Source organism: Streptodolium elevatio, assembly GCF_053592165.1.
In genome coordinates, this window is record NZ_JBSFVE010000002.1 from 164666 (window position 1) to 610686 (window position 446021).

At 71.9% G+C, this 446021-nt stretch carries 414 protein-coding genes, 2 tRNA genes, 18 pseudogenes and 2 riboswitches; of the genes and pseudogenes, 204 read left to right on the plus strand and 230 right to left on the minus strand.

Features of this window, described 5'->3' with window-relative positions; all coding sequences use genetic code 11:
- Positions 1–93: 93 nt before the first annotated feature.
- A complete protein-coding gene (locus tag ACWD12_RS04725; protein ID WP_450098323.1) occupies positions 94–846 on the minus strand; it encodes a hypothetical protein in 753 nt (250 codons plus the stop codon).
- Positions 847–1156: 310 nt separating this feature from the next.
- On the opposite strand from ACWD12_RS04725, the gene ACWD12_RS04730 reads away from it, so the two are divergent.
- Complete coding sequence (locus ACWD12_RS04730) at positions 1157–1918, plus strand: class I SAM-dependent methyltransferase (RefSeq protein WP_450098743.1); 762 nt, start codon at positions 1157–1159, stop codon at positions 1916–1918.
- A 283-nt stretch (positions 1919–2201) separates the two neighbouring features.
- On the opposite strand, the gene ACWD12_RS04735 is transcribed toward ACWD12_RS04730, so the two are convergent.
- The gene (locus tag ACWD12_RS04735) at positions 2202–3662 is read right to left on the minus strand and encodes an MFS transporter (RefSeq protein ID WP_450098324.1); all 1461 of its coding nucleotides are present in this window, start codon (positions 3660–3662) and stop codon (positions 2202–2204) included.
- A gap of 85 nt (positions 3663–3747) precedes the next feature.
- Between ACWD12_RS04735 and ACWD12_RS04740 the strand changes: the two genes are divergently transcribed.
- Positions 3748–4665, plus strand: a complete 918-nt coding sequence (locus ACWD12_RS04740) for a LysR family transcriptional regulator (RefSeq protein ID WP_450098325.1) — start codon at positions 3748–3750, stop codon at positions 4663–4665.
- Positions 4666–5091: 426 nt separating this feature from the next.
- A complete protein-coding gene (locus ACWD12_RS04745) occupies positions 5092–5853 on the plus strand; it encodes an isocitrate lyase/PEP mutase family protein (protein ID WP_450098326.1) in 762 nt (253 codons plus the stop codon).
- A gap of 526 nt (positions 5854–6379) precedes the next feature.
- Here the strand turns inward: ACWD12_RS04745 and ACWD12_RS04750 are convergent.
- On the minus strand, positions 6380–7126 hold the full coding sequence (locus ACWD12_RS04750) for a hypothetical protein (RefSeq protein ID WP_450098327.1): 747 nt from the start codon (positions 7124–7126) through the stop codon (positions 6380–6382).
- A gap of 138 nt (positions 7127–7264) precedes the next feature.
- Between ACWD12_RS04750 and lysA the strand changes: the two genes are divergently transcribed.
- The gene (gene lysA / locus ACWD12_RS04755) at positions 7265–8551 is read left to right on the plus strand and encodes a diaminopimelate decarboxylase (RefSeq protein WP_450098328.1); all 1287 of its coding nucleotides are present in this window, start codon (positions 7265–7267) and stop codon (positions 8549–8551) included.
- A 379-nt stretch (positions 8552–8930) separates the two neighbouring features.
- Here lysA and ACWD12_RS04760 read toward each other — a convergent pair whose 3' ends face one another.
- Positions 8931–9275 (minus strand): NIPSNAP family protein, encoded by a 345-nt coding sequence (locus ACWD12_RS04760; protein ID WP_450098329.1) that lies wholly within the window; start codon positions 9273–9275, stop codon positions 8931–8933.
- 50 nt (positions 9276–9325) lie between these two features.
- A complete protein-coding gene (locus tag ACWD12_RS04765) occupies positions 9326–10528 on the minus strand; it encodes an MFS transporter (protein WP_450098330.1) in 1203 nt (400 codons plus the stop codon).
- A gap of 94 nt (positions 10529–10622) precedes the next feature.
- On the opposite strand from ACWD12_RS04765, the gene ACWD12_RS04770 reads away from it, so the two are divergent.
- The gene (locus tag ACWD12_RS04770; protein ID WP_450098331.1) at positions 10623–11228 is read left to right on the plus strand and encodes a TetR/AcrR family transcriptional regulator; all 606 of its coding nucleotides are present in this window, start codon (positions 10623–10625) and stop codon (positions 11226–11228) included.
- A 605-nt stretch (positions 11229–11833) separates the two neighbouring features.
- Here the strand turns inward: ACWD12_RS04770 and trhA are convergent.
- The 3 genes and pseudogenes from trhA to ACWD12_RS04785 all read right to left on the minus strand — a co-directional run bounded on the left by trhA (position 11834) and on the right by ACWD12_RS04785 (position 14756).
- On the minus strand, positions 11834–12616 hold the full coding sequence (gene trhA / locus ACWD12_RS04775; RefSeq protein WP_450098332.1) for a PAQR family membrane homeostasis protein TrhA: 783 nt from the start codon (positions 12614–12616) through the stop codon (positions 11834–11836).
- Between the two features lie 73 nt (positions 12617–12689).
- A pseudogene (locus ACWD12_RS04780) lies at positions 12690–13018 on the minus strand (MerR family transcriptional regulator).
- Positions 13019–14126: 1108 nt separating this feature from the next.
- Positions 14127–14756, minus strand: a complete 630-nt coding sequence (locus tag ACWD12_RS04785) for a hypothetical protein (protein ID WP_450098333.1) — start codon at positions 14754–14756, stop codon at positions 14127–14129.
- Between the two features lie 333 nt (positions 14757–15089).
- On the opposite strand from ACWD12_RS04785, the gene ACWD12_RS04790 reads away from it, so the two are divergent.
- Both ACWD12_RS04790 and ACWD12_RS04795 read left to right on the plus strand, forming a co-directional pair.
- Positions 15090–15605, plus strand: coding sequence for a phosphotransferase (locus ACWD12_RS04790; RefSeq protein WP_450098334.1), 516 nt, complete (start codon positions 15090–15092; stop codon positions 15603–15605).
- A gap of 228 nt (positions 15606–15833) precedes the next feature.
- A complete protein-coding gene (locus ACWD12_RS04795; protein WP_450098744.1) occupies positions 15834–16268 on the plus strand; it encodes a hypothetical protein in 435 nt (144 codons plus the stop codon).
- Here ACWD12_RS04795 and ACWD12_RS04800 read toward each other — a convergent pair.
- Positions 16218–16445, minus strand: a pseudogene (locus ACWD12_RS04800) (glutathione-dependent formaldehyde dehydrogenase); the annotation flags it as partial. The gene ACWD12_RS04795 and the pseudogene ACWD12_RS04800 sit on opposite strands and share 51 nt — an antisense overlap.
- Positions 16446–16780: 335 nt before the next feature.
- On the opposite strand from ACWD12_RS04800, the gene ACWD12_RS04805 reads away from it, so the two are divergent.
- On the plus strand, positions 16781–17275 hold the full coding sequence (locus ACWD12_RS04805; RefSeq protein ID WP_450098335.1) for a hemerythrin domain-containing protein: 495 nt from the start codon (positions 16781–16783) through the stop codon (positions 17273–17275).
- 295 nt (positions 17276–17570) lie between these two features.
- On the plus strand, positions 17571–18434 hold the full coding sequence (locus tag ACWD12_RS04810) for an SDR family oxidoreductase (protein WP_450098336.1): 864 nt from the start codon (positions 17571–17573) through the stop codon (positions 18432–18434).
- A gap of 502 nt (positions 18435–18936) precedes the next feature.
- Here the strand turns inward: ACWD12_RS04810 and ACWD12_RS04815 are convergent.
- Positions 18937–19311: an HGxxPAAW family protein gene (locus ACWD12_RS04815; RefSeq protein ID WP_450098337.1), complete on the minus strand. Its 375-nt coding sequence runs from the start codon at positions 19309–19311 to the stop codon at positions 18937–18939.
- A 239-nt stretch (positions 19312–19550) separates the two neighbouring features.
- Between ACWD12_RS04815 and ACWD12_RS04820 the strand changes: the two genes are divergently transcribed.
- Entirely contained in the window at positions 19551–19814 is a 264-nt protein-coding gene (locus tag ACWD12_RS04820) for a hypothetical protein (protein ID WP_450098338.1), read from the plus strand.
- 106 nt (positions 19815–19920) lie between these two features.
- Here ACWD12_RS04820 and ACWD12_RS04825 read toward each other — a convergent pair.
- Positions 19921–20130, minus strand: a pseudogene (locus ACWD12_RS04825) (DUF6766 family protein); the annotation flags it as partial.
- A gap of 288 nt (positions 20131–20418) precedes the next feature.
- Between ACWD12_RS04825 and ACWD12_RS04830 the strand changes: the two are divergent.
- Together ACWD12_RS04830 and ACWD12_RS04835 are read left to right on the plus strand one after the other, a co-directional pair.
- Complete coding sequence (locus ACWD12_RS04830; protein ID WP_358360505.1) at positions 20419–20649, plus strand: hypothetical protein; 231 nt, start codon at positions 20419–20421, stop codon at positions 20647–20649.
- Between the two features lie 231 nt (positions 20650–20880).
- Positions 20881–21339 carry a DUF3052 family protein gene (locus tag ACWD12_RS04835; protein ID WP_450098340.1) on the plus strand — a complete coding sequence of 153 codons (459 nt, stop codon included), beginning with the start codon at positions 20881–20883 and terminating at the stop codon, positions 21337–21339.
- Positions 21340–21395: 56 nt separating this feature from the next.
- Here the strand turns inward: ACWD12_RS04835 and ACWD12_RS04840 are convergent, their stop codons facing one another.
- The 3 genes from ACWD12_RS04840 to ACWD12_RS04850 form a co-directional block, all read right to left on the minus strand.
- Positions 21396–21590: a hypothetical protein gene (locus ACWD12_RS04840; protein ID WP_450098341.1), complete on the minus strand. Its 195-nt coding sequence runs from the start codon at positions 21588–21590 to the stop codon at positions 21396–21398.
- Positions 21591–21723: 133 nt separating this feature from the next.
- Positions 21724–21963 (minus strand): hypothetical protein, encoded by a 240-nt coding sequence (locus ACWD12_RS04845; RefSeq protein WP_450098342.1) that lies wholly within the window; start codon positions 21961–21963, stop codon positions 21724–21726.
- A gap of 198 nt (positions 21964–22161) precedes the next feature.
- Positions 22162–22437 carry a hypothetical protein gene (locus ACWD12_RS04850; RefSeq protein ID WP_358360497.1) on the minus strand — a complete coding sequence of 92 codons (276 nt, stop codon included), beginning with the start codon at positions 22435–22437 and terminating at the stop codon, positions 22162–22164.
- A gap of 234 nt (positions 22438–22671) precedes the next feature.
- Here ACWD12_RS04850 and ACWD12_RS04855 point away from each other — a divergent pair, with 234 nt between their 5' ends.
- Entirely contained in the window at positions 22672–23085 is a 414-nt protein-coding gene (locus ACWD12_RS04855; protein WP_450098343.1) for a VOC family protein, read from the plus strand.
- A gap of 327 nt (positions 23086–23412) precedes the next feature.
- Here ACWD12_RS04855 and ACWD12_RS04860 read toward each other — a convergent pair.
- Positions 23413–23864, minus strand: a pseudogene (locus ACWD12_RS04860) (molybdopterin-dependent oxidoreductase); the annotation flags it as partial.
- Positions 23865–24060: 196 nt separating this feature from the next.
- Between ACWD12_RS04860 and ACWD12_RS04865 the strand changes: the two are divergent.
- Complete coding sequence (locus ACWD12_RS04865) at positions 24061–24750, plus strand: HemK2/MTQ2 family protein methyltransferase (protein WP_450098344.1); 690 nt, start codon at positions 24061–24063, stop codon at positions 24748–24750.
- Positions 24751–24758: 8 nt separating this feature from the next.
- Here ACWD12_RS04865 and ACWD12_RS04870 read toward each other — a convergent pair.
- A pseudogene (locus ACWD12_RS04870) lies at positions 24759–25780 on the minus strand (SDR family NAD(P)-dependent oxidoreductase).
- Here ACWD12_RS04870 and ACWD12_RS04875 point away from each other — a divergent pair.
- Complete coding sequence (locus ACWD12_RS04875) at positions 25779–26282, plus strand: SRPBCC family protein (RefSeq protein ID WP_450098345.1); 504 nt, start codon at positions 25779–25781, stop codon at positions 26280–26282. The pseudogene ACWD12_RS04870 and the gene ACWD12_RS04875 sit on opposite strands and share 2 nt — an antisense overlap.
- Positions 26266–27903 (plus strand): phytoene desaturase family protein, encoded by a 1638-nt coding sequence (locus ACWD12_RS04880; RefSeq protein WP_450098346.1) that lies wholly within the window; start codon positions 26266–26268, stop codon positions 27901–27903. The genes ACWD12_RS04875 and ACWD12_RS04880 overlap by 17 nt, the downstream gene beginning before the upstream one ends.
- Before the next feature lie 248 nt (positions 27904–28151).
- Here the strand turns inward: ACWD12_RS04880 and ACWD12_RS04885 are convergent, their stop codons facing one another.
- A complete protein-coding gene (locus tag ACWD12_RS04885) occupies positions 28152–28541 on the minus strand; it encodes a helix-turn-helix transcriptional regulator (protein WP_358360480.1) in 390 nt (129 codons plus the stop codon).
- A 136-nt stretch (positions 28542–28677) separates the two neighbouring features.
- On the opposite strand from ACWD12_RS04885, the gene ACWD12_RS04890 reads away from it, so the two are divergent.
- The 5 genes and pseudogenes from ACWD12_RS04890 to ACWD12_RS04910 all read left to right on the plus strand — a co-directional run.
- Positions 28678–29076: an STAS domain-containing protein gene (locus ACWD12_RS04890; RefSeq protein WP_450098347.1), complete on the plus strand. Its 399-nt coding sequence runs from the start codon at positions 28678–28680 to the stop codon at positions 29074–29076.
- Between the two features lie 16 nt (positions 29077–29092).
- On the plus strand, positions 29093–29335 hold the full coding sequence (locus tag ACWD12_RS04895; RefSeq protein ID WP_450098348.1) for a DUF2795 domain-containing protein: 243 nt from the start codon (positions 29093–29095) through the stop codon (positions 29333–29335).
- 273 nt (positions 29336–29608) lie between these two features.
- A complete protein-coding gene (locus ACWD12_RS04900) occupies positions 29609–29965 on the plus strand; it encodes a hypothetical protein (RefSeq protein ID WP_450098349.1) in 357 nt (118 codons plus the stop codon).
- A 356-nt stretch (positions 29966–30321) separates the two neighbouring features.
- Positions 30322–31477 (plus strand): annotated as a pseudogene (locus ACWD12_RS04905) (IS3 family transposase); the annotation flags it as partial.
- A gap of 35 nt (positions 31478–31512) precedes the next feature.
- Positions 31513–31734 (plus strand): annotated as a pseudogene (locus tag ACWD12_RS04910) (transposase); the annotation flags it as partial.
- A gap of 9 nt (positions 31735–31743) precedes the next feature.
- Here ACWD12_RS04910 and ACWD12_RS04915 read toward each other — a convergent pair.
- The gene (locus ACWD12_RS04915) at positions 31744–32268 is read right to left on the minus strand and encodes a tetratricopeptide repeat protein (RefSeq protein WP_450098350.1); all 525 of its coding nucleotides are present in this window, start codon (positions 32266–32268) and stop codon (positions 31744–31746) included.
- 207 nt (positions 32269–32475) lie between these two features.
- Here ACWD12_RS04915 and ACWD12_RS04920 point away from each other — a divergent pair, with 207 nt between their 5' ends.
- Together ACWD12_RS04920 and vph are read left to right on the plus strand one after the other, a co-directional pair.
- Positions 32476–32598, plus strand: a complete 123-nt coding sequence (locus tag ACWD12_RS04920; protein WP_450098351.1) for a hypothetical protein — start codon at positions 32476–32478, stop codon at positions 32596–32598.
- Between the two features lie 329 nt (positions 32599–32927).
- Positions 32928–33792, plus strand: a pseudogene (gene vph / locus ACWD12_RS04925) (viomycin phosphotransferase).
- Positions 33793–33878: 86 nt separating this feature from the next.
- Here vph and ACWD12_RS04930 read toward each other — a convergent pair.
- Positions 33879–34696 (minus strand): IS5 family transposase gene (locus tag ACWD12_RS04930; RefSeq protein WP_450098352.1). Its coding sequence is split into 2 segments (ribosomal slippage): positions 33879–34354 and positions 34354–34696, totalling 819 coding nucleotides; the frame shifts between segments, so codons are not numbered across the junction.
- A 274-nt stretch (positions 34697–34970) separates the two neighbouring features.
- Between ACWD12_RS04930 and ACWD12_RS04935 the strand changes: the two are divergent.
- The 3 genes and pseudogenes from ACWD12_RS04935 to ACWD12_RS04945 all read left to right on the plus strand — a co-directional run.
- Positions 34971–35249: pseudogene (locus ACWD12_RS04935) on the plus strand (transposase); the annotation flags it as partial.
- A gap of 653 nt (positions 35250–35902) precedes the next feature.
- A complete protein-coding gene (locus tag ACWD12_RS04940; protein WP_450098353.1) occupies positions 35903–36754 on the plus strand; it encodes a class I SAM-dependent methyltransferase in 852 nt (283 codons plus the stop codon).
- 461 nt (positions 36755–37215) lie between these two features.
- On the plus strand, positions 37216–39084 hold the full coding sequence (locus ACWD12_RS04945) for an alpha/beta hydrolase family protein (protein ID WP_450098354.1): 1869 nt from the start codon (positions 37216–37218) through the stop codon (positions 39082–39084).
- Positions 39085–39501: 417 nt separating this feature from the next.
- Here ACWD12_RS04945 and ACWD12_RS04950 read toward each other — a convergent pair whose 3' ends face one another.
- A complete protein-coding gene (locus ACWD12_RS04950) occupies positions 39502–40149 on the minus strand; it encodes a TetR/AcrR family transcriptional regulator (protein ID WP_450098355.1) in 648 nt (215 codons plus the stop codon).
- A gap of 98 nt (positions 40150–40247) precedes the next feature.
- Here ACWD12_RS04950 and ACWD12_RS04955 point away from each other — a divergent pair, with 98 nt between their 5' ends.
- Together ACWD12_RS04955 and ACWD12_RS04960 are read left to right on the plus strand one after the other, a co-directional pair.
- Positions 40248–41210: an alpha/beta hydrolase gene (locus ACWD12_RS04955; RefSeq protein ID WP_450098356.1), complete on the plus strand. Its 963-nt coding sequence runs from the start codon at positions 40248–40250 to the stop codon at positions 41208–41210.
- A gap of 9 nt (positions 41211–41219) precedes the next feature.
- Positions 41220–41696: a hypothetical protein gene (locus ACWD12_RS04960; protein WP_450098357.1), complete on the plus strand. Its 477-nt coding sequence runs from the start codon at positions 41220–41222 to the stop codon at positions 41694–41696.
- 384 nt (positions 41697–42080) lie between these two features.
- Here ACWD12_RS04960 and ACWD12_RS04965 read toward each other — a convergent pair whose 3' ends face one another.
- Positions 42081–42623, minus strand: a complete 543-nt coding sequence (locus ACWD12_RS04965; protein WP_450098358.1) for a hypothetical protein — start codon at positions 42621–42623, stop codon at positions 42081–42083.
- Positions 42624–43947: 1324 nt separating this feature from the next.
- On the opposite strand from ACWD12_RS04965, the gene ACWD12_RS04970 reads away from it, so the two are divergent.
- The 8 genes from ACWD12_RS04970 (at position 43948) to ACWD12_RS05005 (ending at position 51282) form a co-directional block, all read left to right on the plus strand.
- Positions 43948–46254, plus strand: a complete 2307-nt coding sequence (locus tag ACWD12_RS04970; protein ID WP_450098359.1) for a catalase — start codon at positions 43948–43950, stop codon at positions 46252–46254.
- Between the two features lie 88 nt (positions 46255–46342).
- Positions 46343–47443, plus strand: coding sequence for a transaldolase (tal, locus tag ACWD12_RS04975; RefSeq protein WP_450098360.1), 1101 nt, complete (start codon positions 46343–46345; stop codon positions 47441–47443).
- A 352-nt stretch (positions 47444–47795) separates the two neighbouring features.
- Positions 47796–47990, plus strand: a complete 195-nt coding sequence (locus tag ACWD12_RS04980; protein WP_450098745.1) for a MarC family protein — start codon at positions 47796–47798, stop codon at positions 47988–47990.
- 26 nt (positions 47991–48016) lie between these two features.
- Entirely contained in the window at positions 48017–48184 is a 168-nt protein-coding gene (locus ACWD12_RS04985) for a hypothetical protein (protein ID WP_450098361.1), read from the plus strand.
- Positions 48185–48192: 8 nt separating this feature from the next.
- On the plus strand, positions 48193–48858 hold the full coding sequence (locus tag ACWD12_RS04990; RefSeq protein ID WP_450098362.1) for a hypothetical protein: 666 nt from the start codon (positions 48193–48195) through the stop codon (positions 48856–48858).
- Positions 48859–48898: 40 nt separating this feature from the next.
- Positions 48899–50155, plus strand: a complete 1257-nt coding sequence (gene arcA, locus ACWD12_RS04995; RefSeq protein ID WP_450098363.1) for an arginine deiminase — start codon at positions 48899–48901, stop codon at positions 50153–50155.
- Positions 50156–50291: 136 nt separating this feature from the next.
- On the plus strand, positions 50292–50615 hold the full coding sequence (locus ACWD12_RS05000; RefSeq protein ID WP_358363878.1) for a hypothetical protein: 324 nt from the start codon (positions 50292–50294) through the stop codon (positions 50613–50615).
- Between the two features lie 118 nt (positions 50616–50733).
- Entirely contained in the window at positions 50734–51282 is a 549-nt protein-coding gene (locus tag ACWD12_RS05005) for an NUDIX domain-containing protein (protein WP_450098364.1), read from the plus strand.
- 5 nt (positions 51283–51287) lie between these two features.
- Here the strand turns inward: ACWD12_RS05005 and ACWD12_RS05010 are convergent, their stop codons facing one another.
- The 13 genes and pseudogenes from ACWD12_RS05010 to ACWD12_RS05070 form a co-directional block, all read right to left on the minus strand.
- Complete coding sequence (locus tag ACWD12_RS05010; RefSeq protein ID WP_450098746.1) at positions 51288–51593, minus strand: STAS domain-containing protein; 306 nt, start codon at positions 51591–51593, stop codon at positions 51288–51290.
- The gene (locus tag ACWD12_RS05015) at positions 51584–52027 is read right to left on the minus strand and encodes an ATP-binding protein (RefSeq protein WP_450098365.1); all 444 of its coding nucleotides are present in this window, start codon (positions 52025–52027) and stop codon (positions 51584–51586) included. Before ACWD12_RS05015 ends, ACWD12_RS05010 begins: the two co-directional genes overlap by 10 nt.
- A gap of 70 nt (positions 52028–52097) precedes the next feature.
- A complete protein-coding gene (locus tag ACWD12_RS05020; protein WP_450098366.1) occupies positions 52098–52886 on the minus strand; it encodes a TSUP family transporter in 789 nt (262 codons plus the stop codon).
- Positions 52887–53192: 306 nt separating this feature from the next.
- Entirely contained in the window at positions 53193–54782 is a 1590-nt protein-coding gene (locus ACWD12_RS05025; protein WP_450098367.1) for an FAD-dependent oxidoreductase, read from the minus strand.
- Positions 54783–54922: 140 nt separating this feature from the next.
- Complete coding sequence (locus ACWD12_RS05030) at positions 54923–55447, minus strand: hemerythrin domain-containing protein (RefSeq protein ID WP_450098368.1); 525 nt, start codon at positions 55445–55447, stop codon at positions 54923–54925.
- A 117-nt stretch (positions 55448–55564) separates the two neighbouring features.
- Positions 55565–55824 (minus strand): annotated as a pseudogene (locus ACWD12_RS05035) (cytochrome P450); the annotation flags it as partial.
- 133 nt (positions 55825–55957) lie between these two features.
- Positions 55958–56182 (minus strand): hypothetical protein, encoded by a 225-nt coding sequence (locus ACWD12_RS05040; protein WP_450098369.1) that lies wholly within the window; start codon positions 56180–56182, stop codon positions 55958–55960.
- A 76-nt stretch (positions 56183–56258) separates the two neighbouring features.
- A complete protein-coding gene (locus ACWD12_RS05045; protein WP_450098370.1) occupies positions 56259–56603 on the minus strand; it encodes a MerR family transcriptional regulator in 345 nt (114 codons plus the stop codon).
- A gap of 679 nt (positions 56604–57282) precedes the next feature.
- A complete protein-coding gene (locus ACWD12_RS05050) occupies positions 57283–57897 on the minus strand; it encodes a hemerythrin domain-containing protein (RefSeq protein ID WP_450098371.1) in 615 nt (204 codons plus the stop codon).
- Entirely contained in the window at positions 57894–59096 is a 1203-nt protein-coding gene (locus tag ACWD12_RS05055; protein ID WP_450098372.1) for a hypothetical protein, read from the minus strand. Before ACWD12_RS05055 ends, ACWD12_RS05050 begins: the two co-directional genes overlap by 4 nt.
- A 188-nt stretch (positions 59097–59284) precedes the next feature.
- Positions 59285–59740 (minus strand): hypothetical protein, encoded by a 456-nt coding sequence (locus ACWD12_RS05060; protein WP_450098747.1) that lies wholly within the window; start codon positions 59738–59740, stop codon positions 59285–59287.
- 228 nt (positions 59741–59968) lie between these two features.
- Complete coding sequence (locus ACWD12_RS05065) at positions 59969–60898, minus strand: sigma-70 family RNA polymerase sigma factor (RefSeq protein ID WP_450098373.1); 930 nt, start codon at positions 60896–60898, stop codon at positions 59969–59971.
- A 289-nt stretch (positions 60899–61187) separates the two neighbouring features.
- The gene (locus tag ACWD12_RS05070; protein WP_450098374.1) at positions 61188–61550 is read right to left on the minus strand and encodes an STAS domain-containing protein; all 363 of its coding nucleotides are present in this window, start codon (positions 61548–61550) and stop codon (positions 61188–61190) included.
- A gap of 219 nt (positions 61551–61769) precedes the next feature.
- Here ACWD12_RS05070 and ACWD12_RS05075 point away from each other — a divergent pair, with 219 nt between their 5' ends.
- Both ACWD12_RS05075 and ACWD12_RS05080 read left to right on the plus strand, forming a co-directional pair.
- A complete protein-coding gene (locus ACWD12_RS05075; RefSeq protein ID WP_358363857.1) occupies positions 61770–62171 on the plus strand; it encodes an ATP-binding protein in 402 nt (133 codons plus the stop codon).
- Between the two features lie 185 nt (positions 62172–62356).
- On the plus strand, positions 62357–62638 hold the full coding sequence (locus tag ACWD12_RS05080) for a hypothetical protein (RefSeq protein ID WP_450098375.1): 282 nt from the start codon (positions 62357–62359) through the stop codon (positions 62636–62638).
- A gap of 173 nt (positions 62639–62811) precedes the next feature.
- Here ACWD12_RS05080 and ACWD12_RS05085 read toward each other — a convergent pair whose 3' ends face one another.
- The 4 genes from ACWD12_RS05085 to ctaD form a co-directional block, all read right to left on the minus strand.
- Complete coding sequence (locus ACWD12_RS05085) at positions 62812–64044, minus strand: cytochrome P450 (protein WP_450098376.1); 1233 nt, start codon at positions 64042–64044, stop codon at positions 62812–62814.
- Between the two features lie 132 nt (positions 64045–64176).
- On the minus strand, positions 64177–64758 hold the full coding sequence (locus tag ACWD12_RS05090) for a TetR/AcrR family transcriptional regulator (protein WP_450098377.1): 582 nt from the start codon (positions 64756–64758) through the stop codon (positions 64177–64179).
- A gap of 208 nt (positions 64759–64966) precedes the next feature.
- Complete coding sequence (locus ACWD12_RS05095) at positions 64967–65149, minus strand: hypothetical protein (RefSeq protein ID WP_450098378.1); 183 nt, start codon at positions 65147–65149, stop codon at positions 64967–64969.
- 124 nt (positions 65150–65273) lie between these two features.
- Positions 65274–66944 carry an aa3-type cytochrome oxidase subunit I gene (gene ctaD / locus ACWD12_RS05100; protein WP_450098748.1) on the minus strand — a complete coding sequence of 557 codons (1671 nt, stop codon included), beginning with the start codon at positions 66942–66944 and terminating at the stop codon, positions 65274–65276.
- Between the two features lie 800 nt (positions 66945–67744).
- On the opposite strand from ctaD, the gene ACWD12_RS05105 reads away from it, so the two are divergent.
- A complete protein-coding gene (locus ACWD12_RS05105; protein WP_450098379.1) occupies positions 67745–68260 on the plus strand; it encodes a DUF2231 domain-containing protein in 516 nt (171 codons plus the stop codon).
- 28 nt (positions 68261–68288) lie between these two features.
- Here ACWD12_RS05105 and ACWD12_RS05110 read toward each other — a convergent pair whose 3' ends face one another.
- The 3 genes and pseudogenes from ACWD12_RS05110 to ACWD12_RS05120 all read right to left on the minus strand — a co-directional run bounded on the left by ACWD12_RS05110 (position 68289) and on the right by ACWD12_RS05120 (position 70925).
- Complete coding sequence (locus ACWD12_RS05110) at positions 68289–69992, minus strand: SpoIIE family protein phosphatase (protein WP_450098380.1); 1704 nt, start codon at positions 69990–69992, stop codon at positions 68289–68291.
- A gap of 151 nt (positions 69993–70143) precedes the next feature.
- Positions 70144–70529 (minus strand): annotated as a pseudogene (locus ACWD12_RS05115) (PAQR family membrane homeostasis protein TrhA); the annotation flags it as partial.
- A gap of 75 nt (positions 70530–70604) precedes the next feature.
- Positions 70605–70925, minus strand: coding sequence for a MerR family transcriptional regulator (locus ACWD12_RS05120; protein ID WP_450098381.1), 321 nt, complete (start codon positions 70923–70925; stop codon positions 70605–70607).
- A gap of 1266 nt (positions 70926–72191) precedes the next feature.
- Between ACWD12_RS05120 and ACWD12_RS05125 the strand changes: the two genes are divergently transcribed.
- The 5 genes from ACWD12_RS05125 (at position 72192) to ACWD12_RS05145 (ending at position 76087) form a co-directional block, all read left to right on the plus strand.
- On the plus strand, positions 72192–72458 hold the full coding sequence (locus ACWD12_RS05125; RefSeq protein ID WP_450098382.1) for a hypothetical protein: 267 nt from the start codon (positions 72192–72194) through the stop codon (positions 72456–72458).
- A gap of 543 nt (positions 72459–73001) precedes the next feature.
- Entirely contained in the window at positions 73002–73250 is a 249-nt protein-coding gene (locus ACWD12_RS05130; RefSeq protein ID WP_450098383.1) for an ATP-binding protein, read from the plus strand.
- A 309-nt stretch (positions 73251–73559) separates the two neighbouring features.
- The gene (locus ACWD12_RS05135) at positions 73560–74003 is read left to right on the plus strand and encodes an Lrp/AsnC family transcriptional regulator (RefSeq protein WP_450098384.1); all 444 of its coding nucleotides are present in this window, start codon (positions 73560–73562) and stop codon (positions 74001–74003) included.
- Positions 74004–74299: 296 nt separating this feature from the next.
- Complete coding sequence (locus tag ACWD12_RS05140; RefSeq protein WP_450098385.1) at positions 74300–74779, plus strand: RrF2 family transcriptional regulator; 480 nt, start codon at positions 74300–74302, stop codon at positions 74777–74779.
- A gap of 93 nt (positions 74780–74872) precedes the next feature.
- Positions 74873–76087 carry an MFS transporter gene (locus ACWD12_RS05145; protein ID WP_450098386.1) on the plus strand — a complete coding sequence of 405 codons (1215 nt, stop codon included), beginning with the start codon at positions 74873–74875 and terminating at the stop codon, positions 76085–76087.
- Positions 76088–76191: 104 nt separating this feature from the next.
- On the opposite strand, the gene ACWD12_RS05150 is transcribed toward ACWD12_RS05145, so the two are convergent.
- Complete coding sequence (locus tag ACWD12_RS05150; protein WP_450098387.1) at positions 76192–76956, minus strand: MerR family transcriptional regulator; 765 nt, start codon at positions 76954–76956, stop codon at positions 76192–76194.
- 42 nt (positions 76957–76998) lie between these two features.
- Between ACWD12_RS05150 and ACWD12_RS05155 the strand changes: the two genes are divergently transcribed.
- From ACWD12_RS05155 to ACWD12_RS05170, 4 genes are all read left to right on the plus strand, one after another.
- Positions 76999–77490, plus strand: a complete 492-nt coding sequence (locus ACWD12_RS05155) for a DUF6194 family protein (protein ID WP_450098388.1) — start codon at positions 76999–77001, stop codon at positions 77488–77490.
- Between the two features lie 179 nt (positions 77491–77669).
- Positions 77670–78593: an SMP-30/gluconolactonase/LRE family protein gene (locus ACWD12_RS05160; RefSeq protein WP_450098389.1), complete on the plus strand. Its 924-nt coding sequence runs from the start codon at positions 77670–77672 to the stop codon at positions 78591–78593.
- Positions 78594–79275: 682 nt separating this feature from the next.
- Positions 79276–80610, plus strand: a complete 1335-nt coding sequence (locus tag ACWD12_RS05165) for a serine/threonine-protein kinase (protein WP_450098390.1) — start codon at positions 79276–79278, stop codon at positions 80608–80610.
- 124 nt (positions 80611–80734) lie between these two features.
- Positions 80735–81169 (plus strand): hypothetical protein, encoded by a 435-nt coding sequence (locus ACWD12_RS05170; RefSeq protein ID WP_450098772.1) that lies wholly within the window; start codon positions 80735–80737, stop codon positions 81167–81169.
- A gap of 9 nt (positions 81170–81178) precedes the next feature.
- Here the strand turns inward: ACWD12_RS05170 and ACWD12_RS05175 are convergent.
- A pseudogene (locus ACWD12_RS05175) lies at positions 81179–81749 on the minus strand (SDR family oxidoreductase); the annotation flags it as partial.
- Between the two features lie 358 nt (positions 81750–82107).
- Between ACWD12_RS05175 and ACWD12_RS05180 the strand changes: the two are divergent.
- A complete protein-coding gene (locus tag ACWD12_RS05180) occupies positions 82108–83064 on the plus strand; it encodes a TIGR03557 family F420-dependent LLM class oxidoreductase (RefSeq protein WP_450098391.1) in 957 nt (318 codons plus the stop codon).
- A 37-nt stretch (positions 83065–83101) separates the two neighbouring features.
- Here ACWD12_RS05180 and ACWD12_RS05185 read toward each other — a convergent pair.
- The 8 genes and pseudogenes from ACWD12_RS05185 to ACWD12_RS05220 form a co-directional block, all read right to left on the minus strand.
- Positions 83102–83660: pseudogene (locus tag ACWD12_RS05185) on the minus strand (cysteine hydrolase family protein).
- A gap of 45 nt (positions 83661–83705) precedes the next feature.
- Positions 83706–83996: pseudogene (locus tag ACWD12_RS05190) on the minus strand (DUF6766 family protein); the annotation flags it as partial.
- A 319-nt stretch (positions 83997–84315) separates the two neighbouring features.
- A complete protein-coding gene (locus ACWD12_RS05195; RefSeq protein ID WP_358361415.1) occupies positions 84316–84600 on the minus strand; it encodes a hypothetical protein in 285 nt (94 codons plus the stop codon).
- A gap of 391 nt (positions 84601–84991) precedes the next feature.
- Complete coding sequence (locus tag ACWD12_RS05200; protein WP_450098392.1) at positions 84992–85822, minus strand: glycosyltransferase family 2 protein; 831 nt, start codon at positions 85820–85822, stop codon at positions 84992–84994.
- Positions 85807–86856, minus strand: coding sequence for a glycosyltransferase (locus ACWD12_RS05205; protein WP_450098393.1), 1050 nt, complete (start codon positions 86854–86856; stop codon positions 85807–85809). The genes ACWD12_RS05200 and ACWD12_RS05205 overlap by 16 nt, the downstream gene beginning before the upstream one ends.
- Entirely contained in the window at positions 86853–87917 is a 1065-nt protein-coding gene (locus ACWD12_RS05210; protein ID WP_450098394.1) for a glycosyltransferase, read from the minus strand. The genes ACWD12_RS05205 and ACWD12_RS05210 overlap by 4 nt, the downstream gene beginning before the upstream one ends.
- Positions 87914–88828, minus strand: coding sequence for a glycosyltransferase family 1 protein (locus ACWD12_RS05215; RefSeq protein ID WP_450098395.1), 915 nt, complete (start codon positions 88826–88828; stop codon positions 87914–87916). The genes ACWD12_RS05210 and ACWD12_RS05215 overlap by 4 nt, the downstream gene beginning before the upstream one ends.
- A 939-nt stretch (positions 88829–89767) precedes the next feature.
- Positions 89768–90661, minus strand: a complete 894-nt coding sequence (locus ACWD12_RS05220; protein ID WP_450098396.1) for a DUF72 domain-containing protein — start codon at positions 90659–90661, stop codon at positions 89768–89770.
- A gap of 257 nt (positions 90662–90918) precedes the next feature.
- Between ACWD12_RS05220 and ACWD12_RS05225 the strand changes: the two are divergent.
- Together ACWD12_RS05225 and ACWD12_RS05230 are read left to right on the plus strand one after the other, a co-directional pair.
- A pseudogene (locus ACWD12_RS05225) lies at positions 90919–91187 on the plus strand (aldehyde dehydrogenase (NADP(+))); the annotation flags it as partial.
- 168 nt (positions 91188–91355) lie between these two features.
- Positions 91356–94184: a family 78 glycoside hydrolase catalytic domain gene (locus ACWD12_RS05230; RefSeq protein WP_450098397.1), complete on the plus strand. Its 2829-nt coding sequence runs from the start codon at positions 91356–91358 to the stop codon at positions 94182–94184.
- A gap of 319 nt (positions 94185–94503) precedes the next feature.
- Here ACWD12_RS05230 and ACWD12_RS05235 read toward each other — a convergent pair whose 3' ends face one another.
- The 5 genes from ACWD12_RS05235 to ACWD12_RS05255 form a co-directional block, all read right to left on the minus strand.
- Positions 94504–95472 carry an LLM class F420-dependent oxidoreductase gene (locus tag ACWD12_RS05235; protein WP_450098398.1) on the minus strand — a complete coding sequence of 323 codons (969 nt, stop codon included), beginning with the start codon at positions 95470–95472 and terminating at the stop codon, positions 94504–94506.
- Positions 95473–95504: 32 nt separating this feature from the next.
- Complete coding sequence (locus ACWD12_RS05240; RefSeq protein WP_450098399.1) at positions 95505–96512, minus strand: acyl-CoA dehydrogenase family protein; 1008 nt, start codon at positions 96510–96512, stop codon at positions 95505–95507.
- A complete protein-coding gene (locus tag ACWD12_RS05245) occupies positions 96509–97630 on the minus strand; it encodes an acyl-CoA dehydrogenase family protein (RefSeq protein ID WP_450098400.1) in 1122 nt (373 codons plus the stop codon). The genes ACWD12_RS05240 and ACWD12_RS05245 overlap by 4 nt, the downstream gene beginning before the upstream one ends.
- A gap of 10 nt (positions 97631–97640) precedes the next feature.
- The gene (locus tag ACWD12_RS05250; protein WP_450098401.1) at positions 97641–98453 is read right to left on the minus strand and encodes an enoyl-CoA hydratase/isomerase family protein; all 813 of its coding nucleotides are present in this window, start codon (positions 98451–98453) and stop codon (positions 97641–97643) included.
- Positions 98454–98548: 95 nt separating this feature from the next.
- Entirely contained in the window at positions 98549–99658 is a 1110-nt protein-coding gene (locus ACWD12_RS05255; protein ID WP_450098402.1) for a zinc-binding dehydrogenase, read from the minus strand.
- Positions 99659–99842: 184 nt separating this feature from the next.
- On the opposite strand from ACWD12_RS05255, the gene ACWD12_RS05260 reads away from it, so the two are divergent.
- Positions 99843–101267 carry an aldehyde dehydrogenase family protein gene (locus tag ACWD12_RS05260; RefSeq protein WP_450098403.1) on the plus strand — a complete coding sequence of 475 codons (1425 nt, stop codon included), beginning with the start codon at positions 99843–99845 and terminating at the stop codon, positions 101265–101267.
- A gap of 85 nt (positions 101268–101352) precedes the next feature.
- On the opposite strand, the gene ACWD12_RS05265 is transcribed toward ACWD12_RS05260, so the two are convergent.
- Both ACWD12_RS05265 and ACWD12_RS05270 read right to left on the minus strand, forming a co-directional pair.
- Positions 101353–101799 (minus strand): nuclear transport factor 2 family protein, encoded by a 447-nt coding sequence (locus tag ACWD12_RS05265; RefSeq protein WP_450098404.1) that lies wholly within the window; start codon positions 101797–101799, stop codon positions 101353–101355.
- 46 nt (positions 101800–101845) lie between these two features.
- A complete protein-coding gene (locus tag ACWD12_RS05270; RefSeq protein ID WP_450098405.1) occupies positions 101846–103036 on the minus strand; it encodes an amidohydrolase family protein in 1191 nt (396 codons plus the stop codon).
- 299 nt (positions 103037–103335) lie between these two features.
- Between ACWD12_RS05270 and ACWD12_RS05275 the strand changes: the two genes are divergently transcribed.
- Complete coding sequence (locus ACWD12_RS05275) at positions 103336–104568, plus strand: LLM class flavin-dependent oxidoreductase (protein WP_450098406.1); 1233 nt, start codon at positions 103336–103338, stop codon at positions 104566–104568.
- Positions 104569–104679: 111 nt separating this feature from the next.
- Here the strand turns inward: ACWD12_RS05275 and ACWD12_RS05280 are convergent, their stop codons facing one another.
- Entirely contained in the window at positions 104680–106161 is a 1482-nt protein-coding gene (locus ACWD12_RS05280) for a GMC family oxidoreductase (protein WP_450098407.1), read from the minus strand.
- Entirely contained in the window at positions 106158–107387 is a 1230-nt protein-coding gene (locus ACWD12_RS05285) for a DegT/DnrJ/EryC1/StrS family aminotransferase (RefSeq protein ID WP_358363988.1), read from the minus strand. The genes ACWD12_RS05280 and ACWD12_RS05285 overlap by 4 nt, the downstream gene beginning before the upstream one ends.
- Positions 107388–107748: 361 nt before the next feature.
- On the opposite strand from ACWD12_RS05285, the gene ACWD12_RS05290 reads away from it, so the two are divergent.
- From ACWD12_RS05290 to ACWD12_RS05300, 3 genes are all read left to right on the plus strand, one after another.
- Positions 107749–108585 (plus strand): zf-HC2 domain-containing protein, encoded by an 837-nt coding sequence (locus ACWD12_RS05290; protein WP_450098408.1) that lies wholly within the window; start codon positions 107749–107751, stop codon positions 108583–108585.
- 242 nt (positions 108586–108827) lie between these two features.
- Positions 108828–109157 carry a hypothetical protein gene (locus ACWD12_RS05295; RefSeq protein ID WP_358363994.1) on the plus strand — a complete coding sequence of 110 codons (330 nt, stop codon included), beginning with the start codon at positions 108828–108830 and terminating at the stop codon, positions 109155–109157.
- A 341-nt stretch (positions 109158–109498) separates the two neighbouring features.
- Entirely contained in the window at positions 109499–111169 is a 1671-nt protein-coding gene (locus ACWD12_RS05300; RefSeq protein ID WP_450098409.1) for an endo-1,3-alpha-glucanase family glycosylhydrolase, read from the plus strand.
- 14 nt (positions 111170–111183) lie between these two features.
- Here ACWD12_RS05300 and ACWD12_RS05305 read toward each other — a convergent pair whose 3' ends face one another.
- The 6 genes from ACWD12_RS05305 to ACWD12_RS05330 all read right to left on the minus strand — a co-directional run bounded on the left by ACWD12_RS05305 (position 111184) and on the right by ACWD12_RS05330 (position 116861).
- Entirely contained in the window at positions 111184–111393 is a 210-nt protein-coding gene (locus tag ACWD12_RS05305; RefSeq protein WP_450098410.1) for a hypothetical protein, read from the minus strand.
- 77 nt (positions 111394–111470) lie between these two features.
- A complete protein-coding gene (locus ACWD12_RS05310; protein ID WP_450098749.1) occupies positions 111471–112427 on the minus strand; it encodes a TerC family protein in 957 nt (318 codons plus the stop codon).
- Positions 112428–112541: 114 nt separating this feature from the next.
- Complete coding sequence (locus ACWD12_RS05315) at positions 112542–113213, minus strand: TetR/AcrR family transcriptional regulator (protein ID WP_450098411.1); 672 nt, start codon at positions 113211–113213, stop codon at positions 112542–112544.
- 174 nt (positions 113214–113387) lie between these two features.
- Positions 113388–115205, minus strand: a complete 1818-nt coding sequence (locus ACWD12_RS05320) for an ABC transporter ATP-binding protein (RefSeq protein ID WP_450098750.1) — start codon at positions 115203–115205, stop codon at positions 113388–113390.
- 147 nt (positions 115206–115352) lie between these two features.
- Entirely contained in the window at positions 115353–116378 is a 1026-nt protein-coding gene (locus ACWD12_RS05325) for a hypothetical protein (RefSeq protein WP_450098412.1), read from the minus strand.
- A gap of 195 nt (positions 116379–116573) precedes the next feature.
- A complete protein-coding gene (locus ACWD12_RS05330) occupies positions 116574–116861 on the minus strand; it encodes a heavy-metal-associated domain-containing protein (RefSeq protein WP_450098413.1) in 288 nt (95 codons plus the stop codon).
- Positions 116862–117044: 183 nt separating this feature from the next.
- On the opposite strand from ACWD12_RS05330, the gene ACWD12_RS05335 reads away from it, so the two are divergent.
- Both ACWD12_RS05335 and ACWD12_RS05340 read left to right on the plus strand, forming a co-directional pair.
- A complete protein-coding gene (locus tag ACWD12_RS05335; RefSeq protein WP_358361035.1) occupies positions 117045–117209 on the plus strand; it encodes a hypothetical protein in 165 nt (54 codons plus the stop codon).
- Between the two features lie 242 nt (positions 117210–117451).
- On the plus strand, positions 117452–117676 hold the full coding sequence (locus ACWD12_RS05340) for a hypothetical protein (RefSeq protein WP_450098414.1): 225 nt from the start codon (positions 117452–117454) through the stop codon (positions 117674–117676).
- A gap of 54 nt (positions 117677–117730) precedes the next feature.
- Here the strand turns inward: ACWD12_RS05340 and ACWD12_RS05345 are convergent, their stop codons facing one another.
- The 6 genes from ACWD12_RS05345 to ACWD12_RS05370 all read right to left on the minus strand — a co-directional run bounded on the left by ACWD12_RS05345 (position 117731) and on the right by ACWD12_RS05370 (position 124563).
- Entirely contained in the window at positions 117731–119206 is a 1476-nt protein-coding gene (locus tag ACWD12_RS05345) for an aminotransferase class I/II-fold pyridoxal phosphate-dependent enzyme (protein WP_450098415.1), read from the minus strand.
- 208 nt (positions 119207–119414) lie between these two features.
- The gene (locus ACWD12_RS05350) at positions 119415–119831 is read right to left on the minus strand and encodes an NTP pyrophosphohydrolase (protein WP_450098416.1); all 417 of its coding nucleotides are present in this window, start codon (positions 119829–119831) and stop codon (positions 119415–119417) included.
- A 78-nt stretch (positions 119832–119909) separates the two neighbouring features.
- Entirely contained in the window at positions 119910–121544 is a 1635-nt protein-coding gene (locus tag ACWD12_RS05355) for a serine/threonine-protein kinase (protein WP_450098417.1), read from the minus strand.
- Positions 121545–121632: 88 nt separating this feature from the next.
- On the minus strand, positions 121633–121785 hold the full coding sequence (locus ACWD12_RS05360) for a hypothetical protein (RefSeq protein WP_450098418.1): 153 nt from the start codon (positions 121783–121785) through the stop codon (positions 121633–121635).
- Entirely contained in the window at positions 121782–122045 is a 264-nt protein-coding gene (locus ACWD12_RS05365) for a hypothetical protein (RefSeq protein ID WP_450098419.1), read from the minus strand. Before ACWD12_RS05365 ends, ACWD12_RS05360 begins: the two co-directional genes overlap by 4 nt.
- The gene (locus ACWD12_RS05370; RefSeq protein ID WP_450098420.1) at positions 122032–124563 is read right to left on the minus strand and encodes an ATP-dependent Clp protease ATP-binding subunit; all 2532 of its coding nucleotides are present in this window, start codon (positions 124561–124563) and stop codon (positions 122032–122034) included. Before ACWD12_RS05370 ends, ACWD12_RS05365 begins: the two co-directional genes overlap by 14 nt.
- A 299-nt stretch (positions 124564–124862) precedes the next feature.
- On the opposite strand from ACWD12_RS05370, the gene ACWD12_RS05375 reads away from it, so the two are divergent.
- The 7 genes from ACWD12_RS05375 to ACWD12_RS05405 all read left to right on the plus strand — a co-directional run bounded on the left by ACWD12_RS05375 (position 124863) and on the right by ACWD12_RS05405 (position 131275).
- Complete coding sequence (locus ACWD12_RS05375) at positions 124863–125639, plus strand: SDR family NAD(P)-dependent oxidoreductase (RefSeq protein WP_450098421.1); 777 nt, start codon at positions 124863–124865, stop codon at positions 125637–125639.
- 29 nt (positions 125640–125668) lie between these two features.
- Positions 125669–126493: an enoyl-CoA hydratase gene (locus ACWD12_RS05380; protein ID WP_450098422.1), complete on the plus strand. Its 825-nt coding sequence runs from the start codon at positions 125669–125671 to the stop codon at positions 126491–126493.
- Positions 126493–127518 carry a TIGR03617 family F420-dependent LLM class oxidoreductase gene (locus tag ACWD12_RS05385; protein ID WP_450098423.1) on the plus strand — a complete coding sequence of 342 codons (1026 nt, stop codon included), beginning with the start codon at positions 126493–126495 and terminating at the stop codon, positions 127516–127518. Before ACWD12_RS05380 ends, ACWD12_RS05385 begins: the two co-directional genes overlap by 1 nt.
- A 144-nt stretch (positions 127519–127662) precedes the next feature.
- A complete protein-coding gene (locus ACWD12_RS05390; protein WP_450098424.1) occupies positions 127663–128646 on the plus strand; it encodes a GlxA family transcriptional regulator in 984 nt (327 codons plus the stop codon).
- A 189-nt stretch (positions 128647–128835) separates the two neighbouring features.
- Positions 128836–129438 (plus strand): isochorismatase family protein, encoded by a 603-nt coding sequence (locus ACWD12_RS05395; RefSeq protein WP_450098425.1) that lies wholly within the window; start codon positions 128836–128838, stop codon positions 129436–129438.
- A 141-nt stretch (positions 129439–129579) separates the two neighbouring features.
- Positions 129580–130566: an ADP-ribosylglycohydrolase family protein gene (locus ACWD12_RS05400; RefSeq protein ID WP_450098426.1), complete on the plus strand. Its 987-nt coding sequence runs from the start codon at positions 129580–129582 to the stop codon at positions 130564–130566.
- Between the two features lie 67 nt (positions 130567–130633).
- The gene (locus ACWD12_RS05405; RefSeq protein WP_450098427.1) at positions 130634–131275 is read left to right on the plus strand and encodes a maleylpyruvate isomerase family mycothiol-dependent enzyme; all 642 of its coding nucleotides are present in this window, start codon (positions 130634–130636) and stop codon (positions 131273–131275) included.
- Positions 131276–131322: 47 nt separating this feature from the next.
- Here the strand turns inward: ACWD12_RS05405 and ACWD12_RS05410 are convergent, their stop codons facing one another.
- Together ACWD12_RS05410 and ACWD12_RS05415 are read right to left on the minus strand one after the other, a co-directional pair.
- Positions 131323–131715, minus strand: coding sequence for a hypothetical protein (locus ACWD12_RS05410; protein ID WP_450098428.1), 393 nt, complete (start codon positions 131713–131715; stop codon positions 131323–131325).
- Between the two features lie 8 nt (positions 131716–131723).
- Positions 131724–132494 carry a GNAT family N-acetyltransferase gene (locus tag ACWD12_RS05415; protein WP_450098429.1) on the minus strand — a complete coding sequence of 257 codons (771 nt, stop codon included), beginning with the start codon at positions 132492–132494 and terminating at the stop codon, positions 131724–131726.
- A 120-nt stretch (positions 132495–132614) separates the two neighbouring features.
- On the opposite strand from ACWD12_RS05415, the gene ACWD12_RS05420 reads away from it, so the two are divergent.
- From ACWD12_RS05420 to ACWD12_RS05450, 7 genes are all read left to right on the plus strand, one after another.
- Positions 132615–133130: a F0F1 ATP synthase subunit B family protein gene (locus ACWD12_RS05420; protein WP_450098430.1), complete on the plus strand. Its 516-nt coding sequence runs from the start codon at positions 132615–132617 to the stop codon at positions 133128–133130.
- A 228-nt stretch (positions 133131–133358) separates the two neighbouring features.
- Positions 133359–133787: a MarR family winged helix-turn-helix transcriptional regulator gene (locus ACWD12_RS05425; protein ID WP_450098751.1), complete on the plus strand. Its 429-nt coding sequence runs from the start codon at positions 133359–133361 to the stop codon at positions 133785–133787.
- 76 nt (positions 133788–133863) lie between these two features.
- A complete protein-coding gene (locus ACWD12_RS05430) occupies positions 133864–134301 on the plus strand; it encodes a PPOX class F420-dependent oxidoreductase (protein WP_450098431.1) in 438 nt (145 codons plus the stop codon).
- 10 nt (positions 134302–134311) lie between these two features.
- Entirely contained in the window at positions 134312–136156 is a 1845-nt protein-coding gene (locus ACWD12_RS05435) for a PucR family transcriptional regulator (RefSeq protein ID WP_450098432.1), read from the plus strand.
- A 219-nt stretch (positions 136157–136375) separates the two neighbouring features.
- Positions 136376–137875, plus strand: coding sequence for a diaminopimelate decarboxylase (locus ACWD12_RS05440; protein ID WP_450098752.1), 1500 nt, complete (start codon positions 136376–136378; stop codon positions 137873–137875).
- On the plus strand, positions 137863–138714 hold the full coding sequence (locus tag ACWD12_RS05445) for a M55 family metallopeptidase (protein WP_450098433.1): 852 nt from the start codon (positions 137863–137865) through the stop codon (positions 138712–138714). Before ACWD12_RS05440 ends, ACWD12_RS05445 begins: the two co-directional genes overlap by 13 nt.
- Positions 138715–138896: 182 nt before the next feature.
- The gene (locus ACWD12_RS05450) at positions 138897–140444 is read left to right on the plus strand and encodes an amino acid permease (protein ID WP_450098434.1); all 1548 of its coding nucleotides are present in this window, start codon (positions 138897–138899) and stop codon (positions 140442–140444) included.
- Here the strand turns inward: ACWD12_RS05450 and ACWD12_RS05455 are convergent.
- The 6 genes from ACWD12_RS05455 to ACWD12_RS05480 form a co-directional block, all read right to left on the minus strand.
- Positions 140325–140786 carry a DUF3237 domain-containing protein gene (locus tag ACWD12_RS05455; protein ID WP_450098435.1) on the minus strand — a complete coding sequence of 154 codons (462 nt, stop codon included), beginning with the start codon at positions 140784–140786 and terminating at the stop codon, positions 140325–140327. The genes ACWD12_RS05450 and ACWD12_RS05455 overlap by 120 nt on opposite strands.
- Positions 140787–140903: 117 nt before the next feature.
- Positions 140904–141692, minus strand: a complete 789-nt coding sequence (locus ACWD12_RS05460; protein WP_358359594.1) for an ABC transporter ATP-binding protein — start codon at positions 141690–141692, stop codon at positions 140904–140906.
- Positions 141685–142692 (minus strand): ABC transporter ATP-binding protein, encoded by a 1008-nt coding sequence (locus ACWD12_RS05465; protein ID WP_450098436.1) that lies wholly within the window; start codon positions 142690–142692, stop codon positions 141685–141687. Before ACWD12_RS05465 ends, ACWD12_RS05460 begins: the two co-directional genes overlap by 8 nt.
- On the minus strand, positions 142689–143564 hold the full coding sequence (locus tag ACWD12_RS05470; RefSeq protein WP_450098437.1) for an ABC transporter permease: 876 nt from the start codon (positions 143562–143564) through the stop codon (positions 142689–142691). The genes ACWD12_RS05465 and ACWD12_RS05470 overlap by 4 nt, the downstream gene beginning before the upstream one ends.
- Positions 143561–144511 (minus strand): ABC transporter permease, encoded by a 951-nt coding sequence (locus ACWD12_RS05475; RefSeq protein ID WP_450098438.1) that lies wholly within the window; start codon positions 144509–144511, stop codon positions 143561–143563. The genes ACWD12_RS05470 and ACWD12_RS05475 overlap by 4 nt, the downstream gene beginning before the upstream one ends.
- 7 nt (positions 144512–144518) lie before the next feature.
- Positions 144519–146198 carry a CocE/NonD family hydrolase gene (locus ACWD12_RS05480; protein WP_450098439.1) on the minus strand — a complete coding sequence of 560 codons (1680 nt, stop codon included), beginning with the start codon at positions 146196–146198 and terminating at the stop codon, positions 144519–144521.
- Between the two features lie 166 nt (positions 146199–146364).
- Between ACWD12_RS05480 and ACWD12_RS05485 the strand changes: the two genes are divergently transcribed.
- Positions 146365–146949, plus strand: a complete 585-nt coding sequence (locus ACWD12_RS05485) for a TetR/AcrR family transcriptional regulator (RefSeq protein WP_450098440.1) — start codon at positions 146365–146367, stop codon at positions 146947–146949.
- Between the two features lie 57 nt (positions 146950–147006).
- On the opposite strand, the gene couO is transcribed toward ACWD12_RS05485, so the two are convergent.
- From couO to ACWD12_RS05510, 5 genes are read right to left on the minus strand one after another with little or no spacing between them, the layout of a single operon-like run.
- Complete coding sequence (gene couO / locus ACWD12_RS05490; RefSeq protein ID WP_450098441.1) at positions 147007–147885, minus strand: 4-hydroxyphenyl-beta-ketoacyl-CoA hydrolase; 879 nt, start codon at positions 147883–147885, stop codon at positions 147007–147009.
- A gap of 53 nt (positions 147886–147938) precedes the next feature.
- Positions 147939–148889 (minus strand): 3-hydroxyacyl-CoA dehydrogenase NAD-binding domain-containing protein, encoded by a 951-nt coding sequence (locus ACWD12_RS05495; protein WP_450098442.1) that lies wholly within the window; start codon positions 148887–148889, stop codon positions 147939–147941.
- Complete coding sequence (locus ACWD12_RS05500) at positions 148886–150874, minus strand: acetoacetate--CoA ligase (protein WP_450098443.1); 1989 nt, start codon at positions 150872–150874, stop codon at positions 148886–148888. The genes ACWD12_RS05495 and ACWD12_RS05500 overlap by 4 nt, the downstream gene beginning before the upstream one ends.
- Complete coding sequence (locus ACWD12_RS05505; protein ID WP_450098444.1) at positions 150871–151695, minus strand: crotonase/enoyl-CoA hydratase family protein; 825 nt, start codon at positions 151693–151695, stop codon at positions 150871–150873. Before ACWD12_RS05505 ends, ACWD12_RS05500 begins: the two co-directional genes overlap by 4 nt.
- Positions 151692–153356, minus strand: a complete 1665-nt coding sequence (locus tag ACWD12_RS05510) for an acyl-CoA synthetase (protein WP_450098445.1) — start codon at positions 153354–153356, stop codon at positions 151692–151694. The genes ACWD12_RS05505 and ACWD12_RS05510 overlap by 4 nt, the downstream gene beginning before the upstream one ends.
- A 157-nt stretch (positions 153357–153513) precedes the next feature.
- On the opposite strand from ACWD12_RS05510, the gene ACWD12_RS05515 reads away from it, so the two are divergent.
- A complete protein-coding gene (locus tag ACWD12_RS05515) occupies positions 153514–153981 on the plus strand; it encodes a MarR family winged helix-turn-helix transcriptional regulator (protein WP_450098446.1) in 468 nt (155 codons plus the stop codon).
- A gap of 71 nt (positions 153982–154052) precedes the next feature.
- On the opposite strand, the gene ACWD12_RS05520 is transcribed toward ACWD12_RS05515, so the two are convergent.
- From ACWD12_RS05520 to ACWD12_RS05540, 5 genes are all read right to left on the minus strand, one after another.
- Entirely contained in the window at positions 154053–155501 is a 1449-nt protein-coding gene (locus ACWD12_RS05520) for an amidase (RefSeq protein ID WP_450098447.1), read from the minus strand.
- A 59-nt stretch (positions 155502–155560) separates the two neighbouring features.
- Positions 155561–157174 carry an ABC transporter substrate-binding protein gene (locus tag ACWD12_RS05525; RefSeq protein WP_450098448.1) on the minus strand — a complete coding sequence of 538 codons (1614 nt, stop codon included), beginning with the start codon at positions 157172–157174 and terminating at the stop codon, positions 155561–155563.
- Between the two features lie 559 nt (positions 157175–157733).
- Complete coding sequence (locus ACWD12_RS05530) at positions 157734–158336, minus strand: hypothetical protein (protein WP_450098449.1); 603 nt, start codon at positions 158334–158336, stop codon at positions 157734–157736.
- Between the two features lie 215 nt (positions 158337–158551).
- Positions 158552–159751, minus strand: coding sequence for an SDR family oxidoreductase (locus ACWD12_RS05535; RefSeq protein ID WP_450098450.1), 1200 nt, complete (start codon positions 159749–159751; stop codon positions 158552–158554).
- Between the two features lie 304 nt (positions 159752–160055).
- Complete coding sequence (locus ACWD12_RS05540; protein ID WP_450098451.1) at positions 160056–160460, minus strand: hypothetical protein; 405 nt, start codon at positions 160458–160460, stop codon at positions 160056–160058.
- Positions 160461–160693: 233 nt separating this feature from the next.
- Between ACWD12_RS05540 and ACWD12_RS05545 the strand changes: the two genes are divergently transcribed.
- Positions 160694–162175 (plus strand): amidase, encoded by a 1482-nt coding sequence (locus ACWD12_RS05545; protein WP_450098452.1) that lies wholly within the window; start codon positions 160694–160696, stop codon positions 162173–162175.
- 97 nt (positions 162176–162272) lie between these two features.
- Here ACWD12_RS05545 and ACWD12_RS05550 read toward each other — a convergent pair whose 3' ends face one another.
- The gene (locus ACWD12_RS05550; RefSeq protein WP_450098753.1) at positions 162273–163439 is read right to left on the minus strand and encodes an MFS transporter; all 1167 of its coding nucleotides are present in this window, start codon (positions 163437–163439) and stop codon (positions 162273–162275) included.
- A gap of 398 nt (positions 163440–163837) precedes the next feature.
- On the opposite strand from ACWD12_RS05550, the gene ACWD12_RS05555 reads away from it, so the two are divergent.
- The 3 genes from ACWD12_RS05555 to ACWD12_RS05565 all read left to right on the plus strand — a co-directional run bounded on the left by ACWD12_RS05555 (position 163838) and on the right by ACWD12_RS05565 (position 166060).
- Positions 163838–164611 carry an AraC family transcriptional regulator gene (locus ACWD12_RS05555; protein ID WP_358359549.1) on the plus strand — a complete coding sequence of 258 codons (774 nt, stop codon included), beginning with the start codon at positions 163838–163840 and terminating at the stop codon, positions 164609–164611.
- Between the two features lie 594 nt (positions 164612–165205).
- Entirely contained in the window at positions 165206–165460 is a 255-nt protein-coding gene (locus ACWD12_RS05560) for a hypothetical protein (protein WP_450098453.1), read from the plus strand.
- A 165-nt stretch (positions 165461–165625) separates the two neighbouring features.
- On the plus strand, positions 165626–166060 hold the full coding sequence (locus ACWD12_RS05565; protein WP_450098454.1) for a hypothetical protein: 435 nt from the start codon (positions 165626–165628) through the stop codon (positions 166058–166060).
- On the opposite strand, the gene ACWD12_RS05570 is transcribed toward ACWD12_RS05565, so the two are convergent.
- The 4 genes from ACWD12_RS05570 to ACWD12_RS05585 form a co-directional block, all read right to left on the minus strand.
- Positions 166057–166887 (minus strand): alpha/beta fold hydrolase, encoded by an 831-nt coding sequence (locus tag ACWD12_RS05570; protein ID WP_450098455.1) that lies wholly within the window; start codon positions 166885–166887, stop codon positions 166057–166059. The two genes, ACWD12_RS05565 and ACWD12_RS05570, sit on opposite strands and share 4 nt — an antisense overlap.
- Before the next feature lie 22 nt (positions 166888–166909).
- Positions 166910–167374: a nuclear transport factor 2 family protein gene (locus ACWD12_RS05575; RefSeq protein WP_450098456.1), complete on the minus strand. Its 465-nt coding sequence runs from the start codon at positions 167372–167374 to the stop codon at positions 166910–166912.
- 158 nt (positions 167375–167532) lie between these two features.
- The gene (locus ACWD12_RS05580; RefSeq protein WP_450098457.1) at positions 167533–169131 is read right to left on the minus strand and encodes an alkaline phosphatase D family protein; all 1599 of its coding nucleotides are present in this window, start codon (positions 169129–169131) and stop codon (positions 167533–167535) included.
- 216 nt (positions 169132–169347) lie between these two features.
- Positions 169348–170277: a YihY/virulence factor BrkB family protein gene (locus ACWD12_RS05585; protein WP_450098458.1), complete on the minus strand. Its 930-nt coding sequence runs from the start codon at positions 170275–170277 to the stop codon at positions 169348–169350.
- Between the two features lie 579 nt (positions 170278–170856).
- On the opposite strand from ACWD12_RS05585, the gene ACWD12_RS05590 reads away from it, so the two are divergent.
- Complete coding sequence (locus tag ACWD12_RS05590) at positions 170857–171243, plus strand: MmcQ/YjbR family DNA-binding protein (RefSeq protein WP_450098459.1); 387 nt, start codon at positions 170857–170859, stop codon at positions 171241–171243.
- 295 nt (positions 171244–171538) lie between these two features.
- Here ACWD12_RS05590 and purB read toward each other — a convergent pair whose 3' ends face one another.
- The 3 genes from purB to ACWD12_RS05605 all read right to left on the minus strand — a co-directional run bounded on the left by purB (position 171539) and on the right by ACWD12_RS05605 (position 174405).
- Entirely contained in the window at positions 171539–172984 is a 1446-nt protein-coding gene (purB, locus tag ACWD12_RS05595) for an adenylosuccinate lyase (protein WP_450098460.1), read from the minus strand.
- Between the two features lie 117 nt (positions 172985–173101).
- Positions 173102–173599, minus strand: coding sequence for a MarR family winged helix-turn-helix transcriptional regulator (locus ACWD12_RS05600; protein WP_450098461.1), 498 nt, complete (start codon positions 173597–173599; stop codon positions 173102–173104).
- A complete protein-coding gene (locus ACWD12_RS05605; RefSeq protein WP_358359530.1) occupies positions 173596–174405 on the minus strand; it encodes an SDR family NAD(P)-dependent oxidoreductase in 810 nt (269 codons plus the stop codon). The genes ACWD12_RS05600 and ACWD12_RS05605 overlap by 4 nt, the downstream gene beginning before the upstream one ends.
- 195 nt (positions 174406–174600) lie before the next feature.
- Here ACWD12_RS05605 and ACWD12_RS05610 point away from each other — a divergent pair, with 195 nt between their 5' ends.
- Entirely contained in the window at positions 174601–176322 is a 1722-nt protein-coding gene (locus tag ACWD12_RS05610; RefSeq protein ID WP_450098462.1) for an N-acyl-D-amino-acid deacylase family protein, read from the plus strand.
- 404 nt (positions 176323–176726) lie between these two features.
- Positions 176727–177797: a PRC and DUF2382 domain-containing protein gene (locus ACWD12_RS05615; RefSeq protein WP_450098463.1), complete on the plus strand. Its 1071-nt coding sequence runs from the start codon at positions 176727–176729 to the stop codon at positions 177795–177797.
- A 203-nt stretch (positions 177798–178000) separates the two neighbouring features.
- Here ACWD12_RS05615 and ACWD12_RS05620 read toward each other — a convergent pair whose 3' ends face one another.
- From ACWD12_RS05620 to ACWD12_RS05640, 5 genes are all read right to left on the minus strand, one after another.
- Positions 178001–178633: a hypothetical protein gene (locus tag ACWD12_RS05620; protein ID WP_450098464.1), complete on the minus strand. Its 633-nt coding sequence runs from the start codon at positions 178631–178633 to the stop codon at positions 178001–178003.
- Between the two features lie 220 nt (positions 178634–178853).
- Positions 178854–180188, minus strand: a complete 1335-nt coding sequence (locus ACWD12_RS05625) for an FUSC family protein (RefSeq protein ID WP_450098465.1) — start codon at positions 180186–180188, stop codon at positions 178854–178856.
- Positions 180189–180448: 260 nt separating this feature from the next.
- On the minus strand, positions 180449–180874 hold the full coding sequence (locus ACWD12_RS05630; protein ID WP_450098466.1) for a hypothetical protein: 426 nt from the start codon (positions 180872–180874) through the stop codon (positions 180449–180451).
- A 323-nt stretch (positions 180875–181197) separates the two neighbouring features.
- On the minus strand, positions 181198–182118 hold the full coding sequence (locus ACWD12_RS05635) for an LLM class F420-dependent oxidoreductase (RefSeq protein ID WP_450098467.1): 921 nt from the start codon (positions 182116–182118) through the stop codon (positions 181198–181200).
- Between the two features lie 186 nt (positions 182119–182304).
- Positions 182305–183354, minus strand: coding sequence for an NAD(P)/FAD-dependent oxidoreductase (locus ACWD12_RS05640; RefSeq protein WP_450098468.1), 1050 nt, complete (start codon positions 183352–183354; stop codon positions 182305–182307).
- Between the two features lie 144 nt (positions 183355–183498).
- Here ACWD12_RS05640 and ACWD12_RS05645 point away from each other — a divergent pair, with 144 nt between their 5' ends.
- Together ACWD12_RS05645 and ACWD12_RS05650 are read left to right on the plus strand one after the other, a co-directional pair.
- Complete coding sequence (locus ACWD12_RS05645; protein WP_358364421.1) at positions 183499–184104, plus strand: TetR/AcrR family transcriptional regulator; 606 nt, start codon at positions 183499–183501, stop codon at positions 184102–184104.
- Positions 184091–184807, plus strand: coding sequence for a hypothetical protein (locus ACWD12_RS05650; RefSeq protein WP_450098469.1), 717 nt, complete (start codon positions 184091–184093; stop codon positions 184805–184807). The genes ACWD12_RS05645 and ACWD12_RS05650 overlap by 14 nt, the downstream gene beginning before the upstream one ends.
- A 19-nt stretch (positions 184808–184826) precedes the next feature.
- On the opposite strand, the gene ACWD12_RS05655 is transcribed toward ACWD12_RS05650, so the two are convergent.
- Together ACWD12_RS05655 and ACWD12_RS05660 are read right to left on the minus strand one after the other, a co-directional pair.
- Positions 184827–185879, minus strand: a complete 1053-nt coding sequence (locus ACWD12_RS05655) for an EamA family transporter (RefSeq protein ID WP_450098470.1) — start codon at positions 185877–185879, stop codon at positions 184827–184829.
- Between the two features lie 110 nt (positions 185880–185989).
- On the minus strand, positions 185990–186604 hold the full coding sequence (locus ACWD12_RS05660; RefSeq protein ID WP_358364429.1) for a TetR/AcrR family transcriptional regulator: 615 nt from the start codon (positions 186602–186604) through the stop codon (positions 185990–185992).
- Positions 186605–186874: 270 nt separating this feature from the next.
- Between ACWD12_RS05660 and hpnH the strand changes: the two genes are divergently transcribed.
- Positions 186875–187879, plus strand: a complete 1005-nt coding sequence (hpnH, locus tag ACWD12_RS05665; RefSeq protein WP_358364431.1) for an adenosyl-hopene transferase HpnH — start codon at positions 186875–186877, stop codon at positions 187877–187879.
- A 130-nt stretch (positions 187880–188009) separates the two neighbouring features.
- Here hpnH and ACWD12_RS05670 read toward each other — a convergent pair whose 3' ends face one another.
- Positions 188010–188288: a hypothetical protein gene (locus ACWD12_RS05670; protein WP_450098471.1), complete on the minus strand. Its 279-nt coding sequence runs from the start codon at positions 188286–188288 to the stop codon at positions 188010–188012.
- Positions 188289–188390: 102 nt separating this feature from the next.
- On the opposite strand from ACWD12_RS05670, the gene ACWD12_RS05675 reads away from it, so the two are divergent.
- Both ACWD12_RS05675 and add read left to right on the plus strand, forming a co-directional pair.
- Positions 188391–189350, plus strand: a complete 960-nt coding sequence (locus ACWD12_RS05675) for a helix-turn-helix domain-containing protein (RefSeq protein ID WP_450098472.1) — start codon at positions 188391–188393, stop codon at positions 189348–189350.
- A gap of 141 nt (positions 189351–189491) precedes the next feature.
- Positions 189492–190562 (plus strand): adenosine deaminase, encoded by a 1071-nt coding sequence (gene add, locus ACWD12_RS05680; RefSeq protein ID WP_450098473.1) that lies wholly within the window; start codon positions 189492–189494, stop codon positions 190560–190562.
- A 16-nt stretch (positions 190563–190578) separates the two neighbouring features.
- Here add and ACWD12_RS05685 read toward each other — a convergent pair whose 3' ends face one another.
- The gene (locus ACWD12_RS05685) at positions 190579–191268 is read right to left on the minus strand and encodes a TIGR00266 family protein (protein WP_358349747.1); all 690 of its coding nucleotides are present in this window, start codon (positions 191266–191268) and stop codon (positions 190579–190581) included.
- 193 nt (positions 191269–191461) lie between these two features.
- Here ACWD12_RS05685 and ACWD12_RS05690 point away from each other — a divergent pair, with 193 nt between their 5' ends.
- From ACWD12_RS05690 to ACWD12_RS05710, 5 genes are all read left to right on the plus strand, one after another.
- A complete protein-coding gene (locus ACWD12_RS05690; RefSeq protein WP_450098474.1) occupies positions 191462–192241 on the plus strand; it encodes an enoyl-CoA hydratase/isomerase family protein in 780 nt (259 codons plus the stop codon).
- Positions 192242–192250: 9 nt separating this feature from the next.
- Positions 192251–193195: an SDR family oxidoreductase gene (locus tag ACWD12_RS05695; protein WP_358349743.1), complete on the plus strand. Its 945-nt coding sequence runs from the start codon at positions 192251–192253 to the stop codon at positions 193193–193195.
- A gap of 100 nt (positions 193196–193295) precedes the next feature.
- A complete protein-coding gene (gene rpmG, locus ACWD12_RS05700) occupies positions 193296–193460 on the plus strand; it encodes a 50S ribosomal protein L33 (RefSeq protein WP_436772492.1) in 165 nt (54 codons plus the stop codon).
- Positions 193461–193537: 77 nt separating this feature from the next.
- On the plus strand, positions 193538–193780 hold the full coding sequence (locus ACWD12_RS05705) for a type B 50S ribosomal protein L31 (RefSeq protein WP_358349738.1): 243 nt from the start codon (positions 193538–193540) through the stop codon (positions 193778–193780).
- Positions 193781–193983: 203 nt separating this feature from the next.
- Entirely contained in the window at positions 193984–195129 is a 1146-nt protein-coding gene (locus tag ACWD12_RS05710) for a magnesium and cobalt transport protein CorA (protein WP_435838986.1), read from the plus strand.
- Between the two features lie 51 nt (positions 195130–195180).
- Here ACWD12_RS05710 and ACWD12_RS05715 read toward each other — a convergent pair whose 3' ends face one another.
- Positions 195181–195942 carry a tyrosine-protein phosphatase gene (locus ACWD12_RS05715; protein WP_358349735.1) on the minus strand — a complete coding sequence of 254 codons (762 nt, stop codon included), beginning with the start codon at positions 195940–195942 and terminating at the stop codon, positions 195181–195183.
- 54 nt (positions 195943–195996) lie between these two features.
- Positions 195997–196569 (minus strand): TIGR03086 family metal-binding protein, encoded by a 573-nt coding sequence (locus tag ACWD12_RS05720; RefSeq protein WP_450098475.1) that lies wholly within the window; start codon positions 196567–196569, stop codon positions 195997–195999.
- A 262-nt stretch (positions 196570–196831) separates the two neighbouring features.
- Here ACWD12_RS05720 and ACWD12_RS05725 point away from each other — a divergent pair, with 262 nt between their 5' ends.
- Positions 196832–197476 carry a vWA domain-containing protein gene (locus ACWD12_RS05725; protein ID WP_450098476.1) on the plus strand — a complete coding sequence of 215 codons (645 nt, stop codon included), beginning with the start codon at positions 196832–196834 and terminating at the stop codon, positions 197474–197476.
- Positions 197477–197621: 145 nt separating this feature from the next.
- Here ACWD12_RS05725 and ACWD12_RS05730 read toward each other — a convergent pair whose 3' ends face one another.
- Positions 197622–199100 carry an MFS transporter gene (locus tag ACWD12_RS05730; RefSeq protein ID WP_450098477.1) on the minus strand — a complete coding sequence of 493 codons (1479 nt, stop codon included), beginning with the start codon at positions 199098–199100 and terminating at the stop codon, positions 197622–197624.
- A gap of 193 nt (positions 199101–199293) precedes the next feature.
- Here ACWD12_RS05730 and ACWD12_RS05735 point away from each other — a divergent pair, with 193 nt between their 5' ends.
- Positions 199294–200193 (plus strand): helix-turn-helix domain-containing protein, encoded by a 900-nt coding sequence (locus ACWD12_RS05735; RefSeq protein WP_450098478.1) that lies wholly within the window; start codon positions 199294–199296, stop codon positions 200191–200193.
- On the opposite strand, the gene ACWD12_RS05740 is transcribed toward ACWD12_RS05735, so the two are convergent.
- Together ACWD12_RS05740 and ACWD12_RS05745 are read right to left on the minus strand one after the other, a co-directional pair.
- Complete coding sequence (locus ACWD12_RS05740) at positions 200168–201034, minus strand: GNAT family N-acetyltransferase (protein WP_450098754.1); 867 nt, start codon at positions 201032–201034, stop codon at positions 200168–200170. The two genes, ACWD12_RS05735 and ACWD12_RS05740, sit on opposite strands and share 26 nt — an antisense overlap.
- A gap of 60 nt (positions 201035–201094) precedes the next feature.
- A complete protein-coding gene (locus ACWD12_RS05745) occupies positions 201095–201310 on the minus strand; it encodes a hypothetical protein (RefSeq protein ID WP_450098479.1) in 216 nt (71 codons plus the stop codon).
- Between the two features lie 126 nt (positions 201311–201436).
- On the opposite strand from ACWD12_RS05745, the gene ACWD12_RS05750 reads away from it, so the two are divergent.
- The 3 genes from ACWD12_RS05750 to ACWD12_RS05760 all read left to right on the plus strand — a co-directional run bounded on the left by ACWD12_RS05750 (position 201437) and on the right by ACWD12_RS05760 (position 204460).
- Complete coding sequence (locus tag ACWD12_RS05750) at positions 201437–202669, plus strand: cytochrome P450 (protein WP_450098480.1); 1233 nt, start codon at positions 201437–201439, stop codon at positions 202667–202669.
- Between the two features lie 21 nt (positions 202670–202690).
- A complete protein-coding gene (locus ACWD12_RS05755; protein WP_450098481.1) occupies positions 202691–203629 on the plus strand; it encodes a helix-turn-helix transcriptional regulator in 939 nt (312 codons plus the stop codon).
- Between the two features lie 81 nt (positions 203630–203710).
- Positions 203711–204460: an alpha/beta fold hydrolase gene (locus ACWD12_RS05760; RefSeq protein ID WP_450098482.1), complete on the plus strand. Its 750-nt coding sequence runs from the start codon at positions 203711–203713 to the stop codon at positions 204458–204460.
- A 52-nt stretch (positions 204461–204512) separates the two neighbouring features.
- On the opposite strand, the gene ACWD12_RS05765 is transcribed toward ACWD12_RS05760, so the two are convergent.
- The gene (locus ACWD12_RS05765; protein WP_358349715.1) at positions 204513–204713 is read right to left on the minus strand and encodes a hypothetical protein; all 201 of its coding nucleotides are present in this window, start codon (positions 204711–204713) and stop codon (positions 204513–204515) included.
- Between the two features lie 878 nt (positions 204714–205591).
- Between ACWD12_RS05765 and ACWD12_RS05770 the strand changes: the two genes are divergently transcribed.
- On the plus strand, positions 205592–207070 hold the full coding sequence (locus ACWD12_RS05770) for a hemolysin family protein (RefSeq protein ID WP_450098483.1): 1479 nt from the start codon (positions 205592–205594) through the stop codon (positions 207068–207070).
- A gap of 77 nt (positions 207071–207147) precedes the next feature.
- Entirely contained in the window at positions 207148–208179 is a 1032-nt protein-coding gene (locus tag ACWD12_RS05775; protein WP_358349710.1) for a hemolysin family protein, read from the plus strand.
- Positions 208180–208265: 86 nt separating this feature from the next.
- Here the strand turns inward: ACWD12_RS05775 and ACWD12_RS05780 are convergent, their stop codons facing one another.
- From ACWD12_RS05780 to ACWD12_RS05790, 3 genes are all read right to left on the minus strand, one after another.
- Entirely contained in the window at positions 208266–208787 is a 522-nt protein-coding gene (locus ACWD12_RS05780; protein ID WP_450098484.1) for an NUDIX domain-containing protein, read from the minus strand.
- Positions 208788–208797: 10 nt separating this feature from the next.
- On the minus strand, positions 208798–209919 hold the full coding sequence (gene trpS, locus ACWD12_RS05785) for a tryptophan--tRNA ligase (RefSeq protein ID WP_450098485.1): 1122 nt from the start codon (positions 209917–209919) through the stop codon (positions 208798–208800).
- A gap of 212 nt (positions 209920–210131) precedes the next feature.
- On the minus strand, positions 210132–211136 hold the full coding sequence (locus ACWD12_RS05790; protein WP_450098486.1) for a transposase: 1005 nt from the start codon (positions 211134–211136) through the stop codon (positions 210132–210134).
- A 137-nt stretch (positions 211137–211273) separates the two neighbouring features.
- Between ACWD12_RS05790 and ACWD12_RS05795 the strand changes: the two genes are divergently transcribed.
- Positions 211274–211840: a nuclear transport factor 2 family protein gene (locus ACWD12_RS05795; protein ID WP_450098487.1), complete on the plus strand. Its 567-nt coding sequence runs from the start codon at positions 211274–211276 to the stop codon at positions 211838–211840.
- A gap of 117 nt (positions 211841–211957) precedes the next feature.
- Entirely contained in the window at positions 211958–212761 is an 804-nt protein-coding gene (locus tag ACWD12_RS05800; RefSeq protein WP_450098488.1) for an SDR family NAD(P)-dependent oxidoreductase, read from the plus strand.
- 135 nt (positions 212762–212896) lie between these two features.
- Here ACWD12_RS05800 and ACWD12_RS05805 read toward each other — a convergent pair whose 3' ends face one another.
- The 3 genes from ACWD12_RS05805 to ACWD12_RS05815 all read right to left on the minus strand — a co-directional run bounded on the left by ACWD12_RS05805 (position 212897) and on the right by ACWD12_RS05815 (position 214280).
- Complete coding sequence (locus ACWD12_RS05805; protein ID WP_450098489.1) at positions 212897–213115, minus strand: hypothetical protein; 219 nt, start codon at positions 213113–213115, stop codon at positions 212897–212899.
- Positions 213116–213172: 57 nt separating this feature from the next.
- Positions 213173–213604, minus strand: a complete 432-nt coding sequence (locus ACWD12_RS05810) for a hypothetical protein (RefSeq protein WP_450098490.1) — start codon at positions 213602–213604, stop codon at positions 213173–213175.
- 91 nt (positions 213605–213695) lie between these two features.
- On the minus strand, positions 213696–214280 hold the full coding sequence (locus ACWD12_RS05815; protein WP_450098491.1) for a putative glycolipid-binding domain-containing protein: 585 nt from the start codon (positions 214278–214280) through the stop codon (positions 213696–213698).
- 205 nt (positions 214281–214485) lie between these two features.
- Between ACWD12_RS05815 and ACWD12_RS05820 the strand changes: the two genes are divergently transcribed.
- Positions 214486–215112: a hypothetical protein gene (locus ACWD12_RS05820; protein ID WP_450098492.1), complete on the plus strand. Its 627-nt coding sequence runs from the start codon at positions 214486–214488 to the stop codon at positions 215110–215112.
- Positions 215113–215173: 61 nt separating this feature from the next.
- Here ACWD12_RS05820 and ACWD12_RS05825 read toward each other — a convergent pair whose 3' ends face one another.
- Positions 215174–215770 (minus strand): TetR/AcrR family transcriptional regulator, encoded by a 597-nt coding sequence (locus tag ACWD12_RS05825; protein ID WP_450098493.1) that lies wholly within the window; start codon positions 215768–215770, stop codon positions 215174–215176.
- Positions 215771–215876: 106 nt separating this feature from the next.
- On the opposite strand from ACWD12_RS05825, the gene ACWD12_RS05830 reads away from it, so the two are divergent.
- Entirely contained in the window at positions 215877–216293 is a 417-nt protein-coding gene (locus ACWD12_RS05830) for a VOC family protein (RefSeq protein WP_450098494.1), read from the plus strand.
- Position 216294: 1 nt separating this feature from the next.
- Here the strand turns inward: ACWD12_RS05830 and ACWD12_RS05835 are convergent, their stop codons facing one another.
- Complete coding sequence (locus ACWD12_RS05835) at positions 216295–217254, minus strand: alpha/beta fold hydrolase (protein ID WP_450098495.1); 960 nt, start codon at positions 217252–217254, stop codon at positions 216295–216297.
- A gap of 50 nt (positions 217255–217304) precedes the next feature.
- The gene (locus ACWD12_RS05840; protein ID WP_450098496.1) at positions 217305–217646 is read right to left on the minus strand and encodes a hypothetical protein; all 342 of its coding nucleotides are present in this window, start codon (positions 217644–217646) and stop codon (positions 217305–217307) included.
- A gap of 225 nt (positions 217647–217871) precedes the next feature.
- Between ACWD12_RS05840 and ACWD12_RS05845 the strand changes: the two genes are divergently transcribed.
- The 4 genes from ACWD12_RS05845 to ACWD12_RS05860 all read left to right on the plus strand — a co-directional run bounded on the left by ACWD12_RS05845 (position 217872) and on the right by ACWD12_RS05860 (position 220256).
- The gene (locus ACWD12_RS05845; protein ID WP_450098755.1) at positions 217872–218315 is read left to right on the plus strand and encodes a MarR family transcriptional regulator; all 444 of its coding nucleotides are present in this window, start codon (positions 217872–217874) and stop codon (positions 218313–218315) included.
- A 102-nt stretch (positions 218316–218417) separates the two neighbouring features.
- A complete protein-coding gene (locus tag ACWD12_RS05850; RefSeq protein WP_450098497.1) occupies positions 218418–218837 on the plus strand; it encodes an SSI family serine proteinase inhibitor in 420 nt (139 codons plus the stop codon).
- 195 nt (positions 218838–219032) lie between these two features.
- Positions 219033–219461 carry a VOC family protein gene (locus tag ACWD12_RS05855; RefSeq protein ID WP_450098498.1) on the plus strand — a complete coding sequence of 143 codons (429 nt, stop codon included), beginning with the start codon at positions 219033–219035 and terminating at the stop codon, positions 219459–219461.
- Positions 219462–219737: 276 nt separating this feature from the next.
- Entirely contained in the window at positions 219738–220256 is a 519-nt protein-coding gene (locus ACWD12_RS05860; RefSeq protein ID WP_450098499.1) for an SAM-dependent methyltransferase, read from the plus strand.
- Between the two features lie 86 nt (positions 220257–220342).
- On the opposite strand, the gene ACWD12_RS05865 is transcribed toward ACWD12_RS05860, so the two are convergent.
- Entirely contained in the window at positions 220343–221095 is a 753-nt protein-coding gene (locus tag ACWD12_RS05865; RefSeq protein WP_450098500.1) for a Clp protease N-terminal domain-containing protein, read from the minus strand.
- A gap of 202 nt (positions 221096–221297) precedes the next feature.
- On the opposite strand from ACWD12_RS05865, the gene ACWD12_RS05870 reads away from it, so the two are divergent.
- Positions 221298–222836: a class I adenylate-forming enzyme family protein gene (locus tag ACWD12_RS05870; protein WP_450098501.1), complete on the plus strand. Its 1539-nt coding sequence runs from the start codon at positions 221298–221300 to the stop codon at positions 222834–222836.
- 123 nt (positions 222837–222959) lie between these two features.
- Here ACWD12_RS05870 and ACWD12_RS05875 read toward each other — a convergent pair whose 3' ends face one another.
- Together ACWD12_RS05875 and ACWD12_RS05880 are read right to left on the minus strand one after the other, a co-directional pair.
- A complete protein-coding gene (locus ACWD12_RS05875; protein ID WP_358349665.1) occupies positions 222960–223622 on the minus strand; it encodes a response regulator transcription factor in 663 nt (220 codons plus the stop codon).
- A gap of 19 nt (positions 223623–223641) precedes the next feature.
- Complete coding sequence (locus ACWD12_RS05880) at positions 223642–225009, minus strand: sensor histidine kinase (protein WP_450098502.1); 1368 nt, start codon at positions 225007–225009, stop codon at positions 223642–223644.
- Positions 225010–225144: 135 nt separating this feature from the next.
- Here ACWD12_RS05880 and ACWD12_RS05885 point away from each other — a divergent pair, with 135 nt between their 5' ends.
- Complete coding sequence (locus ACWD12_RS05885) at positions 225145–225603, plus strand: group II truncated hemoglobin (protein ID WP_358349661.1); 459 nt, start codon at positions 225145–225147, stop codon at positions 225601–225603.
- Between the two features lie 114 nt (positions 225604–225717).
- A complete protein-coding gene (locus ACWD12_RS05890) occupies positions 225718–226221 on the plus strand; it encodes an isochorismatase family protein (protein ID WP_358349658.1) in 504 nt (167 codons plus the stop codon).
- Between the two features lie 68 nt (positions 226222–226289).
- Here the strand turns inward: ACWD12_RS05890 and ACWD12_RS05895 are convergent, their stop codons facing one another.
- Positions 226290–226997, minus strand: coding sequence for a hypothetical protein (locus tag ACWD12_RS05895; protein ID WP_450098503.1), 708 nt, complete (start codon positions 226995–226997; stop codon positions 226290–226292).
- A gap of 85 nt (positions 226998–227082) precedes the next feature.
- Positions 227083–227847: a TauD/TfdA dioxygenase family protein gene (locus tag ACWD12_RS05900; RefSeq protein ID WP_450098504.1), complete on the minus strand. Its 765-nt coding sequence runs from the start codon at positions 227845–227847 to the stop codon at positions 227083–227085.
- 363 nt (positions 227848–228210) lie between these two features.
- Between ACWD12_RS05900 and ACWD12_RS05905 the strand changes: the two genes are divergently transcribed.
- A complete protein-coding gene (locus ACWD12_RS05905; protein ID WP_450098505.1) occupies positions 228211–229170 on the plus strand; it encodes a DUF1152 domain-containing protein in 960 nt (319 codons plus the stop codon).
- A gap of 38 nt (positions 229171–229208) precedes the next feature.
- On the opposite strand, the gene ACWD12_RS05910 is transcribed toward ACWD12_RS05905, so the two are convergent.
- A complete protein-coding gene (locus ACWD12_RS05910; RefSeq protein WP_450098506.1) occupies positions 229209–230558 on the minus strand; it encodes an aminotransferase-like domain-containing protein in 1350 nt (449 codons plus the stop codon).
- Between the two features lie 89 nt (positions 230559–230647).
- On the opposite strand from ACWD12_RS05910, the gene ACWD12_RS05915 reads away from it, so the two are divergent.
- Positions 230648–231304, plus strand: a complete 657-nt coding sequence (locus ACWD12_RS05915; RefSeq protein ID WP_358349648.1) for a LysE family translocator — start codon at positions 230648–230650, stop codon at positions 231302–231304.
- 85 nt (positions 231305–231389) lie between these two features.
- Here the strand turns inward: ACWD12_RS05915 and ACWD12_RS05920 are convergent, their stop codons facing one another.
- On the minus strand, positions 231390–232250 hold the full coding sequence (locus ACWD12_RS05920; protein ID WP_450098507.1) for a phytanoyl-CoA dioxygenase family protein: 861 nt from the start codon (positions 232248–232250) through the stop codon (positions 231390–231392).
- A 132-nt stretch (positions 232251–232382) separates the two neighbouring features.
- Positions 232383–233528 (minus strand): epoxide hydrolase family protein, encoded by a 1146-nt coding sequence (locus ACWD12_RS05925; RefSeq protein ID WP_450098508.1) that lies wholly within the window; start codon positions 233526–233528, stop codon positions 232383–232385.
- 138 nt (positions 233529–233666) lie between these two features.
- On the opposite strand from ACWD12_RS05925, the gene ACWD12_RS05930 reads away from it, so the two are divergent.
- The gene (locus ACWD12_RS05930; protein WP_450098509.1) at positions 233667–234632 is read left to right on the plus strand and encodes a GlxA family transcriptional regulator; all 966 of its coding nucleotides are present in this window, start codon (positions 233667–233669) and stop codon (positions 234630–234632) included.
- A gap of 47 nt (positions 234633–234679) precedes the next feature.
- Here the strand turns inward: ACWD12_RS05930 and ACWD12_RS05935 are convergent, their stop codons facing one another.
- Together ACWD12_RS05935 and ACWD12_RS05940 are read right to left on the minus strand one after the other, a co-directional pair.
- A complete protein-coding gene (locus tag ACWD12_RS05935; RefSeq protein WP_450098510.1) occupies positions 234680–235102 on the minus strand; it encodes a YjbQ family protein in 423 nt (140 codons plus the stop codon).
- A 42-nt stretch (positions 235103–235144) separates the two neighbouring features.
- Complete coding sequence (locus tag ACWD12_RS05940) at positions 235145–236362, minus strand: LacI family DNA-binding transcriptional regulator (RefSeq protein WP_450098511.1); 1218 nt, start codon at positions 236360–236362, stop codon at positions 235145–235147.
- 213 nt (positions 236363–236575) lie between these two features.
- Between ACWD12_RS05940 and ACWD12_RS05945 the strand changes: the two genes are divergently transcribed.
- Positions 236576–237256, plus strand: a complete 681-nt coding sequence (locus tag ACWD12_RS05945; protein ID WP_358349632.1) for an alpha/beta fold hydrolase — start codon at positions 236576–236578, stop codon at positions 237254–237256.
- A 150-nt stretch (positions 237257–237406) separates the two neighbouring features.
- Here the strand turns inward: ACWD12_RS05945 and ACWD12_RS05950 are convergent, their stop codons facing one another.
- From ACWD12_RS05950 to ACWD12_RS05960, 3 genes are all read right to left on the minus strand, one after another.
- Entirely contained in the window at positions 237407–238489 is a 1083-nt protein-coding gene (locus ACWD12_RS05950; RefSeq protein WP_450098512.1) for an NAD(P)H-dependent amine dehydrogenase family protein, read from the minus strand.
- Positions 238490–238580: 91 nt separating this feature from the next.
- On the minus strand, positions 238581–238883 hold the full coding sequence (locus ACWD12_RS05955) for a HEAT repeat domain-containing protein (protein WP_450098756.1): 303 nt from the start codon (positions 238881–238883) through the stop codon (positions 238581–238583).
- A 15-nt stretch (positions 238884–238898) separates the two neighbouring features.
- Positions 238899–239237 (minus strand): hypothetical protein, encoded by a 339-nt coding sequence (locus ACWD12_RS05960; protein ID WP_450098513.1) that lies wholly within the window; start codon positions 239235–239237, stop codon positions 238899–238901.
- Between the two features lie 410 nt (positions 239238–239647).
- On the opposite strand from ACWD12_RS05960, the gene ACWD12_RS05965 reads away from it, so the two are divergent.
- Positions 239648–240013, plus strand: a complete 366-nt coding sequence (locus ACWD12_RS05965) for an MmcQ/YjbR family DNA-binding protein (RefSeq protein ID WP_450098514.1) — start codon at positions 239648–239650, stop codon at positions 240011–240013.
- 64 nt (positions 240014–240077) lie between these two features.
- Here ACWD12_RS05965 and ACWD12_RS05970 read toward each other — a convergent pair whose 3' ends face one another.
- The 3 genes from ACWD12_RS05970 to ACWD12_RS05980 form a co-directional block, all read right to left on the minus strand.
- Entirely contained in the window at positions 240078–240968 is an 891-nt protein-coding gene (locus ACWD12_RS05970; protein ID WP_450098515.1) for an amidohydrolase family protein, read from the minus strand.
- 51 nt (positions 240969–241019) lie between these two features.
- Positions 241020–241898 carry a sugar phosphate isomerase/epimerase family protein gene (locus ACWD12_RS05975; RefSeq protein ID WP_450098516.1) on the minus strand — a complete coding sequence of 293 codons (879 nt, stop codon included), beginning with the start codon at positions 241896–241898 and terminating at the stop codon, positions 241020–241022.
- A 167-nt stretch (positions 241899–242065) separates the two neighbouring features.
- The gene (locus ACWD12_RS05980; RefSeq protein WP_450098517.1) at positions 242066–242509 is read right to left on the minus strand and encodes a hypothetical protein; all 444 of its coding nucleotides are present in this window, start codon (positions 242507–242509) and stop codon (positions 242066–242068) included.
- 181 nt (positions 242510–242690) lie between these two features.
- Here ACWD12_RS05980 and ACWD12_RS05985 point away from each other — a divergent pair, with 181 nt between their 5' ends.
- Together ACWD12_RS05985 and ACWD12_RS05990 are read left to right on the plus strand one after the other, a co-directional pair.
- Positions 242691–243686 (plus strand): zinc-dependent alcohol dehydrogenase, encoded by a 996-nt coding sequence (locus ACWD12_RS05985; RefSeq protein WP_450098518.1) that lies wholly within the window; start codon positions 242691–242693, stop codon positions 243684–243686.
- A gap of 62 nt (positions 243687–243748) precedes the next feature.
- A complete protein-coding gene (locus tag ACWD12_RS05990) occupies positions 243749–244390 on the plus strand; it encodes a DUF523 domain-containing protein (protein WP_450098519.1) in 642 nt (213 codons plus the stop codon).
- Here the strand turns inward: ACWD12_RS05990 and ACWD12_RS05995 are convergent.
- Positions 244384–244905 carry a winged helix-turn-helix transcriptional regulator gene (locus tag ACWD12_RS05995; protein ID WP_450098520.1) on the minus strand — a complete coding sequence of 174 codons (522 nt, stop codon included), beginning with the start codon at positions 244903–244905 and terminating at the stop codon, positions 244384–244386. The genes ACWD12_RS05990 and ACWD12_RS05995 overlap by 7 nt on opposite strands.
- A gap of 65 nt (positions 244906–244970) precedes the next feature.
- Between ACWD12_RS05995 and ACWD12_RS06000 the strand changes: the two genes are divergently transcribed.
- On the plus strand, positions 244971–245474 hold the full coding sequence (locus tag ACWD12_RS06000; RefSeq protein WP_358349604.1) for a PaaI family thioesterase: 504 nt from the start codon (positions 244971–244973) through the stop codon (positions 245472–245474).
- A gap of 11 nt (positions 245475–245485) precedes the next feature.
- Positions 245486–246055, plus strand: a complete 570-nt coding sequence (locus tag ACWD12_RS06005; protein WP_450098521.1) for a DinB family protein — start codon at positions 245486–245488, stop codon at positions 246053–246055.
- Between the two features lie 39 nt (positions 246056–246094).
- Here the strand turns inward: ACWD12_RS06005 and ACWD12_RS06010 are convergent, their stop codons facing one another.
- Positions 246095–249529, minus strand: coding sequence for an AfsR/SARP family transcriptional regulator (locus ACWD12_RS06010; protein ID WP_450098522.1), 3435 nt, complete (start codon positions 249527–249529; stop codon positions 246095–246097).
- A gap of 305 nt (positions 249530–249834) precedes the next feature.
- Between ACWD12_RS06010 and ACWD12_RS06015 the strand changes: the two genes are divergently transcribed.
- Positions 249835–251472: an MFS transporter gene (locus ACWD12_RS06015; RefSeq protein ID WP_450098523.1), complete on the plus strand. Its 1638-nt coding sequence runs from the start codon at positions 249835–249837 to the stop codon at positions 251470–251472.
- A gap of 235 nt (positions 251473–251707) precedes the next feature.
- Here the strand turns inward: ACWD12_RS06015 and ACWD12_RS06020 are convergent, their stop codons facing one another.
- Positions 251708–252514 (minus strand): SDR family NAD(P)-dependent oxidoreductase, encoded by an 807-nt coding sequence (locus ACWD12_RS06020; RefSeq protein WP_358349593.1) that lies wholly within the window; start codon positions 252512–252514, stop codon positions 251708–251710.
- Positions 252515–252716: 202 nt separating this feature from the next.
- Here ACWD12_RS06020 and ACWD12_RS06025 point away from each other — a divergent pair, with 202 nt between their 5' ends.
- Together ACWD12_RS06025 and ACWD12_RS06030 are read left to right on the plus strand one after the other, a co-directional pair.
- On the plus strand, positions 252717–253265 hold the full coding sequence (locus ACWD12_RS06025; protein WP_358349591.1) for a TetR/AcrR family transcriptional regulator: 549 nt from the start codon (positions 252717–252719) through the stop codon (positions 253263–253265).
- 425 nt (positions 253266–253690) lie between these two features.
- Entirely contained in the window at positions 253691–255178 is a 1488-nt protein-coding gene (locus tag ACWD12_RS06030; RefSeq protein ID WP_450098757.1) for an MFS transporter, read from the plus strand.
- A 125-nt stretch (positions 255179–255303) separates the two neighbouring features.
- Here the strand turns inward: ACWD12_RS06030 and ACWD12_RS06035 are convergent, their stop codons facing one another.
- On the minus strand, positions 255304–256137 hold the full coding sequence (locus ACWD12_RS06035; RefSeq protein WP_450098524.1) for a glutamate racemase: 834 nt from the start codon (positions 256135–256137) through the stop codon (positions 255304–255306).
- Positions 256138–256423: 286 nt separating this feature from the next.
- Here ACWD12_RS06035 and ACWD12_RS06040 point away from each other — a divergent pair, with 286 nt between their 5' ends.
- Positions 256424–256594 carry a hypothetical protein gene (locus ACWD12_RS06040; RefSeq protein ID WP_450098525.1) on the plus strand — a complete coding sequence of 57 codons (171 nt, stop codon included), beginning with the start codon at positions 256424–256426 and terminating at the stop codon, positions 256592–256594.
- A gap of 397 nt (positions 256595–256991) precedes the next feature.
- On the opposite strand, the gene ACWD12_RS06045 is transcribed toward ACWD12_RS06040, so the two are convergent.
- Entirely contained in the window at positions 256992–257483 is a 492-nt protein-coding gene (locus ACWD12_RS06045; protein ID WP_450098526.1) for an HIT family protein, read from the minus strand.
- Between the two features lie 299 nt (positions 257484–257782).
- On the opposite strand from ACWD12_RS06045, the gene ACWD12_RS06050 reads away from it, so the two are divergent.
- Positions 257783–259993: a heavy metal translocating P-type ATPase gene (locus ACWD12_RS06050; RefSeq protein ID WP_450098527.1), complete on the plus strand. Its 2211-nt coding sequence runs from the start codon at positions 257783–257785 to the stop codon at positions 259991–259993.
- A gap of 98 nt (positions 259994–260091) precedes the next feature.
- Here the strand turns inward: ACWD12_RS06050 and ACWD12_RS06055 are convergent, their stop codons facing one another.
- Entirely contained in the window at positions 260092–260529 is a 438-nt protein-coding gene (locus ACWD12_RS06055; RefSeq protein WP_450098528.1) for an RpiB/LacA/LacB family sugar-phosphate isomerase, read from the minus strand.
- A 181-nt stretch (positions 260530–260710) separates the two neighbouring features.
- On the opposite strand from ACWD12_RS06055, the gene ACWD12_RS06060 reads away from it, so the two are divergent.
- A complete protein-coding gene (locus ACWD12_RS06060) occupies positions 260711–261616 on the plus strand; it encodes a helix-turn-helix domain-containing protein (protein WP_450098529.1) in 906 nt (301 codons plus the stop codon).
- 171 nt (positions 261617–261787) lie between these two features.
- Complete coding sequence (locus ACWD12_RS06065) at positions 261788–262183, plus strand: VOC family protein (protein ID WP_450098530.1); 396 nt, start codon at positions 261788–261790, stop codon at positions 262181–262183.
- Between the two features lie 21 nt (positions 262184–262204).
- Here the strand turns inward: ACWD12_RS06065 and ACWD12_RS06070 are convergent, their stop codons facing one another.
- The gene (locus ACWD12_RS06070; protein ID WP_450098531.1) at positions 262205–263047 is read right to left on the minus strand and encodes a metallophosphoesterase; all 843 of its coding nucleotides are present in this window, start codon (positions 263045–263047) and stop codon (positions 262205–262207) included.
- 217 nt (positions 263048–263264) lie between these two features.
- Between ACWD12_RS06070 and ACWD12_RS06075 the strand changes: the two genes are divergently transcribed.
- The gene (locus ACWD12_RS06075) at positions 263265–263738 is read left to right on the plus strand and encodes a GNAT family N-acetyltransferase (RefSeq protein ID WP_450098532.1); all 474 of its coding nucleotides are present in this window, start codon (positions 263265–263267) and stop codon (positions 263736–263738) included.
- A 101-nt stretch (positions 263739–263839) separates the two neighbouring features.
- On the opposite strand, the gene ACWD12_RS06080 is transcribed toward ACWD12_RS06075, so the two are convergent.
- Positions 263840–264310, minus strand: coding sequence for a helix-turn-helix transcriptional regulator (locus tag ACWD12_RS06080; protein ID WP_450098533.1), 471 nt, complete (start codon positions 264308–264310; stop codon positions 263840–263842).
- A 154-nt stretch (positions 264311–264464) separates the two neighbouring features.
- Here ACWD12_RS06080 and ACWD12_RS06085 point away from each other — a divergent pair, with 154 nt between their 5' ends.
- Positions 264465–265019 (plus strand): STAS domain-containing protein, encoded by a 555-nt coding sequence (locus tag ACWD12_RS06085; RefSeq protein ID WP_450098534.1) that lies wholly within the window; start codon positions 264465–264467, stop codon positions 265017–265019.
- On the opposite strand, the gene ACWD12_RS06090 is transcribed toward ACWD12_RS06085, so the two are convergent.
- Positions 265010–265591: a TetR/AcrR family transcriptional regulator gene (locus ACWD12_RS06090; RefSeq protein WP_450098535.1), complete on the minus strand. Its 582-nt coding sequence runs from the start codon at positions 265589–265591 to the stop codon at positions 265010–265012. The two genes, ACWD12_RS06085 and ACWD12_RS06090, sit on opposite strands and share 10 nt — an antisense overlap.
- A gap of 94 nt (positions 265592–265685) precedes the next feature.
- On the opposite strand from ACWD12_RS06090, the gene ACWD12_RS06095 reads away from it, so the two are divergent.
- Positions 265686–266546 carry an NAD(P)-dependent oxidoreductase gene (locus tag ACWD12_RS06095; RefSeq protein ID WP_450098536.1) on the plus strand — a complete coding sequence of 287 codons (861 nt, stop codon included), beginning with the start codon at positions 265686–265688 and terminating at the stop codon, positions 266544–266546.
- Here the strand turns inward: ACWD12_RS06095 and ACWD12_RS06100 are convergent.
- The 3 genes from ACWD12_RS06100 to ACWD12_RS06110 form a co-directional block, all read right to left on the minus strand.
- On the minus strand, positions 266524–266913 hold the full coding sequence (locus ACWD12_RS06100; protein ID WP_450098537.1) for a hypothetical protein: 390 nt from the start codon (positions 266911–266913) through the stop codon (positions 266524–266526). The two genes, ACWD12_RS06095 and ACWD12_RS06100, sit on opposite strands and share 23 nt — an antisense overlap.
- A gap of 148 nt (positions 266914–267061) precedes the next feature.
- A complete protein-coding gene (locus tag ACWD12_RS06105; protein ID WP_450098538.1) occupies positions 267062–268816 on the minus strand; it encodes an acyl-CoA dehydrogenase in 1755 nt (584 codons plus the stop codon).
- Positions 268813–270018: an amidohydrolase family protein gene (locus tag ACWD12_RS06110; protein WP_450098539.1), complete on the minus strand. Its 1206-nt coding sequence runs from the start codon at positions 270016–270018 to the stop codon at positions 268813–268815. The genes ACWD12_RS06105 and ACWD12_RS06110 overlap by 4 nt, the downstream gene beginning before the upstream one ends.
- Positions 270019–270211: 193 nt before the next feature.
- Between ACWD12_RS06110 and ACWD12_RS06115 the strand changes: the two genes are divergently transcribed.
- The 3 genes from ACWD12_RS06115 to ACWD12_RS06125 are packed head-to-tail and all read left to right on the plus strand — an operon-like array spanning position 270212 to position 273572.
- On the plus strand, positions 270212–271093 hold the full coding sequence (locus ACWD12_RS06115; protein WP_450098540.1) for an enoyl-CoA hydratase/isomerase family protein: 882 nt from the start codon (positions 270212–270214) through the stop codon (positions 271091–271093).
- A complete protein-coding gene (locus ACWD12_RS06120; protein ID WP_450098541.1) occupies positions 271090–271980 on the plus strand; it encodes a TauD/TfdA dioxygenase family protein in 891 nt (296 codons plus the stop codon). Before ACWD12_RS06115 ends, ACWD12_RS06120 begins: the two co-directional genes overlap by 4 nt.
- Positions 271977–273572 (plus strand): thiamine pyrophosphate-binding protein, encoded by a 1596-nt coding sequence (locus ACWD12_RS06125; protein WP_450098542.1) that lies wholly within the window; start codon positions 271977–271979, stop codon positions 273570–273572. The genes ACWD12_RS06120 and ACWD12_RS06125 overlap by 4 nt, the downstream gene beginning before the upstream one ends.
- A 2-nt stretch (positions 273573–273574) precedes the next feature.
- On the opposite strand, the gene ACWD12_RS06130 is transcribed toward ACWD12_RS06125, so the two are convergent.
- A complete protein-coding gene (locus tag ACWD12_RS06130; protein WP_450098543.1) occupies positions 273575–274354 on the minus strand; it encodes a FadR/GntR family transcriptional regulator in 780 nt (259 codons plus the stop codon).
- The gene (locus tag ACWD12_RS06135) at positions 274351–275268 is read right to left on the minus strand and encodes an aldo/keto reductase (protein WP_358349539.1); all 918 of its coding nucleotides are present in this window, start codon (positions 275266–275268) and stop codon (positions 274351–274353) included. Before ACWD12_RS06135 ends, ACWD12_RS06130 begins: the two co-directional genes overlap by 4 nt.
- A gap of 247 nt (positions 275269–275515) precedes the next feature.
- Between ACWD12_RS06135 and ACWD12_RS06140 the strand changes: the two genes are divergently transcribed.
- Both ACWD12_RS06140 and ACWD12_RS06145 read left to right on the plus strand, forming a co-directional pair.
- The gene (locus ACWD12_RS06140; RefSeq protein ID WP_358349536.1) at positions 275516–276718 is read left to right on the plus strand and encodes a DegT/DnrJ/EryC1/StrS family aminotransferase; all 1203 of its coding nucleotides are present in this window, start codon (positions 275516–275518) and stop codon (positions 276716–276718) included.
- Positions 276719–276760: 42 nt separating this feature from the next.
- Entirely contained in the window at positions 276761–277717 is a 957-nt protein-coding gene (locus ACWD12_RS06145; RefSeq protein ID WP_450098544.1) for a threonine ammonia-lyase, read from the plus strand.
- A 27-nt stretch (positions 277718–277744) separates the two neighbouring features.
- Here the strand turns inward: ACWD12_RS06145 and ACWD12_RS06150 are convergent, their stop codons facing one another.
- On the minus strand, positions 277745–278491 hold the full coding sequence (locus ACWD12_RS06150) for a nucleotidyltransferase family protein (RefSeq protein WP_358349531.1): 747 nt from the start codon (positions 278489–278491) through the stop codon (positions 277745–277747).
- A gap of 519 nt (positions 278492–279010) precedes the next feature.
- Between ACWD12_RS06150 and ACWD12_RS06155 the strand changes: the two genes are divergently transcribed.
- Positions 279011–279589, plus strand: a complete 579-nt coding sequence (locus ACWD12_RS06155) for a hypothetical protein (protein WP_358349528.1) — start codon at positions 279011–279013, stop codon at positions 279587–279589.
- Between the two features lie 204 nt (positions 279590–279793).
- On the plus strand, positions 279794–280444 hold the full coding sequence (locus tag ACWD12_RS06160) for a hypothetical protein (RefSeq protein WP_450098545.1): 651 nt from the start codon (positions 279794–279796) through the stop codon (positions 280442–280444).
- A gap of 40 nt (positions 280445–280484) precedes the next feature.
- On the opposite strand, the gene ACWD12_RS06165 is transcribed toward ACWD12_RS06160, so the two are convergent.
- Positions 280485–282824: a PI-PLC domain-containing protein gene (locus tag ACWD12_RS06165; RefSeq protein ID WP_358349522.1), complete on the minus strand. Its 2340-nt coding sequence runs from the start codon at positions 282822–282824 to the stop codon at positions 280485–280487.
- A gap of 273 nt (positions 282825–283097) precedes the next feature.
- Here ACWD12_RS06165 and ACWD12_RS06170 point away from each other — a divergent pair, with 273 nt between their 5' ends.
- On the plus strand, positions 283098–283907 hold the full coding sequence (locus ACWD12_RS06170) for an SAM-dependent methyltransferase (protein ID WP_450098758.1): 810 nt from the start codon (positions 283098–283100) through the stop codon (positions 283905–283907).
- An 84-nt stretch (positions 283908–283991) separates the two neighbouring features.
- Here ACWD12_RS06170 and ACWD12_RS06175 read toward each other — a convergent pair whose 3' ends face one another.
- Entirely contained in the window at positions 283992–284651 is a 660-nt protein-coding gene (locus ACWD12_RS06175; protein ID WP_450098546.1) for a GDSL-type esterase/lipase family protein, read from the minus strand.
- Positions 284652–284801: 150 nt separating this feature from the next.
- Here ACWD12_RS06175 and ACWD12_RS06180 point away from each other — a divergent pair, with 150 nt between their 5' ends.
- Positions 284802–286238: a glutamine synthetase family protein gene (locus ACWD12_RS06180; RefSeq protein ID WP_450098547.1), complete on the plus strand. Its 1437-nt coding sequence runs from the start codon at positions 284802–284804 to the stop codon at positions 286236–286238.
- 96 nt (positions 286239–286334) lie between these two features.
- On the opposite strand, the gene ACWD12_RS06185 is transcribed toward ACWD12_RS06180, so the two are convergent.
- Both ACWD12_RS06185 and ACWD12_RS06190 read right to left on the minus strand, forming a co-directional pair.
- On the minus strand, positions 286335–286790 hold the full coding sequence (locus ACWD12_RS06185; protein WP_450098548.1) for a DUF4442 domain-containing protein: 456 nt from the start codon (positions 286788–286790) through the stop codon (positions 286335–286337).
- Between the two features lie 116 nt (positions 286791–286906).
- The gene (locus ACWD12_RS06190) at positions 286907–287689 is read right to left on the minus strand and encodes a hypothetical protein (protein WP_450098549.1); all 783 of its coding nucleotides are present in this window, start codon (positions 287687–287689) and stop codon (positions 286907–286909) included.
- A 319-nt stretch (positions 287690–288008) separates the two neighbouring features.
- Between ACWD12_RS06190 and ACWD12_RS06195 the strand changes: the two genes are divergently transcribed.
- Positions 288009–289418: a CoA transferase gene (locus ACWD12_RS06195; protein ID WP_450098550.1), complete on the plus strand. Its 1410-nt coding sequence runs from the start codon at positions 288009–288011 to the stop codon at positions 289416–289418.
- A 49-nt stretch (positions 289419–289467) separates the two neighbouring features.
- On the opposite strand, the gene ACWD12_RS06200 is transcribed toward ACWD12_RS06195, so the two are convergent.
- The gene (locus ACWD12_RS06200) at positions 289468–289785 is read right to left on the minus strand and encodes a UBP-type zinc finger domain-containing protein (RefSeq protein ID WP_450098551.1); all 318 of its coding nucleotides are present in this window, start codon (positions 289783–289785) and stop codon (positions 289468–289470) included.
- A gap of 89 nt (positions 289786–289874) precedes the next feature.
- A complete protein-coding gene (locus tag ACWD12_RS06205) occupies positions 289875–290492 on the minus strand; it encodes a TetR/AcrR family transcriptional regulator (RefSeq protein ID WP_450098552.1) in 618 nt (205 codons plus the stop codon).
- 107 nt (positions 290493–290599) lie between these two features.
- Between ACWD12_RS06205 and ACWD12_RS06210 the strand changes: the two genes are divergently transcribed.
- The 5 genes from ACWD12_RS06210 to ACWD12_RS06230 all read left to right on the plus strand — a co-directional run bounded on the left by ACWD12_RS06210 (position 290600) and on the right by ACWD12_RS06230 (position 296432).
- Positions 290600–292168 (plus strand): flavin-containing monooxygenase, encoded by a 1569-nt coding sequence (locus tag ACWD12_RS06210; protein ID WP_450098553.1) that lies wholly within the window; start codon positions 290600–290602, stop codon positions 292166–292168.
- Position 292169: 1 nt separating this feature from the next.
- The gene (locus ACWD12_RS06215; protein WP_450098554.1) at positions 292170–293141 is read left to right on the plus strand and encodes an SDR family NAD(P)-dependent oxidoreductase; all 972 of its coding nucleotides are present in this window, start codon (positions 292170–292172) and stop codon (positions 293139–293141) included.
- Between the two features lie 37 nt (positions 293142–293178).
- On the plus strand, positions 293179–294396 hold the full coding sequence (locus tag ACWD12_RS06220) for an alpha/beta fold hydrolase (RefSeq protein ID WP_450098555.1): 1218 nt from the start codon (positions 293179–293181) through the stop codon (positions 294394–294396).
- Positions 294397–294543: 147 nt separating this feature from the next.
- The gene (locus ACWD12_RS06225) at positions 294544–295515 is read left to right on the plus strand and encodes an aldo/keto reductase (RefSeq protein WP_358349488.1); all 972 of its coding nucleotides are present in this window, start codon (positions 294544–294546) and stop codon (positions 295513–295515) included.
- Between the two features lie 359 nt (positions 295516–295874).
- The gene (locus ACWD12_RS06230) at positions 295875–296432 is read left to right on the plus strand and encodes a septum formation family protein (protein WP_450098556.1); all 558 of its coding nucleotides are present in this window, start codon (positions 295875–295877) and stop codon (positions 296430–296432) included.
- A gap of 91 nt (positions 296433–296523) precedes the next feature.
- Here ACWD12_RS06230 and ACWD12_RS06235 read toward each other — a convergent pair whose 3' ends face one another.
- Positions 296524–298872 (minus strand): HelD family protein, encoded by a 2349-nt coding sequence (locus ACWD12_RS06235; protein ID WP_450098557.1) that lies wholly within the window; start codon positions 298870–298872, stop codon positions 296524–296526.
- Positions 298873–299074: 202 nt separating this feature from the next.
- Positions 299075–300649, minus strand: a complete 1575-nt coding sequence (locus ACWD12_RS06240; RefSeq protein WP_450098558.1) for a fibronectin type III domain-containing protein — start codon at positions 300647–300649, stop codon at positions 299075–299077.
- A 193-nt stretch (positions 300650–300842) separates the two neighbouring features.
- Here ACWD12_RS06240 and ACWD12_RS06245 point away from each other — a divergent pair, with 193 nt between their 5' ends.
- Entirely contained in the window at positions 300843–300995 is a 153-nt protein-coding gene (locus ACWD12_RS06245; protein ID WP_450098559.1) for a hypothetical protein, read from the plus strand.
- Positions 300996–301177: 182 nt separating this feature from the next.
- Here ACWD12_RS06245 and ACWD12_RS06250 read toward each other — a convergent pair whose 3' ends face one another.
- Both ACWD12_RS06250 and ACWD12_RS06255 read right to left on the minus strand, forming a co-directional pair.
- Positions 301178–301651 (minus strand): hypothetical protein, encoded by a 474-nt coding sequence (locus ACWD12_RS06250; RefSeq protein WP_450098560.1) that lies wholly within the window; start codon positions 301649–301651, stop codon positions 301178–301180.
- Between the two features lie 683 nt (positions 301652–302334).
- Positions 302335–303255: an SDR family NAD(P)-dependent oxidoreductase gene (locus ACWD12_RS06255; RefSeq protein ID WP_450098561.1), complete on the minus strand. Its 921-nt coding sequence runs from the start codon at positions 303253–303255 to the stop codon at positions 302335–302337.
- A gap of 140 nt (positions 303256–303395) precedes the next feature.
- On the opposite strand from ACWD12_RS06255, the gene fabG reads away from it, so the two are divergent.
- Complete coding sequence (gene fabG / locus ACWD12_RS06260; protein ID WP_358349470.1) at positions 303396–304133, plus strand: 3-oxoacyl-ACP reductase FabG; 738 nt, start codon at positions 303396–303398, stop codon at positions 304131–304133.
- A 60-nt stretch (positions 304134–304193) separates the two neighbouring features.
- Here fabG and map read toward each other — a convergent pair whose 3' ends face one another.
- Complete coding sequence (map, locus tag ACWD12_RS06265; protein WP_450098562.1) at positions 304194–304958, minus strand: type I methionyl aminopeptidase; 765 nt, start codon at positions 304956–304958, stop codon at positions 304194–304196.
- A 106-nt stretch (positions 304959–305064) separates the two neighbouring features.
- Between map and ACWD12_RS06270 the strand changes: the two genes are divergently transcribed.
- Positions 305065–305340, plus strand: coding sequence for a helix-turn-helix domain-containing protein (locus ACWD12_RS06270; RefSeq protein ID WP_358349464.1), 276 nt, complete (start codon positions 305065–305067; stop codon positions 305338–305340).
- Positions 305341–305403: 63 nt separating this feature from the next.
- Here the strand turns inward: ACWD12_RS06270 and ACWD12_RS06275 are convergent, their stop codons facing one another.
- The gene (locus tag ACWD12_RS06275; RefSeq protein WP_450098563.1) at positions 305404–305577 is read right to left on the minus strand and encodes a hypothetical protein; all 174 of its coding nucleotides are present in this window, start codon (positions 305575–305577) and stop codon (positions 305404–305406) included.
- A gap of 527 nt (positions 305578–306104) precedes the next feature.
- A complete protein-coding gene (locus ACWD12_RS06280; RefSeq protein ID WP_358363407.1) occupies positions 306105–306305 on the minus strand; it encodes a hypothetical protein in 201 nt (66 codons plus the stop codon).
- Between the two features lie 521 nt (positions 306306–306826).
- Between ACWD12_RS06280 and ACWD12_RS06285 the strand changes: the two genes are divergently transcribed.
- From ACWD12_RS06285 to ACWD12_RS06295, 3 genes are all read left to right on the plus strand, one after another.
- Positions 306827–307834 carry a polysaccharide deacetylase family protein gene (locus ACWD12_RS06285; protein ID WP_450098564.1) on the plus strand — a complete coding sequence of 336 codons (1008 nt, stop codon included), beginning with the start codon at positions 306827–306829 and terminating at the stop codon, positions 307832–307834.
- A 291-nt stretch (positions 307835–308125) separates the two neighbouring features.
- Entirely contained in the window at positions 308126–312031 is a 3906-nt protein-coding gene (locus ACWD12_RS06290; protein ID WP_450098565.1) for an ABC transporter ATP-binding protein, read from the plus strand.
- A gap of 298 nt (positions 312032–312329) precedes the next feature.
- Positions 312330–313955: an ABC transporter substrate-binding protein gene (locus tag ACWD12_RS06295; RefSeq protein WP_450098566.1), complete on the plus strand. Its 1626-nt coding sequence runs from the start codon at positions 312330–312332 to the stop codon at positions 313953–313955.
- Positions 313956–314071: 116 nt separating this feature from the next.
- On the opposite strand, the gene ACWD12_RS06300 is transcribed toward ACWD12_RS06295, so the two are convergent.
- From ACWD12_RS06300 to ACWD12_RS06315, 4 genes are all read right to left on the minus strand, one after another.
- A complete protein-coding gene (locus ACWD12_RS06300; protein WP_450098567.1) occupies positions 314072–314749 on the minus strand; it encodes a hypothetical protein in 678 nt (225 codons plus the stop codon).
- The gene (locus tag ACWD12_RS06305) at positions 314746–315636 is read right to left on the minus strand and encodes an ATP-binding cassette domain-containing protein (protein WP_450098568.1); all 891 of its coding nucleotides are present in this window, start codon (positions 315634–315636) and stop codon (positions 314746–314748) included. The genes ACWD12_RS06300 and ACWD12_RS06305 overlap by 4 nt, the downstream gene beginning before the upstream one ends.
- Positions 315633–316040 (minus strand): PadR family transcriptional regulator, encoded by a 408-nt coding sequence (locus ACWD12_RS06310; protein WP_450098569.1) that lies wholly within the window; start codon positions 316038–316040, stop codon positions 315633–315635. Before ACWD12_RS06310 ends, ACWD12_RS06305 begins: the two co-directional genes overlap by 4 nt.
- A gap of 136 nt (positions 316041–316176) precedes the next feature.
- Positions 316177–316629, minus strand: coding sequence for a MaoC family dehydratase (locus ACWD12_RS06315; RefSeq protein WP_358363417.1), 453 nt, complete (start codon positions 316627–316629; stop codon positions 316177–316179).
- A gap of 273 nt (positions 316630–316902) precedes the next feature.
- Here ACWD12_RS06315 and ACWD12_RS06320 point away from each other — a divergent pair, with 273 nt between their 5' ends.
- Complete coding sequence (locus ACWD12_RS06320; protein WP_450098570.1) at positions 316903–317394, plus strand: hypothetical protein; 492 nt, start codon at positions 316903–316905, stop codon at positions 317392–317394.
- A 340-nt stretch (positions 317395–317734) separates the two neighbouring features.
- The gene (locus ACWD12_RS06325) at positions 317735–318781 is read left to right on the plus strand and encodes an aminotransferase class V-fold PLP-dependent enzyme (protein ID WP_450098571.1); all 1047 of its coding nucleotides are present in this window, start codon (positions 317735–317737) and stop codon (positions 318779–318781) included.
- Positions 318782–318796: 15 nt separating this feature from the next.
- On the opposite strand, the gene ACWD12_RS06330 is transcribed toward ACWD12_RS06325, so the two are convergent.
- Entirely contained in the window at positions 318797–320602 is a 1806-nt protein-coding gene (locus ACWD12_RS06330; protein ID WP_450098572.1) for a glycosyltransferase family 39 protein, read from the minus strand.
- 289 nt (positions 320603–320891) lie between these two features.
- Positions 320892–321821, minus strand: coding sequence for an LLM class F420-dependent oxidoreductase (locus ACWD12_RS06335; RefSeq protein WP_450098573.1), 930 nt, complete (start codon positions 321819–321821; stop codon positions 320892–320894).
- Positions 321822–322028: 207 nt separating this feature from the next.
- Here ACWD12_RS06335 and ACWD12_RS06340 point away from each other — a divergent pair.
- Positions 322029–322763: pseudogene (locus ACWD12_RS06340) on the plus strand (AIM24 family protein); the annotation flags it as partial.
- Positions 322764–323093: 330 nt separating this feature from the next.
- The gene (locus tag ACWD12_RS06345) at positions 323094–324017 is read left to right on the plus strand and encodes a cation diffusion facilitator family transporter (protein ID WP_450098574.1); all 924 of its coding nucleotides are present in this window, start codon (positions 323094–323096) and stop codon (positions 324015–324017) included.
- Positions 324018–324164: 147 nt separating this feature from the next.
- Here ACWD12_RS06345 and ACWD12_RS06350 read toward each other — a convergent pair whose 3' ends face one another.
- Complete coding sequence (locus ACWD12_RS06350; RefSeq protein WP_450098575.1) at positions 324165–325508, minus strand: MFS transporter; 1344 nt, start codon at positions 325506–325508, stop codon at positions 324165–324167.
- A gap of 281 nt (positions 325509–325789) precedes the next feature.
- On the opposite strand from ACWD12_RS06350, the gene ACWD12_RS06355 reads away from it, so the two are divergent.
- The gene (locus tag ACWD12_RS06355) at positions 325790–326809 is read left to right on the plus strand and encodes a LacI family DNA-binding transcriptional regulator (protein ID WP_450098576.1); all 1020 of its coding nucleotides are present in this window, start codon (positions 325790–325792) and stop codon (positions 326807–326809) included.
- Between the two features lie 207 nt (positions 326810–327016).
- Entirely contained in the window at positions 327017–327973 is a 957-nt protein-coding gene (locus tag ACWD12_RS06360) for a hypothetical protein (RefSeq protein WP_450098577.1), read from the plus strand.
- 231 nt (positions 327974–328204) lie between these two features.
- On the opposite strand, the gene ACWD12_RS06365 is transcribed toward ACWD12_RS06360, so the two are convergent.
- Positions 328205–328438: a hydrophobic protein gene (locus ACWD12_RS06365; RefSeq protein ID WP_435839088.1), complete on the minus strand. Its 234-nt coding sequence runs from the start codon at positions 328436–328438 to the stop codon at positions 328205–328207.
- A 131-nt stretch (positions 328439–328569) separates the two neighbouring features.
- On the opposite strand from ACWD12_RS06365, the gene ACWD12_RS06370 reads away from it, so the two are divergent.
- The 4 genes from ACWD12_RS06370 (at position 328570) to ACWD12_RS06385 (ending at position 331694) form a co-directional block, all read left to right on the plus strand.
- Positions 328570–329322: a helix-turn-helix transcriptional regulator gene (locus tag ACWD12_RS06370; RefSeq protein ID WP_450098578.1), complete on the plus strand. Its 753-nt coding sequence runs from the start codon at positions 328570–328572 to the stop codon at positions 329320–329322.
- Positions 329292–329831 carry a hypothetical protein gene (locus ACWD12_RS06375; protein WP_450098579.1) on the plus strand — a complete coding sequence of 180 codons (540 nt, stop codon included), beginning with the start codon at positions 329292–329294 and terminating at the stop codon, positions 329829–329831. Before ACWD12_RS06370 ends, ACWD12_RS06375 begins: the two co-directional genes overlap by 31 nt.
- Before the next feature lie 188 nt (positions 329832–330019).
- The gene (locus ACWD12_RS06380) at positions 330020–330886 is read left to right on the plus strand and encodes an alpha/beta fold hydrolase (protein ID WP_450098580.1); all 867 of its coding nucleotides are present in this window, start codon (positions 330020–330022) and stop codon (positions 330884–330886) included.
- 55 nt (positions 330887–330941) lie between these two features.
- Entirely contained in the window at positions 330942–331694 is a 753-nt protein-coding gene (locus tag ACWD12_RS06385; protein WP_450098581.1) for a copper homeostasis protein CutC, read from the plus strand.
- 45 nt (positions 331695–331739) lie between these two features.
- Here the strand turns inward: ACWD12_RS06385 and ACWD12_RS06390 are convergent, their stop codons facing one another.
- Both ACWD12_RS06390 and ACWD12_RS06395 read right to left on the minus strand, forming a co-directional pair.
- Complete coding sequence (locus ACWD12_RS06390) at positions 331740–332411, minus strand: response regulator (protein WP_450098582.1); 672 nt, start codon at positions 332409–332411, stop codon at positions 331740–331742.
- Positions 332408–333634 (minus strand): sensor histidine kinase, encoded by a 1227-nt coding sequence (locus ACWD12_RS06395; RefSeq protein WP_450098583.1) that lies wholly within the window; start codon positions 333632–333634, stop codon positions 332408–332410. The genes ACWD12_RS06390 and ACWD12_RS06395 overlap by 4 nt, the downstream gene beginning before the upstream one ends.
- A gap of 134 nt (positions 333635–333768) precedes the next feature.
- On the opposite strand from ACWD12_RS06395, the gene ACWD12_RS06400 reads away from it, so the two are divergent.
- The 3 genes from ACWD12_RS06400 to ACWD12_RS06410 all read left to right on the plus strand — a co-directional run bounded on the left by ACWD12_RS06400 (position 333769) and on the right by ACWD12_RS06410 (position 336626).
- Positions 333769–334680, plus strand: a complete 912-nt coding sequence (locus ACWD12_RS06400; protein ID WP_450098584.1) for an ATP-binding cassette domain-containing protein — start codon at positions 333769–333771, stop codon at positions 334678–334680.
- Complete coding sequence (locus ACWD12_RS06405; RefSeq protein ID WP_450098585.1) at positions 334677–335699, plus strand: ABC transporter permease; 1023 nt, start codon at positions 334677–334679, stop codon at positions 335697–335699. The genes ACWD12_RS06400 and ACWD12_RS06405 overlap by 4 nt, the downstream gene beginning before the upstream one ends.
- A gap of 111 nt (positions 335700–335810) precedes the next feature.
- Positions 335811–336626: a DsbA family protein gene (locus tag ACWD12_RS06410; RefSeq protein ID WP_450098586.1), complete on the plus strand. Its 816-nt coding sequence runs from the start codon at positions 335811–335813 to the stop codon at positions 336624–336626.
- 35 nt (positions 336627–336661) lie between these two features.
- Here ACWD12_RS06410 and ACWD12_RS06415 read toward each other — a convergent pair whose 3' ends face one another.
- Both ACWD12_RS06415 and ACWD12_RS06420 read right to left on the minus strand, forming a co-directional pair.
- The gene (locus ACWD12_RS06415) at positions 336662–337111 is read right to left on the minus strand and encodes a hypothetical protein (RefSeq protein WP_358356229.1); all 450 of its coding nucleotides are present in this window, start codon (positions 337109–337111) and stop codon (positions 336662–336664) included.
- A gap of 167 nt (positions 337112–337278) precedes the next feature.
- A complete protein-coding gene (locus ACWD12_RS06420) occupies positions 337279–337752 on the minus strand; it encodes a hypothetical protein (protein ID WP_450098587.1) in 474 nt (157 codons plus the stop codon).
- A 131-nt stretch (positions 337753–337883) separates the two neighbouring features.
- On the opposite strand from ACWD12_RS06420, the gene ACWD12_RS06425 reads away from it, so the two are divergent.
- The 4 genes from ACWD12_RS06425 (at position 337884) to ACWD12_RS06440 (ending at position 340930) form a co-directional block, all read left to right on the plus strand.
- Positions 337884–337956, plus strand: a tRNA-Arg gene (locus ACWD12_RS06425).
- Positions 337957–338060: 104 nt separating this feature from the next.
- Positions 338061–338133: transfer RNA gene (locus ACWD12_RS06430), tRNA-Leu, on the plus strand.
- Between the two features lie 188 nt (positions 338134–338321).
- Positions 338322–339794 (plus strand): SDR family NAD(P)-dependent oxidoreductase, encoded by a 1473-nt coding sequence (locus tag ACWD12_RS06435; RefSeq protein WP_450098588.1) that lies wholly within the window; start codon positions 338322–338324, stop codon positions 339792–339794.
- Positions 339788–340930, plus strand: coding sequence for a ribonuclease inhibitor (locus tag ACWD12_RS06440; RefSeq protein WP_450098589.1), 1143 nt, complete (start codon positions 339788–339790; stop codon positions 340928–340930). Before ACWD12_RS06435 ends, ACWD12_RS06440 begins: the two co-directional genes overlap by 7 nt.
- A gap of 308 nt (positions 340931–341238) precedes the next feature.
- On the opposite strand, the gene ACWD12_RS06445 is transcribed toward ACWD12_RS06440, so the two are convergent.
- A complete protein-coding gene (locus ACWD12_RS06445) occupies positions 341239–341832 on the minus strand; it encodes a PadR family transcriptional regulator (RefSeq protein ID WP_450098590.1) in 594 nt (197 codons plus the stop codon).
- Positions 341833–342262: 430 nt separating this feature from the next.
- On the opposite strand from ACWD12_RS06445, the gene ACWD12_RS06450 reads away from it, so the two are divergent.
- Together ACWD12_RS06450 and ACWD12_RS06455 are read left to right on the plus strand one after the other, a co-directional pair.
- On the plus strand, positions 342263–342874 hold the full coding sequence (locus ACWD12_RS06450) for a hypothetical protein (RefSeq protein WP_450098591.1): 612 nt from the start codon (positions 342263–342265) through the stop codon (positions 342872–342874).
- A gap of 108 nt (positions 342875–342982) precedes the next feature.
- Positions 342983–343909, plus strand: a complete 927-nt coding sequence (locus tag ACWD12_RS06455) for an LLM class F420-dependent oxidoreductase (RefSeq protein WP_358356240.1) — start codon at positions 342983–342985, stop codon at positions 343907–343909.
- A 176-nt stretch (positions 343910–344085) separates the two neighbouring features.
- On the opposite strand, the gene ACWD12_RS06460 is transcribed toward ACWD12_RS06455, so the two are convergent.
- From ACWD12_RS06460 to ACWD12_RS06475, 4 genes are all read right to left on the minus strand, one after another.
- Positions 344086–344544, minus strand: a complete 459-nt coding sequence (locus tag ACWD12_RS06460; protein ID WP_358356242.1) for a VOC family protein — start codon at positions 344542–344544, stop codon at positions 344086–344088.
- A 113-nt stretch (positions 344545–344657) separates the two neighbouring features.
- Positions 344658–345893, minus strand: coding sequence for a pyridoxal phosphate-dependent aminotransferase (locus ACWD12_RS06465; protein ID WP_358356243.1), 1236 nt, complete (start codon positions 345891–345893; stop codon positions 344658–344660).
- A 92-nt stretch (positions 345894–345985) separates the two neighbouring features.
- Positions 345986–346789, minus strand: coding sequence for an SDR family NAD(P)-dependent oxidoreductase (locus ACWD12_RS06470; RefSeq protein ID WP_450098592.1), 804 nt, complete (start codon positions 346787–346789; stop codon positions 345986–345988).
- A gap of 119 nt (positions 346790–346908) precedes the next feature.
- Complete coding sequence (locus ACWD12_RS06475; RefSeq protein WP_450098593.1) at positions 346909–347415, minus strand: nuclear transport factor 2 family protein; 507 nt, start codon at positions 347413–347415, stop codon at positions 346909–346911.
- A gap of 130 nt (positions 347416–347545) precedes the next feature.
- On the opposite strand from ACWD12_RS06475, the gene ACWD12_RS06480 reads away from it, so the two are divergent.
- Complete coding sequence (locus tag ACWD12_RS06480; protein WP_450098594.1) at positions 347546–348142, plus strand: GNAT family N-acetyltransferase; 597 nt, start codon at positions 347546–347548, stop codon at positions 348140–348142.
- Positions 348143–348247: 105 nt separating this feature from the next.
- Complete coding sequence (locus tag ACWD12_RS06485) at positions 348248–348628, plus strand: DUF4259 domain-containing protein (RefSeq protein WP_450098595.1); 381 nt, start codon at positions 348248–348250, stop codon at positions 348626–348628.
- A gap of 257 nt (positions 348629–348885) precedes the next feature.
- On the opposite strand, the gene ACWD12_RS06490 is transcribed toward ACWD12_RS06485, so the two are convergent.
- On the minus strand, positions 348886–349659 hold the full coding sequence (locus ACWD12_RS06490) for a siderophore-interacting protein (protein WP_450098596.1): 774 nt from the start codon (positions 349657–349659) through the stop codon (positions 348886–348888).
- A 27-nt stretch (positions 349660–349686) separates the two neighbouring features.
- Between ACWD12_RS06490 and ACWD12_RS06495 the strand changes: the two genes are divergently transcribed.
- Positions 349687–350655, plus strand: coding sequence for a LysR family transcriptional regulator (locus ACWD12_RS06495; protein ID WP_450098597.1), 969 nt, complete (start codon positions 349687–349689; stop codon positions 350653–350655).
- On the opposite strand, the gene ACWD12_RS06500 is transcribed toward ACWD12_RS06495, so the two are convergent.
- Together ACWD12_RS06500 and ACWD12_RS06505 are read right to left on the minus strand one after the other, a co-directional pair.
- Positions 350580–352262 carry an MFS transporter gene (locus tag ACWD12_RS06500; protein WP_450098598.1) on the minus strand — a complete coding sequence of 561 codons (1683 nt, stop codon included), beginning with the start codon at positions 352260–352262 and terminating at the stop codon, positions 350580–350582. The genes ACWD12_RS06495 and ACWD12_RS06500 overlap by 76 nt on opposite strands.
- Before the next feature lie 226 nt (positions 352263–352488).
- The gene (locus tag ACWD12_RS06505; protein WP_450098599.1) at positions 352489–353283 is read right to left on the minus strand and encodes a PhzF family phenazine biosynthesis protein; all 795 of its coding nucleotides are present in this window, start codon (positions 353281–353283) and stop codon (positions 352489–352491) included.
- On the opposite strand from ACWD12_RS06505, the gene ACWD12_RS06510 reads away from it, so the two are divergent.
- Positions 353282–354208 (plus strand): amidohydrolase family protein, encoded by a 927-nt coding sequence (locus ACWD12_RS06510; RefSeq protein ID WP_450098600.1) that lies wholly within the window; start codon positions 353282–353284, stop codon positions 354206–354208. The genes ACWD12_RS06505 and ACWD12_RS06510 overlap by 2 nt on opposite strands.
- Positions 354209–354250: 42 nt before the next feature.
- Here ACWD12_RS06510 and ACWD12_RS06515 read toward each other — a convergent pair whose 3' ends face one another.
- The 3 genes from ACWD12_RS06515 to ACWD12_RS06525 form a co-directional block, all read right to left on the minus strand.
- Positions 354251–354787: a hypothetical protein gene (locus tag ACWD12_RS06515; RefSeq protein ID WP_358357177.1), complete on the minus strand. Its 537-nt coding sequence runs from the start codon at positions 354785–354787 to the stop codon at positions 354251–354253.
- Between the two features lie 311 nt (positions 354788–355098).
- Positions 355099–355896 carry a CPBP family glutamic-type intramembrane protease gene (locus tag ACWD12_RS06520; RefSeq protein WP_435839106.1) on the minus strand — a complete coding sequence of 266 codons (798 nt, stop codon included), beginning with the start codon at positions 355894–355896 and terminating at the stop codon, positions 355099–355101.
- Between the two features lie 201 nt (positions 355897–356097).
- Positions 356098–357576, minus strand: a complete 1479-nt coding sequence (locus ACWD12_RS06525) for a glutamate--cysteine ligase (protein ID WP_450098601.1) — start codon at positions 357574–357576, stop codon at positions 356098–356100.
- A gap of 247 nt (positions 357577–357823) precedes the next feature.
- Between ACWD12_RS06525 and ACWD12_RS06530 the strand changes: the two genes are divergently transcribed.
- The 7 genes from ACWD12_RS06530 (at position 357824) to ACWD12_RS06560 (ending at position 364210) form a co-directional block, all read left to right on the plus strand.
- Entirely contained in the window at positions 357824–358666 is an 843-nt protein-coding gene (locus ACWD12_RS06530; protein WP_450098602.1) for a polysaccharide deacetylase family protein, read from the plus strand.
- A gap of 150 nt (positions 358667–358816) precedes the next feature.
- Positions 358817–360127, plus strand: coding sequence for a hemolysin family protein (locus tag ACWD12_RS06535; protein WP_358357168.1), 1311 nt, complete (start codon positions 358817–358819; stop codon positions 360125–360127).
- Positions 360124–361110: a hemolysin family protein gene (locus tag ACWD12_RS06540; RefSeq protein WP_450098603.1), complete on the plus strand. Its 987-nt coding sequence runs from the start codon at positions 360124–360126 to the stop codon at positions 361108–361110. Before ACWD12_RS06535 ends, ACWD12_RS06540 begins: the two co-directional genes overlap by 4 nt.
- A 431-nt stretch (positions 361111–361541) precedes the next feature.
- On the plus strand, positions 361542–362150 hold the full coding sequence (locus ACWD12_RS06545) for a hypothetical protein (protein WP_450098604.1): 609 nt from the start codon (positions 361542–361544) through the stop codon (positions 362148–362150).
- A gap of 332 nt (positions 362151–362482) precedes the next feature.
- On the plus strand, positions 362483–363058 hold the full coding sequence (sigK, locus tag ACWD12_RS06550; protein WP_450098759.1) for an ECF RNA polymerase sigma factor SigK: 576 nt from the start codon (positions 362483–362485) through the stop codon (positions 363056–363058).
- Entirely contained in the window at positions 363055–363828 is a 774-nt protein-coding gene (locus ACWD12_RS06555) for an anti-sigma factor (protein ID WP_450098605.1), read from the plus strand. The genes sigK and ACWD12_RS06555 overlap by 4 nt, the downstream gene beginning before the upstream one ends.
- Positions 363829–364015: 187 nt before the next feature.
- Positions 364016–364210 (plus strand): DUF5999 family protein, encoded by a 195-nt coding sequence (locus ACWD12_RS06560; RefSeq protein ID WP_450098606.1) that lies wholly within the window; start codon positions 364016–364018, stop codon positions 364208–364210.
- A 162-nt stretch (positions 364211–364372) separates the two neighbouring features.
- Here the strand turns inward: ACWD12_RS06560 and gcvP are convergent, their stop codons facing one another.
- The gene (gene gcvP, locus ACWD12_RS06565) at positions 364373–367216 is read right to left on the minus strand and encodes an aminomethyl-transferring glycine dehydrogenase (RefSeq protein ID WP_450098760.1); all 2844 of its coding nucleotides are present in this window, start codon (positions 367214–367216) and stop codon (positions 364373–364375) included.
- A gap of 155 nt (positions 367217–367371) precedes the next feature.
- Positions 367372–367483, minus strand: a riboswitch (glycine riboswitch).
- A 2-nt stretch (positions 367484–367485) separates the two neighbouring features.
- Positions 367486–367578: riboswitch (glycine riboswitch) on the minus strand.
- A 189-nt stretch (positions 367579–367767) separates the two neighbouring features.
- On the opposite strand from gcvP, the gene ACWD12_RS06570 reads away from it, so the two are divergent.
- From ACWD12_RS06570 to ACWD12_RS06580, 3 genes are all read left to right on the plus strand, one after another.
- Positions 367768–368397, plus strand: a complete 630-nt coding sequence (locus ACWD12_RS06570; protein WP_450098607.1) for an NADPH-dependent FMN reductase — start codon at positions 367768–367770, stop codon at positions 368395–368397.
- Positions 368398–368591: 194 nt separating this feature from the next.
- Positions 368592–369722: an ATP-binding cassette domain-containing protein gene (locus ACWD12_RS06575; protein ID WP_450098608.1), complete on the plus strand. Its 1131-nt coding sequence runs from the start codon at positions 368592–368594 to the stop codon at positions 369720–369722.
- Complete coding sequence (locus ACWD12_RS06580; RefSeq protein WP_358363464.1) at positions 369719–370579, plus strand: ABC transporter permease; 861 nt, start codon at positions 369719–369721, stop codon at positions 370577–370579. Before ACWD12_RS06575 ends, ACWD12_RS06580 begins: the two co-directional genes overlap by 4 nt.
- An 85-nt stretch (positions 370580–370664) precedes the next feature.
- On the opposite strand, the gene ACWD12_RS06585 is transcribed toward ACWD12_RS06580, so the two are convergent.
- Positions 370665–373886 (minus strand): ATP-binding protein, encoded by a 3222-nt coding sequence (locus tag ACWD12_RS06585; protein WP_450098609.1) that lies wholly within the window; start codon positions 373884–373886, stop codon positions 370665–370667.
- Between the two features lie 259 nt (positions 373887–374145).
- Between ACWD12_RS06585 and ACWD12_RS06590 the strand changes: the two genes are divergently transcribed.
- Positions 374146–374796, plus strand: coding sequence for an exonuclease domain-containing protein (locus tag ACWD12_RS06590; protein WP_450098610.1), 651 nt, complete (start codon positions 374146–374148; stop codon positions 374794–374796).
- Between the two features lie 62 nt (positions 374797–374858).
- Here ACWD12_RS06590 and ACWD12_RS06595 read toward each other — a convergent pair whose 3' ends face one another.
- The 16 genes and pseudogenes from ACWD12_RS06595 to ACWD12_RS06670 all read right to left on the minus strand — a co-directional run bounded on the left by ACWD12_RS06595 (position 374859) and on the right by ACWD12_RS06670 (position 395954).
- Positions 374859–376505 carry a DNA polymerase IV gene (locus ACWD12_RS06595; RefSeq protein WP_450098611.1) on the minus strand — a complete coding sequence of 549 codons (1647 nt, stop codon included), beginning with the start codon at positions 376503–376505 and terminating at the stop codon, positions 374859–374861.
- Positions 376506–376544: 39 nt separating this feature from the next.
- Entirely contained in the window at positions 376545–377234 is a 690-nt protein-coding gene (locus tag ACWD12_RS06600; protein WP_450098761.1) for a SanA/YdcF family protein, read from the minus strand.
- A 103-nt stretch (positions 377235–377337) separates the two neighbouring features.
- Positions 377338–377940 (minus strand): MerR family transcriptional regulator, encoded by a 603-nt coding sequence (locus ACWD12_RS06605; RefSeq protein ID WP_435839201.1) that lies wholly within the window; start codon positions 377938–377940, stop codon positions 377338–377340.
- A gap of 627 nt (positions 377941–378567) precedes the next feature.
- A complete protein-coding gene (locus ACWD12_RS06610; protein ID WP_235051707.1) occupies positions 378568–379041 on the minus strand; it encodes a bifunctional nuclease family protein in 474 nt (157 codons plus the stop codon).
- A 626-nt stretch (positions 379042–379667) separates the two neighbouring features.
- A pseudogene (ftsR, locus tag ACWD12_RS06615) lies at positions 379668–380069 on the minus strand (transcriptional regulator FtsR); the annotation flags it as partial.
- 56 nt (positions 380070–380125) lie between these two features.
- Entirely contained in the window at positions 380126–380917 is a 792-nt protein-coding gene (locus ACWD12_RS06620) for an FHA domain-containing protein (protein ID WP_450098612.1), read from the minus strand.
- A 148-nt stretch (positions 380918–381065) separates the two neighbouring features.
- Positions 381066–381452 carry a glycine cleavage system protein GcvH gene (gcvH, locus tag ACWD12_RS06625; RefSeq protein WP_358363454.1) on the minus strand — a complete coding sequence of 129 codons (387 nt, stop codon included), beginning with the start codon at positions 381450–381452 and terminating at the stop codon, positions 381066–381068.
- 127 nt (positions 381453–381579) lie between these two features.
- Positions 381580–382632 (minus strand): DUF881 domain-containing protein, encoded by a 1053-nt coding sequence (locus tag ACWD12_RS06630; RefSeq protein ID WP_450098762.1) that lies wholly within the window; start codon positions 382630–382632, stop codon positions 381580–381582.
- A gap of 1413 nt (positions 382633–384045) precedes the next feature.
- Positions 384046–384378, minus strand: a complete 333-nt coding sequence (locus tag ACWD12_RS06635) for a small basic family protein (RefSeq protein ID WP_358354718.1) — start codon at positions 384376–384378, stop codon at positions 384046–384048.
- Positions 384375–385577, minus strand: coding sequence for a DUF881 domain-containing protein (locus ACWD12_RS06640; RefSeq protein ID WP_450098613.1), 1203 nt, complete (start codon positions 385575–385577; stop codon positions 384375–384377). Before ACWD12_RS06640 ends, ACWD12_RS06635 begins: the two co-directional genes overlap by 4 nt.
- A gap of 261 nt (positions 385578–385838) precedes the next feature.
- Entirely contained in the window at positions 385839–388334 is a 2496-nt protein-coding gene (locus ACWD12_RS06645) for a mannose-1-phosphate guanyltransferase (protein WP_358354729.1), read from the minus strand.
- Between the two features lie 90 nt (positions 388335–388424).
- Positions 388425–389078 (minus strand): CDP-diacylglycerol--glycerol-3-phosphate 3-phosphatidyltransferase, encoded by a 654-nt coding sequence (gene pgsA, locus ACWD12_RS06650; protein WP_358354712.1) that lies wholly within the window; start codon positions 389076–389078, stop codon positions 388425–388427.
- An 87-nt stretch (positions 389079–389165) separates the two neighbouring features.
- Positions 389166–390638: a glycosyltransferase 87 family protein gene (locus ACWD12_RS06655; protein WP_450098614.1), complete on the minus strand. Its 1473-nt coding sequence runs from the start codon at positions 390636–390638 to the stop codon at positions 389166–389168.
- A 100-nt stretch (positions 390639–390738) separates the two neighbouring features.
- Positions 390739–392250, minus strand: a complete 1512-nt coding sequence (locus tag ACWD12_RS06660) for a glycosyltransferase 87 family protein (protein WP_450098615.1) — start codon at positions 392248–392250, stop codon at positions 390739–390741.
- 52 nt (positions 392251–392302) lie between these two features.
- Positions 392303–393745, minus strand: a complete 1443-nt coding sequence (locus ACWD12_RS06665; RefSeq protein ID WP_450098616.1) for a glycosyltransferase 87 family protein — start codon at positions 393743–393745, stop codon at positions 392303–392305.
- A 199-nt stretch (positions 393746–393944) separates the two neighbouring features.
- On the minus strand, positions 393945–395954 hold the full coding sequence (locus ACWD12_RS06670) for an acetoacetate--CoA ligase (protein WP_450098617.1): 2010 nt from the start codon (positions 395952–395954) through the stop codon (positions 393945–393947).
- Positions 395955–396195: 241 nt separating this feature from the next.
- Between ACWD12_RS06670 and ACWD12_RS06675 the strand changes: the two genes are divergently transcribed.
- The 4 genes from ACWD12_RS06675 to ACWD12_RS06690 all read left to right on the plus strand — a co-directional run bounded on the left by ACWD12_RS06675 (position 396196) and on the right by ACWD12_RS06690 (position 399985).
- On the plus strand, positions 396196–397128 hold the full coding sequence (locus ACWD12_RS06675) for an AurF N-oxygenase family protein (protein ID WP_450098618.1): 933 nt from the start codon (positions 396196–396198) through the stop codon (positions 397126–397128).
- Positions 397129–397388: 260 nt separating this feature from the next.
- Positions 397389–397832 carry a Zn-ribbon domain-containing OB-fold protein gene (locus ACWD12_RS06680; protein WP_358354699.1) on the plus strand — a complete coding sequence of 148 codons (444 nt, stop codon included), beginning with the start codon at positions 397389–397391 and terminating at the stop codon, positions 397830–397832.
- Positions 397829–399022 (plus strand): lipid-transfer protein, encoded by a 1194-nt coding sequence (locus ACWD12_RS06685; RefSeq protein WP_450098619.1) that lies wholly within the window; start codon positions 397829–397831, stop codon positions 399020–399022. The genes ACWD12_RS06680 and ACWD12_RS06685 overlap by 4 nt, the downstream gene beginning before the upstream one ends.
- Before the next feature lie 96 nt (positions 399023–399118).
- The gene (locus ACWD12_RS06690; protein ID WP_450098620.1) at positions 399119–399985 is read left to right on the plus strand and encodes an amidohydrolase family protein; all 867 of its coding nucleotides are present in this window, start codon (positions 399119–399121) and stop codon (positions 399983–399985) included.
- A gap of 9 nt (positions 399986–399994) precedes the next feature.
- Here ACWD12_RS06690 and ACWD12_RS06695 read toward each other — a convergent pair whose 3' ends face one another.
- Positions 399995–400354, minus strand: a complete 360-nt coding sequence (locus tag ACWD12_RS06695) for a hypothetical protein (protein WP_450098621.1) — start codon at positions 400352–400354, stop codon at positions 399995–399997.
- A 211-nt stretch (positions 400355–400565) separates the two neighbouring features.
- On the opposite strand from ACWD12_RS06695, the gene ACWD12_RS06700 reads away from it, so the two are divergent.
- Positions 400566–400733: a hypothetical protein gene (locus ACWD12_RS06700; RefSeq protein ID WP_450098622.1), complete on the plus strand. Its 168-nt coding sequence runs from the start codon at positions 400566–400568 to the stop codon at positions 400731–400733.
- 18 nt (positions 400734–400751) lie between these two features.
- Here ACWD12_RS06700 and ACWD12_RS06705 read toward each other — a convergent pair whose 3' ends face one another.
- On the minus strand, positions 400752–401393 hold the full coding sequence (locus ACWD12_RS06705) for an NAD(P)-dependent oxidoreductase (protein ID WP_450098623.1): 642 nt from the start codon (positions 401391–401393) through the stop codon (positions 400752–400754).
- 76 nt (positions 401394–401469) lie between these two features.
- Between ACWD12_RS06705 and ACWD12_RS06710 the strand changes: the two genes are divergently transcribed.
- The gene (locus ACWD12_RS06710; RefSeq protein WP_450098624.1) at positions 401470–401964 is read left to right on the plus strand and encodes a MarR family winged helix-turn-helix transcriptional regulator; all 495 of its coding nucleotides are present in this window, start codon (positions 401470–401472) and stop codon (positions 401962–401964) included.
- A gap of 63 nt (positions 401965–402027) precedes the next feature.
- On the opposite strand, the gene ACWD12_RS06715 is transcribed toward ACWD12_RS06710, so the two are convergent.
- Positions 402028–403212, minus strand: coding sequence for a hypothetical protein (locus ACWD12_RS06715; RefSeq protein WP_450098625.1), 1185 nt, complete (start codon positions 403210–403212; stop codon positions 402028–402030).
- 102 nt (positions 403213–403314) lie between these two features.
- The gene (locus ACWD12_RS06720; protein ID WP_450098626.1) at positions 403315–404559 is read right to left on the minus strand and encodes an ROK family transcriptional regulator; all 1245 of its coding nucleotides are present in this window, start codon (positions 404557–404559) and stop codon (positions 403315–403317) included.
- Between the two features lie 167 nt (positions 404560–404726).
- Between ACWD12_RS06720 and ACWD12_RS06725 the strand changes: the two genes are divergently transcribed.
- The 4 genes from ACWD12_RS06725 (at position 404727) to ACWD12_RS06740 (ending at position 409657) form a co-directional block, all read left to right on the plus strand.
- Positions 404727–406070, plus strand: coding sequence for an ABC transporter substrate-binding protein (locus tag ACWD12_RS06725; RefSeq protein ID WP_358354677.1), 1344 nt, complete (start codon positions 404727–404729; stop codon positions 406068–406070).
- 275 nt (positions 406071–406345) lie between these two features.
- Complete coding sequence (locus ACWD12_RS06730) at positions 406346–407365, plus strand: carbohydrate ABC transporter permease (protein ID WP_450098627.1); 1020 nt, start codon at positions 406346–406348, stop codon at positions 407363–407365.
- Positions 407358–408197: a carbohydrate ABC transporter permease gene (locus ACWD12_RS06735; protein WP_358354671.1), complete on the plus strand. Its 840-nt coding sequence runs from the start codon at positions 407358–407360 to the stop codon at positions 408195–408197. The genes ACWD12_RS06730 and ACWD12_RS06735 overlap by 8 nt, the downstream gene beginning before the upstream one ends.
- A gap of 89 nt (positions 408198–408286) precedes the next feature.
- Complete coding sequence (locus ACWD12_RS06740; RefSeq protein ID WP_450098628.1) at positions 408287–409657, plus strand: GH1 family beta-glucosidase; 1371 nt, start codon at positions 408287–408289, stop codon at positions 409655–409657.
- Positions 409658–409793: 136 nt separating this feature from the next.
- Here ACWD12_RS06740 and ACWD12_RS06745 read toward each other — a convergent pair whose 3' ends face one another.
- The 3 genes from ACWD12_RS06745 to ACWD12_RS06755 all read right to left on the minus strand — a co-directional run bounded on the left by ACWD12_RS06745 (position 409794) and on the right by ACWD12_RS06755 (position 411131).
- Complete coding sequence (locus ACWD12_RS06745; protein ID WP_358354726.1) at positions 409794–409973, minus strand: CsbD family protein; 180 nt, start codon at positions 409971–409973, stop codon at positions 409794–409796.
- 138 nt (positions 409974–410111) lie between these two features.
- The gene (locus ACWD12_RS06750; RefSeq protein WP_450098629.1) at positions 410112–410333 is read right to left on the minus strand and encodes a hypothetical protein; all 222 of its coding nucleotides are present in this window, start codon (positions 410331–410333) and stop codon (positions 410112–410114) included.
- Positions 410334–410789: 456 nt separating this feature from the next.
- Entirely contained in the window at positions 410790–411131 is a 342-nt protein-coding gene (locus ACWD12_RS06755) for a hypothetical protein (RefSeq protein ID WP_450098630.1), read from the minus strand.
- Between the two features lie 40 nt (positions 411132–411171).
- Here ACWD12_RS06755 and ACWD12_RS06760 point away from each other — a divergent pair, with 40 nt between their 5' ends.
- Positions 411172–411678, plus strand: coding sequence for a GNAT family N-acetyltransferase (locus tag ACWD12_RS06760; RefSeq protein WP_450098631.1), 507 nt, complete (start codon positions 411172–411174; stop codon positions 411676–411678).
- 24 nt (positions 411679–411702) lie between these two features.
- Here the strand turns inward: ACWD12_RS06760 and ACWD12_RS06765 are convergent, their stop codons facing one another.
- Positions 411703–412683: an LLM class F420-dependent oxidoreductase gene (locus ACWD12_RS06765; protein WP_450098632.1), complete on the minus strand. Its 981-nt coding sequence runs from the start codon at positions 412681–412683 to the stop codon at positions 411703–411705.
- Positions 412684–412900: 217 nt separating this feature from the next.
- On the opposite strand from ACWD12_RS06765, the gene ACWD12_RS06770 reads away from it, so the two are divergent.
- Entirely contained in the window at positions 412901–413713 is an 813-nt protein-coding gene (locus tag ACWD12_RS06770) for a sugar phosphate isomerase/epimerase family protein (protein WP_450098633.1), read from the plus strand.
- 22 nt (positions 413714–413735) lie between these two features.
- Here ACWD12_RS06770 and ACWD12_RS06775 read toward each other — a convergent pair whose 3' ends face one another.
- Together ACWD12_RS06775 and ACWD12_RS06780 are read right to left on the minus strand one after the other, a co-directional pair.
- A complete protein-coding gene (locus ACWD12_RS06775; protein WP_450098634.1) occupies positions 413736–414569 on the minus strand; it encodes an oxidoreductase in 834 nt (277 codons plus the stop codon).
- 166 nt (positions 414570–414735) lie between these two features.
- Positions 414736–415683, minus strand: coding sequence for an RNA polymerase sigma-70 factor (locus ACWD12_RS06780; RefSeq protein WP_450098635.1), 948 nt, complete (start codon positions 415681–415683; stop codon positions 414736–414738).
- Between the two features lie 262 nt (positions 415684–415945).
- Here ACWD12_RS06780 and ACWD12_RS06785 point away from each other — a divergent pair, with 262 nt between their 5' ends.
- From ACWD12_RS06785 to ACWD12_RS06795, 3 genes are all read left to right on the plus strand, one after another.
- Positions 415946–416710: an SDR family oxidoreductase gene (locus ACWD12_RS06785; RefSeq protein WP_450098636.1), complete on the plus strand. Its 765-nt coding sequence runs from the start codon at positions 415946–415948 to the stop codon at positions 416708–416710.
- 112 nt (positions 416711–416822) lie between these two features.
- Positions 416823–417275, plus strand: a complete 453-nt coding sequence (locus tag ACWD12_RS06790) for a hypothetical protein (protein WP_450098637.1) — start codon at positions 416823–416825, stop codon at positions 417273–417275.
- Between the two features lie 152 nt (positions 417276–417427).
- Positions 417428–419290, plus strand: a complete 1863-nt coding sequence (locus tag ACWD12_RS06795; protein WP_450098638.1) for a glycosyl hydrolase family 18 protein — start codon at positions 417428–417430, stop codon at positions 419288–419290.
- Between the two features lie 139 nt (positions 419291–419429).
- Here the strand turns inward: ACWD12_RS06795 and ACWD12_RS06800 are convergent, their stop codons facing one another.
- Complete coding sequence (locus ACWD12_RS06800; protein WP_450098639.1) at positions 419430–420347, minus strand: alcohol dehydrogenase catalytic domain-containing protein; 918 nt, start codon at positions 420345–420347, stop codon at positions 419430–419432.
- 125 nt (positions 420348–420472) lie between these two features.
- Between ACWD12_RS06800 and ACWD12_RS06805 the strand changes: the two genes are divergently transcribed.
- Positions 420473–420919, plus strand: coding sequence for a winged helix-turn-helix transcriptional regulator (locus tag ACWD12_RS06805; protein WP_450098640.1), 447 nt, complete (start codon positions 420473–420475; stop codon positions 420917–420919).
- A gap of 18 nt (positions 420920–420937) precedes the next feature.
- Here the strand turns inward: ACWD12_RS06805 and ACWD12_RS06810 are convergent, their stop codons facing one another.
- Both ACWD12_RS06810 and ACWD12_RS06815 read right to left on the minus strand, forming a co-directional pair.
- The gene (locus ACWD12_RS06810) at positions 420938–421642 is read right to left on the minus strand and encodes a maleylpyruvate isomerase N-terminal domain-containing protein (RefSeq protein ID WP_450098641.1); all 705 of its coding nucleotides are present in this window, start codon (positions 421640–421642) and stop codon (positions 420938–420940) included.
- A 56-nt stretch (positions 421643–421698) separates the two neighbouring features.
- Complete coding sequence (locus tag ACWD12_RS06815) at positions 421699–422748, minus strand: serpin family protein (RefSeq protein ID WP_450098642.1); 1050 nt, start codon at positions 422746–422748, stop codon at positions 421699–421701.
- Between the two features lie 201 nt (positions 422749–422949).
- Between ACWD12_RS06815 and ACWD12_RS06820 the strand changes: the two genes are divergently transcribed.
- Entirely contained in the window at positions 422950–423465 is a 516-nt protein-coding gene (locus tag ACWD12_RS06820) for a nuclear transport factor 2 family protein (RefSeq protein ID WP_450098643.1), read from the plus strand.
- 135 nt (positions 423466–423600) lie between these two features.
- Positions 423601–425256: a purple acid phosphatase family protein gene (locus ACWD12_RS06825; protein ID WP_450098644.1), complete on the plus strand. Its 1656-nt coding sequence runs from the start codon at positions 423601–423603 to the stop codon at positions 425254–425256.
- Positions 425257–425605: 349 nt separating this feature from the next.
- Here ACWD12_RS06825 and ACWD12_RS06830 read toward each other — a convergent pair whose 3' ends face one another.
- The 6 genes from ACWD12_RS06830 to ACWD12_RS06855 all read right to left on the minus strand — a co-directional run bounded on the left by ACWD12_RS06830 (position 425606) and on the right by ACWD12_RS06855 (position 435712).
- Positions 425606–430240 carry a hypothetical protein gene (locus ACWD12_RS06830; RefSeq protein WP_450098645.1) on the minus strand — a complete coding sequence of 1545 codons (4635 nt, stop codon included), beginning with the start codon at positions 430238–430240 and terminating at the stop codon, positions 425606–425608.
- 189 nt (positions 430241–430429) lie between these two features.
- The gene (locus tag ACWD12_RS06835; protein WP_450098646.1) at positions 430430–431359 is read right to left on the minus strand and encodes a hypothetical protein; all 930 of its coding nucleotides are present in this window, start codon (positions 431357–431359) and stop codon (positions 430430–430432) included.
- The gene (locus tag ACWD12_RS06840; protein ID WP_450098763.1) at positions 431356–432945 is read right to left on the minus strand and encodes a hypothetical protein; all 1590 of its coding nucleotides are present in this window, start codon (positions 432943–432945) and stop codon (positions 431356–431358) included. Before ACWD12_RS06840 ends, ACWD12_RS06835 begins: the two co-directional genes overlap by 4 nt.
- 358 nt (positions 432946–433303) lie before the next feature.
- Positions 433304–434740, minus strand: coding sequence for a HEAT repeat domain-containing protein (locus tag ACWD12_RS06845; RefSeq protein WP_450098647.1), 1437 nt, complete (start codon positions 434738–434740; stop codon positions 433304–433306).
- Positions 434741–434879: 139 nt separating this feature from the next.
- Positions 434880–435386, minus strand: a complete 507-nt coding sequence (locus tag ACWD12_RS06850) for a hypothetical protein (RefSeq protein WP_358354613.1) — start codon at positions 435384–435386, stop codon at positions 434880–434882.
- A 95-nt stretch (positions 435387–435481) separates the two neighbouring features.
- Positions 435482–435712 (minus strand): hypothetical protein, encoded by a 231-nt coding sequence (locus tag ACWD12_RS06855; RefSeq protein WP_450098648.1) that lies wholly within the window; start codon positions 435710–435712, stop codon positions 435482–435484.
- Between the two features lie 645 nt (positions 435713–436357).
- On the opposite strand from ACWD12_RS06855, the gene ACWD12_RS06860 reads away from it, so the two are divergent.
- A complete protein-coding gene (locus tag ACWD12_RS06860; RefSeq protein WP_450098649.1) occupies positions 436358–437500 on the plus strand; it encodes a hypothetical protein in 1143 nt (380 codons plus the stop codon).
- Positions 437501–437655: 155 nt separating this feature from the next.
- Here ACWD12_RS06860 and ACWD12_RS06865 read toward each other — a convergent pair whose 3' ends face one another.
- Positions 437656–439548 carry a penicillin-binding transpeptidase domain-containing protein gene (locus ACWD12_RS06865; RefSeq protein WP_450098650.1) on the minus strand — a complete coding sequence of 631 codons (1893 nt, stop codon included), beginning with the start codon at positions 439546–439548 and terminating at the stop codon, positions 437656–437658.
- A 364-nt stretch (positions 439549–439912) separates the two neighbouring features.
- Between ACWD12_RS06865 and ACWD12_RS06870 the strand changes: the two genes are divergently transcribed.
- On the plus strand, positions 439913–440197 hold the full coding sequence (locus ACWD12_RS06870; protein WP_358354603.1) for a WhiB family transcriptional regulator: 285 nt from the start codon (positions 439913–439915) through the stop codon (positions 440195–440197).
- Between the two features lie 169 nt (positions 440198–440366).
- Here ACWD12_RS06870 and ACWD12_RS06875 read toward each other — a convergent pair whose 3' ends face one another.
- The 3 genes from ACWD12_RS06875 to ACWD12_RS06885 all read right to left on the minus strand — a co-directional run bounded on the left by ACWD12_RS06875 (position 440367) and on the right by ACWD12_RS06885 (position 444074).
- Positions 440367–441020 carry a phosphoribosyltransferase family protein gene (locus ACWD12_RS06875; RefSeq protein WP_450098651.1) on the minus strand — a complete coding sequence of 218 codons (654 nt, stop codon included), beginning with the start codon at positions 441018–441020 and terminating at the stop codon, positions 440367–440369.
- 62 nt (positions 441021–441082) lie between these two features.
- Positions 441083–442990: a vWA domain-containing protein gene (locus ACWD12_RS06880; RefSeq protein ID WP_450098652.1), complete on the minus strand. Its 1908-nt coding sequence runs from the start codon at positions 442988–442990 to the stop codon at positions 441083–441085.
- Positions 442991–442994: 4 nt separating this feature from the next.
- Entirely contained in the window at positions 442995–444074 is a 1080-nt protein-coding gene (locus tag ACWD12_RS06885; RefSeq protein ID WP_450098653.1) for an AAA family ATPase, read from the minus strand.
- Positions 444075–444472: 398 nt separating this feature from the next.
- Between ACWD12_RS06885 and ACWD12_RS06890 the strand changes: the two are divergent.
- Positions 444473–445456: pseudogene (locus ACWD12_RS06890) on the plus strand (serine/threonine-protein kinase); the annotation flags it as partial.
- Between the last annotated feature and the right edge of the window lie 565 nt (positions 445457–446021).

A 446021-nucleotide genomic window follows, 5' to 3' on the forward strand; every position in this document is an offset into this window, starting at 1 on the left:
CCCCCACCAGAGCCGTCGGCACCCGGTCGTGGCCAGGAGTTCCGGTCGGCGTCCGCGCGCACCCGGGAGAGTTCGGCGGTTCAACCGGTGCTCTCACAGGAAGTTGTTGGGCCAGATGAGTGTGCGCCACATGTGGGCGGCGGGGCTGTTGTCGAAGCCGAGGCCTTCGGCGGGTTGGTGGAAGTGGCGGCCGATGACGTCTTCGAAGTCGCCGATGTCCAGCCGCGGGGCGGGCCCGTCGAACGTGTAGACGTCGTTCACGGTGACCAGCCGCGCGGTGGGGTACCAGGGGTGGCTGCGCGCCTTGGCATAGATGTCGTGCAGGTAGGCCGGGGGCGTGTACGCGGGCCCGAAGAATCGCAGGTAGGCCTCGGGATACTCGTAGCCTGCGGCTTCGTCGGGAAAGAACCGCAGGACCTCGTGGTGGCGGATGGCCCAGGCGACCTCGGCGTCGACGTACGGCTCGACCATCTGGGCACCCCAGTGGCCGTGGTGCGCGCGCAGGAGCCCGCCGACGCCCAGGTCGTGGAGCAGGCAGGTGAGCACGACCGTGTCGCCCATGCCCAGTTCGCGGGCGCGGTGCGCGCTGTGGAGCATGTGCCGGACCGCGAACGGGTCCAGGCGAAGGCGGTAGAAGTCCGCGAGCGTGGGGCGTTCGGGCATCCGGGGCAGCGCCGGGTTGTCCCCCATCATGAAGACCGCGCCCTCGGGCAGCGAGGCGAGGTTCTCGAAGTCACTGCGGTACGCGTCGCTGCCGAGCGTGCCGATGACCGGGGGGACGATGACACGGTGGCCGGTTTGCCGGCTGGGGACGTCCACGAGTTGGACGCTGCTGTACTCGATCACGGTTGGCGGTTCTCGTTCCTTCTGCCGGGCTGCCTGGCCGGGGTTCCGTAACCTGTCCGAGTCCACCGGACCGGCCATCCGGTTGGTCCCGGTAGTCGTAACGCCCGCACACGACGCAACTCCACGGTCCGGCGACCGGGTCCACCCGAACGGCGCAGAAAGCGGCAGCATCGAGACCCGGGCGCGCGTACCTGCCGTTGTCGGCGACGAGGTGAGACCTCACGGTCGTGCCTCAGAACATGCGCCCTGACGCGGCGCTACCGTCACGAGGGTGACAGGAATCAATGCCGACCGGCGGTGGTCCGAGTCCATGTCGGCGGCCTACGAGCAGTACCTCGTGCCGGCGGTCTTCCGGCCCTTCGCCGAGGACCTGACCGCCCGGGCGGCGGCACTCCGTCCTGGGCGGGTCCTCGAACTTGCCGCGGGGACCGGCGTGTTGACGTCGAGCTTGCTCGCAGCGGCCCCCTGGGCCGAGGTGACGGCCACCGACCTGAACGAGGCCATGGTCGCTTTCGGCTCGGCCCGGGCCCCGGACGCGGTGTGGCGGCAGGCCGACGCACAGCGGCTGCCGTTCTCGGACGGCGGCTTCGACCTGGTGGTCTGCCAGTTCGGCGTGATGTTCTTTCCCGACCGCATCGAGGCATTCACCGAGGTGCACCGGGTGTTGGCCCCGGGCGGCCGGTTCCTGTTCAACACCTGGGGTCCGCTCGGGACGCACTCCTTTGAGGTCGCGCTACAGGCCGGGCTGGAGCGGGCCTTCCCGGCCGACCCGCCGCGGTTCTTCGCGACGGTTCCGCACGGCTACTCCGACCCGTCTGTCGTGGCCGCCGATCTGGCCGCCGCCGGCTTCACCGTCGAGGACGAGCAGGAGCTGACGCTTCAGGGCCAGGCCGCGTCGACCGCCGACCTTGCCATCGGGTACCTCACCGGGACCCCGGTGCGCATGGCTGTCGAGGAACGCGGCGGCGGACCGGCCGTCAGGGCCACCGTCGTCGAGGAGATGACAGCCCGTCTGGGCCCGGGGCCGGTCACCGCCCCGATGACGGCGTACGTCTTCCGCGCCGCAGCCTGAACGCGGACGCCCGCTCCCGACCATGCCCACGTGATGCGTGTCGGGATGGCGGCCGGTCCCAACCGATCCTCCGTCATGCGGTTGTCGCATGTCTTGAGCACGAGTTCGCGATTCTTCCACGGCGTCGGCGCGGCGCACGCCCTCGTACAGGTCGAGGAGCGGGCAGGTCTTGTCGTGCGACCAAAGGTCCCAACTCCGGATGGGCAGGCCGAACGCGTGTACCCGTGCGGCAGGAGACGACCTGGCCGGCCCCGGAGTCTGCGCTGATTGGCCCTTTTAGTGGTCAGGCGGTTGCGCGGGGCGGGCGGCGGGCGAAGGTGCCTCCGGCTGCGGCGCACACGACGGCGGCGAATGCCAGTGCCGCCGCGGCTCCGCCGGGCGTGGGGTCGGTGCCGGCCAGGGCGCCCATCACCGCGACGCCGAGCGTCGCGCCGGTCTGGCGCGCGGCGTTCAGGACGCCGCCCGCGGATCCCGCGGTGCCCTCGGGCGCCGCGGCGACGACCGCGGCCACCAGTGCGGGCAGCGCGAACGAAATGCCGAAACCGGTCAGGAGCAGCCCGCCGGCGAGCACCGGGTAGGGCGAGGTGGCCCAGGCCGCGGCGGCGAGGACGAGCCCGCCCACGGTGAGCAGCGCCATCCCGGCCAGAATGGGCAGGCGCGGGCCGGTCCGGGCCACGATGCGCCCGGTCACCGGCGGGTTCGCGACGAACGGCAGGGTCAGCGGAAGAAACGCGAGCCCGGTGGCGACCGGACCGAGCGCGTGTTCGTGCCGGAGCAGCAGCGGTAGGACGAACAGGTCGCCCGCAAGGGTGAAGTTCACCGCGGCACCGACCCCGAGTCCGGCCCGGACCCCGCGGCTGCGCAACAGGCCACCGCCGAGCACCGGCGCGGTACTGCGGCGTTCCAGCCGCCTGAACACCGCGACCGCAGGCACCGTCAGCACACCCGACGCCGCGGCGTGGCCCCAGGCCGCCGAACCCGCGGCGATCACCGCGTCGGTCGGCACGGCGAGCGCGAGGCATGCGGCGCCCTGCGCCCACCAGTCGATCCGCTGTCGGCCCCGCGGGCAGACCACCGCAGGACCCACGACCGTCAGCAGGACGACGGCGGCGATCGGTGCGTTCACGACGAAAATGGCGCGCCAGCCGCCGAGTTCCACGAGCAGCCCGCCCGCGACGGGACCGGCCGCGACCGCCGCGCCGCTGATCGCCGCCCACGCCGCGACGGCCCGGGTACGCTCGCCCGGATCCGGGTAGAGGCGCGCCACCAGAGCCAGCGACGCCGGTACGACGGCAGCCGCCGCCACCCCGAGGAGTGCCCGCGCGGCAATGAGCGTGCCCAGGCCGGGCGCTGCGGCGCAGGCCAGCGAGACCAGACCGAACGCGGCGGTACCGGCCTTGAAGACACGGTGCGCGCCGTACCGGTCGGCGACCGCGCCCGCGGACAGCAGCAGGGCGGCGAACAGCACGGTGTACGCGGTCGTCGCCCATTGCAGGCCGCTCGTCGACGCGCCGAGCGACGCCGCGAGGTCGGGCTCGGCGACGGACAGCACCGTGAGGTCGAGCAGCACCATGAAGTAGCCGAGCGAGATGCCGACGAGTTTGAGGAAGCGGCGGCGGCTCGCCCGGCGCCCGTCGGGGCCGGCGCCGGGACGGGCGGCGTCAGAACGGTCGGCAGCGGGACAGTCGGCAGCGGCGTTCCGCGGGTGTGCGAACACGGCGGCAGGGGGTGGGACTTCGGTCATGTGCGGCACTCTTCCGCCGGGATAACCGGGGTTCCACCGGGGAATCCGCACGCTCCGTTCGGAATTTCCGAACGCGGACGGCGGGTTGGCACCGAGCATGGAACTGCGCCAGCTCACGACGTTCGAGGCCGTGGTGCGCCACCGTACGGTTACGGAGGCCGCGGCCGCCCTCGACCTCGCCCCGTCGACCGTGTCCGAGCACATCCGGGCGCTCGAACGTTCGCTGGGCGTGCCGGTATTCGTCCGCACCGCCCGCGGCATGCGCCTGACCGCCGCCGGCGAGATCCTGACCGGCTGGGCGCGGCGCCTGCTCGACCAGGCCGAACAGGCCCGCCGTGAAGTCGCCGACGCCCGGCATGTCCTGCGGCTCGGCGCGCTCGAGACGATCGCCGCGTCGCATGCGCCGGGCGTCCTGACCCGGATCGCCGCCCGTGACCCGGGCCTCGCCGTGGACGTGCACCCGTCCCGCAGCCGCGACGAACTCATGTCGGACGTGGTCGGCGGAGAACTGGACGCGGCACTGGTCCTGGACACTGGGGAAGCCCTCGGCGGCCTCGGCTTCGCACCACCCGCCGACGCGCTGTCGTTCGTCGACGTCGAGCCCGTGCCGCTGGCGCTGGTCGCCGCCCCCGGGCACCCGCTGCGGGACGCGGCCGTCCTGACCGTCGAGGACCTTCGCCGACGCGGTGAACGGCTGCTGACGAACGTCCCGAACTGCTCGTTCCTCCTGGCCGCCGACCGGCTCTTGGGCCCGGCACTTACACGCGTCCGGGCCGAGGGCGTGCCTGTCATGCGGGCCTGGGCGGAACAGGGCGTCGGCATCGCCCTCCTGCCCGAATTCGCGGTCACTCAGTCCCTGCGCACCGGGACCCTGATCCGGCTCGCGCTCCCCGCACCGCCCCTCCAGTTGCGTCTGGTCTGGCGGCGCGGGGAAGAAGAACGGGCGGACGTGCGCGGGATGCTGTACGCGGTCGCGGCGTCGGCCCTCGGCAACGGCGCCTGAGCGGCGTTGCGACGGCCGCCCCGGCGCGCCCGACTCGCTCTTCCGTACGCACTCGACGTGCCCGGGCGCCGGCTCCCGAGGCGGGGTCGAGGCGGGGGCCCGGCCCGGCCCAAGTCATGGCCTGAAGGTCGGCGGGGCACGGGCACGAGACGGTGGTACGCGTGCCCCAGCGCGCCGGTTTCACCCTTGTGGCGCCCTTGCCGCCGATCGACGGCCAACTCACGCTTGAGGGCGGCGGCATCGAGCGGGACATACGCAACGCGGAACGAAACGCGGTGAATCCGGTGCGCTTCGGTCTCCTGCGCGTACGTCGCGGCTGCCTTCGGTTCGTGGGACCGAGTTGTGGGGTGGCGCCGCGGACCTGGGGTCGGCGATCCACATCGGTCCGGGCGTGAGTTGGACGCAGAGGGGGGTAGCGTCCTCGGCATGGACATTCGCACCACCGTCGAGCGGGCTCGACGCCTCAAGCAACTGCACGCCCAGTACCAGCCGCTCGTACTGCCGACCGTCTGGGACGTGTGGTCCGCGCGGACTGCGGCCGCCGCCGGATTCGCCGCGCTGACGATCGGCAGTCATCCGCTCGCCGACTCCCGAGGCGCCGAGGACCAGGAGGGGCAGACTTTCGAGGAAGTGCTCGCCGCGGTCAGGCCGATCATCGCGGCCGTGGACATCCCGGTGTCCGTGGACCTCGAGGCCGGGTACGGGCAGCAGCCCGCGGACCTCGTCGCCGGACTCACCGAGGTCGGCGGCGTCGGCCTCAACGTCGAGGACACCGTCCACTCGGAAGGCGGACGCGTACGCAGCACGCAGGAGCACGCGAGTTATATCGCCGGCCTGCGCGCGGCGGCCGACGATGCGGGGATCCCGGTCTGGATCAACGGACGCACCGACCTCTTCATCCACACGCAGGACCCCGCCGGCGTCCTCGATGAGGCGATCGAACGGCTACGCGCCATGGAGCAGGCCGGCGCCGACAGCGTCTACCCGGTGCGTATCCAGGACAACGACGAACTGCTCACGGCTGTGGTCGACGCCGTCGGCGTGCCGGTGAACTCCACGGCCCACCCCGTCAAGCACGATCTCGAGCGCTTCCGCCGCCTCGGCGTCGGCCGGATCACGTACGGCCCGCTGCTTCAGATGGCGGCGACCGACGCGATCAAGGAGATGCTCGGGCCGTGGGCCCCCTAAGCGCTGACCGAGCGTGGGCACGCCGCCGGCGGACGTCCGAAGCTCCGGCGGGGTGCTCATCGTCCCGCCCGCCGCTGGGCGGTGGATGGGCACCCCGCCGCGTCAGGCCGGCGAAAGCCTGACAGCTGACCTTCTCGCCGCCCGCGCTCGTCTCGCCACCTACGCGTCCTGGTCGCCGAACGAACTCGCCCGCTGCTAGGCGGCACTTCGAGCCGCCGCGCCGCGCAGCCTTGCCCTCTCCGACGCCCAGCCGTGTCGGCAGTTCCGGGTGACCTCGTCGCCCGGGGCTTCGCCGTGTCCCACGCGGATCAGCCCGGCGTTGGTGGCGGCGTCAACTGGCGGCCCGCAGCTTTGACGTCCGCGACGAGGACGGCCCCGGTACCGCCCCATACGTTTTGCCGACCAGGCGCGAATGGAGAGCGGAGCCCAAGGATGAGCGAACTGATCACGTCGGAGTCCACGCGGTCGGCGCCCGGGGCGGGCAGACGTACGCTCGGCGTGCTGCCTCTGGTCGGGATCTTCTTCTTCACGGTGTCCGGAGGCCCGTTCGGGCTCGAAAACTCGCTCTCCAGCGCCGGGCCGGGCCTGACCCTGTTGATGATCGTCCTGATACCGGTGGTCTTCGGTGTGCCGAACGCGCTGGTGGCATGTACACCGGTTCGGTGCTGGCGTGGAGTCGCTCGAACTCCTGGCGCTCGCGCTGTTCGGCGAGCGTCCGCTGATGCACGGCCCGCCCCAGGATGGTCTCGATCCGCTCGGAGTCGGTTCCGTCCTGCCCCTGCGACCAGGCGACCAGCGCGGAGAAGCGGTCCTCGATGGTGACCGGGGCGCCGACGGCTTCGTAGACCGCGTTCGCCAGCGCGAACAGCTCCGCGCCGCTGTCGGCCGAGCGTACGCGCGTCCTCGCGTCCGCGAGCAGCTGCTCGCGCACGGTCGTCGCCACGTGCATCCAGGACGCGTCCTCGTTGACCTCGATGATCGCCGGCGTGTCGTCGGCGGACGGCGGCACCGGGGCCTTCACCGCCAACACCTCCGCGCCGGCCTGCCGCATGGCCGCGGTCAGCTCGCGCATCTCGGCCTCCGTGGTCACGCCGACCCCCAGGACGACGCATCCGGGTCCGAACCGGGTCGGCGCACCCGGGGCGTGGATGGCGACGTCGGTGAGCGGACCGCCGCTTCCGGTCCCCTCCTGGACCAGGCGCAGCAGCGCCGGACCGATGTTGTCGACGAGCTGGCGGACAGGCTGGTTCCCCCGTGCGCCGGACTTCCGCATGGTGCACTCCCGACGCGAACGACTGTTGTGGGCGTCAAGTCTGGGAGACCCGTATTGACGATGTCAACGATGATCCGGAGCGGTGGAAGCGCGAGCATGGCACGAGAGCAGAACGGATCACAGGCACATGGAGCGCGGATGGCAGCGACGCAGACGCAGGCAGAGCGGGAACTGCTGGGGCTGTTCCCGCCCGGGACCATCCGGGACGGGAGCGGCGGGCTGGTGATCGGCGGCGTACCGGCGGCCCAACTCGCCGAGTCCCACGGCACCCCCGCGCTGGTCCTCGACGAGACGTCGGTACGCGCCCGGGCCCGCCGGTACGCCGACGGCCTGGCCGCCCGTTGGCCGAACTCCCGCGTCGCCTTCGCCTCCAAGGCGTTCCCCTGCACCGCCGTCATCCGGCTACTCGCGGAGGAGGGCATCGGCATCGACGTGGCCGGCGGCGGCGAACTGGCCATCGCCCTCACCGCAGGCGCAGACCCGACCGGCCTGATCGTGCACGGCAACGCCAAGACCGACGAGGAGTTGCGCCTCGCCGTGGAGGCCGGCGCCGGCACGGTCGTCGTCGACAACTTCGACGACATCGACCGGCTGGAGAAGCTCCTCGCCGGCACCACGGCGGAGCAAGGAGTACTGGTCCGGCTCACACCGGGTATTCGCCCCGACACCCACGAGGCCGTGTCCACCGGCCAAAACGGTTCCAAGTTCGGTCTGTCCCCGGCGCAGGCCCGGGTGGCGATCGCGCGACTGCGCGGCAGCGACCGGCTGCGGCTGGACGGTGTCCACGTACACATCGGGTCGCAGATTCTGGACCTCGCACCCTTTGTCCAGGCCGTCGAAGCAGTCGCCGAACTGGGCGAGTTCGCCGTCTACGACCTGGGCGGCGGCCTCGGCTCCCGCTATACCTACGCCGACCGACCGCCCACGGTGGAGGCGTACCTCGACGCCGTCACCGACGTCGCCCGGCGCCTGCTGCCCGCCGACGCCCGCATCCTCATCGAACCGGGCCGCTCGATGGTCGCCGAGTCCGCCGTCTCGTTGTACCGGGTCGTCTCCGTCAAGCGCAGCGAAGGCCGCACTTTCGTCGCCGTCGACGGCGGCATGGGCGACAACCTCGAAGTCTCGCTGTACCAGCAGCGCTTCGAGGCCGCCCTCGCCGACCGCCCGACCGGCGAGGGCGAGCTGTGCCACGTGGTGGGCCGGCACTGCGAGTCCGGCGACACCCTCAGCGCCGGAGTCCCGCTGGCGGACCCGCGCGTCGGGGACCTGATCGCCATACCGGTCACCGGCGCCTACACCTACGCGCTGAGCAACAACTACAACGGCGCGCGGCGCCCGCCGGTGGTCTTCGTCCGCGACGGCGCGCACCGCGCCGTGGTGCGCCGCGAAACGTACGCCGACCTGATGCGCCGGGACCTCCCCTGAACGTTGTTGCAGAGGTCCGATCGGGGGTGGTTGCCCGGCCTGGTCTATCACCTCGCCGGGCAGCAGCGGGCGGTTCGTCCTGGAAGGCGGCACCATCGAAGCGGCCCTCGAAGGCGTCGCCGCACGCTTCGCCGTCCAACAGGGCCACCGCCCGCCAACTCCAGAGGATGACCGAACTCCTGTACGAACAGGTCCGCGCGCGCCCACACCCTGCCCACAGCCCCGATCTGTCGCGACGACGAGCCGCGCACGCCCGGCACCGCGTCCACCCGCCGGGCCGGCGACCGGAGCCGACCGACACGGCCACCCGCAAAGAGGCGCCGACCGGGCGGGCACGGTGATTCCGCCGGATCCGGAGCCCGGCCACCCGCGAAGCGGGTCAATCTGCCGCGTTCGGATGCCCGTCTCTGTCCGAGGGATTGTCGGACAGGTCGTCGGGCAGCAGCGGCCGCATGAACGTCCGCTCGTAGCGAAGGACGCATCCGCTGTCGTCACGGATTCGGTCCGCCTCGACGAAGTCCGGATCCACCCCGAACCGGGCACGATACCGCTCGTACGCAGCCAGGCTGGGAAAGCTGAAGAGCGCCAGCGCGCGGTCGCTGGCCCCTTCCCCGGGGAGGAAGTAGCCGTGGTGTGTTCCGCCGTGGCGACCGACCAGGTCCATCCACGAGCGGGCGAACCGCTCGAACGCTTCGATCTTGGCGGCATCGATGGTGTAGTCCACAACGCAAGTGATCACTGTTCCGCCTCGCTGGCTCCCTGCGGGCAACTCGGTCAGCGTACGGCGTCGTTGTCGCGGGCGGTCCAGATGGCCAGGGCGGCGAGCAAGGCGCAGGCGCCGCCGAGCCAGAGCACGCCCTGGAGGGTGAGCATGTCGACGATGATGCCGCCGACCAACGCGCCGAAGCCGATGGACAGGTTGAACACCGCCACCCACAGCGAGGAAGCCGCTTCGACAGACTGCGGGGCGGCCTTGATCATCCAGGTCTGGAGGCCCACGGACACACCCCCGAAGGCCAGACCCCAGACGATCAGCAAGACGGCACCACCGACCACGGTCTGGCCCAGCAGCACGAAGAGCGGCATCGCGACCGTCATGGCTGCCGCGATGGTGAACACGCTGCGGTGCACCCGGCGGGACAGGGCCGAGCCGGCGACGAAGTTGCCGATCATGCCGGCCGCGCCGAATCCGAACAGCAGCGGACCGACGTAGCGCTCGTCGATCCCCGACAGCTTCTGCAGCGCCGGGCTCACGAACGTGTAGGCGGCGAAGTGCCCGAACACCAAGAGCACAGTGGCGATGATCCCGACGCGTACGCCTGTATTGCGGAATTGCTCCATCAGCAGCTTGGGGCGGATGGCCTGGGAGGCGACCAGCCTCGGCAGCACGGCCACCAGGGCGAACAGGGTGACCAGAGCCAGGGCGCTCAGCGCGGAGAAGGCAACCCGCCACCCGGTCAGGTCGCCGACCAGGGTGCCGAGCGGGACGCCGAACACGTTCGCGGCTCCGACACCGCCGAAGATGACCGCGGTGGCGCGGGGCACGTCCGCAGGCACGACGAGCCGGACCGCCAGGCCGGCGGCAACCGCCCAGAAGCCGCCGATGGCTATGCCGACCAGCACGCGGGAGCCCACCAGCACCGCGAAGTTCGGCGCCAGGGCGGATCCCAGGTTCGCGACGGTCATCAGAGCCATCAGCCCGAGGAGCAGGATGCGGCGGTCCAGCGACCCGACGATCATCGGGACCAGCGGTGCCGCGAACCCGGCGACGATGCTGGGCACCGTCACCATCAGGGCCGCCGTCCCCTCGGAGACCGACAGCGCGGACCCCACGGACGTCAGCAGACCGATCGGCAACTGCTCGGCGGTCACCAGGAGGAAGGTGCCCAGGGTCACCACGGAGACCGCCGACCAGCGGCTCTTGCTCGGCAGCCCTGGTTCCTGTGTCCGGGCAGGGGTCTGTTCTGCGGTCGTCAACGAAGCCTCCTCCAGCAATTCGGGAGCGATCGCTCCCATATGCGGTGACACTAATATGGGAACGAACGCTCCACAAGTTGGGTAGGGTGAATCCATGGCACGCCCCCGACAGTTCGACGAGGAGAACGCGGTCACCTCGGCGACCCATCTGTTCTGGCGACGCGGCTACCACGCCACCTCGGTGCGCGACCTGGGCGACGAGCTGAAGCTCACACCCAGCAGCCTGTACCGGACGTTCACCGACAAGCACACGCTCTTCCTGCGCGCACTCGACCACTACCGGGCCACCGAGTCCCTTGAGGCCCGCCGCCGGCTGGACGCGACGGACCGTCCGGTCCGAGAGGTGCTGCGGGAATGGCTGCTGTGGCTGGTCACCTGCCCGGCCGACGGCGAGTCAGGTCGCGGCTGCTTCGTGGTCAACACCGCCACCGAACTGGGCACCACGGACGAGAAGGTCCAGCAGCGGACCGAGGCCGCGTTCGAGGTCACGCGCCAGGCGTTGCGCTCGGTCCTGGCCGAGGGCCGCGACCGTGGCGAGTTGTCCGGCGACCTCGACGCCGACGCCGCCGCCGAACTGCTGTTCACCACGGTTCTCGGCCTGCGGGTACGTGAACGAGCGGGCCACGACCTCGAACATCTGACCACCGCCATCGATTTCGCGATCCAGGCTCTGGGACCCGCTCCCGCGGCAACGTCCTGACCCGCTCCTGCGGCTGCGCCACGGATGGTGCCGCAGTTCCGGTGACGGTTTCGTCCCACCTCCGCCTCGGTGGTCTGAACCTCGTGCTCGATGAGTCCTCGCCGCGGCCAGGGCAGGGCGCCTGTGGCGTCCGGCCAGGAACCCCACCACCGTGGAGAACCCCACCACCGTGGGGATGACCGCCTGTTCGTTTCCGCCGAGGAAATGCCCGCTGCTCTGCTACTCGACGACGTAGGTGCCGCCGGGCTGCTTGCGCCCTTGTCGCCGAAGAACCGGGCCCGTACCCCGTCGAACGCGGCGGCGGTCACACGCACCAAGGGGCCGCGGGTCCCGTCGCGGGCGTCGGTAGAGCGTTGGTGCCGGCAGTCGTACCGCTGCCACACGCCGGGAAGTCCCCAGTCCAACACCGCCGTTCACCCGATCAGGGGACGGCTGGTACGTCCCGTGACGAAGGACCGAGCTCCATGCACACCTAGGGCCGCGGATACGCCAGGGAAGGGTCACGGGCCTTGGTCCGCAAAGGGTCGAGGGCGCAGGCGTACCGGTGAGGAACGACGATCCGGCCTGCCCCGCGCGTCGTGCCGTGGCGCATGTCCGGAGACCGGTCATGGGGCTGCCAGGAGGATGGCCGTGTAGTGCGCGGTGAAGCCGGCGATGGTGAAGGAGTGGAAGACCTCGTGGAAGCCGAACCAGGACGGTGACGGGTCTGGACGCTGGAGCCCGTAGACGACGGCCCCCGCCGTGTAGAACAGGCCGCCCGCGATGACCAGGCCGACGACCGCGGTACCGCCGGTCCGCGCGAAGTCCGGCAGGTAGAAGACAGCCACCCAGCCCAAGGCGATGTAACACGGGGTGTACAACCACCGGGGAGCCCCGATCCACAACACCCTGAAGGCGACGCCCGCCAAGGCACCCGCCCACACCAAGGACAGCAGCACCACCTGCTGATCCTCAGGCAGCAGCAGCACCGCCAAAGGCGTGTAGGTACCGGCGATGATCAGGAAGATGTTCGCGTGGTCCAGCCGCCGCAGCACCGCCTCACCCCGCGGCCCCCACGTCCCGCGGTGATACACCCCGCTCGTCCCGAACAGCAACAGCGCCGAGGCCGCGAACACCGAACACGCCACCACCGCCGCGGCCGAACGCGAGACCACGACCAGGACGATCCCGCCCGCCAACGCGAGCGGGGACATGCCGACATGCAGCCAACCCCGCATCCGCGGCTTCAACACAGCCGCCGCACGCTCCACACCTCCCTCCACAGCTCCCGCCGCGCCGGAGTCCACGCCGCCCGCCCCGTCGGAGGCGTCGCGGGTGTCGGGTGTGGCGGCGGGGCGATGCCGGGACTGCGGTCGGTGCGCCGGCGGTTGGCTGTCTTCGGCGATCATGTGCTCATTTCACGGGATTGGTGGGCGGGAGCGACATCGCAGTGTCGCGTACGGCATCAGACCAGGGTGCGGGTCAGATGACTACCAGGTTCTGGGAGACGCGGCGGTCTTCGGCGTTGATGCGCCCGGCTTCTTCGAGTTGGTCTTGGAGGATGACGATGCGGCAGGCGGCCTCGACCGGGGTGCCGCGGTCGACCAGTTCCCGGGCCCGGGCGGCGATACGCATCTGACGGCGGGACAGCGGCGGTGTCCGCCCTGCTGACCGCACCGGGGTGATCAGGCGGGCATCACCTATCGCACGGAGGGAGCCTGGGTGGTGCTGAACGTCTCAGCAGCCCGGCCGGTGGAGGACACGGGGTCAGCATCGTCGTCCAGACGGCCGAACGTGCCCTCAGCTGTCATCTGCACCTCTCTCACGGAACGTCTTGTCGGGGAACACGTGGAGGGGCCCTGGTGCCGTACGGCACCAGGGCCCCGAAGGAACTCCTACACCATCTGCCGGCCTTGGTCCTGCGCCGGCTCAACTGTTTCCGCGGGCCCGGCCGGAAGGCTGCCGGGGGTGCGGGGATCGCTGTTGCTTGACCGGAGACCACCTCACTATCGATGTCCTGCGGTACCCGGGCTCAAGTCCTACGCCCGGGCGATCCTGATGGCGCTCGGCTCCTCCGTTCATCCCTCGGATGATCAACTACTTGGGGCTGGGCACTGCTGGTACTGCGTGTTGCTTGGTACCGCCGGTGTTGCGTACTGCAGGTTTTGCGTACTGCTGGGTGACCTGCTCAAGCGTCACCCTCCGGCAGCCAGCCCCGCATCGCCCGCCCTACATCTGCTCGGGCGTGGAACCCCACTGCCGAACCTCCCGGCGCGCGCGCCCGCAGCCGACGCCTTCACCGAGGTACTGCCCACTACTTCGCTGCGATACCGCGAACTGCATCCATCAGTCGTGCCAGTGCGGCCCAGCTCGCGGCGCCCTTGACACTGCGGGCTACCCGGCCGGTCGTCGGCCCCGTCGCCCTCCCGCAACAACCCGGCTTCGGAACCCGACCACCGCACTGTCCTGCTACTGCACTTGCGTGTCCTACCGGCCGACAGTTCGTCCTCTGCCAAGCCCTGCTGTCTCTCTGGCTACAACAGAAACCATAGCCACACCACCACTCAATGTCTACTCCGACAAACACAGATTTTTGTGTGTCGCCCAGCGAGGCAATCAATGTCGGTCAGGTGATACCGCCGACAGACCGCATGGACACCACGCAGGTCCCTCCAACTCCGCTCAACGTGTTCAGCCCGCCCGCGCCGGGCACACCACTACAAGGGAGCAGCCGGGTGGGGCCGACGGCTCCTCGACGGCCGGCCGGGCGGATCCCGCTCGGGGATGTTCGGGACCCGCCCCGCCGGCCGTCAGCCCGCAGCAATCGGGCACACCCAAGTCGGCGACGCAGCCCTTCGAACCTTGCAGCCTGTTGCGTCGTTCGAGCGGGACGCACCGATCAGTCCGGCCACATCCGCCCTACCACCGACGCCCGGCGCGGCGTCGCCGCCAGTACGCCACGGTGACCAGACCAAGCAACGGCCCCCAGAGCAGCAACGGGGTGTAGCAGACGTAGTAGACGGCGGATTTCCAGCCGCCCGCTTCTCCGGGGTAGCCCGAGGGCGTCGGCTCCCCTTGGAGCGTGACACCGGCGAAATCCGCGGCGAACGCAGTCGTCCACATGGCCGTCAGCAGCACCGCGCCGATCGTGGCGGGGACGACGGCGGCGAGCGGCGGCACCCTGCGTCCGCGCAACACGGGGACCCAGCGCGGGAACACCTCGCCCCAGGCGGCGATCAGTCCGACCGCGGTGAACGCCACCAGTTCCGAGAAGACGGACAGGAAGATGATGTACACCTTGCCGGGCAGCCAGCCCGGGAGGTCGCCTGAGCCCGTGTCGGCGCTGCCCGTCAGGGAGGGGACGTACTCCGTGGCGATCCGCCACAGGCTGGAGGGGAGTACGACGAGCGGGACGGCGAGCGCGGCATTGCGCACCCAGCGGGGGACTCCGGCCACCGGAGCGTGGGCGGCTGCCCAGCCGGCACGCAACCGACCGGCCGGGGGCGGTGTTCCGTGGCCGTGGGTCCGTTCCATGGTCTGGGTGGTCATGCGCTGGCCCTCCGGCGTTTCGGTTCCGCGGGCTCGGTTCGCCCGGCATGCGTCGAAGATCGCAGCCCTCGGAGCCCGGAACATCGACCACATGGAGCCATCCGGGGTAGGCCGCACGGAGGAGGCGACTCGCCCCGGAGGCTCACGAGTTTCCCGTACGCGGCACCCCCGGTACGCGGTGGCGTGCCCGTGGGCAAGGAGCCCCCACCCGCTGATGTGCGTGTGCCAAGCGTCGCCCTCGCCTTGCCGGGCCAACCCAAGGGACAGTCCAGGTCCTTGCATAAGGCGCACGGCCTTGATGTCACAGCCCTGGCGTACGCGGTGGGACGGGGGGTGGACTGGATGACCCACGCGTTTCGCCTGCCCTCACCCGCGCAGCTCGACGCCGCTCTTCCCGCCCCGGTCCAGGACCGCAGCAGTCCCGTCCTGGCGCACGGGGACCCGACCGTCGGGAACTTCATGTGGTCCTTCGGCGAACCGGTCCTGACCGACTGGGAACTCGCCCGCCCCGCCCCGCGCGTCTCCGCTGCCGCCCACACCCTCGCGGCGCTGGTCACCCACGCCCCGTACCCGCTGCGCCCGCGGCGGATGGAAGAGTTCCTCGACAAGGTCGCCGGTGCCCGCGAGGCACTCGACAGCGGCCTATACGCGACCTACCACGCCTACGAGGTCGCCCGGGCACAGTGGGTGGACATCCTGCGGCCGAACAGTACCGGCACTACCGCAGCCTCCTCGACACCGCCGCGTTGGCCCTGCCCGCCGTCGCGAGATCAGTCCTCGGAGTCGGGCGGCGTCTGCGCGAGGCCGGTGCGACCGAGGTGTCCAGCCACCTGCACCGCGACCGCATGACGTACCGATTCGCCAGGACACAGCCACAGCAGGACCCCCAGACAGTCCACCGGCCTCAAGCCCAACTCGAACGCGGCAAAAGCCTGAGCAAGCACCCAGGCGACGACAGCTGACAAGACCGACAAGCCACGACCGGCCGGGGCTCCGGGAACCCTCGCCCAGGCATCTGCCGTGCAGGCACCCGCGGGTGCGGAGTCCGGCGACGCGGTGCAGGCCGCGCCGGCCGACATGCTCGACCTGTCCATGACCGCCAAGCAAGCCCACTGGAACATCCACGGCCGTGGCCTCCTCGCCCTGCACACCCACCTCGACGAAATCGCCGCACGTGCCCGCGATCTCGACGACGACCTCGCCGAACGCGCCGCAGCCGGGGGCCAGCGCGGCACACGCGCGCACCGCCGGGTCGGTGTCGTCGAGGTACGCGGAGGTGACTTGGTCCCACAACCCCAGGCACAGCACCGCAGCGCGCCGTCCTGCTTGCGCCGGAACATCTCGTACGCGGCCGGCCCGTGCGCCAGCGGTAGCCGGTGGGTGGCGAAGTCCGCCGTCCCGAGCGGGTCTTCCTCGGTGAGCAGCGGCAGGCTGTCGCCGACCCAGCGGTGGACGTTGGCCGGGGACCTCGGGGACCTTGACGGGCAGGTTGTTTCCGAACGGCACGCGTAGGAACTCCGCCTGGCCGCCGGGCACCTGCCCGTAGAGGCGGGTACACCCGCACAGCGCGCCCCCGCTGCCCTGTTCGCGGACCTGCGTGGTCTCACACTGCGAGTGCAGCCGCCGGCAGCAAGTGCGGCAGGTGCCGCAGGAGACGTTGAACGGGATCACAACCCGGTCCGATGCGGACGATCACGTCGGTCGGTTCCTGCGTCACCCGATCCGGGGGTCGATCCGGACGTCGCGCCGTCCGTGTCAGGTCAAGGCTTTCATGTGGGGCCCTTCGGCTCACATGGACGAGTCCCGGGCTCCGGTGCCCACCGTTCCGGCGCTGTCGCGGCAGGCCGGCGGCGCGGTGCCCGGGGCCGCGCGGTGACCGCTGGACCTGCCGATGCGCGCGACCGGTCGCCTTCCTGCCCGCGCCGGCCCCAGGGCCGCCCCGCATACGGCCCGGTTCGGCGGGTAGCCGCACGGGAGAACCGCAGGTGACAAGGTCCGCGGATGTGCACAGGAAGGGAACCGTCGTGACTGCACAAACCGACGTCGTCGAACTGATCCTCGAGGACCACCGGCGTATGGAGGACCTCTTCCGGCAGATGCGCAGCGTCGAGGCGGACCGGGCGGCCGCGCTGGCCGAGTTCGCCGACCTCCTCATCGCGCACGGCCTCGCGGAGGAAAGCGAGGTTTATCCCGCCTTGAAGCGCTACAAGCACATCGACGACGAAGAGGTCGAGCACGGCGAGGAGGAGCACGAAGAAGGCAACAAGGCGCTCCTCGACCTCCTCGAAGTCGACGAGGTCGGCTCGGAGGAGTGGGACGAAAAGCTGGAGGAACTCGTCGACAAGGTCACCCACCACGCCGACGAAGAGGAGCGCACCATCCTCAACGGCGCCCGTGAGAATGTCGCCATGAACCGGCGGGAAGAACTCGGCGCTGCCTTCGCCGCAGAGCGCGCCAGGCACCTCAAGGCAAACTGCGGCGACATCGGCAACGTCCGAGACATCGTCCATGGCAAATGAGCACGGCGTGGTTCAGGGGCTGGCCGACGGTTGTGGGACGTCGTGCCCAGTCGAGGCCGCCGCCGATCTGACACCCTTCGCCAGACGTCATGAATGCTTCGGGATTTTCGTTCGGCCCCGGCGCGCACCGCATTACGTCGACGGCGCGGCTCCACGTTTGGTGTGTTCGTGTGGTTGACGGCGTGGGGGCGCGCTGCGACCAGGTGTGCCGTTGCGAGCGCACGGGTAGCGCAGATGGCCACTGCCGTCCCGCTGCCGAACGGGGAGCGGCGGCATCGCATTGAACGGAGCACCGATGAGCGAAGACTCGCGGATCCCGGCTCAGGAGCAGCTGTACCCGGGGACTACGGACCCGATGACGCCGCGTCCTCACGACGAAATGGCCGACTACCAAGGCAGTGGCCTGCTGCTCGGCAAGCGGGCGCTGATCACCGGAGGCGACTCCGGGATCGGGCGGGCGGTCGCGGTGGCGTTCGCGAAAGAAGGCGCGGACGTCGCCATCGGGTATCTGGCAGAGGTCGAGGACGAAGATGCCGCGCACACGGCGCGCCTGGTCGAGGCCACCGGCCGGCGCTGCGTCGTGCACCGTGCCGATCTGTCCGTCCAGGAAAACTGCCAAGGCCTGGTGGACGCCGCGGTCGAGGAGTTGGGCGGACTGGACATCCTCGTCAACAACTGCGCGTACCAGCAACCGGTCGAGGATTTCGCCGACTTGGACTCCGAGACGTGGGAGTACACCTTCCGGGTCAACATCCACAGCTACTTCTGGACCACCAAAGCCGCACTCCCCCACTTGGCCGACGGCTCGGCGATCATCAACACCTCGTCGATCAACGGCCTGCGCGGCAACCGCACCCTGATCGACTACTCGGCCACCAAGGGCGCGGTGCTCGCACTGACGTACGCGCTGTCCCAGTCCCTGCGCGAACGCGGAATTCGCGTCAACTGCGTGGCGCCGGGCCCGGTATGGACTCCGCTGATCCCGGCGACGTTCACCGCCGACCGGGTCGAGTCGTTCGGCGAGCAGGCACCGATGGGCCGCGCCGCGGAGCCGGACGAAATCGCGCCCTCGTACGTCTTCTTCGCCGCGGGACGCCTGTCCAGCTACTACACCGGCGAAGTCCTCACCCCCGTCGGCGGCGAGACCCTGCCTGGCTGACGGCCTCCGGTGCGGGCCACGATTCCGGGGCCGCACCGGGGCCCGCCGGGGCCTACGCCTCATCGCGATCCGAACCCGCTCAGGCACCGTGTGCCCCCGGGTCGCAAGTGCGTTCACGCGAGATCGATGATCTCGTGCCGGACAGATGCGTGCGCCGAGGTTGCGCTCCATCATTCGGAGCGCGGATGCCCGTACAGACAGCCGCGGTCGTGCAGGAGGCCGCTCAGGAGGGGGTGGGCAACTGCGGTTCCGTCGGGGTGCGGGTGGATGGTGACGCGCACCAAACCGGTGGAGTCGGTGCAGACGTCGGTTCCGGGGAGTGCGGCCCACGGTGCCCACGGACGCGGAGGCCTGTCCGCTGCCCGTCGACGGGACCGTCACCAACTACCGGTCGACCGCACGGGTCCGAGAGCGCAACACAGCACCCGGCGCGCTTCCGGGGTCTGCGTTTGCCGGGTGGTCGACGGCGGGGTGGCCGTCGACATGCGGTGGTCGGCTCGTGCTACGACCGGTCCCGCGAGGTGGTCCGGTCGGCTGACCACTGCTCCTCACCGTTGTCCTGCACGAACCGGTCGCGCAGCTCGACGTCGCCCTCCTGGTGGTACCCGGGCGGTACACCGAGCCCCATGAGCGACAGGAGCTTTCCGAGGACGGCCCCGACCGCCGCCACACCGACACCGGTCCAGAACAGCCAGGGTTCGGCCAGCGGCAAGGCCACCGCCGCGACGACACACCCGGCCAGGATCACTGCCACGCCGATCCACGCGGCCGAGCTGTGCCCGGCGTTCCCGACACGCATGTCACCGCGCCCGTACCGTTTCCGGGCCAGCTCGTGGGAGTCGGTCTCCTGCCGGTCGTAACTCGGGTCATGACTCATGTGCGGCCTCCGTCAGGTCGTCGGCTCCGCATCGGAATCCAAGGTCCGAGGTGCGGAGTCGTCTCGGGATGTGCCGCTACCCGACTCGGATCATCCGATGCGTCGAGTGATCGCCGGATCGCGGAGGCGGGGCTCCCGGCCCCACGCCGTGCCGGATGGGAAGTGCGGCCGCAGACGCGGGCCGGCAAACGGCGGGACAATGGCGCCTGTGCACCAGTCGCCGCGAATCGGGTAGACGCATGATCATGGAGCGATTCGAGATTCTGATCTTTCCGTTCAACGAGCAGGACATGCCCGAGGACGCCCGAGGCCCGGCCGTGCGATCGGCGATCGTCCGTTCCACCGGCGAGCAGGGAGCCTCGGGCTTCCCCCGGTACGCCGGCGACGGCGTCCAAGCCGACATCGATCCCGAGACCGGGGCGGTCGAGGCCATCACCGTGGACGGCGCCGAACTGGAGGACAGTTGGAGCGCCCGAGCCGTACGCGATACGGAGGCGTCCTGACGCACGCGACGGCTGCGTGCAGCCCTTTCCACGGCGTTGGGCGGGCCGTACGGTCGGCTCGGCCCGCGAGAAGACGTCGGCGTCCGGGTTCCGCGACGCCGGTTCGTCAGCCGCCCTCGACGCCGGTGGCGCCGTGCGACGCGCCGACCGGTTTCGACTCGGGTGAGCCGCGCTGACGCAGGTAGATCGCCAACAGCGCCATCGAGGCGATCGCCAGGAGTTCGGACTGCCAGTTCTGCAGGGTCCGATCCCAGAAGTCGGCGGAGGCGGCGTACTGCGTCCAGCCGATCGGCGCCCGGAGATCGCGGAGCCGCTGCTGCTCCATCAGGGCCTCCACGTACTCGGACCTCCCGCTCTGCTCGACTTCCTCGCGTGTCGACGGAGCCGAAGCGTCACATGCCGTCTACCACAGTCAATGGGCATAACCCGCAAAAGGTTCATTGACGCTGATGGGTCGGCTCAAGGCAAGAAGCAACCACCACAGGGGTCAGCACGCGCGGGGCGTGACCCCGAGGATGCAAAACGGCTCCAGCTCCGGGAGGTTTGATGCGCATCCCGTGGGTAGCGCAGGGGTTCACAATGCGCAGCCCCGAAGGGAGATCTCATGGGCACGACCGAGACAGGCCATGTCACAGGCACCAAAGACAAGGACTACAACCTCGTCTGGTTCACCGAGGCGTGTCTGAGCAACGCACTGCGCCTGGAGACGTACATCGAGGACGCGGACCGCGCCGGCGACTCCGAACTCGCCGACTTCTTCCGCCGCGCGCAGACCGAGAGCCGCAAGGGCGCCGAGCAGGCAAAGACTCTGCTGCGGCAGCGACTCGACAAGTAGAGCGACTCGACAAGTCGATGGCTCCGCCTACCGCCGAGTGAGCATCCCTGCCACCGGCCACCAAGGCGCAGAGGGTCGGCCGGATGTCGGCAGCCACTCCCGTCGCCCTCGCCCGGACGAACATCGGGTGGGGGCGACGTGGTGTTTGGCGGGAACGCGCGCGGGCACCCGCGGTGCAGCACGCATGGGACCGACCCTGCTCCGACTCGTCCGGCGCCGAAGGAGACACCGATGCATTCAGGCGACGAGCTCAACCCGGCCGTGCGGATGGGGCTGTCCCCAGGGCAAACAGTCAAAGAGATCGGCCGCCACGACGACGCCGACGAGCTCGTGCGCGAGGGGATGGCCGAAGCCACCGGCCGGGACCTTCTCGACCCGGACGACGCAACCGCCGCCGACCTGATTCTCCTGTGGTTCCGGGAGGGCGACGGCGATCTCGAGGACTCGTTGGCGCGCGCCGCCGAGGCGTTGGAAACGGGCGGCGACATCTGGCTGTTGACGCCGAATGAGGGACGCAGCGGGGCTGTCCCCGCCGAGGACATCGCCGACGCCGCCGACGCGGTGGGGCTGACACCGACGGACAGCGTCGCGGCCGGCAGCGCCTGGAACGCCGCCCGGCTCGCCGCCCCGGGTGAGGCACGAGACCGACGCGGCGGCTCCGGGGCGTCCGGCGAAAACCGTGCCGAATAGGTTCAGGTGACCAGTCGAGGGCTGCCTCGGGCTCGCCCGAGGCGGCGGCCGCCGGGTCACGCCCAGGTGGGCTCCACATAGCCGTGGCGTCCGTCGTGGCCGTCCGCCTCGGCCTCGTCGAACCAGTGGCCGCCATGAGCGAGGTACCGGAAGTAGAGCCGGTCTGCCCCCGGCACCGCCACGGTCACCGCACGGCTGCCGTCCTTGCGTACGAAGAGTTCGGGGTCACGGGGGCCAGCCGTCGAAGTCATCGACCACGCTGACCGCAGGACACGCCGGATCCGGCGGAAGAACGAAGGTGAAACTCCGTGGTGTGGATTCACCCGCTCGGCCCCACGTCCCACCGCGCCATCGACGTGGGTCTGCCGACGACGGCTCCGAGGGTCACGGCCTCGGGCAAGTACCACCGGGACGGCGCGGAGGTGCCGTCATCAGCTCCACGACACAGGCGGCGTACCGCGCGAACACCTCGCCGTCGGGATCCAGGGCTTCCATGCGGCGTACGAGTTTCCCCGCCAGGGCGTACGTTTCGTCCTCGTCCAGGGCACGCCGGGCCACACGACCCAGCGCTCTTGCGCGTACCATCTTGGCTTCCCCGACGCGCCTCGGATCCACTGCGGTCATGTCGGACACCTCCGTCTGCTCCGCGGCTACCCCCTCGCGCCGGAGGCACGCGCCGACGTACACGACAGACTCCGCGCCACTGCAAAGGCCGGCAGCGTGGACGGCGGCTTCGGCCGCGGATCGCGCGCGACGAGGCAGGACGCCGATGAGCGCTCCGCGGACCTGTTGCTCGCGGGTGCTGCGCAACCGCCCCTTGCTTCAGGGCAGACGGGGGGAGGGCGGAGTCGGCATGCCGTGCTTCTCGAGGACGTCCAGGACTTGCCGCATGTCCAGTTCCGCGTCGGAGCTGTGCGGGCCGGTGGCGCGGCCGTAGCGGAAGGAGCCGTCGGGGGCGAAGTGGGCCCAGACAGTGCGATCGGGCAGGGACATGCGCACACTTCCGTCGTGGTGCGCCGCCACCGTCCAACCGTACAGACGGGCGGTGTGGGTGAGGTAGTGCGCGTCAGCCCCAGGCGGTGTGGCGGGGTCCGTCATGGAAGTGCTCCTCGGACAGCGTTCGCAGGCGGCCGGCCCGGCTCGGGGCGCTCCGCGGCCTTGTGTACGTCGACTGCGGCGCAGCCACCCCTATCTTGTCGGGCCCGACCGCGCTTGGCTGCGCACCGGGCCGCGGCGCGGAGGGGTGGACTTCCCCATGGCATCAACCGAACCGAACAGGGGTAGCAGCGGGCCGAGCCGAGAAGCACCGCGCCAACTCCCGGAAGATCGAACATGACGGACTCCCCCGTGCAGGTCAACGCGCTCGTCGTCGATGCCCAAGACCCCGAACGACTGGCCGCGTTCTGGTCCGCGTTGCTCGGCAGACCGGTCGTCGGGCGTGGCGGACCGTACGTGTGGTTGCGCCGGGAGAACGGGCTCGCGCTGGGCTTCCAGCAGACGGAGACACCCAAACCGGGCAAGAACCGGGTGCACATGGACATCAGTTCGTCCGACCCCGAAGCCGAGCAACGCCGGGCGGAGGCGCTCGGCGGACGGAGGCTGGACCAGTACGCGGACGGAGGCTTCCTGGTGATGGCCGACCCCGAGGGAAACGAATTCTGCATCATCCCCACGGGCTCCTTCGCGATCGACGACGAGGGCCGCGCGAACTACCTCGACCGGCCAGGACCCGAAGACCGCGCCTGAGGACGAGCCGTACGCGGCCCCGGGACCCGCTCCAGGCGGTGAAAAGGCACTTCGTGGCGGCGGCTCGGTGTGCCTGGCAGCCGTCCCGGCCGACGTGCGACGCCTGCCGCAACGCACCGGCCTGGACCGCACCATCGCCGTCTACCCCGTACCCCGCCCTCGACGCAGCCGTCACCGCGCATCGCGCCCCTCACCGCACGAACGGCTTCCACCCCCCGATCGGCTTCCACCCCAACGGCCTTGCACAAGCCGCAGCCTGACGCCGCGAGCACCCGGGCCGCAGGTCAGAGGCTCGTGATCGTTTGCGGTACGAGGGTTTTGATCATGGTCCTTCAATGCCTCGGCCGCTGTCGCCGTGCACAGGCGCGTGTTGCCGTCCAGGTGGTTCGTTCCGATCCCGGCCCGGGCGAGCACCGCGAGCGTGTAGTACTCCTCCGGGAACAACTGCCCGGAGGTGTAGAAGCCGATCGCGCCGGGCCCGTGGTCGTCGACGCGTTCGCGGGAACGCGAGGCCACCAGCTCCATTGCCGTGTCAGTCGGTCTCGACCAGCCGCCCGTCGCGCCGCACCAACGGACGCGTCAGGCGGTCGGGGACGCGTTCGCCTGCCGGCCGAACAGGTCCTTCGGGCCGAGCCGTCCCCGGTTGACCAGCGCTGCACGCTCCCCGGCTCTACGCCGTCCGCCGGGAACATGTCCACCCGCCCGGGCCACGGGCGGTGCCGCCCGTGCGGCACACGGCTCGCCCACGGATGCGCGATACGGTCCTGCGACGGCTCCACCGCCCGCCTCCCAAGCCTCGGGGACCCTGCCGACCGCTCCCCGATACCCGGCGCGCACCCGCTAACACCCCGACCTGCCGACTGACCCGGGCCCGCGATCTTGCCGGGCACGCTCTCACCGCGGTGCGCTGCGCCGACCTTCCCCACGACGGCGGAACCGGGCCGGCCGCGCGGCCGACGACGCATCCGGTTTGGCATGATCGGCGCCGGGCAGCCGCCGATCATGAAGCTGCTGCGCATGCCGGGCATCTACCGGCCTCAGGCCGACACCTGGCTGCTGCTGGAGGCGTACCGCGACCAACGCGACCTCCACCAGGCAGCTGACGTGCTGGACGTGGGGACCGGAACCGGCGCGGTGGCCCTGGCCATCGCCGATGCTTCCGAGAACCGCTGCCGGGTCACCGCCCTCGACATCGCCCGCTCCGCCGTGTGGACGGCCCGCGCCAACAGCCTCCGGTCGCGGAGCCGTCTCCGCGTACGCCGCAGCGACCTGCTCTCCGCCGTGGCCGGACAGCAATTCGACGTGGTGCTCGCCAACCCCCCGTACGTGCCGTCCCCGCACGCCCAGGTCCCCCGGCACGGCCCGGCCCGGTGCTGGGACGCGGGCACCGACGGCAGGCTCGTACTGGACCGGCTCTGCCTCGGCCTCCCCCGGGTCCTGCGCCCGGGCGGCGCGGCGCTGGTCGTGCACTCCGCGCTGTGCGGCGTGGACACCACCGTCCGTATGCTCACCGCGGCGGGCCTCCGGGCCCGGGTCGTGGCACGCCGCGAGGAACCCTTCGGACCGGTGCTCACCGAACGCGCGCCCTACCTCGAAGCGGTCGGGCTCGTCGAACCGGGCTGCCGGGAAGAGGAACTGGTGGTCATCCGTGCCGACAACGCCTGACATGAGCGTCAGGGGCCGGGGCTGTCGGGCGCCCACGGCAACGGCAACAGCCGTGCGGCGATGCCGCGGGCGAACGGCTCGACGCCGACGCCGAGCAGGCGCCGCGCCCAGTCGATGAGGTACGCGTCCGGCCCCACGTGCACCCGGGCACGGTTTCGATTGACGCCGCGGAGGATCGCGCGGGCTGCTTGTTCGGGCGTGGTGGCCGCGACACGACTGCTGATGGCGGCAAGGGCGTCGGCGTCCACCTGGGGCGAAGTCCGCACGGAGCGGGCGAACGCGGAACTCACGCCGCCCGGCAGCACCGTGGTCACGCGTACGCCGGACCGCGACAACCGCACCTCTTGGCGCAGGGCCTCGGTGAATCCGCACACGGCGGACTTGGAAGCGCAGTACGCGCTCATGGCCGGTACACCGACCAAGCCGAACACGCTGGCCATGTTCACGAGGTGACCTTCTCGGAGCGCTTGAGATAGGGGAGAAGGGCTTTCGAGCCGTGCACCACCCCCCAGAAGTTCACGTTCATCAGCCATTCGACGTCGTCCCGGGCGGCCTCTTCCACGGGCGCCACCACACCCACCCCCGCGTTGTTGACCACCAGGTCCACGCGGCCGAAGCGGCCCGCGACCTCATCCGCCCAGGCCTGAACCGCCGCGCGGTCCGCGACGTCCAGTTCGGTCACCAGGAGACGGCTGCCCGGGCACACCCGCTCGATCGCCTCGGCAGTGGCGCGAACCGCCTCGCCGTCGATATCGGCAAGGGCCGGCAGGGCGCCGCGTCGGGCGAGTCGCACGGCCAGAGCCCGTCCGATGCCTGAGCCCGCACCGGTGACCGCGGCCACTCGCTTGTCGAAGCTTCGCACGCCGCGCCCTCCGGAAGATCGTTTCCGACCGGTCTGCCGCGCTGCTACCCGTCTCGGCCGGACCCACGCAGAGCACCCCGCCGCGGCCGAGAACTCCGGCCGCACACCCCAGGGCGGGTACGCCGGTCGCAGGGATAACCGCACGGGAGGCGGGTACCCGCCGATCATGGCGCGACGACACCACTTGATCGATGCGAGTCCGAGCCGGGTGTGGGATGTGCTCGCGGACCCGCACCGTTACGCGGAATGGGTCGTGGGGACCCGGCGCATCGATCGCGCCGATCCCGCTTGGCCCCAGGAGCATGCCCGACTGGTCTACACCGTCGGGCTGGGACCGGTGACGTTCCAGGACGAGTGTGTCGTCCGCCTCTGCGACCCCGGGAAGCGGCTGGAGCTGGAAGCCATGGCGCCGCCGCTCGGCACCGCCCGCATCGGCATCGAACTGCTGCCGTGGGACACCGGGACCCTGGTCCTGGTGGACGAGCACCCGCTTCGCGGCCCCGCCGCCCGCTTGCACGGCCCGCCGGGAGAGCTCCTGCTGCACCTGCGCAACCGCAAGATGCTGCACAACCTTGCGCGGGTCGCGGAAGAAGCGGCACGGGCCGCGCACGAGCGCACCTTCGCGGCATCCGGCACGGACGCCGAGGGGCACCGTGGCCGACGAGGCTGACGCGGTCGTCATCGGCTCGGGTCCCAACGGATTGGTGGCCGCGAACATCCTGGCGGACCACGGGTGGCGGGTCGTGGTGCAGGAGGCCGAAGAGGTGCCGGGCGGGGCGGTCCGCAGCGACCGCGGCGTACACCCGGACTTCGTCAACGACCTTTTCAGCTCGTTCCACCCGCTTGCCGCGGCCTCCCCGGTGGTCGGGGCGCTTGACCTTCACGAGTTCGGCCTGCAGTGGTCCCATGCTCCTGCGGTGCTCGCACATCCTCTGGCCGACGGACGCTGCGCCGTACTGCGCCGCGGTGTCGAGGCGACCGCGGCCGGACTGGCGCACGACTTCGGCGCCGAGGACGCCGAGGGCTGGACCCGACTGTCGGCGTTGTGGCAGCGGCTGGACCCGCATCTGGTGAACGCGCTTCTGGCGCCGTTTCCGCCGCTGCGCTCCGGCTCGGCGCTTGCGCGACGACTGGGCGTCGCGGACGGGCTGCGCTTCGCCCGCATGATGGCATTGCCGGTGCGCCGGCTGGGCGAGGAAGAGTTCTCCGACATCGGCGCCACGATGCTGCTGGCCGGGTGCGCGCTGCACGCGGACCTGCTGCCGGAGGCTGTGCCGAGCGCGGCCTTCGGCTGGCTGCTGGCGATGCTCGGTCAACAGCACGGCTGGCCCGCGCCGGTCGGCGGTGCCGGCGCGCTCACCGACGCGCTGGTCAGCCGGCTGGAGTCCAAGGGCGGCGTGGTGCGGTGCGGTTCGCGGGTGACGTCGGTCGTGGTGCGGGGCGGCACGGCGTTGGGCGTACGCACCGCGGACGGGGACGCCGTGCGGGCACGCCGGGCGGTACTCGCCGACGTCGCGGCGCCGACGCTCTACGGCGGCCTGGTGTCCTGGGACGACCTGCCTGTCCGGCTGCGTGACGACATGCGCAGGTTCCACTGGGACCTGGGGACGTTCAAGGTCGACTGGGCCCTGGACGGCCCGATCCCGTGGACCGCGCCCGGCGCCGGGCAGGCCGGTACCGTCCATCTCGCCGGCGACCTCGGCGAACTCTCCGACTACGCCGTGCAGGTGGCCACGGGCCGACTGCCCGCACTCCCCTTCCTGCTGCTGGGCCAGATGACCACGACCGACCCGACGCGCTCCCCCGCCGGCACCGAGTCGGCATGGGCGTACACGCACGTGCCCCGGCACGTCACCGAAGACCTCGGCGGACAACTGGCCGGACGTTGGGATCGCGCAGAGGCGCAGGCGTACGCGGACCGCCTGGAAGCGCGCGTGGAGACGTTCGCGCCCGGCTTCCGCTCCCGAATCAGGTCTCGCCGCATCCTGTCCCCGCACACCCTCGAAACCGAGGACGAGAACCTGGTGGGCGGAGCGCTCAACGGCGGAACCGCCGGTGTCCACCAGCAACTGGTCTTCCGCCCGGTCCCCGGCTCGGGACGCGCAAGGACTCCGGTCCGTCGCATGTTCCTGGCCTCCGCGTCGGCGCACCCCGGAGGAGGCGTCCACGGAGCGTGCGGAGCCAACGCCGCCCGCGCCGCGCTGCACGCCGACCGCCTCGGCGTAGGACGCACGGCACTACGCGTGGCGACGGGACGTCGTTCGCCACGTGCGGACGCCGACGGCCGGTAGCGAGCGGTCTCCAAGGAGTCGGGACCGCCTGACCAACGGCCGGAAAGTGGTTCGCCCGGCAACTCGCGGGCCGACGCCTGGTGACGGCGGAGCGCGGACGACCGTGTGCTCGGCGGCCGCCCGGTCGGCCTCGTACGGGCGTCAGCTCTCCCCGACGACCCGGAACGTCTTCAGGGAGGGGTCGGCGGCATCGGGTACGAGCATTCGCAGGCCCGCGCGCTCGGTCGCCGCCAGGAGGGCCCGGGCCCTCATTGGGCAGCGCGGTCGTCCGTGCGGGCTCGCGGGATGTTGAGGAGGGCGAGAAGATCCGCGATTTCCCGGCCGCCGTCGGCCGGGTGGCGCACCTTGGTCCCAGGCGCGATGCGGTAGGTGTTGCGGCGTCCGACACGGGTGCGGGCGATGTAGCCGGCCGTCTCCAGGTCGACGAGGATCTTCTGCACGGCGCGCTCGGTCAGCAGGCACACTGCCGCGATGTCGCGGATCCGGGCCTCCGGTTCCCGGGCGACCGCCGCCAGTACGCGGGCGTGGTTGGTCAGAAACGTCCACCCTCCGGGCTCCGTGCCCGGCCGCCCGCCCCAGCGACGGTCCGGGTCCCGGCCCGCGGCCCCGTCTGGCAAGGGATTCGCGGTCTCCGTCATGTCTTCATGCTAGGCGGATCGACGCGGCCTGAAACACCCGATGGGCGAACATGAATTCGTGCATTCCTTGACGTGGGTCCGGGGCGCGGGGATGGTGGAGTGGAAGTAGGCACCCAAACGTCAGGAGACGTCTGCCATGTCGCGGTACCCTGCCGGGCCCATTCGCGCCCCTGCTCAGCTTGTCGAAACTCCGCTGCTGGAGATGCGTACCGAGCACAACCTCGAGCGCGCCGTGGTGCACCTGTCCGGTGAGATCGACCCGGACAACGCCGACAACCTGCGCGCCGCCTTCGACGAGGCACTCACTGCCCGGCCCCGGCACCTGCATGTCGACGCCGCGGCGGTGTCCTTCTGCGATTCGAGCGGCCTGCACGCGCTGCTCCACGCCCGCGAGCGATCCGCCGAAGTCGGCGCCACGCTCTCCGTGGAGCCGGGTGATTACCTGGAGCGTCTGCTCTGGCTCACCGGCACCACGAAACTCTTCCCCACCACGTGCGCCGACGCGCCGACCGCGCAGCGCCCGGCGGTCGGCTGAGCCGGCGAGCGCCACGATGGCCGTCACGCCTCCGAGACCCGCCCTGGACCTCGTCGACCTGGCCGAACTGCGCCGCGCACTGCATGGGGCCGCCTTCCCGGCCCGACCCGCCCAGCTCGCCGCACACGCCCGAGCCCGACGTGCCGGCGACGCCGTCGTCCGCGCCCTCCTCGCGCTGCCGGACCACCCCATAGTCGGTCCCAATCAGGTTTGCGCGGTTCTCGGCCACCACCACGGCCCCGCACAAACCGGCCCCTGACGCGACGCCGTGGAGCCATCGTGACGCCACGCGGTCGGGGCCGAACCCGCCGCGGCGTCGTTCGGCTCGGACGGTGATCCCGCGTACCCCGGCGCGCTCGTGGCAGCACGGTCCGGGCTGGGTCGGGCAGCAGATCCGCGCGATATGCCTGGTGGTTTCGCGGATTTGCATGGCTGAGTGGTCTGCGGGCACTGGCCTGGAGAGGGCGGCCGGTCCCCGCAAGGCCGCCGACGGTGTCGCCACCTCGACGCCGAAACCACCGAGAGGAACACGATGACCCGCCGAAACCCCGCGGAACATGCCGTCGACAACGCTGCGGCCGCCAAGGAGCAGGTCCGGGAGAAGACCGCCGAGGCCGCGGCGACCGTCATCGCCGCCGCCGACCGTGCGGTGCGGACCGTCAAGGACCACACCCCCGCCCCGGTCCGGGAAGCCGCCGGCCGAGCCGGCCACCAGGTCGCGGAGACTGCCGCCACCGCCGCGGCCAAGGCGCGGGAGAACACCCCTGAATCCGTCGCCGACACCGCGCGCCACGCCTCCGGAGCCGCCCGGGACAGGCGCGTGCAGGCGGCTGTCATGGCAGCCGTGGTCGTCGCACTCGTGATCTACCGTGCCCGGGGCCGCCGGTGACGGGCCACAGGCGATGACTCGCCTGAGCCTGCCGCCGGCCCGCGGCGGGCTCCGGCACGTCGACCGCCGGCACACCTGAGGCTGCGGGGTGACCGGGCCACCGGCCCGCGCCCCCGTCGGGCGCAAGCCGCACGGTCGGCGGCCGCCGCTGACTACCAGGCCCTCGATCCCCGCCGACGCCCAGTCCCGCATCCACTGCTCTGCTTCGGCCCGGTCGGTGGTCGCCGGGCACAGCACCCATGGGCGGGGCTGTTGCCGGCCAGGAGAGTGCCCTGAGTCGCTCTGAGTTTTGTGGAGTCCCGGAAGCCGGGTTGTGGTGCCCGGCGTAAAGGAGCAGCTATGCCAGCCCCACGCAAATACCCGATGAGCTGTGGGAACGGGCGTCCCGCGAGGTCCGCACCTCCGGGCGGCCGGTCGCGCACGTCGCCCGGGACCTGGGCATCCACAAGGAAGCCCTGCGCAACTGGGTCCGCCAGGCCGAGGCCGACGCGGGCGAACGCGACGACCGGCTGACCACCGCCGAGACGGACGAGCTGAGGCAACTCCGCAAGGAGAACGCGGAGTTGCGGCGGGCGAACGAGATCCTCAAGGCCGCGTCCGTGTTCTTTGCCCAGGAGATCGACCGTCCCCGGACGAGGCCGAGCAGGTGATCGACCACCTGCGCGAGCAGGGCCTCGGGGTCAATCCCGTACGCCGGGTGCTGGACCTGTCGCCGTCGACGTACTTCGCGCGCAAGAAGCGCCCGAAGTCCGCGCGCCGGCTGCGCGACGGGCAGCTCATGCGGCTGATCGAAGCCGAGCACGGCGCCTCCGGCGGCACCTACGGCACCCGCCGGATCACCCGCGCGCTCGCCCGCAAGGGCCACACCGTGGCCCGCTGCACGGTCGAACGGCTGATGCGCGATCTGGGCATCGAGGGCGTCATCCGCGGACAGCGTCGCCGCACCACCGTCCCGGAGCCGGCCGCGCCGCGCCCGCCGGACCTGGTCGACCTCCGCTTCGCCGCCGACGGACCGGACCGGCTGTGGGTCGCGGACCTGACGTATGTGCGCACCTGGTCCGGCTGGGCGTATGTCGCGTTCGTCCTGGACGTCTACTCGCGGACGCTCGTCGGCTGGCAAATCGCGGAGCACCTGCGGACCGAACTCCCGCTGGACGCGCTGGAGATGGCTTTGTGGCGCCGCCGGATCAAGAAGGACTCCGGGCTGATCCACCAGTTGAATCCGGTCAGTACGTGTCCATTCGCTATACCGAGCGACTGGCCGACGTCGGCGCCGCCGCGTCCGTGGGCTCGGTGGCCGATTCGTACGACGACGCGACGGCCGAAGCGCTGAACGGCACCTGCAAGGCCGAGCTCATCGAAATGCAGGGCCCCTGGCGGGACTTCGCGCAGGTCGAACGGGCCGTCGTGCAGTGGGTCGGCTGGTACAACGACGAGCGCCTTCATTCGGCACTCGACTACGTGCCGCCGACCGAGTACGAGCAGCGTTACTGGGCGAGCCAGGCGCAAGTCACGCAGAACGACTCTACGAAACTCGGGGCAGCTCACTGCGCGGTCGCCGGATCGGCGTGCGGATCGCTCGCATCGGCGTCGACACCTCCCAGTGCCTGGGTCGCCACCGTTGGGCCGTCGAACGGACGGTGTCCTGGCTGACCGGCTACCGCCGCCTGACCATCCGCTACGAACGCAGAGCCGACCTGTTCCTCACGTTCCTCACCCTCGCGGCAGCACTCATCTGCTCCAAACGACTCCACCGCCGCACCACGTAGGACACGGTCTTAGCGGTCCTGAACGGCCCGACTGCGCCACGCGGCAGCCTCTTCATCCCGCCCCTGGTTGCCGAACAGGACGCCCAGATTGTGCATGGCCTCGGCATTGCCGACGCCGGCAGAGATGCGCCACCAGCGTTCGGCCTCGTCGTGGTTGCCTTGCTCCACGAACATCAGTCCCAGGTTGTTCAGAGCGTGAACGTTCCCCGCGTCAGCCGCAGTTCGCCACCACCGCTCTGCGTCGTCGAAACGCCGCAGCTTCTTGCACAACAGTCCCAGGTTGAACACCGCAGTCGTGTCCCCTGCGTCGGCACCACGGCGGTACCACGTCTCGGCCTCTTCGTTCCGACCGAGGTCGGCACACAGAGCACCCAGATTGTTGAATGCCTCGACATTGCCGGAATCGGCAGCGGCACGCCAAGCCTGTTCAGCCGCCTCGACCTGTCCGGCGAGCTTCAAACGGAGCCCGAAGTCGATCAAGGCTGTGGCGTCACCGCCGGCGATCGCGGCGATCAGTTCCATGTCGGTGGTCATGGGTAATCCCTATCGCATCAAGTGCGTTCGATATCCAGAACCCGACCGGTTGCCGCCGCGCCGATCGACGGCCGTGTCTCAATGCTGCGGATCGCGCTAGGGTGCGCGCCCGGACAGCACCCGCCCCCTCCGCCGACTCGGTCCTGGACGTCATCCGCCTCCTAACGGTGCACCTGGCCGTCCCGCTGGACCTGGAACCGCATACCCATGAAGAAGATCATCGACGTGCGTCGGGCACACCAGGAGGAGTTCGCGGCCTACTACGCCGCCGTCGAACAAACCGCACGCGACCTACGCGAGCGCATCCCCCCCAGACCGACCCGGCGCTGATCTGGGGATCCGGCCCATCGCGGGCTTCTGCTGGGCGAAACAGGGCAAGCCCGACCGCCTGCCGGTGACTTGTCGCCGCCCCCAAGGTGTGAGCTACTTCAACACCCTGGCCGCTCTGGAGTCGATCCGCGCCGCCCGACCCGACAGCCCCCCGATCTACATCATTCTGGACAACCTCTCCTCCTACACCGGCGCAAACATCCGTTGCTGGGCGAAGGAGAACAGGGTCGAGCTGGATTCGCTGGGGCGGGCGCCCGCTCGCCGGCGCGGCCTGACAGCATTTCGTGCACATCGCCTCCGACCCATCGAAGGATCCAGAGATCACACTCGTGAGCATCCGTATGACTCATCGTGCTCTGCTGAGCCGTCTGCTGCCCGGCGAGAAACCAGACGACCTTGCAAGTACGTCAGGGGCAATTCCACATCGTGGTCATTGGCACAGACCGCGTCGTGTGCCTACCCCGCACCCGGGCAGCGGCCGCCCGGTTGCCCGAGCGGGCGGCCGCACTGCACGCACTTGCGGGCCTCGACCTCGGCTTCCGCACACCTGAGCCGCTGCTCCAGGGCGACGCCCACGGCACCGACAAGGCGCCGTTCCTGGTACTCAGCCGCATTCCCGGGGAACCGCTGGAGACCGACGCCCTCGACGATGCCCACGTGGCTGGCGCCGTGGCGGCGCAGTACGCCACATTGCTGTCCGCTCTGGCCCGTGCCGGCACCGACGAGACGGTACGAGGGGTTCTCCCTCGTGCAGCAGAAGGGCAGTGGCGGCGGTTCGCGGAGAACGTGTGCGCGGAGCTGTTCCCGCTCATGTCCGACAGCGGACGCCTACGGGCCGAGGGGGAACTCGCAGCGCTCGACAGCCTTCCCCGCATCACCCGAGCAGTGGTGCATGGCGACCTCGGTGCCGAAAACGTCCTCTGGGAGTGGACGCACGGTCTGCCGCACCTCTCCGGCGTACTCGACTGGGACGATGTCACGCTCAGCGACCCGGCCGAGGACCTCGCAGCCATCGGCGCCAGCTACGGCCGTGAACTCCTGGAGCGGGTGCTCGCCCTAGGCAGCTGGTCAAACCGCGGACTCCTTACCCGCATCGCCGCGATCCGCGGCACATTCGCCCTGCAGCAAGCTCTCTACGCAATTCGCGACGGCGACGAAGAAGAACTCGCGGACGGCCTGGCCGACTACCGATGAAGCACATCAGCACATCCGCTTCATAAAGCACTTCATATCAACAGCAACCCGGCGAACTTATGCGGTCACACCACTAAGACCATGTCCTACGTGGTGTGGCGGCGGAGTCGTTTGAAGCAGATGAGTGCTGCCGCGAGGGTGAGGAACGCGAGGAACAGGTCGGATTTGCTTTCGTAGCGGATGGTCAGGCGGCGGTAGCCGGTCAGCCAGGACATCGTGCGTTCGACGGCCCAACGGTGGCGACCCAGGCACTGGGAGGTGTCGACGCCGATGCGAGCGATCCGCACGCCGATCCGGCGTCCGCGCAGCCACTTCCGCAGGGGTGGGTTGTCGTAGGCCTTGTCGGCGTGCCGTTTGCCCGGTTTCCACGGCCGGCCGCGGTCCGGGTCGTGCTTGGCCAAGAACGCCTCGACGAGCGGCTTCAGCCCGTTGCTGTCATGGCAGTTGCCCGCGGAGAGCCCGACGACGAGAGGCAGTCCGACGCGATCGGACAGGACGTGCAGCTTGGAACCGGGCTTGGCTCGGTCAACGGGGCTCGGGCCGGTGAGTTCGCCCCCTTTTTCGCGCGGACATGCGTGGTGTCGACCAGGACCCGGGACAAGTCCACCAGCCCGCTGTCCGCCAGAAGTTCGCGCAACCTGCGGTGCAGCCGACCCCATAGCCCCGCATCGGACCACATGGTGAAGCGCCGATGCACCGTGGGCTTCGACGCCCCGAAGCACGGCGGCAGATGCCGCCACGCGCCCCCGGTCGTCAACACGTACACGAACGCGGCGAACACCGCCTCGTCGTCGATGTTCGCAGTCCCACCGCCTTGCGGACGCACGCGATCCGGCGGCAGCACCGGCCTGACTATGTCCCACAGGCCCTCAGGAACGATCCAACCCCACCCCGAACTCCCCATGGCCAGCCAACGAACCAGCCACCACGTAGGACACGGTCTAAGAGGACGTCCGCAACGCTTATATGCCTGTTGACTAGTTTTGGCGCATGGGAGAAATGACAGTATTGAGCCATTCGCGCATATCGGCGAGGCGGGCAGCCCGCCAGCGGCGATGCGTTTCATGCGGGTTCGCTTGGAAAGCTCCTGCCCGGTTCGGAAATGCCCAGCAGCGCCGCGGAGAGTTCATTCGATCGAGCGATGGGCGAACCGAACCCCCTGTTCTACCGGTGGAGTCATAACGACGAAACCGCAGTGCAAGGCCTACCTGAGCGACCTGTCCGACGCCCGCTGGGCCCTGGTCGAGCCGACCCTGATCGCTTGGCGGGCCGAACGCCAGAAGACCTCGCTCGGCCTCGGCGGCCCGGTCACGGACCTGCGCGACGTCCTGGATGCGATCTTGTACCTCAGCCGCACGGGCGTTCCCTGGCGCTACCTGCCGCACGACTTCCCGCCGCACACCACGGTGTTCGCGTACTTCAGCGCCTGGACCGCCGACGAGATCCTCGACCGCCTCGCCTCATATCTTCAACGAATTCCCGGCGCAGGACGCTAGCCGAGGGTGTCCGTCTCTCCCCCGATGCCGGCGAGATTCGACATCCATCGGCGCAAGAGGGACATCAACTCACGCTGACATTGATCTTGCTCTTGCGCCGCCAGTGACTCTCGACCTCACGTGGGAACGGCTTCCACGGAAGGTGACACAGCCACCTGGCGCCCTCGCCGTTCTTCGCCGGCATCGTTCCCGGAGTTCTGGTGGTCGTCGCAGTACGGACGGGCAGGGCCCAGGAGGAGGGGCAGCCCCGGGATGTCTCGGCCGCCGCCTCCGCCGCGGCGCTCACCGCGACGGACGACCGGCGCAACAGCCGGGCACGGTAAGCGCCGTGGCGGCCTGGGCGGCGCCACGGGTGCGCACCCTGCGGGAGACCGAAGGGCCAGCGCCACGGTAGTGAACACAGCGACCTGCTCTCAGACTCCCGCGGCTCCGAGATCGCCGGACGGTTAACCCCCACCCGTCATCACCACCTCACCTCATCACCACCGAACCGTTCCCGTACCGACCGGGACGCATCACCGAACCGGGTGGCGCGCATTTTGGCCTAGCTCACATCCAAGCAAGAAACTAGAGTCAGTTCCTAGAGTTAAGCTCTAGTGACTGGATGGGCAGCCATGAGTGTCATCGCCAACCGTGACCAGGACAAGGCATGGAACGAGGAGGGAATCCGCTGGGCCGCACACCCCGAGCGCTACAACGGGATGCTGGAGGCGTTCAACGCGCCGTTGTTCGCGGCCGCCGGCATCGCGCCGGAGCACCGAGTCCTCGACGTGGGATGCGGTACCGGCCTGACGACCCTCCTCGCCGCGCGGCAGGCCCACCGCGGCCAAGCGACCGGCATCGACCTGTCCGTGCCCATGCTCGAACGCGCCCGCGCGGACGCCGCCGAGCAGGGCATCGCCAACGTCAGTTTCGAGCGCGGCGACGCCCAGGTTCACCCGCTCCCCGAGCATGGATTCGACGTCGTCATCAGCCGCGGCGGCGTGATGTTCTTCGCCGATCTCGCGGCGGCTTTCTCCCACCTGCGGCAGGCGCTCGCGCCGACCGGCAGGCTGGCGTTCGTCTGCCCTCAGCCGGGGAGGCCCGACAGCCCCTACGCCCGGGCGACCGCGGCGCTGTCGCCGTACCTTCGCGCGCCGTCGCCCGCCTCCCGGGGAATGGCGACGCTCTACGATCCCGCCGATATCAAGGAGGTGCTCACCACCGCCGGATACGCGGACATCGCCATAGCCCCCATCGACGCGTGCATGAACCTCGGGGCCGACGTCTCCGCCGCCGTCGACTTCATCTTCGACATGGGCCCCACAGTGCACAACCTGGGCAGCGTGGACACGGCGACCGTCACCCGCATCCGCGCCGAAGTCGGCGCCGGCCTGGCCGAGTTCGCGGGCGCCGGCGGTGTTCTGGTCCCGGGCGGCGTGTGGTGTGTCTCCGCGTCATCCGGCCACGGAGCCACAAACCCGTAGCCACCGCGACGCGCCCGGGGAACGCCGCTACCGCGGCGCCCCGTGGGGTACGCCGAGTTGTGGACGTCCGACCGCAGCGGGCACCTCTGGGCCTGGGCGCGGACCTGCCGACGAGTTCAGGTGTTCACGAGTACGTGGCGTGCCCGAAGAGCAGAGCGCCGACGTCCTTTTCTGCCACCCGCATTCGCTGCGCGTAGGGGCGTTGGACGAAAGCCGACCGACGCCTGGGCCAACCTGCGGACCAGGTCACTCGCGTGGACGACGCCAGGGCCTGGGGGCATACGCAGCCACGCGTCTTCGACCGGCTGACGTCGCGGTGAGCACATTCAAGCCCGGCCGCGGCGCCGACCTGCAGCAGTGGCACGGGACGGCCGAGCACCCGCGGCGCCACGCGATCGCCGGGCCCGAACGGTAAGACAGGAAACCCGTCGTACCGTTCGGGCCCGCATCAGGAGACTTGGTTGAGCAGGCCGAACGACGCTCGTCAGGCGGCGCTTCGTCTTTGGCTCCAGCTGTGGGACAACCAGCGCCGGTGTGCCGAGGCTGTCCGACAAGCGCAACAGCGCGACCGGAACCGGCCACACCGCCAGACCAAGCTGCTCACGTACGCAGATTCAACACTGGGCCGCCCCCTGGTCACCGCGGACAACAGGCTCATCATCGTCAGCTGGAGCTCGCACCACCCTCGCGGGCGCATCTCCGAAGTACCCCTGGACCTCGACAGGAAGCACATCGCGCCCGAGGAATGGCTCGACCTGGTGCCCGATGACGGCAAAAGCGTGATCCGTGACGTTGCGATCGTCGACTGCGGTCCCGACCGCCACCCGCTGCTCGCAATCAGTCGGACACATCAAGGCGCAGCCGAGGCCCATCTGTACGATCCCGCCACCGGACGCGGCACACCGATCCCCTTGGCACACCTCGGCCTGCCAGGCGTCCACGCTCCGGACGGACGTCAACTGCCTGGCGTCTTCGGCCAGATCACCGGGATGACCGCGACCGTCGGCTCCGATGGAGGCGCCTTGGAGATCGAGCACTCCTCCATCGTGTCCGCCCCAAGGACCTTCCGAATCCCATTCACACCGCACGGCCCCCGGGACGCGGCGGAGATCCCACGCGAGGACACGGTCGCGGACCGGGTGCTCGCCGGTGCCAAGGTAACCAGACACAACTTCCTTGCCCCCGACGGTACCCCTGTGCGGGGACTCCTCGTCGACCGGGACGACGCGCCGGGTGCCGGTCCGCTGATGTTCACCTCGTACTCGAACTTCTTCGTGGGCAACAACACCAGCAAGCTATGGAACGACGTGCACAGCACGCACGTCGCCGCCGGCGGTCGCCTGTGGATCAACGAGGAACGCGGCACCGGCAGCGACGGCTACCGGCATTTCCAGCACGGTGTGCGTGACAACCAGTTCGGCGCCGTCATGGACGTCGTCGCCGGAATCGACCACATCCTCGAAAACGGCATCGCCGAACCCGGCACCCTCCACGCGAGTGCGCAGTCCGCGGGCCCGCTGATCATGCTACGGGCGGTGGCGCAGCGTCCCGGCGCGTTTGCCGGCGCGGTGTTTCGACGACCCGTCCACGACCTGTGGCGAGTTCTGGAGACCGGCCCCGAAGTCGCCCACGAGTACGCCGGAAGGCTGCCCAACATGTCCTCGTGCCACTATCTCGACCCCGGCACCGACATGCCCGGACACACCATCGTCATCGGCGCCCCGGACGACCCGCGCATCCACGACGCAGCGGTCGTCGACCTGTTCTCGCAACTGGCGACGACCACCACCGAGCCGCTGCTCCGCATCGCCCGCCCGGGCCACGGTGTGAACCCCCGGCTCCCGGAGCCGTTTTGCAACGACCACCGCACATGCCTGGCGATCCGGCGCCGTCAGGCCCTGGGGATAGACGACCGACCCCGCCGGACCGATGTCGTAGCGCAACGGCGAACGGCGGTTCCCGGCATAGCCGTGAAAGAGGCTCAGCAGCGGACCGTCCACCACAAGGCGACCATTCCCGGAGCGTCGAGTATCGAAGTTCGAACCGCTCAAGTCAGGGAACCCGCCGTACTGGACGGGGCAAGTCCACTCGACCGGCGGAGACTTCATGGCCTGCGTCAAGAGCAAGGCAGGCAGCACGCACTCCTATGTGCTCTACGAGTACGACCCCGACAATGCCGACGACGTCGTGGCCAAAAGGGGCAGCGCAACGCCGACGGCCGCGTGGTCCTCCGCGGCATCGGCAAGTACATCGACGGCGCGAACCAGCGCGCCGAGTTCTGCCTCGGCACCGACGACGGCACCGCAACGGTTGCCGCCTTCTACGACTGACCGTGAGGATCCAGGCGGCGCTTGGCGTCCGGCCGCGTCGCCCCGCGGGTCCCTCGCGGCAGCGCCCCGACTTGTAGAGCGCTTTCTCGCAAGTGACGCTGTCGTGGCCCCTGTCCGAGGGACAGGGGCCACGACAGTTTTCGGGGGTGGCGCGGCGGGCAGGGTGCACTCCGCCAGGGCGGACGCCGGGCAGGACAGGCCGATCCGGCCACTACGGTGCCGCCGCCCGACCGCCTCGAACGCAGAGCCGACCTGTTCCTCGCGCTCCTCACCCTCGCGCGCGTACCTGTACCTTCCGGACTCACAGGGCAACTTCAGCTTTCAGGCCACGGCTTTTGCCCTGGTGGGGGCGACGTGCGGGACGGCCGGTCACAGCGCCGGGCGCCCGACGCGGACCGCAGGGCGGCGGCCGGCCGATTACGGCGTCTCCGCCGGGCAGCCCTCCGCCTGGTGCCGGATTCCGCACAGGATGGTGTCGAGGAGGCGGTCGAACTCCGCTGCAGATCCGAAGTCGGCCTGGAGATGTGCGACGGCGGTCAGGGCCGGATATGCGGTGGAGTCGAGCGCGGGCATCTCGGAGGGTCCGTCGGGGCCCCCACTCAGGGCTGCCGTCAGGTAACCGTTGAGGAATCCGAACAGCGTGACCGGCGCGTCCGCAGTGACCCGGTCGGGCAGGCCCGCCCGGCGCATGGCGGCAACGAGGCGCTCCAGGACCGCCAAGGCCACCGGCGAGCGCTGGGGGCGAGTGACCAGCAGTGGGAACACCCGCGGGTGCCGGTACGCCATCTGCCGGTAGCTGTACGCCGTTTGGCGGGCCACCTGCTCCCAGTCCAGCGGCGCTCGGCCGAGCTCCACCTCGGCGACGACGGCCTCGCAGATCGCGTCCAGCAGCGCCGCCTTGCCCTTGATGTGGTGGTAGATCGACATCGGGTCGACCCCGAGGTCGTCGGCGAGCCTCCGCATGCCGAAGCGGTCCAGGCCGTCGCGGTCGACCAGGGCAACGGCTGCGGCGGCGATCTGCCTGCGGTCGAGTCCTGCAGATGTACCGCGTCCGCGTCCGCTCATGCTCGCTCCTCCCACGCCTCCTTGGCAAACCTACTTCGTAGAATCTACAGTGGGCCGCAAATCTACGCCGTAGGTTTGCGGCAGACAGGAGGACAGACATGGGCGAGGCGTTCACTGCCGAGCGGCCATCCGAGCCGGACTTCTCAGCGATCACCGCCGACGGACTGATCGCCTACCGGGACGCGGAGAACGCCTGGCGGGCCTCCGCCGCGGCGCGGGCGGTCCTCGGAGAGCCGGACCCCGCCGCAGCCATCGAATGGCGCGAGTTGGCGCTGGCGGGGCGCCGCCTACCCGTCCGGGTGTACCGGCCGGCGGCGACGGGTGACGCGCAGGCCGACCCCCGACCGGACCTGCCCCTCGTGGTCCACGTGCACGGCGGGGGCTTCGTGGGCACCGCGGCGCAGTGCGACTGGACCAACAGCCACCTCGCCGCCCAACTGCCCGCCCTCGTCGTCTCGGTCGAGCACCGCCTCCTCGCGCCGGGCAGCCCTCTCGCGCATGCCGCCGACGACGGCTGGGACGTCCTCGAGCACGTGTGGGGGCACGCCGCGCAGTGGGGCGCCGACCCCACGCGCACCGCCGTCTTCGGCGAGAGCTGCGGTGCGCTGATCAGCGCCCTGACGGCCATCCGGGCCCGGGACTCCGGACTGCGGCTCAAGGCGCAGGTGCTGGTCAACCCCGCCGTCGACGTGACAGGGACGATGTTCGACTATCCGTCGATCGCCCAGTACGGACACCACCCGGGCCTCGCCGTACCGCAACTACGTTTCTTCCAGCGGCTCGCCGTCCCGCCGGGAGCCGACGCCCGCGCGGTCTCGCCCCTGTACGCCGACGACTTGCGCGGTCTCGCCCCCGCGCTGGTGGTGGTGCCGACCCGCGACGCGGTCGCCGACCACGGGCGCCGTTACGCCGAGCGCCTGCGGGCGGCCGGGACGCCGGTACGGCTCACCGAATACCCGGAGGCACGCCACGCGTTCCTCACCCTGCCAGGCGTGGAACCACAGGCCGAGGCAGCGCAGGCGGAGATCCGGCAGTTCCTCCGCACGGCTCTGGCGGGGTGACCCGGGACGATGCGCGCCACGACGCTTGGCCACCGCCATCAGGCAACACGCCGCGAGCGGCGGGCGATTGCCGCCATGTACGCCGGACTGGGGCTGACCGTCCTCGGGACGGCAGCCCCGTACGTCGACCTTGCCACCGGCCACTTGCTGGCCGACCACATCCGGGCCGGCTATCCCACGTACACCGACGCCCGGATCGACTCGGCCGTCACCACCTACCTGGTCCTGCTGTCCGCCATCGGAGCACTCGGTGTCCTCGCCTGGCTCTGGACGATCCGAGCCGTCAAAGCGGGCAGGCGGTGGGCGCAGACCGGCTCGACCGTGATGTTCGCGCTCGGCACCGGCGCCGGGTTGACCGGCCTGCTGACCAAGGACACCTCCGGCGCAACCGGACTGCCGTCGGCACTGGGGTGGGCCGGGATGGCTCCCTGCCTCGCAGGCCTGGTGGCGGTCGCGCTGTTGTGGATACGGCCGCGATCGGTATGACGAGCATGCGAATCCTGAGCTACGCGTCCCGAGGAGGAACACACCGTACAGCGCATCGCCATCATCGGGGCAGGCGCGCCGCAGGTCTTCCTCCTGGTCAACCACGACGACGGGGCCGGCCCCATGACGTCCACTACGGCGGACGCCGCAACGCTCCGCCGGAGGCTCGCCGGGGTGCCAGGCGACGGGTCCGCGTGGCGAGTTGCGAATGGCGCGAGAGGCGGTCACGTGGAGTCCCCGGCGTGCGGAGGTCTTGTTGTGGCGAGATTTCTTCCGCCAGGGGACTCCACTTGCGCCAGGGACTCCACGCACGACTCTGGGCGTTTCCGGATCTCCGAGCAGCTCAAGCCCGTTGACACGGCTGCGCCGTCTGACTCTGCGCGATCACCTCAGTTGGTGAGAGGCGAACCGAACGAGATCACCTTCTCGGTCGAGCTGATTCCCGGGACCGGCTTTGACAGCAGGTTGAAGTGGGGGAAGATCAGGCGGTTGACCAGTGGCGCGCAGGACGGTTGCCCTGGAAGCCCGCAAACCGGGTGTTCCAGACCGAGGACATGGCCTGTTTCGTGGGCGCGCCCAAAGATGCGACGAGTACTCGACGATGGCACCGGGCCGCCCCGCGGGTTGGGTGGCGCAACCGTCGACGCCGTCCTGTTTGATCGCCTTGACGATGTAGATCACGATCTCACCCGGCTGAACGTTGTTGCGGTGCCCGTAGAGGGTGTTCTGCTGTGCCGTTGTCGGCTGGAAGTCGCGGCAGGCACCGACGTCGAGTGTGTCCATGTCGGTGACCTGGATCCGCTCGACGGTGATCACGTCGACCCCGATCTCGGCCTGGGCGAACCCGGTTGCCGCGTTGTTCAGCTGGGTGCTGATCGGATCGAACGTCGCGGTGGGCTGGTTGACGATCTTGACGTGGACGCGCACACGCTCGGGGCACCACCAATTCGTCCCCATGGTGCCGTCTGGCCGGATCCAGAAGGCGTCGAGGAGAGTCGGGTATCGGCTCGTGAGGCTGATCGAGCCCGGCTGGGCCGCGTTGACGCCGCTGACCGGTACGACTGCCCAACTTCCGGGGGTGCGTCGTCGAAGGCGTAGCCCTGTACCTGGTTGTTCGGTCCCACCCAGACCAGGTCGAACCGTCCCCGGGATCGGCTGACCACGTCCAGCGAGCCGGGTTGCGCCCCATGAGGTCCTGGTCGTCCTCCGCCAGGAGGTCGAACGCCACGAAGTTCGCCGGATGCGCCCGGGCTTCCCGTGCCGCGGACGCGACGGTGCGGTGCATCCGCCGCTGCAACAAGGTCGAATGCCAAACGGCCGTCGTGCCAGATCACCACCTCGCCGTCCAACACGGCGGCCGGTGGTAGCTCCCGTTCAGCGGCCGCGGCGATTTCCCCGAACGCCGCAGCCAGACCTGTCCCCGCCGGGAGCGCAGATCCACCACGCCGTCCGCCGACCGGGACAGCAGCACCCGGAAGCTGCCTCCTCCCCCGGCCTGAAGTTGTCCGCGGACAACTCAGCGTATGGGCGGTCGGTTGTCCGCGGACAACCGACCGCCCACAGCCCCACCAGGTCAGGACGAGGTGATGCAACTCTTCGAAGAGAGCAACCAACTCCTCTGGACTGAGCACCGCACCCAGTACTGCTGCGAGCTCCTTCGGGGCCTCAGCGAGGCTTCTGACGGCTTCAGCTGCTGACGATGCGGCTTCGGGTCGGCTGCGGTTGTCCGCGAACAGCCGCGAAGGGGGCGCCGTGTCGGCTTCCTCGGCCAGGGCCTCGCTGCTTCCAGAGGGCTCCAGACCGGCCGGGGCTCGCCCTTCTCGGTCGTTGACAGGTCGGCGCTGCGCGGGAGGCCGGTTGTCCGCGGACAACACATATTCCGCGAGGAAAGCCTCGACGTCCGCCACGCCGATTCGGGGCGGACCAGCTGTGCCCGGCGTTCTCCCGCCCGGGTGGTGGGCTCCCCTGACGCGGCAATCCGTCCGTCAGTCGGGCCGATACTCCGAAGGCGTGGTCCGACGTGCCGAAAACCCCGGCGATCCGTGCGCCCCGTGCCGAGCCCGGTCGTCGGTGGTGCACCGGTAGTTGACCGGCGCAGCCCGCACACCTTGCCCTGCCATCTGCACCACCGCATGTGTTCAAGCCCGTATTGCGGGCACTGGCGCCATACACACGTGGTCGCCCATTCCCCCGCCGACATGGTCGGCAAGGACCGAATGCTTTTCTTCCGGTGGGTGGCACTGCCTCATCGATGGATCGGACTCTTGTGAACGCGAAGAAGAACCCGGTGTCTGCTGCTGCGGAAACGATCGCCGAGAAGGTCAAGGACCTCGCCCACCCCGGCAACGAGATCCCGGGCGCGCCCGGCCCGGTGCCGCCGCCGGTCGACGAGCCGACCGAGCCCACCGGTCCGCTGCCGCCCAAGCCGGACCAGCGCGGGCCGGACACCTACAGCCCGACGGGACAGCCGACGGGAGCCGACCAGGCCGATGTCGCGCAGACCGGCGAGCGGTTGACCACCGCCCAGGGCGCCCGGCTGTACGACACGGACCACTCGCTCAAGGCCGGTCCCCGCGGGCCCGTCCTGCTCCAGGACCACCATCTGCGGGAGAAGATCACCCACTTCGACCACGAGCGCATCCCCGAGCGGGTGGTGCACGCGCGCGGCGCGGCAGCGCACGGTGTCTTCCAGGGCTACGGAGCCGCGGAGGGCATCTGCAAGGCAGCGTTCCTCGGCAAGGATGTGGAGACCCCGGTGTTCGTGCGGTTCTCCACCGTGCTCGGGTCCCGGGGGTCGGCGGACACGGTCCGGGACACCCGCGGCTTCGCGACGAAGTTCTACACCTCCGAGGGCGTTTTCGACCTGGTCGGCAACAACATCCCGGTGTTCTTCATCCAGGACGCGATCAAGTTCCCCGACGTGATCCACGCCGGGAAGCCGCACCCGGACCGGGAGATCCCGCAGGCGCAGAGCGCGCACGACACGTTCTGGGACTTCGTGACCCTGCACACCGAGGCCACCCACCACACGCTGTGGAACATGTCCGACCGGGGCATCCCGCGCTCGTACCGGATGATGGAGGGCTTCGGCGTCCACACCTTCCGGCTGGTCAACGCCGCGGGCGCCACGACCTTGGTCAAGTTCCACTGGAAGCCGAAACTGGGCGTGCACTCCCAGGTGTGGGAGGAGGCACAGATCACCGCGGGCATGGATCCCGACTTCCACCGCCGGGACCTGGCCGACGCGATCGAGGCCGGGGCGTTCCCGCAGTGGGAGCTGGGCGTGCAGACCTTCCCCGACACCGAGGACCAGATGTTCCAGGGCATCGACCTGCTGGACCCGACGAAGATCGTGCCCGAGGAGCTGGCGCCGGTCCAGCCGATCGGCCTGCTCACGCTGAACGCGAACCCGTCGAACTACTTCGCCGAGACCGAGCAGGTCGCGTTCCACGTCGGACACCTCGTCCCGGGCATCGACGTGACGAACGACCCGCTGCTCCAGGGGCGGTTGTTCTCGTACGTCGACACCCAGCTCACCCGCCTCGGCGGCCCCAACTTCGCCCAGCTCCCGATCAACCGCACCCACGCGCCGGTCAACGACATGCTGCGTGACGGCATGCACCAGACGGCTGTGCACCGGGGTGTCGCGCCGTACCGACCCAACTCCCTCGACGGCGGCTGCCCGTTCCTGGCGGGCGCGGACACCGGCGCGTACATCGAGGTCCCCGTCGAGGTGCCGGCCGCGCACAAGGTGCGAGAGGCCGCGGCGTCCTTCGACGACCACTACACCCAGCCCCGCCTGTTCTGGCTGAGCATGAGCCCGACCGAGCGCGAACACATCGTCGCCGCCTACACCTTCGAGCTGAACAAGTGCTACGAGACGGCGATCAAGGAACGCGCTCTGCGGACCCTCGCCAACATCGACGCCGAACTGTGCGCGCAGGTCGCCACCGGCCTCGGACTCCCCGCGCCCGCGGCGACGGTGGCGCCGGCCGACCCGCAGCCCAGCCCTGCCCTGTCCCAACTCGGAGGACGCTGGCCGCTGGACGGGCGGATCGTCGGCATCGTCACCGCGGGCGACCAGGATCTGAGCGGCGTACGGTCGGCCCGGCAGGCCGTCCTCGACGCCGGCATGGTCCCCCTGGTGATCGCCCCGACCGGCGGAAGGCTGGACGAGGACGGCGACCCGGTCGCCGTCCAGCGCACCTTCGCCACCGCACGCTCCACCGAGTTCGACGCCGTCCTCGTCGCCGGCGTCCCCGTCCCCGGTGCCGACGCGTACGGCGCGCGCGACGCCAAGGTCGACGACGGCGTGGCGGTCGCCACGGGCATCGACCCCCGGGTCCTGGTGCTGCTCACCGAGGCGTACCGGCACGGCAAGGCGCTGGGAGCCTGGGCCGACGGCGTCGACGCCCTGACCGCTGCCGGCATCGCCCCCGACGCGCCCGGCGTCGTCGCCGCCTCCGACGCCGACAGCGCCCTGGAGGGCGTCACCGGGCTGCTGGCCCAGCACCGCGCCTGGGACCGGTTCCCCCCGGCCGTCCGACCCGCCGTCTGACGTGCAAAGCCCTTCACCATCACCGGCGTTGGCCGGCCCGCCGGCTCCGCTCGCCCTCTCCCCTCCCCCGAGTCCGGAAGGCTCCGGCATGGCACAGAACGAGAAGTTGGCGGATCTGTCGGCGGCTGGGGTCGCCGTCTGGCTCGACGACCTTTCCCGCGACCGCATCCACGACGGCAGCTTGCAGGCACTGGTCGACGAGTGCTCCGTCGTGGGCGTCACCACCAATCCGACCATCTTCGCCGCCGCCATCAGCGGGTCGGACTCCTACGACGACCAGGTGCACGCGATGGCCGTCCGGAAGGTCGGCGTCGAGGAGGCGCTGCGGACCATCACCGCCGCCGACGTCCGCGACGCCTGCGACCTGCTCGCCCCGGTCGCGCAACGCACCGGCCGCGACGGCCGGGTGTCGCTGGAGGTTTCCCCCAGGCTGGCGCACGACACCGATGCCACCGCCGCAGAAGCGGCCCACCTGTGGTGGCTGGTGAACCGCCCCAACCTGTTCATCAAAATCCCCGCCACGCAGGAAGGCTTGGCGGCGATCACCACGTCCATCGCACGGGGCATCAGCGTCAACGTCACGCTCATCTTCAGTCCCGAGCGGTACCGGGCGGTCATGGACGCGTACCTGTCCGGACTCGAACAGCGCGTGCGGGACGGCGGATCACTGGCCGGCATCGAGTCGGTGGCGTCCTTCTTCGTCTCGCGCGTGGACGCCGAGATCGACAGGCGACTGGAGAAAACCGGCGCGGACCCTTCCCTCAAGGGCAAGGCGGCAGTGGCGAACGCACAGCTGGCCTACCAAGCCTACGAGGAGGTCTTCTCCTCCGACCGATGGCGCGCGCTGAAGGCGCAGGGCGCTGCCCCGCAACGCCCGTTGTGGGCGTCGACCGGCGTGAAGAACAAGGACTACCCGGACACTCTTTACGTCAGTGACCTCATCGCACCGGACACGGTGAACACCATGCCGGAAAAGACCCTGAGGGCCTACGCGGACCACGGCACTCTCGGCCGACCCGTCCAAGAGACCTACGGCGCGGCGGCGCAGGTCATGAAGGCCGTGGCCGATGCCGGTGTCGACCTCGACGACGTCTTCGAGCACCTCGAGGACGAGGGTGTGCAAAAGTTCGTCGACTCGTGGGACGAACTCACCGCCTCGGTCCGCTCGGAACTCGAGGACAAGAAGTAGACGACCCAACCTCGCGGCCGCACCACCGGAACCGGTGGTGCGGCCGTCGACGCGGTCGGGCCTGTGCGCCTACCAGCGGTACCAACGCCCGCGACGGCCGCCGGCCCCGGGACCGGTTCTGCCTCCTCGTCTCCTGACCCACCCGCGTGTGCCCGAACACGAAGCAATCGCGCGGCCGCACCCTGGCGCGCCGCCGAGCGAAACGGCTTTATTGGCCATAAGGTGCAAATCTGACGTCGCGATCCCCGGCGCGAGGAGGCGTTGCCGTCGTCCTGGGTTCCTCGGTCAGGCCCGATCCCGGAGGGTTGATGTCGTCGCTGCACCTGGATGACGCGCTGCTGCTGTTCTGGCGCTGTTCGCGCTCTACAGCCCGGTCGCCGCGCTGTCGTCGTACCTCCCTCTCGTGGACGGCTACACCCACAAGGAGCAACGCCGCCTCGCCTGGGGCTTGTTCGTCAACGTCAGCGTGCTCATGCTCGCGGCGCTGTGGGTCGGCGAGCCGCTGCTGGAGCTGCTCGGCATCAGTACCGCGGCGCCGTCGGCCTGACCGTCGCCGGGTTCGCCTACGCGGCGGTGACCGGACTGACCTTGTACGCCTCCGGGCACGTCACCCGCCGCGTGTCACCGGCCACGGCCGCGGTCCTGGAGAAGATCGCCGGGATCCTCCTGGTCGCCATCGCCGCCACCCTGCTGGCCAGCGGCGGTACCCGACTGGTCACCGACGTCCTGGACTCACTGTGAGGAGCCGCATGCCACGCAACCGTCCCGCCGCCGCGAGGACCGCCCTCAGCCTGGTCGGCGCCGCGCTCAGCCTGCTCGCGCTGACCGCCTGTGCCGACGACAACGGCAAGGGCTCCTCCCGGCCCCCGTCCGCAGCCGCGGCGTCCGGCGCATCCGGCGGAGCGGGTTCGGTGAACTGCGCCGCGCCGGCGCCCGGCACCTCCCAGGACTCCTGGTTCGCGCAGTGCGGTCCGGCACAGACCTCCGGCCCGGCGAACACCGCCCCGGTGGGCGGCTGGGTCGCCCTGCCGAACGGCGTCGCCGTCTCGATCGCCCGGGTGGAGCCGGTCCCCGCTCCCGTTGCGGCGCAGCCCGGAACCACCCCCGCGCTGGTCACCCTCACCGTGACCAACCGGTCCACGGCCCCGTACCCGACCTCGGGCATCGCGATCCGCGAGATGGGCCGCGTCGACGGCACCCGCGCCACGCCCGTCACCCATCCTCAACTCCCGCAGCAGGAACTCCCCGCCACGATCGCTCCCGGACAGAGCGCTTTCACCCAGCAGCTCTTCGACGTTCCCGACGCCCTGCGCGCAGGCTTCCGCATCATCGTGGCCATGACCCCGGAGCCGTCCGCACTGCCGGACGCCACCTTCACCGGCACGTTGACGGCGTCATCCAGCTCCACGCCATGACGCAGGCCCGTACCAAGTCCTCTCCGCGAAAGGCGCCTTCATGACCAGCACCGACACCGGCCCCGCTCACGGCGTGCATTCCGAAGTGGGCAGGCTGCGCAAGGTCCTGGTCTGCGCGCCCGGCCTGGCGCACCGCAGGCTGACCCCCACCAACGCCGACGAACTGCTCTTCGACGACGTGATGTGGGTGGAGAACGCGCAACGCGACCACGCCGACTTCGTGAACAAACTGACCGCACGCGGCGTCGAGGTCGTCGAACTCCACGCCCTGCTCGCCGAGACCATGGCCATCCCCGACGCGAAAGCGTGGCTGCTGGACCGCAAGATCACCGCGAACCAGGTCGGCCTCGGACTCATCGACACCACCCGCGCCTTCCTGGAGACCCTCGACGCACGCCAACTCGCCGAGTACCTCATCGGCGGACTCGCCACCGCCGACCTCCCGGAGGAGTTCCGCCCGCCCTACGTGCTCCTCGCCCGCGAACAGGTCGGATCCCGCGAATACCTGATGCCGCCCCTGCCCAACACCCTCTACACCCGCGACACCACCTGCTGGCTCTACGGCGGACTCACCCTCAACCCGCTCTACTGGCAGGCCCGCCGCGACGAAACCCTGCTGATGAAGGCGATCTACACCTTCCACCCCCACTACGCCGACTCCACCGTGTGGTGGGGCGACCCCGAACAAGACTGGGAACAGGCCACCTTCGAAGGCGGCGACATCATGCCGGTAGGCGCCGGCGTGGTCCTGATGGGAATGAGCGAACGCACCTCACGCCAAGCCATCACCCAGGTCGCCAAAGCCCTGTTCGAACACGGCGCCGCCGACCGGGTCATCGTCGCCGGCATGCCCAAACTACGCGCGGCAATGCACCTGGACACCGTGTTCACCTTCGCCGACCGCGACATCGTCACCCTCTACCCGCGCATCATGGACGCCGTCCGCACCTTCACCCTCCGCCCCGCCGACAACACCGCAGGCCTCCACGTCACCCCCGAGGACGGCCGCGCATTCACCGACGTCGTCGCCCAAGCATTGGGGCTGCCCGCCCTCCGCGTAATCGAGACCGGCGGCGACCAATACGCCTCCGAACGCCAGCAATGGGACAGCGGCAACAACGCCGTCGCCGTCGAACCCGGCGTCGTCTTCACCTACGACCGCAACACCACCACCAACACCCTCCTGCGCAAAGCAGGCGTCGAAGTCGTCACCATCGTCGGCGCCGAACTAGGCCGAGGACGCGGCGGCGGACACTGCATGACCTGCCCCATCACCCGCGACCCCATCGACTACTGACCCGGCTCGTCGGCACGCGAAAGAACCGGTGCGGGACCGGTGTTCACGGCGGTACGGGATGGTCCAGCGCCCCTCCTGCGACCGCGACAACCCGGGGACAGGCATGGTGCACCGGTCGGACGGGCAGCGAACAATCATGAGACTGCTCCGCGACTTGGCCACCGCCCCTCGCCCAGGCACCCCGCACGCCGACGCACGGTGGGTGTGGTACGCCGTGGCCGCGCTGGACTGCGTACCCGCCCTGCGACCGGCGTCCGCGCTTCTCATCACCGGAGGCCTTGCGGCGGCGCCGGCCCTGCGCCCCGGACACCGCCGAGTGCAGGCAGGTGAGTTGGCCGGCGCCGGGTTGTACGCGGTCTCGCTGGCCGAACGCCTGCGCGGCCGCAGCGGGCCCGGCCGCATCTGGGCCCTCGGTGGGCTGGCGCTACTCGGCAGACCGGGACGCACACTCGCGCACTGAAACGCCACCGGCGCCCGCGAGTCCCTCTGCCACGACATTCCGAGCCGCCGGGGCGGCCGAGGGAGCAGGACACCGCTACAGGCTGGTACGCAGGCGGCAACGTCGGGAAGGATCTCCGATGCCGAAGTCCCCGATCGAGGGTCTTGCCACCGACGGACGAGGCAACGTCCTCGCCGCGTTCTTCCCCGGGACGGAAGACGCACCACCCGAAGACGCACCAATGCCGCTGTCCCTGGTGGCTCTGCGGCACGACCACAGAATCCTGCTGGTCTTCGACCGGCAGCGCCGGTCCTGGGAGTTGCCGGGAGGAATGATCGAGCCGGGTGAGAGCCCGCGCCAGGCCGCCCTGCGGGAACTACGGGAAGAGACCGGCCAGCGAGCGGACGAACTCGCGTTCGCGGGCTACGCCAAGTTCGTGCTGGGGACCGAGAGACGTACCGAATACGGCGCGCTGTTCGTCGGCCGCACCACACGCCCCCGTCCATTCCAGGGCAACGACGAAATCCAACAGGTCACCTGGTGGGACCCCGGCAGCGCATCCCCGGGTCCCACCGACTCGCTCGACATCTGCCTTGCGCGCCTGGTGGTTTCCCACTGCTGGACCGGCAAGGCAGCCGGGGCGCCTGCTCACGGGCCGTCGGACTCGACGAATCCCGCGCGGCCGTGATCAGGTCACGTGCCGGCGGTGGGATCCAACGCAGTGGCGTCGCCGGTGCCGAGGAGCAGTTCTTGGACCCCGCACACGGCCAGCACCCATGCGGGGTGCGGACGTACACCGCTGATGCGGAACGTACTGCGGCGTTCGCGACTTTGGCGTTGCCAGCCGACGAGGAAGTGCACTCCGGTGGAGTCCGGGAAATCCACACCTGTCAGATCGACCCGCACCGGCCCGTCGTACCCTGCCAGCCGACGGGTGGCCGCAGCAAGGGGCGCCCGGGCGCGCGGCGAGTCGGGTAAGGCGGGCGCCGTCAGTCGGATGCCGACAACGGCACGGTGGCGACGACGGTCTTGCCGTCCGAGTGCCGCACCGTGCGGACCCCACCGGTCAGACGCCGCACAATCTGCAGTCCGTAGCCGCCTGCCTCGGCAGGTGAGTCGGCCTCGCGCGGCAGCGTGTGTGAGCGGTCCCGCACTGCGACGGTGACGCCGCCGACGGCGACGAACACCGAGAACCGATACGGCCCCGTGGCGTGCCGCAGCGCGTTCGACAACAACTCCCCCGCCACCAGCAACACGTCCCTGAGCACGCCGGCGGACACCACCCCCGCCTCCACAAAAGGCTTCAGAAAAGCACGTACCCGCATACGCGCCGAACGCACAGGCGACGGACTCGGACCGTCACCTCTGCCGTCGATAGACACGACCAGCAACGAGGGCCAGGCGCGGCGGTCGCCACCACCGTCGAAGTCCATGCGCGGAGGCTACCGCGCTTGGCACAATCGATCACGATGTCCATCCGCCCCGGGCACGCCGCTGTCGGTCTCAGCGCAGACCCTGGACGGCATAGAGGGCGCCGACGCCGGCGGCGACGGAGCCCAGCAGGTACCGCAGGGCGGTTTCCGGCAGGCGGGGCTGGAGGACGGCGCCGAGGTACCCGCCGGCCAGCCCGCCCACTCCGCAGGCCACTCCGGTCCACCAGTGCGGGGCGGTGTCGCCGCTCGCCGCGAGGGACAGCAGAGCGAAGGTCGCCGCGCCAACGACCGAGGTGACGAAGGTGGCTGCCAGTGCCGCCGGGGCGACGACGGCGACGGGCATGCCCCGGCCGACCAGGATCGGGCCGAGCAGCGAGCCGCCGCCGATCCCATAGATGCCCCCGACGACACCCACCGCCGCGGCCAGCCTCCTCGTGGCGCGGGGCGAGGGCCGGCCCGTCGGACGGTGGGCGGGCGCCGGGACGCGCAGGGTACGCAGGCACAGCCAAAGGCCGAGCGGAAGCAGGAAGACCGCGATGAACAGGCGGAAGACCCGCGGGCCGGGGACGGCGAACACCCGGATGACGGCGCCGGCCACCACGCCCGGCACGGTGCCCGCGATCAACAAGCGTGTCAGCGGCCCGCCGAGCCGCCCGGATTTGCGGTAGCGCCACAGCGCGCCCGGACCGGCCACGACGTTGAACAGCAGGTTCGTCGGTGTGACCGCCGGACTCGGCACCCCCAACACGCTGACCTGCGCCGGCAGCAGGAATACCGCACCGGAGACACCCACAGGTGCCGTGACCAGGGAGATCAGCAGTCCCGCCACGAGCCCGAGCACCACTGTCGACCAGTCCATCGCGCAGGCTCCCCACCTTGATCTGCGCGCAAGTATCGACCGGGCCTCGAAACGTCCGCCGACCAGGTACCTCTCGTTCTCATGAAGACCGACATGAACACCGACCTGCGCACGATCGAGGCAACCCAAACCCGTGCACAACCGCTGCCGGAAGTCGCGTGGACAGTGCGGTGCAGCCCGCGGGCCTGCGTGCCGTCGGGGTCTTGACGCGCCGGGACACGGACACCGCGATGCGCGGGACCAAGCAGTCGATCACCTGTGCGCCGTCCGTAACCTGACGACGCGCGAAAGTCGCCGGCGCCGCCCTCAACCGCCGCCTTCGCCGTCGCGGTCCCCTCCGTCCTCCTCGCCGCCGTCCTCCCCCGGCCGACGGTCGACCACGACCGGTTCCAGCGGCCGGGTGGCGGGGCCGTTGAGCACCGCGCCGTCCACACCGAACCGCGAGCCGTGGCACGGGCAGTCCCAGGTACGTTCGGCGTCGTTGAACTGCACGGTGCAGCCCAGGTGGGTGCAGTTTGCCGAGACGGCCCGTAGCCCGGTCCCCGGGTCGTGGTAGACGGCGGCCCGGCGCCCGCGGACTCGGAGGACCCGGCCTGTGCCGGGCGCGACCTGCGAAGCGCCGTCGAGCTTCGGCAGGCGGATCCGGTCGCCGACGAAGTGCCGTGCCACGCCGGCCTGCGCCTTGACGAAAGGCAGCGCTTCCCGCAGCGGGTGCAGTCGGCGCGGGTCGTAGACGTCGGTCCAGGGGAGCTTCGCGCCGGTGATCATCCCGGCGAGCAGTCGGCCGGCCATGACGCCACCGCTCATGCCCCATCCATCGAAGCCGGTGGCCACATATACGTGCTTGGTGCCGGGGTGGAAGTAGCCGACATAGGGCATGCCGTCGGTGGTGGAGGCGTCCTGCGCCGCCCAGCGGTACATGGGCCGGAGGCTCGGGAAGCGGTCGCGCGCCCACTGCGCCAGCCGGTCGTGCCGGCGCTCGACGCCGCGCGCCCCCGGGGTGAACTTCTCACCGGTCAGGATGAGCAGCCGCTGCCCGTCTTCCGACGACGGCGCGCTGCGAACCGAGCGGGTGCGCGTTTCCGGGGAGACGTACATGCCGTCCGGCGCGTCACTCGCAGGAACCAGCCCCGCGACCACCAGCTCACGTACCGGGCGCAGCCGGGCGAACAGCAACGCGCGGTCGAAGACCGGGTAGTGCGTGGCCACCACGACATCGCGGGCGGTGACCTGCACTCCGCTCTCGGTGGTGACGCGGCAGGGCGTGCCTTCGCCGAGCCCGACGACGCGGGAGTCCTCGAAGATCTGGCCGCCGTGGGCCAAGATGTCCGCCACGAGCGCGAGGAGGTATTTGCGCGGGTGGAACTGCACCTGGTCAGGCACCCGGACCGCGCCGAGGACGGGGAACGGCAGGTCCGTCTCTTCGGTGAACACGGCATCCAAGCCTGCCTCGCACGCGGCGGCGGCTTCGGCGCGCACCTCGTCCCGTACCTCGGGCGATTCGGCGTACACGTACGCTGGCGCGCGCTCCAGGTCGCAGTCGATGCCGAGTTCATCGGCCGTCGCGACGACGTGCTCGACGGCCTCCTGCTGCGAGCGGGCATACAGACGGGCCGTCTCGCGGCCGGCCTCGCGGATCAACCGGGTATACCTGAGGCCGTGGAGCGAGCTGACCTTTCCGGTGGTGTGTCCGGTCACGGACTCGGCCACCCGAAGCGCCTCGACGAGGGCCACCCGCCGCCCGGCGCGACTCAATTCCCATGCCGTGCACAGGCCGGCGATACCGCCGCCCACGACGGCCACGTCCACGTCCACGGGCTCGCTGAGCGGCGGATGACTCCCGCCCTGGGTTGTCGCCATCCAGTACGACTCGTACCGTTCGGTCTCCCGCCGCATGGCCGACCTCCGTTCCCGACGGCGATGTGCCTGCTCAGGCGGATGTCCACGACGCTCCCGGCCAAACCCGGAGCGGATGACCACCGCAGCTGACCGGAGCCCTGGCGGCGGTCCCAGTAGTGGCTGTGCGGCAGTCTCCGTCAGCCTCGAACCGCCGCGCCGTAGGACGTCAGGGCGCCTCCCCCGCTCAGCGACCGCTCCATGGGACCGGGTTCAGGCTGCTGCACACCCCTGCCCAGGGCCGTAGGCCGGCGTGCGGCGCGCAGCGATTCGGCCAGCGCGGGGAGTTCCCCCGCACCTGCCGCCGCGGCGAGGTGCGGAAACAGCTCTCGTTCCTGCGCGGCCGCGTGTTCGTGGGCCTCGAATACCAGTCGAGTCACCAGCAGGTCGAACTGGGCGTCGTCGGGCTCGTGTTCGGCCAGGTCGGTCAGGCAGTGACCGATCCGCACGTGTTCGGCGAGCCCGTCGGCCGCCAGATTTCGGCCGCCGGGGACCCTTCGCCGCACCGCAGGATACAAGAATCGTGACTCCGCCTCGGCGTGCCGGGCCAGTTCGGCCGTGATGCTGCCGACAGCGCGCTTTCGGCGCGGATCACCCCACGGCGTGGATTGGATCAGTTGGCACAGGCCGTCGATCCTGCGGTGATCCTCGGTCAGTTCGGACATCAGATCCTTCGCGGTCGGCATAGCGGTGCCTCGCGATCCCTTCTCTCGGGTCATGCGTGCGGAGATGCCTCGCAGATTCCGAGGCGTCTTGGACAACGCTGCCCGTGCTCTGCCGGCCTACGCGTCGACCGGGTCCCGGAGCGCCCCCGAACACGCCATCTCGAGGACGAAGCCGCTTCGGATCCTCGCCGGCAGACGTCGCAGCGAAATGCGGAGGTCCTGTTCCGGTACGTCGTAGTCGAGCCGGCCAAACGGGGGACGAGTGTGGCGAGCAGCGCGACGGTGACGTCCTCCCCGGGGCAGCGGTGACCCGTGGACCGGTCGCCCCCACCTTGCGGGATCAGCTCGTCACGGCCGCGCGGCACGTCGAGGAACCGGGCGCGCGGCGGTGTCGTGCGGCCGCGCGAGGATTGTTGCCGTGCCGGTCACGCGGGTGGGCGGCGGCCCCGGCCGCCGGATCTGCTGCGCGACGGCAGACGCGGCCGGACGTGGACGGACCGCCCCGGACGCTCACTCGGGGCGGGCCTGCTTCGGAGTGCCCGCGGGCGCCAGGAGGGCGGCAATCTGCCGGGCGGTGTCGTCGAGGCTGTCGGCGAGGTGCCGTATGTGGTGGCGGCCGTAGCTGTCGGTCGACCAGCCCACGTCGTCCATCGCCCGGACAGCCAGGCGTAGTTGCCCGGCGGCTGCCGCCAACTGCCGCTTCAGGGCGGCGAGTGCCTGCGGATCGTGGTCCATCGCGTTCTCTCCCCACCGCGTCGTCCCGGGTTCCCCGGTGCCTGCCCGAACCTGGGCGGCTCATACGGCGTCTGTGTCAGGTGTCGGTGTCCCGCCCATGCTCGGGGCGTTCCTTGCGGAGTTCCTCGTTGATGCGGAGCGCTTCCCCGAGTTGGTCCTCGAGGATGACGACGCGGCATACGGCTTCGACGGGGGTGCCCTGGTCGATCAGCTCGCGGGCGCGCTGGGCGACGCGCAGCTGGTAGCGCGAGTAACGGCGATGGCCGCCCTCGGAGCGCAGCGGGGTGATCAGGCGCGCCTCACCGAGGGCGCGCAGGAATCCGGGCGTGGCGCCGATCATCTCGGCGGCGCGGCCCATGGTGTAGGCGGGGTAGTCGTCGTCGAACGCGTCGCGGCGATCGATGGGGTTACTGGAGGACACTGCACCTCTTCAAAACGGTCCTTCTCGATACTCGGGCCGGGTCGGGTCCGGGGCCGAGGAATCCCGGCAACGGCGAACGCGTCGAGGGGCCCTGGCGCCGTACCGGCACCAGGGCCCCGAAAGGGCTTCCCGCCATCTACCGACCGCTCAGGGCCGGCCTTCGTCGTCCGCACTCGCCCACGGGGCGGGGGTGCGGGGATCGTGACTGCGCGACCGAGGGCCACGTTCCCATCCGGGGCCTGCGCTTCCCGTCGGCCCCTGCCGGGCCGGACGAGCGATCCTGATGGCGTCCACTCCTTCCTTCGCCGGGTTCCACAAACGGAACCTCTACGGGTCATTTCGGGAACTGCGATTCCACGGTGTTGCGGTGTCCTGCCTCGTCGTCCTTCTTACCGGCGGCTGCGCGGCGGCCGGTCAATCAGCCGCCTGTTCGTTGGTACGGGCCCAGGAGGCCCTTCCGTGCTCCATGTCTCGGGGCCGCGTCACCGAAGCCCACTGCTCAGCGCGCCAGTTCATCCTCTGCCGCGCCCGTCAACTCTTGGCTACAACAGAAACACTAGCCGCACGATCTCGCAATGCCTACTTCCGCCGTCACAGATTTTCTCTGGTGTCGGTGTCGGTGTCGGTGTCGGTGTCGGTGTCGGCGAGGGCAGAGCATGGCACGCGGCCCCGTGCGCGGTTACCTCTGTTGCTTTCCGGTGGCGTCCGCGCCGGTGATGGTGCGCAGGGCGTCGCGACTGCGGTCCCACACCGCGGCGACCGGTCCAAGGGCGATGTTCTTCGCCGCGCTCTCGGTGCCCGGGTGGGGGCGGGTGGGTGCGAGGGCCTCGGCGGCTTTGACGGCGTCGGCCATCGCGGCGAGGGCGGCGGTGTCGCCCTGTCGTCGCAGGTGCACGAACTCGTAGCGTTCCTCCGCCCGTGCATGTTCCATGACCGAGGTGCGCAGGCTCAGCAAAATCGGCATGAACCTCGGGTCGTCCGGCTCCAGTTCCTCCAGGCGCGCGAGGACCTCCTTCGCCTCGCGTTCTTCGGCGAGGCGTTCCGCCACGATGTCCTTCCCACCGTCGACGGCCCGGCGCAGGTAGGGGTGGACGACCTCCTCCTCGGCCGTCTCGTGGACCGCGAGGAGGCGGACCAGGCGGCGGAAAGCGTCCGCGCGTTTCTCACCGCCCGCACTCTCGACCTCGTCGAACAGATTGCGGATCCAACCGTGCTGGGCCAAGAGCAGGGCAACGACGTCGTGGTCCGGGTCAGGGGCGGTCTGCGGCGCGGCGTGTGCGCGGGTGGTGGTCACGACTTCTCCCGCAGGCTCTTGACCGGGTGCTTGCCTTCGGTCTCCAAGCGGTATTCGCGGCCGAACGCCTCCTGGTGCATGGTCATCACCCGGTCACTCGGCGGAGGCTGCTCGCCGTTAAGTGCCTCCTGCATCGACGCGAACCGCTCATGGGCCTCGCGGACGTACCCGGTCCCCAGCGTGGTCAGGTCCAGTTCGTCGGCGATGAGGTCGCGCAGGTACTGCTTGTTCGGCTCGAACGTCACCGGGGCGGGCAGTTCGGGGGCGAGGACCTCCTCCGGTTCGCGGCCGTCGTGTTCGCGCATCAGGTCGCACGCCAGACGCAGGTGCTCCAGCTCCATGTTCAGGTGCAGCTCCCACACCGCCTTCACGGACGGGTCGGTCTCCGTCTCGAGGAACGAGTGGTACAGATAGCACTCGTTGTACTCGTGGTTGACCAACTGCTCCCACCACGTCTCACCCGGGTCGACCAACGACTCGTAGTGCGTGACGTGCTCCTCCTCGATCAGCCCGATCTCCTGGTACAGCTGCCGGGCGATCGGCTCCATGTAGGTGGGGCCGGTGTTCATGTAGAAGTTCATCGTCTGCTGCTCGGCCGCCATGATCGTCAGCGCGTGCAGCTTCGAGAGCGGGTCCACCGTCGCCCGGTCGTAGGGCTCGCGCAGGTTGTCGAGCGGGTCGCGGTGGTGCAGCGGGGTCGGCCGACCGGGCATGACCTCGGTCAGGCCGTCGACGATCGACTCGGCCTTGCGGTGCTCGATCAGCTCGTACAGGTTCGCGTACCGGTACAAGTGGTCGAAGTCCTCCAGCACCCCGAACCGGTACGCCTGCGCCAGATACGGGTCCGGCTCCATCCGCGCCACCCACGCCGTCAGATCGACCGCGACCTGCTCGTACGCGATCGTCGTCTCCAACACCGAAGACACGCCCGGCAGCAGCCAGTTCACCGCCTTCTGCTGCTGCGCCTCCATGTAGCGCACCTGCGCGAGCTGCTCCTTGACCTCCGGGATCGGGCAGTGCCTGGCCATCTGGTGGCTGAACATGATCGCCTCGACCTCGATGCCGTTCATCGCGATGATCCGGCACCGGGTATACGGATCGCCGTGATCGGGATCGATCGGCTTCACATCCAGCTCGCGCCAGTTGCGGACCTGCCGGTCCAGGGGGATGCCGCGCTGCTCGAGGGGATTGAAAACCATCACCGTCTCCGTCCACGGAAAGCGACGTCGGGGAACCGATGTCGCCCCGCGGCTACCCACCGCCCCCCGCCCGAACCCCCGGCCGGCCAACGGGGCCGATGGGCTTGTGCGGTGTCTCGCATCCCGGGGACCGCATGCGCCCGATCGAGGACCTGTCACAGTCCGGCGCTGCCGATGCCCGCTTCGGGTCAGTCCCAGGTGTGGTCGGGGTGGCCTCGGGTGCGCAGACGCCGCTTCATCTCCGCCTCGTACAAGTGGCGTCGGCCGCCTACCAGATCGTCGCGCAGTTGCTGCTCGGCGTCGGCGAACGGCTCGTAGTAGGTGCGGTCGTAAGCCTCGACGATCTGGAACGTCCAGTGCCCCGGAATCACGTTGCGACCGGCGATCTCCGTGGCCAGGACCCGCGCGGCGTCGTGGTGGCCCGCCTGCCGCAGCTTCTCCACGGCGTCGTGGAGGATCCGGTCCGCACTGCCGGTGAGCTGATGGAACGCGTACAGGTGCCCGCGGGCGCGGGCTGTGTACTCCCAAGCCTCCGACACCCGGCCAAGGGCCTCGATCGTGGCGTCGTCCACACCGTCGGGGCGTCGGTGGGCGTCCTGCCGGCCGGGCGGGGCGGAATCGGCGACGGGATCGGACACCGCAATCAGCTCCTGACCTCGACCGGAGCAACCATCCTCGCCCGTGCCCGCCGCCTTCGAGGTACGACTTACCGACAGCCGCGCCGGAACTCACCCGTTCGGGGGCTTGGTGGGCGAGTGCGGGCCGACGCGAAGGAACCGGTCGTACCGGCATGCAGGGCACTGCGGCGGGCGGCGGCATGACGTCCGAACAGCACAGCCCGTGGAGGTTCCGGGTCGGACGCAGACCTTGGATCACTCCGCGGACGCGGCGCGTGGAACCGTCTCGGCGGCGGGTTCGAGGCCGTCGCGCAGCCGGGCGAGAACGCTGTTGAGGAGGCGCGAGATGTGCATCTGCGAAACCCCCAGCCGTCGACCGATCTGGCTTTGGGTCAGCTCTTCCCAGAACCGCATCTTCAGGATCTGCTGGTCGCGCGTGTCGAGTCCGGCGATCAGCGGGCGGACGGATTCGCGGAAGTCGACCAGGCTGTAGGCGGCTTCGTCTTCGCCGATCCGGTCGGCGAGGGCGCGCGCGGGACTGTGTGACGTGCCGGTGCCGGCGGACGTGTCCAGGGAGTCGACCCGGTAGGCCCGGTCCGCGTCCCGGCCGCAGGTCACGTCTTCTTCGCTGACGCCCAGATGCGCGGCGATCTCGGCGTCGGTCGCGTCGCAACCGGTCTGCTGGTGAAGGGTGTCGGCGGCGCGGGTGACGGCGAGGAACAGCTCTTGCTGGCCGCGGGGCACGTGCACGGGCCAGCAGGTGTCCCGGAACAGCCGTTTGACCTCGCCGCGGATGGTGGGCAGCGCGAAGGAAGCGAACGCGATGCCGCGCCCGGGATCGAACGCGTCGATTGCTTTGATCAGCCCGACCGTCCCGGTCTGCAACACGTCCTCGCGCGCCGCCGCTCGGTTGGTGAGCGTGCGCGTCGCATAGCGCACCAGCGCCATGTTCAGCTCCACCAGCCGGGACCGGACGCGGCCGTACTGGTCGGATTCCTGGTTCAGCGTGCGGAGCCGGCGCAACAGAGCGTCGCTGGCGACGCGCGCTTGGCCGGTGTCCAGCGCGCGGACCTCTTGCGCGGTCCACGAGAGCGCCTCCGCGCACACGTCGTCGCCGGGCGCGTTCGCGGGGTGGGCGGCGGGAGTGCGGTCGAGGACGGCGGACGACGCGGTGGGGTGGGGCATGGGTGTTTGCTCCTTCGCAGAGCCAGCGCCCGCCCGAAAGGCGGGAAGGTCCGCATCTCCCGGCTGCTTCAGGCGCTGCGACCCCCGGCACCATGTGCCTGTGGGGCGGCGTCTGGTACCGCCCCGACGCACCCGGCTCGCGGGCGCGTAGGTACCCCCGTACCCGATACCGGACGATCACACGCATCACCGACAGATCGGGTCCCACCGGAGCGCAGCACGGCAGCCCACCTGCGTTGGGCGGCGTCGCGCACGGCGGACGTGCGTTTCCCTCGGCGAGCCGCAGTGATCAGCGGGTGTCCGAGGGCCCGCCCACCTCGTTCGCGCCGTCGGCGTGCAGGGTTTGGGGCAGCCCGACGACGTCCAATAGGTGTTCGACCTGGGAAGAGACAGCCACGATGTCGAACGCGGCCCCGGCCTGGACGGCGGCGTTGCGGGCGGCCAGCAGCGCTTTCAACCCCATCGAGTCGCAGAACGCCACCCCGGACATGTCCACACGCAACGCCGCCGGGCCGTCGTCCAGCGCCGCCAGCAGGGCAGTTCGAAACACCTCGGCGTTCTCCATGTCGATTTCCCCGCTCACGGCGACGAGGGCGCCGTCGGAGTCCCGGGTGGTCACGACGGTCAGCGGAGGCAGGTCTTGGGGGGTCATTCGCGTAACCCTAGGCTGTGACGCCGTCGCCCACCGCGGGCGCGCTCAGCGAGCGAGGGTGCAGCCGGTTTTGCGCCGGGCCGGACGGGTAGCCGCCGGGCCCGGCACGGGGACCCCGGCGTGCTCCAGCCGATGAGTGGCGGCCGGCACACCGGACCGGTCAGGTAGCCTGCCGCCGGGCGAAGGGTCCACGCAGACCGGAAAAGGGGGCCGAAAGCCTTGGCACACCTGCAGTCCCTCGTCCTCGAACTGGGCGAGTCCACCGGGGCCGTGCACCGCGCGCGAGAGCGAGCCCGCGACTTCCTCGACCACGTGCCCGGGCCCGCGCCTGCCGCGGACACAATCCGTGACGTCGTCATGGTGGTCGGCGAACTGGTCGCCAACGCCTACCGGCACGCCACCGGCCCGCGACGGCTCATCCTCGCCGCAGACCCCGAGACGGTCACCGTCGCGGTGGAGGACGGCCGGCCCGACGGTCTCACCCCGCTCCCGGTCGCCCCACCGTCCGGCGGCTTCGGGCTGCTGGTCATACGCCGCCTCAGCCGCGTCGTGGACGTCCATCCCCTCCCCGGCGGGAAACGGGTCACCGCGATCATCCCGCGCCGGCCGAACAGCGCATAGCTCGCCGCGTACCGTCGCCTTCGGCTCCGACCGGCCCGTCGGCCCCGACCGCCGCCGCCAGGTGCGAGGAGTGCAAGACGTCCCGGCCTCGGACGATGCCCGAGTCCGGCCTGGCTTGCGAAAGTCCGGGCACAGAGTCCGAGAACGCTTGCGTCCAGCTGCCCACTGCAAGAGGAGCACCGACGATGCCCCACCCCGAGCCGACGTCCGAGCCCGTCGCGCACTATCCGGCCCACTACCTCACCAGCACCGCCCGCTTGTTCGGGTGGACCGTGGCCACGCACCCCGACGGGAGTGTGCGCCTCTCGCTCCCGGACCGCACCGTATGGGCCCACTTCGCTCCCGACGGCTCCTTCCGGCACGGCACGGCCACCGGCGGAACCACCGCGGACACGCGGCTGGACCTGCGCCAGATCCTGGACGTCCTCGAGGAACACGGCTCCGCCGTCCCTCCCGCCCCCCACTGACCCGCCTCTCGTTGAGGGGGCGGCCGCACCCGCGAAACCCACCGCGTCCGCCCTCGTCACGTGGGGCGAACTCGCCGCCGCCGCACACCCCGACGACCTCGCGTTCCCGGCCGACGGCGGACCGCCGGACCGGGTCGACCGCAAGGAGCGGAGGCGCTCCTGAGCCTTCGTTGTCAGACGTAGTTGACCTGGAGTTCCTTGATGCCGTTGATCCACGCGTGCCGCAGTCGGCGCGGTTCGGCGGCCTTGCTGATGTCGGGCATGGCGTCGGCGATTGCCTCGAACATCAGGTTGATCTCCATCCTGGCGAGGTTGGCGCCGAGGCAGAAGTGCGGGCCGCCGCCACCGAAGCCGAGGTGCGGGTTGGGGTCGCGGGTGATGTCGAACTGGTGTGGGTCGGCGAAGACTTCGGGGTCGTGGTTCGCCGAGCTGTAGAACATCCCCACGCGCTGGCCCTGCTTGATCTCCTGCCCGCCCAGCACGGTGTCGGCAGTGGCGGTGCGCTGGAAGGACATGACCGGGGACGAGCAGCGGATGATCTCGTCGGCGGTGGTCTCCGGGCGCGTGGCCCTGTAGAGCTCCCACTGCTCCGGGTTGTCGAAGAACGAGACCATGCCGTGGGTGATCGCATTGCGCGTGGTCTCGTTGCCGGCCACCGCGAGCAGCAGGACGAAGTAGCCGAACTCGTCCGAGCCCAGGGAGCCTTCCGACTCGGCCGCGACCAGCTTGGAGACGATGTCGTTCGCGGGGCATGCCTTGCGGGCTTCGGCCATGCCCATGGCGTACATCATGACCTCGGCGGCCGCTTGCTGGCCGACCGACTGGTCCACCGCGTAGTCGGGGTCGTCATAGCCCATCATCTGGTTGGACCACTCGAAGATGCGGCCGCGGTCCTCCTGGGGGATGCCGATCAACTCGGCGATGGCCTGCAACGGCAGTTCGCAGGCGATCTCGGTGACGAAGTCGCCGCCGCCCTTCTTGCGGGACTCGTGGACGATCCGCTCGGCGCGGTCGACCAGCGCGTCCTTGAGGGCGTTGATGGCCCGCGGGGTGAACCCGCGCTGCACGATCGACCGCAGCCGGGTGTGCTCCGGCGGGTCCATGTTGACCATCATGACCTTGACGGCTTCGATGCCGCCGGGGTCCATTCCCTCCGCGAAGCGGATGATCACGTTGTTGCGGTACGCGGAGTACAGCTCCGGTTTGGTGGAGATCTCCTTGACGTCCGCGTGTCGGGTGACGAGCCAGTAGCCGTCGTCGCCGAAGTTGGACACCTGCGGGGACTGCGGGATCCACTTGACCGGGGCCGTCCGACGCAGCTCCGCGAGCTCTTCCAGCGGTAGACGCTCGGTGTACAGGTCCGGGTCGGTCGGGTCGAAGCCGTCGTGGACAACCGGACACGTCATGGGGGCCTCCTGGGGCGGGATGCGGGGGGCAGTGCTGCGGTTGTACGTGGCAGGTCGCGCCGCCACGGCGGGCGGCGCTGCGGGCGGTCCGGTCCGCGCGGACGTCGGCCCGGCGGGGTCGGGCAGGGCGTTTCAGACGGCACCGGGTGCGGCGGATCTGCCGCTTCGCGGGGCGAGCAGGCGCCGCACGATGTCGAGGAGCGCAGCGCGCAGTTCGTCGTCAGGGAGGTGCGGGAACACCGCGACGGCGGAGTAGATGCCGCCCATCGCGACGGTCGAGGCGACCCGGAACTCGACGGGCCGCTGGTCGTCGTCCAGGACGCTGCGCACGCGTGCGGTGACCGACTCGAGCCGCGGCCTGATCGCCGGGTGCCTGCCGACGGACACGTCGCGGTCGAGGATGACCGCGAGCGTCCTGTAGCGGAGCAGGAAGTCGACGTACCCCTCGAACAGGAGGCGCTGGCGGGCCGCTTGGCCCTTGCGGCGTTCCGCGGTGTCCAGGACGCGGTCCAGGTCGTTGAGTGCGGGGCGCAGCAGGGCGTCGAGCAGTTCGTCCTTGGTACGGAAGTGGTAGTACAGCGCCGCCTTGGTGACGCCGACGCGGTCGGCGATGGCCTGGAGCGAGGTGCCCGCGAACCCGTGCTCGCCGAACAGCTCGACGGCCGCCGACAGGACCTTGTCGTACGTGTCCTCGGGTGCCGTGGCGACCATCATCCCTCCTCCCCATGGCCACTGTGCCCGCCCGGTGGCCCGGGCTGGACCTGCGGTGCGCACCGAACGTACGTGGAAGATTGACGAATGACAAGGCATGCGGTCGAGAAAGTCGGGTGCGACTCCCATTCCCTGTAAGTGATTTGTGCTTGCCACGCGGCAAGTGATCACGACGCTTCTGGCCTGTCGGCGCCCGCCCGAGGCGGTCAAGTCACGCTCCGGTCCCGGGGACGCGGCGCCGGGTGTCGGTGGCGAGGTCGTGCCGGACCAGTCCCAATCGTTCGTCGCCGGGCGCCCAGCGCTTCCAGTCGCGGTGCACATCGACGCGGTGCACCGCGTCCGGCAGTTCGGCGATGGTCGGGATCAGTGCGCGTACGACCGGCTCGACCGTCATGCTCGGTCTCAGGCTCTTGGCGTGCACGCGGACCGTGCTCGGTGATGGGGATTGCGCAGGTCCCGCACGGTGTAGACCACGGGCTTGCCCCGCTCGCGCAGTTCCGCCGTCAAGTCGCAAACGATCAGTCGGGCCGGCCCGGGGTGACCGAACTCTGCCGGGGTCGGTCGGTGCGGTAGTCCAAGGCGGCAACTTCGGGGTGGTGGAACTCGAAGGCCGGCGACTCGGAGCGGATCTTGGGGAGGTACGTGAAGTTGTGGCGCGGAGGCGGGCAACTGGTAGCCCATTCGAGTGAACGGCCGTAACCCCAGGGGTCGTCGATCAGGATCTTGGGGGCGTACTTGTGGGTTTTCCACACGTTGTACAGGAAAGGCAGGGTGGACAGACCCAGCAGAAACGATCCGATGGACGAGATCATGTGCAGGTCGGTCCAGCCGTCGGAGGCCAGGTAGTCGGCGTACCGGCGCGGCATGCCCTCGGCACCCAGCCAGTGCTGCACGAGGAATGTGGTGTGGAAGCCGACGAACAGCGTCCAGAAGTGGATCTTCCCGAGGCGTTCGTCGAGCATCTTGCCGGTGAACTTGGGCCACCAGAAGTGGAAGCCGGCGAACATCGCGAACACGACGGTGCCGAACACCACGTAGTGGAAGTGCGCGACGACGAAGTACGTGTCGGAGACCTGGAAGTCCAGCGGGGGCGAGGCGAGGATGACGCCGGTCAGACCGCCGAACAGGAACGTCACCAGGAATCCGGCCGCCCACAGCATCGGTGTCTCGAAGGACAGCGAGCCGCGCCACATCGTGCCGATCCAGTTGAAGAACTTCACACCGGTCGGAATCGCGATGAGGAACGTCATGAACGAGAAGAACGGCAGCAGGACCGAACCCGTCACGAACATGTGGTGCGCCCACACCGTCACCGAGAGCCCCGCGATGGCGATGGTCGCGCCGACAAGGCCCTTGTAACCGAAAATCGGCTTGCGGGCGAAGACCGGGATCACCTCGGTGATGATGCCGAAGAACGGCAGCGCGATGATGTACACCTCCGGATGCCCGAAGAACCAGAAGAGGTGCTGCCAGAGGATCGGTCCGCCGTTGGCCGGGTCGTAGATGTGGGTGCCGAACTTGCGGTCCGCCTCCAGCGCGAACAGCGCGGCGGCGAGAACCGGGAACGCCATGATCACCAACACCGAGGTGAGCAGGATGTTCCAGCAGAAGATCGGCATGCGGAACATGGTCATGCCAGGTGCCCGCATGGCCACAATCGTGGTGATGAAGTTGACCGAACCGAGGATCGTCCCGAACCCGGACATCGCCAGGCCCATGATCCACATATCGCTGCCGATCGACGGCGAGCGCACGCTGTCGCTCAGCGGCGTGTACGCGGTCCACCCGAAGTCCGCAGCGCCCTGCGGGGTCAAGAACCCCGCCACGGCGATCAGCGACCCGAACAAGTAGAGCCAGTAGGCAAGCATGTTCAGCCGGGGGAAAGCCACATCGGGCGCGCCGATCTGCAGCGGCATGATCCAGTTCGCGAAGCCGGCGAACAACGGAGTGGCGAACATCAGCAGCATGATCGCGCCGTGCATCGTGAACGCCTGGTTGTACTGCTCGTTCGACAGCAGGTGTTCGCCCGGGCGCGCCAACTCCGCACGGATCAGCAGCGCCAGGACGCCACCGAAGGCGAAGAACACGAACGACGAGATCAGGTACAGGCTGCCGATGGTCTTGTGGTCGGTCGTCGTCAGCCACCGCACGACGGCCGTGCCAGGGCGCTTCGGCCTGGTCGGCGCCAGGGGATTCGCCGGTGCGGGGGCCGGGTCGAGCGACGGGGATCGAACGTCAGTCACAAGTTCTCCGTAACGGTGTGCAGACAGAGCAGTTCACGGGCGGCCGGTGCATCCCAGGACGACAGGACAGGCGGAGTGCGGCGCTGCCGGACACGCGCTGTCATCGCACGGCGACCGCGGTCGGCCGCCTGGCGGCTGCGCACGGCTAGCGGCTGCGCGCGGCCCAACCCGCCAACCCGAGAACCACCGCGAGCCCCAGGACGGCGACAGGCGCCACCACCGTCATATGCCGACCGCTCAGGACGAGCGCGGTACACAACCCGACGAGGAGCGACGCGCAGACCACCACAGCCGCGGCAACCCGGACCCGCCGGTGCGGAACCCTCCCCACCACCGGCCCCAACTGACGGTCGGCCCGCAACCCCGCAGCGATCGCGTTCCACGACCGCCGTTCACCGCGCGTCAGAACTCGCTCGCGCACCGCGCACCTCCGTCACCGGGACCCGTTCCCGGCCAACTTCCCGCAACGCCCCGCGAGTGTCGCGTCCCCCACACACGTTCGCCGCACAGTTCATCCGTCCGGCCCACGCGGCGCCCCACCCCGCTGCGGCGAGGGGGGCGTGGTGCTCGGGCGTGTCCCGCAGCATCTCGTGCGCGGCCCCCTGGTTCGGGCGGCCGCGGCGAAAGGAGCGTGGCCGGACCCACAGAGGTCTGCACAACGCGGGTCTGCTTGTGTCTGAACGCTCGGATCGGGGGCAGCCGCGCAGAGCCCGAAGATCACGACCCGGCACTCCACAGGAGGCGTCATGAAAAGCAGAGCGAGCGTCGCGGGCCACCCGCTGCATCCGATGCTGGTTTCGTTCCCGATCGTGGGTTACACCGGTGCCCTGGTCGGCTACGCGGTCTACGGCGGGACGGACGACCAGTTCTGGCTCAATTTCGCCATTGTGATGAACATCGTCGGCGTCGCCGGCGCGGTCCTGGCCGCCCTGCCCGGACTGGTGGACCTCGGCGCCGCCGTCCCCAAGGGTCATCCGGCCAAGCGGGTCGGCATGATGCACGCCGCGCTGAACGTCCTCACCCTCGCGCTGTTCGCGATCACGCTCGCGGTGTACGCGTCGCACTGGAACGGCCCCGCCCGGAGTGCGACCCTCGGCGTCACCCTCGGCGCGATCGGGGTGGCCTCGATGCTCGCCGCCGGGACCCTGGGCTGGTCGCTGGTCCAGGACCACCTCGTCGGCGTCACCGGAACCAGAGCCCGGGAGGACACCGAATGGGAGGCGACCACGGCCGCCGACCGGACGCGCGGAAGCCACCGCTGACCCGCACGCCGGCGGACGTGGCGCGACATCACCCCGAACCCGGCGATGCGGTCGGGGCAGGCGACGTTTCCCTCGGTGTGCGCAGCGCGAGGATGGCGACGTCGTCGGTGCTTTCGGGTGGACGGACGCGGGCGAGAAGCAAGTCGCAAAACTCGCTGAGCCGCCGGCGGCGGAGGGCGGCGGCGTTGCGGCGCAGGCGGTCGAACCCGACATCGATCGCCTGGTGGGGGACTTCGATGAGGCCGTCGGTGTAGAACACCAGGGTGCTGTCCGGAGGGAGCCGGAGGGTGCCGTCGGTGCGGTCGAGTTCGAGGCCGCTGCCAAGGAGCATGCCGTGCCCTCCGTCGAGGAAGCGGGCCCGTCCGTCGGGGGTGGCCAGGAGCGGCGGAGGGTGCCCGGCGTTCGTCCAGACGAGGCTCCAGTAACCGTCTTCGGTGGCCTCCAGACGGGCGAAGATCAAGGTCGCCATCGCGGCGTCGCTGATATGCAGAAGCGCCTGGTCGAGCCGTCGAATGATGAGGCTTGGTGGTTCGGAGTGATCCCAGGCGAAGGCACGCAGCATGTTGCGGACCTGCGCCATGCCGGCGGCGGCTTCGAGGTCGTGGCCGGCGACATCGCCGATGACCAGGGCGATGGACCCGTCGGGAAGCGGGAATGCGTCGTACCAGTCGCCACCGACTTGCGAGGCGTCCGGGGCGGGCAGGTACCTTGCCACCATTCCCATGCCGGGGACGTGGGGAAGTTGGGGCAAGAGATGGCGCTGCATGGTCTCGGCAACCGCGCGTTGGCGCTGGTAGAGCCGGGTGTTGGAGAACGCCAGTCCGGCCCGGCGGGAGACGTCCTCCAGCAACGAGAGGTCTTCCGGGCCGAAAGCGTCCGTCTGCTCGCTGCGTCCGATGGTCAGGGCACCGAGTACTTCGCGTACGCCTCGGATCGGCGCGATGGCCACAGAATGCATGCCGGTGGCGTCGAAAAGCTCGCGTTGGGCCTCGGCGATGCCCGAATCGGGCGGGCCTTGGTAATGCCCCGGCCCGGCAAGGGAAGCGGCCGCGCCGCGCAAGGCCCGCGACAGCGGCATCGTGGAGCCTTCCGGGACGGGGGGCATCGGCCCCTCGAGGTCGTGGCGGCGATGCGTCACGCCGTTGTCGTGGTGCACGACGGTGTCGCGCCGGACCTCGCCGCCCTCCGCGATCAGGTCGACGACAGCCCAGTCCGCCAGCCGCGGTACCAGCAATCGCGTGAGACGCTGCACGGCTTCGTCGGTTTCCAGCGTTGTGGTGAGGGTGGTCGTGGTTTCGGCGAGGAGCGCCAGCCGCTCCAGTTCGCCCAACGCGGACGCGTCGACCGCGTCGCCTTGCCGTCCTTCGGCGGCTTCGTGGAAGACGACGAACGCGCCGACGTCCCCGTCCTCAGTGGTGTAGGGGGCAAGCAGCCATCCGGCGCGTAGCAGCGTTCCGTCACCGCGTTCGAGCCAGACAGCGTCACCCTGTGCGGCCTGGCCCGCGAGGAAGGCCCGCATCATCGCGCACTGAGAGGGAGCCAGGCGTCCGCCCAGCTCGTCCCGGTGCAGGAAGTCGTGGCCGTCCTGCCCGACGAGTTCCGGAGCGGAACGGGCGAGGAGCTTGCAGGCTCGAGCGCTGACCTCGACGATCCGGCCCTGGTCATCGACCACGTACATGCCGACCCCGGCGATTTCCGCCACCCGCCGCAGGAGAGCCCGCTGAGCGTCCATCGTGGTTCCTCCCAGGCTCAAGCCCCGTTGGGAACAGTCTTACCGGCGAAACCCGCCGGATGGACAAAGCTCACCACGTTCGCTTCGTGGCGGCAGGAACCGTACGGCTGTCTGCCGCCGTCGCCTGTCTCCCCTCAAAAACACCCGACGACCGCAGCACCGCCTCACCCTGCAGCCCCCACGTCCCGCGGTGATACACCCCACTCGTCCCGAACAACAGCAGCGCCGAGGCCGCAAACACGAACACGCCACCGCCGCAGCCGAACGCGAGACCACGACCAGGACGACCCCGCCCGCCAACGCGAGCCTAGACATGTCGGCATGCAGCCGACCCCGCATCCGCGGCTTCAACACGGCCGCCGCACGCTCCGCACCTGCCTCACACCGGTGCGTTCCGGACCCGCGGCCATCGTCGGCCGGGTTGGCCCGCCCGCCGGTCATGCTGGCAGGCGAGTCACCGGGCGTGTCTGGCACGGTGCCGGGGCGGGGCGGGGACTGCCGCCCGCGCGCCGGCGGCGTGGTGTTTTCGGCGATCATGCGCTCATCTTCGGGAGTGGGCGGAAAAGCGCGGCACCGGCACGTGAGCACAGGTCATACGTACACGGATGCGGCTCATGTGTGCACGGATGCGGCGCGGTATTCGGCGTTGAGACGCTGAGCCTCCTCGAGCTGGTCCTCGAGAACCACGATCCGGCAGGCGGCCTCGACCGGGGTGCCGCGGTCGACAAGTTCCCGGGCCCGGGCGGCGATACGCAGCTGGTAGCGGGAGTAGCGGCGGTGTCCGCCCTCGGAGCGCAGCGGCGTGATCAGGCGGGCATCACCGATCGCACGGAGGAAGCCCTGGGTGGTGCCGAGCATCTCGGCGGCCCGGCCCATCGTGTAGGCGGGATAGTCGTCGTCGTCCAGACGACCGAACGAGTCCTCAGCTGTCATCTGCACCTCTCTCACGGAACGTCTTGTCGGGGAACGCATGGAGGGGCCCTGGCGCCATTGGCGCCAGGGCCCCGAAGGAACTGCTACACCATCTACCGGCCCTTATGCTGCGCCGGCCTTCTGATTCCGCGGGCCCGGCCGGAAGGCTGCCGGGGGTGCGGGGATCGCTGTTGCTTGACCGGAGACCACCTCACTATCGATGTCCTGCGGTACCCGGGCTCAAGTCCTACGCCCGGGCGATCCTGATGGCGCTCGGCTCCTCCGTTCATCCCTCGGATGATCAACTACTTGCGTGGTGCCGGTACTGCGCACTACTGGTACTACCGATGTTGCGTACTGCAGGTTTTGCGTACTGCTGGGTGACCTGCTCAAGCGTCACCCTCCGGCAGCCAGCCCCGCATCGCCCGCCCTACACCTGCTCGGGCGTGGAACCCCACTGCCGAACCTCCCGGCGCGCGCGCCCGCAGCCGACGCCTTCACCGAGGTACTGCCCACACTTCACTGCGGGGTACTGCGAACCACATCCATCAGTCCTGCCAGCGCGGCCCAGCTCGCGGCGCCCTTGACACTGCGGGCTACCCGGCCGGTCGTCGGCCCCGTCGCCCTCCCGCAACAACCCGGCTTCGGAACCCGACCACCGCACTGTCCTGCTACTGCACTTGCGTGTCCTACCGGCCGACAGTTCGTCCTCTGCCAAGCCCTGCTGTCTCTCTGGCTACAACAGAAACCATAGCCACACCACAACCCAATGTCTACTCCAGCCAACACAGATTTTCCCTTGTTCTCAAATGAGCCAATCGATCTCGAACAAGTGACAAGAACTGTGTTCAGCCCGGCCGCCGCGGGGAACACCACCACGAGGGAGCGACCGGGCGGGCCCGGCGGCTCCTCGACGGCCGGCCGGGCGGATCCCGCTCGGGGATGTTCGGGACCCGCCCCGCTGGCCGCCGACGCGTGGCAGGAAGCCAGATGCCGCGGGGGTCGGCCTTGCGGCAGCCGGGAGCCTCGGCCTCGGTGAGCTCGGCTCCTACGCGGGGGCGAAGTCCCGGCCGCGGGGGCGGGTGACCATTCGTAGGTGCAGGCCCCGGGCACATGAGCGGCGCCGTCCCGTCGTGATCAGCAGTTGCCGTGGCGACGTGGGAACCGCCTCTACCGTGCAACGCATGAGCGATGCCCTCACTGTCCGCACCCTCGTCGCCGAGGCCGTCGCCTGGATCACCGCGGCCGGCGAGGCCGAAACGAAGCCGACCCCGTACCTTTCCGCCAATGACCGACCCGGCCACCACCAACGCCGGGCCGCGCTCGTTGAACCCGGACATGACGCCGCCCTTCCCCCGCGCCCCGCACCCCCTACCGCCCCCACTGCGGTACTTGACCGTCGACCCGAACACGCCGGTCTTCAACGCCCTCGCTGCCGAATGGACCGCCACCGGCCGCGCACTCCCCGGCAATGCGCCCCGCCACCGGCGCCTGATCGTCCCCGGTGCCCCCTCCTCGCCCATGCCGGGAACTCCTGACGCCGGGACGTTGTGAGTGCGAGACGTACCGGACACGCCCAGCTCACCGTCAACCAGCCTCTGGAGACAGGCATTCACCCGATCGGGTGAAGCCCTCCCCCGAGTGGATCCGACGACTCCCCCAGCCCTGCTCCAGCCTCTCGCCGTCTCCAGCGAACCCCCGCTCCACCACGAGCACTTCGCACCGCCCAAACCCTTCGGAGCGGCTCTCGGCACCGCGCGGACCGGCCCGGCCACGAACACACCTCACTGACCGCATCGCCGAGGCTGAACGCGAAGGCTGGCTCGGCGAGGTGGAAGGCCTCCGTGTCAGCCTGGGCCGGCGGCGAAGACAAGCTCACTCAAATGAACCGACGCACTGTCGACGCGGCGAACAACATCGGCATGCCACGCAGAACCCCAGCTCAGCTGATCCGGGCGGAGGGCACGACGGACAGCAGACCCCCGGCCGCCGCCGAACTGCCCGAGGTGGTGATCGAGCAGATCAAGCAGGACGCTGACCAATCTGGTTGGTCAACGCGACCCGGTACACCCCAGCCGACGCACGGTCGCCGTCGCGGTGGAGCAAGTCCCGGACGGCGGCGTGATGGTGACGGCCACCGACGCATGCGGTGGCATCTCGAAGGACGACCTGGAGCGGGTCATCGACACCGCGCGGCCCGCATGCCCGAACTCCCGGCCCGGACGGCGGCGCGGGCTGGGCCTGGGCCTGGCGATTGTGCGCGGCGTCGTCGAGGCGCACCGCGGTTCGGTGGGCGTGGTCAATATCCACGGCAGCTGCCGCTTTGAAGTGCGCCTCCCGCACTGACAGCACGTTGTCGCGGGCCATCACCCGTCTGCCCGTACACCGCGAACAGACCGACGGGGGCCGCATCCGTGCGAGGTGCAGGGCCCCACCGAACGACGGCCCGGTGGCGCGCTGGGCGCCCACCGCCCCTGCCGCGTCTACGGTGCTTCGTCCCGAAGGGGCCGCACGGCGCATGGGCGCCGGCGAGGTCTGTGTCCGTGTGCCCGGCCCCACCCGGCACACGGCCCGCGGGGCCGATGAGAATAGAGTCACCGCCGAACGAACGGGTGCGATCGATCGACGCCCGCAAGGGCCGCGAAGGGGGACGCTGTGGACGAGATCGACCGCAAGTTGCTCGCGCTGCTGCAGCAGGATGCGACCCTCGCGTACGCGACCTTGGGCCAGGAGGTCGGCCTCAGCGCCGGCGCGACACACGAACGCGTTCGCAAACTGCGGGAGCGCGGCATCATCCGCCGCACCACCGTGGACGTGGACCCGGCAGCGGTCGGCGGCGGCGTGCTGGCGTTCGTCATGGTCGAGTCGCGTTCCTGGATGGGCGACAGCGCCGCCGCGTTCGCCGCGATCCCCGAGGTGCTCGAAGCCCACATCATCGCGGGCCAGGCCTCCGTCCTCGTCAAGGTACGCACCGCCAGCACCGAAGCCCTGCAGGATGTCCTGCGCAGGCTCTACGCCGTCGACGGCGTCAGCGGCACCAACGCGACCGTGTGCCTGGAGACCTTCTTCGAACGCCCGGTGGCTCCCTCCCACACCTGACCGGGTCTCCGGCCGTGACGTGTCCGATCGCCGTCGCCCGGCAACGAAACCCCGCCTACCGGCCGCGGCCAAGAAGTCTGCGCCTCCACCGGCGCCACAAGCACTACTCGCCGCCAGACCGCCCAGGCACTGTGAAACCGGCCCAAGGCCCGCGCGGCGGATGCGGTGAGGCCGGTTCGCGCCCTTGACGCCGACGCAGTCATGGCCGTCAACACTCTCGCTCGCCACGACGCGACAGGTCGCCGGAGCCGGGCTGTGGTTGCACTTGCCTAATCGGGATGTATAGCATCCCGATCATGTTGATGGGCGAGGGCGTCGAGTGGGGCATGCACTGTTGCCTGGCACTGTCGTGGCTCGAGGATCGGGCACCGGTGTCGACGGGACGACTGGCCGAGTTGTTCGAGCTGCCCCCGGAGTATCTGAAGAAGCGCCTCCAGCCCCTTGTGCGCGCCGGGATCCTGTCCTCGTCGCCGGGGCCACGGGGCGGCTATGCCCTGGCGCGCGCCCCGGAGCAGATCAGCCTCATGGACATCGTGGCCGCGGTGGAGGGTCGAGAGGACGCCTTCCGCTGCACCGAGATCCGGCAGCGCGGCGCCGGGGCGGAGGCGCCGAGTTCGGAGTTCGGCCGCCCCTGCGGGGTCGCGACCGCGATGCGACGGGCGGAGCTGGCGTGGCGGCGCGAGCTGGCCGCGCAGACGTTGGCGGATCTCATCGCCGTGAGCCCGGCGGCGGCCCCCGCGCGGGTCCGCCGATTCTGCGAGGGCCTCTCTGCCTGACCCTGGCTTCTCCGCCTGACCCTGGCTTCGCCCGCCCCAGATACGTTCTTTGCGCCCGGCCGTCGGCCGGGCTTTCTCGAAAGGTAATTCGGGATGTCCGATATCTCGATAACGGCAGGGCAGGCGGACGACCGCGCCGATGCCGCACCCGCCGGACTGGGCCGCACCGCCGTGCTGGCGCTGGGAACGTTCGCGGTGGGCACGGATGCTTTCGTACTGGCCGGGTTCCTGCCGGATGTGGCTGCTTCGTTGCACGTGTCCACGGGAGGCGCGGGGCAGGCGGTGACCGTGTTCGCCGCCGCGTACGCGCTGGCGTCGCCGCTGGTGGCCACGATGACTGCGCGGGTGCCGCGACGCGCGTTGCTGGTGGCGGCGCTGGTGCTGCTGGCGGTGGCGAACGCGGGTTCCGCGCTGGCGCCGAACCTGCCGTTCTTGTTGGTCACCCGCGTTCTGGCCGCGGTCGCGGCAGCGGCGTACACGCCGACGGCCGGCGCGGTGTCCGTGGCGCTGGTCCGTCCGGAGCTGAGGGCCCGTGCGCTGGCCGTGGTCGTCGGCGGGCTGACTGTGGCAACCGCGCTGGGGGTGCCGCTCGGCGACGCCATCGGCGCGGTCATGGGATGGCGGGCGGCGCTGTGGCTGGTGGCGGCGCTCTGTCTGGTGACGGCGGTGGCAGCCGGGGCGCTGATGCCGTCGCTCCCGGGAGGAATGCCGGTGCCGTTGCGCGCCCGGCTGGCGGCGCTGCGCCACCCGGGAGTGGCGGCGGTGCTGCCGCTGACGGCGTTGGGCATGACCGCGGCGTACACGGTGTACGCCTACGCCGTCCCGGCGTTCGCCGGGGTGGGCGTCTCGGGCTCGGGCACCACCTGGATGCTGGGTTTCTATGGCCTCGGCGCCGTGGCGGGGAACCTGGCGTCGGGCATCGCTGCCGACCACCTCGGCCCGGTCAGGGTGCTGGCCGTCGGCTACACGCTGATGGCTGCTTCGTTGACGGGCTTCGCGCTGCTGGCGGCGACCGGTCTGCGAGCCCCGGTCGCCGTCGGGGTCGCCTCCGCCGTGTGGGGTGCGGCGAGTTGGTGCCAGACCCCGCCGCAGCAGCACCGCCTGATCGAGGCGGCGCCGGCACAGGCCCCTCTGCTTGTGGCGCTGAACTCCTCCGCGATCTACCTCGGAATCGGGGCAGGCACCGTGATCGGCGGCCTGGCCGTCCCCGCCGGAGCGGGGACGATGTTCACCATCGCGGCGGTGCTGGCACTGACCGCGCTCGCCTGGCTGGCCACCACCGACCGAACGCCCACCTCTGCGCGCTGACCAGCCGCACGTTCACGCCGACGCCACGCGCTGAGGGCGACGTGAACGGATCATTCCGTGCGCCACCAACGTCCTCGAACTCCGGATGCCGAGACTCCTCTGACCTACACCGGGCGGTTTCGGGCCTCGGCGTTCCCGACGCCCGATCGGCTCAGGAGGTCGGCGGCGTCGGTGCCGGCGCGCAGCAGCGCCTCGGATTGCGCGGCGATGGTGCGCAGCCGGTTCTGGAGGGCGTCGCGGGCGACCTCGGTGCCCTTGATCGTGCGCAGCGACGCCATGACAGCTTGAACCGCCGGGATCCGGTAGCCGCCGGCGCGCAGAGCGACGACGATGCGGGCATCTCTGACGGCGTCGGGCGGGAAGTGCCGGGTGTGGCGCCCTTTCAGCCTTTCGGGGGTGACCAGTCCCTGTTGTTCCCAGAACCGGAGGGCCGAGGAACGCACGCCGAGCGCGGCCGAGAGCTCGGTGATGCTCATCGCGTCTCCCGGCACGGGAGCGGCATCGTGGGCGCTTTCGTCGACGATGCCGTCGAGGGCCTGGAGGGCGGCGATGGTGTCGTTGCGGGAGCGCGCGAGGTCGACGTGCAGGGCCACGACTCTGGCGATTGCCTCGTCGTACGGGAGTTCGCGTATCTCGCGCATCGTGGCGCGGGCGATGACGGGGCCGACCGCGATCGCCAGATTGCGGTAGGCGCGCAGCGCCGTCGCATGCACGTGGGTGAACTGCCGATATCCGTTGGGGTGACGGGTCGCCGGGGGGATCACGCCGAGGCGTTCGAGGTCGCGGACCTGCTGCACGGAGTAGCCCGCGACGGCGGCAAGACGGCTCGTCGAGTATCGCTCCGCGTCACGCTCGCCTGCCGCCGCCACGTCCGGAACCCTCCATCAGCACTTCAAGTTCACACTCGAATCATGTCGATGGAGCAGATCCTGTCAGAAGTCAGAACCTACGACGGTGTCCTCGAACTCGCGCCCGTGCCGGGGAGCGAACACCCCGAGATCTCGTGGGGCGACCACTTCTTCTACTACGCACCCGACGGCCAGGTTCCGCGCAACCGCCAGCCGTACGCGACCTGCGTGACGAAGAACTATCCGGGAGACGAAGACTCTCGTCTCGACGCGGAAGGCCGCTGGCGCCTGAACATCCACGTCGGATCGCGGATCTTCACGGAACTCCTCGGTCACACCCCGGCGGAGACCGACACGTCGGGCGTGGACCGCAGCGCCGTGGATGTGTTCGCCCCGCACCCGCTCTACGGCGCCCACGGCTGGATCTGCGTGGTCAATCCCGGCGCTTCGACACTCGACCGTGCGCTGGAGGCCCTCAGCGACGCGCACCTCGCCGATCAGCGGCGCGTCGAGCAACGGCGCGTCCAGCAGCGAGCTGCCGCAGCGCCTCGCTGAATGCGCGGCTCGCAATGCGACGCGTAACCCGTCTGCCGCCCGCGGCACCGGCGTACCCGCAGGCATGCCCAGACTGGCTACGCACCATGACCGCACCTCGCTGATTGCCGCACTGACAGGATCATGTTCGGCATATACTCTCGGGCACAGAATTTCATTCCGAATATTGGGGGTTGGAGATGGCGAACAGCCCGGCGCTCTACGACGTGCTGGATGAGCGCTTCCGCACCGGGCGCTGCGTCTTCGGCGACGACCGTCTGGAGGTGCTGTACGACGGCTGCCGCTGGGCCGAAGGCCCGCTCTACTTCCCTGCGGGCCGCTACCTCATCTGGAGCGACATCCCCAACGACCGCATGATGCGCTGGGACGAAACCAGCGGCACGGTCAGCGTGTTCCGCTCTCCCGCCGGCCACCCCAACGGCAACACCCTTGACGCCCAGGGCCGTCTCGTCACCTGCGAGCAAGGCAACCGACGTGTCACCCGCACCGAGCACGACGGCACGATCACCGTGCTTGCCGAGCGCTACCAGGGCAAGCGGCTCAACAGTCCGAACGACGCCGTCGTACACTCCAGCGGCGCGATCTACTTCTCCGACCCGGACTTCGGAATCACCACCGACTACGAAGGCCATCGCGCGGAGAGCGAGATCGGGGCGACGAACGTCTACCGCGTCGACCCGGACGGCGAAGTCCACCTGGTCGCCGACGGCTTCGCCGGCCCGAACGGCCTGGTCCTGTCCCAGGGCGAAGAACGGTTGTACGTCTCCGACACCCGCGCCAACCACGTCCGCCGCTTCGACGTCCAGGCCGACGGCAGCCTCGCCGACAAAGGCGTCTTCGTCGAATGCCGCCCCGGCGAAGGCCGCTTCGACAACATTCGCTTCGACGACCAAGGCCGCCTGTGGGTCGCCGCCATGGACGACGGCGTGCACTGCTACGCCCCCGACGGGACCCTCATCGGACGTCTCGTCACCCCGGAACCCGTCGCCAACATCACCTTCGGCGGCCCGAAGCGCAACCGCGTCTTCCTGACCGCCAACACGACCGTGTACTCGGCAGTGTTGTCGGTCACCGGACTGCCGCGCCTGCCCGAGGACCGCTGACACACCCCCCGCCGCCGGCCTTCGACCGTCGGCACGCGGGAGCGTACTTCCCCTGCACAAAGAACGCGGCCTACTCGGTCAGGCGACCCACCGCCTGCTCAAGCGCGGCGACCGGACCGAACACCAGCACCACCTCGTCCGCTCCGCAGCCGTCGACCGGGTCCATGCCACGGAAGCGACCGCGGCCCGGCCGGGGTAGTGCCACGAACGGGGTTGTCGGGGCCGCAGCCTGATGCGGTCCGCCTTCCGCGGCCTACGGCGATGTACGAACATAGGTGGCGCCGGCTTTCCTTGTCTTGGCGCAGGGCGCAGGGCGCAGGCGGCGAGGGCGAGTTGGGCGAGGCAAAACGCGATCCACGTGTACGCGGGGGCGGAGGCGTGTCCGGGAGTCCGGAGGCAAGTACGTATAGGGCTGCTGCGTCGACGACGGGCGCGGCGAGCGGCAGCGTGACCTGCTCTGCCGCTGTCCCGAACGCCCTCGCGCATGCGCCGCGACTCGCGCGGCGCCGTCGGAACTCCCCCGGCGAGCGTACTCACGCCGCTGCCCAGCCGCCGCAAGCGGGCCGCGCCGCTCGTGGACGCCGGCGAAGTCTCCCGATCCGGATCGCCGGCGGCTACGGCATGCGGCGCTCCCGGTTGGGTAGGGAGCATGGCACCGCCGGGACGCACGCAGGGAGAGAGCATGACGGCTTTGCCGCGCCGAATACCGCCCGCAGTGCCGCGCAGCGGCGTAATCCTCGGCGACCGGTACCGCCTGACGGAGCCACTGGGCTCGGGTGGCACAGCTGACGTTTTCCGCGGCGTGGATGTGCGGCTGCGGCGGGATGTCGCGGTGAAGGTGTTCCGGCCCGGTGCCTCCGCGGTTTCTGCGGAACGGTTCTGTCAGGAAGCGGAATTGCTGGGCCGGTTGGCGCATCCGGCGCTCGTCGAGGTGCACGACGTCGGCAGGCAGGCCAGTCATGTCTATGTCGTCATGCGCCTTGTCGAGGGCGTCACCTTGCGGGAGCACATTCTCGACGGCCCGCTGCCCGCCGCGCGGGTGGCGCGGCTGGGCATGCGGTTGGCTTCGGCGTTGGAGCACGTGCACGCGGCCGGTGTCGTGCACCGCGACGTCAAACCGTCCAACGTTCTCGTCGGGCTCGACGACTCGCCGTATCTGGCGGACTTCGGGATCTCCCGGCTCGTCGACGAACCCACCCGTACCGCGCCCGGCATGCTGATCGGCACCATCCCCTACCTGGCGCCCGAGCAGCTCCTCGGCCGCGGGTCGGGCCCGGCCAGCGACATCCACGCACTGGGCCTGGTCCTCCTCGAAGCCTTGAAAGGCGAGAAGGAGTACCCCGGGGGCCCGCTCGCAGCGGGAACGGAACGCGCGCTGCGAGCGCCGTGCATTCCGACGTGGACGCCGACCGGACTCTTCTTGGCCATCGAGGCCATGACCCAAGCAGAGCCCGCCGACCGGCCGGACGCCGGTGAGTGCGTGCGCCTCCTCGCGAACGCCGCCGGGTCCGGAGCATCCGACGCGGCCCCAAAGGGCGAGACCCCCTCTGGCGGCCGCGGGGACGTCGCCGTCGCCGTCCGGCCCTCTCCCCCGCCCCCTGCCGCGATGTCGACCACGGCGGGGATGCGCAAGCGGCGGCATCGCGCTCCGGCCGTGGCTCTGGCGGCTGGGCTCGTCCTGGGGGCGGGCGGCGCTACCGTGCCCTTCGTCCTCGGGGCAGGCGGCGGCCACGAAGCGGGACGCACCCCACCTCCACCCGCACCTGCCGCAGTACTACCCGGCGCCGTCCCCTCGGCCGCGAACAGCCCGAGCACGACGTCCAGTACGCCGCCCGCCGCGCCCACCACGCCCGCCGCGCCGGTCACACAGCCACCGGTCCAGCCGCCCCAGGGCACGACACCCCCGCCCCCTCCTCTGGCCACCGCCGCCCCCGTGCCGGACAAGCCCGGCCGCAGCGACAAAGACAACAACCGCGCCGACAACAAAGGCAAAGGCGGCAAGTCAGCCAAGAAGTGACGCACTGCGCCGGACGGGAAGCAGAGCACACGTGCTGTGTCCCGTGCCAGAACTTCCAGCGTGACCTACCGCCGCCGGCGGCAGTTGCGCTACCGGGTGAGGAGTCGCGGCAGCACGGCGCAGCATGATCGACACCGAACTCGGATGCGGGCTCCAGCGCGGGCGGGCGACGCATGGCCATGCGTTCAACGGCACGAGGAAACACGTGCCGTCTGCCGTCACCGAGTTGCTCCCCCGGGTGCGTCATGCCCTGAACCGGGCAGGTTCCACCTGGCCGACGAAGGACGACTCGGCCCCGGGTCTGCGGATCCGCGCGACTTCGCAGGGCGTCCTGATCGTGTGGACGGGGCCGGACGGGTTCACCGCCTTGGCCACCGAACGAGCCCGCGGCGGCGACGGTACCAAAGCGGTCGTACGGGCTGCCGTCGCCGGGCTGCTGGTCCAGATGGGACACACCGTCGCCGCATCGGCCGACGACGAAGGCCTGCTCGATTGTGAACCGCACGATCAACGCGACCAGCTCATCGGGGATGGGGGCCTGCCCGGTGGCCGAGGTTGACGCCACTGGGTCGAGTAGCCCCGGGGCCACGGCGTTAGCGAGCAGGGTGGCGGCGGTGGAGGCACCGACCCAGTGCTCGCGGCGGCTCGGGTGGTCGGCGGCGTACACGATCGCGCGGGCCGCGATCTCGGGCTCGTGGATGGGGGAACGGGTTGCGCGCGGCGTGGCAGCCGTGACAGCACCCGGTCGAACTGCGGCGCGTTGACGGCCGGCAGCTGCACCATCATGGACCGCACCCGCGCGCCCGAGTGCGGGAGTTCGCACCGCAGCGCCTCGTGCCAGCCCCGGATCGCGTGCTTGGCGCCGCTGTGCGCCGTCTGCAACGGGATTCCTCGGTAGGCGATGGCCGATCCGACGTGCACCAGCGTTCCGTGGTCGCGGGCACCATCCGCCGCAACGCGCTTTGCGCGCCGTCGACGTAACCGAGATAGGTGACCTCGGTGACGCGTTTGAACTCCTCGGCCGTGACCTCGGTGAACGGCGCGAAGACGCCGCTGAAGGCGTTGTTGACCCGCACGTCGATGGGCCCGAACTCGGCCTCGGCGGCAGCCGCGGCGGCCTCGACCGCCGACTCCCCCGCCGGCACCGGTGATCACGACGGCCTGCGGGTTGTGGGCACGAAGTCTCATGGCCGGCGGCTAGCCTGCGCACCGCGGCGTCAAACGGCATCCGCCTCCTCCGCGTGGGCGACCCCGTCGTCCGTTCCGACCGCACGGCGCGCCTACCGGTATCCGGCGGGCGGCACCCAACGGGTCTGTCGAGTGGTCGCGAGGTCGGAAGGGATGTGTGCCCTGGTCGACGTCCGCAACCGACTGGGACGACGCGTAGCCATCCCGGTCGTCGGGTACCCGCGCCGACGGCGGGGAATCGCCGTCCCTCGCCGAAGCCATGCGGCCCTCCTGAAGGCGGCGCGTCGATACCCCAGCGAGGCACCACGAGTGACCAGCTACGGCTACTTCCTGGCGAGCGAGGAGTTCCCCCCGCACGTGCTGATCGAGCAGGCCAAACTGGCCGAACAGGCCGGATTCACCAGGCTTGCGATCTCCGATCACTTCCATCCGTGGATCGACGAGCAGGGCAACAGCCCCTTCGTGTGGTCGGTCATCGGCGCGCTGTCCCAGGTGACGACGCTGCCGATCACCACGTTGGTCACGTGCCCCACCGTGCGTCTGCACCCGGCGGTCACCGCGCAGGCGGCGGCGACCTCCAGCGTCATGACCGGTGGGCGGTTCCGGCTCGGGGTCGGCACGGGCGAGGCCCTCAACGAACACATCACAGGGGCGGCATGGCCTCCGTTCCCGGTGCGGGCCGGCATGCTGGAAGAGGCCGTCGCGATCATGCGCGACTTGTTCGACGGCGGCATGGTCAGCCATCACGGCCCGCACTACACGGTCGAGAACGCCCGGCTGTACAACACTCCGGACGGGAAACTGCCGATCTACGTCTCCGGTTTCGGCCCCAAGGCTGTCGACCTGGCGGCGCGGATCGGCGACGGACTGGTCACCATGAAGCCCGACGCCGAAGCGGTGTGGCGGTTCCGCGACGGCGGAGGCGGTGACAAGCCGGTCGTCGGCGGACTGAAGGTGTGTTGGGGCCGCGACCGGCAAAAGGCCGTGGAGACCGCGCACCGCACCTGGCCGAACGAAGTCCTGCCCGGAGAGCTGGGGCAGGTTCTCCCGCTGCCCCGGCACTTCGAGCAGGCGGTGAGCCTGGTGACCGAGGAGATGGTCGCCGACGCGATCACCTGCGGCGACGACGTCGACGAGCACGTGCGCGGCCTGCGCGCCTACGCGGACGCCGGGTTCGACGAGGTGTACGTCAACCAGATGGGACCTGAGTACGCCGACTTCTTCGCCTTCTACAGCGACGAGGTCCTGCCCCGCGCGAACTCCTGACGAGTGCCGGTGACCGACGACATGCGCGCTGGTGTCGTCACTTCAACGCGATTCGCCCAACCGGGCGAACTTCGGCTCCCAGGTTGCGTTCCATCATGCGGAGAGCGGCCTGGGCGAGGCCCGGTGGATGCACCCGACGGCGTCCTCGGCGACGGTGATCTCCAGGCGGCGTACGTGGGCGTCGATCGCGGAGTACAGCACACATTGCTCGGTGACCTGGCCGCACAGCACCATCGGCCTCCGCATGGTCCGATCTCCACCGTCCGAAGTTTGTCGTTGACCTAGTGCTGTGACCGGAAAGGTTCACCGGTTCCCGGCGCCCGGCACCCCACCTCGCCGCGTTGCAGACCCTCGCGAGTACGACCGAGTACGAGCTTCGGGCCTGCGCCTTGCGATGCACGGCACCGAACACCAGGAACCGGCAAACCTTCCCGGCCACAGCACTAGACGACGTCCGTACCGGTCTCCCGGGCCTCGCGGATCAGTTCACCCAACGCCGGGAGCGCGCGGCGTACCGAAGGGACGAGCAGGTCCGCGTCCGCGTGCTCGTAGGTGTTGATCATGTCGATGACAGGAACGGCTGAGATGCCGCCCATCACCAGGCCGAGGGAGCGGGAGAACACGTGCTGCCGCCAGCCGCCCGCCCCTGCCCAGGCGGGTGAGTCGGATCCGGCGTGACGTCCGACCCGCTGGTCTTGGTCGGTTTCGGTGCCCGCGGTGCCCATCTTCTTCGACTCTGGGGACCCGCGTTGCAACAGCCAGATCGTGGCCGTGATGTAGAGGAAGAACTGCAGGTACTCCGACTGCCAGTTCTCCGTCACATCGACCGCGAAATCGGACGAGGACACGTACTCCCAGAACCCGACCCGGGCGAAGCCGTCGACGGCGAGCGGGGAGTTGAACTCCGCACGCCCGGCGAACGCCTGCCCCACCAACGCTGCCGCGAACGCCAGCAGGAACGCCAGGCCCAGTGCGTTGTCGCGCAGGAACCCGGTGACACGGATTTATGGCGGGTTCGCAGCGTGTTGTCGAAGGCTTCTTTCGCACGGGCCCGCCAGTCCCGGTACCTCTACGGGCCTCAGTCCGCGGCTACGCGGCTTCCGTCCGAGTGCAGGGCGGCGGCCAAGGCGTGCACGAACGCCGCGGCGTGTGCGCGAGCGCCGCCCCGGTCGCAGGCCTGCTCCTGCGGTCGGATCGGCGCTGCGCCGACTTTGGCCGCCGCCGGTCGGCCGAGGGCGGGGTTCTGCCGGGTCACACTCGGGCGAGCTCCAGGTAGCTGTTGTGGCCGTCGTGGCCGTCCGCGTCGGCTTCGTCGAACCAGTGGCCGCCGTGGGCGAGGTAGCGGAAGTGCATCCGCTCCTCCCCCGGCACTGCCACGGTCACGGCCCGGGTGCCGTCCTTGCGTACCAGGAGCTCGTGGGTGCCGGGAGTCCAGTCGTTGAAGTCGCCGACCACGCTGACCGCGGGGCATGCCGGGTCGGGCGGAAGGATGAACGTGACCTGGGTGGTGTCCTTGCGGCGGGTGCGCTCCAGCACTGCGGCTCCTCCGGTTCGGCTTGGATACGCCCGCAGCCGTACGTCGGCGCGGATGCGGGCTGCCCGCAATCGTCGGGCCCGCCACGCCTCGGAAGCGTCACCGCGCGGCCGCCGCGCTGAGGTTTCACCCGACCGGCGGTGCGCACATGCCGACTCGGCACCTGCAAATGGGTAAATAGGTTTGGCACCGCGAACCACAGGCGACCCACGAGGTTTTCGGGCCCGCCGACCCACCGAAGTCGGGCCTGACGGCCCGGCGACCACCGGCCCGGCCGGGGCCCGACCGGCGTGCCGCTCGAACGGAGCAACTACGGGCCCCTTGCCGGAACCGAAGTCCCTCCGCCTTCGGAGCATCACGCGGTGGTCATCGACCTCGGCCTGTGAAACTCGGTCACTCGGCGCGCGCGGGGCGACGCCAGCAGTCGATCGACGGGTCGTACTCCGCCAGGCCCAGGTCGGCGAACTCCTGGAGCCAGCCACGCATCGGCCACTCCCCCCAACGGCGGTGGAAGACGGCGCCGTTGGTCAGGATGTCGTCGAGGTGTCCTACCGGCGGTCGACTTGTCTCGTGGTGCTGATGGTACGCCGGAGCGCCGCCCACCCAACACAGTCGGACCCCCGCGCTGTCGGCCATGCGACCGAAGTCGGTGTCCTCGCCGCCGTACCCCTCGTACTCCTCGTGGAAGCCGCCGATGTGCCGCCAGGTACCGGCGGTCACCGCAAACGACAGCGACCAGAAGAGGTTGGGGTCTCCGCCTTCCCAGACCTCATCGTCCGGCGGGCTGGGGCGGGCTTGGTGGGGTGGCGCCAGCCGGGGGAGCCTGTCCAGCGAGTACCCCTCAGCCGGCGGTGGCGGCAGATAGGCGACGGTGCCGCACAAGAGGGCACCGTCCCGCGCCGTCCGCATGTACCGGTCGAGTGTCCGTGGTCCCGGCACGCAGTCCACATCCAGAAACACCAGCAACTCGGCACCGGCCGCAAGGGCATGCTCGGCACCGGCGTTCCGGGCCCGGGCGAGCGGGAGCCGACCGTCCCGAACCCGGACCGGGACGACGTCGTTCCGGTCTCCGACGCCCTGGCCGACGACCGAAGGCACGTCGGGGTCGTCCATGGTGACCACTACGTAGTGTTCCGGGCGGACGCTGCCGGACGCGAGTCCCCGAATCTGAAGACGCAGGTGTTCGTGCCTGCCGGCCACGAGCGTGATCACCGCGACACGCATGACACCTCCGGATGTCCCGACAGATGGGCGGGGAACTCGTCGAGCACGCGTGCCGCTCGGGCCGCTCCGTCCCCTGGCGACCACCGCGACCAAGCCTCTCCCCCCATGCGGCGGGCGGAGTCGAGAACCGCCGGCCACTGGTCCCGGCGCGGCCACGATCGGTGGACGACCGCAAGACGCCCCTGCTCCAGCGCGTCCGCTACGGCGTGCTGTTCGCCGAAAGGCCGGTCCTGCGGCAGGACAACGGTGGGCCTGCGAGCGGCAGCGCACTCGGCGACCGCGTTCTGACCGGCATGCGTGACCACGACATCCGCAGCACAGACCAGGGGCCACGGATCATCCGCCCAGGAGCCTCCAGGGCCGCCGAGCGTACGCCAGCGCCACCCGGGGTTGCCGTCGGCTGCGTCCTTCAACTGCGCCGCCGTGATGGCCGCTCCACCTGCGCCGAGCATGACCAGCACGAGTGGCCGCGGGTCGTCCCCCGCGGCGGCGGCACTGTGTGGATGTCGGAGGATCGGGCGGTCGTCGCAGCGCGAGAAGGCGCCGGTGTGGACCGTCTTCGCAGCCAAGTGGTGCGGAATCCCGGGTTCGGCGAATTCCTCGGCCCAGGGGGCGAGGAGGAGGTCCGCCAGGTCGTAGCCGAGCTGGTGGGCCGGGTCCGTGCGTGTCCCACGCATCGCCACGGCGATCGAGGGGATGCCCATCAGCCGTGCCAGGCACAGCATTTCGACGGAGACGTCGCTGACGAAGGCCTTCGGGGCGTGGCGAGTTATCCAGGCTGCCGTGAGTCCCATGCGGTGCCGCAGGCCTGCATGGCCCAACGGTGCCCAGTGCAATCGTCCGTGTGCTTCCGGGTCGCGGGCGCCTGCCGGGAAATCACCGGTGTCCATGGGCAGTTCGATCCAGGGACCGTCCCAGTCGGCCGGTCTGGGCAGGGAAGACAGCCCTGCGACGGGTGCCCGGGTGTGTCGGGCGATGCACTGGGCTCGGCTCAGGTGTCCGCGGCCGTGGTGGTGGACGTAGTAGGCGATCATGGCACGAGCTCCCGGTAGAGGCCCTCGTAGCGACTGGTCATGGTGTCGAGCGAACAGAAGTCCTCCGCCCGTGCCCGGGCGGCCTCCCGGCTCAGCGCCGCGGTTTCGGCGATCGCCTCCGCGAGGGCGTCGATGTCGCCGTGTCCGACCAGGCGTCCCGTGGCGGGTGTGAGAATCTCGCCGAGCGCGCCCCGGTCGAAGCCGGCCACGGGTGTGCCGCACGCGAGGCTCTCGGCGACGACGAGTCCGTACGGCTCGTCCCAGCACGGTGTGACGAGCAGTGCCGCGGAGGACGCCACCAGGTCGGCGACGGCGAGACGGGACAGATGGCCCACGTACTCGATACCGTCCCCGAGGTTGGGCGCAATGTGCGTGTCGAAGTAGTCCTGGTCGGAAATCGGGCCGGCGAGGCGCAGTTTTCGTCGGGCTTTGCGGGCGGCCGCGATCGCGAGGTGGGGTCCCTTCTCCGGTACGAGGCGACCGGTCCAGGCGAGGTCCGGCCCGCCGGGGCCGGGCCGCCACAGGCGAGTGTCGACGCCGTTGTGGACGACCCGCGCGTGCCGGACGGACCGCTTCCATGCATGCGCTGTGTGTCTGCTGACGGCCGTGAAGGTCACCGGGCACGGCCTGGCGGTGTCGATGGCCGACTCCAGCCAGGGTGTGGGCGGTGTGTGGAGTGTGGTGACCAGCGGCGTGGGGACCGCGGCGGCCATGGCCACCGGCAGGTAGTGGAGGCTGTTGTTGTGGATGACGTCGAATCGGTCGCCGCGGCTCAGTTCGATCATCAGGTTCAGGTATGCGTGGTGTTCCGCCATCCAGTTTTCGGCGGGCATGCTGGTGTCCGCGCGGGCCGGCCGGCTGGCGGTAAACGACCTGATCCGCATTTCCCGGGCCCCCAGTTCAGGGTCCGACCCGGGACCGGCGAACAGCGCGACTTCGTGCCCTCGGTGGACGAGGGCACGGGCGAGATGCCACGTGTGCGCCTCCAGGCCCCCGGCAAACGGCTCGCGGATCGGATGGCGCACGGACGCGACCAAGCCGATTCGGAGACGGCGGTTCATCGCAGCGCCGATTCGTAGATCCGGCGGTGGGCCTCGGCGATGCCACGGCGTTCGGCCGCCCGCTCGTCGGGTGATGGGCCCGGCACGGAGTGGGCGCCGTGGTACGCGGCGTTGACCGCCGTGGACAGCGAGAGGGGGTCGCCGTCGGACACGCCGAGTCGGAAGGAATGGCAGGGGCGTTGCTCGGCGTAGTACCCGCAGTCCGAGACCGCCACGGCGGTGCCCAGGTCCGCGCACGCTTCGAGCCAGCCCGAGTGCGTGCCGAAGGCGTACGGCAGCACGGAGAGGTCCAACTCCTGAAGGTAGTCCCAAAGTTCGTCGTCGTCGAAGTAGTCGTGGACACGCAGGTCGACGCGTCCGTCCTGCTGCATGTGCCGTAGCTCCGCTATCAGGTCCGGGGCGTACGCGGGGGCGTCGGGGTCCTCCACGTCGCGATGGACGTCGACGCGCAAAAAGGTTGAGGGCAGGCCCGCCACGGCCGATGTCAGCGCTCGTACCGTCGGCAGGACATCCATGTTGGGGCGCAGGCTCTTGGCGTGCACACCGATTGTGTATTGCGCGTGGCTCGGGCGAGGTCGAGCCATACGCCGCAGGTCGACGACGTGCGGGTGCGGGAGCACCGTCGGGGTGCGCCCCCATCTGCCTTGGATCTCCCGCGCCGCCCCGGGCGTGAGCGTGATCAGTTCGTCCGCTGCGGGCACGATGACGTCCAAGGCGCTGTCGTGCGCCGACCGGTCCCGGTGATGCGGATTGCGCAAATCGTGGACGGTGTAGACCAGGGGCTTGCCATGCCGCCGCAGCGTCCCGACGAGTTCGCGGAGAGCTTCAGGCGTCTGGGCGTCGAAGCCGAAATGCAGGTGGTAGATGTCGAATTCGTGGTGGTGCGCGGTAACCCAGCCGGGATCCAACATGACCGGCGGCCACCATCGTTGCGACGTACTGGGAGCGCCGTTCGGGCGCGGATCCGCGAGCCGTACGACGGCGTCCGACCGGTCCTCGGCTCCGCAATGCCGCACATAGACATGGCCCGCCGGGACGGAAGCGACTCGCAAAGTCCTGTGCGTCGGCCTGGCGGCTGCGTAGGCAGCTTCAGTACTCGTCATCGTCGGCTCCTTTGCGGCACGAACGTCGGTGGTTCGCCATATGCCGACGGGAGCGCGAGTGGTGCGTCCGGAGCGGCATGCGGCGGCTGCCCCGACCTTTTTGCACCAAACATGGCTTATGTTCATCACGACTCGTCCTCGCGTTGGGCGATCGCCGCCTTAAGCGCCGTTGCGCTCATCGCACTGGTGTTCGAGTACGTGGAGCGCCATCAGCGTCCCCTGCATCTCAGCCGACACCGACATCGGGCTGACGCGGGTCAGACGGGCGTACGAGTCGTTCGGGCGCGCGGGCTTGATCCCCGGCAATCTCGCCCGTTCCCTGGGGTCAAGGCGCGCCGGCAGCGGGATGGCCTCCTCCAACGCGCGACGGTTGAGACGACGTGGTACGTGCAGGCCCGCGCGTTTGCGGGGTGCTCCGCGCAACCTCGCCCGTTGGGCGAACGCCTTGGACGTAGCCGCCGCGCGCGTGGGCTCCACATCACACATCGTCGCCGTCGCCGCCCGAGCATGTCGCGCGGGTGCGCGGACAGCGCCGCGCACGCGCGCCCTCCTGGCCCGGAACCGCGCACGTGATGCCGGGTCAATCGGCCCGCGCCCAACGGTACCGACACCGATGCCGAAGGCAACTGACCGGTTCCGAAAGCCATTTCAACTGATCCCCGCCGATGTCGGCGATCAGCAACGGCCCGTGCGGACCAACCAAACCATCGGCGTGCGGCCAGGAACGTCAACCGAGCCTCTGTCGGCCTACGCCGGCGCAGCGTCACTTGCCCGACGGGTTGCGTGGAGCAGTTGTTGCATCTTCTCGGCCGCCCGCACCGCGGCATCGGCGCAGCAGTTGTTGAACAGCACGTGCACCCGGTCCGCTTGCTCGGCCAGTGTGCGCAACCGGGGGACCCATTCGCTCAGTTCATCGGCCGAGTAGACGTGACGAAACCGGTCCTCCTTGGAGCCGGTCCCCCACGCCCGACTGCGCCCGTGGAAACGGACCACCGCGAGCCGGGGCGCGGTGACCGGCGCTACGGGCGGGATGGACGCGGGCAGCGTCTGTGCCATGTCGACGGCGACCGCGGCGGCGTCCAAGCGCTTGAGAAGCGCCTGTGTCGCATGGATGTTGTCGTCCCGCCACCAGCCGGGATGGCGGAACTCGACTGCCACCGGCCAGTCTCCTGCCCGTTCGACGCAGTCGACGAGGAATTGGGTGGCTGGCTCGTCAGGAGCGAATGACGGCGGGAACTGGAAGAGGAGTGTCCCGAGGCGTCCCGCATCACGAAGGGGACGCAGAGCGCCGCTGAAGCGCTGCCAGACCTCGTCCAAAAGACCGGCGTCCGGCCGACCCCGTCCGTGTCGCAGCAATGGGCGCAATTCCAGCGGCAGGGATCCCGACCGGGTCGGATGGCCGGTGAGCAAGGAGAACGCTTTGACGTCGAAGGTGAACTCCTCGGGTGTTCGCTCGACCCACAGCTCGCTGTTGCGCGTACTGGGTAGCGAATAGTAGGTCGCGTCCACCTCCACCACGTCGAACTTCTGCGCGTAGTAACGCAGTCGGGCCTCGGGCTCAGAGCAGTCAGGCGGATACCAACCGCTGGTTTTGAGGGCAGCGTCGGTCCACGAGCACGTACCCACCGATATGCGATCCATGAGCGGCGACTACCCCGCTGGGGCCCCGATGCACGGCGTCTGCCACCCGAGCTGTCGCCGGGCCGACGGGCCGACAGGTCCGAGGAAGGGAGCCGGTCATGCCGATGGACCGCAGGAGTGACAAGCACGGACCACGCCTGGACGACGCCTGGGAAGCGGAGGTCGCCGGCGAACTGCGCGCAGGCCACAGTACGCACGCGCAGGAGCGGCGCGAACCGGAACCCGAAGGCGAGGACCAGCGTCCCGCTTATCCGCAGGCGGCGCTGCTCGGCCGACTCGCCGAACTGGCAGGACGCGTTGTGGTCAACGGCTGGGCCGCCGGCGTGGCCGTGGCGGCCGCACAGCACCAGGGCGGCCGTACCCCCGCGACGACATCGACCCCCACGTCGGTCGGCGCCACCGCGATCGAACGCCGGCTGCGCCCGGTCGCCTATCAGAACACCGCGTCGCGCTGCTGCCGCCGGCGCTGCGCGACGTCAACCCACTGCGACTGCCCCGGCGCATGAACGGCTGGCGGAAGGCGTGAAGGGCGACGCCTCTCTGAGGCCCCGTTGTCCCCGAGCGCGACTTCGTGTAAGTAGTACGTTAACTTGTCTCGCAAGTTTCGACTGCAAGCTTAATGAAACGTTTCATATGATCATCCCGTGCCACCGGTCTTGAACAGGTCTGCCGCTGTAACGCCAAGGAGTTCGTGATGACCCCGACGCCGCAACCCAACACGGCCGTAGAGGCACCCACAGTGGAAAACGTACGCGACACGCTGGGCATCGGGTGGCGTGAACCGCGGCTGTCGTGGATTACGCGGACCACCGCGGACGGATGGCGACAAGGCGTCTATGAGCTGGAGCTTGTCAATTCCGCCGGGAAGCGGTTGTCTTCGGTGGCCCGGGAGTCGGACGAGTCCGTACTGGTGTCGTGGCCGTTCGCGGCGCTGGAGTCGCGGGAACGCGTCGGCGTGCGCGTGCGAGTCGCGGCGCGAAGCGCGGACCGCGCGCACCCTGCCTGGTCGGCGTGGAGCGACGTGACCTGGGTGGAGACCGGCCTGCTGGACGAGAGCGACTGGACTGCGCGGTTCGTCTCGCCGGATTGGGACGAGGATGCGTCGAAGGACAACCCGTGCGCCGTGCTGCGCCGCCCGTTCGCGCTGGACGGTCCGGTACGCACCGCTCGCCTGTATGCGACCGCTTTGGGGGTATACGAAGCCGAGCTGAACGGCGCCCGGATCGGCGACCAGGTGCTTGCGCCCGGCTGGACGGCATATGACCAGCGGCTGCGCTACCAGACGTACGACGTCACGGAGTTGCTGCACGAAGGCGCGAACGAGTTCACCGCCACGCTCGCGGACGGTTGGTACCGGGGCCGCCTCGGCTGGGAGGGCGGCAGGGCGCTGTACGGCGAACGCCTGGCGCTGCTCGCGCAGTTGGAGATCGTCATGGCGGATGGGAGGGTGTTCGCCGTCGCCACGGACGCCGACGGGACGTGGCAGGCGGCGCCGGGGCCCACTCTGCGAGCAAGCCTGTACGACGGTGAGACCCATGACGCGCGCATTCGGCCGGAGAACTGGCACGGCGTCCGCGCCGAGGCTTTCGACATGGCTGTCCTGGCGGCGCCGACAGGTCCGCCGGTTCGCCGTACCGAGGAGCTATCGCCGGTCGCCGTCACCACATCGCCGTCCGGGAAGACGGTCATGGACTTCGGCCAGAACCTCGTGGGGCGCCTGCGCCTCACGGTCGACGGAGCGGCCGGTCGGGAGATCGTTCTTCGGCACGCCGAGGTCCTTCAGGACGGCGAGTTGGCCGTCGAGCCGCTACGGACCGCGGAGGCTACCGACCGCTACATCCTGCGCGGCGGTGCCCCCGAGACGTGGGAGCCACGCTTCACGTTCCACGGCTTCCGCTACGTGGAAGTCACGGGCTGGCCAGGCGAGTTCGACCCTGACGCCGTACGCGCGGCCGTCATCCATTCCGACATGGAGCGCGTCGGCTTCTTCGAGTCGTCCGACGAACTCGTCAACCGCCTCCACGAAAACGCCGTGTGGGGCATGCGCGGCAACTTCCTGGACGTGCCCACCGATTGCCCGCAGCGCGACGAACGTCTCGGCTGGACCGGCGACATCCAGGTGTTCTCCCCCACGGCCTGCCAGTTGTACGACTCCGCGGGGTTTCTCGGGTCCTGGCTCGTCGATCTCGCCCTGGAGCAACGGGCAGACGGCGCGGCGCCGAGCATCGTCCCCAAGGTCACGCCCTTCGCCGACCTGGCGGCGGCGGGGTGGTCGGATGCGGCCACCGTCGTCCCGTGGACGCTGTACCAGCGCTACGGCGACAAGGGCGTACTGGCCGCCCAGTTCGCGAGCATGCGCGCCTGGGTCGACCATGTGGCCGAGCTGGCGGGGCCGGATCGGCTGTGGAACACCGGCTTCCAGTTCGGCGACTGGCTCGACCCGAGCGCACCCGCCGGGCAGCCCCAGGCCGCGAAGACGCCCGCCGAGGTCGTCGCGACCGCGTACTTCGCACACTCCGCCTCATTGGTGGCGCAAGCCGCCGCCGTACTCGGGCTCGAAGACGAGGAGCGGCAGTACTCCCAACTCGCCGCAGATGTCCGGACGGCGTTCCAGCACGAGTACGTCACCTCCAAGGGCCGCATCATCGGCGACGCCCAGACCGCATACTCCCTCGCCCTGCAATTCGCGTTGCTGCCCGGCGCAGAGCAGCGCAGGCACGCGGCGGACCGGCTCGCCGCGCTCGTCCGGAACAACGGGCACCGCATCGGCACCGGCTTTCTCGGAACTCCGCTGATCTGCGACGCCCTCGCCGAGAATGGTCACCTGGAGACCGCGTATCGGCTGCTCCTGGAGCGCGGGTGCCCATCCTGGCTGTACCCGGTCACCCAGGGCGCGACGACGATCTGGGAGCGCTGGGACAGCATGCGCCCGGACGGCACCGTGAACCGGGACGGCATGACGTCGTTCAACCACTACGCGCTCGGCGCGGTCGTCGACTGGCTCTACCGCACCGTCGCCGGCCTCGACTGCGCCGAGCCGGGCTATCGACGCCTGCGCATCGCGCCACGTCCCGGCGGCGGGCTCACGTACGCCAAGGCCGTGCTGCGCACGCCGTACGGGCCGGCATCGGTGGCGTGGCGGATCAACGGCGATGAACTCGTTGTCGAAGCCGACGTCCCACCGAACACCACCGCGTCCGTGGACCTGCTGGGCGCCGGATCCCTCCCCGATGTCGGCGCCGGACACCATGCGTGGACCATCCCCGCCCCCAAGGTCGCCACGGCGCGCTTCACCCTGGATTCCTGGGTTTCCGAATTGCGCGGCGATCAGAGGGCTTTGGAGATCTTCAAGGACGCCATGCTGCGGTACTGGCCCGAAGTGGCGGAGCACCTGGAGACGCCGGAGGCCGACGCCGGCATGGACCTGACGCTCCGCCAGCTCGGCGACCTCGCGCCGCGCGGCCAAGAACTGCTCGCAGAACTGGAACACCGATTCCTGGGATACGCGGACGACAACGCCTGAACGATCTCGCTCTCCGGACTTCGGCGTCGGAGTGCTTGCCGTGCTGGGCCTGTCACGGTCATGCAATCGATCGCCCGGCCCGCCCGCGGCGAAGTCGACTTGCTGGAACTCCACGGCCGCGCCGGGACCGTACGCTTTGAGTCGTGGCAGCCGCTGTCCGTCAACATCTCCCGCCACACGGTCGAAGGACTCGAAGGCGCCGCCCACTGGTGGGAACTACCCGACAGCTCCGCGGGAATGCCGACGCCCCGGATGCGGGGCGTCGGCCTTCTTGTTGTGCTCAGGTGTTCAACCCAACTGCTTGCCTCGGGTGTTCGGCTCACGGGACCAGGGCAAGGGCGTCGGCGACGGGGTCGGATCCGGTGCCCGCGTCGATCAGCCAGACCACCGGCACCGTGACGCCGTTGTCGACGTAGCGCCGGATGGCCTCGCGGCACTGCTCCGGTGATCCGTGGACCAGGAGTTCGTCGACGACGGAGTCCGGTACGGCCGCCAGCGCGGCGCGGCGGTCTCCTGACTCCCACGCGTCCCACATGGGCTGCAGGCGGTCTCCCCGGCCCAGCCAGCGCTGGTAGTTCGCGTAACCGGGGACGTTCAGGTACGCGGTGATCATGCGGCGGAACGTGGCGCGCGCCGCGTCGGCGTCCTCGGTCGGGCAGACGAAGACCCGGCAGACGATTTCCTTTCCGGAACCGCCTTCGTGGACGTACGGGACGACGCGTTTGACGTCGTCCGCGGACAGCCAGTTGAGGATCGCCCCGTCGGCCTCGCGTCCCGCCAGGCGCAGCATGCCCTCGCGGAGCGCCGCGAGGTAGATGGGCGGCGGTGTCTGCGGCGGGCGGGTGAGCCGGAATCCGTTGACTTCGAAGGTGTCGTAGCGCTCGGCGACGCGCTCCCCCGCGAGTGCGGCGCGCAGGAAACGCACGGTGTCGCGGACGCGCTGGTACGGCCGGTCGTACGCGGTGTCGTTCCAGTCCTGCACGATGGGCCGCGACGCGGCTCCGAGCCCCAAGTGGAAGCGTCCTGGCGCGAGTTCGGCCAGCGCTGCGGCGGTCATGGCGAGCAGCGCCGGGCCGCGCGTGTACGGGGAGACGATCGCGGTGCCCAGGTTCACCTCGGGTGCGCCTGCGGCGGCCAGGGTCAGCGGGGTGAAGCCGTCGAGGCCATCGACTTCGATGCTCCAGACATCGGTGTAGCCGGCGTCGGCGAGTTCGCGGGCGATCCCGGGATGGTCAGGGAGAGGCGTGGGAAACGGCATGGTGATGCCGTAGCGCAACGGGCTCTGCACGGTGGGGGGTTCCCTTCCGACGGGCGGGCCGTTCACCGGGTCAACTCGTCCCAGACGGCCGATTCGCCGTGTTCCAGCGCCAACGCCCCGAGGTATTCGGCGCTGTGCGCCTCGGATCCGACCTCGCCGGGCCAGGACCACAGGCGCTTCGTGTAGTGGTGCAGGGGGTATTCGTGGGTGACGCCCATCGCGCCGTGTAGTTGGTGGGCGGCACGCGCGACCGTGGTCGCGGTTTCGGCGGCGACCACCGCGGCGGCCGCAACCGCGGCGAGGTACGCCTTCGACGTGCCGTTCGCCGGGGAGAGCTGTTCAACCGCGCGTTCCAGTGCGGCGTCGAGTTGTACGCCTGCCACGCGCATGGCGGCCAGGGAAGACGCGACCGCGGGTATCCGGGCGAGAGGTTTGCCGAACTGCTCGCGGCCCATGACGTAGTCGCGGGTCAACGCGTACGCCCCGGCAACCGCGCCGGCCACCGCGGCCGCGCGCAGCAGGGCCAATCTCGCGCGCACTTGCGGCATGGGCGGTGCCGCGGACAGCCGGGTGCCCGCGTCACCCCGCAACACGAGGTCGTCGCGCGGCTCGTCGGCCAGGTTGGTCCCCTCGCGCACCTCGACGCCCGGCGTGCCGACCTCGACGTACCAGACGCTCCCAGCGCGGTCGTACACGACGACCGCACTTGCGTCGCGCAACCACGGCACCCGGGGGATCCGCAGTGTCGAAAGCTCGTCCTCGTATACCGCGTCCACGCCGAAGGCGATGGTGGTCTGCTCGGTCACGGCGCGGTCATGGGCCAACACCCAGGAGGCGACGGCCATTTCCGCAACGGGCGCGCCGACCGCGTACTCGCCCAGCGTGCGGACGACGGCGATCAGGTCCTCGTACGTGCCGCCCGAGCCGCCGCGGGCCTCGTCGACCCCGACCAGCGGCAATCCCAATCCCCACAGTGTCTGCCACAGTTCGCTCGACGACCTGTCCGCTACGGGGGTGCCGCCGACGATGTCGCCGACGAGTCGGCGTAGTTCCTCTGCGTGGTCGCTCACGGCCGCGTCTCCTGTTTGGCGATGATCGAGAGCAGCACGTCGGCGGCTCCGCCACGGATCGTGAACCCGGGGGAAGCCAGCAGTGCCTGTCCCCACGCGGCGCTCAGTTCGGGCCGGTCGGGGGCGCACAGCCGACGGGCGAAGTCGATGACGTCGTTCTCGAAGGCGTTGCCGAGATATTTCAGCGTGGCGGCGTCCACGACCGGCGCGGCTCCGCCGTCCAGACTGGTTGCCACCTTCCAGGCGAGGCGCCGCAGTGTCGCCAGTCGGGCGACGAGGCGGCCGAGCGCGGCCTTGAGGTCGTCGGAGCCGACGGACGCGGCGTCTCGCACGGCCAGGGCGAAGAGCGGGTACGTGGACAGGAAGCGTTCCGGGCCGCCGCGTTCGAACGACAGTTGCTCGGTGACCTGCCGCCACGCGTTGCCGACGGTGCCCAGGACGCGGTGGCCGGGCACGAAAACGTCCGTGAAGACCATTTCGTTGAAGTGCTGTTCGCCCGCGAGGTCGACGATGGGCGACACCTCGACGCCTGGTGTGTCCATGTCCACGATGAACTCGGTGAGTCCTTCGTGCTTGCGCTCGCCTCGGGCGGTACGTGCCAGCAGGTAGGCGTGGGTGGCCTTGTGCGCTCCGGTGGTCCAGATCTTGCGGCCGTTGACCCGCCAACCGCCTTCCACCGCCGTCGCGGTGGTCCGCACTGCCGCGAGGTCGGAACCGGCCTCGGGTTCGCTCATTCCCAGGCAGAAGACGGACCGTCCGGCGGCGATGCCGGGCAGAACCTCCTTCTGGAGCTCGGGCGTTCCGTGCCGCAGCACGGCGGGCCCGATCTGGCGGTCACCGATCCAGTGCGCGGCCACGGGAGCACCCGCTCTGAGAAGCTCCTCGTTGACGGCCAGACGGGCACGCTGGCTCTGTCCCGCACCGCCGAATTCGCGCGGCCAGGTGATGCCGATCAGCCCGCGGGTGGCGAGTTCGCGGCTGAAGTCGGGGTCGAAACCCCTCATCCAGTTGTCGCTGCGCGGCACGTACCGGCCTTCGGCGCGCCAGGCGTCGGTCAATTCGCGCACCTCACGTCGGAGGCGCGCGATCTCGTTCGTGTCATGCCGAGTGGCGGTCATCGCGTGCTCCTCATCGGCCCGTGTACACGCCGGGGCGCTTCGCACGGAAGGCCGCCAGCGCCTCCTGGGAGTCCTGTGTCGAGGTGACGACCGCCTGGTGCGAGGAGATGAGGTCCAGGGCCGTGCGCAGGTCGTGTCGCTCGCCCTCGCGGACGGCGCGCTTGATGAGCTGGACGGCGACCGGCGGTTGGCTCGCGAGCCGGTCCGCGAACGCCCGTGCCGCGGCGGCGAACTCGGCGTCGGCATGGACGGCGGTCACGAGTCCCATACCGAGTGCTTCCTCGGCTGCGACGAAGTCGCCGGTCCACAGCAGGCGCAGCGCGGTGGCGGTGCCCACGATGCGCGGCAGATACCAGCAACCGCCGTCGCCGGGTACGAGGCCGACGCGGATGTAGCCCTCGCTGAAGCGCGCCGAGCTCGCGGCGATGCGGATGTCGGCCATGAGCGCCATGTCCATGCCCGCCCCGACCGCGACACCGTTGACGGCCGCGATGTACGGCTTGGTCAGCGCTTCGGCGGCGTACGCCACCTGATGGATCCGGTTGGTCAGCAGGTTCTTCTCCGCCAGCGGTGTGCGCTCGCGATCGGCGAAGACCCCCAGGTCGACGCCGGAACAGAAGGCGTCGCCCGCACCGGTGACGAGGACCACGCGGACCTCAGGGTCCGCTTCGGCGTCACGAAGGGCGGTCGCCCACGCGTCGACCATCTCCATGGTGAACGCGTTCTTGTGGTGCGGCCGGTTCAGCGTGATGGTCGCGACATGATCGGCCACGCGGTATTCCAGCTCGCGGGATTCGACGCCGGTGTCTCCGGGATCACTCACAACTTGCTCCTTGCTTCCATGTCATGACGGACGAGGCCGACGGAGGCGTACCCGTGGTCGCACGACCGACGGCGATTCGCTCCGGATCGAACCGGTCACGGCACGATGCTGGCGCGGACGACCTCGCGTCGGTCGGCGGCCTGGAAGGCCTCGTTGATCTCCGCGAGCGGGAACGCGGTGCTCTCCAGCCACCGCTTGGGCAGCCGGTCCCGGACCGCGTCGAGGAACTGAAGGCTCCTGCCCAGTGCGCCCGGCTCGTACAGCGAGACCCCGATGATGCTCTTGTTGGTCAGCGTGAGACGGGACGGGTCGGCGTCGTACGTCTGTCCGTGGCCGATGTTGCCGACGCTGAGGTAGCGCCCGAAGCGGCCGAGCATCTTCACGCCTTCGTTGACGACAGCGGGCGAGCCGACGAGTTCGATCGCGACGTCGGCACCGCCGTCGGTGAGTTCATGGACGCGCTTGACGCGGGAGCGTTCGTCGGCGACGGCACCGATGTCGACCACGGCATCCGCACCCAACTCCAGGGCGAGTTCCAGGCGTTCGGCAACGGCGTCGACCACGACCACAGTCGACGCACCCCGCGCCTTGGCGAGTGCGGTGGCGTACAGGCCGAGCCCGCCCGCGCCTTGCACGACAACGGTCTCGCCGAAGCTGAGCTGCGCCCGGTCGAACGCCTGCATGACCTGGGCAAGTGCGCAGTTGGCGCCGCTGACGGCTTCGTCGGAGAGCGTATCGGGTACGCAATAGACCAGTGCGCCGGCCGGAAGGAGGAAGTAGTCGGCGAATCCGCCGACGTAATAGGGAGGTTCTTCGGAACTGGCGAGCATGGCCATGGTCATCCGGCCGCAACTCGAACTCCGGCCCGCCACGCAGTAGCGGCACACGTGGCACGGGAAGAAGTAGGGGAAGACGACCCGCGCCCCCGTGCCCAGCGCGCCACCCGTGGTGTCGCGCGTCACGCCCTCGCCGAGGGCGGCGACGACGCCGACCATCTCGTGCCCGAGCACCGTGGGCAGCTTGCCGCCCAGTCCCCGGGTGTTGAAGCGGCCGTGCCAGGCGTGCAGATCGCTGCCGCAGACGTTGGCCCGGGTCACCTTGACCAGGATCTCGCCAGGCAGCACGCCACGACCCGCCAACGAGACCTCGCGGATCTCGAACGGCTCGTTCGGCGCGGTGAATTCCGCGATGCGTCCCTCGAACACTGTCGGCAGCCTCCCTGGACCGCGGTGCCTCGGCGCGTTCGGAGGCGATGGCGCCCCGCGGCAGCGGTCCGACGATGACAGGAACTTGTAATTCCTATACATGAAATACATCATCATGATGACACGACGTCAAGATCCGGGCCCGCGGCCGTGATGCGCCGCGCGGCGAACGAGGAGGCCCTCGATGCCCCACAACCCGCCCAAACCGATCTACGTGGGAGGACGGTGGCGTGACGCGACGGGGTCGGACGCGATCGCCGTGACCAATCCCACGTCGGAGGAGGTCATCGGCTTCGTCCCCCGCGGGTCGGCCGAGGACGCGGACCAGGCCGTGGCGGCGGCACGCGCGGCGCAGGAGGGCTGGGGTCGCACCCCGCAGTCCGAGCGGATCGCCGCCGTGGAAGCCGTGTACAAGGCGCTTGAGGCCCGCAGCGAACGGCTCACGGAGGCCGTGGTCGACGATGTGGGAACCCCGCGCCGCATCGCGGAAAAGTTGCAGACGAGTCTGCCCCTCGCCGCCGTCCGGGACTTCATCGAGGCAGCGCAGGGTATCGAGGAGCCGGAGCGAGTACGCAACTCGCTGGTCCACCGCTCCCCCGTCGGCGTCGTCGCGGCGATCACGCCGTGGAACTACCCGCTGCTCCAGACCGTCGGCAAGGTCGTCCCCGCTCTGCTCAGCGGCAGCACGGTTGTGCTGAAACCGAGCGAGGTGGCACCGCTGGTGCCGTACGTACTGGCCGAAGCAGTCCACGAAGCCGGCCTTCCCCCAGGGGTCTTCAACCTGCTCAGTGGACTCGGCCCCGAAGTCGGAGCCGCACTCGTCGCGCACCGCGACGTGGACATGGTGTCCTTCACCGGCTCGACACAGGGCGGCCGTGCGGTCGCGGCCGTCGCCGCGGGCGGCGTCAAGCGAGTGTCGCTGGAGCTCGGCGGCAAATCCGCCGCGGTGGTCCTGCCCGAGGCCGACCTTGAGCGGGCGGTGAAGGCGACAGTCAGCAGTTGCCTGCTGAACTCCGGGCAGACCTGCCTGGCCGTCACGCGTCTCGTGGTCCCGCGCGAGCGGTACGCGGACGCCGTCGGGTCGGCGGCGGCTCTTGCGGCCAGGTTCACGCCGGGCGATCCAAGCGACCCGGCGACCAAACAGGGCCCGTTGGTCTCCGCCGCACAGCGCCACCGGGTACGCGGGTTCATCGACCGGGCGGTGGCCGACGGCGCCAACGTGGCGGCAGGCGGCAGCGCTCCGCCCGACGGACTCGAACGGGGATACTTCGCCCGCCCGACGGTCATCGCGGACGCCGACCCACGGGCCGAGATCGCCCAGGAAGAGGTCTTCGGCCCGGTGCTGGTGGTCCTTCCTTACGACGACGTGGACGAGGCCGTTCGGATCGCCAACGGCACGCCCTACGGACTCGCGGGTGCGGTCTGGGGCCCGGACGAGGAATCCGCCGTCGCCGTCGCGCGGCGGCTGCGAACCGGCCAGGTGGACGTCAACGGCGGCGGCTTCAACACCGCGGCACCGTTCGGCGGAATGAAACTCTCCGGCACGGGAAGGGAGTTCGGCAAGGCAGGGCTCGAGGAGTACTACGAGCTGCAGGCGATCCAGCTGTAGTCCGTCGAACTGCACGGGACGCACGCGTGCGGGGTAAGCCGGTCGTACGACCGGCTTACCCCGCACGCGTGTCATCGCGACCGCGTCAGCGTTCGGAGAAGGCCACGGCCTTCATCGTGTCGAGCACGACGTGGACCTGGGCGAGACGGTAGACGCCCTCCTCACGACGAGCGACGGCCCGGACGATACCGCTGGCGATGTTGGACGGGACCCGGTCGTCGACCGAGGTCACGTGGATGTAGGAGGACAAGGAGAGTTCGTCCTCGGTCTCCCCGATGACATGGATGTTCGTGCCGTTGTGCCGCAGGGGGTACGGACTCGCCAAGCGGTGCGCCCGCTGCCACGCGAGAACCGCCTCGCGCCCCCGGTTGTCCGAGGCGATGAACTCCTCGTGCGGGTGGTTCCCGGTGTCAGTGCGCGAGGTGAACCGGACATCCTCGGTCAGCAGGTCCTCCCAGGCGTCGAACTCCCCCTCGTCGTAGACGAACCACCAGCGGTGCAGAAGTTCGTGGGCGGCCAGGCGGTCGTGCATGGTGTCTCTCCTCATGTGGGTGCGGGGACGTTGCGAATGCGGGGGGTCATGCGGTCGGCAGGACCAGCGGGTCGCCCATCCGGGCGTACGACTCGGCGATGTTGCCGGCCAGGAACCCGTCCCGGATGTCGGCGGGTGTGCCCGCGAGTTCCTTCTCGTAGAACTCCACCGGGGTCAGGTTGCCCTCGAAGTGCGGCATGTCCGAGGAGAACACCGCGACGCCGGGAAGCCTCTCGAACAGCTCGAACGGGAGCTGCCCCTGGTTCGGCAACGGTGTGACGCGCACGTTGCGCCGTACGTACTCCGACGGCTTCAGCGGGAGCTTGTACTCGTGCAGGAACACCGCCGACTCCGCGGTGGCGCGGCCGTCCATGCCGGCCACCGTGTACGGCACCCAGCCCACGCCGAGCTCGCAGATGAGCGCGGTGAGCTTCGGGTGCCGCTCGAAGACGCCGCCGAAGACCATCGCGTTGAGGAAGACCTCCCCCATCTGGTGGGTCTGTCCGGTCGCGATGCGGCTGAGCACGCTCGGGTCGGTGGTGTTGGCGTAGCCCGGGTCGAACACCGCGTTCGCGAGCCCGACGTGCAGGATCGCGACCATGCCCAGGTCCTCCGCGGCGGACCAGAAGCGGTCGTAGTCGCCGTGGAAGAGCGGCACGCCGCCCATGGCCTCGGTGGTGACGAAGAACGCGCGGCTGCCCAGCTCCCGCATGCGGCGCAGCTCCGCGATCGACCATTCGAGGTCGTCATAGCGCAGCATTGCCACCGGGAGCAGTCGGTCGCGGTGGTCCGAAGTCGACGCGGCCATATGCGTGTTGAGGGAGTTGACCGCGAGCTTGCCCAGCTCGGTGTCGCGGATGAGCGACATGTACACCATGCCGAGCCCGGAGAGGATGTTCTGCACGGCGATGCCCTGTTGATCCAACAGGCGTACCCGGGCGGCGGGATCGACCTCCTGCCACTGCGAGTGCCCGCCGATGGTGAAGTCCGCAGGGCGCTCGTCGGGGAAGATCGCGCGCATGAACGGCGTGGTCATGTCCGATACGGGGATCCGCCGCTCCCGCGCCGCCGTCTGCCGTAGTGGGAACGCCGCGTAGGCGAAGTGCTCCGGTGTGTTCGGCGCGAACTCGGGATCGTCGTCCGGCAGGAAGGCGGGGAGGCGTTCACGCAGCTTCGGGAACTGGGCCAGCCAGTCCCGCGCAGGTTCAAAGTGGGCGTCGACGTCGATGACCGCCATCGTGTGCTCCTCGTGGTGGAAGCGGTACGGCTCGGGCAGTGCGCTGCGTCGGCGCGTAGCCGGAACCGCGTCACGTGGGCGATCCTCCGAGCTGCCGGCAGCTCCGGCCCGACCAAAATAGAATACGCAATACGCAAAAAACACAAGGGGACGCCGCCTCCCGGCCGCGCCCGGTCGGCGGCGGTCCGACCGCCGCACAGCGCCCCTTGAGTGCTCCAGCATTTTGTGTAAGCGTTACGCATCCCACAAGCCCCGGCGGGACGAAACCTGCACCGCCAGACGAGCCAGGAGGGCTCCCCGTGGAGTTCGGCATCTTCCTCAACGGATTCATCCCGGGGCCGGCCGCGCACGACCGTGCGTCCGAACATCTGGGCCTGCGCCGCGAGTTGGACCTCGCGATCAAGGCGGACAAGCACAACTGGAAGTACGTCTGGTTCGGTGAGCACCACGCCCTGACCGAGTACTCCCACATGTCGGCCCCGGAAGTGTTGATGGGCTACGTCGCGGCGAAGACCGAGCGCATCCACCTCTGTACCGGCATCAACTCGCTGTCGCCGCGCAAGGAGCACCCCGTCCGGTACGCCGAGCGCGCGGCGATGCTGGACCACATCACCGAGGGCCGCTTCGAGTGGGGCACCGGCCGCGGCGCCGGCTCCCACGAGGTCGCCTCGTTCAACATCATGGACACCAACTCGACCAAGGCCGAGTGGGACGAGGTCGCACCCCAGATCGTGCGCATGTGGGAGCAGTACGACTACTCCTTCCACGGCGAGCACTTCACCGTGCCCACCCCGCACAACATCCTGCCCAAGCCGTACGGGCACTCGCACCCGCCGATCTGGATGGCGTGCGGCAACCCCGGCTCGTTCGCCAAGGCCGGCTCGCTGGGCATCGGCGCGATCGCGTTCAACTTCGAACCGATCTACAACCTCAAGGGCCGCATCCAGGCCTACAAGGAAGCCGCCGAGAACCCCACCGAGATCCTGGGCGACTACCAGAACAACAACGTCATGATGACCAACGGCGTCATCTGTCTCAGCGACCGCAAGCGCGCCCGCGAGATCGCCCTCCGCGGCCAGGCCGGCTACCTGGTGACGCTGGTGAACCTCTACCACGACACCATGCCCAAGTCGACGGACGGCATCACCTGGCCCACCCCGCCCACCGACCTGTCCTCGCTCGGCGGCGACGAGCTCCTCGACCAGCTCATCGCGGGCGGGTTCCTGCTGTGCGGCACGCCCGAGGAGGTCTGCGAGCAGGTTGCCGCGTACCAGGAAGTCGGCTGCGACCAGCTGGTGTTCGGTCTCAGCGCGAACCTCACGCACGACGAGTACCACGAGCAGATCGAGCTGTTCGGCGACAAGGTCATCCCCGAGTTCGACAAGAACCCGGAGCACTCGACCTCGGTCTACCGCCGCAACGCGGGCGGACCGAAGTACCCGCCGTTCAACGGTCCGGTCAACGAGGAGCTCGTGCACTCCGTGCTCCCGGCGAACGCCATCCTCGGCCTCGACGGACAGCCGCAGGGCTGACGCTCCGTCACGGCCGTACGCCGTAGGCCGCCCGTCTCCCGGCCGCCCGCCGAACTCCCGCCGCCGCAGCGCCATGCCGACGCTGCGGCGGCGGGTCCGCGTCCATGCGCCTCATCCGCGCGCGGCCACCAGTTCGGCACCCAGTTCCGCCAACGCCGTCACCAGCAGGTGCGTGTTGGCGCGCGGCACGGTCGGGACCACCGACGCGTCGACAACCCTCAGCCCGTCGAGTCCGTGCACGCGCAACTGGGCGTCCACCACCGACGTCTCGGGGTCGTCGCCGATCCGGCAGGTGCCGACGCCGTGGTAGAAGGCGTAGTGCGCCTCGTCGATCACCCGGTCGAGGGCGGCGTCGCTGTCGTCCTGCGCCCCGGATCCGTCCGGCACCAGGCCCGATGCCGCCACGACGCGCGCGGCGAGCCGCCAACCGTCCCGCAGCCGGGCCCGGTTGTCCGGGTCCGCCGCGAACGGCCATACGATCCGCGCCGGATCCCCGACGCCACCACCCGTCGGCACGACGCTCCCCGCGCCCGTGGGCAGTTGCAGGGCCACGCTGACCTCGATCTCCCGGGTCCCGTCCGCGTTGCGGCGCGCGACGGGGGTGAGCTGGAGATCGTGGCGGCGGTCGCTCCCGGGCGCCGTGGCGCGCGCGATCGTCTGCAACGTCGGCGCACCCTCGGGTGTCGCCGCCGGGTCCACCGGCGCACGGTACGAGATCACCAGATGGTCGGTCAGGTTGCTTCCGACGGCCGGGAGTTCGTGCACCGGGTCGATCCCGAGCGCACGTACGCCGGCCGCCGGCCCGATGCCGGACCGCCACAGCAGCAGCGGATTCTGCACCACACCCGCCGCCAGCACGACCTGGCCCGCCCGGACCACCCGGCCGTCCGCGGCCACCGCGCCGGCCACGCGCCCGCGTTCCACGATCAGGCGCTCGACGTGGCAGTCGCCCCAGACCGCCAGGTTGGACCGGTCCCGGGCCGCCTCAAGGTAGGCGACGGTGTTCGAGACGCGGTCTCGGCCCTGCCGGTTCATCGGGATCGGCCCGGCGCCGGTCGATCCCGGGCGGCTGTGGTCGGCGCAGAACTCCAGCCCGGCCCCGACGCAGCCCGACACGAAACCGCGTTGCAGCGGCGTCCAGTCCGCCTCCGGGTGCCGCAGGATCGGGATGGGTCCGGCGTCGCCGTGGTACGGCTCGGCGCCGAAGTCCAGGTCCCGTTCTATCCGGTTGAGGTAGCCGAGCATCCGGTCCCAGCCCAGTTCCGTCGGCCAGGAGGCGAAGTCCTCGGGCTCGGGCCGCATGGCCACCGCGCCGTTCGTCGCCGAGGAGCCCCCTGTCCCCCGGCCGCGCGCGTAGTTGAGCTCGCGGCCGCCGGTCGAGGTCACCCGGTCGCCCCAGTTGTAGGGCCAGGCGACCGGGCGGGACAGCGTACGCAGTTCGTCGGGCAGGGCGGCCGCGCGGTGGTCCGGCCCCGCCTCGACGAGCAGGACGGCCCGGCCGGGCTCCTCGGACAGGCGTGCGGCCAGCACACACCCGGCCGAGCCCGCCCCGACGATCAGTACGTCGACGGATGCGGTCGTGCGCCCGCTCATGCCGTCCGCCCTCCGGAGCGTTCCGCGACGAAGGCGTCGATCTGCGCGCCCACGTGGGCGATCATGGCGTCGGAGAGCCCGTGGTTGCAGGAGATGAGCATGCCGTGCTCCATGACGTGGTCCGCGCCCGGCAGCCCGGCCGCGGGCTGCCGGAACCCGGCGTTCTTCATGAACGGCTGGCGGGCCGCGTTGCCGGTCCACACCACCCGGGTGTCGATGCCGCGCGCCTCCAGGTACTGCTGCAGGTCGCTGCGCCCGAACCCGGCGTCCGGCTTGATCAGGAAGCAGTACGACAGCCACGCGGTGTTCAGCCCGTCGAGCTGGCGCGGCGGCGTGAAGAACTCGGGGTGCCGGCTCAGTACCTCGGTGAAGCGGTCGAAGTTGTGCTGCCGGCGGGCGTAGTTGTGGTCGAGCTTCTTGACCTGCTGCACGCCGAACGCGGCGCACAGTTCGTTCGGGAGGAAGTTCCAGCCCGCCTCGTCGAAGATGAACATGTTGTCGTAGTGGATGCCGTCGAGGTCGGTCCAGAAGTCGCGCGATCCGGCCTTCGAGCCGAACAGCTGGGTCTCCGACCGGCGTCCCCAGCCGCGCAGCGTGAGGCAGCGGTCCCGCAGGTCGTCGTCGTCCAGCATGACCATGCCGCCGCTGCCCGCCGCGGTGATAATGTGCGACAGCGAGAAGCTGGTCACCGAGATGTCGGAACGCGCACCCGTGGGGGTGCCGCGCAGGGTGGCGCCCACCGCGTCGCAGGAGTCCTCGATGACCTTCAGGCCGTGCCGGTCGGCGATCGCGCGGATCGCGTCCCAGTCGGGGGCGTTGCCCGCCAGGTTGGGGACGAGGATCGCACGGGTCTTCTCGCCGATCATCTCCTCGATCTTGGTGACGTCGATCTGGAACGTGTCGGGCTCGACGTCGACGAACACCGGTACGAGGCCGGCCCGCAGCAGCGAGGACAGGTCGGTGGAGAAGGTGAGCGGCGAGGTGATCACCTCGGAGCCCGCCGGCAGGTCGAGCAGTTCGACCGCCAGGAAGAGGGCGGCGGACCCCGAACTCACCATGACGCCGTGCCGTTTGCCGGCGAGGTCGGCTATCCGGCGCTCCATCTCGGCGACGTTCGGGCCGATCCGCAGGCCGTTCTGACCTTCCGTCAGAACGGCTACGACGGCGTCGATTTCGGCCTGGTCGTACACGGCCGTCGCGTAGACGACGCGCTTCTGCTCGCTCATTGATGCTTCTCATTCCGATCGACGCCACGGGACGGCGGTGACGGCCTCGGGTGCCGCAACCGATCCCTCTCGCTTTCATAGCTATCATGGCCATGATTAACAAGGCAAGGTTGCGCGCCCGGTATACGACCATCCACCACCTTTCTGGAGGCTCCGCACGGCGGGTCCGCGAAAGTCCGCGTTCTTTCCCCGGTCAGTCCGCGGTCAGTCCGCGCGCGGACGTCCGGCATTCGCCGGAACGGCCGCGGCCGCTCCCCGCAAGATCCGCGTTCTTCGGCAAGCGCCCGCCCGTTCGCCGGTGATTCAATGACGCGGCTGATGCCTTTCAGCCGCGCGGCGGTCGGCTCGGAAGGACGTCGGAATGCCCTTGTCATGCGAGGAAGTGCGGTCACGCCTGGCCGCGTACCGTCTGGACACCCTGTCGCTCGACCGGCGCCGCGAAGTGGGCACGCACATGGCGGACTGCGTCGCCTGCGGCCAGGAGTGGAACAGGCACCGCTGGGACTCGTCCGCCCGGCACACCCTCGTCGAGGAGCTCAAGATGTTCCTCGGCCCGGCGTACATCCCGTACTTCGACCCGGCGTGGGTGGAGAGCGAGCAGCGCGGCAGCGGACTCGACGGCGTCGAGACGTTCCGCCGCAGCATGGCGAGGATGTACGGGCTGGCCGTGTGGGGGGCGAGCGGCAGCCGTCCGGACTACGTCGAGGCGGGCATCCCGCTGCTGTGGGCCGCGGGCGTCCGCACGATCGTGGACTACGGCTGCGGGCTCGGCAACGACGCGATCCCGCTGGCCAAGGCCGGCTTCTCGGTCACCGGGGACGAGGTCGATTCGGCTTCGCTGAGCTTCATGTTGTGGCGGCTGCGCCGCAGACCGACGCTGATGCGGCCCAGACTGCAGCCCGTCCGGTCGGCCCCCGTCCCGGACGCGATATGGGCGATCCACGCGCTCAACCTGCTGTCCGACGAGGAGCGCCACATCTGGCAACTCCTGCGCAGCGTGCGGATCGTGGTCACAGAGAACGTGCTGAACCGCTACGACCCGGGCATGATGGGCTACCCCGCGCACCAGCGCCGCCGCAGCGCCGCCGACGTGGCGTCGCTCCTCGAGGACCACGGGTTCAGTGCCGACAACCCGTCGAGCCAGGCGCCCGTCATCCTCTGGACGCGGCGCAGGCGGTCCCTGGGCCTGGCCGCCTGACCGGGCCTGCCCCGGCGGTTCCGCCCCGACACCTACGCGAGTTCGTAGCCCGCCTGAGCGCAGTTGTGGTGCACGAACGTTCCTGCTGAGCCACCGTGGCTCAAAGGCCCGGACCCAACCGCACAGAGCCCAACGGGGGCGGAATCGCGCCGCTACCGTGGGGGCTCGGTTTGCCGGGGCAAGCCGGTCGGGCCGGTGGGGTCCGGCCGAGCGGCCTCGGGAGAGGGGCGATGATGCGTCGTTTGGCAGGTACGGCAGTGGGGCTCGCGCTGGGCCTCACCCTGTTCGTCGGTCCGGTCGCGGGGGCCGCACCGAGCGGACCGGCGGCGGGTGCCGCACAGGCACAGACCGGCGCCGCCGTGCAGGGGGCTCCGGCGGAGCAACTGCCGCAGGCGCCAAGCTCGGTGGCGAAGGCGGAGAACCCGGTGGCGCACGCCCCGGCGGCCAAGCCGAAGAAGAAGAAAAAGAAGAAGAGCAAGTTCGGCGTCGGCCTGATCATCGGGATCGTGCTGGTGGTCCTGGTCGTGGGGATCCTGGTCTTCTTCCTGATGAAGCGCAGGTCACGCCACTAGTACGCGGACCGGTGGCCGGAGTGCGGGCCCATGGCCGGGCAACGTCCGGTCCGACCGGGGGAGTTCGCGCACCGCGGAGGGCGCCCACCGGCGGGCGCGTCGCCCGGGAGGCCGGCCGCGGCACCACCTCCCGCATGTCGTCGCTCCGCCGGCCGCCCGGTGGGCCTCCCCCGGAAGGCCCGCCGGGCCCGGCGCGTCCCGCGCCCAGACGAACCCCCTTGCAGGTCAAGTTCTTTCACGGATTCACTCGGCTCGCGTCCCGCGGATATTGCGAGCGACCGGCTCGGCAATAGGTTCTGGCCTTCCGCTTTCCCCAGTGAAGTTGAGCCGGGAGTCCCCCCATGCCCGCCACATCCGCACGCGTACCCCGACGCCTGGCCAGATCGGCCGCGACAGGCGTCACCCTGGTCGCGTTGCTCGCAACCGTCGCCGGGTGCGATCCCGAAAATCCCCCCGCAGGCGGCGCCGCGAGCCCCAGCGCGTCTGCCAGTTCGAAGCCGGCGCCGGCGTCCCCCGCGCCCGACGGCCCCAAGCCGGGCGCGTCGTCGCCCGGCGGCCCCGCCCCCAGCACACCGCCCCCGAATGCGCCGAGCGTCCCGGGCCCCACCACCGCGGCACCGTCGACACCTCCCGCGTCGCCGGGCAACGGACCGCTCCCGTTCGACCTGCCGGGCACGGCGGAGTTGCGCGGGTCCGCGAAGAAGGTGTTCGCGCACTACTTCACGCCGTACCCGGTTTCCCTCAACAACAAGGGCGGAGCCGACGACTACTACACGAAGAACTACCTGAACCCGGACGGCGAAGGCGGCAAGCACAAGGCGTACGGCGGCCTCCTGCGCGACCGCCCGCTCCCCCGTGAGCCGCTGGCCGGGGACTGGGAGCTCCAGGACATGGAGACCGAGATCCGCACCGCGGTCTCCGCCGGGATCGACGGTTTCACCGTCGACCTGCTCAACCTCGACCCTGCCAGCCCGCACCGAAAGCGCGTCGACCTGCTGATCAAGGCCGCCGAGCGCGTCGACCCGGGTTTCCGCATCGTGCTGATGCCCGACATGACCGCGTCGCAGATCGGCGGTCTCGACCAGAACGCCCTGGCCGCCGCGCTGGTCGGCCTCGCGGCGTCCAAGAGCGTGCACCGGCTGGACGACGGCAGGCTGGTCGTTTCGCCGTTCAAGGCCGAGGGCCGCACCGCGCAGTGGTGGACCGACTTCATGAAGGTGATGGAGCAGAAGTACCGGCAGAAGGTGGCGTTCGTCCCGGTGTTCCTGAACTTCGGAGCCAACGCGCAGGCGTTCGCGCCGATCAGCCACGGCTTCTCGGTGTGGGGCAACCGCAGCCCCAAGGCCCAGGGCAACATCGCGGGCGACGTCGCCAAGGCGCACGGCATGGGCAAGATCTGGATGCAGCCCGTGTCGGTCCAGGACGAGCGGCCCAACCAGTCGATCTTCGACGAGGCCGGCAACACCGAGAACCTGCGGGCCACTTGGGAGGGCGCCATCGACAAGGGCGCCGACTGGGTGCAACTGACCACGTGGAACGACTACTCCGAGGGCACGCAGTTCGCGCCGTCGGTGCACAACGGCCGTGTCTACCTGGACATCTCGTCGTACTACCTGACGTGGTTCAAGCGCGGCGCCAAGCCCGCGATCGTGCGGGACGTCGCGTACGTGACACACCGTCGGCAGTTCGTCGCGGACAAGCCGACCGCGGCCGGCCAGACCAAGTTCATGGCACCGCGCGCCGGCACCACGACACCGCGCGACACCGTCGAGGCACTCGTGTTCCTGACCGCTCCCGCGGACGTGCGGGTGCAATCAGGCGCCCAGACGCGCGACGGCCAGGCCGGCGCCGGTATGACCGCACTGGTCCACCCGTTGGCGAGCGGCGCGCAAGGCGTCACCGTCACGCGCGGGACGGGCACAGTGGCGTCCGTCAGGTCGCCCTTCGAGGTCGGTCGGGACCTCGTCGTGCAGGACCTGCAGTACGTCGCGGCCGGTAGCGCCCGCAAGTAGCGGGCGGCCCGATGTCAGCGGTGGCCGGCGTGGCGACGCGGGTCCGTGTGCATCCACCCCGGAACGGAGTCGGGGCACTCGGAGTTGTGACACGGGCCGGCCACCCAGACGGGGTACGAGACCCCCATCGTCTTGTGGCGCTCCGGGACAGTGGCGACGGGCTTGCCGCAGGTCGGGCAGACGTACTTGGCGTCCGCCGTCCTCATCCGCTCCTGCTCGTTCATGCCCATGATTTTACGACAATTCTCGTAAAATTTGGGACTTTTGGGTAATATCCCCCAGGCCATCCGGCCGGTCGCGCTCAGTCGCGCTTGTCGCCCTCGTGGGCCGGCGGACGCACGATGCTCAGCGTGATCGAGACCGCCAACACGACCACGATCACCGCCAGGCTCACCAGCGACGGGATCTCCGGCACGTCCTTGCTGATCGTCTCGTGCGTCGCCTGCAGGGTCAGCTTGACGGCGATGAAGCCGAGGATGACCGCGATGCCCTTGTCGAGGTACTCGAACCGGTCGAGCATCTCCGCGAGCAGGAAGTACAGCGCCCGCAGCCCCAGGATCGCGAACGCGTTGCTGGTGTAGACGACGAAGGTGTCGCTGCTCACCGCGAGGACGGCCGGCACGCTGTCGACGGCGAACACCAGGTCGGCCGCCTCGATGGCGGCGACCACCGCGAGCAGCGGCGTGGCGACCAGCCGGCCGCCCTCGCGGACGAAGAAGTGGTGCCCCGCGTACTCGTCGCGCACCGGGACGACCTTGCGCAGCATCTTGACCGCGACACTCTTGCCGGGGTCGAAGGAGTCCTCCTGGCCGCGCGCGATCTTGTACGTGCTGTACGCGAGCACGGCCGCGAACAGGAACAGCACCGCCGCGAACCGGCTCACGATCGCGACGCCCAGGGCCAGGAAGACGCCCCGGAACACGAGCGCGCCGATGACGCCGAAGAACAGCACCCGGTGCTGGTCCTCCCGGGGCACGCGGAAGTACGCGAAGATCAGCGTGAACACGAAGAGGTTGTCGACCGACAGGCTCTTCTCCAGGAGCCACGCGGTCGTGTACTCGGTTCCCGCGTCCACCCCGACCACCGCGTAGACGAGCCCGCCGAAGGCGATGGCCAGGCCGATCCACACGGCGCTCCACGCCGCGGCCTCGCGGAACCCGATGACGTGTTCCCTGCGGTGCGCGAACAGGTCCACCGCGAGCGACACCAGCACCACCACGGCGAAGACCAGCCACAGCCAGAACGGCACGTCGTGCACGAGAACAGACCTCACAGACCACGCGTGGAGGGCGCGGCCGAGCGGCGCCCCTCATTCGAGTCTGCGCCTCTCGCCGCGCGCTGTCGTGCGCAGCACGTGCGACCCGGCACCGGGTCAGGGCACCTGCCACGCGTCCATGAGCGCGTCCAGGCCGCGGACGAACTCGTGCTCGCCGCCGCCGGTGGCCATGGTCGGGGCGAGGACGCGCAGGTACGGGAAGTCGGTGCGCAGCCGGTGCAGGCCGAGGCGGATGGCCGGCTCGGGGTCGTCGGGGGCGTCCACGACGGCACGCAGGTCGACGACGGCGTACCCGAGGACCCACCCGCTGAACGCCCGGTACGCCCCGACCGCCGACCGCCGGTCGACACCGGCCTCGGTGAGCAGGCCCAGCACCCGGTCGGGCAGCCGCAGCACGGCTGCCGGGCGCCGGGCCAGCGGCACCGCCAGCAGGCGCGTGGTGACCAGCGGCAGGACGTGCGGGTGCGACGACGCCACGTCGAGCAGGGTGCGGCCGATGCGGTGCAGTTCGGCGCGCACCGTGCGGGCGGGCCGCCCCTCGTCGAGACGGCGGTGGGCCTCCGCGAAGATCATCTCGACCAGGCCGTCGAGCACCCCGCCCTTGCTGTCCGCGTGGTGGTAGAGCGCCATCGCCTCGACCCCGAGGTCGGCCGCCAGCCGCCGCATGCTCAGCGCGTCGAGCCCTTCCGCGTCGACCAGTTCGAGTGCCGCCTGGAGAACCCGCTCGCGGGTCAGCCTGCCGCGCGCGGACTCCGTCCCGTCGCTCATGGCGCCCTCCAGCCGATCACCTTGCGGAGCCCGGAGCCGGAACATACCGCCGTGCATATACACCGTATATCTACGAAACAATCTCAAAACGTACATTCGCCGCGAACGGCGAGCGGTTCACCCTCCAGGGCACGGGCACGGTCCGCGCACGGGGCCTGTCCGCGCGCGGCGCCGTCAGGTGTGCAGTTCCGGGACGCCGCCCACGTCGTCGGCGCCCCGCGGGCCTACGGCGGCCTCGGCATGCCCGGTGTCGGCCTCATTAGTCCCGTCGAGGAACCCGCCGGACTGGTGGTGCCAGAGTTTGGCGTACGTCCCGCGGCGGGCCAGCAGTTCGGCGTGCGTGCCCCGCTCGACGACCTCGCCGCGGTCGAGCACGACGAGTTGGTCCATCTGCGCGACCGTGCTGAGCCGGTGCGCCACCACGAGCGCGGTCCGCCCTTCCATCAGCTCCCACAGCGCCCGCTGGACCAGGACTTCGCTCTCCGAGTCCAGCGCGCTGGTGGCCTCGTCGAGCAGCAGGATGGGGGCGTCGCGGAGGATCGCCCGGGCCAGCGCGACCCGTTGGCGCTGACCGCCGGACAACTTGATGCCGCGTTCGCCGACCACGGTGTCGAAGCCGTCCGGCAGCGCCTCGGCGAACTCGGTGACGTGCGCGGCGCGGGCCGCCCGCATCAGCTCCTTGTCGGTGGCTCCGGGGCGTGCGAAGGCGATGTTCTCCCGCAGCGTGCGGTGGAACATGGCCGGGTCCTGCGGCACGTACGCGATCAGGCTGCGCACGTCGGCCTGCCGCAGCTTGGCGATGTCCTGGCCGCCGATCAGGATCCGCCCGCCGTCGACGTCCATGAAGCGCAGCAGCAGCCGGGTGAGCGAGCTCTTGCCGCCGCCGGAGCGGCCGACCAGGCCGAGCTTCGAGCCGCTCGGGACGTCGAGGTCGAGCCCCGCGAACAGCGGCGGAGCGTCGCCGTACGCGAAGGTCACGTCGGCGAACCGGACGTCGGCCGCGGCCGGGCGCAGCGGCTCGGGCGCCGGCGGGTCGACGACCGTAGGCGGGTCCAGCAGCAGTTCGGTGAACTGGGCCGCCTCGGTCAGCGCGCTCTCCAGACGGCGGTAGATCTGGTTGAACTCGAACATGATGCGCGTCGCGTTGCCGTAGTACGCGAAGGCCACGACCGTCGCCTCGACGCCGAGCCCGCCGTCGAGCGTGACCGCGAGCAGCAGGCCCAGCGAGTTGGCGAGGACCGACAGCGGTGCCACGAGCACGTCGATGCGCAGGTTGCCGTAGTCCCATGAGCGCAGGGACAGCCTGCGGCTCTCGGCGACCCGGGACTTGTGCTCGGCGGCCTCCTGCTCCTCGGCGGCGAAGGCGCGCACGGTCTCCATGTTGGTCAGGCTGTCGGCGACGTGCCCGGAGACCCGTGCGATCGCGGCCTCGCGCTGGTCCACCAGGACCTGGCGGCGGCGGATCAGCGGAGCGACGAGCGTACCGGTGACCACCAGCATGCCGATCAGCACGGCGACCAGGATCGGGCTGTAGAACCACAGCACGACGGATGCGAAGACCAGGGGGACGAGGTTGGCGACCACCGAGAACGCCAGGGTGTCGACGAACTCCTCGTAGCGTGCCGCGAAGCTGAGGACGCGCTTGGTCAGCGAACCCGCGAAGTTGTCGTGGAAGAACGCCGCGTCCTTGGCGAGGAGTTCGTCCATCCCCTGTACGTACAGGCTTTCCATGCCCCGGCCGTCGGTGCGGTTGAGGCAGTGTATGCCGATCCGCCACAGCACTTCGGCGAGCAGGCCGACGCCGGCGAAGGCCAGCACGTACGGCAGCACCGAGGTTCCGCCGCCGGCGAGGTGGCCGACCAGCGCGCCGACCAGCAGCGGTGCGACGTAGTGCAGCAGGACGTTGCCCAGCGCGGGCAGCATGAGCGCGGGTATGGCGACGCGTCGGTTGCGCGACAGTTCCCGACCGTAGAAGCGCAGTGCGAGGAACACTGCGGATTTGCGCTTCGGCGAACTGGGGCTGTTTTCCCCGGATCCGGGCGCAGACACTCGTCCCCCTTGGAGTGGTTTTGGCATGCGGTGGATCCATGCTGCCGCAAAGGGGGTCGGGACCACGACGGATTAAATCCGCCCCGCGGGTCAGTGGGAGTGGCCGTCCGAGGATTCGTCGGTGGCCGGGGGCGCAACCGGCGTCGACGGTAGGACAGTTGTCGGCACGGCGGTCGGCGAGCCCGCGTCCGGGGTGCCGACACGCACGGTGAACTCCGCGGTACGGACGACTCCTTCGTGCTGGAAGTCGAGGTAGAGGCGGTAGCTGCCCGCACTGGGGGCCTGCGCGTGGAACCCGATGCCGGGACCGGCCGGGGTCTTGCCGTCGCCCGGCTCACCCTGCGGGTGGACGTGCAGGTACGCGAGGTCGCCCTGCCGCAACGCGACCAGGTGGCCGTACGCGCCAAGGTACGGCTGGAGGTTCGTGACCGGGCGGCCGCCCTTGGACACGTTCAGCGTGAGCATGCTCGCGGACGTGGTGAGGTCCCCTTCGAGGGTCACCGCGTATCCGTCGACTTCGGCGGTACGCACGGGCGTGGGCAGCGGCGTCGCCCGGTAGTCGCCGGACACCGAGACGTCCGCTCCCAGGGTGAGCCCGCCGTCCGGGTCGCCGGCGGGGGCGAAGTCCGCGAAGACGCGGTAGTCGCCGGCGCTCGGGAAGGTCAGCGGCACGCTCCAGGTGCCGTCGCTGCCGAGCACCGGGTGCACGTGCTGGAACCCGGACAGGTCGCGGCGCGCGACGATCAGGTGCAGGTCCTTGTCGTGGGAACGCTCGTACCGCGTCCAGGGCTTGCCGTCGGGGCCGGTGATCTGGAAGCGGAAGTCGGCGGGGACGCCGACCGCCAGCGGGTCGCCCGACGGCACGAGGGTGTAGCCGCGTTCGGAGACCCGCAGGCCGCCCGGCTCCTCCGCCGCCGCGGGTGCCGCGGGTGCCGCGCCGGGGGCGCCGCCCGGCGGTGCGGGCTGCGCGGCCGCCGGGTCGCCGCCGTTGTGTCCGCCGTGCGAGGGCTTGGCGTCGGAGCCGATAGGCCCGACGGCGTTGCCCACGCCGAAGGCGGCGCCGAACGCCAACGTGATGCCGACTCCGAAAGCGCCGACCCGGGTGACCGTGTTCATCGTCCGCTCCTTCTCGCGTGATCTGTGCCGTTGTCGGCGGGTGGTCTGGCGCCGGGCCCGGTTCGGACCCGGTGCGCTGCTTGGTACGAGGCTCGGTACTGGGCTTGGTGCGAGGCCTGGTTCGGGTCGGTGCCGAGCCCGGTGCGCGCGGCGGGTCGGCGGGGCGCCGGCGTACGGCCGGCGCCCCGGCACCCGTCAGTTGCAGCTGCCGCAGCAGCTCGCGCCCTCGGCGGGCGCCTCGGTGGCCGGGGCGACGACCTCGTAGCCGGCCTCGCCGACCGCGGCGGTCACCGCGGCGTCGTCGAGCACCCGGTCCGAGGCCACGGTCACGCGGCCGGTCGCCAGGTCGACCTGGACCCCGGTGACGCCCGCGACCTTCCCGATCTCGGCGGTGACGGACGAGACGCAGTGGCCGCAGGTCATGCCCGTGACGGTGTACGTGGTGGTGACGGCGGTCGCGGCGGACGCGGCGGACGTGCTCATGAGGAGGCCTCCTGGTTCCGGGGCCGCTTTCGAGTGCGGCCCGTTCGGCGGGTACATCTCCACTACATACCCCCCAGGGGTATCTCGTCAACCCGCTCCGCGCCGCACGCCGAGATTTTGCATAGGGTACCCCCCTAGGGTACTTTCGCGGGCGGCGGTGTTCCAGACCCGAGGGGAGGCGAGATGCGACCGATCCGGAACCCCGGCGGCCTCGTGCGCCGGATCGTCGATCACCCGGCCGCGCGCTGCGCGGCGTCCTGCCTGATCAGCGCCGCACTGCGGCGGCTGAACGTGCGGCACGCGGGACACAGCTCCCCCGACGCGGTGGTACGCGTACAGGACGCGTAAAGATTGCCGGGATCCGGCAATGCGCGGCGCGGCGAACAGCGCGCACCGTCGGCGTGGGGGCAGTGGAGCGGGCCCCGCCGCCGACACCAACAGCAGTCCCCACCACGGCGGCGGGGCCTCCACGTCGAGGCGGTCCGTGGACGTCGAAAGGGGGCACCGGTGGAGGAGTTCGTCGAGGCGCTGTTCGGGTTCCCCGCACTGGTGTTCACCTTCGCCCTGATCGTCGTGCTGGCCTTCTGGCTGTGCGTGCTCGCGGGGTGCTGGAACACGACGCCTTCGACGCCGACCCCGGCTCCGACGCGCTTGGGGGTGTACCCGCCACGGTCGGGGTCTCGCTGGTCGTCGCGGTCTCCTGGGCCCTGAGCCTGATCGGCGGGATCCGGGCGGCCGTCAAGGCCGCGTACGTCGCGAACATCGCGTACTCCGCGCACATTCCGTCCCCCGGTCCCCCGCGTGGGGGGAGGTGAGGCTCGGAGTCCCACACCTGGACGCGGAACGCGCTCCGGCGCAAGGCAGGTTGCTCAGTCGACGACGACGCGGATCACCCGCAACTGCGCGTCGTCGGAGTCCGGGAGGACCATCCCGGCCGCCACGCCGCTGCGGAGGTAGTCGACGACGGCCGCGGAAATGCGCTCGCCCGGCAGCACGACCGGGATCCCGGGCGGGTACGGCGTGATCATCTCCGCGGCGATGCGGCCTGCCGCCTTGTCCGCGGGGACGTGCTCGGTCTCCGCGAAGAAGGCGTCGCGCGGCAGCATCGCGCTCTCCAGCCGCATGTCGGCCGGGGCCGGAACCTGGACCGGAGGCGAGCGCCGGGCCAGGCCGTGGGCGTGCTTCGGCAGATCGCGCAGCGCCCGCAGGAGCACGCGGGCGGTGGCGTCGTTGTCGGCGTACGACAGTTGCGCGCTGATCCGCCGGTGGTCGCAGACGTGCAGGTTGATGCGATGGTGGTCGCGCAGCCAGTCCCCCGCCGCGTACCCGCTGATCCCCAACTCGGCCACGTCGATGACGAGTTGCAGTGGATCCAGCTCGAAGGCCAGGTCGGCACCGAGGAATTCCTCGCGGTGGACGCGCAGTCCGGGGATCATGCCGATCTCGGCGCGTACCTTGTCGGCCAGGGCGAGCGCGTCGCCGAGCAGCCGGAAACCGTGCTCGGCCATCTGGCGACGCCATCCGTCCATGGCGGCGAAGATCAGCACATTCGGGCTGGTCGTGCCCAGCAGGTCGGCGCACGCCGCCAGCCGCCGGGCGTCCACGCGGTCGCCCTGCAGATGGAAGACCGACCCCTGTTCCAGGCCGCCGCCCATCTTGTGGACGCTGGTCACACACACGTCCGCCCCGGCATCCATGGCCCAGGTCGGCAGATCGGAGTGGAAGGGCAGGTGCGCGCCCCACGCCTCGTCGACGATGACCGGGATCCCGCGGGCGTGGCAGACCTCGACGATGCCGGCCAGGTCGGCGCACGTGCCGTACGGGGTGGGGCTGGTCACCAGCGCACCCGCCGCGTCGGGGCAGGCGTCGTGGGCCGCGGCGTAGTCGTCGGGTCCCGGCGGGTGCGCCAAGTGCAGGTCGGGGTCCCAGTGGGGGTCGATCCACACGGGCTTGATGCCGCTGAGGACCAGGCCCGACACGACGGACTTGTGCGCGTCGCGGGAGACCAGGAGCTCGTGGTGCGGGCGCGTGACGGCGAGCATCGCGCTCTTGACCGAGAGGCTGCTCCCGCAGGTCGTGAAGAACGTGTGCTCGGCCGCCACCGCGTCGGCCATCAGTTCTTCGGCGCGCGCCAGGACCCTTCCGGACGACGTGCGGTCGTCGAGGCCCGCGATCGCGAGGACGTCGGAGCCGAAGACCTCCGCCCCCAGCACTTCGCGCACCCGGGGATCGGTGCCCCGGCCCTGCTTGTGGCCGGGCGGCGTGAACGGGACGTAGCCGCGCCGGTGGTACGCGGCCAGCGCCTCGAGGACGGGTGCCCGGGAGTGGTCCGGTTTTGTGCCCATGGCCGTCCCCCTCTCACCGAAACGCCGGTTGTCGGTTCGCGCTCGTCGTTCCCATGGCTTGGCCGCTGCCCGCGATCGGCGGCGGTATTCCCCGGCAGACCCTGCGTGCCGGACAGGTGTGCGGATCGGCTCCCGGCGTCCGACGTCTCCGATTGCCCGACGCCTCGGGTCCCGGTTTCGAGGCCGGCGACCGGGGTCGGGCGGCCGGTCAGGAGCGGCGGACTGCTCGCGGGCCCACCGGCACGGCGCCCAGGGCCGTCACGCGGGCGCGCAGTTCGCGGTCCGCGGTGACCACGGCGCAACGGCGTCCCGGGTCCGCGTCCCGGGCGGCGGCCACGAGGCGGACGATCTCGTCGTCCCCGCTCCCGGACGTACCCACCACGTCGACGCCGGGCACGCCGGTCAGTCCGCGCGCCTTGCCCTCCACGACGAGCACCACGTCGAGCGGCCCCGTCTCGGCCCAGTCAGGAACGCTGCCGGTCGCCGCCAATCCCTCGGCCGCGTCACGCACGAGCGCGTCGCGCAGGCGGCGTGCCGCCCCGAGGCGGTCCCACCACCAGCCGTCGGGGACCGAGCCGACCACGTTCGCCGCGTCCACCACCACGAGCGGCATCTGATCCGTCATATCCGCCAGTCCACCACAAAACCGGGGGCGGGCCGGGCACCGCGGGCATTGGTCACTTGGTTGGTGACGCGTTCTCTGTCACGTGGACTTGGTCAGGGTCCCCGTGGGGTGGCCAGTAGCGTCGTCCAAGGCGGTGAAGAAGAGCGTTCCGTCGCTCCGCAGTTGCAGCGTGGACTGCCCGCCGTCCGTACAGGCGTCGTTCTGGCGGCCGCCGCTGCCCGGGACGTCCTCCACCAGGATCGCCGTCGGCTCCACTCCGACCAGCCGGGTCTCGCCCCGGCATTCGATACCGGCCACCGTCGAGAGCATGGTTCCCACCACGGTTCCGGACGCGCCCTGCTTGAGCACGATGGTGATGTGCTGTTCCACCAGCGACACTTCCAGGCCGGGGATGGCGATGCCGCCCTTCCAGGTACCGACGTATGCCTCCGGGAGCGATCCCGGCTTGAACGAGGCGGTCGGCGGCGGCGACGGTTTCACCTGATCGGCTTGCGCGCCGCCGAGCGTCGACGACTGCGACTGCGACTGCGATCCCGAATCGCCCTTGCCCTTGTCTCCGTCCCCGCGCAGGAGGACTACGGCGGTGATGACGGCGGTGACCGCGATCACGGCGGCCACCACGTACAGCCAGGGCGGGCGCCGGGCCGCTGTCTGCGCCCCTCCGGCCGTGGGCGCGTCGAAGGGTCCGTACGCCGGCTCCCGGCCGACGAAGGTCGTCTCTGCGCGCGGCGGACCAGGCGACGGTTCGCGGTAGTCGTAGCCGGCCGCCGACGGCGGCGGCGGATAGGGCCCCAGGGGCGGCCCCGCGGCCGGGGCCTCGTCCTCCAACTCCAGCAGCGCGACGGCGCGTCGGCTGACGGTGTTGGCCAGGTCCGGCGGCAGCCACCCGGCCGCGACCAGTGCGGCCGCGTCCCCACCCGGGAGCACCGCGCGCAGTACGTCGTGCGGTGTCGGGCGGTCTCCGGGCGCCTTGGCCAGGCAGGCGGCCGTGACGGGCCGCAGCGACTCGGGCACGGTGTCGAGCCGCGGCTCCTGCGTGAGGACGCGGAAGATCAGCGCCTGCGAGTTCCCGTCGCCGAACGGTCCCTCGCCGGTCGCGGCGTAGGCGAGCACCGCGCCGAGGGCGAAGACGTCGGTCGCGGGCCCGATGTCGCCGCCCTCGATCTGCTCGGGCGCCATGAACCCGGGTGATCCGACGGTCATTCCGGTGCTGGTCAGCACGCTCGCGTCGACCGCCCGGGAGATGCCGAAGTCGATGACCCGGGGGCCGTCGGGCGAGAGCATGACGTTGGTCGGCTTCAGGTCGCGGTGCACAACTCCGGCCCGGTGCACGGCGGTCAGCGCCTCGGCGAGGCCGGCGGCCAGCACGTGCAACGACTGCTCCGGCAGGGGGCCGCGCTCGGCGACCGCCTCGCCCAGCGAGAGGCCGGGGACGTATCCGGTGACGAGCCAAGGGCGTTCGGCCTCGGTGTCGGCGTCCAGCACCGGCGCGGTCCACGCGCCGCCCACCCGGCGTGCGGCGTCCACCTCGCGCCGGAAGCGTCCGCGGAAACCCGGGTCGTCGGCCAACCCGGGCAGGATCACCTTGATGGCGACGATCCGCCCGGTACGGCTGCGGCCCACGTACACGCGTCCCATGCCGCCGGCACCGAGCACCCGCAGGACGCGGTACGTCCCGAGGCTGCGCGGATCGTCCGGTCCCAGAGCCCTCATTTGCTCACCACGGCCCCGAGGATACGCACCGGAACGGTCCACGACGTTCGGGATTCCCCTCGCTGTCACCCGTGGGGGGCCGCCGAGTTCAGGCGTTGTGGACGGCATCCCCGGCAAGACAGGCGGCGCTGACACCGATCCGGTCGAGCTCCTCGTGCGGGGTCCGATAGGGGTCGCCGTCGAGGATCGCGGCGAAGACGTCGGCGGCGTCGCGCACCGTGGCGGGTCGGACGCCGGTCATGCTTCCGCCGAACACCGCGGCGTCCTCGGTGGGGTGGCCGTGCGGTTCCACGAACCCCGGCAGCAGACACCGGCCTTCGAGGTCGACGGTGCGGGTACGCGGGCGCGCAGCGGGGCGATGTCCTCGGCCTCGCCCACCGCGACGATGCGGCCGCCGCGCACCTCCACCGCCACCGCCTGGGCGAACGGCCGGGCCGGCTCGGCGGTGACGACCGTGCCGCCTTCGAAACCAGGTCGGCTTCCGCGCTCACGCGGCGGCACCGCCCGACGCCTCGGGGCGGCCGATCGAGCAGACGATCCTGCCGTCCCGGGCGTCGGCGACGATCTCGTCGCCGGGCTGCGCCTCGCCGCCGAGCAGCAAATCCGCCACCGGGTTGTCCAGTTCGGACTGAATGGTGCGGCGCAGCGGCCGGGCGCCGAACTCCGGTTTGTGACCGAGTGATACGAGGAGTCTGCGGGCCGCTTCGGTGACCCGGAGGGTGAGTCCCTGGGCGTGCAGGCGCCGCCTGCTGCGGTCCAGCAGCAGGTCGAGGATGTGCGCGAGGTCGTCCTCGTCGAGGCCGTGGAAGATGATGATGTCGTCGATGCGGTTGAGGAATTCGGGCGGGAACCGGTCGTGCAGGTCGCCCATGAGGTCGTCGCGGATCTCGCCGACGTCGCCGTGGTGGGCCAGGATGCGCTGCGCGCCGATGTTGCTGGTCATGATGACGACGGTGTTGCGGAAGTCGACGGTGCGGCCCTTCGCGTCGGTCAGGCGGCCGTCGTCGAGGACCTGGAGCAGGGCGTTGAAGACGTCCGGGTGGGCCTTCTCGACCTCGTCGAACAGCAGCACGCTGTACGGGCGGCGCCGGACCTTCTCGGTGAGCTGGCCGGCTTCCTCGTGGCCGACGTATCCGGGCGGGGCGCCGATGAGCCGGGAGACGGTGTGCTTCTCCTGGAACTCGCTCATGTCGAAGCGGATCATGCGGTCGTCGTCGCCGAACAGCATGCCGGCGAGGGCCTTGGCGAGTTCGGTCTTGCCGACCCCGGTCGGCCCCAGGAACAGGAACGAGCCCACGGGCCGGTCCGGGTCGCCCATGCCGGCGCGGTTGCGGCGTACGGCCCGGGAGACGGCGGTGACCGCCTCGTCCTGGCCGACGACGCGTTCGTGCAGCGCGTCCTCCAGCTTCAGCAGGCGGTCCTTCTCGTTCTCGGTCAGTTGCGCGACCGGGATCCCGGTCTTGCGGGACAGCACGTCCGCGATGTCGGCGGCGGTGACCTCGGCCACCCCCTCGCGGCGTTCCTCGCTGCCGGCGAGTGCGGCCTCGGCGTCGGCGATCCGCCGCTTGAGGTCGCTCGCGCGTTCGAAGTCCTCGGCGGCGACGGCCTCGTCCTTCTCGCGGCCGAGCTTGGCGATCTCGTCCTCGTGGCCGACCACCTCGGTGCTGCGGCGGCGTGAGGCCAGGCGTACCCGGGCCCCGGCCTGGTCCAGGAGGTCGATCGCCTTGTCCGGCAGGAAGCGGTCGGAGACGTAGCGGTCGGACAGGTCCGCGGCGGCGGACAGGGCCTCGTCGGTGAACCGGACCTGGTGGTGCGCCTCGTACGCGTCGCGCAACCCGTCGAGGATCTCCACCGTCTCGGCGACCGACGGCTCGGGGATCATGACCGGCTGGAAGCGTCGCTCCAAGGCGGCGTCCTTCTCGATGTGCCTGCGGTACTCGTCGATGGTCGTCGCGCCGACCGTGTGCAGTTCGCCGCGGGCGAGCGCGGGCTTGAGCATGTTGCCCGCGTCCATCGCGCCTTCGCCGCCGGCCCCCGCGCCGACCACGGTGTGGAGTTCGTCGATGAACAGGATCGTGGAGTGCTCGGCGGCCCTGACCTCGTCGATCACCTTCTTCAGGCGCTCCTCGAACTCGCCCCGGTACTTCGACCCCGCGACCAGGCCGGGCAGGTCGAGCGCGACGACCCGCTTGCCCTCGAGCGTCTGCGGTACGTCGCCCGCCACGATCCGCTGCGCGAGCCCCTCGACGATCGCCGTCTTCCCGACCCCCGGCTCGCCGATGAGCACGGGGTTGTTCTTCGACCGGCGCGACAGGATCTCGACGGTCTGCTCGATCTCCTCGGCCCGGCCCACCACGGGGTCCAGGCGCCCGGCCCGGGCGTCCTCGGTGAGGTCTCGGCCGTACTCGTCCAGCGTCGGGGTCTCGCTCGGTTCCCCGCCTGCTCCCCCGGCCGCGGTACGGCCGCCGCCCTGCTCGGCCTCGCCGCGCGAGGCCCGGGCGACGCTGCCCGCCAGTGCGTCGACGTCGGCGCCGCGGGCGCGCAGCACTTTCGCGGCGCCGGTGTCCGGGTCGCCCAGCAGCGCGCCGAGGATGTGCTCGGCACCGATGTACGTACCGCCGGACGCCTGGGACAGGGCGTGCGACCCGATCAGCACCCGCTTGGCCGCCGGGGTCAACCCCGGTTCCGACGAGGGCGCGTTGTCCTCGCGCGGCAGCACTTCGGCCAGGTCCCGGCCGAGCCGGTCCGGATCCGCGGCCGCCTTGGCCAGCAGCCCGCGGGCCGGTTCGGTCTGCGTCGCGGCCCACAGCAGGTGCTCGGTGTCCAGCTCGGAACTGCCGTCTTCCTGGGCTTTGTTCGTCGCGGTCACCAAGAGTTCCCGGGCCGACTCGGTGAGCAGGCGGCCGATCGGCACCCGCTGCACCGCGGGCGGCGAGGTACGCGCGTCCAGCCCCAGGAAGCGGTTGAGCAGGCCGGAAAACGGGTCGTCGGCGCCGAAGCCGAAAGAGGACATGGTCATACGGGGCCGTCCTGGGTGATTCGAGCGTGCCGTGCGGGACCGCTCTGCGGCAGGTGGTCCGGGCCACTCGGCGGGCGGGTGGCGCGAACGCGGGGACGCGTGCGTGTACCCGGGCTCGCCGCCGCTTAGCGCCGATCCGACGACCGGCGGCGCGCTTTCCCTCGATCGGACGCCGGGGTTCGGCGCCGGCCGGGCCCGGCTCGCCGTCGGGCCCGTCCCGCCCGCGCCGGGGACGCCCCTGGCAACCGGGCTACGGCTCTGATAGTGGTGGATCCAGTCAAGCAAATTGGGAGGCAGGCATGCGGGGACTCGTCGGCAAGGTGGCGGTGCTGACCGGCGGCGCCCGGGGCATCGGCGCGGCCACCGCGCTGCGGCTGGGTTCCGAAGGCGTCGCCGTCGCGCTCGGGGATCTGCACGAGGACGAGGCCGAGGCGGTCGCGTCGCGGATCCGGGACGACGGCGGGCAGGCCCTGGCGGTCCGCATGAACCTGCGCGAGGACGACTCCGTGCAGCGGCTCGTCGAGGCCGCCGTGGACCGGTTCGGCGGCATCGACCTCGTCGTCAACAACGCCGGCGGCAGCCTCGGCGGGGACCGCAACGTCGCGGAGAACGAGGACCGCATCTGGCAGAGCACGTGGGACCTCAATCTCATGGGTACCGTGCGGGTCACCCGCGCGGCGCTCCCCCATCTGCTCGCCCGAGGCGGCGGCGCGATCGTGAACATCGCCTCCGGGTCCGGCACCCTCGCGACGCCGGGGCTGGCGGCGTACGGCACCTCGAAGGCCGCGGTCATCCAACTCACCCGGAACGTCACCGCGGCGTACAGCCACCTCGGAGTGCGCTGCAACGCGATCTGCCCCGGGATGATCATGACGCCGGGGGCCACCGCCGCCATGCCGTCCGACGTCGTGGCGCGCATCGCCGAGCGCATCCCGGCCGGGCGTACCGGAACCCCGGAGGACGTCGCCGGCCTGACGACCTACCTCCTGTCCGACGACGCGGCCTATGTCAACGGCCAGGTCATCCACTGCGACGGAGGCGCCCGCGACATCGGGCCCTCCGGACCGGCCCGCTGACCCGACCACCCACACGAAAGGAGGCATCCGTGGTCCTGCTCGTCGACGTATGCGACAAGGTCGCCCTGATGACGCTCAACCGGCCCGAGGCGCGGAACGCGCTGTCCCCCGACCTCGCCGCCGCGATCCCGGAGGCCGTCGCGGAGCTCGACGCCCGCCCGGACGTCGCGGCCATCGTGATCACCGGCGCGGACCCCGCGTTCTGCGCCGGATTCGACCTCAAACGGCTTGCCACGACCGGTACTTCCCGTGCAGAACGCAACACCTCCACCGAACCGCCGCCCTACTGGGGTCCGTTCCCGCCGCACACCACGCCGATCATCGGCGCGGTCAACGGCCCGGCCGTGACCGGCGGATTCGAACTCGCGCTCGGCTGCGACTTCCTCATCGCGTCCGAACGCGCCCGCTTCGCGGACACCCACGCCCGGGTCGGCCTCATGCCGGGGTGGGGGCTGACCATCCGCCTGCCACAGCTGATCGGCCCCGCACGCGCGCTGCAGATGAGTGTCACCGGCGAGTTCGTCGACGGACGCCGGGCCTGCGACTGGGGTCTGGTCAACGAGGTCGTCCCGCACGACGAGTTGCTGCCCCGGGCCATGGACATCGCGCGCCAGATCGCCGACATCCCGGCCGTGTACGTGGCCGAAGTGCGCGACATGTACCGCGAGATGGCGGAACTCGACGGCGACGCGTCCTACGCGCGCGAGCACACCCGCGCCCGCGCGTGGATGGACAACCGCTTCGACCAGGCGCGACTTGCCGAGGTACGCCAGGGCATCGTCGACCGCGGGCGCACCTTCGTCGCCGACACCGCGGCCGACGGCACCACCGACCCACAGCCCCAGGAAGCGTGATGAAGGTCTACACCGGAATGGACCCGCGGATCCCGCTGCGCGACGTGGCCGCCCACGCGCGCCGCGCGGAGGCCGCCGGATACGACGGACTGCAGGTCTCGGAGACCGTGCACGACGCGTTCGCCCTCGCCTTGCTGGCGCTGGAGCACACCGAGCGGATCGTCGTCCGCACGTCCGTCGCCCTGGCGTTCGCGCGTTCGCCGATGCTGACCGCGTACACCGCGTGGGACCTCGCGCGCTTCTCGGGCGGGCGCTTCCACCTCGGGCTCGGCACCCAGATCAAGCAGAACATCGAGGACCGGTACGGCATGCCGTGGTCCGAACCCGCCGCCCGCATGCGCGAGTACGTCGGGGCCGTCCAGGCGGCGTTCGGCACGTTCCGCACCGGCGAGCGGCCCGCGTTCCACGGCGAGCACTACCGCATCACGCGCATGCAGCCGTACTTCAACCCCGGCCCGGACGAGGACACCCCCGCCCCGCCGATCTACCTCGGCGGCGTCAACCGCCGCATGTGCGCGCTCGCCGGCGAGGTCGCCGACGGGTTCGTCACCCACCCGACCAACTCCTCGCCGCGCTACCTCACCGAGATCTGCCTGCCCGGCCTCGCGCAGGGCGCCGCGTCGCGGGCGCAGCCGCGGACCCTGGACCTGATCGCCGGGACCCAGGTCATCGCGGGCGCGACGCACGCCGAGTTGGACGCGGAACGCGAACGCCAGCGGCGGTTGTTCGCGTTCCTGTACTCCACGCCCGCGTACCGGCGGACCCTGGAGCTGTACGGCTGGGCCGACCTGCAGGACCGGCTCGCCCACATGATCCGCCGCGACCAGTGGGACGACCTGCACGCCGTGGTCACCGACGAGGTCCTGGACACGCTCGTCCCGATGGCGCTGTACGAGGACCTTCCCGAGCTGATCCTCGGCCGCTGGGGCGCTCTGGCCGCGGGCGTCACCGTCCCGCTGCCCGCCAACCCGGACCACGACGGCCGGGTCGCCGAGGTCGTCAAGGCCCTCCAGTCCGCGGACTGAAGCCCTCCTGCCCGGTCCCGGGGCTGCCGAGCCCCGGGGCCGGGCATCCCGGGGGCGCCTGCCGAAGGGGCCGGACATCCGGGTGTCCGAATATGACAGATAGCCGTCATTGCGGCCATGGGACGCACCGGCGACGATAGGGGCATGCCCAGTCCCCACCGAGTCGTCATCGCGGTCTTCCCCGACGTCGACCTGCTCGACGTCACCGGCCCGGCCGAGGTCTTCGCGCTGGCAAACCGGGAGACCGGCGGACGGGCCGGCTACCAGGTGCGCCTTGCCGCACCCGAGGCCGGACCGGTGGCCACGTCGGCAGGCGTACGCGTCGTGGCGGATCTGACGTTCGCCGAGGTGGGGGCCGCGGTGGACACCCTGCTCGTACCGGGAGCGGTGGACATGCACCCGGACGGCCCGGTCGCCCGCGTCGACGCCGCGGTGGTCGACTGGGTCAGGACGACCGCGCCGCACGCGAGGCGGATCGCGTCGGTGTGTGTCGGCGCTCACGTACTCGCCGCCGCCGGGCTGCTCGACGGGCGGCGGGCCACCACCCACTGGTCGACCGCGGCCCAGCTGGCAGCCGACCATCCGGAGGTACGGGTCGACGCCGACCCGATCTTCGTGCGGTCCGGCCGGGTGTGGACCGGTGCCGGGATCAGCACGTGCATGGACCTGGCACTTGCCCTGGTGGCCGAGGACCACGGCGAGGACCTGGCGCTCGCGGTGGCCCGCCAACTGGTGATGTACCTGCGGCGGCAGGGCGGGCAGAGCCAGTTCAGCGTCCCGCTGAGCAGACCCGCCGCGGCCCGCCGGGACATCGACGAGTTGCGCGTGTTCATCACCGAGAACCTCGACGACGACCTGTCGGCACCGGTCCTGGCCGGGCGCATGTGCCTGAGCGAACGCCACTTCGCCCGGGTCTTCCGCCAGGAGACCGGCAGCAGCCCGGCCGCGTACGTCGAAGCCGCGCGCGTCGAGGCGGCCCGCCGCCTTCTGGAGACCACCGACGAGCCGCTGGACCGCGTCGCGACCGCGACCGGCATGGGCTCGGTGGAGACCCTGCACCGGGCGTTCCGCAAACAGATCAACACGACCCCGGCGTCCTACCGCCGCAGGTTCCGCACCGGCTCCTGACCGGCGGCCCCGGCAGGTTCGGCCGGGTCCCGACGGATCCGGCCGTATCCAGTTGCATCCAGCCCGGTCTGGCCGGGTCCACAACCGACCATCCCACCGAGGCGGGCAAGCCCGGCGACAGCGGGCTTCGCCACGCCCGCATTCCCCCGCAACATCCAGAAAATCCAACTGAAGGGAACCCAAGTACTCATGAACGCCTCCGCCACCCTCCGCGAAGTCACCGGCCGCGACAATGCGCTTCCCAAGCTCGCCGACGCGACCCTGGTCTTGATCGACTTCCAGAACACCTACCGCTCCGGAGTCATGGCCCTGGAAGGCGCCGAGCCGGCTCTGGGCGCCGGGGCTCGTCTGCTCGCCGCGGCCCGCGCGGCAGGCGCGCCCGTCGTGCACGTCGTGAACGACGGCGGCGAGGGAACGCCGTACGACATCCGCGCCGAGATCGGGGCCATCAGCGACGAGGTCGCCCCCGTCGGCGATGAGCCGGTCGTGGTCAAGCAGTTCCCCAACGCCTTCCACCTGACCGAGCTGGAGCAGACACTGCGGGACCTGGGCGCCGGCCCCGACCTGGTATTGGCCGGGTTCATGACGCACATGTGCGTGACGTTCACCGCGCAGGGCGCCTTCAACCTCGGCTACCGACCCACCATCGTCGCCGAGGCAACGGCAACCCGCTCCCTGCCGGGCCCCGACGGAAACGTCGTCTCCGCCGCCACCCTCCAGTCGAGCGCCCTCACCACGATCGGCGACCTGTTCGGCGTGGTCGCCCGCACGGTCGAAGACCTCCCCGTCTGACCCCGGGTTGTGCGCCGCAGTTGCCGGTCCGGCACACCTTTCCACGCGGCGGTCCGCCCGGTGGAAGGTGCGCGGGACCGGCAACTCCCGTTCGAAAACAGCTCGCTGCGCTTGCCTCACTACGTGGCACAATGCGCGGCAATGACCGAGCTACCATCAACTCGACCCGAGCCGACGGCTCGCACGATCGATAGCACCCCAACCACCCACGCAGTCCCCGCAGTTGCCTCGCCGTCACCGCAAGTCCGGGCCCTCGACTCACTCCGAGGCCTGGCCGTCGGCGACGCGCTCGGGGCGCAGCACTTCGTCCCGGCCAACCTCGCGCGGCTGCGCCGCCGCGAACTGCCCGACGCGCCCTGGCCCTGGACCGACGACACCGAAATGGCCTGCGCGGTGTACGCGGAACTCGCCGCCCACGGCCACATCGACCAGGATCGGCTGGCCGCCGCCTTCGCCCGGCACCACGACTTCGACCGCGGGTACGGTCCCACCGTCAACCGCATGCTGCGCCTCGTGCGGGCAGGGGGCTCGTGGCGTGAACTGGCCGCGGAGCCGTTCGACGGCACGGGCTCCTGGGGCAACGGCGCGGCGATGCGGGTGGCGCCGCTGGGCGCCTGGTTCGCGGACGACCCGGAGCGCGCGGCGTACGAGGCGGCCCGGTCCGCGGAAGTGACGCACCGGCACCCCGAAGGCGTCGCCGGGGCCGTCGCAGTGGCCGTCGGCACCGCACTCGCGTGCGACCGCACCGCGCACCTGGCACCAGACGCTTTCGTGGCGGCCGTCGCCGCGGCGACGCCGCCCGGTCTGGTGCGCACCCGCCTCGACTCGGCCCGGCGGCTCCTCGACCGCGCGGACGGCGCCCAGGTCGGCCGGACTCTCGGCAACGGGCGCCGCGTCAGCGCGCCGGACACGGTCCCCTTCACAATCTGGGTGGCCGCGCGGCACCGCGACGACTTCGAGGCGGCCTTCTGGGCGACCGCCTCCGCGGGCGGCGACGTCGACACCACCTGTGCGATCGTCGGCGGCATCATCGGCGCACGCGTCGGTGCCGAGCGGCTGCCGGCGGGCTGGTGGGACCGCGTCGAAGCGCTGCCCGACTGGGCGTTCGCCGCGGCGCAAGCCGGCTGACGCCGCCGACCCGCGCCCGCCCGCAAGGGCGTGGACCCCGTTCGGGCAGCGCGGGCATGATGTCCCGATGACCAGGGACCCCCGGCTTCCGGGCCGACTGCTGCTCGCCGAACGCGACACTCTGCTGCCCGTCCTCCGGGCGGCGGAGCCGTCCGCGTTCGCCCTCCCGACCGTCCTGCCGGGGTGGTGCGTGCGCGACGTGCTGGCGCACTGCGCGGCCGCGTTGACCATGGCCGCCACCGACACGCTGCACGACTTCGGTGACGAGGCCAACGCGGCGGACATCGCGGCCCGGGCGGACCTGCCGATCTCCGCCGTGCTCGACGAACTCGAGGCCGGCTATGCGGGTGCGGCCGAGGCGATCGTGGCGCGCGGCGGCGCGTGGGACGCGCTGGCGCTGGGCGAGTGGGTGCACGGCGGCGACGTGCGCGAGGCGTTCGGGATCGGGGACGCGTACGCGAGCGCGGGCATCGACGACGCGCTCACCCTCTTGCAGGAGCGCATGGCGCAGCCGTTCCGCGCGCTGCCGCCCACCGACGTACGGCTCCCCGACCGCGAGCTGCGCCTCGGCGCGCCCGACGCCGCACCGGCCGCCACGCTGGAGACCGACGCCGCGACCCTGATGCGCCTGATCGCGGGCCGCTCACCCGACCCGGAGCGGTACACGCTCAAGGGCGCGGCACCGCAGGTGTACGTCACCTTCCACTGACCCGGCACGGCCCCCTCCGCCCCGAAGCCTCGCGCCGACCTGGGCTGCTACCGCCCGACCCGCAGCAGCCGACGCCAGCGCGGTAGTTCGAGGACCAGGGCGACGGCCACCAGCCCGGTGACCGCCAAAGCCGCCCACCGCGGCCAGGCCGCCCACGCACCCGCCACGGCCGCCGCGAACTGCAGCAGCATGATCGCGATGGTCACCACGCCCGGCACCGCGACGACGACCTGGTTCTTGTCGCCCGGCGTCGAGAAAACGGTCGGGAGCGCGATCAGCGCCGACACCGCGGCGACCGCGAGGATCGGCGAGACGGACGCCAGGGCCCACGGCGCCGCGACCCACGCGACGAGCTCGGTGGCGAACCTGAAGACGGACGACAGCCCGTCGTCCGGCCGGTCCGGAAACGTGCCGGCATCCCCCGCCCCGGGTCGTGCCACAAGTCGCGTCACGGTGTCTCTGGGACGAGCAGCGTCATGGTGCTCTCGCTGTGCGCGAATCCGAGCTTCTCGTACGTCGCGCGCGCCGGGTTCCCCTCGGTCACCGCGAGACCCAGTGCCCGCACCGCGTCCGCGGCGGCGCGGGCGAGCGTGGCGCGCAGTGCGGTCGCGCCCAGCCCCGCGTACGCACGGTCCGGGTCGCGGAAGACCTCGGTGACCCACGGTCCGAGCAGCGGCGGCGCGCCGGGGCGGTCGTTGGCCAGGCAGACGGCGACCGGGCGTGGCCCGTGCCGGAGCACGCAACTTGCGGGCATGAGGGCGCCGATGAGCGTGCCTTCGTACAGCGTCGCCAATTGCGCACGGGCGGAGTCGAAGGACTCGCCGCCCGGGTTGTCCGGGTGCCCGGGCGGATAGGCGCCGATCCACGCGGCGGTCAGGTCGGCCGGCTCGTGCTCGACCGCGGGCGACAAGGTGATGCCCGGCGGGAGCTCGGGGACCGCCCAGGACGGCTCGGGCGGCCGGGCCACCAGGTCCCAGGTGTAGCAGTGCGCGTGGCGCTGGAGCCGGGCTCCGGCGGCCGCGAGCGCGCGGCCCTCGCGTTCCTGCGCACACACGGCCCAGCCGGGCAGCGCGCGCAGCACCGCCGCCGCGAGGTCCGCGAGCGGTACACCCGGCCGGGGCTCCAGGTCGTCGGCGAGCCGGTGGCCCCGCCAGTTGCCGACGACATAGTCGGCGACCTCACGGTCCTTGTCGTCGCGCAGCGTCCGTCGTTCGTCCATCGGCACATTCTGCGTCCTCCGCGGCGCGGGGCGATCCGATTTACGCGGCCCTCATGCCCTCCACGCGCTGTGACCGGTCCCACGTGAACGGCTTCACAAAGGCGCCGATAGAGTGTCGGGATGGGACCCTTGACGCCTGATGGCGCCGAACTCGTAGTCGCCGTCATATGCTTCGCGCTGGTCTTCCTGATTGTCGGGAAGGTCCTGATCCCCCGGATCGCGCGCACACTCGACGAACGCCACGAAAAGCTCGAAGGCGGCTTCGACCACGCCGACGGCCTGCGCGAAGAGGCCGCGGATCTGGCCCGCCAGATCGCGAAGGAGAACGCCGAGGGCCGCCGCGAGGCCGCCCGGGTGCGCCAGGAGCTGATCGAGGAGGGCGCCGAATCCATCGCGGAGTCGCGCGCCGAGGCGCAGCGTGTCCGCGACGAGCTCGTGGTCTCCGGCCACAACGCCATCGCCGAGGAGCGCGCGCTCGCCGAGGCCGCGCTGCACGCCGAGCTCGGCATGATCGCCACCGAGCTGGCCGGCAAGATCGTCGGGGAATCGCTGGGTGACTTCGTCGCCTCCGGCGACACCGTCGAGCGTTTCCTCGCCGAGGCCGAGACCCGCAAGGCGGCGAACACCGCCTCCTGAACGACCGCACCGCGACTCACGAACCACCGCAGACCGCAGACCGCACCACCGCAGGATGGCACCACAGCACCATCCCCGCCACTTCGCCGGCTCCTCTACCATCGACAATGCAGTTGTCCGTACCGGACGGCCGCGGCAGTCGACAGTGGAGGAGCCGGCGAAGTGGCGACGGGACCGGACGGCACCCCGGGCGATCCCCCCGGCTTCGAGCTCCCGCTCCGCCTGTTCATGGCGTTCCGCACCGTCATCGACGAGGTGCACGAGGATCTGGCGCGGCACGGCCACCCCGACGTCCGGCCGATGCACGGCTTCGTCTTCCAGGCCATCGGCCCGCACGGGACCACCGCCGCGGACCTCGGCCGCACGCTCGGGGTGAGCAAGCAGGCCGCCGGCAAGACCGTCGCGAACCTCGAACAGCTCGGGTACGTCTCCGTCGGCCACGACCCGCACGACGCCCGCCGCAAACTGGTCCGCCTCACGTCCCGCGGCGTCGAATGCCTCGTCCTCTCCGCCCGCGCCTTCGAGAACGTCCGGGCCCGCTGGTCCGCCGAACTCGGCACCGAGCGCCTGCGCGCCCTCGACGACGACCTGCGCCGCATGACGCCCGCCGACTTCTTCCGCCTCGACTTCCCCGGCTGGTTCGGCACCGCCTCCTGACCCGGGATACGCCCCGGGCCGACCGTGCGGCGCGGTCACTTGACTTGAAGCGCACTTCAACTACGAGGCTGGGCACATGACTTCCTCGACACCCTTCACCGACGCCGAGACCGCCTACCTCCTCTCGCAGCGCCTCGGGCGGCTGGCCACGGTCGCGCCGGACGGCGCCCCGCAGAACAACCCCGTCGCGTTCAAGGTCAACCGAATCCACGGCACCATCGACATCGCCGGCTACAACATGGGCGCCAGCCGCAAGTTCCGCAACGTGGAGGGGAACCCGGAAGTCGCACTCGTGGTCGACGACATCGCGTCGTACGACCCGTGGACGGTACGCGGCATCGAGATCCGCGGTACGGCCGAGGCACTGCGCGACGTCGAGCACACCGGCCGCGGCGCCAGCCCGGAGATCATCCGGATCCACCCCCGCCGCATCGTCACCTGGGGCATCACCCCCGAAAGCCCGGGCATGAAGGGCCGCAGCGCGGGTGACGCCGTCCGCGCGCCCGATGCCTGATCATGGAGTGATGCCTTCCGAGCCGCACCCCGGGAAGGACGCCGGGCAGCGCCCCGAACCGCCCGCGGACCCGAACGTCCCGGTGACGGAGCCTCGCACCGACCCCGGGCCGCCGACGCTGTCCCATGTGCTGGCCGTGGTCGGTACCGACGTGCTGGAACTGGTGCACGCCCCGCGCGGGACCGGCGTGCCCGTGCGCGGCGTGGCGCTCTACGACGCGGGCGAGGCGGTCTGGGACCGCGAGCAGCAGGAACAGCGGGAGAGGCAGGAGAAGGAACCCGCGGACGCCGCCGGGCGGCATTCCTCCGACGGGCTCCTCCTGCTGGCGGTGGGCGTCGATGTGGCGTCGGCGGCCGCGCCGGACGTCCTGCTGGCCGCCGACCGTGCCGGGGCTGCCGCCGTCGTCATGCGGCGCGGCGCACTGCCCGCGGGTGCCGCCCTGTCGGCGACCGCGCGCCGGGTGGACACCGCGCTGCTCACCCGAGGCCCGGGCACGGACTGGACCGAGCTGCTCGCGCTGCTGCGCGCGGGTGTCTCGTACGCCGACCAGGTCGGCCGCGACGACGGCGACGCCGTCGACGGGCCGGACCTGCGGCGCGGGCTGGACCAGGTGCGGCTGGGCGACCTGCCCGCCCTGGCCAACGTCCTGGCCGACCTGGTCGGCGGCGCGATCACGATCGAGGACACGCGGTCGCGAGTGCTGGCCTACTCGCGTACCGACGGCGGCGCCGACCCGCTGCGGCAGCTGACCATCCTGGGCCAGCGGGTGCCGGAGTGGCGGGTGGCCCAGCTGCGCGAGAGCGGGTTCCTGCGCGAACTGTGGACCTCGTACGACGTGGTGCACCTGCCCGCCGGCGGGGACTTCGCCGAACGCCTGGCCGTCGCGGTCCGGGTGGGCGACGAGGTCCTCGGCTCGCTGTGGGCGGCGGCGACCGGCGGCGGCAGCCTGGCCGAGGGCTCCCGGGCCGCGCTGCGGGCCGCCGCCCGGGCCGCGGTTCCGCACCTCATCCAGCACCGGGCGCACAGTCGGCTCAGCGCGCGACGGCACGAGGAGGCCCTGCTCGGCGTCTTGACCGGGCGCGTCGCGGCGTCCGACCGGGAGCCCGCACTCGGCCTGGACGACGCGCGGCGCTACGCGGTCGTGGCCATCGACGCACCGCCGAATGCGAAGGACGGCACGGTCGGCGGGGCCGCCTGGCAGCGCCTGCTCGATGTGCTCGCCTTGCAGGCCGCCGCGCTGCGGACGTCCGCCGACGGCGCGTCGGTGCTCTCCGCGCAGTCGGGCCGGCGGATGTACCTGGTGGTACCGGTCCACGAGGACCGGCCGGAGGCCCCGGTCGCGCTGGCCCGCGAGCTGGCGGCCACCGCCCGGACCGTGCCGCCGGGATCGGTCCTGATCGGCGTGGGTCGCGCGGCCGCCGGCGCGTCGGGGCTGTCCGAGTCGCGGGCGTCCGCCGACCTGGTGCTGCGAGTGCTGGCCGAGCGGTACGACAGCCCGGGCGGCTCGGCCGTCGCGGAGCACGACCAGGTGCTCGTCCCCGCCACCCTGCTGCAACTGCTCGACCGGGTCGAGCCGGTGTGGCGGGCCTCGAACACCGGGCCGGTGCACCGGCTGGTCGCGTACGACACGGAGCACGGCACCGCCTTCCGCACCACACTGTCGGCGTACCTGGACGCGTTCGGCGACGTGGCGTCGGCCGCGGCCGCACTGACCGTGCATCCGAACACGCTGCGCCACCGGCTGCGCCGGATCCGCGAACTGTTCGGGCTCGATCTGGGTGACCCGGCCGCCCGGCTGCTGGCCGACGTGGGGCTGCGCATCGCGGCGCGCGAGGACCCGCCGGCGCGAGGCTGAACCGGGCGCACGTCGCCGGACGCGTCGCGGCTCCGTTGTCCGATCGGCCAACGTCCCGCGTACGACTCCGTACGATCGGCTGATGACGCCGTCGCGGCTCCGGGACCATGCTTTTCGACGTACCGGTCCCCGCCCCCGCCCCGGCGGACGCGTCCGCCCACGAAATCCGAGGTGTTCCCTGTGTTCTCCGGCCTCTCCGCGGCAGCTTCCCCCACCATCGTGGGCGGCGACGGCACGGCCACCGGCACAGCCCCTGACGCCGGGCGGCGCGCGGTGCTCGACGAGGCGGTGCGCCTCGCGGTACGCGAAGGTCTGCTCGACGCGCCGGCTCCGGTGGTCGGGCTGCTCGACGTCGAGGGCATCCGCGGCACGGTGGCCCGGCTGCACGCGGCGTTCGAGTCGCCCGCGCCCGTACTGCACACCTTCGCGGCCAAGGCGTGCGGCCTGGTCCCCGTCCTGCAATTGCTCGCCGAGTCGGGCATGGGCTGCGAGGTCGCCAGCCCCGGCGAGCTGGCGCAAGCCCTCGCGGCCGGCTTCAGCGCTGACCGGCTGGTGTTCGACAGCCCCGCGAAGACCATCGACGAACTCGAACTCGCCGTCGACCTGGGCATCGCGATCAACCTGGACAACTGGCAGGAGCTCGAACGCCTCGACGCCGTCCTGGCCGCCCGGCCCGCCGACGACCGCACCCCGCGCGGGCCGCTCGGCATCCGGGTGAACCCCCAGGTCGGCGCGGGTGCCATCGGCGCCATGAGCACCGCCACCGACACCTCCAAGTTCGGCATCGCGCTGCGCGACCCCGGTGCCGAGGAGGCCCTCGTCGAGGCCTTCCGCCGACGCCCCTGGCTCACCCGGCTGCACGCGCACGTCGGTTCGCAGGGCTGCCCGCTGCCGCTCATCTCCGCCGGTGTCCGGGCCGCGTACGAACTCGCCGAGCACATCAACGCCGCCGTCGGTCACCGGCAGATCGACAGCCTCGACATCGGCGGCGGCCTTCCGGTCAACTTCGACGGCGACGAGGAGAGCCCCGGCCACGCCGCCTACGTGGCGCAGCTGCGCGAGGACGTCCCGGGCCTGTTCGACGGCCGGTACGCCCTGGTCACCGAGTTCGGCCGCTCCGTCCTCGCCAAGCACGGCATGGTGCTGACCCGGGTGGAGTACACCAAGTCCGCCGGCGGGCGACCCATCGCGATCACCCACGCGGGCGCGCAGGTCGCCGCGCGCACGGTCTTCATGCCGCGGGCGTGGCCGCTGCGGATCGGCGTGTTCGACGCGGACGGCGTCCCGAAGGCCGGGCCATCCGTCGTGCAGGACGTGGCCGGGCCGTGCTGCTTCGCCGGCGACCTCACCGCCGAGGGCCGCGAACTGCCCCTGCTGGAACCGGGCGACGTGGTGGCGCTCTACGACACCGGGGCCTACTACTTCTCGTCGCACTTCGCCTACAACTCACTGCCCCGCCCCGCGGTCTACGGCTTCCGCTTCGACGACGCCGACCGCGCGCGCTTCGCCCTGGTGCGCGAGGCGCAGACGCTCGCCGAGATCGTCGCGGAGTCGGGGGCCGCGTACGCCGATTCCCTCGTCGGCCTGGTCGACGCCGGGGCCGCCGAATCCATGCGGGCCGCCACCGAAGGCGCGCCCGGCGACGACCCCGCCGGCAACGCCGACGACGACCCCGGCCGCGACCCTGGCCCCGAGGAGGTGCCCGCATGCGCGTCCTGATCTCCGCCGACATGGAGGGTGCCACCGGCACCGTCCTGCCCGCCGACGTGACCGCCGGCACCCCGCGCTACGAGCGCTTCCGCCGCCTGCTGACCGGCGACGTCAACGCCGCCGTGGCCGGCTTCGCCGCCGCCGGAGCCGACGAGATCCTGGTCAACGACGCACACTGCGGAATGGACAACGTCCTCTTGGAGGACCTCGACCCGCGCGCGAGCCTCATCGTCGGCCGCCACAAGCCGCTCGGCATGATGCAGGGCATCGAACTCGGCGTCGACGCCGTGGCGTTCGTCGGCTACCACACCGGCGCGGGCGAACCCGGCGTCCTGGCCCACACCTACCTGTCGCACAGCATCCTCGCCGTGCGCATCGACGAAGTGCCCACCGACGAAGGCCGGTTCAACGCACTCGTGGCCGCCGAGGCACAGGTGTCCGTGGTACTGGTCACCGGCGACGACCTGACCTGCGCGGCGGCCCGGTCCTGGGCTCCCGGCGCCCGGACCGTCGCCGTGAAGACGGCGCTGAGCAGGCACGCCGCGGTGTGCCGTACACCCGCGGCCACCGCCGCCGACATCACCGGCGCGGCGACCGCGGCTCTGGCCGACCGGGCGCGGGCGCGCACCGCGCAGTTGCCCGGTGCCCCGAGCCGCGGCACCGCGCTGACCGTTTCGGTGGACCTCGACAGCCCGTACCTGGCCGACCGTGCCACCGCGATGCCCGGGGTCGCCCCCGACGGGCCGCGGACGGTCGCGTTCACCGCCCCCGACGCCCGTACCGCGCTGCGCCACTTCCGCGCGCTGACCTGGGTGATCGGCAGCGGCCGGGAGGCCGAATGGACCTGACCCGGCCGGACTGCCCGGTGCGGCGGCGCACGGCTCCGGCCGACGCCTGCCGCCACGCCCCTTGACGGTTCCCGCTCGTTCGCCGAACCGTTCCGCCCCTCGTTCCGTTCGTCCTTGCTCCGCCCTTCCCGTACGTCCTACTCCGGCGCGCCCGCCAACGGCACGCGGCCGGACCGACGGGTGTGCCGCGGGCCGCCACCGCCGTGCGCGCGGACCGGCCTTCGCCGACGATCCCGCAGCCGCCGCGCAAGGCGGGCGGGACGGACGTCCCCCAGCTGAGCAGGTCGCTGCGCAACCGCCACATGTCGATGATCGCCATCGGCGGCGCGATCGGCGCGGGCCTGTTCGTCGGCAGCGGTTCGGTGATCAAGACCGCCGGACCCGCCGCGATCGTGTCGTACTGCCTCGCCGGCGCGCTCGTGCTGTGCACGATGCGGATGCTCGGCGAGATGGTCGTGGCGCGGCCGTCCTCGGGGTCGTTCTCCGACTACGCGCGGACCGCCATCGGCCCGTGGGCCGGGTTCACCATCGGCTGGCTGTACTGGTACTACTACGTGATCATCGTGGCCGTGGAGGCGGTGGCCGGCGCCGCGATCCTGCACGCCTGGATCGACGCGCCGCTGTGGCTGCTGGCCATGGGGCTCATGCTGGTGATGACCGCGACCAACCTGCTGTCGGTCAAGTCCTTCGGCGAGTTCGAGTTCTGGTTCTCCTCGATCAAGGTCGCCGCGATCGTGGCCTTCCTGATCGTCGGCACGCTCTTCGTGGTCGGCGCGTGGCCGGGCTCGTCGTTCGACTTCTCCAACCTGACCTCCCACGACGGGTTCACGCCCAACGGCTTCACCTCGATCTTCTCGGCGATCGTCGTGGTGATCTTCGCGTTCGGCGGGGCCGAGATCGTGACCATCGCGGCGGCGGAGAGCCGCGAGCCGGAGCGCTCGGTGGCCCGTGCCACCACCGGCATCATCTGGCGGATCATCCTGTTCTACGTCGGCTCGATCTTCCTGGTGGTGACGATCGTCCCGTGGGACGGCGCCGAGGTGCTCAAGAGCCCGTACGTCGCCGCGCTCGACACCATCGGCGTGGACGGCATCGGCACCGTCATGGACATCGTCATCCTCACCGCGGTGCTCAGCGTGCTGAACTCCTCGGTGTACGTGTCCTCGCGGATGGTCTTCGCGCTCGCCGAGCACGGCGACGCCCCGCGCTGGATGGTCGCCACCAGCCGCCGGAACGTCCCCACCCGCGCGATCCTGGCGGGCACGGTCGTCGGCTGGCTGTCCGTGCTGCTCGCCTACCTCTCCCCCGACCGCGTGTTCACCTACCTGGTCAATTCCTCCGGTGCGATCGCCATCTTCATGTACCTGCTGATCGGTGCCTCGCAGTTGCGCATGCGGCGGCGGCTGGAGCGAGAGGCACCGGAGCGGCTGACGCTCAAGATGTGGCTGTACCCGTACCTCACCTGGGTGGTCATCGCCGGGTTCCTGGGCGTGCTGGTGGCCATGGCCGTGATCGACGACCAGCGCACGCAGTTGCTCACGAGCCTGGTCAGCCTCGGCGGGGTGCTGGCGGCCTACGCGGTGCGCCGCGCGCGCGGACGCGGCGGCCGGTCAGCGGACCGCGTACATGCGGATCACCACGACGTCGTCCCCGTCGGGGCGGGCCAGGCCGACGAACACCGTCTCGGCGAGCCAGCGGTGGGCCGGGGCGTCGGTCCGGAACACGGGTGACGTCCGGTAGTAGTGGCCGGCCTCGGAGACCTTGACGTCTCCGTCGTGCTGGTCGGGGCTGTCGGGGTCGGGGTGGTAGAAGCCGCGGTTGACGATGTCGACGACCGAGCCGTCGTCGGCCTGCACGAGGTAGCGGGCCTCCAGTTCGCAGATCTCGCCGCGCGTGCTGCTCCAGTCCCCGCCCCCGGCCAGCACCTTGCCGGTGAGCCGCGGGCCGCTCACGCTGCCGCCGACGATGGGCGTGAACTCCGTGATCTCGCCGTCGCCGTGGCCGATGTGCAGGGTTTCGGACACCTGGGCCCTGATTTCGAACACGAACTCGAGGGCGGGTGCGAAGGACATGGTCTCTCCTTGATCGTGGGGTGGCGCGGTTGTCGCGCCGCGGTGCAAAGCTGCGGACCGGGTCGGCCCGGCTTGCGGATCGGTCGGGCGCGTGGGCGACCCGGCAGGGCGGTTCGGTCAGTCGGCGTCCGGGCGCGGTCGGCGCCGCGGCTTCCAGCCGGGCTTGGGGATGGACTCGATCAGACGCCGGGTGTACGCGTCGCGCGGCGCGCCCAACACGCGCCCGACCGGGCCCTGCTCGACCACCCGTCCGGTGCGCATCACCAGGACCTCGTCGCTGATGTGCGGGACCGCCGCGAGGTCGTGGGTGATGAACAGCAGTGCCGTCCCGGTGCTTTCCCGCACCTGTGCGAGCAGGTTCAGGATTTGCGCCTGGATCGACACGTCCAGGGCGGCGACCGCCTCGTCCAGGATCAGTACGCGTGGCTCGGCGGCGAGAGCCCGGGCGATCGCGACGCGTTGGCGCTGTCCGCCGGAGAGCCCTTTGGGGAGCGAGCGGGCCTGGCGCTCGTCCACCCCGACCAGGCCGAGGAGTTCCGCGACCCGGTCGTCGACGGCTGCGCCGTTGCCCGGGCGGTGCAGGCGTACGGCCTCGGCGACGGCGTCGCGTACCCGCTGGCGGCGGTCGAGCGACGAGTACGGGTCCTGGAAGACCATCTGGATCTGCCGGGCCCGGGTACGCCGCTCGGCGCCGCCCACCCGGCCGGGCCGACGCGGTTCGCCGCCCACCGCGAAGTGACCGCCGCTCGGCGCCTCCAGGCCCGCGATCATGCGTGCGGTGGTGGTCTTCCCCGAGCCCGACTCCCCCACCACCGCCAGCGACCCGCCCTCGGGAAGGGTGAGGCTGACGTCGTCGACGGCGACGAAATCGCCGTAGACCTTGCGCAGGTTGTGAACCTCAAGCATGCGATCCGGCCTCCTCGGGGGCGCGGGTGTGCGGGAAGTGGCAGGCGGCGGAGCCCGCGCCGGCGGGGCGCGATCGCGGCGGCTCGTCGTCGCACAGCTCGCGTGCCCGGGGACATCGGGCGGCGAACGCGCAGCCGGACGGGGCCTCGAAGCCGGACAGCGGGCGGCCCGCGATGGCCCGGAGTTCGCCTCGCGTGTCGCCGACGGACGGCCGCGAGGCGAGGAGCGCGCGGGTGTACGGGTGCGCCGCGTCGTCCTGCAGCGCCGCGGCGGGCAGGTCCTCGACGGTCGATCCCGCGTACATGACCGCCACGCGGTCGCACACCGCGGCGGCCAGTTCCAGGTCGTGGGTGATGAACAGCATGGCCAGGCCGCGTGCTTCGCGGGTCTCGGAGATGATCGCCATGACCTCCTCCTGGGTCGTCACGTCGAGTGCCGTGGTCGGTTCGTCGGCGAGCAGCAGCCGCGGCTCGGCGGCGAGCGCCGCGGCGATCATGACGCGTTGCAGGAGGCCTCCGGAGAGTTCCCAGGGGCGCTGCCGCATGCGGCGTTCCGCGTCGCCGATGCCGACCTCGCGCAGGATGCCCGCGACCTTCGTCCGGGCCTCGGCCACCGCGACGCCCCGCGCGGTGGTGAGGCCTTCGATGAGGAAGTCGCCGACGCCGCGCGCCGGGTTGATGTGGGCGCGCGGATCCTGGAAGACCATGGCGACGTCGCCCGCCCGGAATTCCCGCAGCCGTGCGCGGGACATGTCCGGCACGGACTCTCCCGCGAACCGCAGGCCTCCGTGCGTACGCGCGCCCTCGGGCAGCAGCCGCAGCACGGCACGCGCGGTCAGCGACTTGCCGGATCCGGACTCGCCCACCAGCGCGACCGCTTCGCCCTCGGCGATGCGGACGTCGGCGCGGTGTACGGCGGTCCGCGGCGTCCCGCCCACAGACAGGTCGATGCGCAGCGCGTCGATGTCCAGCAACGGCGGTGTGGAGTGCTTCATGCTCATGTGCCCTCTCCGAGCAGGCGCCGGGAGAGCCCCGATCCCAGCAGGTTGAACGCGACCACGACGACGAGCACCACGAGGCCGGCGTAGAGGGATTGCTGCGGCTGCCCGGCGAGGATGCCGGGGGCGCCGTTGGACACCATGAGCCCCCACTCGGGATCCGGCGGCTGGCTGCCGAGGCCGATGAACGAGATTGCCGCGACGTCGAGCAGGGCGTAGCCGAAGCCGATGGTGGCCTGGACCAGGACGAGTGGCGCCAGGTTCGGCAGGAGGTGCCGCAGCCAGATGCGGTGCGTGGGCGCGCCGAGCAGGTGCAGGGCGGCGACGTACGGCAGCCCGCGTTCCTTCATGGCCGCGGACCGCACCACGCGCGTGACCAGCGGGAGGTACGCGATGGACAGCGCGATCACCGGCGCCGTCGGCCCCGGCCCGAACACCGCGGCCGCCAGGACGGCCATGATCAGCCCCGGGAAGCCGAAGACGACGTCGAGCAGGCCGGAGACCAGCCGGTCGGCCCAGCCGCCGAACCAGGCGGCGCAGAGCGCCAGCAGAGTTCCGGCGATCGTGGAGAACAGGACCACGAGTGCCGGGGCGGTGAGGCTGGCACGGGTGCCGCAGATGATCCGGGACAGGATGTCGCGGCCGGTGTCGTCCGTTCCGAGGAGGTGCGCCCCGGAAGGGCCGGCGTTGACGTTGAAGGGGTCGACGGCGTTCGGGTCGTGCGGGGCCACCAGGGGCCCGAACACGGCCAGCAGCAGGAACAGCCCGACGACACATGCGGCGGCGGTGGTGACGCGGTCGCGCGGCGGCCGCGGTTTGCCGGCCGCGCCCACGAACCACATCTCTTTGTCAACGAGTTCGCTTCGCCCGTTCATGCGCGTCCCTTCTGTGCGGTACGCGGGTCGAGCGCGGCGCTGACGAGGTCGACGACGGTGTTGACGACCACGAACACCACGACGAACAGCAGGGCGACGGCTTGCACCACGGCCAGGTCCTGCTTGCCCGCCGCCTCGATCATCAGCGCGCCCAGTCCCCCGATGCCGAAGGCCTGTTCGGCGACCGCCGTGGTGGCGATGAGTCCGGCGACCCCCACGCCGGACACCGCGAAGATGGGCCCCGACGCGTTGCGGAGCACGTGGCGCCGGACGACCACCGACTCGGGGACGCCGCGGCTGCGTGCCGTCTCGACGTGCTCCGAGCGCAGTTCGGTGCGTACGGACGTGCGGGTGACCTGGGCGACGTACCCCACCCACGAGACGGCCAGGGCGACGGCCGGCAGGGTCAGGTGGGTCAGCGTGCCGACGAAGCCGCTGCCCGAGCCGTAGACCGGGAACCACGGCAGTTGCACGGCGAACACCCAGATCAGCAGCACCGACATGATGAACGTCGGGATCGCCATCGCGCCCGCGGTCACCACGGTGACGAACGATTCCGTCCGGCCGCCGCGCAGTCCCGCGAGGGTCCCGGCGAGTGTTCCGGTCACGAGGACCAGGACGGCCGCGTAGCCGACCAGGGCGAACGTGTCGCCGGCGCGGGCCGCGACGAGGTGGCCGACACTGTCCCGGTAGACGAGCGACTTGCCGAAGTCGCCGTGCAGGCAGTTGCCGAACCAGTGCCACCAGCTCTGCAGGAACGGGTCGTCGAGGTGGTACTCGCGGTGGATCTGGGCGAGCACTTCGGGGTCGGGCTTGCGCGCGCCGCCGACGAGCAGCGTGGCCGGGTCGCCCGGGGCGAGGAACAGCGCGCCGTGGATGGCGAGGCCGGCGATCACGACGGTGACGGCCAGGGTCGCGAGTCTGGTGGCGACGAATGCCGGCGACATCGCGGCCTCACTCCCCGGTTCCGGACGCGGCCGGAAGCACGGTCAGGCGCAGTCGTGAGCGCTGCCCGGGGCCGGTACGCAAGGTCTGGAGGCTCGCCTTGGGTGCGGTGGTGTACCAGGGGTTCTCGGTGGAGCCGGAGTTCGGCACGTGGTTCGGGAAGTCGCTGGAGGCGAGCGTGAGGGCGAGCCGGTGCCCGGTGCGTACGCGGTAGCCCGTGTGCCCGAGGTCGACGTCCCACGCGCCGGGCGCGTCCGCCTGCACGCAACCGCGCACGACGAGCCGGGCGGTGCCGTCGGGGGCGACGTCGAGGAGGCGGACGAACAGGTCGTACGTCGGAGCGGTGCTCGCGGCGTGCAGCTCCGCACGTACCGGCCCGGCCAGGTCCAGCGGCGTTTCGAAGGCCGGGGTGGTGAAGACGAGGACGTCGTCGCGGTCCGCGGTGGGCCGTTCGTCCGGGTGGTCGTGCAGGAGCATGAAGGTGTTGGCCACCGCCGACGGTACGAGGTCGTCGGGGTCGTACCGCCACTCGACGGACTCCCCCTGTGCCGCGGGCCGTTCGCCGAGGACCCCGCCCGGGAGCGGGCCCGGCGCGGCGGCGGGTGCGTCGAGGTGGAGGTCGAGCGCGGTCGCCCCGGGCGGCGGCCAGGAGGTTGACGTCCGCCATCCGACGTGGCCGAGCTTCCAGCGCACGCGCGGCAGCGTGTCCGGATGCTCGGTGCCCTTCAGGAACACGTCGAAGAAGCGCAGTGCGGGCGCGGTGTACGCGTCGAGCATGCGCGTGAGGGCGTCGTCGTCGACCATGTGGTCGGTTTCGGGAGCCACCGGGGCGTGTTCGAGGAAGTAGTTCTCGTGGTCGGTGCTGTCGGCGCTCAGGTACTGCACCGCCGCCCAGCCGGGCCGCCGGGCGAGTTCGGTGTAGTCGCGCATGTGGGCGACGCCGAGGTTGTCGAACCACCCGACGCAGTGCAACACCGGCACGGGCCGCGCGTCGTACGGGTGCGGCCCGTTGTACGCGGCCAGCGGTATGCCGCCGACGACCAGGTCGAAGCCCGCCGAGCGCTTCCCGATGGCCGTGAACGCCTGCTCATACGCGGCGATCAGCGGCCGCGTCGTCAGGTCCGGCTCGAACTCGTAGGTGTCGTTGTCGACCCAGACGTGGGCGAGGTAGTCGGCGCCTTCGAGCCAGCCCGGCTGACGCTCCGCACGGGCGTCGACCGTCGCGACGCCGGGGACGACGTCGGTGCACGTCACGCGCGGCACGATCGCGCGCAGGGCGGGGTGTTGGCTGGAGACGGCGGACCACTGCGTGAAGCCGTAGTAGGAGTCGCCGAACATGCCGACGACGCCGTCCGACCAGGGCTGGTGGGTCACCCATTCGATGGTGTCGTAGCCGTCGTCGACCTCTCCGGTCCAGCCGAGGGTGCGGCCCTGGGAGCGGAACTTGCCGCGGACGTCCTGGACGACCATGACGTAGCCGCGGGCGGTGAACCGCTCGGCGACCTGCTCGAAGAAGACGTAGCGGCTGTTCTTGTCGTAGGGCAGGCGGACCAGAACGGTCGGTGCGGGCTCGGTCTTGGCGCCGTAGACGTCGGTGGCCAGCCTCACCCCGTCGCGCATGCGGACCAGGTGCTGCCGCGCGTGTTCGGGGACCGGCTGCGCGGCGACGCGCTCGAAGGCAAGGCTCATGTGCGCTCCAACGCGGGAGAATGCAGCGGATGCTGGGGAAGGCGAAGGGGGTCACCGGGAGTTCACCGGTGAACCGCAGGGGAACCCCTGCGAAAAACAATGTGATATAACAACGTTGCATCACGCGATGTGCCACGTCAAGCCCCCACTGAGCTAGGTTGCCGCCATGCCGATCGACGTCGACGAAGTCCAGCGCCGCAAGGCCATCGCCAAGGCGACCCTCGCGGTCGCCGCCCGCGACGGGGCACGCGCGGTCACCATCCGCGCGGTGGCCAAGGAACTGGGCGGGTCCACGGCGATGGTCACGAACTACGTGCCCACCCGGATCGCACTGATCACCAACGCCGTCGACGCCGCGGAGTCCCGCTGGCGCACGGACCTGGACACCCACGTCGGCGAACTCCGGGGCGAGGACCGGCTGCGCGCCACGGTCGCCTGGAACCTCACCACCGACCCCGACGACCTGCTGCTGCGCCGGCTGTGGGTCGAGATGCTGTCGTCGGTGGGCTTCGACGCCGACTCCGCCGGATCGCCGGAGACCAGGGAGCCGCACGCCTCGCGGGCCGAACTGCGCGACGCGGCCGAGGACGCGGGCGTACCGGACCCGGAACTGGCCGCCGACATCCTCTTCCTGCTCGTCCGCGGCTACTTCATCTCGACGGTCGAGGATCCGGAGCTGTGGACGACGGACCGCGCGGCCGAAGTCGCCCGCGCGGTCGTCGACATGCTCGTGCACGTGGACGCGCGGTAAGCCGGTCGGGAGACCGGCTGATCCGCGGGGCCAGGTGGCGCCGGCCGGGTCGGCCGATCAGCCGCGGCCCCCGGCGAGGCCCAGCACGCGTACGGCGTTCTCCTTCAGCACCAGCGGGCGCACCTCGTCCTTGATGTCGAGCTTCGCGAAGTCCGCGAGCCAGCGCTCCGGGGTGATGACCGGGAAGTCCGAGCCGAACAGCACCTTTTCGCGCAGCAGCGTGTTGGTGGCGCGAACGAGCTGCGGCGGGAAGTACTTCGGCGACCAACCCGACAGGTCGATGTAGACGTTGGCCTTGTGGGTCGCGATCGAGATCGCCTCGTCCTGCCAAGGCACCGACGGGTGGGCCATCACGATGGTGAGTTCGGGGAAGTCCGCGGCCACGTCGTCGAGGAGCATCGGGTTCGAGTGCCGCAGCTTGATGCCCCGACCGCCGGGCAGGCCCGCGCCGATGCCGGTCTGGCCGGTGTGGAACAGCGCCGGGACGCCTTCCTCCGCGAGCACTTCGTACAACGGGTAGAAGCGCACGTCGTTGGGGTCGAAGCCCTGGAGGCTGGGGTGGAACTTGAAGCCCCGCACGCCGTGTCGGGTGACCAGGCGCCTGGCCCGGTCGACCGCGGCGCGGCCCGCGTGCGGGTCCACTGACCCGAACGGGACGAGAACGTCCGCGTGTTCGGCGGCGGCGTCGGCGATCTCCTCGCTGCTGAGCGCGGGATGCCCGGTGGCGGCGGTCGCGTCGACGGTGAAGACCACGGCCGCGGTACGCCGCGCGCGGTAGTGCTCGGCTATGCGCTCCAGTGTCGGAGTGCGGTCCTGGTCGGCCTTGAAGTAGGCGGCGGAGGCGTCGAGCAGTTCGCGGTCGAGGGCCAGGCAGCCCCGGCCGTCCTGTTCGACGTGCACGTGTACGTCGATCGCGTCGAGTGCGGTCAGGTCCATGGGTCTCTCCGAGGGATGGTTACCGGGGCTTCCGGGGTGGTTCGGCGGACGGGTCACGGCAGGTCGGCCGCCGCCTTGAGGGCCAGCAGCGCGTGCAGCAACGCGTCGCGCCGGGCCGCGAGTTCGTCGACTCCGATGCCGTCGAGCGCGTCCTCCACGCCGGCCACGAGCTTGGCCGCCAACTCCGGGGTGAGCGACGGGTCGCCGAGGTCCCGCCACCATGCCTCGGTCGGCGGGCCCAGATGTTCGAGGATGTGCGCGATCCCGCCGCGGCCGCCGGACAGATGCTGGTTGGCGAACGGCCCGAGCAGCGCCCAGCGCAGGCCGGGCCCGTGCGCGATGGCCGTGTCGATGTCGCGTACCGTCGCGACGCCGCGGTCGACGAGCGAGTACGCCTCGCGCCACAGCGCCGCCTGCAACCGGTTGGCGATGTGGCCGGGCACCTCGCGGCGCACCCGGATCGGCTTCTTGCCGACCGCGGTGTAGAAGTCCAGTGCCCGGGCCACCGCTTCCTCGCCGGTGCGCTCGCCCGGCACGACCTCGACGAGTGGGATCAGGTGCGGCGGGTTGAACGGGTGCCCGATCAGCACGCGTTCGGGGTGGGCCGCGCAGTCCCGGGCGATGGCGGTGGCGGCCAGCCCGGACGAGCTGCTGGCGATGACGGTCTCCGGACGCGCGGCGGCGTCCAACGCGGCGAACAGCGCCTGTTTGACGTCCTCGCGCTCGGGCCCGTTCTCCTGGACGAAATCGGCGTCGCCGACTGCGGTTTCGAGGTCGGCGGTGAACGCCAGCCGGTCCGACGAGGCGTCCTCGGCGAGTCCGGCCCGGGTCACCGTCGGCCAGTGTGCGGCAACATCCGCGCGCAGCCGCGACTCCGCACCGGGCGACGGGTCCGTGGCCACGACGTCCAGGCCCCGGGCCAGGAAGTGTGCCGCCCAGCCGGCGCCGATGACCCCGGTGCCGACGATCGCGACGCGCCGGACCGGTTCCGAAGTGCTGCTCATGCGGGCCTCCGGGCTGCCGCGAGGGCGAGGAAGGGGTCGAGGGACGCCGGATCGGCGAGCACGTCGGGACCGACCACATCGGTCACGGCGGCACCGAGCAGGATGCGCTTGACCGGCAGTTCGAGCTTCTTGCCGGTGCGGTTGCGCGGGATCGCGGGTACCGCGGTGATCGCGTCCGGGACGTGGCGGGGCGAGAGAGCGCCGCGCAGTTCGGCCACGAGACGCGCGCGCAGCGCCGCATCGAGCACGTCGGCACCGGCAGCCCCCGCGGTCTCCGTCCCGGACAGGACCACGAACAACAGCAACTCGCCGTTGCCTCCCGACGGGTCCTCCAGGTGCACCACGAGGCTGTCGGCGATCTCCGGGACTTCCTCGACCACCCGGTAGAACTCGGCGGTGCCGAGCCGGACACCGCCGCGGTTGAGGGTGGCGTCCGAGCGCCCGGCGACGACGCAGCTGCCGGTCGGGGCGAACCGCGCCCAGTCGCCGTGCCGCCACACCCCCGGATACGTGTCGAAGTACGCGGCCCGGTAGCGGGATCCGTCGTCGTCACCCCAGAAGCCGACCGGCATCGACGGCATGGGAACGGTGATGACCAGTTCGCCGAGTTCGCCGACGACCTCCGTGCCCTCGTCGTCGAACGCCGCCGCCGCAACGCCCAAAGCCGGACCGGAGATCTCTCCCGCCCACACGAGCTGCCAGGGCCCACCCTGCACGATTCCGCCGCACACGTCGGTGCCCCCGCTGCCCACGTTGAGCAGGACCCGGTCCCCGAACTGCTCGTGCACCCACCGGTATCCCTCCGGAGGCAGCGGGCTGCCGGCCGCGCCGATCTGCCGCAGCGCCGAAAGGTCGTACGCGCGCACCGGTTCGAGCCCGGCGCGGCGGCAGGCCATCAGGTAGCCGGGGCTCGCGCCCATCAGCGTCGCCCCCGATTCCGCGGCGATGCGCCATTGCGCGTCGAGATCGGGGAACAGCGGGTTCCCGTCGATGAGCACGAGGCCCGATCCGACGAGCAGTCCGGACACGAGGGCGTTCCACATCATCCAGGCCGTCGTGGTGAACCACAGCATCCGGTCCCCCGGGCCCAGGTCCCAGCTGAGCGCGTGGTTCTTCAGGTGTTCGAGGAGAATGCCGCCGTGCCCGTGCACGATCGGCTTGGGGCGCCCCGTGGTGCCGGACGAGAACAGCACGCACAACGGGTGGTCGAACGGCACCGGCTCCGCACCGCGTTCGGCGGGCCCGGCCAGCAGGTCGTCCCATCCGACGGCGTCGCGCAGTTCGCCGGTGCCGTACGCGACGGCGACCACCGCACGCAGCGTGGGCAATCCCGCGCGAATCTCGTCGACGGTTCCGCGGCGGTCGACGTCCTTGTCCCCATAGCGGTACCCGGGGGCGGCGAAGAGCACGGTGGGCTCGATCTGCGCGAACCGGTCGACGACGCTGCGCGCGCCGAACTCCGGTGCGCAGCTCGCCCATACCGCTCCCAGACTGGCGGTCGCGAGGAAGGCGACGACGGTCTCCGGGATGTTCGGCAGGTAGGCCGCGACCCGGTCGCCGGGACCGACTCCGAGCCCCCGCAGGCCCGCACGTGCCCGCGCGACCTGGTCGCGCAACTCCCCCCACGTGACATCGACACGATCGCGCGTCTGCGAGTACGCCGTGAGCGCGGTGGCCGCATCGGCGGCCCCGGCCCCCTTGAGTGCGTGCTCGGCGTAGTTGAGCGTGGCGCCGGGGAACCACTCCGCGCCGGGCATCACACGGCTGCCGAGCACCGCGCGTTCCGGGGCGGCGAAGCGTACGCCGAAGAACTCGCGTATGGACGACCAGAATTCCGCGGTGTCGGACACAGACCACCGGTGGAGGGCGCCGTAGTCCGCGAAGCGGAGGCCGCGGGCTTCGTCCAAGTGACGCAAGTAGCGTCCGAGTTCGCTGCGTCGGAGTGTTTCGTCAGTCGGGGTCCGCAGGATCAGGGGTTCCGTCACGGCCGTCCCACCTTTGCGGCGCGGCCGTCGAGGAACGCGCGCATGCGCTCCTTGGCCTCGGTGCTGCCGGAGGCGACGGCGGCCATCAGGGATTCCAGGAGGTAGCCCTCGGCCGGGTTCGCCGCGGCGATGCGCGGAAGGGCCTGGAGCACCGCGAAGTTGGTGACCGCGGCATTCGCCGCGACGGTGCGTGCCAGCTCCATGGCACGCTCGAACGCGCCGTCGGGAGCTGCCAGATAATGCGAGAGGCCGATCGCCTGGCCCTCGTCCGCACCGACGATGCGACCGGTGAGCATCATGTCGGTCATGCGGTGGACACCGATCAGTCGCGGTACCCGCACCGAGCCTCCCCCGCCGACGAACAGTCCGCGCTGTCCCTCGGGCAGCGCGTAGAAGGTCCCGGGCTGGGCGACGCGCAGGTGGGCGGCGCAGGCCAGTTCGAGGCCGCCGCCGACAACCGCGCCCTTGAGGACCGCGACGACCGGCACGGTTCCGCGTTCGATGCGCTCGAAGGCGCGGTGCCACATGCGGGAGTGCGCGAGGCCTTCCAGGGTGTCACGTTCGGTCAGCTCGCCGAGGTCGAGTCCGGCGCAGAAGTGGTCGCCTGCGGCGTCGAGGACGACCGCACGCACGCCCTCGGGCGGCGCCGCGAAGAAGGCCTCCAGACCCAGCACCGTGGCGTCGTCGAGGGCGTTGCGCTTGGCGGCGCGGGACAGCCGCAACACCGCGACGCTGCCGTGCAGTTCCAGGCGCAGTGACGGAGGGAGGGGCACGGCGTGGTGGGGGGCGGCGTCCGCCGGGTGGGGAGTGGTGCTGGTCACGGGGTTCCTTCCGCGCCGGCGCGGTCCGCGTCGGCGGGTTGTGCGGTGGTGATGGTGGCGGTCCGGTCGGCGGTGCCCGGGCCCGCGGTCGCGGAGTCGGCCGCGGCCGACTCCGCGGCGGTCAACTCCGCCGCGGCCCGGGCCCGGAGTTCCACGCGGCGGATCTTGCCGGTGGCGTTGGCCGGGAGTTCCGGCACGAAGACCAGGAACTTGGGGACTTTGAAGCGGGCCAGGTGCGCTTCGAGGTGGGCGCGTACGTCGGCCTCTTCGAGTACGGCGCCCTCCCGCAACTGGAGGTAGGCGGCGCCCACTTCCCCCCAGCGGGCGTCGGGGACGGCCACGACGGCGGCGTTGGCGATCGCGTCCAGGCGCAACAGGACCGCCTCGACCTCGGCGGGGTAGACGTTCTCGCCGCCGGAGATGATCAGGTCCTTGGCCCGGTCGGCGACGTACGCCCAGCCGTCGTCGGCGGAGGACAGCAGGTCGCCGGTGCGGAACCAGCCGGCCACGAAGGATGCCTCGGACTCGTCGGGCCGGTTCCAGTAGCCGGAGAAGACGTGGGGCCCGCGTACCAGGAGTTCGCCCGGGTCGCCGCCCACATCCTCGGGGCGGCCGTCGCGCAGCATCGCGACGTCCGTGAAGAAGTGCGGCACGCCGACCGACACGGGGCGTGCGGCGGAGCCCTCGGCGGGGGCCATGTACACACCGGGCGACGCCTCGGTCATGCCGTACCCCTGCTGGAGCCGCACGCCGCGGTCGAGCCACGCCCGGGCGACCCGTTCCTGTACCGGTGAGCCGCCGTAGATGACGCTGGTGAGCGAGCCCAGGTCGATCCGGTCCCACAGCGGGTGCTCGCACAGCAGTTGGAGCATCGTAGGCACCGCGGAGAAGCTGGTGATGCGCGCTTCTTTTATACGCGTGAGGATCGCTCCGGCGTCGAACTTGGCGACCGGCTCGACGCTGCCGCCCTTGAACAGCGTCGGCAGTGTGACCTGGCCGAGCCCGGTGGCGTGGAACAACGGCGATATGCACAGCGCCCGTTCGGTGTCACGCAGGTCGATGTGGGCGAGCTGGTTGACGGTGTTCCAGGTGAGATTGCCGTGCGTGAGTACCGCGGCCTTGGGGCGTCCGGTCGTCCCGGAGGTGTAGAGCAGGACGGCCGGGTCGTCGAGGCCCACCGGAGGCGGCACTTCGAGCGCGGGGCCGCCGGACTCGACGCCCTCGGGCGGGAAGTGCCCGGGGCGTACCTCGATCCGGTGCCGGACGGATTCCGGCAGCGGGGCCGCCGCGGTGACGAGGGCGTCGGTGTCCGGACTGTGCACCAGGACCGCGGAGCCCGAGTCCTCGAGCATGTAGCGGATCTCGACCGGGGAGAGCCGGAAGTTCAGCGGCACCGCGACGGCACCGAGCAGCCAGGTGGCGAAGAAGGTCTCGAAGACCGGGATCCCGTTGGCGCCGAGGTAGGCCACGCGGTCGCCGGACCGTACGCCCAGCGCGGCCAGGTGGCCCGCGAGACGCGCGGTGCGGTCGGCGAGTCCGGCGTACGTCAGGACGCGGTCACCCTCGACGAGCGCGACCCGCTCGGGCGATATCCGCGCCCGCCGCGCCGGCCAGGTGCCGAGGCCGAAGTTCGGGCGGCTGCCCGTGGCAGCGGTTCTCATGGTTGTGCCCTCCGCATAGGCAATGACAGGATTCCTTATATCAGGATTCCTTGCACTGGTCACCGCCCCGCGGGGAATCCGCGACGTGCGAGACTCGGGGCCGGACGGCCTGCGAGCAGGCGTCGGACACGCGGCGGGCAGGCAAGGAGCGAACGAGATGGCAGCGCGAGCGGCCGAGGACGACGTACCCCGGGAGTCAGGCCCCCTGCTGCTCTACGCCGTCAAACAGGTGGAGCTGGCGGTCCGCGCGCACCTGGACGAGCTCCTGCGGCCGGCGGGCGTGACCGCGCTCCAGTACACGGCGCTGACCGTGCTCGACCGCCGCGACGGGATGACCAGCGCCGAACTGGCCCGGAACTCCTTCGTGACGCCGCAGGCGATGCGCGACCTCGTGACGGCGCTGGAGAGCCGCGGCCTCATCGCCCGGGACCACGACCCCGGGCACCGCCGACGACTGCTCATCACGCTCACGCCCGCCGGCAAGGCGCTGTTGACCGGGACGAACGCGGAGGTACGCGCCCTGGAGGAGCGCATGCTGAGCGGGCTCTCCGCCGTCGAGCGACGGGCGTTCCGCGACTACCTGAACCGCGCACGGACCGCGCTCGCGGGCGGTCCGGCGCACTGACCCGGGCGGCCGGCGGCGGGTACCCCGGAGCGGTGGTGCTCCGACGCTCAGCCGCTCCGGGGCTGTGGGGCTCAGCCGTGCGCGGCCGCGATCACCGGACGGCTCCGCGACGTCCCGGCCTCGATCACCGCGGCGGCGTCGAGCAGCCGTTCCTCGCGGAACCGGCCGCCGATGAGCTGCACGCCGGACGGCAGACCCCCGGCGGGCCCGGTCGGGACCGCGACGGCCGGAAAGCCCAGAACCGGAACCGCCTGCAACGGCCACTGAGCGGCCACGACTTCGCACATGCGGTCGTCGCCGGCCAGGTCCGCGTCCTGTTCCAGCGGCGGTTCGGCCGACACGGGGGTGAGCAGGATGCGGTCGGCTCCCAGGTACTGCTGAAGGCGCGTGATCAGGGTGCCGCGCCGCGCGTAGCCGCGGATGTACGTCGCGAGCGTCGGCTGCTCGCCCCAGATCTCCGCGGCCACCCGGAACGTCGAGGCCAGCGAGTCCTTCACCCCCGCATCCCCGAACATCTCGATCTCCGGCAGCATCGTGCGCAGTTCCTCGAAGAGCAGCAGCGACCACAGGCGTGCCGCCTCGGCCAGCTCCGGCAGTTCCGCCGCTTCCTCGACCTCGTGGCCGGCCGCGGACAGGAGGCGGGCGGCGGTGTCGAGTGCCGCGTCCACGGACGGGTGCGGCTTGGCGATGCCGACGTCGCGGACCACGGTGACGCGGATGGGACCGGACCGGGCGAAGCGCGGGACCGCCGGGACGCCGACCGGGTCCCGCAGGTCAGCGCCCGCCATCACCCGCGTCGCGGTCCGCAGATCTCCGACCGTCCACGCCAGCGCGCCCTGAACCGCCATGGTCTGGAACGACATCGGGCTGTCGAACTCCACGTCCCCGGCGGGCTCCCACGCGGACACCAGGCCCACGGTCGGCCGGAGGCCGACGGCCCCGCAGCAGTACGCCGGATAGCGGATCGAGCCGCCGATGTCGTTGCCCTGCGCGATCGGGACCATGCCGGACGCCAGCGCGGCGGCCGCGCCGCCCGACGATCCGCCGGGGGTGTGCCCGGCACTCCACGGATTGAGCGTGCGTCCGTGCAGCGCGTTGTCGGTGAACCAACGGACCGCGAAGGCCGGGCTGTTGCTGCGGCCGAGCAGGGTGGCGCCCGCGTCGCGGAGGGCGGCGACGCACGCCGCGTCGTCGGCGGCCACGGCGTCGGCCCAGGCCGGGATGCCGTGCGAACTGGCGTACCCGCGCTGCGCGGTGTTGATTTTGGTGGCGACCGGGACGCCGTGCAGCGCGGCCAGGGGCCCTCCGGCGGCCACAGCCCGGTCCAATTCGGCCGCACGGGCCAGGATTTCGTCGGGGCGTACGTCGACAAGGGCGTTCACCACCGGGTTGACCTCGTCGATGCGGCGCAGGAACGCCTCGGCGACCTCGGCCGCCGTGAACTCCTTGGCCCGCATCCCGGCGGCCAGTTCGGCGCCGTCGCGGGTCCACAGCTCGTTGCCGCCAGGGGTGTCGGTCATCGGTGCTCCGTGAGGTGTGCGTGGTGAGGGCGTGGTGCGTTCGCTCGTCGCGTCGGGGGTCATCGGGGCGTCCCACCGAGGTAGGCGGCCCAGGGCATGCCCAGGTAACCGAACGACGCGGGTGCGCCACTGATGCGCTTGTTCATGAACATGCGTTCGTGCGGGGCGGCCAGAAAAACGACCGGCACGGTCGGGGTGAACAGGGCCTGGGCCTCGGCGTACGCCTTGGCCGACACATCGGGATCGGACGCGGCACGCGCCTCCCCGAGCAACCGGGTGACTTCCGGGTTGTTGTAGTTCGTCCAGTTGAACAGGCCGCCGGGGTTCACCATCTCCCCCACGTACGAAGCGGCGTCCGGCATACCGACGTAGCCGAAGGTGAGGACGAGGTCGATGCCCTGGCGGATCGACGGGTCGTAGAACAGCGAGGACATCTCCGTCGGTTGGAGCTGGCGGATCTCGATGCCGACCCCGACCGCCTTCGCCGCCGCCTGGAAGAACGTCAGGATCTGCAGGCCCTTCTGGTCGCCGGCCGGGATGGCCGCCACGAGCGGGCGTGACGGCGCGCCGACCTCGGCGACAAGCCGCTTCGCCGCCGCCACGTCCGGCGGCGGGGCGGACGGCAGCGCGGCATAGGCCGCGTCCAGCCGGGCGGCGGCCGGATCCCCGGCCCAAGTCAGCGGCGGAACAAGGGACTTGAGCGGGTTCGCGGCCCCGCCGAACACGTTCTTGACGAGCGCGTCCCGGTCCACCGCGAGGGACAGCGCGTCGAGCAGCCTGCGGTCGGCCGCGGGGCTGTCGGCATGGCCCGGCACCAGCAGCACGTTCTGCGTCGACGGCCCCAGGTAGGTGGTGCCGTTCTTGGCCTTCGCGAGCGCGGTGGCACTGGTGGGCGGGAGTTCGTACGTCCCGTCCACCTCGCCGGAGAGCAGCGCACCGGTCAGCGTGTTGCTGTTGGTGATGAAGCGGAAGACGACCTGCGCCGCCTTCGGCTTGAGCTGCGGATCCCAGTACGCGTCGTTGCGTTCGAGGGTGATGCTGTCGCCGGACTTCCACGAGGCGAGCTTGTAGGGGCCGGTGCACATGAGGCCGCCGGTGGGCGTGCCGTAGCCGGCTCCGGCCTTGCGGGCATACGCCTCCTGGCCGACCGCGCCGAACGAGGTGGCCAGCGCCTTGCGGAGGCCCTGGTCGTACGCCTTGGTGCGCAGCGTCACCTGGTTCGGCCCGGTGATGTCGATGGCGGTCACGCCGGCCAGGTAGCTGCCGTAGAGGCCCTGGGTCTGCGGGTCGGTCTGGCGCCGGAGGCTGTGGACCACGTCCTCGGGCCGCATCGGGGAGCCGTCCCAGAACGCCACCCCGGGCCGCAGGTCGAGGACCAGAGTGCGGTCGTCCGTCCACGCGGCCTTCTCGGCGAGGCCGGGAGCCGGCGAGAGGTCGGCGTTCATGCGTAGCAGTGTGTCGCACAGGTTGGCCTCGACCGTCTGCGGCGAGTAGTCGCCGACCTTGGCCGGGTCGAGGGTGGTGGGCTCGCCGTACGGCAGGGCCCAGGTGACGCGGTCCACGGGCTCGGTGCCCGGCGGCGTGGTGGCGCTCAGGTCCGCGGGCGCGGCGTTCGGTGCCCCGGATCCGGAGCCCGGTGAGCAGGCCGCCGTGGCGACCAGGCCCGCGCTCATGCACGCACTCACACATGCGACAAGCACGCGTCTTCTTGCGGCCATAGCCGATGCTCCTTGCGAGAAGGCGGGAAGAAGGGAGGTGTTCGGCGCGCACGCCGCCCAGGGCCCGCGGGCGGCGGCACACCGAGATAAACGAACGTCATATAACGTTGTTTCATCTCCCAGGCTTCCACCCCGTGAACAAGACCGTCAACCCCCTCCACCCGGCGCAACCGCCCGGCACCCCGCAAACCCCGACCGCCGCAGCCGATCCCGAACTACCGACGGTTTCGGCGTGAGCCCCGCGGGCCGCGCCGAAAACCCGCCACCTCGTACGCCCCGGGACACCCGACGCGCGTCGACTCCTCGGCCGACAGCCGGCTTGGCCCCCGAGGCGCGACAAACCTTGGGGCCGCAGCCGCCATCGCCCCACGGCAGGCGTCGCCATCGCCCAGCCAACGGCCTACTCCGACCAGTTCACACCGCGTCGTGCTCGGGGCACGGGCAATCGGTGGCGCACAGCACTGCGGCGCGGGCCCCATGGGGACCCGCGCCGCAATGTGCGTCCAGCCGTACGTCAGTCGGTGATGAACCAATTGCCGCCGGTGTATTCCAGCGTGTGATCGCCGAGATCGTTCTCGGTGAACCTGGCACCGCCCTTGACCGCCGTGGCGGGCATCTCGACCTTGGCCGGGTTGACCACCACGACCTTCGTCCCGTCCACGGTCGCGGTCCGCAGCGCCGCCTTCTGCGCGGCCGGGAACATCTGCAGCATGATCGTGAAGCCCTCGCGGCAGGGGCCGTCGTAGCCCTTCATCGCAGGCCCCGCAATCTCGCACATCACGTCGATGTCCTCGCGGCCGACCGCGTGGAGGTAGTCCTCGTACCGCTGGATCGCCCCCTCCTTGGACTTCGGCGCCGCGACCGGCCCCGATGGAGGGGCCGACGACGCAGGCGCGGACGAGGGCTTCGCGGATGTCGCGGACGGCCGGGTGGCCGCGGAGTCGGACGGCGACGGCGCGGACGAGGACTGGGCTGTTGTCGGTACGGACGAGGCGGTCGCGGGTGCCGAAACCCCGCTCGACGACGGCGGCGACGTGGACTTGTCGCCGCTGTCGTCTTCTCCGCATGCGGACAAAACGAGTACGCAGGCAACAGCCACGCCGGCAAGCGCGCGCATCAGGCACTCCCCTCGGCAGGAATCCGAAGTGCCCGATGCTACCGCTGCTTTTGTGCCATCTCCGCATAGAGCGCGCGTTTCGTCCTTGCGCGCTCGTGACGCGCCGACGGCCACCGCGCCGCTTCCCGAGCCCCCGACCTGCTCCCCCTCCTCCCGCCTGGGGCACCCGTCCGGCAATTCGGCGGGTGCCCCCTTCGGGGATGCCGGCCGCGACCTCAGCCGCGGGCCGACATCACGAACCGGACGTCGGACTCGACGTTGCGCAGTACCTGATCCGCCGTCAAAGCGGCAGGCCCGCCGGGGAGTTCGGGGGCGCCGAGGGACGTGGCGAAGACCTCGCCCGCGCCCAGGATCGTGCTTCCCGCCGCCTGCACCGCGAGGACGTCGCGTACCCGGCCCGGCAGCGTGCGCCACCCCGGGTAGTCCGCCAGCGAGGCCTTCGCCGGGTCGTGGAACTCGGGCTCGGCGAGCCGCAGTCCGGCGCGCCACGCGGTTTCGGCGACCTGCCGGGCGAACTCCTCACAGGTCGGCGCGGCCTGGCCGGCACACGCGTGGTAGAGCGAGGGCAGGCGCGAGGGGTCGCGAACGGCGACATTCGCGAGCGCCGCCACCGCACGCGCGAGCACGTCGCGCGGGATCATGTCGAGCCGCTGGTGCGGGCCGCAGGCCGAGGTGGCGACGCCGGAGAGCAGCATCTTGATGTGGCCGTGCACGGACTGCGGTTCGGGGGTCCAGCCGGTGCCGGTGTCCCCCATCACCACGGACGGGCGCACCACGCAGGCGCGTGCGTCGGACGCGGCGACCGCGCGCTCGGCGGCGATCTTCGACTCCAGGTACGTCAGCGGACGCGCCGCGCAGTCCCCGGGCAGGAACGCGGCGGCCTCGCGGGCCTGGTCGATGTGGCCGACGAACGCGGTGGATATGTGGATCAGCGGCGCGTCCGCGTCGTGTGCGAGTTCCGCGACACGGCGCGATCCCGACACGTTGACGCAGTGGAAATCGTCGGCGTTGTCGTCGAAGCAGGCGCGGCCACCGGCGTGCACGACGACGTCGGCACGTGCCGCCAGCTCCGACCAGGCACTGCTGTCGAGGCCGAGGCGCGGCGACGCGAGGTCGACGGGGACCTCGGCGTGCGCGTGCGAGGAGGCGCGGCGGCCACGAAGGGCCACCACGTAGAAGTCGGCCCGCAGCGCGCGGGCGATGGCTTCGCCGACCACGCCGGTGGCGCCGGTCAGCAGGACGACCGGAGGGTCGGACGGAGGATCGCCGTCCTCGGCGGGCTCCTCGGTCGGAACGGGAAGGGCGCCCAGATCGGGCGGGGGCGTCGGGGACGGGAGTGCCGCCGACGCGGGTACGGGTGCGGGTACGACCACCGGCACGCGTACCGGACACAGGGGCTCGGACAGGCGGGACAAGGTGTTCACCTCGCTTCACCGGCCACCGCTGGGGTGCGGGGCATCCTTCCCGAAACGTAGGCGGAACGGGTGACCCGTGCCACTCGAACGACTACTGCCTGCGATCTCCCCAGGTTGGAACCCCTGTGCCGGTCTCGAACACGGCAGCGAAACCACGCAAACCGCTATCGAACACACGAACGAACGCCGGATCAGCTCTGCGCTTGTGGCCACCACCAGTCGGCCCGTGGTGCCCCGTCGCCCACCACGTCCGCCCCTGCCCCATTCGGAGCAACCCGCGCCGCCCGTGCGGAGCGAGTGCCGGTCACAGGCTCGCATGGAGCAACGCGGCGTCCACGAAGGGGCGTTCGACGGTCGGCGGCCAGCGCCAGGACAGGGGCCAGGTCTCGCCGTCGAGGGCCGGGACTCCGACGTACGCCTCGCCCGTGCGCCGCCCAAGGTACGTCGTGCCCGGCGGCCACCGGTAGGGGGCGCCCGCCCCCGGGGCCAGGAAGAAGTACAGCGCCTGGCGGCGGCTGCGGTTCTCCACGACCGGCCCCGGCACTGCCGCCGCCAGGCACAGGCGGTCGGCGACCGCGTCGCCGTAATCCCCGTCGATACGCACGACCTCGAAAGCGAGCCCGACCTTGCGCAGGGCGTGTCCGTACGTCGGAACCCAGTCGAGCACCCCGGCGAACCGCTCGGGGACGGGCGGGTTGTGGGAGTTCATGCCGCCGCCCCGGCACGCCGGTCGGCGGCCGCGTCGGTACGGCAGGCCCCGCTGCTGTGTCGCTCGCTGCGCTCGCTCATACACACACGGTCCCGCAGGACGGCGTGTGTTACCAGTAGTCACAGATGTGCGGATTGCCGCGGCTCGCTCCCCTGGCACGCCTTGATTCGCGCCCGGTACGCTCGACAGAGGGCTACTCGCGAGTAGCAACGCCTCGGCGAGGAGGAGCGGCGGTGGAGTACGACGAGTACCGCAAGCACGACGCGATCGGCCTGGCCGGCCTGGTGGCGAGCGGCGAAGTGAAGCCCGCCGAACTCCTGGAGACCGCGATCTCGCGGGCCGAGGAGGTCGACCCGCGGCTCAACACGATCGTCCGTCCGATGCACGACATCGCCCGGGAGCGCGCCAAGTCCACCCTGTCCGGCGCCTTCGCGGGCGTGCCGTTCCTGATCAAGGACCTGATGCAGGACTACGCCGGCCTGCCGACCGGCTCCGGCTCGCGGTCACTGGCCACGCAGCCGATGCCGGAGCACGCCGAAGTGGTGCGGCGGTGGCTGGACGCCGGACTCGTCGTGTTCGGCAAGACCAACACTCCCGAGTTCGGCGCCAAGGGCATCACCGAACCGCAGGTCGACGGCCCGACCCGGAATCCGTGGAACACCGCGCACACGCCCGGCGGTTCGAGCGGCGGCTCGGCGGCCGCGGTGGCCGCCGGGATCGTCCCCGCGGCGGGCGGCAACGACGGCGGCGGCTCGATCCGCATCCCCGCCGCGTGCTGCGGCCTGTTCGGCCTCAAGCCGAGCCGCGGCCTGGTGCCCAGCGGCCCGTCGTACGCGGAGGTCCTGCACGGCGCCGCGGTGCACGGCGTACTGACCCGGAGCGTGCGCGACTCGGCGCTCATGCTCGACGTCATCGCCGGCCACGACCCGGCGGGGCCGTACATGCCCGGCGCGTCGGACGGCCCGTACCTCGAACTCGCCCGGCGCGAACCCGGGCGCCTGCGCATCGGGTACGCCACGGTGTCGCCGATCGGCACCGACGTCTCCCCGGAGGCGGTCGCGGCCGTCGAGGACGCGGTCGCACTGCTGCGCGAACTCGGCCACGAGGTCGAGGAGGCGACCACCGGCGTCGACGAACGCCAACTGGCCCGGGACTTCCTGACGATGTGGTTCGCGTCGATGGCCGCCGAGGTCGACCACGTGCGGCAGGCGACGGGCTGCGGCGAGGACCAGTTCGAGCTGGACACGCGGATCATGGCCGCGGTCGGGCGCGCGACGAACGCGCCGACGTACATCGCGTCGCACAACCGCTGGAACGAGCACAGCCACCGACTCGCGCTGTTCCACGAGACGTACGACCTGCTGCTGACCCCCACGCTGGCGCATCCGCCCGCGCGGGTGGGGCAGTTGGCGACACCGGCGTGGATGGCGGCGGCGAGTTGCCTGCTCCTCGCGGTGCGCGGTGCGGGGCTGCTGGCGAAGACCGACCTGGTCGACCGGGTCGCGGACGAGAACCTGCGGTGGACGCCGTACACGCAGTTGGCGAACATCACCGGGCGTCCGGCGATGTCGGTGCCGACGTACTGGACGAAGGGCGGTCTGCCGCTCGGTGTGCAGTTCGTCGGCGGCTTGGGGACCGAAGGGCTCCTGCTCTCGCTGGCGACGCAACTCGAAGAGGCACGGCCGTGGTTCGACCGGAGGCCGCCGATCGGCTGACGCCTGGACGGGCACGCGGCGCCGCCGGACGCGTGGTCGGCGGCGCCGCGCTTCGTCGTTCGTGTCGTGATCCGTTGCCGTGGTTCGTTGCTGTTCGTCAACTCACTCTCGTGCGCTGGTTGTTCGTGCCTTCGTCGGCGCCTGCCGGCGGTGTGCCGGGTTCGCTCAGGAACTTGCACAGAGCGAGCGTGACGATCGGTACGAAGCACAGAATCAGGAACACCGCCTGCGGCCCGCTCGCGTCGGCGGCGAACCCGAACACCGGGGAGATCAGGCCGCCGACGCTCACCGCGAGCCCCAGCGTGACCCCTGCCGCGGTACCGGGACGGGTCGGCAGGTAGTCCTGACCGAGCTTGACCAGCACGGCGAACGGGATGTTGAGCGCGACTCCGGTGAGCAGCGCAAAGAGCAGCGGCACGTACGGTCCGGGCGTCGCGCGCAGGCCGACCAGCATCGGGATCACCAGCACACCGCCGAGTTGCACGGTACGCACGAGCCCGATGCGGTCCGCGATCCGGCCGCCGGCCAACGTGCCCAGCACGCCTCCGCCGAGGAAGAACGCCAGGGCGACGCCGCCGAGCACGTCCGAGGCGTCCAAGTACCGGATCCAGTACAGCCCGATGAAGGTGCTGACCCCGAAGAACGTGACCGAGCGGACGACTTCAATGCCGGTCAGGACCAGGAACGGCGCCCAGCGGTCCTCGCCGGCACGCGACTTGGACGCCGCGGCGGCGAGGGCGCGTTGGCGGTGCCGGTTGCGGTGCAGGACGTACGCGACGAGCACCGCGGGCGGGATGAACAGCGCCGTCGAGCCGACGCCCCACGCGACGAGCGCGGGCGTGGCGAGCACCGGCGCCATGAAGAATCCGACGCTGCCCCCGGCCGCGAACACGCTCATCGCGGCGGTGCTTTCACCGGCCTGTTCGCGGGCCGCCTTGCCCGCCGCCGGGTGGAACATGGCAACGCCCAGGCCGGACAGCAGGATCAGCGCCCACACCGCCCAGTACGGCTGCATCAGTCCGGAGAAGCCGAGCCCGAGGCCCGCGAGCCCGACACCGGCGGCGGCCATCCAGCCCGCGCGGTAGCGGTCGACGACGACACCGAGGAAAGGCTGCGGGATGGAACTGCCCAGGGTCGCCGCCAGCGTCAGCCCAGAAGCGGCGACGTAGCTGTAGTCGCGTTCGAGGACGAAGTACGGCACGCTCGCGGGCACGAGCCCTTGGTAGAGGTCGTCAACGGCGTGTGCGATGCCCCAGAGCCGCATCCGCCGCCACACGGTCGGGTCGGCCCGCGGCTTGGCACTCTCGCCGGTCCCCCGGGCGCCGACGGCCTCGGCGGCTTCGGCGGCGTCCGTGGACCCGTCCTTGGCAGTATCGTTTGCGGCGTCGTCTGCGGCCCCGGTGGCGGCCGCGTGCGCTCTCATGTGCGAGTCGTCCCTTCTGGTGAGTCCGGCGGGTGAGACCGGCCGATGACTCCGGCTGGCATGTCCGGTCCAGGCGGGTTCCAGTACGACTGGCACCTTTATGCCTGGTACCTGTCTGCCTGGTCCCGGTGGACCAGCTTTCCGGTCGCCGCGCCTTGGGAGCTGTCGATACTCGGACGCCTTCTACCGACAACCCGCCAATCTGCGCCGAGAAGCGGGCTCGTTATCCTGGCCGGACCATGTCGATCACCCGGAAGCCCCTGGACGGCCCGACCCGAGCGCCCATGGCGCACCGGGAACGGGTGGAGTGGCACGACCATGCGGTGAACCAGCTCATCGCGCCGGGCCTCGGGGTGCTCCAGGTCTCCACGCAGACCGGCTCGTGGGTCGTGCCGCCGCACCGGGCGGTGTGGATCCCGGCCGGGGTCGCGCACGCGCACGAGGCACACGGACCCAGCGAATTGCGGACGCTCTGCTTCCCGACCGACGTCAACCCGCTGCGCCTGGACCGGCCCACGGTGCTGTCGGTCTCGCCGCTGCTGCGCGAGGTCGTCGCCGTACTCACCGGAGCCGAGCATGTGCCGGACCGGGAACGAGAGTTGACGCCGGGTCAGCGCCGCAATCTGGAGCGCGTGGCCCTGGACCAGTTGCAGCGCGTGGAGGCCTTGCCTCTCGGCCTGCCGACGCCGCGTGACGCGCGGCTGCGGGACGTCGCCGCCCTGCTGGCCGCGGATCCGGGCGACGAGCGGACGCTCGCCGAGTTGGGCGCGGCGGTGGGAGCCGCGGAGCGTACGCTCAGCCGCCTGTTTCGGGCCGAGACCGGGATGAGCTTCCCCCAGTGGCGCGGCCAACTGCGGCTCCATCACTCGCTCAAGCTGCTCGCCGGAGGCGCGTCCGTCACCGGTGCCGCGGCGGCGTGCGGGTATGCCACGCCGAGCGCGTTCATCGAGGCGTTCCGACACGCGTTCGGCACCACACCCGGTGCGTACCGTCGCGAAGCCGCGTTCGCCTGAGCCGCCCGCACCGGACACCGCCCCGCCCCGATGACCACGGCGAGGCGGTGTCAGCGGGGCGGGATACCGTACCGACGAGATTGAGGCCGGTCAGAGCACCTTCGAGGTCCGCGGTCATGGGGGGTGGGGCCGGATGGGCACAACTGAACACCGGAACGCCCTCATCGAGGAGGCCCAACCGGCAGCCGTACCTCACCCCCCTTCCGACCTCCCCGCCGCTTTCGGAGACATCGCCGGCTCCGCGCGCACCGCCACGCCTGCACCACCGCGGCGCAAGGCGCCCAGTCGCCGTGGGCGGTCTCGACGAACTTCAGGATGCGCGCGTTGACGTACTCGGTCGCCTCGAAGGGGACGGCGTGGCCGATTCCGTCGAGGATCTCGGCGTCGGCGCCCGGCATGAGCGCCTGGACGCGGGCGAGCGCACGGTCCGGGTGAAGCAGCGTGCTGCGTCGGACCCACCGCCGAAGCGCTGTCCTCCGCGACGTCGGAGCTGTGTACTGAGCCGCGCACCGGGCCGGGCCCGCTCCCGTTGCGGTCGAGGGCCCCGTACGGGCGGCGTAGCGTGGATGGCAGGACACCGGAGGGAGAAGCACGATGCCCGGATCCGTCACCGCCAGCCACCACGCCCACACCGCGTCCGTCGGTCACGCCGACGCCGAGAGGCTGGTCGCCGTCCTCGCCGAACTCGGCCGCATGATCGACGCCACCGGCCCCGAGCGCCTCGACGACGCCCAGCTTGCCGCCCTGCGCGGCGACCACTCGCAGGACCGCACGGAAATGTCCGCCTGGATGCACCAGATCGCCGCCGAACTTGGCGGCCAACTGCACCACGGCCTCGGCCACGCCTGACACCGGATACCTGACCGCCGACGCCCGCCCGGCCTTCTTCCTACTCCCCCGCGACTGGTCAATCGGGGGCAGCGCCGCTTGCCGCGAAGCCCGCCTGCGGGAAGCGCGGCACGGCCCCCGCGGCTGGGCGCTCGTGGTCGGCGGGGATGGAGGTGCCGTCGAGCCGTGCGCGCGGAACATGTCGGCGAGTGGGTACGCGCGGCAGGCGGAGGTGATGTACGGCTGGATGACCACCAGGTCGGGGCGTGCGCCGAGCATCGCGGCCAGATGGAGGAGCTCGACGTGCTCGTCGCACAGGTCGATCTCGTCGTCGGGGTCGAGGTATCCGGCGAGGGTGGCCCGGCCGAGGGGTGGGAACAGCGCGTACTTGACGGGACGGCGGGCGGGCCCGGTGGCTTCCGTCAGCGCCGGGAGGATCATGGTGACACGCATCGGGATCCCTTCGGTGGCAGGGGGTTTCCCCCTAAGTCCACAGCCATGGAAGCCGATGCGGCACGGCGGCCGTCGGGGCCGCTGCCGGAGATCCGGTGCGGGTTGTGTGGAGAGTTTCGCCAGGTCGCCGCCCGCGTGTGGTCGGGGGCGACGGTCGAGCGGCGCTAGCCCAGGAAGTCGGCGACCGTCGCGGCGAAGCGGGCGGGGTCGTCGCGCCACGGGTAGTGGCCTGCCCCGGGCTGCACGACGACTTCCGCGTGCGGGAAGAGATCCGCGAACTCCTCGGTCGACGGCGGCGGGCTGTTCAGGTCGTACTCCCCCACGAGCAGCAGGACCGGGGCACTGCACGTCTTCAGCGCCGCCCGCGTCGCGGCCGGGTCGAAGACGCCCTCGGCCCCGTACATCCGCACGGCGTCGTCGTTGTCCGGTTGGCTCGCCGCGTGGAAGGCGCGCGTCTCGTCGTCCCAACGGCCGTGGAGGAACGGCGTGATCGCGTCCCAGTCGGCGTCGCCCCCGGACAGCAGCACGTCAAGGGCGGCGTACGCCTCGGTGAACCATGCTTCCCGTGCCCGGAGTTGCGCCACGTCCCGGCGCATCTCCCCGGTGATGTCGACACCGACGGCGCGCGTACTGGGGCCGACCAGGACGAGGCGGCGTACGCGTTCGGGATGGCGCACCGCGTACAGCACCGCCAGGTTCACGCCTCCGGAGTGGCCAAGCAGGTCGATCTGCGCGAGTCCGAGGTGTGCGCGAAATGCCTCGACGTCGTCCACAAGGCGGTCGCAGCGGTACGCGTCAGGGTCCCCGGGCCTGGCGGATCCCCCCGTGCCACGCAGGTCCAGGGCCGTCAGGCGGCGGTGTACGGTCAGGCCGCCGAGATCGCCGAGGTACGCGGAGGCACTGGGGCCGCCGGGCAGGCAGATCAGCGGCTCGCCGTCCCCGTCGGCCCGGTAGGCAAGGCGGGAGCCGTCGTCGGGGGCGAGGAAGGTCGGCATGGGCGCGAGCCTGCCACGCGCTTCAGGGCGAGGGCAACGTTGCCGTCGGGGCGCTGTCGCAGGCGCGGGCGACCGCGCCGGGGTCCCAGTAGAAGGGGCGGCATTCGAGCATACGGCCGTTCCGGACCGTGATGAGCTGCAGGATGGAGGTGTCGACGTCCTGTCCCGTCGCGCGGGCCCGGAAGCGCACCCGGCTGTGCACGACGACGGTGTCGGCGTCGCCCCAATGGGCCTGGTCCAGGAACTCCATCGACTCCCAGGTCTCGCTGAAGGCCGCCAGGAACCGTTCCAGACCGTCGTGGCCCCGCCATGTTCCGCTGCCGGTGAACGGCAGGCCGGGCGCTTGGTGCAGGACGACTTCGGGGTCCAGGTACGCGGCCACCGCCGCGTAGTCGGCCTTGCCGTAGCCGCCCGCGGCCACGTACGCGGCCTCGGCGGCATAGAACTTCTGCATGACGGACCAGGCGTCATCGGGGGCTGTGGGCACTGTGGTTCCTCCGTTCCACCGGACAGCCTGCCGTCGCGGGCCGAAATCGGCTGGCGGGAAACGGACTTCGCAGTACCCGGCCCGGCCCGGCCCGGGGAAGCCGTCCCCGGGCCCGCCCTACCGCACGCGGCGGCGGGCCCGGGGAGCGGCGCCGACGGTCAGACCGGGGTCGTCGCGGGCACCACTCTCTTCGTCGCGCCGTCCAGCGCAAAGGACTTGAGGTGGGTCACCGCGCTGTCCGGCTTCGCGCGGTCGGCGACCTTGTACCAGTCCATCTGCACCCGTGCCTTGGTCACGTCGAGGATGCCCACGCCGTTGGATTCCGCCTCACCCCACCGGAGATGCGGGTTCATGGCCAGGATCGCGGCGATGATCTGGGCCCCGGCGCCGCCCGGGAACAGGCTGCCGAACGGCGTCGACGTCACCGAGCTGACCACGAACTGCGCGGCCACCGGCGCCCCTCCGCCGGGCGCCGGAACCTCACCCGCCCACGACGAGTGCAGGTCGCCGGTCAGGAACACCGTGTTGCGCCGGTCGTGGTCGCGCAGGTGGGTGAACAGTTCGTTCTGGTCGGCGCGGTAGCCGTCCCACTGGTCGGCGTTGATGGTGACGGGCGGGTTCGCCTGGCCCGTCGGCAGACGCCAGGGAGCGGCCATGACCGAGCTGCCGATCAGGTTCCAGGTGGCGTTTCCGCGCGCGAGTCCGCTCTTGAGCCAGCTCATCTGCGGGCGGCCGGTCAGGGTACGGCCCGGGTCGTCGAGTCCCGCGTTGTCGGTTGGGTCGACCTGTTGCGACCGGAAACTGCGCAGGTCGAGCATCGTCAGGTCGAGGAGCGTGCCGAAGGCGAGGCGGCGCTGCGTGGAGCCGCGCACGTCCTCGCGTACCGGCAGCCACTCGAAGTAGGCCTGCTTCGCCGCCTTGGACCGCTCGGCCCACGTCCCTTCCGTCGCCGGGTCGTGGTCGCGCGCGCCGCCGGACCACGCGTCGCCGGCCTGCTCGTGGTCGTCCCACGTGGCGACGATCGGCGCGGCCGCGTGCATCGCCTGGAGGTCGGGGTCGGTGCGGTACTGCCCGTGCCGGGCCCGGTAGTCGGCCAGGGTCCGGCATTCGCCGAGTGGCTCCATCGGGCGTACGTCGGTGCTGCCCGGGTGGCCGGCTTTGGACGCGAACTCGTAGATGTAGTCCCCGAGATGGATGATCGCGTCGAGATCTCCGCGCCGGGCCAGGTGGCGGTAGCCGGCGAAGTAGCCGTTGCCGTAGCTGACGCACGAGGCGATCCCGAACCGCAGGCCCGCGACGTCCTGCCGGCTCGCCGGGGCGGTCCGGGTGCGGCCGACGGGCGAGCGGTCGTGGAGTGTGCGGAAGCGGTAGTGGTACGTGGTGGCCGGGCGCAGTCCGCGTACGTCCACCTGCACGGTGTGGTCGCGGTCGGGCCCGGTGGCGGCGATGCCCACGCGTACCGGACGGTGGAAGTCCGGGTCGGCGGCCACCTCCCAGAACACGAGGCTGGACGGCCCGCGCCGCGAACCCGGGCGGCAGCCCGGCTCGGGGGTCACGCGGGTCCATATGACGACGCCGTCCGGCAGCGGGTCGCCGGACGCGACGCCGTGCAGAAAGGCCGTCCCTTTGCCGGTGCCGGAGGTGGCCGCCTCGCCGGCGTGCGCGGCGGGCGCCGAGGCCACCCCCACGGCGGCGGCTCCCGAGGCGGCGGCCGTGATCTTCACGAAGTCGCGGCGGTGCAGCGGAATTCTGGTCATGGCGCGCGAAGCTAACAGCGCACGGCAACAACCGGAACGACTCCGCCCAGGTATTCCATTTAGGTCTGGCGAACACCCTGCGATGCATCGATCACGCACACATCCCGCCCGGTCGGCGGTCCGTTTCACAAAGCAACGGGGCCTGCGAATCAACCTTCAGCCACGGAGCAACGGAGCTACGGGATCAACGGAGCCACGAATCAACGAGGCTGCGGATCACTCGGCGAACTGTCGGTAATCCTCCGGGTGCCATTTGCGGGTGTCACGTGGATGGACATAGGGCTCCTCCTCTTCCGGCAGCCCGCCGGCGATGGCACGGCCCCGGGCGAGTTCTGCGTCGAACTCCAGGCCGAGGAGAATGGCGAGGTTGGACAGCCGCAGCCAGACCAGGAACACCATGACCCCGCCGATCGCGCCGTACGTCTGGTTGTAGTGTGAGAAGTTCGCGACGTACACGGCGAACAACGCGGACGCGCCCATCCACAGCACCAGCGCGACCAGGCTCCCCGGCGTGACCCACCGCCAGCCCTCCGAGCGGACGTTCGGTGCGCACCAGTAGAGCAGTGCGAGCATCACGCCGAACAGCACGAACAGTGTGGGCCACTTCGCAAAGGCCCACGCGGTCAGCGCGGCATCGCCCAACCCCAGCGCGTCCCCCGTACGCCGCGCTATGCCGCCGGTGACGACCACCACCAGTGCGCCCGCGCAGCCGAGCAGCATGAGCCCCAGCGTGAGGGCGATGCGTACCGGCGTGACCTTCCACAGCGGCCGGCCCTCCGGCACCTCGTAGACCGCGTTGGCCGCCTGGATGAACGCCCGCACGTACCCGGACGCCGACCACACCGCCCACGCGAGGCCCACGACGGCGAGAACGGACCCGACACCGCCGCTGGTGCGCTGCAACTCCTCGATCGCGTTCGCCGCCACATCGTGCGCCGAACCGGGCAGGGCCTGTTGCGCATCGTCGAGCACGGCATCGGTCACCGACTCCCCCGCCAGGCCGAGCACCGCGATCGCCAGCAGCAGGGCGGGGAACAACGACATGACGCTGTAGTACGTCAACGCCGCCGAGCGTGCGGCGAGTTCGTCCTCGCGGAACTCGTGCGCGGTACGCCGCAGCGCGTCCCACCAGCCCCGCCACCCCAAGGCAATAGGCGTATCCGGCTCACGCCGCTCCACCCTCCGGCTCGGCCCGACCTCCGCCGCCCGGTCCGGCCCCCGATCCCCCGCCCGCCGCCGCACCCACCGCCAAATGTCCACACCCAAGAAGTAACCCGAGCAGCCCCACTCACTCCTATCAAGACCACCGCCCCAGCGATACGCCGTGCGTCCGCCGCGGAATGGAGTTCCGCAAAGCGTCGGTCCGGGGTGTTGGGCTGTGGGGAAGAGCGCCGGATCGGCCGGGTGTCGCCTCTAGGCTTGTTGGACACGCCATTGAGGAAGCTTTGTGCGCGTCGTCGTGTACCGGGTCGGGGTCAATCACTACGCCTCACACCAACGGACGGTGTCCCTCGCTGCTTATGCATCCCGACGAGCGCAAGGACTGGGCCGCGTGCACCGAAGAGGTGGCGCGGACCGTCGAGGGGCTTCGGGCCTGCGGCAGGTGTGTCAAGGACCCGGCGGAGTACGTTCCCGCGACGCCGCGGGTGGCGTCGGCAACCTGCGGCGGGACCTTGACGGCGTGGACGCGGGCGGTTGTCGGGGGTGGCGGGTAGAACGGTTCGCATGCCCACTGAGCAGGATGTTCGCCGGATGATGTTGGCCTTCCCGGAGGCCGAGGAAATTGTGATCGACGCGTGGGGCGACCAGCCGACGTTCCGCGTGCGCAAGAAGATGTTCGGGATGATGGGCTACGGGGCTCCGACGGTCTGTCTCAAGGCCACGCGCGAGACGCAGGCGGCGTTGCTGGAGGAGGCGCCCGAGGTGTTCTCGCCGCAGCCGTTCTTCGGGCGCTTCGGATGGATCGATGTGGTCCTGGACCGGATCTCGGCCGAGGAGCTGGCGGAGCTGGTCGAGGACGCCTGGCGGCTGACGGCGCCGAAGCGGGTCGTGAAGGCGTACGACGCGGCGCGGGGCGCGGCTGAGGGGGACGGCGGTCAGGACCAGAGGTAGAGGCCGTAGCCGTGGTCGATCCAGGGGCGGACCCAGGTGAAGAAGTCCCCTGCCCAGGCGAGGTCGGCCTCGTCGGGGGCGGGCCGGAAGCCGTCGCGGACTTCGGCGTTCCGCCGGTGCGTCCTCGGCGGCCAGGGAAGCGAGCTCGTCCGGGTCGACGCCGTGGCGTACGCGGGCGGGGTCCGGTCGACTCCGATGGTGTGCCTACCCGGGACGAGACGTGTGGTGCCCGCGCGGAAGGCTCCGCACGGGCACCATGTTCACGGCATCGGGCCGCCGGTTCAGGCGGAGTGGGCTACAGGATCGCGCCCGGGCGGTACTTCGCGGCCTCGGGGTGACGGGTCGTCACGTCCTCGACGCGGCGTACGACTTCGGTGACCTGGGAGGACGCGGCGCCGGTGAAGGAAAGGCGGTCGGCCAGCAGGGCGTCCAGCGCAGCACGGTCCAGCGGGAGGCGCTCGTCGGCGGCCAGGCGGTCGAGGAGTTCGTTGCGCTCGGCGCCCTGCTCGCGCATCGCGAGGGCGGACGCGACGGCGTGCTCCTTGATGACCTCGTGCGCGGTCTCACGGCCCACGCCGGCGCGCACGGCGGCCATGAGGACCTTGGTGGTCGCGAGGAAGGGCAGGTAGCGGTCGAGTTCGCGCGAGATGACGGCCGGGAACGCGCCGAACTCGTCCAGCACGGTCAGGAAGGTCTCGACGAGGCCGTCGAAGGCGAAGAACGCGTCGGGCAGCGCAATGCGGCGGACCACCGAGCACGACACGTCGCCCTCGTTCCACTGGTCCCCGGCGAGTTCGGCGGTCATCGACATGTAGCCGCGCAGGATGACCATGAAGCCGTTGACGCGTTCGCACGAGCGCGTGTTCATCTTGTGCGGCATCGCGGACGAGCCGACCTGGCCCGGCTGGAAGCCCTCGGTCACCAGTTCGTGCCCCGCCATCAGGCGGATCGTCTTGGCGAGCGAGGACGGCCCGGCGGCCAGCTGCACGAGGGCCGTCACGACGTCGAAGTCGAGCGAGCGCGGGTAGACCTGGCCGACGCTGACGAGCGTCGCGTCGAAGCCGAGGTGCGCGGCGACCCGGCCTTCGAGGTCGGCCAGCTTGTCCTGGTCGCCGCCGAGCAGGTCGAGCATGTCCTGCGCGGTGCCCACCGGGCCCTTGATGCCGCGCAGCGGGTAGCGGCCGAGGAGGTCGTCGAGGCGGGCGTACGCCACCAGCACCTCGTCGGCGATGCCGGCGAACCGCTTGCCGAGGGTGGTCGCCTGCGCGGCCACGTTGTGCGAGCGGCCGGCCATCACCAGCTCGGCGTTGTCCGCGGCCAGCTCGGTGAGGCGCGCGAGGACGGCGACGACGCGGTCGCGTACGAGCTGGAGCGACTGGCGGATCTGGAGCTGCTCGACGTTCTCGGTCAGGTCGCGGGACGTCATGCCCTTGTGCACGTGCTCGTGCCCGGCCAGCGCGTTGAACTCCTCGATCCGCGCCTTGACGTCGTGCCGCGTGACGCGCTCACGCTCCGCGATCGAGGCGAGGTCGACGTTCTCGGCGACGGCTTCGTAGTCGGCCAGCGCCGGGGCGGGTACGTCGATCCCCAGGTCGGCCTGCGCACGCAGGACCGCGAGCCACAGGCGGCGCTCGAGGACGACCTTGTGCTCGGGCGACCACAGGGTGGCCAGCTCGGCGGAGGCGTAGCGGTTGGCCAGAACGTTCGGGATGCGGGGCTTGCTCGCAGGCTGGGGCGTCACGTTCCGCAATCTTAATCGCCTGCCGACGCCGTCCCCGCACCGCGCCCCTCCGGTCGTGCGGCACGGTGCCTCGGAGGCGCCGGCAGCGTCGGACGTGCCGGGGCGGGGCCGGAGGCCTCAGAACGCGTCGGACAGGCGGCGCATGAGTGCCGTCGCCGTGGCGAGGTCCCCCTCCGACCAGTCCGCGACCCGTTCGGCGAGTGCCGCCCGCAGTTCCGCGCGCATGGCGCGGGACGCGGTCAGCCCGGCGGGCGTCGTGCGCACCTCGACCACCCGGCGGTCCCCGGGCGTGGCGTGGCGGGTGATCCAGCCGCGCCGTTCGAGCACGGTGAGTGCCTTGGAGGTGTGCGACGCGTGGGCGACCACGCGTTGCGCCAGCTCGCCGACGCGCCGGTCCTCCTCGCGGACGTGCAGCATGAGGCGGAACGCGAGCAGGTCCAACTCGTGTGCGTCGGCGATCCGTTGCTCGATGCGGCTGTACGCGATGCGCCGCGAGGCCTCGCCGAACGCCCGGTAGAACTGCTCGACGGCATCGGCGTTGCGGCCCGTGCCCCCGCCCGTACTCCCGCCCGCGCCGTGACCGTCATCGTCGCCGTCGCCGTCAGCTCTGCTCACGACGAGGCCCTGTCTTCCTCCGGAACCGGCTGCCACACCACGCCGTTGATCGCGCCGCCGCCGTCCACGAAGAGGGTGTTGCCGGTGACGTACCGGGAGTCCTCCGAGGCCAGGAACAGCGCCACACCGCCGATGTCGCTCTCCGGGTCGCCCATGCGCCCCATCGGATTCATCGCCTCTGCGGCCGCGGCCTGCTCAGGGTTGGCGGCGGCGTACGCGGCGAAAGCCTCGGTCTTCGCGCCCGGGCAGATCACATTGGCGCGGATCTGGTACTGCGCCCATTCGCGGGCCGCGGACCGCGTGTACGCCCGCAGCGCTTCCTTCCCGACGTTGTACTCCGCCGTGTAGAGGTGGGCGTTGACGCCGTTCAACGAGCAGATGTTGATGACAGAGCCGCCGCCCGCGTCGCGCATCGGCGCGAAGGCCGCCTGCATCGTCCAGCGCCCGGCCCACAGCGCCATGTCGAGGCCGTGCGCGAACATCGCGTCGGTCTTGTTCTCCAGGCGGTTGGTGTGCCCGCCGCCCCACGCGTTGTTGACCAGGACGTCGATCCGCCCCCAGCGCTCGACCGCGGACGTGACCAGGCCCATCGCGAAGTCGCGGTCGGTGACGTCGCCGACGAGCGTCAGCGTCTCGACCCCGAACTCCCATTCCAGCGCCTGCGCCGCGGCCCGGGCCGGCTCCTCGCGGATGTCGTTGACCACGATGCGGCAGCCCTCGCGGGCGAACCGCCGGGCGATGCCCTTGCCGATGCCGGCTCCCGAGCCGGTGATCACCGCGACGTGGTCCTGCAGGCGTCCGCTCATGACCAGGTGCCTCCGTACGTCAGGCCTCGTGCCCCCGAAAAATTGGTTACCCGACGTACATATCGAAGATGATTGACCAAATCAAGAGATCCGCGGCGACCGCCCGGAGAAACCATTGCAAGGTCAAGGAGTCCGGCCTACTCTCGGCCGCGAGCCGGGGGCACCTGGGGCTCGACGGGCAAAGGGAGTTGGCACATGGACGACCTGGTGATCCGCGGCGGCACGGTCGTCGACGGAACCGGTGCGGCGCCGCGTACCGCCGACGTGGCGGTCAACGGCGGCCGGATCCGTGAAGTGGGCGCACAGCTGCCCGCCGGACGCCGGGAGATCGACGCCTCGGGGCTGCTCGTCACGCCCGGATGGGTCGACGTCCACACGCACTACGACGGCAACCTGCTGTGGGACCCGCTGCTCACGCCGTCGTCGACGCACGGCGTCACGACGGTCGTCACCGGGAACTGCGGCGTCGGCCTCGCGCCCGTGCGGCCCGCCGACCTCGACTGGACGATCGCGCTGATGGAAGGCGTCGAGGACATCCCCGGTGCGGTCATGCGCGGCGGACTGGCCTGGGACTGGGAGAGCTTCCCGGAGTACCTGGACGCGGTCGCCCGCGTGCCCCGCGCGATCGACGCCGCCACACAGGTCCCGCACGCCGCCGTCCGGGTGTACGCCATGGGCGAGCGCGGCATCGACCACACGGCCGTCCCCACCGACGACGAGATCCGCCGCATGGGCGAGCTCACCGCCGAGGCGGTCGTCGCCGGCGCGCTGGGCTTCAGCACCTCGCGGTCGGTGAACCACCATGCGTCGGACGGACGCCTCACCCCGACGCTGACCGCCCGCGCGGCCGAACTCGTCGGCATCGCCGAGGCGGTGGGCCGGACCGGCCTGGGGGTCTTCGAGGCGGTGTTCGAGGACCCGGTCGACGCGCACTTCGAGATCCTGCGCCGCATGTGCGAGGTGAGCGGGCGGCCGATGTCGGTGACCACGTTGCAGCGTCCCGGCCGGCCGAGCGACGGCTACCGCGACATCCTGCGGCACCTCGAGGCCGCAAACGCGGCGGGGCTGCGGATGCGCGGCCAGGTCGCGCCGCGCCCGGTCGGCCTGCTGATGTCCCTCGCGGGGCGGGTCCACCCGCTGCTGGGCTCGGCCACGTACCGGTCCCTGGCCGCGACGGCGGGGGCGGCCTCGTCCGGCGACGCGGCGGGGGCCGCGGTGACGACGGCGTTGCGCACGCCGGACGTACGCGAGCGCATCCTCGCCGAACTGCGGGCCTCCGGGACGGACCCCGCCGCCCGCTTCGCACACTCCTTCGAACTCGGCTCCCCGCCCAACTGGGACGCCGACGTCCGGCGCTCGCTCAACGCCCTCGCCGCGGCCCGCGGCACCGACCAGCTCGAAGTGGCGTACGACGTCGTCGTGGGCGGCGGCACGATCTACACGCCCGTCGCGAACTTCACGGACGGCGACCTGACGGCGGTACGCGACATGCTCGTCCACCCGCTGACCGTGCCGGGGCTGGGCGACGGCGGCGCGCACTGCACGATGATCGCCGACTTCGACTTCCCGACGTTCCTGATGTCCTACTGGGCCCGCGATGTCGCGGAGGACCAGCGGCTGCCCGTCGAGTGGGTGGTCAAGCGGCAGTGCGCGGACACCGCGGCGCTGGTCGGCCTGACCGACCGCGGCGTCCTGGCCCCCGGCCTGAAGGCCGACATCAACCTGATCGACTTCGACCGACTCGGGACCACCTCGCCGCGGATCGCCAGGGACCTGCCCAGCGACGGGCCGCGCCTGCTCAGTTCCGGCGTCGGCTATGTCGCCACGGTGGTCTCGGGAGAGGTCGCCTTCGAGGCCGGCGAGCACACGGGTGTCCTCGCGGGAGCGCTGGTACGCGGCGGGAGCGCAGCAGCGTAGGGGCCGAGGAGCGGCACAGAAGCGCGCGATCCTCGCAATCCTCGCGATCTCGGCGGGCCGCCTCGGGCGGCCGCCGAGATCGCGAGGCAATTGGTTCGTTTATAGGCTGATCATGCGGTAAGCATCAGATTGACCGGGTTTGCCAGGCAAGAGCCCGACCGGCAGTACGGCGGGCAGGCCCACACCCGTTGATCCTCCAGTTAGTTCATCGGATTCTCTCCGTCTCCAAGACCGTTCGCGCGCTTGCGCCGTCGTCGGCGTCGCCGCGCGGGCTCGGCTGCGGCGCATGCCCGCGGCTGCCCTCGAACGAGCCCATGGACAAACCCACGGAGCCGAGCCCGCGGAGGAGAAGCCACAACGACCGAAGCGACACAGCACGAAACAACGCAGCAGTGGAGGCAGTAATGATCACCCGCGATCAGATACCCGCCGTGCTGGATCATCCCGTGTACGACGCGGAGGGCCACAAGGTCGGCCCGGCCAAGCACGTCTTCTTCGACGACGCCACGGGGCGACCGGAATGGGTCACGGTGAAGACCGGGCTGTTCGGGGGCAACGAATCGTTCGTGCCCATCAGGGACGCCACGATGACGGACGGTCACGTGGAGGTGCCGTACCCGAAGAGCAAGATCAAGGATGCGCCGAACGTCGACGTCGATGCGGGCGGCCACCTGTCGGCACAGGAAGAACGCCGGCTCTACGACTACTACGGCATCGCCTGGGACGAGGCCTGGCAGAAGGCCAACCAGCCGGGCGAAGGCGGATGGGCCCGTTCCGACGACAAGACCGGGACTGCGGGCACCGCCGGTACTGCCGGAGCGGCGGGCGCGGCCGGGGCTGCTGGAGCCGCAGGAGCCGCGGGTATCGCGGGCCGCAGTTCTGCCGGCGGCGACACGAAGGCCGCCTCCGGCACGGCGGCAACCGGGACAGCGGCATCCGGGAAGGCAGCGTCCGGCACGGCAGCAGCATCCGGGACGGCCGCGACAGGCAAGACCGCAACCGGCAGGACCGCGGCGGGCATGCAGGCGGGAGCAGCCGACACCGGCGGCGCCATGACCCGCTCCGAAGAGCACATGCACGTCGGCGTCGAGCGCCACGAGGCCGGACACGCGCGCCTGCGCAAGTACGTGGTGACCGAGGAAGAGCAGCAGACCGTGCCGCTGCGCCATGACGAGGTCCGCGTCGAACGCGAGCCCATCACCGAAGCGAACCGCTCGGCCGCCATGGCGGGTCCGGAGATCTCCGACTCGGAGCACGAAGTCACCCTGTACGCCGAGGAGGCCGTGGTCGAGACACGCGTGACCCCGGTTGAGCGCGTGCGCCTCACCACCGAGGAGCACGTCGAGGAGGAGACGGTGACGGGCACCGTGCGCAAGGAGCGGATCGAGGCCGATCTGCCCGCCGACGACGACACCCGCCGCGACCTCCAGGGCCGTCGGACCGATTCGGGCGACACCAAGGGCGAAACCAAGTAGCGACAGCGCGAGCGCCGCGGACGGTCGTCGTCCGCGGCGCGAGCGACGCTACGGAGACGCAGGCGGTCGTCCCGCGCACCCCGCGCTGACGCGGGGTGCGCGGGCGACGCGTGCGCAGGGTGCGCGGGGCGGCCGGCCGGCCGGGTGCCCCGCCCGGCAGGCTTACGGAACCGGCCCCGAACGGAGCCGGGGACGCGGCCGCGTCACGCCTGGGCGGCCACCGCCTGGCGGGCCTGCTCCTGCGTGATCACCTGGTCGGCGGGCGGTGCGGCGACGTCGCACGGGACGCCGTACCCGGTGACCTCGGACTCGACCCGGGCCGGGCCGTTCTCCTCCAACTGGCCCACCACGGCCGGGTCTCCCTTGGCCGCGACGTACACGGTCTTGCGGGTCCCGTCGGCGTCGGTCCACGACAGCGGCACGGCCTTCTTGCCGTGGAAGTCGGTGACCTCGCCCTTCACCAGTCCGTCCGTCTTGCCGTCGAAGAAGTCGGCGCTGTCCTGCGACCCTTCGTCGTCACCGACGACGTACTTCCCACCGACAGCGCGGTCGAAGGCGGCAACGGATGCCGGGTCGGTCCCGCCCGCCTCGCGGGCGTAGAACATCCCGGGTGCCTTGACGTACGACTTCCCGCCCGTGCCGATGACTTCGGCGGACACCCCGTCCACCTTCGTCGTGCCCTTCATCGAACTCGTGTTGCCGTCAGGGGAGATCGCCATGCACGCCTGCGACTCCTGGGCGGCGCCCTGTTCGTCGGTTCCGGTGCCGGTCACCGCAACGGTGCGGTTCTCCTTGGTGTGGGCGATCGCCTGTTCCGCGATCGCCTTCGGATCCATGTCGGCACGACTCTTCTCGTCGTCGCCGCAGGCCGACAACGGCAATGCGGCGACAACGACTCCTGCGACCAGAAAACGACGCGAACGCACGGTACCTCCCGAAGAGTTGGTGACGTGAGTCACGCGCTGCCCTACGGACGCGCAGCCATGCGAAGGGTGCGTCGCATCCGCGCAATCCGGACAGTTGCGTGTACGTCGCGTCGCCCGCGCCCCGTACCCGTCAGCGCGGCATGTCGCGGGCGGCGGGGCCGCCGGCCGCATAGCGGTCGGCCGAGCTGGTCGTACGCGTGCCCGGACGGTTGTCGGTACGGCTGCCCGAGCGGCCGTCGGACCGGTTGTCCGGGCGGTTGTCGCGGACACGGCGCAGCCGCTTGAGGTGGCGCGCGGCCCGGCTCTTGCTGCGGCGGGTGTGCTTGCTGGCGGCGAGCCGGGGCTCGACGCGTTTGTCGACGTCGAGCTCGTCGAGCATCTGGTCGACGCTGGCGAGCAGGGTCCCGTGCAGCTCCCAGGTGTCGGGCTCGTACTCGGTCTCGGCGCGCAGCAGATTGGCGGCGTGGTCGCGGTCGGCGCGGGCCTCGGAGAGCGCGGTGGCAAGCTGCGTCTCGGCCTCCTCGGCGCGCGCGGTGACCTCGGCGGTGATCATGCGGCCGAAGTTGCCGACGGCGTCGGCGAGATGGCGCAGGAGGTTGTCGAGGGCTTCGGCCACCTCGGCGGGATAGACGTTCTCGTACCGCCCGGACTCCTGGGTGAGGTCGGCTAGGCCGCGGCAGACGGACCGCATGGTCACGGTGCAGTGTTCGAGCGTGTCGAGGCCGCTGCGCAGCACGATCCCGGCGTGCAGGGCGTGCCGCGCCGCGCGCGGGTTGAGGCGCAGGCTCTCCTCGGCCTGGGCCAGGGCGCCGTCGACCTGGACGATGTCGCCGTCGAGGATGCGCGCCTCCTTCAGCCACGCGTCGGCGTGGTCGCGGGACGCTCCGCCGCGGAGTTCCCGGCCCATGCGTTCCAGCAGGTTGCGGAGGCGGTTGCTGAGGTCTTCGATGGCCTCGCCGGCGGGCTGCACGAAGACGGGCGGGGCGTACACGAGGTTGAAGAGCATGCCGACGGCGACGCCGATCAGGGTCTCGCCGACGCGTCCCGCGGCGGTGGAGTGCGCGGCGTGGAGGCTGCCGACGCCGAGCACGAGCATCGCGCTGATCGCCACCTCTTCGACGAACGGGTCGACGCGGAGCAGGTGTCCGGCGACCAGCGACGCGAGGATGAGGCTGCCCAGGCTCCACCAGGTGAGGTCGACGAGTTCCACGAATCCCACGGCGATGAGCACGCCGATCAGGACGCTGAACATCCGGCGGATGCCGGTGGTGAGCGTCGAATACAGCGTGACCTGGACGACGAGCAGCGCGGTGAGCGGCGCGAGCAGCGGCGCGGGGTTGCCGGACAGCCACTGGGCGACGACGAACGCGAGCACGGCGGCGACCGTGCTGCGGAGGGTGCGCACCACGACGGGCTCGTTGCGCCGCTTGACCAGTCCGAGTACAGGTTCGGGAGCAATTGGCATAAAAGGCACCTCCCCGCTCTGCGGACGCCGAACCGGAAATGTCGATCACGCGGAGCAAGCGGGTCATCGAGTGCGGCCGGTCGGCCCGTCAGACCCGCCAGTGCAATCAGGCCGATCAGGCCCGGCGACCGGAACGCCCGGCGTTGGATCCGCCGGCGTTCCGGTTCCCCGGCGGCCCGTCAGTCATTGGAGCGGCGGCGTGTGGTCCACCGGACCATGGCCCCGCCCACCAGAATGAACGCCCCGCCCGCGACGGCCAGTTAGTAGTTGAAGGCGCCCTGGAAACCGAGTTCGGCCGGAGTGAGGTCGACGCCGTCGGGGCCGGTCGCGCAGATGTGCACGTGGTCGGCGTCGACGTCGCCGAGCGCGAAGCCCCACGTCCCGGCCGGGGGCGCGGTGTCGAAGGTGATCGTCGTCGTGGACGGCGTAGCCCCGGCCGCGGTGCGCAGGGCGAGGTACGGGCGCCCGCGCGACCCGCCGTACGCCTGGCCGAACGGCGTCGACGGGTTCAGGAACGCGCTCTGCCCGGACGCGACCGGCGGCGAAGTGCTGTCCGTGGTCACCACCGCGTTCGGCAGGCCGACACCGGGGAACGACAACGAGCCGGTCGGCGCGGGCAACGTCCAGTCGCCGTAGGCTCCGCCCGCCGCGAACGCGGGTGCGGCGACGAGCGGAACGGCCGTCATGGCGACTACGGACGCCACGGAGAGGCGGAGTGTCCATGGCAGTGCAGAGGAAGGCACGCGCATACGACCGGGTCCCAGTCATCTCATCGGATGTGTCCTGATGAGGCAACCCGCCGCGGCGCATCCCGAATCGGGCCGGCCCCGGCATCACCCGCACGCCGAGGAGAAATTCGCCCGAACGGGCCAGCCGCACAAGGGCGTCGGCCGTCGCGGACCGATCCCGGTCGGCGGTGACCGGTCCACCGTCGGCGCTCGGCGGTAGCCGGTCCCCCACTAGCGCCCGAGCGCCGACGGCCGACCGCAGCCGCTCCGACCCCGCCGTCTCAGCCGAGCAGCGCGGGTGCCAGGCGGCGCCACTCCTCCCGGGGCAGCCCGGTCGCACCCGGCGCGGCCGGGAGGATGTGGACCGCGACCTGGTCCGCGCCCGCCGCGAGGTGCTCGTGCACGCGCGCGGCCACCGTGTCCTCGTCGCCCCACGCCACGATCGCGTCGACCAGCCGGTCGCTGCCGCCGTCGGCCAGGTCCTCGTCGGTGAAGCCGAGGCGCTTGAGGCTGTTCCGGTAGTTCGCGAGCCCGAGGTACAGGCCCATGGCCTCACGCGCGATGCCGCGCGCGGTCGCCGGGTCGGCCTCCAGGATGACCTTCTGCTCGGGCGCCAGGTAGGGGTCGTCGCCCAGCAGGGCACGCGCCTCGGCGGTGTGCGCGGGCGTCGTGAAGTACGGGTGCGCCCCCGCGCTGCGCTCGGCGGCCAGGCGCAGCATCTTCGGGCCGAGCGCGGCGAGCACCCGGCGGTCCTCGCCGATGCCGGCGGCGTCCAGCGCGTCGAGGTACGCCCGCATGGCGGCCAGCGGGGGCACGAACTCCTCCCCTTCCTGCCGCATGAACTCCTCGTGGCTGACGCCCAGTCCGAGGATGAAGCGGTCGGGGTCGGTCTTGTCCAGCGCGGCAAGCCCGGCGAGGGTGTCCTCGATCGGGAACATGCGGATGTTGAGGATGCCGGACGCGAACGTGAGGCGCGACGTGGCCGCAAGCACCTTCTCGGCGTTCTCGAACAGGTGGCCGGGGAACGCGCCGCCGATCCACAGCGTGGCGTAGCCCAGTTCCTCCGCCTCGGCCGCCGCGCCGGCCACGTCGGGTTCCGCGCCGAAGCGGTCGAAGCGCTCCCACAGGCCGATCTGCCCCGCGTGCTGCGCTGCCGCCGCGCCCTCCGACGTGTTGCCGGCCGTGTTGTCCGCCATGCTCATCCCGCCTCCCGATCAATGTGCCGAACGTCCGCGAGGCTACTCGGAGCCGGTGAACAGGATCGGAACGCATCCGCCCCCGCTCCCCGGATTTCGCTCCGCGGAGCTCGCATCCCGGATCCCGCATCCCGGATCTCGCGTCGGCTCGAAAGCCGCGCAACTCGGCCGGCCCCCGGTGCCGCCCCGCCGTCACTCCGCGAACATCTGCGCCCGCCCGATCGACGCGGCCGCCTCGCCGCCTGCCGCCACCGAACTCAGCACGCTCTGGCCCAGCGGGACGATCAGGTCGCCCGCCGCGTACAGCCCCGGGATGTTGGTGCGCCGCTCCCCGTCCACCGTCACGAAGCCGCCCTTGTCGACCGCGAGCCCCAGGGTCTCGGCGAGCCGCGACACCAACGGCACCGGCTTCTGCTCAAGATGCCAGACGAGCGTCTGGCGGTCGACGGTGCGCCCGTCGTCGAGTTCGACCGTGTGCAGCGATCCGTGCCGGTGCCGCAGGCCGGTCACACGCGCCTCGATGAGCTCGTTGCCCGCCGCCTTGTACGCGGCCCGCACCTCGTCGATCCGCGGCATGTCCGGCGGCACGATGCCGAGGATGTCGCCGGACCACGCCCGGAACGCCCTGGCCGTCATGATCGCGTGGTCCGGGTCATGGGCGACGATCCCCCAGGTGCGGTCCCGGTTCTCCCAGCCGACGCAGAACGGGCAGTGGATGACGCTCTGCGCCCAGCACTCGGCGAAGCCCGGGATGTCCGGGTGCTCGTCCACGACGCCGGTGGCGAGGATGACGTCGCGCGCCCACAGCGTGCCGCGTCGCGTGCCCGGCCGGTCCCCGACCTCACCCGCGATTCGGTCCGCCGCGCCGGGCTGAGCGATCTCGACGAGGAAGCCGCCCCCGGGGTCCACCGACACGTCGGTGACGTCCGCCTCGCGGCGTACCGCCAGGCCGTAGCGGTCGAGATCCGTCCAGGCGGCACTGCGCACTTCGGCAGGCGTGCTCGTGTCGAGGCCGATGAGGCCGTGGGCACCGTGGGAGGCGGCGTTGCGCGGCGGCGCGGCCGACTCGACGACGACGCTGCGCTGCATCATCCGCGTCGCGGCGATCGCGGCACTGAGGCCCGCCGGGCCCCCGCCGATGATCGCGATGTCGTAGTGCGCTTCCGGCTTCGACTGATTCGCCTGCTCCGGCTGATTCGGGTGTTCCGACTGCTTCGGCCGCTCCGGCCTGGGAGTCGTCATGGTGCTCTCCTTCGTCTGCCGCGCCCGACGTATGACCGCTGGTCATTCAACTGACCAAGAGTCATACTAATGACTGACGGTCATTCGTCAACCGCCGGGCGGCCCGTGGCATGCTCGGTCGCACCGCAGTTCCGAAGGAGTCCCGTGAGTCCCAGCAACGAGCCGGCCGTCAACTCCGGCCGCTTCCAACCGCCGGATGTCCGCCGCCGCCAGATACTGACCGCGGTGGCCGACCTGCTGCTGGAGACCGGCCACGACGCACTCACCATCAGCCGCGTCGCCGACCGCGCGGGGGTCGCCAAGGGCACGGTCTACCTCTACTTCGACTCGAAGCAGGCGCTGATCTCCGCACTCCAGGCCGAGGTCTGGGACCGCATGCTGGAGAAGCCCGCCTCGCTGCTCGACGACCCGACGGTCGGGTGGGCGGAGCGCCTGGACACGCTGGTCGCGGAGTGGGTGCACACCGAGTTGCGGCACCGGCAGCTCTACCACGTGCTGTTCCACGAGCTGGGCGGCGGAGCGGAGCCGCTGGGTGGAGCCCGCGACCTCCTGCTGCGGCTGCTGCGCGGCGGCACGGAGGCCGGCGAGTTCACGGTCGGCGATCCGGATCTGACCGTCGATTTCCTGCTGCACGCGTACGTCGGACCGTGCCACCATGCGGTCGACCCCGAGGCGAGCGAGGAGCGCGTCAGATCGGGTGTCCAGGCCCTTTTCCGCCGCGTCGTCGGAGCCGCCGATGTCCGAACATGAGATAGAAGACCTGGTTGCGGAATCGATCCGCGTCCTCGACCGCGACAGCGCGCCGGACGACCCGCGCGTCAGGGACTGGTTCGTCGCGCTGTACCGATTCCAGGCGGAGTACGACTGCTCGTTCACCCATTTCCGGGTGATGGACTCGCTGCTGCGCCGCGGGTACACGTACCGCTTCCCGCTCGACCGGCACCCCGACTACGCCGCCCGGCGCGCCTACTTCGACGCGTTGGCGGAGTTCACCGCGTTGCGGACGTCCGACGAGGACGCGCCCGACTTCGGCGGCTACGGCTCCTGGCTCGAAGACGGCTACGTCGACCCGCCGTCCCTCTACTGCGACGCGGGCACCGAGCTGTGGCGGCGCATGGTGGACGCCGGAGCACTAAACGGCCGCGACGCCGTCCCGCCGCACCGGACCCCGCTGATCGACGTCGTCCGCGAGGTCGCGGTCGCCGCCGAAGCGCACGAGGGGGACCACGAACTCATAGGCATGTGGTACGCGTTCGGCTGCGGGACGCTGCTCGGCGGCCCGGTAGGCTGCCCCTACGACGTCGACGAGGTCGCCGCGATGCCGTCCGTGCGAGACCTGCGGGACGTGGTGCGGCGTACCGGCGCCCTTGCGGTAGCCGAGCAGTCGCCCTACGCACTCCCCGTGGAGTTCGCGGACGACCAGGACCTCGAAGCCTGGTGGTGGAAGCTCTAGCCCTCGAAGGCGGCGGTGCTCAGGGCTGCGGCGGCAGGCCCCCGGTCAGTTCCTCGACCGGAACCGCGCCGGGCCCGGCACCGTGCCCGTGCCCGTCCCCGCAGCCCGCTCCCCGGCCGGCGCTTCCGTCCGGATCTCGACCCAGCGCACTGTCGCCCGCGTTGTCACCTGTCCTGTCGCCCGTCTTGTCCGCGGACTTGCCCGCCGGCGCCTCGGACGTCTGGCTGATCGTCACCCCGGCGCTCGCCGCGACGACGAGCAGGATGCCGGCCACCTGCACGATCCCCAGCGTCTGGCTCAGGACGACCAGCCCGGCCAGCGCCGCCACCGCCGGCTCCAGACTGGCGAGCAGCCCGAACGTCGCCGCCGAGAGCCGCTTCATCGCCAGCATCTCGCACGAGTACGGCACCACGGACGACATCAGCGCGACCACCAGCCCGAAGCCCAGCGCCCCCGGTTTGACCAGCGCGGTCCCGGCCCCGACGATGCCGAACGGCAGCACCAGCACGGCGGCGACCGCCATCGCGAGCGCCAGCCCGTCCACGCCCTTGAAGGTCCGCGCGGTCTTGGTGGCGATCACGATGTACGCCGCCCAAAAGGCGGCCGCCGCGAAGACGAACGCGACACCCACGCCGTCCAGGCCCGAGAACCCGCCCTCGCCCAGCATGAGTACGCCGACCGCGGCGAGCACGATCCAGAACATGTCGCGCAGCCGCCGCGACAACACCACCGCGAGGCCGAGCGGGCCCAGGAACTCCAGCGTCACCGCGGGACCGAGCGGGAGGCGGGCGATCGCCTCGTAGAAGCACAGGTTCATGCCGCCGAGCGCCACGCCGAGGCCTACGACGGTGCCGAGGTCGGCGCGCGAGCGGCCGCGTACCTTGGGCCGGATCACCACGAGCATGACGATCGCGGCGATGACCAGGCGCAGCGTGACCGCACCCTCGGGGCCGACCCGCGGGAACAGCTTGGCCGCGAAGGCCGCGCCGAACTGGATCGATCCCGCGCCGACCAGCACAAGCAGAACGGCTTGGCCGTTGGTACGCGGATTCAGCAGGGCGCGGGATGTCATGGCTATGACGGTACGTGCCGATCCGTGAATGGTCTGCACCACCCCGTGCGACGTATGACGCCAAGCGTACGCACGCCGCGCGTTCCGGCCTTCCGCACCAATGCGACGGCCTATCCCTTGCCGCTGCGCAGCCCCGCCAGCACCCGGTCCACGACCGCCCCCGCCTCGCGCCGCGCGACCTCCGGGTCCTCTGCCCGTGCGGTGTAGAGGCTGGCCTCGGAGATGAGCGCCGCGAGCAGCCGGGCGAGCGGGGCGACCGGCAGTTCGTCGATCTCGCCGTTGGCCATGGCCTTGCGGAGCCACTCCGCGAGCAGTCCGTGGCCGTGTTCGGCGACCAGCGTGTCCCAGACGTCCTGGCCCAGCACGGCCGGCCCGTCGATGAGCACGATGCGCTGGAAGTCCCCGGTCGTGCACACGTCCAGGAACGACTGGAAGCCGTGTCGCAACTGGTCCCACGGCTCGTCCGGCCGCTCCTGCGCGTGCCGGAGCTCGTGGGTGACCAGCGCCTCGGCGGCCTCCGCGGCGACGCTGTCCATCACCGCGCGGAACAGTGCCTTCTTGTCCCGGAAGTGGTGATAGAGCGCTCCGCGCGTCACGCGTGCGCGGGCGACGATCTCCTCGGTACCGGTGGCGGTGTAGCCGCGCTCGGCGAACAGTTCGCGGGCGGCGGTCACGAGCGCGTCGCGGGTGTCGGCGACGTGCTGGGCCCGACGGGTGACTGACATACAACGCTCCCGAGACATACAGACTGCATCGCCCCAAGCCTGACATGCGGATGGCACGCTGTGACCTGCGGTGGATCACGAAATACCCGCGAGTGGGAACAGCACGCGCCTGGCAAGGGTTTTGGCGATTTTGCGAAAGGTTGGACCCGAGGTGTGACACACGTACAACGGGTTCGAGACATACACCCTGTATGTTGATGTTGACAGCAACCGGTGAGTGTCGGGCATCCACGCGGGCCCGGACTGTGCCGAAAGGGGCGAGGAACAACTATGGGTCTGCCGCTGAACCTGGCCGCGAAGATCGGTACGCATCTCGTCAAGCAGAAGATCAAGCGCAACGACAAGTTCACGATGATCGTGGAGATCGAGCCGCTGTTCGCGTGCAACCTGAAGTGCGGTGGCTGCGGCAAGATCCAGCAGCCACACGACGTCCTCAAGAAGCGCATGCCCGTCGAGCAGGTCGTCGCCGCCGTCGAGGAATGCGGCGCGCCGATGGTCTCCCTCGCGGGCGGCGAGCCGCTGATGCACAAGGACATCGACAAGATCGTCGAGGCGCTGCTCAGCCGCAAGAAGTTCGTGGTGCTGTGCACCAACGCGGTGCTGCTGCCCAAGCACCTGCACAAGTTCAAGCCGAACCGCAACTTCGCCTGGATGGTGCACCTCGACGGCCTCGAGGAGCGCCACGACGCGGCGGTGGCCAAAGAAGGCGTGTTCAAGGAGGCGGTCGCGGCCATCAAGATGGCCAAGGACGCCGGCTTCCAGGTCTTCACCAACAGCACGTTCTTCAACACCGACTCGCCGGAGTCGGTGCGCGAGGTGCTCGACTACCTCAACGACGACCTCAAGGTCGACCGCATGCAGATCTCGCCCGGTTACGCGTACGAGAAGGCGCCGATCCAGCACCGCTTCCTCGGCGTCGAGCAGACCCGTGCGATGTTCCGCGAGGCGTTCGCCGACGGCAAGCGCAAGAAGTGGCGGCTCAACCACTCCGCGCTGTTCCTGGACTTCCTTGAGGGCAAGCGGGAGTTCGAGTGCACGCCTTGGGCGATCCCGTCCTACTCGCTGCTCGGCTGGCAGCAGCCGTGCTACCTGATGGGCGACGGGTACGTCGAGACGTACAAGGAGCTCATCGAGACCACCGAGTGGGACAACTTCGGGCGCGGCAAGGACCCGCGCTGCGACAACTGCATGGCCCACTGCGGGTACGAGCCGACGGCGGTCCTGGCCACCATGGGCTCGCTCAAGGAGAGCCTGCGCGCGGTCGTCAGCGGCTGACACCGAGTCGGCCCGACGGGCGGACCGGGGCAGGAGCGCCCGTACGTACGCACGAAGCCGCCGAGGTCCGCGGTCCCTCCCCGGTGCGGGAGGGACCGCGGACCTCGGCGGCGTTTTCGGCGGGTACGGGTCACACGAGGGTGCCGTGCTCGTCGCGGTCCCGGGTGACCGCGACGAACTCGACCTGGCGGGAGCCGAAGGCGCGACGGGCGAGGACGCCCTTGCCGCCGCCGCGGGCCGACACTCTGGGCTCGGCCGTGTCGGGCGTATCTGAGGGCATGTACCGGGGACCGTGTCCGGACTGCCAGTCGCGCCCGTCGCGGCTGTCGGCGATGCGGCCGCTTGCCGCGAGGTAGCCCAGGAGGGCGAGGAGGGCGGGGGCTCCGAGGAGGATCATCGTCGTCGTCATGTGTCCAGACTGCCGTCGGCGAGCCGACGGCACGAGTGGCAGGACTGCCATCTTCTGACAAGATACTGCCATTCGCTCGATTGTTCTGGCAGAGTGTCCGACATGCTGCAAAACGTCGTCACCGTGGCCGTTCCCGGCGTGCATCCCTTCGAACTCGGCGTCGCCTGCGAGGTCTTCGGCATCGACCGGAGCGACCACGGGCTGCCGGTCTACGACTTCGCCGTGGCATCCGCCGAGCCCGGCAGTGTCGCGACGGCGAGCGGCTTCTCGATCCTGGTCGAGCACGGGCTCGAACGCATCGCGGCCGCCGACCTGGTGGTGGTTCCGGCGTCCGGCCTGCGCGCCGACGACGACCCCGAGTCGGAGGGGCTGCTCCAGGCGCTGCGCGACGCCGTGGACCGCGGGGCGCGCGTGCTCAGCATGTGCTCGGGCGCGTTCATGCTCGGGGAGGCCGGGCTGCTCGACGGGCGTCGCTGCACCACCCATTGGATGTACGCCGAGCGGCTGGCGCGCAGGCATCCGGCCGCCGAGGTCCTTCCGGACGTCCTCTACGTCGAGGACCGCGGGGTGGTGACCGGGGCCGGCACCGCGGCCGGGATCGACGCCTGCCTGCACATCGTGCGGCAGGAGAACGGCAGCAGGGTGGCCAACACCATCGCCCGACGCATGGTCGTGCCGCCGCACCGCGAGGGCGGCCAGGCGCAGTACGTCGCGCGCCCGCTCGCCGCCCCCGACTGCAGCCAGATGCAGGCGACGCTCGACTGGCTCCAGGACAACCTGGGCAACGACGTGACGATCGAGCAGATGGCGGCGTATGCGCACATGTCGCAGCGCACCTTCGCCCGCAAGTTCCAGCAGGAGACGGGCACGACGCCGTACGAGTGGCTGGTGGCCCAGCGGGTGCTGGCGGCGCAGGAGCTGCTGGAGGAGACCGAGATGACGGTCGACTCGGTGGCCGCCCACACCGGCTTCGGCAGCGCGGCGACGCTGCGGCACCACTTCCTCAAGCGCCGCGGCGCGACCCCGCAGGCGTACCGGCGGCTCTTCCGCGGCGCGGCCTGAGGTCCCCCGGAGCCGTACGACGCCACGCGCGGCAGCCGGAGGCCGCGCTGCACGTCGGCACGGCCAGAGGCCGCGCGGCACCGTCGGCACGCGGCGTGATCGAATGGTCGGAACGCTCGACACAGCACGGGAGAAGACCGCGTGACCGTCCCCGCACCCAGCCCCACCGCCGACACCGCAGCCCCCGCCACGGCGCCGTCCGCGTCCGACGCCTTCATCGCCGGCCTGCCCAAGGTCGAGCTGCACGTGCACCTGGAGGGCTCGCTGCTGCCCGAAACACTGCTGACGCTCGCCCGAAAGCACCGCCTCGACAGCATCCCGCAGACCGTCGAGGCCATCGAAGCGTGGTACGCCTTCAAGGACTTCCCGCACTTCATCCAGGTCTACGTCAAGGCCCTCGAAGGCCTGCGCGACGAGGAGGACTTCGCCCTGCTCGCCGCCGTGACCGGCCGCGCGCTCTCCGCCCAGAACGTCCGGTACGCCGAGGTCCACGTCAGCCTGCAGAGCCACCTCGTGCGCGGCATCCCCGCGGAGGTGGTCTTCGCCGGGATCGAGGCCGGCCGTGTCGAGGCCGAGCGCGAGACCGGCATCCGGCTGCGCTGGATCCCCGACTTCGCGGGCCAGTTCGGCGCCGAGGCAGGTGAACTCACCCTGGACGCGGTGCTCGCCCACGGCCCCGCAAGCGTGGTCGGCTTCGGCGTCGGCGGCATCGAGGTCGAACGGGACCCGTTCGAGGCGGTGTTCGCCCGGGCCCGCGCGGCCGGTCTCAAGAGCCTCCCGCACGCGGGCGAAGTCGAGGGTCCCGACCGCGTGTGGTCCGCGATCCGCGCGCTCAAGGCCGAGCGCATCGGGCACGGTATCCGGAGCATGGACGACCCTGAGCTGGTGGCGTACCTGCGCGACACGCAGCTCCCGCTCGACGTCTCCCCCACTTCCAACCTGCGCACCGCGGCGGTCGCGCGGCCCGAGGACCACCCCCTGCCGCGCATGATCGCCGAGGGCCTGATGGTCACCCTCAACTCGGACGACCCGCCGATGTTCGGCACGACGCTGCTCGGCGAGTACCGCTTCGCCCGCGAGCTCGGCCTCTCCACCGGCACCCTCGCCGACCTCGCCCGCAACGGCGTCCGCGCGTCGTACCTCGATGCCGGCGACAAATCCGCGCTGCTCGCCGAGATCGACGCCTACGCGTCCGCCTGCGACCAGGGCTGAGCCCCGCGGCCTCCCGCTACGCGCGTGAGCCGGGCATGTTGGCGGTGAGGTAGGAGATCAGGCCGCTCGGGTTGCGGGACTGGGCCAGGACGCGGCCCGGGCCGGTGAAGTCGAAGACGAAGCCTTCGCCGGACTTCATGCTCTGGATCGACCGGCCCTGGACCGCGCGGCGGATCTGGAAGGTGATCGTGGGGGCGTAGGCGACGACGTGCCCGGTGTCGACGACCACCTGCTCGCCGGGCTCCAGGTCGATGACGTCGAGGGCGCCGAAGCAGCTCGCGATGACGACGCCCTGCCCGGACGCCTCGACGAGGAAGCCGCCCTCGCCGCCGAAGAGGTTGCGGGCGCCGCCCCACTTGGTGTCGATCGTGACGCCGGCGGAGTTGGCGAGCCAGCACCCCTTGGTCAGCAGGAAGCGGTCCTGCCCCGGCTCCAGGTCGATGGTGATCGCGTCGCCCGGGAGGTTCGCCGCGACGTCGACCCAGCCGCCCTGCGGGGGCGCGGTGAAGGTGGTCTGGTACAGCGACTCGCCACCCAGCACACTGCGTTTCAGGCCGCGCATCAGGCCGCCTTCGATCTTGGCGTCGATCGAGACCCCCGCGCTGTGCGCGAGCATCGCACCGCTCTCGGCGCGCATCTGCTCGCCGCCGGCGAGCACGCACCGGGCGACGGTGAACGAGGGGTTGTGGCGCAGCTGGACCTTCATGAGGGCTCCCGTCCGACGCGGTATCTGCCTCCAGGATCGGTGATTCGCAACACTCCCGCCGGGTGCCACACGCCTCTTTCCCGGGCATCCGCCGAACGGGCCACCCGCCCTGCCCTCGAAACCGCTGCCCCGTTGGTATATGCAGGTCAAGTGACACATCGTCAGATCCACGCCGAGCACCGACGGAGGCCAAGTGGCGGACAAAGTCCTGCTTGAGTACGACGGCCCGATCGCCACGATCACCAACAACAATCCGGACAAGCACAACGCGTTCGACGACGACATGGACCAGCTGCTGTGGCAGATCCTGGCCGAGTTGCGGGCGCGTACGGATGTGCGGGCGGTGATCTGGCGGGCCGAGGGCAAGTCGTTCTCGTCCGGCCGAGACGTGGGGGCCATCGGCGGCGGCCAGGTCACCATGACCCACCACGAGCTGATGACCCGCGGGCACCGCGGCGTGCAGCAGATGTTCGACCTGGACGCGCCGATCCTGGTGGCGTGCAAGGGCTGGTCGATCGGCGCGTCGTTCCAGCGCGCGCTGCTCGCCGACATCCGGGTGGCCGCCGAGGGCGCCCGGTTCATGCTGCCGGAGACCACGCACGGCGTCATCCCGGACACCGGCGGCGTCGGCCGGCTGTTCCAGATCTGCGGCCACGGGGTGGCCTCCGACCTGGTGCTGACCGGGCGTCCGATGGACACCTCCGAGGCGTACGCGCACGGCGTCGTGTCCCGTGTGGTGCCCGCGGACCAACTGGACGCGACCGTGCGCGAGATGGCCGAGAAGATCGCCGCGGCCCCGTTCGCGACCGTCAAGACCGCGCGCCGGGTGATCAAGCACCTCGCCGAGCCGGAGGTCCGCAGCTCGATGGCCGAGGAGCTGATCGCCCAGACGTACCTGAGCCGTTCCGACGACCTGGCGGAGTTCCGCGCCGCGCGCGCCGAGAACCGACCGCCGAACTTCACGGGAAGCTGAGCCGCCCACATGACCGAGAACCCCTCGCAGGCCGACACGCAGGCCGAGCAAAGCCAGAACCAGAGCGACGGCACCGGCCCGTATCAGGGCCTGCCGGAGCCCGCGCCGCTGGGTGCCAGCGCGCTGCCGCAGGGCACCTACGACGGGACCGTGGTGTTCGTCACCGGCGGCGGCACCGGCCTGGGCAAGGCGATCGCGAGCGAGTACGCCCGCCTGGGCGCGGACATCGTGGTGGCCAGCCGCAAGGACGACCACCTCAAGTCCGCCCGCGAAGGGCTGGAAGGCCTCGGCGGCCGGGTCGCGACGGTGACCTGCGACATCCGCGACCCCGAGCAGATCGCGGCGGCGTTCGACGCCGCCGAGTCGCACTTCGGGCTGCCGCACATCCTGATCAACAACGCCGCCGCGAACTTCCCCGTCCCGGCCGAGGACATGTCGCCCAACGCGTGGCGCACCGTCGTCGACATCACCCTCAACGGCACCTACTTCTGCGCCCGCGAGTTCGCCCGCCGGCACCTCGCGGTCGGCACGCCCGGCTCGATCGTCAACATCGGCGCCTCCTACGCCTGGACCGGCGGCCCCGGCTTCGCACACAGCGCCGCCGCCAAGGCCGGCGTCAAGAACATGGTTGAGACCCTCGCCGTCGAGTGGGGCCCGTACGGCATCCAGATCAACGGCCTCGTCCCCGGCCTCTTCCCGCACACCGACATGACCGCCGACATCCGCGGCAACGTCGATCGCGAACACGACAAGGACCCCCTCCAGCCCGCACTGCGGGTCGGCCGGGTCCGTGAGCTGGGTTGGGCGGCGACGTTCCTCACGTCGCCGTACGCCCGGTTCATCTCCGGCCACACGCTCGTCGTCGACGGCGCCAACTGGCAGCGCCGGGCGCTGCTCAACCCGCCGGTGGTCACCGTCCGCGACCAGATGGGGAAGGGGCCGTTCGAGCTCTGACCTGCGGCGATGCCCGGGTGGAATATTGGCGGACGGAAATCGTTCTCACTCATGTGCCGCGGTCGGAATCGCGGCGCCGAGAGAAACGAGGAGGCCCCCGATGGCACGAAGCGACCTGCGCCCCGTGGTGAAACTGCGCTCGACGGCAGGCACCGGCCAGACGTACGTGACGCGCAAGAGCCGCCGGAACGATCCGGACCGGCTGGAGCTGCGCAAGTACGACCCGGTAGCCCGGCGTCACGTGGTGTTCCGCGAGGAGCGCTGACCCGCCGAACGCACCCGCTGCCCGCACGGCCGCAGCCGGTGCCCATCAGCCGCACAACTGCCGCACAGGAGGCTCCCATGCGTTCCGCCATCCACCCCGAGTACCGCGAGATCGTGTTCCGCGACAAGTCCGCGGACTTCGCGTTCCTGACGCGCTCCACCCTCGACAGCGAGAAGACCGTCGAGTGGACCGACGGCAAGACCTACCCGGTCGTCGACGTCGACATCTCCGCCGCCAGCCACCCGTTCTGGACCGGCAAGGGCCGCGTCCTGGACACGGCTGGCCGGATCGAGCAGTTCAACCGCCGTTACGGCGGCTGAGGCACCCCGGACCGTCGGGGCGCCCGGATCCGCGGGCGGTAAATCCGCGAAAAATCCGTGGCAAAAGGGACAATAGTTGGGGCCGACCGCTCTTCGCGGTCGGCCCCGACGCCGTTCCCGGCGCGCGAACCCCGGAGGCCCCGCCCGATGGACCAGAACCGATGAGCGACGACCGATGAACAACGACCGATGAGCGGCACCCGATGAGCGACCGGCGCCGTTCCTATCTGCGCGGCCGCAGGCACACGTCCCCGAGCGACCCGCGCGAGGCGGCACCCGAGCAGTCGATGGACCCGCGCCCGGTCGATCCGCCTTCGGCCCCCGTCGAGAACAGCCTCATCGACAGCGCGCTGTACGTCGACGGCCACCGCGTCGCGTCCCCGGCCACACTCGGCGAGACGTACCGGAGCCTGCACGACCGCCCCGGCGCCATGGCGTGGATCGGGCTTTACCGTCCCGCCGAGGACCAACTGCTTTCCGCCGCCGAGGAGTTCGGGCTGCACGAACTCGCCGTGGAGGACGCGATCGTCGCACACCAGCGCCCCAAGCTGGAGCGCTACGGCGACACCCTGTTCGCCGTCCTGCGCGCCGCGCGCTACCTCGACGACGTCGAGGAGGTCGACTTCGGCGAGCTGCACGTCTTCATGGGTCGCAACTTCGTGCTGACCGTGCGGCACGCGGAGGCGCCGGACCTGGCCGCCGTACGCCGCTGGGTCGAGGAGCGCCCCGACCTGCTGCGGCTGGGCCCCGAGGCGGTGCTGTACGCGATCCTCGACACCGTCGTCGACGAGTACGCGCCCGTGGTGGCCGGACTCCAGCACGACATCGACGAGATCGAGACCGAGGTCTTCCTCGGCGAGCCCAACGTCTCCCGCCGCATCTACGAACTCGGCCGCGAGGTCATCGAGTTCCAGCGCGCGGGCCGCCCGCTGCTGGGCATCCTGCGCGACCTGTCGCTCGGCTTCGAGAAGTACTCCGTGGACGACGAACTGCGGCGCTACCTCCGCGACGTCGAGGACCACGCCACCACCGTCGTGGAACGCGTCGACGGATTCCGCCAGATGCTGCAGAACATCATGTCCGTCAACGCCACCCTCGTGACGCAGAAGCAGAACGAGGAGATGAAGCAGCTGACCCAGGTGAGCCTCGCCCAGAACGAAGAGGTCAAGAAGATCTCGGCGTGGGCGGCCATCCTGTTCGCCCCGACCCTCATCGGGACCATCTACGGCATGAACTTCACCGAGATGCCGGAGCTCACCTGGGTCGCCGGCTACCCGTTCGCGATCGGGCTGATGGCCCTGGTCTGCGTCACCCTGTACGTCGTGTTCAAGCGCCGCGACTGGCTCTGACCCGCACCCGGCCGGGGCGCTGACGCGAGACGGCCCTCCCGGCACCGGCAACTACTCGGCGGCCACCAGGTATTGCGCCCGCAGCGCCGCCACGAGCGCGTCGTCCACCCCGAGCTGCGCCTCGGCATAGCCGCGCAGCGAGCCGTACTCCGCCTCGGCCCACGCCAGGAACCCCCGCATCAGCCCCGCCGGGGCCTGCCCGTAGCCCGGCCAGGTGAGCTCGCGCCCCGGCGGGACCCACGTGTACCAGTCGGCGACGAGCCGCTCGGTGGCGAGCCCGGTGAGCGCGAAGTCGGCGACGATCACCTCGTCCTCGACACCCAGGAGGGTCAGGACCAGGGCCGCGATGATGCCGGTGCGGTCCTTGCCGGAAGCGCAGTGGAACACGGCAGGGCCGCCGGGCGCCGCGAGCACGTCGAGCGCGCCGCGGATCTCTTTGACGCCGTCGAGCGCGACCTCGACGTACTTCTCGGTGAGGAACGGCTCGACGTCGACGTCCGGACCCAGGGCCGCCTGGTCGTACGGCCGGTGCTCGATGCTCAGGTTGTGGTAGCCGAGGCCGTCCCGCTCGGGGACGCGGCCGCGCTTGGCGATCTCCCAGGGGTAGCGCAGGTCGACGACGGTTCTGATGCCGAGCGCGAGGAACCGCTCCCGGTCCGCGCGGGCGTCGTCGCCGTGGAGCTTGCCGAGCGAATCCGACCGGTAGAGCCGCCCCCACGCCACGACGCGGCCGTCGACAGCCGGGTATCCGCCCAGGTCGCGGAAGTTGTGGAGGCGGTCGAAGGACACATGGCGCTGCGGATTCGTCGGCATCATCGCATGCTACGTGTCACCCGGGGCCGCCACGCGGCCCCAGGTGTCCACCGGTCAGTTCCCGGACGTCCAGGCGGGGTCGCGGCCGGAGTCGCCGAGCAGGCGCGTGAAGTCGTCGGCGTCGGCAGGCACGGAACAGGGCTCGCCGAACACCCCCATCTTCCGCGCGGTCGGGCCCATGGTGGCCAGCAGGTCGGCCAGTTCCGCCACTGTGGCGGGGGCCGGCTCGTACGGTTGCCCGGTCGCGCGGGCGAGGTCCCAGGCGTGCACGGTCAGGTCGAGCAGCGCCATCTGCCCCACGGTGCGCGTCGGCAGGCCCATCCCGGGGGACACGCCCTCTTCGCTGTCGGGTGCCGCCCAGGCGTCGATGAGGCGCCCCGCCTCGGCGGCGAACGCGTCGCGCCACGCGCCGTGCAGATAGTCGGGTGCCTTCGCCCAGTCCGGCTGCTCCTTGGCCGCCAGCGCTTGGAAGTTCACGACGACCTGGTACAGGTGGTTGGCCAGGTCTCCGACGGTGAAGTCGGCGCAGGGCGTGGGCGCGGCCAGGAGGTCGTCGGGAACTCCCCGGACCACGGGGACGGCGCGCTCGGCGGCGGCCGCGAGGAGATCGGTGATGCGCTGGGTCATGAGGCCCACGTTATGCGTCGGCCCGGCGGGGCTCTTGAAGAAACGCGACACCGGCGAGCGCCGGCCCACGGGAGGCCCAGGAGCGGCGGGACGGGGCGGCGGAGCCGGAAACGGGCGGGAAGGCGTGGCGAACGGGCAGGAATTGCCGAGCGGCACGGGCGGGGGCGATGGAGGATGGTGGCAGGAGCCGCGCGCACGACAAGTGCGGGAACGAGTGCGGGAAGTGGTGCGGAAATGCGGAAACCGAGGAGGCGCCGACAACATGACCGACCCTGACCTGCGGCACATAGCGGTCGTCCTGGACCGTTCGGGATCGATGCAGAGTGTCAAGGAGGACACCGAGGGCGGGCTCAAGGCCTTCTTGGAGGACCAGCGCGACGTCGAGGCGCGGACGACGGTCTCGCTCTACCAGTTCGACGACCGCTACGAAGTCGTCTACGAGAACAAGTTGGTGACCGAGGTCCCCGACTTCTCGCTCCGCCCGCGCGGAATGACGGCGCTGCTGGACGCGGTCGGCCGGACCATCGCGAAGGTCGGCGAGGACCTCGCGGCGCTGCCCGACGCCCGGCGCCCCGGTGAGGTGGTCATGGTGATCCTCACCGACGGACTCGAGAACGCCTCGTCGGAGTACTCGCTGTCCCGGGTGCGCGAGATGATCACGCACCAGCAGGACCGCTACGGCTGGGTGTTCGTGTTCCTCGGCGCCGACCAGGACGCCTTCGCGGCGGCGGGCGGCATGGGCATCGCGGCCGACCAGGCGCTGAGCTACAGCAGCAAGAAGACCCGCCAGACGTTCCAGTCGGCGAGTTCGATGCTGCGCCGGGCCCGGCAGGCGCCGGCCCCGGCCGCGGGCGGCTCCGCGTACTCCTTCTCCGACGACGAGCGCGTCCAGAGCAGCGACGACTGACAGCACGCCGTCCGCGGTCGTTGTCCGCGGACAAGCGGTCGTCGACCGCGGACAAAGAAGGAGAGGGAGGGAGAGGGCGCACAGCGGCCCTCTCCCTCCCTCCTTCCCGGCGCTGCCGGACGCCGCCGCCCGCTCGAACCGCCGGTCAGCGCGCCCCGGCCCGCCCGCGGCGGATCAGGACGAACGCCACCAGCAGCGCACCGGCCAGCACGATCGCGGCGTCCACCAGCACGCCCGCGCTGATGCCGGACAGCAGCGCGTCGGCCTCGGAGTGGGAGCCGGACTGCGACTCCATGCGGGCGGTCACGACCGAGCTGATGACCGGGATCCCCATCGCGAGGGCGACCTGCTGGGTCATCGACGCGAGGCCGGTGACGAGGCCCTGCTCGTCGTCCGCGACCCCCGAGGTGCTCGTGACCATGAAGCCGACGATGGCGAACAGGTGGCCGACGCCGCCGAGCGACAGGGCGGCCAGCACCAGGGCGAGCTGCCCGCGCGAGTCGCCGACGTTGAACAGTGCCGCGGTCGTGACGCCTTGCAGCACCAGGCCGACGACCAGCGCCGCCGCACTTCCGATGCGGGCGATCACGCGCGGCGCGAGGACGCCGCCGAGGAAGCAGGCGACACCGACGACACCGAACGCGAGGCCGGTCTGCAACGCCGAGTATCCGAGCACCTGCTGCAGGTACAGCGTCATGACGTAGACGAGCGCGGACTCCATCGTGAAGGTGACCAGACCGCCGACGTTGCCCCAGCTGACGGTACGCCGACGCAGCAGCCGCACCGACGCGAGCGGTGCTTCCGCGTGCAGTTCGACGAACCAGAACACGACCAGGAGCGCCGCGCCCGCGGCGAGCATCGCGAGCGCGACCGTGTCGCCCCAGCCTTCCTCCCCCGCGCGGGTGATGCCGTACACCAGGGCCAGCAGGCCGCCCGCGGCGGTGACCGCACCGGGTACGTCGAGCCGCGTCGTACCGGCCGCCCGGCTCTCGGCGATGACGGCGGGGGTCGCCAGGATGACGGCCGCCGCGATCGGCACGTTGACGAGGAAGGCCCAGCGCCAGCTGAGCGTGTCGGTCAGCAGGCCCCCGAACACCGCGCCCGCGGTGAACCCGGAGGCCAGCAGGGCGCCGTTCAGACCGAGCGCCCGGTCGCGCAGCGGCCCCTCCGGGAAGGACGTGGTCAGCAGCGACAGCGCGGCGGGGGTGGCCATCGCGGTGGCCAGGCCCTGGATCACCCGGCCGACCAGCAGAACGCCCGGCGTCGGTGCGAGTCCGCCGACCAGCGAGCCGACGATCAGCAGCGCCATGCCGGCCATGAACATGCGCCGTCGGCCGACGAGGTCCGCCACCCGGCCGAAGACCAGCGTGAACCCGGCGGCGGCGAGCGCGAACGACGTCGCCACCCACTGGAGGTCGGCGAGCCGGAACCCGAGGCCGTCGCCCAGTTTCGGCAGCGCCACGTTGAGGATCGAGAAGTCGACGGCCAGCATGAACTGCGAGCCGAGCAGCAGGACGAGGATCATCCGCTGGCGCGGCGTCATCTTGGGTGCCGCGTCGCCGGTGCGTACGGGTGGCCCGGCGTGCGGCGCGCTTTCGGAACCTGTTTCCAGGGTGGTGGACATCGTGGGGTGCCTCTCGGGGACGGTGGTGCCGGCCGTGCTGCCTGCTTACGCCGAGAAGGGTTCCGCGGCCGCCGGGACGTACCCAGCCCTCTGCCGGACGTAGGCCCGCGGAGCATGGTTTTGCGAATCCTGGTACTGACAGGGACACCCTCGCGGCTGGCCGCGACCCGCCGCTCCGGCGATGCTGGGCGGCATGGAACGACGCGATGACCTGGGAGAATTCCTGCGCAGCCGACGCGCGAGGCTGCGACCCGAGGACGCGGGGCTGACCGCGTACGGCGCGCGCCGACGCGTACCGGGCCTGCGCCGGGAGGAGTTGGCCCAGCTCGCCGGCGTCAGTGCCGCGTACTACACGCGGCTCGAACAGGGCCAGAGCGGCAACGCCTCGGACGCCGTGCTCGACGCGCTCGCGCGCGTCCTGCGCCTGGACGCGGACGAGCACGCACACCTGCGCAACCTCGCCCGCCCGCGGCAGGCCCGGCGCCGCAACGCCGCGAAACACGAGAAGGTACGCGCGCCGCTGCGCCGCCTCGTGCACGCGATCGACGAGGTGCCGACCATCCTGGTCGGCCGGTTCGGACACATCCTCGCCTGGAACCGCCTGGGGCACGCGCTGCTCGCGCCGCACTACGACTTCGCGGCGACCGACCGGCCCGCGGACCGGCCGAACTGCGCCCGGCTGGTGTTCCTCGACGCGCACACGCGCGCCCTCTACCCCGACTGGGCCTCGAAGGCGAGCGACAACGTCGCGTACCTGCGGGTCGCGGCCGGGCAGTACCCCGACGACCCGCAGCTCACCGAGCTGGTCGGCGAACTCACGCTCAAGAGCCGGGAGTTCGCGGAGATGTGGGCCGCGCATCCGGTGCGCGGCAAGCGCCACGGCACCCAGCGCCTGGAACACCCGCTGGTCGGGGCCATGTCACTGGAGTACGAGTCGCTGCACCTACCCGACGACTCGTGTGTGCTGTCCACGTTCACCGCGGAACCCGGTTCGCCGTCCGAGTCCGCGCTGATGCTGCTTGCCGGCCTGACGCTGCCGACACGTTCGCAGACCGCGTCGGCTTCCGTCACATCGGCCGGGGACCCGCGCTGACCGCGTGCTCCACGACCGGCCCGAGCGGCCGGAAGCCGAGCGCGCGGTACACCGGCTCGCCCTGCCCGGACGCCTGGAGCACCGCGACGGGACAACCGAGTTCGGCGGCGGTGCGCACCGCCGCGCGGGACATCGTGCCGCCGTACCCGCGCCTGCGGTGGGCGGCCAGGGTCGCGACGTTGTAGATGCCCGCGACGTCGGCGTGGCCGAACACCTCGGCCGCCGCGACCGGACGTCCATTCGCATAGCCGACGAGGTAGCGCGACGCGCTGTCGGGCGCAAGCGCGGTGGCCGCGGTCGCCGCGAAGAACTCGGTGACGGTCGCCGCCTCCGGCGTCCAGTTGGCGGCGAGGACGGCCGCGAAGTCGGCGAGTCCCGCGGCGTCCGCGGCGGTCCTGACCTCCAGTTCGGGGGCCCGGGCCGCGGCGCCTCCGCGGCTTTCGTCCGAGGCGGAGGGTGTTGCGGACACGGCGGCGCCGTCGGCGTCGACGCCGGTGGCGAGGGCCGGTTGCTCGGCGACCTCGGCCGGCACCGCCCACATGGCGAGCCCTTGTTCCGCGCAGGGGGCACCGGCCGCTTCCAGGCGGCGCGACAGGTCGTCCGGTCCGGACGCGGGGCCGATCCACCAGGAGAACGGGCGGCCGACCCGGCGCAGGTGCCGCAGCGTGTCGGCGATCCGCAGGTCCGCGTTGCGCGGCGCGAAGCGGGCGTGGGCCACGATGTTGAAGGTGTCGTCGTCGAGGCCGCTGTCCGCGACGGTCACGTCGGGCGTCTCGGTGACGGTCATGTGCCGGGTGCGTCTGTGCAGGTGGCAGGCATGTTCGGTGAGATTGAGCTCCATGCGCAGGGCGAGGTCGGCGGCATCCACACCTCCATGATCACACCCGGGGGTCGGGCGCGGTCAGGACACGCGCTTGAGGTATCCGTCGGGGGCCAGCAACGAGCCGTACTCGCTGTCGTAGCGGTCGACGTCCTGCCCTGGGGACAATTGCCGCTGCCACGAGATGGGCTGCCGGTAGTGGCCGATCACGTAGCCGCCGGCCGGCGCGTAGCGCCATCCGGGGACGACCGCGTCGTAGTAGGTGTCCAGGAACTGCCGGAGGCGTATCTGCGGCACCTCACGGGGGAGCCCGCGTCCCTCGCCTTCTCTCCCTCGACCCTTCGCCCCGGCCCCCTCCCTGCTGCTCTCCCTCCCTCGGCGCCGAAACGGTACGGTCTCCTGACGACTTTGTGAGGGGGCTCCATGCGCAAGCCCGCACCCGCCGCGTTGGCCGGTGTCGACCTGACCGACCTCGACGTCTTCGCGGCGGACTTCCCGCACGACCTGTTCGCGGTACACCGCCGCGAGGCGCCGGTGTGGTGGCACGAGCCGACCGCGCACACGCCGGACGGCGTCGGGTTCTGGTCGGTGGCGACGTACGCCGAGACGCTGGAGGTGCTGCGGGACGCCGAGACCTACTCGTCCGAGCACGGCGGCACGATGCTCGCCGACTCCCCCGCCAGCGGCCTGGTGCTGAACATGCTGGACGACCCCCGGCACAACAGGATCCGGCGGCTGGTGAACAAGGGCCTGACGCCGCGCATGGTGGCGCTGCTCGGCGACGACCTGCTGCGCCGCACCCGGGCCCTCTTCGCCGCGGTGCCCGAGGGCGAGCCGGTCGACTTCCTGGCCGCGGTCGCCGGCGAACTGCCGATGCAGACGATCTGTTCGATGCTCGGCGTGCCGGAGGAGGACCGGCACGAACTGTTCGGCTACATCGAGCACCTCTTCGACCACCGCGAGGGCCGCGACGCCGAGAAGGCCGCGGCACAGAAGGCGATGTTCGCGTACGGCGCCGCCCTCATCGCGGAGAAGCGCGAGCGGCCCACCGAGGACATGCTCTCGCTCGTCGTGCACGCCGAACTCGCCGACGTGGATCCGCCGCGCCTGACGCAGGTGGAGCTGCACATGTTCTTCAATCTGTTGTTCGCCGCCGGTGCGGAGACGACCCGCAACGCGGTCGCGGGCGGCGTCCGGGCGCTGGTCCGGAACCCGGAGCAGTTCGCCGCGCTGCGCGCCGCACCGGACCGGCTCATGGGCAGCGCGGTCGAGGAGATCATGCGCTGGACCTCGCCGTCGCCGTCGAAGCGGCGGACCGCGACCCGCGACACCGTGCTCGGCGGCGCGGCGGTCGCGAAGGGCGACAAGGTGCTGGTGTGGGAGGGCTCGGCCAACCGTGACGCGGGAGCGTTCGCCGACGCCGACCGCTTCGACATCGGCCGTGACCCGAACCCGCACCTGGCGTTCGGCCAGGGGGTGCACTACTGCCTCGGCGCGAACCTCGCCCGGCTGGAGACACGGACGGTGCTGCGGGCGCTGGTGGACACCTTCGGCACGGTCGAGGCGGCCGGACCGGTGGAGTGGACGCGCAGCAATCGGCACACGGGAATCAGGCGCCTTCCGCTGGTGTTCGGCGACAGACGTCGAGACTCCTGAGAATTCCGGGGAACCACCTGCATGAACCACAAAGCCGAATTGGGAGAGTTCCTGCGCTCGCGACGGGCGCGGCTGGGGCCGGAGGAGGCCGGGCTGCGGACGTACGGCGAGCGCCGCCGCGTCCCCGGCCTGCGGCGCGAGGAGCTGGCACAGCTCGCGGGGGTGAGCGCGGACTACTACGTGCGGTTCGAGCAGGGCCGCACCGGCAACGTGTCGCACGAGATCGTCGAGGCCGTCGCGGGGGCGCTACGGCTCGGCGGCGACGAGCGGGAGCACCTGCACCGCCTCGTCCAGGCGGCTCAGGGGGCGAGCACGCGGCGATCGCCCGCATTGGGGTCGGCCGCGCAGGGGTCGGCCGCTCCGGCGGACGCGTACGCGGTGCCGCAGGAGGTGCGGCCCGGCCTGCGGCGGTTGCTGGAGTCGATGCCGCACACGCCCGCGTTCATCGCGGGGTGGCGCACCGAGATCCTGGCGTGGAACCCGCTGTTCGCGGCGCTGGTGGTGGATCCGGGCGCGCGGCCCCCGGCGGACCGCAGCAAGGCGCGCCTGGTGTTCCTGGACGCCGAGGTGCGGGGCGGCCGGTTCGTGAACTGGGAGGCGAAGGCGCGCGACACCGTGGCGTACCTGCGTCTGGCGGCGGGCCGCCACCCCGGCGACCCGGCGTTCGCCGCGTTGATCGGCGAACTGGGCGAGGGCAGTGCGGACTTCCGGCGGCTGTGGGCCGAGCACGAGGTTCGGGACAAGACGCACGGCGGCTACCACGTGCGACATCCGGAGCTGGGCGTGTTCACGCTCGCGTACGAGTCCTTCCGGGTGGCGGACGACGCGGACCAACTGCTGATCACCTACACCGCCGAGGCGGGCTCGCCGTCCGAGGCGGGGCTGCGCATTCTGGCCGAGCAGACGGAAAGCGCGGGATCCGACCGGTACCTGACAGAAGGTGTCAGGTACCGGGCATAGCGTCGCCCTTGTCAGCAGGGCCGCGATCGGCGGCTCTCGCACAGAGGCCCGCCTCCGCAGGGCCCGGCAAGGAGATGCAGCATGGCGACAATCGTTCTGATCCCCGGATTCTGGCTCGGCGCGTGGGCGTGGGACCGGGTCGCCGAACCGCTGCGGGCGGCGGGGCACGACGTGGTGCCGGTCACCTTGCCGGGACTGGCCGAGCGCGTCGGCGAAGGCCCCGCGGGCATCGACCAGGACGCGCACGTCCAGGCGGTCGTCGACCTGCTGGAGAAGGACGACCTGCGCGATGTGGTGCTGGTCGGGCACAGCGGCGGCGGCATCACCGCGTACGGCGCCCTGGACCGTGTCCCGGACCGGGTCGCGCGGATCGTGTTCGTCGACAGCGGTCCGCTCGCCGACGGCACGGCGCAGATCGACACGGCGGAGCCGGAGGAGCAGGAGGGCATCCGGCGGCAGGTCGCGGAGTCGGGCGGGGTCGCGATCCCGGTGCCGCCGTTCGACGCGCAGGCGGACCCGGTGAACCTCGCGGGGCTGTCGGACGCGGACCTGGCGCTGCTGCGCGAGCGCGGTACGCCGCAGCCGTGGGGTGTCGCGACGGGCCCGCTGCGGCTGACCGACCCGGCGCGGTACGACGTCCCGAGCCACCTGGTCGCCTCGACGTTCCCGCAGGAGGTCGTCGAGCAGATGACGGCCGCCGGCCACCCGTTCTTCGCGGAGTTCGCCGCGGCGCGTACCCGGACGGTGCACGCGGTGCCGACGGGGCATTGGCCGATGTTCTCCGAGCCGGTGCGGCTCGCCGAGGTGCTCGACGGCATCGCGCGGAGCTGAGGGCCGCGGGCGGGCCGGCGGGATCGGCCGAGGCGGCCGAGGTCGTACGGGGTCAGGAGCGGGCCAGGCGCAGCAGCCGGGCGCGCTCCTCCTCGACGATCTGCTGGGCGCGCCGGACGACTTCCTCCGTGAGGCCGTCGGGTACTTCGCCATGGGTGCGGTAGCGCTGGAGCTCGCGGGGGCGGACGCCGGTGATGTCGTACGCCTTGAGCGCGGCCAGGCGTATCGCGTACGCGTCGAGCGTCCGGGTCATCGCCACCTCGTCGGGTCGAACGGGCGCGGCGGCCGGTGGGCCTGCCGTGCTGCCGACGTCTCCGGTGACGGGTCCGCTGTCGGATGCGGGGACGGATGCCCGCACGGGTGTGCTGTCGGTCGCGCCGTCAGGCGCAGTCTCGGACACACCGGCTGATCCGGCTCCGGCGTCGGCGGGGGCTCCCGGTGGGGTGCCCACACTGGTAGGAACGCACGAACCGCCTTCCGCGTTGCCGGATTCCTCGATTTTGTCGATCAATCCGGGAGATTCGCCGACCGGTTCGCCGACTTGTCCGGATTTGCTGCGCTCCGTGCGTGGGCGCGGGACCGCACGGCCCCCGGAACGCCTGCGCCCGGTCTTGCTGTCGTTCAACACCGCCCCCGGTGATCGCCGCTCGGCTGCCGCGGATGTGAAGGGTCGTCTCCCATCCTTGTCGACACGTGTCGCGTTCGGATTCCCTCGATGGGATGAATTCCGAGGCAACTTGAGGACGACAAAGGAGCGCCGGACCGGCACCACTCGGCACGGATCCCTACAATCCGCTCCACCATTCGGCGTACCGTGCCCACGGCCGCACAGACTGTCACGATCCCCGCATCGACGCCAAGTACTAACGGTCAGTAGCTTTTGACGATCAGTCACGTGACCGCCGCCACATCCGTTTCCCACCTGCGGGGCAGGTATTTGGCAGGCATGGGAACACGGTTCTGCGGTGATACGTTTTAGGAGCAGTAGTCACCCAAATTGCCACGGCGCCCTGACCTCCGGACGCCGTGGATTTCACAAGGAGCGTGTGTGTCCGCCCAAGAGACGGACCCCCCGAGTACCGGTCCCTCCCGAGCCAGTGATCCGCGCGGCGTCGTTCGGGAGGATGTCCGATGAACGCCGCCTCCGCCGCCTTCGGCATACTCGCCGTGGTCGTCCTGACCGTCGGCACCGGCTTCTTCGTCGCCCAGGAGTTCGCGTACGTCGCGGCCGACCGCACCGAGCTGCGCCGCCGCGCCGAGGCCGGCGACCGCGCCGCAGGGCGCGCCCTCAAGGTGACCCGCCGCCTTTCGTTCATGCTCTCCGGCGCGCAACTGGGCATCACCGTCACGACGCTGCTGGTGGGCTTCATCGCCCAGCCCGCGCTGAGCGTCATCCTCTCCCCCGCGCTCGACCCTCTCGGCATGCCGTCCGGCGTCGACACCGTGGTGACCCTCGTGCTCGGCTTCGGCATCGCGACCGGCGTGCAGATGGTCCTCGGCGAACTGATCCCCAAGAACTGGGGCATCGCCGAACCCGAGCGCGTCAGCGTCCTGCTGGCCCGGCCGACCCTGGCGTACCTCAAGGTCATGGGACCGGTCATCCGGATGTTCGACAACGTCGCGAACCGACTCGTGCGCGCCCTCGGCATCGAACCGGTCGAAGAGATCCACGGCGGCGCGACCACCGAGGAGCTCGGCCATATCGTCGCCGAGGCGGACCGCGAGGGCGACCTCGCCCCCGAACTCTCGGACATGCTGCAGCGAGCCATCGCCTTCGGCGACCTGACGGTCGATCAGGTGATGGTTCCGAGGCCCGACGTCATACGGGTGCGGGCCGACAGCAGCACCGCCGAACTGATCGCCCTGGTCCAGGAATGCGGTCACTCGCACTACCCCGTCGTCGGCGATCGCGTCGACGACATCGTGGGCATGGTCGGCGTCGCCGACCTGCTTGCCGTGGCTCCTGAGGACGCCGACCGCGTGACGGTCGGCGAGATCGCCCGGCAGCCGCTGCTCATCCCCGACACCGCCGGCCTGTCGTCGCTGCTGGAGCAGCTGCGTGCGGTCGACGAGGAGTTCGCGATCGTGCTCGACGAGCACGGCGGGCTGGCCGGCATCGTGACGTACGAGGACGTGGCCGAGGAACTGGTCGGCGAGATCGCCGACGAGTCGGACGTCGAATCCGTCGTGGACGCCTGCCCCGAGGACGGCTGGTGGCGCCTCGACGCCGTCCTGCGCGTCGACGAGGTCGAGCGCATCATCGACACCGAGCTGCCCGAGGGGCCGTACGACACCCTCGGCGGCCTGGTCATCGCCCGCCTCGGACGCCTTCCGCAGGTCGGCGACCGGGTCACGATCCCCGACCCGGACGAGGCACGCGACCCGGACGGACCGATCACCACGGTCGTGGAGATCGAGGTGCTGACCGTCGAGCGGCATGTGCCCGAGCTGGTGCGCGTGCGTACGCACGTACCGCTGGATGCGAGTGCCGTGTCGGCGCCGGCCACCGCCGGGTCTGCCGGACCCGCCGGGTCCGACGGCGACCGGGAACCGCAGCCGGCCGCGAGCGCGACCGCAGGCGCCGCCGAGCACCGTGAGGTGGCTGCGTGACGGCCGTCGATACCTCTTCCCTCTCTTCCCTGTCTTCCCTCGACATGGCGGCAGGCGGCGGCACCGGGATCGGCCCGATGCCCGCCTTCATAGCGACCATCGTGCTGCTCGCCGGCAACGCCTTCTTCGTGGCGGCCGAGTTCGCGCTGCTGGCGGCGCGCCGGCACCGGCTCGAACAGGCCGCGGCGGCGCGCAAGCGCGGTGCCGGATCGGCGCTGGCGGGCGTACGCGAACTGACGCTCATGCTGGCGGGCGCGCAACTGGGCATCACCATGTGCTCGCTGGGCCTCGGCGTCGTGTCCGAACCCGCCTTCGCCGCGATGCTCGACCCGCTCTTCCGCTCGATCGGCCTGCCATCAGCGGCCGGACACGCGGTGGCCTTCGCGGTTGCGCTCAGCACGATCGTGCTGCTGCACATGGTGGTCGGCGAGATGGCACCGAAGTCGTGGGCGATCTCCGACCCCGAGCGCGCCGCGCTGCTGCTGGCGCCGCCGTTCCGCACCTTCACCCGCGGTGTACGCCCGCTGCTGCGCGCCCTCAACGGCATCAGCAACGCGGCCCTGCGGGCGGCCCGGATCCGTCCCCGGGACGAGCTGACCATCCCCAAGGACGCGGAGGGCCTGCGCCGGCTCGTCGGCGAGTCGCGCCGCCTGGGGCTGATCGGCAGTGCCGAGCACGACGTGCTGACCGCGACGCTGCGCACGCACACCGAGGCGCTGGCCCGCCTGGTGGTCCCGGCGGACCGCATCGACGAGGTCCCGGCGGCCGCGAAGCCCGAGGAGATCGTGGCGGCGTCGCGCCGGAACGGCCGCAATCGCCTGCTGGTCCGCGAGGCCGACGGGCGCCTGACCGGTGTCCTGCACGTACGCGAGGTGCTGGCGATACGCGGCCTGGGGGCGGACTCACCCAACGCCCCCACGGCCGGCGAACTCGCCTCGCCCGTCCTGACGTTGGGCATCGACACACCGATCCAGCGGGCCGTGGCGGCGCTGCGCGAACGGCGCGCGTCACTGGCGCTGGTGCACGACGCGCACGGGCAACTGCTGGGCATGGTCGGCCTCGACGACCTGCTGGGCAGTGTGCTCGGCGGCGCGCGGACGGCGGCGTGACCCGAAGGCACCGTCGGCGGCAGTGCCGCACCTCTTGATCGCGACCCGCCCGGAGTTCGGCAAAGTGCCGGTCCAGGGCGGCGCGGTCACGGTGTTGTGACGAGGGTGGCGTGGAGCGGGAGCCATGCGGCGCCCGCGCAGTACGCGCGTACTTCGTCGGGTGCGAACCAGGCCGCCGCCACGCACTCGGAGTCGGGGACGGGGCGGGTGTCCGGGCCCGGACCGGCCAACTGCACGGCGTGGAAGGCCATGTAGGCCCGGGCCGGGTAGCCGTAGTCGGCGGGCGGGTCGGCGTGCAGGGTGATGCGCTGTCCGCCGAACGGCCGGAGCCGCGCGGCGTCCACGATGTACCCGGTCTCCTCGGCGAGTTCGCGCGCGGCGGCCTCGGCGGGTGCCTCGCCGTCCGCCACGTGCCCGCCGGGTACGTCCCACCCCCGGCCGGGTCGATCGACCCGGGCGAGGAGGGTGTGCCCGCGCGCGTCCACGACGACGGCGAAGGCTGCGGTGACGGCGTACCCGTCGGGCGTCCCCGGGGTCAGCACCACGTCCATGGTGTGCGGAAGCGGTATCCAGGGGACGGTCAGGCGGTCGAGCACGCGTGCGGACATGTGCCCATCCTCACGCGTACCGCATGCCCATCGCCTCCCGCACCTCCCTCAGAGTCGCGTCCGCGACGACGTTGGCCCGGGCGTTGCCCGTGTGCAACACCTCGCGCACGTACGCGCGGTCGCGCGCCAGTTCGGTGCGCCTGGCCCGCATCGGGGCGAAATGGTCGTTGACCGCGTCCGTCACGACCTGCTTGAGGCGGGCCGCTCCCCCGCCGCCGATCTCCGCCGCGACCTCGGCCGGGGCGCGGCCCAGGCAGAGCGCGGCGAGCAGGACAAGGCTCGACACGCCGGGACGCCGTACCGGGTCGTACGTGATCGTGCGGTCGGCGTCGGTGGTCGCGCGGCGGATCAGCCGGGCCGTCTCGTCGGCCGTCGAGGCCAGCGACACCGCGTTGCCGCGCGACTTGCTCATCTTCGTGGCATCCGTGCCCAGCAGCAGGGGCGCGGCGGAGAGGAGCGCCTCCGGCTCCGGGAACACGGCGCCGTAGCGGTCGTTGAAGCGCCGCGCGATGGTGCGGGTGACCTCCAGATGCGGCAACTGGTCCTGCCCGACCGGGACCATGTCGGCCTTGCAGAACAGGATGTCAGCCGCCTGATGGGCCGGGTACGTGAACATCAGCCCGCTGACCGCCGCCCGCCGCGAGTGCGCGATCTCGTCCTTGACGGTCGGGTTGCGCTGGAGCTCGGCGACCGAGACCAGGCTCAGGAACGGGAGGAGGAGCTGGTTGAGTGCGGGCACGGCGCTGTGCGCGAAAACCGTGGTGCGCTCGGGGTCGATGCCGGCGGCGAGGTAGTCGAGCACCAGTTCCTCCACGTACTCGGCGAGGTGGTCGGCGACATCGCGGTCGGTCAGCACCTGGTAGTCCGCGACGACGAGGTACGTCTCCACGCCCGCGTCCTGCAGCCGCACCCGGTTCTGCAGGGTGCCGAAGTAGTGGCCCAGGTGCAGGCGTCCGGTGGGCCGGTCGCCGGTGAGCACGCGGTGCGCTCCGGGGTCGTCGGGCACGAGTGTCCCGCGCGTTTCGGGCGCGGGCGGGTGGGACGCGCGGTCTTCGCTCGCGGGGACGGGGGCTTGGACGGGGGCCGCGGCGACGGCCGGGGCCGTGGTGGTCAGGGCTGCGGTGGTGGTCATCGGGGGCTCCTGTGCTTCGGGGTTCCGGCTGCGGGAGGGGCGTCTCGCGGACGGCCTCGCCGGCTCGGAAGGTTCCGGGCGCAGGGCAGAAAAAAGGGCCGTCCGGTACGAACGGCCCGTGGCGTGTCTGAGTCGTGGCCGCTCCTAGGAGGAGCGCCACCAGGACAGATTCGCCGACGACTTCATGCGCCAAAGGTAGCAGGCACGGGTGGTCAGGAGTCGAGAGCCTCGGTCACGCGTGCCCAGGTTCCGTCGTCGGACCAGCGGCGGTGGCGGCCGTACAGGGTCTGCCAACTGCCGTACCTGACCGGCACGTTGCGCCACGGTACGCCGGTGCGTTCGCGATAGCGGATGCCGTCGACGACACGCCGGTCGTCGGCGCGCGCGGCGCCGCGCTGGTCGCCGGGCGGCAGCAGCGCGCGGATGCGGCGCCACTGAGTGTCGGTGAGGTCGGTCGGCGCCTCGGCCGCTACCTGGTCCGAGGCGGGTCGATTGCGTTTTCCAAAACAAGGACGGCTTGCGGCTGCGTCCGAGAGCCGGGCCCGGGTCTGGCGCACCAGGTCCTCGAACAGGTCGTCGTCCTGGTAGCTCGTCAGCCGTGTGTCGATCCGCGCCCAGCGCCGGGCCATTTCCGGAGACGCGGTCTCCAACGCGGACTCCAGCGCCGTACCGACCGCCTGTCCCGGGCGGGCGAGCGGCGACTTCGCCTCCAGCAGCACGACCCCGACGGTGGTCCGGGCAATCCAGACGAGCGCGTCGGCGCGGGCGTCGTCGTCCAGCGGCCCGCGTTCGAGCACCGCAAGCAGGCGGTCGAGGGCGGCGGCCCACGCGGGCGCGATCTGCGTCGGGGTGCCGATCAACTGCGCTGTCCAGGGGCTTTCCACGATGCGGTGGCGGACGTCGGCCATCCACATCACCACCGCGTCATCCCACGGCACCGACGGGTCGACGGCCGCGCCGACCTCCTCGAGCGCCGCGTCCGCGACCGCGGCGAGCAGTGCCGCCCGGCCGTCGACGTGCCGGTAGAGCGCCATCGGCGTGACCCCGAGCCGGGTTGCGACCGCGCTCATCGTCAGCGCGTCGACGCCGCCCTCGGACAGCACGGCGCGGGCCGCGAGGACCACGTCGCGCAGCGTCAGGCGCGGGCGCGCGAAGGTACGCGTCGGGGCGGCCGGGCCTTCGGCATCCGCCTCGGCGGTGTTCATTGACCGTGTCACGGAGCAATGTTAGAACGTAATCGCTGACGTTTACGTCATATACAAGAAGTCGACAGAGAATCGCCGCGGACCCCTGCCGGGCGTCCCGCATCGGGGCCCGGGGCCGCCGCGGCGTACCGCCCGCCGGAGGAGCCCGCATGACTGTCACCCGCGATGTCGTCATCGACCCCAACCAGACCTGGGCACCACTGGAGAAGCGTCTCGCCGACGAGCGCGACCCGGTGCTGCGCCGGAACCTCGAGGCGGTCATCGCGCACCAGAAGGCCGAGGCGCACGGCGACCTGGAGGCGCTGATGGCCACGCTGGCGCCGGAACCGGTCTACCGCCTCGGCGCGCCGGACAACCCGCGCCTGCACCCGCGCGGCACCGAGAGCGTTCGCGCCTACTACGGCGCGTTCGTGGCGAGCGGCGCCACCCAGCTCGTCCACGACATCGACCGCCTCGCGGTGGACCGGAACCTGATCCTCACCGACGGGACCATCCGCATCGCGTACCCGGGCGCCACGCTGACCGCCATGGGGATCCAGGTCGACGACAAGTCCGCCGACGCGTTCTACCTGTACGAGTCGCGCATGTCGATCGTGTGGGTCATCGACGACGAGGGCCGCATCATCGGCGAGGAGAGCTACACCGACCGCAACGGCTTCGAGGGGATTGCGGGGCGCAGGCTACAGGAGGGCGACATCGCGCCGCTGCGCGCGTGATGCGCGTACCGTCGCCGCCCGGGGCACCGCCCTACGCGCCCGGCGCTGTGCGCCTGGACCTGCGGGCAGTCCCGCGGACAAGCCCCGCGTAACCGCCCTCGACATCGGGAGAGCTCCATGCGTGAACTGACCGGCCGCGTAGGCGTCGTCACCGGTGCCGCACGCGGCATCGGGCGCGGCACCGCCGAGGCCATGGCCGCCGCCGGCATGCGCGTCGTGCTCGCCGACCTCGACGCCGACCGCCTCGCGGGCACCGTCACGGCGCTGCGCGAGACGGGTGCGGAGGCGATCGGCGTGCCGACGGACGTGACGGACCCCGCGGCGGTGCGGGCGCTCGCGGATGCGGCGGTCGAGGCGTACGGCACGGCTCACGTGGTCGTCAACAACGCCGGAATCTGTACGTTCGGCACCGCCTGGCAGACCGAACTCGCAGACTGGCACCGGGTATTCGACGTCAACATGTTCGGCGTCGTACACGGCGTGCAGGCGTTCATGCCGCTACTGCTCGCCAACCCGGAGGGCGGGCACGTCGTCAACGTGTCGTCGATGGGCGGCATGCTGATCGGCCCGATGATCGCGCCGTACACGGCCAGCAAGGCCGGGGTGATCGCGCTGTCCAAGGCGCTTCGGGCCGAACTGGCGATGACGGGTGCCGAAGTCGGGGTCACTGTCGTCTGCCCGGGCAATGTCGCGACCGAGATCGCCGAACACCTCATCACGGCCGCCGAACTGCCGCCGCAGGGCGCGCCGATGATCGAACGGCTGAAGAAGGGCAACGAGCACGGCATTCCGGCGTTGGAAGCGGGCGGGATCATCCTGGACGCGGTGCGCACGGGCGCCTTCTGGGCCCTGCCCAACGGTGCCGCGCAGTTCCCGCTGGTCCAGAAGGACCACGACGAACTCCAGGCCGTCGTCGGCTGACAGAAGCGGACCGCCGTCGGTTCCGAGGAGTTGCAGGGGCGCCCTCGGGACCGGCGGAGGTCAGCGGCGCCGGGTTCCGTCGCCGCCCGGACCCGGTACGCGCGCCCACCCGCTCCTGTCCCGCGGATACGGCGGTCAACCGTCCGCCAGGCGCTCTTCCACGTACGCGACGAGGTCCGGATCGGCGGAGGTCAGCCGCTCCGCCTCCTCGCCTCCGTCGCAGCGGCACAAAGCCACCGTCACGCTGCCGCCGCGCCTCGCCGCGACCCGCCACACCCCGCCCGCGTCCTCCCAGCGACGCAGCACCGCCACCGCCCCACCGGCCTCGCCCGCTGTATTCCGCACCTCGCCCATACCAGCCATACTCCGCCATCACCCGCGTCGCGGACGAGCCGCGGCGTACGTCGACGCTCAGCCGTCACCGGCCGCAGCCTCCGCAAGGCGGGCCTCGATGTCCTGCTTGACCGGCCGGTACGTCGCCTCGGCGGTGCGCATTCGCACTTCGCACGTTGCCCACGCGTGCCGTGACCGGGCTCGGCGGCCGGGGACAAGGTCATAGCGGCGCAGGCGTACCGCGCGGTTGTCGGCCATGAACCCGGCCTTGGTGCGCACCCCGTGCGCCCACCGGACATCCGCCTGCGCGTCGAGCAGTTCGGCCTCGAACGCTTCGAGCGCGCGTGCCCAGCGCTCCTCGTCCGCCCCGGTCGCGTCCACCTCGGTGCCGAAGCTCAGCGGGGTGACGTAATAGAGGGTGAACTCCAGCCCCTCGGGGACCTGCACCCACGGCAGTGCGTTCCACGGCCACGGGGTGAGCGTGAAAACACGCCTGGCGATCTTGGTCACGGATCTCCTCGGGCGTGGTCGGCCGGGTCGAGTCGCAGCGTAGATCACCGCGGCAGGCCCCGCGGGCCCGCCGGTGCGCGTGTACTGCGCCCTACCTGACCCGCACCGCAATACCCGGGTAATCGAGCGCGAGGCCCGAGGCGTCATACCGGAGCCGGCAGGCGAAGTCGAAGGCGGGCGCCTCGTAGTCGTACGCCGGCCCGGCCGCCTCGTCCTCGACGCGAAGGTAGGTCTGTTCCAGACGCCCCACTGTCGCGTCCGCCGCCCTCACATAGGCCGCCGGTGCGCTCGCCCGCTCCCCGACCGCGAGGCCGAGTCTGCGCACCGGAAAGGCGTTGGTGAGTGCCGACGCCTCCAGGTCGACGTCGAGGCATCCGTCGAGTTCCGGCGCGGCGGCCCCGTCGACCAGCCAACACCCCTCCCCGTCAGCCTCCAGGACGACGGTCAGGCGGCCGCCGACCGACCGGCTCTCCACCTCGGCCCGCAACGTACGACCCGTCGGACCGAGCAGGATCCGGTACCGAACGGCCCAACTCGGGCCGTCCTCCACCGCCACCGCCGTCCCGTCGATGCGGCGGCCGCCACAGCTCTCGCCCCGGAACCACGCCGCCTCGAAACCGTCCCGGGCGTCCACGTGCCGCCACCCCGCATCGCCGGGAAACTCCGCAAAGCCCATGCGCCCACCCTGCCACCCGCGGGCGCAGCTTCCGATCGTTCCGCCGGCCCGGCGGCCCTGGTAGCGGCCTCGGCAACACCGATGGGGTCGTACGATCCGCACTGTCGGGGGATCGGACGATCAAGCGGGGAACGGCATGACGCACGGGGCAGGCGCGGTTGCGGGGACGATGGCCAGGGTCAGGAAGCCCTTCCAGGACAAAGAGATGAGGAGGCAGCCGCCAGGGACGTGGCAGGGGCCGGTGTTGCTGGCGAAGCCGGGCGCGGGCGGGGACTGGTACGCGCCGGTGCCCGACTACGAGTTGTTCGTCGACGACGTCGCGCGGGACAAGAAGACGCAGGACAAGGACTGGCGGCATCTGACCCTGTGGCGGGACAACCGGCGTACGGCCTGGGAGATGGTGGTCGAGACCGAGTCGGCCGGTTCCGGGAGGGCCGTGTACCGGGTGCTCGGGTCGCAGGGCGAGCTGCTGGCGCGGGTGACGCGGCGGCGCGGGAGCATCTTCCGGTTCGCCCGTACGTCGTGGCGCGTCGAGTCGGCCAACGGGCCGGAACTGCGCGCCCGCAAGGGGCACGTGGTCGCCTGGTTCTTCTGGTGGCTGTTCTCGCCGCTGTGGGCGGTCATGCTCGCGCTGATCCTGGTCGGCGGCGAGTTCCCGCGGATGCCGTTGACGACGCGGTGGCGGCGGGAGGGCCACGAGGTGATGCACTTCGAGGACGACGAATACGTGGTCGTGAGCGACTGGCCCGACGCGCGACTCATATATGCCGTGGCGATGCTGCACTGGGCGCACCCGACCGTCCTGAGCAGTTGGAGCCGGCCCACGTCGTAGGCCTCTCCGGATCGTCCGAGCCTCTGCTCCGGATCGTCCGCGCCGCCGCGGGGACCACGGACTACTGCACGCGGAGGGAGTCCAGGAGGCGGGACAGGGCTGTCCAGGTGTCGTTCAGGTCTTCGGCGGTGCCGGAAGCGGCGAGCCAGAGCGCGGCTTCGTTCATGGCACCGGAGAGCAGGTGCGCCAAGGGGGCAACCGGCTGGGGAGCGATCACCCCGGCATCGGCGAGGGCGGTGAGCGCTTCGGCGAGGTGGCGGGCCGCGCCTGCCTCGTCGAATGCGCGCCACGTCTCCCAGCCGAGCACGGCGGGTCCGTCGACGAGCATGATGCGCTGGACCGCGGGGTCGGTGGTTGCGGTCAGGAACATGCGGCAGCCGGTGGTGAGTTGTGTCCACGGGTCGCTCTCGGCGTCGGCCGCGGCGGCGACGCGGTCCGCGACCTCTTGCTGCACCTCCTCCAGCACGGCGCGGAACAGGTCGGCCTTGCCCTCGAAGTGGTGGTAGAGCGCCCCCTTGGTGACCCCCGCCGCGCGCACGATCTCCGCGAGGCCGACTGCGGTGTACCCCTGGGCCGCGAAGAGTCGGCGGCCTTCGCGCGTCAGGGCGTACCTGGTCTGCTCGCGCTGCCGGGCCCGCTGCTCGCTCGCGTACGACACGTCGCTCCCTCGCCTCTCGGTTGACATACCTTCGGTACGCGAACTAGCGTACTTCACATACCGACGGTATGCGAACAGCGCACCGGCACATCCCTGGAGGTGTCCCATGAAGCTCACGAGCTTCTACCCGGTCATCGGCACCGAGCGCCTGGCGGAGTCGCGCGACTTCTACACCGGACTGCTCGGGTTCGAGGTCACCTTCGAGACCGACTGGTACGTCAGCCTGCGACGTCCCGGCCCCCTCCCCTACGAGATCGCCCTCCTCGACCCGACGCATCCGACCATCCCCGAGGGCTGCGGCAAGCCGGTGCAGGGCCTGCTGCTGAACTTCGAGGTGGCGGACGTCGACGCCGAGTGGCAGCGCCTCGTCGTCGAGGAGGGGCTCGACGCGAAGCTGGAGATCCGCAGCGAGGCCTTCGGTCAGCGCCACTTCATCGTGGCCGACCCCAACGGCGTGCTGATCGACGTGATCACCGAGATCACCCCCGAGGGCGAGTACGCCGAGGCGTACAAGGACCGATAGGTCAGACGCTGCCCGGCGGAACGGGCAAGGCCGTCAGGAACCGGGTGATGTCGGCGTCGAGGTGCGCCGCGCGGTGCCACGGCATCGCGTGGTGGGAGACCCCCGGGAGCACCGACACCTCGGCGTTCGGCAGGTCGCGGGTCGCGGCGGCGGCGATCTTCGCGGGGTCGTGGGTACGGCTGTCCGCGGCCAGAATCACCCGGGTCGGTGTCGCCAGCGTGCGCAGCGCGGCCCGCTTGGGGCGGCGGCCGACGACGGTCCTGGCGCCGGGGAACTCCGCGGCCAGGCCGTAGAGTTCCAGCCAGTCCGCGGTGGCTCCGCCGGGCTCGGCCGCCGTTGCCCCGGCAGTCTCCCAGGCGATGAACCGACGGGCCCGGTCCGCGGTGGGACGCAGCAGCGAGGGCAGTGCGCGTCGCAGGTAGCGGAGCCGGAATCCACCGAAGCACTGCGTGGGGTCGAGGAGTACGAGCCCCGTGACCCGGTGCGGCGCGTGCAGGGCGTAGGTGAGTGCGAGCCATGCGCCGTACGAATGGGCGCAGATAGCCGCGTCCGCGACGCCGAGTCCGGTGAGTACGCCGTCCAGCCACGCGTGCAGGCCGGCCGCGTCACGCAGGGGCCGCGCGCCGCGCCGAGAGCGGCCGGCCTCGCCGATGCGGTCGATGGCGTACACGCGGTGCCCGCGGGCCAGGTCGGCGGCGTTGGCGTACCAGACGGCGGCCGTGGTGCCGCCGCCGTGCAGCAGGACGAGCGGTGGGGCGTCGGCGGGGCCGCAGGCGATGACGTGGGTCATGCCGAACTCGGAGTCCAGCGTGATCGTCTCGACCGGGAGCGGCCATCCATCTACGACCGCGTCGTACGCCGCGGCGAAACGGGCGTCGAAGGCACCTTGAGCAGTGCGTGCGGTGCTCGGCTTGGCACCAGGCGCATTGCGGGGCTCGGTCTTCCGGAACTCGGCGGTCACGGCTCACCTCGGCTCTCGTCCAGACATCTCTCGCTGAGCGATTCTCTCGCTCAACGAGATAATACGCACGGACGTGCCGGTCTCCGCCTGCCCAGGTGCGAGACGCCGGCGGTGACGGTGTGGAAGGCGGTTGGCCAGCTCTCCGGGTCCGTGCCGGGCTCGGCGATCCAGTGGCAGTAGACCGCGTCCTCGGTGCTGCCCCACGTGATGACCGTGATTTCGCGGTCCCTGAACAGCCCCGCGCCGTGGGTCTCGATGAGTCGTCGGTAGTCGCACGGGACGTCGTACCCCAAGGCGGCGGTGACGGCCGACCAGTCGGGGGGTGGGGACGAGGCCCTGCGCATGCCGGTGAGGCGAGCCAGTTCCGCAAGTTCATGGGTGGCGTCCTGCATGTGCGGGACGGTATTTGTTCCTTCCCGTCCAGGACACCCGGGGACTCGCCCGGAAACTCTTCCGAGAAGATGTCTCGCTCAGCGAGATATCATGCACGGAGTGGCCGATCGCCACCGGCTCGGGGCAACGTGCAGGACGGCAACCTGCGGGACAGCTACGTGCGAGACCAGGACGCGGAGGGTGGCAACGTGCCGGAGAGCCCGGTCGAGGGGCAGGGCGCGGGCATGCGCGCGGTGCATCTGCTTCGCGGCATCACTGTTGAACTCGACCGGCTCGGCGGCCGGTTCGCCGTGGAGAACGGACTGCATCCGACCGATCTCCGAGCGCTCATCGCCCTGTTGGACGTCGCCCGGGCCGGCGTCCCGGCCACGCCCGGCCGCCTCGGCGCGGAACTGGGCCTCAATTCGGCGGGCACGACGGCCCTGGTCGACCGACTCGAACGAGCCGGGCACGTACGCCGGGTACGCGACGCGGCCGACCGGCGGCGCGTGCTGCTGGAGGTGGACGACCGGGCGGTGGCCCTCGGCCAAGGCTTCTTCGGCCCGCTGATCGACGAAGTCGTCTCCGTCGTCGACCAGTTCGACGACGCCGGACGGGACGCGGTCGAGCGCTTCCTCACCGGGGTCCGCGATGCGGTGGCCGCGCGCGGGGCCGATTCCTCAAGGTGACCGCGTAGTTGGCCGATAGGCCATGAGGGGCGCGGTCCTCTCGGGTGTCCGGATCAGCCGGGCAACGGCCGCGCATCCTTTGTGTCGGGAGGACGGCCACCCATGAGCAAGCGCACGAAGACGCGTACGGCGGCACTGCTGGGCGCCGCGGCGTTGGCGTTCACGGCATTTGGCGCGAGCGCCCCGGCAGCGGCCATCCCGCCGCCCTACGGCCACATCGTGCTGAGCGTGTACGCCGGCGAGGGCGCGAACGGCCTCCTGATCGACCAGGTGGAGCTGTGGTGCAACTCCAACGGAGGCTCGCACCCCGACCCGGACGGCGCCTGTGCCGCCGTCGACCAGGCCGACGGTGACTTCGGCCTCCTCAAGGGCGACCCCGGCCCGTGCACCATGGACTGGCGGCCGGTCACGGCGGTGGCCGAAGGGTACTGGCACGGTGGCGTCACGGACGTCGCGTTCGAGCGGACGTACGGCAACCGCTGCGCACTGCACCGCGGCACGACCCCGGTGTTCGACTTCTAGCCCGACGCGACGGTCCCTCCCCTGACCGGGGCGGGCGGTGTTTCCCATTCATCCAAGACCGCGTCCTGCCGCGCGGCCGAGACTGGGGCACACCACCGACACGGTGGGGGCGCGCCGATCACGGCGCGCCCCCACCGTCCCACCGACGCCCGGGAACCACGCCCGGCAGCACGAACACGCTTCTTGGAGGCAGTCATGTCGGAACAGCAGACGGTCACGCCGATGCTGGCGTACGAGGACGCCGACGCCGCACTCGCATGGCTGGCCAAGGCCTTCGGCTTCCGCGAGACGGCGCGCTACCCGATGCCAGACGGGTCGGTCGGGCACGCGGAGATGGTGACCGAGGCGGGCGGCCTGATCATGATGGCGGAGCCGACGAAGGCGTACCGCTCCCCCAGGCACCACGCGGAGACATGCGCCGACGCGGCCGGGTGGCTCGCGGTGCCGTACGTCATCGACGGCGTGCACGTGTACGTCCCGGACATCGACGCGCACTACGCGCGGGCCCAGGAAGCCGGGGCGACCATTCTGGGCGAGTTGGCGGACACCGAGCACGGGCGGATGTACCGCGCCGAGGACCGGGAGGGCCATCGCTGGATGTTCGAGGCGCTCCCGGCCGAGTAGAACCCACGGCGCGCCGGAGAGCCGGGGCTTCCGCCCGCATGAGCGGCTTCCGGACGCGCGCGTGCGCGTCCGGCCCGCTTACCAGTACCTATCCGCCCGCCGCCGCGCGTCGTTCGGACGAGTTGGGCACGAACTGCTCTCCTCCGCGCGTGGATTCTCCTAGCCTCGTGAGTGGCCGGGACCCGTCCTTGCCAGTAGCCATGCCCACGCCTCGCCCGTCCGCCCGTCCCTGCCACCCGCAACGTCCACCACGCCCCCGACTGCCGAGGAGCCGCCGTGTCCGGGATCCCCCACCGCCTGCGCTGGGCGGTCGAACAACTCGACGTGCAGCCCAAGGACCGCGTCCTCGAGATCGGCGGCGGCCGCGGCGTGGCGGCCGCGCTGGTGTGCGAACTCCTCACCGACGGCAGGTTGGTCGGCCTGGACCGCTCGGAGTCGGCGGTCAAGGGTGCCACGGCGCGCAACGCCGGGTACGTCGCCGACGGCCGGGCCCGGTTCGTCCTCGGCACGCTGGAAGGCGCCGACCTCGCGTCGGAAGGGCCGTTCGACAAGGTCTTCGCGGTCAACGTCAACCTGTTCTGGACGCGCGACCCCGCCCACGAACTCGACCTGATCCGAGGGGCGTTGGCCCCGGAAGGCACCCTCCGGCTGTTCTACGAGCCGCCGCCCGCCGGCCAACTCGGTTCGCTCGGCGCACGCGTCGCGGCCACTCTCGCCGCCAACGGGTACGCCGCGGAGACGACGACCGACCCGACCGAGACCGTCCTGTGCGTGGCCGCGCGTACGGCCGCCTGACCCCGACTCGGCAACCTGACGAGGGTGCGGCCGCCCGACCGGGCGGCCACCTGACCGGAAGCGGCCGCAGGCACTCCCGCACCGGGCTACGCCTGGTCTCCGCCCGTGTCGAGCGACGCGACGACGGCGTTCAGCATCTCGGCGACGAGCCGCTCGGTCTCCTCCTTCGTGACGCCGAGTCCGCTCAACACGCCCGAGCCGTCCTCCAGTTCGAGGAGTGCGAGCAGAAGGTGCTCGGTGCCGATGTAGTTGTGCCCCAGGCGGAGTGCCTCGCGGAAGGTCAGCTCCATGACCTTCTTCGCCTGGGCGTCGTACGGCACAAGTTCCGGCGCCTCGTCGACACGGGCCGGAAGGACGGCCGATGCGGCCTCCCGGACGGCGTCGAGGGTGACGCCCTGCGCGACGATCGCCTTCCCCGCGAGGGCGTCCGCCTCACTCAGCAGGCCGAGGACGATGTGCTCCGGCTGGATCCGTTCGTTGCCCGCGGCCTGTGCCGCGTTCTGCGAGGCGACGACCACATTGCGGGCGCGCGCCGTGAAGCGGCTGAAGCCCTGGCTCATGTCGAGCTCGGGCTTGTCGGCGTCCGCCTTGGGGACGAACCGCTTCTGCGCCGCCTGCTTGCTCACGCCCATGCTGCGGCCGATGTCCGTCCAGGACGCGCCGGAGCGCCGCGCCTGGTCGACGAAGTGGCCGATCAGATGGTCGGCGATCTCGCCGAGGTGGTCGGCGGCGAGCATCGCGTTGGCGAGCTGCTCGAGGGCGTCGTCGTTGGTCTTCTTGATGGCGTCGATCAGGTCGTCGAGCCGGACCTGCGTGGTGACGGCTTGTGGCTTCTCCATGCGTCAACATTAGGTTGACGATCCGCGGCTCGTCAACCACTGGTTGACGAACCGCGGTGGGTGTGTCGACTCCCGCACCCCGACCGCCTTGACCCTTCGCGCACATCCCTGTTCTCTGCTGAGGCGGCGTCAGCGGGCCGACCCGGACCGGGGTTTCGGCATTCCGAAAGGCGCCGCCGCGCGATCCGCACGAGGAGGCTCGGTGGGTATCGGGATGCTGCTCGACATGGCCGGTTCGGCCCACCCCGACCGGGTGGCGGTCGGTTCGCTCCGCGAGGACGGCCCCGTACCGCTGACGTACGCCGACCTGGCCCGCATCGCGGCCGGCGGCGCCGACGTCCTGCACGAGGCGAAAGCCCGGCATGTCGTGCACGTCGGCGTGAACGGCCCGCTGTTCCCCGCACTCCTGTTCGCCTCGGCGCACGCCGGTCTGCCGATCACCCCGCTCAATTACCGCCTCTCCCCCACCCAACTCGCCGACCTCGTCGGCGACCTGGACGGGGCCGTCGTCGTCGCGGACGCCGCGTATCTGGAGGCGCTGTCCGACTGCCCGGCGCCCGTCGTCGCCGGGCACGAGTGGATGGCGGCCGCGGCCAAGGCCGGGGCGGGCAGCACCAGCCCGTCGCGCGAGGACGACGACGCACCCGCCGTCGTGCTGTTCACCTCCGGCACCACCTCGCGCCCGAAGGGCGTCGTGCTGCGGCACAGCCACCTGGTCGGGTACGTCCTGCAGACCGTCGACTTCGCCGCCGCCGACGAGGACGACGCGATCCTCGTCAGCGTCCCGCCGTACCACATCGCCGGAATCGGCAGCGTGCTCAGCAACGTCTACGCCGGGCGCCGCATGGTCCATCTGCCCGACTTCGACGCGGCCCGCTGGCTGGACCTCGTACGCTCCGAGGCCGTCACGCAGGCGATGCTCGTGCCGACGATGCTGTCCCGGATCGTCGACCATCTCGACGGACGGGACGCCGACGCGCCCAGCCTGCGTGCCGTCGCCTACGGCGGTGCGCGCATGCCGGAGACCGTCCTCGCCCGCGCGCTCGCGGCGTTCCCCGACGCCGGGTTCACCAACGCTTACGGCCTCACCGAGACCAGCTCGACCATCGCCGTCCTCGGCCCGGAGGACCACCGCGCCGCGTTTGCCGCCACCGACCCCGCGGTCCGCGCGCGGCTCGGCTCGGCCGGCCGGTTCGTGCCGGGCGTCGAGGGCCAGGTCCGGGACGGCGAACTGTGGGTGCGCGGCCCGCAGGTGTCCGGCGAATACCTGGGCAGCGGCTCGACCCTGGACGAATTCGGCTGGTTCCCCACGCGCGACCGGGCCCGCATCGACGCCGACGGCTATCTCTTCATCGAGGGCCGCGCCGACGACACCATCATCCGCGGCGGCGAGAACATCGCCCCGGCCGAGATCGAGGACGTCCTGATCCACCACCCCGCGGTGCGCGAAGTGGCCGTCGTGGGCACACCGGACGAGCAGTGGGGGCATCGCATCACCGCCGCCGTGGTGCCTGCCGCGACCGGAGGCGACGCGACCGCCGCTGCGGCCGCCGACGGGGAACTGGCGGAGGAGCTGAGGGCGTTCGTACGCGGACGGCTGCGCAGCTCCCGCACCCCCGACGAGATCGTCTTCCGCGAGGCACTGCCCTACACGCCCACCGGCAAGCTCCTGCGCCGCCAACTCGCGGCCGAACTGGCGGAACCGGCCGAACTCGCCGAGAACACCGCGCCCACCGGTTGACTCACCGGACGGGCATATCGGGCGACCGGGCTGACGACCCGGCTGTCAACTCAAGGCTGCCGCCCGGGATTCCGCACTGCCGCCGCCGGATGCCGCCGCCCAAGGCCGCCGCATCCTGGGCGGCTACGACGCCGTGGGCCGCAACCACGCCAGCACCGCAAGCACGCGGCGGTGGTCGTCGGCCGACGGCGGCAGGTCGAGCTTGTCGAAGATCGACGAGATGTGCTTCTCGATCGTGCCCGCACTCAACTGGAGAATGCGGCAGATCGCCACGTTGCGGCGCCCCTCGGCCATCAGCCCGAGCACCTCCTGCTCGCGCGGAGTCAGCGCGTCGAGCGGGTTGCGCCGCCGCTGCCGGGTGAACAGCGCCGACACCACCTCGCTGTCGAGCACCGTGCCACCGGCCGCGACGCGCGCCAGGGCGTCGGACAGTTCGGTCAGCTTCGACACGCGGTCCTTGAGCAGATAGCCGACGCCGCCACCACCCGCGTCGGCGGTGGCCAACAGGTCGGCGGCGTACGACTCCTCGACGTACTGCGACAGCACCAGGATGGCCGTCGCCGGGACTTCGGCACGGATGCGCAGCGCGGCGCGCAGGCCCTCGTCGGTGAACGTCGGCGGCATGCGTACGTCGACCACCGCGACGTCGGGCCGGTGCTCCGCGACCGCATCGACCAGGGACACCCCGTCCCCGACCGCCGCGACCACCTCGGCCCCCGCCTCGTCGAGGAGCCGGATCAGGCCCTCCCGCAGCAGAACCGAGTCCTCCGCCAGCACGACCCGCATGCAGATCCTCCGTCGCGCGCTACCCGCGCGCCTCGTCCCCGCCCCCACCGTGGTGCGGGCCTTCGCCCTCGCCCACCCCGCGCAGCGGAATGGACGCCGTCAACATCGTCGGCCCGCCGACCGGGCTGACCAGGTCCATTGTCCCCTCGACCGCCGCGAGCCGGTCGGCCAGCCCCGCCAGGCCGTGGCCCTTCCCGAGGTGCGCGCCGCCGTGCCCGTCGTCCCGAACCTCCGCGCGCAGAACGGTCCCGTCCACCGTAACGGTCACCGTGCAGGCGCCGGCCCCCGCGTGCTTGGCGACGTTGGTCAGCGCTTCGGTGACGACGAAGTACGCGGTGTTCTCCACGACGGGCGCGAACCGCCGCCGTTCGTCGAACCGGGTGTCCAGGGTGACCGGCACCGGGCACCGGGCAGCAGCCGCGGCGAGGGCGGCCACGAGGCCGCGGTCCGCCAGGACCGGCGGGGCGATGCCGCGCGACAAGGCCCTGATCTCGCCCAGCGCCTCGTGGGTCTGGGCCAGCATGTCGTCGACGAGCGGCCGGGCCCGGTCCGGGTCGTCCGAGTCGAGGCGGCGGGCCACCGCCTCCAGGTCCATGGTCAGCCGTACGAGGCGCTGCTGCGGCCCGTCGTGCAGGTCGCGTTCGAGGCGGCGCAGGGTCTGGGCCTCGGCGGCGACGGCGCCGCGGCGCCCGGCGTCCAGGGTCTCGGCGCGGGCGCGCAGGGCCTGCTTCTCGTTGGTGAGCAGGGCGCGCGAGAGGGAGACCTGAAGGGCCGCGAAGGCGCGTACCACCGGCACGGCGGTGGCCAGCAGGACTACGCCGACCACCATGTTGAAGGCGATGTCGGCCCAGCGCGCCTCGATCCCGGTCATCAGGTCGACCAGCCCCCGGGTGCCGTCGTCGCGGGGGATCGACCAGGACCAGGCGCCGTAGAGGACTTCGCCGATGCCGCCGACGACCCAGGTGACGGCGAAGCAGAACCCGACGAGGCGCAGCGGGAAGGCGACGAGGACGTGCAGTACGTCACGCCACGCCTGCCGGTCGGAGAGCGCGCCGAACCACCGGGCCAGGGCGGTTTCGCCCTGGATGTCCTGGTAGTGGTGCGGCGGGAGGGGCCGCCCGGTGAGGTGTTCCACGCGCCTGCGCTCGGCGGCGGCGAACGAGCGGGCGGCATGCAGGGTCCGGACCAGGAGGGGCAGGCCGAACACGACCGCGGCACAGCCGATGCCGAACGAGAGGCCCGTGACGATCGCCACGAAGGTGCCTACGGCCAGGGGGAACCCGACGAGGAGGTAGGACAGTTCGCGGTGGAAGCCGCCGCGGCGGGACTCGGCGTCGGGCTTCGCGGCGTCGAAGCCGGTCCCGGCCGAAACTGTGGTCTCGATCATGCCCTCACACTCCCGCTTCGCGCCCGGCCTCCCCAGCCGGTGCGCCACCAGTGCAGGGTAGGGCAAACCCCCGCTCCGGACGGATGGCCGCCTTCACGTCGCCCCCGCGTAACGTGGCCGTGCCATCATGCCCCGATGGTGAGTCTCTTCGAGCACGCCGGGGGCCACGACGCCCTCCACAGGTTCGTCGACATCTTCTACAGCAGCGTCCTCGTCGATCCGCTGCTCCAGCCCCTCTTCGGTGCGGGGCATCCCGAACACGTCGCGCGGCTCACGGCTTTCGACTCCGAGAGCTTCGGCGGCCCGGACACGTTCTCGCGTGAGATGGGCGGTTTCTCGGGGCTGATCGCGGCGCACCGCGGCCTGGAGATCCGCGAGGAGCAGCGGCAGCGGTTCGTCGAGCTGTACCTGGCGGCGGCGGACAAGGCCGGGCTGCCGAACGACCCGGACTTCCGCGAAGCGCTGCGCTCGCACGTCGAGTTCGGGTCGCAGGTCGCGATGCAGAACTCGCACGCCAGGACCGACGCGGAACTGCACCCGCTGCGCGAGGTGCCGCACTGGGACTGGCCCGGCGACCATGCGGACGAGGGGTAGCCGGCGCGTCCTGCGGCGGGCCGCGGGAACGCCGACGCGAAGTCGGACGTCCCCGCCGGCCCCCGGGGCCACCGGTGCTGTGGCCAGGGCGGTCGCAGCACTAGGGTTCCAGGCATGACGTCCGCTCTGGTCCTCATCGACCTCATGCCGCGCATCCTCGCCCTGCCTGTGGCCCCGTACAGCGGCCTGGAGGTCCTCGAGCGCAGCCGCCGCCTGGCCGAGGCCTTCCGCGCCGACGGGCGGCCCGTCGTCCAGGTGCGCGTGGACCGGCCGGACGTCGACGAGCAGCCGCCCGGCAGCGGGTTCGCCGACGCCCTGGTGGCCGACGGCGACATCGTGGTGGTCAAGCGCACCATCGGCGCCTTCCACGACACGGAGTTGCACGAACGCCTCAAGGAGCACGGCGTCGACACGGTGGTGCTCGGCGGCCTGGTGACGACAATGGGCGTCGAGTCCACCGCGCGCGCCGCGAGCGACCACGGATACGACATCGTGTTCGTCGCCGACGCGATGTCCGGATTCGCCGCCGACGAACACGAGTTCGCGGTCACTCGGACCTTCCCCCGCTTCGGCAAGGTCGTGACCTCGGACCACTACCTCGCCGCCCGCTCGGCCTGACACGACCGGCCCCACTCGACGGCCCCCTCGACAACCGGACGACCGACGGGTGCCCGCCTCCGGATCGCTCAGTCGGCGGTGAGCGCGGCCGTCAGCATGCCGGTCAGCAGGCGGACGAAGTGGTCGTGACCCGGCGCCAGATCCACGACCGGTGCGTCCATCTCGTCGATCCGGCGCGCCCGGTCCGCGAAGGCGGTGGCGTGCATCTGCGCGAGCAACGCCAGCCGCTCGTCGACGTCTTCGAGCCCACGGTCGGCAAGGTGGGCGCGCAGCAGCGCGAAGGTGCGGTCGAGGCCGACCGGGCGGGGGTGGTCCGCCTGCCGGACCTCGGCCAGGTGCGCGACCTGCGGAAGCAGCCGCAGATAGGCCCGCCCGGGCGCGGTACGCAGTTCCTCGGCGGCCGGCGCGACCAGCAGGGTGACCAATTTGCCCAGGTCGGCGCGAGCCGCGTCACCGCCGGCGGCGTTCGACTCCGGGGAGGCCGAGGGCTCCGGCGACTCCGATGCCGCCAACGCCTCCAGCGCGCGCAGGCGGCGCTGTTCCACGATGTCGCGGTGCCGCAGGTGGATGGCCGCCGCCAGGCCGGCGACCGAACCGAAGTGGTAGGTCAGCGCGGACTTGTTGCGCTGGTCCGCCTCCTCCTGGATGCGGCTCGCCGGGACCCCGAGGCCGTGGCGGGAGATCAGCCGCGCGCCGACGCGCATGAGTGCGTCCCGGGTCTCCGCCGCGTTGCCGCTCCGGCCGCGGGGCCGCCTGTCGTTCGTGTCGTCCGCCATGGGTGTAGTCAACCCCGCCCGGGCCGCGAAGCGCGACGCGGGCGGGAGGCATCGCTTCCGGATCCGGCCCGGCGTACGAGGCCGGTCACGCGTACATCGTGACCCGGCGCAGTACGCGCTCGGCGTCGCCGTAGTCGTTCACGGCGTAGTGCATCGTGCAGCGGTTGTCCCACATGGCCGCGTCGCCCGGCTGCCACGACCAGCGCACGGTGTGCTCCGGCTTCTCGGCGTGCGCGAACAGCAGGTCCAACAGCCCCCGACTCTCGAGAGGGGACAGGCCCGGGATGCGGGTGGTCCAACCACGGTTGACGAACAGCGCTTTGCGGCCGGTGACCGGGTGTGTGGTCACCATCGGGTGGGTGTGGACGCCGGTCATGGGCGGGCGGCCGTGCTCGGCGGACAGCCCGTCGACGAGGTCGCGGATCGGCTCGGACAGCGTCTCGTAGGCGAGGTACTGGTTGGACCACAGCGTGTCGCCGCCGCGTTCGGGGCAGACCTTCATCGACAGCAGCGATCCGACCGGCGGGGTCTCGGTGAACGTGACGTCGGTGTGCCACATGTTGGCGCGGTCCTTGCGCGCGTCGATCTCCAGGATCTCCCCGTTCGGGCCGAACACCGTCTGGTCGCGGTGGTCGTCCTCGAGCCCGGGGCTGGTGGCGTGCAGCGTGCCGAAGACCGAGCCGAGGGCGATGTGGCGTTCGTCGTCGAGGCGGGCCTGCGGGAAGAAGAGCACCAGATTCTCGGCCCAGGCCTCGGACAGCGCGGCGGCGGTGGCCTCGTCGATGTGCTCGGGCAGGTTGTCGACGACGGCGCCGAGCGTCTGGGGCAGTCGGGTGATCGTGAGGCCCATGGGTTTCCCATCGTCCGAACGGTCGGGGCGGCAGGCGCGCTCCCCATTAAGGAAATTCCTTAAGGAATTTCCTTAATCAGGGTGTCGAGCACCGCCGGACAAGTCAACCCTCGGCCGTGTCGATCGCACACTGCTCACCGCGCCGGTCGCGCGGCCGCTCACAGTGCCGGCCGAAGGGCCGCTCACCATGCCGGTTGCGGGGCCGCTCGGCGTGCCATCCTCAGCGGCCGTTCCCAGGGGCGTTCGCGCAGCCGCGCAGGGTCCGTTCGGGGGCGTGATCCGAAGTCTCGCTCCGACTCGATCAGCGTGGATAGGCCAAAACCCCTCGATTTTCCCGGCCTTCGCCTTGGTACGGTCCGCCGCATGTTCTCGCTCGCACAGCCTCCGCTGTTCACCCGTCTCGCCCCCTGCCGCCGCATCCTCATCGCCGGCGCGGGCGGCGGGTTCGACGTCTACGCCGGTCTGCCGCTCGCCCTCGCACTGTGGGAGGCGGGCAAGCAGGTCCACCTGGCGAACCTGTCGTTCGTCGGTGTCGACCGGCTGCCCGAGCGCGACATGCTGCGGCCCGGCGTCGCCGCCGTGGTGCCGGACACCGGCGGCGACAGCGGGTACTTCCCGGAGCGCTCGCTTTCCCGCTGGCTGGACGGACAGGGGCTGCCGGCCACGGTGTTCGCGTTCCAGATGACCGGCGTACGTCCGCTCGCGTCGGCCTACCGCACGCTGGCAAAGCTCCTCGACCTCGACGCGATCGTGCTCGTGGACGGTGGCACCGACATCCTCATGCGCGGCGACGAGTCCGGCCTCGGCACCCCGGGCGAGGACATGACCAGCCTCGCCGCGGTCGATGTCGTCGACGTCGGCACGAAGTTGGTCCTGTCCCTCGGATTCGGCGTCGACGCGTACCACGGCGTCTGCCACGCCCACGTCCTGGAGAACCTGGCCGCCTTGGACCGGGACGGCGGGTATCTGGGGGCCCTGTCGATCCCGCGCGAGTCGCGCGAGGGCCGCCTCTACGTCGACGCCGTCGCGCACGCGACCGCGGAGACCACGTCCGGTCCCAGCATCGTGCACGGCTCGGTGGCGGCCGCGGTGCGGGGCGAGTTCGGCGACGTGGCGCTCGGCAAGCGCACCGCGGGGAGCGAGTTGTTCGTCAACCCGCTGATGGCGATGTACTTCGCGGTCGAACTCGACGCGCTCGCCCGGCGCAACCTCTACATAGACCGGCTGCACCAGACGTACACGATGTGGGACGTGGTCCGGGAGATCGAGGCCTTCCGGGACGCGGTCGACCCCATCCGGCCGCAACGCGCCTACCCCCACTAGATATTGGCGCCGGCGGCCGGCCTCCGCGGCGTCGCGTGCTAGTCGACCGTGTCCGGCGTGGGGCCGGAGCGGGCGAGGGCGGCGAGGGTGGCCAGGGCCGCGGCGAGGACGTCCGGGGGCGGGGAGGCCAGACCGAGGCGGACCGCGTCGGGGGCGGAAGCCGGGCCTGCCGCGAAGGCCGCTCCCGGCGTGATCGCGATGCCCCGGCGGGCGGCCGCGGCGACGAAGGTGTCGGCGCGCCAGGGATCCGGGAGGTCCCACCAGCACATCGCGGCGTCGGGTGCGGTGCGTACGCGGAAGCCGTCGAGCGTTGCCCGCACCACCTCCTGACGGGCCCTCACGTCGGCGCGCTTCGCTTCGGAGACGGCGGCCACGGTGCCGTCGCGGATCCAGCCGACCGCCGCGTCCAGGGCGAAGCTCGGCGCGGTCCAGGCTCCCGAGCGGATGGCACCGGCGAGGACGTCGGCGAACTCGGGCGGGGCCACGGCGAATCCGAGGGTGATTCCGGGGGCGACGCGCTTGGACAGGCTTTCGACGAGGACCGTGTGCTCGGGAGCGTACGCGGCGAGCGGCGGCGCGGAGTCGTCCGCGAGATGCGACCACACCGCGTCCTCGATGATCGGCACGCCCAACCTGCCGGTGAGCTCCGCGAGTTCGGCCCGCCGGCCGGCGGGCATCGTCACGGAGGTGGGGTTGTGCAGAGTCGGCTGCACGTAGACGGCCCGGAGGCGACCGCGGCGTTGGGCCGCGGCCACCGCGTCGGGGCGCAGCCCGTCGTCGTCCAGTTCGAGGGGGACGACCGTGATGCCGCGCTGGGCCGCGATCGCGCGCGCCGCCGGGTACGTGAGCTCCTCGACCCCCATGCGCCCGCCCGGCGGCACCAGCGCCGCGAAGGCGGCGGCGATGGCCTGGCGGCCGGTGCCGGTGAACAGGATTCGGCCGGGGTCGGGGGTCCAGCCCGGCCGGGCCAGGGCGGCGGCGGAGGCCGCGCGGGCGTCGGGCGTGCCGGTGGCGCCGAGCGGGCGCAGGGACGCGGCGAGGACATCGGGGCGCAGCATGCGCGCGAGGCCGTCCGCGAGAGCGGGGAACTGCTCGGGGACGGTCGGCACGCTGAGTTCGAGGTCGACGGGTGCGCCGGTCGGCTCGGCGAGGCCGAACGCGCGGTCCTGGGCGGCCCGGACGAAGGTGCCGCGCCCGACCTCGCCCACGACCAGGCCCCTGCGCGCGAGTTCGGCGTAGACGCGCGTCGCCGTCGAGTTGGCGATGCCGTGCGCACGCGCGAAGTCGCGCTGCGGGGGCAGGCGGTCGCCGGGCCGCATCCGCCCGGCGGCGATGTCCGCCTCGACGGCGTCGGCGACGGCGCGGTAGTCGCGGGGCACTGCCTGCATTGCACCGACCTTCCGAGCGATCCATTAGATTGCACCGAGAACAATATAGATATTGCACCGACAAGGCGAGTCGTCCTACGCTGCCGATCATGTCGGGAATCGGAGTGGACACCGCAGCCGTGCTCGGCGTCACCGCAATGTCGCTGGGCATGGCGCTGACGCCCGGGCCCAACATGATGTACACGGTCTCGCGCAGCATCACGCAAGGCCGCCGGGCCGGGGCGGTCTCCGTGGCGGGGGTCGCGGTCGGGTTCCTCGTGTACCTGACCGCGACAAGCCTCGGGCTGTCGGTGCTGTTCGTGGCGGTGCCGCAGTTGTACGTGGGCCTCAAGGTCGCGGGTGCGGCGTACCTGCTGTGGCTCGCGTACCAGGCCCTCAAGCCCGGCGGGATCTCGGTCTTCGAGCCGGGCGAACTGCCGCGCGACTCGGACCGGCGGCTCTTCACGATGGGCGTGCTGACCAACCTGCTCAACCCGAAGGCGGCGGTCCTCTACCTGACGCTGATCCCGCAGTTCCTGCACCCTGAGGCCGGGCACGTCCTGGCGCAGAGCTTCCTGCTCGGCGGCGTGCAGATCGCGGTGAGCGTCCTGGTCAACTCCAGCCTGGTCGTCGCGGCCGGCGGCATCGCCGTGTTCCTGGCCCGTCGCCCCGGCTGGCTGCGCATCCAGCGGTACGTGATGGGCACCGCCCTCGGCGCCATCGCCGTCAAACTCGCCACCGACTCCTCCAAGCCCGCGACGGCCTGATCCCGGCCGGCATCCCGCGGCCGACGTCCCGCAGCCGACGTCCCGCAGTCGACGTCCCGCGACGGCGCCGGGCCCGTGCTTCGGGTCAGAGGGCTCCCGCGTCCAAGAGGTCGGCGGGACTGACGAGTTCCACCGCGCCTAGGTAGCCGCCGCCGGTCATGATGCCGTCGTGGGCCGTGTAGCCGAGGAGTCGGCGGGCGTCCGCCCCGAGGGGGCGGGCCCGGTCGGGGCCGGCGACCAGGTACTGGTTCTCCTCGGTGCGCAGCCAGCCCGCGCAGAAGCTGACGTGGATTCCCCGGCGCCAGGCGTCCTCGGTGGTGTTGCCGCCGCCGGCGTGGATCGTGGAGCCCAGGTAGACGACCGCGGACCCGGCGCGCATCTCGGCGACCGCCAGTTCGTCGTCGGTCGCCTTGCGGTCCCAGTCCCAGGTGTTGCTGCCGGGGACCACGACGGTGGCGCCGTTGGCCTCGGTGAAGTCGACGAGCGCGACGACCGAGGCGATCTGGATCTCGCCGACGGAGCGCGGTACGTGGTGCCACACCTGCTGGTCACGGTGCAGCAACTGGCGTTCCGCGCCCGGCCCGCGGTCCATGACCTGGCCGAGGTTCAGGACGTGCTGCTCGCAGATCGGGGCGAGGAACGCCTTGGCGACCGCGTCGTAGAGCGGGTGCACCACCACCTCGTCGACGAACGTCGCGGACTTCCCGGCGAGTCCGGTGACGTGGCGTACGTGCTCGCCGTAGAAGGCCGCGATGAGCGGGTTGACGAACTGCCCGTCGTTGCCCGGCCGGGCGGCTGCAAGGAGCGGGTCGAGCTCGGCGTTGAAGCGGGTCAGGACCTCCGGGGCGAGGAAGTCCTCGACGATCACGGCGCCGTCGCGTTCGAGTGCGGCGACGATCGTCTCGACGGGCGTCCGGACAGCATGCAGGCGCTGGATGGCGGCCATGTGGGGTCCCCCCTTCAGTGCGGCGGTACGGCAGTACAGCGCGCGGGATTCAGGTCACGGTCGCGCCGCGGATCCATCCACGGACCCACACGCGCGACGGCGCGCGAATCCCCGCAAGGATCGGCGCGCGGTTCAGCGCACGAGGCGGAAGAAGCGGCGTACTTCCTCGACGAACACGGCGGGCTGCTCGAACGCCGCGAAGTGGCCGCCGCGGTCCAGTTCGTTCCAATAGCGCAGGTCGGTGAAGCGCTTCTCGGCCCAGCGGCGCGACGCCCGGATGATCTCGTGCGGGAAGATCGACGCGCCGGTGGGCGCCGTGACCTCCGCGAGGTCGGGCTGCCGGAAGCTCTCCCAGTACAGGCGCGCCGAGGACGCGGCGGTGCCGGTGAGCCAGTAGAGAGTGACGTTGTCGAGCATCTGGTCCCGGGTCAGGGCGTTCTCGGGGTGCCCGTCGCAGTCCGTCCACGCCTGGAACTTCTCGACGATCCAGGCCAGTTGCCCGGTCGGCGAGTCGGCCAGCCCGTACCCGAGGGTCTGCGGGCGGGTGGACTGGATCTTCGAGTACCCGGTCCCCCACTCGCGGTGTCGGGCGAGGTGCTGGAGCGTCTTCTGCTCGTCGGGGGTCAGGTCGGAGAACGTGTCGGGGTCGGGTGCCACCACCGGCATGTTGAGGTGGATGCCCGCGACGCGGTCACCGCCCGCGCGTGCGGTGGCGACGGTGACCATCGAGCCCCAGTCGCCACCCTGCGCGCCGTACCGCGCATAGCCGAGGCGGTCCATGAGCACGGTCCACGCCTGGCCGATGCGCTCGATGTTCCAGCCTGCGGCGGTCGGCTTGTCGCTGAACCCGTAGCCCGGCAGCGACGGGCACACGACGTGGAACGCGTCGGCCGCGTCGCCGCCGTGCGCGGTCGGGTCGGTCAGCGGGTCGATGACGTCGAGGAACTCCACGATCGAGCCCGGCCAGCCGTGCGTCAGGACGAGCGGCAGCGCGTCGGGGTGCGGCGATCGTGCGTGCAGGAAGTGGATCCCGAGGCCGTCGATCTCGGTGCGGAAGTGCGGGTACGCGGACAGCCGCGCCTCCGCCTTGCGCCAGTCGTAGTCCTCGGCCCAGTAGCGCGCGAGTTCGCGCGTGTAGTCCAGCGGTATGCCCTGCGACCAGTCCGCCACCGGCTCGGCATCGGGCCATCGGGTACGCGCCAGGCGCTCCCGCAGGTCCGTCAAGTCGGCTTCCGGGAACTCGATCTGAAAGGGAGTCACATCCGCGGGCTGCGTCATGGTGGGCACGGTAGCGGCAGGTCGGTGGCGTGACCAGGGCCGCGGCTGTGCACTCGCCGCTCGGTCCGATGCGTCACGGGGCCCGGCCGATGCCACCCCGCCGTTGGCCCGATGGAAAGGCCGTGCAAGGATCCGGCCATGCATCGTGTGGTGGTTCTGGCGCTCGAAGGCGTCTACCCGTTCGAACTGAGCATTCCGGTGCGGATCTTCGGGACCGCCGCGGGCCCCGGCGGCGAACCGCTGTACGAGGTCGTCACGTGCAGCCTCGACGGGCGGCCGGTGCGTACCAGCGCGGACTTCTCGGTAGCGGTGGAGCACTCCGCCGAGGTGTTCGCGACCGCCGACACGCTCGTGATCCCGCCGTTCACCTGCGGCCCGGACGAGAACGGCGACCGCGACTGGCTGCCGGCGCCCCTGGCCGCGGCGTTCGGGCTGCTGCGGCCCGGCACCCGGATCGTCTCGATCTGCTCCGCCTCGTACGTCCTGGCGGCCGCCGGGCTGCTGCACGGACGCCCGGCCACCACGCACTGGAACGAGGCCGAGCACTTCCAGCGGCAGTTCCCGGACGTCCGGGTCGACGCCGACGTGCTCTTCGTCGACGACGGCGACGTGCTCACCGCCGCCGGGGTCGCCGCCGGGATCGACCTGTGCATGCACCTGGTACGCCGCGACCACGGCAGCGAGGCGGCGAACCGGGTCGCCCGCAGGTGCGTCGTACCACCGTGGCGCGAGGGCGGCCAGGCGCAGTTCATCGAGCGCCCCGTCCCCGAGCCGTCCGCGACCGGCACCGCCGCGACCCGGGCGTGGGCCATGGAACACCTGCACCGGCCGCTGTCGCTCGCCGAGTTGGCGGCGCACGCGGGGATGAGTGTGCGCACCTTCACGCGGCGCTTCCGCCACGAGGTCGGGACGACGCCGGGACAGTGGCTGACCCGGCAGCGCGTCGAGCACGCACGGCGGCTCCTGGAGAGCACCGATCTCGGCGTCGACCGCGTCGCCGACCGCGCGGGGTTCGGCACGGCGGCGTCGCTGCGGCAGCACATGGTCGCGGCGGTCGGCGTGCCGCCGTCGACGTACCGCCAGACCTTCCGCGCGACCGCGTAGTCCCCGGCACAACAGGCGCGGACCGGTTCGCCGACCGGGCCGGCGCCTCAGCCCAGGAACGACACGCGGACCTGGCGGTTCGGGTTGTCGCGGTTGGTGTCCACCAGGACGACCGACTGCCAGATGCCCAGTTCGAGTCGGCCGCCGACCACCGGAAGCGTCGCGTGCGGCGGGACGAAGGCCGGGAGCACGTGGTCGCGGCCGTGCCCCGGACTGCCGTGCCGGTGCCGCCAGCGGTCGTCGGCCGGGAGGAGGTCGCGGAGTGCGGAGAGCAGGTCCTGGTCGCTGCCCGAGCCGGTCTCGATGACGGCGAGTCCGGCGGTGGCGTGCGGGGTGAACACGTTGAGGAGGCCGTCGCGGCCGGACGCCGCGTCACGCAGGAACGCGGCGATGTCGGCGGTCAGGTCGTACACGGTCTCCGACGTGCCGGTGCGGATGTCCAGGAGCCGGGTGGTGAATGCGTCGCCCATGCGGCAATCCTCGCGCGTCCCGGCCCGGATCGCGGTGAACCGCTACGACGAGTCGCGGGCGCGCAGCGTCGCCTCCCACACCGACAGGCGGTCCGGCGTGATGCGCGGCGGCTGCTTGACCGCGTCCGCGATGCGTTCGGCGATGGTGGCGAGTGGCACCGTCGCGGAGAACGCCACGGAGGACAGCCTCGGCCGGACCATCTCGCACAGCGGCAGGTCGTCGGTGCCGACGAGGGCGATGTCCTCGGGTACGCGTACGCCGGCGTCGTGCAGCGCGCCGAGCAGCAGCGCGCCGTACTCGTCGTTGTAGCCGAACACCGCGTCGGGGCGGTCCCCGGAACTCCACGACGCCACCACTGCGGCAGCCTCTTCCGGCGTCTCGTGCATCTCGATCTCCCGGATGCGCACCGGGTGCGGCGCCTCCTCCGCGGCCCGTCGGACGCCTTCCAGGCGGCCGTGGCCGAGCGCCGCGAGCCCGGCCTCGCGCTCGGTGGGTTCACGCGGGACGATCACCGCGATGTCGCGGCGGCCGGACTCCACGAGGTGCCGCCCGGCGACGTAGCCGGCGTGCGCGATCTCGCCGTCGAGGACCATCGACGCGCCGCCCGCCACGTCGGCGCCCATGCTGAGGGCGACCACGGTGATGCCGCGGGCGGTGAGGTACTCGGTGGAGCGCTCGGTCAGGCGGCTGGGCATCACGACGACGGCCGCCGGGCGCAGCGCGGCCCACGCGCGGGCGGCGGCCTCGGGGCGCGTGTCGGAGTCGCCGTACGTGATGAGCGTGTGGCCGAGCCGGTGCAGTTCGCGGGCGAGTCCGTCGACGAAGTCGTTGAGCAGGCGCCCGAACGGCACGTTGTAGGTGGGCAGCACGACGAGGTCGGTTCGGCCGCGGCGCAGCGAGCGCGCGTCGGAGCGCGGCTCGTAGCCCAGGTCGCGCGCGATGTCCCGGACGCGGCGCCGGGTCTCCTCGGGGATCCGGGCGTCCGCGGTGTCGTTCATCGCGTAGGACACGGTCGCCCGCGAGACGCCCGCGGCGCGGGCCACGTCGGCGCCGGTCACCGCGCCGATGATCGGGCGGGTGCCTTCGGCGGCGCCGGCCGGGTCCGTGGCACCGGCCGTGTCGGGGCTGGCGAGGGTGTCGGCGGCGCTTGCCGCGGAGCCCGCGGCCGCGTCTCCGGTCGCCCCGAAGGCGTCGGGTTGCGGACCCGCTGCGGGGGTGCTGGCGGTTCGCGGGACGCGCTTGCGCGGCGACTTGGTCATACAGCGATTCTGGCAGGTCGCGGCGTGTGCGACCGGATTCCGCCCGACCAACGCTTAATCGTGTCATCGCAAAGGCGTACGATGCGTGGACGCACCTCCGCTGAATCGAGTCAGCTCCATCGAATCCACAGTCGGCGCCACCGGTCAGCGGACTGCCCGGCCGTCCCCGGCCCCGACGCGGGTGCGGGGACCCACTCCGAAGGGAGCCCGACCTTGCGGCTGTTCACCCACGAGCGCGGCGACGGCGACAAGCTCGCGCTGCTGATCCACGGCGGCATGTCCGACCACCGCACCTGGCACGCCATCGAGGACCAACTCGTCGCCCGCGGCTACCGCGTCGTCTCCTGCGATCTGCGCGGGCACGGGCAGAGCCCGCGCGGCGAGTACCGCGCCGACCTCTTCGCGGACGACGCCGTCGAGTCGCTGCCCGCGGGCGCGGACCTCGCGATAGGCCACTCGCTGGGCGGCCTGACGCTGCAACTGGCCGCCGACCGGCTCGCCCCCAAGCGCGCGGTCCTGTCCGACCCCGCGTTCATCACCGACGAGATGCCCGCCGAGATCACCGCGATGATGGCCACGATGGTCGCGACGGCGACCGCCGAGAGCGTTCGCCAAATGAACCCGAAGTGGTCCGACAAGGACATCGAGTGCGAACTCGCGGGCTTCGCGCTGTTCGACTCGGAGGTCATGAAGTCGATCCCCGGCGGCTACGTGCCGCCGGCGCCGCTCGTCCCGACGCTCGTGCAGCTCGCCGAGACGAGCGTGGTCTCCGACGCGACCGCCGCCACGCTGACCGAACGCGGCTTCGAGGTACGCCGGGTCCCGGGCACCGGCCACTGCATCCACCGCGACTCGGTGGAGGGCTTCATGGCCTCGCTGGAGGGCTGGGTCTGACCCCGAGGCCGGACGGCGGACAGACGGACAGCGGGGACGGCGGTGCCACCGGCCTCCGGTCACGCCAGAAGGTCCGGCCCCCGGCAAGGGGCCGGACCGCCCGAGACCGGCGCGCGGGGTCGAGTGAGGACTCCCCCGCGCGCCGCCCGCTCAGGCCTTCTTGCCGCCCAGCTTGCCGACCGCCGGGCGCAGCGGTACGTCGAGCGCGTCGTACAGCCCCGGCTCCGCCTCGACCAGCCAGTCGATGGCGCCGACCAGCCGCCCGACCGCGGTGGCGTTGCCGCCCGCCGAGCGGTTCTCGCCCTCGTCGACGGCCTCCACGGTGACCTCGATGCGCGGCCGGCCCTCGATGATGACGCGGTGCGCGCCGTCGCCGCCGTCGGGAGGCGTGGGCCAGTCCGGGGCGCACCCGGCGTGGATGCGGGTGACGTGCTCGATGACGATGCGCGGCTCGCCGCCGACGATGCCCTGCACCTCGAAGCGCACGGCGCCCTGCGTACCGGCCTCGAACTCGCCCATCAGGCGGGTGTTCACCGTTTCGTCGAGTGCGCGGCGGTCGACCGTCTCGCGGATCTCGTCGAGCTCGACGCCGAGTGCGCGGGCCATCAGGCGTATCTGCCCGCCCCAGACCATGGTCGGCATGTCGGGCCACAGCATGGGCGGCCCGTAGTCCATCGGCATGCCCATGCCGATCAACTGCCGGACGGATTCCTCCTGGTCGTACGTGGTGTAGTCGAAGATCTCCTGGCAGCGGATCGCGTCGACGGTGGTGCCCAGGCCGCTGATCAGCAGCGGCAGGATGTCGTTGCCCCAGCCCGGGTCGACGCCCGAGACGAACAGCGAGCCCCCGCCCTCGGCGACCGCGGCGACGACCGGGTCGCGGAACTCGGGCGGCGCGTTGCGCTGGTCGTACAGCGGGTAGAGCGCGGGGCTGACGACGACCGCGCCGGCGCGGATGGCGCGGCAGATGTCCTCGAGCGCGTCGTCGGGGCGGATGTCGCCGGAGGCGGCGTACACCACGGCCCCCGGGCGGGTGGCGAGGACGGCGTCCACGTCGTCGGTGGCGGCCACCCCCAACTCGTGGTCGAGTCCCGCGAGTTCGCCGGCGTCGCGGCCGACCTTCGCGGGATTGTGGACGATGACGGCGGCGAGTGTGAGCGCCGGGTGCGCGTCGACGGCCCTGATCGACGCACGGCCGACGTTGCCGGTACCCCAGACAACCGTGGGAATCATGCGGTGGAGGGTAGCGAGCGCCTTGATCGGTTCATAGTCCTTGATCGAAGCAATTAATACGGACTCCGCGAGGCGGGGCGCGGGGGTACGCCTACCCGCTCCGACGGCGGGCCGCCGCGGCGGCCTCGCGGACGCACGCGACCGGGTCCGTGTCGGCGGCGGCGACCAGCGCGCGGGCGGTGGCGGCGTCGGCGGGCAGGCCGCCCAGCGCGGTGGCGGCATTGGCGCGTACCCGGTGGCAAGGGTCGGCGACCAGCGCGGCGGCGATCGCGGCGGCCGCGTCGTGCAGGCGTTTGGAGTGGCCGGGCGGGAGTTCGTCGGCGCGGACGCGCCCGAGGGAGTTGGCGGCGCGGGCGCGTACGCCGGGGTCGTCGTCGCGCAGCAGTTCGATCAGCGTGTCGAGGGTGACCTAGTCGGCGGGCAGGCGGCCCAGCCCCCAGGCCGCGGCACGGCGCGACTCGACGTTGTCGGTCCCGGACGGCCAGTAGTAGCGCAGTACGGACGCCCCGTCCGACCGTCCCGCCACGACCAGCGCGCGGCCTGCCGCGTAGCACGCCGGCCGGTCGCCGCCGGAGCGCAGGATCGCCTTGAGTGCCGGTATCGCGCGTTCCGAAGCCACGCGTTCCAGACCCGCGAGGGCCGCGGCGCGGTGCGGTCCGGCCAGCATCTCGACGAGGAACGGGACGAACCGGCTGTCGACGACGCGCGCGACCATGTGCAGGGTCGTCTCGTCCCACGGCTTGCGCATCGCGGCGGTTGAGGCGCAGAAGTGCGTCGACGGCCGCGGGAGTGCCGACGCGCGCGAGGCTGCGGGCGAGCGCTTCACCGGCGTGCGGCATGTAGTGGGACGTCGCGGCGGCCTGCGCGGACCACATCCCGGCGGCGCGGGCCGCAGCGCACGCCGGGCGAGCCCGAATTCGCAGGGCTCATCGGCCGCCGCCCCGCCGTCGTCGCGCGTCGTGTCTGCCATGTCCGCCCATTGAAGTGAGGGCGGCGCGGCGGCTCAAGCCCTTTGGGCGAATGCTTCGTTGGGACGGAGGGCTTGCGGGGCGTACGTACGTAATGCGCCGTTCGGCGGGTCGCACGGCTACGGGTGTCGAGGCCGCGGCATACCGTTGCGGCAGGGCGGTCGGCGACCGGGGTGACGGAGGTTCGGGCATGGCGACCAACGCGGACGACGTACGCCGCGAGGCTCTGGCGCTGCCGGAGACGAGCGAGAAGTTCACCTGGAACACCCCGACGTTCCGGGTGCGCGACAAGATCTTCGCCGCGCTCGGCGAGGACGACACATCGGTCGCGTTCCGGTGCCCGCGCGAGGAGCGCGCCGAGCTGATCTCCTCGGAGCCGGACAAGTTCTTCATGCGCGCGGGCCACGACGACAACTACGACTGGATCCGCGCGCACCTCGCGGCGGTCGACGACGTCGAGGAGTTGCGCGCGATACTCCTTGACGCCTGGCGCATGACCGCGCCCAAACGGGTGATCAAGGCGTACGACGAGGCCCGCGCCGCCGACGACTCCTGATCGGACCGGCCGGGCCGGCGGGCAGGGTCTACGACGACGCCGAACCGGTGTCCGGCAGTGTGCGTCACGCCTCGACGGCGAACATCCGGGCCGCGTTGTCATGGCAGACCGCGCGCAGCCAGGCGTCGCCCAGGTCCAGGCGGGCGAGGGCGTCGAGTGCCTCGTAGTAGGGGTACGGGATGTTGGGGAAGTCGCTGCCCAGCAGGATGCGGTCCGCGAAGTCCAGGAGCCGCGGCAACTGGTCCTTCGGGAAAGGCGCGTCGGCCTCGGTGAACGCGGTGAAGGCCATGGTCGTGTCGAGGTGCACGCCCTCGTACCGCTCGGCGAGGTCGAGGAAGTCGCCGTACTCCGGTAGCCCCATGTGCGCGACGATCATGCGCAACGACGGGTGCCGGGCAAGCAGTTGCGCGACGGGCTCAGGGCCGGTGTGCCTGCCGGGCATCGGTCCCGAGCCGCAGTGCGTGACGACGGGGATGCCGGCCTCGGCGAGGACGCCCCAGACCGGATCGAGCAGGGGGTCGTTGGGGTCGTACGCGCCGACCTGGAGGTGTGCTTTGAACAAGCGCGCGCCGTCCGTGATCGCGCGTTCGACGTACGCCGCCGCGTCCGGCTCCGGGAAGAACGTCGCGGTGTGCAGGCAGTCGGGGGTCCGTGCGGCGAAGTCCGCGCCCCAGGCGTTGAGCCAGGCGGCCATGTCGGGCTTGTGCGGGTACAGCAGCGCGGTGAAGCGGCGGACCCCGAACTCACGCAACCGGGCGACGCGCTTGTCCTCCTCGATGCGGTACGCGATCGGCCAGGGCCGCCGGGTGAGCGGGCCCGCCCGGTCGAAGTAGGCCCACACCTTGGCGAGCACACGTTGCGGCATGAAGTGCGTGTGCACATCGATCAGTCCCGGGAGGCCGAGGCCCTGCCAGAACCCGGCCACCTGTGCGTCGCTGTGCTCGGTCGCAATCATCCGGCCATCGTGCCACTGCGTGGCCGGTACACGCAGTGACTGGAGGCGAACTCAGGCGGCCGGCAAGGCGCGCGCGGCGTCCGCGGCAACCTGTGCGGCGGCGGCCGGACCGAGGCGGGCGAGGTCGTCGGAGAACACCTCGACGCCGACCGGCGCGTCGACCCCGGCGGCGCGCAGCGCCGCGAGCACTCCGGCCACGTCGGCGTCGCCGCGGCCGGGCAGGAGGCGTCGGTGCATGGTCTCGTCCATGAGGTCCATGGCGTGGGGCGCTTGCCCCGCGGTGCCGTTCGCCGGGAGAGCGGGGGCGTCGCTGATCTGGATCCCGTTGACCCGGCGCGCGAGGTCCGGGCCGAGGTCGGCCGCGGTGCCGCCGGAGCGGTACAGGTGCCAGGTGTCGAGCAGGATCCCGCCGTTGGGCCGGTCGGCGAGGCCGACGATCCCGGCCGCCGCACGGATGTCCGGGATGCCGGACCAGGGCAGGAACTCCAGGTGGACGAGGAGGCCGTACGCGGCGGCCCGGTCGCACAGTTCGGCGAACGCCTCCGCGGCGCGCTCCGCCTCGACCACCGCCCCCGCGATCTCCACGACGTTGAGCGAGCGCGCGCCGAGCGCCTCGGCCATCTCCCAGAACACGTCCGCGGGGACGGCGAAGCCGGACGCGTCGGCGTCCGCGCCCGCTTCCGGCGGCGCGGCCGGGGCTTTGGGCAGCCAGTCGGTGACGGCGTCGAGTTCGCCGACGGCGAGGCCGTTGTCGGCGAGGACGGCACGCATGTCGGCGGCGGTCAGCCCCTCGTCGATCGCGCGCTGCCAGTCCTGCGCCCACAGCGTGATCCCGGCGAACCCGGCGGCCGAGGCCGCCTCGGCGCGCTCACGGAAGCCGCTGCCCAGCACCGTCCCGGCGCACAGCACCAGGTCGTCCGCTCCCAGCACACGCACCACTCCCCTGCGAACGATCGACCTGGGGACGACTATTCGTCCTCAGGTGTCGAAAGTTCGTGCATGCTAGGGGCAGGCGGTCGCGAAGTGAAGGCCCCGCCCGGCCGCCGGCGCCGTTGCGGCCGTTGCGGCCGTCGCATCCGGTGACGTCGTCGGGTCCGCTACGGGCACTTGAGGCCACTGCGGGCGCTGGACAGCGTGCCGCTCAAGGTCTCCAGCGGAACCTTCAGCGCGTCGACGGTCTGCTGGACGGTCGAACTGTCCCCGACCGACTCGAGCACGGACTTGACCGCGCCGGCCGCCGCCTTGACCGCGGCTCCGGCCGCCGAGTTGAGGTCGCCCGACGATTCGGCCAGCGACGACAGGTCGTCGGTGACCTTGTCGACCGAACTCTTCACCTCGTCCTTGCTCGTGGTCGCGGGGTCCAGCGAGGCCAGGGAGTCGGTGTCCTTCTTCAACCGGTCCAGGTCGCCGCAGGCCGCGGTGGCCGCCGCACTGGCCGACTTGGACGCCTTCGCCTCGGGAGACTCGTCGTCGTCCGAGCATGCGGAAACGGACACCAGGACGGCCGCGGACAGGGCCGCCGCACACAGTCGGCGCTTCACAGGACCTCACTTCGCCGCGCTTTGCCTATAGCTATAAACAACCACAAATCACCACTAACCTCACACGCCCCATCTGCCCCGGCAACCGGGCGGAGCCATCCGGGCGTCACCCCGAAGCCCGACGTGGTTCGATATCTCGACCACGATGACGGAGAGTCCGAACACTGAGAGGGCGGCGGACATGCGCGCAGTGCGGGGCAAGGCGACGGGGACAGGCACTGGCGCGAATGGCGGCGGCGCGGCCGTCGAAGTGGTCGACGTCGCCGATGTGCCGGGCGTACCGGGTGCGGACCGCGAGATCGAACTCGTCGCGGCCGGAATCTGCGGGTCCGACCTCGGGTACCTCGCGATGGGGAGCACCCTGCTGCTCGGGCACGAACTCGCGGGCATCGGCGCCGACGGCGCGGCGTACGCCGTCGAGGCGGTCTTCGGCTGCGGCACCTGCGCCCAGTGCGCCGCCGGGCACCGTAACCGGTGCGTCGACGTGCACCTGCGCGTGCCGGGCATGACGATCGACGGCGGCATGGCCGAGCGGTACGCCGTTCCCGCGACCGCCCTCGTCCCGCTCCCCGACGGCCTCGCGGTCCGCGACGCCTGCCTGGTCGAACCGTCCGCCGTGGCGTGGCGTGCCGCGCGCCTCGCGGGCGTCGCCCCCGGGAGCCGGGTGGCGGTGGTCGGCGGCGGCGCGATCGGCCTGCTCGCGGTCGCCGCCGCACAGGCGCTCGGAGCGTCCGAAGTGGCGCTCTCGGCAAGGCGGATCGAGCGGGTCGAGGCCGGACGGCGACTCGGCGCGGCCATCGTGTCGGACGCCGCGTCCGGCGCCGGCGGCTACGACGTCGTCATCGACGCCGCCGGAACCGCGGGAGCCCTCACCGACGCGGTCGGCCTGCTGGCACCCGGCGGCACGCTGTCGATCGCGGCGCTGCACGCAGGCGACCTGCCACTGCCGTTCCTTCCGTCGTTCCTGAAGGAGGCGCGCGTCGTGATGTCGATGGCGTACGGCGCCGACGAGCACGGCGTCCGCGACGTCGACCAGGCCGCGCGCATGCTCGCCGCACGCCCGGACGTCGCCGCGTCGGTGATCACGCACCGCTTCCCGCTCGAAGACGCCGCCGAGGCGTTCCGCGTCGCCGCCGACCGTTCGACCGGCGCGATCAAGGTCGTGGTCGAACCCTGACCCGGCCGGGCGGGCGTACGCTGCCGGGAGAACAGCCGCGGAGAACAGCGAGGAGGCCGCCGATGGGTGCCGCGACGCCCGCCGCAAAGCCCGCCGCCACGAAGCACAAGGTCCTGGTCAGCCGCTGCCTGCTCGGACACCGGGTGCGCTACGACGGCGGCACGCAGGAGCGGCTCGCGGTGCTGGCGGCCTGGGAGGCGGACGGCCGCATCGTGCCCGTGTGCCCCGAGGTCGAGGGCGGCCTGCCGACGCCCCGGCCGCGCGCGGAGATTCCCGGGGGCCAGGGCGCCCAGGTGCTCGACGGCACGGAACGGGTGCTCACTCACGAGGGCGCCGACGTGACAGGGCCCTACCTGGAAGGCGCCCGGATCTGCCTGGAGTTGGCGGCCCGGCACGGAATTCGGGTGGCGGTACTGAAAGCGCGCAGCCCGTCGTGCGGGAACCGCGAGGCGTACGACGGCACGTTCACCGGCACGCGCGTGACCGGCGAGGGTGTCGCGGCGGCGGCGCTCCGCAGGGCGGGGGTGCGCGTCTTCAACGAAGACGAACTCGACGCCGCCCGCGCCGCATTGGAAGCCCTGGACCACCTGGACGACGCCGTTCGCCCGCCCCAACCGGACTCCCCCACCACTGCGGACGACGCGTCCCGCCGACCGGGCTCAGCGACGGGACCCAGTGACGGGCTCACTGACGGGGCTCACTGACGGGGCTCGGCGAACGGGCGCGCGGCAGGGCCCGGGTGGACGGTGACGTCGCGGTTCGTCAGGTGCGTGTGCCCGTCCGCGCATTCCACGACCACGCGTACCGGCGCACCGCAGTCGGCGTGCCGGATGTCGAGCATGAGGCCGACCGGGTCGCCGTGGTGCCGGTCGCCGAACTGCTTGAGGGCGAGCAGCACCGGCCACAGCTCCCATCCCTTGGCCGTCACCCGGTACTCCAGGCGCGACCGGGTGCCCGGCTCACGGTAGGGACGGGTCTCCAGCAGGCCGCCCGCGACCAGCTTGCGCAGCCGGTCGGCGAGTACGGCCTCGGACATGCCGACGTGGCGCCGGAAGTCGTCGAACCGGCGTACACCGTTGACCGCGTCGCGCAGGATCAGCAGCGACCACTTCTCGCCCACCACGTCCAGCGTGCGCCGGACCGGGCAGTTCTCCGGGTCGATCCCCAGCCATCCGAGGTCTGCGGGCGGCTCCACCGGGTTGTCCGCACGGGTGTCCATGGGGGTATGGTACTCACCTGGCTTCATTTTTAGCAGCCAGCAGGGTGGAGTCCGAGGAGCTGAGCATGGGCAGGTCGCGCACGTATTCATGGGACGACCCGGCGGTGACCGCCGAAGGCGCCGCGTCGATGGCGGGCCTGGAGTTCCTGAACGCGATGATCGCGGGCCGTTTCCCGGCGCCGCCGATCGCCGCGACGCTCGGCTTCACCCTCGACGAAGTCGAGCACGGGCGCGCCGTGTTCTCGATGACACCCGGCGAGGAGCACTACAACCCGATCGGCAGCGTGCACGGCGGGGTGTACGCGACGCTGCTCGACTCCGCGGCGGGCTGCGCGGTGCACACCACCCTGCCCGCCGGCATGGCCTACACCTCGCTCGACCTGTCGACCCGCTTCCTGCGGCCGATCGGCTTCGACACCGGCCGGATCCGCGCGGTCGGGCGCGTCCGCACCCAGGGGCGCCGCACCGCGATGGCGGAGGCCGAACTGCTCGACTCCCGCGACCGGCTGCTCGGCCACGCCACGAGCACATGCATGATCTTCCCGATCCCGGGCGCACCGTCCGCATAGAGTCGGGGGCCATGAGCACTGCCGACGCGAGCACGGACGGAAACGCGGGCGACAATGCGGACGGGACGGCCGGCGTACCCACGCGGCGCATCGACCCGCCGTATCTGGGCGGCGAGCGCGAGACGCTGCGGGCGTACCTCGACTACCACCGCGCGACGCTCGCGTGGAAGTGCGACGGGCTCGGCACCGAGGAGTTGCGCAAGCGCTCGATGCCACCGTCGACGCTGACCCTGCTGTCGTTGGTCCGGCACATGGCCGAGGTCGAGCGCACCTGGTTCCGGCGGGTCGTCAACGGCGAGGACATCCCGCTGCGCTGGTCCGCCGAGGGTGACTTCCAGGTCGCGTACGACGCCTCCGCGTCGACGCGCGAGGAGGCGTTCGACGCGTGGCAGACCGAGGTCGCGCACGCGCGCCGCATCGAAGCCGCCGCGGAGTCGCTGGACGTGACGGGCCATCAGGCGCGCTGGGGCCAGGACGTCTCGCTGCGCTTCGTGATGCTGCACATGATCCACGAGTACGCCCGCCACAACGGCCACGCCGACTTCCTCCGCGAAGGCGTGGACGGCACCACCGGCGCGTAGCGCACCACACGTGGACCTCGCGACACGCACGCGTATCGGTCAGGGTGCCGCGTGCTCGGTCTCGTTCCCGCTTCCGTACGCGGCCGCGTACGCCTCGTCGCCCAGCCTCTTGCGGGCCGCCGACTCGATGCGGTCGACATCCGTGCGCTCGGCGGACGCCAGCGGATGGCCGGTCGAGGCACGGGCCCGGTGCGCGGCGCCGAGCAGGGCCGCTCCCCGTGCCGCGTCGCCGGCCAGCACGGCCGCCCCCGCGAGTCCCTCGTAGGCGAGGGCGATCATGCGCGGGTCACCGACCCGGCGGGCCGCCGCGAGGCCTTCGCGGTGGTACCTCTCCGCCGCCTCGGCGTCGCCCCGTAGTTCGGCGATGAATCCGAGCTCCGCCACGGTGATGGCGACTCCCGGAGGGCCGTCGTTGGTACGCGACCAGTCGAGCCACGGCAGCAGCATGCGTTCGGCGTCGTCGTACCGGCCCTGGCGGCGCGCGGCCAAGGCGAGGCCCATCTCGGCGAACATCGCCGCCGCCTCGTCGTCCAGGTCGTGGGCGATGCGCAGCGCGCGCTCGTGGAACGCGTCGGCGTCGGCGAAGTCGCCGCCGAGCATCGCGTACCGGCCGAGCAGGGCCAGGCGTCCGGAGTACTCGGCCCACAGCCCCAGTTCCTCCGCGATGCGGAGCCCGTCGCGCGCGATGGCCGCGGCCTGCGCGTATTCGCCGCGGACCTCGGCGAGCGTGCCGAGGGTGTCGCCCGCGCGCAGGACGCCCCAGCGGTCGCCGAGGCGCGTGAACAGCCGGTGGCTCTCCTCGGCATAGCGGCGGCAGGCGGCGAGGTCGCCGTCGACCTGTGTCCCGTACGCGGTCAGGCTCAGCGCGGCGGCGATTCCCCACTGGTCGCCGAGCGCGCGCAGGGTCGTGAGGGCGCGGGCGCAGATGGCCCGGCTGTCGCTCGAATCGCCGTACCACCAGAACGCGGTGGCCAGCAGCAGTTCGGCGTACGCGAGGTCGCGTGTGCCCTCCGCGTCCGTCGTCTCGGGGTCGAACTCCGCGAGCGCGTCCTTGGCCGTACCGAGGCCACCCGCGTCGACGTCGGCGGCCATGGCGACGGCCGCGCGCAGGACGATCGCGCGCGTACGCAGCCCCGGGGGCGCCTCGCCCGCCGCCGCAAGGGCCGTGTCCAGAACGCGGCATGCCTCGCGTGAGCGGCCTCTGACGTACCACGACCAGGTGGCGGCGGTCGCCAGGCGCAGCGCGCTCGCCGCGTCGCCGTGGGCGGCCGCGTGTTCGACGGCGCGCCGCAGGTTGGCGTTCTCGGCTTCGAGGAGTCCGAGCCAGCGGCGTTGCCCGGGGCCGCGGAGGTGCGGTTCGGCGCGCACCGCGAGGTCGGCGAAGTAGTGGTGGTGGCGTTCCGCAGCCGCCGCGAACTCGTCTGCCTCGCGCAGGCGTTCGAGGCAGTACTCGGCGACGGACTCCAACAGGCGGTAGCGGGGTCGTCCGGTGCCGTGGTGCGCGACGGCGACGAGCGACCGGTCCACAAGCCGGGCGAGGACGTCGGCGACGTCCGCCGACAGCACGTCCCCGGCCGCGCACACCGCCTCGGCGGAGTCCAAGGTGCAGCCGTCGGCGTGCACGGCGAGGCGGCGCAGCACCGCGCGTTCGGTCTCGCCGAGCAGGTCCCAGCTCCAGTCGATGGCGGCACGGAGGGTCTGCTGACGCGCGGGTCCGCCGCGTTGCCCGGTCCCGAGTACGCGGAAACGGTCGTCGAGGCGGTCCGCCAACTCGTGGACGCCGAGCGCGCGGACCCGGGTCGCGGCGAGTTCGAGGGCGAGCGGGATGCCGTCCAGGCGCCGGACGACGGTGGCGACGGCCGGTGCGGTGTCGGCGTCGAGGGTGAAGCCGGGGGCCGCGGCGGCGGCGCGGTCGAGGAACAGGCGTACGGCGCCTGCCTCGGCCATCGCCCGCAGGTCGGTCTCGGAGGCCGGGCCGCCGAGCGCGGTCCACCCTGTCGCGGCCGTCCCGGATGTCCGGGATGTTCGGGTCGTCGCGCCATCTCGGGCGGGCGAGGGTGGTGCCGGTGCCGGCGGCAGGCTCAGCGGCGGGACCGGCCACTGCACCTCCCCCGGTACGGCCAGCGGTTCCTGACTGGTCGCCAGCACCGTCAATCCCGGAGAAGTGCGCAGCAGCGCCGCGACGACCTCGGCGGCCGGCTGGATCACGTGCTCGCAATTGTCAAGGACGAGCAGCAGTTCCCGGCCGCGCAGCGCGGTGGCCAGGCGTTCGACCACGGACACGGAACTGCGTCCCATGGCGCCCTTGATGTCCTCCCGCAGGTCGTCGCGCAGTTCGAGCGCGGTCGCGATCACGTCGGCGATGTCGGAGACGTCGCAGAGGCACTCGGTCGACGGGAGCCGGCCGGCGAGTTCGACGAGCCAGACACCGTCGGGGAACGCCTCGGGCGAGCCCTGGGCGGCGCTCGCCAGCGCGAGGCGGGTCTTGCCCACTCCGGCGGGGCCGGTGAGGGTCACCAGGCGGCCGGCCGCAAGGAGTCCGGCGACCTCCTCGACGGCCTGGTCGCGGCCGACGAGGGTGGTCAGTGCGGTCGGCAGATTGCTGCGGCGGCGCGGCGGCCGGTCGGCGGCCTGCGGCGGGTCGAGTGCGGGGTCCTGCTCCAGGATCGCCTGGTGCAGGGCGAGGAGTTCGGGTCCGGGGTCGACGCCGAGCTCGTCGGCCAGGCGGTCGCGGAGTTCGCGGAAGCCGTCGAGGGCCTCGCTCTGGCGTCCGGAGCCGTAGAGGGCCCGCAGGTGTGCGGCGTGCAGGCGTTCGCGCAGCGGGTGGCGGGCGGTCAGGGCGGCCAGTTCCGCGACCAGTAGGCGGTGTTCGCCGAGTTCGAGCCGGGCTTCGGCGCGTTCCTCCAGCGCGGTGAGGCGCTCCTCTTCGAGGCGGTCGGCCCAGGCGCGGGCGAAGGGCAGGTCGCCGAAGTCCGCGAGGGCGCTGCCGCGCCACAGGGCGAGGGCGTCGGTGAGCAGGGCCGCGCGCGTGCGCGGGTCGTCCGTGTCGCGGGCGCGGGCGACGAGGGCCGCGAAGGCGTCGGCGTCGAGGGTGGCGGTGTCCGGGTCCCCTGGGGGGTCGTCGCCGGGACGTGTGCCGTCCGGATGTTTGCCACCGGGACGTGCGCCGCCGGAAGGGCCTTCGTCCGCGGCCAGCAGGTAGCCGGGACGCCGCGAGACGACGAGGTCGCGCGCTCCCGGGTTCGCCTCGTCGAGGGCGCGGCGCAACTGGGAGACCTTGGCCTGCAGCGCGTTGGCGGGGTTGGCCGGGAGGGCGTCGCCCCACAAGTGGTCCACGAGCGCGTCGGCGGAGACGGCCCGGCCGCGCTCGGCGAGGAGGGCGGCGAGGAGCGTACGCACCTTCAACTCGGGGACCCGCACCGGCCTCCCGTCGGCGGTCCACACCTCCAGCGGACCCAGGACTCCGAAGCGCATCCCGTCACGGTAATGCACCGACACCGCCGACGCCGCCCGTTATGCGCGGGATGACCTGCGGGAATGCCGCCGGAGGCGCTTTGCCTCCGAACCACGGCAGCCGACCCGAAGCCGACCGTAAGCCGATCCGAAGCCCCTCTCGGCAGTGTGCGGTTGTCGGTCGAACTCGGGCGGTCCGGCCGGCCCCCGGCCACGTCCTCCCGGCCGCCCCGCCCCGTCCGCGTCACCTGACCGCCATAGGCCGCCCCGCGACCACCCCGCGACCGCCCGCCTGTTCTCGTCCCCGCCTTCCTCAGGAGTCCGTCATGCATGTCACCGCCGCCGCAGGCACCGAAGTCCCGGCACGGGCCGACCGCCGGGCGTGGCTGGGCCTGGCCGTGCTGGCCCTCGCGACGCTGCTGCTGTCATTCGACGTCACGCTGCTCTATCTCGCGGCACCACAACTGAGCGCGGATCTCGATCCGAGCAGCACCCAGATGCTCTGGATCATGGACATCTACAGCTTCATGATCGCGGGCTTCATGGTGACCATGGGCACGCTGGGCGACCGCATCGGCAGGCGCAAGGTCCTGCTGGTCGGCGCGCTGGCGTTCGGGGCGGCGTCGCTGCTCGCGGCGTACGCGCCGAACGCCGAGACCCTGATCGCCGCCCGTGCCCTGCTGGGGGTGGCGGGCGCGAGCATCATGCCGTCCACGCTGTCGCTGATCGGGCTGCTGTTCCGCGATCCGCGGCAGCGGGCGTTCGCGATGGGCGTCTGGGCCGCGGCGTTCTCGGTGGGCGTCGCGCTCGGCCCGGTCATCGGCGGGCTGATGCTGGAGGTCTTCTGGTGGGGCTCGGTGTTCCTGCTGGCGGTTCCGATCATGGGCGTGCTGCTGGTGGCCGGCCCACTCCTGCTGCCGGAGTACCGCAACCCCGAGGGCGGTCGCCTCGACCTGGTGAGCGTCGTGCTGTCGCTGGCCGCCATCCTGCCGATCGTCTACGGCATCAAGCAGATCGCCAAGCACGGCGTGGACGGCGTCTCGGTCGGCGCGCTGGTCGTCGGGGTGGCCATGGGCGTGTGGTTCGCGCTGCGGCAGCGCGGCCTGGAGCACCCGCTGCTGGACATACGCCTGTTCGCGAACCGTTCCTTCAGTGCGGCCCTGGCCACCAGCACGCTGGTCGGTGCGGCGCTGGGCGGCACGTACCTGTTCATCACGCAATACCTGCAACTCGTCGAGGAGCTGTCCCCGCTCGAATCGGGACTGCTGCTGGTGCCGGGATCGCTCGCCCTGATCGGCACGTCGATGCTCGCGCCGGTGCTCACCCGGCGGATCCGCCCCGCGTACGTGCTGACCGTCTCGATGCTCGTCTCCGCGACCGGCTACGCGCTGCTCACCCAGGTCGACGAGGGCGGACTCGCGATCCTGGTCACCGGGTTCATCCTGCTGTACGCCGGCACCGGACCGGAGATGTCGCTCGCCACCGACCTGGTGGTCGGGTCGGCTCCGCAGGAGAAGGCGGGTTCGGCGTCCGCGATGCACTCCACGGGCGGTGAGCTCGGCATCGCGTTCGGCGTGGCGGTGATCGGCAGCATCGGCACCGCGGTCTACCGCGACGAGTTGTCGGGGCGGATCCCCGAGTCGGTGCCGGCGGACGCGGCGAGTGCCGCGGAGGACTCGATGGCCGGGGCGCACGCCGCGGCGGCCGAACTGCCGGACACGGTCGCGCGGTCGCTCATGGAGCCGGCCCGCGAAGCGTTCGTGAGCGGCCTGGGTGCGGTGTCGGTGGTGGCGACGGCGCTCATCGTGGCGCTGACCGTGCTGGTTCTCGTGGCCCTGCGGCACGTGCCGCCGACGGCGGCGGGCACGGTTCCGGGCGCCGGGAACGACGACTCCCCGGACGCCGGGCAGGACGCCGGACCGGGCCCCGCCGCGGACGCCGCCCCGGTGACGGCCCGCGCCTGACGGGTTCCTGCCCACGGCTCAGCACCCGGCGTTCACGGCTCGGCGTTCAGGGCTCGGGGCTCGGGGCTCGGGCTTCCGGGCACGGCGCGCCGCACGCCGTTCCCGGCCGAGGCCGGCAAGTCCCCGCCCGATCGGGGGACTTGCCGGCCTCGGCTTTCCGATTCCGCTCTTGGCCTTCGCTTTCGGTGCTGCGCTTTGGGCCTTCGCTTTGGGCCTTCGCTTTCCGTGTTCCGCGTCAGTGGACGGTCAGACCGCCGTCTGGGCTGATCACCTGGCCGGTGATGTAGCTGCCCGCGTCCGAGGCGAGCAGCAGCGCGGGGCCGACCATCTCCTCCGGCGCGGCCATGCGGCCCATCGGGGACGACTTGGCCATCGACGCGACGACCTCGGGCGTGTTGTTGCGCACCATGTCGGTGTCGACGGTGCCGGGGGCCAGGGCGTTGACGCGGATGTTCTCGGGGGCGAGGGCGCCGGCCGCGGAGCGCGTGAACGCCAGCAGGCCGGACTTCGCGGAGGCGTACAGCGACGTCGGCTCCGAGCGCAGGAAGACCCCGGCGCTGATCACGTTGATGACGGAGGCGCCGACCGTGCTACGGCGCAGGTGCGGCAGCGCGTACTGGGTCAGGAACACCGGGCCGCGCAGGTTGACGTGGAACGACTTCTCCCACGCCTCGGGCGTGTACTGCCCGATCGGGAGGGTGAGCGGGTTCGCGGCGTTGTTGACCACGATGTCGATGCCGCCGAAGCGCTCGACCGTACGGTCCACGAGGTTCTGCAGCGCGTCGAGTTCGCCCATGTGCGTGGCCACGGCGAGGGCCTCGCCGCCCGTGGCCTCGATGTCCTTGACCGCCGCGTCGCACGAGTCGGCCTTGCGGCTGGCGACCACGACCTTGGCGCCACGCGCCGCGAAGCCCTTGGCGATGGCCAGGCCGATGCCGCGGCTGCCGCCGGTGACGATCGCCACGCGTCCGGTCAGGTCGAACGGATCACGCGCGGCGCCCTGGCCTGCGTCGGGGGCGGTGCTGGTCGGGTTGTCGGACATCGGGCCTCCGTGCCGTCGTCGCCTGTGCCGTGGGTGCGTCGCGGAGAACCGCGTGCAGCACCTGAGAAAACCGGTTTTCTTAGCTCTGGTCAAGTTCTTGCTACCACCCGCGGACCGCGCTCCGGAAGGGCGGTTGACCGCGCGGGCCGCACGGAGGAAATCCACTGAGACATTCATGTCTCATATGAGGTATCATCGGATCATGTCCACCGACCGCGAGCACGTCCTGCGCGAAGCCGCGACCCAGTTGATCCGGCGTCCCGCGTCCTCCATGGACGAGATCGCGCGTGCGGCCGGGATCAGCCGGGCGACCCTGCACCGGCTCTACCCGGGGCGCGACGCCCTCGCCCTCGCTCTCGGGGCCCGCGCGCTGGAGCAGGTGGAGGCCGCGGTCGACGCGGCCCGCATCGAAGAGGGCGACGCGGGCGACGCGTTGCGGCGGCTGGTGGACGAGCTGATGCCGATCGCCGAGTTCCTCGGGTTCCTCTACGGCGAGAACGCGCTGCTGGACGTCCCCGAGATCGACGCGGCGTGGGAGCGCATCGACGGGCGCGTGACCGCGGTCGTACGCGAGGGCCAATTGGCCGGAACGGTACGCGTCGACCTGCCCGCGCAGTGGATCAGCGAGGCGGCGTTCTCACTGGCCGTCGGGGCCGGCTGGTCCGTGCGCGACGGGCGGCTCGCCCGGCGCGAGGCGCCGCGCGTGGTCGTCGAGCTGCTGCTCGGCGGGGTGCTGCGGCGGGAGTCGTAGGTCCCGGAGACCTCTTCGGCCCGGTCCTCCCCGCACTTCCCACCACTCCCTGCGGACGCCCTGCCCGCGCGCTGCTCCTCCCCCGCGACTCCGCCCGCCGGCCCGGACCTCTCCGAGCCCTCGGCGACGCCGCCCACGGCCCGCCCGTGCACCCGATCCCGCCCGGTCCGACCACCTGCGGGGTGTCTGATCGCGACACCTCTCCGTCCCACGCCCCGTGAAGCTTCGTCCCTGCGACGCCTCCCCTCCTTTCCGCCGCCCCCTTTCCGCTGCTTCTCCCCTACCTGCCCCACCCTGACCTGGGACTTCCCGTGAACCACTCACCCGCCGACACCACAACGCACTCACCCGCCGGCCCTCCGGGCAAGACCGCATCCTCCGGCCACGCCGAGGGCGAGGGCGCACACCCGGGCCGCTGGCTCGCCCTGACCGTGCTGACGCTGGCCGTACTGCTCGTCGCGATCGACGCGACCGTGCTGGGGCTGGCCGTGCCGTTCCTCAGCGCGGATCTCCAGCCGTCCGGCTCGCAGTTGCTGTGGATCGGGGACGCGTACTCGTTCGTCATCGCGGGTCTGCTGGTGTCCATGGGCACACTCGGCGACCGGCTGGGCCGCAAGCGGCTGCTGCTGTGGGGCTCGGCGGCGTTCGGCCTGCTGTCGCTGGTGGCGGCGTACGCTCCGTCCGCCGAGGCGCTGATCGCCGCCCGCGCGGCGATGGGTGTCGCGGGTGCGACGCTCATGCCGTCGACATTGGCCCTGATCCGCAACCTGTTCCCCGACCCGCGTGAGCGCAGCTTCGCGATCGGCATCTGGGGTGCGATGTCGATGGCCGGTGCCGCGGTCGGCCCGGTGGTCGGCGGGCTGCTCCTGGAACACTTCTGGTGGGGCTCGGTCTTCACGATCAACCTGCCGGTGATGGCTCTGCTGATCGTCGTCGGCGTCAGGGTGCTGCCGGAGTCCCGTAACCCGAACCCGGGTCCGTGGGACGTCCCCAGCGCGCTGCTGTCGCTGGTCGGCATGATCGCCGTCGTGTACGCGGTCAAGAAGACGGCCGCGTACGGCCCGCACTGGGAGGCGGTGGCGTCCGGCGTCCTCGGGGTGGCCGCGCTCGTGTGGTTCACCCGTCGCCAGTTCTCGCTACCGGTGCCGCTGCTGGACATGCGGCTGTTCCGCAACCGCAACTTCTCCGGTGCGGTGCTGGCCGACCTGCTCACCGTCTTCGGGCTGTCGGGCGTGGTGTTCTTCCTGTCGCAGTACTTCCAGCTCGTGCAGGGCCTCAGCCCGCTCAAGGCCGGTCTGGCCGAACTGCCCGCGACCGTCGGCGCCGTCTTCACCGGCGTCGTGGCCGGGCTGATCGCCCGCCGCCTGTCGCCGCGCCTCGTGGTCTCCACGGGTCTCGCGGCGGTGGGCCTGGCACTGGGCGCGCTCGTGGCGCTGGACGACGGCTCGCACTATGCGCTCGTCGGCACCGCGCTGCTGTTCGTCGGCCTGGGCGCGGGGCTGTCGTTCACCGTGACCGCCGACCTGATCATGTCCAGCGCGCCGAAGGAGAACGCGGGCGCGGCGTCGGCGATCTCGGAGACCGCGTACGAACTCGGCGCGGCACTCGGCATCGCGCTGCTCGGCTCGGTGATCACCGGCGTCTACCGCGGGCACCTCACCGTGCCGTCCGGCGTCGACGGCTCGGCCGCGCACGCGGCGAACGACTCCTTTGCCGGCGCGGTCGACGCGGCCGGCGCCCTGCCGGACCCGCTGGGCACCGCGCTGGCCGCCTCGGCGCAGGACGCGTTCCTCGACGGCCTGCGCATAGCCGCGGGCGCGGGCGCGGTCGTCCTCGTCGCCGCCGCCGTCGCCGCGTGGTTCATGCTCCGCGGATCCCGGCTCGCGGAACACGACGACCACGCGGACCACTGAGCCCGAGACCCACAACCCCACAGCCCACAGCCGCACGGTCCGTACAGCCGCAATGCCTATGGAAAGGGCTGAGAGCGCAGGGGTTCTACGGGCAGCGCCGAACCGTACGGGGCCACGACCGGCGGTCACTCCAGCAGCAGCGTCCCGCTCGTCGCGCCGCGCACCGACACCGCGGGCGGCAGGAACTCCAGCGGCATCGCCGCCGCGGCCGCCAGTGCCCGGCCCACGGGGTACCGGTGCGCGGTCGGCGGCAGGACGCCGGGGCGACCGCTGGCGACCACGTCCACGCGGCCGGGAGTGCCGGACGGTGCGTGGTCGGTGCCGAGCCTGCGGAGCGCCTGCCGGGCGACGGCTTCGGCGCTGTCGTACAACGTGGTGGCCTCGGGAAGGCCGAGCAAGATCTGTTCGGCGACCAGCGGGTAGTGCGTGCAGCCGAGCACGACCGACCCGCACGCGCGTGGTGTCTGCTCGACCGCCGCGGCGACGGCCTGGTCGATAGCGGCGCCGTCGCCGCGGTCCACCGCCTCCGCGAGCCCTGGGCAGGCGACGGGAAACACCTCGATGCCGTCCGCGTGTTCCGCGATCAGGCGCTGCTGGTAGTCGCTCTGGGTGGTTCGCACGGTCGCCCACACGGCGATCGGCACCCCCGCGGCCGCGGCCGGCTTGACGGCGGGGACGGTGCCGATGACCGGGATGTCCGGCTCGAACCGCTCGCGAAGTGTGTCGATCGCGGTGACCGTGGCGGTGTTGCACGGCACGACGAGGGCCTGCGCTCCGCGCTCGACCGCGAGCTCGCCGCCCGCGAGCAGCCGGTCGGTGACGAATTGCGCCGACTTCGAGCCCCACGGCATACCGTCCGGGTCGAGCAGCAGGAGCAGGTCGAGGCTCGGGGCCAGTCGGCGCAGCCAGCCGGCCGTGGGGAGGAGTCCGAGCCCGGAGTCGATCAATGCCACTGTCATCCCGCGAACCTAGCAACCGGCCAACCGGCCAACCCTCCGACGGGCCGGGACCTGCTCTTCGTGTCCGGCGTCGGCGCGTCCCCGACTCCAAAAACCGGTCGTGGTGTCCCGTGCGGTGGCGGAGATAGGCGATGCCCTGCTGCGGCGCGGCGCGGCGCCGCGGCCACGTACCGGGCCCAGGGTGGATCGAGTTCGCCGCGCAGCCGGCAGTGGCAGGCCAGGGCGTAGCCGATTTGCGCGGGGTCGAGGTAGTCCCAGGCGACGGACACCGAAGTAGTCGACTCCGTTGAGCGTGCTGTCGTCGAAGTCGCCCAGCGGGGCGGCCGCCCAGGCCGCGGCGCTCGTGGCGCGGGTGAAGGCGGCGGCGTTGGCGGTGAACACGCCCATGCCGAAGAACACCGTCGCGAGGTCGGTGATGTTCTCGTGCTCCGGTCCGTCGAACCCGGTCCGGCCTTAGCCGAGCAGTCGGGCGTGGGCCAGCTCGTGTCCGAGGGTCGCCACGACGGTGGTCGGCGGTCGACGGGGTCGAATGTGCTCGCCCGGTAGAAGCGCCGGCACCTGCCGACCGTGTGCCGGGGGCGCCGCCGCTGTCGTGCCTCACCGCGGACGGGACGAAGTCCGGTGTCGGCAGCGCGATCTCGCGGCCGAACTCCGCGGTCAGGCGCCGGTACCACCGCTCGATCCAGTCCCGATCGGCCGGGGACACCGGGCAGGTGTGCCCAGTTGCCTTCACCGGCAGCCACGGCGGACGCCCGTAAGTCCACGCATCCCACATCGCACAACCACTGTGCCCGCCCAACACCGTCCGTCCACCCGGAACTTCCGGGAAACGGCGCTGCCGCCCGCCCCGGCGGCTACCCCTCGCCGGCGCCGTTCGGATGCCGCTCGAAGTGCGCGCGCAGCCGGGCCGCCTGGTGTTCGATCTCGGAGTCCGGGAGCTTGGCCTCCCCCGGCCCGAGCGGGAACGGGCGGCCCGGGGCGGGGTCCACGCGGTAGCGCGGGACAAGGTGGGTGTGCAGGTGCGGCAGGCTGTTGCCGAGCGTCTCGTAGTTCATCTTGAGCGGCCGGTAGCAGGCGATCAGGCCGCGCGCCACGGCGAGGACGTCCGCCCAGTACGAGGTCGCCTCGTCCGCGCTCAGTTCCGTCGGCTCGGTGACGTGTCTGCCGCGCCAGACGACGAGGCTGTAGCCCGGACGCACCTCCGCGCGTTGGAGGTAGGCGTCGGTGTGCTCGCCCGCGCGGATGAGCACGCCGTACTCGGTACGCTCCGGCCTCCCCTGCGCGCACATCCCACAGCCGACGCCCTTGACCAGGTCGTCCCAGTCCGCGGGCCAGTCCTCCGCCATACCGCTCCCCCTTGAGCCGCAATGGAATTCGCCGTCGTGGCCGTGTCCCCTGTTCTCGATTGTCGCAGTGGATCGCGCGCCGACCCCGGCGGCGGGCGAAATGGGCAGTGCCAGACCCCCGAACGCTTCGGCACCCGGTTCGCCCCCGGGTCCGTCGCCGGCCGGGTCGCATTTTCCGGTGATCCGGATACATCGGCGGGTGTGCGGGCATCGGGTGCGGACCGGAGCTGCGGGCGTACGCCCGCAAAACGGCACGTTAGACGAGTTCCGGCCTGGGTACCCGTACGGGGTATAGGTTCATGGACACGGACGCGGAGGAGGCCGAGATGACGCACACCGGGCACACCGACGGGCAGCCCCCAAGCCGCGGGCCCGGTGACGCGCACGGCAGTGGCCACGGCGGCCACGCCCCGGGCGAAGGCCATGACGGCCACGAAGAGCGGAAGGACCACGCGCGCCACGACACCCAAGGGGACCGCGACCCGCACGCGGGCCAGGACGCCCACGCAGGGCACGGCGCGCACGGCGAGGTGTTCCGCCGCCTGTTCTGGCGCTGCCTGCTGCTGTCCGTGCCGGTCCTGGTCTTCAGCACGGGCTTCGCCGACCTGTTCGGCTACGAGCCGCCGGAGTTCCCCCTCTCGACCTGGATCCCGCCGGTGCTGGGCACGCTCGTGTTCGGGTACGGCGGCTTGCCGTTCCTGACCGGCGCCCGCACCGAACTGACCGACCGCCGACCCGGCATGATGACGCTGATCGCGATGGCCATCACGGTCGCCTTCGTGGCGTCGTGGGCGGCCACGCTGGAGATCGCCTCGCACGAGCTGGACTTCTGGTGGGAACTCGTTCTGCTGGTCGACATCATGCTGCTCGGCCACTGGCTCGAAATGCGCGCGCTGGGCGCCGCGTCGGGGGCGCTGGAGGCGCTGGCCGAACTGCTGCCGGACACCGCGGAACGGATCGACGCCGACGAGACCGCGCACAACGTGCCCGTCGCGGACCTCGCCGCCGGGGACACCGTGCTGGTCCGGGCGGGCGGCCGGGTGCCCGCGGACGGGCAGGTCGCCGAGGGCTCGGCCGAGTTCGACGAATCGCTCATCACCGGCGAGTCGCGGCCCGCGCGGCGGCAGGCCGGGGACACCGTGGTCGCCGGGACCGTGCTGATCGACAACGTCGTACGCGTGACCGTCACCGCGACCGGTGAGGACACCCAGCTCGCGGGCATCCGCCGCATGGTCGCCGAGGCCCAGAAGTCACGCTCGCGCGCCCAGGCGCTCGCCGACCGCGCCGCCGCACTGCTCTTCTACTACGCCCTCGCCGCCGCGCTGGTGACCGTCGTGGTGTGGTCCGTGCTCGGCGAGACGGGCGGCGCGGTGGAGCGCATGGTCACCGTCCTCGTCATCGCCTGCCCGCACGCACTGGGCCTGGCGATCCCGCTGGTCATCGCCATCTCGACGGAGATCTCGGCCCGGCAGGGCATCCTCGTGAAGGACCGCATCGCCCTGGAGCGCATGCGGGACGTGCAGACGGTGCTGTTCGACAAGACCGGCACGCTCACCAGGGGCGCCCCCGCGGTCACCGCGCACGCCGCGGCCGACGGCCGGGACGCCGGCGAGATGCTGGCCCTGGCGGGCGCGGCCGAGCGCGACAGCGGCCATCCACTGGCCAAGGCGGTGGTCCGGGCCGCGCAGGACGGCGGCGGGAACCTGCCGGGTCCGGTACGGGACTTCCGTACCGAGGAAGGCGTCGGCATCCGCGCCGACGTGGCCGGGCGCGATGTGCGCGTGGGCGGCCCAGGGCTGCTCCGCAACGCACGCCTGACCGCGGACGTACAGCTCGCGGGCCGGGCCGCGGAGTGGTCCCGCCACGGGGCGACCGTCCTCTACGTCGTCGCCGACGGACGCCTTGAGGGCGCGCTGGCGCTCGAGGACGAGGTGCGTCCCGAGTCGTACGAAGCCATCGCCGAACTGCACCGCACGCACGTCAGCGCCGCGATGGTGACCGGCGACGCCCGTCCGGTCGCCGAATGGGTCGCCGGACAGCTCGGCGTGGACTACCTCTACGCCGAGGTCCTGCCACGCGACAAGGACGAGAAGGTCGCCGCCCTGCAACGGCGCGGCCGACGCGTGGCGATGGTCGGGGACGGCGTCAACGACGCCCCGGCGCTGGCCCGCGCGGACGTGGGCATCGCAATCGGGGCGGGCACCGACGTCGCGGTGCAGTCCGCCGGGATCGTGCTGGCCTCGGACGACCCGCGCGCGGTCGTCTCGATCCGCCGCCTGTCCAAGGCCGTGTACGCCAAGATGCGGCAGAACCTGCTGTGGGCCGCCGGGTACAACCTGGTGACCGTGCCGATCGCGGCGGGCGCGCTGGCGTGGGCCGGGATCGACATGCCCATGGAACTGGCGGCGATCCTGATGAGCCTGTCGACCGTGGTCGTGGCCCTGAACGCGCAGCTGCTGCGCCGCCTGGACCTGCGCCCCGAGTCGGCCTCGCGCAACGGCGGGCGCTGAGCCGGTCGTACGGGATCGGCAGGCGGGATCGACATCTGCGGTCGGTCCCGCCGGCCGGTCCCACCATGACGCAACCGGGATTCGGCGACGCGCGAGGCTCAGCCGATGTCGGCGACGTGCGCGACGTTCTCCCGGTCCACGGGGTCGTCGCTCGGCCCGCCGGCGAACCAGGCGTCCAGCATCTCTTGGAGCAGCGGCGCCGAGGTGAGCCGCAGGCTCAGCGCGAGGACGTTGGCGTCCGCCCATTTGCGGGCCCCGTCGGCCATCACGGCGTCCGTGCACAGCGCGGCTCGTACGCCCGCGACCTTGTTCGCCGCGATGGACGCCCCGGCACCGGTCCAGCACGCCACCACGGCCTGGTCCGCGCGTCCCTCGGCGACGGCCCGCGCGGCGGCCTCGGAACACCAGGCCCAGTCCGCGCGCTCGCCGGGCACAAGGGCGCCGAACAGCTCCACCTCGTGGCCGCGCCGCTTCAGTTCCTCGCCGATGAGTTCGGCGACGCCCGCCACCTCGTCCGCCGATACCGCGATCCGCATGCCGGCTCCCCTGGTCTCGTGGCTGTCTCTCTCGTCCGCACGATCTCGTACGCACGGTCTCGTACGCGGCGTCCCGTCCGCACGGACGCGGTCCGGCACGCGTCGCCGTCGCCGCGGGTCACGGCCCCTCCGTCGATGCGCCTGCCTGCCCGTGTCGGACAACGGTGCCACACTGGGCAACATGGGCACGGCCCCGACACTTCCCGGCACCCTTCGCGCCGATCCGGTCCCGGTTCGGGTGCTGCGGCACGCCTCGGTGCTCGGGACCTGGGAGATGGCCCGCCGCGGCCCGCACCCGGCGATGGCCGGCCTGATCGGCGAATACTGCGGCTACATCGAGGAATCCACCGTTCCGGTGCGGCGCCGCCAGGTGGCGGAGCGCCGCGTCGTGCTGATCATCAGCTTCGGTGACCCCATTCGCCTGCACACACTCCCCGGGGTGGACGCGCCCGACGAGACGGTGTCGTTCGTGGCCGGTCTGCACAACGGGCCGACGGTGACCGAGCACGTCGGGGTCCAGGCGGGTGTGCAGGTCGACCTGACACCGCTGGGCGCGTACACGCTGCTCGGTCTGCCGATGGCCGAACTCGCCGACCGCATTGTGCCGTTCGAGGAACTGGCGGACGGCGCCGCGGGCTTCGGCCGGGAACTGCCGGAACGGCTGGCCTGCGCGGCGACTTGGGACGAGCGCTTTGCCCTGCTGGACGCGGTGTGGACGCGCCGGCTCGCGGAGGGGCCGGTGCCGCGGCCCGAGGTCGTACGGTCCTGGGAGCTGCTGGAAGCGTCGCGAGGGTGCGTGGGCGTCGCCCAACTGGCCGACGAGACAGGATGGAGCCGCCGCCACCTCACGGCGCACTTCCGCCGCGAAGTCGGACTGCCGCCGAAGGCCGCGGCCCGCCTGCTGCGGTTCCGGCACGCGGTGGGCCTGCTGGGCGGCCCCGCGCCGCCCGGGCTGGCGATGCTCGCCGACGTGTGCGGCTACTACGACCAGGCGCACCTGAACCGGGACTTCCGCGACCTGGCGGGCTGCACCCCGACCGCGTATGTCGCCGCGCTGCGGCCGGACGGTGCGGGCGTCGAGGGCTGAGGCACGGCTGCCGCCTCCCCTGGCCGGCCACCTTCTCGGCCCTCCTGTCGGCCCGACCTAGGACCGTTCCCATTCGTCCAAGACGCGCGGTGCGACGGGGGCGAGAGTGGAGGGAAGCGGTGTTCCACCGGTGATCGGGGATCCGGAGTTCCGAAGAGAGGAAGTGCGGCCATGTCCGACAAGCCGATTGCCGAGGTGGTCCCCGCCCTGCGGTACCGCGACGCGCCCGCGGCCATCGCGTTCCTGCGGGACGCGTTCGGCCTGGAGCCGACGTTGGTCGTGCCGGGCGAAGGCGACGTGATCCAGCACGCGCAGTTGGCCTGGGGCAACGGGTGCGTCATGCTGGGGAGCCTGCTCGACGGGGGCGACGGCCAGATCGAGATGACGGTGGGCGGCAGTTGCCTCTACCTGATCCTCGACGACGTGGACGCGCACTACGCCCGCGCGGTCGCCGCCGGTGCGGAGATCACGCGCGAGCTCCGCGACGAGGAGTACGGGGGTCGCGGGTACGTGGCCCGCGACCCCGAGGGCAACCAGTGGTGCTTCGGGTCGTACCGCCCCGAGTAGCAGCCGCCGAGGCCGCGGTGGTCAGCCCTCGTGCGCCGCGAGGTAGCGGTCCACCTTGGCGCGCTCGTAGTGGTAGACGGCCTCGACGGGGCCGACCGGCACGAACGTCGCGGTGGCGCAGTCTTCGTACAGGTCGACGCGCGTGTAGCCGACGCCGGTGACGCCCTGGTAGGTGCCCGCGGGCGGGAACACGTCCGCCCGGTACGCGACCGCGGGCGCGGCCCACACCGGGACGCCCGCGAGCGCGCCGCAGGTCGCGTGGTGGTTGTGCCCGGTGAGCACAATGCGCACGTCGGTTCCCGCGATGGCCTCGGCCAGGCGCTCGGGGTCCTTGAGCGAGAGGCGTTCGAGGAACGCCAGCGGCGTGGGGATCGGGGGGTGGTGCAGCGCGAGGACCGTCCCGGCCGGGGCGGGCTGGGCGAGTTCGGCGCGCAGCCAGGCGAGTTGGTCGTCCGTGAGGGCGCCTCCGTGGCTGCCGGGCGTGGTGCTGTCGAGCACGATCACCCGTACGTCGCCCGCCCAGTGCACGAAGTCGTGCGGCTCGTCGCCGGGTTCGGCGCCGAGCAGGCCCTCGCGGAACGCCTCACGGTTGTCGTGGTTGCCCATGCCGAACAGCGCGGGCGCGCCGATGCGCGCGGCCGCGGGCTCGACCAACGCGCGCAGGCGGCGGTAGGCGCGGACGTCCCCGGTGTCGGCGAGGTCGCCGGTGAACAGCAGTGCGGCGGGGGCCAGATCGGCGGACTCGACCGCGTCCAGGGCGTGGCCCATCTGCGTGAGGGTGTCGAGAGTGCCCATGAGCAGCTCGCCCTCGGGCACGATGTGCACGTCGCTGAACTGCACGAGGGTGTGGCGGGGAGTGCGCACGGGCGTTCCTCACTCGGGTGGGTACGGGGTCTCGCGTCGACGCGGTCGACGCTGCCGACACAGTCGACACGTGTCGACCGACCGAGTAGTCCAGCCCCAAAGGGAGACCACGTCAAGGGTCGCACTATGCGTCCGCCGCCGACCGTGCCGCGCACTCCATCGCCTCCGCGACCCGCCCGGCGCAGCACCGGCGGACGCCGCCGGTTATTTTCTCCTGATGGAGTTCACCGCACTCGGCTACCGGCACCCGGACGTACGCAAGCTGTGCGACGAGGTGCAGCAGATATACGTCGACCGCTACGGGGACCCGGACGAGACGCCGGTCGACGAGGCGGACTTCGACCCGCCGACGGGACTTTTCCTGGTCGTGTACGAGGAGGGCCGCGCGCTGGCGTGCGGCGGGTGGCGGATCGGTTCGTACGACGAGCCCGGCCACGACGCGGGCGACGCCGAGCTCAAGCGCATGTACGTCCGGCCCGAGGCCCGCGGCCGCGGGCTCGCCCGGGCCGTGCTCGCCGAGTTGGAGCAGCGGGCGCGCGACGCCGGGCAGCGCCGGATGATCCTGGAGACGGGCGCGCGCCAGCAGGAGGCGATCGCGTTGTACCGCTCCTGCGGCTACGCCGACATCCCGCGCTTCGGCTTCTACAAGGACAGCCCGCTCAGCGTCTGCCTGGCCAAGCCGCTCGGCTGAGCCCCACATCGCAGGTACGTCGTCGCGCCGCGGCCGACCCGCCCGCCCGCTCTCGGCACAGGACGTCCGCGGTCGGGCGCGCGTCGGCGAGCACCGCGGACTCAGTCCACCTGCGGAAGCGCGCCGGGCCCACCCGGGCCGGGCCCGTCTGAGGACCGCATGACCTGACTTGTTCCGCCGGTCCCCCCTGGGCCGCCCCCGCCCGCACCTGCGCCGGCGTTCCCCGTCCGCACCGCGCCCGAGCCGTTCCCCGCGGCACCCGGGGGCGCGTCGTGGAAGGCGTCCTCGGGCAGGCCGAGGGCGTCCGCGACCGCGCGGCCGAGGTCGGCCGGGTGCCGGAGCGAGGTGCCCGGGGTCACTTCGTACGTGTTGCGCCGACCGGTCTTGGTGCGCCTGAGATAGCCGGCCTCTTCCAGGTCGGCGAGGATGCCCTGCACGGTGCGCTCGGTGAGCAGGCAGGTGGCGGCGATGTCCCGCACCCGGGCGTCGGGGTCCCGGGCGATCACCGCGAGGACACGCGCGTGATTGGTGAGAAAGGTCCACGAGGGACGAGCGTCGTCGAACTCACTCATCACCCCATCGTAGGACGACTCATTCCGGCAATAGAACATCTGAAAAGTTCTTCCGGAATTACTTGACGTGCTTTGGGTCCGATCCCCATGCTGGTTCCGGCCTCACCGGCAGTTGAAACAGCAGTCCCCCACCCGGTACGCGAGGGAGTCGGACATGACTCGGCGGCCACGCCCACGGCCCGAGAACCCCAGCCGCGCCGTGCCCCGGCCGCCCACGCCGGACCTCCGGCTGCGGGCGGCCGCCGACAACGGCCGAGCGCTGCTGCACGTCGTCGGCGAGATCGACCAGGAGTCGGCGCCGCGCCTGCGCCGCGCCCTGGAGACCCTGCTCGGCGACGGGGCGTCACACGTGTACGTCGACCTCGAAGGCGTCACCTTCTGCGACAGCACGGGGCTGCACGCCCTGCTGAACGCCCGCACGCAGGCGCTCGCGGAGCAGGTCGAACTGACCCTCGCGCCCGGCGCCGCGGTGCTGCGGTTGCTGGAAATCACCGAGACCGCCGCCCTGTTCACGCTGCGCACCGCGGAACCGCCCGCCGATCACTCGAGCACTCACCGGGCCCCCGCACCCCAGCCGTCGGCACCGCGGGCGCCGGCCCCCCAGCCGCCCGCCCCCCAGCCGCCCGCATCCCGGCCGTCGGCGTCGCCCGTACCAACGGCGTCGCCCCGGCCGCCCGAACCGCCCGCGGACCCGCCGGCTCAGCGGTAGGAGTCGACCAGCCGCGCCAGGTGGGTTCCCGCGGCGACCAGGGGCGTCGTGCTCCGCATGATTTGCGCGGACATCTCGGCACCCTCGAACGTGCTGATCACGGTGTGCGCGAGATCGCCCGCGACGTCGGCGGCGAAGCCTGAGCGCACGAGCCTGTCGCGGACGATGCCGTGCCAGTTCACGAAGGCGCGCTCCGCGGCCTCGCGTACCTCCGGGAGGCGGCGGGCGCTCTCCAGCGCCGCGGTGGTGACCGGGCACCCGTCCAGCCAGCCGGAGTCGCGCATGCCGACGGCGAGTTCGCGGGCGCACGCGATCATCGCGGCGGCGGGGTCGTCCTCGCGATCGAGGACGCCGCGCAGCAGATCCGCGAACTCCCGGTCGCCGTGGCCGATCGCCTCGACCGCGAGCTCGACCTTCCCGCCGGGGAAGAAGTGGTACACCGACCCCAGCGTGGCCTGGGCCTCCCGGGAGATGTCCTTGAGCCCGGTCCCCTCGTAGCCGTGCCGCTGCATCAGGCGCGACGTGGCGTGGACGATGCGGTCCCGGGTGCCGACCTCCTGCTTGCCTCTCATGTCCGCAGCCTACTAGATAGAGCGTTCGTTCTAGTCATCTGCTACGGTCGGATCGCACTGGATAGAACGTTCATTTTAGTCGCGGGGAGTTCTCATGTCTCGACCGTCCGTCACCGTCGTCGGCCTGGGCCCCATGGGGCAGGCGATGGCCGCCGCGTACCTCGACCGCGGGTACGAGGTGACCCTTTGGAACCGGACACCGAGCCGCGCGGATGCCCTGGTGGCGCGCGGCGCGCGGCTCGTCGCGAGTATCGAAGCCGCTTTGCGGGCGAACGAGTTGGTGGTGATGAGCCTTACCGACTACGAGGCCGTGTACGCGATCCTGCGCCAGGCGCCGCAGGCGCTGTCGGGGCGGACGGTCGCCAACCTCACGTCGGACACCCCGGCTCAGGCCCGCGAGGCCGCGGCCTGGCTCGCCGGGCACGGCGCGGTGCAGATCACCGGGGGCGTGCAGACACCGCCGCCGGGGATCGGGAGCGCGGACGCGGCGACGTACTACAGCGGGCCCGCCGAGGCGGTGGAACGGCACCGCGCCGCGCTGGAGGTACTGACGTCGGTCGACTACCTGGGCGAGGACCCCGGGCTCGCGGCGCTGTACTACCAGATCGGGATCGACATGTTCTGGACCGGGCTGGCGGGCTACCTGCACGGTCAGGCGGTGGCCCTGGCCAACGGCATCTCGGCCGAGCGGTTCCTCGAACACGCGGTGAAGACCCTGGACTTCAAGTACTTCCTGGAGTTCTACGCACCGCGCATCGACGCGGGCAACCACGAGGGCGACGTCGACAACCTCGGCATGGCCGTGGCCAGCCTGTCGCACGTGGTCCGGACGGCGGAGGACTCCGGGGTGGACCCGTCCGTGCCCGCCGCGATCCTCGAACTGTTCCGGCGCGGGGTCGAGTCCGGACGCGGTCGGGACAGCCTGACCAGCCTCACGGAGGTCGTGAAGCGCTGACGGCCGCCGCGGTGCCGCCGCGGTCGGCCCCGGTCGCGGCGGTCAGTGGCCGGACGGGCCGGGTTCGACCTCCCGCGCGGGACTGCGGGTGTTCTCCACGCCGGGAGCGGGCGGGGCGGGAGACGCGGGGCCGGGCGACGGCGTCGCGGTCGGCCTGGGCCGGAGGGCGGAGGCCCAGGTCGGCCGGGTCGGCCCCGGCCTTCAGTTGCCCGGAGACGTAGGCGTTCATCGGCCGGGCCAGGACCGACGGCGGATCGGCCGGATACGGGGCCGCATAGGCGAGGGGCACCGGCTCCGGCTCAGGGCTCGCGGAGGACAGGCCGGCCGACGCGGCTTGCGACGCCTCGGAGGACGAGGGCTCGGCCATCGCACGTCCCTCCTTGTGGTTCTCGCGCTGCGCAGGTACGCACGCGGCCCGGCATAACCACGCACGTCTCGGCGGGTCTCCCCCAATCAAACACGAAACGGGCGCGTCCCAAGCAACCGGGTGGCCTCACCGAACGCCGTCGACGCGGTCAGCGGCCACTCCCCTCGACCACCGCCGGCACCCCGCCGCCGGCCACCCGGGCCGCATCCTGTTCCGCCACAAGCACGCGTACGGCGATCCGCGCACGCGGCGACGGCCTCGTGTCGGCGAGGCGCTCGGCCCCGTACACCGTGCTCAGCAGCGCACCAAGACCCGAGTCGGCCAAGTAGCCATGGCCACCGCACAGTTCGACGGCTTCCTCCACCACGCCGCGACACGCCCGCCCGACGTGGTCGGTGGCCGCGAGGACCACCTCCTCCGCCGCCCCGTGCTCATCCGCCTGCGCCGCGAGCCGCCGGGCGGCGTCGAGTTCGCCGTACATGTCGGCGAAGCGGCGCCGTACCACCGGCAGCCGCGAAACTTTCGTCCCGTATGCCGTACGCGAGTTGACCCGATCGACCGCGGTCCGCAGGGCGCGCCAGGCGGCCGACAGCGGTTCGGCCACCGCCTCGTCGAAGGCCGCCCTTCCTCCGTCGAAAGGCCGTTCACCGAGGACGAAGGAGGCCACGGCCTCACGGTGCAGGTCGTTCGCACCGACGCTGATCGGGCCGTCCAGCCGCATGACCGCTTCTGCGGCGAACCTGGCCTCCCAGGACTCCAGTTCACTGCGCGCCCGCCCCGGGGGCCGGGCCGCCGCGAACCGCCGCACCGCCGAGGCCGCCTCGCGGGCCGCGTCCCGGACCAGTTCGGTCAGCCGGATCTTGGCGAGCATCGCCGCCACCGGGTCCGGCCGCGCCGACTCCATGGCGAAGACGGGCGCGAGTGCCGTGCCGCGTCCGGCGAGCAGACGTACCCAGAGGCCGCCGAGTTGCTCGGCGAGCACCGGATCGACCTCGCTCCCGCCCCGGCAACCGTCCACGCAACTGGCCCCTGCCCCCGCCAGACAGGCCGTCAGGTCCGACACCAGCCGGTGCGCCCAGCCGAGTTGGAACAAGCCGCCGTGCTCGGCACGCACCGCCCGGGCGACCTGGCGCCGCCCGGCCCCCACGTCGCCCAGCAGCTCGGCTTCCGCACCGTCGAAGACGATCTCGTCGAGGGTGTACCCGGCGATGGTCGGGATCCGCCGGATCTCCACTCCGTCGGCGGCCATCACCCCTCCGGTCCGCGGCGCGGCCGGGTCCGTCGCCACCGCGCTCCGCAACGCCACCACGAACATCGCGGTCCCGCCGGGCGTCCGAGCAACCGTCAGGCAGCGGTCGGCCTTGGCCGCCCCGGTGACCAGTGCCTTGGTCCCGGTGATCCGCCACGTCCCGTCACCGACCTGCCGGGCCTCGGCGCGCAGGCCCGCGAACAGGTCGTTGCCTGCGGCGTGTTCGGTGTACGCGCAGCACCATGTCTCGCGCCCGTCCAGCATTCCCGGCAGCAGCCGCCCGCGCTGCCCGGCGCTGCCGTACGCGGCCACCGGCGCCGACGCCAGGACCACGCCCGTGTCCACCAGCGGCGCGTGGTGCCAGGCGACCTCGTACGCGAACGCCGCCGCCCACGACGCCGGCCGCCCGCCACCGCCCGCTCCGGACGGCACGGAGATCCCGAGCCACCCGCGCTTGCCGGCCTCGCGCAGCAGCGCGCGTTCGAACTCCTCGCCCAAACCCGTCCGGTCGGCGGGATCACGGTGTGCGGCGATCCGGCCGAGCGCCATGGCCGGGGTGAGCCACGCGCACACCTCGGCACGGAACTCCTCGGCCCCCGGCGCGAGTCCGAGGTCGAGCGGGCGGTGCGCGGGCGCGGGTGTTGCAGGGATCACTCGTCCTCCGGGAGGTCGAGGTCCAGCAGGCGGATCGCGTTGCCGCGGGCGAGCTTGTGGACGAGTTCGGGGGCGAGGTGCCCGAACTGCTCCTCGGCGGCCTTGCGCGAGTGCGGCCAAGTCCCGTCCTGGTGCGGGTAGTCCGTCTCGAAGGCGACGTTGTCCTCGCCCACCCGGTGCAGGAGCTCGACGCCGACGGAGTCCTTGAAGAAGCACGAGAACATCTGCCGGTGGTAGTACGTCGACGGCGGTTCGGGGCACAGGCTCTGGCTCCCGGACCAGCCCCGGTGCGTCGACCACACGTCGTCGATGCGTTCCAGGAGATAGGGGATCCAGCCGATCTGCGCCTCGGCGAACAGCAGTTTGAGCCGCGGCCGGCGGTGCAGGACCCCGGAGAACAGCCAGTCGGCCATGGACGCCACGGAGTTGCCGAAGATGATCGTCGACGCCACCGCGTCCGGGCCGTCCGGCGACGCCTGCGGGGTCTTGGTCCCGGAGCCGATGTGCATCGACAGGACCGTGCCGGTCTCCTCGCACGCCTCGAACAGCGGCTCCCAGTAACCCGAATAGATGCTGGGCAGGCCCAGGTACGTCGGCAGCTCGCTGAAGGCGACGGCGCGCACGCCCCGCGCGGCGTTGCGGCGCACCTCCTCGGCGGCGAGTCCGGCGTCCCAGAGCGGGACCAGGCACAGCGGGATCAGCCGTCCGCCCGAAGTGCCGCACCACTCCTCGACCATCCAGTCGTTGTATGCGCGCACGCACAGCAGCGCCAGCTCGCGGTCCTGGCCGCCGAGGAACAACTGCCCGCAGAACCGGGGGTAGTTGGGGAAGCACATCTGCGCCTGGACGTGGTTGAGGTCCATGTCGGCGAGCCGGTCCGGCGTACGCCAGCAGCCGGGGCGCATCTCGTCGTACGTGATGCCGGTCATCGTGATCTCGTCGGCGGGGTACCCGGCCGCCGCGATGAGGCGCTTCACCGAGTAGTAGTGGTCCTCGTAGTGCCACCACGCGACGTCCGGTCCGTCGGTCCCCGGCGCCTCGCGGTAGGTCCCGCCGGTGAGTACCGGTACGCCCCCGGGCAGATGCTCGATGCGCGGCCCCTGGTCGCGGTAGCGGGCGGGGAGGCGGCTCGACCACAGGTCGGGCGGTTCGACGACGTGGGCGTCCAGGTCGACCAGGCGGGGAATCGGCGAGGCGGTCACGAGCGGCTCCATCTCCGGTTTTCCGACGGCGTGGCGCGAGCTACGGGCCTATCATCATAATGATTACAAGGTGAGGATGATAGGCTCACGCGACCACGCTCCTCCCCCGTCCGTGCACCATCCGCGCGATCCGCGCGTCGAGGCTCCACCGACGACAGCCAGCCAAGAACCGCCCGCCGCAAGGGAGACCGGAATGGCCGACGGCGATCACTACGGCTTCACCCACCTGCGTACGGAACTTCGCGGCCGGATCCTGCACGTGACGCTGGACCGCCCCGCCCGCCGCAACGCGATCAGCCCCGAGATGCACGCGGAGTTCACCCCCTTGTTCCGCCGCATCGCCACCGACGACCAGGTCGACGTGGTCGTGGTGACCGGCGCGGGCGACAAGGCCTTCTGCGTGGGCGCCGACTTCTCCGGCATGGACGCCAAGCTCGCCGAGGGCTACCCCGACGGGAACCCCGAACTCCTGGAGGGCTCCGCGGCCCTGGTACGCGCCCAACTGGCCGTGCCCCAACCCGTGATCGCCGCGATCAACGGCGACGCGCTCGGCCTCGGGGCGACGCTCGCCCTCTTCTGCGACGTCACCTTCCTGGCCGACACGGCACGCATCGGCGACCCGCACGTCAACGCCGGACTGGTCGCGGGCGACGGCGGTGCGATCCTGTGGCCGCTGTTGCTCGGCGTCAACCGGGGCAAGGAATACCTGATGACCGGCGACCTCATGAGCGCCGAAGAGGCGCTGCGGTACGGGCTGGTCAATCACGTGTGCCCGACCGCGGAGGTGCTGGAGCGTGCCACCGCACTCGCCGAACGCCTCGCCGCGGGCCCCCAGGTGGCGCTGCGCTTCAACAAGCGCCTGGCCAACACGGACCTGAACGACCGCGTCAACCGGCTCCTGGACACCTCGTTGGCCTTGGAGGCCATGACGTTCACCACGGCCGACCACCGCGAAGCCGTGACGGCCTTCCTGGAACGCCGTCCACCGCGCTTCGGCGCACGGCCCGCGCCGACCGCCGCGGGCGAGCACCCCGCCCCAGCCCCGGCCCCGGCCCCGGAAGGAGCGCGCCCGTGAGCATCCGCGTGAACCGCATGTCCGGCTCCACCGGCGCCGAGGTCGTCGGCGCCGACCTGGTTCGCGCCGACACCGCGACCCTGGACGCCCTGCGCGCCGCGTTCCTCGAGCACCACGTGCTCGCCATTCGCGGACAGGATCTGAGCCCCCATCAACTCCTGTCCTTCGCCGCCGAGTTCGGCGAGGTCTTCGTCCACCCGTACGTGCCGTCGCTGACCGGCCACCCCGGCGTGATGGAGATCTACCAGATGGTCCCGCTCACCGAGACCTGGCACGCGGACGTCACCTTCTCCGCCGCACCGCCACGCACCACGGTGCTGCACGCGCGCGAACTCCCGCCCGCCGGGGGCGACACCATGTTCGCCAACCAGCACCTCGCGTACGAGCGCCTCTCCCCCGGCCTACGCCGCGTCCTCGACGGCCTCACGGCCGTCCATCAGGGCACCTCACTCGCCGCCGACGCCGGACTCACCGAGTCGACCGTCACCGCCACCCACCCGGTGGTCGTCGCGCACCCGGAGACCGGACGCCCAGCGCTGTACGTCAACGCGGACTACACGCGCCGGTTCGCCGACATGACCGACGAGGAGTCCGCACCGCTCCTCGCGTACCTCTACGAGGCGGCCACCCGGCACGAGTTCGCCTACCGGCACCGCTGGCTCCCGGGCGACGTGGTCATGTGGGACAACCGCAGCGTGCAGCACCGCGGTGTCAACGACTACGGGTCCGCGCGGCGCTACCTGCACCGCGTCACGCTGGAAGGCTCCGCACCAAGGCCGTTCAGCGCGGCGCACACGGCGCGCAGCACAGACGCCGCCGACACGAACACCGCGGACACCACGGGCGGCACGGACACCGCCGGCACGACGGTCGGAGCCCGCGGATGACCCTCATGACCGGCGCCCAAGCCCTCGTCGCGCAACTCCGCCGCGAAGGGGTCACCCACCTCTTCGGCCTGCCCGGCGACCAGATCATGCACCTGCTCGACGCGCTCTACGACGAACCCGGCATCACGTTCGTCACCACCCGCCACGAGCAGGCCACCACCTACATGGCCGACGGATACGCCCGCGCCGTCGGGCGGGAGGGCTGCGCACTCGTCGTGCCCGGCGTCGGCCTCTACAACGCGGGGGCCGGCCTGGCCACCGCGTACGCCGCCTCCTCCCCCGTCCTGCTCCTGGCCGGCCAGATACCGCGCGACGCCATCGACCGCGGCTCCGGCGCGCTGCACGAGATCCACCGCCAACTCGACGTCGTCGCCCCGGTCGCGGGCCACACCGCCGGGATCCGGCACGCCGCGGAGGTCCCGGGCGCGGTGCACCGCGCATTCGCGGCCATGCGCACCGGACGCCCCCGTCCCGCCGTCCTGGACGTCCCGCCCGAGGCGTTGGCCGAGAAGGCCGACGTCAAGCTGCCCGCGGTGGCCGAGAGGCGCCGCGCCCAACCGGACCCCGACGCGGTACGCGACGCCGCAGCACTGCTCCTGCGCGCCGAACGCCCGCTGCTGTGGGCGGGCGGCGGCGCGGTCTCCGCGGGCGCACACGACGCGCTCACCGCGATCGCCGAGCACCTCCAGGCTCCGGTGGTCACCACCCGAGAGGGCAAGGGCGCGGTCGACGACAGGCACCCGCTGAGCGTGGGAACGATGTGGTTCAACCCGCGCCTGCGGCCCGTCCTCGACGACGCCGACGCGGTGCTCGCGGTCGGCACCCGCTTCTCGGGCAGCGGCATCGCGCCGCACGTCCCGCTCGTCCACCTCGACGCCGACCCCACCGAGTTCGACCGCCACCACACCGCGTCGGTGGCGATCGCCGCGGACGCGCTGCCCGGCGCCGAGGCGCTCCTCGCCGAGCTGCGGCGCACTTCCGGGCCGCGGCCGCCGCGCACCGCCGAGACGGCCCGCATGAGGCGGCAGGTCCGCGAGCAACTCGCCACTGTGGGGCCGCAGTCCGCCATCGTCGACACGGTACGCGCCGCTCTGCCGGACGATTCGATCCTCGTGCCCTGTACGACGACGGTCGGCTACATGTGCCACATGCGCTACCCGGTGCACGCGCGGCGCGGCTACCTGGCCACGTCGTACATGGGGACGCTCGGCTTCGCCTTCCCGACCGGGCTGGGCGCGAAGGCCGCCCGGCCCGACGTGCCCGTGGTGACGCTCAGCGGGGACGGCGGATTCCTGTTCGCGGCGGGCGAGTTGGCCACCGCCGTCCAGTACGGCATCAACACCGTCAACGTGGTCTTCGACGACGGGGCGTACGGCAACTCCAACCGCGACCAGCGCGAACGCTTCGGCGGCCGCGAGATCGGCACCGCACTGCGCAACCCCGACTGGGCGGCCCTGGCCCGGTCGTTCGGGGCGAACGGCGTCGCCTTGGCGGCACCCGACGATCTCGGTCCCGCCCTGCGCGACGCACTCGGCGCCGCCACCCCGACCGTCATCTCGGTACCGATCCCCCGCCTGCCGAGCCCGTTCTGACGTCAGACCCGCACCGGCCGCGCGCCGTGGTCGCGCAGCGGATACTCCTGCGCCCCGGCGATGTGCCGTGACGCCGCTGTGAAGACCTCGGCCTCGTCTCCTGACTCGATGAGGTCGATCAGTTTGCCGTGCACGCGCAGCCCCGCCGCCCGCGCGCCGCGGTCCGTGCCGGCGAGCGCCGCCCCGGCCCACGCCTGCTCCTGCCGCGCCCACAACACCTCGACCGCGCCCAGCAGGATCTGCATCGTCGCGTTCCCGCACAGCGCCACCAGCGCCTCGTGGAACGCCCGGTTCTCCCGCAGGTACGCCCCGCCGTCGTCGAGCGCCGCCGCCATCCGCCCGTGCACGTCCCGCAGTTGCGGCACCACCTCGGTCGCCCGGTCCCCGCGGGCCGCGCACAGTGCGGCGCACACCGGCTCCAACTGCCGCAGCGCACCCGCAAGATCCGCGAGCTCGACCTGTCGCGCGTGCATGACCATGCCGAACATGTGGGCTGCGTCCGCGGGTTGGGGTACGTGCACCACCGCCCCGCCGGCGTTGCCGCGCCGCACCGTGATCAGGCCCTCGGTCTCCAGGATGCGGAACGCCTGCCGCACGGTGGTGCGGCCGACCCCGAACTCGGCGGCCAGGTCGTCCTGTTTGGGCAGCGTGCCGCCGTCCGCCACGGCGCCGTCGAGGATCCGGGTGCGCAGGCGCGCGGCGACCGCGTCCGCGACGCTGTGGTGGCGTACCGCGTCGGCGCCCGCGGGCGGCCCGGCGCGCACCGGCAGACCGCCGGTCACCCCTCCTCGACCGGTCCCTTCACCGCGAGGCGGGCGATCCCCGCGACCTCCTCGGCGCTCAACTCCACGAAAGCCTCGGCATTCGCCACCACCTGCTCGGCGCTCGTCGCGCCGACGAGCACCGACGGCACCTCCGGCTGCGCCGCGAGCCACGACAGGGCCAGTTGCAGCAGGGTCCGGCCGCGCTCTTCGGCGTACGCGGTCACGCGCTCGACGATGGCGAAGTTCTCGTCGGTCGCCACGCTCGCGAACCACGGCCCGGCGGCCAGCCGCGAGCCCTCCGGGAAGTCCTCGCCGCGCCGGTACTTGCCGCTGAGCAGCCCGGACGCGAGCGGGAAATACGGGATCACGCCGAGTCCCAGGTGCCGGGCGGCCGGCACGGTGTCGCGCTCGACGTCGCGGTTGACCAGGCTCCATTCCAGCTGCGTCGCGATGAAGCGGGCGCTGTTCGCGTTGCGGGCGATGTGGTCGGCGTCGACCAGTTGCCACCCGGCCAGGTTGGAGTTGGCGATGTAGCGGACCTTGCCCTGGCGCACCAGGTCGTCGAGGGCGGACAGCGTCTCGTCGAGCGGGGTGTCCGCGTCCGGGAAGTGCAGGTAGTACAGGTCGATGTGATCGGTGCCGAGGCGGCGCAGGCTGGCCTCGCAGGCACGCATCACGTGGCGCCGGGAGGCCCCGCCGCCGTACGGGCCCTTGGCGGGCGCGCCGAACTTGGTGGCCACCACCACGTCGTCGCGACGGGCGCCGAGGGCGCGGCCGAGCATCTCCTCGGAGCGGCCGCCGCCGTACATGTCCGCGGTGTCGAAGAAGGTCACGCCCGCGTCGAGGGCCGCGCCGACCACCTTGTGCGCGGCGGGCTCGTCGATGCGCATGCCGAAGTTGTTGCAGCCGAGCCCGACCTCGGAGACCTTCAAGCCTGACGTTCCCACTGTGGTGTACCGCACCGGGTTACCCGCTCTCTGCTCTGTGTTCGCTCTGCGCCGCTCGGTGTTCCCCCCCGACCTTGCCGCCCCATCATAGCCATGATAGCTATAAAAGCGACCGCTGACGGGCTGTCAGATTCTCCCCCGGGTTCTCCCGGGGAACACACCCGGCACCGGCCGCCGAACGCCCGAGCACTCCCCTTCCACCACCCGCCACCGACACCCCTGGGACGGCAGCATGCGCAAGATCCCGTACGCCGGAAGCGTCCACGACCAGGCCGAGATCGACGCCATGCTCGCGATCCTCAACGGCCCGCCCAGCGCCATGACCATCGGCCGCAACGTCGCTGCCATGGAACGCGAAGTGGCCGCACTCTTCGGCAAGAGCCACGGCTTGATGTGCAACTCCGGCTCGTCCGCGCTCTACCTCGCCATCGAACTGCTGCGGCTGGAACCCGGCGACGAGATCATCACCTCGACGCTCACCTTCTCCACCGACATCGCCCCCATGGTCAAGGCCGGCCTCGTACCCGTCCTCGCCGACGTCGACCCCGACTCGTTCCAGATCGACGTCGACCGCATCGAAGGGCTCATCGGCCCGCGTACGAAGGCGATCCTCACCCCCAACCTCGCCGGCAACGCCCCCGACTGGGACCGCATCCGCGAAATCGCCGACCGGCACGGCCTCGCCGTCGTCGAGGACTCCTGCGACGCCCTCGGCGCCACCCTGCGCGGCACCCCCACCGGCACCCGCGCCGACATCTCCGTCACCAGCTTCGCGATGAGCCACATCATCACCTGCGCCGGCAACGGCGGCATGGTCCTCGTCGACGACGAGGCCCTGCGCGACCGCGGCCTCATGCTGCGCCGCTGGGGCCGGCGCTCCGAACTCCAGTTGTTCGGCTCGAAGAAGGGCAACCGCGACTTCTTCGAGGAGATCGACGGCGTCCTGTACGACAACCTCTTCATCTTCGACGAGATCGGCTGGAACTTCGAACCCAGCGAGCTCGGCGCCGCGTTCGGCCTCGCCCAACTCGCCAAGCTGCCGCGCTTCCTGGCCACCCGCCAGCGGCACTTCGCGGCCCACCACGCCTTCTTCGCCAAGCACCCGGACGCGTTCATCGCGCCGCGCCAGACGGACGGGCTGGAGACCGGCTGGCTGAACTTCCCGGCCATCGTCAACCCCGAGGCCGGCTTCAGCCGCGGCGACCTGCAGCAGTTCCTCGAGGCGCGCGGCATCTCCACGCGCACCGTGTGGTCCGGCAACATCCTGCGGCAGCCCGGCTTCAAGGACATCACGCACCGCGCCGACCCCGACGGCTACCCCAACGCCGACCGGGTCATGGAGTACGCCTTCATCGTGCCGCTGAACCACCGCATGGACGACGAGGACACCGCGTACATCCACGAGCAGGTGGAGGCCTTCCTCGCGTCCCGCTGAGCCCCGGCGGACACCGTCCGCCGACCGTCTACGGTGACACGTATGAAAAACCTGGTCACCCTCGACGAGCTGCGCGAAGCCCACAAGCGGGTCACGGGAGCGGTGGTACGCACGCCGCTGCTCCCGTGCCCGCACGGCGACGCCGACCGTCCCCTGTGGCTCAAGCCCGAGAGCCTCCAGCCGATCGGCGCCTTCAAACTGCGCGGTGCCCACAACCTGATCGCGTCGCTCACCGACGAGGAGCGCGCCCGCGGCGTCGTCGCACACTCCAGCGGCAACCACGCCCAGGCCGTCGCCTACACCGCCCGCCACTTCGGCATCCGCGCGGTCATCGTCATGCCGGACACCGCGCCCGCGGTCAAGGTCGAAGCGACCCGTGCGCTGGGCGCCGAGATCGTCATGGTCACACCCGACCGGCGCGACACGGCGGCCTTCGAACTGGCCGAGGAGCACGGGTACACCGCGGTGCCGCCGTACGACGACCGCCGCATCATCGCGGGCCAGGGCACCGCAGGGCTGGAGATCGCCGAGGACCTGCCGGACGCCTCGACGGTCCTGGTGCCGGTCAGCGGCGGCGGGCTCATCTCGGGCATCGCGACGGCGGTGAAGTCGCTGCGCCCGGACACGAAGGTCATCGGCGTCGAGCCGGAACTCGCCGCCGACGCCGCCGAGTCGCTGCGCACGGGAGTGCGCGCCACGTGGCCGTCCGAGGCGACGTACCGCACGATCGCGGACGGGCTGCGCACCACGTCGCTGGGCGAACTCCCGTTCGCCCACGTGCTGCGGTACGTCGACGACATCGTCACCGTCAGCGAGGACCAGATCCGCGCGGCCGTCCGGTTCCTGGGGCGCTCGGCGCGCCTGGTCGCCGAACCGTCCGGAGCCGTGGCGACGGCGGCCTACCTGTTCCGACGCGACGCGCTGCCGCCCGGGCGCGACCACGTCGCGGTCGTCAGCGGCGGCAACGTCGATCCGGCGCTGTACGCCCAATTGATCTGAACCGGCGGCCGACCGATCCGCTCCGCGTCACTCCGACTGGGCGCGCAGCTCCTTCGCCGCCTCCGACAGGTCCTTCGCGGTGTCGATGGCCCGCCAGTACGCACCCTGCGGGATCGGGAACCCGGCGAGGCGCTGCTCGCGGGCCAAGCGGGGGAACGTCGTGCGCTCGTGGTCGCCGACGTCGGGCAGCAGGGCGGTGAACTCCGCCGAGAAGACGTACACCCCGGCGTTGATCAGGTACGGCGACGGCGGCGCCTCGATGAAGTCCAGGACGTGGCCGAACTTGTCGGTCTCCACGACTCCCCACGGGATGCGCGGGCGGGCGAGCGAGAGCGTCGCGGTCGCGTGCCGCTCCTCGTGGAACGCGGCCATCTCGCGGAGCGAGAAGCGGGTCCAGATGTCGCCGTTCGTGGCGTACCAGGGCTCCTCGGGCCGCGGCAGGGCGGCCGCCGCGAACTTCAACCCGCCGCCGCGCCCGAGCGGTTCGGTCTCCACCACCGTCGACACCGCCAGCGGCAGGTCGGCCGTCTTGAGCCAGTCCTGCAGCACCTCGGCGAGGTGCCCGCACGAGATCACGACGTCGGTGACCCCCTCGGCCGCGAGCCACGCCAGCTGATGGCCGATGATCGGCGTGCCGGTCCCCGGGATCTCCACCATGGGCTTGGGCCGGTCGTCGGTGTAGGGCCGCAGCCGCGAGCCCTGTCCCCCGGCCAGGATGACGGCCTGCGTGACATCACGGGCAGCGTGCGACGCGCTGTGTGGTGCGGAAGTCATGCCCAGACCTTAGCGAGTCGCACGGCCCGGGCCGAACCCACGCCGAACCCGGTACCGAGCCCCGCGCGGAACTCCGTGCCGAACCCGCGCCGAACGCCGCCGCCCGGCACCGACGCCCTGGCGAGGGCGCCCCGGCGGCGAGCGGCCGCGGCAGGCGGGGAGCCGTTCGCCCCGACGACCCGTCCGACCGGCGCCGGGGGTTCTCCGTTGTCGGTGCGGTGTTGTGGACTGTTGGCGAAAGGCGCCAGCAAGGGCCGGTTATTTCTGCCGTACGGCTGTGCCCCGTCCGCGCATCGGAGCACCTGTCGGGGCCTCGGAGCTTGACGGCGTAGGGAGTACGTGTGCCACGGTTCGCGGGCCCGGCGCGGCTTCGCGGACACGACCCAAGGGGTCCCGCCTCTTTCGGCGGGGTTGTCCGGGTCACTAGCATCCGTCGAGGGACGTCCGCGTGACCTGGTTGACCGGTGGGGACCGGATGCGGTCGCGGAGTCCGTGGGGGCGATGAGTGGGGGGCTCGGGATGAACCGTCGTACGTTCGGCTGCGTATGGGCCGCGGTCGGCATGTGGCTGCTGACGGGCTGCTTCGGGGCGGACGAGAACGGCCGTGCGCACGGCGTGCCCTCGACTCCGGGCACGGCCCCGTCCGCCCCCGGCTCTTCTGCGCCGGCGACGCTCGCGGAACGACTGCGCGTGACCGGGTGCGATCTCCTGACCGAGGACCAGGTGCGGACCGAGCTCGGCGCCACGCAGATCAGCCGCCGGCCGGAAGACGGCGGCCGTACCTGCCTGTTCATCGGTCCCACCGGCGAAACGGTGCTCTCGGTACGTATCGGCGACGTCCCCCGCGCGCTGCTCGGCGGCCCGGAGCAGGTCGCCCGCCTGACCGCCTCGCCGACCGCGCGGACCGAGCAGGTCCCCGAACTCGCCGACGCCGCGGTCTTCTACAGCGACCCGGGCAAGGCCAACGGCATCGCCTTCGCACGCGGGCGCGGCGAACGCGTCACCAGCGTGAACCTCACAGCCGCCGGCCCCAACGCGCAGTCCGGGCTCGACACCCTTGTCGCCCTCGCCCGGCACGCGAACAACGCGCTTCGCTGAGCCCCGGTCCGCCGGACCGCGCCGCGACGAGCCGGGCCGCGCGGGCCGGTTCGCGAACCGGATGATCACCGGACATTCAGCGACCAACCGGTCAGTGCCACTCTCCCGTGCACTCCGCGTCCACACCGGTCGGTCCGATCTGCCACGATGGGGCGGCGCAGGAGGGGCCCCGCCGGGGGCCCACCCGAAGGGAGCCGCCGCAAGATGCCGTCCCCAAAGACCCGAGTCGTGTCGCGTACGGCCGAAGTCCGCGCGCGGATCCCCGACGACGCACGTACGGGAAGGGTGCCCGCGCCGTCCCGGCCGCGCATGGAACGCCGTACGGAGCCCCGCGACGCATCGCCGCCGCAAGCCGATCCGCCGCACCCCGACTCCGCGGGCACCGACACCGAGCTCCGCTCGCTCACCCTGGCCACCAACCGCACCAGCACCCGTACCAGCGCGACCGGCGGCCCCGCGCTGCCGCTGCGCGACGGCGTGCGCGTTTACCTCGAAGGGCTGGCCGCGTCGGCGGCGTCCGCATACGCCACGCCGGTCGACGACCTCGCCGAGGCCGAGGTGGCCGTGCTGCGGGTCGCGGCAGCGGCGGGCACCGGGACCACCGAGGAAGACACCGACCGCGTCCTCGACATAGCCGCCGCGGTCCCCACGATCGTCGTGCTGCGCGTCGAAGGTCCTTGCCCTGCGCCGGAGTTCGCCGACAACTGTGCGGCACTCCTGATCGACCTCGGCGCCCCGGACCGGACGGTGCTCGACGTGGTCTTCGGCCGCCACGCTCCCCTCGGCCGCCTGCCCTTTCCCCTCGGCCCCGCCGAAGACCCCGAGTTCCCGCAGGACTTCGGCCTCGGCTACTGAGGCCGAGACCGCGCCGGGAACACGCCCGGCACCGCACCTGTCAGTCCTTGGGCGTCCCGGCCGGGACCGGTGCCAGCAGCGCCGGACCCGGGGGCGGGGTCCGCGGCGGTTCGGGCCGCCCGGGCTGCTGGACGGCGTCCCTTCGCGCCCGGTCGGCGTTGAGGACGTCCACCGCGCCGCGGGCGTCCCCGATGGTCGCGAAGTCGACGGCGACGAAGTTCACCTGACTGCCGCGCTCGGCTTCGCACCGCCGGGCGCGGTCCAGCACGAACTGGCGGCTGTTGACGCGTCCCGCGTCGATCCGGCTGCCGCCCTGCGCGGTGATGAAGTGGTTCATCAGGAACAGGCCCTTGCCGGTACCGCCGCGGTTCGGCACGCAGCTCATGGACTCCGGGTCGGGGAACGTGTACGGCGTCTCCATCCCGTACCGGTAGAAGTTGCGGTACCTGGGATCCGGGCCGTCGGCGCGTTCCGCGAAGACGACGAGGCGCTCATTGCGGTTGATCATGTCGCGCAGCGTCGGCCACGGCGCGGCGGGGTCCGCGGGCGGGGTCGCGAGGAAGCGGTCGATGCCGGACTGCTGCACGGCCTCCATCATCTGCGTGCCGTCGACGGCGTCCTGCACGACGAGCGTGACCACCTCGTTGGGGTTGTTGTCGAGCCAGTCGCCGACCTGCCGCAGCGTGGCGACGAGGGGGATGGCACCCCCGCGGCACAGTGAGTGGCAGAGCCAGACGCCGGGGCGCGCCGGGGCATACCGGTCCACGACGCCGGCCATGATCTGCTGCTCCTCGGGCGACAGGTCGCCGCTGGCGAGCCGGGAGGCGATCTCGTCCGGGCTCTCCCACAGGTACGAGTCGATCAGCAGCGCCCGCGCGCCCAGGTCGAGTTGGGTGACCAGGTCGGGGTCCTGGAGCGGGCTGATGAAGCGGTCCGCGGTGGACGACATGGAGTTGTGCGTGGCGAGGTACGCGACGTCGTCGTAGCTGCGGTCGCACAGCTGGCGCATGCCGTTGCAGCGGCGCTCCTTGTCGGGGTCGCCGACCGTGGGGACGGGGACCAGGATCGTGAGCGCGAGCGCACCGGCCGCGCCGGCCGCGGCGAACCCGGTGATGGTGCGCACCCGCGAGCGCTTGACCGGTTCGCGGCCGCGCTCCTGGCGGCGGATCGCGACGGTCGCGAGGCCGGCGAGCACCGAGCCGGTGAAGACCGGGACCGCCGCCGCGGTCACCCACACGCCGACGATGTCGCGCGTGGCGGCCTCCTGCAGGTCGCCGACCAGGACGCGCACGGACGGCGCCCAGCTGCCGCGGTCCTCCGGGATCAGGTGCGGTGCCGCGCCCCATGCGATGAGGCAGACTGCGGCGGCGAGAAGGCCGCCCGCGGCGAGTCCGACGCCGGGGCCGCGCAGGCGGCCGAGCCCGCGGTAGGGCGCGGTGCGCCACAGCACGAACAGCCCGCCGAGGGCGAACGCGCAGGCCAGTGTGAGCATCTTGCCGAGGCCGAACACCGTGAACGCCCGTAGTTGCGGCAGCGGCCCGAGGTTGACGTCGGTGTCCTCGGCCCGGACGTCGACGACCAGGTCCCACTGCTCGCCGTTGCTCAGCTCCGTCAGACCGTGCTGGGCGTCCAGGACCTTTTCACCGAACAGCGCCGGCACGACCGCGACGAGCACGCCGCCGAGGTCGTTGGCGCGCAGCGAGGCGATCACCGGCTCACGCAGCGGCGCCCGGCTGTCCTCCGGGAGTTTCTCCAGGATCAGGTCCGCGACCTGCGGGGCCGCCTCGGGGGCCAGGTCGAGGGCGGGCAGGCTGTCGGGACTCTGCCCCTGCGCGAGCGCGTCGAGGGCGCGCTGCACGGACGCGACGAACGCGGGCGCGTTGGCCTCGGTGACCGAGGGCACGTCGCCGGTGAGGTCGCCGACGAATACCTCGGCCACGCCGCCGAGGTTGTTGATGACCGGCTTGAGGTCGACGGTGAAGTGCAGGTCGCCCTCGTCGCCGCGCAGGTAGGCGACCGTCCGGCCGATCTGGTCGGCGGTCATGCCGCGCAGCGTGGACGGGGGCAGGACGAGGCGCAGGTTGGCGGTGACCTGGTTGGGCGGGACGGGCAGACGGGCCAGCAGGTCGCGCGTTATGTCGGCCATCTCGGGGTCGACGAGGACCTGGTCGTAGAGGCGGTTGTAGCTGTCCTCGCGTTCGAGCACGGAGTCGTACCAGGCCTCGTCGAGGACGGTGGTGCGGGCGACGCCGAGTCCGGTGATGATCGCGACACTGACGGCGACGACGATGTACGCGGCCGCGCGCACGGTACGGATGCGTCGGCGCGCACGGCGGTCCGCCGCCTGCGCTGCCCCTTGCGTACCTTCCGTACCTTTCACCCCTTCAATATAGGAAAAGCCTACCAATCCCCGAAAAAGACACGACACGGTCCCTCCCAAACGCCGCCGCGATCCCCCGACCGGTCCCCCTGGACGTCCTCCGGCGCCTCAGTCGAAGCGCTGCCCGGAAGACGCGCGAGCATCCCTGGTCACCACGCGTTACGATCCGCGTGACGAAACATCAACTCCCAACCGCGGCACAGGAGTAGGGGACGCGTGAGCGGCATCGAGGACATTTCGGACGGTCCGGAGGCGAACGCCGTCGGCGGTCCGCTGGGCGGCACCGAAGGCGACGACTGGGCACCCACCGGCATCGACGTGAGCAAGCCCAGTATCGCGCGTGTGTACGACGCGGTCCTGGGCGGAAAGGACAACTTCGCGGTCGACCGGGTGATCGCCCAGCAGTCCCAGGACATCGTCCCGGAGATCGGCGACGTCGCCCGCTTCAACCGCGACCTGCTGGGCCGCGCGGTCCGCTTCATGGCCCAAAAGGGCATACGCCAGTTCCTGGACCTGGGGTCCGGCCTGCCGACCGTGCAGAACACGCACCAGGTCGCGCAGTCGGTCGCACCCGACGCACGCGTCGTGTACGTCGACATCGACCCCATCGTGCTCGCCCACGGCCGCGCCCTGCTGGCGGAGAACCACAACACCACCGTCGTCACCGCCGACCTGCGCGACCCCAAGGCGGTGCTGGACCTGCCGCAGGTCCGGGAGTTCATCGACTTCGACCAGCCCGTCGGCCTCATGCTGGTCGGCGTCATCCACCACCTCGGCGACGACGAGGACCCGGACGGCATCGTGCGGGCGTACCTCGAAGCCCTGCCCGCCGGAAGCTACTTCCTGCTCACGCACTTCTGCGCGTCGAGCCCGGACGCCCTCGCCCTCGAAGGCGCGCTGCTGACCAGCCTGGGCACCGGCCGCTTCCGCACCCTGGAGGAGATCACCGCGTACTTCGACGGGCTCGAACTCCTCGACCCGGGGGTCGTCTACCTGCCGCAGTGGCGCCCCGAGGAGCCGGTCGCCGCGGAACTGACGGTCGGACAACGGCTGATGGCGGGCGGTCTCGCGCTCAAGCACTGACGTACCCGCGGTCACGCCGCCGACTCCGGTCCGGCGCGGGTGCGGGTGGCCGGCCGGTCAGCGGCCGCCCGCACCACGCGCCGGTCAGGCCGGGTCCGGTCGGGCGGGGTCCGGCCCCGCCAGGCCGTCGAGCCAGGGCCACCACCCGCCGTCGCCGACGAGGTCCGCCAGCATCGCGTGGCCGACCGGGCCGCAGTGCGCGGTGTCTCCGTACGCGTCGATGCTCTGCCACCACTCGGGCCGCCCGCGCAGCGCGTCGTGCACCGGAACGAAGGGAACGCCGAGTTCGGCGCAGGTGCGCCCGAACGCGGCCTCCAGCGCGGGGAGATCGCCGCGCCCGGTGTCGCCGTCCGGGATCGGCGGCACGCCGACGACGAGCGCGGGCCAGCCCGCGGCGCGGGCGGTCCCCAGGACGGCGCGCAGGTTGCGCACGCTGTCGTCGGGTGCGACCCGAGGTACACCGTCCTCGTACGTGCTGTCGTTGAGGCCGAAGGCGAACACCACACCATGCGCGTCCCCGCCGGTCAACCGGCGCGCGGCCTCGTCGTACCAGCGGCCGGCGATGTCGGCGGACGTCTCACGGCGCACCCCGAGGTTGTAGGCGGTCAGGCGGTCGCCGCGGGCATGCGCACGTGCCGACAGGCGGCCGACCCATCCGCCCTCACGATCGCCGACGCCTTGCGTGTAGGAGTCGCCGACACAGCAGATGCGCAGGTCGGGGCCCTGCGGGTGGGGAGGTTCCATGATCGGGACCCTAGGGGACGACCCCTCTGCCGGGCCTCCGAGTTTTCCCGCCCGGACCGGCGACGGCTCGCGCGTACCCCGGTTCACCTGGGCTTCTTCACCCGAACGGGGAGTTTCGACCGGTCCGTCCGCAACGGCAGGATTACCCGCATGGCGGCAACTGAGACACCACCTCCCCCCTCCCCTGCCCTCCCCGGCACTCCCGGCGCCGCCGTGGCGACCGTGGCGGTCGGCGCCGACGTGCGCGCCGAACGCGCGGCGCGCGCCCGCATCGCAGCCGCCGAGCTGACCGCACGCGACGTCGCCGGCGTGGTCGTCGGGTGGGTCGACAACGCGGGCATCTGTCGCGTCAAGACCGTCCCCGTCCGGCAGTTGGAGCACGCGGCCGCATGGGGCGTCGGTGCGGCGCCCTGCTTCGACGTGTTCCTCGTCGACGACTCGATCACGGACAGCACCTGGATCGGCGGTCCGGTCGGCGACCTGCGCCTGGTACCGGACCTGGACCGGCTCGTCCCGCTGGCCGCGCAGCCCGGCTGGGCGTGGGCGCCGGGCGACCGCATCACCCAGGACGGCCACGTGCACCCGGGCTGCTCGCGGCAGTTCGCCCGGCGGATGTGCGAGGCCGCGGCGGACCGCGGGTTCGCGCTGCGCGCCGGCTTCGAGGTCGAGTGGATCGCGGCGCGGGCCGGATCGGCCGACGGGGCGCCCGAGGTGCCGACCGACGGCCCGGCGTACGGCATGACCCGCGTCGTCGAGTGCTCCGACTACCTGCGCGACATCCTCCAGGCGCTGGACGCCCAGGGGTTGACGGTGCTCCAGCTGCATCCCGAGTACACACCAGGGCAGTTCGAGGTGTCGGTCGCCGCCGAGGACCCGGTCGGCGCGGCGGACAGCGCGGTCCTGGTACGCCAGACCGTGCGCGGGGTGTCGGCGCGGCACGGCCTGCGCGTGTCGTTCGCGCCCGTGGCCACGCCGGGGACGGTGGGCAACGGCGGCCACCTGCACCTGAGTTTGTGGCGGGACGGGGTCAACCTGATGCACGGCGGCGACGGTCGGTACGGCCTGACCTCGGTGGGCGAGGCGTTCCTCGCGGGCATCGTGGCCGCACTCCCCGCGCTGACCGCGGTCGGGGCGCCGTCGGCGGCCAGCTACCTGCGGCTCGTCCCGTCGCACTGGGCGGGGGCGTACCGGTGCTGGGGCCTGGAGAACCGCGAGGCGGCCGTGCGGCTGATCACCGGGAGCACGGGTGAGCGGGAGTCCGGGGCCAACGCCGAGGTGAAGTGCTTCGACGCGGCCGCCAATCCGTACCTGGCGATGGGCGCGGTGATCGCCGCGGGACTGGACGGCGTCGAGCGCGGCTCGGTGCTGCCGCCCGAGACGACCGCCAATCCCGCGGAGACGGGCGCGGAGCGGCTGCCGGCGTCACTGCCGGAAGCGGTGGCCGAGTTCGACCGCTCGGCAGTGCTGTCGGCCGCGTTCGGCCCCGAACTGCACGCCGCATTCGCGGGCGTCCGACGCGCCGAGGCGGCGCTGTTCGCGACGTCGACCCCGGAGGAGATCGTCGCCGCCACCCGCTGGCGCTACTGACGCGACCCGCCGCCGCGTGCCTCCGCCGCGACCACATCCGTCGCGGCGGAGGGGCGGTCCGTCGCCTGGGGTGCGAACGGTTGCGACCGGGCGCGGTCAGGTGCGGTTCGGGCGCAGCGTCCACACGATGTTCATCTCGGCGGTCGTCGTGCCGTCCTCGGTGCGGATCTCGACCGCCACCGGGAATTCGGGCCGCTCGCCCTCGTCCAACTGCGCCACCACGTCCTCCGCCGGGCGGCCGAGACGCGCCTCGGCGAGCACCGGCCCCATGGCCAGCTTCTTGTACGCGATGTCCGCGGTGACCGCGAGCGGCACCGCGCGGCCCAACTGGTCGCCGAACGCCGCCAGGACGATCGCGCCGGACGCGGACTCGCCGAGCGAGAACATCGCGCCCGCGTGCGGGCCGCCGACGTGGTTGTGCAGGTCCGCGTTGTCCGGCAGCCGCAGGACCGCGTGCTCGCGGTCGATCTCGACGAACTCCAGACCGAGGGTCCGGACCAGGGGCACGGACTGCTTCAGCCCGTCGGCGATGAAGTCGAATTGAGTGCTCACCCCCGGATGCTACCCGCAAGTAACTTCACGGGGGAAGGGGCTGCCGAGGCCGACCCCCTCCTCCGCGGGAGGCCTGCCCCGGGCCCGCAGGTACAACAGCCCGGGGCGCCGCACGGTCACGGCCTGACCGCGCCGGATCCCGCCCCGGCACCCGAACACGCGCCCGCGGGAACCGGCTCGGGTCGGTCGCCGAGGTCCGCCAGGTCGCCGAGGTCGCCGACCGCACCCTCACCTTCGTCGCCGTCAGCCGCGGCGGGCTCGGGCTCGTCCATGTCGCATTCGGCGCCCGCTTCGGCGGCGCTTCCGGTCCCGCCTCCCACTGCATCCGTGGCCTGGCCGTCGGTCAGGTCGCCGGCCCGGTCGCCGGCAACGACCTCGGTCAGGCCGTCGCCTCGCTCCTCGGCCGGGCTCTCATCCTCACCCGCGTCCTCGGTCGCCGGCTCGGCGTCAACCGCGGTGGCGGCCCCGGCCTCGGGCATGCCGGCGGGCTCCGCCTTCCGGGTCGCCGCAGTTCCGGCGAGCGCCGACAACGCCCGCTCCGGCTGCCGCTCCGGCGAGGCGAGCCAGTGGAACACCCGGCCCCGAACCTCCGCCGCCGCGTCGTCCGCGACGGCCTGCGGGTACACCGTGACCTCCTCGAACGCCCGGCCGCGGCGGTCCCACACGGTGCGGCGCCGCAGGTAGCCGGCCTCTTCCAACTCCGCCAGGTACCCCTCGATCGACTTCGCCGACTCCCCCGGGCGGGACGCGAGTCGCGCCCGGTCGGGCCGGGCCCGTTCGGGTAGTAACAGCAGGTGCACGGCAAGGCCCCGTGCGGGCACGCTCAACCGGGCGTCCTTCATCAGAACGTCGTTGACGCCCAGTCCCCCGGCCCCTGCGCCGCCCCAGATCCTCCGCATGGCGTGCCCTCCCCATCTCGGTACTCCACCCCAACCGCCGTGGCCGACACGATGGTTGCCCCGCTTCCCAGTGTCCGTCGCCGGTCCGGCGTGCGGGGGACGACAGAGCGTGAATGACGCAAAAGGGTGAAGGAGACTTCGTGGAGGTCCCGTGAGGAACCGACATTAGCCGCAAATTCCCGTCGACATCGCACACATTTCCGGATACTCGTGGCTTGTTCGCCACCGCATCCGTCACCCGGAATCGTGATCACCGCCCAGGCCTGTCGACCGCCCCCCGCCCTCGCAGCGCCGCGCACGCGGTGATGGGATTGGCTCCATGCGTCCTTCCGCAGCCCTGCTGCTCGACGAAGCCTGGCGATCGCTCGGCGGCGACCCCGCGCTCGCCGCACACGTGTCGTTCACGGGCCGCGCCGACACGCTGCCCGCGCGCCTGCCGGTGACCGAGCTGGCCCAGGCGACCGCGGGGGCGGCAGGGCTCGCCGCGGCCGAGTTCGCGGCCGTACGCTCCGGCGCACCGCTCGCCACGGTCACCGTCGACAGCGAGGCGACCGCCATAGCCTTCACGAGCGAGCGCCACCTGCGCCTGAACGGACGTCCGCAGGGCGGCATGGACCCGCTGTCGAAGTTCTACGTCTGCGCGGACGGCGTGGTCCGCGTGCACGGCAACTATCCGCACCACCGCGACGCGCTCTTCCGCGCGCTGGAGATCACCGGCACGCCGGACGACCCCGCCGAGACGGTCGCGCTCGCGCTGCTGCCGCTGTCCGTCGCGGAGGCGGAGGAACGCATCCGGAACGCGGACGGGCTGGCGTTCGCGGTCCTCACCCCCGACGAGTGGCGGGCCCACCCGCACGGTTCGCAGGTCGCGGACGACCCGTTGCTCACCCGGCGCAGAATGGGCGCGCCGTCGCCGCGGCGGGCCGGCGGACCCGCGTCGCACGACGGGACGGTGCTGCCGGCGTCCGGCATCCGGGTCCTCGACCTAACGCGCGTCATCGCCGGGCCGGTGGCCACGCGCACGCTCGCCCATCTCGGCGCCGACGTGCTCCGCATCGACTCCCCGCACCTTCCCGAGCTGCCCGCGCAGCACCTGGACACCGGCCTGGGGAAGCGCTCCGCGCTGCTGGACCTCGGCACGCCGGAAGGCATCGCCGTCCTGGACGAACTCCTGGCCGACACCGAAGTCGTCGTTACCGGCTACCGCCCCGGTGTGCCGGCCCGCTTCGGGCTGGCCCCCGAGGTACTGGCGGCCCGGCACCCGGGCATCGTCACGGCGAACCTGTCCGCATGGGGTGGGCCGGGGCCGTGGGCGCAGCTGCGCGGCTTCGACAGCCTCGTGCAGGGGCCGACCGGGATCGCCTGGATCGAGGCGGACGGCGACGACCGGCCCGGCGTACTGCCCGCCCAGGCGCTGGACCACGGCACGGGCTATCTGCTGGCGGCGGGCGTACTGCGCTCGCTGACGGAGCGCCAGGCGGACGGCCGGGGCTCGCACGTCGAGGTCGCGTTGGCCCGGACGGCGGCGTGGCTGCTGCGGCACCACGACCCCGAGGAACACCTTCCCGGGTTCCCGCGCCGGGTCGCCGCCGCGCGGCATCTCGGCTTCAAGGTCGCCGAGCAGGGGGAACTCGCGTACGCCCTGCCCCCGTTCGCCCTCAAAGGCGGTCCGGCCGACTGGGCGGCCGCCCCGGTGCCGTGGGGCAGCAGCCCGGCGGCATGGTGGTGACGGCCCCCCGCGCGGCGCTTCCGGACGCGGGCACGTGCCGACGCCCCCGCTAGGTGCGTGGCAGCAGGAACAGTTGGTCCTCGTAGCACCAGCCCCATTCCTCGCCCGGCTCGAAGGAGCGGATGAGGGCGTGCCGGGCGCCCTGCCAGTGGCCGGTGGCATGTCGGCGGGGCGAGTTGTCGCAGCAGCCGACGTACCCGCAGGACAGGCAGACACGCAACTGCACCCAGGTGCCGCCCGACTTGAGGCAGTCCTGGCAGCCGTCCATCGAGCTGGGGGCGACCGAACGCACCTGGTCGAGGTGTGCGCAGGTCGCGCCCTCCTGTCCGCGGACCTGCTGGGCCACCTCGTACCGGGTCGTGCTCATGCCGTGCTCCTCCGCCTCGCCGCCGACGTGGCCGTCGGCCCCGCCGCTCGTCGTCCGCCTGGTTGCCGGGACGGGGCGAAGGTTCCCGTTCAGGCCCGGGACAACACGTCGGCGGCGGGATCGACGCAGCTCAGCACGCCGACGAGGGTGCGCTCAAGGAACTGGGCCAGGGCGGCGCGGTCCTCCGCGGGGTCCTGGTCCTGCCAGGCCACCACGGTCTCCTCGGCGAAGACCACCCACGCGCGGGCGGCGGTACGCAGCAGCGGTGTGTCGTCGAGGCCCAGCTCCGCACATCCGGCGAGAATGCGTGCCGCCTGGGCGCGGCGGGCGGCCTCGACGTGTTCGCGTACTGTCTCGTCGGCGCTCGCGGCGCCGCGGACCAGGGAGACGTAGGTGGCACGGTGGTCGAGGACGTAGTCGACGAAAGCGCCCAGCACGGCGTGCAGGCGGGCGAGCGGCTCCAGCGCGGGGTCGGGGGCGGTGTGCGCGAGGAAGTCCTCGCACGCGGCCTCCACCACGGCCCGGTGGAAGCCCTGCTTCGACTTGAAGTAGTGGAACATGAGGCCGCGCGAGATCCCGGCCCGTTCGGCGAGTTCGTCGATCGAGAGCTCGTCCAGCGTGCGGGATCCGAGCAGTTCACGGCCCAGGAGCAGCAGCTGCGCTCGCCGCTGATCCGGGGTCAGGCGGGTGCGTCGGGGTGCGGGCATGCCGGACAGTGTACGGAGGTCCGGCGCAAACTATTGACTACCGTTCAGTAATCTTCCTAGGGTCGTGCTGCCCGCACGCCAGGCCCGACCGAGCGCCGGAGAAGACCTTGCCGACACAGCCTCCCCACGGCTCCTCCGCGGAGCCACCGGTCCCGCACGTCCGCGTCGCCGTCATCGGCGGCGGGTTTTCCGGCCTCGGCGCGGGAGCCCGCCTCCTGCGCTACGGCATCGAGGACTTCGTCATTCTGGAGCGCGGCGCGGACGTCGGGGGGACGTGGCGCGACAACACGTACCCGGGCGCCTGCTGCGACGTCCCGTCCAACCTCTACTCGTTCTCGTTCGCGCCGAACCCGACGTGGTCGCGGTCCTTCTCGCCGCAACCCGAGATCCAGGAGTACCTGCGGCGCTGCGCCCGCGAGTTCGGGCTGCTCCCCTACCTGCGGTTCGAGCACGAGGTACGCGCGGCGCGGTGGAACGACGCGGCATCGCTGTGGGAGTTGGAGACGTCCCGGGGACCGCTGACCGCCAACGTGCTGCTCGCGGGCGGCGGTCCGCTCAGTGAGCCCTCGTACCCCGACATCAAGGGACTCACCACCGCGTTCGAGGGCGAGATCTTCCATTCGTCGCGCTGGAACCACGGCTACGACCTGCGCGGCAAGCGTGTCGCGGTGATCGGCACGGGCGCGTCCGCGATCCAGTTCGTGCCGCAGATCCAGCCCCGCGTCGCGCACCTCGACCTCTACCAGCGCACCGCGCCGTGGATCATGCCGCGCACCGACCGTGCCCTCACCGGGACCGAACGCGCGCTCTACAAGGCGGTGCCGCCGCTGCAAAAGGCCGTGCGGCTGGGCCTGTTCTGGGGGCGCGAGACCTTCTGGCTCGGCTTCAACGGCAAGCACCCCGGCATGGTCAAGCGCATCGAAGGCATCGCGCGCATGCACCTGAGGCGGGGTGTCCGCGACCAGGAACTGCGCGCCAAGCTGACGCCCGACTTCACCATCGGCTGCAAGCGCATCCTGCTCTCGAACGACTACTACCCCTCGCTCGAACAGGACAACGTCGACGTGGTCACCGACCGCATCGCCGAGGTCCGGGCGAACTCGGTGGTCACCGCCGACGGTGTCGAACGCCCCTGCGACGCGATCATCCTGGGCACCGGGTTCCAGGCCACCGACATGCCGATGGCGCACATGATCACCGGCCGCGACGGCGTGCTGCTCGCCGACGCGTGGAAGGACGGCATGGCCGCCCATCAGAGCGCCATGACCGCGGGATTCCCCAACCTGTTCTTCGTCATCGGCCCGAACTCCGGTCTCGGGCACTCCTCGATGACGCTGGTGATCGAGGCGCAGATCAAGTACGCGGTCGACGCCATCCGCCAGATGGACCGCCACGACATCGCCGACCTCGACGTGACGCGCGCCGCGCAGGACGCCTACAACGCACGGTTGCACGCCAAGCTCGACGGCACGGTGTGGGTCACGGGCGGCTGCGACAGTTGGTACCTGGACTCGCGTACCGGCAAGAACACCACGCTCTGGCCGGACTTCGTGTGGAAGTTCATGTGGATGAACCGCAGGTTCTCGCCTGCCGGGCACCGGGCACGCCGCTGGGACCAGGTACGCGAGCCCCGGCCGACCGCGGCGTCCGTCGCCGCGCCGACAGAAGGAGTCTGACGTGCGGGAGTTCGCCGGCAAGGTCGCCGCGATCACGGGTGCCGGATCGGGTATCGGACGCGCGCTCGCGTACGAACTCGCCCGGCACGGAGCCCGGCTGGCACTGTCCGACGTCGACGAGGAAGCCGTACGCGAAACCGCCGCGGTCGCACTCGGCCACGGCGCGAGCGAAACGGCGGCGAGCCGGGTCGACGTCGCCGACCGGCACGCGGTGCAGGCATGGGCGGACGAGACCGCGGGCCACTTCGGCACGGTCAACCTCGTCGTCAACAACGCGGGTGTCGCGCTGACCGCCTCCGTGGAGGAGATGGACTGGGACGACTTCGAGTGGCTGATGGGCGTCAACTTCTGGGGAGTCGCCCACGGGACCAAGGCATTCCTGCCCCACCTGCGCCGCGCCCGCGACGCGCACCTGGTCAACATCTCCAGCGTCTTCGGCCTGATGGGCATCCCGACCCAGAGTGCCTACTGCGCGGCCAAGTACGCCGTGCGCGGCTTCACCGAGTCGCTGCGCCAGGAGATGCGCATGTCCGGGTCCGGTGTCCGGGTCACGACGGTGCACCCGGGCGGCGTCAAGACCAACATCGCGCGCCGCGCACGGGCCGCGAGCAACCGTGAAGTCGACACGCTTGCCGACGAGTTCGACAAGGTCGCCCGCACCTCGCCGGAGCGCGCCGCGCGCATCATCGTGCGGGGCGTGAAGCGCAACCGGGCGCGGATCTTCGTCGGCCCGGACGCGACGCTGATCGACGTCGGACAGCGTCTGCTGGGCGCCGGCATCGAGCCGCTGGTTCGCACGTTCTCCGGCCGGTCGTCCCTGGAGACGAGCGCCCCCGCTCCGGTGTCGGTGTCCGCCGGGGCCAAGGTCGCCGAGACGCAGGCCACCGAGACAAGGGCCGCCGAGCCCGTACTCGCCGAGCCCTCGGCCGCTCCCCCGACCGGGACCACCACCCGCCCCGCGACCGGCAGTTAGCGCGCCTCCGCCCCCCTCATCCGCCAGGAGTCGTCAGATGACCGATGTGAGCTCACCCGCCCCCGACGAGGTCACGCCGCCCGCGAAGGCCGCCGAGGCGACGCATCCCGCGAAGCAGCCCGCGAAGCAGCAGCCCGGGATGCCCGCGAAGAAGGCCGCCCGTGCCCTGGGCCGGAGCAAGCCGAGGAAGGTCGTTCCCGTCCCCAAGACCGCGCGCGGCGCGGCGGACGTAACTCCCCTCGCGGAGAAGGCCGTTGCCGTCGCTCCCGGCACGCCCGAGATCCCTGCCGCACGCACCCCGGCGTCGCCCGCGCCGGTACGCCGCATCCGCGTGGTCCTGGCCCGCGACGGCGCGGCCCTGCACGTCGTCGAGTACGGCGCGTCCGACGCCGCGGTCACCGTCGTGCTCGCGCACGGCTGGACCCTCACGCACGGCGCGTGGACGGCACCGGCCCGGGCACTCGCCGAGGACCCCGGGGCGTCCGTGCGGGTGGTGATGTACGACCAGCGCGGCCACGGCCGTTCCAGCTCGGGGCTGGCCCGGCCGTTCTCCGTCGACCAGTTGGCCGAGGACCTGGTGGACATCCTCGACGCGACGGCGCCGACGGGACCGGTCGTCCTCGGCGGGCACTCGATGGGCGGCATGACCATCATGGCGCTGGCCGCCGCGCACCCGGAGCTGTTCGGCGAACGCGTGGCCGGGGTACTGCTGGTCGGCACCTCGGGCGGCGACCTCGTCCCCCAGGCGCCGCCGTTCCCGCTGCGGGACCGGCTCCGGGGGCGGGCCGGGATGCGGTTCTTCGCCTTCGGCGAGCGGCGTCCGTCGGCGTTCGCGCGCGGCCGGCGGCTGCTGCCGGGCCCGCAGACCAAGGCCCACCTGCGGGCGGTCAGGCGGGGCCTGTTCGGCCCGGGCGCGGACGAGGCGGCGGTGCGTTCGTGCGCCTGGATGATCTACAACACGTCGGCCGAGGCGGTGTGCGGCTACTTCCCGGCCCTCGCCGCGCACGACCAGTCCGGCCAACTGGCCGCGCTGTCCTCGGTCCCGGTACGTATCGTCGTCGGTGACCTCGACAAGCTCACGCCCGTCGGCCACAGCAAGCGCCTCGCGGCCGAACTGGCGCACGCGGAACTGACCGTCGAGACCGGCTGCGGCCACATGGTCCTGACCGAACGCCCCGCGTCCGTGACGACCCCGCTGCGCGACCTGTGCCGGGCGGCGGTCGACGGCCCGCCGGTGCAGGTACGCGGCACGTAGTCGGCCCACACCGGCCCGCCCGCCGCCGGGCTGTGCCGTCGCGGTGGTTGCAGTGCGCCCTCGCCGAGTGTCGCTTGACTTCGAGTGCGCTCAAAGGGGGAGGCTGGGTCGCGTACCGCATCCCACCCGGATCCCAGGGAGCACCGCATGAAGACCACCACGCTCGGCAGCGACGGCCCCGTCGTCGGCGTCATCGGGCTCGGCTGCATGGGCATGACACACGCGTACGACCCCGCCGGGCGTGACGACGAGACGTCGATCGGCGTTCTGCACCGGGCGGTCGAGCTCGGGGTGACGCTGATCGACACCGCCGACGTCTACGGCCCGTACACCAACGAGGAGTTGGTCGGGCGCGGCCTCGCCGGCATCCGCGACCGGGTCGTGCTGGCCACCAAGGTCGGCCTGGAGACCAAGCCCGAGGGCGAGCGCGGGGCCGGCATGCGGGCGATGCGCTTCAACGGGAAGCCGGAGCACGTGCGCCGCTCGATCGACGAGAGCCTGCGGCGCCTCGGCACCGACCACGTCGACCTCTACCAGCTCCACCGCGTCGACCCCGAGGTGCCCGTCGAGGAGACCTGGGGTGCGCTCGCCGAGGTCGTGGCCGCGGGCAAGGCGCGGCGGATCGGGCTGTCCGAGGTGAGCGTCGAGGAGATCAAGCGCGCGCAGGCGGTGCACCCGGTCGCCTCGGTGCAGAGCGAACTCTCGCTGTGGACGCGGGACGCGCTCGCCGAGGTGGTGCCGTACTGCAACGCGCAGGGCATCGCGTTCCTGCCGTTCTCGCCGCTCGGCCGCGGCTTCCTGACCGGGAACTTCGCCACCGTGGACGACCTGCCCGAGGGCGACTGGCGCCGCGGGCTGCCGCGCTTCCAGGCCGACGCGATCGCCGCGAACCAGGCCCTCGTCGCGGCCGTACGCGCCATCGCCGACCGCCTCGGCGCCACCCCGGCGCAGGTCGCGCTCGCGTGGGTCCGCGCGCAGGGCGAGTACGTCGTGCCGATCCCCGGCACCAAGACGCCGAAGTACCTCGCCGACAACGCCGGGGCGTCCGATGTCGTCCTGAGTGCCGCCGACTTGGCGGACCTCGACGCGCTGCCCGCGCCCGAAGGCACCCGGTACTGACGCGGTTCATACCCGCCCCCTTGTTCAATGCGAGTTCGAACGCATGGGCATCGGGGCGGGTTTGCCTTCCGCGGGAGCAAGTGCCGGAGGAGATGCGTTTCTTCTGCTACACGATTGATACAACGTCAGGAAAGTTGTGATACAAAGCACTTGTAGTCACGGAGCAGGCTCGCGGTTCGCGGACACCGCTTGAGCGCGTGATATCTCACAGGCATTCCCGGAAATCAAGGGTTGTCTCCCTCGGACATGGGGTAGCCGACGGCACCAGACTCGGGTGGGTCCACTCCACCACGAGAGGTTTTCGTCCCCCTATGCGTGCTTTCCGCTCCCCTCGTAAGTCCGCGATACGTGTTACCGCCGTGGCCGCCTCCGGGGTCGTCGCCATGGCGATGCTGACCGCTTGCAACGGCGACGACGACAACAAGTCGCTCACCCCGCCGCCGATGCCGACGTTCTCCGTCCCGAAGATCGACATCCCGGACATCGACATCCCGGACCCGAGCGACCTGCCCACGAGCACGAAGCGGCCGACCAGTTCCTCGTCGAGGCCTACCGGTGGCGCGACATCGTCGACGGACGAGGTCGAGTCGGTCGACCTCGAAGAGGGCGAGTGCATCGACACCTCGTCCAGCGGCGAGATCAGCAAGAAGTCGTGCTCCGGCCCGCACATGGGCGAGGTCGGCGCGGTCGTCACGCTGCCGGACAGCCCGTCCCCCACGTCGCCGGACTTCGAGGCATCCATCGAGTCGAAGTGCGAGGACGAGGTCATGCCGATCATCAACCGGCAGTCCAACGCGAGCGCGCTGACGTTCAGCTTCTACTACCCGCAGTTCTCCTCCTGGACGAGCGGCGACCGCACGCTCCAGTGCATCATCGAGCGCGAGGACGGCGCGAAGCTGACGGCCAAGCTCAAGTAGTCGGCCTCGTTCGCCGGGCCCCGAGAGCCCTCGCGCAACGCATCGCGCGTGACGGCCCTCGGGGCTTCTGTCTGCGGTGGAGCGGCCCCGGCTACTCCGAGACCGGCGCTGCCGCCAGGCCCATCAGGTCCTCGGCCCACTCGCGCTCCGCGTCCCCGCTGCCGGCGACCACGACCAGGCTGCGGGTGGCCCGCGTCAGGGCCACGTACAGCGTGCGCAGGCCGCTCGGCGACTGGTCGGCGATGCGCTTCGGGTCCACGATGACGGCGGCGTCGAACTCCAGGCCCTTGGCGTCGAGCGCGTCCATGACCTGGACGCGCGGCGGCAGTTCCGCGAGGGCCGCCAGGATCGGGCCGGTCTCGCCGACGGGCGCGACGACGCCCACGGTGCCCTCGACCTCGTCCACCAGCCGGGCCGCGGTCGCGCGTACCGCCGAAGGCACGTCCGCCGCGGCAAGCAGCGTCGGCTTCTCGCCGCCGGCGCGCACCGCCCGCGAGGGCTTGGCGCCGGGCACCGCGCGCAGCAGCACGCGAGCCGCGACGGCCGCGATCTCCGCGGTGTTCCGGTAGTTGGTGGTCAGCTCGAACTCGTGCCGGGGCCGGTCGCCCAGCGCGTCCGACATCGCGGCGGCCGAGGCGTCCAGGTCCTCCCACGCGCTCTGCGCGGGGTCCTCGACGATGGTCCATGTCGCGTGCCGCCCGCGGCGCTTGAGCATGCGCCACTGCATCGGGGCCAGGTCCTGCGCCTCGTCCACGACGATGTGGGCGTACTCGTCGGGCTCTTCGTCCTCGTCCCCGCGGCCGCGGCCGGAGCGGGCCATGCGGTCGGCGTACGTCGTCACCTCGCTGATCTCGTCGGCCGGCGCCGAGGACCGCACGCTCTCCCCGGTGAAGATGTCGAACCCGTCGACGACGTAGGGGTTGTCCTCTTCCGGCATGCCCGGCGTGCGAGGGCGCTGCCGCGGCAGCGGGCCCACCAGGCCGTCGAGTTCGTCGAGCAGCGCGACGTCGAGGAAGGACACCTCCCCGGTACGCGCGGTGTGCTCCCACGAGTTCGCCAGCAGCGTCACCTGGTCGCGGGAGAGTCGCCCGCGCGCGGCCCGGTCGACACGTGCCGGGTCGGCGAGCCCGCGCAGGACGTCGATCGGGCGGACCAGCGGCCACCAGGTGTTGAGGAAGACCGCGAACTCGTCGCGCGCCGCGACGTCTTCGAGGAACGCGTCCTTCTCGCCACGGGCCGCGCCCCGGGACGCGAGCCGCGACCACAGTTCGGCGAGCACGGTCTTCGCGGCCTGCACGCGCTGGCCGTTCGGCCCGCGGCGGGCCCGGTGCAGCAGGTCGCGGCGGATACGCCGCAGTGCGGCCGTGTCGAGGACGACCTCGGTGCCGCGGTGCCGCACGCGCAGTTCGTGCGGCGCACCGGGCGGCGTCGCGTCGACCGCGCGCCGCAGCACCGGCAGCATGCCGGTCGAGCCCTTGAGCCGGGCCACGGCGGCGGTGTCGTGGTAGGCGGCGGTGATGCCGTCCACCATGTCGCCGAGCGAGTGCAGGACCGCGCCGCCCTCGCCGAGCGACGGCAGCACGCGTTCGATGTACGCGGTGAAGCGCGGGTTGGGCCCGACCACGAGCACGCCGCGCGACCCGAAGCGCTGCCGGTGCCGGAACAGCAGGTACGCCACCCGGTGCAGGGCGACCGCGGTCTTGCCGGTGCCGGGTCCGCCGCGCACGATCACCGAGCCGTCGGCGGGTGCCCGGATCGCGTCGTCCTGCTCCTGCTGGATGGTCGCGACGATGTCGCGCATGCTGCCGTCGCGCGTCCGGCTGAGGGCCGCCAGGAAGGCGCCGTCGCCGACCACGACCAGGTCGTCCGGTGCGGCGTCGGGGTCGAGGAGGTCGTCCTCGATGTCGACGAGCTTGTGGCCGCGGCAGTGCAGCACGCGGCGGCGTACGACGCCGCGCGGGTCCTCGGGCGTGGCCTGGTAGAACGCCTCGGCGGCCGGCGCCCGCCAGTCGACGACGAGGATCTCGCTGTGCTCGTCGCGCACCCCGATGCGGCCGATGTGCCACACCTCGGCGTCGTTGCGGTCGAGGCGGCCGAAGACGAGTCCGTCGTCGGCGGCGTCGAGGGTGCGGGCCCACAGTTCGGCCCGGAAGACCATCGTGTCGCGCTCGACCAGCGAGCCCACCGTGCCGACCTGGGCCTGCTTGTAGCCCTCGCGCACAAGTGCGCGCGCTTCGCCGCGCATGGCCTCCAAACGGACGTACGCGCGGTCGATGTGGTGCTGTTCGGCCGCGATCTCGCGCTGCTTGGCGTCGAGCGCGGCCGACGCCTCCGGCAGGGCGGCGGAGGCCCCCGGCGCGGCGGAGTCGGCGGAGGCTACGGGACCGTCGGCGTCGCGGACGACGCCGTGCGGTTGCTGCCCGGGAGGGGGCAGGGGCATCGGGCTGGCTCCTCGTGCAGGGTGGGGCGAACAGTAGACCCTAGTACGCCCGAGCCCCGCTTCTCCCCGACGCCCCGCCCCGCGGACGGCCGCGGCGTCGCCCGCGGACCGGTCGGGCCGCCGCGGGGGCGGCCTCCACGCGCAAGCTCGGCAGGCGACCTCGGCAGGCGGTACGTCGTGAGCCCGGCCGCGGTCGCGCCGTTCAGCGCCGGGCGCGCAGGCGCTTCACCGCCACCCCCGCGCCGACCAGCCCCGCGGCGCCGAGCAGCGCCCAGGCCCACACCGCGAGTCCGGGGCCGTCCGACCCGCCGCCTGCCGCGCTCGGGGTGCGGGCGGCCTGCCCGTTCGGTGTGCTCGCGGCGGACGGGGACGGCTCGCTCGGCGGCGCCGGCTGCACGGACAGGGCCAACTGCCCCTCGGCCTCGCGCGCGGGAGTGGAGGTGTCGGCGACGCGGATCGTGACGGTGTGGTCACCGGGATCGGCGGCGGTTCCGCTGAGCTTCCCGGTCAGCGGGTCGAGGGTGAACCCGGGCGGCAGCGCGTCGGCGGACCAGCGGTACGGCTGGGTGCCGCCTTCAGCCTGCAGCGTCGCCGTGTACGGCTGTCCGACGACCGCGGGCGGCAGGACGCTGGTGGTCACCGCGAGCCCCTTCACCGGCGTCACCAACGCTCCGGCGCTCGCCTCCGAGTTGCCGACCGCGTTCACCGCGCGCACCTGGTAGGTGTAGGCGGTGTCCAGCGTCAGCCCCTTGTCGGTGTACAGGAGTGTCGCCGCACTGACCGTCGTGACCAGCGCCGGGGCCGGCTGCGCGCCGCCCGCGCGGTAGATCTGATAACCCGTCAGCGGGCTGCCGCCGTCGTCCGCCGGGGGCATCCACGAGAGCACGGCCTCCGCGTCGCCGGGCGCCGCGGTCAACGTGCCGGGCGGACCGGGGATCGTCATGCCGCTCGAGGTCAACGTGACGGTACGGCTGCCGCCGGGCATGTTGCCGGTGATCGTCAGCGTCCCGGTGACCGGACCCCGCGCGGTCACGGCCGCCTGCACCGCGATGCTGCACCGCCCGCCGGCCGGCACCTGGGTGTTGGCCGCGCAGCTCGTTCCGGTGTTCTCCACCGCGAAGGGCGGCGTGGCCACGATCGAGGTCAGGCTGAGGGGTGCGCCGCCGCTGCTGCTGAAGGGGATGTTGCGGATGGCGGTGCCGGGCACCGCGACCGGGCCGAAGTCGACGCTGGTGGGGAGTTCGTCGATGTCCCCGGCGGGGACGGTGAACACGAGGACCGCCCGGGCGGCGCCGGCGTTGGCGCCGGCCTGCGTCGACGCGTCGGGAAACACCTGGGTGTCGGGCGGGTAGGTGGCGAGCGTGGCGCCGGCGGCCGCGGACAACCAGGGTTCGGTCGAGCTGCCCCAGAACGTGGTGGACACCTGGTCGACCGCGACCATGACGACCTGCCCCGGGCGCAGCTTCCCGGACGCGCTCACGGCACCCTTGCCGGTGGTGAGCGCGCCGGGCCTGCCGGTGAGGGAGTCGGCGGCGCCGTACAGCGACACGGAAACCGAGACCGCCTCGTTCGGCACCGTGATGCTGGTGTAGCCGGACTGCGTGACCTCGACGGTCTGTTCGGTGTTCGGGGCGGCGGGCAGGAGGGCCGGCCGGGCGTCGGAGGCGGGGGCCGGGCGGGCGTCGGGCGGCGTCCAGGACGCCGCGGCGGCAGGCGCGGCGGTCAGCAGCAGCGCGGCGGCGAGGAGCGCGGCCCGCTTGCGAACCCGTTCGACCATGGTGTTGGGGACCCCCCGTGGGCTGCGTCCGGAACCGGACGGCGTCGCAGCTCACGGTGTGCCCGGTCGGTCGTACGCGCGGATGCTAGCGCTGTGCGGCCGCGTCCGGGAGAGCGCGGGGCGCGGACATCACCCGAACGACGGCCGCGTTGCGTGCAGGTGGGCGATTGCGCCGGTTTCGCACGGTCCGCAGATGGCGGAGAGGCGTGCCCTCGCGCGCCGGTTCCGGGGCGGCTCGACCGCCGTCGCGGGGCTGCCGCCGGGCGGCGGCCCGGACAAGGACCTGCCCGGTGACCAGCGGCCGACAGGGGTTGGAGGCCGGCCGGCAGTCACCGGGCAGGAGTAGGGGCAACGACGGACGGGGACCGGTGGTTCCGGACCTACGGGTCGGATCCGCGGATCGGGACCCGTGGATCGGAACCGGGAACCGCGCGGGGCGGCCGGCACCCGGCGCCGTGGATCGACACGTGATCGGGTGGACCTGATCGGGTGGACCTGGTCGACCGCCTGGTCGATCGGGCCTGCGGGTCAGGCCCCGTCGTGCGGCGGCCCGACGCGCAGACCGCGGCCTTCGTCGAGGTCGCCGTCGATGTCGCCGATCCGGGCGGGCCCGTCGATCGCGTCGATCACGCCGGTCCCGTGGGTCTTGTCGGTCTTGTCGGCGGCTTCGGATGCGGACCCGGCGACGGGTCCGGTGTCGCCCTTGTGCTGTGCCCCATCCGGCAGTTCAGGCGGTGTGTCGCCTTCCAGCCGCCATTCGTCGCCGATCCGGCGCCAGCGCAGCGGCCCCTCCTCGCGCCACGGCTGATTGGCTGCCAGGTAGGCGTCCCAAAGAGCCACCTGGCGGCGGGCCCGTTCGACCACGCCGACCCGCTTGCGCTCCGGCCGCGGACCGGTCGGCCGCCAGTCGCGGCCGTCCCGCGAGTCCGCACCGAAGAGCGGGCCCAGGACCACCACGACGACCAGAAAGGCTATGAGCAGACCGGCTGTTGCGTACTCCACTTTCCCTACCTCCCCACCACGTCGACCGAGGACTTCGCGGGGGCGCGGTCGTGGACGCGGTACGCGGCGCAGGCCGCACACACATCTCCCGGCCGGGCGGCGGGCTGATGCTTCGGATCGGCCCGCTCCCGCCCTCGGTCGACCCCAGTCTTGGCCTGCCGCGACCAAGATCAAAGGGCCAATCGCGGCCCGGTGGCCTGGGCCAATCCGTCGACTGGTCCAGAATTGGCAGGCCGCTGCCACCGGACCGGCCGACCGACGGCTGACCCTCGACGCGAAGTGGAATGCGGTCCGACGGTACGCCCGCATATCCGGCCAGTGGCCGGATTGCGCGGATGTGTCGCGCGGTCCGTCGTACGCCCGCCAGACCAGCCCGCCATGGCCGGTCCGGATGAGTCCGCACGGCCCGAAAACACCGGTCCGCCAGCGGCAGGACACACCCGTCGGGCATCGTGGGTGCGTAGGATCTCCGAACCCGGGCAGACCACGCCCGGGGCCGAGCCCCCGCTGCCGGCTCTGCCGATCAGCGGGCGAACCGGCAGGCGCGCACCTCCCCCCAGCGCGTCGCCGGCATGGGGTGGGCCCGCAGACATTCCCCCCGTCTGCGGGCCCATCTCTCTTTGCGGCGGCGGCCGTTGCGGGTCCGCCGGCGTGTCGTCGGGGCGCGCAGCGCCGCCCGCGCGTCAGTCCAGCGGGAACTTCTCGCCGACCAGTTCCTCCGACAGGGTCCACAGCCGCACCGCGGACTCGGGGTCGCGCGCCCACACGGCGTGCTTGGTGCTGATGCCGCAGTCCTCGGTGTAGACGCCGCCCTGGTCCGCGAGTTCGGGCGCGGTCGCGGCCCACACCTGGGTCGCGGCTCCGGCCGGGACGGACTTCATGGCGGGCATGTCGGCGCGTGTGACCTTCGATTGCAGGGACGCGCCCTGCTCCCTGCTCATGTAGCGGCCGAGGTTGGTGCGGATCATGCCCGGGTGCACGGCGTAGGAGCGTACGCCGCGCGGTGCGAGCCTGCGGTCCAGCTCGACGGTGAAGAGCACGTTGGCGGTCTTGGACTGGCCGTAGGCCTTCCAGGGGTGGTACTCGGTGGTCTCGAAGTTCGGGTCGTCCCACAGGATGTCGCTCGCCACGTGGCCGCCGGAGCTGAGGTTGACGACGCGTGCGGGTGCGCCGCGCACGAGTGCGGGCACGAGCAGGTTGGTCAGCAGGAAGTGCCCGAGGTGGTTCGTCCCGAACTGCAGCTCGAAGCCGTCCGCGGTACGCCCCATCGGCGTCGCCATCACGCCCGCGTTGTTGACGAGCAGGTCGACGCGCTCGTGGCGGTCGAGCAGCCAGGCGGCGAAGGCGCGTACCGAGGCCAGGGACGTCAGGTCGAGTACGCCCGCCTCCACCGACCGGCCCGGTCCCGCGACGGCGGCGACGGCCTCGGCGCCCTTGGCCTCGTCGCGTGCGGTCAGCACGACGTGTGCGCCGGCGCCGGCCAACACCCGGGCGGTCTCCAGCCCGAGGCCGGAGGTCGCGCCGGTGACGACGGCCGTCCGTCCGGCGAGGTCGATTCCGGCGATGACCTCGTCGGTGGTGGTCTCGGGTCCATACGTGGGCATGGCGACTCCTCAAATACTTGACTCGATCATGCACTATGCGCCACCCGCCTTCACCTGACAAGGCATCAGTAGTCTGAACCCGCAAGTCCGCTGGTTCGCACGCCGCGACGACAGGTCGCCGGCACAACGGGAGGACGGCCATGCTCGAAGGACGCGGTGCGGTGGTCACGGGGGCGGCGCAGGGAATCGGCCTGGAGATCGCCCGGGTCTTCTGCGCGAACGGCGCGCGGGTCGTGCTCGGCGACCGCGACGGCGACGCGGCGCGGGCCGCCGCCGAAGGCCTCGTCGCCCAGGGCGGCAGCGCGGTCGGGGTGGCCTGCGACGTGACGGTGCCCGAGCAGGTGGACGCCCTGGTGCGCACGTGCGTCGAGACGTACGGCGCCCTCGACATCTTCGTCAACAACGCCGGCGTGACGCGCGACGCAACACTGCGCAAGATGACGATCGACGACTTCGACATGGTGATCGACGTACACCTCAAGGGCACCTGGCTGGGCACGCGCGCGGCGTCGCTGGTGATGCGCGAGCAGGGACGCGGCGCGATCGTCAACATCTCGTCGCTGTCCGGCAAGATCGGCCTGCCCGGGCAGACCAACTACAGCGCCGCGAAGGCCGGGATCGTCGGCCTGACCAAGGCCGCCGCCAAGGAGCTCGCGCACCTCGGGGTACGTGTCAACGCCGTGCAGCCGGGCCTCATCCGCACGGCGATGACCGAGGCGATGCGGCAGGACATCTGGGACGCCAAGGAGCGTGAGGTCCCCTTGCAGCGCGCGGGCGAGCCGGTCGAGGTGGCGAACGCGGTGCTCTTCCTTGCGTCGGACCTGGCCAGCTACATCACCGGCACGGTCGTCGAGGTGACCGGCGGCCGCGGCATGTGACGCCGATGCGCGGGTCGGTGGGCCCCCGGTCCCGCCGGCCGGCGCATCCCTTCGCGGAATTCATGCGGTCAGCACCAACGGCCCGTCCGCGGTGACGGCCACCGTGTGCTCGAAGTGCGCGGCCCGCGAGCCGTCGGCGGTGGCGAGCGACCAGCCGTCCGGCAGCAGGCGGTACGCGTCGCCGCCGCCCTCCAGGAACATCGGCTCCAACGCCAGTACCAGGCCCTCCCGGAGCCGGAAACCGCGCCCGGGCCGCCCGTGGTTCGGCACGTGCGGGTCCTCGTGCAGTTCCGTGCCGACGCCGTGCCCGCCGTGGTGCCGGAGCACGCCGTAGCCGTACGCCGCGGCCACCTCCTGCACGGCGTACCCCAGGTCGCCCAGCCTGCCGCCCGGCACCATCGCGGCCACGGCGGCGTCGAGCGCGGCCCGCGTGGCCTCGCACAACCGCTCGCCCGCGGCATCGGCCGACCCGACCGCGACGGTGGTCGCGGCGTCCGCGTGGTAACCGCCCACGACGGCCCCGGCGTCAATGGACAGCAACTGGCCGGACCGCAGCACGTGGCGGTTCGGGACCCCGTGCACCACGACGTCGTCGACGGACAGGCACAGCACGCCGGGGAACGGCGGCACGTCGCGGTGCGGCCGTTGGCCGAGGAACGAGGGCTTGGCCCCGGCCTCCCGGATCACCCGGGCGGCGATCTCGTCCAGCTCCCACAACGTGACCCCCGGCCGCGCGGCCTCGGCGACCGTGCGCAGCGTCGCGGCGACGACGCTCCCCGCCTCGCGCATCAGCTCCAGCTCGGCCGCGCTCTTGAGTGACACCATGCCCGCTTCCCCTCTCCTGGGATTCTTATCCTGGCCAAACAATACACACCAAAGAATACACACCAAAAAATACCCGCCAAACAAAGCAGGCCATATAATCGTGGGCATGGTGCGCACCCCTCTTACCGACGAACAGCGGGACCGCGGCCGCGTGCTCGGCCAGGCACTGCGGGAGGCCCGCGGGCGACGCAGTGCGGCATGGGTGTCGGCGGAGTCCGGCGTCCCACTCGACACGCTGCGCAAGATCGAGCGCGGAGCGGTCTCGATGCCGGCCTTCTTCACCGTGGCGCAGCTGGCCCGGGTGCTGGAGCTGGACCTGTCCGCCCTCGCCGCGGAGTTGCTGCCCCCCGGCGACGAGAACGAGCACGCGGGCGCGGCCTAGGAACGGCTCAGAGGTCCGCCGGGCTCCGGCCGCCCCGATCGGGGACGCCGGCCGCAGGGGCGTTCAGCGGGACGGCGGAGGTGCCGGTGCGGCGTCGAGGGCGAGGACGCCGACGATGACGTGGTTGATGCGCTTGCCGCCGAAGTCCTGGCGGGCGACGCGGCATTCGGCCCACCGCGGTCGGAACCGCCGGCCGGCCACGGGCGACTTGCCCCGTGAGGTCGGCGGGTGCCGCATCAGGGGGGTCGCTCCCGGCCTCCGCCGTCGGAACCTCCACGCACGTGCGGGCGCGTCCTCGCAGTCGGACCGCCTGCTCATGATCGCCTGGACCGTGGCCGCCACCTGCGACTTCGCCGAGAAGGCGGCGGTCGACCGCCCGCCGCTGCGGCCCCGGGGACGCCGTTCGACGGCCCGCCGTCGGTCGCTCGGCCGTTCGGTGGATTGGCGAAGGGCCAACGGCCTTTCGGCGCGGCGGCCGTGACCTCCGGCGCATCGGCCGCGTTGTGTGCGATAGAGGCCGCTCCCCCGGGCGGCACGCCGGCTTCGGAGGTACGGGTGGTCGCTCAAGGCGCAGCCGCGGTACGCACCTCCGCACGGGCGACCGGGCGGACCGGTCGGCCGACGGCCGGCCGGCTCGGCGCGCGGACCACGGCGCGCGCCGCCGGAGATCCGTACTCCGGCGACGCGCGGTCAGGACCGGGCGCGTCCGGTCCATTGGCGCGGCATGGCCCGCGAGGGTCGGTCGCGGTGCCGCGGGCAGGTGGTCAGGCGAAGGTGACGGTTCCCGGCATAGTCCACAGCGGACCGGGGAAGGGCAGAGCGAAATAGGCCGGGATGAACCGGTCCGGCACGCGCGGCACGCGCGGGATCTGTGCGGCCCGCGCCGCCGGGACGTACAACGACGCCATCGAGCCGAAGAACACCGCGACGGCCATGACGGCCGCCCGCCGGAATCCGAACCTCATACCTGCTTCGCCTCCTCGTCCAGCGGCGTCGGTCCACCGGGGACGCCGACGCCGTAACCCGTCACCCCGCGTGACGGCGGGTTGACTCTAGGGTTTTGTCGACGTTGCGCGGCGCAGGATTGCGCCGCCCGGGTGAACGCCGGTGCCCCGAAAGGCCCCAGGACACGCAAGTTCACTCCGACGAGGGAATGCCGTGCGCCCGTGCGCGCCGGTCCCAGGCCGTTTCCCGCCCCCTGAATCGCGCCGCTCGCACGGGACCGTGCGCGGCCCCGACACGCCACGAGTCCCCGCGGATCGACGCGAGGACGTTCCGCTCGGCACATCCCGGCGGGGACGCGACTCGTGGGCGGGCAGGCCGGGCGCACCCGGGCCGCCTGCCGCGACGCCCCTCACTCGGATGCGCCACGCGTACGGGTGAACCACGCGTCGGATCAGCGGAGATCGGGTGCTGTTCCGCGGCAAAAGGCTTGGTTGTCGCTCCGGTTGGGCAAAGATTGACGGTCATATGCCGCAAACCGGAGGTGATCCCTACGAAACGGGACCGAAGCCGCCGTCAGATCGCCGCCGCCTGCGTACTCGCCGCCGCGACCGCCGCGGCGTGCGCCTCGCCGGGGCCGGACAACCACGGCCGCGGCCCACGCAACAAGCCCCACGCTCCCGCCGCCTCGGAGAGCCCCGGCCCCGATGTCGCCGCCAAGGGCGTGCCCGCCGCTCCGGACGCCCACGAAGGCCAGGGCGCCCAGCAAGCGGCGCCGGCCGACCCGTCGGGCCAGGCGAAGGCCGTGCAGGAGGCCGCCGCGCGCGAGGAGGCAATGCGGGCGGCCCGCGCGACCGCGGCCCGCGCATGGGGCCTGACCACGCCCCCGCTGCTCGCCCCGGCCCCGCCCGCCACGAAGCCGGCGCTCACCGGCAACGGGGCCCACGTGATCGTGCGTCCCGGGCTGCCGCCGGTCGTCCGGCGCGTGCCGACCAACGACAAGGTGGTGTTCCTCACCGTCGACGACGGCATGGAGAAGGACCGCGAGTTCAACCGCATGCTCAAGGACCTCGGGATCCCGGTCAGTGCTTTCGTCACCGACTACCTCGCGCGCCCCAACTACGGCTACTTCCGCGACCTGCGGGACCAGGGCGCGTCCGTGCACAACCACACGCTCAACCACCGCGACCTGCGCAAGCTCGACTACGAGGGCAACCGCCGCGAGGTGTGCGGCCAACAGGACAACCTCGAACGCGAGATCGGGGTGCGCCCCAACCTCTTCCGCCCGCCGTTCGGCGAATACACCGAGGCCACGCTGCGCGCGGCCGCGTCGTGCGGCATCACGGCCGTACCGCTTTGGAACCAGGAGGCGTTTCCGGACCGGATGGAGTACCGGTACGGCGACCACAAGTTCCACCCCGGCGACATCATCCTGACGCACTTCCGCGGCCCCGAGACGTGGAAGGGCGACATGAACGCGATGCTCCGGCTCGTGGTCCGCGAGGTCACCGCGCAAGGCTTCGCGATCGCACGGCTCGAGGACTACCTCTGACCTCGGGACCGCTGCCGACCTCGAGGACTGCTTCCGGCCTCGAGAACACCATCTGATCCGCGACTACTTCTGCCCAAAGACCGCTTCTGACCTGAGACCCGTCGGCCCCGGTCCCCTCGGCCGCTCGGTTCCGTCGTCCGCACTCCCCCGCGCCGTCCGCCTGTCCGTCGCCCCCGCAGGCTCACCGGCCCGGCCGCCCCGCCGGTCCCTCCCCCCTGCCCGTCCGCCTCTCGCCACCCCGGCGCGCCTCGACCGATCGTTAGAGGGGCTAACCATTTAGACTCGGTGGTTGTGACCACCCCCGCGGGGCAGCCCGCTCCCGACGTCCCGCGCGCCGCCGACGGGCGCGGGTGGCTGCGCCGCATCCTGGCCGCCTGTTGGCAGCACAAGGCCAGCGTCCTGTGGGCCTTCGGGGCCTCGCTGGCCGGCATGACGGTGACCGCGTTCGTGCCGCTCGTGCAGCGCGCGGTGATCGACGACGCGGTGGCCGGCGACACCGCTGCCATCGGCCCGCTCGCGGTGTTGCTGGTCGTCGCCGCGGTGTTCAGCTTCGGCGCGGCGTACATCAGGCGCTACATCGGCGGACGGTTGTCGCTCGAAGTCCAGTACGACCTGCGCACCCAGGTGTTCGGCGCGCTGTCGCGACTCGACGGCGCGCGCCAGGACGAGTTGCAGACCGGCCAGATCGTGAGCCGCGCGGGCTCCGACATCAACATGATCTCCAGCGTCTTGGCGATGCTCCCGATGCTGACCGGCAGCGCCCTGCTGTTCGTGCTCTCGCTCGGCATCATGCTGACGCTGTCCCCGCTGCTCACCCTCGTCGCGCTCGCCATCGGACCGGGCCTGTTCGCGGTCGCGCGGGTGTCGCGGAAGCGGCTGTTCCCGGCCACCTGGGCGGCGCAGCAGGAGGCCGCGGCGCTCGCGGGCGTGGTCGACGGCGCGGTCACCGGGGTCCGGGTGGTCAAGGGCTTCGGCCAGGAGGCGCAGGAGGTCGCGCGCCTGGAGGACGCCGGGCGCCGGTTGTTCGCGAACCGCATGCGCGCGGTACGGCTCAACAGCCGGTACACGCCGACCCTTTCGGCCATCCCCGCACTCGGTCAGGTGGGCGTGCTGGGCCTCGGCGGCTGGCTGGCGATCAAGGGCGAGATCACGCTCGGCACGTTCCTGGCGTTCTCCACCTACCTCGGCCAACTCGTCGGCCCGGTCCGGTTGCTCGCCGGGCTGCTGACGGTGGGTCAGCAGGCCCGCGCGTCAGTCGAGCGTGTGTACGAGGTCGTCGACTCGCAGCCGCTGGTCACCGAGAAGCCCGACGCCGTACGACTCACCTCGTGCGCGGCGGTCCTGGAGTTCGACGGCGCGACCTTCGGGTACGTCGCCTCGCGCCCGGTGCTCGACGGCCTGACCCTCGCGGTGGCCCCCGGCGAGACGCTTGCCCTGGTCGGCACCTCGGGATCCGGCAAGTCGACGGTGTCGATGCTCCTGCCGCGCTTCTACGACGTGCAGCAGGGCGCGGTCCGGGTCGACGGCCACGATGTGCGCGACCTGACGCTCGACTCGCTGCGCGCCGCCATCGGCCTGGTCGCGGAGGACTCGTTCCTGTTCTCCGACACCGTGCGGGCCAACATCGCGTACGGCCGCCCGGACGCCACCGACGCGCAGGTCCGGGCGGCCGCGCGCGCCGCCGAGGCGGACGCGTTCATCTCGGAACTCCCGAACGGCTACGACTCCGTCGTGGGCGAGCAGGGTCTGACGCTGTCCGGCGGCCAGCGGCAGCGCATCGCGCTGGCCCGGGCGCTGATCACCGATCCGCGCATCCTGCTCTTGGACGACGCGACCTCGGCCGTCGACCCGAAGATCGAGGCGGAGATCCACGCGACGCTGCGGCGCGTGATGGCGGGCCGCACCACCGTGCTCATCGCGCACCGGCGGTCCACCCTCCAACTGGCCGACCGGATCGCGGTGTTGGACCGGGGCCGTCTGGTCGACATCGGGACCTACCGGGAACTCGACGCGCGCTGCCCGCTGTTCCGACTGCTGCTGTCCGGCCCGGGTGACGACGCCGAAGGCCGGGACACCGGCGAACCGCCGGCGGGGGCCGTGGCGGAGGCGGCGGTCGGCGCGGAGGCCGCGCGTACCGCCGCGCCTGCCGCGACCGCCGGCCAGATCGACGGCGTCACGCCCGAACTGTGGGACCGCAGCGGCATCCCGGACGCCGATTCGGCGGACGCCCTGGCCAAGACTGCGGCCGGCGGGGGCAGCGCGGCCGCGGCGGCCGGAACCGGCGGCCCCGGGGGCGGCGGAGGCGGGGGCCGCGGCGCCTTCGGCGGCGGGTTCGCCGCGATGATGCCCGCGACTCCCGAACTGCTGGCGCAGGTCGAGGCGTTGCCGCCGGCCACCGACAAACCCGAGGTGGACGACCGGGTGGCGCGTGCCGAGGACCGGCGGTTCACGCTGCGCTCGCTGCTGCGGCCGTACCGCACACCGCTGCTCATCGGGCTGGTTCTGGTGACCCTGGACGCGGGCGCGCAGCTCGCGCTCCCCGCGCTGATCCGCGACGGCGTGGACCGCGGTGTGAGCGACGGCGCCACCCGGACGATCCTGCTGGTGTCGCTGGTCGCGCTCGGCGTGGTCGCGGCGGACTGGGTGGTCAACGTCGCGCAGGTGCGCATCGCGGGCCGTACCGGCGAACGCCTGCTCTACACCCTGCGGGTGAAGACGTTCGCGCATCTCCAGCGGCTCGGCCTGGACTACTACGAGCGCGAAATGTCCGGGCGCATCATGACGAGGATGACCACGGACGTCGACGCGGCGTCGACGTTCCTGCAGACCGGCCTGGTCAGCGCGGTGGTCAGCCTGCTCACCTTCTTCGGGATCATGGCGGCGCTGCTGATTCTGGACTGGGAGCTGGCGCTCGTGGTCATGAGCGTGCTGCCGGTGCTGATCGCGGCGACCGTCGTGTTCCGCAAGAAGTCGGCAGCCGCGTACGACGACGCGCGCGAGAAGGTCAGCGCGGTCAACGCGGACCTCCAGGAGAACGTCGCGGGCATGCGCACCGCCCAGGCGTTCCGGCGCGAGGAGCGCAACTCGGCGCGGTTCGCGGAACGCAGCCGCGACTACTACGACTCCCGGCTGACCGCGCAGCGCTACATCGCGCTGTACTTCCCCTTCGGCCAGTTCCTCTCCAGCCTCGCGGCGGCGCTCGCGCTGATCGTCGGGGCGCGGCGGGTGGGCGACGGCACGATGACGGCGGGCGCGCTGATCGCGTACCTGCTCTACATCGACATGTTCTTCTCGCCGATCCAGCAGTTGTCGCAGGTGTTCGACGGGTACCAGCAGGCCGCGGTGGGGTTGCGGCGCATCCGCGACCTACTGCGCACGCCGACCTCCACGCCGGGTGCGGCGAAGCCGGTGCCGGTGCCGGAGACCGGGCTCAAGGGCGAGATCGTGTTCGACGACGTGCACTTCGCGTACGCGACCGCCCCCGACGCGACCGGGCGGCAGGCCGAGGCGATCTCGGGTGTGTCGCTGCGCGTCGCGCCCGGCGAGACGGTGGCGCTCGTCGGGCAGACGGGTGCCGGCAAGTCGACGCTGGTCAAGCTGGTGGCCCGGTTCTACGACGTGGACTCCGGCGCGGTGCGGGTGGACGGCGTGGACGTGCGCGACTGGGACCTGGCGCACTACCGGCACCGGCTCGGCGTGGTGCCGCAGGAGGCGTACCTCGCGGCGGGCACGGTGCGGGACGCGATCGCGTACGGCCGGCCCGACGCCACGGACGCCGAAGTCGAGGCCGCCGCACGGGCGGTGGGCGCGCACGACGCCATCGCCGCGCTCGCGGGCGGTTACCTGCACGAGGTGGGCGAGCGCGGACGGACGTTGTCCGCGGGGCAGCGCCAGTTGATCGCGCTGGCCCGGGCGCAGCTGGTGGATCCGGACATCCTGCTGCTCGACGAGGCGACGGCCGCGCTCGACCTGGCCACCGAGGCGGCGGTGACGCGGGCGGCGGACGAGTTGGCGCAGCGGCGTACCACGCTGGTGGTGGCCCACCGGCTGACGACGGCGGCGAAGGCGGACCGCATCGCGGTGGTGGAGCGCGGGCGGGTGGCCGAGACCGGCACGCACGACGAACTCCTCGCGCTGGGCGGTCATTACGCGGCGCTCTGGGCGGCCTTCACGGGTGTCGACGAGAGTGCGGCCTGAGCCTTCCGCCGAGGGCGGTACGCGGCACGTGGGTGTGGTGTCCGAAAGTCGCGTCCCGCGGCTGTATCCGAAAAGTCGTACAACTGCCCGATAGAAAACACATCGTCGGGATGGTCTTCACAACCCCGCGGCCCTACATTGTTCCCCCTCTCGGTTCCCCTCGGAAGCGATCCGGGGCCGGCGCGGCTGTGCGGCCGCGGCTCCGCCCGGATCCCCGCTCGGCACGGCGCCTCGCACACTCCACGCACACACGAGACGGTCCCCGCCAGGGCCGTTCCCCAGCTGGAGGTGGATCTCGTTGCCCCGCCACGCCCTTCCCCCGCGCCGGTTCAGACGTCCCTCGGCCGCCCTCGCGGCGGTCCTCCTCTCCTTCTCGCTCGTCGCCACCGCATGCAGTGACTCCGACTCGGACGGGGACACGCCCGGACCTTCCGCGGCGCCGCCCGCGACCGGCGGGGCCTCGGCGCAGCCACCCGCACGACAGGGCGGCCAGTTGACCATGCTGGCCGTGCAGGACTCCGCGCAGCTCGACGTCTTCCGCACCGCGTACGTCGCGGTCACCGACGAGCCGCGCCTCTCCGCGCTGTACGACCCGCTTTTCGTGATCAATCCGGGCGGCGGCACGGTCGTCGCGCATCTGGGCGAGTCGATCTCGACGTCCGACGGCGGCCTGACCTGGACTCTCAAACTGCGCCCGAACGTGCAGTTCAGCGACGGCACCCCGCTCGACGCCGCGGCGGTGAAGACCAACTGGGACATGCACGCCGACCCGGCCACGCAGTCACTGCACCGGGCCGCGGCCGCCGGGCTGGTGCTCGGCGTGGTCGACCCCCTGACGCTGTCGATCAGGCCGCCCGCGCCGAACGCCAACTTCGACCGGACACTCGCGCAGGAGCTGACCTACATCGAGTCGCCGGCGCAGCTGGCGAAGGGGCCCGAGGTGTACGGGTCGCAGCCGGTCGGCGCCGGCCCGTTCGTGCTGCGCAGCTGGGTGCGCGGCAGCGAGCAGGTGTTCGCGCGGAACCCGAACTACTGGCAGAAGGACAAGGGGCTTCCGAAGCTCGACGGCTTCACGGTCAAGAACGTGCCGGACATCCAGCAGCAGCTCAACTCGGTCAAGTCCGGGCAGGCGGACATCTTCACGAGCTCCGACCCGGCCCTGCTGGACCGCGGCGCCAAGGACGCCAACGCGTCGGTGCTCAAGGTCGACGGCGGCCAGTACTTCATGTTCAACTTCGCGCGGGCGCCGTTCGACGACCCGCGGGCGCGCCGGGCGGTCTCGCTCGCGCTCGACTCGGCGGAGATCCCCAAGGTCCTGGACAACGGATACATTCCGGCCAAGGGGCTGTTCGCCACGACCTCGCAGTTCTTCTCGCCCGCGTCCGTGCAGGCGGCGTACGACCAGGCGGAGGCGCAGCGGCTGTTCGACGAGCTGGCGCAGGAGGGCAAGAAGGTCGACTTCTCGTACCTGATCCCGCAGAACCCGTCGTCGAAGAAGACCGCGGAGTACATGCAGAGCCGGCTGCACACCTACCGGAACGTGACGATGCGGGTCGAGGCGCTGGAGATCGGCGCGTACATCGTGAAGTCGGCGATCCAGAAGGACTTCCAGGGTTTGCTGACGCAGCGCTGGGTGGTCGACCCCGAGCCGCAGATCTTCAACGCGTTCCACTCGCGCAGCCCGCTCAACTACGGCGGGTACGTCAGCGCCGAGGCCGACCGCGCGCTGGCCGCCGGGCGGGCGAGCACCGACCCGGCGGTGCGCAAGCAGGCGTACGCGGACCTGCAGAAGGCACTCGTTCAGGACGTGCCGGTGTGGGTGTACTCGGAGGCGGTCGTCGGGCCCGTCTACAACGACAAGCTCACCGGCATCGAGCTCTACAACGCCGGGGTGCTGTTCATGGACCGTGTCGGCCTGAAGTAGCCGCTGGCGCCGTGCTGTTCGGGGACGCCGGGGCGATCGGCCGCGGTGTCCCCGAACAGGGGCGACTCGGAGAGCGGACGGCCCTGTGCGGGTCGGCCGCATCAGGCGCACCTGCGTCACGGTTCGGGATAGCGGGCGACGCGCAGGCGGCGGGCGAACAGCGCGAGGGTGAGGGCGGTGCACAGGACCCAGGTCGCGGCCGCGTGCAGTACCGCATGCCACAAAGCGGTGGTGGGAGCCGCGTCGACGGTGTAGTTCCCCAGAGACCGGGCGGACCAGAACGGCATCAGTTTGGCGGCCGAGCCGGCCGGGTCGGCCAGGAGTTGGGTGGCGCAGACGATGAGCAGGGCCAGTGCGCCTTCGAGTTCGCGGGGCAGCAGCGCGGCGATGAGTCCCCCGAAGGGCGCGGCGACCACGGCCGTCAGGAGCAGCATGAGGACGGCGCCCCAGGGGTGCGCCAGGTCGCCGCGGCTCACGCCCACCAGTGCCGAATAGGCGGTGGCGAGGGCGGCGCCGATGCCGGTCATGGCCAGCAGGCGGCCGCCGATGATGTCGAGGACGGAGGCGCCGGCCAGGCGCAGCCGCGGGTCGAGGCTGCGGGAGGCGTTGACCACGAAAACGGTGAGGGTGGCGACGGCCCAGCCGACGCCGATCGCGAGCAGGCGCGTGGACTGGCCGGGCAGGTCCCGGCGCACCAGGTAGAAGCACAGCGGCAGGGCGATCACCAAGAGCACCGCGGTGCGTCGGCGGCCGACTTCGCGGGCCGACAGCGCGGCCACGACGAGCCCGGTCACGCCCGCCTCCCGGTGCCGTGCGCGCCGCCGGCCGGTGCGGTGCTCGGGCCCGGGGCGGCCGCGCTCAGGTCGAGCACCTGGTCGACGTGCCTGAGGTCGTGCAGAAGGTGGGTCACCACGACCACCGCGCGGCCGGAGTCGCGCCAGGCACGTACCTGCTGCCAGAAGTCCACGTACGTCCCTTGGTCGAAGCCCTGGTAGGGCTCGTCGAGGAGGAGCAGGTCGGGGGCGTGCAGCTCGCCGAGAACGAGGTTGAGCTTCTGCCGTGTTCCGCCGGAGAGGTGCTGGGCGCAGCGGGCCCGGTCGGGGCGCCAGGCCAGGCGCCTGGCGAGGTGCTCGCCTGTCGAACGGGCCCGCCGCGGTGCCATGCGGGCGGCGGCGCCGAAGAGGGTGAAGTGTTCGGCGGGGGTGAGCCATCCGGCGGTTCCGCCGTCCTGGGGCACGTAGCCCACGCGTGCGGTGCGGTGCACCGTTCCCGTGGTCGGCGTGCTCAGCCCGGCGCAGATGCGCAGCAGGGTCGACTTGCCGCAGCCGTTGGCGCCGACGACGGCCGCGACTTCCCCGGCACGCACGGTGAGGTCGACGTCGGCGAAGACCGTGGTGCGGCGGTGGCGCTTGCCGACGCCTTCCAGGCGCAGCAGGACCCGGCCGCGGGCGAGCCCCGGCGGCGTTTCCGTCCGGGGGGCGGTGTCGCCGGGTGCGGAGAGGGCGGCGACCAGATGGCGCGCGTACAGGTGTGCCGGGCCGAAGAGTTCGGCCGTCCCGGCGCCGAACTCCGCGGCTTGCTGGGCGGTTTCCCCGGCGAGCTGACGGGCCCGCGCCGGTTCCAGGCCGAGCTGCACCAGCTCCGCTTCGAACCGCGGCAGCCACCTCGGGTCGCCCGTCACCGCTGCCCGCCGCCCTGCTCGGGCTTGCCGGTCCGGCCGGCCCGTTCGGCCTGTCCGGTCCGGCCGCGTTGCCCGCGGACGGCGCCGGCACCGACCAGGGCATCGACTCCGTCGCGGAACCGGGCCCAGTCGGTGGCCTGTTCGGCGAGCGTCTGACGCCCCGCAGGGGTCAGCGCGTAGTACTTCCGGCGGGGGCCCGACTCCGACGGCGCCCACGTGGGTTCGGCCAACCCGTGCTGCTCCAGTCGGAGCAGGGCGGGGTACAGGGTGCCGCCCGGCACCTCGGCGACCCCCGCCTCGGAAAGCCGCTGGGCCAGGCCGTACCCGTAGTCCGGGCGTTCCTGCAACATCGCCAGCAGGCACAGATCGAGAAAGCCGTGCAACCACGGCCGCGCGCTCAACACGCTAAGTAGGCTAGCTGGTAACCAGCCTGTCTATCTAGTGGGGCGCAGCCGGCCTCGCCCCGCTGCCACGAGAGCGGCGAGGCCGGGCTCAGCTCGAAGGCGTCCGGCTCGGGAGCCGGGGCGGGTCAGGCCGGGGTCAGAGGACGATCAGGACGATGCTTTCGGCCACGCACGCGGGCTTGGGCTGACCCTCGATCTCGACGGTGTACTTGACGACGGCCTGCTTGCCCTGGGCGACTTCGCGTACGTCCACCAGCTCGGCGCCGACGCGGACCCGCGAGCCGACGGTGACCGGGCTGGGGAAGCGCACCTTCTCCGTGCCGTAGTTGACGAGCATCTTGGGGCCTTCGAGGCGGAAGATGTCCTTGCCGAGGGCCGGGATCATCGACAGCGTCAGGTATCCGTGCGCGATGGTCGCGCCGAAAGGGCCGTCCTTGGCGCGTTCCGCGTCGACGTGGATCCACTGGTGGTCGCCGGTCGCGTCGGCGAAGCGGTTGATGCGTTCCTGGTCGACCAGGTGCCATTCGCCGTACCCCAGGTGCTCGCCCTTCAGGGCTGCGAACTCGTCGAACGACGTGAACACGCGCATGTGCGCCTCCCCGGCATCGTGGGTGTCCGGACGCCGTTCCCGCCCGCGCGGGGGTCCGGAGCCGTGCGGTGCCCATCGTAGGGGCGCGGCCGCGTGGCAGGCGGCTGCCCGCGGCTCTCGCCCCGGGTCGGATAGTGGACCTTGCAAACTATTTTTCCAACGGCTAGGTTTCAGCTCGCACCAAATGCGGATGCGGATGCACGTGCAGATGCATCTGAGGTACGGTGAAGCGTGGGCCCTCAGCCGTGTTCACAGGTCCACAAGGGGTGCACGATGCCTGACGGCAAGCCGGAATTGACCATCACGCACATCAGCGAGACGCCCTGGCACGAGGTCAAGGCGCAGTCCCACAGCGGCCGCCGCGTGTCGGTGTGGGAGAAGTTCCTCGAGTGGACGCCCGAGCGCATGGTGATCTACGCACGGTACGACGCGGGCGTGATCGTGGAACGGCACGGCCACATGTCCGAGCACTACGTGTTCGTCATCGCGGGCGAAGTCCTCATCGGCGACCGCCCGTGCCCGGCGGGCACGCACATCACCCTCGAACAGGGGGCTTCCTTCGGGCCGCTCATCGCCGGCCCCGAGGGCGCGACGCTGTACGAGATCATGGCCGGCGACCCGCGCGCCGTCCCGGACGACCGCGAGGGCTTCCGACGCCTCCTGGCCGAGCGGGATGTCACGCCACTGCCCAACCCTCCGGTCCCGTGGCCCGACTGGCTGCAGGCACGTACCGACGGCGACCCCGGCAACGCCGCGCAGGACTGAAGTCGGCACGACCCGGATCCGCGGGACCACCGGGAGCACAACCCCGGCGAGCCCGGCAAGACCCGCAAAGCACCAGAAGGCGTACATTCGCCTTGGATCGCTCCTGGATCAGCGCCTCTTCGGTCCGGGAACGACGAACAGACCGCACCGCACGCCGTAACGCGAGCCTCGCCCCTGTGGGCACGCGACGGCAGGCGGCGTGTGGCGCCGCCCCTGTGCGCCACACGCCGCCCCCGCGGAGGTGGCTCCCGGGCAAGTGGCTCGCCACAGCCTGGTCCGGGAGCCACCTCCGGCCAAATGGCCCTACTCGACCGCGCGGCGCGCGTCGTACGGTCGGGCGATGGACCTCGAAAGCGCCCGCGCCCTCTGGGAGCCCGAACCGGGCTGGCTGAACACCGCAAGCTACGGCCTGCCGCCCACCCCCGCCTACGACGCGGTGCTCGCGGCGCAGCGCGACTGGCGTGCGGGCCGGACGAGTTGGGAACCCTGGGGCGAAGTCGGGGAGCACGCCCGCGCGTTGTTCGCGGACCTGGTCGGCGCCGACGCCTCCGATATCTCGATCGGCGCGGCCGTGTCCGGCATGCTCGCCCCGGTCGGCGCTTCGCTCACCCCGGGGACCCGGGTCGTAGTGCCCGACATCGAGTTCACGTCCAACGTGTTCCCGTGGATGGTGCACGAGGCGCGCGGTGTCGAGGTGGTGTGCGTGCCGTTCGCCAAGCTCGCCGAGGCGGTCGACGAGCGTACCGACGTCGTGGCGTACAGCCTCGTGCAGTCCGCCGACGGCACGCTCGCGGCCGACGCCGAGATCGTGGCGGCGGCCCGCGCGCACGGCGCCCTGGTGGTCGTGGACGCGACCCAGGCGGTGGGGTGGCTGCCCGTCGACGCGACACGCTACGACGTGATGGCGGTCGGCGGCTACAAGTGGCTGATGAACCCGCGCGGCACCGGCTACACCTACTACGCGCCGGGCGTACGCGACCGCTTCGTGCCCGTCGCGGCGGGCTGGTACGCCGGCGAGGACGTCCACGCGTCCTACTACGGACCGCCGTTGCGACTCGCCACCGACGCACGGCGCTTCGACACGTCCCCCGCGTGGTTCGCCTGGGTCGGCGCGGCTCCCGCCCTGGAAGTCGTGCGGGACATCGGCATCGAGCAGATCCACGCGCACAACGTGGCCCTCGCGAACCGGTTCCTGACCGCCCTGGGACGCCCGGAAGGCGACAGCGCAATCGTCACGGTCGACGTACCGGGAGCGGACGAAGCACTGCGCGCCGCGGGCGTCAAGGCCGCGGTACGCGCCGGCCGCGTCCGCGCGTCCTTCCACCTGTACACGACTACAGACGACGTCGACTTGGCGGTCAACGCCCTTCTCGCCCAAGGAGGTTGACGGCGCCCCGCGCGGTCACCCCCCGGTGGCCGCGCACGGGTCGTCGGCGCCCCACTTGCGGGCGAGGAGCGGGCTGTCGCAGCGGTCCGCGCCCTCGGGCGCGGGCGGGGTCGCGCCGCGTTCCATGAGGCTGACGTACGCCCCGGCTACGGCGACGCTTTCGACGACGTGGTAGCTCCCCCGCAGTGCCCGGGCCGTGCTCCCCGCGACACCGGCGAAGGGGTTCTCGGGCACACCACGCAGCACGATGACGACGAGCCAGATGCGCTCGGGGGCTGCGGCGCGCAGGCAGGCCTCCGAGTCGAGGCAGTCGTACGTCCACAAGTCGTCGCGGTCCACTCCCGAACGGCCCAACAGCACGTCGTTCGGGCGGAGTTCGCCGCGCAGGTAGTACTCGACCCCGGCGTCGGTGTGCCACAGGCGCTGGTCGACGCTTGCGTAGACGATGCCGTCCCCGGGGCGTTGGCGTGCCCTCAGCAGGTCGGCTATCCCCCGGTAGTCGACCCAGGAAGCCGCCGACCGTTCGGGGTAGTCGCGCTGCTCGTGGGCGCCCGGTGCGCGCAACTGCCGCTGGTCGGACACCCCGATCGCGGCCACGAGGGCGAGCAGCACCGCCGTCGCCACGGTTGCGGTGGGTGGGGTGATCGGACGTGCAATCGGAGCCGGGTCCGGGGCCGGGCCCGGGGTTTGGCGGTCTCCGCTGCTGCCAGTTGCCCGGGCGGCGGCTGCCAGGCGGTCCGCGAGGACCGCGATGCCCGCGCCCGCGAGCACCGCCCACGCCGGGAGAGTGAAGAGGAAGTAGCGCGGCAGGAAGTACGACGTGTCCCCCGCCCGTGAAACCGCCCACACCACGGCGACCGGCACCAGCGCCACGCCGAAATACCCGGCCGCCGACCGGCGGTGCGGCCCGGTGCAGGCCCCGAGCGCCAGCACGGCCAGCGCGACGGCGACCGGTCCCGAAGCGGCCAGTCGCGGCAGCAGCACCTGGAGGGTGTCGAGGTCAGGGCGGGCTATCCACTCGATCTGTCGGACGCGTTGGCCTCCCGCGACGGCCGCCAGCGGCGCGAGCGGCGCCGTCCCGGCGGCGACCGCCACGAGGAAGGCCCGGCGTACGCTCGGTCGTTCGGCGCCTCGGGCACTGCCAGGCCGGGCTGCGAGCCACGCGACGTGCCCGGCTAGACCCGCGAGGGCGACGAGGTGCCAGACGCCGAGCAGCGCGACCGCCGTGGAGTAGGCCGCCCAGCGCCGGATCGTCGGCCGCTCCGCAGCCCGGGCGAGCAGCAGCGTCGCCACCGCGAAGGTCAGGCACACGAACCCGTAGGCGCGGGCCTCCTGTCCGTAGCGCGGCACCGACGGCAGCAGCGCGAAGACCACGCCGGCGGCGGCGCCCGCCGGCCGACCGAAGGCGCGCCGGCCGAGCAGGACCACGCAGGCGGCGGTCCCGGCCATGGCGAGCATCGCGGGCAGCCGCATGGCGAGCGTGCCGTCCCCGAAGACCGCGGTCCAGCCGCGCATGAACAGATAGAAGCCGCCGGCGGACGCGTCGACGTTGCCGAGCATGGCGAACAGTTCGGGTACGGAGCGCTGCGCGGCGGTCCAGGTGGCCAGCTCGTCCCGCCACAGGACCGGGCTGTCGAAACGCCACAGGCAGAGGACCAGGGTCAGCAGTGCGGCGCCGAGCGGTGCCGCCGCGTCGCGAGCGACCCCAGGCGCGTCGACCGCCCGGCGCGTACCGCGGTCGAATCCCCGGGCGCTCCAGGGGAGTCGGACGGCGCGCGTCCGCGGCAGGTCGGAGGTGGACGGTCGAGTGGAGCCCAACACCCGTGTGCGAATACGCGGCGAGCGGGCAGGCGTGGGGCGGATACGCGTCGGGCGCGCCGTCACCCCGCCCTCGGCGTCCCCGCCGTCCGCCGGCCGCGCCGGACTTTCAGTCGTGCCGGACAGATTCCCGCTCCCCCACGTCGCCGCCGCCGTCGAATTCCCCCGAGCGAGACGGTACGGGATGTGCGGTGGACGCGGTCACCTGCTCCGGCAGAACGGGGCGGGCGAAGCGGCGCCACCCGTACCGCCGCGGCACCCCCCGTCCGCACCCGCCGCCCGCAGCGCCGCGTCACGCCTCCAGCAAGACCGGGGCGAGATCCCGCCAGTCGTCCATCGTGAGATCCACCATGGACTCGCCGAGCACCTGGACGCAGACGTGGTCCGCACCCGCCGCGTGCTGGCTGTCGACCCGTGCCCGGAGCGCGGCCTCGTCGCCCCACGCCACGAGCGCGTCGACCAGGCGTTCACTGCCGCCGTCCGCGAAGTCGTCCTCGGCGAACCCGAGGCGCAGCCAGTTGTTGCGGTAGTTCGGCAGGCCCAGGTACGGCTTCATGTGCTCGCGGGCACGCCGCAGCGCGGTCTCGCGGTCGGTCGTGAACACGACCGCCTGCTCGACCGCGAGGTACCGGTCGGCGCCGAGGGTTTCGCGCGCGAGCGCCGTGTGCTCCGGGGTCACGAGATACGTGTGCGCGCCTTCGGCCCGGTCGCGCGACAGTTCCAACATGCGCGGCCCGAGCGCGGCGAGTACGCGTGGCGGACGGGGCAGTTCGCCGCCGGCCGCGAAGTAGAGCGACGCGTCGAGCCCGTCGAGGTAGTTCCGCATCAGCGTGAGCGGCTTGTCGTAGACGTTGCCGCCCGGCCGCAGTCCTTCGACCAGCGGGCCGTGGCTGACCCCCAGGCCGAGGAGGAAGCGGCCCGGGTGTGCGTCCAGCAGGGTGCGCGCGGCGCCGTTGGTGGCGACCGCGTCCCGGGCCCAGAGGTTGGCGATGCCGGTGGCCACCGGGATGCGCGGGCTGGACTCCAGGAGCAGGAGCGCCTGGGTGAACGTCTCGCGCCCGACGGTCTCGCCCCACCACAGGGCTCCGTAGCCGAGTGCGTCGAGTTCGGCGGCCGTGTCGCGGAGTTGTGCGACCGGGAGGAAGTCGAAGGCGGAGGTCCACAGTCCCACGCGACCGAGGTCGGGTACGGGGCGGTGTGCGGGCGGTGTGGTGTCGGACAAGGCTCCCCCAGGGGTGGCGGGTGAAGGTGGCGGACAAGAAGGCGGGTGAGAGAGGTGCGTGAGGCGACGGGTCGGGCCGCACGCCGGAACTGCCTCTGTAACGGCGTGACAGAACGAGCTGCCCTGCACGATACGGGAGGGCGTACGCCGCCGAAGTTGGGGTGCACTTTGTTCACCGCAGGAGTGCGGACCAGGGATCATGTCTGGGTGCAGAGTCCCCTGTTCAACAATGTCGCCCTTCAGTCGACCGATCGGTTCAGCCTGCAGAACCCGCAGATCCTGCGGGTGGGACTCGACCGCCAGTCGGCCCCGGAGGTTCTCGCCCGCAAGGGCGCGATGATCGCGTTCACCGGTGCGGTGGATTTCGACGGCTACATGCCCACGCCGGGCGAGATGCGAGCCGCGGCGTACGGCGCCGAGTTCATGTCCCTGATGCGCTGCTTCGGCACCGGCGTCGTCTACCTGGCCAACCAGGCCCAGCACGTCCACGTGGTGTCGCTGGCGAACGACGCGCTGATCGTCGACAACGACTCTGTGCTGGCCCTGGACCCGGGGTTGACCTGGTCGCCCGTCGCGCTGGACGCCGAGGCACGCATCTCGGGCCCCGGCGCCAACGGCCTGCAGATCGGCGGTACGGGTGTGATCGCCCTGACCACGCCCGGGCATCCGCTGATCATGAAGGTCGGCGCGCGCAACGAGGTCTTCGTGGACGCCGACGCCGTTGTGGCGTGGTCGGCGAACCTCACCACCCGCCTGGAGGCCCAGACCGTGTCCAGCCGGATCTGGCGGCGGCGCGGCCACACCGGCGAGGGCTGGATGCTCAGCTTCCTCGGCGAGGGCTGGGTCCTCGTGCAGTCGAACGAGGTAACCCCGGCGAACATGATCCAGCACCAGGGCGGACCGCTCGGCATGGGGCAGCAGGGCTACCGGCAGAACACCTGGGCGGGGCCCGGAGGCCCACACGGTCCCGTGCACCACGGGCCGCCCGGACCGCACGGGGCGCCGCCGCCCGGACCGTACCCGCCGCACATGCCGCCCGGGCCGGGCGGCCACGGTCCGTACCCGCCGCAGGGGCCGTATCCGCCGCAGGGACCGCACCGCCGCTGAGCCGGCGTGCCCGGCCTCCCCCCCCGGCCTGCCCCATGGCGTTCGGGTGGGCGCCCGCGCGTCTGCGCGGTCGGCCGGGCCGCCGCGCCGATCATGGTCCGGAGGCGGCGCCGCCGCGGGCGGCTTCCCGGCAGCGGCGCGTGGGACTCGGCGGAGGCGGGCGTAATGGGGCACGATCACGGGCCGACGGCGGCCGGCGGCACCGTCAGCGCCGCCTACCGCAAGCGGCTGGCGGTCACCATCACGGTCACCGCCGTCGTGCTCGTGGTGCAGTTGGTCGGCGCGCTGCTGTCCAACAGCCTCGCGCTCCTCTCGGACAGCCTGCACATGTTCGTCGACACCAGTGGCGTGGCACTGGCCCTGGTCGCGGTGACCGTGGCGCAGCGCGAGCCGACGCCGCGGCGCACGTGGGGCCTCTACCGGGTGGAGATCCTCGCGGCGCTGGTGAACGCCATGCTGCTGGGCGCGATCGGGGCGTTCATCGCGTACCAGGCGGTCCGCCGGATCGGCGACCCGCCGGACGTGAAGACGGGGCCGCTGCTGGCCGCCGCGCTGCTGGGCCTCGCGGCCAACCTGGTCGGCCTGTTCCTGCTGCGCGGTGGCAAGGACCACAGTCTGAACCTCAAGGGCGCGTACCTGGAGGTGCTGGGCGACACGATGGGGTCGGTCGCGGCGGTCGCCACGGGTGTGATCATCAGCACGACCGGGTGGGTGCTCGCCGACCCGATCGCGTCGCTTCTGATCGTCGCGATGATCCTGCCGCGCGCGTACCTCCTGCTCCGCGAGACGCTGCACGTGCTGTTGGAAGCGACACCACGTGATCTCGATCTCGGCAAACTGCGCGAACGGCTGCTCGCCGAGGCCGACATCGTCGAGGTGCACGACCTGCACGCGTGGACGGTGACCAGCGGCATGCCGGTGCTGACCGCGCATCTGACGGTGACGGACGCGGTGATCCGGGAAGGCCGCATCGGGCCTGTGCTCGACCGTGTCGGGGCCATCGTGGGCGACGACTTCGACGTACGGCACTCGACCATCCAGCTCGAACCGGAGGGGCACCGCGCGCACGAGTACGCGGACCACGCGTGACGGAACGGCGTCGGCCGCGTCCCCCGGAAGAGGGGACGCGGCCGACGCCGTTGGCAGCACTGCGGCTTCCGCGCTGTGGCTTCCACCGGGGCTGCTGTGACTACCGCTGTACCGACTGCTGAGCCGACTGGTGTGCCGCCCCTGGCGTCACTGGACGCTCTTGACCCGGACCACGGCCAGCGCACCCACCAGGGCTATGCAGGCGCAGATCGGGAAGAGCGCCTCGTAGTCCCAGGTGGAGACGATCCACGAGGCGATGAACGGAGCGGCGACCTGCGGGGCCGCGTTGGCGATGTTGATCAGGCCCATGTCCTTGCCCGCGTCCTCCCCGCGCGGCAGGACCCGGGTGATGAGCGCCATGTCGACGGCCATGTACATGCCGAACGCGAGGCCGTTGACGATGTTGAACACCGCCATGCCGTTGACGGTGCCGGAGACCATCGGGATGAACAGCGACAGCGCGGCCAGGACGCCGGAGCCCAGCACGAAGGGCTTGATGCGGCCGAAGCGGTCCACCAGCTTGCCGATGAACAGCGCGGCGACCACGGTCGACAGGGCGTTGACGACCAAGAGGAAGCCCATGGTCGAGTTGACGTCCTGCGGCTTGACCTCCACGTACTCCATCAGGATGTACATGTTGTAGGTCAGCACCGTGAAGTAGCCGGCCACGACGCCGAAGCGGGAGATGAAGGCCCACGCGAAGTCGGGGTGCTTCCTGGGGTTGACGCCGAAGTTCGAGATGAACTTCTTGAGGTCGAACCTGTCGACCGCCATGCCCTTGTTGGACCGGTCCGGGGTGACCAGCAGGAAGATCACCACGGCCGCGACCAGGAAGGCGGCGATCAGGTAGTAGCCCTTCTCGCCCGCGAACTTGCCGTCGAAGCCGCCGACGATGCCGTCGTAGCCGAGCTTCGAGAGGTCGATGCCGCCGATCGTGTACGCGGCGACGATGGTGCCGAGCGGAATGCCCAGGCCGACGAGTCCGGACATGATGCCGTACTTGGTCGGCGGCACCCGGTCGGGCATCGCGGCGGTCAGCGCGGCCTGGAAGCCGTTGAGGATGAACTGCACGCAGCCCCAGGTGATGGCCAGCATGCCGATGCTGGTGGCGTTGGCCTGCCAGCACAGGGCACCCGCACCGAGCAGGGTGCAGACCAGCATCCACGGGGCGCGGCGTCCCCAGCGGGAGCGCGTACGGTCGGAGATCTGCCCGAAGATCGGGTTGCCGATCGCGGCGAGCGCGGCGCCGACGGCGACCGCGTTCTTGAGGGCCTCGGGGTCCGGGTGGCCCTTGATCTCGGTGACCTGGATGGGGATCAGGAACGAGCCGACTCCCATCCACACCAGGTACAGGGCGATGTTGGCCAGCGGGAGCGTGAGATACAGCGGGCCGAGCCTGAAGCGCGGCTTGCCGTCGGCGTCGACCGGCCCCAACTGGGCCGGAACCGTCGCAGGTGCGGCCTCGCGGGCCGCAACGTTGCTCTGCGTCATGTGAATCACCGAGTCGATCGGAGGAGGGGTAGTCACGGCCCGGTCCCTTGTCACGGTCGCACGGGGACGGGATCGGACCGATCTTTTGACGCTGCTGACTCGTTTAACTGACTCGTGTTACTGACACGTGTCAGCAGCGGTGCACGGATCATGGCACGCGATGAAGTTCCGGTAAACAGAACGTGACGTACGTCGCATCGACCCCTGGGAACCAAACCGCGGGGCGGCATGGCAACCTCCTTTAACCAACCCTCGAACCCTCATGTGAGGACCCGGTACCCATGCCTAAAGTCCCTCGCCCCGGCAAGGCGCCCACCAGCGCGGATGTCGCAAGGGCCGCAGGCGTGTCCAGAACCACGGTGTCCTTCGTACTCAACGACGTCCCGGGCTCCGGCATCAGCGATGCGACCCGGCAGAAAGTTCTCGCCGCCGTCCGCAAACTGGGCTACTCGCCCAACGCGGGCGCCCGCGCGCTACGCGCCGGCACGAGCAATCTCGTCGTGTACGCAATGCCCCGGTGGCCCCTCGGACACGCGATCGACACCCTCCTCGAACGCGCCCGCGACGCCCTGGCCGAACGCGGCCTGGTCCTGATCCTGCACGGCGACCGCAAGCTCACCGGCCTCGACGCCGCGCGGGCCTGGGCCGAGCTCCGCCCCCGCGCGGTCCTCGCCGACACGTGGCGGTGCACCCCCGAATCGGTCGCCATGCTGCGGCAGCACGGCGTGCAGACGGTGGTCCTGGTCGGCGAGGAGTCGGTGCCGTACGCGCCGACCGTCGTCTTCGAGCAGAAGCGCATCGGCATCGTCGCCACCCGGTACCTCGCCGAGCGCGGCCACCGCCGCGTCGCGGCGATCGTGCCGACCGGCGAGCTGCGCGAGCCCGGCGAGCTGCGCTTCGCCGGCGTGCTCGAGGCCGCGGACGAGGAGGCGCTCGAACTCACGCGCGTGGACATGCCGTTCGACCACGGCGCGGCACTCACCCTGGCGCACGGGTGGGCGGCTGACCCGGACCGGCCGACCGCGGTCTTCGCGTACAACGACGAGTTCGCGGCGCTGATGCTGCGGGCGCTGCGCGAGGCCGGCCTCGCGGTGCCGGACGACATGGCCGTCATGGGCGTCGACGACACTCCCCTGTGCGAACTGGTCACGCCGCGCCTGAGCACGGTGGCGCTGCACACGACGAGCTTCGCCGAGATGCACGTCCGGGTGCTGATGGACCTGATCGACCGGACGCACGAGGACGATCTGCCGGTGATCCCCGAGCACGAGCCGCTCGTGGTGCGCCGGGACTCGGCATAGTCCGCACCGGTGGTACCGATCGCGTCGCGCCCCGAGGGATCGAGCCTCGATCGTGTCGGCCGCCCGGCGTCCCCGCGCCGGGCGGCCCCGCCCGCAGGGCCGCCCCGATAACATCGGAACCGTGATCACTGCGGTCGCCGGGGCCGTGCCCGCGGTGCGGCCCCGGTGATCGCGGGGGATGTCCGGATCACCGCCGAGGAGGCAGGCGTGGGGTTGTTCCGTCGGGGACCCAAGCGCGACCCGCGCGAGGCGCCGCGCGATCCCGTCTTCGAGTTCCTGTCCGAGGAGGAGGGCCGTCAGCTGCGCGGCCTCACCCGCGAGGCGTTCGCCGAACGCGGCCTCGAGGTCACGGTGTTCGCGGACCACATGACGGACAGCGCGAACCGGCACTACAACCTGTATAACCTCGCGGCCGGCTGCCACAACAACGAACGCGGCCAGCGCGCCTGGGCGTCGCTCATCCGCGACCACGTCGACAAGCTCGTGCGCGCGATGGACGCCCCTTCGGCCGTCGAGACGCTGCCCACCGACGAGCTGTGGGCGCGGCTCTACCCGCGTGTCACCTCGGACGACAACCTCCCCGACGACCCCGCCTTCGGGTACGCCCCGGTCCCGGCCCCCGGTCTGCGCGAAGTGCTGGCCCTCGACCTGCCGGAGAGCGTGCAGACGCTGCCGGGCGACGCGCTCGCGCAGCTCGGCGACATCGCCGAGCTGCGGCTGCGCGCGATGAACAACCTGCGCGCGCTGCCGGTGGAGGACCACGACGTGGTCAAGCAGGACGACGGCGCGACGTTCCGGGTGGTGCTGGGCGACTCGTTCTTCACCGCGAGCCGCGTGCTGGTGCTCGACGACCTCGCCGAGCGTGTCTCGGGCGAGGGCATCGGCCCGGACGGCGCGCTGGTGGCCATGCCGTTCCGGCACATGCTGGCGTTCCACCCGGTCGTCGGTGTGGACGTGATCCCGTCGCTCAACGCGCTGGCGGCGTTCGCCGCGTACCGGCACGAGGAGGCGCCGGGCCCGGTCAGCCCGTACGTGTACTGGTGGCGTCGGGGCCGACTCACCCAGCTGAGCGAGCGCGACGATGACGGGCAGCTGTCGATCGTCGTCGGCGCGGAGTTCCAGGCAGTGCTGGAACGGCTGTTGGACGAGGACGAGGGGCACTGACCGGTCGCCGGCCTGGGCTCGGGACGCGCCCGAGCTCCTCGCCGAGACCGCGCGAAGACCTCGCAAAGACTTGCTGAACGGCTTCCGGGAGTTATACCGGACGACTTCCGGAATCGTGCGTAACCCGCGGCGCGCAAGGTCGTTGTACCTGGCGAGACCCCGGAGCGTCCCCCCGTTCGCTCCGGGGTCCCTTCACGTCCGGGTCCCGTCACGTCCGGGGTCGGCCGCGGCCTACCAGCGACGGCGGCGCGTACGCGTGCGCGTGGTACGGCGCCTGCGGTACCCGCCGCGCCGACCGCCGCCACCGCGGGCGCCCGCCCGTACTCCGATGCGCTGGCCGCCGAAGACGAAGGCCAGCAACCAGACGACGATGACAATGACTGCGACCCACCACAGTGCCTCGATGAGGAACCCCGCACCGAAGAGCAGGAGGGCCAGGATGAGGACCAAGACAACGGGAAGCATGTAATTCCGCTGCCCGGTTGCGCCCGGTTGATGCGGTTGGAGGTTGCCCCAATCCGATTGCGTCTCGCAGCGTCCACTGCGGTGTGATCGTCCAGGTCCGGCCGCGGCGGGGGCGCACCTAGCCTGACCCCGTGGAGCTCCCCGGAGAACAACGCCCGCCCTTCTCCCCCGTCGCGGCGCGCCGCGCCCGTGTCGGACTGCACATGACGCATGATCAAGTCGCTTACGGACTCGCGGCGTTCCGGGTGCACACGACAGCCGCCACGGTGGCTGCCTGGGAGTCGGGGCACGCGGTGCCCGACGAATCGGAACTGCTCGCGCTCGCGGAAATCCTCTGGTGTGCTCCCGTCGACCTCATGGGATCGGCCGGGGCGCTGCGCGAGCACCGGATCGGACGGCGTCTGTCGGTCGCGGAGTTGTGTGCGCGCATCGGCGTACCCGAGTCGCGCTACGTCGCCATGGAACGCGACAGCGCCTGGCGCGGCGATGAGCGCGCCTCGGCTGCCCTGGTTCGCGAACTCGGGCTTTCGCTGCGCGATTTGGTGGGTGTCGCGGGCGCGTCCGGGCAGGTCGAGAATCTGCTCCACGAGACCCTTCAGGGCCGTCCGAAGTCGCAACTGGCCGCGATGACCCGGCTTTTGGGGATGCGGAGGAGTCGGATCGGAGCCGCATTGGCCGGGGTACACGAGGAGTTCACGCACCGGGCTCGGGTGTCGCTGTCATGGTCCGACGGCGTTCCGGGGGCGCGACCGCGCGGCGACGCCGACGGGTCCGCCGTCGATCCGGCGCGCATGGCCGACCGCTTCTGGGAGCTCCTCGGCCACCCCGCCGCGGAACCGGGCATGATCGGCATATGGCACCGAGACCGCCTGGACGCGGACTGACCGACGGCATAAGGCTGTTCCCGTACGTCGGCCCGCCAACCCTGGCCGAAGCCGCCCGCACCCAGCCCCTGGGAACACCCGCCCGGACGCGCGCCGATCTGTCCGCATGGCTGGGCGCACGCCCGCCCGCCGAGCACGACGAGCCGTTCACCTACACGGTCGGCGCCGACGGCGTACTGCGGCTCGCTCCACGGCGCAGCGAGCATGTGGCCTGTGCGGGCGGCGAACCGGTGGGCGCGGCAGGGGAGATCGCGTTCGTGCGCGCAGCGGACGGCTGGATGGTCGACGAGGCCGACAACCTGTCGACCGGGTACTGCCCGGACCCGGACTGCTGGACGGTCCTGGCCGCGGCCCTGGACACCATCGGCGTCGGGCGCCCGGACGCGTTCACCCGCTCGGTCGTCTTCCGTCGTTGCCCGCGCTGCGGTGAACGCAACGTAGTGCGCGACGGCTACTTCACCTGCGCCCTGTGCGACGCGGACCTGCCGAGCGAGTGGAACTTCGCCTGACTCCCATCCGGGTCTCGTGCCACCCACGGTCGTGTGCGCCCTGCGCGGCGGGTGCGGCCCCGGTGCGCTGGTGCTACCTCCTGTTAACGTCGGGCGCCTATCTTGCCGACTGGGCAGCCGGCAGGTTGCCGAGCCGGACAGGGCGCCGCCCGGCGTCCCGGGATCGCGCACAGCACCAGGGAGGCGCCATGGCCGTGATCGAGACCATTGATGTCGAAGCGGGCGGGTTCACTTTCCGCGCGCGGGCCGCGGGCCCTGGGGACGGGCGGCTGGTCCTGCTCCTGCACGGGTTCCCCGAGACCTCGGCGGAGTGGCTCGGCCAGTTGGACGCCCTGGGCGATGCGGGCTATCGGGCCGTCGCGTTCGACCAGCGCGGCTACTCGCCGGGTGCCCGGCCGGCCGAGGAGTCGGCGTACGACCGGGACGCGCTGGTCGGAGACGTCCTGGCGGTCGCGGACGTGCTCGGCGCGGTCGGGCCGGCCGCCGGCGGAGCGGCCTTCGACCTCGTGGGCCACGACTGGGGCGGGGCGATCGCGTGGCAGGTGGCGGGGCTGCACCCGGCACGGGTGCGCACGGTGTCCGTCGTGTCGACGCCGCACCCGGACGCCATGTGGGCGGCGAGCCGGCAGACCGGGTCGGACCAGCGCGAGCGCTCCTCGTACATGAAGCTGTTCCGCACCCGGGGCGAGGCCGAGGAATTGCTGCTCGCGGACGACGCGAAGTACCTGCGGGCCGCCTTCAAGGGGCTCTCGGAGACCGCGATCGCGGAGTATCTGGATGTTCTGCGGCAGCCTGGCGCGCTCACGGCCGCGTTGAACTGGTACCGCGCCATCGAGCCCAAGTCGCTGCACGACGCGGGAAGCATCGAGGTGCCCGCGCTGTACGTCTGGGGGGCGAAGGACCCGGCGATGGGGCGCATCGCCGCGGAGATGACGGCGACGTACGTGAGCGCGCCGTACCAGTTCGTGGAGCTGCCGGACGCGGACCACTGGGTGCCGGAGAACGCCGTGGCCGAGTTGAACGAATCGCTGCTGGAGCACCTCGCGACCTACTGACGCGCGCCGCGGCACCCCGGCGGGCGGCTCACGCGCCGCGTGACAGGATCTTGGAATGCGCGAACCGCTCCTCGAAGTCGTGGTCCTCTCCCCCGCCGACGCCTTGGCCGCCGTCGCGGGCGGCGCGGACCGGGTCGAACTGGTCACCGACATGGCCGCCGACGGGCTCACTCCGGATCCCGCTGTGTTCCGGGCGGTCCGGAACGCGGTCGAGGTCCCGGTACGCGTCATGGTCCGCCGCACGGCCGGTTTCGCGCGCGGTGCGTCGCCGGACGCCCTCCGCGCCGACGCCGCCGAGTTGTGGGCGGCGGGCGCCCGGGAGTTCGTGGGCGGCTGGCTGACCGAGGACGGTGCCGTCGATGTCGAGGCCTGTCACGCGGTGTTCGGCGGACTGCCCGATGGTGCTTGGACGTTCCACCGGGCCGTCGACCACGCGCGCGACCGCGCCGAGGCGTGGCGGCTGATTGGCGGGCTGCCGGGTGTCGACACGGTCCTGACCTCGGGCGCCCGCGAAGGGGTCGGAGCCGGGGCGGCTATCCTCGCGTCGCAGCTGGACGCGACCGGGCCGGAACGCGACCGCTCGGGCGAACACGGCGACCCGGACGGACATGACCGCTCGGGCGGACTCGCCGCAGCACCGCGCGTCCTCGTGGGCGGCGGTCTGCGTCTCGACCACGTACCGCAGTTGCGGGCCGCGGGCGCGGATGCCTTCCACATTGGCACCGGGGCACGGGACGGCGGTTGGTCCGGCCCGGTGGACCCGGAGCGCGTCCGGGTCTGGCACGACGCCGTCCACCGGCCGCTCTGAACGATTGCGCCGACCACACCCGGTCGGCCCGAACCGGCGGCGCAACTACGGTGCCACCAGGCCGAATTCGTACGCCATGATGACCAGGTGCACGCGGTCGCGGGCGGCCAGCTTGGTGAACAACCGCGCCACGTGTGCCTTGGCGGTCGCGACGCTGATGTGCAGTTCCGCGGCGATCTCGGTGTTCGACAGCCCGCGCCCGACGAGGACCAGCACCTCACGCTCGCGCTCGGTGACGCCGCCCGGCACCCCGGAGCCCCCGCCCTGACCACCGGACTTCGCGGTGGCCGCCGGGCGCGCGGCGAACTCGCCGATCAGGCGCCGCGTCACGCTCGGCGCGATCAGCGCGTCGCCCGAGGCCACCACGCGGATCGCCCCGAGGATGTCGTCGAGTGCCATGTCCTTGACCAGGAAGCCGCTCGCGCCCGCGCGCAGCGCACCGTACACCGAATCGTCGTCGTCGAAGGTCGTCAGCACGAGGACCCTGGTGTCGACCGGCAGTTCGCCGATGCGGCGGGTCGCCTCGATGCCGTCGGTGCCGGGCATGCGGATGTCCATCACCACGACGTCGGGCCGCAGTCGGTGGACCTGCTCGACGGCTTCCGCGCCGGTTCCGGCCTCGCCGACCACCACGAGGTCCGGGGTGTCGGCGATCAGCACTCGCAGCCCGGTGCGGATGAGCGGTTGGTCGTCGGCGAGCACGACACGGATCGTCATCGGTTCTCCGCGGGAAGGGGCAGGCGGGCGGTCACCCGGAACCCGCCCTCGGGCCGTGGTCCGGCGGTCAGTTCGCCGTGCAGCAGTGCCGCGCGCTCGCGCATCCCGGTCAGGCCGAAGCCCCGCCCGGACGGCGGTCCGCCGCGCCCGTCGTCCGTGATCTCCAGCCGCAGTTCGCCGTCGCCCCGGTCGACCGCGACGCGGCACACATCCGTCCCCGCGTGCCGGATCACGTTGGTGACCGCCTCCTGGACGATGCGGTACGCGGACAGGTCGATGTCCGGCGGGAGTTGCCGGGGCACTCCGCCGCACGAGATCTCGACGCGTACGCCCGCGTCGGCGCTGGTGGCGGCGAGCCGGTCGAGGTCGGCGAGTCCGGGCGCCGGGGCGCGTACCGGGTCCTCGGACCTGCTGCGGCCCGCGCTGCCTTGGTCGCACCCCGGTTCGGCTTCGGCGGCGCGAAGTGCGGTGACCGTACGCCGCATTCCGGCGAGCGCCTCCCGGCTGGTCGCCTCGATCGCCTTCAGCGCGTTGCGCGCCTCCTCGGGCTGCGTGTCCAGCACCCGGTGGCCGACGCCGGCCTGGATGGCGATGATGCCGATGCTGTGCGCGACCATGTCGTGCAACTCCCGGGCGATGCGCAGGCGTTCGGCGGTGACGGCCTGAAGGGTGTCGCGGACGCGGCGCTCGTCGTCCGCGGCGCGGCGGCGGCGCAACGCGTCGCCCGCGGCCCACGCGACGGCGGTGGCGGCCAGCAGGATTTCGGCGACGAGGACCACGCCGGGGTCGCCCGCGGGCGGCCAGGCGGCGGCGTACGCGCCCAGCACCGCCGCGGTGCCGAGCGCCGCCGCGACCGAGGTCCGCCGCACGCGCGTCGCGGCGATGTGGGCGACCGCGGCCTGCACCGCGAGGACCTGCGGGACGGCGACGCCGCGTTCACCGATGACGGCAGGTATCGCCATCAGGGCGACCAGCAGCGCGGCGAGCACCGGCAGCGGGCGGCGGCGCAGCAGGGTCAGGGGCGCCAAACCGACGGCCGTGACGAGTAGCACGAGAGCCGGCCCCGGCCCCGCGAAGCCGAGGACCAGGTCGCCGTCGAGCGCGCCGTCCGGAGTCGTGGGCACGATCACGGCCGCGCCGACCAGCGCGCACAGCAGCGGCGCCGTCCACACGCCGGGCGGCGGCAGGCGGCGGGCGGACGGGGTCTCCGGTTCGGTCGGCACAGCCAGATCGTAGACGTTTGCCCTGTTCAGTGGCATTGGCCTGGGGGCGTACGCCCGGAGGCCACCTCCCGGGCCGACTACTGTGGCCCACGGCCCGATGCCCGCGTGCACGCTGTGGCGGCACCGTGGACGGCATGATCGAAGTCCACGAGTTGACGAAGCGATTCGACGGCACCACTGCCGTCGACCGGCTGACCTTCACGGTCCGTCCCGGCCAGGTCACCGGCTTCCTGGGACCCAACGGCGCGGGCAAGAGCACGACGCTGCGGCTCATCCTCGGCCTGAACGCGCCGACCGGCGGCACCGCGCTGGTCGACGGCCGCCCGTTCCGCGACCGCCCGCGCGGGCTGCGGCACGTCGGCGCCCTCCTCGACGCCCACGACGTGCACGGCGGACGCACGGCCTCGGCGCACCTGCGGGTGCTCGCGCGGAGCAACGCGATCCCGCGCCGCCGCGCGGACGAGGTGTTGGAGGAGGTCGGGCTGTCCGCGGCGGCGGACCGGCGGATCGCCGGGTTCTCGCTGGGCATGCGGCAGCGCCTCGGCATCGCGGCGGCGCTGCTGGGTGATCCGCCCGTGCTGCTGTTCGACGAGCCGGTCAACGGCCTGGATCCCGAGGGTGTGCTGTGGGTGCGCGGACTGTTCCGGCGCCTGGCCGCCGAGGGGCGGACCGTGTTCGTCTCCAGCCATCTGATGAGCGAGATGGAGAACACCGCCGATCGGCTGGTCGTGATCGGGCGCGGGGCGCTGATCGCGGCAGAGGGCGTCGCGGAGTTCGCGGCGCGGGGACGGCGGCCGAGCGTGGTGGTGCGTACGCCGGACCCCGACGCGCTGGCCGTGCTGCTGTCCGCCGAGGGCGCGACGGTGCGGTCCGAGGCCGCGGGGCGGATGGCCGTGACGGGACTGACCGCCGCCCAGGTCGGCCGCGTCGCGGCTGCGGGCGGGGTCGTCCTGGAGGAACTGGCGGCGCGCGCGTCGTCACTTGAGGAGGCGTTCGTGGAAATGACCGGTGACCGCGTCCAGTTCACCGCAGGCGGTGAGCGATGACGGGGACGGCCTCCCGCCCGGCGGCATCCGAGGGCGCCGGGCCCGCGCTGCGCAAAGTGCCCCGCTCAGAGGCTCGTTCGGAGGCTGGTGCGGGGGCCCGTTCGGACGCCCGCCCGGAAACCTGTTCGGCCGCCCGCTCGGGCGACGGACGGGAGCCCGGCCCGGCGCCCGGTCCGAAGTCCCGTACGACGTACCGCTCCGCTCCGCGGCCGGAGCCCCGCGCCCGCTTCCGCGACCTGGCGGCGGCCGAGTGGATCAAGTTGTGGTCGCTGCGCTCGACGCCCTGGGTGCTGCTGGTCACCGCGGCCACGGTGCTCGCGCTCAACGCGAACGCCGCTTACGCCGACTACGCGAACTGGCCGCACTACGACGCGGAGGCGCGCCGGTTCGTGGTCGAGGTCACCGCGCTGCGGGACGCCTTCAGCACCAACGCGGCCATGCTGCTCGTGCTGGCGTGCGGGACCGTCGGCGCGCTTGCGGTCGTGAGCGAGTACGCCACGGGGATGGTGCGTACCGTCTATGCCGCGGTCCCCGCACGGCAGTCCGTGATCGCCGCGAAGGCGGCCGTGCTGGCCGCGCTGATGACGGTGTTCGGCGCGGTGGTGGCCGCGGCGTCGCTCGGCGTGACGCGCGCGATCCTGGGGAGCCGAGGCGCGGGCGTGCCGGTCACGGACCCCGCGACGTTGCGCGCGCTGGCCGCGTCCGCGCTGCTCGCCCCGGTGTCGGCGCTGGTCGGCATGTGCCTGGGAGTGGTCGTCCGGCATGCCGCGACGACGGTGGTGGCGACGATCCTGCTGCTGATCGTGCTGCCGTCCTTCCTGGACGACCGGCGGCCCTGGACGGCGGCGCTCAAGCACGCGGCGCCGACCAGCGCGTGGGACCGGCTGGTGGGGCCGGACTCGATGGCCCGGCTGGCCGAGTACCCGATGACCGTCGCGGAGTCGTGGATCGTGCTCGCCACGTGGCCCGCGATGGCCGTGCTGATCGCGATGCCGGTGGTCCGCAGGCGCGACCTGTAGGGCGCCTCGGCCCCGGGCGGCGCAATCTGCGTGGCGCCTGCGTGACTCTTCGGGGTCCGCCGTCGTTGTGCTGCGCGCTGTGCGACGACCCCTACGGAAGGCGGCACATCGATGCGGATCATTCTGGGAGCCGAGGAGGGTCCGACCTCGCGGGCGTACCGCCGCCGGGTCGTGGCCGTGGCGGCCGTGGGCCTGCTGGCTGTGGTGATGGGCATTTTGGCGCAGTTCGCGCAGGCCGGATCGGCGCCGACGGGCGGCACGTCCCCGGGCGAGACGCCCACCGCGCCGATCGAGAGCCACCCGCGCCGCGACGCGGTGCCGGCGGCGGCGTACTCGACGCCGTTCGTACGCCCGGCCTCGCCCGTGGCCACGAACGACCCGATGGCCGTCGGGCGCGCGGACGCGCCGGTGGTGATGGTCGAGTACGCCGACTTCCTGTGCGGCTACTGCACCCGCTTCGCCCGCGACACCGGGCCGGAGATCGTCAGCCGGTACGTCGACGCGGGCGTGCTGCGCATCGAGTTCCGCAACTTCCCGATCCGGGGCGAGGGGTCCGACGAGTTGGCCCGGGCGGCCTGGGCGGCGGCACAGCAGGGGCGCTTCTGGGAGTTCCACAACTCCGCCTACCAGGCGGGCGCCTACACCCCGGCGGCGGAGAGCACCCCGCTCGGGTACGCACGGGCGGCGGGCGTACCGGATCTGGACCGCTTCGCGGCCGACATGGCAAGCCCCGCGGCTCGGCAGGCGGTGGACGACACCGTGGCCGAGGGCGTCGCTGCGGGGGCGGAGATGACCCCGACGTTCTTCGTCAACGGGAAGAAGCTGGTGGGTGCGCTGCCGAACCAGACGTTCTTCGACGAGATCGACGCCGCGGCCCGCGAGGCGCGGTCCCCGTACCCGATGCGCGGGTACGGGCAGTTGCTCTGAGACGAGCGGTCAGGTTCCTGCCCTGAGACGAGCGGTCAGGTTCCGCCGACGACGGGCAGTTCCGGAGGGCAGGCCACCGGCAGGACGTCGAAGCGTCCGGTCGGTCTGGCCTGCACCGGTATGTCGTACGTGAAGCAGCGGTAGATCGTCGACTTGCCGAAGGTCGTCGTGCGCTCTTCCTCGGCCTTCACGATGCCCTTGATGCCTTCGGCCGCGCGGTCCAGCGTCACCACGCGCACCTTGACCTCCCAGAAGTCCAGGCGCAGCGAGTCGCCCAGCGGCGACGCGCCGGCGTCCATGGACCCGGCCACGATCCCGGCCCAGTGCCGGGCGTGTTCGAGGGCGAGGCGTTCGGTGCGCTTGAGGTCGCGGCGCGCCTCGACCCTGAGGGTGACCACCACGCCCGCGACGACCAGGCCGACCACCAGCACCGTGACGACGACCATCGACAGACAACTGAACCGCGGCGTTCCCCGCCTGGCCATGAACGAACCCCTGTTGTCGCTGATATGGCTTTTGTCGCTTGAGCCGTTGATGTCGCGTCACATGTGAACCGCTTGTCGGTTCATGGCCGGAAATCGCCTCGAAATGTTCGAGGCGCCGACCGGAACCTGCACGGAAACCGCACCCTATCGACCGATCGTGGTCGCGGTCACGGCCCGTCGGCGGAGATCCCCGCGCGCAACGCCGCGTCGTGCGCATCGGCCACCGGGTCGGCGAGGTCCGCGACGAACACGGCCACGGCCCGGACCCCTCGGTCGCCCGCGCGCAGCCGCGCGAGGACGGCGCGCCACGCGGCCATGTTGGGGTGCGGAACCGCGGTGTACCCCTCGGCCGGGGCCAGCAGCTCCACCGCTCGCCCCACCTGGTCGACGGTCAGGTCGTACGACGCGGTGCCCGTCCGGTGGCCGCACGCCGTCGCCAGTACCACCGCCGAGAGTGCGGCTCCCCCGGCGTTGGCCACCGGGAACTCCGCGGCCGCGCCGTCCGCTTCCGCGTCGGTCCCGGAAGCCACCGTGCCCATGCCGAACGCGGCGGGTGTCCGCCACCCGGGAATGGCCGCCTCGAAGCGCTCGCGTGCGGCGGCGAGGTCCGCCGCGGTGGTCCAGTTCTCGGCGGTGGTCATCGACGGGCTCCCGGTGGTTCGGCGTACGTTGCGTCGGCGCGGCCCCGGGCCGGGCGGTCGATGCCCCGGCGCCTGCGGAACACACCGCGCCGCGCCGACCGTACCCGCCCCGGTAGGCTCCCCCACGCAGTGGGCCCGTAGCGCAGCGGCCGACGCGCCTGACTTCTCATCAGGAGGACGCCGGTTCGAGTCCGGCCGGGCCCACTGCGGGCGCGAGTGCGCTGCCGTTGTGCCTGGCGGGGCCGCTGCGGCCGGGGGAAATCCCGGTGCCCGGAGCGGCTTTGCGCCGGTACCTTGACGGCACGCGCGGGTCCGTAGCGCAGTGGTCGTCGCGCCCGTCTCAAGAACGGGAGGACGCCGGTTCGATCCCGGCCGGGCCCACCGGCGGCCGTACGGTCGCCTCCGGGCACGAGCACACGAACACACGAGCACAACAGACCTGGCCGCACGACCGACAGAAGGCGACCGCCATGACGCACGCAGCACCGGCCGGGGCACGGCGCCCCGATCCCGCAGAGCCGTAGGTACCGGCCGCTCCGACCGTCCACTACCCCAAGGGGAGCGCCGCGTTGACCGAGACGACTCCGGCACCCCCTGTGGTGCCGTCCATCCATACCCCGACCACGACGACCGCCCCGGGGGCAACGACCGACGGGGCCGCGCGCAACCCGACGGCCCACAACCCGGGTCCGGGCACCGCGCTGGACGCGTGCCTGGCACAACTGGCCGCGCTGGAGGACCTGGCCCCCGACGACCCGGTGCGCCGCCGCATCGAGCTGGCGGTCACGGCCTTCGTGAACTCGGGCCGCAAACGGCGCCGCGCCGAGCGGAAGCGCACGCGTGCCGCCGAGCGCGCCGAGGTGTTCGCGCGTACCGCGACCGGCGCCGACGACCGCGTCGACGACGAGCCGCTCGACGATTCGGCGGCCGACCCCGGACCCGTGGGCACCGTCCCCGGGCAGCGCTGCTACGTCTGCAAGCGCATCTACAGCGTGATCGACGCCTTCTACCACCAGCTGTGCCCGCGCTGCGCCCACGAGAACCGGGTGCGCCGCCGGGCCCGCGCCGACCTGGCCGGGCGCCGTGCGCTGGTCACCGGCGGTCGCGTCAAGATCGGTTTCGAGCTGGTGCTCAAGCTGCTGCGCGACGGAGCCGAGGTGATCGTCACGTCGCGGTTCCCGCACGACACGCGGACCCGCTTCGCGGCGGTACCCGACCACGGCGCGTGGTTCGACCGGCTGACCGTCGTCCCGATCGACCTGCGGGACCCGGGCCGGCTGATCGCGTGGTGCGACGAACTCGTGGCCGAAGGACGCCCGTTGGACATCCTCGTCAACAACGCCGCGCAGACCGTGCGGCGTCCCCCGGAGTCGTACGCCCCGCTGCTCGCGGCCGAGCGCGCGGCACTCGGCGCCGCGGCCTTCGAGCCGGTCACCGCGGTCGCGCCGGCGGCACCCGGAGGCGCCGACAAACCGCTGCCGCAACTCGTGTCCGCGGCAGGCGGGTTGGCACTGCCCCTCGATGCCGCCGGACTGCTCCCCGACACCTCGCCCGCGAACTCGTGGTCGAGGCGAGTGCACGAGATCGACCCGGTCGAGCTGCTGGAGGTGCAACTCGTGAACGTCACCGCACCGTTCCTGCTGGTGAGCCGCCTCCTGCCACTGATGCTCGAGTCGCCGTACGCACGCCGCTACATCGTCAACGTCTCTGCCGTCGAAGGGCAGTTCACGCGGCACTACAAGGCCCCCGGCCACCCGCACACGAACATGGCGAAAGCCGCGCTCAACATGCTCACGCGCACGAGCGCGGAGGATCTGGCGCGACACGGCGTCTACATGACGAGTGTGGACACCGGGTGGATCACCGACGAGAAGCCGTTCCCGGACCGGGAGCGGGTGGCGCGTGCCGGGTTCCGCACGCCGCTCGACATCGTGGACGGCGCGGCACGCGTATACGACCCGGTGGTGCGCGGCGAGCAGGACCCGGGCGCGGAGCCGCCGTTCGGGTGCTTCCTCAAGGACTACGCGGTGGCGCCGTGGTGACCCGGGACCGCTCCGACGGCGCCGACCTGGCGCCGCTCCTGTCCCGGCTCGCGCAGGACGGGCCGGTCGCCGGGCGCCTCGACTTCCCGGTCGGGACGCTGCTTCCGGACGGTCGCCTGGACCTGTGCAAGCAGGACCTCGGACCGGACGGCGGGCGCGTGGTGGCCGCGGCGCTGCGCCCGGGCGGGCCGGTGCGGCATCTGCTGATGGGCACCGACCTGCTGGGCGACGCGGGTGCCGTCGCGGTGGCGCACGCTGCCGCCGGGGCCGGGGTCGACACCGTGTACCTGGGGTGCAACCTGATCGGCCCCGAAGGCGCGGACGGGATCACGGCGGCGTTACGCGACCGGCCCGGTGTCTCGGGCCTTTGGCTCAAACGCAATCCGTTGGGCGGGGCGGGCGCGCGTACCGTCGCGGCACTGGTCCGCGACGGTACGCCGCTCACGACCGCCGACCTCGTGCAGACCGGCCTGACCGCGGCCGATCTGCCGGAGCTGGTGGACGTGCTGACGGCTCCCCCGCAAGGCGTACACCGCGTCGAGCGGCTCTTTTTGACCGGCAACCGGCTCGGCCCGGAGGCCGGTACGGTGCTCGCCCGATTGCTCGGAGACCCTTGCGGGCTGCGGGAGTTGTACGTCTCGGCCACGGCACTCGGCGACGCCGGCCTCCTCGCGCTGCGTACGGGGCTCGCCCGCGCCGCGCGTACCGCACCGGGCCGCCTGCGGCGCCTCGCCGTCGGCGACAACGGGGCCGGCCCCGACGCGGTGGCCGCGCTGGTCGCGGCCGCGGTCGACGCGGGCGTGGCGGTGCTGTCGGTCGGCGGCGTACGCGCATCCGGTTTCCTCGGCGCGGCGTCGAACCGCCTGGACGACGCGGCGACGGGGCGGATTGCCGGGGTGCTGGCCGAGCGCGGACACGCGCTGGTCTATCTGGACCTGCACGGCACGGGCGTGACGAGCCGCGGCGCCCTCGCGCTGGAGGCGGGGCAGGAACGGGCGGCGACGGAAACGCACTTCGTGCTGGGATCGGGCATCGCCCGGTCGGTCAAGCGGCGTCTGTCGGCCCGGGGGCTCCCGGCCGCGCCGATGGTTCCGGACGAGGTCCGGGCGATCCGGTCGGTGTACCGGACGGCGTGAGCGAGGCGCCCGACTCGGACGCAGAGGCGGAGGCGGCCCGTTTCGGGGCTGCCGGTGCGCTGCGCCCCGACGGCACCGGGCACGCGTAGACCCCGAGGCCGAGACCCAGGCCGAGGCTGACGCCGACGGCGAGGGGACCGGGGCGGCGGTCGAAGCCGGTCGCGGAGGCGGGTGCTGCGGCGGTCCGCGACAAAGAGTGCGGGTGGCCGGGACCCTTCAGCCGGTCCCGGCTCACCGCTTCTCCGTCCCGCGCACGGCCGTCCCAGGGGCGGTGCCCCGGCGGGGCGGCACGTCTCGCGCGCCCACGGTTAGTCGGCCTCGGCCAGGATCAGGTACAGACGCTTGCGGGCGTCCGCCATGACCTCCAGGGCCTTGGCCCGCTGGTCCTCGCTGCCGGTCGCCATGACCTGGCGCAGTGCGTCGCCGACCTGGAAGACGGCGGTGCGGACCTCGTGGAACGCCTCGCGGTCGAAGCCCTGGTTGACGGCATCCCACGGGGCTGCGCCCTCGGGCTGCGCGGCGGCCTCCTCGCGGCCGGCGTCGGTGAGCGAGAACAGCTTCTTGCCGCCGGACTCCTCACCGGCGATGACGCCCTCGTCCTCGAGCAGCTGGAGCGTGGGGTAGACGGAGCCGGGGCTCGGCTTCCACGCGTCCTGCGTGCGCTCGGCGATCTCGCGGATCATCTCGTAGCCGTGCATCGGCCGCTCGGCCAGCAGGGCCAGGATCGAGGCGCGGACGTCGCCGCGCCGGGCCCGGCCGCGTCCCCGGCCGCGCGGGCCGTGGCCGCCGTGGCCCCGCCCGAAGCCGCCCGGACCCCACGAGGGGTCGGGGCCCCACGGGCCGAACGCCGGACGTCGCATCTCTCGGTCGCCCCATGCGGGGCGGTGCTTCTTGGCATGCATGATGGCTCTCCTTCATATCGCGAACCCTTCGCGATGTTTCAACGATATATCGGAACACGCTCACGATGCAACCCCGACTTTCCTCGCAGTGATTCACCCGTTTTGCGGCACTTGCCGACCGCGTCGGCCGCGCTCGCGGGACGGCCCCCGCAGCCGTCCGAACGACACCCGGAACTCCCTTTCCCGCCACAGGGGTTGACGGCCCTTATCCGGGTACATTTCGGGCAAGTGCCATGAGCGAACACGGCACGAACTCCGGCAGGTAGGCCCGCCGCGCCCCGGCACCATGCGGCGGACACCGCGCGACCCGCGGCCTCCGATGATCGGGGTGTGTCCGGAAACGCCCTAAGATCGTCGGGACACCGAGGGTGACCGAGCCGTCGCACCGTGACGTACGGGCACGCCTGCCGGATTCGCGAGGGAGAGCACTGTGTGGGTCTGGCTCGGGGTCGGTGTGGCCGGGTACCTGGCGCTGATGTGCGTCGTGGTCCTCGCCCTGCGGGGCGCCAAGGCCCGCAACGCCGCCGAACGTGCCGCCGACGCGGCCGACCCGGAGACCCCCTGGTACGCGGGGTCCGGCGACCAGGGCCACCCCGGGGACGCGGCGGCCCCGACGGCGGTTGCCGCCGAAGCGGGGGCCGACGGCTACCGTGACGAGGCCGAGCCGCCGACTCCCCCGGAGACTCGGGAGATCGCGGGACCCGCGGAGGACGCCAAATCCGCCGAAACCACCGAAACCACCCAGCCGCCGTCGGGCGCGGTGGCGGACCGCGAAGCGGACGCGGAGACGACCGGAGAAGCCGCCCCGGGCACGCATCCGGACGCGCGTGCGGACCATGAGCCCGGAACGGACACAGAGCCGCGGCCCGAGGCCCGCGCCGAGCCCTCAGGCGGGCCCGTGACCGGGCCGTCTGCCGATCCGGGCTCCGATGCCGCGACCGCCGCGCCTCCCGGCGCTCCCCGGCAACGCGGCGGCGAACCGGGGGTCGGCCCCGCCCAGTCGCCCGCGGCCCCCGCGTCTCCCCGCCGCCCGGTTCGCTGAGGCCGCGAGGCAGCGGCCGTACGCCCGTGCCCGCCTCGCATCCGCCTCGCGCGAGACAACTCGCGGCCCGCTCCTGACGGATCGTCAGATGCCTGCTAGCGTCGGCCCATGTTCCTCTCGCTTGGTCTCCCGACCCATCTGGTCGACGCCGGTGCCGATCTGATCAGCGCCGAGGCGGTCATGGAGATGGCCCGTGCCGCCGAGACGGCGGGCTTCGACGCGGTCTTCACCACCGACCACCCCTTCCCCGGGGACACCTGGCTCGCGCACGGCGGCCACCACACGCTGGACCCGATGGTGACGCTGTCGTTCGCCGCCGCGGCCACCACCACTTTGCGGATGCATACGAACCTGTTCGTGCCCGCGTACCGCAACCCGTTCGTGTCCGCGAAGATGATCTCGTCGCTCGACGCGCTGTCGAACGGCCGGGTGATCCTGGGTGTCGGAGCCGGCTACCTGGAACCCGAGTTCGCGGCCCTGGGCGCCGAGTTCGAGGGCCGCAACGACTATCTCGACGAGGCGCTGCGGGCGATGCGCGCCGCGTGGACCGGCGAGTCGGTGACGTTCGAGGGCACCGGGTACACCGCGGTCGGCAACACGATGCTGCCGCGCCCCGCCCAGCAGCGGATCCCGGTGTGGGTCGGCGGCAACAGCAAGCGGGCGATCCGCCGGGTCGTCGACCTGTGCGACGGCTGGCTGCCGATGCCCGCGCCGGCCAAGGCGTCCAAGAGCCTCAAGACGCCTGGCATCGAGTCGCTCGACGACCTGCGCGCACGTCTCGACTACGCGCGCGAGTACGCCGAGTCCGTCGGGCGCACCGACCCCATCGACGTCATCTTCATGCCGCGCGGGCTCAGTATGTTCTCGGGCGCCGACATCGACGCCGACGCGGTTGTCGAGGACCTCGCCGAGCAGGCGGCGGCCGGCGTGACCGGCGTGACCATCGCGCTCCCGGCCCGCACCCGCGCGGAATTCCTGGAGCAGGCCGCGTTCTTCGGCGAGCGGATCGTCCCCGGGGTCAAGAAGCTCCCCTGAGTCGGAATCCGGGTCCGAATCCGGGCGCGTGGAACGGTGCACGCCGGGACCCGCAACTCCGCCCGACGTAGGGCGGTTTGCGGATCCCGGCGAGCGGCGCGGTCAAGATCGCCGGGTCGGACCAAGGCTGACCACACCAGATCACCCCAGATCAGGTCAGGTCGGATCAGGCCGGATCAGGCCGTCGGTACCGGAGCCGGCACCGGGTCGACGCCGAAGACCCACGGCGCGAGCACGATGATCCAGCCGTCCGGGTCCGCGAAGCAGACGCAGCCGCGCTCCGGCCAGTACGGGTTGGCGGCGGCCACCGGCTCGTGCCCCGCGGCGCCCAGCCGGGCCGTCGCCGCGGCCACCGCGTCCGGACCGGACATGTACAGCACGAGCTGGTTCTCCGGGTGCGGTTCCGGGATCACCGGCGGGTTGCCGTGCTGGGTGATCTCCAGGTGCACCGCCGCGCCCGGCAGCCCGACCAGCACGCCGTCGTACCCCGCGTGGCCGTCGTCGCCACGCCAGCGGGCCAGCACCGGCAGCCCGAGCGCATCCGCGTAGAAGGCCACCACCTCGTCGTAGCGGGCGGTGGGCCGGGCGAAGCGCACGGAGCCTACGGGCAGGTGGGCGGGCCATTCGGTGCTCATGATCGGGAACCTAGCACGCGTCCTGGCGCGCCCGAGGGACGCCTGTCACCGGGCGGTACGACGCTCGGCGCGGGCCTCTGAGCGGTCTCTGAGCGCGGGTCCCGGCGCGCGGGTCACTGCCGGTAGGACCCGATGAACTTCCCGATCCGCGTGACCGCGTCGTCGAGGTCGTCGACGTGCGGCAGCGTCACGATGCGGAAGTGGTCCGGGGTCGGCCAGTTGAAGCCGGTGCCCTGCACGACCAGGATGCGTTCCTGCAGCAGCAGGTCCAGGACGAACTTCTCGTCGTCGACGATCGGGCACACCTCGGGGTCGATGCGCGGGAAGGCGTACAACGCCCCGCGCGGCTTGACGCAGGTGACGCCCGGGATGGCGGTGAGGAGTTCGTACGCCTTGTCGCGCTGCGCGAGCAGTCGCCCGCCCGGGAGGATCAGTTCGCGGATGCTCTGGTGGCCGCCCAGCGCCGTCGCGATCGCGTGCTGCGCGGGCACGTTGGCGCACAGCCGCATGTTGGCGAGGATGTTCAGGCCCTCGATGTAGTTCTCCGCGTGCGTCTTCGGGCCGGACAGCATGAGCCACCCGGAGCGGAACCCCGCCACCCGGTACGCCTTGGACAGCCCGTTGAACGTCAGGCACAGCAGGTCCGGCGCCAGCGACGCGAGGGGGACGTGCACCGCGTCGTCGTACAGGATCTTGTCGTAGATCTCGTCGGCGAGCAGCAGCAGGCCGTGGCGGCGCGCCAGATCGACGATGCCGTCCAGGAGTTCGCGCGAGTAGACGGACCCGGTCGGGTTGTTCGGGTTGATCACGACGATCGCGCGCGTGCGGTCGGTGATCTTCGCGGCGATGTCGTCGAGGTCCGGGAACCAGTCGGCGCTCTCGTCGCACAGGTAGTGCACGGGGGTGCCGCCGGAGAGCGAGACGGCCGCGGTCCACAGCGGGTAGTCGGGGGCGGGCACGAGGACCTGGTCGCCGTCGTCCAGCAGTGCCTGGAGGGCCATCACGATCAGCTCGGAGACGCCGTTGCCGAGGTAGACGTCCTCGACGTCCACCCCGTGGATGCCGCGCTCCTGGTAGTGCTGCACGACCGCGCGCCGGGCGTGGAACAGCCCCTTGGAGTCGCAGTACCCCTGCGCGGACGGCAGCCCGAGGATCATGTCGTGCAGGATCTCGCCGGGAGCCTCGAAGCCGAACGGCGCGGGATTGCCGATGTTGAGCTTGAGGATGCGGTGGCCTTCGTCCTCCATCCGCTTGGCCTCGTCCAGGACGGGACCGCGGATGTCGTAGCAGACGCCGGCGAGTTTGGCCGACTGCCGAATCTGACGGTACGGCAGTTCCCTGGTGCTCACCGGCTGGTCCTCCCCGAGATCGCGTGGCGTATCGGGCGAGTCTCCCATATCGCCGTGTGCGCTCCGTCGGGAACGCGCCGGGTCGGCCCGCGTCAGCGGCGTCCCATCTTGGTCAGGAAGTCGCCCAGGAACCCGTTGGGGTCGGCGTTCTTGGCCCGTGCGGTGGCCGCGTCGCGCTCGGTCGCGTACGTGACGAACACGTCCGTGCCCAGGCAGTCCAGCAGCGCCGACGCGACCTGTTCCGGCGTCGCGGCGGTGGCGGGGTCGACGGGGAAGGGCGGGTCGTTGTTGTCGCGCTCGCGGCTGAACTCGGTGGCGGTGGTCCCAGGCACGAGAAGGTGTGCGGACACGCCGCTTCCGGCGAGTTCGAGGTAGAGCGCCTCGGTCCACAGCTCGACGGCGGCCTTCGACGCCGCGTACGCGCCCGCGCCCATGCTGAACATGTGGACGCCCATGCTGGACAGGTTGACGACGTGTCCGTGACCGCGTTCCAGCATGCCGGGCAGCAGCGCGGCGGTCAGGCGTACCGGCGCCTCGAAGTTGACCGCCATGACCTCGCGCAGGTCCTCGGGGGTCAGCTTGGCGGCGCGCCGGCGCTTGGGGATGCCGGCGTTGTTGACGAGGACGTCCACACCGCCGAGTTGCTTGGCGGCGTCGGCGGCGAAGGCCTCGATGCCGTCCAGGTCCGCCAGGTCGACGGGCAGCGCGACCGGCAGGCCGGCCGAGCCCGGCGCGTGCTCGCGGCACTCGGCCAGCACCTCGGCGAGCCGGTCGGCGCGCCGTGCGGCGAGCCCCACGGTGGCGCCCTCGCGGGCGAACGCGACCGCCGTCGCGGCGCCGATGCCCGACGAAGCTCCGGTCACCAGTACGCGCTTGCCCTCGAACCGTCCCGCCATCGCCGCCGCTCCCTGCCCTACGTAGCCCCACGTGTCCGGTGGAGCCGATCATGTGCCGGTCCGCCCGGTGTTGCAAGAGCTGACGGTACGTCAAATCACCCGTCGGCGCCCGTCGCCCGTCAGTCCGTGACCGCGCCGAGCCCGCCCGGCGCAAGGTGGTGCGGGAACGCGAACACCTCGGCGCGGCCGGTCGTCCGGGCGAGCGACTGGTAGCGCCGGTGCGTGAAGCGCCAGCGGTTCGTCCGCGGCTCGCGCCGGTACTGGTCGTGGTAGACGCCGAACGCGTTGGTCCAGTGCCCGTTCTCGCGGTCCTGCCGCAGTTCGCAGATGTACAGACGGCCCTCGGCCGCGTCCGGGTCGCCGCCGACCGACGTCTCCACGCGCGCGTTGAGCGGCACGAACTGGAAGAACTCGAAGCGCTCGATGGCCCCCGAGATGAACCCGGAGACACCGTCGGGACCCGCCAGCCGCAGCGGTTCGCCGACCCCGGTGTCGACCACCACGACGGCGGCGGGGTCGAAGATGTCCGCGAACTCGGCCCACGCGCGGCGGCTGACCGCGTCGGCGTACCACGCCTGGAGCCGCGTGACGCCGACGTAGTCGACGGTCTCCTGGTCGAAGCCCATGTGCCCGTCCTCCCTCTGGAACGGCCGTCCCGGGGGATCCGGGGCGTGCGGCCGCACCGGCGGACAGCAGACCGGATACCGGCGGAAGGATCAAGGGCGATCCGCCGTCCGGGATGACAGGATCGGCTCCATGACCTCGCCCGCCTCCCCCGCCTTCTCGGCGCGCCCGCCCGCCCCCGTCGTGCTGCCGCTTCCGGACGCCCCGGTACGCGTGGCCGGACTCGGTCTCGTCCTGCGCGAGTGGCTGCGCGAGGACCTGCCCGCGATGCGCGACGCGTTCGACAACCCCGAGGTGGACCGCTGGACGCCGCTGCCGTCGCCGTTCGACGACGCGGCCGCCGCCGACCGGCTGGCACGGGCCGAGACGGACCGGGTGTCCGGTACGCGCCTGTGCCTCGCGGTGACCGAGGACGGCGGGCTCGCACTCGGCGAGGTACTGATGTTCCCCGACGCGCACCACCCGGGCGGCGCCGAACTCGGCTACGGCATCAACCCCAAGTACCGCGGGCGGGGCCTCGCGTCGCGCGCTGTCCGGCTGTTGACCGACTTCGCGTACGGCACGCTCGGCATGACGCGCGTCGTGCTGCGCATCGACCACGACAACGACGCGAGTTCGGCGGTGGCGCGGGCGACCGGGTTCGTACCCGACGGTGCGGAGCCGGTGGTCGAGATGTCCAAGGGACGCGAACACCGCCTCGTCACCTGGGTGCATCCCGGTCCGGCCTGATTTCTCACGCCCGGGCCGCAGGACGCAACCGACCACGAGGCGGGAGCGGTGGCTGTCGCACCGACGACGTACAGTCGCCGCCGACCGTCAATCCGAAGGAGAATCGTGGGTACGTGGGGCAGCGGCAACTTCGACAGCGACACGGCGGCGGACCACCTGGCGGACGTCATGGCACGCCTGATCACCGAGGTCACCGAGGCGATGGCCGGCGATCCGGTCGAGATCGAACCCGACGAGTACTGGGGGGTCGCGGTGCCGTGCAACCTCGAGATCCTCCACCTCCTCGCCCAGCAGGGCCACGTCGGCACGGAACTGCCGAAGGCGGCGGTCGTGGCGGAGTGGAAGACCGCCTTCATGGCCGTCTGGGAAAGCACCATCGACGGCCTGGGCCCCTCCCCCGCCTACAAGGACGAACGCCGCGCCGTCCTCACCGCCACCTTCGACCGCCTGACCCAAACCTGCACCGCCCGCGAAGCCGACCTCTGAGCAGCCCGTTCCCCGACAGCGCGAGCTGTCGGGGGAAGAGCGGCGACGTGCCGGGGCGGTGCGGGGGCCGGGGACGTTACGTGGGCGGATCTGGGGTGGGGGCGGGTTGGATGAGGTCCCAGCGATTGCCGTAGAGGTCGCGGAAGACGGCGACGGTGCCGTATGCCTCGTGGCGCGGCTGTTCGGTGAGTTCCGATCATGCCGTACGGGGGTCGCGCGGGCAGGCGTGTCCGGGCTGCCGGTGGGCGGTGGACTCCTTACTCCATGCCCTTCTTGCCCGGCGTCCAGAACGGCTTGACCAGCACTGACCGGCGGGGCCAGCCGCGGTCGCGGACCAGGTGCGCGCGTACCGCCTGCACGGTGCGTGCCTCGCCCGCGACGTAGGCGACGCCGGGCTCGTCCGGCAGCGCGAGCCCGCGTACCGATTCCACCAGGCTGTCGGAGGACGCGGCCGATCGGTCGCCGCGCTCGGTCCAGGCGATGCCGTCGGCCCGCGGCAGCGGCAGGCGGTCGTCCTCGGTGGCGGTCTCCACCGCCCCGAACACCCGCGCGTCGTCGCCGAGCGCGGCGAGCATCGGGCCGAAGGCAACCTGGGCGGTCTCCTCGCCTACGAACACGTGGTACGCCGCCTCCCGGCGCGGTGTCATCGACCCTTCGGGCTTGCCCAGCCGCACGCTCAGGCCGGGTTCCGCCTCGCGGCCCCAGCGCCCGCCCGGGCCGGTGCCGCCGTGGTCGAACACGCACAGGTCGAGCACGCCGGACGCGTCGTAGTCCCACACCGAGTAGGTGCGCAGTACGTCGCCGAGCGCCCCCGGTTTCCAGGAGGAGGCGGCGAAGAGTTCGTTGACGTGGAGGCGTACCTGCTGGCCCGGTGTCCAGGCGAGACCGGCCACGCCCTCACCGCCGATCCGTACGCGGCGCATCCGTGCCGCGATCTGCTCGACCTCGGTGACGGTGCCGCGCGCGAACATACGGTCGAGGAGGCGGCTGCCGAGGCCGCGGGTCGGTGCGGTCCCTGCGTCGTGGGTCATGGAGATACTCCCTCTATGCAATCCCGGATGGATCTCAACCTGCTGGTCGCCTTGGATGTGCTCCTCGACGAGGAGAGCGTCGGGGGCGCGGCGGCCCGGCTGCACCTGTCGGAGCCCGCGATGAGCCGCACCCTCGGCCGGATCCGCAAGGCCACCGGGGATCCAATCCTGGTCCGGGCCGGCCGGTCGATGGTCCCGACCCCGCGCGCGCTCGCCATGCGTGCAGAAGTGCGGACGTTGGTGGAGCAGGCGCGCGTGCTGCTCGGTCCGGTGGACCGGCCCGATCCGGCGACGCTGCGGCGGACGTTCTCGGTGGTGGCCAACGACGGCATCATCACGGCCATCGGCGCACCGCTGTTCGCCCGGGCGCGTGCCGAGGCGCCCGGTGTGACGCTGCGGTTCCTGCCCGAGCAGCGCACGGACACCCCGGTCCTGCGCGAAGGGGTCGCGGACCTGATCATCGGGTCGCCGTGGGACCTGGAGCCGGAGTCGCGGTCCGAACTGCTGGTCCAGGACCGGTTCGTCGGGGTGGTGCGCGCGGGGCATCCGCTCACCCGGGGCACGGTGACGGCGCGGCGGTTCGCCGAGGCCGAGCACCTGGTGGCGTCGCGCCGGGGCAGGCAGTCCGGGCCGGTGGACGACGCGCTGCGGGAACTGGGGCTGACGCGGCGGGTGGTGGGCACGGTCCCGTCGTACGCGTCGTCGCTGTACGTGCTCCTCGAGACCGATGCCGTGGGGATGGCGGCGGAGTTCATGTCGACCGGGGTCATCCGGGCTCTCGGCTTGCGGACGTTCCCCATCCCGCTCGACCTTCCCCCGTTGTCGCTGACGCAAGTGTGGCACCCGCGCCACGACGCCGACGGTGCGCATGCCTGGCTGCGTGCCCTGGTCCGCGGCGCCATCGGGGATGTCGTGGACGCTCATCGCGGGGTCGAGGCGCGGGGAGCCGCGGCGTCCGAATCCGCCGACGGGGCCGAGGCGCCGCCGGAGTTCTGACCGGACGTCCCCGCAGACGGCGTCGCAGGCGTCCCCGCGGACTTCCCGACGGACGTCCCTCCGGGCATCGCGCCGGCGGTGCCATCGGCCTTCCCCCGGGGGCCTGTTGTGCCGCGCGACCACAGCCACACCAGGGCGGTCGCGACGAGGACGATCAGGGCGACGACCCGGAAGCCGGTCGACATCGCGTCGGTGAACGCCGTGACCGTCCGATCGTGCACGTCGGGTCCGAGCCGGTCCGCGGCCCCGAGCGCCTGGCCGATCGAGTGTGCGGGTCCGGCGGCGTCCGGCAGTTCGGCGTCGAAGCGCGCGGCGAGTACGGAGCCGAAGACCGCGACCCCGAGGGCGCTGCCGAACTCCCGGGCGGCGCCGTTGAGTCCCGACCCGAGTCCGGCGCGCTCGGGCGGCAGTGCGGCGATCACGGACGTGGACATGGCGGGTCCTACGAGGCCGAAGCCGGCGGAGAGGGCGGTGACGTGCACGAGGTAGAGGGGGTACGGCGTACCGGCGTCCACGAGCGACATCAGGAACAGGCCGAGGGCGATGAGCAGCATGCCTCCGGTGGACACGGTGCGGGCGCCGTACCGGCCGACCAGGCGAACGCTGGTCCGGGTGCCGGCGATCATGCCGACGCCGAGCGGCAGGATCGCGAAGCCGGTCCTGAGGACGCTGAAGCCCTTGGCGTACTGCAGGTACTGCGCGTTGACGTAGAACAGCGCGAACAGCCCGACGAACGCCACGAGGATGCCCAGGACGCCCGCGCGGAGGCCGGGGCGGAGGAACAGGCGGGGGTCGAGCAGCGGTTCCGCGGCGCGCAGCCCGTGGCCGACGAACGCGGCCAGGAGTGCGAGGCCGAGGGCGAAGCCGCCGAGGACGCGGCCGGACGTCCAACCGAGGTCGGGGCCTTCGATGATGCCGAAGAGGACGGCGAGGAACCCTGTGACGAGGAGTACGGATCCGACCGGGTCGAGGGACGCGTGCGTGCGCGGCACCTTCGGCAGGGCGACCGCGGTGAGGACGAACAGCACCGCGCCGACGGGTGCGAGCACCGCGAAAAGGCCGCGCCAGGGCAGGTATTCGAGGACCGGGCCGCCGATGGCGTTCCCGAGCAGGCCGCCGATCCCGGTGGCCAGCGTCCAGGTGGCGATGGCCTGCGGGCGGCGGGCGGGAGCGGTCGCGTGGATGAGGATGGACAGTGTGGCCGGCATGACCAGTGCCGCGCCGGCGCCGGTGATGGCGCGGCCGACGAGGAGCACGGGCACGCCGGGGGCGACGGCCGAGACGGTGGCGCCGAGGGTGAAGAGTGCGAGCCCCGCGAGCAGCGCGCCTTTGCGGCCGAAGCGGTCGCCCACGGCGCCGGCGGGGATGAGGAGTCCGGCGAAGACGATGACGTACGCGTCGACGATCCACAGGAGTTCGGACGCGGACGGGTGGAGGCCGGAGGCGGCCAGGTCGGGGATCGCCAGGTTGACGGCGGCGACCATGACCATGACGAGTAGCACGGAGGCGCACGTGACGGGCAGCACCGCGCGGGCGCGCGGCGGCGGGCCGGAAGGTGTCGGGGACGGCGTGGCCGGGGGCGTGGCGGATGACCGGGTGGGTGGCACGGAGGGCAACCTCGGAGGAGTCGGATCGGTGCGGTGTGCGGGCCCTGGCACACCCCGTCTGGGGCGGCCGGGCCCGGGCACCGCTTCGTCGTCGTCCGGACCCTGTTCACGCTAGAGCCTCGGTGGCCTGATCTCCATTGCAACTTATGCAGTTGACACTTGCGTCAGACGCAACTGTGGGTGGAGCGGGCGGCGATCACGCGCCACGTGCGCACTCGCCGCGCGGTCAGACCGCCAATTCGCCGCGCAGGACCAGCACCGCGTCGCCGACCAGCGCCACGCGCTCGCCCAGCACCTCGACACCGACCGCGCCGCCGCGCTCGGACAGTTGACGGGCCGTCAGCCGGGTCCGGCCGACCCTCGGCGCCCAGTACGGGGCCAGCAGGCAGTGCGCCGACCCCGTCACCGGGTCCTCCGGGATTCCGACCGCGGGCGCGAAGACCCGCGACACGAAGTCCGTCCCGCCCTCGCCCGGCGCGGTCACCACGACGCAGCGGTACGGCAGGCGCGCGAGCGCGTCCAGGTCGGGCGCGACGCCGCGTACCGCGTCCGCCGACTTCAGTTCCACCAGCAGGTCGCCGCCGCCCCCGGCGACGGCCGCCACCGGCACGCCCAGGATCTCCGGCAGCCCCGCCGGCTCGGGCACCTGCTGCGGCGGGAGCATCGGGAAGTCGAGCACGATGCCGCCCTCGGGGAGCCGCCGTGCGGAGAGCACGCCGCTACGGGTGGCGAAGCGTACGTCGACTCCGGCAAGGCCCTCGGTGAACAGCACGTGCGCGCTCGCGAGCGTCGCGTGGCCGCACAGGTCGACCTCGACCGCGGGGGTGAACCAGCGCAGGTCCCAGTCGGCGTCGTCGCGCGTGCTCGGCACCAGGAAGGCGGTCTCGGCGTGCCGCATCTCGGCGGCGACGCTCTGCATCCACGCCGCGTCGGCGGCGTGCGCGGCGTCCGGCAGGCACACGCCTGCCGGGTTGCCGGAGAAGGCGGTGTCCGTGAAGGCGTCGACCACATAGATGCGCATGGCCCACAACCCTAAGCCGAACCCGATCCGCGCCGAGGACGACACGGTGCGGCGGCCTTGCACGGTTGCCGGTACCGTCGCGCGGGTGACCGGATTCGTCGACACCCACGTCCATGTCGTCTCGCCCGACACCGAGCGCTACCCGCGCACCGGCGGCACGGGCGACGGTACCGACTACTGGTCGGACGGCACCGCCACCGCCGAACACGTGCTTGGTGTGCAGGCGGCCGCGGGCGTTGACGAGTGCGTGCTGGTACAGGGCGTGGGGGCGTACGGGTACGACTGCCGCTACGTGCTCGACGCCGCCGCCGCGCACCCCGAGCGCACCCGCACGGTCGTCGCCGTCGACCCCGCCGACCCGGCCGCGCCGGACCGGTTGGCCGAGCTGACCGGCCGTCAGGGAGTGGTGGGCGTACGCCTGTTCGCGGTCTCCGGTGGACCCGGCCAACCGGTCCCCCGCTGGGTGGACGCCCCGCACACCGCGCGCCTGCTGGACACGGCCGCCGAAGCCGGCCTCACCCTCGTACTGACCGCGTTCGCCGACCACTTGGCGCACTTCGTGCCCCTGCTCGCCGCGCGCCCGGGCCTGACGGTGGCCCTGGACCACGCCGGGTTCCCGGACCCGGCCGCGGGACCCGACGGGCTCGGACCCGTGCTGGCGCTCGCCGAACTGCCCTCCGTGCGGCTGAAGATCAGCACGCACCTGTTCCAGTCGTACGCCCCGGACGACCCGGCCGACGTGGTCGACACCCTCGCGTCGGCCTTCGGCGACGGGCGCCTGCTGTGGGGTTCGGACCACCCGCAGACGCGCACCCCCGACTACCCCGGCATGGTCGCCATGGCCGAACAGGCTCTGCGGCATCGCCCGCCCGGTGCGCGCGAGGCGGTGCTCGGTGGCAACGCACGCGCGCTGTGGTGGAGTTGACCTCCGCCCAGGTCCGACCGATCCCGCCGACCAGTAGGCCGCTCAGCCGACCGCGGAGCAGTTGGGGACCTGGGTGATGATGACGCCGCCGGTGTCGAGCTGGCCGACGTGGGCGTACCCGACCTTGCCGCTGACGATGATGCGCGCCCAGGTCGGGTCGGCCTTGCCGTTGGTGTACTGCGTCTGCCCGGCGGTGTGGCAGACCACCATGACGCTGGTGCCGTGGTCGGCGCTCAGCACCGGTTTGCCCTTGGCCGATGCCTGCTTGTAGACGGCGAGCGCGAGGCGCGACCGCACGGTGCCGGGGACCGAGCCCGCCGGGGCGGTCGGCGAAATCGTCGTGGTCGCCTCCTCGGTCGCGGTGGGGTCGGCGTCGGCCTCCCGCGAATCCCCGGTCGAGGTGGTGCGGTTGTCCTCGCCGCCGCCCATCTTGACCACCATGAGGACGACGACCAGGAAGAACACGATCAGCAGCACGGGCGTGAGCACGCCCGGGCGCCGACGCGTCGACACCGTCCCGTCGGCCGCCGCCACCTCCCTGCGCAACCGCAACCGCTCGCGGATTCCGCCACCCAGCATGGGCCACCCCCAACAGAGCCGTACCGCCGGACCCGACACACCCTGCCGACACACCGCTGCCGGTGTCCGCGGCCGGCAGCGTGGCCCCCATCATCCCGTCCCCCACGACAGTTCCCCACCGCAGTTCCCGGGAACCGGTTCCCGGCCCGGCAAGCGCGAAACGGCGCAGCGTCCGGCGCTCGAATTCCTGCTGTCCCACCACGGCAACACCCGTGCCGCGTACGCGCGTGACCTCGCCGCCTGAGGCGCGTGGTGTGCGGGTGTCGGCGGCGACGTAGACGTCGACGTGCCGACGGTGCCGGCGGTCCGGCTCAGGGGGTGGGGAGCCAGCCGACTTTGCCGGCCAGGAGGACGTAGCCGACGAAGGCCACGATGTCGATGAGGGCGTGGGCCACCAGCAGGGGCATGACGCGGCCCCAGCGCTTGTAGAGCAGGCAGAAGATGACGCCCATGGCGAGGTTGCCGAAGAATCCGCCGATGCCCTGGTAGAGGTGGTACGACCCGCGCAGCAGCGAACTGGCCGCCACCGCCTTGGGGAACGACCAGCCGAAGCCCTGGAGCCGGTGCATCAGGTAGCCGAGGACGACGATCTCCTCGAGCGCGGCGTTCTCGATCGCCGACAGGATGAGGACCGGGATGCGCCACCAGACGTCGGGGAGAGTGGTCGGCACCACGGTGAGGTTCGCGCCCGACGCGCGGGCGCCGAGGTAGAGCGCGAGGCCGGTGCCGCCGATCGCCGCCGCGACCAGTGCGCCGCGGCCGAGGTCGAGGAGCCGCTGCCCGGCGTCGACGCCGAGGTCGCGCAGCGACTCGCGGTTGCGCATCATCAGGTGCGCGACCAGCAGCACCGGGACCAGCGACGTCGCGATGTCGAACAGCTGCCAGGCGAGGTCCAGCCACGGCCGGCCGGGTGCCGCGGAGCGGTTGAGCACCGCGGACTGGTTGGCCAGCCCGCCGGGCCGGGTGATCGAGCCGATGAACGAGATCAGCGCCGAGACCGCGGAGGCGCCGAGCGACACGGCGAGCACGAGCCAGACCTCGTCGCGCAGGATTCGGCGGCGCGGCGGCAGCGCGCGGTCGGCCCGCTCGGGCTGTTCTTCCGTGATCACCGGGACAATGTATCCGCGGCGGGGACACGGCCGGATAAAGAGTCGGGCGCCCGGTTGCCGGGTCGACGGACCGCCCGCGCCCACTCGGCCACCGCACCCGGCCGCCCGCACAGCCACCGCATACAGCCACCCCGCACAGCCGCCGCGCACAACCGCCCCGTACGGCCGGGCTACCTGCCCGGCCGTACGGCCCGCGGCCGGTCAGTCGACCGGCCAGGTGTGGACGGGGGTGCCGCCGCGCATGTGCTCGGCGTACCGCAGGGTCATCGCCCGCAGCGCGCCCAGGCGGTCCAGGCCGAGGCGGTCGCGGAAGTGGTGGAACGTCGCGCTCTGCCACGCCGCGCCGTTGGTGCGGCGCAGACAGCGCTGCTCGATGATGCCGAGGTACTGCTCGCGCTCGCGGGCGTCGATGCCCCACGCCTCCAGGCCACGGTGCGCGCGCGGCAGGAGTTCGCGCAAGACCAGTTCGGTGACCGGGACGCGGCCGAGCCCCGGCCACACCAGTTCCGCTTCGATGCCGTGCCGGGCGCCGCCGTGGAAGTTCTCGGTGGCCTGTTCGAAGGACAGGCTCTTCCAGACCGGGAGTTCGTCCTCGACGAGGGAGCGTACGACGCCGTAGTAGAAGGCCGCGTTGGCCAGGATGTCGTCGACCGTGGGGCCGGCCGGCAGGACGCGGTTCTCCACCCGCAGGTGCGGCTTGCCGCGGGCGACGTCGTAGACCGGCCGGTTCCAGCGGTAGATCGTGCCGTTGTGCAGCTTGAGTTCGCGCAGGTGCGGGACGTCGCCGCGGTCCAGCGCCTCGAGGGGGTCCTCGTCGTCGCAGATGGGCAGGAGCGAAGGGAAGTAGCGGACGTTCTCCGCGAACAGGTCGACCACCGAGTCGATCCAGCGCTCGCCGAACCAGGTGAGCGGGCGTACGCCTTGGGCGATCAGCTCCTCGGGCCGGGTGTCGCAGGACTGCTCGAAGAGGATGGGCCGCGTCTCGCGCCACAGTTCGCGGCCGAACAGGAACGGCGAGTTGGCACCCAGCGCGACCTGGACGCCGGAAATCGACTGCGCCGCGTTCCACGCGGACGCGAAGTTGTCCGGTGTGACCTGGAGATGCAGTTGCACGGACGTGCAGGCGGCCTCGGGGGCGATGCTCGACGACGTGGTGACGAGCCGTTCGATGCCCTCGATCTGGAGCTGGATGTCCTCGCCGCGGGCCATCAGGATCTGGTCGTTGAGCAGGGTGTAGCGCGGGTTGTGCGAGAGGTTCTCCAGCACCATGTGCGCATCGGTCAGGGTGGGCAGGATGCCGATCATGACGATGTGCGCCCCGGATTCACCGGCCTTGCGGTCGGCGTAGTCGAGGCTGGTGCGCAGTTCCTCGGCGAGTTCGGAGAACACCGGCCCGGCGAGACGGTGCGGCGGGATGTTGACCTCGATGTTGAACTGCCCCAGTTCTGTCTGGAAATCGGGGCTCGCGATGCGGTCCAGCACCTCGTCGTTCACCATGCACGGCATGCCGTCGCGGTCCGCGAGGTTCAACTCGATCTCCACGCCCATCAGTTTGCGCGGGCTCTCGAACCGGCCTTCGGCGAGCAGCCGTTCCAGCGTTTCCAGGCACCGCCGCAGCTTGTGCCGGTAGCGCTGGCGATCGGACCGGGTGAACTCGATTTGGTCGACTTTCTCCCCCATGGGAGTCCTCCCCGTCGAGTCGGTGCCGCGCATCTCCCGGGAACCGCACGCCCGAGCGCCGCGTCACCCCTGGCGACGGGTCACCCGGCCAGGTGTGACGCCTACTCATGGATGCCTCTTCCCGGCTGATTTCGCGATCACTAGGGTGTGTGCGGCCTCGGTGGCGCGTCCCTCCGTACACCGGCGCACCCGCGCGCCGGGTCGGGGGCGGCACGGCGCTTTACCACGTACCACCTGGGGGTTAGCCGTGTCCGTTGTGCCGGTGCGCAATGCGTCGTTCCAGGCCGCCGTCGTGCTGCTGGCGGTTTTTCTGTGCGGGTTCCTGGTGTGGACCGCGAGTGCGGACACCGCCGCACCGCGTACCCACGCCGGCCCGCGGCCCACCCAGGACGATGCCGGGCAACCGCCGGAAGTGGAAGGGTCGTTCGAGGGGGTGACCACGCCGCCGACCGCTCAGTCGCCGGCGGCGACGCCGGGTCCCAAGGTGCCGACGCTGCTCCAGTCGAAGACGGGCCGGACGGATCCCGGCAAGTGGGTCGCGCTGACGTTCGACGACGGGCCGTGGAACACGTACACCCCGCAGGTTCTCGGCATCCTGAAGCAGTACGGCATCAAGGCAACGTTCTGCGTTGTCGGCAACCAGGCCAAGGCGCTTCCCGGCCAGATCCGCGAGATCGTCGCGCAGGGGCACACGTTGTGCAATCACACGATGAGCCACGACACCGAGATGCCGGCGCGCACCCCCGAGGAGATGCGCGCGCAGATGCAGCAGACGCTGGACGCGATCCACGCGGCGGTCCCGGGTGTCCCGGTGCCGTGGTACCGCGCCCCGGGCGGCATGTGGTCGGTGCAGGTGCAGGAGGTCGCGGCGTCGCTGGAGATGCGGTCGCTCGGTTGGACGGTGGACACGCTCGACTGGCGTAAGCCGGGCGTCGACAAGATGATGCAGACCGTGCACAGCCAGCTCGGCCCCGGCGGCGTCATCCTCATGCACGACGGGGGCGGCGACCGCACCCAGAGTGTGGAGTGCCTGCGCAGGCTCATACCCGAGTTGCTCGCGCAGGGCTACCAGTTCACCGTGCCGGTGTAGCCGTACGGCGTGGCGTGGCGTGCCCCGGGATGCCCGACCGACGACGTACCCTGACCGGGCGGTGCCCCCGGCGGGCACCGTCGGGGGCCCGCCTCGGCGTCCCCGGACCGTGGCCGACCGAGGAGACCCGCGATCGACGTCGCGCTGCCGTTGCTGCTGCTCATAGTGCTCATCGCGGGGAACGGCATGTTCGTCGCCGCCGAGTTCTCGCTGATCACCGTGGAGCGCAGCGAGGTCGAGCAGCGGGCCCGGTCGGGTGACAAGAGCGCGAGACGCGTCCTGCGGGGCCTGCGCACGCTGTCGTTCCAACTCTCCGGCGCGCAGCTGGGCATCACGATCACGTCGCTGGTCGCCGGGTACGTCGCCGAGCCCGCGCTCGCGCCCCTGCTGGAGCCGGTCATCAGGGCCATCCCCGGCGTGGGCGACTCCGTGGCACGGCATGTCAAGGCGCCGCTCGCCCTGGTGATCGCCGCGGCGGTACAGATGGTGCTGGGCGAACTGGTGCCGAAGAACGCGTCGATCGCGCGCCCGTACGGGGTGGCCGCGGTCGCCGGGCCGTTCCAGACCGCTTTCTCGACGGCGTTCCGGCCGGTCATCACGTTCCTCAACGGCTCGGCGAACTTCTTCGTGCGGCGGCTCGGCATCGAGCCGCAGGAGGAGCTGGGGTCCGCCCGTTCGGCCGAGGAACTGACGCAGTTGGTGCGGCACTCGGCCCGCGAGGGGGCGTTGCCGCAGGGGACCGCGCAGGTGCTCGACCGGGCGCTGCGCTTCTCCGGCAAGCAGGCCGCGGAGGCGATGACGCCGCGTACCGACGTGGTCTGGCTGCCCGCGTCGGCGACCGTGGCGGACCTCATGGCGGCGGCCCGGGACAGCGGCCACAGCCGGTTCCCGGTGCGCGCCGCGAGTCTGGACGAGGTGACCGGCGTCGCGGTGGTGCACGACGCGTTCACGGTGGCGCCGCGGCGGCGTGCGGCCACGTCCGTAAGCTCCATCGCCCGCCCGCCCGTGCTGGTCCCGACTTCGCTCAACCTGGACCGCGTCGTCGAACGCCTGCGCGAGGCGCACACGCAACTGGCGGTCGTGGTCGACGAGTACGGCGGCACGGCCGGGGTCATCACCGCCGAGGACCTCGCCGAGGAACTGGTCGGCGACCTGGCCGACGAACACGACCCGGCGGACGAGCCGGACGCCCCGCCGGCGGCCGCGGCCCGCGGCACCGCACCTCTGCGCCTGTCCGGCCTGCTGCGAGCCGACGAGGTCGAGGAGGCCACCGGCTGGCGGATGCCGGACGGCGACTACAGCACGCTGGCCGGGCTTGTACTCGCGCACTTGGGGCATGTGCCGCAAGTGGGCGAATGGGTGGACGTGGACGACCGGCGCGTGATGGTGGCCGCGATGGACCGGCACCGGGTGGACGAGGTGGAGATCGCCCGGCTCGGCGGCGCCGAGGACGCGGTGTGATCGGCCAACTCGCGCTGTCGGTCGTCCTGCTGCTGGCGAACGCGTTCTTCGTGGGCGCCGAGTTCGCGCTGATCTCGGCCCGGCGTACGAAGATCGCTCCGCGGGCCGAGGAGGGCTCGCGGCGGGCCCGCATTGTGCTGCGCGGCATGGAGCAGGTGTCGGTGATGCTCGCGGGTGCGCAACTGGGCATCACCGTCGCGTCGCTCGGGCTCGGCGCGGTCGCCGAACCGGCGCTGGAGCACCTGCTGGAGGCGCCGTTCGAGGCGCTGGGCATCCCGCACGGCGCGGTCCGGCCGCTGGCCTTCGCGGTGGGGCTCGCGTTCGTGGTGTTCTGCCACATGGTGCTCGGCGAGATGGTGCCGAAGAACATCGCGCTGGCGGGTCCGGAGGAGTGCGCGCTGTGGCTCACGCCGCCACTGTGGCTGTTCTCTCGCGTCACCGCCCCCGTGCTGTGGGTGTTCCAGCACGTCGCGAACGGGTTCCTGCGGATCGCGCGCGTCGAGCCGGTCGACGAGGTGCGCAGCGTCTACACGGCCGAGGAACTGCCGGCGGTGCTCGCCGAGTCGCGCGAGCACGAACTGCTCGACCACCGGGGGCACCACCGGCTCTCCGCGGCTCTTACCTTCCAGTCGCGCACCGCCGGTCAGGTGATGCGGCCCTGGGCGGAGGTGCGCACGCTGCCGGGGCCGGTGACCGGGCGGGCCCTGGAACGCGCTTCCGTCGAGACCGGCCGGTCGCGCTTCCCGGTGGTCCGCAACGGCGGCGTCGAGGGGTATGTCCACGTGCACGACACCCTCGACCGCGGCCCGGACGACACGGTGCCGGTGTACCCGCTGCTGGCGGTGGACCGCGAGACGACCCTGTCGGCGCTGCTCGGCCGGATGCGGACCGGGCGGACCCACATCGCGCTGATCCGGGACCCGGACGAGGGCATCGCGGGGCTGGCGAGCCTGGACGACGTGCTCGCGGGCTTCCTGGCCTGAGGCCGGTCGTCGCGGGGCGCGGGCCCGCGTCCCCGGACCGACGGACCCGACTCCGCGTATCCGGCCCCGCACGGCCCGCAGGAGCCGCACGACCCGGGCCCGGATGGCCGGATCGTACGGGCGGTCGCAGGGCGTGGAGCCTTTCCGTCCCCGTGCGCCCCGTGCGCTCCCTTCACGCGCCGCTGACCGGCGAAAACCCCGCATACAGGTGGTCGGCGGCCACCATTCGGAACGATCTGTCCTCAGTTCGTTACTTTTCGCAGCCATTCAAGTACAATGCGCTGACCGGCTTGTACGGTCGGTTCCTGCATTGCGCGGCGCAGCACCCGCCCGGCCCGGACCGGCACAGCGGCATTTTTCGATCCACGCCCAGCCTCGATCCACGCCCCGCGGCGTGACAACGGACGCTGCATCAGAAATGAGGCGGTCTCATGGTTCTGCGTGTGCCCGAAACACCCGAGCACGCCCGGGCGGCGGTTCGTGCGGTGCTCGACGCACCGCATCGGCGGCCGGCGCCCACGCAAGCCGGCACCGACGAGCCCGACGCCCCCGGTTCGCCCGACGCGGACACCCATGCCCCGTTCAGCGCGGTCTGCCCGCACCGCATGTTCGAGATCGACCTGTCCGACCTGGCCGAGGGGCGGGGCCTCGACACCGCACGCCCGGTCGGCTGGCGGTGGCTCGTGCACGACGGCGCGCACACCATCGGCGCGGTCGAAGTCGCCGACGTCGGCGGCGGCCACCCCGTCGCGCGGTTCACCGAGGGCCCGTTCACCACGTGCACGGACGCGGCGGTGGCCACCGTACGCACCCTTCCGCAGATCGAACGCGGGTACTACGAACTGCGATTACTGCACATCCCCGGCCTCTACACGGTCGCGCTCTGGCTCGCCGACCTCGTCGGCTGGCAGGACCTCCTGGTGCCCCTCGCCCCGGCGCCTCCCGGCGTGCAGCCGCTCCGCCCCTATCCCGCCGAGGAACTGGCCGCCCTTCTCGGCAGCCGGGGCCGCCGCCTCGCCCCCACCGCCCCGCAGCCCTGACCCGGACGGGCACCCGGCCCGCCTCCCCGGAACGGGTCCGGGAATCTCGCCCGCCGACCAATCCGCCCCGCCCCCGGCCGCGAACACCCGGTGAACCACGAGCGGGTCCGCGAGGGCCCGGGCAACGGACCGCACCCGACAGCACCCCCGTCACCGCCCCCTGACGGTCCGTCACCCGGCCCTCGCCGGCCGCCGCCGGCCTCGCCAGCTACCGGACAGGGGTGCACGATGGCAACGACGCTGAGCGCCAGGCGCCCACCGCATGCGGGAGTCGCCGTGTCGGAGCCGCCAAACGCACCCCGGCGGGGGCGACAGTGCGCGCACTGAGAGGGATGCGGGCCGCGGGCGAACCGGCGGCCGAATCGTCGCTGGAGGGCCTGCTCGCGCGCGTGGCGCGCGGCGACTCCGCGGCGTTCGAAGAGGTGTACGTACGGGTGTCGCCCGTGGTTCTCGGTGTGGTCCTGCGCGTCGTGCGCGACCCCGCGCAGTCGGAGGAGGTGGCGCAGGAGGTGCTGGTCGAGATCTGGCGTACCGCGTCGCGCTACGACCCCGAACGCGGCAGCGCCAACGCCTGGGTGTGCACGATGGCGCACCGCCGGGCCGTCGACCGGGTGCGGTCGGCGCAGTCGGCGGCCGACCGCGAGGAGCGGGCCGGGCGCCGGGACGGCTCCCCCGCCTACGACGCGGTGGCCGAGGAGGTCGAAACGCGTCTGGAGCGCGAGCAGGTGCGGCGCTGTCTGGCGTCCCTCACCGAGTTGCAGCGCGAGTCCATAACTCTCGCCTACTACGGCGGCTACACGTACCGTGAGGTCGCCGAACTGCTGGACGTCCCGCTGGGCACCGTGAAGACGCGGCTGCGGGACGGCCTCATACGCATGCGCGACTGCCTGGGGGTGACCTCGACATGAACCACCCCCTCGGCCCCGCCCGGCGCGGTTCCGGCGACGGAGACGACGCGCACGCGCTGACCGGGCCGTACGCGGTCGACGCGCTGGATCCGGACGAACGCGCCCTGGTGGAACGCCACCTGGAGTCGTGCCCGGCCTGCCGGGACGAGGTCCGCGAACTGCGCGAGACGGCCGCGCGGCTGGCCGCCGCCACCTCGGTGCCCCCGCCGGACCGGCTGCGGTCGCGGGTGATGGCCGAGATCGGCACGGTACGCCAGGCCCCGCCCCGCAACGTGGTCCCGCTGCGCCGCGCCGGCCTGGCCGCCGGCACCCGGCTCCCGTGGTTGACCGCCGCCGCGATGTTCGTCGCCGCCGTCGTCCTCGGCACGCTGCTGGCCGACGCGCGCGGCGACCGCTCCGACGCCGGCACCCGGGCCGCCGACCGCATCGCGGCCATCGTGACCGCCCCCGACACGCGCACGGCGACGACAAGCGACGGCGGAATTTCCGCCACCGCGCTCGCGTCGCGCGCACGCGACGAGGCTCTGGTAGTGACCGGCGGGTTGCCCGCACCCGATGCCGCACATGTCTGGCAGGTGTGGTTCATGACCGACCGCGAGGTCCGCCCGGCCGGCCTGTTGGACGACGTTTCCGCCGGTCAGGACGCTGTCCGGCGGCTCGTCGCGGAAGGTCTGGGCGACGCGGCGCGCATCGGGGTCACGCTCGAACCCGCAGGTGGGTCATCCGCACCCACCACCCGTCCCGTCGTGATGATGACCCTCCCGGTGTAAACGGCATGGCGCGGTCGGGTGAGAACTCGGTAATTCGCTGCGGGGGCCTCGCGCGAGGCGCAGGATGGGACCAGACACGAGTCAGGTCGTGTCACTGCATGGGAAAGCGCACGACTCCCGCATGGCCGGTCGGCAAGCGCCCGGCCCGAACGCGACGCATGGCGTCGATCACCGAGAAGGTACGAGGATGTGCCAGCACCAATCGCAATGCCCGCCGGCCGACAGCCCTGACCGGGAGGCCGCGCACGTTGTCGCGGCCCACCCGGAGCAGGGATGGAGTCTGCTGTGCAATGGCGTGGTCCTGTTCGAGGACACCGGGGAGATCCTGCCGGACGGGCGGCTGATCGCACCGCACCGGCCCCGCGTCCGTCTCGCCGCCTGAGGGGGCCTCAGGCGACGGGCAACGGCGCGGATCCCGCGCGAGGTCCCCGTCGGGGACGCACGAGGGCGGCCACCGGGTTCGGTGGCCGCCCTCGTGCGTGCCGTTGCCGGGCCGTCCGCGCCGGCTCGTGCGCCGCCGCGCGCCGCTCGCGCGGACGGATCGTCAGTGCTGGTACGCCTCCACCGACGGGCACGAGCAGACCAGGTTGCGGTCGCCGTACGCGCCGTCGATGCGCCGCACCGGCGGCCAGTACTTGCCGGCGGGCTGCACCGTCCCCGGGAAGGCCGCCTCCTCGCGCGTGTACGAGTGCGCCCACGAGTCGCCGGCCACCATCGCCGCGGTGTGCGGCGCGTTGCGCAGCGGGTTGTCGTCGGACGGCAGCTCACCCGAACCGACCCGGTCGATCTCCGACTTGATGGCGATCATCGCGTCGCAGAACCGGTCGATCTCGCCCAGGTTCTCGCTCTCGGTCGGCTCGATCATCAGCGTGCCGGGCACCGGGAACGACATCGTCGGGGCGTGGAAGCCGTAGTCGATCAGGCGCTTGGCCACGTCGTCCACGGTCACGCCGGTCGCCTTGGTGATGCCGCGCAGGTCAACGATGCACTCGTGCGCGACCAGCCCGCCCGGTCCGGTGTAGAGCACCGGGTAGTGCGGGGCGAGCCGGCGCGCGACGTAGTTGGCGCCGAGCACCGCGACCTGGCTGGCGCGCTTGAGGCCGTCGGGGCCCATCAGCCGGATGTACGCCCACGAGATGGGCAGGATCGCCGCCGAGCCCCACGGCGCCGCCGAGATCGGGCCGACGCCGGTCTCCGGGCCCGCGGTCGGCTGGAGCGGGTGGTTCGGCAGGTACGGCGCCAGGTGCTCCCGCACCGCGACCGGCCCGACGCCGGGGCCGCCGCCGCCGTGCGGGATGCAGAAGGTCTTGTGCAGGTTCAGGTGCGACACGTCGGCACCGAACTTGCCCGGCTGGGCGAGGCCGACGAGAGCGTTGAGGTTGGCCCCGTCGACGTACACCTGGCCGCCGGCCTCGTGGACCAGCGCGCACACGTCGCCGATGTGCTCCTCGAACACGCCGTGCGTCGAGGGGTAGGTGACCATCAGGACCGCGAGGCTGTCGCGGTGCGCGTCGATCTTGGCGCGCAGGTCGTCGAGGTCGACGTCGCCGTTCTCGCCGGTGCCGACGACGACCACGCGCATCCCGGCCATCACCGCGCTTGCAGCGTTGGTGCCGTGCGCCGACGAGGGGATGAGGCACACGTCGCGGCCGGTGTCGCCGTTGGCCAGGTGGTACGCGCGGACCGCGAGCAGGCCCGCGAGTTCGCCCTGCGAGCCGGCGTTCGGCTGGATCGACACCTTGTCGTAGCCGGTGACCGCGACGAGCGCGTCCTCCAGGCCGTGGATCAGCTCCAGGTACCCGGCCGCCTGGTCGGCCGGCGCGAACGGGTGGATGTTCGCGAACTCCGGCCAGGTGACGGGCTCCATCTCGGCGGTCGCGTTGAGCTTCATCGTGCAGGAACCGAGCGGGATCATGCCGCGGTCGAGCGCGTAGTCCTTGTCGGCGAGGCGCCGCAGGTAGCGCAGCATGTCGGTCTCCGAGCGGTGCGCGTGGAAGACCGGGTGGGCCAGGAACTCGTCGGTGCGCAGCAGCGCCTGCGGCAGCGCGTCGGGGGTCTCGGCGTCCAGGGTCGAGACGAGGTCGCGCAGGTCCGCCGCGGTCCCGGCGGCGGCGTTGGGCGCGAACGCCCGCCACACCGCGGCCAGGTCGTCGCGCGTGGTGGTCTCGTCGCAGGTCACCGACACGTGGTCGGCGTCCACGCGGTGCAGGTTGACGCCCTCGGCGCGGGCGTTCTGCACGACCGCGTCGGCGCGGCCCGGCACACGGGCCAGGACGGTGTCGAAGAAGTCCGCGTGCACGACCTCGACGCCGTCGCGGCGCAGTCCGGCGGCCAGGACGGCGGCGTAGCGGTGGGTGCGCCGGGCGATGTCGGTGAGGCCGTCGGGGCCGTGGTAGACCGCGTACATGCCGGCCATCACGGCGAGCAGGACCTGCGCGGTGCAGATGTTGCTGGTCGCCTTTTCGCGCCGGATGTGCTGCTCGCGGGTCTGCAGCGCGAGGCGGTACGCCTGGTCGCCGTCGGCGTCGACGGACACGCCCACGAGCCGTCCCGGCAGCGAGCGCGCCAGCTTCTCGCGGACCGCGAGGTATCCGGCGTGCGGTCCGCCGAAGCCCATCGGCACGCCGAAGCGCTGCGTGGTGCCGACCGCGATGTCCGCGCCCATCGCGCCGGGCGAGGTGAGCAGGGTGAGGGCCAGCAGGTCGGCGGCGACCGCGGTGAGCGCGCCGCGCGCGTGCGCGTCGGCGACGAGCGCGGTCAGGTCGCGCACGAGGCCGTCGGCGCCCGGGTATTGCAGGAGGACACCGAAGAACTCGCCCTCGGGGAGTCCGCCCGAGGTGTCCGCGACGACGACCTCGATGCCCAGCGCCTCGGCGCGGGTGCGCACGACGGCGATGGTCTGCGGCAGGCACGCGGCGTCCACGACGAACACGTTGCTCTTGGCCCGCCCCGCGCGGCGTGCGAGCGTCATGGCCTCGGCGGCCGCGGTCCCCTCGTCCAGCAGCGAGGCACCCGCGACCTGGAGCCCGGTCAGATCGCACACCATGGTCTGGAAGTTGAGCAGCGCCTCCAGACGGCCCTGCGAGATCTCCGGCTGGTAGGGCGTGTAGGCGGTGTACCAGGCCGGGTTCTCCAGCACGTTGCGCAGGATCACCGGCGGCGTGTGGGTGCCGTGATAGCCCAGGCCGATCATCGGGCGCAGCACGGTGTTGCGGGCCGCGAGGGCGCGGAGCTGGTCGTGCACGGCCGCCTCGCTCACCGCCTCGGGCAGGTCGAGCCGGTCGAGGGTGCGGATCGCGCCCGGTACGGCGGCGTCGGTCAGCTCGTCGAGTGAGCCGAACCCGATGTGCGCCAGCATCTTGGCCTGCTGGTCGGCGTCGGGGCCGATGTGCCGGCCGGTGAACGGGCCGGCGGCCTCGAGCGCGGTGAGGCTGCCGGGGCCGGACGGGCGGGGCGACGACGAACGCGACGACGAGCTCACAGTGGAGGCCCTCCTGAAGATGCGGAGAAGGTCACGCGGGTACGCGCGGCCTAACGGCCTCCCCCTCTGTCATCGGTACCTGAGAGCTTCACCCGCGCCGCCGCATCATCTGCGGGCCGGGGCTTTCACCGTCGGTGAGTCCCGCCGTCGTGCACGGAACTGCTTTCCAGAGTGCCCATGGCCGCGCGGTACGGGTGCCTGAGAGATTCCGGGGAGGGGTTGCTCCTTCGGCGCCCGGATCGAGGTCCGGACTCTCCCGCGTGGCTTTCGGTGCAGCTTCAACGCTATCAGTGCGGGATCGCGTACGGGATCACGCGCGGCGGACAAGATCGCGCGATGCCGCGGGACCCGCGAGACGCGGTCTCGCGACCGCCGGACTCCGTCTCGCGCCTCACCGGTGAGAGCAGTGCAGGAGAAGCAGTCCAGAGGTAGTGGGCAGGCAGGGAGAGGAGGGCCCGATGAGCGACCGGGAGTACGGCGTCCCCGAGCACGCCGCGGGCACCGGCGGCGACCTCGCAGGCGGGGACCGGGACGTGCCGCTGCGCGTGGCGGTGATCGTGGGCAGCACCCGCGAGGGCCGCGTGGGCGACCGGGTGGCCGGGTGGATCGCGGATCTGGTGGGCCGGATCCCGGCCCTCGAGCCGGTGGTCGTGGACCTGGCGGACTTCGTGTTCCCGGCCCGGCTGCCGGAGCGGCCGAGCACCGACATGCTGGGCTTCGTGTCCGCGGTCGGCGACGCGGACGCGTTCGTCGTGGTGACGCCGGAGTACAACCGCAGCTACCCGGCGTCGCTCAAACAGGCGATCGACTACGTGTACGACGAGTGGCGCGCCAAGCCTGTCGGTTTTGTCTCCTACGGTTACAAGGCACGGGGCCTGCTGGCCGTGGAGCACCTGCGGCAGGTCTTCGCAGAACTCCACACCGTCACGATGCGCGACGTGGTCGCGCTCGACCTGGCGGCGGTCGCGGACCCGGTTGGCCCCGCCGACGGCGACGCCGAGGCCGCCGCGAAAGCACTCCTGGACCAGCTCGTCTGGTGGGGCACGGCACTGCGCGAGGCCCGCGCGGCCAGGCCCTACGTCGCATGACCGCCGGCGCCCCGCGCGGCTATCACCGAGGCAGGGCGCGAACCACCCCCGGACTTCCGCAGATTTGTCGGGCGCGGACCGATGAGTTCCCCGGCCGGCCCCGGTCCAAGACATCGAGGGAACGGCCCGTCGAGACCCGCAGAGACCCGCAGCGACCGCACCGCGGCCCGCACGAGACCCGAAGAGGACACACCATGACGACGCACTCCCCCGGCCTGGCGATCGAGACGCAGGGGCTGGTGAAAGTCTTCGGCACCAACCGCGCCGTCGACGGCATCGACCTGCGGGTCCCCGCCGGCACCGTGTACGGCGTCCTGGGCCCCAACGGCGCCGGCAAGACGACGGCCGTGAAGATGCTGGCCACGCTGCTGCGCCCGGACGACGGCGAGGCGTACGTCTTCGGCAAGTCCGTGATCCGCGAGGCCGACGCGGTCCGCAGCCGGGTGAGCCTCACGGGCCAGTACGCGTCGGTCGACGAGGACCTGACCGGCACCGAGAACCTGGTCCTGCTGGGCCGGCTGCTCGGTCATCACAAGAGCTACTCGCGTTCCCGGGCCGCCGAGCTGCTGGAGGTGTTCGGCCTGACCGCCGCGGCGGACCGCCAGGTCAAGACGTACTCGGGCGGCATGCGGCGGCGCATCGACATCGCCGCGAGCATCCTCAACACCCCCGATCTGCTGTTCCTGGACGAGCCGACCACCGGTCTCGACCCGCGCAGCCGCAACCAGGTCTGGGACATCGTGCGCGCGGTCGTCGCGCAGGGCACCACGGTCCTGCTCACCACCCAGTACCTGGAGGAGGCCGACCGGCTCGCCTCCCGGATCGCGGTCATCGACCACGGCAAGGTCATCGCGGAGGGCACCCCCGGCCAGCTCAAGTCGTCGGTCGGGGCGGGGTCGATCCATGTGCGCCTGCGCGACGCGGACCAGCGCGAGGAGGCAAAGCGCCTGCTGGTCGGCGCGCTCGGCTCGTCCGTGCAGCTGGGCTCCGATCCGGTGGCGCTGACCGCGGCGATCCCGGGGCACGGCACCGACCTGGGGGCGGCCGAGGACGCGGCCCGCGCGCTGGCCGAACTGGCCCGCGCCGGGATCATCGTCGACGACTTCTCGCTGGGCCAGCCCAGCCTGGACGAGGTCTTCCTGGCCCTGACCGAGTCCTCGGTGCAGACCGGCGGTACGCACCCGGACAGGGCCGACCACACGGCCGACCGTACCTCCGACCGCACGTCCGACCGCACCGGGAACGGCGGCGGGAGCAACGGCGGCAGCGTCAACGGCAGCAGCAACGGCAAGAGCGGCGACATCGTGAAGGAGTCGGCAGCATGAGTACCGTCGTCACCCCCACCAAGGACGTCGACGCCGACGTCCCCGCGCCGGTCGTCGCGGAGGACCTGGCCGCGGTGTTCGCCACCAAGGAGCGCCCGTCGCGGCCCGGCCCGCTGTCCGCGTCGGTGACGTTCGGCTGGCGGGCCATGCTCAAGATCAAGCACGTCCCCGAGCAGCTGTTCGACGTGACCGCGTTCCCGATCATGATGACGCTGATGTTCACGTACCTGTTCGGCGGCGCGCTCGCCGGATCGACCAGTGAATACCTGCAGTTCGTGCTGCCGGGCATCATGGTCCAGAGCATCGTGATGATCACGATGTACACCGGGGTGTCGCTCAACAACGACATCGAGCGCGGCGTGTTCGACCGGTTCCGCACGCTGCCGATCTGGCGGCCCGCGGCTCTGGTCGGCATGATCCTCGGCGACCTGCTGCGCTACGTGCTGGCCTCGACGGTCATCATGGCGGTCGGCCTGATCCTGGGCTTCCGCCCGGACGGCGGCGTGCTCGGCGTGCTCGCGGGCATCGCGCTGCTGGTGGTCTTCTCGTTCGCGTTCTCGTGGATCTGGACCATGTTCGGCCTGCTGTTGCGCAGCGAGAAGTCGGTCATGGGCGTCAGCATGATGGTGTTGTTCCCGCTGACCTTCCTCAGCAACGTGTTCGTCGACCCGAAGACGATGCCGGGCTGGCTCCAGGCGTTCGTGGACGTCAACCCCATTACGCACCTGGTGAGCGCGGTGCGCGACCTGATGGACGGCGACTACGCGACCACCGAGACGCTGTGGGTGCTGCTGTTCTCGGCGGCGTTCGTGGCGGTCTTCGGGACGCTGACGATGCGCCTGTACAACCGCAAGTAGCCGTACCCGCCCGCCCCCGCCGGTTCGTGACGAGCCGGCGGGGGCGGGCGCATGCGCGTACCGGGACGCGGGGTCGCCCGGTGCCTCACAGGCGCCAGGCGATCCCGCGTTCCGCGTGGTACGAGCACGCGGCCCCGGTCGTGACGTTCTCCCGCAGGTGCTCGGCCAGCGCCGGGTGCACGGACCCCATCCGCCGCAAGGTGTCCTTGATACGCGCGGTCACCGTCTTGCGCGCCCGCTCGGCCTCGTCGCCGAGTCTGCGCGCCCGCCCGCCGAGCCCGGCCGCGGCCCGCAACTCGTCCAGCAGCGCCGCCCGTTCCGCGTCGAACGCGGCCGCCTTGGCGTCGTCGCCGAGGCCTGCGGCCCGGTCGATCTCCTCGTCGAGCGCGGCCAGCCTGCGCCGGTATTGCGCCTTCGCCTCGTCGTCGAGGACCGCGTCGCCGCCCATCCCGCGCGCTGCCACCACGACGTCGCCGCCGGCCGGGTTGAGCAGTTGCACGGCGGAGACGTGCACTCCCGGACGCCCCAGCAGATGGTGCAGGTCCCGCAGCCCCTTCGCATCCGGCATGTGCGCGGTCACGCCGTCGAACACCAGCTCCCACACCGGACCGTCGAGCCGGAAGCGGTACGCCTCCGGCTCCGCCGCCGCGCCCGCGCCGCCCGTGTCGGCCGCCACGCGCACGCGCGCGGCCCAGTCGGGCACCTGGCGCATGCCCATCTCGGCCCCGTCGCGTTCGGCCCGCGCGAGCGCCGTCTCGGCGGTCTTCGCGTCACCCGGGCCGCCGCGCCGCACCAGCGCCTCGGCCAGGCGCAGCCGGGCGATCACCGCCCAGGGCCGGGCGAGCATGCGGTCCGCGTCGCGCGCGGCGCGGTCGAAGCCGGCGACGGCGTCGTCCCAGCGCTCCTGCGCGGCGTCGACGACGGCCGACCACAACACCATGGGGCCGCTGATGTCGCAGCCGTACAGCGACACCGCCCAGTGGTCGAGGTACGGCGCGATGGCCGCCCTGGCGCCCTCACACAGCTCCGGGTCGCCGGAACCCGCCGCGGCCACTGCCTGGAAGCGGAGCCAGAGCGGGGCGTACACGCGGTCGTACGGTTCCTCGCCGTCCGCCTCGTCCAGGATGGTGCGCAGCCGCTGCACCGCGTCGCCGTACCGCCCGGTCTCGGCGTCGGTGAGCCCGGCGAGGAGCCGCATGTGGCTCTTGTCCGGGCCGCCTTCGCGGACCTCGGCGTCGGCCTCGTCGTACCGCCCCTGGGCGACGAGCCGCGACCACCGCATGTGCAGCGGGATCTGCCGGAACTGCGCCATGTCGCTCTCCTCGAAGCCCGCCATCGCCTCGTCGAAGTGCCGCTCGGCCTCGGCGAACCGGCCGCGCATCGCGGCGAGCAGGCTCGCGTCGATCGCCATGGCCATCAGGAAGCGGGGCTGGCCGACCTGCTCGGCCCGGGTGGCGAACGTGCGGAACTGGTCGAGGTAGCCGGGGTCGCCCAGTTCCAGCAGCGTCACCCAGCGCATCGAGGTCGCGTGCAGCTCCATCTCGACGTCGCCGGAGCGGCGGCCGACGGCGATCATCTCGTCGGTGAGCGGCAGGCGTTCGGCGGCCGTGCCGGGCCCCCAGATCGTGTCGTGGGTGGCCCACAGGCTGAAGGCGAGCGCCTCGTCGTCGGCACCGCGGCGGGCCAAAACCGCGATCCGCACCGCGAGTTCGCGGGCCAGCCGGTCCGCCGCCAGACCTTCCGCCACCGGGTCGCCGCGGCCGATCAGGGCGGTGTGCGCCTCGCGCAGCAGGTCCAGCGCGGTGGCGCCGGAGGGCGGCGAACCTCCGTACCGGTACAAGGTGATGGCGTTGCGGGCCAGCAGTTCGGCGTCGCCGTGCGTACGGGCCATCGCGGCGACGGCCTCGAAGTGGCCCCAGGCCCGGTCGTCCCCGGCGTGGCGCAGGATCTCGGCCAGGCCCAGCCGTACGAGCGCGCGGCGGCGTACGTCGCCGAGCCGCACGGCGACCTCGTCGGCCCGCAGGTAGTGTCCCTCGGCTTCCTCGAACGCGAAGCGCCCCTCGGCCTCCTTGGCCGCGTCGACGAGCAGGTCGAGGGCGCGGCCCGGGTCCAGTTCGGGGCCGGCCGCATACGCGTGCCGGGCCAGGTCCGCGGGGACCGAGCGGCGGCCGAGGCCGGGCGAGGCGGTGACGGCGGCCACCACCCCGGCGTGCCGCTTGCGCACGTCGGCCTCGTCGAGGGCGTCGTAGAGCGTCTCGCGGACCAGGTCGTGGGCGAACTCGAAGCGCCCGCCGCCGCCCGACGACGCGACGAGCCGGGCCGCGACCGCCTGTTCGAGCAGCCGGTCGACGTGCGGGTCGGGCGCGCCCGCGACGGCGGCGAGCACCTTGCGGTCGAACGCGCGGCCGAGCACGGACGCGGTGGTCAGCAGCTCGGCCACGGCGTCGGGCAGCAGCGACAGGCGGCGGCGTACCGCCTCGCGGACGCTGGGCGGCACAGCCGACACGTCGCCCCCGCCGGTCCACAGCCGGGCGGTCTGCTCGACGAAGAACGGGTTGCCGCCGGTACGCCGGTGCACCTCGGCGACCAGGGCGCGCTCGGGTGCGCGCCCGGCCGTACGCGCCATCAGCGCGCCGACCTCGTCCCGTTCCAGACCGGTCAGCGTCACCGTCGTGGCCTTCGCGACCAGCGGCAAAATCAGCGGGCGCAGCGGGTGGCCGGCCGACTCGGCCTCGGCGTCGCGGTACGTCCCCACGAGCAGCAGCCGCTCGAACCACGCGTGCTGCGCGGCGAATTCCAGCAGCCGCAGCGTCGCCGAGTCGGCCCAGTGCAGGTCGTCGAGCACGACGACCACCGGGCGGTCCTGGGACACCGACACCAGCAGCGTGGTGACCGCGTCGAACACCTGGAACGCGTCCAGCCCGTCACCCGCGGCCTCACCGTCCGCCCCGGCAGCGGCCTCCTCGCCGCCCCCCGCACCGAGCAGCACCCCCACACCGGGCCCCGCGGGCCGCACGAGTCCGTCCCACTCGGTCGCCCCCAGCGCCCGCCGCAACGACCGCAGCACCTGGACCCACGGCCAGTAACCCGGCGCGTTGTCCGAGTCCCAGCACGACCCGCCGAGCACCAGCGCCCCCCGCCGCCGCGCCCCCTCCGCGGCATCGGCCACCAGCGTCGTCTTGCCGATCCCGGCCTCACCGGTGACCAGCACCAGGCCGCCGTGGCTCGCCGTCGCGCGCTCCACCTGGGCTCGCAGCACTCCCGCCGCGTGGCCGCGCCCGATGAGTCTTTCGGAGGGTGCAGTCATGGTCCGGGTGGGTTCTCTCTCGTTCGGGTCGACGACGCACCCCCAATCCGGCAGGCACACCGCCCCGAGCCTACGCACCCCAACCGACACCGCGCCTATGGCGCACATACACCCACACCCCCGGCGTGGCGCTTGTCGGAGCCGGGCTGCCCGGGCACCGATGACGTACGCGAGGACACCCCCACCCGCGCCATTCACAGGCTCGACGTTTCCCGGGTGTGCCAACCAGCGCGTATGCCGGTCGATACCGTGTTGGTTCGTGACGACGACCTCCCTCAACACCGCTGACTGGCCCGCCACTTACCCCCGCGATTACGTGGTGGTGGATGTGGAGACGACCGGCCTGACCGCCCGGGACCGGGTCATCTCGGTGGCCGCGGTACTGCTGGACGCACACGGAGCGGTCGCCGGCCGCTGGTCCTCGCTGGTGGATCCGCGCCGCGACCCGGGGCCCGTGCATGTCCACGGCCTGACCGCCGGCGACCTCGCCGGCCAACCGTTGTTCGAGGAGATCGCGGACGAGTTCGCCGATCTGCTGACCGGGCGCGTCGTGGTCGCGCACAACGCCTCATTCGACTGGAAGATGCTGGACGCGGAGTACCGCCGACTCGGACGAACCGTGCCCGCCGAGGAACGGCTGTGCACCGTCACACTCGCCAAGCGGCTCGAACTGCCGCTGCCCAACTGGCGCTTGGCGAGCCTTGCCACCCACTACGGCATCCGGCAGCTCAAGGCGCACGACGCCGAGGACGATGCACGCGTGCTGTCCGAGGCCTTCCGTTTCGCGCTCCACGAGGCGGCGCGGGGCGACCTGCCGCTGCCGCTGACGCGCGCGCTGGTGGCGGCGCGCGAGAGCCTGCGCCGCGTGATCCAGGACAACTACCCGGGTCTGAACGGCGGCGCGCCCTGACCGGGGACCGTCCGCCGCATCGCGGCCAGGCCCTCGGCAGGAGCAGGGGGCGACGTGCCGCGTCAGGAGGTCGAATCGTCGGGCGGGCTCAGCGGCAGGTGTGACGACGGGGTCAGGTCCGGGTCGTCGACGGGGAAGGTGCGGATGCGGCCTGGGCGTGAGCCGGGGGTCTCGAAGCGTACGGTGACCCGGCCCACGCCGCTGCCCTGGACCCAGCCCGGGCCGTGTTCGGCGTGGTGGACGTCCTGGCCGGGGAGCCAGCGGGTGGCGCCGAAGCGGCCGGGGTGGAAGACGGGGACGCGTCCGTAGGCACCCGCCTCGGGGTCCGCGGCGGGCTCCCCGGCTGTGCCCGAGGGCTCCGCCCCGCCCTGCCCCGCCTCCCTCGCACCCGAGCCGTCGGCGCCACCTGAAGCACCTGGACCATCCGAGTCGCCTGAGCCGCCGACCGTGTCCGGCTCGTGGTCGCGCCCGTCACGTTCGCCCGTGCCGCCATCGGCCACCGTTTCCGCTGCGGCCTCATCAGCGGGGTTGTCTGGTCCACCGCCCGTACCCCCATCGCCCTTCAGGGGGTCCCCCACGCGCGCCCCCGCCGCCGTCTCCGTGTCGCCCTCCCCCGCCGGTTCCTCCACCTCCTCCTGACCGGCGAACAGGTCCTGCTGGGCGAAGTCGGCCAGCGATGTGACGCCGACGCCCAGCAGGCGGAACCCGCCGGTGAAGTCGACCTGGGCGGCGAGCCGGTGCACGGTCTCGCGCACCACCGCGAGGTCGTCCGTGGGGGCGCGCAGCGTCTCGGACCGGGTCAGCGTGCTGAAGTCGTAGCGGCGCATCTTGACGACCACCGTGCGCCCCGACCGCCCGGCCGCCCGCAGCCGTTCGACGCAGCGTGCGGTGAGCCGGTCGAGTTCGGCGGCGATGCGCGTACGGTCGGCGAGGTCGACCTCGAAGGTGTCCTCGACCGAGATGGACTTCGCGTCGCGTTCCGCGACCACGGGGCGGTCGTCCAGGCCGAGTGCGTGCTCGTGCAGCGCGCGGCCGTGGGCCTGGCCGAAGAGGCGTACCAACTCCTCCGGATCGGTGGCGGCGATGTCGGCGACGGTGGTGATGCCGACCTTGCGCATGGCGTCGGCGGTCGCCGGGCCGACGCCCCACAGGGCGCGGACCGGCAGCGGGTCCAGGAGGGCGCGTTCCTCCCCGGGTGCGACGACCACCAGGCCGTCCGGCTTCGCGGCCTCCGAGGCGATCTTCGCGACCAGTTTGGACGGCGCGAGGCCGACGGACGCGGTCAGGCCGGTCGTGGCCCGGATGTCGGCGCGGAGGCGTTCGGCGAGGCGGGTGGCCTTGGCCGTGTCGAGTTCCGCGCCGTACGGGCCCGCCTCGAGGTCCACGAAGGCCTCGTCCAGGCTCAGCGGTTCCACCAGCGGCGACAGCTCCCCCAGCAGCGCCATGACCTGTTCGCTGACCTCGCGGTAGGCGCTGAAGCGCGGGATGAGGAACGCCGCGTTGGGGCACCGGCGGCGGGCCTCGGCGGTCGACATCGCCGAGCGCACGCCGAAGACGCGGGCCTCGTACGAGGCGGTGGCCACCACCCCTCGCCCGCTCACGCCACCCACGATGACGGCCTTGCCGCGGAGGCTGGGTTTCGCGGCCTGCTCGACGGACGCGTAGAAGGCGTCCATGTCGAGGTGCAGGATGCCCGGTGTCGTACGCATTTCCTCCGATGATGGCGCATCGGGGTGACAGTTCCGGCCTCAGCGCGCCGCGGCGAGCGCTTCCTCGACGCCGGCCTCGCGGGGCCCGAGGACCGGGTCCGGACGCAGTACCGCCTCCCCGGCGGCCTTGTAGGCCGCCAGGATCTCCCGGGCACCGCCGAACAGCGTGGGGCCGACCAGTTCGCCGTGCATCGAGTCGTCGCCGACGCCGTACGCGTCCACGCCCGCCGCGTCGCACAGCGCCAGCGCGCGGCGCAGGTGGAAGCGCTGGCTGACCACGATCGCCTTGTCGACGCCGAAGATGCGCTTGGCCCGGACGCAGGAGTCCCAGGTGGAGAATCCCGCGTAGTCGGCGACCACTTGGCCTTCCGGCACCCCGCGCTCGACGAGGTAGCGACGCATCACATCGGGTTCGTTGTACCCCGCCCGGCCGTGGTCACCCGAGACCAGCAGGACCTTCACCTTCCCGGCCCGGTAGAGCGCGAGCGAGACGTCGAGCCGCCGGGCCAGCAGGCGCGACGGCTGGTCGCCCCAGACGCCCGCACCGAGCACCAGTGCGACGGGGGCCGGCGGGACGTCCGCGACGCCGCGCATGCGGCCGGTGCCCGCGATGTACACCCAGGTCACCGGCGCGAGACCGAGCACTGTGAGCAGCGCGGTCGCCTGGAACGCGACCCGCTGCCGCCGCCGCCCGCGCAGCAGGCCGGTCGGCCGGGTCACCCAAGTCATCCGGGACGCCAGAGATGCCATGTGGCCAGTGACGCCCGGCACGGTCGCCGCGGTTCCCGGCCGACGGTCACCGGCCACCGCCGACAGGCCGTCCCGAGACCGCTCAGCCGGCGCGCTCGCGGCGCCTGCGGGCGAGTTCGTCCCCGGGGTGGTGGCGGTACAGCGTCTCGCCGGTGTCGGTGCGCTCGCCCTGCAGCGTGCCGAGCGAGGCCTCGACCTCGCGCCAGACCGCGCCCACGGCGATGCCGAAGACCCCCTGGCCGCCCTGTACGAGGTCGACGACCTGGTCGTACGACGTGCACTCGTACACGCTCGCGCCATCGCTCATCAGCGTCATGCCCGCGAGGTCCGCGACGCCGCGGCCGCGCAGGTGGGCGACGGCGACGCGGATGTTCTGCAGGCCGACGCCGGTGTCCAGGAGCCGCTTGACAATCTTGAGGACCAGGATGTCGCGGAAGCTGTAGAGCCGCTGCGTCCCCGCCCCGTGCGCCGGGCGGATGCTCGGCTCGACGAGCGCGGTCCGCGCCCAGTAGTCGAGTTGTCGATATGTGATGCCGGCCGCCGCACACGCGGTCGGCCCGCGGTAGCCGACCTCGTCGACCACCCCGCTTGCGGGTACATCCTCCGGGTATGCGCCCTGCGGCGTCGCGGTCGGCATCGGGCGGGGCGCACGGGCTCGGCCCGCAATATCGCCGGTGCTGCTCACGCCGACCTCCGTTTCGTCTCCCCGCACCTGCCTGCGGCGAGAGGAATGCCGTGAGTTCCGGGCCGCAAGCGGCGGAGTGCAACGCGCACGGATCACCCCCGGAACTGTCGATTTCGACGGTAGGCAGTCACCCACAGCGCGTCAACGACCGTCGCATTCGGCACGCCGAGTGACGCATCTCTCAAGTGTGGTTTGAATCGACGGCGACCCGGGTACGCATGGCGATCGCCCACCTGTCGGTTCCGGTCGCCCCGTGATCAAATCGGGCCAATCGGGTGGCTTCCGCTTCCACCCGAACGGCGCACGAAATTCCGCTCCGCTAGTGCAGCGACGGCGTGTCGACAAATCATTCTTTCGTCACCCGTTTGCGCGCGGGCAGCCGATCGCGGAACTTTCGCACAATGTCGATTCATCGCTGCCGCGTCGGCAGCGGCACGGCGTACGGCAGGGACCGCCGCGCGACGACGGCACGCGGCCACGACTTGGACGGCGACACGGATGGGAGGAGTCTCCACAGGGCAGCCGGCCGGACAGGGACCGTCCTCCCGTACGACGTCGGCGACAGGCCCGGAGATCCCGCACCGCCCCGCCCACGGTCCGCCGCGGCGGACCCGGCACAGGCGGCGCCTACTGGCTCGTGGTGCCGAAGTCCTCGGGCGAGATCTGGTCCAGGAACTCCCGGAACTTCTCGACCTCGTCCTCCTGCTCGTCCGGAATCACGATCCCGGCCTCGTCGAGGACCGCCTCGGCACCGAAGATCGGGGTCCCGGTCCGCAGCGCGAGCGCGATCGCGTCCGACGGACGGGCACTGACCTCGGTCCCGTTCGCGAACACCAGCTCGGCGTAGAACACGCCCTCGCGCAGGTCGACGATGCGGATGCGGGTCAGCTCCTGGCCGAGCGCCTCGAGCACGTCGCGGAACAGATCGTGGGTCAGAGGCCGCGCCGGGACCACACCCTGCTGCGCGAAGGCGATCGCCGTCGCCTCGACCGGGCCGATCCAGATCGGGAGGTACCGATCGCCTCCTGTTTCCTTCAGGAGCACGATCGGCTGGTTGGAAGGCATCTCCACTCGGACGCCCACGACCTCAAGCTCGTTCACATCGCCACACTAGCGCGCTCGGGTGAGGAGCACAGATCCCCCCGGGCCCATTCGCGCATGGATTCGTCGCATTTTCTTCGCGCCCGGCAAACACCCGGCAATGTGAATTCGACGATTCACCGGTCCAGGAGCGGTCGGAGGGCCGCTCCGACCAGCACGGTGTGCAGGCGCGACGTAAGGGACAGAAGGTCGCGTACGGTCTCCTCCGCCCCGGACTTGGCGCCCGCGCCGCGCCGGTGCAGCAGCGGCGCGACGATCTGCTCGACGAGCGCCGCCTCGCGGTCCGCCGCGGCCTTGACCTGCCGCAGGTGGCGCGGTTCCAAGCCATACTCGCCGAGCGACGACACGAGCCGTGCGACGACGAGCGCGTCGCCGTCGTACTGCGGCCCGGCGTCGGCGGTCGCGGCGCGGGCGTGCGGCTGCCCGGCGTCCACGCCCGGCGTGTCGGGGCCCGCGGCGGTACGCCCGGCGTCGTCCCTCGGCTCCTCGCGCGCCCCGGGGGCCGGGGCCGCGCCGGACGCCTGGCGCGGGCCCTCCGCGGGGTCGGCGACGCCGTCGGCCGCGCCGTCCCCGCCGGGCGCGGTGGGCGCGGTGGGCACGATCGGCGTGTCCGCCGCGGGCCGCCGCGGCTCGATCAGGCCGAACTCCTCCAGACGGGCGAGCGCCGCCTCGTCTATCCCCGCTGCGGCCAGCAGCTCCGCGCGGCTCAGCAGCACCACGGCGGTCGGCTCCGAGCCGCCGTGCGGGTTGTCGCCGCGTTCGGCGTCGGCCGCGGCCAGGGAGGCCACGAGGCCGTCCTCGGCGGGCTCCAGGCCGCGGTCGATCGCGTCGAGGTGGTCCTTGATGACCTTGAGCGGCAGGTATTGGTCGCGCTGCACACGCAGCACGTACCGCAGGCGGTCGACGTCCGAAGGGCCGAACTTGCGGTAGCCCGACGGGGTGCGCTGCGGCTCGACGAGGCCCTCCGCCTCCAGGAAGCGGATCTTGGAGATGCTGACGTCCGGGAACTCCGCACGCAGCATCGCCATGACCTCGCCGATGCCGACCAGCGCGCGGCCGCCGCCGGTCCGCGGCGGCGCCGCGGTCACGCGTACTCCCCGCTGCCGATCTGCGCGTGGCGGCTCGGGAAGAAGACCAGCCGGTACTTGCCGATCTGCACCTCGTCGCCCGGCGACAGCGGCACCTCGTCGATGCGCTGGCGGCCGACGTACGTGCCGTTGAGGCTGCCCACGTCGGCGACCGTGAACCCCGCGCCGGTACGCCGGAATTCCGCGTGCCGCCGGGACACCGTGACGTCGTCGAGGAAGATGTCGCTCTCCGGGTGGCGCCCGGCCGTCGTGCGGTCCGAGTCGAGCAGGAAGCGGCTGCCCGAGTTGGGGCCGCGCCGCACCACGAGCAGTGCGGTGCCCGGCGGCAGCGCCTCGACCGCGGCCTGCGCCTCGGGGCTCAGCACCTCGCGCGGCGCCGACGGGTCGGCGTCCAGCGCCTCGATGCCGGTGATCGAGATGGTGGAGGTCTGCTCGGACGGGCGCTCGACGTCCGGCCGCAGCGGGTTGCCGCAGTTGGAGCAGAAGCGGCTGTTGGCCGGGTTGCGGTTGCCGCAGTTGCTGCAGACCACCGAACCGGACGCGTCACCTCCGGCCGGGCCGGACGCGGGCGCGGCGGCGGGCGCGCCGTACGGTCCCTGCTGCGCCGGTCCGCCCGGCGGCCCGTAGGGGGCACCCGGGTGGCCCGAGGTCATGCGCGGGTCGGGCCCCTGGCCGGCACCGCCCTGCGGCGCCGCGCCGGGCGCGGGGTAGGGCACCGAGGCAGGCGCCTGCGGTGCCTCCTGCTCGGCGCGACGCGAACGACCGAACAGCCTCGCGAACAACTTCACGCGAGAACCTCCCCGAGTGAGCCTGGCCCGCCCATCGGGCAGGTATGAGTCGTCGTAGTTGCGGCGCCGCCGACCCGTACGGAGTCGGTGGAACCGGTGGTGTCACGGCCTGGCCGCTGCCGTGTTCGCAGGATTCCTCGCATGGCGCTCAGGAATCCAGACTCTTGACGTACGCCGCGACGTCCCAGAGCGCGCCCGCCGCGGCGGGGTCGTCGGGGCGTACCTCGAACATCCAACCGTCCCCGTAGGGATCCGAGTTCACCAGCTCCGGCGCGGCCTCCAGAGCGTCGTTGACCGCCACGACCACGCCGCTGACGGGCGCGTACACGTCGCTGACGCTCTTGGTGGACTCCAACTCGCCGCACGGCTCGCCGGCGGAGACCTCGGCACCGGCCTGAGGCAGCGTCACATACACGATGTCGCCCAGGGCGTCCTGGGCGAACTCGGTGATGCCGATCCGCACGGTCCCGTCCTCGTCGCCGAGGGAGCGCACCCACTCGTGCTCCGCCGTGTACGTGAGGTCCTCGGGATACATGCCGGATCCGCCCTGCCTTCCTTGCCTCGTGGGCCTTGTGGACCCGCCGGAAACAGCCGACTCGCGCCGCGTGCGCCGCGTGCGGACGCGCTGCCGCCGATTCTGTCAGGTCTCGATCAATCGGGGGTCAGCCGCCGTTGCCCGCGTCCGGTGCGGGGCGAGCGTAGTCAGGCGCCGTCGGCACCCGCAAGGCGTCGACGACGACCTGCTGGGAGGGCACGACAACCGCTTGGGCCTGCTTCTTCTCCAGCGTGCGGATGACGCCGCCCGGGATGTTGAGGGCGGGTTCGAGGTCCTGCGGGTTGCCGATGACCTTGAAGACGTACGGCTGGCTCACCGACTGGCCGTCGATCTGCATCTGGCCCAGCACCGGTTCGTTGAAGAACGTCTCGGCCACGACGCGGACCTGGTTGATCTGGATCGCCTCGGCACCGGCGGCCCGCAGCTCCTGCAACGTGTCGAGCAGCATGTCCGCGCGTACCTGGTTCTGCGGGTCCGTGATGGTCAGCGTGATCCCGGGGCCGGTCGCCTTCACCGTACCCGCGAGGATGCCGAGCACCTGGGCGCGCTGGTCGGTCTGCTGCCGGGCTTCCTCGGCACGGTTGTTGCTGTTCTCCAGCTGGTCCCGGCTGAGTTCGAGGCGTTGCTGCTCGTCGTCCAACCGCTCGGTGCGCTGCTCCAGTTCGTCCAGTACACGCACGAGGTCCGACTCACGTGCGCCGCGCAGCGGGTCCGACTCGGTGTTGCTGCGCACCTGGATCGCGAGGCCCGCGCCGAGTGCGAACAGCAGGACGCCGACGACGAGTTGGGCGCGGCTGACGCGCGGCGGCCACAGGGCCGTGGCAAGCCGGCGACGGCCGCTGGGCTCGGGCGTGTTGGGGTCCTCGGGCAACTCCGCGAAGTCGTCGGGACCGTCGCCCCCGCCGCCACCTGGGCCGCCGGTGCCACCTGCTCCACCGCTGCCACCGTGGCTGCCGTCGCCGCCGGTCCGGCCCGGATCGCCCGGGTCGGCTCCGGTGCCGCCGGGGACACCCTCGTCCCCGACAGGCGGGCCGACGCCGTCCCGGTCGGCGGATCGATCCGCCGCGCCCGGCCTGCCTGTTGCCGCGGGTTCGCCGGTACGCGCCCGGCGCCGCCACCCCCGACCGCGCTCCTCGCCCTCCGCGGCGGCGCCGAACACCCGTCCGGGACGCGCGTGATGGGCGGGGCCGCCGCCTCCGACGCGGGGTTGTTCCGCGGTGTCGTCGGGGGCGGAGTCCGGGCGCCGCAAACCGCGTTCACTCCCGGGCGTGTCGCCGGGTCGCCGAGGCCGTCCCCGACCTGGCGCGGGGGACGCGGTGCCGGACCGCGAGGGCCCGCCGGACGTCCCCCGGTCCCCCAGGTCGTACGAGGGCCGTCCCAGGGCCGCGGACGGCTCGTCCGCGGGCCGAGGGAAGGGCAATCCCCCCGACGGATGCGCGGCGTCCGTCGCGCTGTGCGGATGTGCGGCATTCGGCGGATACGCCGCGCTTTCCGGATAGGCCGCGCCGTCCGGGACGTCGGGGCCCTGCGCGGGCGGCACGGCACGCAGATGCGCGGTACCGCCGACGTTCGGATCGCCGACCAGCGGATCCCCGGCCTCGGCCGCGTACGGCTCCACCCCGGCGTCGCCGACCGGCGCCTGCTGCGGTTGCCTGGGCAGGGCCTCGGGCGGCAGCACGGGTGGCCGACCCGTTGGCTGTCCAGTTGGCTGGCGAGGCGGCCAGGCAACGCCCTGGGGGACGCCCGGCGGGAACTCCCGCGACGGCCCCTGTTCTCCGGCCGGTCCCGGCTCCGCCCTTGGCGGCACGCGGAGTTGGGCGGTTCTGTTGCCTGCCGGTTCGTCCGGCACGTGCACGTCAGGCCGGTCGGCCGGCATGCCCTGGCCGGGAACACCCTGACCGGGACCGCCCTGACCAGGTACACCCAGACCGGGACCGCCTTGACCGGGTACGCCAGGCCCCGGAACGCCTTGGCCCGGAACGCCCTGACCGGGCACGCTCTGACCGGGCACGCTCTGACCGGGCACGCTCTGATCCGGAACCCCCGGACCCGGAACACCCAGACCCGGAACGCCCTGACCCGCTACGCCCGTCCCCTGAACCGGGTCCCCGTCCAGGCGGAACGGTGCGGCGGGCATGCGGCGGCCCGGGACCAACGGCGGCACGCCGCCCGCGTCAGGCGCGGGCGCGTCGGCGTACCAGTCCTCGTCGGGAGCGGGGGGCCGGGCAGCGCGGCCGCGGAACCAGTCGGCGTCCGGTCCGCCGTACAGCTCCTCGCGGAGGTGGCGGTCCCGGTGGTAGAGGTCGACCGGGCGTTCCTGCTCGATCGTGGGCTTGCGCGAAGAGTCCTCGGCGGGTGCGTCACCGTACTCGTCGGGAAGGTCCGCACCGAGGTCGCCGCCGAAGTCCCCGCCGAGGTCGTCGCCGTGGTCCCCGGCGAACTCCTCCCCCGGGTCGCCCACGGGCTCCTCGAGGTCGCGGAGTTCGCGGAAGGCGGGGACCTCGGGTCGGCGCGGTTGCCGTCCGCCGTCGTGCGGCGGCGGGGTGGCGTTGTCGTCGGTCACGGCGCCCCCTTACGCGCGGAAGACGTGGCGGCGAATGGCCGCCGCGTTGGAGAAGATGCGGATGCCGAGCACGACGACCACGCCGGTCGACAGCTGCGCGCCGACGCCCAACTTGTCGCCGAGGAACACGATCAGCGCGGCGACCACCACGTTGGACAGGAACGACACGACGAACACCTTGTCGTCGAAGATCCCGTCGAGCAGCGCCCGGACGCCGCCGAAGACCGCGTCCAGGGCCGCGACGACCGCGATGGGCAGGTACGGCTCCAGTTCGTGCGGAATCACCGGACGGGCGAAGAAACCGACCACGACCCCCAACGCCAGGCCGAGTACCGCGATCACGCTTGTCCTTCCTCATGCGTCGGCGCGTCGTCCCGCGCCGCCGCGTTGTCCGTCTTGGGCTTGCCCCGTCCCGAGGTCGCCGGGTTGCCGCCGGTCGGGGTCCGGGTGGGCCGGCCGCTCTTGGTCGGTGTCGCCGCCCCGCCCGGGGTCGTCGATGACGTCGGCGCCTTGGTGCCAATGTCCCCCGAACCGGGGTTCGAGCCCTCCGAGGGAGACACCGTACCGGTACCTGGGGTGCCACTAGGGCCGGGTCGCGGTGCCGGGGCCGTGGTGCCGGGGGCAGGCGGCGGCGCGATCGGCGTGCCGCCGGTCGGCGGGGCGCCCTCGGGCTGCGCGACACGGAGCGTTATGCCGATGGCGGCCGGCAGTTTGATCTTCTTCTCGGTGCCGATCGTCGAGCGGATGCCGTACTTGCCGCCGATGTGGCGCAGGTACACGCCACCTGGCCCGCGCTCGAAGGCGTCGCGCATGGCCTTGGCGTCGCCGATGGCCAAGGCCGTGTACGGCGGCGACAGCGGCCGGTTGTCGACCAGGATGGCCGCACCCGCCGCCCGGATCGCGGACAGCGCGGTGAGCCGCTGCCCGTTGATCGCGATGGCCTCCGCGCCGGCCGCCCAGAGCCCGTTGACGACCTGTTGCAGATCGCGGTCGTAGACACGGCCGTTGGCCAGCGACTCGGCCTGCTGGCGCGGGTCCGCGTTGGGGTCGTCCTTGCCGGCGTCCTGCTCCGCGTTGTCGACCACGACCTTGACCCCGGGGCCTTCGACGGGGTCGGCGCCGGTGGTGGTCGCGAGGAGTTCGGCGCGCTTGACCTCTTCCGGGGTGAGGTTGCGGTCCTGCATCGCGTCCACCTGGTCGCGCAGCGACTCGACTTCGTCCTGGAGCCGGTCGGCCTCGGCCTCGCGCGTGTGGATCCGGTTGACCAGGTCGCGGCGCTCCTTCTCGGCCTGCGGCGCGGTGGCCCGTACCTGCATGGCCGCCATGGTCACGACGACGGCGATGAGGCTGACCCCCACGGCGACGAGCAGGCGCGTGCCGGGCGCGCGGCTGATGGCACCGCCTTCGCCGCGGACCGCACGGCGGGCGGTGGCCTCGGCATACCCCTCGTCGAGGCTGTGATCCATGATGTTGATCAGCAGCGACATCGACGCGTCGGGGCGTTTGTACTGGGCCTCCCCGGGCGCCGACTTCCGCGTCATGGGCCCCATAGTTCCATGCCGACCCGCACCGTCGCCGCAGGGCCCGGTACGCGGGGCGGAGCAGCCCTCGGCGGCGCGCGCACCGCAGGTCGCGGCGGGTACGCGAGGACCCCCGCCGCGTTCCCGCGGCGGGGGTCCTGAAGGTGTGTCAGGCGCCTGTGCCAGTCGCCCGGTTCGGGCAGCCGTTCAGGCTCCCACGCACGGCACCCGCTCCCGGCACCGTTCCGGACTCCGCTCCCGGCACCGGTCCGTGCACACGTGTCAGTCGCCCGCGTGCTCCACGACTTCGGACCACTCGTCCAGCAGTTCCTCGGCCGCCGTGTCGTCCGGGCCCTCCGCCCACAGGTGGGTGACCGCCTCCGCGATGTCCGGCAGGACGAGTACCCAGCGGCCGTCGGATTCGACCACGCGCACGCCGTCCGTGGTGTCGATACCGCGGTCCCCTGCGGCCTCGACGACCGAGCGCATGACCATGCCCTTGGCCGCCCACGGCGTCGGTACGTCGCGGCGCAGCACGTGCGCACGCGGGATGCGCGCGTCGATCTGACTGAGGGTCAACTGCGTGCGGGCGACCAGCCCGATGAGGCGTACGAACGCAGCCGTGCCGTCGAACACCGTGCTGAACTCCGGCACCACGAACCCGCCGCGCCCGTCTCCGCCGAACACCGTGCCGTCCTGCGCCGCCACGCGCGCGAGGTCGTCGGGCGACGTCGTCGTCCAGCGCACCTGCACGCCGTGGTACGCCGCCACCTGCTCCGCGATGCGCGTCGTGGTCACCGGCAGCGCGATGCGCCCGCCGCGCCGCTCGGCCGCCACCAGGTCGAGGAACACCAGCAGCGCGCGGTGGTCGTCGATGATGCGGCCGCGCTCGTCGACCAGCGACATGCGCTCGCCCACGGGGTCGAAGCGCACGCCGAAGGCGGCCCGTGCGGACGACACCATTTCGCCCAGACGGATGAGTCCGGCCGCGCGGTCCTCGGCGGTTTCGGTCGGACGCGCGTCGTCCAGGCCCGTGTTGACCGTGAGGGCGTCGATGCCGAGGCGGCCGAGCACACTCGGCAGCACCAGCGCCGCGTTGCCGTGTGCCGCGTCGACGACGACCTTGAGGCCGGAGTCCGGCACGCCCTCGACGTCGAGGGCCTTGAGGAGCGATCCCGCGTAGCTGTCGAACGGCCGGGACGGGAACGTCAGTTCGCCGATCTCGCCGGGGAAGGCCCGGCGGTACTCCTGGCGGCCGAAGACGCGGTCGAGCTTGCGCTGCGCGCCCTGCGAGAGGTCGGCGCCGCGTTCGTCGAAGAACATGATGTCGACGGAGTCCGGCACGCCTGGCGTAGTGCGGATCATGATGCCGCCCGCCGAGCCGCGCGCGGTCTCCTGGCGGGCCACCGGCATCGGCACGTTCTCGAGGTCGCGGACGTTGATGGCGCTGGTCTGCAGGGCGGAGATCACGGCCCGCTTGAGGGCACGGGCGCCTCGCGAGTGGTCGCGCGCGGTGGTGACCGTGGCGCCCTTCTTGAGGGTCGTCGCGTACGCCCCGGCGAGCCGCACCACCAGTTCGGGGGTGATCTCGACGTTGAGGATGCCGGACACGCCGCGCGGCCCGAAGAGGTTCTTCTGCCCGCGCGACTCCCAGATCACCGAGGTGTTGACGACGGCGCCGGCCTCGATGGTCTTGAAGGGGTACACACGCACCCCGGCGGCGACGAGCGACTCCTCCTCGATGAGGCATTCGTCGCCGATGACCGCGCCCTCGTCGATGCGTGCCGCGCGCATGACGTCGGTGTTCTTGCCGATGACACAGCCGCGCAGGTTGGTCTGCGGGCCGACGTACACGTTGTCGTGGATGACCGCCTTGTGCAGGAAGGCGCCGCGCTTGACGACGACGTTGCTGCCGAGCACGGTGTGCTCGCGGATCTCGACGCCGCCCTCGACCTTGGCGTAGTCGCCGATGTAGAGCGGGCCCTTGAGGACCGCGTCCCGGTCGACCTCGGCGCCTTCGGCGACCCACACGCCCGGGGCCAGTTCGAAGCCGTCGATGTCGACGTCGACCTTGCCGTCGAGCACGTCGGCCTGGGCCTTGACGTAGCTCTCGTGGGTGCCGACGTCCTCCCAGTAGCCCTCGGCGACGTAGCCGTAGATGGGCTTGCCCTCTTCGAGGAGCTTGGGGAAGACGTCGCCGGACCAGTCCACGGACACGCCCGCGGCGACGTAGTCGAAGACCTCGGGCTCCATGACGTAGATGCCGGTGTTGACGGTGTCCGAGAACACCTGGCCCCACGTGGGCTTCTCCAGGAAGCGGTCGACCCGGCCCTCGTCGTCGATGATCGTGATGCCGAACTCGACGGGGTCCGGTACACGTGTGAGGCACACGGTGACCATGGCCCCCTTGGCGCGGTGGTACTCCACCAGCTTGGTCAGGTCGAAGTCGGTGAGCGCGTCTCCGGAGATGACCAGAAACGTGTCGTCCTTCAGTGCCTCTTCGGCGTTCTTGACGCTGCCCGCGGTGCCGAGCGGCGTCTCCTCGTTGGCGTACTGGAGACTCATCCCGAGTTCTTCGCCGTCGCCGAAGTAGTTCCGCACCAGGGATGCCAGGAACTGGACCGTGACGACGGTCTCTGAGAACCCGTGCCTCTTCAGCAGCCGCAGCACGTGCTCCATGATCGGCCGGTTGACCACCGGCAGGAGCGGCTTGGGCATGCTGGAGGTCATCGGGCGCAGGCGGGTTCCCTCACCACCGGCCATGACGACGGCCTTCATCGAGTCAAGTCCTCCCATCGCTTCGCTTCACCCGCGCGGGTCGGCCCCCGATGTGCGGGGGCCTCGCGGGTGGAAAGAGGCGGAGCCGGTCTACGCGTACCCGGCCTCCGCCTGTTTCACCGCGGAAACCAGGCGTCGAGCCTGAACCGCGTACAGGACTCCTGCCCACCAGTAGAGAGCGATACCCCACCAGGCGAATGCCCAGCCGAAGATCGCCGCGAGAGTTGCGACACGTCCGGTCCCGTCGCTGAGCAGCAGACACGGGAAGGAGTACATGAGGTTGAACGTGGCGGCCTTGCCGATGAAGTTCACCGGCAGCAGGCCGTACCCGTGCGCCCGCAGGTACGGGAACAGGGCCGCGATGAACAGTTCGCGGGCCACCAGCACGCCGGTGACCCACAGGGGCAGGATGTCGCGCACCGTCAGGCCGACCAGTGTCGACAGGATGTAGAGCCGGTCCGCCGCCGGGTCGAGGATCTGCCCCACCCGGCTGATCTGGTTCCAGCGCCGGGCCAGTTTGCCGTCCAGCCAGTCGGTGAAGCCGCTGACCATGAGGATCACGAGCGCGATGACGTCGTGTTTGGGACCGCCGAACTCCGGCCACAGGATCAGCCACAGGAACACCGGCACGCCGAGCAGTCGGCCGAAGCTGAGCAGGTTGGGGATGGTGAGGACGCGGTCGGTGGTGATCGCGTTCTCGTCCGCGCGCTGACCGGCTCCCGCCGGCGTGGGCGCCTCGGCCACTCGTGACTCCCTCTGTTCCGTCTGTGCTCGCACTGCCTGTGCTCCGACTGCCTGTGCTCTTCCTACCCGTTCCGGCTGCGGTGCAGGTCAGGCGGTCGGGCCGCCGGACGGTACGGACGTCCCGAGGGTATCGCCGCGCGGCCCCGCTGCCGTCCCTTGCCCCCGCGCCGGGCCGATGCGCAGCGCGGTGTATGCCGCGATCGCGATCAGTGCGATTCCGGCGAAAAGGTACGCGTTGCCGGCCAGGAATTGGAGCACATTCCACTCGTGCTCACGCCCCTCGCTGTACGGCAGGAGCCACAGCAGCCCCTGTGGCGTCAGCGCCGGCCGCCGCTCCATCGACATCGGCCAGGCGAACGTCAGCAGCGTGAACACCACCGGCAGCGCCACCCACGCGGCCCGCACCGGCCAGGACGCCGCGGCCCGGAAACGCACCAGGGAAACGTGCGCGATCAGGACGAAGATCGGCGCGATCCACACCCAGTGGTGGGTCCAGGAGATCGGCGACACCAGCAGCCCGGTGACCCCGCAGGCGACCAGCCCGGCCAGTTCGCGCCCCCGCAGCGAGAGCAGCGTGGCGGCGCCGAGCCCCACGACGGCCGTCACCGCGCACGCGAGCAGCCACAGCGGCTTCTCGGCCGGCCCTTGCTCGAACACGCGGCGCAGCATGCCGTTGAACGACTGGTTGGAGACGAAGTCCTGGCCGACGTTGTTGCCGACCCCGATGGCGTCCGTCCAGTACACCTTCGACGCGTGCGGGATCACCAGCCAGGAGCCGGCCGCCGTCGCGAAGAACGTGGCGGTGGCCACCGCGGCGGCCCGGAACCGCCGGGTCAGGACGAGATAGACGATGAAGATCCCCGGGGTCAGTTTGAAACCGGTGGCCAGGCCGATGCCGATGCCCTTCCACCACCGGGTGTCCGGCACCGCGAGGTCCAGCACGACCGCGGCCATCAGGATCACGTTGACCTGGCCGAACAGCAGCGTCTGCTGCACGGGCTCCAGCCACAGCACGACGGCGGCGACCGCGAGGGTGGCGCCGAGGCGGCCCCAGTCGCGGCGGTAGCCGAGCATGCCCCACGAGGCCCACACGACGGCGAGCAGGCACGCGAGGGTCAGGCCGGTCAGGACCAGCTTCAGCGTCGCGAAGCCGAAGGGGAGTTTGAAGAAGACGAGCGCCGCGAACGGCGGGTAGATGAAAGGCAGCTTGCCGATGCCGAAGCGCTTCGCGTACAGCTGCGACTGGTTCTTGCCGAGGGACTCGCCGGCGTCGTCGTAGACGCTCAGGTCGATCAGGCGCCACAGCCAGTCGGGATGGTGGCGTACGGTCCACACCCACGTCGCGGCGGCGACCGCGGCGAGCACCAGGCCCAGCGGCAGCCACACGCGGGAACTCAGCGAGCGGGTGGCCGCGGGGCGGTACGGCACACGCGGCTCGAAGGTGAGAACTTCCCGGCGCAGCGCGGCGACGGTATTGCCGCCGGCGCCCCCCGCGCCACCGGCACCATCGGCGCCGGTCTCGCCGCTGCTGCTGTTCTCGCGCTGTTCGTCTTGACGCATGGCTGCGTTCGTCGTCCCCGGGGTCGGCATGGGCTGCATCATGGCGTCCTTCGGGCCGTGCCCGCCATTCGGGCCCCTCTCGGCCGCGAGAAGGCCGAGGTCAGCCCCCTATGCCGACGCCCTTGCGGCCCGCGCCCTCGTCGGTGCCGTCGGGTTCGGAGGAGCCCACCGAGGCGGCGCCGGCTCCCGCGGGCGCGGCGGCCCCCACCGGCTCGGGAGTGCCCTCGACGGCGCCGGAGTCGGGCGTACTGATCTCGACCGGCTCCAGGGACGTCAGGGACGTGTTCTTCAGGATGAGCCACGAGACCACGACCGTGAGCACGATCCCGGCCAGCAGGTAGCTGTTGCCCACGAAGAACTGCCATACGTTCCAGTGGCTTTCCCGGTCCTCGTCACGCGGCACGAGCCACATCAGGCCGAACGGCTGGAGCGGGACGCGCTCGTCCCACTCGCCCAGCGCGTTGATCTTCATGGGCCACGACGCGTAGAAGACGAAGAACCCGGCCGTTGCGAACCACCACAGCGTTCGGCGGCTGGTGAACGCCATGTGCGCGAGCAGGACGAAGGCCGGGATCACCCACACCCAGTGGTGCGACCACGAGATGGGCGAAACGAGCAGGCTGAGCGAGCCGACGATCACCACGCCGAGCAGCTCGCGGCCGGCCAGTGACGCCTTCGCGGCGGCCAGCAGGCCGAGGATCACGATGGCGGCGCACAGGATCAGCCACACCACGCCGACCACCGACTCGTTGTCGATCAGCCGGGTGAGCATGCCCTTGATGGACTGGTTGTTGAGCGTGCCGACACTGAGCTCGCTGTCGACGCGCCCGCTGATCTCGCTGAGGTTCGTCCAGTAGGTGCGGGACGCGTTGGGGAGCACTATCCACCCGAACGCGACCGTGGCGAAGAAGGCGGCGACCGCGGCCACCGCGGCCCTGAAACGACGCGTCATCACCAGGTACACGATGAAGATCGCCGGGGTCAGCTTGAACCCGGCCGCGAGCCCTACGCCGATGCCCTTCCACCAGCGCGCGTCGGGCTGCGCCAGGTCGAGCAGCACAATCGCGAGCAGGGCCAGGTTGACCTGGCCCCAAATGAGGGTCCAGCTCACCGGCTCCAGCCACACGACGACCGCAAACGTGGTCAGCGCCGCACCGAGCCGCCCCCAGCTCCGGCGGTAGCCCAGCATGCCCCACGACGCCCAGCAGACCGCCAGGATCGACACCAGGCTGGAGACGGTCATGAACCATTTCAGCCCCGCGAAGCCCAACGGGAGCAGCTTGACGAAGATGTAGGCGGAGAACGGCGGGTAGATGAACGGGAGTTGCCAGATCCCGAACGGCCGCTCGTACAGGATGTACTGACCGCGGTCGTCGACCGACTCGGCGGCGTTGTGGTAGACGCTCAGGTCGAACATCTTCCAGAAGATGTCCGTCTGGGTGAGCGACCACCAGGCCCAGAGTCCGAGTGTCAGCAACGCCGCCGGGACGCCCACGAGCAGGAGCAGCCGCCCGCGCCCGAAGGTCTTGTCCCTCTTGGTCCCGTACGGAGTCCGGGGCGCGAGTGTCAGCAACTCGCGGCAGGACGAGACGAGCACGTGGTGGAAGGACATGTCTTTAGGAGACTCCACTAAGGCACGGGACGGCCGGAGGACGCGGCCGGTGTCAGGATATCGGCAGGCTCTCGTCCCGGTCGGATTGAGACCGCGGCGCGGGCACATGTGGGGACTTCCCTCGCGGGTGCCCGACGTCGACCCGACCGGCCTCCGCTCCGCCGACTCGTGATCGCCAGGTGTGCGTACCGATTCGGCACAGTATCACCGCGCACATGATCATCATTAACAGCCCGACCAGCACATACGCGCTCGCAACGAGCTGTTCGAGGACCGGGAGCCGCAGCTCACGGCCCCCTTTATAGGGGACATGCCAGATGATCCCGGTGGGTACCGGGCGCGGGAGTTCGACCCGGAGCGAGGGGGGTGCGGCGGTCGCCAGGGGTAGCGCGCAGGCCGCCGCGAGCACCGCCGGCAGCCGCAGCCGGTTCCGGCGTACGCCCCGCGCGGCGCTCACCATGAGGACCGAGCCGGGCACGATCCACACCCAGTGGTGGGACCACGAGACGGGCGAGACGAGAAGCCCTGTGAGCGCCGTCACAGAGACGCCCGCGAGTTCGCCGTGTCGGCGTGTCGCTTCGTCCTGGATCTTCGCGGAAGCCCGGTAAAGAGCCGATGCGAGAAGAATCCCGGCCGCTCCGACCGCCAGCGTGACAGGCACCCAGACGGCGGCGTCCGGACGGGTGTCCCCGAGCAGGCGGACGAGCGCGCCGCGCAGCGACTGGTTGCCGGGGAGCTCGATCGGGCCCATGCGGCCGCTGTCCAGGAAGAGGCCGTTCCAGTAGCGCAGCGAGGCCTCGGGCAGGATCACCGCTCCGGCCAGGACCGTCAGGGTGAACGTGGCCAGCGCGGTCCGCGCTTCGCGCCACCGGCCGGTGGCCAGAAGGTAGACCGCGAAGATCGCGGGGGTGAGCTTGACCCCGGCCGCGAAGCCGATGCCGGCGCCGACGAAGCGGGCGCCGCGCGGGCGGGACAGGTCGTACAGGATCAGCGTGACCAGGAGCAGGTTGACCTGGCCGAAGCGGAGCGTCTCCTGCACGGGCTCGGTCCAGAGCAGGACGGCCGCGGTCAGGGCGGCGGCGCGTCTGCGGGCGCGTACGGGCGCCAGGCCGGCCAGGCCCCACGCGAGGTGGGCGGCGGCGAACAGCAGCGCCAGGTTGCCCGCGACGGCGAGCGGCTTGGCGGCGCCCCACGGCAGCAGGGCCAGGGGGCTGAAGGTGAGCGCGGCCCACGGGGTGTAGGTGAAGGGGAGCCGGGCGGTGCCCACCGCCAGGTCGTACAGGCCGCGCCCGCCGTCCAGCGCGGCCGCTCCCCCGGCCTGGTAGACGCGCAGGTCACCGAGCCACCACATCTGGTCGGGCCGGGTCGCGGCGAGTGCGAGGTACGCGAACAGCGAGAGGCCCAGGAGCACCGCCCAGGCGCGGGCGAGGCGGCGCGTGGCGGTGCTCCGGGCATCGCGGGGTCGGGTGGGCCTTCGGGGGGACACGTCGGGCATAGGCCGAGCGTGTCAGCGCCCTTTGCCGACAAGTCAGAATTCGACCGGGCGCGTCAGGGTGATGACGGCCTTTCAGGTGATTGCGGCGGTTCGCGCGGCGGCATTGGTCCGTTCGGTGGTCGGGGCGCTCGGGCAGGTCGGGCCGCTCGCGCTGCTGATGCCGCTCGGAGCGCTCGGGCCGTTCCGGCGCTCGCGGTGCTCATGCCTCGCCGCCGGCCCGGCCGGTACGTTCGGCGCCGATGCGGGCGTAGAAGCGCATGACCTCCATGTCGTCCACCGAACCGGGGTTGACGGCCTCGTCGAGCGCGCGGCCCTGGAGGAGCTTCTTGACCGGGATCTCGATGCGCTTTCCGGTGAGCGTGTGCGGCACGCCGGGCGCCACGATGATCTCGTCGGGCACGTGCCGCGGGGACACCTCGGTGCGGATGACCTGCTTGATGCGGTCGCGCAGCGCGTCGTCGAGTTCCACGCCCGGGGCGGGGACCACGAACATCGGCATCCAGTAGCCGCCGTCCGGCTGTTCGATGCCGATCACCAAGGACTCGGCGACATCGGGGATGCGTTCGACGGCCTCGTAGATGTCCGCCGACCCCATGCGCACGCCGCCGCGGTTGAGCGTCGAGTCGGAGCGGCCGTGTACGACGACGGTGCCGCGCGAGGTGACGGTGATCCAGTCGCCGTGCCGCCAGACGCCGGGGTAGGTGTCGAAGTAGCTGGCCTTGTAGCGCACGTCGTCCGGGTCGTTCCAGAAGCGGGTGGGCATCGACGGCATGGGGGCGGTGATGACGAGTTCGCCGACCTCGTCGACGACGGAGCGGCCTTCCTCGTCCCACGCGTGGACCGCGCAGCCGAGCGAGCGGGCCTGGAGTTCGCCGAGGTGGACCGGGAGGGTGGGCACGCCGCCGATGAAGGCGCTGCACACGTCGGTGCCGCCGCTGACGGAGGCGAGCCAGACGTCCGGGATCGCGTCCTCGTAGACCCAGCGGAACCCGTCGGGGGGCAGCGGCGATCCGGTGGTGCCGACGCAGCGCACCCGGGAGAGGTCGTGGGTGTCCCGGGGGCGCAGGCCGCGCTTGCGGCAGGCCATGACGTACGCGGCGGAGGTGCCGTACACGGTCGTGCCGGTGCGTTCCGCGACGGTCCACTGCGCGTCGGGGGACGGATGCCCGGGGCTGCCGTCGTAGAGCACGATCGTCGAGCCCACGAGCAGGCCGCCGACCAGCAGGTTCCACATCATCCAGCCGGTCGAGGTGAACCAGAAGAAGCGGTCGCCGGGGCCGAGGTCCAGGTGCAGGGCGTTGTGCTTGAGGTGTTCGAGGAGGATGCCGCCGTGGCCCTGCACGATGGCCTTGGGCAGGCCGGTGGTGCCGGACGAGTAGAGGATCCAGAGCGGGAAGTCGAAGTCGACCGGCTCGAAGACCTCGTCGTGGTCGCCCGCGACGAGGTCGTGCCAGGCGAGCGCGCCCTCGGGGGCCGCGGTGCCGAGCAGCGGCACGTGCACGGTGTGCCGGAGCGTGGGCAGTTCGCGGACCAGTTCGGCCACCTCGTCGCGGCGGTCGATCTCCTTGCCGGCGTAGCGGTAGCCGTCGACGGCGATCAGGGCGACCGGTTCGATCTGCTGGAGCCGGTCGAGCACGCTGCGGGCGCCGAAGTCCGGCGCGCACGACGACCAGACCGCGCCCACGCTCGCGCACGCGAGCAGCGCGACCACGGCCTCGGGGATGTTGGGCAGGTACGCCGCGACCCGGTCCCCCGGGCCCACGCCCAGTTCCCGCAGGTTGTACGCCAACGCCGCGACGCGCCTGCGCAGTTCGCCCCAGGTGATGTCGGTCGGTTCGAGGCTCTCGTCGAGGTGCACGACGGCGATCTCGTCCGGGTGCGTCTCGGCGCGGCGCAGCGCGTGCCGCGCGTAGTTGAGGCGCGCGCCGGGGAACCACTCGGCGCCGGGCATGTCGGCGCTGCCGAGTACGGCGCTCGGCGGGCCGCTGAAGGCGACGTCGAAGTACGCGCAGACGGACACCCAGAAGGCCTCGGGCTCGGCGACCGACCACGCCCACAGGTCGGCGTACTCCTCGAACGGCCCGACCCCGCGGTCCTCGACGAGGCGCGCGGCGAAGTCGGTGACCCGGGCGGCGCGGACGCGCTCCTCCGAAGGACGCCACAGGACCTCGGGTTCGCCGGGCGCTGCGGGCTGGGGCGCGTCGGACATGCGGCTACCTCCGGACGTCACGGCCGCCGACCGGGTTCTCGGCCGGGCGTACCGGGATGGGCTCGGGTCGACCTGACTGTCGACCGCGCCCGAGAATGCCACCCGCCCGCCCGCGGCGCACCCCTCGAGGTACGCCGGAAGGTTGACAGCGGCGCCCCCGAGGCGGGATGTTACTTGCGGTAACACCTCAGCTGTACGACCCGATACTCACGCGCACCACGGACGATCGAGGAGGCCCGGCATGCCGGTTGCGCCTGGCATCAAGGACCGCGAGCTGACCGCGGAGCGCCTGCTGGCCGCGTCCGCGAAGAACTCCTTCGACCCGCTGAAGGACATCGACTGGGACGCTCCGCTGCTCCCGGACACGTACTTCATCAACGAGAAGCGCTGCACGCTCTACGGCACCCGCACCTGGGCGCGCATGAGTCCGGCGCAGCGCGTCGACCTGACGCGGCACGAGGTCGCGAGCACCGCGAGCGTCGGGATCTGGTTCGAGGTCATCCTGATGCAGCTGCTGATCCGGCACGCGTACGACCAGGACATGACCAGCCGCCACATCCAGTACGCGTTCACCGAGATAGCCGACGAGTGCCGCCACTCGACGATGTTCGGCCGCATGATCGAGAAGTTCGAGGCGCCCAACTACGGCCCCGGGCGCTACGCGCACGAGCTCGGCCGGGCCATGAAGACCATCGGGTTCGGCGTCCAGACCTTCGCCGCGGCGCTGATCGCCGAGGAGATCCTGGACAGCGCGCAGCGCGAGATGATGCAGGACGAGACGATCCAGCCGCTCGTCCGCGACGTGTCCCGCATCCACGTGATCGAGGAGGCCCGGCACGTCCGGTACGCGCGCGAGGAGGTCATCCGGCGCTCGCCGCGGCTCAACCGTGCGGAGCTGGAGTTCAGCCGCCTGGTCATCGCGCGGTCGGCGCACGTCATCGCGCACCACCTGATCCACCCGAACGTCTACGCGGCGGTGGGCCTCGACCCGAAGCTCGCCCGTCGTGAGGCGCTGGCCAACCCGTACCGCGACGAGACCATGCGGGCGTGGGCGCGCCGCCTGGTCGCGTTCTTCGAGGAGACCAACCTCATGGGCGGCCCCGGCCTCTTGCTGTGGCGGCGCTCGGGCCTGGTGCCCCGCGACTACCGCCCGCCTGTCGCCCCCGCACGCTGACGCGGCGTCACGCCTCCAGAGCCCCCGGCCGGGCCATCCCCTCACCGTGCCCGGCCGGGCCCGCCGCAGTCGCGCGGTCGCGCGTACGCCCCGACCAGGTCGGGGACACGGATTGTGAGCAGTGCTACTGCCGACCACCTTGCCTCAGGTAACTGACGTACCGTCAGAATAGGGGGGTGGGCCCGCCGGGCCCACAACCGCACAGCCTCCACCGGAACCGTCCGGAGAGGACTGCACCCGAGACGAAGGAGGCCCAGGCGATGAAGGACCACAAGCCTGTGGTCCCCGGCTGGTTCACCACGGACGACGAGGACTTCCGCCTCCTCGGCACCCGGTGTACCGCCTGCGGGACCGTGTTCTTCCCCCGGCAGGACACGTTCTGCAAGAACCCCGCGTGCGCGGGCACCGAGTTCGAGGAGATCAAGCTCTCGGGCCGCGGCACCGTGTGGTCGTACACCAACGCCGGCTACCGCCCGCCTGCCCCCTACGTCTCCGACCCGGACACCGAGTGGGTGCCCTTCACCATCGTCGCCGTGCAGCTCGCCGAAGAGGGCATGATCGTCCTCGGCCAGGCCGAGCCCGGTATCACCGTCGACGACCTGACCGTCGGCGCCGAGGTCGAGATCGTCCCCGGCGTGCTCTACGAGACCGACGAGCAGGTCTACACCACTTGGAAGTTCAAGCCGACGGGAGCAACCGCATGACCCGGGAACGTGAGGTCGTCGTCCTCGGTGCCGGCATGCACCCGTGGGGCAAGTGGGGCCGCAACTTCGTCGAGTACGGCATCAAGGCCGCGCAGGACGCGCTCGCCGACGCCGGCCTCGACTGGCGCGACATCCAGTACGTCGCGGGCGCCGACACCATCCGCAACGGCTACCCGGGCTTCGTCGCGGGCGCCACCTTCGCGCAGGCGCTCGGCTGGACCGGTGCCCGCGTCTCCAGCTCGTACGCCGCGTGCGCCTCCGGCTCGCAGGCCATCGCCAACGCCCGTGCGCAGATCCTCGCCGGCCTGGTCGACGTGGCCCTCGTCGTGGGCGCCGACGCCGCACCCAAGGGCTTCTTCGCCCCGGTCGGCGGCGACCGCCCCGACGACCCGGACTGGGTGCGCTTCCACGTGCTCGGTGCGACCAACCCGACGTACTTCGGCCTGTACGCGCGCCGACGCATCGACCTGTACGGCGCGTCCGTCGAGGACTTCGCCAAGGTCAAGGTCAAGAACGCGAAGAACGGCCTGCACAACCCGAACGCCCGCTACAAGAAGGCGTTCACCCTCGAAGACGTCGCCGCGTCCCCCGTGGTGGCCGACCCGCTGCGCCTCATGGACATCTGTGCGACCTCGGACGGCGCCGCCGCCGTGGTGCTGTGCAGCAAGGAGTTCGCGGCCAAGCGCACCACCAAGCCGGTGCGCATCTCGGCGGTCTCGACCGTCACCCCGACCTTCCCGAGCGCGGTCATCGAGATGCCGGACATCGCGACGGACTCGTCGGCCGCCGGGCGGCCGAACGACCTGTCCTTCCGCGCGTCGCTGGCGCATGCGGCCTACGAGGAGGCCGGCCTCGGCCCCGAGGACCTCAGCCTCGCGGAGGTCTACGACCTGTCCACCGCGCTGGAGCTGGACTGGATCGAGGACCTGGCGATCTGCGGCCGTGGCGAGGCGGAGAAGCTGCTGCGGGACGGCGAGACCGAGGTCACCGGGCGTATCCCGGTCAACGCGTCGGGCGGCCTCGGCTCGTTCGGCGAGGCGGTCCCGGCCCAGGCCATCGCCCAGGTGTGCGAACTGACCTGGCAGCTGCGCGGCCAGGCGGGCGCGCGGCAGGTGCCGGACGCGAAGGTCGGCATCACCGCGAACCAGGGCCTGTTCGGGCACGGCTCGTCGATCATCGTGACGCGCTAGCGGTCGTCGCGGGGATCCGGAGCTTTGTCGATTTCGTTCCGGGGTCCCGGCGGCCGGTAGCCGCCGGGGCCCCGGCGTTCGCACGAAAGGTGTGCCATGGGTTTCCCGTCCGACATCGGGGTAGTCGACCTGCTGATGGGCCTGCCGAACAAGGACCGCCGCTGGTGGGCCACCGCCATGGCCGGGACGCTGCGGGACGAGGACAGCCGCAGCGGGATGACACACCCGGCCGGCTACATGTTCAAGGACCTCCCCGAGATGGAGCGCTCCGCCTCGTCCGCCGACGACCTGCTGCGCGCCATGGACGGGTTCGGGATCGACAAGGCGCTGATCCCGGTCTCGTTCCAGGACGAGGGCACCGTCGACGCCGTCCGCCGCCATCCGGACCGGCTCCTGGGCAGCTTCCAGGTCGACCCGACCAACATCATGGAAGGCGTACGCGCGCTGCGCCGCGCCCGCGAGGAGGCCGGCGTCGTCGCGGCGTCGTTCTTCCCCTGCGGCTGCACTCCCCCGGTGCCGATCGACGACCGCCTCGCGTACCCGATGTACGCGGCGTGCGTCGACCTCGGCCTGCCGGTCTTCGTCAACGCCGGCATCCCCGGCCCGCGCGTCCCCGCGACCGCGCAGGACGTCATGCGGTTCGACCAGGTCTGCTACGACTTCCCCGAGCTCACCGTCGTGATGCGGCACGGCGGCGAGCCGTGGTGCGACCTCGCCGTCAAGCTCATGCTCAAGTGGCCCGGCCTGCACTGGTCCTCGTCGGCGTTCGCGCCCAAGCACTACCCGCGCGAGATCGTCGACTACGCCAACACGCGCGGCGCCGACAAGGTCATGTACGCGGGCTACTTCCCCTACGGCCTGACCCTCGACCGCATCTTCGCCGAACTCCCGAACGTCGGCTTCAAGGACGACGTCTGGCCCAAGTTCCTGCGCACGAACGCCCTGCGGGTGCTGGGTCTCTGAGCCCGGCGGTCACGGCGGCGGCGCCGGCGGGCGCGGCGGGACGGACATCGTCGGGGTGTGCATCAGGGCGGGACACTGCGGCCGTGGCGGGTAGGCCGACGGCGGCACGGACGGGGGCGGCGGGACGCTCGCCAGGAACTGCGCCCGCTGCTGCGCCTGGCTCGCCCGGTGCAGGTAAACCCCCAGCCAGATGGCGCCGGCCAACACCAGGACGAACAGGAACCATTCGAGGCCGCCGCCGAAGTCGCCTCCCCCGAAACCTCCGTACCCTCCGCCCCCGCCTCCGGTGCCGCCGCCACCGCCGCGACCCCCGCGACCCCCTCCGCCGCCGCTCGTCCGCCCCGGCAATCGCACGAACTCTTCAAGCATGGCTGCCTCCCCCGACAGGCTCGACCAGCCTCGACGGTACCCAGCACCGGATTTCCGCGGATACGGGGAATTCCCTTGCGGGGGACAGCGCCCAGGCACCGTGACACGGTTGTGACGAGGTACCGCCGACCGGGTCGATCTTCTGCGCCGCACGGCTGACCGGCGGTCGCACACCTGTCTGATCCGGGGTGCGGCGGGAGATCGAACGCCCATGAGCACTACCGCCGGCCGCCGTTCGCGGCCCTGTGTCGTCCCCGTCGTCCGGTACTCCGGCGACATCACGCAGCCGACCGACCCCGGCGGCCCCGACGAACCCGCGACCCCGGCGGCGCCCGTCCCGTCCCCGCTGTGCCGAGGAGCCCGCATCCGCCGCCGATAGCCCGTGTTCTCCCGGTAGTCAGTAGCCCACGGTGAAGCGGGTGCGGTGGTGCTTGGGGTGCTCGGCCTCGTCGACCAGGGCGACGGCGAGGTCTTCCATGGAGACGGACGAGTTGCCCTCCGCGTCGACGACGAGCTCGTCGCCCCCCACCCGGTAGGCACCGGTCCGCACGCCGGGTTCCAGGACCGCCGACGGGCTCAGGTACGCCCAGTCCACCGACGCCGGGGCAGCCAGCGCCGCGTCCAACTGCTCGCCGCACGCGAGGGCGATCGGTCGCCAGGAGGCCGGGAAGTCGGGCGAGTCGATGACGGTCAGCCCGTCGGTGCCGGGCACGGCGAGGCTTCCCGCGCCGCCGACGAGGAGCAGGCGTACGCCGGTCCGCTCCGCCCCCGCGAGCAGTCCGCGCGTGGCGGCCAGGAGTCCGGCCTCGCTGCCCGGTGCCGGGCGCGTGGCCCCGATGACGAGGTCCTGCCCGGCGGTGAGCGCGACGACGTCCTCGACGCGTGCGGCGTCGCCGACGCGGTGTGCGGCGTCCGGGTGCAGGTCCGCGAAGCGCGCGGAGTCGCGTACGACGGCGGTGACTTCGTGCCCCCGGGCCAATGCCTCGGCGACGACGCGGCTGCCGACGTTCCCGGCCGCTCCGAACACGGTGATGCGCATGGTCCACCCCTCCGGTCAATCTCTTAGTGCTAAGAGAAATATATCTCAACGCTAAGAGATCCGCTACCGTGGCGGTGTGGCTGATCATGTGGACCGCATCGTCGAGCAGTGGGGCCGTCAGCGTCCCGACCTGGACGTGTCGCCGATGGAGGTGTTCGGCCGCCTGTCCCGGGCCGCGCGCCTGGCCAAGGCGGAGATGGGCCGGACCTTCGCCGAACACGGCCTCGACGGGCCGTCGTTCGACATGCTGGCGACCCTGCGCAGGAGCGACCCGCCGCACCGCCTCACCCCGGCGGAACTGATGCGCGCGTCGATGGTCACCTCCGGCGCGATCAGTCAGCGCCTCGACAAGTTGGAGGCGCGCGGTCTGGTGACACGCACGCGCGGCGATGCCGACGCACGCAACGTGTGCGTCGGGCTCACCGACAAAGGCCGCACCCTGATCGACGCCGCCCTGCCCGACCACGTGGCCACCGAAGAGCGCATGCTCTCCGGACTGGGCGCGGCACAGCGCAAGGCGTTGGCCTCCGGCCTGCGCGCACTGCTGGAGACCCTGGGCGACGACGACTGACGAATGGTCCGGGACCCCCAACCGACCTACCGGACCGCCACCGCGTCGTCGGCAGGTCAGCAATCAGACGGTGGCGCGGGTCGACGTGTCGAGGAGTTCAGGGAGGGACCCCGGGAAGTCGGGGAGCAGGCGCAGGGCCACGAGCCAGGCGTCGATCCGGTCGCCGAGGGACGCGGCGGCGAGCGTGCCCAGCGCGTGCGCGCGGGCCTCGGGGGTCAGGTGTTCATAGGGCCTGAGCGCCGGAGGTGCGGGAGGCGGCGGCGGAACACCGGCCAGGGTGGCCGCCGTCGGGCCCGGCGGGACGCGGAACCACCACGGGGTGAGGACCCGCGCGGGGTCGGCGGCGACGCCGGTCGTACGCGGGTCGGCGCGGACCACGTCGGCGCGAGCCCTGAACTCGTCGGGGCACCCCGGCTGGTCCCCGAGGATGAGCGTGGCCACTGTGCCCCAGCGCAATTGCGCGTCGCAGCGCATCAGTTCGTCCCAGTCCAGCACGTGGGGGGCCAGCAACAGCAGGTGCAGGCCCGAGGGGTGCAACAGGCTCGGTGGGCGGTAGCCCGTGGGCTCGTCGGACAGCCACATGGTGTCGTGCCGGCGCAACTGGGCGATCAGCGGCCGCTTTCGCGCCTTGAAGGTGCTCAGCCGATGCAGGATGCCCGGACCGTCGGAGTGCCTGAACGCGCGGGCGACCACGTCCGCTTCCTTCTTGCCGAGGGTGGTCCCGTGTCTGGCGAACATCGCGTGGCCCCGCTCCGGCCCGAGGAGTCGCAGGAGGTTGTGCCCCGCGCGCAGGACCACGGCCCGGTCGGCGAGCGTCCCGTCGCGGAAGATCCCGCGCAGTCCGTGGACGACGTACGCCGCGTCGGGCGACTCGACCAGCGCGTACTGCTCGTGTCGCGTGCGGTCGTACGGGCGGCTGTCCAGCAGCGCGCGGCCTGGGTCGGCCATCGCCATCACGCGCACCATCAGGTCGCGGTGGACGCGCGGGTGCAGCGCGAGCCGCCAGGCGGTCCGGCCGTCGGCGCGGTCGGCCAGCCGCTCCAGGTCCTCGGGTGCCAGCGCCTGGTTCGCGGCCAGGGTGTGGCGCAACACCGGTGAGCCGCGGGTGATCACGGCGTCGACGACGCGCCGGTCCGCACCGTGCGTCCCGGCCAGGATGGCGCCGCGCAGGTCGGCGGAGCACCGCTCCAGCAGCGGGACGAGGATGTGGTCCGGCGCGTGGCTCAGCAACTGCGCCGGCCCGTTCACCTTGCGGCCTCCTTCGCGAGACCGTTGCACATTAGGTGCGGGCCGCGACCGTGTCACCCGAATTCGCGCCATACGGATACGGGTTCGAACGCTCGCACCGGCTCAGTCGGGGATGCCGCCCGCGAGCAGGAAGCGCTCGACCGGCAGCGTGGCCGCGCCCAGCGCGACCGCGTCCGGTCCCAGGCGTGCCAGTTCGATCGTGGTGCCGGCGAACGGCCTTCGCAGGGCGTGGTCGGCGGCCGCGGCCTGGATCGCGGGGAGCATGCGGCCCCCGATGGCCAGTCCCGCCCAGCCGCCCAGCACGATGCGCTGCGGGTTGAACAGGTTGACCAGGTTGCCGATGCCGACGCCCAGGTAGAGCGCGGTCGTCTCCAGGACCGAGGCCGCGTCCGCGGAGATGTCCGCGGCCGCAACCAGGGCGGCGATGCGGGTCTCCTCGTCGGCGCCGGTCAGCACGTCGTCGGGGCGCAGTTCGCGGTAGCGGTCGAGGATGGCCTCGGCGCCGACGTACGCCTCCAGGCAGCCGAGCGCGCCGCAGCGGCACCGCCGTCCGCCGACATCGACGGTCAGGTGGCCGAGTTCGCCCGCGCTGGTGGTGGAGCCGCGGTACATCCTGCCGTCGGTGACGATGGCCGCTCCGATGCCGGAGCCCAGCAGGATCATCACCGCATTGCCGACGCCGCGGCCCGAGCCGAACCACATCTCGGCTCGGCCCATCGTCTTGGCGCCGTTGTCGATGTGCAGCGGCAGATCGGTGCCCTCGCGCAGCAGGCGCCGCAACGGGACCGCCTCCCAGCCGGTGGTCTGGCCGTGGACCAGCAGGTCGGCGTGCTCCCCCGGGCCCGCGTCCGCGGCGCCGTGCTCGACCAGGCCCGGCACCCCGATGCCCACGCCCATGACGGCGGACGGGTCGACGCCCGCGTCACGGCAGACCTTGTCGAGGCCGGCCAGGATGTGCCGCACGACCTCGTCCACGTCGGCCCCCTGGGCGGACAACGCGAAGTCGGCGCGCGCGAGTTCGCGCATGCCGAGGTCGAACAGCTCGACCTTCACGCCGGTTTCGCCGACGTCGACGCCGATGACGCGGGCGTGGTCCGGCTCGACGCGCAGGAGCACCCGGGGGCGCCCGCCGGAACTGTCCAGCGCGCCGGCCTCGGTGACGACTCCCGCCTCGACGAGGTCGCCGACGACGTTGCTGACGGTCGCCTGGCTGAGTCCGGTCAGGCGGGTCAGGTCCGGCCTGCTGAGCGGGCCGTCGGCGTACAGCCGCTGGAGGACCTGGGCGCGGTTGGCGCGCCGCAGACCCTGCACCGTACTGAGTTTGTCGGACTGCCTGCCGGACTCCATCGTGGCTCCCACCCTCGTCGTGCGTCCACATACTTCAACTCTTGAAACAAGCTGGTCAAGCAGATTTTACCGGGAAGTTCGCCGGTGTCTTGCTCTTGACGGTGATGTTCACCGCCAGTTAAATCACACCGCGAACAAAGTCCCCTGCAGCTGAGGAGTCGGTCATCGTGCGAGTACGACGTGTTCGAAGAGTCGCCCCTGCTCTGGCACTGACCCTGTCGGCCCTCGTCCTGGCCGGATGCGGCGGGTCCGATTCGGACGACGACGGCGGCGCCTCGGGCGGCCCCGGCGGGTCCGCCGGCAAGACCATCACGTACTGGGCCACCAACCAGGGCACCAGCATCGAGCACGACAAGCAGGTGCTGCAGCCCGAACTCGACAAGTTCACGCAGCGCACCGGGATCAAGGTCGACCTCGAGGTCGTGCCGTGGGACGACCTCCTCAACCGCATCCTCGCCGCGACCACCTCCGGCAAGGGGCCGGACATCCTGAACATCGGCAACACCTGGTCCGCCTCGCTCCAGGCGACGGACGCGTTCGTGCCGATCGACGACACGGTGCTCGCCAAGGTCGGCGGCAAGGACCGCTTCCTGGCCACCCCGTACGCCGCCACCGGCGCGGAGGGCAAGCCCCCGATGGGCCTGCCGATCTACAGCAGCTCGTACGCCCTCTACTACAACAAGAAGATCTTCCGGGAGGCCGGCGTCCAACCGCCCAAGACCTGGGAGGAGATGGCCGAGGTCGGCCGCAAGCTGAGCACGGACGGCCGCTGGGGCCTCGCCCTGGAGGGCGGCAGCTACACCGAAGGCGTGCACCACGCCTTCACGTTCGGCAAGCAGTACGGCGCCGAGATCTTCACCAAGGACGGCAAGCCCGCCTTCAACTCGCCGCAGATGGTCCAGGGCGTCAAGCGGTACGTCGACCTGCTCGCCAAGGACAAGATCGTCAACCCCAGCAACGCCGAGTACAGCCAAGGCACCCAGTCGCTCAAGGACTTCGCCACCGGCAAGTCCGCGATGCTGATGTGGCAGGCCGCGCAGGGCTCGCTGGTCTCGAACGGCATGAACCCGGACGACATCGGCGTGGCGCCGATCCCCTTCCCGGCCTCCGCACCCGCCGGGGCGCCGCGGATCAACAGCATGGTCGGCGGCATCAACATGGCGGTGTTCAAGGACTCCGACGCGAAGGACGCGGCGTTCGAGTTCATGGCCTTCATGACGAGCGCCGAGACGCAGAAGACACTCAACAAAACGTACGGGTCGCTGCCGTCGGTCAAGGACGCCTACGACGACCCGGCCTTCCAGACCGAGGGCGTCAAGGTCTTCCAGCAGGCCCTGGCCGAAACCGCCGCACCGCTGCCGCAGGTTCCCGCGGAGAGCCAGTTCGAGACGTTGGTCGGCAACGCGGTCAAGAAGCTCATCGCTGATGCCGCGTCCGGCAAGGACGTCACCGAGGCCGCCGTCAAGTCCGCACTCGACGAGGCGCAGGAAAAGATGGTCGCCGCCGGCTGACCGCCGCGCGGGACCCCTGGAGACCGCGGTGCGGCGGCACCCGCCGAGGCGGCCGGCGAATCCGTTCCGGCCCCGCCGCCGCACCGCGCCCCTCCCGTCACGACGTGCTCCCTCCCCCTACGACGCTCCCTCACCACGCTCGCCGTCAGGAAGCGCCTCTTCGGGAAGCACCCGGTCAGGCAGCGCCCACGTGAGGAAGCGCCCTCGTCAGGAAGCGCTCACCACGCCGCACCGCACCGCGCTCCCGCGCGGGGATCGCAGGAAGGAACGACCCGATGGCCGCCACGACCACCCGCCGGGACCCGGTCGCCGAGGACCCGCCGGACGACGGGCCGGGCGGCCTCGGCAAGCCGACCGCCCGCGGACGGTTCCCGCGCGGACGGTTCCGGATCCCCCGCAGCGCGCTGCCGTACGTCCTGCTCGCGCCCGCTATCGTCCTCGAACTCCTCGTGCACGTCATCCCCATGGCGGTCGGTATCGGGATGAGCTTCCTGAAGCTCACCCAGTTCCACATCCGGCACTGGACCAGCGCCCCCGGGGCCGGGTTCGACAACTACCGGCTCGCGGTGGACTTCGACGGCCCGGTGGGCAAGGCCCTGCTGGACTCGTTCTGGGTGACCGTGATGTTCACGGTGCTGGTCGTCGGCATCTCCTGGCTGCTCGGCATCACCGGCGCGATCCTCATGCAGGGCGCGTTCCGCGGCCGCGGCTTCCTGCGGGCGCTGTTCCTGGTGCCGTACGCGCTGCCGGTCTACACCGGCGTGATCACCTTCGGGTTCATGTTCCAGCGCGACACCGGTCTGGTGAACCACGTGCTGGTGGACCAGCTCGGGCTGGTCGACGACCGGCCGTTCTGGCTCATCGGCGGAAACAGCTTCTGGGCGCTGGTGGTCACCGCCGTGTGGCGGACCTGGCCGTTCGCGTTCCTGTGCCTGATGGCCGCGCTGCAGAACATCCCGCGCGACGTCTACGAGGCCGCCGCGCTGGACGGCGCCGGAGTGTGGCAGCAGATCCGCCGCGTCACGATCCCGATGCTCGCGCCGGTCAACCGCGTGGTGCTGCTCGTGCTCTTCCTGTGGACCTTCAACGACTTCAACACGCCGTACGTGCTGTTCGGCAAGTCGGCGCCCGACGAAGCCGACCTCATCTCGATCCACATCTACCAGAACTCGTTCGTCACCTGGAACTTCGGCACCGGATCGGCGATGTCGGTGCTGCTGCTCCTGTTCCTGCTGCTGGTGACCGCCGTCTACCTCGGGGTGGGCCGGATACGGAGGGGGAAGTCCGATGCTTGAGCCGCGCTGGTTCCGCTGGGTGCGATGGGTCGGGCTGTCGCTGCTGACCGCTTTCGCGATGATCCCGGTGTACGTGATGGTCACGTCGTCGCTCAAGCCGCTGCCCGACGTACAGGGCAACTTCCGCTGGTGGCCGTCCGACCTGACGGTGCAGCCCTTCATCGACATCTGGGACACCGTCCCGCTCGCCGACTACTTCGTGAACAGCCTCATCGTCTCCACCACCGCCACGGTCTTCTCGGTGACGATCGCGGTGTTCGCCGCGTACACCATCAGCCGGCACCGCTTCCGCGGGCGGCAGGTCTTCTCGGTGTCGGTGCTGTCCACCCAGATGTTCCCCGGGATCCTGTTCCTGCTCCCGCTGTTCCTGCTGTTCGTCAACATCGGGAACGCCACGGGCGTCGAGCTGTACGGCAGCCGCCTCGGGCTGATCATCACCTACCTGACCTTCTCGCTCCCGTTCTCGATCTGGATGCTGGTCGGCTACTTCGACTCCATCCCCCGCGACCTGGACGAGGCCGCCCTCGTGGACGGCAACGGCCCGATCGGCGCGCTGATGCGCGTGGTGATCCCGGCCGCGTCGCCCGGGATCGTGGCCGTCGCCGTGTACGCCTTCATGACCGCATGGGGCGAGGTCCTGTTCGCGTCCGTCATGACCGACGAGTCGACCCGCACGCTCGCCGTCGGCCTGCAGGGCTATTCCACGCAGAACAACGTGTACTGGAACCAGGTGATGGCGGCGTCGCTGGTGGTCAGCGTGCCGGTCGTGGCCGGATTCCTCTTCCTCCAGCGCTACTTGGTCGCCGGACTCACCGCGGGGGCGGTCAAGTGACGTACCCGCTCGCCGACTTCGAACCCCAGCAAGTTGCTGCACACGATCCGCACAGCCGCACCGCCGGCACGACCCGGGAGACCGTACGCATGCCTGACCTGTCCGAGTTCCCCGAGGATTTCGTCTGGGGCGCGGCGACGTCCGCCTACCAGATCGAAGGCGCGGTCGCCGAAGACGGCCGACTGCCGTCGATCTGGGACACCTTCAGCCGGGTCCCGGGAGCCGTCGCCAACGGTGACACCGGCGACGTCGCCTGCGACCACTACCACCGCAGTTCCGAAGACGTCGCGCTGATGCGCTCGTTGGGCCTGGGTGCGTACCGCTTCTCCGTGGCGTGGCCCCGGATCGTCCCGACCGGCTCGGGACCGGTCAACGCCCGCGGACTCGCCTTCTACGACCGGCTCGTCGACGAACTGCTGGCCGCCGGGATCCGTCCGTTCGCGACCCTCTACCACTGGGACCTCCCGCAGGGACTCCAGGACGTCGGTGGCTGGACCTCGCGTGCGACCGCCGAGCGGTTCGCCGAGTACGCCGGTGCGGTGGCGGCCGCCCTCGGCGACCGCGTCACCGACTGGACGACGCTGAACGAACCCCTGTGCTCGGCCTGGATCGGGCATCTGGAAGGCCGGATGGCGCCGGGCCTGACCGACCTGGAGGCCGCCGTACGCGCGTCCTACCACCTGCTCCTCGGCCACGGCCTCGCCACCCAGGCGATCCGCGCCGAGGCCCCGCGCACGCCGCAGGTCGGGTACGTGGTCAACCTCAGCCCGATCGAACCCGCGAGCGACCGGCTGGAGGACGTGGCGGCCGCGGTACGCGCCGACGGGCACGTGAACCGGTGGTGGCTCGACCCCGTGCACGGCCGCGGCTTCCCGGCCGACATGCGGGAGCTGTACGGCGTCGACCTGCCCGAGAGGTCCGGCGACCTCGCGGTAATCGCGCAGCCGTTGGACTACCTGGGCATCAACTACTACTTCCGCCAGATCGTCACCGCCGACCCGGACGGCCCCGCCCCCTACGCACGCCAACTCCCGGTCCCGGGCTCACCGGTCACCGGCATGGACTGGGAGGTCCACCCGGACGGCCTCGAAGAGCTGCTGGTCCGGGCGGCGGCCGAGTACGGCGCGCGCAGGCTCTACGTCACGGAGTCGGGCGCGGCCTGGCCGGACACCGTCGACGCGGACGGCGAGGTGCGGGACGCGGAGCGGACGGCGTACCTCGAAGGGCATCTCGCGGCCTGTGGGCGGGCGTTGGTCCGAGGAGTGCCCCTTGCCGGGCATTTCGCGTGGTCGCTGCTCGACAACTTCGAGTGGGCCTACGGCTACGCGCACCGCTTCGGCCTCGTGCACGTGGACTACGAGACCCAGCGCCGCACGATGAAGGACTCGGGTCGGCGCTATGCGGCGCTGATCGCCGAACACGCCGCGCTCCGGGCGGCGGAGCGTACTCCGGCTTCCTGACGACAGCGGAAAAGGCAGCGGAAAAGTAGCGGAAGCGGAGCGCGAACGCGCGTCGGCCACGCCCCTGTTCGTCGCCCCGGGGTGATCCCGCGGGGCGACGCAAGGGCGTGGCCTCTGCGTGTCCGGTGGGGCTCGCTCAGGCGTCGTCGTCCTTGCGCGTCAGCGAGTCCTTGGCGCCGCGCGCCTTGTCGGCGGCGTTCTGCACCGCGTCCTTGGCCTTGCCCTTGGTCTGGTCCGTCTGGCCCTCGCCCTCGAGGCGAGAGTCTCCGGTGACCTTGCCCACGGCCTCCTTCGCCTTGCCCTTGAGCTTGTCCATCGTGCTGTCGTCGCCGGCCACGGCGTCTCCTCATGGTGCGTCGGGTGTCTGGTTACCCCCGCCTTCCACCCTGACCCCGCCAGGCATACCGCGCATCCGCCCACCGCCGTTCGGGCGACGCCGGACGCCCGAACGCGGTCAGCCCGCGTCGCTCAGCCACTTCCGGATCAGCGCGCCGAGGACAGTGGCCCACACGAGCCCGCCGGCGCCGATCAGTGCCGCGGTGATCTCGGGGGCGGGGGTGGCGACGACGGCCACGGCTGTGACGGCGACCGTGAGCGCGAGCAGGGCGAGCATCAGGGTGCGGAGATGGTCCCGGGCGGGTCGAGCGGGCTGTCCGGGTGGTGTGGAGGTGGACATGATCGGTGTGAACTCTCCTTCGCGGAGGGGTGTACGGAACGGCCCGGTTCTCCCTTCACGGGGTTCCGGGCGGCTTCCCGTTGTCGGCCGACGGGCGAAGGGCGAAAGCTGCGCAGGTGTCGGCTGCGCCTGCGCCGGGCACGCGACCGAGCCATCACGATAATGCAATCCGGCGCCGAAGAATGAGCACATCGAGCGTGATCGCGTGCAGATGCACGTGCATCTGCCCATGCATAGTTTTGCGAGACTTTCGCGGTTCCGATCATATGGGCAGCTCACAGCCATGATCACAAATGATTACAAGGCACTATGCATGATTGAGTCGACCAAATAGACGCGCTTCTATTATTCAAGGAGACCGCATTATCGGCACGCCGGAATCGGCACACAATAGTCACGATCGGCACCGATAGCGGCTTTTGGGAAAGCCCACGCCGGGCAGCGAAGCCCGGCCTATCAGGCAGCGTCGCGCTGCCGCGCGGAACGCCCTCCGGGGCGGCGAACGACGTGGCCCCTGCGGGCCAGGTAATGGACGGCCGCCGCCGCGCCGGCGGCGAGGGCGACCGCGAAGACGATCCGACGCGCGGCACCGCCGGGCGCGAGCATCGCAAACACTCCGAGCACGCTTGACACGACCGCCCCGCGCAGACAGGCGATGACGATGTCGACTGTTGTCTCGTCGCGATGCGCCGGCGTGCGATCGGGCGTGTGCTCAGACGTGGCTTCGGTCGTGTGCTCGGCCGTGTGCTCAGCCGCTTGCGCGGTCGTGTACTCGGTCGCGTCCCCTGGCCCCGTCATGCGGTCATCATGCCCGGGGTGGGGGCGGCAGACTGGGGGGATGCGCATTCGAGTTGTCGCCGCGGACGAACTGCCCGACCTCCAGGACATCGAGGTCGCGGCGGGACGGTGCTTCCTCGACGTGGGCATGCCGGAGATCGCGGGTGACGAGCCGCTGCCGCTCGGCGAGTTGGACGCGTACCGGGTCGCCGGACGTGCATGGGTCGCGGTCGAGGAGGACGCCCGGCCCGGCGCGTACCTGATCGCCAAGTCCGTCGACGGCAACCTGCACGTCGAGCAGGTGTCCGTGCACCCGGACCACGCGCGGCGCGGTGTCGGGCGAGCCCTGATCGACCACGCCGCGGAACATGCGGCCGGGCGCGGCATGCCCGCGCTGACACTGACCACGTTCGCCGAAGTCCCGTGGAACGCCCCGTACTACGCGCGCCTGGGCTTCGCCGTGCTGGGCGAGGCGGACGCGGGACCGGAACTGCGGGCCGTGCGCGCCGAAGAGGCCGCGCACGGGCTCGACCGGTGGCCGCGCGTCTGCATGATCCGCCCGGTGTGACACCAGGCGGTGTGCGACCGAGGGTCAGCGCCGCGGGGCGAGCGACAGCGCGGCTTCCAGCGGGTCGGCGTCGGGGCGCGGGTCGATCACGGCGACGACCGGGACGGTGACGCCCGCGTCGACGTACTCCTGGATGCGCGCGCGGCAGCGCTCCGGGGTGCCGTGCACGACGAGGTCGTCCACGAGTTCGTCCGGGACCAGTTCGAGCGCCTTCTTGCGGTCGCCGGCCGCCCACGCGTCCCACATGGGCTTGAGGATCTCGCCGCGCCCCAGCCAGCGGTGGAACTCGGCGTACACCGGGACGTTGAGGTAGGAGGTAATCATGCGGCGCCCGATCGAGCGTACGAGGACCGGGTCGTCGAACGGGCACACGAAGATGCGCGCGACGATCTCCTTGCCCGGCCCGCCCGCGTGGACGTACGGCACCACCGTGCGCACGTCGTCCGGCGAGAGCCAGTTGACGATCGCGCCGTCCCCCTCGCGCCCGGCGAGCTTCAGCATGCCCTCGCGCAGCGCCGCGACCAGGATCTGCGGCGGCTCCTGGGGCACGCGGGTGAGGCGGAAGCCGCGTACCGAGAAGGTCTCGTACCGCTCGGTCACCTTCTCCCCGGTGAACGCCGCGCGCAGGAACCGGACGGTGTCGCGCACGCGGTGGTACGGCCGGGCGAACTCGGCGGCGTTCCACGACTCGACGATCAGCTGCGACGCCGACCCGACGCCGAGTTGGAACCGCCCCGGCGCCAGTTCGGCGAGGGCCGCCGCACTCATCGCGAGGGTCGCGGGTCCGCGTGTGTACGGCGACACGATGGCCGTCCCCAGCCGCACCGACGGGTCGGCGAGCGCGGCGACGGTCAGCGGGGTGAACCCGTCCAGCCCGTCGACCTCCGCCGACCAGATGTCCGTGTAGCCCGCCGCGACGAGTTCGCGCACGAGGCGCGGGTGCTCGCCCAAGGGGGCGTTGAGCGGGACGGTGATGCCGTAGCGGTACGCGTTTTCGGTAGTCACTGAGCCCTCCGCGAAGTCGACCTCACAAGTACCACACCGGGTCCCCGCTGTGGACGCCGCGTGGTCGACCTTGTGTGCGGCCACTCGATGCGGCGTCCGACGCGGAACCCTGTTGATGTTCGACTACCCGAACCAGGCCGTCGAAAAGGACGGGCATCTGAGATAGCGTCAGACGTCCGGCGAGCTCGCGCCGGCCTCCCCGGATCGGAGCTGCGACGTGGCCAAGCTGTGCCTCAACACCTTCACCTTCTCGCCGTACGCGGGCGCGAAGGAGCCGGTCGACTTCGCCGAACTGCTGGACGGCGTGCGGGCGGCCGGGTTCGAGGCGCTGAGCCTGGACGCCTTCACCCTCGCGGCCTACGCCGAGTCCGGCCGCACGTTGGGCCAGTTGGCGGACCGGATGCGCGCGGCCGACCTGGCGTGTCCCGAGATGCTGGGGTTCGTGGTCGCCGACGACGAGGCCTCGACGCTGGACGGCGCGCGGCAGGTCGCGGAGGCGATGGCGGAGTTCGGGTCGGCGTACGCGCTGGGCATGGTCACGCTGCCCGCCGATGCCCGCTGCCGGGACCTGTTCGCCGGCTGCGCGGAGATCTTCGCGGCGGCGGGCGGCAAGGCGGCGGTGGAGTTCCTGCCGTTCACCCCGATCGCGACGATCGCGGACGCCCGCACGCTGGTCCGGCACGCGGGCGTCGAGCGGTCGGGTGTGCTGGTCGACTCGTGGCACGTCTTCAACGGGCCGAACACGCTCGACGAGCTGGCCGGGCTCCCCGTCGAGGAGCTGGCGTACGTGCAGTTCTGCGACCACCCGCAGCTCCTCGGGCCGGACGCGGACACCGCCACCGAGGCGATGTCGAACCGCGTCATGCCCGGCGACGGCGTCTTCGACCTGCACGGATTCCGCACGGCGCTGGACACCGTCGGGTTCGACGGGCTGGTGAGCGTCGAGGTGATCAACCCGCGCCTGGCCGAGCTGGGCGTGGCCGAGTTCGCCCGGCGCGCGTGGGAGTCGGCCCGGCCGTACTGGGCCTGACCCCCACGGGCGCCCGCGCGGGTCACGCGAACTCGAGGCCGCGTCCGGTCGCTTCCCAGGCGTGGATGTCGGCGCGCACCTGGTCGCCGTGCGCGAGGACCGCGTCGATGGCGTCGTTGCCGAGCACGAGGCGCAGCGGCGTGTCGTCGGCGTCGAGCGCGGCGAGGATGGCGTCCGCGGCCTTCGAGGGGTCTCCGGGCTGCGTGCCGTCGGCGGCCACGAAGTCGACGCGGAGCTTGCCGACGGTGTCGGCGTACGCCTCGAGCGGCTCCGAAGCGGTGAGGGCGCCCCCGTTGAGGTTGGTGCGGAACGCGCCCGGCTCGACGATCATGACCTTGACGCCGTGCGGCGCGACTTCCTGGGCGAGCGCCTCGGTCATGCCTTCGAGCGCGAACTTGCCGGCGCAGTACGCTCCGACGCCCGCGAAGGCGAGCTGCCCGCCCATGCTGCTCATCTGGACGATCGCGCCCGTCCGCGCGGCGCGCATGTGCGGCAGCACCTCGCGGGTGAGGGCGGCGGGCCCGAAGAAGTGCAGGTCCATCAGGTCGCGCAGTTCGGCCTGGGTGGTCTCCTCGACCGCGCCGAGGTGGGCACGCCCGGCGTTGTTGACCAGCACGTCGATGCGGCCGAAGCGCTCGACGGTCTCCGCGACGGCGGCCTTGACGCGCTCCGGGTCGGTGACGTCGAGGGCGATGGCGGCGGCCCGGTCCGGGTGCGCCGCGACGACGTCCGCAAGCACCTCCGGCCTGCGGGCGGTGAGGACGACGGTGTCCCCGGCGTCCAGTGCCGCACGGGCGATCTCGCGTCCGAATCCCGAGGACGCGCCGGTGATCAGCCAGATGCGGTTCGTGCTCATGTGGGGCTCCTGTCGTACCGCGCTCGTGTGCCGTACCCCCGTTCGGCGGTACGTCAGTAAGCCTGGTCCGAGGTGCCCCGACCGGTCCAATACAAGCCGCCATAGCCGTTGGTAATGAGAACGCGGACCTAGTGTCGCGGACGCGCCGGAGCGCGGGCTTCCGGGATCAGCGGCTGATGGCGATCTCGTGCGCAACGTGCGACAACTTGTCGGGGTTGCGGACGTGGTAGGCGCCGGTGACGTAGCCGTTCTCGACACGCACGGCCAGGACGCCGTCGACCTGTCCGTTCACCCGGACCAGGAGAGCCGGTCCACCGTTGATCTCCACCGGTTCGAGCGACCTTGCCGCCTCGCGTTTCCACCAGCCGCCGGCCAGGAGGCGGGCGACCTGGTCGGCGCCCACGACGGGCCGCAGCAGGGCGTGCCGCACTCCGCCACCGTCGCTGAGGGCGACGACGTCGGGGGCGAGGATGTCGAGCAGGGCCTGCAGTTCGCCGGTTTCCACCGCCATCTGGAAGGCGCGGAGCGCGGCCCTGGTCTGGGCCGGGGTGGCGGTGCCGCGCGGCCGGCGCGCGGCTACGTGCGCCCGGGCCCGATAGGCGAGTTGGCGCACCGCGGCCGGGCTCTTGCCGACGGCCTCGGCGATCTCCTCGTACGAGAGGTCGAACACCTCGCGGAGCACGAACACCGCCCGTTCGACCGGGGCGAGCGTCTCCAGCACCAGAAGCATCGCCATCGAGACGCTGTCGGCCAGGGCAACGTCCTCCGCCACATCCGGCGCGGTCAGCAGCGGTTCGGGCAGCCACGGCCCCACGTAGGACTCCTTGCGCCGACCCAGCGCGCGCACCCGGTCGAGGGCCTGCCGGGTGGCGATCTGCACCAGGTACGCGCGTTCCTTGCGCACCATCGCCGGATCGACGGCCGTCCACCGCAGCCAGGTCTCCTGCAGGACGTCCTCGGCATCCGCGGCCGAACCGAGAATCTCGTAGGCGACGGTGAACAGCAGGTTGCGGTGGGCCAGGAACACTTCGGTGGCGCCGTCCGCCGCCTCGGCCCGGGCGCCGCGGTCCGGCGGCTCGGATGTGTTCGTCGCCTGTCCGCTCTCCTCGCCCATACCGCCGCTCCCGCCTGTTCGCTTCCCCGCCGTGCCCGGCCGTGGTCCGTGCACTGGACGCCGGTCGTCGCTGTCGCGTAACACCCACGACGCGTGGTCTGCATCACACGGCCGCGACTGTTACACGCGGCGGGAGGCCGACGTCTCGTGTACGTCGGCACGCCGAGCGTATGCACCGCGAGTCCGGTGCGCCGCCGTGCCGACCAGGCGTCCCTGGCGCCCGACCACGTGAACACCTGAACCCCTGAGAGAGGCACGCGAGATGAGCACCGGCAAATTCGCCGTCGTAGGAGCAACCGGACGACTGGGACGCCACGTTGTGGGCGTCCTCTCGGAACGGGACTTCCCCGTGGTGCCGATGTCCCGCGCCACCGGGGTGGACGTGATCAGCGGCGAGGGCCTGGCCGACGCGCTCACCGGTGTCGACGTGATCATCGACGTCGCGTCATGGCACGCCTCCGACCAGGAGGCCGCCACGGAGTTCTTCCGTACCGCCACCGCAAACCTGCACGCGGCCGGTCGGCGGGCCGGCGCCGACCGGATCGTCGCCGTGTCGATCATCGGTGCGGACAAGGCCACCGCCGGCTTCATCGCTGCCCAGCAGGTGCACGAAGAGGCCAACCTCTCCGGCCCCCTGCCCGCCCGCATTCTGCGGGCGGCCCAGTTCCACGAGTTCGTCGGACAGCTCCTGGACTGGCGGCAGGGCGACGTCGCCTACGTCCCCGCTCTGCCCACCCAGCTCGTGGCCTGCCGCACCGTGGCCGAAACGCTGGTCGACCTGGCCGCCGACCCCGACGCCGCGCAGCCCGGCCCGGGAGTGCCGGTCCCCGAGGTCGCCGGCCCCCGCAGGGAGATCCTGTCCGAGGTGGCCGAACAGCTCGGCGCACGCCGCGGCATCAAGGTGGTCGGCGTCGACGGCTCCGGCATACCCGACGCCGAGATCGCGGCGGCCGGCGGGTTCCTGCCCGGCCCGCACGCCAAGCTCGGCGGACCCACCTTCCGGGAATGGCTCGACGCCCGGTCCTGAACCGGCCGGGCGGACCTGGCCCTCCGTGGACCCGTGGACCCGTATGCCTGTGGACCGGACGCCCTTTGGCCCTGTCACCCCTCCCGGGCTACCGAAAGAAATGAGGACTTCCATGCACGACACCTCTCCCCGGGGTGAGATCTCCCGAGGCGACGGAGGCGCTGCGGTCGTGGCGGCCGGACGGGTGCCCGGGCGCGGCGCGGTCACGCTGCTGCGGGTCGCGACCGCCCTTGCCTGCTTTGAGACCCTGGTGCAGGGCCTGCTCGCCGGAATGCTGCTGAACGGCGACGTCTCGACGATCGACCCACACGGCGTCAACGCCTACGTGTTCGAACTGCTGGTGTTCCTCCAGGTGGTCGCGGCCGTCCTGGTGTGGCGCGGCAACCGCCGGGTGACGTGGCCGTTGAAGGCGGCCGTCGTCATCCTGGCGGCCACGTTCACCCAGACCGCACTTGGGCTGGCGAGCTCGCTCGCCGCGCATGTCACCCTCGGCGTGGCGTTGTGCGCGATGGAAACCGTGTTCGTCGTACGGGCCCTGACGCTCCGCGGGCCGCCGGCGGCGTGAGCATTTTTCGGATTTGGTCTGGACCATTGACCATATGGTCCAGACCTTTCTAGTATCGCGGCACTGCTTGGCGAACGCGTGCGGTTGCCGCGGGTTCGCCGGACGGAGCAGGTCCCACCTCCCAGCATGTCGGACCTCACTCGGGAGCAGTCTTGAGCAGTGCAACGCGCACCCGTGCTCGCCGCCCGCGCGAAGGATGGCCGTCAAGGCCCGGCGCGAGAATCACCGCCGCGCTCATCGCCTTCGTCCTCCCCCTCGGAGTGCTGATCGGCCTGTCGAAGACGGCGGCCGCGGCCACGTCGGCCACCGCCACCTACACCAGGACCCAGGATTGGGGCTCCGGCTTCGGCGCCCAGTGGGTCGTCAAGAACACCGGTACCACGACGCTGAGTTCGTGGACCGTCGAATGGGACTACCCCACCGGAACCCGGGTCACCGGGTTCTGGGACGCCGACGTCACCTCGTCGGGCAACCACTGGACCGCCCGGAACAAGTCGTGGAACGGCACCCTCTCCCCCGGCGCCAGCGTCACCTTCGGCTTCAACGGCGCCGGACCGGGCGCTCCGTCCGGCTGTCGGATCAACGGCGCCTCGTGCGACGGCGGCACCCCCGGTGACAACCCGCCCTCCGCACCGGGCACCCCGGTGGCGGGCAACGTGCAGGACCACTCGCTCACGCTGACCTGGCCGGCCGCCACCGACGACCACGGCGTGCAGAACTACGACGTCTTCCGCAACGGCACCAAGATCGCCACGGTGACCGGCACTTCGCACCCCGACACGGGGCTGTCCGCCGGGACCACGTACATCTACACCGTGACCGCCCGGGACACCGCGGGCCAGAGCGGACCCCCGTCGCCGGAGGTCCCGGTGACCACGACCGGTGGAGGCGGTCCGGGCGGCGACAAGATCCGGCTCGGATACTTCACCAACTGGGGTGTCTACCAGCGCAATTACCACGTGAAGAACCTCGTCACGTCGGGATCCGCGGGCAAACTCACCCACATCAACTACGCGTTCGGCAACGTCACGGGCGGCGCCTGCACGATCGGCGACGCGTACGCGGACTACCAGAAGACGTACGACGCGGCCTCCTCGGTCGACGGCGTGGCGGACACCTGGGACCAGCCGATCGCCGGCAACATCAACCAACTGCGCAAGCTCAAGCAGCAGTACCCGAACATCAAGATCCTGTGGTCGTTCGGCGGCTGGACCTGGTCCGGCGGATTCGGGCAGGCCGCGCAGAACCCGGCGGCGTTCGCCGAATCCTGCTACCGGCTGGTCGAAGACCCGCGCTGGGCGGACGTGTTCGACGGCATCGACATCGACTGGGAGTACCCCAATGCCTGCGGTCTGACCTGTGACAGCAGCGGATCGGCGAGCCTGCGCACCATGATGTCCGCGCTGCGCGCCCGGTTCGGCGCGAACTACCTGGTCACCGCCGCGGTCACGGCGGACGCCACGCCGGGCGGCAAGATCGACGCCGCGGACTACGCGGGCGCCGCGCAGTACATGGACTGGCTCAACGTCATGACGTACGACTTCTTCGGGACGTGGGCGACCACCGGTCCGACGGCCCCGCACTCCCCGCTGACGTCGTACCCCGGCATCCCGACCGCCGGGTTCAACAGCGACGCGGCGATCCAGAAGTACAAGGCCAAGGGCATCCCGGCGGCCAAGCTGAACCTCGGCATCGGCTTCTACGGCCGGGGCTGGACCGGGGTCACGCAGAGCGCCCCCGGCGGCACCGCCACCGGACCGGCGCCGGGCACGTACGAACAGGGCAACGAGGACTACAAGGTGCTCCGCAACACCTGTCCGCCGACCGGCACGATCGCCGGGACCGCGTACGCGCACTGCGGATCGAACTGGTGGAGCTACGACACCCCGGCGACCATCGCCACGAAGATGGCGTACGCCAAGAACCAGGGCCTCGGCGGGGCGTTCTTCTGGGAGTTCAGCGGCGACACCGCCGACGGAGAACTGCTGACCGCCATCGACAACGCGCTCAAGTAGCGCCCACGCCGGGGGACGGCGCCCGCCACCCCCTTTGACGAACCCGGGGCAAGGGCCCGTCCCCCGTGCCCCGGGTTCACCATGCCCGTCCACCATGCGGGTTCACCGCGTGGGCTCACGCGCGGGTCACGGCGTGGGTTCACGGCTGGACGACGTAGCGTCCGCGGACGCCGCCCTTGGCCATCGCGCGGTGGGCTTCTCCCACCTGGTCCAGGGACACGACCGCGAAGACGCGGGCGGGCAGTTCGCCCGCGGCGGTACGGTCCAGCAGGCCGGCGAGCCGGACGCCGTCGGGGACGGTGACGACGGCGGTCACCGAGATGCCGCGTTCGGCGGGCGGCCCGAGGTTCGGCCGGACTCCCACGAAGGCGCCCCCGTCGCGCACCAGCGCGAGCGCCGGCTCCTGCATCGCCGCGGTGTCGGCGACCGCGTCCCAGCCCGGCTCGGTGTGTGCGACGAACTCCACGCCGAGGCCGCGGACGAACTCCTCGTCCCCGGGACGGGCCAGACCGGTCACCTGCCAGCCGCGCTGCCGGGCGAGCGAGGCGACGTACGCCCCGGCCGCTCCCGCCGCGCCGGTGACCAGCAGGCGGTTGCCGGTCGCCGGAGCGTCGCCGAGCAGGTCGACGATCTGCGCGGCGGCCAGCGAGTTGAGCGGCACGGTCGACGCGGTGATCAGGTCGAGGCCGTCCGGCACGACGGCGACATCCGCCGCCGCGACGACGATCTGTTCGGCATACGTACCAAAGTCGCGGTCGAAGCCGTCCACCATGCCGGCGACCCGGCTGCCGACCTGGAGTGCGACGCCGGGCCCGGCGGCGACGACAGTGCCCGCGAAGTCCCAGCCCAGTCCGGTGTATTCGGGCTGGTTGACCAGGCCTATTGAATGGAAGAACCCGCCGGCGACGCCGAGGTCGACGGGGTTGACCGCCGCGCCCGCGACGGCGACCCGTACCTGGCCGGGGCCCGGCTCGACGAGGGGGACGTCGACGACCTCGATCGAGTCCGGCCCACTCGGCGTACGGACGACGGCGGCACGGAAGGTGGGGGTGTTCATGGTGGCTGCTCCCGAAATATCGTGGCGTTTGCTTCCGTGCTTCATCCTGGTGGGGTTACTCTCCATCGGGAAGTGGGCACTTCAAAGTGCGTACACCACCACCAGGTGCGAAAGGAGCGTGCACAATGCCGACACGGACGACAGGGCACCAGCGCGAGCACGACAAGGCGGCCTACGACGCGTTCCTCGCCGGCTGCCCCAGCCGACAGCTGCTCGACCGGGTGTCCGACAAGTGGGTGGCCCTGATCCTCGCCGCGCTCGGCAGCGACGGACCCCATCCGCGTGGCACCGACGCCCGGGCCGCGGAGCCGCGGACGATGCGCTACTCCGAACTGTCCCGGCGTCTGGCGGGCGTCAGCCAGAAGATGCTGACGCAGACCCTGCGCGCCCTGGAACGGGACGGGCTGCTCACGCGCACCGTCACTCCAACCGTGCCGGTCACCGTGACCTACGAACTCACCGAGCGGGGCCTGTCATTGCAGCGTGTGCTCGACGGCCTCAAGGAGTGGGCCGAGGCGAACATGGACGACGTGTTCGTCTCCCGAGCGGAGTACGACGCCGCCTCGTCCTGAGATGAGGTGGGTCGAGGGTCAGGCGGGAGTGTCGCCTTGGCGCTCACCCAGGGGCTCCGCGTGCCAGCGCCATTTGCCTTGGCGGCGGTCGTGGCCGGGGATCTCGGCTCGGCCGGTGGCCCAGAGCAGGGTCTGCCAGCGGTGGGTGTCGGCGGGGGCCTCGGGGAAGAGGCGGGCGAGGGTGCGGTCGCAGAGGTCGCTGGGCGGGGTGAAGTCCACACCGAGGCCGGCGCCGATGTCGTACGCGTGCACCAGGGTCTCCACCACGCCCATCGCGGCGAAGCCCTCGGGGTCCGAGACGCCGTACGAGTGGTAGCCGCGCACGGTCGGCGCACGCAGGGCGACCAGCGCGGCGAGCATGCCGGCGGTGGCTTCCAGCACCTCGAACACGGCCTCGGGGCCGGCCTCGCGGTCGACCATGACCGTGTTGCCCGGGCCGCCTTCGCGCGGGTACGTGTAGACGAACGGCACGTAGTGCGTCACCGGGGGCGTCGGCGCCGCGATCTGCCCGGCGTACGCGAAGAGGTCGTCGGCCAGGTGCTCCGCGGTCTCCCAGCAGTCCCAGTCCAGCGCGCCGGCCTTGGCCGACCAGTCGGCGCCGGCGGGGGCGCGGCGGAAGGCGGCGATCGCGAGGGAGACGGCGTACTCGACGTCGCCCGCGCTGACGGGCACGCGCGACGTATCGTCACCGTCGGTGGCGGAGGGGGCAAGCGAATCGGCCATGACGGGAACCGTACCCGTGAGGGCGCCGGACGTCACTCCGCGCGCGGCTCGGTACGTCAGACGGCGCGCGGCACGGTCGCCTGGTAGGCGGTGAACAGCGGGACGGTCCCCGATGCGTCCATCACGGCACACGCGAACGGCCGGTCGAAGTTCAGGTCGAGGGTCGGCGCGGGCGGGTGCCAGCTCATGTAGTCCATGCGGACCTCGGTGACCGACGCCGCCTCCACGCCCTCCTCGTCGACCCGGATCAGCGACTCCTGGTCCACACGGTCGACGAACAGCGGTTCGGGCGACAGCGCGCCGAACTCCGCGGCGCCGTCGGCGAGCGCGAGTTCGACGCCGAGCCCTGGGAGGTGGTCGTGCACCTCCAGGGAGGTGCGCAGCGCGAACCGCGGTAGCCGCAGCGAGACTTCGTCGTACGGCACCGCGTTCCCGGCGCTGCGCGGCGCCCAGGCCGCGGACATCGCCGGGGCGGGCGGCATGCCCTCGGGGCCGAGCGCGAAGCGGATGAGCGCGGGCCGCTCGCCGGCACACGGGAGTTCGACCACGTGCACGGTGCCGCCGTACGCCCCGATCGTCCACACGTCGCCCGCCGACACCTTGCGGAACATGGTCGGGACGTCCTCGGGCTTGCCCTGCGCGGGTGTGAACGGGCGGGCGAGGGTGTCGTGGCGGTTGAACGGCTCGGACCAACGTGCTTTCAGAGCGAGCACGTTCACGAGTATCAGGCGGGTGAGCGGCCCCGGTTCGGCGGGCATGCGGTCGATGAGGCCGCCGGTGGCGCGCGTGATCCACGCGTCGATCGCGGCCGGGTCGCCCAGGTCCCCGAACTCGATGACCGGCAGGCCGTCGCGGAAGGTCTCGCGCAAGGGCGCGCGGCTCCAGATGCCGGTGGCGACCGCGAGCGCGTCGGTCGCGGCGAGGTCCCGGGCCACCGCGTTCACCAGCGGCTCCGCCTCGGGCCCCGCGACGCCCAGCAGGTCGGCCAGTTCCTCGGCGGTGTCGCCGAGCGCGCCGCACGATATCCCGGCCAGCGCGAGCCACAGGCCGGTCGGCGAGCAGACCACGTCGCCGCCCGCCGCCTCGACGGCCGGGTCCGACAACATTTGGTCCAGCCAGCGGGATCCCAACTCGCGAATCTCCCCCGCGTATTCACGGACAGTCAACCCGCACTCGCCGTGGGCCATGAAACCGCCTCGCCGTGTCGAAGATCGCCGGATCTCCACACTAACGCGGGCCGGGACGCCATCGCGGCGCGCCGTGGCGGGCGGCTGGAAACCTCCGCCCCGGAGGGCGACAATCCGGCGATGGGACATGATCACGAAGACGCCGTGCGCCGGATGCTCGACAAGCAGGAGATCCACGAGGTGGTGCTCCGCTACTGCCGCGGCGTGGACCGGATGGATCTGGACGCGGTACGCGACTGCTACCACCCCGACGCGACCGACGACCACGGCAGCTTCTCCGGCGACGTCGACGCCTTTGTGGCGTGGATCGGGCGACTGCTGCCGCGCTACTCGATGACCATGCACCTGGTGGCGAATCACCTCGCCGAATTCGCCGGGCCGGACCTGGCGCGCGCGGAGACGTACGGCATCGCCTTCCACCGCACGGACTCCCCCGACCCGCGCGGCAATCTGACCACCGGCTTCCGGTACGTGGACGACTTCCGGCGCCGCGACGGCCGCTGGCGCATCGCACGGCGCGTCGCCACGACCGAGTGGGTCCGCGTGGACGACCCGGCGGCGCACTGGCCGATCCCCGAGGGCATGCTCACCGGCCGCCGCGACCGCACCGACGCGGTCTATGCGCCGCTGACCTGACGCGCCCGAAGCGGATCGCGTCCACCCCCTCTCCATCATTAGACGCAATTCCCAGTCTTGTTTTCTTGCGTCCATCTCAATACGGTCTGCCGCGTCGGGGGCGCATCAACCAGGCGACGGAAGAGGGCTGGGCTCATGGCGATTTCCCGCAGATCCGTACTGTCCACCGGCGGCGCGGCCGGCGCCGCACTCCTCGCGGGGACCGCGGGCGCGGCGACCGCGGAAGCCGCACCCCCGGCGACCGGGTCGACCCCCGCCGGCGCGGCGGCGTCCGACCCGTCCTCGGCCCTGCTGTGGCAGCAGCCCGGGCGGATCGGCGCACCCAGCGTGACCGGCCTGCACCTCCAGTTCGGTGCGGACGCGTCCGCCGAGGTCGTGGTCTCCTGGCTCACCCCGCAGCCGGTCGCGCGGCCGCGCGTGCGCTACGGCACCGTCGACGACGGCTTCGGCCGCAGCGTCGACGCGGAGACCCGGCACTACCGCGACGGACTGTCCGGCGTCGAGGTCTTCGTCCACCACGCACGCCTGAGCCGGCTGCGGCCCGCGACGCGGTACGTCTACTTCGCGAGCCACGAAGGCGCCGCGCCCGAGACGGGCGTGTTCGACACCGCGCAGCGCGGCCGCCACCGCTTCACCTTCACCAGCTTCGGCGACCAGGCCACCGCGAACCTCCGCAAGGAGATCAAGCTGCCGCCCGGCACGCCGTCGCCGAACGGGCCGTACCCGCTGTCCTCGACCAACAACATCGGCACCCAGGCCTCCTCCGACATCGTCGCCGCGGTCGAACGGGTCGCGCCGCTCTTCAACCTCGTCAACGGCGACCTCTGCTACGCGGGCGTGGCGGGCATCTTCGGCCAGGACCGCGTCGCGACCTGGGCCGACTGGTTCATCTCCAACAGCCGCTCGGCGCGCTTCCGGCCGTGGATGCCGTGCGTCGGCAACCACGAGAACGAGAAGGGCAACGGGCCGCTGGGGGCGTCGGCGTACCAGGCGTACTTCACGACCCCGGACTCCGGGACCGACCGCGAGATGAAGGGCCTGTGGTACTCCTTCACCGCGGGCTCGGTACGCGTCATCAGCGTCGCCAACTGCGACGTGGCGATCCAGGACGCGGGCGACAGCTACATCCGCGGCTACTCCGGCGGCGCCCAGCGCGCCTGGCTGGAACGCGAACTGCGCGCCGCCCGCGCGGACCGCGACATCGACTGGATCGTCGTGTGCATGCACCAGCCGTTCATCTCCAGCACGAGGAGCGGCAACGGCAGCGACCTGGGCGTACGCGAGTCCTGGGGCCCGCTCTTCGACCAGTACGGCGTCGACCTGGTCGTCAGCGGCCACGAGCACCACTACGAGCGCTCCCACCCGCTGCGCGGCCGCCTCCCCAACGAGACCCGCACCCCGACCCCGGCCGCCACCCGCAAGGACGTCATCGACACCAGCCTCGGCACCGTGCACATGATCATCGGCGGCGGCGGCAACTTCGCGAGTTCACACACCAACCTCTTCGACCGCCCGCAGGGTCGTGTCATCGTCGCCCGCAGCGACCAGGACAGCCCGGTCCTCCCGGGCCACAAGGACTCGGTCTGGGTGACCGAGGACGCCCCGTGGGCCTCCGTGCAGGACCGCGAACACCCGCACGGCTTCGCCGCGTTCGACGTCGACCCCGGCGACCGCAAGTCGGGCCGTACCCGCATCAACGTCACCTACTACACCTTCCAGGGCGCCCACGGCGCCCTCACCCCCGTCGACCGCTTCACCCTCGAACGCCCTCGCAGCGACGCCCGCCGCTGAGCGCCGGGCCCTGCGAGGCCCGCCCAGTGGCCTCGCAGGGCGACCCACCCGCCCGCTTCAGCCCGCGCGGTGGAAGTGCCGGGCCACGTGCGGGGCGAAGGCATGAACGGTGGCGCGGAGCCGGATGCGGTCGGGGCTCGGGCAGACCTTGCGCACCGTGCGTGGCGTGGTGCCGGTGCCGTCGGGAGCCAGGACGACCTTGATGTAGTGGATGTACTACACGGACTCGTTGCCGAGGTTGTTGGACGTCTCGATCCGCCTCACCCGCGGGACAGTCCCTCATTCCCTTGGAAGTCCCGTGTGTTTCAGGGCCCTTCGCCGACGGCCCACCTTCCTTTCCGTTCCCGGCCTACGGCACGCTGACGCCCGGCGTCTCCTTCGGGTGGGGTTGGGCCGGGATCGCTTCCCCCGTGGTCTCGGCCGGGGCGTCGGCGGGCTTGCGGAAGACGCGGGTGGCGTGGATCTGGCCCAGGCCCTCGGGGATCTCCGGGTCCGGCTGCGGGAGTCCGGGGCGCAGGTGCTCCTCGACGGAGATGTACTTGAGGCCGGCGCGCAGGTCGGCGTCGTTGCGCAGGCGTACGACCAGCGGGAATTCCGCGAGTGCCGTGGTGTCGAACAGGCCGGTGGTGTAGATGAGCTGCACGCCGAGGGCGTCGGCGACGGCGCGCTGCAGCTCCAGCAGGTAGGACGCGTTCGCGCGGCCGATCGGGTTGTCCAGGAAGAGCGTTCCCGCGTGGCGGTGCCGGGACCGGCCTCGATCGTTGCTGCGCAGGGCGGCCATCGTGCAGTACAGCGCAATGGCCGCGGTCAGGAGCTGGCCACCGGAGAAGACGTCGCCCATCTGCCCCACAGGCACCCGTTCGGCGCGCAGCACGGAGTCCGGCTTCAGGATCTCGACCTGCACGCCGCGCGGTTCGAGGCCCGCGTGCACACCGCGCAGCAGCAGGGTCATGCCGTCGCGGCGCACCGGGGCGGCATTGGGGCCGCGGCGCGCGGTACGGGTGGCCTCGTCGACGACCTCGCCGAGCCGCTCGGACAGGTGTGCCGCGTCGGGGTCGTCGAACCGGATGCGCAGGAACTCCTGCCCCGACCACTCCCCCAGTTCCTCCGGCAGCCGCGAAAGGCGCTGCGCCGCACGGAGGGTCGTCAGCGCCGCGTCGACCATGCCGCGCAGGCGGTCGACGATGCTGTCGCGGTTGCGTTCGATCTGGGCCAGTTCGTCGGTCAGTACGCGCAGCCGCGGCTCGAACGCGGCGGCCCAGGCGAGCGCGTGGTCCGGCAAGGCGGACAGCGGGAGTTCGCGGATCTGCTGGCGTGCGGGCATACGCACCTGCTCGAACCGGGTGGCACCGGCGTGCCGTACGACCGCCTCCGCGCGCTCGCGCACCTGCCCTTCGGCGGCCGACAGTTCGCCCGCCGCGGTACGCAGCGCGCGCCGGAAGGCGGTCGCCGCCTCGCGCGCTTCCGTCGCGGACCCCTCGAAGGGCGCCGCCGGTTCGTCGTCCGCGGACTGCTCGGCCGCCGGCAGCGTGTCGGTGAGCGAGACCGAGATCTCGGCGAAGACCGAGGCACCGGACTCCGCGTCGGACAGGGCGCGGACGAGCCGCGTGTGGGCGTCCCGTGCGGCCTCCACCTCCTCGCCGCACGTCGCGTGTTCCGCCGCGGCCTCGCGCAACAGCTCCTGGGCGTGCGCCGGATCGCGCGGTACGCGGTCCTCGGGCAGTTCGACGTGCGCGTCGCGGCCGTCGCCGGGCGCGTGCCGCTCGACCTCGCCGCGCAGGCGGCCGAGGAGTTCGTTGGCGGCGTCGGCCCGGCCTTCGAGGGTGCGTACCTGCTCCTCGGCGCGGGCACCGGCGGCGAGCCGCGAGGGCCCGTCGGCGCCGTCGGGGCCTTCGAGGAGTTCGGCGGCGTGTTTGCGCACGCGCGCGGACAGACGGTCCAACGCGGCTTGCGCGGCGGCCTGTTCGCTCTCCGCTCGGGCCTGCTCGGCACGCAGGTCGGCGCCGACGCCGACCTTGTCGTAGAGCACCGAGGCGGTCCGGTACGCCTCCCGCAGCGACGGCAGCGCCGCGGGCGGCTCCGACGACGCGGCCGGGTCGTCGCCCTCCGGCGCGCCGCTGATCTCGGCGCGTTCCTCCAGGAGCGCGCGAGTGGTCCGCCGCGCATCGTCGGCGGCCCGCTGGGCTTGGCGGCGGTCCTGGTCGGCGGCGCGGGCCAGCAGCAGGTTGGCCTCGGCGGCCCGCTCGTGCTCCCCGGTCTCCTGGTCGAGTTCGCGGATGCGGCGCGTCCAGCCCGCGCGTTCGCGGAGACGGAAGGCGAGGCCGGCGAGGGTGTCGGCGCGGCGGCGGGCGAGCTGGGCGGCGTCCATGCGGCGGTCGCGCCGGTCCACGGCCCGGGCGCGCACGGTCTCGGCCGTCGCGGCGGCGGCCTCGGCCGCGGATCCCGCGGCGCGCGCGGCGACCAGCGCCTCGGTGGCGGCTTCGACGGCCGTGGCGAGTTCACCCACGCGGCCGACCGGGCACGAGGCGCGCCACGCGGCGAGGCGGCCGGCGAGCGTACGGTCGCCGTCGAGGCGGGCGGCCCGCTCACGGATGGCGTCGTCGCGGTCGGTCGCCCGGCGGCGCAGCGCCGTGCGCTCGGTGTCGGCGGCGCGTTCGTCGTGCATGGCCGGGTTCGGCGGCACGAGGAACACCGCTTCGGCGGCCGGTGTTTCGGCGCGGGCGGCGAGGAGCGCGGCCGGCGTGCCGACCGCGACGGCGGACCGCGGCAGCAGTGCGGCTTCCGCCAACACCTCGCGCGCCCGCGCCATTTCGTGCGGTGCGGTGACGACGACACCGTCCACCAGGTCGGGGTGGGCGTCCAGGACGGACGCGTGGCGCCCCGGCGCCACGGACTGCGCGAGGTAGCGCCAGCCCGGCAGCGCGGGGATGCCGTGCTCGCCCAAGTACTCGACGGCGGCCAGGACATCCGGGCTGGGGGGCAGCAGACCGCCGTCGCCGAGCGCGGCGAGGATGCGGCTGTCCTCGGCGGCGTCGGTGCGCAGTTGGAAGAGCGCGCGCTCGCCGTCCGCGACCGCGTCGGCGAGTTGGCCGCCCAGGATGTCCGCGGCCCGGTCGAGCACCGCGGCCGGGCCGCCGGGGCCGTCGGCGTCCTGCCCGCTCGGGCCGGCTCCCGAGGAGCGACCCAATGACCTTTCCAGACCCAGCAGTTCGGCTACGCGCGGTTCGTCCAGGAGTTCCTGCGCGGAGGCCCGTACGCCCTGAAGGTCGTGCTCGGCCGCGCCCAGCTTGTCGGCTGCTCGTGCCGCGGCCAGTTGGGCGCGGCCGCGTTCGGATTCGGCGTCGCGTACGGTCGCCGCCGCCTGTTCGACGGCGGCGCGCGCCTCGCCCCACGCCGTCGCCGCGGACTTCTCCTCGGCGGCGGCGCGTTCGGCGGCTTCCGCCGGGTCGTCCTCCTCGGCGATCCAGCCCGCCTCGACGGCCTGGCCGAGTTCGCTGCCGACCTCGTTGAGCCGGGCGCGCAGGTGCACCGCCTCGCTGCGGGTGCGCTGCGACTCGGTCGCGGCCACGGTCGCGGCACGCTGGGCGGTCTCGCCCCGCTCCTGGAGTTCGGCGGCGCGCTGCTCCTCCTGGTCCGCGCGTTCCTCGGCGACGGCCGCCGCCGCGGTGAGGGCGCGGACCAGCGCCCCGGCCGCGGCCTGGCGGGCGGCGAGGGCCGGGGCCGCGTCGCGTTCGGCGGCCTGGATGGCGGCGGCGACGCGTTCCGCGCGGTCGACGGCGGAGCGCTGGCGCAGCACGGCCTCGGTGCCCAGCCACGCCGCGTGCATGCCGCGAGCCTCGGTCAACTCCCGCTTCAGGGAAGCCCCGTCGGCCTCCGCGGCGGCAAGCCGCATGGTCGCGTGCCGGTGGGTGATCTCGGCGGTGATGAGCGCGGTGTGCGCGCGGGAGCGCTGGGCGGCGTCGACGGATTCGGCCGCCGCGGCGACCCGGTCGGACAGGTCGGCGGCCCGGCTGCGCTCGCGGTCGGCGCGCAGCGCGAGTTGGCGGCCGAGCGCGCGGGCGTCCTCCTCGGCCGCGTGGTGTCCGGCGCGGACCCGGGCCCGCTGGTCGGACGCCTCGGCGAGGGCGTGCAGCAGTCCGGTCGCGCCCGCCACGAAGTCGCGCTCGGCCATGAGTTCGGCGCGTTGCGAGAGTTTGGCGGCGAACCCGTCGACGAGGTCGGCCAGCCCGTCGGTGTCGGCGGTGTCCGTGACCGCGCGCAGCAGCAGGTCCACGAAGTCCGCGTCGTTCTTGACCGCGAACAGGCCGGCCGCCTCGCCTTCGTCCGCGTTCATCTCACGCTGGTAGCGGAAGAGTTCGGGGTCGAGGCCCAGGTGGTTGAGGTGGTCGTTCCAGCGCTCGTGGATCTCCTCCCAGACGACGTCGACGTCCGGGTAGAGCTTGGCGGTCTCGGCGAGGGCGTCGCGGAAGCCGCGCATCGTGCGGCGGCGTCCGGCGGAGACGACCGGCAGGTCGTCCAGGGTCAGACCGGGACCGGGACGGAACGAGTACCACGCCTCGGCGAACTTGCGCGGGTCCGACGACACCTGGCGCCCGCGCCACTCGCTCACCTTGCCGACCACGACCAGTTCACCGGTGAGGGTGTGCTGCCACTCCAGCGCCACGTGGCCGCAGTCGTCGGCGAGCAGGAACTTGCGCAGGACGCCGGAACTGGCGCCGCCGAGCGTGTTGCGGTGGCCCGGCAGCATGACCGAGAAGATCAGCTTGAGCAGTACGGACTTGCCGCCGCCGTTCTCCAGGAACAGCACGCCCGCGGGTGCGGGGCGGCGCGGCGGGCCGACCGGCTCGCCCTCGAAGAGCTGGGCCTGCCGGGGCGCCGGGTCGGGCACCGGCTCGCCGACGCCGCGCAGGTCGAGCACGGTGTCGGCGTAGCGCGCACCCGCGGGCCCGATGGAGAACAGGCGGACGCGGGACAGCTCGTACATCGGTGGCGTTCTTCTCTCGGCTCGGCGGGGTCAGGACTGGGGGATCGTGGCGCCGGGTTGGAGGCGGCGGGATCGGACGGGAGGGCCGTACAACGGGGTCGGACGGGTCGGACGGGCAGTCGGGGAAGCCGGGCGGCAGCAGCACCGGCGGGTTGCCCGTGCGGTGCCCGCCGCGGACGTACGCGGCGCTCAGACGCCGTGGAACGGCAGCCCCGCCCCCGGGGCCAACTCGCCCGCGTCGTCGGACGGCGGAACCAGTGTCGCGCCGCCGTCCGACACCGGGACGACGCCCAGTTCGAGCAGCTCGCTCATCGCGGCGGTCCCGGCCATGTCCCGCACCTGGAGCTGGTAGCGCGCGGTCGTGCGGTATGTCCCGCCCGCCTCGTCGGACACACGTTGCAGGAACCCGGAGTCGACGAGGAACGCGACCGCCTTGCCGACGATCCCGATCGTCGACGCCGACAGCCTGCGCGCGTCCTTGGTGGCGCCCGTCGCGCTGCGCCGCGCGTACACGCGCCACGCGGCTTCCAGGCCGGGCGAGTCGACCGCCGGATCGATGTTCTCCCCCGCCTGCTCGGCGCGTTCCTCCAGGCGGCGGCAGGCCTGCCGCACGAAGGAGTCCACGCCGTGCACGCTGATGCGGCCGACGTACGAGTCCTCCGCCAGGTCGTCGGGGCGGGGGAACGCGAGGGCCGCTATGGCGAGATGCGCCAGCCCGTGCAGGAACCGGTCGGTGGACTCGGACGACGCGCGCCGCGCGTAGTCGCTCATCCGCACCGCGAAGACGGAGTCCTCGGCCGCGGTCACCGCCATTCCGGCGCGCGGCGACACCTCCAGTACGACGAGACCCAGGCCCGCGGCCACGGCGTCGCACAGTGACGCGAAGCGCGGGTCCTCGCGGTGGCGGCGGACCAGTTCGGCGTACTCCGCGTCGCGCGCCGGCAGCAGCTTCGGCTGGAGGCCGAACGCGACGAGGCGGGCCGCGTCGCTGACGTCGCCCGGCGTGATCGGGGCAGGCTGGGGCGGGCCCGCGTGCGGGACACCGGCGTGCCCCGCGGCGCCGGCCCCGACCCCGGCGAGGTGGCGGTCCTGGACGGGGAACCCGGTCGGCTCGGTCATGCGGTCCCCTGCCCGTCCTGCGATACGTCCATCAGGCTCATCACGTCCACGTCCACGCTCGCATCCATGTCCATCTCCGGGACGCCGTCGCCGCGTTCGCCCGGGCCCGCCCCCGACCCCGGGACCGTTCCCGGGCCGGCCTCCGGTTCCGCGGACAACAACGCGGTGCCCACGATGAGGTCGGCCCCGCCCACCTCCGGGTCGTCCAGCACCACGCCGTCGTCGATCGCCACGAGCAGCGACCGGTCCCCCTGCCGCAGCGCGGTGCCGACCGGGGGCGACGCGGCGTGGAAGGCCAGCAGCGCGACCAGGTACGGCAGGTCGGGGTCACCCGCGCGCGCCTCCGCGAGCAGCCCGGACAGCCGGCGCGGCGCGTCCGGCGGCAGATCCAGCAGCGCGGCGGCCGCGTCGTGCTGGGCCTCGCTGAAGCGGCTGTCGTCCGGGGTCGCGACAAGGTCCGGCTCGGGAATCTCGGCCCCGAGGTGTTCGCGCTCCAGGGGCGGCGTGAGCAGGAGCTCGGTCAGATCGTGCAGGCGTACCGCGACCGGGGTGCGCAGCCCGGTCCCGGACGCGAAGAAGCTGTCGGTGACCGAGCGGGCGTCGCCGACGCCCAGTTCGAGGACCGGGCGCAGGAGTTGGCCGTACAGATCGAGTCCGGGGCGCTGCGGGCGGGCGGAGAACGACTGCCGGTCCTGCTCCGCGCGGAACAGCGGCCCGGCCTCCATGAGTCGGGTCTGCAATTGCGTGTGGCGGCGGATGCAGTCCTGCACGATGTCGACCAACTCGGCGGCGCTGCGCTTGTGCTCGGGCTCCTCGGCCTCGTCGCGGGCCCGCCGGATGTTGGTGAGGATCGCGTTCTCGTGCCGGTAGCGCTCGGCGACATGGTCGAGCGCCTCGTCTATGAGGTCGGGTACGGCCTTGAGCCAGTCGACCGCGCGGACGTTGCGGCGGGTGGCCTCCAGGGCGCGGCGCAGCGTCTCGGCGTACTGCACCGTGCGGTAGCGGGCCTGTTCGGCGGCGAACCGCGCCTCGGCGAGGCGGCCGCGGCGGATCAGGTGTTCGAGTTTGACCTCGGCGGCGATCTGCGCGCTCGTGACGTCGGTGTCGAGCGCGCCGACGAGGACGTTGACCGCCTCGTCGGTGGCGCGCAGGAAGATGTCGCCGTTCGGGCCCGGCACTTCCTCGAGGAGCTTGAAGTCGTAGTCGCGCCGGACGTATCCGCCGCCTTGCGTCAGCGTCCCGTAGACCGCCCGGAAGCCCCGGTCGACGCTGCCGACGTTGATGAGGTTCTCCAACACCCAGCGGGCGACCCGCTCGTGCTCGGCCGCGCCGCGCTCGGGGGCCTGCGCGGCGACGCGCGGCCGGAGCCGGGCGACGACCTCCTCGTGATCGGCGCCCGTGTCGAAGTCCATGGTCACGGTGACCAGGTCGATGGCGGTGAGGCCGATCTCGGCCATCGCGTACACCGAGTACTCGCCCGCGAGATTGACCTTGCGCGCCTCCAGGTCGTGCAGCGGCGCGGTGCAGGCCAGCGCCTTCAGGCGGCGCGCGAGCCCGTCCTCGGTGACCCCGGAGCGGTACGGCACGGCCCCGGGGAGGTGCGGGGCGCTGTGCGGGGTGCCAAGAGGGGCAGCCTGGGCGGAAACGGTCACGGTCGACAAGAGTAGAGCGTCGGGGCGACAGTCCCGGCCGTGCCTCGCCGGTGTCGTGGGGAGCCGATTGCTCCGGTCGGACGCGGCCGGTCGAGGGGCCTTCGCGGGGCAACGCTACCCGATCGGGTGCGCCCGCCCGGGGGCCGTGGTCGCGGCGGGGGTCGACGTACCGTCGGCGCGGGATCGTCGCTCTGTCGTCACGGGGTCGTCGCCGGGTCGACGCGACGTCACCGCGGCGTCAGCGCTGGGAGTGTCGCGGCTTCGGCACGGCGTCGACACCGCGCCGTCGCGGTCACACGGCGGCCAGCCTCTGGCGTGCGGCCGCGCGTACGCCGTCGTCCTCGGCCGGATCGCGGGCGAGTGCGCGCAGTTGTTCGGGGACGCCGTCCACCCGCATGTCGGCCCGGTCCACGGCGAAGAGCCGGGTCTCGGCCTCGCAGTCCCACAGGCAGTCGACGGCGGTGGTGGCGGTGAAGTCGGGCTCTATGCGGGCGAGGGTGTCCACCGCCCGTGAGCGGAGTCCGGCACAGGGGCTGCCGCGGTAGACGTCGCGCACCGGGTCGAGCGCGTCGGCCAGGCCGAGTCTGCCCACGCCGTCGACGAGGTCGAGCAGCCGATAGCGGTCGCGGTCGGGACGACAGCGGCGCAGTGCGGCGATCAGGGCCGGTCCGTCGGTCTGTTCGCCCGCTCCGGCCAGTATCCGCACGGCAACCTCCCCCAGCGCGCCGTCGGCGCCGAGCCAGCCTCTGGCCCGGACCACGGCCTCACCGGTACGCAGCCCGCCGACCGCCTGCACGGCCGCCTGGCGTACCGGGACCGGTGAGTCGTCGGCCAGCGCGGTCTCGGCCAGGTCGAGCAGCGCGGGGTCGCCGACGTCGCCCAGGTAGCGCAATGCCGCTATCCGCGCACCGGCGGCGCCCGACCACGCGGTGGCAAGGATCAGGCCGCGGTGCTCCGCGGTCGCCACCGAGGCGAGGCGTCTGCCGCACACAAAACTGCGGCGCGGACTCGCGGCGGCCTCCGACAGCACCTGGTCGACGGTCGGCCGGGTGCCGGGGTCGGCGGGCTTGCCGCGCGACAGTTCCCAGCGCCACCAGTCCAGGTCGACCTTCTCGACGATGGACCGCATGCGCGGGTCCTGGAAGCCCCACACGCGCCAGGGGCGCATGCCGGAGCCCCGTCGTACGCAGTCGTACAACTCCTCGTCGTCGCCCCGTTCCAGGGCGAGGACGAGCATGCCGTGCAGAGCCATCGGGTCCGTGGCGCGCGTCAACTGCTCGACGGCGATGGTCCAGTCGCAGCCCTCGGCGGCGTAGCGGCGCAGCAGGGCGACGGCGTCGTCACGGCCGGCCCGGGCGAGGTCGCCCAGGACGGCCAGCGGCAGTGCGGTGCGCTCGGCGTCCTCGTCGGTCCAGTCCTCGTCGCACAGGAGGTGCGCGGCGAGGGTGTCGAGCGGGGCGTCGAGCCGGGCGTACAGGCGTGCGTAGTAGAGGGAGCGGGACTCCGTCGCCGGCACGGCGCGGGGATCTCGCAGAACACAGGAGTCCAGTGCGGCGACGACCTCGGCGCGCGCGGCGTCGCCGACGGCGGCGAACGCCCGGCGGGCGCCCTCCCCGTGGCCGCTGCGCAGCAGCGCGAGCAGGTCGCTCTGCGGCGGGTGGACCGCCGGGGCGGCCGCGGGATCGGCGGTCGCGGCCGCCTCGATCGCGGCTCGTGCCCGACTGGTCATGACTTGTTCCTGGCTGGATCGAACATGCCGCCAGCATCCGGGTCCCCGGATCAGGGGGCAACAGGATTTCACCCACATGAACGCCGGGTGGCCTGGAACGGACCGTTTTGCGGTCGTCGCCGGGCCGGGCCGTGCGGGTTCAGGCCTGCCGCGGAAAGCTGATCCGAGGCCGGTGCCGCCGTACTGCCCGGTAGTCCTCGTCGGGCAGCGGGGTGAGCATACGGGCCGGGACGTACGCCTCCTGCGCGCAGGTCCGCGTCTGCACCTCGCCGGCGTGCGCGACGGCGCCCCAGACGGGCCAGCTCACGCGGGCCCGCCAGGTGCCGTCGCCGTACTGGTGCCAGCTCACCAGCGTGACGTCGAGGTGCTGGCCGTCGGGCAGCCGCAGCCGCACGCGCGGGGGGCGCGTACGGCGGTGCGGACGTGCCAGGTCGGGTGTGCTGCGCAGGTCGGCCGGGATCCCGGGGGCGGCGAGTGCCGCGTCGGTCGGCTCCGACGCCGGAGCGGGAACCCGCGCCTCGGGGGGCGCGGGGTCGTCGCTCCGGGCGGGGCGCACAGTGGTCGCGGCGTGGACGGATGCGGGGGAAGCGGCGTGCCCGACACGACGTGCCGTACCGGCGCCGGCCCCGGTCTTGGTGCTGGTCACGGGGCACATTGTGGAACGCGGACACCGCCGTGCCGGGGCACCTTCACGGCCCGGTCATGCCAACCACCCGTGTGGCGCAAGCCGCGTGGACCGCGCTACGAGACGACGCGCAGGTCCGGCGGGCCGCCCACGGGCAGGCCGAGCATGATCGCCAGGTCCTCGGCCAGCTGGGCCGCCTGAGCGAGCGTCAGACGCTCGATGGTCCACTCCTCGGTCGGCCGCCCCTCGGCGTCCGTGTGCGGCCCGAACCGCAGCTCGACGGGACGCTCGGCGTCCGTGGACCGCAGCACGGGGACACGGGCCACCAGAGTCACGTTGTTCGACATGCGGTTACTCCGATCGTCGGGGCTCGTCGAGCCCGAGAGACTTATCGACACACATCGACACCTGCCCCCCACCTCTTGAGCCCCCGCCAAGGTGACCTCCCCCACATCACGCCGCAACTGGACAGACATCAGGCCGACACAGCAGGGCAGCGGACAAGAAACGGCAGGCGCGACAAACGCCCAATTGCGTAGGCGCTTCGACAGGCCCGACCGGCTGATCCGGCACCCTCCTCCCCTGCCGCACACGACAACGCGCCGCGGGGGAGGAGCGGAGCAGTGGGGTCGGAGTCGACGTAGGGCGGCTGAGCAAGGTCGAGACTGTGGGGTGCTTTGACGGCGGCGCCTCCACGGGACCGCGCACTTGCTCCCATTCCCGTCCCGCCTGCCTCTCGGAAGCGGATTGACGCCTGCCGCACAACAACGCGGCAACTGCGGCAGGGAGGCGGCTGTGATGTTTCGACGGCACGAGACCAGATGCTCCGCACTCGTTCCTGCTCCTGCGCCGCTTCCGGCATCTGCCGTCTCGGGGGCGGATCCGACCGCGGGGGCGCGGGAACGGGCGTGGGGCAACTGTCTCGTCGGTTTGTGGCGGCGGGGTGGTTGGGGGGCGGGGGGTATGGCTACGTGGGTGAAGCGGGTACCACCATGGAAAGCGATGGTTCGGCGGCGGGACGGGGCGCGGCCGGGCGCTGGTGGTGCCGGGAGGGTGTCAGCGTGATGGAGGCGTGCGAACCGCTCGTACCGGACGCCGCCGAGCGTCTGCTGGATCTCGCCGTCACGCACCCTGATCCCGCGACGCGGGCGGATCTGCTCGCGATCCTGGTCTGCGTCGCGCTGCCGGAGCAGTTGCGGCCCCGGCTCTCGGTGACGCTGATGGACGCGCTGTCGGTGGCCGACGCGGATCTGTTCCCCGATCTGGTGCGCACCGCCGCGGGCAGCGACAACCCCGCCGTGGTGATGTGGGTGCGCGCGTTCGCCGCGACGCCGGGGCCGCGGCGGCCCGCCGCGCTGGAGGCGCTGGTCGACGCCGGCGACCGCGACGTCGGGATCGAGTTGCAGCACCTGATGCGCTCGCCGGAGGCCGGCGACCGCGTCGTCGCGGTGCGCCTGCTCGCCCGGTGGCGGCGGCGCGGCGGGGCGGGGGTGGATGGCGAGGACGGAGGCACGGGGCCGCCCCCGGAGGTGGCGGTCGCCAACGGGCATCTTGCCGTCGTCGACACAGCCGACCTGGCCGCGGATCCGGCGCCCGCGGACGACGCGTGGCGGCCGACGTACCACGGGATCCTGCGTGTGGTGGGCTCGCGGTGGTTCGAGCTGATGCAGCGTCACCCACCCATCCACGCAACGTCGTTGCCGCCCGAACGGCTCGGACCGCTGCTGGTGGACCGGCTGTTGGACAGTGCGGTCGCGGTGTCGGACGTCGCGGCGGTGAACGGGTCGGGGCACCCGCGTACGGTCGAACTCCGCGAGTGGCCCTCCGAGATGCCGTCCGAGACCGCGGTACGCCTCGCGCGCGAACTGAACGGCGCCTATCTGCCGGACCGCACCGGGCTGTTCCGCCGCTACCGCCTGGCCCGCCGCGGCGAAGGGCCGGATCTGGCGGTGTCCGCCCAGACGTTGGCCGAACTGGCGGGTGTCGGGCCGCCGGTGGTCGCGGTCAACGAGATGCTGGGCCCGCTGCTGTCGCACGACCCGAACGAGAGTGCGGACGCCGCCTCGTTCCTGCGTACCGCCCTGGAACAGGCCGCCGCAGCCCGGACGCACGGGGCGTACCACGCCGATCACTGACCACCGGCCCGCGCGGGAACGGCGCGGTTGGCGCCGAAAGCCCGCGGCCCCGGGGCACCGAGGTGATCTCGATGCGCCGGGGCCGCACGGTTGGCTACTTCTGTTGACGTGTCGTCAGGTCGCCTCTCGGCGGACCCGACGGTCGAGCGGCGGGATCAGACCGCGCTCAGGAAGGCCTTGACGATCGGGCCCGCCGCCTTGCCGCCGGACTCGCCCTTCTCGACGATCACCGCGACCGCGATGTCGCCCTTGAAGGCGATCATCCAGCCGTTGGTGAGCACCTGGCCGCCCTCGCTGAACTCGGCGGTACCGGTCTTGGCGCCCTCGGCGACGCCCTTCAGCGACTCCGCGGTGCCGCCCGCCACCACGCTCTGCATGAGCGCGCGCAGTTGGCCGGCGATGGCCGGGTCCACCGGCTTGCTCGCGGCACGGGCCGGCGGGGCCGGGTCGGTGACGATCACCGGCTGGTTGAAGGTCCCGGACTCGACGGTCGCCGCGACCGAGGCCATGACGAGCGGACTCGCCTGCACCTTGCCCTGGCCGATCATCGACGCGGCCTTCTCGTTCTTGCTGGCCGCCGGGGGCACCGAACCGTCGAACGTGGTGGTGCCGACGTCCCACTGCTGGCCGACGCCGAAGACATCGCTCGCGACCTTGGTGAGGGTGTCGTCCTGCAGGCGGTCCGACTGCGCGATGAAGCCGGTGTTGCACGACTGCATGAAGTCGGCGCCGAACGTGGCGTCCGGGATCGGCTTGAGGTCGTCGTAGTTCTTGAACGTCTGGCCGTTGACGACCAGCGTGTTCTCGCAGGGCGCCTTGTCGGTCGGCTTCAGACCCGACTGCAGCAGCGCGGCGGCGGTGACGGTCTTGAACGTCGAGCCGGGCGCGTACCGGCCGTTGAAGGCGCTGTTGTTGCCGTTGGCCGGGTTGTTGGCCGCCGCCAGGATGCCGCCCGTCTTGGTGTCGATCGCCACGATCGAGGCGTTCTTGTCCGACGCGGCCATGACCTTCTCGGCCTCGGTCTGCATCTTCTGGTCGAGGGTGGTCTTGATCGGCGTGCCCGGCGTGCCGCCCTTCTCGTAGAGCGTCGCGACCTCGGCACCGCTGCCGTTCTTGACCGTCACCTTGGTCGTCGGCGTCCCGCCCAGCTGCGCCTGGTAGCGGGCCTGGAGGCCGCTGGTGCCCACCTGGTCGCCCGCGCCGGCGTTCTCGTAGCCCGGCTTCTGCAGGATCTCGTCGGTGGCCTCGCCGACCTGGCCCACGATCTGCTTGGCGACGGTGGACGTCTGGAGGGTGATGTCCTTGATCACGATGGCCGGGCCGAACCGCTCCAGCTTCGGCTTCGCGATGCGGTCGAACTTGTCCTTGCTCAGGTTGACGACGAAGACCGCGTTCTCCGGGTTGGACTTGGCGACCTGGTCCTTGAGCTTGGGGATGTCCTTGTCGAAGACCGGGTCGGAGAGCGCGGCGTAAATGGCGTCGGCATTCGCGCCCATCTTGGACGGCCACAGCGAGATCGACACCGCCGGCATCGCGCCCGCGAGGTTGCCGCCGTTGCGGTCGAGGATCGACGCGCGGTCAGGGGTCTTGCGGACGTTCGAGAACTTCCAGCCCTCTTCGAACTGCGGGTGCAGGATCTTGGCCTCCCAGTGCACGACCGCCTTGCCGTCCTTGTTCACCACAGGGACCGCGGATTCGATCGTGAGGGGCTCCGGCACACCCGCGACGGTGAGCTTCGCGCTGTACGCGAGGCTGCCCGGCTTGTCGTCCTCGCCCTTGGTGTAGCCCTTCGCCGCGTACTCGCCCTGCCGCAGCTGCAACTGCTTGCGCGCGTCGTTGAGTGCGGCGGTCGCCTTGGCCGGATCGTCCGTGAGCGCGGCTGCCTTCGGGATGTCGTTCGCCTGCCAGGCGGCAAGGAATTCCTTCGCCGTCGCCTCCGACGTGTCCTTCTTGCCGCCGTCGTCGCTGCACCCGGTGAGCGCGAGCGCGACCACGACGGAAAGGGCCACCGGCACCGCCGAGGGAATCCGTCGCCTTGTCCTGCCCACTTACGCCTCCTGCTTAGCCGCCAACCGCCGGGTCCCCGGCCGTACGTGCCGCCACGCTACCCAACGCCCCCACGCACGGAAGCCCGGCGGTGGATTCGGGCCTCGGTTGTGACCGACCTGTAGATGTTCAAATCCTCTGGTACGACCAGTTCTCGGCGAACGCCTGCCCCGCGTGCGGACATGGACACGCATCGTCAGATCGGATGACGCGACGGGTGGCTCCTCATCCTCTCGCACGAAAACTGCTGCCGCACGGAAACCAATACGAGGGGATGCGCGTCGGATAGAGACATGGGGCCGTACGGCACAGGCCCAACGGACATCCGGTCGGGGAGTGCCGGTCGAGCAGGAGGAGAACGGGGCGATGGGGACCACGAGGATCGCCATTCCGACACCACCGCGGTACGGGTGGCAGGAGGACGCGTCCTGCCGGGGAATGGACGCGGCATTGTTCTTCGGCGACGACCAGGAGCGTCCCGGCGAACGCCGGGCCCGCGAACGCGTCGCGAAGAAGGTGTGCATCAGCTGCCCGGTGCGGCGGCTGTGCCTGGACCACGCGCTGACCGTGCCCGAGCGGCGCGGCGTGTGGGCCGGCATGGGGGAAACGGAGCGGGCGGCATTGCTGCGGGAACGCGAGCACGCCGCATAACCCGCGGACACCTGGGTGGTGTCGACGGGCAAGAGCGGTAACGCCGAACCGGGCGTCGCGGGGGCGGCCGGATGCCATCAGGACGCGACGCCGACCGGCCCCCTTCCGGCGGCGGAGCGTCCGCCGGGCGAACGAGCGTGCTGACAGTCGGCCGTCAGGCCGCCGACGGTCAGCCGGGCAGGTCGGCTTCCGCCACGAGGCCGCGCACACCCAGGCGTTCGCGTACGCGCGGCTCACACGCGTCGACGATCACCGCGACGCCGGCCCACTCGGCACCCGCCTCCGCGACCATGCGCCGCACGGCATTGGCCTGCGCGCCGGACTCGATCCACTCGTCCACGAGCAGCACGCGGTCCTGCGGGCCGAACAGGCGCCGCGGCGCCATCAACGTCAGACCCCCGTCCTGGTAGTCGGGGGGCGTCTGGGCGCGCAGCATCGGGTCGTCGCCGTCGCGCTGGCCCTCGCCCGCGATGCGGTACTCCTTGCGAACCTCCACAAAGCCGACGCCCAGGTGCAGCGCGGTGAGCGGCCCCAGCACGAGGCCGCGCGTCTCGATCCCGGCCACGACCGTCGGCCGACCGGGCGCGTCGACAGGGCGCGCGCCCTGCCCCGTCTGCCCTGCGTCTGTGTGCCCTGCGGCTGCCGCACCCGCGGCTTCCCCTGCCGCTTCCCCCGCGTGCAGCTCGGCGAGCGAGGGTCCGAGCATGCGCAGCAACTCGGGGTCGCGCCACCACCCCGACAGGTCCGCGAACTCGCCGACAGGCGTGTCGCGCCACGCGAACGTCTCCTGCAGTCGCCGGACGACTCGCTGACGGTCCGTCACACCCATACGCGGATAGCCCGCCCTTTCTTGCCCACCACCCGGACGACCGGCAAGGCTACCGGTCACACCACATGGAACACCGGCCCCCTCGGGGTGAAGGGCAGCCGCCCGCCGCGTGGCACCAGGAACGCGTGTTCGCGCCGCACGACCACCCGGTCGCAGTAGCCATCCGTGATCACCAGGATCGGCCCGTCCGCCGGGAAGTCCTCGGCGCGCTGAAGCAGGTCGACACCCGGTTGCAGCACCGTCCCGCCGCGGCCGCGGACCCGTACGCTCCCCGCGATGTCCTCCACCGCCATGTACCCGGCGTCATAGGCCGCCGCGTCGCAGAACACCACACGGGCGCGCGGCACGTCTCGCGCACTCGCGTACGACGCGATCGCCCCCAATGCCTTGCCCAGCAACTCGGGGTCCATCGACCCCGACGTGTCCAGCACCACGCCGAACGTGCACTGCTCCACGGCCTCCTCGGGGAGGTGGCGGCCCGGACGCGGGATGTCCGGGGTGGCCGCCTGGCGACGCGAGGCACGCGCGTACGAGCGGCGGTACTCGGGCGCGCGCACGTGCTCGTCGAACCACCGGGCCAGCTTGGCGTCCCAGGCCAACGGCGGGTGTTCGAGCGCCCGGATCTCCTCGATCAGTCCCGCGGGCACCAGTCCCCGCGATGTGTCGTGGTACGCCAGTCCGGTCGACAGCGCGCGCCGGTAGAAGGCGTCCAGGTCGACCGCGTCGCGCCGCCCCGCACCGCGCTCCCAGGGCGCCGGCGGCGTGTTCTTGCGCTCCCGGTGCCGCGTGCCGCGGCGGTCGGCCGACTGCGGGTCGCACAGCCAGTCCCCCAGCACGTCGCCGGTCTTGCCGCCGTGCGTACGTCCCCCGACCGTGCGCAGTTTGCGGGCGCGCCGCAGGTCGGTGGCGAGCGTGTCGTACACCGCCTCCGCTGACAGGCCGCTCAACTGCGGGTCGTAGAGCAGCCCTTCGGGCATGTCCCCGACACCCATCTGGACCAGCCAGTCGTTGATGACGAAGTCGCAGGCGATGTTGAACAGTTCCGGGTCGCGGCCCTCGACGCGCCGGTCGTGGCCGAGCGCGGCGTGCAGCATCTCGTGGGCCAGCACGAACCGCCACTCCTGCCGCGTGAGGTCGGCATGCGGATTGACGTAGATCTCCCCCGCGCTCGCGCTGACCGCCGCAATGGAGATGTCCCAGGCCCGCGCCACCGCAGGGTCGTCGACGATCGTCAAGCCCGCGGCGAGCGCCCCCAGCAGCGGGTATGCCGACACGAACCAGTTGAGCGCGATGTCCCACGGCCCTTGAGACGCTTTGCGCCGCACTCCCCCGGCCTGCGAGTTCGCCTGGGCCATGGCGTCCTGCGCGGCATTTGCCAGACTGCGCGCGAACGACGCCGTCCAGTCGTAGTCCCACGGCTCGCACGTGGCGTCGTAGCCGCGCGGCGCGGGCAGATGGTCGAAGCACGGTCGCCCACCGTTCGCGCCGAGGCCGCGCAGCTCTGGCGGGATCCCGGTCTCCGCCCAGCGTTCGGCAAGCGCGGTCTCGTCGCCATTGGGCAGCGGCGGCTGGTGCACAAGAGGTACGCCGACGCGTACCGCCTCCTGGGCGAACCGTTCGACCGCGACACAGCACGCGACCGAGTACGCCTCGGGCACCCGCCCGCCCGGCACCGTACCGGCCTCGCGCAAGCGGTCCGGCGCGGCATGGCCGAGCCCGAGGTGCAGCAGCAGATGGGTGAACACCCAGGCCCATTCCTCGGGTCGGCCGTCCTGGTAGGAGTTGACCTGGATGCCGCCGCGCGAGTCGATGCGCGCCCAGGCGACCGGCGGCCCGTCCTTGGCGTCACGCACGTATACGCCCCGTGCGAGCCCTTTCAGCGCCCAGTTGTCCGCGGCAAGCTGCCAGCCGGCGTCCCGGGTGCGGAGGCGGCGTGCCGCGCGCTCTTGTGCGGGCCTGGACACGCCGTCACTTCCCCGCGCGGGCCGCGACCAGACGGGGCATGTCCTTGGCCGCGTCGACGAGGAACCAGCCGGGCAGCCGGGAGTTGCCGTGTTCGTCGTCGGCGATCACCAACTGGGCGATCTCCAACGAGATCTCGGCCAGCTCGACGAGCAGGGCCTTGGCCCGGAACGCGAACTGCCGCACGGCGGGCGACGCGTGCCGCTTGTCGGCCGGGAGGTCCTTGGCCATGCGGGCGCGGAACGTCTCGGCCAGGAAGTACAGCAGGTCGCGGTCCGCCGGGGCGGCCGGCCAGCGGGCGTCGCCCTTGAGGATCGCGTCCAGGCCATAGGCGTTGCGCACGGTCTTGAGGTACGCGAGGAACCCGGCGGCGTGCGTGGCCGTCAGGGTCCCGTGCGCCAGCAGTGCCACGATCTCGGTGCCGTGCGGGCCCGAGACGGCGTCGCCATACGACGCGAGGGTGTCGGACAGCATGTGCCAGCTACGCGGCGTGGAGAACGGCTCCTCGCTCTTGGGCGGCGGGCTCCACAGGTGGTCAGGACGCTGCGTCAGGTATTCGACGATCCACGGGTGGATGCCCGCGTGCACCGCCCACGTCAGCCAGTCGGCGGCGGACGCGCGCAGATGCACGTGGACGAGGCGGTTCGCGAGGGCGGACGACATGGGACGCGCGAGCGCGTTGTCGGTCGCCCGGTTGCCCGCGCCGACGACGACCGACCCGTCGGGCAGTTCGTACATGCCTATGCGCCGGTCGAGGATCAGGCTGTAGAAGGCCTTCTGCACATCGGGGGACGCCGCGTTGAGCTCGTCGAGGAAGAGGCAGTACGGCTCGTCGCGGGCGATCTGCTCGGGCGGGCAGAAGCGGCTGCGCCCGTCGACGATCTGCGGTACGCCGATCAGGTCCTCCGGGGCGAGCTGCGTGCCGAGGAGCGACACGCACTCGAGGCCGAGTCCCTCGGCGAACTGCCGGATCATCGCGGACTTTCCGATGCCGGGCGCACCCCACAGGAACACCGGCCGCACGACGGCCACATGGAGCAGCACCTCGGGCAGCGCGGCGGGTGTCACGGTCACGGAAGACTGCACAAATGGTCCTTTGACAGGTGGGAGAAGGGGTCGGCACCCGATCGGCCTCGGCCGACGGCGTTCGGCGGCATTCGGGCGAACATCCGTGCGACGCCGAGGAGAAGCGGAGCACGGAGAACCGGTGGGAAGCGAACGGAACCGGACGGCACGCGGAGGCCCGGGACATGGCCTCCGCACGGATGCGCACAGGGCGGGTGACCGCGTCCAGGGTGGCGGGAGGGCCCGTACGATGTCACCCGGTTTTGCGCGCCGGGCCGCAGATGCCGCTTGAACCGTTGACCTTCCTCTAACGTGTGTCACAGACGACTGATCACCTCCGGGGAGGCCCCTCGGAGCGGCCGTCCACCTCGAACCGGCCGCGCAGGCCAGAACGACCAGGTACTAGGAGAACGCCCTCGATGACGATGGTGCGGCTGCGGCGGCAGGACCCGCGCGTCGTCGGGTCGTACCGGCTGCTGCGCAGGCTCGGCGCGGGCGGCATGGGCGTCGTGTACCTGGGCACCGACCGGCACGGCAAGAAGGTCGCGCTCAAGCTGATCCGGCCGGAGCTGGCCAACAACCCTGAGTTCCGGTCCCGTTTCGCGCGCGAGGTGGCCGCGGCGGCGCGCGTACGCGGCAACCGCACGGCCCCGCTGGTGGACGCGGACCCGGAGGCGGCCCGGCCGTGGCTGGCGACCGCGTACGTCCCCGGCCCGTCGCTGCAGCGCCGGGTGGGTGAACGCGGACCGCTCGGCTGCGTCGAACTGGCCCGTGTCGGCTCGGCGGTCGCCGACGGCCTGGTGTCGGTGCACGCGGCCGGCGTCGTGCACCGCGACGTGAAGCCGTCCAACATCCTGCTGTCCCCCGACGGCCCGCAGATCATCGACTTCGGCATCGCGTACGCCGACGGCGCCGGCACGCTGACCCATACGGGTACGGCCGTCGGCTCCCCCGGCTTCCTGGCACCCGAACAAGTGCGCGGGCAACCGGTCACCCCGGCCACCGACGTGTTCGCCCTGGGGGTCACCCTCGCCTATGCCGGGCGCGGGAGTTCGCCCTTCGGTTCGGGCCCGGTCGACGCGCTGCTGTACCGCGTCGTGCACGAAGAGCCCGACCTCGAGGGCGTCCCCGGCCCCGCGATGCCGCTGATCTCGGCGTGCCTCGCGAAGGATCCGCTCATGCGGCCCAGCGCGGAGGAGGTACGCGACCGACTCGCCGTGCTGGCGCGCCGTCAGGCGGAGGCCGCCGGCGACTCCGGGCCGCGCTCCGGCTCGGTGCGCACCGGCGGCGTGAAGTCCTCCGGGCCGGGCCCCGGTTCGGGCGGCTACCCGGCACAGGGCTCGGCCCCGGGCGGCGGCCAGGGTGCGAAGGCCGGTCCCGGACCCAAGTCGGGGGCGGGACCGAAGTCGGGTGCGGGGCACAAGTCCGGATCGAAGGCGCCCGGCGTCGCGGGTATCGCCGCGGCGCTCGCGGCCTCGACGGGTCCGGGGGCGAACTCGGGACCCGGTGCCGGGCAGGGTGCCGGTTCGCAGGCGCACGGAGGCGGCGGCGATTCCGACCCCGACACGGGCCGGAACCGCGCCCCGGGGCGTCCCGGGGCACCCCGGGGTACCTCATCCCCCGGACCGCGCTCGCGAGGCGGCTCGACGTCCGGTGCGCGGCCGTCCGCCCAACGGCGCCGCCGCCGCGTCCTGATGCACCAGGCCATCGTGTTCGTGATCGTCACCGCCGTCGTCGCGCTCGCGATTGCCGCCTTCCAGGGCGCCGACGGCGACTCCGGGTCCCCGCGGCCCGCGGACAACCCGCTGCCGACCGAGACCGTGGGCGCCCTTGCCCCGGCGGCCACCGCACCGGCCGCCGACTGGGCGAATCGCACGTACGCCGACCCGACGGCCGGCGGGGCGTCGCTGACCCTCATCAACGGGTCGGCGACGGTGGGCGCGGACCGCGTCGACCTCTCCGAGACCG

What these genes read in the sequence shown, in the direction of transcription:
- ACWD12_RS04730 (WP_450098743.1), top strand. Translation starts at nt 1,157, where the DNA reads ATGTCGGCGGCCTACGAGCAGTACCTCGTGCCGGCGGTCTTCCGGCCC.
- ACWD12_RS04735 (WP_450098324.1), bottom strand. Translation starts at nt 3,662, where the DNA reads ATGACCGAAGTCCCACCCCCTGCCGCCGTGTTCGCACACCCGCGGAAC.
- ACWD12_RS04745 (WP_450098326.1), top strand. Translation starts at nt 5,092, where the DNA reads ATGGACATTCGCACCACCGTCGAGCGGGCTCGACGCCTCAAGCAACTG.
- ACWD12_RS04750 (WP_450098327.1), bottom strand. Translation starts at nt 7,126, where the DNA reads ATGCGGAAGTCCGGCGCACGGGGGAACCAGCCTGTCCGCCAGCTCGTC.
- lysA (WP_450098328.1), top strand. Translation starts at nt 7,265, where the DNA reads ATGGCAGCGACGCAGACGCAGGCAGAGCGGGAACTGCTGGGGCTGTTC.
- ACWD12_RS04770 (WP_450098331.1), top strand. Translation starts at nt 10,623, where the DNA reads ATGGCACGCCCCCGACAGTTCGACGAGGAGAACGCGGTCACCTCGGCG.
- trhA (WP_450098332.1), bottom strand. Translation starts at nt 12,616, where the DNA reads ATGATCGCCGAAGACAGCCAACCGCCGGCGCACCGACCGCAGTCCCGG.
- ACWD12_RS04785 (WP_450098333.1), bottom strand. Translation starts at nt 14,756, where the DNA reads ATGACCACCCAGACCATGGAACGGACCCACGGCCACGGAACACCGCCC.
- ACWD12_RS04795 (WP_450098744.1), top strand. Translation starts at nt 15,834, where the DNA reads ATGCTCGACCTGTCCATGACCGCCAAGCAAGCCCACTGGAACATCCAC.
- ACWD12_RS04810 (WP_450098336.1), top strand. Translation starts at nt 17,571, where the DNA reads ATGAGCGAAGACTCGCGGATCCCGGCTCAGGAGCAGCTGTACCCGGGG.
- ACWD12_RS04815 (WP_450098337.1), bottom strand. Translation starts at nt 19,311, where the DNA reads ATGAGTCATGACCCGAGTTACGACCGGCAGGAGACCGACTCCCACGAG.
- ACWD12_RS04820 (WP_450098338.1), top strand. Translation starts at nt 19,551, where the DNA reads ATGATCATGGAGCGATTCGAGATTCTGATCTTTCCGTTCAACGAGCAG.
- ACWD12_RS04830 (WP_358360505.1), top strand. Translation starts at nt 20,419, where the DNA reads ATGGGCACGACCGAGACAGGCCATGTCACAGGCACCAAAGACAAGGAC.
- ACWD12_RS04835 (WP_450098340.1), top strand. Translation starts at nt 20,881, where the DNA reads ATGCATTCAGGCGACGAGCTCAACCCGGCCGTGCGGATGGGGCTGTCC.
- ACWD12_RS04840 (WP_450098341.1), bottom strand. Translation starts at nt 21,590, where the DNA reads ATGACTTCGACGGCTGGCCCCCGTGACCCCGAACTCTTCGTACGCAAG.
- ACWD12_RS04845 (WP_450098342.1), bottom strand. Translation starts at nt 21,963, where the DNA reads ATGACCGCAGTGGATCCGAGGCGCGTCGGGGAAGCCAAGATGGTACGC.
- ACWD12_RS04850 (WP_358360497.1), bottom strand. Translation starts at nt 22,437, where the DNA reads ATGACGGACCCCGCCACACCGCCTGGGGCTGACGCGCACTACCTCACC.
- ACWD12_RS04855 (WP_450098343.1), top strand. Translation starts at nt 22,672, where the DNA reads ATGACGGACTCCCCCGTGCAGGTCAACGCGCTCGTCGTCGATGCCCAA.
- ACWD12_RS04865 (WP_450098344.1), top strand. Translation starts at nt 24,061, where the DNA reads ATGATCGGCGCCGGGCAGCCGCCGATCATGAAGCTGCTGCGCATGCCG.
- ACWD12_RS04875 (WP_450098345.1), top strand. Translation starts at nt 25,779, where the DNA reads ATGGCGCGACGACACCACTTGATCGATGCGAGTCCGAGCCGGGTGTGG.
- ACWD12_RS04885 (WP_358360480.1), bottom strand. Translation starts at nt 28,541, where the DNA reads ATGACGGAGACCGCGAATCCCTTGCCAGACGGGGCCGCGGGCCGGGAC.
- ACWD12_RS04890 (WP_450098347.1), top strand. Translation starts at nt 28,678, where the DNA reads ATGTCGCGGTACCCTGCCGGGCCCATTCGCGCCCCTGCTCAGCTTGTC.
- ACWD12_RS04895 (WP_450098348.1), top strand. Translation starts at nt 29,093, where the DNA reads ATGGCCGTCACGCCTCCGAGACCCGCCCTGGACCTCGTCGACCTGGCC.
- ACWD12_RS04900 (WP_450098349.1), top strand. Translation starts at nt 29,609, where the DNA reads ATGACCCGCCGAAACCCCGCGGAACATGCCGTCGACAACGCTGCGGCC.
- ACWD12_RS04915 (WP_450098350.1), bottom strand. Translation starts at nt 32,268, where the DNA reads ATGACCACCGACATGGAACTGATCGCCGCGATCGCCGGCGGTGACGCC.
- ACWD12_RS04920 (WP_450098351.1), top strand. Translation starts at nt 32,476, where the DNA reads ATGAAGAAGATCATCGACGTGCGTCGGGCACACCAGGAGGAGTTCGCG.
- ACWD12_RS04940 (WP_450098353.1), top strand. Translation starts at nt 35,903, where the DNA reads ATGAGTGTCATCGCCAACCGTGACCAGGACAAGGCATGGAACGAGGAG.
- ACWD12_RS04950 (WP_450098355.1), bottom strand. Translation starts at nt 40,149, where the DNA reads ATGAGCGGACGCGGACGCGGTACATCTGCAGGACTCGACCGCAGGCAG.
- ACWD12_RS04955 (WP_450098356.1), top strand. Translation starts at nt 40,248, where the DNA reads ATGGGCGAGGCGTTCACTGCCGAGCGGCCATCCGAGCCGGACTTCTCA.
- ACWD12_RS04960 (WP_450098357.1), top strand. Translation starts at nt 41,220, where the DNA reads ATGCGCGCCACGACGCTTGGCCACCGCCATCAGGCAACACGCCGCGAG.
- ACWD12_RS04970 (WP_450098359.1), top strand. Translation starts at nt 43,948, where the DNA reads ATGGATCGGACTCTTGTGAACGCGAAGAAGAACCCGGTGTCTGCTGCT.
- tal (WP_450098360.1), top strand. Translation starts at nt 46,343, where the DNA reads ATGGCACAGAACGAGAAGTTGGCGGATCTGTCGGCGGCTGGGGTCGCC.
- ACWD12_RS04990 (WP_450098362.1), top strand. Translation starts at nt 48,193, where the DNA reads ATGCCACGCAACCGTCCCGCCGCCGCGAGGACCGCCCTCAGCCTGGTC.
- arcA (WP_450098363.1), top strand. Translation starts at nt 48,899, where the DNA reads ATGACCAGCACCGACACCGGCCCCGCTCACGGCGTGCATTCCGAAGTG.
- ACWD12_RS05000 (WP_358363878.1), top strand. Translation starts at nt 50,292, where the DNA reads ATGAGACTGCTCCGCGACTTGGCCACCGCCCCTCGCCCAGGCACCCCG.
- ACWD12_RS05005 (WP_450098364.1), top strand. Translation starts at nt 50,734, where the DNA reads ATGCCGAAGTCCCCGATCGAGGGTCTTGCCACCGACGGACGAGGCAAC.
- ACWD12_RS05015 (WP_450098365.1), bottom strand. Translation starts at nt 52,027, where the DNA reads ATGGACTTCGACGGTGGTGGCGACCGCCGCGCCTGGCCCTCGTTGCTG.
- ACWD12_RS05020 (WP_450098366.1), bottom strand. Translation starts at nt 52,886, where the DNA reads ATGGACTGGTCGACAGTGGTGCTCGGGCTCGTGGCGGGACTGCTGATC.
- ACWD12_RS05025 (WP_450098367.1), bottom strand. Translation starts at nt 54,782, where the DNA reads ATGCGGCGGGAGACCGAACGGTACGAGTCGTACTGGATGGCGACAACC.
- ACWD12_RS05030 (WP_450098368.1), bottom strand. Translation starts at nt 55,447, where the DNA reads ATGTCCGAACTGACCGAGGATCACCGCAGGATCGACGGCCTGTGCCAA.
- ACWD12_RS05040 (WP_450098369.1), bottom strand. Translation starts at nt 56,182, where the DNA reads ATGGACCACGATCCGCAGGCACTCGCCGCCCTGAAGCGGCAGTTGGCG.
- ACWD12_RS05055 (WP_450098372.1), bottom strand. Translation starts at nt 59,096, where the DNA reads ATGGTTTTCAATCCCCTCGAGCAGCGCGGCATCCCCCTGGACCGGCAG.
- ACWD12_RS05065 (WP_450098373.1), bottom strand. Translation starts at nt 60,898, where the DNA reads ATGCCCCACCCCACCGCGTCGTCCGCCGTCCTCGACCGCACTCCCGCC.
- ACWD12_RS05070 (WP_450098374.1), bottom strand. Translation starts at nt 61,550, where the DNA reads ATGACCCCCCAAGACCTGCCTCCGCTGACCGTCGTGACCACCCGGGAC.
- ACWD12_RS05080 (WP_450098375.1), top strand. Translation starts at nt 62,357, where the DNA reads ATGCCCCACCCCGAGCCGACGTCCGAGCCCGTCGCGCACTATCCGGCC.
- ACWD12_RS05085 (WP_450098376.1), bottom strand. Translation starts at nt 64,044, where the DNA reads ATGACGTGTCCGGTTGTCCACGACGGCTTCGACCCGACCGACCCGGAC.
- ACWD12_RS05090 (WP_450098377.1), bottom strand. Translation starts at nt 64,758, where the DNA reads ATGATGGTCGCCACGGCACCCGAGGACACGTACGACAAGGTCCTGTCG.
- ACWD12_RS05095 (WP_450098378.1), bottom strand. Translation starts at nt 65,149, where the DNA reads ATGACGGTCGAGCCGGTCGTACGCGCACTGATCCCGACCATCGCCGAA.
- ACWD12_RS05105 (WP_450098379.1), top strand. Translation starts at nt 67,745, where the DNA reads ATGAAAAGCAGAGCGAGCGTCGCGGGCCACCCGCTGCATCCGATGCTG.
- ACWD12_RS05110 (WP_450098380.1), bottom strand. Translation starts at nt 69,992, where the DNA reads ATGGACGCTCAGCGGGCTCTCCTGCGGCGGGTGGCGGAAATCGCCGGG.
- ACWD12_RS05120 (WP_450098381.1), bottom strand. Translation starts at nt 70,925, where the DNA reads ATGACAGCTGAGGACTCGTTCGGTCGTCTGGACGACGACGACTATCCC.
- ACWD12_RS05125 (WP_450098382.1), top strand. Translation starts at nt 72,192, where the DNA reads ATGACCGACCCGGCCACCACCAACGCCGGGCCGCGCTCGTTGAACCCG.
- ACWD12_RS05140 (WP_450098385.1), top strand. Translation starts at nt 74,300, where the DNA reads ATGTTGATGGGCGAGGGCGTCGAGTGGGGCATGCACTGTTGCCTGGCA.
- ACWD12_RS05145 (WP_450098386.1), top strand. Translation starts at nt 74,873, where the DNA reads ATGTCCGATATCTCGATAACGGCAGGGCAGGCGGACGACCGCGCCGAT.
- ACWD12_RS05155 (WP_450098388.1), top strand. Translation starts at nt 76,999, where the DNA reads ATGTCGATGGAGCAGATCCTGTCAGAAGTCAGAACCTACGACGGTGTC.
- ACWD12_RS05160 (WP_450098389.1), top strand. Translation starts at nt 77,670, where the DNA reads ATGGCGAACAGCCCGGCGCTCTACGACGTGCTGGATGAGCGCTTCCGC.
- ACWD12_RS05165 (WP_450098390.1), top strand. Translation starts at nt 79,276, where the DNA reads ATGACGGCTTTGCCGCGCCGAATACCGCCCGCAGTGCCGCGCAGCGGC.
- ACWD12_RS05170 (WP_450098772.1), top strand. Translation starts at nt 80,735, where the DNA reads ATGATCGACACCGAACTCGGATGCGGGCTCCAGCGCGGGCGGGCGACG.
- ACWD12_RS05200 (WP_450098392.1), bottom strand. Translation starts at nt 85,822, where the DNA reads ATGCGTGTCGCGGTGATCACGCTCGTGGCCGGCAGGCACGAACACCTG.
- ACWD12_RS05205 (WP_450098393.1), bottom strand. Translation starts at nt 86,856, where the DNA reads ATGATCGCCTACTACGTCCACCACCACGGCCGCGGACACCTGAGCCGA.
- ACWD12_RS05210 (WP_450098394.1), bottom strand. Translation starts at nt 87,917, where the DNA reads ATGAACCGCCGTCTCCGAATCGGCTTGGTCGCGTCCGTGCGCCATCCG.
- ACWD12_RS05215 (WP_450098395.1), bottom strand. Translation starts at nt 88,828, where the DNA reads ATGTTGGATCCCGGCTGGGTTACCGCGCACCACCACGAATTCGACATC.
- ACWD12_RS05220 (WP_450098396.1), bottom strand. Translation starts at nt 90,661, where the DNA reads ATGGATCGCATATCGGTGGGTACGTGCTCGTGGACCGACGCTGCCCTC.
- ACWD12_RS05230 (WP_450098397.1), top strand. Translation starts at nt 91,356, where the DNA reads ATGACCCCGACGCCGCAACCCAACACGGCCGTAGAGGCACCCACAGTG.
- ACWD12_RS05245 (WP_450098400.1), bottom strand. Translation starts at nt 97,630, where the DNA reads ATGACCGCCACTCGGCATGACACGAACGAGATCGCGCGCCTCCGACGT.
- ACWD12_RS05260 (WP_450098403.1), top strand. Translation starts at nt 99,843, where the DNA reads ATGCCCCACAACCCGCCCAAACCGATCTACGTGGGAGGACGGTGGCGT.
- ACWD12_RS05265 (WP_450098404.1), bottom strand. Translation starts at nt 101,799, where the DNA reads ATGCACGACCGCCTGGCCGCCCACGAACTTCTGCACCGCTGGTGGTTC.
- ACWD12_RS05270 (WP_450098405.1), bottom strand. Translation starts at nt 103,036, where the DNA reads ATGGCGGTCATCGACGTCGACGCCCACTTTGAACCTGCGCGGGACTGG.
- ACWD12_RS05280 (WP_450098407.1), bottom strand. Translation starts at nt 106,161, where the DNA reads ATGAGCGGGCGCACGACCGCATCCGTCGACGTACTGATCGTCGGGGCG.
- ACWD12_RS05285 (WP_358363988.1), bottom strand. Translation starts at nt 107,387, where the DNA reads ATGAGCGAGCAGAAGCGCGTCGTCTACGCGACGGCCGTGTACGACCAG.
- ACWD12_RS05290 (WP_450098408.1), top strand. Translation starts at nt 107,749, where the DNA reads ATGCCCTTGTCATGCGAGGAAGTGCGGTCACGCCTGGCCGCGTACCGT.
- ACWD12_RS05300 (WP_450098409.1), top strand. Translation starts at nt 109,499, where the DNA reads ATGCCCGCCACATCCGCACGCGTACCCCGACGCCTGGCCAGATCGGCC.
- ACWD12_RS05305 (WP_450098410.1), bottom strand. Translation starts at nt 111,393, where the DNA reads ATGAACGAGCAGGAGCGGATGAGGACGGCGGACGCCAAGTACGTCTGC.
- ACWD12_RS05315 (WP_450098411.1), bottom strand. Translation starts at nt 113,213, where the DNA reads ATGAGCGACGGGACGGAGTCCGCGCGCGGCAGGCTGACCCGCGAGCGG.
- ACWD12_RS05325 (WP_450098412.1), bottom strand. Translation starts at nt 116,378, where the DNA reads ATGAACACGGTCACCCGGGTCGGCGCTTTCGGAGTCGGCATCACGTTG.
- ACWD12_RS05330 (WP_450098413.1), bottom strand. Translation starts at nt 116,861, where the DNA reads ATGAGCACGTCCGCCGCGTCCGCCGCGACCGCCGTCACCACCACGTAC.
- ACWD12_RS05335 (WP_358361035.1), top strand. Translation starts at nt 117,045, where the DNA reads ATGCGACCGATCCGGAACCCCGGCGGCCTCGTGCGCCGGATCGTCGAT.
- ACWD12_RS05345 (WP_450098415.1), bottom strand. Translation starts at nt 119,206, where the DNA reads ATGGGCACAAAACCGGACCACTCCCGGGCACCCGTCCTCGAGGCGCTG.
- ACWD12_RS05350 (WP_450098416.1), bottom strand. Translation starts at nt 119,831, where the DNA reads ATGACGGATCAGATGCCGCTCGTGGTGGTGGACGCGGCGAACGTGGTC.
- ACWD12_RS05355 (WP_450098417.1), bottom strand. Translation starts at nt 121,544, where the DNA reads ATGAGGGCTCTGGGACCGGACGATCCGCGCAGCCTCGGGACGTACCGC.
- ACWD12_RS05360 (WP_450098418.1), bottom strand. Translation starts at nt 121,785, where the DNA reads ATGACCGGCGTCCGACCCGCCACGGTGCGCGACGCCGCCGACGTCTTC.
- ACWD12_RS05370 (WP_450098420.1), bottom strand. Translation starts at nt 124,563, where the DNA reads ATGACCATGTCCTCTTTCGGCTTCGGCGCCGACGACCCGTTTTCCGGC.
- ACWD12_RS05375 (WP_450098421.1), top strand. Translation starts at nt 124,863, where the DNA reads ATGCGGGGACTCGTCGGCAAGGTGGCGGTGCTGACCGGCGGCGCCCGG.
- ACWD12_RS05385 (WP_450098423.1), top strand. Translation starts at nt 126,493, where the DNA reads ATGAAGGTCTACACCGGAATGGACCCGCGGATCCCGCTGCGCGACGTG.
- ACWD12_RS05390 (WP_450098424.1), top strand. Translation starts at nt 127,663, where the DNA reads ATGCCCAGTCCCCACCGAGTCGTCATCGCGGTCTTCCCCGACGTCGAC.
- ACWD12_RS05395 (WP_450098425.1), top strand. Translation starts at nt 128,836, where the DNA reads ATGAACGCCTCCGCCACCCTCCGCGAAGTCACCGGCCGCGACAATGCG.
- ACWD12_RS05400 (WP_450098426.1), top strand. Translation starts at nt 129,580, where the DNA reads ATGACCGAGCTACCATCAACTCGACCCGAGCCGACGGCTCGCACGATC.
- ACWD12_RS05405 (WP_450098427.1), top strand. Translation starts at nt 130,634, where the DNA reads ATGACCAGGGACCCCCGGCTTCCGGGCCGACTGCTGCTCGCCGAACGC.
- ACWD12_RS05415 (WP_450098429.1), bottom strand. Translation starts at nt 132,494, where the DNA reads ATGGACGAACGACGGACGCTGCGCGACGACAAGGACCGTGAGGTCGCC.
- ACWD12_RS05420 (WP_450098430.1), top strand. Translation starts at nt 132,615, where the DNA reads ATGGGACCCTTGACGCCTGATGGCGCCGAACTCGTAGTCGCCGTCATA.
- ACWD12_RS05425 (WP_450098751.1), top strand. Translation starts at nt 133,359, where the DNA reads ATGGCGTTCCGCACCGTCATCGACGAGGTGCACGAGGATCTGGCGCGG.
- ACWD12_RS05430 (WP_450098431.1), top strand. Translation starts at nt 133,864, where the DNA reads ATGACTTCCTCGACACCCTTCACCGACGCCGAGACCGCCTACCTCCTC.
- ACWD12_RS05435 (WP_450098432.1), top strand. Translation starts at nt 134,312, where the DNA reads ATGCCTTCCGAGCCGCACCCCGGGAAGGACGCCGGGCAGCGCCCCGAA.
- ACWD12_RS05445 (WP_450098433.1), top strand. Translation starts at nt 137,863, where the DNA reads ATGCGCGTCCTGATCTCCGCCGACATGGAGGGTGCCACCGGCACCGTC.
- ACWD12_RS05455 (WP_450098435.1), bottom strand. Translation starts at nt 140,786, where the DNA reads ATGTCCTTCGCACCCGCCCTCGAGTTCGTGTTCGAAATCAGGGCCCAG.
- ACWD12_RS05460 (WP_358359594.1), bottom strand. Translation starts at nt 141,692, where the DNA reads ATGCTTGAGGTTCACAACCTGCGCAAGGTCTACGGCGATTTCGTCGCC.
- ACWD12_RS05465 (WP_450098436.1), bottom strand. Translation starts at nt 142,692, where the DNA reads ATGAGCATGAAGCACTCCACACCGCCGTTGCTGGACATCGACGCGCTG.
- ACWD12_RS05470 (WP_450098437.1), bottom strand. Translation starts at nt 143,564, where the DNA reads ATGAACGGGCGAAGCGAACTCGTTGACAAAGAGATGTGGTTCGTGGGC.
- ACWD12_RS05475 (WP_450098438.1), bottom strand. Translation starts at nt 144,511, where the DNA reads ATGTCGCCGGCATTCGTCGCCACCAGACTCGCGACCCTGGCCGTCACC.
- ACWD12_RS05480 (WP_450098439.1), bottom strand. Translation starts at nt 146,198, where the DNA reads ATGAGCCTTGCCTTCGAGCGCGTCGCCGCGCAGCCGGTCCCCGAACAC.
- ACWD12_RS05485 (WP_450098440.1), top strand. Translation starts at nt 146,365, where the DNA reads ATGCCGATCGACGTCGACGAAGTCCAGCGCCGCAAGGCCATCGCCAAG.
- couO (WP_450098441.1), bottom strand. Translation starts at nt 147,885, where the DNA reads ATGGACCTGACCGCACTCGACGCGATCGACGTACACGTGCACGTCGAA.
- ACWD12_RS05495 (WP_450098442.1), bottom strand. Translation starts at nt 148,889, where the DNA reads ATGAGCAGCACTTCGGAACCGGTCCGGCGCGTCGCGATCGTCGGCACC.
- ACWD12_RS05510 (WP_450098445.1), bottom strand. Translation starts at nt 153,356, where the DNA reads ATGAGAACCGCTGCCACGGGCAGCCGCCCGAACTTCGGCCTCGGCACC.
- ACWD12_RS05515 (WP_450098446.1), top strand. Translation starts at nt 153,514, where the DNA reads ATGGCAGCGCGAGCGGCCGAGGACGACGTACCCCGGGAGTCAGGCCCC.
- ACWD12_RS05520 (WP_450098447.1), bottom strand. Translation starts at nt 155,501, where the DNA reads ATGACCGACACCCCTGGCGGCAACGAGCTGTGGACCCGCGACGGCGCC.
- ACWD12_RS05525 (WP_450098448.1), bottom strand. Translation starts at nt 157,174, where the DNA reads ATGAGCGCGGGCCTGGTCGCCACGGCGGCCTGCTCACCGGGCTCCGGA.
- ACWD12_RS05530 (WP_450098449.1), bottom strand. Translation starts at nt 158,336, where the DNA reads ATGCGCGCGCTTGCCGGCGTGGCTGTTGCCTGCGTACTCGTTTTGTCC.
- ACWD12_RS05540 (WP_450098451.1), bottom strand. Translation starts at nt 160,460, where the DNA reads ATGAACTCCCACAACCCGCCCGTCCCCGAGCGGTTCGCCGGGGTGCTC.
- ACWD12_RS05550 (WP_450098753.1), bottom strand. Translation starts at nt 163,439, where the DNA reads ATGCGGCTCTGGGGCATCGCACACGCCGTTGACGACCTCTACCAAGGG.
- ACWD12_RS05555 (WP_358359549.1), top strand. Translation starts at nt 163,838, where the DNA reads ATGTCGATCACCCGGAAGCCCCTGGACGGCCCGACCCGAGCGCCCATG.
- ACWD12_RS05560 (WP_450098453.1), top strand. Translation starts at nt 165,206, where the DNA reads ATGCCCGGATCCGTCACCGCCAGCCACCACGCCCACACCGCGTCCGTC.
- ACWD12_RS05570 (WP_450098455.1), bottom strand. Translation starts at nt 166,887, where the DNA reads ATGCCGACCTTCCTCGCCCCCGACGACGGCTCCCGCCTTGCCTACCGG.
- ACWD12_RS05580 (WP_450098457.1), bottom strand. Translation starts at nt 169,131, where the DNA reads ATGACCAGAATTCCGCTGCACCGCCGCGACTTCGTGAAGATCACGGCC.
- ACWD12_RS05590 (WP_450098459.1), top strand. Translation starts at nt 170,857, where the DNA reads ATGCCCACTGAGCAGGATGTTCGCCGGATGATGTTGGCCTTCCCGGAG.
- ACWD12_RS05605 (WP_358359530.1), bottom strand. Translation starts at nt 174,405, where the DNA reads ATGAGCGGACGCCTGCAGGACCACGTCGCGGTGATCACCGGCTCGGGA.
- ACWD12_RS05610 (WP_450098462.1), top strand. Translation starts at nt 174,601, where the DNA reads ATGGACGACCTGGTGATCCGCGGCGGCACGGTCGTCGACGGAACCGGT.
- ACWD12_RS05615 (WP_450098463.1), top strand. Translation starts at nt 176,727, where the DNA reads ATGATCACCCGCGATCAGATACCCGCCGTGCTGGATCATCCCGTGTAC.
- ACWD12_RS05620 (WP_450098464.1), bottom strand. Translation starts at nt 178,633, where the DNA reads ATGGATCCGAAGGCGATCGCGGAACAGGCGATCGCCCACACCAAGGAG.
- ACWD12_RS05625 (WP_450098465.1), bottom strand. Translation starts at nt 180,188, where the DNA reads ATGCCAATTGCTCCCGAACCTGTACTCGGACTGGTCAAGCGGCGCAAC.
- ACWD12_RS05630 (WP_450098466.1), bottom strand. Translation starts at nt 180,874, where the DNA reads ATGACGGCCGTTCCGCTCGTCGCCGCACCCGCGTTCGCGGCGGGCGGA.
- ACWD12_RS05635 (WP_450098467.1), bottom strand. Translation starts at nt 182,118, where the DNA reads ATGAGCATGGCGGACAACACGGCCGGCAACACGTCGGAGGGCGCGGCG.
- ACWD12_RS05640 (WP_450098468.1), bottom strand. Translation starts at nt 183,354, where the DNA reads ATGACGACTCCCAGGCCGGAGCGGCCGAAGCAGTCGGAACACCCGAAT.
- ACWD12_RS05650 (WP_450098469.1), top strand. Translation starts at nt 184,091, where the DNA reads ATGTCCGAACATGAGATAGAAGACCTGGTTGCGGAATCGATCCGCGTC.
- ACWD12_RS05655 (WP_450098470.1), bottom strand. Translation starts at nt 185,879, where the DNA reads ATGACATCCCGCGCCCTGCTGAATCCGCGTACCAACGGCCAAGCCGTT.
- ACWD12_RS05660 (WP_358364429.1), bottom strand. Translation starts at nt 186,604, where the DNA reads ATGTCAGTCACCCGTCGGGCCCAGCACGTCGCCGACACCCGCGACGCG.
- hpnH (WP_358364431.1), top strand. Translation starts at nt 186,875, where the DNA reads ATGGGTCTGCCGCTGAACCTGGCCGCGAAGATCGGTACGCATCTCGTC.
- ACWD12_RS05670 (WP_450098471.1), bottom strand. Translation starts at nt 188,288, where the DNA reads ATGACGACGACGATGATCCTCCTCGGAGCCCCCGCCCTCCTCGCCCTC.
- ACWD12_RS05675 (WP_450098472.1), top strand. Translation starts at nt 188,391, where the DNA reads ATGCTGCAAAACGTCGTCACCGTGGCCGTTCCCGGCGTGCATCCCTTC.
- ACWD12_RS05685 (WP_358349747.1), bottom strand. Translation starts at nt 191,268, where the DNA reads ATGAAGGTCCAGCTGCGCCACAACCCCTCGTTCACCGTCGCCCGGTGC.
- ACWD12_RS05695 (WP_358349743.1), top strand. Translation starts at nt 192,251, where the DNA reads ATGACCGAGAACCCCTCGCAGGCCGACACGCAGGCCGAGCAAAGCCAG.
- rpmG (WP_436772492.1), top strand. Translation starts at nt 193,296, where the DNA reads ATGGCACGAAGCGACCTGCGCCCCGTGGTGAAACTGCGCTCGACGGCA.
- ACWD12_RS05705 (WP_358349738.1), top strand. Translation starts at nt 193,538, where the DNA reads ATGCGTTCCGCCATCCACCCCGAGTACCGCGAGATCGTGTTCCGCGAC.
- ACWD12_RS05710 (WP_435838986.1), top strand. Translation starts at nt 193,984, where the DNA reads ATGAGCGACCGGCGCCGTTCCTATCTGCGCGGCCGCAGGCACACGTCC.
- ACWD12_RS05715 (WP_358349735.1), bottom strand. Translation starts at nt 195,942, where the DNA reads ATGCCGACGAATCCGCAGCGCCATGTGTCCTTCGACCGCCTCCACAAC.
- ACWD12_RS05720 (WP_450098475.1), bottom strand. Translation starts at nt 196,569, where the DNA reads ATGACCCAGCGCATCACCGATCTCCTCGCGGCCGCCGCCGAGCGCGCC.
- ACWD12_RS05725 (WP_450098476.1), top strand. Translation starts at nt 196,832, where the DNA reads ATGACCGACCCTGACCTGCGGCACATAGCGGTCGTCCTGGACCGTTCG.
- ACWD12_RS05730 (WP_450098477.1), bottom strand. Translation starts at nt 199,100, where the DNA reads ATGTCCACCACCCTGGAAACAGGTTCCGAAAGCGCGCCGCACGCCGGG.
- ACWD12_RS05735 (WP_450098478.1), top strand. Translation starts at nt 199,294, where the DNA reads ATGGAACGACGCGATGACCTGGGAGAATTCCTGCGCAGCCGACGCGCG.
- ACWD12_RS05740 (WP_450098754.1), bottom strand. Translation starts at nt 201,034, where the DNA reads ATGGAGCTCAATCTCACCGAACATGCCTGCCACCTGCACAGACGCACC.
- ACWD12_RS05750 (WP_450098480.1), top strand. Translation starts at nt 201,437, where the DNA reads ATGCGCAAGCCCGCACCCGCCGCGTTGGCCGGTGTCGACCTGACCGAC.
- ACWD12_RS05755 (WP_450098481.1), top strand. Translation starts at nt 202,691, where the DNA reads ATGAACCACAAAGCCGAATTGGGAGAGTTCCTGCGCTCGCGACGGGCG.
- ACWD12_RS05760 (WP_450098482.1), top strand. Translation starts at nt 203,711, where the DNA reads ATGGCGACAATCGTTCTGATCCCCGGATTCTGGCTCGGCGCGTGGGCG.
- ACWD12_RS05765 (WP_358349715.1), bottom strand. Translation starts at nt 204,713, where the DNA reads ATGACCCGGACGCTCGACGCGTACGCGATACGCCTGGCCGCGCTCAAG.
- ACWD12_RS05770 (WP_450098483.1), top strand. Translation starts at nt 205,592, where the DNA reads ATGAACGCCGCCTCCGCCGCCTTCGGCATACTCGCCGTGGTCGTCCTG.
- ACWD12_RS05775 (WP_358349710.1), top strand. Translation starts at nt 207,148, where the DNA reads ATGCCCGCCTTCATAGCGACCATCGTGCTGCTCGCCGGCAACGCCTTC.
- ACWD12_RS05780 (WP_450098484.1), bottom strand. Translation starts at nt 208,787, where the DNA reads ATGTCCGCACGCGTGCTCGACCGCCTGACCGTCCCCTGGATACCGCTT.
- trpS (WP_450098485.1), bottom strand. Translation starts at nt 209,919, where the DNA reads ATGACCACCACCGCAGCCCTGACCACCACGGCCCCGGCCGTCGCCGCG.
- ACWD12_RS05795 (WP_450098487.1), top strand. Translation starts at nt 211,274, where the DNA reads ATGACTGTCACCCGCGATGTCGTCATCGACCCCAACCAGACCTGGGCA.
- ACWD12_RS05800 (WP_450098488.1), top strand. Translation starts at nt 211,958, where the DNA reads ATGCGTGAACTGACCGGCCGCGTAGGCGTCGTCACCGGTGCCGCACGC.
- ACWD12_RS05805 (WP_450098489.1), bottom strand. Translation starts at nt 213,115, where the DNA reads ATGGGCGAGGTGCGGAATACAGCGGGCGAGGCCGGTGGGGCGGTGGCG.
- ACWD12_RS05815 (WP_450098491.1), bottom strand. Translation starts at nt 214,280, where the DNA reads ATGGGCTTTGCGGAGTTTCCCGGCGATGCGGGGTGGCGGCACGTGGAC.
- ACWD12_RS05820 (WP_450098492.1), top strand. Translation starts at nt 214,486, where the DNA reads ATGAGGAGGCAGCCGCCAGGGACGTGGCAGGGGCCGGTGTTGCTGGCG.
- ACWD12_RS05830 (WP_450098494.1), top strand. Translation starts at nt 215,877, where the DNA reads ATGAAGCTCACGAGCTTCTACCCGGTCATCGGCACCGAGCGCCTGGCG.
- ACWD12_RS05840 (WP_450098496.1), bottom strand. Translation starts at nt 217,646, where the DNA reads ATGCAGGACGCCACCCATGAACTTGCGGAACTGGCTCGCCTCACCGGC.
- ACWD12_RS05845 (WP_450098755.1), top strand. Translation starts at nt 217,872, where the DNA reads ATGCGCGCGGTGCATCTGCTTCGCGGCATCACTGTTGAACTCGACCGG.
- ACWD12_RS05850 (WP_450098497.1), top strand. Translation starts at nt 218,418, where the DNA reads ATGAGCAAGCGCACGAAGACGCGTACGGCGGCACTGCTGGGCGCCGCG.
- ACWD12_RS05855 (WP_450098498.1), top strand. Translation starts at nt 219,033, where the DNA reads ATGTCGGAACAGCAGACGGTCACGCCGATGCTGGCGTACGAGGACGCC.
- ACWD12_RS05865 (WP_450098500.1), bottom strand. Translation starts at nt 221,095, where the DNA reads ATGGAGAAGCCACAAGCCGTCACCACGCAGGTCCGGCTCGACGACCTG.
- ACWD12_RS05875 (WP_358349665.1), bottom strand. Translation starts at nt 223,622, where the DNA reads ATGCGGGTCGTGCTGGCGGAGGACTCGGTTCTGCTGCGGGAGGGCCTG.
- ACWD12_RS05880 (WP_450098502.1), bottom strand. Translation starts at nt 225,009, where the DNA reads ATGATCGAGACCACAGTTTCGGCCGGGACCGGCTTCGACGCCGCGAAG.
- ACWD12_RS05885 (WP_358349661.1), top strand. Translation starts at nt 225,145, where the DNA reads ATGGTGAGTCTCTTCGAGCACGCCGGGGGCCACGACGCCCTCCACAGG.
- ACWD12_RS05890 (WP_358349658.1), top strand. Translation starts at nt 225,718, where the DNA reads ATGACGTCCGCTCTGGTCCTCATCGACCTCATGCCGCGCATCCTCGCC.
- ACWD12_RS05895 (WP_450098503.1), bottom strand. Translation starts at nt 226,997, where the DNA reads ATGGCGGACGACACGAACGACAGGCGGCCCCGCGGCCGGAGCGGCAAC.
- ACWD12_RS05900 (WP_450098504.1), bottom strand. Translation starts at nt 227,847, where the DNA reads ATGGGCCTCACGATCACCCGACTGCCCCAGACGCTCGGCGCCGTCGTC.
- ACWD12_RS05905 (WP_450098505.1), top strand. Translation starts at nt 228,211, where the DNA reads ATGTTCTCGCTCGCACAGCCTCCGCTGTTCACCCGTCTCGCCCCCTGC.
- ACWD12_RS05910 (WP_450098506.1), bottom strand. Translation starts at nt 230,558, where the DNA reads ATGCAGGCAGTGCCCCGCGACTACCGCGCCGTCGCCGACGCCGTCGAG.
- ACWD12_RS05915 (WP_358349648.1), top strand. Translation starts at nt 230,648, where the DNA reads ATGTCGGGAATCGGAGTGGACACCGCAGCCGTGCTCGGCGTCACCGCA.
- ACWD12_RS05920 (WP_450098507.1), bottom strand. Translation starts at nt 232,250, where the DNA reads ATGGCCGCCATCCAGCGCCTGCATGCTGTCCGGACGCCCGTCGAGACG.
- ACWD12_RS05925 (WP_450098508.1), bottom strand. Translation starts at nt 233,528, where the DNA reads ATGACGCAGCCCGCGGATGTGACTCCCTTTCAGATCGAGTTCCCGGAA.
- ACWD12_RS05930 (WP_450098509.1), top strand. Translation starts at nt 233,667, where the DNA reads ATGCATCGTGTGGTGGTTCTGGCGCTCGAAGGCGTCTACCCGTTCGAA.
- ACWD12_RS05935 (WP_450098510.1), bottom strand. Translation starts at nt 235,102, where the DNA reads ATGGGCGACGCATTCACCACCCGGCTCCTGGACATCCGCACCGGCACG.
- ACWD12_RS05940 (WP_450098511.1), bottom strand. Translation starts at nt 236,362, where the DNA reads ATGACCAAGTCGCCGCGCAAGCGCGTCCCGCGAACCGCCAGCACCCCC.
- ACWD12_RS05950 (WP_450098512.1), bottom strand. Translation starts at nt 238,489, where the DNA reads ATGATTCCCACGGTTGTCTGGGGTACCGGCAACGTCGGCCGTGCGTCG.
- ACWD12_RS05960 (WP_450098513.1), bottom strand. Translation starts at nt 239,237, where the DNA reads ATGCGCAAGCCGTGGGACGAGACGACCCTGCACATGGTCGCGCGCGTC.
- ACWD12_RS05965 (WP_450098514.1), top strand. Translation starts at nt 239,648, where the DNA reads ATGGCGACCAACGCGGACGACGTACGCCGCGAGGCTCTGGCGCTGCCG.
- ACWD12_RS05970 (WP_450098515.1), bottom strand. Translation starts at nt 240,968, where the DNA reads ATGATTGCGACCGAGCACAGCGACGCACAGGTGGCCGGGTTCTGGCAG.
- ACWD12_RS05985 (WP_450098518.1), top strand. Translation starts at nt 242,691, where the DNA reads ATGCGCGCAGTGCGGGGCAAGGCGACGGGGACAGGCACTGGCGCGAAT.
- ACWD12_RS05990 (WP_450098519.1), top strand. Translation starts at nt 243,749, where the DNA reads ATGGGTGCCGCGACGCCCGCCGCAAAGCCCGCCGCCACGAAGCACAAG.
- ACWD12_RS05995 (WP_450098520.1), bottom strand. Translation starts at nt 244,905, where the DNA reads ATGGACACCCGTGCGGACAACCCGGTGGAGCCGCCCGCAGACCTCGGA.
- ACWD12_RS06000 (WP_358349604.1), top strand. Translation starts at nt 244,971, where the DNA reads ATGGGCAGGTCGCGCACGTATTCATGGGACGACCCGGCGGTGACCGCC.
- ACWD12_RS06005 (WP_450098521.1), top strand. Translation starts at nt 245,486, where the DNA reads ATGAGCACTGCCGACGCGAGCACGGACGGAAACGCGGGCGACAATGCG.
- ACWD12_RS06010 (WP_450098522.1), bottom strand. Translation starts at nt 249,529, where the DNA reads ATGCGCTTCGGAGTCCTGGGTCCGCTGGAGGTGTGGACCGCCGACGGG.
- ACWD12_RS06015 (WP_450098523.1), top strand. Translation starts at nt 249,835, where the DNA reads ATGCATGTCACCGCCGCCGCAGGCACCGAAGTCCCGGCACGGGCCGAC.
- ACWD12_RS06020 (WP_358349593.1), bottom strand. Translation starts at nt 252,514, where the DNA reads ATGTCCGACAACCCGACCAGCACCGCCCCCGACGCAGGCCAGGGCGCC.
- ACWD12_RS06025 (WP_358349591.1), top strand. Translation starts at nt 252,717, where the DNA reads ATGTCCACCGACCGCGAGCACGTCCTGCGCGAAGCCGCGACCCAGTTG.
- ACWD12_RS06035 (WP_450098524.1), bottom strand. Translation starts at nt 256,137, where the DNA reads ATGACAGTGGCATTGATCGACTCCGGGCTCGGACTCCTCCCCACGGCC.
- ACWD12_RS06045 (WP_450098526.1), bottom strand. Translation starts at nt 257,483, where the DNA reads ATGGCGGAGGACTGGCCCGCGGACTGGGACGACCTGGTCAAGGGCGTC.
- ACWD12_RS06050 (WP_450098527.1), top strand. Translation starts at nt 257,783, where the DNA reads ATGGACACGGACGCGGAGGAGGCCGAGATGACGCACACCGGGCACACC.
- ACWD12_RS06055 (WP_450098528.1), bottom strand. Translation starts at nt 260,529, where the DNA reads ATGCGGATCGCGGTATCGGCGGACGAGGTGGCGGGCGTCGCCGAACTC.
- ACWD12_RS06060 (WP_450098529.1), top strand. Translation starts at nt 260,711, where the DNA reads ATGGGCACGGCCCCGACACTTCCCGGCACCCTTCGCGCCGATCCGGTC.
- ACWD12_RS06065 (WP_450098530.1), top strand. Translation starts at nt 261,788, where the DNA reads ATGTCCGACAAGCCGATTGCCGAGGTGGTCCCCGCCCTGCGGTACCGC.
- ACWD12_RS06075 (WP_450098532.1), top strand. Translation starts at nt 263,265, where the DNA reads ATGGAGTTCACCGCACTCGGCTACCGGCACCCGGACGTACGCAAGCTG.
- ACWD12_RS06080 (WP_450098533.1), bottom strand. Translation starts at nt 264,310, where the DNA reads ATGAGTGAGTTCGACGACGCTCGTCCCTCGTGGACCTTTCTCACCAAT.
- ACWD12_RS06085 (WP_450098534.1), top strand. Translation starts at nt 264,465, where the DNA reads ATGACTCGGCGGCCACGCCCACGGCCCGAGAACCCCAGCCGCGCCGTG.
- ACWD12_RS06090 (WP_450098535.1), bottom strand. Translation starts at nt 265,591, where the DNA reads ATGAGAGGCAAGCAGGAGGTCGGCACCCGGGACCGCATCGTCCACGCC.
- ACWD12_RS06095 (WP_450098536.1), top strand. Translation starts at nt 265,686, where the DNA reads ATGTCTCGACCGTCCGTCACCGTCGTCGGCCTGGGCCCCATGGGGCAG.
- ACWD12_RS06100 (WP_450098537.1), bottom strand. Translation starts at nt 266,913, where the DNA reads ATGGCCGAGCCCTCGTCCTCCGAGGCGTCGCAAGCCGCGTCGGCCGGC.
- ACWD12_RS06115 (WP_450098540.1), top strand. Translation starts at nt 270,212, where the DNA reads ATGGCCGACGGCGATCACTACGGCTTCACCCACCTGCGTACGGAACTT.
- ACWD12_RS06125 (WP_450098542.1), top strand. Translation starts at nt 271,977, where the DNA reads ATGACCCTCATGACCGGCGCCCAAGCCCTCGTCGCGCAACTCCGCCGC.
- ACWD12_RS06140 (WP_358349536.1), top strand. Translation starts at nt 275,516, where the DNA reads ATGCGCAAGATCCCGTACGCCGGAAGCGTCCACGACCAGGCCGAGATC.
- ACWD12_RS06145 (WP_450098544.1), top strand. Translation starts at nt 276,761, where the DNA reads ATGAAAAACCTGGTCACCCTCGACGAGCTGCGCGAAGCCCACAAGCGG.
- ACWD12_RS06150 (WP_358349531.1), bottom strand. Translation starts at nt 278,491, where the DNA reads ATGACTTCCGCACCACACAGCGCGTCGCACGCTGCCCGTGATGTCACG.
- ACWD12_RS06155 (WP_358349528.1), top strand. Translation starts at nt 279,011, where the DNA reads ATGAACCGTCGTACGTTCGGCTGCGTATGGGCCGCGGTCGGCATGTGG.
- ACWD12_RS06160 (WP_450098545.1), top strand. Translation starts at nt 279,794, where the DNA reads ATGCCGTCCCCAAAGACCCGAGTCGTGTCGCGTACGGCCGAAGTCCGC.
- ACWD12_RS06175 (WP_450098546.1), bottom strand. Translation starts at nt 284,651, where the DNA reads ATGGAACCTCCCCACCCGCAGGGCCCCGACCTGCGCATCTGCTGTGTC.
- ACWD12_RS06180 (WP_450098547.1), top strand. Translation starts at nt 284,802, where the DNA reads ATGGCGGCAACTGAGACACCACCTCCCCCCTCCCCTGCCCTCCCCGGC.
- ACWD12_RS06190 (WP_450098549.1), bottom strand. Translation starts at nt 287,689, where the DNA reads ATGCGGAGGATCTGGGGCGGCGCAGGGGCCGGGGGACTGGGCGTCAAC.
- ACWD12_RS06195 (WP_450098550.1), top strand. Translation starts at nt 288,009, where the DNA reads ATGCGTCCTTCCGCAGCCCTGCTGCTCGACGAAGCCTGGCGATCGCTC.
- ACWD12_RS06200 (WP_450098551.1), bottom strand. Translation starts at nt 289,785, where the DNA reads ATGAGCACGACCCGGTACGAGGTGGCCCAGCAGGTCCGCGGACAGGAG.
- ACWD12_RS06205 (WP_450098552.1), bottom strand. Translation starts at nt 290,492, where the DNA reads ATGCCCGCACCCCGACGCACCCGCCTGACCCCGGATCAGCGGCGAGCG.
- ACWD12_RS06220 (WP_450098555.1), top strand. Translation starts at nt 293,179, where the DNA reads ATGACCGATGTGAGCTCACCCGCCCCCGACGAGGTCACGCCGCCCGCG.
- ACWD12_RS06225 (WP_358349488.1), top strand. Translation starts at nt 294,544, where the DNA reads ATGAAGACCACCACGCTCGGCAGCGACGGCCCCGTCGTCGGCGTCATC.
- ACWD12_RS06235 (WP_450098557.1), bottom strand. Translation starts at nt 298,872, where the DNA reads ATGCCCCTGCCCCCTCCCGGGCAGCAACCGCACGGCGTCGTCCGCGAC.
- ACWD12_RS06240 (WP_450098558.1), bottom strand. Translation starts at nt 300,649, where the DNA reads ATGGTCGAACGGGTTCGCAAGCGGGCCGCGCTCCTCGCCGCCGCGCTG.
- ACWD12_RS06245 (WP_450098559.1), top strand. Translation starts at nt 300,843, where the DNA reads ATGGCGGAGAGGCGTGCCCTCGCGCGCCGGTTCCGGGGCGGCTCGACC.
- ACWD12_RS06255 (WP_450098561.1), bottom strand. Translation starts at nt 303,255, where the DNA reads ATGCCCACGTATGGACCCGAGACCACCACCGACGAGGTCATCGCCGGA.
- fabG (WP_358349470.1), top strand. Translation starts at nt 303,396, where the DNA reads ATGCTCGAAGGACGCGGTGCGGTGGTCACGGGGGCGGCGCAGGGAATC.
- map (WP_450098562.1), bottom strand. Translation starts at nt 304,958, where the DNA reads ATGGTGTCACTCAAGAGCGCGGCCGAGCTGGAGCTGATGCGCGAGGCG.
- ACWD12_RS06270 (WP_358349464.1), top strand. Translation starts at nt 305,065, where the DNA reads ATGGTGCGCACCCCTCTTACCGACGAACAGCGGGACCGCGGCCGCGTG.
- ACWD12_RS06275 (WP_450098563.1), bottom strand. Translation starts at nt 305,577, where the DNA reads ATGCGGCACCCGCCGACCTCACGGGGCAAGTCGCCCGTGGCCGGCCGG.
- ACWD12_RS06280 (WP_358363407.1), bottom strand. Translation starts at nt 306,305, where the DNA reads ATGAGGTTCGGATTCCGGCGGGCGGCCGTCATGGCCGTCGCGGTGTTC.
- ACWD12_RS06315 (WP_358363417.1), bottom strand. Translation starts at nt 316,629, where the DNA reads ATGCGCGTGTTCACGTCGTTCGACGAGTTCGCAGCCCTGAAGGGCGAG.
- ACWD12_RS06320 (WP_450098570.1), top strand. Translation starts at nt 316,903, where the DNA reads ATGCCTGACGGCAAGCCGGAATTGACCATCACGCACATCAGCGAGACG.
- ACWD12_RS06325 (WP_450098571.1), top strand. Translation starts at nt 317,735, where the DNA reads ATGGACCTCGAAAGCGCCCGCGCCCTCTGGGAGCCCGAACCGGGCTGG.
- ACWD12_RS06345 (WP_450098574.1), top strand. Translation starts at nt 323,094, where the DNA reads ATGGGGCACGATCACGGGCCGACGGCGGCCGGCGGCACCGTCAGCGCC.
- ACWD12_RS06350 (WP_450098575.1), bottom strand. Translation starts at nt 325,508, where the DNA reads ATGACGCAGAGCAACGTTGCGGCCCGCGAGGCCGCACCTGCGACGGTT.
- ACWD12_RS06355 (WP_450098576.1), top strand. Translation starts at nt 325,790, where the DNA reads ATGCCTAAAGTCCCTCGCCCCGGCAAGGCGCCCACCAGCGCGGATGTC.
- ACWD12_RS06365 (WP_435839088.1), bottom strand. Translation starts at nt 328,438, where the DNA reads ATGCTTCCCGTTGTCTTGGTCCTCATCCTGGCCCTCCTGCTCTTCGGT.
- ACWD12_RS06375 (WP_450098579.1), top strand. Translation starts at nt 329,292, where the DNA reads ATGGCACCGAGACCGCCTGGACGCGGACTGACCGACGGCATAAGGCTG.
- ACWD12_RS06380 (WP_450098580.1), top strand. Translation starts at nt 330,020, where the DNA reads ATGGCCGTGATCGAGACCATTGATGTCGAAGCGGGCGGGTTCACTTTC.
- ACWD12_RS06385 (WP_450098581.1), top strand. Translation starts at nt 330,942, where the DNA reads ATGCGCGAACCGCTCCTCGAAGTCGTGGTCCTCTCCCCCGCCGACGCC.
- ACWD12_RS06390 (WP_450098582.1), bottom strand. Translation starts at nt 332,411, where the DNA reads ATGACGATCCGTGTCGTGCTCGCCGACGACCAACCGCTCATCCGCACC.
- ACWD12_RS06400 (WP_450098584.1), top strand. Translation starts at nt 333,769, where the DNA reads ATGATCGAAGTCCACGAGTTGACGAAGCGATTCGACGGCACCACTGCC.
- ACWD12_RS06405 (WP_450098585.1), top strand. Translation starts at nt 334,677, where the DNA reads ATGACGGGGACGGCCTCCCGCCCGGCGGCATCCGAGGGCGCCGGGCCC.
- ACWD12_RS06410 (WP_450098586.1), top strand. Translation starts at nt 335,811, where the DNA reads ATGCGGATCATTCTGGGAGCCGAGGAGGGTCCGACCTCGCGGGCGTAC.
- ACWD12_RS06415 (WP_358356229.1), bottom strand. Translation starts at nt 337,111, where the DNA reads ATGGCCAGGCGGGGAACGCCGCGGTTCAGTTGTCTGTCGATGGTCGTC.
- ACWD12_RS06420 (WP_450098587.1), bottom strand. Translation starts at nt 337,752, where the DNA reads ATGACCACCGCCGAGAACTGGACCACCGCGGCGGACCTCGCCGCCGCA.
- ACWD12_RS06445 (WP_450098590.1), bottom strand. Translation starts at nt 341,832, where the DNA reads ATGCATGCCAAGAAGCACCGCCCCGCATGGGGCGACCGAGAGATGCGA.
- ACWD12_RS06455 (WP_358356240.1), top strand. Translation starts at nt 342,983, where the DNA reads ATGTTCCTCTCGCTTGGTCTCCCGACCCATCTGGTCGACGCCGGTGCC.
- ACWD12_RS06460 (WP_358356242.1), bottom strand. Translation starts at nt 344,544, where the DNA reads ATGAGCACCGAATGGCCCGCCCACCTGCCCGTAGGCTCCGTGCGCTTC.
- ACWD12_RS06470 (WP_450098592.1), bottom strand. Translation starts at nt 346,789, where the DNA reads ATGGCGGGACGGTTCGAGGGCAAGCGCGTACTGGTGACCGGAGCTTCG.
- ACWD12_RS06475 (WP_450098593.1), bottom strand. Translation starts at nt 347,415, where the DNA reads ATGGGCTTCGACCAGGAGACCGTCGACTACGTCGGCGTCACGCGGCTC.
- ACWD12_RS06480 (WP_450098594.1), top strand. Translation starts at nt 347,546, where the DNA reads ATGACCTCGCCCGCCTCCCCCGCCTTCTCGGCGCGCCCGCCCGCCCCC.
- ACWD12_RS06490 (WP_450098596.1), bottom strand. Translation starts at nt 349,659, where the DNA reads ATGACCCACGACGCAGGGACCGCACCGACCCGCGGCCTCGGCAGCCGC.
- ACWD12_RS06495 (WP_450098597.1), top strand. Translation starts at nt 349,687, where the DNA reads ATGGATCTCAACCTGCTGGTCGCCTTGGATGTGCTCCTCGACGAGGAG.
- ACWD12_RS06510 (WP_450098600.1), top strand. Translation starts at nt 353,282, where the DNA reads ATGGCCCACAACCCTAAGCCGAACCCGATCCGCGCCGAGGACGACACG.
- ACWD12_RS06505 (WP_450098599.1), bottom strand. Translation starts at nt 353,283, where the DNA reads ATGCGCATCTATGTGGTCGACGCCTTCACGGACACCGCCTTCTCCGGC.
- ACWD12_RS06515 (WP_358357177.1), bottom strand. Translation starts at nt 354,787, where the DNA reads ATGCTGGGTGGCGGAATCCGCGAGCGGTTGCGGTTGCGCAGGGAGGTG.
- ACWD12_RS06525 (WP_450098601.1), bottom strand. Translation starts at nt 357,576, where the DNA reads ATGGGGGAGAAAGTCGACCAAATCGAGTTCACCCGGTCCGATCGCCAG.
- ACWD12_RS06545 (WP_450098604.1), top strand. Translation starts at nt 361,542, where the DNA reads ATGGTTCTGCGTGTGCCCGAAACACCCGAGCACGCCCGGGCGGCGGTT.
- sigK (WP_450098759.1), top strand. Translation starts at nt 362,483, where the DNA reads ATGCGGGCCGCGGGCGAACCGGCGGCCGAATCGTCGCTGGAGGGCCTG.
- ACWD12_RS06555 (WP_450098605.1), top strand. Translation starts at nt 363,055, where the DNA reads ATGAACCACCCCCTCGGCCCCGCCCGGCGCGGTTCCGGCGACGGAGAC.
- ACWD12_RS06560 (WP_450098606.1), top strand. Translation starts at nt 364,016, where the DNA reads ATGTGCCAGCACCAATCGCAATGCCCGCCGGCCGACAGCCCTGACCGG.
- ACWD12_RS06570 (WP_450098607.1), top strand. Translation starts at nt 367,768, where the DNA reads ATGAGCGACCGGGAGTACGGCGTCCCCGAGCACGCCGCGGGCACCGGC.
- ACWD12_RS06575 (WP_450098608.1), top strand. Translation starts at nt 368,592, where the DNA reads ATGACGACGCACTCCCCCGGCCTGGCGATCGAGACGCAGGGGCTGGTG.
- ACWD12_RS06580 (WP_358363464.1), top strand. Translation starts at nt 369,719, where the DNA reads ATGAGTACCGTCGTCACCCCCACCAAGGACGTCGACGCCGACGTCCCC.
- ACWD12_RS06585 (WP_450098609.1), bottom strand. Translation starts at nt 373,886, where the DNA reads ATGACTGCACCCTCCGAAAGACTCATCGGGCGCGGCCACGCGGCGGGA.
- ACWD12_RS06595 (WP_450098611.1), bottom strand. Translation starts at nt 376,505, where the DNA reads ATGCGTACGACACCGGGCATCCTGCACCTCGACATGGACGCCTTCTAC.
- ACWD12_RS06600 (WP_450098761.1), bottom strand. Translation starts at nt 377,234, where the DNA reads ATGACTTGGGTGACCCGGCCGACCGGCCTGCTGCGCGGGCGGCGGCGG.
- gcvH (WP_358363454.1), bottom strand. Translation starts at nt 381,452, where the DNA reads ATGTATCCCGAGGACCTCACGTACACGGCGGAGCACGAGTGGGTGCGC.
- ACWD12_RS06640 (WP_450098613.1), bottom strand. Translation starts at nt 385,577, where the DNA reads ATGACGCGGAAGTCGGCGCCCGGGGAGGCCCAGTACAAACGCCCCGAC.
- ACWD12_RS06645 (WP_358354729.1), bottom strand. Translation starts at nt 388,334, where the DNA reads ATGAAGGCCGTCGTCATGGCCGGTGGTGAGGGAACCCGCCTGCGCCCG.
- ACWD12_RS06655 (WP_450098614.1), bottom strand. Translation starts at nt 390,638, where the DNA reads ATGCGTCAAGACGAACAGCGCGAGAACAGCAGCAGCGGCGAGACCGGC.
- ACWD12_RS06660 (WP_450098615.1), bottom strand. Translation starts at nt 392,250, where the DNA reads ATGTCCTTCCACCACGTGCTCGTCTCGTCCTGCCGCGAGTTGCTGACA.
- ACWD12_RS06665 (WP_450098616.1), bottom strand. Translation starts at nt 393,745, where the DNA reads ATGCCCGACGTGTCCCCCCGAAGGCCCACCCGACCCCGCGATGCCCGG.
- ACWD12_RS06670 (WP_450098617.1), bottom strand. Translation starts at nt 395,954, where the DNA reads ATGTCCGACGCGCCCCAGCCCGCAGCGCCCGGCGAACCCGAGGTCCTG.
- ACWD12_RS06675 (WP_450098618.1), top strand. Translation starts at nt 396,196, where the DNA reads ATGCCGGTTGCGCCTGGCATCAAGGACCGCGAGCTGACCGCGGAGCGC.
- ACWD12_RS06680 (WP_358354699.1), top strand. Translation starts at nt 397,389, where the DNA reads ATGAAGGACCACAAGCCTGTGGTCCCCGGCTGGTTCACCACGGACGAC.
- ACWD12_RS06685 (WP_450098619.1), top strand. Translation starts at nt 397,829, where the DNA reads ATGACCCGGGAACGTGAGGTCGTCGTCCTCGGTGCCGGCATGCACCCG.
- ACWD12_RS06690 (WP_450098620.1), top strand. Translation starts at nt 399,119, where the DNA reads ATGGGTTTCCCGTCCGACATCGGGGTAGTCGACCTGCTGATGGGCCTG.
- ACWD12_RS06695 (WP_450098621.1), bottom strand. Translation starts at nt 400,354, where the DNA reads ATGCTTGAAGAGTTCGTGCGATTGCCGGGGCGGACGAGCGGCGGCGGA.
- ACWD12_RS06700 (WP_450098622.1), top strand. Translation starts at nt 400,566, where the DNA reads ATGAGCACTACCGCCGGCCGCCGTTCGCGGCCCTGTGTCGTCCCCGTC.
- ACWD12_RS06705 (WP_450098623.1), bottom strand. Translation starts at nt 401,393, where the DNA reads ATGCGCATCACCGTGTTCGGAGCGGCCGGGAACGTCGGCAGCCGCGTC.
- ACWD12_RS06720 (WP_450098626.1), bottom strand. Translation starts at nt 404,559, where the DNA reads ATGGAGTCCGGCAGGCAGTCCGACAAACTCAGTACGGTGCAGGGTCTG.
- ACWD12_RS06730 (WP_450098627.1), top strand. Translation starts at nt 406,346, where the DNA reads ATGGCCGCCACGACCACCCGCCGGGACCCGGTCGCCGAGGACCCGCCG.
- ACWD12_RS06735 (WP_358354671.1), top strand. Translation starts at nt 407,358, where the DNA reads ATGCTTGAGCCGCGCTGGTTCCGCTGGGTGCGATGGGTCGGGCTGTCG.
- ACWD12_RS06740 (WP_450098628.1), top strand. Translation starts at nt 408,287, where the DNA reads ATGCCTGACCTGTCCGAGTTCCCCGAGGATTTCGTCTGGGGCGCGGCG.
- ACWD12_RS06745 (WP_358354726.1), bottom strand. Translation starts at nt 409,973, where the DNA reads ATGGACAAGCTCAAGGGCAAGGCGAAGGAGGCCGTGGGCAAGGTCACC.
- ACWD12_RS06750 (WP_450098629.1), bottom strand. Translation starts at nt 410,333, where the DNA reads ATGTCCACCTCCACACCACCCGGACAGCCCGCTCGACCCGCCCGGGAC.
- ACWD12_RS06755 (WP_450098630.1), bottom strand. Translation starts at nt 411,131, where the DNA reads ATGACGGGGCCAGGGGACGCGACCGAGTACACGACCGCGCAAGCGGCT.
- ACWD12_RS06760 (WP_450098631.1), top strand. Translation starts at nt 411,172, where the DNA reads ATGCGCATTCGAGTTGTCGCCGCGGACGAACTGCCCGACCTCCAGGAC.
- ACWD12_RS06775 (WP_450098634.1), bottom strand. Translation starts at nt 414,569, where the DNA reads ATGAGCACGAACCGCATCTGGCTGATCACCGGCGCGTCCTCGGGATTC.
- ACWD12_RS06780 (WP_450098635.1), bottom strand. Translation starts at nt 415,683, where the DNA reads ATGGGCGAGGAGAGCGGACAGGCGACGAACACATCCGAGCCGCCGGAC.
- ACWD12_RS06785 (WP_450098636.1), top strand. Translation starts at nt 415,946, where the DNA reads ATGAGCACCGGCAAATTCGCCGTCGTAGGAGCAACCGGACGACTGGGA.
- ACWD12_RS06790 (WP_450098637.1), top strand. Translation starts at nt 416,823, where the DNA reads ATGCACGACACCTCTCCCCGGGGTGAGATCTCCCGAGGCGACGGAGGC.
- ACWD12_RS06800 (WP_450098639.1), bottom strand. Translation starts at nt 420,347, where the DNA reads ATGAACACCCCCACCTTCCGTGCCGCCGTCGTCCGTACGCCGAGTGGG.
- ACWD12_RS06805 (WP_450098640.1), top strand. Translation starts at nt 420,473, where the DNA reads ATGCCGACACGGACGACAGGGCACCAGCGCGAGCACGACAAGGCGGCC.
- ACWD12_RS06810 (WP_450098641.1), bottom strand. Translation starts at nt 421,642, where the DNA reads ATGGCCGATTCGCTTGCCCCCTCCGCCACCGACGGTGACGATACGTCG.
- ACWD12_RS06815 (WP_450098642.1), bottom strand. Translation starts at nt 422,748, where the DNA reads ATGTTGTCGGACCCGGCCGTCGAGGCGGCGGGCGGCGACGTGGTCTGC.
- ACWD12_RS06820 (WP_450098643.1), top strand. Translation starts at nt 422,950, where the DNA reads ATGGGACATGATCACGAAGACGCCGTGCGCCGGATGCTCGACAAGCAG.
- ACWD12_RS06825 (WP_450098644.1), top strand. Translation starts at nt 423,601, where the DNA reads ATGGCGATTTCCCGCAGATCCGTACTGTCCACCGGCGGCGCGGCCGGC.
- ACWD12_RS06830 (WP_450098645.1), bottom strand. Translation starts at nt 430,240, where the DNA reads ATGTACGAGCTGTCCCGCGTCCGCCTGTTCTCCATCGGGCCCGCGGGT.
- ACWD12_RS06835 (WP_450098646.1), bottom strand. Translation starts at nt 431,359, where the DNA reads ATGACCGAGCCGACCGGGTTCCCCGTCCAGGACCGCCACCTCGCCGGG.
- ACWD12_RS06845 (WP_450098647.1), bottom strand. Translation starts at nt 434,740, where the DNA reads ATGACCAGTCGGGCACGAGCCGCGATCGAGGCGGCCGCGACCGCCGAT.
- ACWD12_RS06855 (WP_450098648.1), bottom strand. Translation starts at nt 435,712, where the DNA reads ATGTCGAACAACGTGACTCTGGTGGCCCGTGTCCCCGTGCTGCGGTCC.
- ACWD12_RS06860 (WP_450098649.1), top strand. Translation starts at nt 436,358, where the DNA reads ATGGAAAGCGATGGTTCGGCGGCGGGACGGGGCGCGGCCGGGCGCTGG.
- ACWD12_RS06870 (WP_358354603.1), top strand. Translation starts at nt 439,913, where the DNA reads ATGGGGACCACGAGGATCGCCATTCCGACACCACCGCGGTACGGGTGG.